This is a genomic window from Solwaraspora sp. WMMD791 (assembly GCF_029581195.1).
In the GTDB taxonomy this organism is placed as follows: Bacteria; Actinomycetota; Actinomycetes; order Mycobacteriales; family Micromonosporaceae; genus Micromonospora_E.
Map to the genome: position 1 here is coordinate 4,317,551 of NZ_CP120737.1, position 461,373 is coordinate 4,778,923.

General features: G+C 71.3%; 428 protein-coding genes, 7 tRNA genes, 6 pseudogenes and 1 riboswitch (2 of these 442 only partly in view). Of the genes and pseudogenes, 245 read left to right on the forward strand and 196 right to left on the reverse strand.

Annotated elements, in window-relative coordinates; genetic code table 11:
* The 8 genes from O7623_RS19070 to O7623_RS19105 form a co-directional block, all read right to left on the reverse strand.
* A protein-coding gene (locus O7623_RS19070) for a hypothetical protein (RefSeq protein ID WP_282224383.1) crosses the window boundary here: on the reverse strand, nt 1-12,038 show its beginning. It extends 14,266 nt beyond the left edge of the window; 12,038 of the gene's 26,304 nt are visible here — the first part of the coding sequence; its start codon is at nt 12,036-12,038; its stop codon lies off the left edge, out of view.
* A gap of 192 nt (nt 12,039-12,230) precedes the next feature.
* The gene (locus tag O7623_RS19075) at nt 12,231-14,621 is read right to left on the reverse strand and encodes a hypothetical protein (protein ID WP_282224384.1); all 2,391 of its coding nucleotides are present in this window, start codon (nt 14,619-14,621) and stop codon (nt 12,231-12,233) included.
* Nucleotides 14,622-15,065: 444 nt separating this feature from the next.
* Entirely contained in the window at nt 15,066-16,826 is a 1,761-nt protein-coding gene (locus O7623_RS19080; protein WP_282224385.1) for a cellulose-binding domain-containing protein, read from the reverse strand.
* Nucleotides 16,827-17,049: 223 nt separating this feature from the next.
* Nucleotides 17,050-17,526: a GNAT family N-acetyltransferase gene (locus O7623_RS19085; protein ID WP_282224386.1), complete on the reverse strand. Its 477-nt coding sequence runs from the start codon at nt 17,524-17,526 to the stop codon at nt 17,050-17,052.
* Nucleotides 17,527-17,549: 23 nt separating this feature from the next.
* Complete coding sequence (locus O7623_RS19090) at nt 17,550-19,073, reverse strand: HAMP domain-containing sensor histidine kinase (RefSeq protein WP_282224387.1); 1,524 nt, start codon at nt 19,071-19,073, stop codon at nt 17,550-17,552.
* A gap of 6 nt (nt 19,074-19,079) precedes the next feature.
* Entirely contained in the window at nt 19,080-19,787 is a 708-nt protein-coding gene (locus O7623_RS19095; protein WP_282224388.1) for a response regulator transcription factor, read from the reverse strand.
* 52 nt (nt 19,788-19,839) lie between these two features.
* A complete protein-coding gene (locus tag O7623_RS19100) occupies nt 19,840-20,793 on the reverse strand; it encodes a phosphotransferase (RefSeq protein ID WP_282224389.1) in 954 nt (317 codons plus the stop codon).
* Nucleotides 20,790-21,239: a hypothetical protein gene (locus O7623_RS19105; RefSeq protein WP_282224390.1), complete on the reverse strand. Its 450-nt coding sequence runs from the start codon at nt 21,237-21,239 to the stop codon at nt 20,790-20,792. The genes O7623_RS19100 and O7623_RS19105 overlap by 4 nt, the downstream gene beginning before the upstream one ends.
* A gap of 95 nt (nt 21,240-21,334) precedes the next feature.
* On the opposite strand from O7623_RS19105, the gene O7623_RS19110 reads away from it, so the two are divergent.
* From O7623_RS19110 to O7623_RS19120, 3 genes are all read left to right on the forward strand, one after another.
* On the forward strand, nt 21,335-22,588 hold the full coding sequence (locus O7623_RS19110; protein ID WP_282224391.1) for a hypothetical protein: 1,254 nt from the start codon (nt 21,335-21,337) through the stop codon (nt 22,586-22,588).
* Nucleotides 22,581-23,225 (forward strand): class I SAM-dependent methyltransferase, encoded by a 645-nt coding sequence (locus O7623_RS19115; protein ID WP_282224392.1) that lies wholly within the window; start codon nt 22,581-22,583, stop codon nt 23,223-23,225. Before O7623_RS19110 ends, O7623_RS19115 begins: the two co-directional genes overlap by 8 nt.
* Before the next feature lie 206 nt (nt 23,226-23,431).
* On the forward strand, nt 23,432-24,985 hold the full coding sequence (locus O7623_RS19120) for a ricin-type beta-trefoil lectin domain protein (RefSeq protein WP_282224393.1): 1,554 nt from the start codon (nt 23,432-23,434) through the stop codon (nt 24,983-24,985).
* On the opposite strand, the gene O7623_RS19125 is transcribed toward O7623_RS19120, so the two are convergent.
* Nucleotides 24,936-26,225: an MFS transporter gene (locus tag O7623_RS19125; protein WP_282224394.1), complete on the reverse strand. Its 1,290-nt coding sequence runs from the start codon at nt 26,223-26,225 to the stop codon at nt 24,936-24,938. The two genes, O7623_RS19120 and O7623_RS19125, sit on opposite strands and share 50 nt — an antisense overlap.
* 169 nt (nt 26,226-26,394) lie before the next feature.
* On the opposite strand from O7623_RS19125, the gene O7623_RS19130 reads away from it, so the two are divergent.
* Nucleotides 26,395-27,273: a helix-turn-helix domain-containing protein gene (locus O7623_RS19130; RefSeq protein ID WP_282224395.1), complete on the forward strand. Its 879-nt coding sequence runs from the start codon at nt 26,395-26,397 to the stop codon at nt 27,271-27,273.
* Nucleotides 27,249-27,746, forward strand: coding sequence for a glutathione peroxidase (locus O7623_RS19135; protein WP_282224396.1), 498 nt, complete (start codon nt 27,249-27,251; stop codon nt 27,744-27,746). Before O7623_RS19130 ends, O7623_RS19135 begins: the two co-directional genes overlap by 25 nt.
* 53 nt (nt 27,747-27,799) lie before the next feature.
* Here the strand turns inward: O7623_RS19135 and O7623_RS19140 are convergent, their stop codons facing one another.
* From O7623_RS19140 to mqnE, 4 genes are all read right to left on the reverse strand, one after another.
* Nucleotides 27,800-28,084, reverse strand: coding sequence for a DUF4229 domain-containing protein (locus O7623_RS19140; protein WP_282224397.1), 285 nt, complete (start codon nt 28,082-28,084; stop codon nt 27,800-27,802).
* A gap of 16 nt (nt 28,085-28,100) precedes the next feature.
* A complete protein-coding gene (locus tag O7623_RS19145) occupies nt 28,101-28,526 on the reverse strand; it encodes a hypothetical protein (RefSeq protein WP_282224398.1) in 426 nt (141 codons plus the stop codon).
* Complete coding sequence (locus O7623_RS19150; RefSeq protein ID WP_282224399.1) at nt 28,519-29,760, reverse strand: DUF2254 domain-containing protein; 1,242 nt, start codon at nt 29,758-29,760, stop codon at nt 28,519-28,521. The genes O7623_RS19145 and O7623_RS19150 overlap by 8 nt, the downstream gene beginning before the upstream one ends.
* A gap of 63 nt (nt 29,761-29,823) precedes the next feature.
* Complete coding sequence (gene mqnE / locus O7623_RS19155) at nt 29,824-30,993, reverse strand: aminofutalosine synthase MqnE (RefSeq protein ID WP_282229473.1); 1,170 nt, start codon at nt 30,991-30,993, stop codon at nt 29,824-29,826.
* A 300-nt stretch (nt 30,994-31,293) separates the two neighbouring features.
* Here mqnE and O7623_RS19160 point away from each other — a divergent pair, with 300 nt between their 5' ends.
* From O7623_RS19160 to O7623_RS19175, 4 genes are all read left to right on the forward strand, one after another.
* The gene (locus O7623_RS19160; protein ID WP_282224400.1) at nt 31,294-32,877 is read left to right on the forward strand and encodes an NlpC/P60 family protein; all 1,584 of its coding nucleotides are present in this window, start codon (nt 31,294-31,296) and stop codon (nt 32,875-32,877) included.
* A 153-nt stretch (nt 32,878-33,030) separates the two neighbouring features.
* The gene (locus O7623_RS19165) at nt 33,031-34,260 is read left to right on the forward strand and encodes a hypothetical protein (protein ID WP_282224401.1); all 1,230 of its coding nucleotides are present in this window, start codon (nt 33,031-33,033) and stop codon (nt 34,258-34,260) included.
* Between the two features lie 336 nt (nt 34,261-34,596).
* Entirely contained in the window at nt 34,597-36,108 is a 1,512-nt protein-coding gene (locus tag O7623_RS19170; RefSeq protein WP_282229474.1) for a DEAD/DEAH box helicase, read from the forward strand.
* Between the two features lie 110 nt (nt 36,109-36,218).
* Nucleotides 36,219-36,839: a putative glycolipid-binding domain-containing protein gene (locus tag O7623_RS19175; protein WP_282224402.1), complete on the forward strand. Its 621-nt coding sequence runs from the start codon at nt 36,219-36,221 to the stop codon at nt 36,837-36,839.
* 51 nt (nt 36,840-36,890) lie between these two features.
* On the opposite strand, the gene O7623_RS19180 is transcribed toward O7623_RS19175, so the two are convergent.
* Both O7623_RS19180 and O7623_RS19185 read right to left on the reverse strand, forming a co-directional pair.
* Complete coding sequence (locus tag O7623_RS19180; RefSeq protein ID WP_282224403.1) at nt 36,891-37,994, reverse strand: PLP-dependent cysteine synthase family protein; 1,104 nt, start codon at nt 37,992-37,994, stop codon at nt 36,891-36,893.
* A 30-nt stretch (nt 37,995-38,024) separates the two neighbouring features.
* Nucleotides 38,025-38,474 carry an Lrp/AsnC family transcriptional regulator gene (locus O7623_RS19185; RefSeq protein WP_282224404.1) on the reverse strand — a complete coding sequence of 150 codons (450 nt, stop codon included), beginning with the start codon at nt 38,472-38,474 and terminating at the stop codon, nt 38,025-38,027.
* A gap of 275 nt (nt 38,475-38,749) precedes the next feature.
* Between O7623_RS19185 and O7623_RS19190 the strand changes: the two genes are divergently transcribed.
* Nucleotides 38,750-39,007: a BldC family transcriptional regulator gene (locus tag O7623_RS19190; RefSeq protein ID WP_282224405.1), complete on the forward strand. Its 258-nt coding sequence runs from the start codon at nt 38,750-38,752 to the stop codon at nt 39,005-39,007.
* Nucleotides 39,008-39,010: 3 nt separating this feature from the next.
* On the opposite strand, the gene O7623_RS19195 is transcribed toward O7623_RS19190, so the two are convergent.
* A complete protein-coding gene (locus tag O7623_RS19195; protein WP_282224406.1) occupies nt 39,011-39,655 on the reverse strand; it encodes a UbiX family flavin prenyltransferase in 645 nt (214 codons plus the stop codon).
* 104 nt (nt 39,656-39,759) lie between these two features.
* On the opposite strand from O7623_RS19195, the gene O7623_RS19200 reads away from it, so the two are divergent.
* Nucleotides 39,760-40,845, forward strand: coding sequence for a terpene synthase family protein (locus tag O7623_RS19200; RefSeq protein WP_282224407.1), 1,086 nt, complete (start codon nt 39,760-39,762; stop codon nt 40,843-40,845).
* Nucleotides 40,846-40,853: 8 nt separating this feature from the next.
* Here O7623_RS19200 and mqnP read toward each other — a convergent pair whose 3' ends face one another.
* Nucleotides 40,854-41,777, reverse strand: a complete 924-nt coding sequence (gene mqnP / locus O7623_RS19205) for a menaquinone biosynthesis prenyltransferase MqnP (RefSeq protein ID WP_282224408.1) — start codon at nt 41,775-41,777, stop codon at nt 40,854-40,856.
* A complete protein-coding gene (locus O7623_RS19210; RefSeq protein WP_282224409.1) occupies nt 41,774-43,237 on the reverse strand; it encodes a menaquinone biosynthesis decarboxylase in 1,464 nt (487 codons plus the stop codon). Before O7623_RS19210 ends, mqnP begins: the two co-directional genes overlap by 4 nt.
* A 210-nt stretch (nt 43,238-43,447) precedes the next feature.
* Here O7623_RS19210 and O7623_RS19215 point away from each other — a divergent pair, with 210 nt between their 5' ends.
* Nucleotides 43,448-44,974 (forward strand): hypothetical protein, encoded by a 1,527-nt coding sequence (locus O7623_RS19215; RefSeq protein WP_282224410.1) that lies wholly within the window; start codon nt 43,448-43,450, stop codon nt 44,972-44,974.
* 110 nt (nt 44,975-45,084) lie between these two features.
* On the opposite strand, the gene ccsB is transcribed toward O7623_RS19215, so the two are convergent.
* From ccsB to hemL, 6 genes are read right to left on the reverse strand one after another with little or no spacing between them, the layout of a single operon-like run.
* Nucleotides 45,085-46,128, reverse strand: a complete 1,044-nt coding sequence (ccsB, locus tag O7623_RS19220; protein WP_282224411.1) for a c-type cytochrome biogenesis protein CcsB — start codon at nt 46,126-46,128, stop codon at nt 45,085-45,087.
* On the reverse strand, nt 46,128-47,687 hold the full coding sequence (locus tag O7623_RS19225) for a cytochrome c biogenesis protein ResB (protein WP_282224412.1): 1,560 nt from the start codon (nt 47,685-47,687) through the stop codon (nt 46,128-46,130). Before O7623_RS19225 ends, ccsB begins: the two co-directional genes overlap by 1 nt.
* The gene (locus O7623_RS19230; protein ID WP_282224413.1) at nt 47,687-48,451 is read right to left on the reverse strand and encodes a cytochrome c biogenesis protein CcdA; all 765 of its coding nucleotides are present in this window, start codon (nt 48,449-48,451) and stop codon (nt 47,687-47,689) included. The genes O7623_RS19225 and O7623_RS19230 overlap by 1 nt, the downstream gene beginning before the upstream one ends.
* Complete coding sequence (locus O7623_RS19235) at nt 48,444-49,019, reverse strand: TlpA disulfide reductase family protein (protein WP_282224414.1); 576 nt, start codon at nt 49,017-49,019, stop codon at nt 48,444-48,446. Before O7623_RS19235 ends, O7623_RS19230 begins: the two co-directional genes overlap by 8 nt.
* Before the next feature lies 1 nt (nt 49,020).
* Complete coding sequence (locus O7623_RS19240) at nt 49,021-49,668, reverse strand: histidine phosphatase family protein (RefSeq protein WP_282224415.1); 648 nt, start codon at nt 49,666-49,668, stop codon at nt 49,021-49,023.
* A 3-nt stretch (nt 49,669-49,671) separates the two neighbouring features.
* The gene (gene hemL, locus O7623_RS19245; protein WP_282224416.1) at nt 49,672-51,021 is read right to left on the reverse strand and encodes a glutamate-1-semialdehyde 2,1-aminomutase; all 1,350 of its coding nucleotides are present in this window, start codon (nt 51,019-51,021) and stop codon (nt 49,672-49,674) included.
* A gap of 119 nt (nt 51,022-51,140) precedes the next feature.
* Here hemL and O7623_RS19250 point away from each other — a divergent pair, with 119 nt between their 5' ends.
* Nucleotides 51,141-51,458 carry an STAS domain-containing protein gene (locus O7623_RS19250; protein ID WP_282224417.1) on the forward strand — a complete coding sequence of 106 codons (318 nt, stop codon included), beginning with the start codon at nt 51,141-51,143 and terminating at the stop codon, nt 51,456-51,458.
* A 38-nt stretch (nt 51,459-51,496) separates the two neighbouring features.
* Here O7623_RS19250 and O7623_RS19255 read toward each other — a convergent pair whose 3' ends face one another.
* Both O7623_RS19255 and O7623_RS19260 read right to left on the reverse strand, forming a co-directional pair.
* Complete coding sequence (locus O7623_RS19255; RefSeq protein ID WP_282224418.1) at nt 51,497-52,063, reverse strand: response regulator; 567 nt, start codon at nt 52,061-52,063, stop codon at nt 51,497-51,499.
* Nucleotides 52,063-56,424, reverse strand: a complete 4,362-nt coding sequence (locus O7623_RS19260; protein WP_282224419.1) for a HAMP domain-containing protein — start codon at nt 56,422-56,424, stop codon at nt 52,063-52,065. The genes O7623_RS19255 and O7623_RS19260 overlap by 1 nt, the downstream gene beginning before the upstream one ends.
* Nucleotides 56,425-56,536: 112 nt before the next feature.
* Between O7623_RS19260 and O7623_RS19265 the strand changes: the two are divergent.
* Nucleotides 56,537-58,642: pseudogene (locus O7623_RS19265) on the forward strand (SpoIIE family protein phosphatase); the annotation flags it as partial.
* Nucleotides 58,643-58,688: 46 nt separating this feature from the next.
* Here O7623_RS19265 and O7623_RS19270 read toward each other — a convergent pair.
* Complete coding sequence (locus tag O7623_RS19270) at nt 58,689-59,975, reverse strand: FAD-binding oxidoreductase (RefSeq protein ID WP_282224420.1); 1,287 nt, start codon at nt 59,973-59,975, stop codon at nt 58,689-58,691.
* Between the two features lie 99 nt (nt 59,976-60,074).
* Between O7623_RS19270 and O7623_RS19275 the strand changes: the two genes are divergently transcribed.
* Together O7623_RS19275 and O7623_RS19280 are read left to right on the forward strand one after the other, a co-directional pair.
* On the forward strand, nt 60,075-62,165 hold the full coding sequence (locus O7623_RS19275; protein WP_282224421.1) for a S9 family peptidase: 2,091 nt from the start codon (nt 60,075-60,077) through the stop codon (nt 62,163-62,165).
* A 153-nt stretch (nt 62,166-62,318) separates the two neighbouring features.
* The gene (locus tag O7623_RS19280) at nt 62,319-62,675 is read left to right on the forward strand and encodes an STAS domain-containing protein (RefSeq protein ID WP_282224422.1); all 357 of its coding nucleotides are present in this window, start codon (nt 62,319-62,321) and stop codon (nt 62,673-62,675) included.
* 62 nt (nt 62,676-62,737) lie between these two features.
* Here O7623_RS19280 and O7623_RS19285 read toward each other — a convergent pair whose 3' ends face one another.
* Nucleotides 62,738-64,120 carry an MFS transporter gene (locus tag O7623_RS19285; protein WP_282224423.1) on the reverse strand — a complete coding sequence of 461 codons (1,383 nt, stop codon included), beginning with the start codon at nt 64,118-64,120 and terminating at the stop codon, nt 62,738-62,740.
* Nucleotides 64,121-64,170: 50 nt separating this feature from the next.
* On the opposite strand from O7623_RS19285, the gene O7623_RS19290 reads away from it, so the two are divergent.
* Nucleotides 64,171-64,860: a FadR/GntR family transcriptional regulator gene (locus O7623_RS19290; protein WP_282224424.1), complete on the forward strand. Its 690-nt coding sequence runs from the start codon at nt 64,171-64,173 to the stop codon at nt 64,858-64,860.
* Nucleotides 64,861-64,955: 95 nt separating this feature from the next.
* Here the strand turns inward: O7623_RS19290 and O7623_RS19295 are convergent, their stop codons facing one another.
* Nucleotides 64,956-65,546, reverse strand: a complete 591-nt coding sequence (locus tag O7623_RS19295; protein WP_282229296.1) for a hypothetical protein — start codon at nt 65,544-65,546, stop codon at nt 64,956-64,958.
* Nucleotides 65,547-65,888: 342 nt separating this feature from the next.
* Complete coding sequence (locus O7623_RS19300; protein ID WP_282223817.1) at nt 65,889-67,151, reverse strand: ISL3 family transposase; 1,263 nt, start codon at nt 67,149-67,151, stop codon at nt 65,889-65,891.
* Between the two features lie 418 nt (nt 67,152-67,569).
* Between O7623_RS19300 and mscL the strand changes: the two genes are divergently transcribed.
* From mscL to O7623_RS19320, 4 genes are all read left to right on the forward strand, one after another.
* Entirely contained in the window at nt 67,570-68,022 is a 453-nt protein-coding gene (mscL, locus tag O7623_RS19305; RefSeq protein ID WP_282224425.1) for a large conductance mechanosensitive channel protein MscL, read from the forward strand.
* A 320-nt stretch (nt 68,023-68,342) separates the two neighbouring features.
* Nucleotides 68,343-68,633 (forward strand): hypothetical protein, encoded by a 291-nt coding sequence (locus tag O7623_RS19310; RefSeq protein ID WP_282224426.1) that lies wholly within the window; start codon nt 68,343-68,345, stop codon nt 68,631-68,633.
* Complete coding sequence (locus tag O7623_RS19315; protein ID WP_282224427.1) at nt 68,630-68,989, forward strand: hypothetical protein; 360 nt, start codon at nt 68,630-68,632, stop codon at nt 68,987-68,989. Before O7623_RS19310 ends, O7623_RS19315 begins: the two co-directional genes overlap by 4 nt.
* Nucleotides 68,990-69,033: 44 nt before the next feature.
* Nucleotides 69,034-69,729, forward strand: a complete 696-nt coding sequence (locus O7623_RS19320) for a hypothetical protein (RefSeq protein WP_282224428.1) — start codon at nt 69,034-69,036, stop codon at nt 69,727-69,729.
* 35 nt (nt 69,730-69,764) lie between these two features.
* Here the strand turns inward: O7623_RS19320 and O7623_RS19325 are convergent, their stop codons facing one another.
* The 3 genes from O7623_RS19325 to O7623_RS19335 all read right to left on the reverse strand — a co-directional run bounded on the left by O7623_RS19325 (nt 69,765) and on the right by O7623_RS19335 (nt 70,863).
* Complete coding sequence (locus O7623_RS19325; protein ID WP_282224429.1) at nt 69,765-70,022, reverse strand: hypothetical protein; 258 nt, start codon at nt 70,020-70,022, stop codon at nt 69,765-69,767.
* Nucleotides 70,019-70,300 carry a hypothetical protein gene (locus O7623_RS19330; protein WP_282224430.1) on the reverse strand — a complete coding sequence of 94 codons (282 nt, stop codon included), beginning with the start codon at nt 70,298-70,300 and terminating at the stop codon, nt 70,019-70,021. The genes O7623_RS19325 and O7623_RS19330 overlap by 4 nt, the downstream gene beginning before the upstream one ends.
* Nucleotides 70,301-70,536: 236 nt before the next feature.
* Nucleotides 70,537-70,863: a recombinase family protein gene (locus tag O7623_RS19335; RefSeq protein ID WP_282224431.1), complete on the reverse strand. Its 327-nt coding sequence runs from the start codon at nt 70,861-70,863 to the stop codon at nt 70,537-70,539.
* 283 nt (nt 70,864-71,146) lie between these two features.
* On the opposite strand from O7623_RS19335, the gene O7623_RS19340 reads away from it, so the two are divergent.
* Both O7623_RS19340 and O7623_RS19345 read left to right on the forward strand, forming a co-directional pair.
* Nucleotides 71,147-72,004 carry a helix-turn-helix transcriptional regulator gene (locus tag O7623_RS19340; protein WP_282224432.1) on the forward strand — a complete coding sequence of 286 codons (858 nt, stop codon included), beginning with the start codon at nt 71,147-71,149 and terminating at the stop codon, nt 72,002-72,004.
* On the forward strand, nt 72,001-72,198 hold the full coding sequence (locus O7623_RS19345; protein ID WP_282224433.1) for a DUF397 domain-containing protein: 198 nt from the start codon (nt 72,001-72,003) through the stop codon (nt 72,196-72,198). The genes O7623_RS19340 and O7623_RS19345 overlap by 4 nt, the downstream gene beginning before the upstream one ends.
* A gap of 191 nt (nt 72,199-72,389) precedes the next feature.
* Here the strand turns inward: O7623_RS19345 and O7623_RS19350 are convergent, their stop codons facing one another.
* The gene (locus O7623_RS19350; RefSeq protein ID WP_282224434.1) at nt 72,390-74,642 is read right to left on the reverse strand and encodes an ATP-dependent RecD-like DNA helicase; all 2,253 of its coding nucleotides are present in this window, start codon (nt 74,640-74,642) and stop codon (nt 72,390-72,392) included.
* Nucleotides 74,643-74,800: 158 nt separating this feature from the next.
* On the opposite strand from O7623_RS19350, the gene O7623_RS19355 reads away from it, so the two are divergent.
* The 3 genes from O7623_RS19355 (at nt 74,801) to O7623_RS19365 (ending at nt 77,871) form a co-directional block, all read left to right on the forward strand.
* Nucleotides 74,801-75,379: a hypothetical protein gene (locus tag O7623_RS19355; protein ID WP_282224435.1), complete on the forward strand. Its 579-nt coding sequence runs from the start codon at nt 74,801-74,803 to the stop codon at nt 75,377-75,379.
* 197 nt (nt 75,380-75,576) lie between these two features.
* A complete protein-coding gene (locus O7623_RS19360; RefSeq protein WP_282224436.1) occupies nt 75,577-75,705 on the forward strand; it encodes a hypothetical protein in 129 nt (42 codons plus the stop codon).
* 126 nt (nt 75,706-75,831) lie between these two features.
* Complete coding sequence (locus O7623_RS19365; protein WP_282224437.1) at nt 75,832-77,871, forward strand: AAA family ATPase; 2,040 nt, start codon at nt 75,832-75,834, stop codon at nt 77,869-77,871.
* Nucleotides 77,872-77,971: 100 nt separating this feature from the next.
* Here the strand turns inward: O7623_RS19365 and O7623_RS19370 are convergent, their stop codons facing one another.
* The 6 genes from O7623_RS19370 to O7623_RS19395 form a co-directional block, all read right to left on the reverse strand.
* Nucleotides 77,972-79,978: an ATP-binding protein gene (locus tag O7623_RS19370; RefSeq protein ID WP_282224438.1), complete on the reverse strand. Its 2,007-nt coding sequence runs from the start codon at nt 79,976-79,978 to the stop codon at nt 77,972-77,974.
* A gap of 41 nt (nt 79,979-80,019) precedes the next feature.
* Nucleotides 80,020-82,239, reverse strand: a complete 2,220-nt coding sequence (locus O7623_RS19375) for an MMPL family transporter (protein ID WP_282224439.1) — start codon at nt 82,237-82,239, stop codon at nt 80,020-80,022.
* Entirely contained in the window at nt 82,236-83,129 is an 894-nt protein-coding gene (locus O7623_RS19380; protein ID WP_282224440.1) for a DUF2993 domain-containing protein, read from the reverse strand. The genes O7623_RS19375 and O7623_RS19380 overlap by 4 nt, the downstream gene beginning before the upstream one ends.
* Before the next feature lie 55 nt (nt 83,130-83,184).
* Nucleotides 83,185-84,579, reverse strand: coding sequence for a nitronate monooxygenase (locus tag O7623_RS19385; RefSeq protein WP_282229475.1), 1,395 nt, complete (start codon nt 84,577-84,579; stop codon nt 83,185-83,187).
* 261 nt (nt 84,580-84,840) lie between these two features.
* On the reverse strand, nt 84,841-85,350 hold the full coding sequence (locus O7623_RS19390) for a class I SAM-dependent methyltransferase (RefSeq protein ID WP_282224441.1): 510 nt from the start codon (nt 85,348-85,350) through the stop codon (nt 84,841-84,843).
* Nucleotides 85,347-86,078, reverse strand: coding sequence for an A24 family peptidase (locus tag O7623_RS19395; protein WP_282224442.1), 732 nt, complete (start codon nt 86,076-86,078; stop codon nt 85,347-85,349). Before O7623_RS19395 ends, O7623_RS19390 begins: the two co-directional genes overlap by 4 nt.
* A gap of 568 nt (nt 86,079-86,646) precedes the next feature.
* On the opposite strand from O7623_RS19395, the gene O7623_RS19400 reads away from it, so the two are divergent.
* The 12 genes from O7623_RS19400 (at nt 86,647) to O7623_RS19455 (ending at nt 96,350) form a co-directional block, all read left to right on the forward strand.
* The gene (locus tag O7623_RS19400; RefSeq protein WP_282224443.1) at nt 86,647-87,207 is read left to right on the forward strand and encodes a hypothetical protein; all 561 of its coding nucleotides are present in this window, start codon (nt 86,647-86,649) and stop codon (nt 87,205-87,207) included.
* Nucleotides 87,201-88,169, forward strand: a complete 969-nt coding sequence (locus tag O7623_RS19405; protein WP_282224444.1) for a hypothetical protein — start codon at nt 87,201-87,203, stop codon at nt 88,167-88,169. Before O7623_RS19400 ends, O7623_RS19405 begins: the two co-directional genes overlap by 7 nt.
* Nucleotides 88,166-88,816: an SAF domain-containing protein gene (locus O7623_RS19410; protein WP_282224445.1), complete on the forward strand. Its 651-nt coding sequence runs from the start codon at nt 88,166-88,168 to the stop codon at nt 88,814-88,816. Before O7623_RS19405 ends, O7623_RS19410 begins: the two co-directional genes overlap by 4 nt.
* Nucleotides 88,817-88,819: 3 nt before the next feature.
* On the forward strand, nt 88,820-89,620 hold the full coding sequence (locus tag O7623_RS19415; RefSeq protein WP_282224446.1) for a ParA family protein: 801 nt from the start codon (nt 88,820-88,822) through the stop codon (nt 89,618-89,620).
* Nucleotides 89,621-89,999: 379 nt separating this feature from the next.
* Nucleotides 90,000-91,544 (forward strand): CpaF/VirB11 family protein, encoded by a 1,545-nt coding sequence (locus O7623_RS19420; protein ID WP_282229476.1) that lies wholly within the window; start codon nt 90,000-90,002, stop codon nt 91,542-91,544.
* Complete coding sequence (locus O7623_RS19425) at nt 91,541-92,449, forward strand: type II secretion system F family protein (protein WP_282224447.1); 909 nt, start codon at nt 91,541-91,543, stop codon at nt 92,447-92,449. The genes O7623_RS19420 and O7623_RS19425 overlap by 4 nt, the downstream gene beginning before the upstream one ends.
* Nucleotides 92,450-92,466: 17 nt before the next feature.
* Nucleotides 92,467-93,333 (forward strand): type II secretion system F family protein, encoded by an 867-nt coding sequence (locus O7623_RS19430; protein ID WP_282229477.1) that lies wholly within the window; start codon nt 92,467-92,469, stop codon nt 93,331-93,333.
* A gap of 41 nt (nt 93,334-93,374) precedes the next feature.
* The gene (locus tag O7623_RS19435) at nt 93,375-93,623 is read left to right on the forward strand and encodes a hypothetical protein (protein WP_282224448.1); all 249 of its coding nucleotides are present in this window, start codon (nt 93,375-93,377) and stop codon (nt 93,621-93,623) included.
* Between the two features lie 13 nt (nt 93,624-93,636).
* Nucleotides 93,637-94,101, forward strand: coding sequence for a TadE/TadG family type IV pilus assembly protein (locus O7623_RS19440; protein WP_282224449.1), 465 nt, complete (start codon nt 93,637-93,639; stop codon nt 94,099-94,101).
* Between the two features lie 9 nt (nt 94,102-94,110).
* Entirely contained in the window at nt 94,111-94,626 is a 516-nt protein-coding gene (locus O7623_RS19445; protein ID WP_282229478.1) for a TadE/TadG family type IV pilus assembly protein, read from the forward strand.
* The gene (locus O7623_RS19450; protein ID WP_282224450.1) at nt 94,623-95,093 is read left to right on the forward strand and encodes a pilus assembly protein TadG-related protein; all 471 of its coding nucleotides are present in this window, start codon (nt 94,623-94,625) and stop codon (nt 95,091-95,093) included. Before O7623_RS19445 ends, O7623_RS19450 begins: the two co-directional genes overlap by 4 nt.
* Before the next feature lie 30 nt (nt 95,094-95,123).
* Nucleotides 95,124-96,350: a LysM peptidoglycan-binding domain-containing protein gene (locus O7623_RS19455; protein ID WP_282224451.1), complete on the forward strand. Its 1,227-nt coding sequence runs from the start codon at nt 95,124-95,126 to the stop codon at nt 96,348-96,350.
* Here O7623_RS19455 and O7623_RS19460 read toward each other — a convergent pair.
* Nucleotides 96,338-97,927, reverse strand: coding sequence for an AMP-binding protein (locus O7623_RS19460; protein WP_282224452.1), 1,590 nt, complete (start codon nt 97,925-97,927; stop codon nt 96,338-96,340). The genes O7623_RS19455 and O7623_RS19460 overlap by 13 nt on opposite strands.
* A 299-nt stretch (nt 97,928-98,226) precedes the next feature.
* Here O7623_RS19460 and O7623_RS19465 point away from each other — a divergent pair, with 299 nt between their 5' ends.
* From O7623_RS19465 to O7623_RS19480, 4 genes are read left to right on the forward strand one after another with little or no spacing between them, the layout of a single operon-like run.
* Nucleotides 98,227-99,351, forward strand: a complete 1,125-nt coding sequence (locus tag O7623_RS19465; RefSeq protein ID WP_282224453.1) for an alpha-hydroxy acid oxidase — start codon at nt 98,227-98,229, stop codon at nt 99,349-99,351.
* Nucleotides 99,348-100,775 (forward strand): cytochrome P450, encoded by a 1,428-nt coding sequence (locus O7623_RS19470; protein ID WP_282224454.1) that lies wholly within the window; start codon nt 99,348-99,350, stop codon nt 100,773-100,775. Before O7623_RS19465 ends, O7623_RS19470 begins: the two co-directional genes overlap by 4 nt.
* Before the next feature lie 54 nt (nt 100,776-100,829).
* Entirely contained in the window at nt 100,830-101,513 is a 684-nt protein-coding gene (locus tag O7623_RS19475; RefSeq protein ID WP_282224455.1) for a response regulator transcription factor, read from the forward strand.
* Nucleotides 101,513-102,853 carry a HAMP domain-containing sensor histidine kinase gene (locus O7623_RS19480; RefSeq protein WP_282224456.1) on the forward strand — a complete coding sequence of 447 codons (1,341 nt, stop codon included), beginning with the start codon at nt 101,513-101,515 and terminating at the stop codon, nt 102,851-102,853. Before O7623_RS19475 ends, O7623_RS19480 begins: the two co-directional genes overlap by 1 nt.
* Nucleotides 102,854-102,886: 33 nt before the next feature.
* Here the strand turns inward: O7623_RS19480 and O7623_RS19485 are convergent, their stop codons facing one another.
* A complete protein-coding gene (locus O7623_RS19485) occupies nt 102,887-103,738 on the reverse strand; it encodes a Rieske (2Fe-2S) protein (protein ID WP_282224457.1) in 852 nt (283 codons plus the stop codon).
* 607 nt (nt 103,739-104,345) lie between these two features.
* Nucleotides 104,346-105,422 carry a hypothetical protein gene (locus O7623_RS19490; protein WP_282224458.1) on the reverse strand — a complete coding sequence of 359 codons (1,077 nt, stop codon included), beginning with the start codon at nt 105,420-105,422 and terminating at the stop codon, nt 104,346-104,348.
* 88 nt (nt 105,423-105,510) lie between these two features.
* Here O7623_RS19490 and O7623_RS19495 point away from each other — a divergent pair, with 88 nt between their 5' ends.
* Nucleotides 105,511-106,077, forward strand: coding sequence for a TetR/AcrR family transcriptional regulator (locus tag O7623_RS19495; RefSeq protein ID WP_282224459.1), 567 nt, complete (start codon nt 105,511-105,513; stop codon nt 106,075-106,077).
* 55 nt (nt 106,078-106,132) lie between these two features.
* On the opposite strand, the gene O7623_RS19500 is transcribed toward O7623_RS19495, so the two are convergent.
* From O7623_RS19500 to O7623_RS19510, 3 genes are read right to left on the reverse strand one after another with little or no spacing between them, the layout of a single operon-like run.
* Entirely contained in the window at nt 106,133-107,497 is a 1,365-nt protein-coding gene (locus O7623_RS19500) for an NAD(P)/FAD-dependent oxidoreductase (RefSeq protein ID WP_282229479.1), read from the reverse strand.
* Nucleotides 107,498-107,533: 36 nt separating this feature from the next.
* Nucleotides 107,534-108,850: a deoxyribodipyrimidine photo-lyase gene (locus tag O7623_RS19505; RefSeq protein WP_282224460.1), complete on the reverse strand. Its 1,317-nt coding sequence runs from the start codon at nt 108,848-108,850 to the stop codon at nt 107,534-107,536.
* A 2-nt stretch (nt 108,851-108,852) separates the two neighbouring features.
* Nucleotides 108,853-109,833, reverse strand: coding sequence for a phytoene/squalene synthase family protein (locus O7623_RS19510; RefSeq protein ID WP_282224461.1), 981 nt, complete (start codon nt 109,831-109,833; stop codon nt 108,853-108,855).
* Nucleotides 109,834-110,138: 305 nt separating this feature from the next.
* Between O7623_RS19510 and O7623_RS19515 the strand changes: the two genes are divergently transcribed.
* The 20 genes and pseudogenes from O7623_RS19515 to O7623_RS19610 all read left to right on the forward strand — a co-directional run bounded on the left by O7623_RS19515 (nt 110,139) and on the right by O7623_RS19610 (nt 127,970).
* Nucleotides 110,139-111,167, forward strand: a complete 1,029-nt coding sequence (locus O7623_RS19515) for a polyprenyl synthetase family protein (protein WP_282229480.1) — start codon at nt 110,139-110,141, stop codon at nt 111,165-111,167.
* A gap of 33 nt (nt 111,168-111,200) precedes the next feature.
* Nucleotides 111,201-112,718, forward strand: a complete 1,518-nt coding sequence (gene crtI / locus O7623_RS19520; RefSeq protein WP_282224462.1) for a phytoene desaturase family protein — start codon at nt 111,201-111,203, stop codon at nt 112,716-112,718.
* A complete protein-coding gene (gene idi / locus O7623_RS19525) occupies nt 112,718-113,302 on the forward strand; it encodes an isopentenyl-diphosphate Delta-isomerase (protein ID WP_282224463.1) in 585 nt (194 codons plus the stop codon). The genes crtI and idi overlap by 1 nt, the downstream gene beginning before the upstream one ends.
* Complete coding sequence (locus tag O7623_RS19530; RefSeq protein ID WP_282224464.1) at nt 113,292-114,290, forward strand: MerR family transcriptional regulator; 999 nt, start codon at nt 113,292-113,294, stop codon at nt 114,288-114,290. Before idi ends, O7623_RS19530 begins: the two co-directional genes overlap by 11 nt.
* Nucleotides 114,291-114,399: 109 nt before the next feature.
* On the forward strand, nt 114,400-115,293 hold the full coding sequence (locus O7623_RS19535; RefSeq protein ID WP_282224465.1) for a polysaccharide deacetylase family protein: 894 nt from the start codon (nt 114,400-114,402) through the stop codon (nt 115,291-115,293).
* Nucleotides 115,294-115,417: 124 nt separating this feature from the next.
* Nucleotides 115,418-115,493: transfer RNA gene (locus tag O7623_RS19540), tRNA-Glu, on the forward strand.
* Nucleotides 115,494-115,524: 31 nt separating this feature from the next.
* A tRNA-Asp gene (locus O7623_RS19545) sits at nt 115,525-115,598 on the forward strand.
* 107 nt (nt 115,599-115,705) lie between these two features.
* A tRNA-Phe gene (locus O7623_RS19550) sits at nt 115,706-115,779 on the forward strand.
* A gap of 181 nt (nt 115,780-115,960) precedes the next feature.
* Nucleotides 115,961-116,380, forward strand: coding sequence for a hypothetical protein (locus O7623_RS19555; RefSeq protein WP_282224466.1), 420 nt, complete (start codon nt 115,961-115,963; stop codon nt 116,378-116,380).
* Nucleotides 116,381-116,389: 9 nt separating this feature from the next.
* Nucleotides 116,390-118,033 carry a cation acetate symporter gene (locus O7623_RS19560; RefSeq protein WP_282224467.1) on the forward strand — a complete coding sequence of 548 codons (1,644 nt, stop codon included), beginning with the start codon at nt 116,390-116,392 and terminating at the stop codon, nt 118,031-118,033.
* 79 nt (nt 118,034-118,112) lie between these two features.
* On the forward strand, nt 118,113-118,898 hold the full coding sequence (locus O7623_RS19565; RefSeq protein WP_282224468.1) for an ABC transporter ATP-binding protein: 786 nt from the start codon (nt 118,113-118,115) through the stop codon (nt 118,896-118,898).
* A complete protein-coding gene (locus O7623_RS19570) occupies nt 118,889-120,583 on the forward strand; it encodes an ABC transporter permease (RefSeq protein ID WP_282224469.1) in 1,695 nt (564 codons plus the stop codon). The genes O7623_RS19565 and O7623_RS19570 overlap by 10 nt, the downstream gene beginning before the upstream one ends.
* Nucleotides 120,567-121,166: pseudogene (locus O7623_RS19575) on the forward strand (flavin reductase family protein); the annotation flags it as partial. The gene O7623_RS19570 and the pseudogene O7623_RS19575, both read left to right, overlap by 17 nt.
* A gap of 9 nt (nt 121,167-121,175) precedes the next feature.
* Nucleotides 121,176-122,153, forward strand: a complete 978-nt coding sequence (locus O7623_RS19580; protein WP_282224471.1) for an NAD-dependent epimerase/dehydratase family protein — start codon at nt 121,176-121,178, stop codon at nt 122,151-122,153.
* Nucleotides 122,154-122,220: 67 nt separating this feature from the next.
* Entirely contained in the window at nt 122,221-123,318 is a 1,098-nt protein-coding gene (locus O7623_RS19585; protein ID WP_282224472.1) for an LCP family protein, read from the forward strand.
* Nucleotides 123,319-123,451: 133 nt separating this feature from the next.
* Nucleotides 123,452-124,702 carry an LCP family protein gene (locus tag O7623_RS19590; protein ID WP_282224473.1) on the forward strand — a complete coding sequence of 417 codons (1,251 nt, stop codon included), beginning with the start codon at nt 123,452-123,454 and terminating at the stop codon, nt 124,700-124,702.
* A 9-nt stretch (nt 124,703-124,711) separates the two neighbouring features.
* Nucleotides 124,712-125,047, forward strand: a complete 336-nt coding sequence (locus O7623_RS19595; protein ID WP_282224474.1) for a rhodanese-like domain-containing protein — start codon at nt 124,712-124,714, stop codon at nt 125,045-125,047.
* Nucleotides 125,048-125,169: 122 nt separating this feature from the next.
* Nucleotides 125,170-126,630 (forward strand): PAS domain-containing sensor histidine kinase, encoded by a 1,461-nt coding sequence (locus O7623_RS19600; RefSeq protein WP_282224475.1) that lies wholly within the window; start codon nt 125,170-125,172, stop codon nt 126,628-126,630.
* 12 nt (nt 126,631-126,642) lie between these two features.
* Nucleotides 126,643-127,053: an ATP-binding protein gene (locus O7623_RS19605; RefSeq protein WP_282224476.1), complete on the forward strand. Its 411-nt coding sequence runs from the start codon at nt 126,643-126,645 to the stop codon at nt 127,051-127,053.
* A gap of 35 nt (nt 127,054-127,088) precedes the next feature.
* On the forward strand, nt 127,089-127,970 hold the full coding sequence (locus tag O7623_RS19610; RefSeq protein WP_282224477.1) for a DUF5926 family protein: 882 nt from the start codon (nt 127,089-127,091) through the stop codon (nt 127,968-127,970).
* Nucleotides 127,971-128,040: 70 nt separating this feature from the next.
* On the opposite strand, the gene O7623_RS19615 is transcribed toward O7623_RS19610, so the two are convergent.
* Entirely contained in the window at nt 128,041-129,249 is a 1,209-nt protein-coding gene (locus tag O7623_RS19615) for an arginine deiminase (protein WP_282224478.1), read from the reverse strand.
* A 167-nt stretch (nt 129,250-129,416) separates the two neighbouring features.
* Between O7623_RS19615 and O7623_RS19620 the strand changes: the two genes are divergently transcribed.
* The 4 genes from O7623_RS19620 (at nt 129,417) to pheA (ending at nt 132,531) form a co-directional block, all read left to right on the forward strand.
* On the forward strand, nt 129,417-130,169 hold the full coding sequence (locus O7623_RS19620) for a hypothetical protein (RefSeq protein ID WP_282224479.1): 753 nt from the start codon (nt 129,417-129,419) through the stop codon (nt 130,167-130,169).
* A gap of 177 nt (nt 130,170-130,346) precedes the next feature.
* Nucleotides 130,347-130,829, forward strand: coding sequence for a hypothetical protein (locus tag O7623_RS19625; RefSeq protein WP_282224480.1), 483 nt, complete (start codon nt 130,347-130,349; stop codon nt 130,827-130,829).
* A gap of 141 nt (nt 130,830-130,970) precedes the next feature.
* Nucleotides 130,971-131,564, forward strand: coding sequence for a hypothetical protein (locus O7623_RS19630; protein ID WP_282224481.1), 594 nt, complete (start codon nt 130,971-130,973; stop codon nt 131,562-131,564).
* 10 nt (nt 131,565-131,574) lie between these two features.
* On the forward strand, nt 131,575-132,531 hold the full coding sequence (pheA, locus tag O7623_RS19635) for a prephenate dehydratase (protein ID WP_282224482.1): 957 nt from the start codon (nt 131,575-131,577) through the stop codon (nt 132,529-132,531).
* A gap of 23 nt (nt 132,532-132,554) precedes the next feature.
* Here pheA and O7623_RS19640 read toward each other — a convergent pair whose 3' ends face one another.
* The 3 genes from O7623_RS19640 to O7623_RS19650 form a co-directional block, all read right to left on the reverse strand.
* A complete protein-coding gene (locus O7623_RS19640) occupies nt 132,555-133,247 on the reverse strand; it encodes an AIM24 family protein (RefSeq protein ID WP_282224483.1) in 693 nt (230 codons plus the stop codon).
* A gap of 107 nt (nt 133,248-133,354) precedes the next feature.
* Nucleotides 133,355-133,708 (reverse strand): metallopeptidase family protein, encoded by a 354-nt coding sequence (locus tag O7623_RS19645; protein ID WP_282224484.1) that lies wholly within the window; start codon nt 133,706-133,708, stop codon nt 133,355-133,357.
* Between the two features lie 75 nt (nt 133,709-133,783).
* On the reverse strand, nt 133,784-134,215 hold the full coding sequence (locus tag O7623_RS19650; RefSeq protein ID WP_282224485.1) for an OsmC family protein: 432 nt from the start codon (nt 134,213-134,215) through the stop codon (nt 133,784-133,786).
* A gap of 134 nt (nt 134,216-134,349) precedes the next feature.
* Here O7623_RS19650 and serS point away from each other — a divergent pair, with 134 nt between their 5' ends.
* Nucleotides 134,350-135,615, forward strand: coding sequence for a serine--tRNA ligase (gene serS, locus O7623_RS19655; RefSeq protein WP_282224486.1), 1,266 nt, complete (start codon nt 134,350-134,352; stop codon nt 135,613-135,615).
* A 723-nt stretch (nt 135,616-136,338) separates the two neighbouring features.
* Here the strand turns inward: serS and O7623_RS19660 are convergent.
* On the reverse strand, nt 136,339-136,557 hold the full coding sequence (locus tag O7623_RS19660; protein WP_282224487.1) for a winged helix-turn-helix domain-containing protein: 219 nt from the start codon (nt 136,555-136,557) through the stop codon (nt 136,339-136,341).
* A 116-nt stretch (nt 136,558-136,673) separates the two neighbouring features.
* Between O7623_RS19660 and O7623_RS19665 the strand changes: the two genes are divergently transcribed.
* The 3 genes and pseudogenes from O7623_RS19665 to O7623_RS19675 all read left to right on the forward strand — a co-directional run bounded on the left by O7623_RS19665 (nt 136,674) and on the right by O7623_RS19675 (nt 138,728).
* Nucleotides 136,674-136,922, forward strand: a complete 249-nt coding sequence (locus tag O7623_RS19665) for a hypothetical protein (protein WP_282224488.1) — start codon at nt 136,674-136,676, stop codon at nt 136,920-136,922.
* A gap of 161 nt (nt 136,923-137,083) precedes the next feature.
* Nucleotides 137,084-137,899: pseudogene (locus O7623_RS19670) on the forward strand (HAD family hydrolase); the annotation flags it as partial.
* Between the two features lie 4 nt (nt 137,900-137,903).
* Nucleotides 137,904-138,728, forward strand: a complete 825-nt coding sequence (locus O7623_RS19675) for an HAD family hydrolase (RefSeq protein ID WP_282224489.1) — start codon at nt 137,904-137,906, stop codon at nt 138,726-138,728.
* A 27-nt stretch (nt 138,729-138,755) separates the two neighbouring features.
* Here O7623_RS19675 and O7623_RS19680 read toward each other — a convergent pair whose 3' ends face one another.
* On the reverse strand, nt 138,756-139,385 hold the full coding sequence (locus O7623_RS19680) for a bacterial proteasome activator family protein (RefSeq protein WP_282224490.1): 630 nt from the start codon (nt 139,383-139,385) through the stop codon (nt 138,756-138,758).
* A gap of 260 nt (nt 139,386-139,645) precedes the next feature.
* On the opposite strand from O7623_RS19680, the gene O7623_RS19685 reads away from it, so the two are divergent.
* On the forward strand, nt 139,646-140,851 hold the full coding sequence (locus O7623_RS19685; protein ID WP_282224491.1) for an ABC transporter substrate-binding protein: 1,206 nt from the start codon (nt 139,646-139,648) through the stop codon (nt 140,849-140,851).
* A gap of 10 nt (nt 140,852-140,861) precedes the next feature.
* On the opposite strand, the gene ddaH is transcribed toward O7623_RS19685, so the two are convergent.
* Nucleotides 140,862-141,692 carry a dimethylargininase gene (ddaH, locus tag O7623_RS19690; RefSeq protein WP_348775095.1) on the reverse strand — a complete coding sequence of 277 codons (831 nt, stop codon included), beginning with the start codon at nt 141,690-141,692 and terminating at the stop codon, nt 140,862-140,864.
* A 68-nt stretch (nt 141,693-141,760) separates the two neighbouring features.
* On the opposite strand from ddaH, the gene O7623_RS19695 reads away from it, so the two are divergent.
* Nucleotides 141,761-142,228 carry an Lrp/AsnC family transcriptional regulator gene (locus O7623_RS19695; RefSeq protein WP_282229482.1) on the forward strand — a complete coding sequence of 156 codons (468 nt, stop codon included), beginning with the start codon at nt 141,761-141,763 and terminating at the stop codon, nt 142,226-142,228.
* Nucleotides 142,229-142,296: 68 nt separating this feature from the next.
* Here O7623_RS19695 and O7623_RS19700 read toward each other — a convergent pair whose 3' ends face one another.
* The gene (locus O7623_RS19700; RefSeq protein ID WP_282224492.1) at nt 142,297-143,379 is read right to left on the reverse strand and encodes a hypothetical protein; all 1,083 of its coding nucleotides are present in this window, start codon (nt 143,377-143,379) and stop codon (nt 142,297-142,299) included.
* A 205-nt stretch (nt 143,380-143,584) separates the two neighbouring features.
* Here O7623_RS19700 and O7623_RS19705 point away from each other — a divergent pair, with 205 nt between their 5' ends.
* Entirely contained in the window at nt 143,585-145,855 is a 2,271-nt protein-coding gene (locus tag O7623_RS19705; protein ID WP_282224493.1) for an FdhF/YdeP family oxidoreductase, read from the forward strand.
* Here O7623_RS19705 and O7623_RS19710 read toward each other — a convergent pair.
* The 6 genes from O7623_RS19710 to O7623_RS19735 all read right to left on the reverse strand — a co-directional run bounded on the left by O7623_RS19710 (nt 145,833) and on the right by O7623_RS19735 (nt 150,729).
* Nucleotides 145,833-146,117: a DUF6457 domain-containing protein gene (locus tag O7623_RS19710; RefSeq protein WP_282224494.1), complete on the reverse strand. Its 285-nt coding sequence runs from the start codon at nt 146,115-146,117 to the stop codon at nt 145,833-145,835. The two genes, O7623_RS19705 and O7623_RS19710, sit on opposite strands and share 23 nt — an antisense overlap.
* Nucleotides 146,114-146,728 carry an NTP transferase domain-containing protein gene (locus O7623_RS19715; RefSeq protein WP_282224495.1) on the reverse strand — a complete coding sequence of 205 codons (615 nt, stop codon included), beginning with the start codon at nt 146,726-146,728 and terminating at the stop codon, nt 146,114-146,116. Before O7623_RS19715 ends, O7623_RS19710 begins: the two co-directional genes overlap by 4 nt.
* Nucleotides 146,729-146,797: 69 nt before the next feature.
* Nucleotides 146,798-148,492 carry a DUF1996 domain-containing protein gene (locus O7623_RS19720; RefSeq protein ID WP_282224496.1) on the reverse strand — a complete coding sequence of 565 codons (1,695 nt, stop codon included), beginning with the start codon at nt 148,490-148,492 and terminating at the stop codon, nt 146,798-146,800.
* A 202-nt stretch (nt 148,493-148,694) separates the two neighbouring features.
* Nucleotides 148,695-149,297 (reverse strand): class I SAM-dependent methyltransferase, encoded by a 603-nt coding sequence (locus O7623_RS19725; protein WP_348775166.1) that lies wholly within the window; start codon nt 149,295-149,297, stop codon nt 148,695-148,697.
* Between the two features lie 59 nt (nt 149,298-149,356).
* A complete protein-coding gene (locus tag O7623_RS19730) occupies nt 149,357-150,058 on the reverse strand; it encodes a DUF2064 domain-containing protein (protein ID WP_282224498.1) in 702 nt (233 codons plus the stop codon).
* Nucleotides 150,055-150,729, reverse strand: a complete 675-nt coding sequence (locus O7623_RS19735) for a glycosyltransferase family 2 protein (RefSeq protein ID WP_282224499.1) — start codon at nt 150,727-150,729, stop codon at nt 150,055-150,057. Before O7623_RS19735 ends, O7623_RS19730 begins: the two co-directional genes overlap by 4 nt.
* A gap of 146 nt (nt 150,730-150,875) precedes the next feature.
* Here O7623_RS19735 and O7623_RS19740 point away from each other — a divergent pair, with 146 nt between their 5' ends.
* Nucleotides 150,876-152,255, forward strand: a complete 1,380-nt coding sequence (locus O7623_RS19740; protein ID WP_282224500.1) for a hypothetical protein — start codon at nt 150,876-150,878, stop codon at nt 152,253-152,255.
* A gap of 35 nt (nt 152,256-152,290) precedes the next feature.
* On the opposite strand, the gene O7623_RS19745 is transcribed toward O7623_RS19740, so the two are convergent.
* Nucleotides 152,291-153,355 carry an NAD-dependent epimerase/dehydratase family protein gene (locus O7623_RS19745; RefSeq protein ID WP_282224501.1) on the reverse strand — a complete coding sequence of 355 codons (1,065 nt, stop codon included), beginning with the start codon at nt 153,353-153,355 and terminating at the stop codon, nt 152,291-152,293.
* 150 nt (nt 153,356-153,505) lie between these two features.
* Here O7623_RS19745 and O7623_RS19750 point away from each other — a divergent pair, with 150 nt between their 5' ends.
* From O7623_RS19750 to O7623_RS19760, 3 genes are read left to right on the forward strand one after another with little or no spacing between them, the layout of a single operon-like run.
* Entirely contained in the window at nt 153,506-154,786 is a 1,281-nt protein-coding gene (locus O7623_RS19750; protein ID WP_282224502.1) for a molybdopterin-dependent oxidoreductase, read from the forward strand.
* Nucleotides 154,783-155,265 (forward strand): hypothetical protein, encoded by a 483-nt coding sequence (locus O7623_RS19755; RefSeq protein WP_282224503.1) that lies wholly within the window; start codon nt 154,783-154,785, stop codon nt 155,263-155,265. The genes O7623_RS19750 and O7623_RS19755 overlap by 4 nt, the downstream gene beginning before the upstream one ends.
* Nucleotides 155,262-155,615: a VOC family protein gene (locus O7623_RS19760; RefSeq protein ID WP_282224504.1), complete on the forward strand. Its 354-nt coding sequence runs from the start codon at nt 155,262-155,264 to the stop codon at nt 155,613-155,615. The genes O7623_RS19755 and O7623_RS19760 overlap by 4 nt, the downstream gene beginning before the upstream one ends.
* A gap of 121 nt (nt 155,616-155,736) precedes the next feature.
* Here O7623_RS19760 and O7623_RS19765 read toward each other — a convergent pair whose 3' ends face one another.
* The 3 genes from O7623_RS19765 to O7623_RS19775 are packed head-to-tail and all read right to left on the reverse strand — an operon-like array spanning nt 155,737 to nt 156,640.
* Nucleotides 155,737-156,156 (reverse strand): hypothetical protein, encoded by a 420-nt coding sequence (locus O7623_RS19765; RefSeq protein ID WP_282224505.1) that lies wholly within the window; start codon nt 156,154-156,156, stop codon nt 155,737-155,739.
* A complete protein-coding gene (locus O7623_RS19770; protein ID WP_282224506.1) occupies nt 156,153-156,404 on the reverse strand; it encodes a hypothetical protein in 252 nt (83 codons plus the stop codon). Before O7623_RS19770 ends, O7623_RS19765 begins: the two co-directional genes overlap by 4 nt.
* Before the next feature lie 35 nt (nt 156,405-156,439).
* The gene (locus O7623_RS19775; RefSeq protein ID WP_282224507.1) at nt 156,440-156,640 is read right to left on the reverse strand and encodes a hypothetical protein; all 201 of its coding nucleotides are present in this window, start codon (nt 156,638-156,640) and stop codon (nt 156,440-156,442) included.
* A 399-nt stretch (nt 156,641-157,039) separates the two neighbouring features.
* Between O7623_RS19775 and fdhD the strand changes: the two genes are divergently transcribed.
* Both fdhD and O7623_RS19785 read left to right on the forward strand, forming a co-directional pair.
* Complete coding sequence (fdhD, locus tag O7623_RS19780; RefSeq protein ID WP_282224508.1) at nt 157,040-157,921, forward strand: formate dehydrogenase accessory sulfurtransferase FdhD; 882 nt, start codon at nt 157,040-157,042, stop codon at nt 157,919-157,921.
* Between the two features lie 106 nt (nt 157,922-158,027).
* Nucleotides 158,028-158,546, forward strand: a complete 519-nt coding sequence (locus tag O7623_RS19785) for a hypothetical protein (RefSeq protein ID WP_282224509.1) — start codon at nt 158,028-158,030, stop codon at nt 158,544-158,546.
* Nucleotides 158,547-158,682: 136 nt separating this feature from the next.
* Here the strand turns inward: O7623_RS19785 and O7623_RS19790 are convergent, their stop codons facing one another.
* A complete protein-coding gene (locus tag O7623_RS19790) occupies nt 158,683-159,792 on the reverse strand; it encodes a DUF4192 domain-containing protein (protein WP_282224510.1) in 1,110 nt (369 codons plus the stop codon).
* Between the two features lie 185 nt (nt 159,793-159,977).
* On the opposite strand from O7623_RS19790, the gene O7623_RS19795 reads away from it, so the two are divergent.
* From O7623_RS19795 to O7623_RS19815, 5 genes are all read left to right on the forward strand, one after another.
* Complete coding sequence (locus tag O7623_RS19795) at nt 159,978-160,871, forward strand: fructosamine kinase family protein (protein ID WP_282224511.1); 894 nt, start codon at nt 159,978-159,980, stop codon at nt 160,869-160,871.
* Between the two features lie 136 nt (nt 160,872-161,007).
* The gene (moaA, locus tag O7623_RS19800; RefSeq protein ID WP_282224512.1) at nt 161,008-162,042 is read left to right on the forward strand and encodes a GTP 3',8-cyclase MoaA; all 1,035 of its coding nucleotides are present in this window, start codon (nt 161,008-161,010) and stop codon (nt 162,040-162,042) included.
* Nucleotides 162,043-162,044: 2 nt separating this feature from the next.
* On the forward strand, nt 162,045-162,293 hold the full coding sequence (locus O7623_RS19805) for a MoaD/ThiS family protein (RefSeq protein WP_282224513.1): 249 nt from the start codon (nt 162,045-162,047) through the stop codon (nt 162,291-162,293).
* 15 nt (nt 162,294-162,308) lie between these two features.
* Complete coding sequence (locus tag O7623_RS19810; protein WP_282224514.1) at nt 162,309-163,601, forward strand: metallophosphoesterase; 1,293 nt, start codon at nt 162,309-162,311, stop codon at nt 163,599-163,601.
* Between the two features lie 69 nt (nt 163,602-163,670).
* Nucleotides 163,671-166,922 (forward strand): UvrD-helicase domain-containing protein, encoded by a 3,252-nt coding sequence (locus O7623_RS19815; protein ID WP_282224515.1) that lies wholly within the window; start codon nt 163,671-163,673, stop codon nt 166,920-166,922.
* 17 nt (nt 166,923-166,939) lie between these two features.
* Here O7623_RS19815 and O7623_RS19820 read toward each other — a convergent pair whose 3' ends face one another.
* On the reverse strand, nt 166,940-167,842 hold the full coding sequence (locus O7623_RS19820; protein WP_282224516.1) for an EamA family transporter: 903 nt from the start codon (nt 167,840-167,842) through the stop codon (nt 166,940-166,942).
* A 213-nt stretch (nt 167,843-168,055) separates the two neighbouring features.
* Here O7623_RS19820 and O7623_RS19825 point away from each other — a divergent pair, with 213 nt between their 5' ends.
* The 5 genes from O7623_RS19825 (at nt 168,056) to O7623_RS19845 (ending at nt 173,787) form a co-directional block, all read left to right on the forward strand.
* Complete coding sequence (locus tag O7623_RS19825) at nt 168,056-169,018, forward strand: hypothetical protein (protein WP_282224517.1); 963 nt, start codon at nt 168,056-168,058, stop codon at nt 169,016-169,018.
* A 48-nt stretch (nt 169,019-169,066) separates the two neighbouring features.
* The gene (locus O7623_RS19830) at nt 169,067-169,969 is read left to right on the forward strand and encodes a hypothetical protein (protein ID WP_282224518.1); all 903 of its coding nucleotides are present in this window, start codon (nt 169,067-169,069) and stop codon (nt 169,967-169,969) included.
* A 132-nt stretch (nt 169,970-170,101) separates the two neighbouring features.
* Nucleotides 170,102-171,382 (forward strand): ATP-binding protein, encoded by a 1,281-nt coding sequence (locus tag O7623_RS19835; protein WP_282224519.1) that lies wholly within the window; start codon nt 170,102-170,104, stop codon nt 171,380-171,382.
* Between the two features lie 79 nt (nt 171,383-171,461).
* Nucleotides 171,462-172,013, forward strand: a complete 552-nt coding sequence (locus O7623_RS19840; RefSeq protein ID WP_282224520.1) for a DoxX family membrane protein — start codon at nt 171,462-171,464, stop codon at nt 172,011-172,013.
* Nucleotides 172,014-172,293: 280 nt separating this feature from the next.
* Nucleotides 172,294-173,787, forward strand: a complete 1,494-nt coding sequence (locus tag O7623_RS19845) for a glycosyltransferase 87 family protein (RefSeq protein ID WP_282224521.1) — start codon at nt 172,294-172,296, stop codon at nt 173,785-173,787.
* A 77-nt stretch (nt 173,788-173,864) separates the two neighbouring features.
* Here O7623_RS19845 and O7623_RS19850 read toward each other — a convergent pair whose 3' ends face one another.
* From O7623_RS19850 to moaC, 4 genes are read right to left on the reverse strand one after another with little or no spacing between them, the layout of a single operon-like run.
* Complete coding sequence (locus O7623_RS19850) at nt 173,865-174,284, reverse strand: molybdenum cofactor biosynthesis protein MoaE (protein WP_282229483.1); 420 nt, start codon at nt 174,282-174,284, stop codon at nt 173,865-173,867.
* Between the two features lie 8 nt (nt 174,285-174,292).
* Entirely contained in the window at nt 174,293-175,516 is a 1,224-nt protein-coding gene (locus tag O7623_RS19855; protein ID WP_282229484.1) for a molybdopterin molybdotransferase MoeA, read from the reverse strand.
* Between the two features lie 55 nt (nt 175,517-175,571).
* The gene (locus O7623_RS19860; protein WP_282224522.1) at nt 175,572-176,054 is read right to left on the reverse strand and encodes a MogA/MoaB family molybdenum cofactor biosynthesis protein; all 483 of its coding nucleotides are present in this window, start codon (nt 176,052-176,054) and stop codon (nt 175,572-175,574) included.
* The gene (gene moaC / locus O7623_RS19865) at nt 176,051-176,542 is read right to left on the reverse strand and encodes a cyclic pyranopterin monophosphate synthase MoaC (protein WP_282224523.1); all 492 of its coding nucleotides are present in this window, start codon (nt 176,540-176,542) and stop codon (nt 176,051-176,053) included. The genes O7623_RS19860 and moaC overlap by 4 nt, the downstream gene beginning before the upstream one ends.
* A 471-nt stretch (nt 176,543-177,013) precedes the next feature.
* On the opposite strand from moaC, the gene O7623_RS19870 reads away from it, so the two are divergent.
* The 6 genes from O7623_RS19870 (at nt 177,014) to O7623_RS19895 (ending at nt 182,848) form a co-directional block, all read left to right on the forward strand.
* Nucleotides 177,014-179,548, forward strand: a complete 2,535-nt coding sequence (locus O7623_RS19870; protein ID WP_282224524.1) for a bifunctional diguanylate cyclase/phosphodiesterase — start codon at nt 177,014-177,016, stop codon at nt 179,546-179,548.
* Nucleotides 179,549-179,569: 21 nt separating this feature from the next.
* On the forward strand, nt 179,570-180,946 hold the full coding sequence (locus O7623_RS19875; protein WP_282224525.1) for a glycosyltransferase 87 family protein: 1,377 nt from the start codon (nt 179,570-179,572) through the stop codon (nt 180,944-180,946).
* Complete coding sequence (locus O7623_RS19880; protein WP_282224526.1) at nt 180,943-181,368, forward strand: CrcB family protein; 426 nt, start codon at nt 180,943-180,945, stop codon at nt 181,366-181,368. Before O7623_RS19875 ends, O7623_RS19880 begins: the two co-directional genes overlap by 4 nt.
* Nucleotides 181,365-181,736 (forward strand): CrcB family protein, encoded by a 372-nt coding sequence (locus tag O7623_RS19885; protein WP_282224527.1) that lies wholly within the window; start codon nt 181,365-181,367, stop codon nt 181,734-181,736. The genes O7623_RS19880 and O7623_RS19885 overlap by 4 nt, the downstream gene beginning before the upstream one ends.
* Before the next feature lie 79 nt (nt 181,737-181,815).
* A complete protein-coding gene (locus tag O7623_RS19890) occupies nt 181,816-182,448 on the forward strand; it encodes a phosphoribosyltransferase family protein (RefSeq protein WP_282224528.1) in 633 nt (210 codons plus the stop codon).
* Nucleotides 182,449-182,470: 22 nt separating this feature from the next.
* Entirely contained in the window at nt 182,471-182,848 is a 378-nt protein-coding gene (locus O7623_RS19895; protein WP_282229485.1) for a zf-TFIIB domain-containing protein, read from the forward strand.
* A gap of 122 nt (nt 182,849-182,970) precedes the next feature.
* On the opposite strand, the gene dnaB is transcribed toward O7623_RS19895, so the two are convergent.
* Complete coding sequence (gene dnaB / locus O7623_RS19900) at nt 182,971-185,259, reverse strand: replicative DNA helicase (protein WP_282224529.1); 2,289 nt, start codon at nt 185,257-185,259, stop codon at nt 182,971-182,973.
* Nucleotides 185,260-185,687: 428 nt separating this feature from the next.
* On the opposite strand from dnaB, the gene O7623_RS19905 reads away from it, so the two are divergent.
* Together O7623_RS19905 and O7623_RS19910 are read left to right on the forward strand one after the other, a co-directional pair.
* Entirely contained in the window at nt 185,688-187,745 is a 2,058-nt protein-coding gene (locus tag O7623_RS19905; RefSeq protein WP_282224530.1) for a hypothetical protein, read from the forward strand.
* A gap of 93 nt (nt 187,746-187,838) precedes the next feature.
* On the forward strand, nt 187,839-189,077 hold the full coding sequence (locus tag O7623_RS19910) for a hypothetical protein (RefSeq protein WP_282224531.1): 1,239 nt from the start codon (nt 187,839-187,841) through the stop codon (nt 189,075-189,077).
* Nucleotides 189,078-189,193: 116 nt separating this feature from the next.
* On the opposite strand, the gene rplI is transcribed toward O7623_RS19910, so the two are convergent.
* The 5 genes from rplI to O7623_RS19935 form a co-directional block, all read right to left on the reverse strand.
* Nucleotides 189,194-189,643, reverse strand: coding sequence for a 50S ribosomal protein L9 (rplI, locus tag O7623_RS19915; RefSeq protein ID WP_282224532.1), 450 nt, complete (start codon nt 189,641-189,643; stop codon nt 189,194-189,196).
* A gap of 14 nt (nt 189,644-189,657) precedes the next feature.
* Complete coding sequence (gene rpsR, locus O7623_RS19920) at nt 189,658-189,897, reverse strand: 30S ribosomal protein S18 (RefSeq protein ID WP_091551811.1); 240 nt, start codon at nt 189,895-189,897, stop codon at nt 189,658-189,660.
* A 43-nt stretch (nt 189,898-189,940) separates the two neighbouring features.
* Nucleotides 189,941-190,456 (reverse strand): single-stranded DNA-binding protein, encoded by a 516-nt coding sequence (locus O7623_RS19925; RefSeq protein WP_282224533.1) that lies wholly within the window; start codon nt 190,454-190,456, stop codon nt 189,941-189,943.
* A 101-nt stretch (nt 190,457-190,557) separates the two neighbouring features.
* The gene (rpsF, locus tag O7623_RS19930; RefSeq protein WP_278111224.1) at nt 190,558-190,848 is read right to left on the reverse strand and encodes a 30S ribosomal protein S6; all 291 of its coding nucleotides are present in this window, start codon (nt 190,846-190,848) and stop codon (nt 190,558-190,560) included.
* Nucleotides 190,849-191,169: 321 nt separating this feature from the next.
* Nucleotides 191,170-191,352, reverse strand: coding sequence for a hypothetical protein (locus O7623_RS19935; RefSeq protein WP_282224534.1), 183 nt, complete (start codon nt 191,350-191,352; stop codon nt 191,170-191,172).
* Nucleotides 191,353-191,568: 216 nt separating this feature from the next.
* On the opposite strand from O7623_RS19935, the gene O7623_RS19940 reads away from it, so the two are divergent.
* A complete protein-coding gene (locus tag O7623_RS19940) occupies nt 191,569-192,360 on the forward strand; it encodes a deoxyribonuclease IV (RefSeq protein ID WP_282224535.1) in 792 nt (263 codons plus the stop codon).
* Nucleotides 192,357-194,342: a hypothetical protein gene (locus tag O7623_RS19945; protein WP_282224536.1), complete on the forward strand. Its 1,986-nt coding sequence runs from the start codon at nt 192,357-192,359 to the stop codon at nt 194,340-194,342. The genes O7623_RS19940 and O7623_RS19945 overlap by 4 nt, the downstream gene beginning before the upstream one ends.
* Here O7623_RS19945 and O7623_RS19950 read toward each other — a convergent pair.
* The 3 genes from O7623_RS19950 to O7623_RS19960 all read right to left on the reverse strand — a co-directional run bounded on the left by O7623_RS19950 (nt 194,277) and on the right by O7623_RS19960 (nt 199,678).
* A complete protein-coding gene (locus O7623_RS19950; protein WP_282224537.1) occupies nt 194,277-195,905 on the reverse strand; it encodes a glycosyltransferase 87 family protein in 1,629 nt (542 codons plus the stop codon). The two genes, O7623_RS19945 and O7623_RS19950, sit on opposite strands and share 66 nt — an antisense overlap.
* 147 nt (nt 195,906-196,052) lie before the next feature.
* On the reverse strand, nt 196,053-199,025 hold the full coding sequence (locus O7623_RS19955; protein WP_282224538.1) for a transglycosylase domain-containing protein: 2,973 nt from the start codon (nt 199,023-199,025) through the stop codon (nt 196,053-196,055).
* A gap of 194 nt (nt 199,026-199,219) precedes the next feature.
* Nucleotides 199,220-199,678, reverse strand: coding sequence for a DUF5318 domain-containing protein (locus tag O7623_RS19960; RefSeq protein ID WP_282224539.1), 459 nt, complete (start codon nt 199,676-199,678; stop codon nt 199,220-199,222).
* Between the two features lie 176 nt (nt 199,679-199,854).
* Here O7623_RS19960 and O7623_RS19965 point away from each other — a divergent pair, with 176 nt between their 5' ends.
* Both O7623_RS19965 and O7623_RS19970 read left to right on the forward strand, forming a co-directional pair.
* On the forward strand, nt 199,855-200,523 hold the full coding sequence (locus O7623_RS19965) for a PadR family transcriptional regulator (protein ID WP_282224540.1): 669 nt from the start codon (nt 199,855-199,857) through the stop codon (nt 200,521-200,523).
* A gap of 23 nt (nt 200,524-200,546) precedes the next feature.
* Nucleotides 200,547-201,626: an inositol-3-phosphate synthase gene (locus tag O7623_RS19970; protein ID WP_282229486.1), complete on the forward strand. Its 1,080-nt coding sequence runs from the start codon at nt 200,547-200,549 to the stop codon at nt 201,624-201,626.
* A 139-nt stretch (nt 201,627-201,765) separates the two neighbouring features.
* On the opposite strand, the gene O7623_RS19975 is transcribed toward O7623_RS19970, so the two are convergent.
* From O7623_RS19975 to O7623_RS19985, 3 genes are all read right to left on the reverse strand, one after another.
* Complete coding sequence (locus O7623_RS19975) at nt 201,766-202,248, reverse strand: methylated-DNA--[protein]-cysteine S-methyltransferase (protein ID WP_282224541.1); 483 nt, start codon at nt 202,246-202,248, stop codon at nt 201,766-201,768.
* 7 nt (nt 202,249-202,255) lie between these two features.
* Nucleotides 202,256-202,837, reverse strand: coding sequence for a GNAT family N-acetyltransferase (locus O7623_RS19980; RefSeq protein ID WP_282224542.1), 582 nt, complete (start codon nt 202,835-202,837; stop codon nt 202,256-202,258).
* A gap of 90 nt (nt 202,838-202,927) precedes the next feature.
* Complete coding sequence (locus O7623_RS19985) at nt 202,928-203,254, reverse strand: hypothetical protein (RefSeq protein WP_282224543.1); 327 nt, start codon at nt 203,252-203,254, stop codon at nt 202,928-202,930.
* 546 nt (nt 203,255-203,800) lie between these two features.
* On the opposite strand from O7623_RS19985, the gene O7623_RS19990 reads away from it, so the two are divergent.
* From O7623_RS19990 to O7623_RS20005, 4 genes are all read left to right on the forward strand, one after another.
* On the forward strand, nt 203,801-204,238 hold the full coding sequence (locus O7623_RS19990) for a hypothetical protein (RefSeq protein ID WP_282224544.1): 438 nt from the start codon (nt 203,801-203,803) through the stop codon (nt 204,236-204,238).
* A 78-nt stretch (nt 204,239-204,316) separates the two neighbouring features.
* Nucleotides 204,317-204,499, forward strand: a complete 183-nt coding sequence (locus O7623_RS19995; RefSeq protein ID WP_282224545.1) for a hypothetical protein — start codon at nt 204,317-204,319, stop codon at nt 204,497-204,499.
* A gap of 120 nt (nt 204,500-204,619) precedes the next feature.
* Entirely contained in the window at nt 204,620-205,144 is a 525-nt protein-coding gene (locus O7623_RS20000; RefSeq protein WP_282224546.1) for an NfeD family protein, read from the forward strand.
* A gap of 61 nt (nt 205,145-205,205) precedes the next feature.
* Nucleotides 205,206-206,744: a flotillin family protein gene (locus O7623_RS20005; protein WP_282224547.1), complete on the forward strand. Its 1,539-nt coding sequence runs from the start codon at nt 205,206-205,208 to the stop codon at nt 206,742-206,744.
* Between the two features lie 67 nt (nt 206,745-206,811).
* Here O7623_RS20005 and O7623_RS20010 read toward each other — a convergent pair whose 3' ends face one another.
* Both O7623_RS20010 and O7623_RS20015 read right to left on the reverse strand, forming a co-directional pair.
* Nucleotides 206,812-207,450 carry a hypothetical protein gene (locus tag O7623_RS20010; RefSeq protein ID WP_282224548.1) on the reverse strand — a complete coding sequence of 213 codons (639 nt, stop codon included), beginning with the start codon at nt 207,448-207,450 and terminating at the stop codon, nt 206,812-206,814.
* 41 nt (nt 207,451-207,491) lie between these two features.
* Nucleotides 207,492-208,973, reverse strand: coding sequence for a CCA tRNA nucleotidyltransferase (locus O7623_RS20015; RefSeq protein WP_282224549.1), 1,482 nt, complete (start codon nt 208,971-208,973; stop codon nt 207,492-207,494).
* A gap of 59 nt (nt 208,974-209,032) precedes the next feature.
* Here O7623_RS20015 and O7623_RS20020 point away from each other — a divergent pair, with 59 nt between their 5' ends.
* The 8 genes from O7623_RS20020 (at nt 209,033) to O7623_RS20055 (ending at nt 218,420) form a co-directional block, all read left to right on the forward strand.
* Entirely contained in the window at nt 209,033-210,025 is a 993-nt protein-coding gene (locus O7623_RS20020; RefSeq protein ID WP_282224550.1) for a hypothetical protein, read from the forward strand.
* 55 nt (nt 210,026-210,080) lie between these two features.
* A complete protein-coding gene (gene murJ / locus O7623_RS20025) occupies nt 210,081-211,910 on the forward strand; it encodes a murein biosynthesis integral membrane protein MurJ (RefSeq protein ID WP_282224551.1) in 1,830 nt (609 codons plus the stop codon).
* Between the two features lie 480 nt (nt 211,911-212,390).
* Nucleotides 212,391-213,929, forward strand: coding sequence for a protein kinase family protein (locus tag O7623_RS20030; protein ID WP_282224552.1), 1,539 nt, complete (start codon nt 212,391-212,393; stop codon nt 213,927-213,929).
* Nucleotides 213,926-214,618 carry an RNA polymerase sigma factor SigM gene (gene sigM / locus O7623_RS20035; protein ID WP_282224553.1) on the forward strand — a complete coding sequence of 231 codons (693 nt, stop codon included), beginning with the start codon at nt 213,926-213,928 and terminating at the stop codon, nt 214,616-214,618. Before O7623_RS20030 ends, sigM begins: the two co-directional genes overlap by 4 nt.
* Nucleotides 214,615-215,595, forward strand: coding sequence for a hypothetical protein (locus tag O7623_RS20040; RefSeq protein WP_282224554.1), 981 nt, complete (start codon nt 214,615-214,617; stop codon nt 215,593-215,595). Before sigM ends, O7623_RS20040 begins: the two co-directional genes overlap by 4 nt.
* A gap of 116 nt (nt 215,596-215,711) precedes the next feature.
* A complete protein-coding gene (gene trxB / locus O7623_RS20045) occupies nt 215,712-216,668 on the forward strand; it encodes a thioredoxin-disulfide reductase (protein WP_282224555.1) in 957 nt (318 codons plus the stop codon).
* Between the two features lie 37 nt (nt 216,669-216,705).
* Entirely contained in the window at nt 216,706-217,029 is a 324-nt protein-coding gene (trxA, locus tag O7623_RS20050) for a thioredoxin (RefSeq protein ID WP_282224556.1), read from the forward strand.
* A 233-nt stretch (nt 217,030-217,262) separates the two neighbouring features.
* Nucleotides 217,263-218,420, forward strand: coding sequence for an N-acetylmuramoyl-L-alanine amidase (locus O7623_RS20055; protein ID WP_282224557.1), 1,158 nt, complete (start codon nt 217,263-217,265; stop codon nt 218,418-218,420).
* Between the two features lie 23 nt (nt 218,421-218,443).
* On the opposite strand, the gene O7623_RS20060 is transcribed toward O7623_RS20055, so the two are convergent.
* Entirely contained in the window at nt 218,444-219,103 is a 660-nt protein-coding gene (locus O7623_RS20060; RefSeq protein WP_282224558.1) for a GNAT family N-acetyltransferase, read from the reverse strand.
* 293 nt (nt 219,104-219,396) lie between these two features.
* On the opposite strand from O7623_RS20060, the gene O7623_RS20065 reads away from it, so the two are divergent.
* Nucleotides 219,397-220,710 carry a PLP-dependent aminotransferase family protein gene (locus O7623_RS20065; protein WP_282224559.1) on the forward strand — a complete coding sequence of 438 codons (1,314 nt, stop codon included), beginning with the start codon at nt 219,397-219,399 and terminating at the stop codon, nt 220,708-220,710.
* A 7-nt stretch (nt 220,711-220,717) separates the two neighbouring features.
* Nucleotides 220,718-221,695, forward strand: coding sequence for a D-alanine--D-alanine ligase (locus tag O7623_RS20070; RefSeq protein WP_282224560.1), 978 nt, complete (start codon nt 220,718-220,720; stop codon nt 221,693-221,695).
* Here the strand turns inward: O7623_RS20070 and O7623_RS20075 are convergent.
* The 9 genes and pseudogenes from O7623_RS20075 to rpmH form a co-directional block, all read right to left on the reverse strand.
* Nucleotides 221,654-222,625 carry a hypothetical protein gene (locus O7623_RS20075; RefSeq protein ID WP_282229487.1) on the reverse strand — a complete coding sequence of 324 codons (972 nt, stop codon included), beginning with the start codon at nt 222,623-222,625 and terminating at the stop codon, nt 221,654-221,656. The genes O7623_RS20070 and O7623_RS20075 overlap by 42 nt on opposite strands.
* A 563-nt stretch (nt 222,626-223,188) precedes the next feature.
* Nucleotides 223,189-224,253, reverse strand: coding sequence for a ParB/RepB/Spo0J family partition protein (locus O7623_RS20080; protein WP_282224561.1), 1,065 nt, complete (start codon nt 224,251-224,253; stop codon nt 223,189-223,191).
* Nucleotides 224,254-224,280: 27 nt separating this feature from the next.
* Nucleotides 224,281-225,489 carry an AAA family ATPase gene (locus O7623_RS20085; RefSeq protein WP_282229488.1) on the reverse strand — a complete coding sequence of 403 codons (1,209 nt, stop codon included), beginning with the start codon at nt 225,487-225,489 and terminating at the stop codon, nt 224,281-224,283.
* A gap of 231 nt (nt 225,490-225,720) precedes the next feature.
* Nucleotides 225,721-226,551, reverse strand: coding sequence for a 16S rRNA (guanine(527)-N(7))-methyltransferase RsmG (gene rsmG / locus O7623_RS20090; protein ID WP_282229489.1), 831 nt, complete (start codon nt 226,549-226,551; stop codon nt 225,721-225,723).
* Nucleotides 226,552-226,612: 61 nt separating this feature from the next.
* Nucleotides 226,613-227,227, reverse strand: coding sequence for a R3H domain-containing nucleic acid-binding protein (locus O7623_RS20095; RefSeq protein WP_282224562.1), 615 nt, complete (start codon nt 227,225-227,227; stop codon nt 226,613-226,615).
* A gap of 182 nt (nt 227,228-227,409) precedes the next feature.
* Nucleotides 227,410-228,462 (reverse strand): membrane protein insertase YidC, encoded by a 1,053-nt coding sequence (gene yidC / locus O7623_RS20100; protein WP_282224563.1) that lies wholly within the window; start codon nt 228,460-228,462, stop codon nt 227,410-227,412.
* Nucleotides 228,459-228,749 carry a membrane protein insertion efficiency factor YidD gene (gene yidD / locus O7623_RS20105; RefSeq protein ID WP_282224564.1) on the reverse strand — a complete coding sequence of 97 codons (291 nt, stop codon included), beginning with the start codon at nt 228,747-228,749 and terminating at the stop codon, nt 228,459-228,461. The genes yidC and yidD overlap by 4 nt, the downstream gene beginning before the upstream one ends.
* An 86-nt stretch (nt 228,750-228,835) precedes the next feature.
* Nucleotides 228,836-229,222 (reverse strand): annotated as a pseudogene (gene rnpA / locus O7623_RS20110) (ribonuclease P protein component); the annotation flags it as partial.
* 34 nt (nt 229,223-229,256) lie between these two features.
* Nucleotides 229,257-229,394: a 50S ribosomal protein L34 gene (gene rpmH, locus O7623_RS20115; protein WP_282224565.1), complete on the reverse strand. Its 138-nt coding sequence runs from the start codon at nt 229,392-229,394 to the stop codon at nt 229,257-229,259.
* Between the two features lie 681 nt (nt 229,395-230,075).
* Between rpmH and dnaA the strand changes: the two genes are divergently transcribed.
* The 5 genes from dnaA to O7623_RS20140 all read left to right on the forward strand — a co-directional run bounded on the left by dnaA (nt 230,076) and on the right by O7623_RS20140 (nt 236,461).
* A complete protein-coding gene (gene dnaA / locus O7623_RS20120) occupies nt 230,076-231,884 on the forward strand; it encodes a chromosomal replication initiator protein DnaA (RefSeq protein WP_282224566.1) in 1,809 nt (602 codons plus the stop codon).
* A 691-nt stretch (nt 231,885-232,575) separates the two neighbouring features.
* On the forward strand, nt 232,576-233,709 hold the full coding sequence (gene dnaN, locus O7623_RS20125) for a DNA polymerase III subunit beta (protein WP_282224567.1): 1,134 nt from the start codon (nt 232,576-232,578) through the stop codon (nt 233,707-233,709).
* 74 nt (nt 233,710-233,783) lie between these two features.
* Nucleotides 233,784-234,659 (forward strand): phosphogluconate dehydrogenase (NAD(+)-dependent, decarboxylating), encoded by an 876-nt coding sequence (gene gnd, locus O7623_RS20130; RefSeq protein WP_282224568.1) that lies wholly within the window; start codon nt 233,784-233,786, stop codon nt 234,657-234,659.
* 7 nt (nt 234,660-234,666) lie between these two features.
* On the forward strand, nt 234,667-235,812 hold the full coding sequence (gene recF, locus O7623_RS20135) for a DNA replication/repair protein RecF (protein ID WP_282224569.1): 1,146 nt from the start codon (nt 234,667-234,669) through the stop codon (nt 235,810-235,812).
* On the forward strand, nt 235,802-236,461 hold the full coding sequence (locus O7623_RS20140) for a DciA family protein (protein WP_282224570.1): 660 nt from the start codon (nt 235,802-235,804) through the stop codon (nt 236,459-236,461). The genes recF and O7623_RS20140 overlap by 11 nt, the downstream gene beginning before the upstream one ends.
* 72 nt (nt 236,462-236,533) lie before the next feature.
* Here O7623_RS20140 and O7623_RS20145 read toward each other — a convergent pair whose 3' ends face one another.
* Nucleotides 236,534-237,094 carry a hypothetical protein gene (locus tag O7623_RS20145; protein ID WP_282224571.1) on the reverse strand — a complete coding sequence of 187 codons (561 nt, stop codon included), beginning with the start codon at nt 237,092-237,094 and terminating at the stop codon, nt 236,534-236,536.
* A gap of 548 nt (nt 237,095-237,642) precedes the next feature.
* Here O7623_RS20145 and gyrB point away from each other — a divergent pair.
* The 6 genes from gyrB (at nt 237,643) to O7623_RS20175 (ending at nt 243,813) form a co-directional block, all read left to right on the forward strand.
* Nucleotides 237,643-239,586: a DNA topoisomerase (ATP-hydrolyzing) subunit B gene (gene gyrB / locus O7623_RS20150; RefSeq protein WP_282224572.1), complete on the forward strand. Its 1,944-nt coding sequence runs from the start codon at nt 237,643-237,645 to the stop codon at nt 239,584-239,586.
* Between the two features lie 221 nt (nt 239,587-239,807).
* Nucleotides 239,808-242,255, forward strand: a complete 2,448-nt coding sequence (gyrA, locus tag O7623_RS20155) for a DNA gyrase subunit A (protein WP_282229490.1) — start codon at nt 239,808-239,810, stop codon at nt 242,253-242,255.
* 3 nt (nt 242,256-242,258) lie between these two features.
* Nucleotides 242,259-243,266 (forward strand): DUF3566 domain-containing protein, encoded by a 1,008-nt coding sequence (locus O7623_RS20160; RefSeq protein ID WP_282224573.1) that lies wholly within the window; start codon nt 242,259-242,261, stop codon nt 243,264-243,266.
* 170 nt (nt 243,267-243,436) lie between these two features.
* A tRNA-Ile gene (locus tag O7623_RS20165) sits at nt 243,437-243,510 on the forward strand.
* Between the two features lie 34 nt (nt 243,511-243,544).
* Nucleotides 243,545-243,673, forward strand: a complete 129-nt coding sequence (locus tag O7623_RS20170) for a DLW-39 family protein (protein WP_282224574.1) — start codon at nt 243,545-243,547, stop codon at nt 243,671-243,673.
* A gap of 64 nt (nt 243,674-243,737) precedes the next feature.
* Nucleotides 243,738-243,813, forward strand: a tRNA-Ala gene (locus tag O7623_RS20175).
* A 103-nt stretch (nt 243,814-243,916) separates the two neighbouring features.
* Here the strand turns inward: O7623_RS20175 and O7623_RS20180 are convergent.
* Nucleotides 243,917-244,498 carry a calcium-binding protein gene (locus O7623_RS20180; RefSeq protein WP_282224575.1) on the reverse strand — a complete coding sequence of 194 codons (582 nt, stop codon included), beginning with the start codon at nt 244,496-244,498 and terminating at the stop codon, nt 243,917-243,919.
* A gap of 241 nt (nt 244,499-244,739) precedes the next feature.
* Between O7623_RS20180 and O7623_RS20185 the strand changes: the two genes are divergently transcribed.
* The gene (locus tag O7623_RS20185; RefSeq protein ID WP_282224576.1) at nt 244,740-246,806 is read left to right on the forward strand and encodes a hypothetical protein; all 2,067 of its coding nucleotides are present in this window, start codon (nt 244,740-244,742) and stop codon (nt 246,804-246,806) included.
* Nucleotides 246,807-247,901: a BTAD domain-containing putative transcriptional regulator gene (locus O7623_RS20190; protein ID WP_282224577.1), complete on the forward strand. Its 1,095-nt coding sequence runs from the start codon at nt 246,807-246,809 to the stop codon at nt 247,899-247,901. It begins immediately after the preceding gene.
* Here the strand turns inward: O7623_RS20190 and O7623_RS20195 are convergent.
* Nucleotides 247,895-248,800, reverse strand: a complete 906-nt coding sequence (locus O7623_RS20195; RefSeq protein WP_282224578.1) for a hypothetical protein — start codon at nt 248,798-248,800, stop codon at nt 247,895-247,897. The two genes, O7623_RS20190 and O7623_RS20195, sit on opposite strands and share 7 nt — an antisense overlap.
* A 181-nt stretch (nt 248,801-248,981) precedes the next feature.
* Here O7623_RS20195 and O7623_RS20200 point away from each other — a divergent pair, with 181 nt between their 5' ends.
* Complete coding sequence (locus tag O7623_RS20200) at nt 248,982-249,554, forward strand: hypothetical protein (RefSeq protein ID WP_282224579.1); 573 nt, start codon at nt 248,982-248,984, stop codon at nt 249,552-249,554.
* A gap of 135 nt (nt 249,555-249,689) precedes the next feature.
* On the opposite strand, the gene O7623_RS31370 is transcribed toward O7623_RS20200, so the two are convergent.
* Together O7623_RS31370 and O7623_RS20210 are read right to left on the reverse strand one after the other, a co-directional pair.
* Entirely contained in the window at nt 249,690-251,012 is a 1,323-nt protein-coding gene (locus O7623_RS31370) for a hypothetical protein (RefSeq protein ID WP_348775096.1), read from the reverse strand.
* 273 nt (nt 251,013-251,285) lie between these two features.
* A complete protein-coding gene (locus O7623_RS20210) occupies nt 251,286-252,740 on the reverse strand; it encodes an acyl-CoA synthetase (protein ID WP_282229491.1) in 1,455 nt (484 codons plus the stop codon).
* Between the two features lie 271 nt (nt 252,741-253,011).
* On the opposite strand from O7623_RS20210, the gene O7623_RS20215 reads away from it, so the two are divergent.
* The 13 genes from O7623_RS20215 to O7623_RS20275 all read left to right on the forward strand — a co-directional run bounded on the left by O7623_RS20215 (nt 253,012) and on the right by O7623_RS20275 (nt 261,410).
* Complete coding sequence (locus O7623_RS20215) at nt 253,012-253,470, forward strand: hypothetical protein (protein ID WP_282224580.1); 459 nt, start codon at nt 253,012-253,014, stop codon at nt 253,468-253,470.
* Nucleotides 253,470-254,711, forward strand: a complete 1,242-nt coding sequence (locus tag O7623_RS20220; protein WP_282224581.1) for a hypothetical protein — start codon at nt 253,470-253,472, stop codon at nt 254,709-254,711. Before O7623_RS20215 ends, O7623_RS20220 begins: the two co-directional genes overlap by 1 nt.
* 16 nt (nt 254,712-254,727) lie before the next feature.
* Nucleotides 254,728-255,342 carry a hypothetical protein gene (locus tag O7623_RS20225; RefSeq protein WP_282224582.1) on the forward strand — a complete coding sequence of 205 codons (615 nt, stop codon included), beginning with the start codon at nt 254,728-254,730 and terminating at the stop codon, nt 255,340-255,342.
* A 36-nt stretch (nt 255,343-255,378) separates the two neighbouring features.
* On the forward strand, nt 255,379-255,912 hold the full coding sequence (locus tag O7623_RS20230) for a hypothetical protein (protein WP_282224583.1): 534 nt from the start codon (nt 255,379-255,381) through the stop codon (nt 255,910-255,912).
* Nucleotides 255,909-256,742 carry a hypothetical protein gene (locus tag O7623_RS20235; RefSeq protein WP_282224584.1) on the forward strand — a complete coding sequence of 278 codons (834 nt, stop codon included), beginning with the start codon at nt 255,909-255,911 and terminating at the stop codon, nt 256,740-256,742. The genes O7623_RS20230 and O7623_RS20235 overlap by 4 nt, the downstream gene beginning before the upstream one ends.
* A 229-nt stretch (nt 256,743-256,971) precedes the next feature.
* Nucleotides 256,972-257,391 (forward strand): HPF/RaiA family ribosome-associated protein, encoded by a 420-nt coding sequence (locus O7623_RS20240; RefSeq protein WP_282224585.1) that lies wholly within the window; start codon nt 256,972-256,974, stop codon nt 257,389-257,391.
* 93 nt (nt 257,392-257,484) lie between these two features.
* Entirely contained in the window at nt 257,485-257,889 is a 405-nt protein-coding gene (locus tag O7623_RS20245) for a hypothetical protein (RefSeq protein ID WP_282224586.1), read from the forward strand.
* Between the two features lie 29 nt (nt 257,890-257,918).
* Nucleotides 257,919-258,428 (forward strand): VOC family protein, encoded by a 510-nt coding sequence (locus tag O7623_RS20250; protein ID WP_282224587.1) that lies wholly within the window; start codon nt 257,919-257,921, stop codon nt 258,426-258,428.
* A gap of 343 nt (nt 258,429-258,771) precedes the next feature.
* The gene (locus O7623_RS20255; RefSeq protein WP_348775097.1) at nt 258,772-259,779 is read left to right on the forward strand and encodes a hypothetical protein; all 1,008 of its coding nucleotides are present in this window, start codon (nt 258,772-258,774) and stop codon (nt 259,777-259,779) included.
* Between the two features lie 152 nt (nt 259,780-259,931).
* Complete coding sequence (locus tag O7623_RS20260; RefSeq protein WP_282224589.1) at nt 259,932-260,174, forward strand: hypothetical protein; 243 nt, start codon at nt 259,932-259,934, stop codon at nt 260,172-260,174.
* Nucleotides 260,175-260,364: 190 nt separating this feature from the next.
* Nucleotides 260,365-260,508: a hypothetical protein gene (locus O7623_RS20265; RefSeq protein ID WP_282224590.1), complete on the forward strand. Its 144-nt coding sequence runs from the start codon at nt 260,365-260,367 to the stop codon at nt 260,506-260,508.
* Nucleotides 260,509-260,615: 107 nt separating this feature from the next.
* Nucleotides 260,616-260,894 carry a hypothetical protein gene (locus O7623_RS20270; RefSeq protein ID WP_282224591.1) on the forward strand — a complete coding sequence of 93 codons (279 nt, stop codon included), beginning with the start codon at nt 260,616-260,618 and terminating at the stop codon, nt 260,892-260,894.
* A gap of 126 nt (nt 260,895-261,020) precedes the next feature.
* Nucleotides 261,021-261,410, forward strand: coding sequence for a hypothetical protein (locus O7623_RS20275; protein WP_282224592.1), 390 nt, complete (start codon nt 261,021-261,023; stop codon nt 261,408-261,410).
* 71 nt (nt 261,411-261,481) lie between these two features.
* Here O7623_RS20275 and O7623_RS20280 read toward each other — a convergent pair whose 3' ends face one another.
* Nucleotides 261,482-261,874 (reverse strand): MerR family transcriptional regulator, encoded by a 393-nt coding sequence (locus tag O7623_RS20280; protein ID WP_282224593.1) that lies wholly within the window; start codon nt 261,872-261,874, stop codon nt 261,482-261,484.
* Between the two features lie 59 nt (nt 261,875-261,933).
* Between O7623_RS20280 and O7623_RS20285 the strand changes: the two genes are divergently transcribed.
* The gene (locus O7623_RS20285; protein WP_282224594.1) at nt 261,934-262,725 is read left to right on the forward strand and encodes an SDR family NAD(P)-dependent oxidoreductase; all 792 of its coding nucleotides are present in this window, start codon (nt 261,934-261,936) and stop codon (nt 262,723-262,725) included.
* A gap of 82 nt (nt 262,726-262,807) precedes the next feature.
* Here O7623_RS20285 and O7623_RS20290 read toward each other — a convergent pair whose 3' ends face one another.
* Nucleotides 262,808-263,116, reverse strand: coding sequence for a hypothetical protein (locus tag O7623_RS20290; RefSeq protein WP_282224595.1), 309 nt, complete (start codon nt 263,114-263,116; stop codon nt 262,808-262,810).
* Here O7623_RS20290 and O7623_RS20295 point away from each other — a divergent pair.
* The gene (locus O7623_RS20295) at nt 263,100-263,804 is read left to right on the forward strand and encodes a DUF234 domain-containing protein (protein ID WP_282224596.1); all 705 of its coding nucleotides are present in this window, start codon (nt 263,100-263,102) and stop codon (nt 263,802-263,804) included. The two genes, O7623_RS20290 and O7623_RS20295, sit on opposite strands and share 17 nt — an antisense overlap.
* On the opposite strand, the gene O7623_RS20300 is transcribed toward O7623_RS20295, so the two are convergent.
* The 3 genes from O7623_RS20300 to O7623_RS20310 all read right to left on the reverse strand — a co-directional run bounded on the left by O7623_RS20300 (nt 263,805) and on the right by O7623_RS20310 (nt 265,941).
* Nucleotides 263,805-264,464: a GNAT family N-acetyltransferase gene (locus O7623_RS20300; RefSeq protein ID WP_282224597.1), complete on the reverse strand. Its 660-nt coding sequence runs from the start codon at nt 264,462-264,464 to the stop codon at nt 263,805-263,807.
* Between the two features lie 136 nt (nt 264,465-264,600).
* Complete coding sequence (locus O7623_RS20305; RefSeq protein WP_282224598.1) at nt 264,601-265,401, reverse strand: endonuclease/exonuclease/phosphatase family protein; 801 nt, start codon at nt 265,399-265,401, stop codon at nt 264,601-264,603.
* Between the two features lie 9 nt (nt 265,402-265,410).
* The gene (locus O7623_RS20310) at nt 265,411-265,941 is read right to left on the reverse strand and encodes a class I SAM-dependent methyltransferase (RefSeq protein ID WP_282229492.1); all 531 of its coding nucleotides are present in this window, start codon (nt 265,939-265,941) and stop codon (nt 265,411-265,413) included.
* Between the two features lie 496 nt (nt 265,942-266,437).
* Between O7623_RS20310 and O7623_RS20315 the strand changes: the two genes are divergently transcribed.
* The 4 genes from O7623_RS20315 (at nt 266,438) to O7623_RS20330 (ending at nt 272,622) form a co-directional block, all read left to right on the forward strand.
* Nucleotides 266,438-267,748: an MFS transporter gene (locus O7623_RS20315; RefSeq protein WP_282224599.1), complete on the forward strand. Its 1,311-nt coding sequence runs from the start codon at nt 266,438-266,440 to the stop codon at nt 267,746-267,748.
* Nucleotides 267,745-269,604 carry an alpha/beta fold hydrolase gene (locus O7623_RS20320; protein WP_282224600.1) on the forward strand — a complete coding sequence of 620 codons (1,860 nt, stop codon included), beginning with the start codon at nt 267,745-267,747 and terminating at the stop codon, nt 269,602-269,604. The genes O7623_RS20315 and O7623_RS20320 overlap by 4 nt, the downstream gene beginning before the upstream one ends.
* 338 nt (nt 269,605-269,942) lie before the next feature.
* Entirely contained in the window at nt 269,943-271,919 is a 1,977-nt protein-coding gene (locus O7623_RS20325) for a RiPP maturation radical SAM C-methyltransferase (RefSeq protein WP_282224601.1), read from the forward strand.
* 13 nt (nt 271,920-271,932) lie between these two features.
* The gene (locus O7623_RS20330) at nt 271,933-272,622 is read left to right on the forward strand and encodes a DUF5825 family protein (protein ID WP_282224602.1); all 690 of its coding nucleotides are present in this window, start codon (nt 271,933-271,935) and stop codon (nt 272,620-272,622) included.
* Here the strand turns inward: O7623_RS20330 and O7623_RS20335 are convergent.
* Nucleotides 272,546-274,552, reverse strand: a complete 2,007-nt coding sequence (locus O7623_RS20335) for a hypothetical protein (protein ID WP_282224603.1) — start codon at nt 274,550-274,552, stop codon at nt 272,546-272,548. The two genes, O7623_RS20330 and O7623_RS20335, sit on opposite strands and share 77 nt — an antisense overlap.
* Nucleotides 274,549-275,658 carry a glycosyltransferase family 2 protein gene (locus O7623_RS20340; protein ID WP_282224604.1) on the reverse strand — a complete coding sequence of 370 codons (1,110 nt, stop codon included), beginning with the start codon at nt 275,656-275,658 and terminating at the stop codon, nt 274,549-274,551. Before O7623_RS20340 ends, O7623_RS20335 begins: the two co-directional genes overlap by 4 nt.
* 238 nt (nt 275,659-275,896) lie before the next feature.
* Here O7623_RS20340 and O7623_RS20345 point away from each other — a divergent pair, with 238 nt between their 5' ends.
* Together O7623_RS20345 and O7623_RS20350 are read left to right on the forward strand one after the other, a co-directional pair.
* The gene (locus O7623_RS20345) at nt 275,897-276,514 is read left to right on the forward strand and encodes a SigE family RNA polymerase sigma factor (RefSeq protein ID WP_282224605.1); all 618 of its coding nucleotides are present in this window, start codon (nt 275,897-275,899) and stop codon (nt 276,512-276,514) included.
* A complete protein-coding gene (locus O7623_RS20350; RefSeq protein ID WP_282224606.1) occupies nt 276,511-277,215 on the forward strand; it encodes a hypothetical protein in 705 nt (234 codons plus the stop codon). The genes O7623_RS20345 and O7623_RS20350 overlap by 4 nt, the downstream gene beginning before the upstream one ends.
* A 73-nt stretch (nt 277,216-277,288) precedes the next feature.
* Here O7623_RS20350 and O7623_RS20355 read toward each other — a convergent pair whose 3' ends face one another.
* Complete coding sequence (locus O7623_RS20355; RefSeq protein ID WP_282224607.1) at nt 277,289-278,869, reverse strand: glycosyltransferase family 2 protein; 1,581 nt, start codon at nt 278,867-278,869, stop codon at nt 277,289-277,291.
* Between the two features lie 149 nt (nt 278,870-279,018).
* Between O7623_RS20355 and O7623_RS20360 the strand changes: the two genes are divergently transcribed.
* The 7 genes from O7623_RS20360 (at nt 279,019) to O7623_RS20390 (ending at nt 288,711) form a co-directional block, all read left to right on the forward strand.
* Nucleotides 279,019-279,573, forward strand: coding sequence for a YbaK/EbsC family protein (locus O7623_RS20360; protein WP_282229493.1), 555 nt, complete (start codon nt 279,019-279,021; stop codon nt 279,571-279,573).
* Nucleotides 279,574-279,713: 140 nt separating this feature from the next.
* Nucleotides 279,714-280,325 (forward strand): TetR/AcrR family transcriptional regulator, encoded by a 612-nt coding sequence (locus O7623_RS20365; RefSeq protein WP_282224608.1) that lies wholly within the window; start codon nt 279,714-279,716, stop codon nt 280,323-280,325.
* A 114-nt stretch (nt 280,326-280,439) separates the two neighbouring features.
* A complete protein-coding gene (locus O7623_RS20370; protein WP_282224609.1) occupies nt 280,440-281,795 on the forward strand; it encodes a biotin carboxylase N-terminal domain-containing protein in 1,356 nt (451 codons plus the stop codon).
* 51 nt (nt 281,796-281,846) lie between these two features.
* Nucleotides 281,847-282,770 (forward strand): hydroxymethylglutaryl-CoA lyase, encoded by a 924-nt coding sequence (locus O7623_RS20375; protein ID WP_282224610.1) that lies wholly within the window; start codon nt 281,847-281,849, stop codon nt 282,768-282,770.
* Nucleotides 282,771-283,288: 518 nt separating this feature from the next.
* The gene (locus O7623_RS20380) at nt 283,289-284,821 is read left to right on the forward strand and encodes an acyl-CoA carboxylase subunit beta (RefSeq protein ID WP_282224611.1); all 1,533 of its coding nucleotides are present in this window, start codon (nt 283,289-283,291) and stop codon (nt 284,819-284,821) included.
* A 35-nt stretch (nt 284,822-284,856) separates the two neighbouring features.
* Nucleotides 284,857-286,017, forward strand: a complete 1,161-nt coding sequence (locus O7623_RS20385) for an acyl-CoA dehydrogenase family protein (protein ID WP_282224612.1) — start codon at nt 284,857-284,859, stop codon at nt 286,015-286,017.
* A gap of 93 nt (nt 286,018-286,110) precedes the next feature.
* On the forward strand, nt 286,111-288,711 hold the full coding sequence (locus O7623_RS20390) for a helix-turn-helix domain-containing protein (protein WP_282224613.1): 2,601 nt from the start codon (nt 286,111-286,113) through the stop codon (nt 288,709-288,711).
* Between the two features lie 339 nt (nt 288,712-289,050).
* Here O7623_RS20390 and O7623_RS20395 read toward each other — a convergent pair whose 3' ends face one another.
* Complete coding sequence (locus tag O7623_RS20395; protein WP_282224614.1) at nt 289,051-289,542, reverse strand: MarR family transcriptional regulator; 492 nt, start codon at nt 289,540-289,542, stop codon at nt 289,051-289,053.
* A gap of 98 nt (nt 289,543-289,640) precedes the next feature.
* On the opposite strand from O7623_RS20395, the gene O7623_RS20400 reads away from it, so the two are divergent.
* Together O7623_RS20400 and O7623_RS20405 are read left to right on the forward strand one after the other, a co-directional pair.
* Nucleotides 289,641-290,216, forward strand: a complete 576-nt coding sequence (locus O7623_RS20400) for a YceI family protein (protein ID WP_282224615.1) — start codon at nt 289,641-289,643, stop codon at nt 290,214-290,216.
* A gap of 279 nt (nt 290,217-290,495) precedes the next feature.
* A complete protein-coding gene (locus O7623_RS20405; RefSeq protein WP_282224616.1) occupies nt 290,496-291,977 on the forward strand; it encodes a glutamate--cysteine ligase in 1,482 nt (493 codons plus the stop codon).
* Nucleotides 291,978-292,019: 42 nt separating this feature from the next.
* Here the strand turns inward: O7623_RS20405 and O7623_RS20410 are convergent, their stop codons facing one another.
* The gene (locus tag O7623_RS20410) at nt 292,020-293,177 is read right to left on the reverse strand and encodes a hypothetical protein (RefSeq protein WP_282224617.1); all 1,158 of its coding nucleotides are present in this window, start codon (nt 293,175-293,177) and stop codon (nt 292,020-292,022) included.
* Nucleotides 293,178-293,301: 124 nt separating this feature from the next.
* Between O7623_RS20410 and O7623_RS20415 the strand changes: the two genes are divergently transcribed.
* Nucleotides 293,302-294,192: a Stk1 family PASTA domain-containing Ser/Thr kinase gene (locus O7623_RS20415; RefSeq protein ID WP_282224618.1), complete on the forward strand. Its 891-nt coding sequence runs from the start codon at nt 293,302-293,304 to the stop codon at nt 294,190-294,192.
* Nucleotides 294,193-294,276: 84 nt separating this feature from the next.
* Here the strand turns inward: O7623_RS20415 and O7623_RS20420 are convergent, their stop codons facing one another.
* Nucleotides 294,277-294,561 (reverse strand): hypothetical protein, encoded by a 285-nt coding sequence (locus O7623_RS20420; RefSeq protein WP_348775167.1) that lies wholly within the window; start codon nt 294,559-294,561, stop codon nt 294,277-294,279.
* Between the two features lie 442 nt (nt 294,562-295,003).
* Here O7623_RS20420 and O7623_RS20425 point away from each other — a divergent pair, with 442 nt between their 5' ends.
* Nucleotides 295,004-295,879: a helix-turn-helix transcriptional regulator gene (locus tag O7623_RS20425; protein WP_282224619.1), complete on the forward strand. Its 876-nt coding sequence runs from the start codon at nt 295,004-295,006 to the stop codon at nt 295,877-295,879.
* On the forward strand, nt 295,849-296,076 hold the full coding sequence (locus tag O7623_RS20430; protein ID WP_282224620.1) for a DUF397 domain-containing protein: 228 nt from the start codon (nt 295,849-295,851) through the stop codon (nt 296,074-296,076). Before O7623_RS20425 ends, O7623_RS20430 begins: the two co-directional genes overlap by 31 nt.
* Nucleotides 296,077-296,120: 44 nt before the next feature.
* Here O7623_RS20430 and O7623_RS20435 read toward each other — a convergent pair whose 3' ends face one another.
* From O7623_RS20435 to O7623_RS20475, 9 genes are all read right to left on the reverse strand, one after another.
* Nucleotides 296,121-296,657: a hypothetical protein gene (locus tag O7623_RS20435; RefSeq protein WP_282224621.1), complete on the reverse strand. Its 537-nt coding sequence runs from the start codon at nt 296,655-296,657 to the stop codon at nt 296,121-296,123.
* A gap of 141 nt (nt 296,658-296,798) precedes the next feature.
* Nucleotides 296,799-297,599, reverse strand: coding sequence for a 3-ketoacyl-ACP reductase (locus O7623_RS20440; protein ID WP_282224622.1), 801 nt, complete (start codon nt 297,597-297,599; stop codon nt 296,799-296,801).
* Nucleotides 297,596-299,014 carry a hypothetical protein gene (locus O7623_RS20445; protein ID WP_282224623.1) on the reverse strand — a complete coding sequence of 473 codons (1,419 nt, stop codon included), beginning with the start codon at nt 299,012-299,014 and terminating at the stop codon, nt 297,596-297,598. Before O7623_RS20445 ends, O7623_RS20440 begins: the two co-directional genes overlap by 4 nt.
* A gap of 62 nt (nt 299,015-299,076) precedes the next feature.
* Nucleotides 299,077-299,472 (reverse strand): type II toxin-antitoxin system VapC family toxin, encoded by a 396-nt coding sequence (locus tag O7623_RS20450; protein WP_282224624.1) that lies wholly within the window; start codon nt 299,470-299,472, stop codon nt 299,077-299,079.
* Complete coding sequence (locus tag O7623_RS20455; protein WP_282224625.1) at nt 299,469-299,765, reverse strand: hypothetical protein; 297 nt, start codon at nt 299,763-299,765, stop codon at nt 299,469-299,471. Before O7623_RS20455 ends, O7623_RS20450 begins: the two co-directional genes overlap by 4 nt.
* Before the next feature lie 79 nt (nt 299,766-299,844).
* A complete protein-coding gene (locus O7623_RS20460) occupies nt 299,845-300,192 on the reverse strand; it encodes a hypothetical protein (protein WP_282224626.1) in 348 nt (115 codons plus the stop codon).
* Nucleotides 300,192-301,955, reverse strand: coding sequence for a hypothetical protein (locus O7623_RS20465; RefSeq protein ID WP_282224627.1), 1,764 nt, complete (start codon nt 301,953-301,955; stop codon nt 300,192-300,194). Before O7623_RS20465 ends, O7623_RS20460 begins: the two co-directional genes overlap by 1 nt.
* The gene (locus O7623_RS20470; RefSeq protein WP_282224628.1) at nt 301,952-302,350 is read right to left on the reverse strand and encodes a DivIVA domain-containing protein; all 399 of its coding nucleotides are present in this window, start codon (nt 302,348-302,350) and stop codon (nt 301,952-301,954) included. The genes O7623_RS20465 and O7623_RS20470 overlap by 4 nt, the downstream gene beginning before the upstream one ends.
* Before the next feature lie 71 nt (nt 302,351-302,421).
* A complete protein-coding gene (locus O7623_RS20475) occupies nt 302,422-302,634 on the reverse strand; it encodes a hypothetical protein (RefSeq protein ID WP_282224629.1) in 213 nt (70 codons plus the stop codon).
* A 434-nt stretch (nt 302,635-303,068) separates the two neighbouring features.
* Here O7623_RS20475 and O7623_RS20480 point away from each other — a divergent pair, with 434 nt between their 5' ends.
* From O7623_RS20480 to O7623_RS20490, 3 genes and pseudogenes are all read left to right on the forward strand, one after another.
* Nucleotides 303,069-304,553, forward strand: a complete 1,485-nt coding sequence (locus O7623_RS20480) for a DNA-binding protein (protein WP_282224630.1) — start codon at nt 303,069-303,071, stop codon at nt 304,551-304,553.
* Nucleotides 304,543-305,073: an NUDIX hydrolase gene (locus O7623_RS20485; RefSeq protein ID WP_282224631.1), complete on the forward strand. Its 531-nt coding sequence runs from the start codon at nt 304,543-304,545 to the stop codon at nt 305,071-305,073. Before O7623_RS20480 ends, O7623_RS20485 begins: the two co-directional genes overlap by 11 nt.
* A gap of 137 nt (nt 305,074-305,210) precedes the next feature.
* A pseudogene (locus O7623_RS20490) lies at nt 305,211-305,579 on the forward strand (GntR family transcriptional regulator).
* An 883-nt stretch (nt 305,580-306,462) separates the two neighbouring features.
* Here the strand turns inward: O7623_RS20490 and O7623_RS20495 are convergent.
* A complete protein-coding gene (locus O7623_RS20495) occupies nt 306,463-307,245 on the reverse strand; it encodes a transposase family protein (protein ID WP_282224632.1) in 783 nt (260 codons plus the stop codon).
* A 1,008-nt stretch (nt 307,246-308,253) separates the two neighbouring features.
* Between O7623_RS20495 and O7623_RS20500 the strand changes: the two genes are divergently transcribed.
* From O7623_RS20500 to O7623_RS20510, 3 genes are read left to right on the forward strand one after another with little or no spacing between them, the layout of a single operon-like run.
* Complete coding sequence (locus tag O7623_RS20500; RefSeq protein WP_282224633.1) at nt 308,254-308,511, forward strand: hypothetical protein; 258 nt, start codon at nt 308,254-308,256, stop codon at nt 308,509-308,511.
* The gene (locus O7623_RS20505) at nt 308,511-309,182 is read left to right on the forward strand and encodes a hypothetical protein (protein ID WP_282224634.1); all 672 of its coding nucleotides are present in this window, start codon (nt 308,511-308,513) and stop codon (nt 309,180-309,182) included. Before O7623_RS20500 ends, O7623_RS20505 begins: the two co-directional genes overlap by 1 nt.
* Nucleotides 309,166-309,597 (forward strand): hypothetical protein, encoded by a 432-nt coding sequence (locus O7623_RS20510; RefSeq protein WP_282224635.1) that lies wholly within the window; start codon nt 309,166-309,168, stop codon nt 309,595-309,597. Before O7623_RS20505 ends, O7623_RS20510 begins: the two co-directional genes overlap by 17 nt.
* Nucleotides 309,598-309,714: 117 nt before the next feature.
* Here O7623_RS20510 and O7623_RS20515 read toward each other — a convergent pair whose 3' ends face one another.
* From O7623_RS20515 to O7623_RS20550, 8 genes are all read right to left on the reverse strand, one after another.
* Nucleotides 309,715-310,278, reverse strand: coding sequence for a DUF3592 domain-containing protein (locus O7623_RS20515; protein ID WP_282224636.1), 564 nt, complete (start codon nt 310,276-310,278; stop codon nt 309,715-309,717).
* 153 nt (nt 310,279-310,431) lie between these two features.
* Complete coding sequence (locus O7623_RS20520; protein WP_282224637.1) at nt 310,432-310,806, reverse strand: type II toxin-antitoxin system VapC family toxin; 375 nt, start codon at nt 310,804-310,806, stop codon at nt 310,432-310,434.
* Complete coding sequence (locus O7623_RS20525) at nt 310,803-311,057, reverse strand: type II toxin-antitoxin system prevent-host-death family antitoxin (protein ID WP_282224638.1); 255 nt, start codon at nt 311,055-311,057, stop codon at nt 310,803-310,805. Before O7623_RS20525 ends, O7623_RS20520 begins: the two co-directional genes overlap by 4 nt.
* 225 nt (nt 311,058-311,282) lie before the next feature.
* Entirely contained in the window at nt 311,283-311,666 is a 384-nt protein-coding gene (locus tag O7623_RS20530) for a PIN domain-containing protein (RefSeq protein ID WP_282224639.1), read from the reverse strand.
* Nucleotides 311,663-311,911: a type II toxin-antitoxin system prevent-host-death family antitoxin gene (locus O7623_RS20535; RefSeq protein WP_282224640.1), complete on the reverse strand. Its 249-nt coding sequence runs from the start codon at nt 311,909-311,911 to the stop codon at nt 311,663-311,665. Before O7623_RS20535 ends, O7623_RS20530 begins: the two co-directional genes overlap by 4 nt.
* Before the next feature lie 98 nt (nt 311,912-312,009).
* Nucleotides 312,010-312,816: a WecB/TagA/CpsF family glycosyltransferase gene (locus O7623_RS20540; RefSeq protein ID WP_282229494.1), complete on the reverse strand. Its 807-nt coding sequence runs from the start codon at nt 312,814-312,816 to the stop codon at nt 312,010-312,012.
* On the reverse strand, nt 312,813-313,886 hold the full coding sequence (locus O7623_RS20545; RefSeq protein ID WP_282224641.1) for an NAD-dependent epimerase/dehydratase family protein: 1,074 nt from the start codon (nt 313,884-313,886) through the stop codon (nt 312,813-312,815). The genes O7623_RS20540 and O7623_RS20545 overlap by 4 nt, the downstream gene beginning before the upstream one ends.
* Before the next feature lie 135 nt (nt 313,887-314,021).
* Nucleotides 314,022-314,107: transfer RNA gene (locus O7623_RS20550), tRNA-Leu, on the reverse strand.
* Nucleotides 314,108-314,353: 246 nt separating this feature from the next.
* Here O7623_RS20550 and O7623_RS20555 point away from each other — a divergent pair.
* From O7623_RS20555 to pknB, 7 genes are all read left to right on the forward strand, one after another.
* Nucleotides 314,354-315,172 carry a DUF3662 and FHA domain-containing protein gene (locus O7623_RS20555; protein WP_282224642.1) on the forward strand — a complete coding sequence of 273 codons (819 nt, stop codon included), beginning with the start codon at nt 314,354-314,356 and terminating at the stop codon, nt 315,170-315,172.
* Nucleotides 315,173-315,174: 2 nt separating this feature from the next.
* Nucleotides 315,175-315,657 (forward strand): FHA domain-containing protein, encoded by a 483-nt coding sequence (locus tag O7623_RS20560; RefSeq protein ID WP_282224643.1) that lies wholly within the window; start codon nt 315,175-315,177, stop codon nt 315,655-315,657.
* Nucleotides 315,654-317,126, forward strand: coding sequence for a BofC C-terminal domain-containing protein (locus tag O7623_RS20565; RefSeq protein ID WP_282224644.1), 1,473 nt, complete (start codon nt 315,654-315,656; stop codon nt 317,124-317,126). The genes O7623_RS20560 and O7623_RS20565 overlap by 4 nt, the downstream gene beginning before the upstream one ends.
* A 79-nt stretch (nt 317,127-317,205) precedes the next feature.
* Nucleotides 317,206-318,648, forward strand: a complete 1,443-nt coding sequence (locus O7623_RS20570) for an FtsW/RodA/SpoVE family cell cycle protein (RefSeq protein WP_282229495.1) — start codon at nt 317,206-317,208, stop codon at nt 318,646-318,648.
* On the forward strand, nt 318,645-320,153 hold the full coding sequence (locus O7623_RS20575; RefSeq protein ID WP_282224645.1) for a penicillin-binding protein 2: 1,509 nt from the start codon (nt 318,645-318,647) through the stop codon (nt 320,151-320,153). Before O7623_RS20570 ends, O7623_RS20575 begins: the two co-directional genes overlap by 4 nt.
* A gap of 1 nt (nt 320,154) precedes the next feature.
* Nucleotides 320,155-321,627 carry a serine/threonine-protein kinase gene (locus O7623_RS20580; RefSeq protein ID WP_282229496.1) on the forward strand — a complete coding sequence of 491 codons (1,473 nt, stop codon included), beginning with the start codon at nt 320,155-320,157 and terminating at the stop codon, nt 321,625-321,627.
* Complete coding sequence (pknB, locus tag O7623_RS20585; protein ID WP_282224646.1) at nt 321,624-323,450, forward strand: Stk1 family PASTA domain-containing Ser/Thr kinase; 1,827 nt, start codon at nt 321,624-321,626, stop codon at nt 323,448-323,450. The genes O7623_RS20580 and pknB overlap by 4 nt, the downstream gene beginning before the upstream one ends.
* Before the next feature lie 81 nt (nt 323,451-323,531).
* Here the strand turns inward: pknB and O7623_RS20590 are convergent, their stop codons facing one another.
* From O7623_RS20590 to O7623_RS20605, 4 genes and pseudogenes are all read right to left on the reverse strand, one after another.
* Complete coding sequence (locus O7623_RS20590) at nt 323,532-324,182, reverse strand: aminodeoxychorismate/anthranilate synthase component II (protein WP_282224647.1); 651 nt, start codon at nt 324,180-324,182, stop codon at nt 323,532-323,534.
* Nucleotides 324,183-324,196: 14 nt separating this feature from the next.
* Nucleotides 324,197-324,514, reverse strand: a complete 318-nt coding sequence (locus O7623_RS20595) for a hypothetical protein (protein ID WP_282224648.1) — start codon at nt 324,512-324,514, stop codon at nt 324,197-324,199.
* Nucleotides 324,515-324,516: 2 nt separating this feature from the next.
* Nucleotides 324,517-325,470 (reverse strand): annotated as a pseudogene (locus O7623_RS20600) (class E sortase); the annotation flags it as partial.
* A 305-nt stretch (nt 325,471-325,775) separates the two neighbouring features.
* A complete protein-coding gene (locus O7623_RS20605; protein WP_282224649.1) occupies nt 325,776-326,588 on the reverse strand; it encodes a DUF881 domain-containing protein in 813 nt (270 codons plus the stop codon).
* 230 nt (nt 326,589-326,818) lie between these two features.
* On the opposite strand from O7623_RS20605, the gene O7623_RS20610 reads away from it, so the two are divergent.
* The 3 genes from O7623_RS20610 to O7623_RS20620 all read left to right on the forward strand — a co-directional run bounded on the left by O7623_RS20610 (nt 326,819) and on the right by O7623_RS20620 (nt 330,216).
* On the forward strand, nt 326,819-327,082 hold the full coding sequence (locus O7623_RS20610) for a cell division protein CrgA (RefSeq protein WP_278119775.1): 264 nt from the start codon (nt 326,819-326,821) through the stop codon (nt 327,080-327,082).
* Between the two features lie 268 nt (nt 327,083-327,350).
* Entirely contained in the window at nt 327,351-329,552 is a 2,202-nt protein-coding gene (locus tag O7623_RS20615; RefSeq protein ID WP_282224650.1) for a (Fe-S)-binding protein, read from the forward strand.
* A gap of 10 nt (nt 329,553-329,562) precedes the next feature.
* Entirely contained in the window at nt 329,563-330,216 is a 654-nt protein-coding gene (locus O7623_RS20620) for a VanZ family protein (RefSeq protein WP_282224651.1), read from the forward strand.
* Here O7623_RS20620 and O7623_RS20625 read toward each other — a convergent pair.
* Nucleotides 330,182-330,886: a GPP34 family phosphoprotein gene (locus tag O7623_RS20625; RefSeq protein ID WP_282224652.1), complete on the reverse strand. Its 705-nt coding sequence runs from the start codon at nt 330,884-330,886 to the stop codon at nt 330,182-330,184. The two genes, O7623_RS20620 and O7623_RS20625, sit on opposite strands and share 35 nt — an antisense overlap.
* A 161-nt stretch (nt 330,887-331,047) precedes the next feature.
* On the opposite strand from O7623_RS20625, the gene O7623_RS20630 reads away from it, so the two are divergent.
* Nucleotides 331,048-332,106: a C40 family peptidase gene (locus O7623_RS20630; RefSeq protein ID WP_282224653.1), complete on the forward strand. Its 1,059-nt coding sequence runs from the start codon at nt 331,048-331,050 to the stop codon at nt 332,104-332,106.
* 255 nt (nt 332,107-332,361) lie between these two features.
* Nucleotides 332,362-332,504, forward strand: a riboswitch (cyclic di-AMP (ydaO/yuaA leader).
* A gap of 5 nt (nt 332,505-332,509) precedes the next feature.
* Nucleotides 332,510-333,541, forward strand: coding sequence for a C40 family peptidase (locus tag O7623_RS20635; protein ID WP_282224654.1), 1,032 nt, complete (start codon nt 332,510-332,512; stop codon nt 333,539-333,541).
* A gap of 134 nt (nt 333,542-333,675) precedes the next feature.
* On the opposite strand, the gene dcd is transcribed toward O7623_RS20635, so the two are convergent.
* Nucleotides 333,676-334,254 carry a dCTP deaminase gene (gene dcd / locus O7623_RS20640; protein WP_282224655.1) on the reverse strand — a complete coding sequence of 193 codons (579 nt, stop codon included), beginning with the start codon at nt 334,252-334,254 and terminating at the stop codon, nt 333,676-333,678.
* A 112-nt stretch (nt 334,255-334,366) separates the two neighbouring features.
* Here dcd and O7623_RS20645 point away from each other — a divergent pair, with 112 nt between their 5' ends.
* Both O7623_RS20645 and O7623_RS20650 read left to right on the forward strand, forming a co-directional pair.
* Entirely contained in the window at nt 334,367-334,885 is a 519-nt protein-coding gene (locus O7623_RS20645; protein ID WP_282224656.1) for a pyridoxamine 5'-phosphate oxidase family protein, read from the forward strand.
* A gap of 96 nt (nt 334,886-334,981) precedes the next feature.
* Nucleotides 334,982-335,055: transfer RNA gene (locus tag O7623_RS20650), tRNA-Gly, on the forward strand.
* A gap of 89 nt (nt 335,056-335,144) precedes the next feature.
* Here O7623_RS20650 and O7623_RS20655 read toward each other — a convergent pair.
* The 9 genes from O7623_RS20655 to O7623_RS20695 all read right to left on the reverse strand — a co-directional run bounded on the left by O7623_RS20655 (nt 335,145) and on the right by O7623_RS20695 (nt 341,924).
* A complete protein-coding gene (locus O7623_RS20655; protein ID WP_282224657.1) occupies nt 335,145-336,377 on the reverse strand; it encodes a tyrosine-type recombinase/integrase in 1,233 nt (410 codons plus the stop codon).
* A complete protein-coding gene (locus O7623_RS20660) occupies nt 336,377-336,601 on the reverse strand; it encodes a helix-turn-helix domain-containing protein (RefSeq protein ID WP_282224658.1) in 225 nt (74 codons plus the stop codon). Before O7623_RS20660 ends, O7623_RS20655 begins: the two co-directional genes overlap by 1 nt.
* Nucleotides 336,598-338,391: a replication initiator gene (locus O7623_RS20665; RefSeq protein ID WP_282224659.1), complete on the reverse strand. Its 1,794-nt coding sequence runs from the start codon at nt 338,389-338,391 to the stop codon at nt 336,598-336,600. Before O7623_RS20665 ends, O7623_RS20660 begins: the two co-directional genes overlap by 4 nt.
* Nucleotides 338,388-339,020, reverse strand: a complete 633-nt coding sequence (locus tag O7623_RS20670) for a DUF2637 domain-containing protein (RefSeq protein ID WP_282224660.1) — start codon at nt 339,018-339,020, stop codon at nt 338,388-338,390. Before O7623_RS20670 ends, O7623_RS20665 begins: the two co-directional genes overlap by 4 nt.
* Nucleotides 339,017-339,205 carry a hypothetical protein gene (locus O7623_RS20675; RefSeq protein WP_282224661.1) on the reverse strand — a complete coding sequence of 63 codons (189 nt, stop codon included), beginning with the start codon at nt 339,203-339,205 and terminating at the stop codon, nt 339,017-339,019. The genes O7623_RS20670 and O7623_RS20675 overlap by 4 nt, the downstream gene beginning before the upstream one ends.
* A gap of 6 nt (nt 339,206-339,211) precedes the next feature.
* Entirely contained in the window at nt 339,212-339,484 is a 273-nt protein-coding gene (locus O7623_RS20680; RefSeq protein WP_282224662.1) for a hypothetical protein, read from the reverse strand.
* Entirely contained in the window at nt 339,481-341,166 is a 1,686-nt protein-coding gene (locus tag O7623_RS20685; RefSeq protein WP_282224663.1) for an FtsK/SpoIIIE domain-containing protein, read from the reverse strand. Before O7623_RS20685 ends, O7623_RS20680 begins: the two co-directional genes overlap by 4 nt.
* On the reverse strand, nt 341,166-341,393 hold the full coding sequence (locus O7623_RS20690; RefSeq protein WP_282224664.1) for a hypothetical protein: 228 nt from the start codon (nt 341,391-341,393) through the stop codon (nt 341,166-341,168). Before O7623_RS20690 ends, O7623_RS20685 begins: the two co-directional genes overlap by 1 nt.
* A 105-nt stretch (nt 341,394-341,498) precedes the next feature.
* Nucleotides 341,499-341,924, reverse strand: a complete 426-nt coding sequence (locus tag O7623_RS20695) for a transcriptional regulator (RefSeq protein ID WP_282224665.1) — start codon at nt 341,922-341,924, stop codon at nt 341,499-341,501.
* A 137-nt stretch (nt 341,925-342,061) separates the two neighbouring features.
* Here O7623_RS20695 and O7623_RS20700 point away from each other — a divergent pair, with 137 nt between their 5' ends.
* Both O7623_RS20700 and O7623_RS20705 read left to right on the forward strand, forming a co-directional pair.
* Complete coding sequence (locus O7623_RS20700; RefSeq protein WP_282224666.1) at nt 342,062-342,904, forward strand: GntR family transcriptional regulator; 843 nt, start codon at nt 342,062-342,064, stop codon at nt 342,902-342,904.
* Nucleotides 342,901-343,587, forward strand: a complete 687-nt coding sequence (locus O7623_RS20705) for an HAD-IA family hydrolase (protein WP_282224667.1) — start codon at nt 342,901-342,903, stop codon at nt 343,585-343,587. Before O7623_RS20700 ends, O7623_RS20705 begins: the two co-directional genes overlap by 4 nt.
* An 81-nt stretch (nt 343,588-343,668) precedes the next feature.
* Here O7623_RS20705 and O7623_RS20710 read toward each other — a convergent pair whose 3' ends face one another.
* Complete coding sequence (locus O7623_RS20710; protein WP_282224668.1) at nt 343,669-344,421, reverse strand: XRE family transcriptional regulator; 753 nt, start codon at nt 344,419-344,421, stop codon at nt 343,669-343,671.
* A gap of 287 nt (nt 344,422-344,708) precedes the next feature.
* Here O7623_RS20710 and O7623_RS20715 point away from each other — a divergent pair, with 287 nt between their 5' ends.
* A complete protein-coding gene (locus O7623_RS20715) occupies nt 344,709-345,053 on the forward strand; it encodes a hypothetical protein (RefSeq protein ID WP_282224669.1) in 345 nt (114 codons plus the stop codon).
* A gap of 425 nt (nt 345,054-345,478) precedes the next feature.
* Here O7623_RS20715 and O7623_RS20720 read toward each other — a convergent pair whose 3' ends face one another.
* From O7623_RS20720 to O7623_RS20740, 5 genes are all read right to left on the reverse strand, one after another.
* Complete coding sequence (locus O7623_RS20720) at nt 345,479-346,573, reverse strand: hypothetical protein (RefSeq protein ID WP_282224670.1); 1,095 nt, start codon at nt 346,571-346,573, stop codon at nt 345,479-345,481.
* Nucleotides 346,574-347,294: 721 nt separating this feature from the next.
* Complete coding sequence (locus tag O7623_RS20725) at nt 347,295-347,579, reverse strand: hypothetical protein (RefSeq protein ID WP_282224671.1); 285 nt, start codon at nt 347,577-347,579, stop codon at nt 347,295-347,297.
* Between the two features lie 189 nt (nt 347,580-347,768).
* Nucleotides 347,769-348,563: an IS21-like element helper ATPase IstB gene (gene istB / locus O7623_RS20730; RefSeq protein ID WP_282224672.1), complete on the reverse strand. Its 795-nt coding sequence runs from the start codon at nt 348,561-348,563 to the stop codon at nt 347,769-347,771.
* Nucleotides 348,563-349,792, reverse strand: coding sequence for an IS21 family transposase (gene istA, locus O7623_RS20735; protein WP_282224673.1), 1,230 nt, complete (start codon nt 349,790-349,792; stop codon nt 348,563-348,565). The genes istB and istA overlap by 1 nt, the downstream gene beginning before the upstream one ends.
* Before the next feature lie 153 nt (nt 349,793-349,945).
* The gene (locus O7623_RS20740; protein ID WP_282224674.1) at nt 349,946-350,731 is read right to left on the reverse strand and encodes a glycosyltransferase family 2 protein; all 786 of its coding nucleotides are present in this window, start codon (nt 350,729-350,731) and stop codon (nt 349,946-349,948) included.
* Nucleotides 350,732-350,805: 74 nt separating this feature from the next.
* On the opposite strand from O7623_RS20740, the gene O7623_RS20745 reads away from it, so the two are divergent.
* Complete coding sequence (locus tag O7623_RS20745; protein WP_282224675.1) at nt 350,806-351,249, forward strand: hypothetical protein; 444 nt, start codon at nt 350,806-350,808, stop codon at nt 351,247-351,249.
* Between the two features lie 23 nt (nt 351,250-351,272).
* On the opposite strand, the gene O7623_RS20750 is transcribed toward O7623_RS20745, so the two are convergent.
* A complete protein-coding gene (locus O7623_RS20750) occupies nt 351,273-351,818 on the reverse strand; it encodes a phosphoribosyltransferase family protein (protein WP_282224676.1) in 546 nt (181 codons plus the stop codon).
* A 197-nt stretch (nt 351,819-352,015) separates the two neighbouring features.
* Here O7623_RS20750 and O7623_RS20755 point away from each other — a divergent pair, with 197 nt between their 5' ends.
* Both O7623_RS20755 and O7623_RS20760 read left to right on the forward strand, forming a co-directional pair.
* Complete coding sequence (locus O7623_RS20755; protein WP_282224677.1) at nt 352,016-352,672, forward strand: septal ring lytic transglycosylase RlpA family protein; 657 nt, start codon at nt 352,016-352,018, stop codon at nt 352,670-352,672.
* Nucleotides 352,673-352,873: 201 nt separating this feature from the next.
* The gene (locus tag O7623_RS20760) at nt 352,874-354,004 is read left to right on the forward strand and encodes a PP2C family protein-serine/threonine phosphatase (protein ID WP_282224678.1); all 1,131 of its coding nucleotides are present in this window, start codon (nt 352,874-352,876) and stop codon (nt 354,002-354,004) included.
* A 53-nt stretch (nt 354,005-354,057) separates the two neighbouring features.
* Here O7623_RS20760 and O7623_RS20765 read toward each other — a convergent pair whose 3' ends face one another.
* Nucleotides 354,058-354,180, reverse strand: coding sequence for a hypothetical protein (locus O7623_RS20765; RefSeq protein WP_282224679.1), 123 nt, complete (start codon nt 354,178-354,180; stop codon nt 354,058-354,060).
* A gap of 226 nt (nt 354,181-354,406) precedes the next feature.
* Here O7623_RS20765 and O7623_RS20770 point away from each other — a divergent pair, with 226 nt between their 5' ends.
* Both O7623_RS20770 and O7623_RS20775 read left to right on the forward strand, forming a co-directional pair.
* Nucleotides 354,407-356,263 (forward strand): acyl-CoA dehydrogenase, encoded by a 1,857-nt coding sequence (locus O7623_RS20770; RefSeq protein WP_282224680.1) that lies wholly within the window; start codon nt 354,407-354,409, stop codon nt 356,261-356,263.
* 168 nt (nt 356,264-356,431) lie between these two features.
* Nucleotides 356,432-356,692: a DUF6458 family protein gene (locus O7623_RS20775; protein WP_282224681.1), complete on the forward strand. Its 261-nt coding sequence runs from the start codon at nt 356,432-356,434 to the stop codon at nt 356,690-356,692.
* A gap of 55 nt (nt 356,693-356,747) precedes the next feature.
* Here the strand turns inward: O7623_RS20775 and O7623_RS20780 are convergent, their stop codons facing one another.
* On the reverse strand, nt 356,748-357,248 hold the full coding sequence (locus O7623_RS20780; RefSeq protein ID WP_282224682.1) for a histidine phosphatase family protein: 501 nt from the start codon (nt 357,246-357,248) through the stop codon (nt 356,748-356,750).
* Between the two features lie 116 nt (nt 357,249-357,364).
* Here O7623_RS20780 and O7623_RS20785 point away from each other — a divergent pair, with 116 nt between their 5' ends.
* A complete protein-coding gene (locus O7623_RS20785) occupies nt 357,365-357,646 on the forward strand; it encodes a DUF6458 family protein (protein WP_282224683.1) in 282 nt (93 codons plus the stop codon).
* Between the two features lie 104 nt (nt 357,647-357,750).
* On the opposite strand, the gene O7623_RS20790 is transcribed toward O7623_RS20785, so the two are convergent.
* Nucleotides 357,751-358,428 (reverse strand): hemolysin III family protein, encoded by a 678-nt coding sequence (locus tag O7623_RS20790; RefSeq protein WP_282224684.1) that lies wholly within the window; start codon nt 358,426-358,428, stop codon nt 357,751-357,753.
* Between the two features lie 85 nt (nt 358,429-358,513).
* On the opposite strand from O7623_RS20790, the gene O7623_RS20795 reads away from it, so the two are divergent.
* Genes O7623_RS20795 through O7623_RS20805 form a run of 3 tightly spaced genes read left to right on the forward strand, consistent with a single transcriptional unit; the run spans nt 358,514 to nt 360,796 of the window.
* Nucleotides 358,514-359,209: an allophanate hydrolase subunit 1 gene (locus O7623_RS20795; protein WP_282224685.1), complete on the forward strand. Its 696-nt coding sequence runs from the start codon at nt 358,514-358,516 to the stop codon at nt 359,207-359,209.
* On the forward strand, nt 359,206-360,072 hold the full coding sequence (locus O7623_RS20800; protein WP_282224686.1) for a biotin-dependent carboxyltransferase family protein: 867 nt from the start codon (nt 359,206-359,208) through the stop codon (nt 360,070-360,072). Before O7623_RS20795 ends, O7623_RS20800 begins: the two co-directional genes overlap by 4 nt.
* Nucleotides 360,047-360,796: a 5-oxoprolinase subunit PxpA gene (locus O7623_RS20805; protein ID WP_282224687.1), complete on the forward strand. Its 750-nt coding sequence runs from the start codon at nt 360,047-360,049 to the stop codon at nt 360,794-360,796. The genes O7623_RS20800 and O7623_RS20805 overlap by 26 nt, the downstream gene beginning before the upstream one ends.
* A 31-nt stretch (nt 360,797-360,827) precedes the next feature.
* Here O7623_RS20805 and O7623_RS20810 read toward each other — a convergent pair whose 3' ends face one another.
* From O7623_RS20810 to pdhA, 6 genes are all read right to left on the reverse strand, one after another.
* Nucleotides 360,828-362,693 (reverse strand): NHL domain-containing thioredoxin family protein, encoded by a 1,866-nt coding sequence (locus O7623_RS20810; protein ID WP_282224688.1) that lies wholly within the window; start codon nt 362,691-362,693, stop codon nt 360,828-360,830.
* 11 nt (nt 362,694-362,704) lie between these two features.
* Complete coding sequence (locus O7623_RS20815) at nt 362,705-364,810, reverse strand: hypothetical protein (RefSeq protein WP_282224689.1); 2,106 nt, start codon at nt 364,808-364,810, stop codon at nt 362,705-362,707.
* Between the two features lie 306 nt (nt 364,811-365,116).
* Entirely contained in the window at nt 365,117-365,254 is a 138-nt protein-coding gene (locus tag O7623_RS20820) for a hypothetical protein (protein ID WP_282224690.1), read from the reverse strand.
* 232 nt (nt 365,255-365,486) lie between these two features.
* Nucleotides 365,487-366,896: a dihydrolipoamide acetyltransferase family protein gene (locus O7623_RS20825; protein ID WP_282224691.1), complete on the reverse strand. Its 1,410-nt coding sequence runs from the start codon at nt 366,894-366,896 to the stop codon at nt 365,487-365,489.
* Nucleotides 366,897-366,902: 6 nt separating this feature from the next.
* On the reverse strand, nt 366,903-367,892 hold the full coding sequence (locus O7623_RS20830) for an alpha-ketoacid dehydrogenase subunit beta (protein ID WP_282229497.1): 990 nt from the start codon (nt 367,890-367,892) through the stop codon (nt 366,903-366,905).
* Nucleotides 367,889-369,067 (reverse strand): pyruvate dehydrogenase (acetyl-transferring) E1 component subunit alpha, encoded by a 1,179-nt coding sequence (gene pdhA, locus O7623_RS20835; protein ID WP_282224692.1) that lies wholly within the window; start codon nt 369,065-369,067, stop codon nt 367,889-367,891. The genes O7623_RS20830 and pdhA overlap by 4 nt, the downstream gene beginning before the upstream one ends.
* 458 nt (nt 369,068-369,525) lie before the next feature.
* Between pdhA and O7623_RS20840 the strand changes: the two genes are divergently transcribed.
* Nucleotides 369,526-370,404: a hypothetical protein gene (locus O7623_RS20840; protein ID WP_282224693.1), complete on the forward strand. Its 879-nt coding sequence runs from the start codon at nt 369,526-369,528 to the stop codon at nt 370,402-370,404.
* Here O7623_RS20840 and O7623_RS20845 read toward each other — a convergent pair.
* From O7623_RS20845 to O7623_RS20855, 3 genes are all read right to left on the reverse strand, one after another.
* Complete coding sequence (locus tag O7623_RS20845; RefSeq protein WP_282224694.1) at nt 370,334-371,557, reverse strand: hypothetical protein; 1,224 nt, start codon at nt 371,555-371,557, stop codon at nt 370,334-370,336. The two genes, O7623_RS20840 and O7623_RS20845, sit on opposite strands and share 71 nt — an antisense overlap.
* 85 nt (nt 371,558-371,642) lie before the next feature.
* Nucleotides 371,643-373,367, reverse strand: a complete 1,725-nt coding sequence (locus O7623_RS20850) for a GTPase (RefSeq protein ID WP_282224695.1) — start codon at nt 373,365-373,367, stop codon at nt 371,643-371,645.
* On the reverse strand, nt 373,364-375,187 hold the full coding sequence (locus O7623_RS20855) for an ABC transporter (protein ID WP_282224696.1): 1,824 nt from the start codon (nt 375,185-375,187) through the stop codon (nt 373,364-373,366). The genes O7623_RS20850 and O7623_RS20855 overlap by 4 nt, the downstream gene beginning before the upstream one ends.
* A 254-nt stretch (nt 375,188-375,441) precedes the next feature.
* On the opposite strand from O7623_RS20855, the gene dnaK reads away from it, so the two are divergent.
* From dnaK to O7623_RS20875, 4 genes are all read left to right on the forward strand, one after another.
* The gene (gene dnaK, locus O7623_RS20860; protein ID WP_282224697.1) at nt 375,442-377,343 is read left to right on the forward strand and encodes a molecular chaperone DnaK; all 1,902 of its coding nucleotides are present in this window, start codon (nt 375,442-375,444) and stop codon (nt 377,341-377,343) included.
* A 66-nt stretch (nt 377,344-377,409) separates the two neighbouring features.
* Nucleotides 377,410-378,315: a nucleotide exchange factor GrpE gene (grpE, locus tag O7623_RS20865; protein ID WP_282224698.1), complete on the forward strand. Its 906-nt coding sequence runs from the start codon at nt 377,410-377,412 to the stop codon at nt 378,313-378,315.
* A gap of 124 nt (nt 378,316-378,439) precedes the next feature.
* On the forward strand, nt 378,440-379,663 hold the full coding sequence (dnaJ, locus tag O7623_RS20870; RefSeq protein WP_282224699.1) for a molecular chaperone DnaJ: 1,224 nt from the start codon (nt 378,440-378,442) through the stop codon (nt 379,661-379,663).
* 6 nt (nt 379,664-379,669) lie between these two features.
* Nucleotides 379,670-380,128 carry a MerR family transcriptional regulator gene (locus O7623_RS20875; RefSeq protein ID WP_282224700.1) on the forward strand — a complete coding sequence of 153 codons (459 nt, stop codon included), beginning with the start codon at nt 379,670-379,672 and terminating at the stop codon, nt 380,126-380,128.
* On the opposite strand, the gene O7623_RS20880 is transcribed toward O7623_RS20875, so the two are convergent.
* Complete coding sequence (locus O7623_RS20880; RefSeq protein ID WP_282224701.1) at nt 380,118-382,250, reverse strand: MMPL family transporter; 2,133 nt, start codon at nt 382,248-382,250, stop codon at nt 380,118-380,120. The genes O7623_RS20875 and O7623_RS20880 overlap by 11 nt on opposite strands.
* A 75-nt stretch (nt 382,251-382,325) precedes the next feature.
* Between O7623_RS20880 and O7623_RS20885 the strand changes: the two genes are divergently transcribed.
* A complete protein-coding gene (locus tag O7623_RS20885; protein WP_282224702.1) occupies nt 382,326-382,979 on the forward strand; it encodes a TetR family transcriptional regulator in 654 nt (217 codons plus the stop codon).
* 49 nt (nt 382,980-383,028) lie between these two features.
* Here O7623_RS20885 and O7623_RS20890 read toward each other — a convergent pair whose 3' ends face one another.
* The 3 genes from O7623_RS20890 to O7623_RS20900 all read right to left on the reverse strand — a co-directional run bounded on the left by O7623_RS20890 (nt 383,029) and on the right by O7623_RS20900 (nt 385,316).
* A complete protein-coding gene (locus O7623_RS20890) occupies nt 383,029-383,460 on the reverse strand; it encodes a hypothetical protein (protein ID WP_282224703.1) in 432 nt (143 codons plus the stop codon).
* 130 nt (nt 383,461-383,590) lie between these two features.
* Nucleotides 383,591-384,808: a cation:proton antiporter gene (locus O7623_RS20895; protein WP_282224704.1), complete on the reverse strand. Its 1,218-nt coding sequence runs from the start codon at nt 384,806-384,808 to the stop codon at nt 383,591-383,593.
* Nucleotides 384,809-384,815: 7 nt separating this feature from the next.
* The gene (locus O7623_RS20900) at nt 384,816-385,316 is read right to left on the reverse strand and encodes a cation:proton antiporter regulatory subunit (protein WP_282224705.1); all 501 of its coding nucleotides are present in this window, start codon (nt 385,314-385,316) and stop codon (nt 384,816-384,818) included.
* A gap of 90 nt (nt 385,317-385,406) precedes the next feature.
* On the opposite strand from O7623_RS20900, the gene O7623_RS20905 reads away from it, so the two are divergent.
* From O7623_RS20905 to O7623_RS20935, 7 genes are all read left to right on the forward strand, one after another.
* Nucleotides 385,407-386,603, forward strand: a complete 1,197-nt coding sequence (locus O7623_RS20905; RefSeq protein ID WP_282224706.1) for a hypothetical protein — start codon at nt 385,407-385,409, stop codon at nt 386,601-386,603.
* 111 nt (nt 386,604-386,714) lie between these two features.
* Nucleotides 386,715-389,306 carry an ATP-dependent chaperone ClpB gene (gene clpB / locus O7623_RS20910; protein ID WP_282224707.1) on the forward strand — a complete coding sequence of 864 codons (2,592 nt, stop codon included), beginning with the start codon at nt 386,715-386,717 and terminating at the stop codon, nt 389,304-389,306.
* Nucleotides 389,307-389,442: 136 nt separating this feature from the next.
* Nucleotides 389,443-390,216: a hypothetical protein gene (locus O7623_RS20915; protein ID WP_282224708.1), complete on the forward strand. Its 774-nt coding sequence runs from the start codon at nt 389,443-389,445 to the stop codon at nt 390,214-390,216.
* A gap of 33 nt (nt 390,217-390,249) precedes the next feature.
* Nucleotides 390,250-391,044 (forward strand): SDR family oxidoreductase, encoded by a 795-nt coding sequence (locus O7623_RS20920; protein ID WP_282224709.1) that lies wholly within the window; start codon nt 390,250-390,252, stop codon nt 391,042-391,044.
* A 154-nt stretch (nt 391,045-391,198) separates the two neighbouring features.
* Complete coding sequence (gene pyrE / locus O7623_RS20925; protein ID WP_282224710.1) at nt 391,199-391,738, forward strand: orotate phosphoribosyltransferase; 540 nt, start codon at nt 391,199-391,201, stop codon at nt 391,736-391,738.
* A gap of 58 nt (nt 391,739-391,796) precedes the next feature.
* A complete protein-coding gene (locus tag O7623_RS20930) occupies nt 391,797-392,174 on the forward strand; it encodes a metalloregulator ArsR/SmtB family transcription factor (RefSeq protein WP_278110946.1) in 378 nt (125 codons plus the stop codon).
* Nucleotides 392,175-392,252: 78 nt separating this feature from the next.
* Entirely contained in the window at nt 392,253-392,975 is a 723-nt protein-coding gene (locus O7623_RS20935; protein ID WP_282224711.1) for a class II aldolase/adducin family protein, read from the forward strand.
* A 34-nt stretch (nt 392,976-393,009) separates the two neighbouring features.
* On the opposite strand, the gene O7623_RS20940 is transcribed toward O7623_RS20935, so the two are convergent.
* The 4 genes from O7623_RS20940 to O7623_RS20955 form a co-directional block, all read right to left on the reverse strand.
* On the reverse strand, nt 393,010-393,951 hold the full coding sequence (locus O7623_RS20940; protein WP_282224712.1) for a DUF368 domain-containing protein: 942 nt from the start codon (nt 393,949-393,951) through the stop codon (nt 393,010-393,012).
* Nucleotides 393,952-393,976: 25 nt separating this feature from the next.
* Nucleotides 393,977-396,541, reverse strand: a complete 2,565-nt coding sequence (locus O7623_RS20945; RefSeq protein WP_282224713.1) for a polynucleotide kinase-phosphatase — start codon at nt 396,539-396,541, stop codon at nt 393,977-393,979.
* Entirely contained in the window at nt 396,538-398,070 is a 1,533-nt protein-coding gene (locus O7623_RS20950) for a 3' terminal RNA ribose 2'-O-methyltransferase Hen1 (protein WP_282224714.1), read from the reverse strand. The genes O7623_RS20945 and O7623_RS20950 overlap by 4 nt, the downstream gene beginning before the upstream one ends.
* A 129-nt stretch (nt 398,071-398,199) precedes the next feature.
* The gene (locus tag O7623_RS20955; protein ID WP_282224715.1) at nt 398,200-398,412 is read right to left on the reverse strand and encodes a hypothetical protein; all 213 of its coding nucleotides are present in this window, start codon (nt 398,410-398,412) and stop codon (nt 398,200-398,202) included.
* A gap of 135 nt (nt 398,413-398,547) precedes the next feature.
* Between O7623_RS20955 and O7623_RS20960 the strand changes: the two genes are divergently transcribed.
* From O7623_RS20960 to O7623_RS31380, 5 genes are all read left to right on the forward strand, one after another.
* Nucleotides 398,548-398,931, forward strand: coding sequence for a phage holin family protein (locus tag O7623_RS20960; RefSeq protein WP_282224716.1), 384 nt, complete (start codon nt 398,548-398,550; stop codon nt 398,929-398,931).
* Nucleotides 398,932-399,075: 144 nt separating this feature from the next.
* The gene (fbaA, locus tag O7623_RS20965; RefSeq protein WP_282224717.1) at nt 399,076-400,101 is read left to right on the forward strand and encodes a class II fructose-bisphosphate aldolase; all 1,026 of its coding nucleotides are present in this window, start codon (nt 399,076-399,078) and stop codon (nt 400,099-400,101) included.
* Nucleotides 400,102-400,220: 119 nt separating this feature from the next.
* Complete coding sequence (locus tag O7623_RS20970; protein ID WP_282224718.1) at nt 400,221-400,739, forward strand: hypothetical protein; 519 nt, start codon at nt 400,221-400,223, stop codon at nt 400,737-400,739.
* A gap of 133 nt (nt 400,740-400,872) precedes the next feature.
* Nucleotides 400,873-401,115, forward strand: a complete 243-nt coding sequence (locus O7623_RS31375; RefSeq protein WP_348775098.1) for a MerR family transcriptional regulator — start codon at nt 400,873-400,875, stop codon at nt 401,113-401,115.
* Nucleotides 401,055-401,360 carry a hypothetical protein gene (locus tag O7623_RS31380; protein ID WP_348775099.1) on the forward strand — a complete coding sequence of 102 codons (306 nt, stop codon included), beginning with the start codon at nt 401,055-401,057 and terminating at the stop codon, nt 401,358-401,360. Before O7623_RS31375 ends, O7623_RS31380 begins: the two co-directional genes overlap by 61 nt.
* Before the next feature lie 3 nt (nt 401,361-401,363).
* On the opposite strand, the gene O7623_RS20980 is transcribed toward O7623_RS31380, so the two are convergent.
* Nucleotides 401,364-402,620: a hypothetical protein gene (locus tag O7623_RS20980; RefSeq protein WP_282224719.1), complete on the reverse strand. Its 1,257-nt coding sequence runs from the start codon at nt 402,618-402,620 to the stop codon at nt 401,364-401,366.
* Between the two features lie 235 nt (nt 402,621-402,855).
* Between O7623_RS20980 and O7623_RS20985 the strand changes: the two genes are divergently transcribed.
* Nucleotides 402,856-403,284, forward strand: coding sequence for a DUF3151 domain-containing protein (locus tag O7623_RS20985; RefSeq protein WP_282224720.1), 429 nt, complete (start codon nt 402,856-402,858; stop codon nt 403,282-403,284).
* Between the two features lie 42 nt (nt 403,285-403,326).
* Here O7623_RS20985 and O7623_RS20990 read toward each other — a convergent pair whose 3' ends face one another.
* Nucleotides 403,327-405,354: a chromosome partitioning protein gene (locus O7623_RS20990; RefSeq protein ID WP_282224721.1), complete on the reverse strand. Its 2,028-nt coding sequence runs from the start codon at nt 405,352-405,354 to the stop codon at nt 403,327-403,329.
* Between the two features lie 76 nt (nt 405,355-405,430).
* The gene (locus O7623_RS20995; protein ID WP_282224722.1) at nt 405,431-406,435 is read right to left on the reverse strand and encodes a hypothetical protein; all 1,005 of its coding nucleotides are present in this window, start codon (nt 406,433-406,435) and stop codon (nt 405,431-405,433) included.
* A gap of 128 nt (nt 406,436-406,563) precedes the next feature.
* Here O7623_RS20995 and O7623_RS21000 point away from each other — a divergent pair, with 128 nt between their 5' ends.
* From O7623_RS21000 to O7623_RS21010, 3 genes are all read left to right on the forward strand, one after another.
* Nucleotides 406,564-407,850: an adenylosuccinate synthase gene (locus O7623_RS21000; RefSeq protein ID WP_282224723.1), complete on the forward strand. Its 1,287-nt coding sequence runs from the start codon at nt 406,564-406,566 to the stop codon at nt 407,848-407,850.
* 274 nt (nt 407,851-408,124) lie between these two features.
* Nucleotides 408,125-409,420: a ferredoxin reductase family protein gene (locus tag O7623_RS21005; protein ID WP_282224724.1), complete on the forward strand. Its 1,296-nt coding sequence runs from the start codon at nt 408,125-408,127 to the stop codon at nt 409,418-409,420.
* 114 nt (nt 409,421-409,534) lie between these two features.
* Nucleotides 409,535-410,677 (forward strand): FAD-dependent monooxygenase, encoded by a 1,143-nt coding sequence (locus tag O7623_RS21010; RefSeq protein WP_282224725.1) that lies wholly within the window; start codon nt 409,535-409,537, stop codon nt 410,675-410,677.
* Here O7623_RS21010 and O7623_RS21015 read toward each other — a convergent pair.
* Nucleotides 410,671-411,537, reverse strand: a complete 867-nt coding sequence (locus tag O7623_RS21015; RefSeq protein WP_282224726.1) for a S1 family peptidase — start codon at nt 411,535-411,537, stop codon at nt 410,671-410,673. The two genes, O7623_RS21010 and O7623_RS21015, sit on opposite strands and share 7 nt — an antisense overlap.
* Nucleotides 411,538-411,701: 164 nt before the next feature.
* Nucleotides 411,702-411,929: a DinB family protein gene (locus O7623_RS21020; RefSeq protein ID WP_282224727.1), complete on the reverse strand. Its 228-nt coding sequence runs from the start codon at nt 411,927-411,929 to the stop codon at nt 411,702-411,704.
* Nucleotides 411,930-412,217: 288 nt separating this feature from the next.
* Between O7623_RS21020 and O7623_RS21025 the strand changes: the two genes are divergently transcribed.
* Nucleotides 412,218-413,438: a hypothetical protein gene (locus tag O7623_RS21025; RefSeq protein ID WP_282224728.1), complete on the forward strand. Its 1,221-nt coding sequence runs from the start codon at nt 412,218-412,220 to the stop codon at nt 413,436-413,438.
* A 94-nt stretch (nt 413,439-413,532) separates the two neighbouring features.
* Here the strand turns inward: O7623_RS21025 and O7623_RS21030 are convergent, their stop codons facing one another.
* Entirely contained in the window at nt 413,533-414,837 is a 1,305-nt protein-coding gene (locus O7623_RS21030) for an FtsX-like permease family protein (protein WP_282224729.1), read from the reverse strand.
* The gene (locus O7623_RS21035) at nt 414,834-415,532 is read right to left on the reverse strand and encodes an ABC transporter ATP-binding protein (RefSeq protein ID WP_282224730.1); all 699 of its coding nucleotides are present in this window, start codon (nt 415,530-415,532) and stop codon (nt 414,834-414,836) included. Before O7623_RS21035 ends, O7623_RS21030 begins: the two co-directional genes overlap by 4 nt.
* Nucleotides 415,533-415,705: 173 nt before the next feature.
* Between O7623_RS21035 and O7623_RS21040 the strand changes: the two genes are divergently transcribed.
* A complete protein-coding gene (locus tag O7623_RS21040; protein WP_282224731.1) occupies nt 415,706-416,911 on the forward strand; it encodes a histidine kinase in 1,206 nt (401 codons plus the stop codon).
* Nucleotides 416,908-417,591, forward strand: coding sequence for a response regulator transcription factor (locus O7623_RS21045; protein ID WP_282224732.1), 684 nt, complete (start codon nt 416,908-416,910; stop codon nt 417,589-417,591). Before O7623_RS21040 ends, O7623_RS21045 begins: the two co-directional genes overlap by 4 nt.
* A 362-nt stretch (nt 417,592-417,953) precedes the next feature.
* Here the strand turns inward: O7623_RS21045 and O7623_RS21050 are convergent, their stop codons facing one another.
* The 3 genes from O7623_RS21050 to O7623_RS21060 all read right to left on the reverse strand — a co-directional run bounded on the left by O7623_RS21050 (nt 417,954) and on the right by O7623_RS21060 (nt 419,422).
* Nucleotides 417,954-418,148, reverse strand: coding sequence for a type II toxin-antitoxin system VapB family antitoxin (locus O7623_RS21050; protein WP_282224733.1), 195 nt, complete (start codon nt 418,146-418,148; stop codon nt 417,954-417,956).
* 168 nt (nt 418,149-418,316) lie between these two features.
* Nucleotides 418,317-418,523, reverse strand: coding sequence for a DUF397 domain-containing protein (locus O7623_RS21055; RefSeq protein ID WP_282224734.1), 207 nt, complete (start codon nt 418,521-418,523; stop codon nt 418,317-418,319).
* Entirely contained in the window at nt 418,520-419,422 is a 903-nt protein-coding gene (locus O7623_RS21060) for a helix-turn-helix transcriptional regulator (protein ID WP_282224735.1), read from the reverse strand. The genes O7623_RS21055 and O7623_RS21060 overlap by 4 nt, the downstream gene beginning before the upstream one ends.
* Nucleotides 419,423-419,550: 128 nt before the next feature.
* Between O7623_RS21060 and O7623_RS21065 the strand changes: the two genes are divergently transcribed.
* From O7623_RS21065 to O7623_RS21075, 3 genes are all read left to right on the forward strand, one after another.
* A complete protein-coding gene (locus O7623_RS21065; RefSeq protein ID WP_282224736.1) occupies nt 419,551-419,880 on the forward strand; it encodes a hypothetical protein in 330 nt (109 codons plus the stop codon).
* 241 nt (nt 419,881-420,121) lie between these two features.
* Nucleotides 420,122-421,039: a DNA-processing protein DprA gene (locus O7623_RS21070; RefSeq protein ID WP_282224737.1), complete on the forward strand. Its 918-nt coding sequence runs from the start codon at nt 420,122-420,124 to the stop codon at nt 421,037-421,039.
* 181 nt (nt 421,040-421,220) lie between these two features.
* Complete coding sequence (locus tag O7623_RS21075) at nt 421,221-421,802, forward strand: phosphoribosyltransferase (RefSeq protein ID WP_282224738.1); 582 nt, start codon at nt 421,221-421,223, stop codon at nt 421,800-421,802.
* 1,036 nt (nt 421,803-422,838) lie between these two features.
* Here O7623_RS21075 and O7623_RS21080 read toward each other — a convergent pair.
* On the reverse strand, nt 422,839-423,078 hold the full coding sequence (locus tag O7623_RS21080) for a DUF433 domain-containing protein (RefSeq protein WP_282224739.1): 240 nt from the start codon (nt 423,076-423,078) through the stop codon (nt 422,839-422,841).
* On the reverse strand, nt 423,075-423,566 hold the full coding sequence (locus O7623_RS21085; protein ID WP_282224740.1) for a hypothetical protein: 492 nt from the start codon (nt 423,564-423,566) through the stop codon (nt 423,075-423,077). Before O7623_RS21085 ends, O7623_RS21080 begins: the two co-directional genes overlap by 4 nt.
* A 110-nt stretch (nt 423,567-423,676) precedes the next feature.
* On the opposite strand from O7623_RS21085, the gene O7623_RS21090 reads away from it, so the two are divergent.
* The 3 genes from O7623_RS21090 (at nt 423,677) to O7623_RS21100 (ending at nt 427,025) form a co-directional block, all read left to right on the forward strand.
* A complete protein-coding gene (locus O7623_RS21090; protein WP_282224741.1) occupies nt 423,677-424,678 on the forward strand; it encodes a MerR family transcriptional regulator in 1,002 nt (333 codons plus the stop codon).
* 128 nt (nt 424,679-424,806) lie between these two features.
* Nucleotides 424,807-426,063 carry an alpha/beta fold hydrolase gene (locus O7623_RS21095; protein ID WP_282224742.1) on the forward strand — a complete coding sequence of 419 codons (1,257 nt, stop codon included), beginning with the start codon at nt 424,807-424,809 and terminating at the stop codon, nt 426,061-426,063.
* 35 nt (nt 426,064-426,098) lie between these two features.
* Nucleotides 426,099-427,025 (forward strand): NAD(P)H-binding protein, encoded by a 927-nt coding sequence (locus tag O7623_RS21100; protein ID WP_282224743.1) that lies wholly within the window; start codon nt 426,099-426,101, stop codon nt 427,023-427,025.
* A gap of 29 nt (nt 427,026-427,054) precedes the next feature.
* On the opposite strand, the gene O7623_RS21105 is transcribed toward O7623_RS21100, so the two are convergent.
* The gene (locus tag O7623_RS21105) at nt 427,055-427,687 is read right to left on the reverse strand and encodes a hypothetical protein (protein ID WP_282224744.1); all 633 of its coding nucleotides are present in this window, start codon (nt 427,685-427,687) and stop codon (nt 427,055-427,057) included.
* Nucleotides 427,688-427,883: 196 nt separating this feature from the next.
* Here O7623_RS21105 and O7623_RS21110 point away from each other — a divergent pair, with 196 nt between their 5' ends.
* From O7623_RS21110 to O7623_RS21130, 5 genes are all read left to right on the forward strand, one after another.
* Complete coding sequence (locus O7623_RS21110) at nt 427,884-429,311, forward strand: efflux RND transporter periplasmic adaptor subunit (protein WP_282224745.1); 1,428 nt, start codon at nt 427,884-427,886, stop codon at nt 429,309-429,311.
* A 77-nt stretch (nt 429,312-429,388) separates the two neighbouring features.
* Nucleotides 429,389-430,627 carry a biotin/lipoyl-binding protein gene (locus tag O7623_RS21115; RefSeq protein ID WP_282224746.1) on the forward strand — a complete coding sequence of 413 codons (1,239 nt, stop codon included), beginning with the start codon at nt 429,389-429,391 and terminating at the stop codon, nt 430,625-430,627.
* Nucleotides 430,624-431,358: an ABC transporter ATP-binding protein gene (locus O7623_RS21120; RefSeq protein WP_282224747.1), complete on the forward strand. Its 735-nt coding sequence runs from the start codon at nt 430,624-430,626 to the stop codon at nt 431,356-431,358. Before O7623_RS21115 ends, O7623_RS21120 begins: the two co-directional genes overlap by 4 nt.
* The gene (locus O7623_RS21125; protein WP_282224748.1) at nt 431,346-432,557 is read left to right on the forward strand and encodes an ABC transporter permease; all 1,212 of its coding nucleotides are present in this window, start codon (nt 431,346-431,348) and stop codon (nt 432,555-432,557) included. The genes O7623_RS21120 and O7623_RS21125 overlap by 13 nt, the downstream gene beginning before the upstream one ends.
* 9 nt (nt 432,558-432,566) lie before the next feature.
* Nucleotides 432,567-433,073: a hypothetical protein gene (locus tag O7623_RS21130; RefSeq protein WP_282224749.1), complete on the forward strand. Its 507-nt coding sequence runs from the start codon at nt 432,567-432,569 to the stop codon at nt 433,071-433,073.
* On the opposite strand, the gene O7623_RS21135 is transcribed toward O7623_RS21130, so the two are convergent.
* The gene (locus O7623_RS21135) at nt 433,070-433,762 is read right to left on the reverse strand and encodes a TetR/AcrR family transcriptional regulator (protein WP_282224750.1); all 693 of its coding nucleotides are present in this window, start codon (nt 433,760-433,762) and stop codon (nt 433,070-433,072) included. The genes O7623_RS21130 and O7623_RS21135 overlap by 4 nt on opposite strands.
* Nucleotides 433,763-433,872: 110 nt before the next feature.
* Between O7623_RS21135 and O7623_RS21140 the strand changes: the two genes are divergently transcribed.
* From O7623_RS21140 to O7623_RS21150, 3 genes are all read left to right on the forward strand, one after another.
* A complete protein-coding gene (locus O7623_RS21140; protein ID WP_282224751.1) occupies nt 433,873-434,847 on the forward strand; it encodes an NAD-dependent epimerase/dehydratase family protein in 975 nt (324 codons plus the stop codon).
* A 40-nt stretch (nt 434,848-434,887) separates the two neighbouring features.
* Nucleotides 434,888-436,132: a phosphoribosylamine--glycine ligase gene (purD, locus tag O7623_RS21145; RefSeq protein WP_282224752.1), complete on the forward strand. Its 1,245-nt coding sequence runs from the start codon at nt 434,888-434,890 to the stop codon at nt 436,130-436,132.
* Nucleotides 436,133-436,195: 63 nt separating this feature from the next.
* The gene (locus tag O7623_RS21150; protein WP_282224753.1) at nt 436,196-436,471 is read left to right on the forward strand and encodes a DUF2795 domain-containing protein; all 276 of its coding nucleotides are present in this window, start codon (nt 436,196-436,198) and stop codon (nt 436,469-436,471) included.
* A gap of 55 nt (nt 436,472-436,526) precedes the next feature.
* On the opposite strand, the gene O7623_RS21155 is transcribed toward O7623_RS21150, so the two are convergent.
* The 4 genes from O7623_RS21155 to O7623_RS21170 all read right to left on the reverse strand — a co-directional run bounded on the left by O7623_RS21155 (nt 436,527) and on the right by O7623_RS21170 (nt 441,272).
* On the reverse strand, nt 436,527-438,107 hold the full coding sequence (locus O7623_RS21155) for an AMP-binding protein (RefSeq protein ID WP_282229498.1): 1,581 nt from the start codon (nt 438,105-438,107) through the stop codon (nt 436,527-436,529).
* Nucleotides 438,108-438,257: 150 nt separating this feature from the next.
* On the reverse strand, nt 438,258-438,710 hold the full coding sequence (locus O7623_RS21160) for an SCP2 sterol-binding domain-containing protein (RefSeq protein WP_282224754.1): 453 nt from the start codon (nt 438,708-438,710) through the stop codon (nt 438,258-438,260).
* Between the two features lie 61 nt (nt 438,711-438,771).
* Nucleotides 438,772-440,691, reverse strand: a complete 1,920-nt coding sequence (locus tag O7623_RS21165; RefSeq protein ID WP_282224755.1) for an IPT/TIG domain-containing protein — start codon at nt 440,689-440,691, stop codon at nt 438,772-438,774.
* 116 nt (nt 440,692-440,807) lie between these two features.
* Complete coding sequence (locus O7623_RS21170; protein ID WP_282224756.1) at nt 440,808-441,272, reverse strand: DUF3592 domain-containing protein; 465 nt, start codon at nt 441,270-441,272, stop codon at nt 440,808-440,810.
* 102 nt (nt 441,273-441,374) lie between these two features.
* Here O7623_RS21170 and purB point away from each other — a divergent pair, with 102 nt between their 5' ends.
* Nucleotides 441,375-442,808: an adenylosuccinate lyase gene (gene purB / locus O7623_RS21175; RefSeq protein WP_282224757.1), complete on the forward strand. Its 1,434-nt coding sequence runs from the start codon at nt 441,375-441,377 to the stop codon at nt 442,806-442,808.
* A 118-nt stretch (nt 442,809-442,926) separates the two neighbouring features.
* Here purB and O7623_RS21180 read toward each other — a convergent pair whose 3' ends face one another.
* On the reverse strand, nt 442,927-443,340 hold the full coding sequence (locus O7623_RS21180) for a YbjQ family protein (protein ID WP_282224758.1): 414 nt from the start codon (nt 443,338-443,340) through the stop codon (nt 442,927-442,929).
* Between the two features lie 142 nt (nt 443,341-443,482).
* Complete coding sequence (locus tag O7623_RS21185; protein ID WP_282224759.1) at nt 443,483-444,157, reverse strand: trypsin-like serine protease; 675 nt, start codon at nt 444,155-444,157, stop codon at nt 443,483-443,485.
* Between the two features lie 460 nt (nt 444,158-444,617).
* Between O7623_RS21185 and purS the strand changes: the two genes are divergently transcribed.
* Genes purS through purL form a run of 3 tightly spaced genes read left to right on the forward strand, consistent with a single transcriptional unit; the run spans nt 444,618 to nt 448,353 of the window.
* On the forward strand, nt 444,618-444,881 hold the full coding sequence (purS, locus tag O7623_RS21190) for a phosphoribosylformylglycinamidine synthase subunit PurS (protein WP_282224760.1): 264 nt from the start codon (nt 444,618-444,620) through the stop codon (nt 444,879-444,881).
* Entirely contained in the window at nt 444,878-445,561 is a 684-nt protein-coding gene (gene purQ / locus O7623_RS21195; RefSeq protein ID WP_282224761.1) for a phosphoribosylformylglycinamidine synthase subunit PurQ, read from the forward strand. Before purS ends, purQ begins: the two co-directional genes overlap by 4 nt.
* Nucleotides 445,558-448,353: a phosphoribosylformylglycinamidine synthase subunit PurL gene (purL, locus tag O7623_RS21200; RefSeq protein ID WP_282224762.1), complete on the forward strand. Its 2,796-nt coding sequence runs from the start codon at nt 445,558-445,560 to the stop codon at nt 448,351-448,353. The genes purQ and purL overlap by 4 nt, the downstream gene beginning before the upstream one ends.
* A gap of 177 nt (nt 448,354-448,530) precedes the next feature.
* On the opposite strand, the gene O7623_RS21205 is transcribed toward purL, so the two are convergent.
* Complete coding sequence (locus O7623_RS21205; RefSeq protein WP_282224763.1) at nt 448,531-450,744, reverse strand: carboxypeptidase regulatory-like domain-containing protein; 2,214 nt, start codon at nt 450,742-450,744, stop codon at nt 448,531-448,533.
* A gap of 299 nt (nt 450,745-451,043) precedes the next feature.
* On the opposite strand from O7623_RS21205, the gene O7623_RS21210 reads away from it, so the two are divergent.
* From O7623_RS21210 to amcA, 5 genes are all read left to right on the forward strand, one after another.
* On the forward strand, nt 451,044-451,367 hold the full coding sequence (locus O7623_RS21210) for a sterol carrier family protein (RefSeq protein WP_282229499.1): 324 nt from the start codon (nt 451,044-451,046) through the stop codon (nt 451,365-451,367).
* Nucleotides 451,368-451,546: 179 nt separating this feature from the next.
* Nucleotides 451,547-453,133 (forward strand): amidophosphoribosyltransferase, encoded by a 1,587-nt coding sequence (purF, locus tag O7623_RS21215; RefSeq protein ID WP_282224764.1) that lies wholly within the window; start codon nt 451,547-451,549, stop codon nt 453,131-453,133.
* A gap of 105 nt (nt 453,134-453,238) precedes the next feature.
* On the forward strand, nt 453,239-454,408 hold the full coding sequence (gene purM / locus O7623_RS21220; protein WP_282224765.1) for a phosphoribosylformylglycinamidine cyclo-ligase: 1,170 nt from the start codon (nt 453,239-453,241) through the stop codon (nt 454,406-454,408).
* A gap of 225 nt (nt 454,409-454,633) precedes the next feature.
* The gene (gene amcB / locus O7623_RS21225) at nt 454,634-455,737 is read left to right on the forward strand and encodes a cyclophane-forming radical SAM peptide maturase AmcB (RefSeq protein ID WP_282229500.1); all 1,104 of its coding nucleotides are present in this window, start codon (nt 454,634-454,636) and stop codon (nt 455,735-455,737) included.
* A gap of 13 nt (nt 455,738-455,750) precedes the next feature.
* Complete coding sequence (amcA, locus tag O7623_RS21230) at nt 455,751-455,948, forward strand: multiple cyclophane-containing RiPP AmcA (RefSeq protein ID WP_282224766.1); 198 nt, start codon at nt 455,751-455,753, stop codon at nt 455,946-455,948.
* 243 nt (nt 455,949-456,191) lie between these two features.
* Here the strand turns inward: amcA and O7623_RS21235 are convergent, their stop codons facing one another.
* Nucleotides 456,192-456,413 (reverse strand): DUF3073 domain-containing protein, encoded by a 222-nt coding sequence (locus tag O7623_RS21235; protein ID WP_282224767.1) that lies wholly within the window; start codon nt 456,411-456,413, stop codon nt 456,192-456,194.
* A 261-nt stretch (nt 456,414-456,674) separates the two neighbouring features.
* On the reverse strand, nt 456,675-457,787 hold the full coding sequence (locus tag O7623_RS21240) for a Glu/Leu/Phe/Val dehydrogenase dimerization domain-containing protein (protein WP_282224768.1): 1,113 nt from the start codon (nt 457,785-457,787) through the stop codon (nt 456,675-456,677).
* Between the two features lie 202 nt (nt 457,788-457,989).
* On the opposite strand from O7623_RS21240, the gene O7623_RS21245 reads away from it, so the two are divergent.
* Both O7623_RS21245 and O7623_RS21250 read left to right on the forward strand, forming a co-directional pair.
* Entirely contained in the window at nt 457,990-458,838 is an 849-nt protein-coding gene (locus O7623_RS21245; protein WP_282224769.1) for a hypothetical protein, read from the forward strand.
* A gap of 287 nt (nt 458,839-459,125) precedes the next feature.
* A complete protein-coding gene (locus O7623_RS21250) occupies nt 459,126-459,335 on the forward strand; it encodes a BldC family transcriptional regulator (protein WP_007073996.1) in 210 nt (69 codons plus the stop codon).
* Nucleotides 459,336-459,523: 188 nt separating this feature from the next.
* Here O7623_RS21250 and O7623_RS21255 read toward each other — a convergent pair whose 3' ends face one another.
* The 3 genes from O7623_RS21255 to O7623_RS21265 all read right to left on the reverse strand — a co-directional run.
* Nucleotides 459,524-459,772, reverse strand: a complete 249-nt coding sequence (locus O7623_RS21255; RefSeq protein WP_282224770.1) for a hypothetical protein — start codon at nt 459,770-459,772, stop codon at nt 459,524-459,526.
* Nucleotides 459,773-459,855: 83 nt separating this feature from the next.
* Nucleotides 459,856-460,446, reverse strand: coding sequence for a hypothetical protein (locus tag O7623_RS21260; RefSeq protein WP_282224771.1), 591 nt, complete (start codon nt 460,444-460,446; stop codon nt 459,856-459,858).
* A 109-nt stretch (nt 460,447-460,555) separates the two neighbouring features.
* A protein-coding gene (locus O7623_RS21265) for an ABC transporter substrate-binding protein (RefSeq protein ID WP_282224772.1) crosses the window boundary here: on the reverse strand, nt 460,556-461,373 show its 3' portion. Its footprint extends 529 nt past the window's final position; 818 of the gene's 1,347 nt are visible here — the last part of the coding sequence; the start codon falls outside the window, past its right edge; the stop codon is at nt 460,556-460,558.

Below are 461,373 nucleotides of genomic sequence, written 5' to 3' on the forward strand. Positions count from 1 at the left end.
TGACCGTCCCAGAACGTCACCCTGCCGTCGGGGCCGCGCAGGACGTTGAAGGCGTGCGAGACACCACCGTCGGCACCGTCGACCAAAACGATTCCCGAGGCGCGGTCGGACATCGCCCCGGCCATCAGCGTCTCGACCGCGTCGAGACCGGCCACTTCCCGCAGTTCGGCACCGGCGTAGAACTCCAGGGTCTGCACCTCGGTCGCCACCGAGGCCGGTGCCACGAAACGCTCCCGTCCCGCCGACCGCCAGGTCGAGTCGGTGACGATCGACGTGAAGATGCAGTTGGTGACGGACCGGTCCGGGTTGACCCGGTCGATGCTCAGCTCGGGGTTGTCCGCGAGGAACCGGCGCTCGTCCAGCGGGGGGCCCACGGGCACCCAGCCACGCCGGTCCACCGGCCCGGCGCCGGCCAGGTCCCGGGCCGACTGCCCGTCCTTACCATCGGTGCGTCGACCGCCGCCAACGCGGCGGGCACCGACGGGGCGCGGGTCGGATCGGGTGGTCGGGGCGGTCAGCTCGGTCAGCAGCTGTCTCTGGCGGGCCGGCTGCGTCCCGTCCCCGGGCCGGTCCGACGTACGGTCCGGTCCGCCGTCGACCGGTCCGCCGTCAGTGGGTCCGCCGTCAGTGATGAGCCGGTCGCCACCGGATGCCACCAGGCCCGGTACGTCGGCCGTCGACACCCGGGCTTCGACCATCGCCACCACCCAGCGCACGATGGACGGCGCGTCTTGCCACTGCGACGCCGTACGGGCCTTCCAACCGGGCGTACCGGTCACCCGGAACAGCACCGTGCGGTGTGCGAGTGCGTTGGGCGGAAGGTCGGTGCCGGCGTGCTGGCCCGGCACCCGCCGTACCCGCCGGTCGCCGGTGTTCACCGCGGAGCTGGCGGCGATCTCTTCACCACCGGTCGCCGACAGCACGAGGTAGTCGACCTGTGCGGTGCTGAAGTTGCCCGGGGCGATCCCGAACGCCGGGTCGACCTGGTCGCGGGCGACCCAGAGCGTCATGCCTGCCTCGCCCTGCAGGATTCCCTCACGCGCGGCGGCACTGGCCGACCCACCCTTCGTCGACCTGATCGGCGCGTGCTCGATGACACCCTTCCCGCCGCTGCCCACGACAACCGGAACCGGGTTGCCGTCGACCAGGTCGTTGGAGAGTTCCCAGGGCGTGGCGGCGACCGGTTCGATCGACAGTTTTCCTCGATAGTCGATGGGGTTGATCGCGTCCACCGTGGTGAAGGTGCGGGTGGTCCCGCCCGGCCGGAGCAGTCGGTGGACGGTGGCGGCGCTGGTCGGCCCCTTCAGGTAGTTCTCGACCTCCCGCCGACCGTCAAAAGTGTCGGTGACATCCGGCAGGATCTGTCGGGCCACCGCGAGGAGCTCGTCGCGACCGTTGAACCAGCTGATCCGGATCGCCGACGTCACCGGATCGTACGGGGTCAGCGCCGGCATGCCGGGGCGTGGATCGGTGGCGAGCGACCGTGCCGGCGCATACCAACGCGGCGGGGCGACCTGCAGCGGCGCGGGGGTGGTGTCGCTGATCGCTATCCGCGCAGTGGCCACCGCGTCGACCCAGTCGGACGTGTCCACCTGGTTCCTGGTGAACATCGCCAGAGCGTTCAACAGGGTGTTCAGTACCGGCCGGGTCCGGACCCGGATGGCCAGCTGGACGGGGAACGGGAAGTCGACCATCCCTTCGCCGTTGCGGATCGTGAACTGGTCCGTCTCGGTGCGGCGCTGCGAGACGGATTTCCCGGTCTCGTCGAGCACGGTGGCGGCGATCCGGCCGGTGTGCCACCGCACGGCGCCGGTGCCGGGCAGGGCGACCGGCACCGACGTGTTCACGCCGACGATCTGGGTCGTTCCGGAGCCGTCCGACTTCGATCCCGACACGATGCCGTGCGCTTCGATCCCGGACTCGGTCGAACTGCGGCCGAAGACCTTCCTGGCGTTGTCGTCGGTGTCGAACCCGCCTAACGGCTTCGCCACCAGCTCGATCCAGCCGGTGACCGCGTGGCCCCGGAAGGTGGTCGTGAACGGACGTGAGCCGATCACCACCGGGGCGGTCGTCTGCCCAGAGCTGAAGTAGGCGGGCATCCCGGCCGCCGCCACCGCAGGGTCGCTGATGTCCGCGATGCCCTGTCGGATGCCGGGCATGTACGTCGTCGACCCGGGCCGGGTGGCTCCGTCGATATGTCGTTCCACCAGGGCCAACCCGTTGCGCCACAGCGCCCGGTGCGCCGGATCCTCAGGTACCCCTGCGTCGGGCTCGGCTGTCGTCGCGGCACCGGGCTCGGCCGTCGTCGCGGCATCGGGATCGGCCGTCGTCGCGGCACCGGGTTCGGCTGTCGTCGCGATCGGGCCGATCCTGCCCAGCTCGATCGTCTGGCCGCCGGAGCCGGGCGGCACGACCCCGAGCTGCTGGGCCTCGACGGGTCCCACCTCGCGACTGGGCCGCCGCGCGGCGGCAGCGGCCGGTGCCGAGGGATCGAAGTCCGGCGGGTTCGCCTCGGTCACGACGAATGCGGCGTCGCCGGCATCCAGGCGGGCGAACAGCCGACGTGGTGGATACCGTACGCCCTCCTCGGTCACCACCTCGTGATTACGTCGCGCTGTCTCGTCGGCCTGCCGCTGGACGACCGCCTCGGTGATCCGCGACGCCAGGTCGCCGGGCAGACCATCGATCGGCGCCCCGGGCTCGCCGAGTTCGCTGCGGGCCATCCACAGGCCGACCAGTTCGTCGAAGCTGAGATACGCCTCGATCGCGTCCGGCACGTCGACCGCCAGCTGGGCCTGCTGCGGCCCGCCGCGGTTCACTGCGGAGGCTGCCGTGGTGGCGACGTTGCGTGGTGCACCGTACATGGTGCCGACGTAGGTCAACGGAATGCGGACCGGATACACCGGACCGCTGTGGGTCACCGTACGGCTGTCCGTGGCGTCCTGGGACTCGCTTCCCTGACGAGACCAGTCGATGCTGGCGCGGCCACCGAAGGTCGGAATCTCCACGCGCCGCCCACCGATGATCAGCATGAGAGCGAAGGATCCGTCCCCCCGGTGGCGGCGGGTGACTTTCCAGCTCTCGCCGCCACCGTCGCCGACCGACTGGGTGCCCTCGTAGTAGAGGCTGCTCGGGCTGCGTCCCTTGCGAGGTGGCACGTAACGCGGGCGCCCCGGGTACGCCTGCACGTCCAGGGCACCCTCGGACATGGATACCTGGCCCTCCTCCACGATCTGTTCGGTCGCGTAGGTGCCGGCCAGCATCTGGGCAAGCCGGTCGCGCAGTCGCGCCGGGTTGACGAACGCCCGCCGGCTCTGCGCCGACAACGACGCCTCACTGGCCGGGCTGTGGCCGGTGAACCAACCCCGTACGCCGCCCTTCGGCGCGCCGAAGACGTCCGTCGCCAGTTCCCTGAACAGTTGGTTCAGTGCCGGCGAGCCGGCCACCGCGGTGGCGCCCGGCAGCAACCCGTACTGCTGGTCCGGCCGCCGGTTCAGGGCTGCCTTGTCGTCCTCGGTGACCGGCCGAGGCCGTGGTCGCAGCGGCGGCGGTGCCGCTGCGCCCTGCAACACCAGCAGGTCGGGAACCCAGGCTCGGACGCTGGCGTCCTGGTACGGCGTGCTGCGGCCGTCGCCCCGGTCGATCGCGGACGTCCAGTACGGGTCGTTCGCCCCGGCGTGGTAGATCTCGGCGGAGAGCCGGCGAGGCAGGTCGAAGGCGTGAATCGGCTCGTCCGGCGACTCGATGATCGTCGAACGTTCGACGGTCGATCCGGTCGGCGTGACGTGTCGCAGCCCTCTGCGGTACTCGTACGGACCGACGCCGAACGGGACCGCCGCCGGGATGTCGGCCGCGTCGTCGCGGATGCCGACGGTGGCGGTGCCCTGCAGCCGGGCGGACGCCCGGTTGTCGGACTGCTGCTCGGCGGTCAGGGCGGTATCGCCGTCCGCGCCGAAGTAGAGCCGGCCGTCGCGGGTCGCGCCCCGGTGGATCGCGGCACCGCCACGGTCCAGCTTCCACCGCACCATCACCCGCTCGATCTCGACCTTGCTCTTCTTCTCGAACGGGATCCAGATCGCGTCGCCGTCCAACTCGTCGAAATGCGACTCGCGGAAGTCCGGGCTGGTCACTTCCAGCAGGCGGTGCAGGTTGCGGACCTGTTCCGGCCTGGCGTTCGGCCCGGTCGGCAGGAAGTGGTGCTCGCGCAGGTGCTGCTCGACCTGCTTGTCCACCCCGAGCCCGGCGGCCGGCTCGGTGGTGCGGAAATCGGTGAAGTCGGTGTGCCCTGCGGCCCCCGTACCGCCATGCTCCACGGCTGCCGGCGGGTGGATGTCGGCGTTGGGTGCGGACAGGGTCAGCGGCACCCAACGCAGCCGGCCGCCCTGACGCTGCGCGGCCAGGCCGTCGAACGACACCGGCTCGTTCGAACGGTAGCCGTCGATCAGTTCGGCGGTCCACCGCAGGTCCGTGTCGGCGACGTCGGCGGGCTTCATCTTGCCGTCCTCCGCGACGCCGTTCTCCCAGCCGCGTAGCAGTGACGCCGACCCGCCCGACTGCTGGGACCGGCTGTCCCCGGCCGACACCCGGGCCTGGCCGCCGACGATGCCCGAGCTGTACGTGCCGAAGGTCGCGGTGTCGGCCATCGACGTGTCCGCGTCGACCACGGTGAGCCCGACGCCGACGCCGACGCCGACGCCGCTGTCCAGCCCCGCCGACCCGCCCTCCGCCACCTGGTTGTGCCGGTAGACCTCGATCCGGGCATCGGGCGCCTTCGTGACCAGCCGGGACGGCGCCGGCTGCGCCCTGAGCCGGAGGATGCCGACGAACTTCCCGTCGCGGTCGAACAGCGGCGGCGACTGCACACCCGTACGCTGCAGTTTGCCGAACCCGCCGGCGAGATTGGACCCACGCAGCAACTGGCGCAGGTGACGTTGCGAGTCGGCGTTCAGCCGGTCGAGGTCGCCGAGGCGGGTACGCAGCTCCCGCTCGACCCATCCCGGATCGTGTACGCCGTCCAGGATCGCCACCGGCTGGCCGGTGAATCGAGCGGAACGGTTGTCGAGGTTCCCGGGGATCTCGGTGACCGGGCCCTTCGGGTGCGCGATGTGTTCGGGGAACATCACCGTCGTCGGCTCGGTCGACGTCAGGGTCCGGACCACGGCTGGCGGCGCGGGCGACGCTGTTGGCGGGACCGAGGAGGTGGCCGGCGCCGTCGTGGCCGGCGCCGTCGTGGCCGGGGCCGGCGCCGTCGTGTCCGGCGCAGCGATCAGTGGTACGGCCGCCGACTCGACCCGGATCCGCCAGACGAGGTCGTACACGTGCGGGTAGTGCGGCTCACGCAGCCGGTTGATGTGCGAGTGCTTGACGCCCAGCATAGTCTCGATCTGCCGGGCGAACTGGTTGTGCATCATGTTGATCGGAATGTTGATGTTCAGTGCCCGCAGCCCCGGAATCCGGTCGAGCAGGCCAGCGATGCCGCCGACCGGGATGATGAGATTCCGGTTGGTCTTCGCGGTCTGGCTGGTGTCGACCGTCGTCCCGTGGTGACTGCGGCTCTCCGCCTGGGTGTGCGGCAGGCGTACGACAGGTAGCTCCTCGGGCCGGCGGCTCCACTCCGCCACGAAGGTGACCCGGACGGCGTCGTCGCCGTCGCCGAGGACGTGCGCACTGCCGCTCGGCGTGGACGACTCCCGCAGATCCAGGCTCAGCGCCTCAGCGGTGGTCAGCTGGCGGACGCTGTCGCGGATCGCGTCGCGGGCCGACGGTGCCGCCGGTGCCGACGCCCAGTACGCGTCCAGCGCGTCGATCGCTTCCCGCTGGACCAGCACCGCTTCCGAGTCGGTGATGACCGTCTGGCCGCTGGTGTCGAAAATCGACGTGCTGCTGCCGAGGTCGGTCAGATCGGCCTGCGCGTGCCGCCGCTGCGTCCAGCCGTCCACCACGGCAGCCTGATCGCGGAACCGGACGTGCAGTTCGTCGTACACGTCGCGGCTGGTGGCCAGCTCTGCGGCGCGCCGATCCTGCTCGTCCTTTGCCGCCCGCCACTGCGTACCGATCTCCGCGGCCCGCGCGCGCAGCGGCGGCCGGCGGTCCCGCAGCGCGGTCTCCTCAGCCCAGCTGCGCACCAGCTCGTCGTCGGCGGCCCGGTGCAGGTCCGTCAGCCGGTCGATCTTGGTACGCAGCGACGCCACGTTCTTCTCGGCAGCGCTCACCTGCTGCGCCGCGCGCTCCGCCGCCCTGGCCGCAGTGGTGCGGGCGTCATCGAGCGCCGGGCGGGCCGCCGGATCGCGCTGCTTCGGCGGCAGCGCGGCCTGGGTCCGGTCGAACTCGGCGAGCGCGTCAGCCGCCGCCCTGGCCTGCCGCTGCGCCTGCGCCTGACGCTGCTGGCTGTCGGCGAGGTCCTTCTCGGCCTGGCTCAGCTCGCCGCGGGCCCGGTCGAGGTCGCCCTGTCGGGCCCGCCAGGTCTCGGCCTGCCTGCTGATCCGGACCCGCAGGTCAGCCAGGTCGCGTCGGATGTCACGCTGCTCGGCCCAGACGGCGGCGAGCCCGGCCTGATGCCGCTCGGCCTGCCGCACCGCGTCGGCGTGCCGCTGGGTCGCCAGGTCCAACCGGGCGGCCGCAGCGACGAGCTCGGAGTGAATGTTGTTGAGGCTGTCGTACTCCCGTGACCATCGGCCGAACGCCTGCGCCGAGGTCAGGCCGAGTCCGGCGTCGGGCATCGCCGGCCCACCGTCGCGATCGGGACCGGCCGGCTCGCGCAGCATCGCCGCCAGCGGCGGCGGCGGCACCACCCCAGGGACGGTCAGCATCCCGGACCGGGCGTCGTCGTAGCCGCTCAGTACGGCCACGAGGTCGAGGTTTCGGATCGGATCGGCCGGGCCGGCGGTCTCGCGGTCCCGTACCTCCCGAAGGTCCTCGACGAACGTGCCGAACAGGTCCATGGCGGCGACCGCGCCGGGATGACCACCTTCGGCGAGGGCGCGGGCGGCGGCGAGGTTGCGGGTGTTCCAGTGCCGTAGCCCGGCGCCGATCCGGTCGATGGCGGCGGCCGGATCGAGCCCGGCGGCGCGCAGCAGCGCAAGCGGGCCGGCCTGGTGCAGCGGGATGAACCGCACCTCGTACGGGTTCGCCGGCAACGCGGCCGGGGCGCGGTCACCGGCGTCCACGAACGCCACCACGCCCCGGTCGCCGTCGTCGTCTCCTACGTGGTGGACGAGGGTGAACTGCGGTGCCGCCTCCGGTGCGGCTCGGGTCACCAGGACACCGAGGGATCCGACGGGTGTCTGCCCCATCGACTGTTCGATCCGGTCGTAGCTGGTCTGCGCGGCCGGCAGGCGGACACCGGGCGCGACCGGGCCGACCCCGTTCGAGGTCGCCGCCGCGAACTGCCGTGCCGCGTCGGCATCGGATCCGCCGGCGATCCGGGCGATCAGCTGGCCGACAGCGGCCAGCCGGCGGCCACCCGGCGCGGCGCCAGCCGGAGTACCCGGTGCCGGTAGATCGCCGTACAGCCCTCGTACGACGTCCGCCGCAGCACCTCTATGGACGGTCGAGGCGGTGGGCGTCGGTCGCCACGACTGCGCGGCCCGGTCCTGCTCGGCTTCCCACCGCTGGGCCGCTGCCTGCAGAGCCGCCCGCCCGCTCGTCCGCTGCCTGGCATCCGCCTCGGCCTGTTCCGCCGCGCGCCGGTCGGCCGCAGCCGTGTCCGATTGCGCCCGCCGCTCGCTGCCGTCCTCGTCGCTGTCGCCGTCCTCGCTGTCGCCGTCCTCGCTCTCGCCGTCCTCGCTCTCGCTGTCACCGTCGCCGTCCTCGCTCTCGAGGTCGCTGTCGCCGTCGCCGTCCTCGCTGTCGCTGTCGCCGCCACGCTCGCCGTCGGCATCTGCCTGTTGCCAGAGCGGGACGAAGTGTTGGCTGGAGTGGTGCAGGTGGAAGATCGGTCCCGAGTCGCCGACGACCGGATGTGCGATGACACCGGCCGACGTCGTCTGGAAGACCTGCGCCCGAAAGCCGAACCCGGCGATGAGAGCGTTGTAGAGGTTGCGGTCAGTCACGTCCAGCATGTCGCCACTGCTGAGGTCGGCGTGCAACTGGCTTCCGGGCGGGACGTTGGCCAGCAGGTAGTCGCGAAGTCCGGCAACAGTCGTCCGGCCACGCCCCGCATGTGCCTCGATGAGCTGCCGGAACGTGTCGAGCAGGCACAGATTCCCCTGTCCGCTGGCCGTGCCAAGGGTCAGTTGCGGCGGCAGCGACGCAAGCGGCCTTCCGCCCGGGGCACTGTACGAACCGTCGGGCTGCCTGGTCCACGACCCCGATCCGGTCGCGCCAGCGAGATCCAGATCGTCGGCGGGCCCCGGGGGCACCGCAACCGACGGCTCCGGTGCCGCCGGCGGCACCACCACACCATCGGTCGCCACGAACCGCACCCGCGACAACTCCGCCGGCGCCCACGCCTGCCCACCGATCTGGTCGTCCCAGAACACCGCCCGACCATCAGCACCCCGGAACACCCGGAACGTGTGGCTGACCCCGCCATCAGCCGGTGACACCACCACGATCCCCGACGCGTCCGACGACGTACCCGGATCCGACATCGCCGTCTCGATCGCATCCAGCCCCGCCACGTCGCGCAACGGCCCGCCCGCGTACCACTGCAGCACCCCCACCTCGGTCGCCACCGACGCCGGCGCCTCGAACCGCACCCGACCACCCGTACGCCGCAGCAGGTCACCCACGACGGTGGCGAACACACAGTTCGTCGCCGACCGCGACGGATTCACCCGGTCGACCGCCAGGTACGGCTCAGCCCGCAACACCGCAGCCTCATCCACCCGGGGACCCACGGGTACCCAGCCACGCCGGTCCACCGGTCGGGCACCGGCCACATCACCCGCCGATGACCGCCCCGCGTCGTCGGCCCCGGTCGCCTGCGCCGGGTCCGGGCGCGCGGCGGCCGGGTCACCCGTCGCGTCCATGCCATCGGTCCGCCCGGGTACGGAGTCCGGCCGGACCGTGACTGGTGCCCCGCCTGGCAGCCACGTCCCGACCGGCGGCACCGGTACGACGACCAGTCCGGCCTCCGTGGCGGCGTCGGTGCCCGTACGCGGGTCGCGGCCCGCGCTGTCACGCGGATCAGCTGAACGCACCGGATTGGTACCCTCCGTCGCCGGTACCGACGACTGCCGAGCGGGAGCGGGCTCGCCCAGCTGGCGGGGTGTGTCCTTGCCGGCCCGGTCGGGTGAACTGGCCGTTGTTTCGGTGCCCGGTGACCGCGCCTGCTCGACGGCAGGCGTCCGTTGATCCACTGTGCCGGCACGGACGGTCGAGGAGTCCGCGCCCGGATCGATCGAGACGGTGACCGTCGTCGGCGCCACGGCACCGGCCGGGACGCCGTCGGCGGCGAGCGGGTCGGTGAGGCGTCCAGACTGGCGTCCGCCGGTGGCCGCGCTGTCAGCCGTACGGGATTCGGCAGGCGGGCCGGCTGCCGACGGGGCGGTGGTGGCCCGGGACGGACCGGCATCCGCCGATCCCGGTGCCCGCGCGTCGGGCGACGGAGCGACCGGTCCGGCGACTTCCTGGATCGCGGGAACGTCCATCGGCGTGCTCTCGGGCCCGCCCGGACCTCCGTCACTGCCGTGTGCGGCGACGTCGACAGCGTCCACGGCATCCACGGCGTCCACGGCGTCCACGGCACCGACGCTGTCCGGTCGTTCGGGCTGTGGGACGTCGCTGTCCACGACGACCGCCGGCCGATGCTCGAACAAATCGTCCGCTGCGGGTCGGGATCCGCCCTCGTCGGTCGTGACCGTGTCCGGCAGCGGACCGCCGTCGGATCCCCGCAGCTCGCTCCCGGCCCGGACGGCCTCCCCGGTACGGCTCGCGTCGGTGCCCCGCGCGCCGTCTCCTGCTCGGGTCGAAGCTTCCGGTTGGCGGTTGCCGCCACTGTCGGTCCGCTGCGACGGGTCGGTGGTACGCGCGGTGCCGTCGGCAGGGCGCGGCCCGCCGTCGACTGTCGTCGCGGCTGGTGGGGCACTGCCGCCGACGATCCCGGGCAACTGCTGCTCGGCACGGACGTCAGCGGCGGTCTCGCCCGTGCCGTCTGCCACCTGACCCGCCTGTCGACGATCCGCCACGGCGTCCGACCCGTCACCGGTGGTCAGTGCGTCGCCTGGGTTCGGTGCCTGCGCGCTGGTCCGCTGCCCGCTGTCCAGACCCGGTCCGGCGCTGTCGATGCCACGGACCGACGACGTCGTACCTGATGCTGCCGGAGCACCCGACAGCTCGTCGGCCCGGCCGCTGCCGCCGACCGCGTCGTCGGTTCCGGACGGCTGGTCCGTCCCCTCGCCGTCGGTCGCCGCGCCGCCATCGCCGGTTCCCGCACTCGCCGCGCCGTCACCGGTGCTGGTCCCACCTTCGTGGCCGGCCGGCGAGGAGTCGTCCCCAACCGAGCCGGTGACCATGCCATCGCCGCTGCGGACATCGACGTCCGCACTCGGGCCAGCCGTCACCTGCGGCGTCATCACGCCGCTGCCGGCCAGGCTGTCACCGCCGCGACCGGCCGTGTCGGTCGATCCGGCCGTGGCCGCGGGGCCGTCGACGGCCCCGACCCTGCCCTGACCGGCACCGCCCTGGCCCGTCCCCTGACCGGCGCCCGTCCCCTGACCGGCAGCGCCCTGGCCCGTCCCCTGACCGGTGCCGCCCGGCTGCTGGGCCTGGACGCCGGCGCCGGACCATGTACCGGCCAGACCGGGAACGCCGCTGGCGGGCAGCACGGTACCGGCGGCGTAGTCGAGGAGCCGGTTCTCCTCGTCGTCGGTCGCCCGATCCAAGTAATCGTCATCGGACCAGGTGCTGGACGCGTCGTCACCGAGCAGTCCCTGTTCCGAAAGATCACCGACCCAGCCGGTGTCCCCGTCGTCGCCGATAGCCGCACTGTCGGTGTCGTCGCCGAACAGAGTCGCGTCGTCGGCCAGAGTCGCGTCGTCGTCGCCGACCAGAGTCGCATCGTCGTCGACAAACGAGTCGGCGTCGTCCGCCGGGTCGCCCCCGCTGCTCTGCGGCACGTCCTCCCCGTCGACCGGTGCGGCGTCGTCCGGCAGCGGCCGGAAGGCGTCGTCCCAGCCGGTAAACGAAGGTAGGTTGATCGACTTGCCGAGCTCGGTCCGCGTCGGTACCGCATTGGCCTCGTGCAGGCCGCCGACGAAGGCGCTGGTGGCGGTCCCCCACCGCGCCTCGATCGGCGCGCCGACCGCCGCCTGACCGGCCATCTCCGCAGGAATCGCCACCGCGCCCTGGGCAGCACCCTTGGTGAGGATCGCCCCGGCACGGAAGACCCAGTCCTCCTTGATGAACACGGTGCCGTCCGGTAGCGCCCGGTCGATCTTGGCGATCTTGCCCGCCGCCCAACCGATCAGCTCCTGAGCACCGAAGTTCGCCAGACCCGCCACCCCGGCCTGGATGACCGTCTGAATCGTGGCGTCGCGGATCGCGTCCCAGTCGATGCCCTCGCGGTCACCCTTGCCGTCCTGACCCGCCTGGATCAGCAGCATCAGCAGCGGCTCCTGGGCCAACTCCTGCGCGACCTCGACGAAGATCTGCCGCAGGATCGCGGTGATGATGGCCCGGAACCCACTGATCACCGCCGGGACGGCCAGCGCACCGAAAAAGGAGTAGATCAGCCAGGCCAGTTGGATGGCGAGCAGCGCCAACTGGACGCCGACCATGATCTTGGCCTGCTCAAGGTCGGCGCCGCCGTTCTTCAGGTCCTTGCGCATCTCCTCGACAGTGCCGCGCAGCATGTCGATGTTCTCGATGACCTGCTTGAGTGACTCGTCGACGCCATCGGCGAACTCGCCGGAGAGCACGTCCGGCACCACGGCGCGCTGCTGCACGACCTTGTCGCGGGCGGCATCCAGGGCGTCACGGAGATTCCCCCACTCCTTGGAGTGGTCCCACATGCCGCTCTCAGACCCGACCGGCCACCGCTGACCGATGAAGAACTCGAGAATGTGGTTCAGCCAGTCCGGAATCTGAACGTCCACGGCGCATCACCGGCCGCTGCGGGCACCGGTGCGCGGGTGTTCTCCCAGCTCCACCGTCACACCCCCTGGCACCTTGACCGGTAGGGCCAGCATGCCGTTCACGAGGCCGGGGGCGGCCCGGCCGATGCGTCAGCAACCCCTGTTCAGGGAAATCCCTTGGCACCGCCACCGGCCGTCGTCGCGCGGACCGGGTCAGTGCTGCGCGCCGTCCGGTACGGCGGTCGCAGCGTCGGGTTCCAGGTAACCCAACGGCGGCCCGGCGAGGCGGTCGATCGCGTCCTCGTCGGTCAGCGCCTGAGGTGCGACGGACCACCGTCGCCGCAAGGCCCGCTCGAGCCGGCTCAACGCCGTCCGGTCCACCTCGCCCAGACCCGAGGTGTCCGGCTCTCCCGGCAGCATCTCCCGCAGCAGCACGGCAGTCGTCGGGACCGTGACGTCCTCGGCCGGCGGCGGGCTGCCTTCACGGACGGCGAGCACCTTGAACCGGGCCCCGGCCAGGAAGACGGCCTCGTCCAACTCCTGTCGCTCGGCCAGGGCACCGGCCTGACGGGCGGTACGGGACCAGACCAGATAGTCGACGTCGGCACCCTCGACAGCCAGCCCGGCTCCACTCACGCTGCGGAAGCCCGGCTCGACCAACGTCGCACCCTCCGAGTAGAGCTGCCGTGCCGGCACCACCAACCGGCTCTGGCAGAGCATCGCCCGCCGGCAGGGCGGCAGCCGGCGTAGCCCCGACACCAGGCACGACAGATAGCTGGCCAGCTCCGGCTGCCGCCCGGCCCGCAGTCCGGCGTTGAGTCGTGCCGCACCCAGCTCCGACCGGCCGAAGTAGACCCGTACGGCCACCAGGTCGGTCTTCGCCGTCGCCGAGATGTCCTGACGCAGGGACGGCCAGGCGGCCAGGGCGGCGTTCACCGTGGTGATCGAGTCTGTGTACGCCGGTCCGAGAGCAGCGGTGAACTCACGCTGCTCGGCAGGCGTACTGTCCCGGTCCGGTACCGCGATGCCGGCAGCGGGCACGTACCGGTCGGCCGGTCCGGCGCGGTCGCTCTGCGCCGAAGCGGACTCCCCGGCGGACGTCGCCGGTAGCGGCACCACGGCGGGCGGCAGTTCGTCCACCGTCGGCGGGATGCCGTCGGGACGGTCGTCGGCGGGCATGTCGGGGTCAGGCCCGGAACTGGTGATCACCGGAGGGTGGGCGAACGATGGCGGGGCCGCCGGCGGCGCTGCCGACGGTGACGGTACGGGCACTGGTGCCGGCGCAACAGATGGTGGCGGGGTTGGCCCGGCAGGCGGTGCCACTGCCACCGCCTGCGGTGCCGGCGCGGGTGTTGCGGTCGACGCGGGCACCACAGCCGGCGCGGGTGTTGCGGTCGACGCGGGCATCACAGTCGGCGCGGGTGTTGCCGGCGCCGGGGCGGCGACGGGTCGGTTGACGTACCGCTTCCCGACCGGATCCTCGACGGGCGCGGCCGCAGGTGGCTGGCGCAGCGACGCGGCCAGCTGCGCGGTTGCGGGATGCTCGGGATCCACGTCGATCTGCAGGCCGTCTGGAGCCATCGTGACAACCCGGCACAACGCCGCCACCAGCGACGGGGATGCCGCCACGTCGAGCCTCAGCATGCCTGAGGCCGGATCGATGAAAGCCAGGTTCGCGCGCCGGAACTCGTCCGCCGTACGCAGCAGGATCCCGGTCGCGGAGACCTCTGCCATCAGCAGGGGCTCAGCTGTGTGCCGATAGTGCCGGTCACCGACGCGCGCCCAGCCGGTATCCAACAGTGCCGGTGGCGGTTGCGTCGACCGGCGGCGACCGACCGACTCCGGCACGGCGGTGAGCTGACCGCCGTCGAGCACCGCGTCGAGCGCCACCGACAGCCGGTCGAGCCACTGCGGTCGAGGCTGGGCCCAGGCCGGGTCGAGCAGGCCGAGCTCGACCCGGACCGTCGTCCGGGCCGGCAGGCCGGCGAAGAGCGCGGCGAGCTGCGTCGGCTCCACCGGTGGCTCGCCGACGTGCCGGAGCACCAGTGCCGGACCTCGGGAGTCCACCGGTACGTCGAAGGCCGGGTCGGTGGGGCCGACCGTCGCCATGTCAGTGGCCCGCAGCAAAAGTCCGGCGGGGATCGGATCGGCGACGAGACCGGGCAGCCCGATGGGGTGGTCCGGCAACGCGGCCTCCCATGGCGGCGGCGGAAACCGGTTCGCTACGACGCCCGGGGCGGCACCGGCCCGGAACGACCACCAACCGCCGGCACCGGTGCCGCTGCCGACGTATCGACTGCCGTCCACGGTGAGGTACGACGGCCCGTCCGGGGCCAGCAGTTCGACCTGGACGTGGGTGGCCAGCCGCAGCAGCCAGCTGGCGTGGTCGTTCCCCGGGCGGCCGATGCCCTCGGCATCGATCCAGATCCGACGGGCGTCCAGGGTCCGCGTCGCGTGTCGGACCACCTGACGGAGCACGGCACCGCAGGTGGGGTGGGCCAGCGCCCCGTCGGTCACGAGGACCAGGGCGTCCTGGGTGGCTACGACGGTCGCGTCCCGCAGCATTCGCCAGAGCAGTGCCGGCGGGTCGTCGGTGTGCGACACGACAGCGACCCGCGCGTACCAGTACGAATGGACTGCACGTGGCAGTGAGGTGCTGCGGTCGGCGGGCAGCCGTGGCCGTCTGAGCCACCGCGACAGCAGCGCCATCCCCACCAGACCTCCAGCTCCACGAGGCCGATCCGCCTACCCTCGCCGCCGTCTAGAGTGCGCCCGTCGGTTGCCGGCGGCGGCCGGGTCGGCGATTGAGGCACATTTCTACGGGATAACCCTTGCTGATGGCAACCGTGCCGACGGGTCGACGGGTCGACCGCCGACCACGCCGCTCCGCGCGCCACTCCGATCACCACAGGGTGCGGGCGATTCCGAACCCGAGTGGCTGAGACGGCTTCGTCAGCTTGATCGAGGTGCTGCGCAAGCCCACCAGGTCGGGCTGAGGGCTCCCGTACGGAGCCCCCAGCCCGAGCCTGACCGCTTCGGCGGCAGGCCTCAGTTAGGGGCGTGCACCCCGGTCGCCGCGTAATCCTTGATGGAGCCCCGGACGTACATCCCGGTGCTCAGGTTGCCGGAGAAGTACTGCTCGATGGAGCCGGGGAACGGCGTACTCGACGGGTTCCGGCCGTACACGTCGGTGTAGACCGTGGCCGGGCCGGTGTTGCGCACCAGGAAGGTGCCCGGTCGGAACTCGCGCAGGGTGCCCTTGAACGGCGACCGCGGGTCGTCCCAGGCGAGCTGCTGACCGGTCTGTCGGGTGACCTGGCGGGCCTCGTCGCAGTAGTCGCCACCGGCGAGGTCGGTGTAGCACAGATCCACGATCCGGCCGGTGTTGTTCGGCTTGCCCGGGTCGTAGTAGCGCGACGGGTTGACCACGTAGAACAGCGGTGCGAGCTGGAAGGTGACCCCGTTGCCGGACACCCGTGTGTCGGAGAACCAGAAGTCGTCCATGTCGGAGACGGTGAACGGCACCGGGTACGGGTAGAGCGGGTCGTTGTGGGTGCGGCCCTCCCGGATGGCGTCGATGCAGCCGGTCTCGGCGATCAGCCGGCCCAGTGAACGGGTGTCCGACGGCGAGTCGGCGGGCACCGCCGAGCCCACGTTGATGAACGGCCCGCCGAAGCCCGGGCATTCGCTGGGGCTGAACCCGCCGGGTCGGCCGAGCGCGATCATCGCGTTGAACCGGGCCTCGGTGACCGGCCCGCCGTTGCTGCCGGCGCAGCGCTGGTTGAACAGCAGTTCGTGGACGTTGTTGGTGAACGCGTCCGGCGAGTGGGTGCCCTGGTGGAACTTGAGCAGCACGTCACAGACGGCGATGGTCGGTCCCTGCGGCGGGAAGAAGCTGGTGCCGTTGTCGCCCTCGACGACGTTGCTGTTGTTCACCACGAGCACCTTGTGCCCGACGTGGTCCTCGTGCCGATGGCTGTGGTCGGGCATGTTGTCCAGCATGACCTCACTGGTGTACCCGAAGGCCGGCCAGCCGTTGGTGCGGTAGAGGTCGGACGTCCGAGGGTCGTCACCGTGTTCGTGGCCGAAGTAGCAGCCGCTGGGGTCCCGGGTCGGGTGCCAGGTCGGGTAGACCTTCCCGTCGGGCCCGAACGTCCAGTACCGGGCGTGGATCTCGACCGAGCATTCGCCGGATCGTGGCAGATAGCCCTTCTCGTTGGCGGTGGCGATCAGTTCGTACGCCCGGCTCCTTGGTGCGCTGGCGGGCGGCAGGGCCGTACCCCAGGTCGGGTCACCTGGCGGAACGGTCGGCGGCGCGGTCGTCGGTGGAGCGGTCGTCGGTGGAGTGGTCGTCGGCGGGGCGGTGGTGGACGGGGGCGCGCTGGTGGGGGTGACCGCGCCCGTACAGGTGGTGCCGTTGAGAGCGAAGCTGGTGGGAGTGGTGTTGCTGCCGCTCCACGAGCCGTTGAAGCCAAAGGAGCCGGTCGCTCCGGTGGCGATGCTGCCGTTGTAGCTGGCGTTGCGGGCGGTGACCTGGCCGCCGCTCTGCGACACGGTGGCGTTCCAGGCCTGGGTGACCTGCTGTCCGTTGGCGTAGGTCCAGGTCAAGGTCCACGAGCTGACCGGGTCGCCGAGGTTGGTGATGGCGACGTTGGCGGTGAAGCCGTTCGTCCATTGAGAGGCGACCGAGTAGGTGACCCGGCATCCGGTGGCGGCGTAAGCGGCCGTGACGGCCACTCCGCCGGTGATGACCACGGCGGTCGCGGTCACGGCCGACCACAGCCGGGACCGGTAGCGATGTGAGCGCATGTGCTGATTCCTTCGTCGGAATGCGGAAGATCGACAAGGCATGCCGTCTCAGGCGGCCGACAACGCCGAGAGGTACGGGGGTACGGCGTGCTGCCGCAGGGGCGTGGCACGGACCGCACCGGGACACCATGTGGCGGGACGGAATGTCGAAAACCGCTGACGAATCACTCAGCTGATAGATTCTCATCTATGTTACGTCCTGCGCTGCGACTGTCAACGCCGGCTACAGCACCTTCGTCATGAAGGTGCTGTTGGGATCGTCCCGGTAGTTACCGAACGGCGCGCACCCCACAAAGCCGGCCTTCGCGTACAACGCCCGGGCAGCGGCGAAGAACTCCATGCTGCCGGTCTCCAACGAGACCCGCCGAACGCCGCGCGCCCGGGCGTCAGCGAGCAGATGGTCCAGCATCACGGTGGCGATGCCCCGACCCCGGTGCCGCGGGTCGGTCCGCATGCTCTTGATCTCCTCATGGCCTGGCTCGACCGTCGCCAACGCGCCGGTACCGACGATCGCCGGCCCGTCCAGCGCCCTCCCGTCCAGTGCCACCCACAGCCGGACGCCGGGCTTGCGCAACCCGGTCAGGTCCAGCGCGTGCCGACTCTCGGCCGGCGCGGTCGGCGCGATGTCGTCGAGATGGGCCTGCAGGAACACGGACAGACCCGGGTCGGCGAAGTCGGCCCGCTCGATGCGCAACAGCATGCCCGTATGCTGGCGGCGCCGCGTTACGGGCACGTTTCGCCAGGTCTGGTCCCCGCCGGCACCGGACCGGCCGGCACCGTGAACCAGACGGTGGTGCCGTCACCCACAGCGGAGTCGACGCCGACCTCACCACCGAGCGTGCGGACCGTGCCGGCGACGATCGCCAGACCGAGTCCGGCGCCCTGCCCGCTGCGGTCAGCCGGGCCGGCCGTCACGCCGGCCGTCGGACCCGCAGTTGGACCGGTCGTCGGACCGGCAGTCGGACCGGCCCGGTAGAAGCGGTCGAAGATCCGGTCTACGGCCTCCGGCGCCAGTCCCGGGCCGCTGTCGGCCACCGCGACCCGGACCGGACCACCGGCCAGGTCCGGTCGCACCGACACCTCGGCGTGCGCCGTGGCCGGGGTGTGCTCCCGTACGTTGGCCAACAGGTTCGCCAACACCTGCCGCAACCCGTCGGCGTCGCCACGGACCCACACGTGCGGCGGCGAGTCCAGGGCGATCACCCGGTGCGGCTCGACGGCGAGTGCGTCGGCGACCGCGTCACGGGCCAGTACGGCGACGTCGACCGGCTCGTCCCGCAGCTGCGGCTCGACGTCCAGCCGGGCCAGGAACAGCAGGTCACCGACAAGTTTCGACATCCGGGTGGCCTCGTCGTCGAGTCGGCGCAGGACGTCCGGTCGCCGCTGCTCGTCGACCATTCCGGCGCGCAGCAGCTGGGTGTAACCCCGGATCGCGGTCAGCGGGGTCCGCAGCTCGTGTGAGGCGTCGGCGACGAACGCACGCATTCGCTGCTCCGAGCGTTCCCGGGCGGCCAGGGCGGCGTGGATCCGCTCCAGCATGCCGTTGACCGCCAAGGTCAACCGGCCCGCCTCGGTACGCCGTACCCGTCGTGGGTCGTCGGTGACCGGCACCCGCCGGTCCACCTGGCCGGCGGCGATGGCGTCGGCGGTGCGGGCGATGTCGTCCAGCGGCCGCAGCCGGGCCGCGATCAACATCCGGGCCAGGAACGCCAGCCCGACGGCGACCGCGACGGAGACCAGCACCTCGATGCCGATCAGCCTGGTCACGGTCTGCTGGACCGGTGCCAGCGGCAGCCCGAGCAGCACCACGGCGGTTCCCACGTCGATGGTCAACACCCGGTAGTTGCCCTCCAGGGTGGCGAGAGTGGTCAGCGGCGACTGTCCGCCGGATGGCGGTGGCGGCGCGGAGTCCAGCAGCGGCGTCGCCGGCACCGGGGCGGTCGAGGCGAACCGGGACAGCTCCCCGGCACCGGTCCGGATCTCCACCAGGAACTCGGTCGGCCCGACCACCGCACGGACCGTCCGGTCCCGCTCGCTGATCAGCGCGATCTGCCGACTGCCCTGGGTCACCAGCCCGGCGGCGGCGGTCAACTGGTCGTCGATCTGGTTCACCAGATGCTGGCGGGTCGCGACCGCGCTGACCAGTCCGGTGATGAGCAGTGCGGCGCAGGTCAGCGCGACGGTGCCGGCGGTCAGCGACCGACGCAGCGACCAGCGCGGGGCACGACGAGGTCGGTCACTCGGCACGCCACCTCACCCCCTACCAGTACGCAGTGCGTATCCGAACCCACGGTGGGTGACGATAATCGGCTCGCCGAGCGGGTCGAGTTTGCGCCGCAGATAGCCGATGTAGGTGTCGACGACGTTCGACTCACCGCCGAAGTCGTAGCTCCACACCGCCTCCAGGATCTGCGTCCGCGACAGCACCCGGCCGGCGTTGAGCATCAGGTACCGCAGCAGTTTGAACTCGGTCGGCGACAGCCGCACCGGTTGACCGGCCCGGGTCACCAGCAGCGTGTCCTCGTCCAGCGACAGGTCCGCATAGCGCAGCACGGACCGGTCGGCGTCCTCGGTCCGCCCGCCGGCACCGACCCGGCGCAGCACCGCCCGGATCCGGGCCAGCAGTTCATCGACGGCGAAAGGCTTGGTCAGGTAGTCGTCACCACCGAGGGTGAGCCCGGAGACCAGGTCACGCCGGGCGTCACGGGCGGTAAGGAAGACGATGCCGAACCGGTGGCCGTCGGCCCGCAGTCGCCGGCAGAGGTCGAAGCCGTCACCGTCGGGCAGCATCACGTCGAGCACCACCAGGTCGGGCCGGTGCCGCGCGGCCAGCTGCTGCGCCTGGGTCACGGTGCCGGCGGTGTCGACCGTGTAGCCGTGGAAGGTGAGCACGGTGACGAGCATGTCGACGATGTTCGGCTGGTCGTCGACGACCAGGATGCGTTCGCCTGAGCTGCCCATGTCCGCCGATCAGATCACGCGAACATGGGAGTCGGATGAGAATCGCCGCCGGTCAGGCCGACCCCGGGTAGGGCGACGTGGACCGCCACTGGTCGAGCATCGGAGCGACGGCGTCCACCAGCATGGGAAGCTGCGGTGCCAGCGCCAGACAGGCGACGCCCCGCAGCATCCCGACGGCGTCGACGAAGCGCAGGACGGCGGGGTCGCACTGGCGTCCGCCGGCCGACCGGGCGGCGGCGTCGTACGCGGCCACCCCGGCGGCACCGACGCCGGCCAGATCCCACTCGACCGGCCCCCAGGTGACCATCTCGAAGTCGGCGAACAGGTCAACGTCGACGCCGGGGACGATGTTCGCCGCCGGGCAGTCGCCGTGCAGTGGCTGCAGCACGACTCCCGGGAACAGCTCCCCGAACACCTCGGCTGAGCGCACGACCGGGGCCAGGACCTGCCACTCGCGACGGGCGCGGGCCAGATCCGCCGGCCCGAGCAGATCGCCACGCTCGGCGAGCTGCGCGAGCCCGTCGTCGATGAACTGCGGCTCGGCGGCCGACAGGAACGACAGCCGACCCGGATAGTCCCGCAGCGCGGCGTGCAGGCCGGCGACCAGGCCGGCGTTCGCCACATAGTCCGGCTCACGATCGGTCGCCGGGTGGACGTACTCCCAGAAGGTCATCGAGAAGCCGTCGCGGTGCACCGGCTCCGGCGCCACCAGTGGGCTCGGCGCGATCACCGGCACACCCCGGTCGGCCAGCCACCGCGCCACCGCCAACTCGGCCCGCTGACGGCGCGCCAGCCCGGCGAGGTCAGCGTGCCGGGGCAGCACCGTCGGCACCCGGGCGACCACCGGTGCCGGCGTGAGCCGGACGACCACGGAGAAGACGTCGTACAGCACCTCGGCGTCGGTCACCGTCAACCCGAGATCGCGGCCCGCGTGGACGGCCGCGTCGACGGCGCGGGCGGTGCGGGTCGCGATCTGCTGCGGGGTCAGGAAGGCCGGGCCGGTCACAGGCTGCACCAGCAGTAGAGGTGGTCACCGCCGTCGCGGGCCCGCCGGGCGAGACCGGCGATGGCCTCGATCACCGGTACGAGGTGATCGTCGGGCAGCGGGCCGGTGGGGGCCAGCTCCTCGGTCCGCCCCCATCGTGCCGACAGCTGCGGCTGCTGACCGCGGTCGATGCCGGCCAGGGTGTCCCGGGTGTCGTCGTCGATCCGCAGCAGCCAGGGAGTGTCGTCGTCGGGGTCCCCGACAAGGTCGCTGTGCACGAGGTCGGACCGCCAGGCGACGCCACGGGCGAAGCCGACGAGGCTGCCGAGGGCGACGTCGGGGTCGATGCCCTTGAGGTCGACGGCGTCGATCCCGCTGGCGGTGGTCGGGCCGCCCACGAGGCCGTCGATCAGGGCGACCGCCGCGTCGTCGCTGGCCGCCCGGAAATAGTCGTAGAGCACTCCCATGCCGACCATCCAAGCAGCCGGGTGCGACATCGCGACTGGGTGGACAATCGCGACCGGCCGACAACCGAAGGCGGTACGTGGCGCGTCGATGCCGTATGCACTCGACGACGGCGAGGATCGTCCACCGGTGGCGGTGGGCCGCCGCCACCGCCGCCGCTCTGCTGCTGATCGGCGGATCCGTGCTGCTGGCCGGCGCCCGGCCGGCGGGCGGGACCGCCGACGCCCTGCCGGACCGGGTCGGCACGCCGCCGTGGGGCACCCTGCGGATCACCGATCCGTTCCCGATCGGCGCGGCGGCGGTCGCGGTCAGCGGGTTCGGCGGTGACGACGCCGGGACCGTGGCGGTGGTCGGGGCCGGAGCGGACCGGTACCGGCTGCACCGGGTCGGGGTGGACGCACCGGCCGGTGAGGTGGTGCTGCTCTCGCCGGACGGGACCCGTCTGGCGCATCAGTGGGGCTCCGCCGAGGGGGCCACCGGGGTGCGGATCGTGCACCTCGGTACCCGTACGGCGGTAACCCTCCGGCCGGGCGACGCCGCGAGTGTCCTGACCCGGCCGCTGGCCTGGTCGCCGTCGGGCGACCAACTGGTGGTGGCCGACTCGGTGCCCCACACGGCGGAGCGGTCGACGTACTCGGCGGTCGTCAGTCTGGTCTACGTGGCCGACGGCTCCGTGCGCGAGCTGGCCACCGTCGACGACAGGCTGACCCCCGGGTACGCGGTGGCGTTCGCCGCCGACGGCCGACGTCTGGCGCTGCACTCCGGCAGCCGGCTGACCATCGTGGACCTGGAGTCGCACCGGCGGCACACGCTCGATCTGCTGCCCGGTCGCACCCTCGCCGGCAAGGGCGCCTGGCGGCCGGACGGGCAGGCGGTGACCCTGGCCGAGCGGGACGGTGACGACTGGCGGCTCGTCGCGGTCGATCCGGCCACCGGGGCCGACGCGCCGGGTCCGCGGCTGCCGACCGTGCCGGACGTGGCGGCGGTACGGCTGCTCGGCTGGCGGCCGGACGGCAGCGCCCTGGTGGTCGCCTACCAGCCAGCTTCCGCCGGGATGAATGGGGTCTGGGCACTGGGCCAGCGGATCCACGCTGGCCACGTCGGCGGCGTACAACTGGTGTCGTTGGCCCCCGGTGCCGACGCGCCGACGGTACGGGTGACGTTGGCCGACGGGGTGCGGGCGGTCGACGTCGCGGACCGGGCGGTCGCCACCGGGACGGTCCGGCCGGCGCAGGTGCCCTCCCGGTGGCCCGGCCCCCGGCTCTGGCTGTGGTTGGCCGTCGGCCTGGCCGCCGTCGTGGTGCCGGTGACGTTCCGGCTGCGCCGCCGCTACCGTGCTGCGGGTGACTGACTCCGACTTTCTGCGCACCACCCGGGACTCCTACGACGCCATCGTCGACGAGTACGTCCGAGGGGTGCGGACGGCGCTGGACGAGGCACCGCTGGACCGGGCCATGCTGGGCCTGTTCGCCGAGCTGGTGCTCTCGACGGGCAACCGTGCCGTCGCCGACGTGGGCTGCGGTCCCGGTCGGGTCACCGTACTGCTGGCCGGGTACGGGCTGGACGCCGTCGGTGTCGACCTGTCGCCGGGGATGATCGCCCATGCCCGGCAGGCGTACCCGCAGTTGCGGTTCGACGTCGGCTCGATGCTGGAGCTGGACCTGCCCGACGGCGGTCTCGGCGGGCTGCTCGCCTACTTCTCGATCATCCACCTGCCGTACGACCGGCGACCGGCGGCGTTCGCCGAGTTTCACCGGGTGCTGGCGCCCGGCGGCTACGTGATGCTGGTGTTCCAGGTCGGCGACGAGATCCGGCACCGGGACGAGTTCGAGGGCAAACGGATCGATCTGAGCTTCCACCGCCAGCGGCCGGCCGAGGTGACCCGGTTGCTGACCGAGGCCGGCTTTCTGGTCCTGGTGACCGTCGAACAGACTCCGCCGACCCCGGACCGGCCGCCGATCGGCATCCTGGTCGCCCGCAGGGCCTGAGTCCTCGACAGGTGCGGTCCGGCGGCTGCCGCCCACCTGGTGACGCTGCCGGCCGCACCGCCCACGCCCGCTCACGGTCCGATATGCGCCGGGAGCAGGGATTATCGACTCCAGTTGATGTTGACAGACCAGTGTCTATCTGGAAGCTTTGTTTAAAGAGAGCGCTCTCAGCCCTTGCAATCCCTCCCACCCCCGGAGGTTCCCCGATGAACCGCACGCTGAGAGCACTGCTGGGCCTGACCCTGGGCACGGCACTGATCGCCCCGCCGTCGGCCGCCGTCGCGGCCCCGACCGTCACCAGCACTCCGTCCGCTGCGACAGCCCCGACCACGGCCGCGACGACACCGACCGGGGTGCTCCCGGACGGCCAGCTCGCCGCCCTACGCCGCGACCTCGATCTCACCGTCGACCAGCTCGCCACCCGACTCGCCGTCGAAGCCACCGCCCCGTCGATCGAGCACCGGCTGCGCGCCGAGCTCGCCGACGCGTACAGCGGCACCTGGATCGACGCCGACGGGCGTACCGTGGTCGTCGGAGTGACCGACCCCGCGCAGGCCGACCGGGTCCGCGCCGCCGGTGCCCAGGCCCGGATCGTCCCCCGTGGCCTGCGCGAGCTCGACCGGCTCGCCGCCGGGCTGGACCGGCGGGCCGCAACCGCCGACCCCGCCGTGCACGCCTGGTACGTCGACCCGACCAGCAACACGGTGACGATCCAGGCCGCCACCGCCACGGCGGCCACCGCCTTCGCCCGTACCGCCGGGCTGCCCGCCGACGCCGTCTCCGTCGTCGTCGACGACGCCTACCGGCCGGTGTACGACATCCGGGGCGGCGACCAGTACGTCATCAACAACAGCGTGCTCTGCTCGGTCGGATTCGCCGTCGCCGGTGGCTTCGTCACCGCCGGCCACTGTGGCGGCGTCGGCGCCGCCACCACCGGCAGTGGGGTCGCCCAGGGCACCTTCCGTGGCTCGTCGTTCCCCGGCGACGACTACGCCTGGGTGCAGACCAACGCCAACTGGGTGCCCCGGCCCTGGGTCAACAACTACGGCGGCGGCATCGTCAACGTCACCGGATCCCAGGAGGCGGCCGTCGGTGCCGCCATCTGCCGGTCCGGCCGGACCACCGGCTGGCGGTGCGGCACCATCACCGCGAAGAACGTCACCGTCAACTACTCCGGGCAACTCGTCTACGGACTGGTCGCCAGCACCGCGTGCGCCCAGCCCGGCGACTCCGGCGGGGCGGTGCTGGCCGGTACCCAGGCCCAGGGTGTCACCTCCGGCGCGGGCGGCACCTGCGCCTCCGGCGGCACCACCGTCTACCAGCCGGTCAACGAGATCCTGTCCCGCTACGGACTGTCGTTGACCACCACCAGCGGCGGCTCGACCAGTCGGCTGATCGGGCTGGCCGACAAGTGCATCGACGTACCGAACGCCAACGGCGTCGACGGCCAGCACCTGCAGCTGTACCACTGCAACGGCACCAACGCCCAGAACTGGACCTTCCCCGGTGACGGCACCATCCGGGCGTTGGGGCTCTGCATGGACGTCGCCTGGGGCTCCACCGCCAACGGCGCGGTGGTCCAGCTCGCCAACTGCAGCGGCAACCCGGCCCAGCAGTGGGTGCTCAGCGGAGCCGGCGACCTGGTCAACCCGCAGGCCGACAAGTGCGTCGACGTCGTCGACGCCAACACCGCCGACGGCGCCCGGCTGGTCATCTACGAATGCCACGGCGGCGCCAACCAGAAGTGGCGACGCGGCTGAGCGGCCCGCCCTCGATCCGCGACCCGGCCGCGTCCTGACCAGGCACCCGCCCGGCTCCGGCAGCCGTGCGCTCCGGAACCGGGTGGGTGTGCCGCAGGCCACGGGTCAACACGATCGTGGCGACGAGCGACAGCCCGGCCAGCACGGCGACCGTCTGGTGCACCGGCAGATGGTCGGCGGCCGTGCCGGCGACGATCGCGCAGACCGCCTGCCCGGCCAACATGCCGTTCTGCTGTAGACCGAGGACCTGGCCGCGCGCGTACGCCGGAGCGTGGGCGATCAACCGTTCCTGCAGCGGCAGCGAGGCTGCGAAGCCGGCCGAGGCGACCGTGGCGAGCAGCATCGCCAGCGGCAGGTCCGGACGGATCAGAAACACGAGGTACGGCAACGGAAGCAGCAGCCGCAGCGGCAGCACGCACCGCTGCCGGGCTGTCGGCGACGCAAACCGCCCGACCAGTACGTCACCGACGAGCATCCCGAGCGCGCCGGCGGCGAACAGGAACCCGGCCCGGTCCCCGGCATACGGCACGAACAGGGCTTCGCAGCCGACCACCAGTCCGTTGGGTAGCCACAGGTTGAGCAGCAGCGACCGACGCCCCGGGTCGGCCCACAGCTTCCGGTTGATTCGCCAGGTCCGGGCGGTCGAGGTCCGCTCGGTGGTCCGGGTCGGCCGTTCCGTCAGGCCGAACCGGACCACCGCCGTCGCGACCGCGCGTAGCCCGGCTGCGACCAGGAACACCTGGTACGGGCTGAGCCAGACCAGCAGTACGCCACCCACACCGAAGCCGGCGATCTGCATGATGCCCACGCTGGCGTTCATCGTGGACCGGCCCAGCACGTACGCCCCGGCTGGCAGAATGTCGGTGATCAGCGCCCACCGGGCACCGGCGGTGATCGACGCGACGTAGGTGACCAGCACGATGATGACGAACCGGGCCCACAGCGGCAGCCCCGGCACGGCCTGGGCACCGGCACCGACCAGGGCGACCAGCGCCGCGATGGTCATCGCCCGACGCGGCGGCAGGCTGTCCGCCGCCGACAGCAGAGTCACGCTGCCGAGCACGGCGGCGAGCGGGGCTCCGAACATGCTCAGCGCGGTGAGCAGGGCTGACCCGGTCGTCGCGTAGGTCAGTGCGCCGAGCGCCAGCGACGAACTGGTGTGCGCGGCGATGCCGGCGCAGTTGGCCACGAACAGATTGCGGAACTCACCGACCGCGAACAACTCCGAGTAGGTCCTCACCCGCACGATGCTGCGGCCCGGCCACGCCGGTCCAGTAGCGTTACGTCTGGAGGCGAAAGTTGACGGTCTGGCAGGTGCCGGCGGACCTGCTGGCCCGCAGTCGGTTCGTCGTCTCGCCGCTGACCGACACCGTCGCCGCGCTGCGCGCCCTGTACTACCCGCGTCGACCGTGGCAGCACGACTGGCGGCGGCCGCACCTGGCCGCGTTCAACACCTGCTGGACGCCCGGCCGGTGCTCCGCGCCCTGTTGGCGGCGTCTTTCCGGCCCCGGTGGACCGCGGACTACCTCACCCTGGCTCCGCTGTCGACGGCACCGACCTTCGCCGAGGAGCTCGCCGCCGTCGCGGGTCGCGGGGACGGGCGGCTCCGCGCCGACCTGCGGGAGACCCGGCCGGGGCCGCTCGCTGACGTACTGCTGGCCGACGGGCTCGCTGGGCAGGCGGCGGAGCTGCTCGACTGGGTGTGGCGGCAGACGGTGCAGCCACAGTGGCCGGATCGGGAACGCCGGCTGCGGGCCGACATCGTCGGGCGCACCGCCCGACTCAGCAGCCAGGGTTGGGCCGGCGTCTTCGCCGACCTCAACCAGAAGATGCGCTGGTTGGGCGACGGCCGGCTGCAGGTGAACGACTACCCGTCGCCGCCGATGCGGCTCGACGCGGCGGAACAGTTGGTCTTCGTCCCCGCGCACTGCGCCCGGGGCTGGGTGCTGTGGGAGAAGCCCACCCGGTTCGGCATGGTCTATCCGGCCAGCGGCATCCTCGTCGACCCGCCATCGGTGACGGCAGCCGGGCTGGGCCGGTTGATCGGCGCGAACCGGACGACGATCCTGACCCTGCTGGGGACCCCGATGAGCACCTCGCAGCTGGCCACGGTCACCAGGCTCGGCGTGGGCACGGTCGGCGACCATCTGAAGGTGCTGCTCGACGCGGGCCTGGTCACCAAGCGCAGGTCCGGGCGGGAAGTACTCTACTGGCGTACCGCGATCGGCACCGCCCTTGCGGGTGGGACAGAGAGGACCGGGACGTGGGGATCTACGACATTCCGCTGACCACCCTTGCCGGGGATCCCGGATCACTCGGGGACTTCGCCGGTAAGGCCGTGCTGGTGGTCAACGTGGCGTCGAAGTGCGGGCTCACCCCGCAGTACGCCGATCTGGAACGGCTGCACGAGCGGTACGCCGACCGGGGCTTCACGGTGGCCGGTTTCCCGTGCAACCAGTTCGGCGGTCAGGAGCCGGGCAGCGCCGAGGAGATCCAGGAGTTCTGCGCGACGACGTACGGGGTGACGTTCCCGATGTTCGCCAAGATCGAGGTCAACGGGCCGTGCCGGCACCCCTTGTACGCCGAACTGGTCACCGCGCCCGACGCCGACGGCGAGGCGGGTGACGTGCAGTGGAACTTCGAGAAGTTCCTGATCGCCCCCGACGGCACGGTGGTCGGCCGGTTCCGGCCCCGGGTCGCACCGACCGATGCCGCGCTGGTGGCCGCTGTCGAGAAGCATCTGCCTCATCGGGCCGGGTGATCCACTCCGTCCGCCGGCACGCACGCCGCCGGTTCCATCCGTTGTGGCCGAAGCTACTGAACCTCCGGGGACTTGCCGTCCGTACCGCCGGGCTGGTCGTCGCCGGCCAGCGCGGACCGCAACCGTTCCTTCTCGGCCCGGCGGCGCTCGGTGGCCTCGGTGATCTGCTGGGCCATCTCGTCACGCCAGCCGCGCATCAGGAAGAACGACAACGCCGCAGAGAAGATCACCGCGATCATCAGCTTCAGGAAGATGTTGATGCCGATCGGCCACAGGGCCAGTACGACGACCGCGAACAGCCCGATCCGGCCGAGGGTGTACTTCACCGCGGGGCTCATGTCTCTCCTCACCGTCTCATCCGGTCCGACTGTCCAGCCACCGGACGCCGTGGAACCAGACCGTCGCGTACACCAGTGTGGAGACCGCCGCTCCGATTCCGCCACCGGCCAACGGCGGCAGGTCGGCGGCGATGCCGGCGGCCAGCAGCCCGGAGGTGATCCCGACCCCGACCGCGACCGCAGCGGCGACGAACCGGGCGGACCCGCCGTGCCAGGCCCGGAACTCCTCGGCGAACAGCCACGCCGGCAGGATCACCGCGAGCCATCCGTTGGACTGGCCGAGCCGTCCGGGTCCGATGAGGGTGAACACGCCGTCGAACAGCAGCAACAGAAGCAGACCGATCACCAGGCCGGCACCGACGGCGCCGTACAGGTCCGGCAGCGCGACGATCCGGCCCGCCGCGTCGCGGCGTGGCGAACCCTCGCTCTTCGATTCAGTCATGACCAGATGAGGGTACGCCTGCCTGGTCGCGCCGCTGCTGCGCCGTACCCGTGCGGGCGCGCCGCAGGGCCGGTCGGTGCTCGGCCCGCGCCACCGTCTGCAGATCGTCGACGATGTCGCTGACCAGGTTGGTGACCCGGGGCTGCTCGCCGGCGGCCCGCCGCACGTCGGTGACCGACGTGTCGAGATGCTCGGCGAACGTCTGCCGGCGCAGATGGACGCGGACGGTGCCGTCGTCGTCGCGGACGATCCGGGGCCGGTCCGGTCGGTCGGCGAGCCGGCGCAGCAGGTCGTGGGACTCCTGCAGGGCCCGTACGGCGGTGGTGGTGTCGTTGATGCCCGGCGAGAGCGCCCGTTCGGCGATGTCGGCGAGTTGCCGCAGGCCGAAGCCGACGTCCTGGCCGGGAATCCGTTCGACGCCGATCTCGACTGCCTGGGCCGCCTGGGACACGTCCAGCGGCCGGGGCGGGGCGTCACCGACCGCGTGTACGGCGAGCAGCGGCATGCCGGCCACGACGAACTCGCCCGGAATCCGCGCGACGGTGACGGCGCAGTCGTGCCGGCGGGCGATCCGGGCCAGCTGGTCGACGTCGACGGCGGTGACCGAACCGGTCCCGGGGGCCACCAGCACGTCGACGATCGGGCCGTCCGGTGCGTCGTCCGGGTCGGCGGGCCGGGGCGCCCACCGGTCGATGCTGCGGCGGGTCTGCGCGCCGATTGCCGCGATCATGTGGGAGACCCGCATCAGCGCGGTCATGTGGTGCAGGTAGTAGAGGAACATCCCGGTGCTGCCGAGCACCAGGCCCATCGACACCGCCAGGGACAGGACCGGCAGGCGGGCGTCGGACCCGTCCGGCAGCGCGGCGAGCACCACCATGGCGAACAGGAACGTCGCGACGAACGTACCGAGGGTGGCCTGGGTCACCCGGTCCTGCAGGAAGGTCCGCAGGACCCGGGGGGTGTACTGGCTGGACGCCAACTGCAGGGCCACCACGGTGATCGAGAAGACCAGCGCGGTGAACGAGATCATCGCGGTGATGATCGACGAGAGCAGTGACCTCGCCCCGGCGGGCCCGCTGGGCAGGTACGAGTCCAGTGGCAGCCGCAGGCGCAGCTCCAGCGCGGTGAGAACGACGGCGAGGAGGACCGCCCCGACCCCGAACGCCGCCGGGACGGCCCAGAAACTTCCCCACACGCCACGCAGGCGTGAGATCACGCTACGTGGCTGGCTCACCGGTACGTCATTCCCTCATCGGGGCGGGTCGACACCTCTCCGCCCCGACTGCCGGCACCCGGGTCAGGCCCAGATCTGCTGCGGCTCGGCCCGCCGCTGCGCCAACGACGGCGGCCGGTCGTATTCGCGGACCACCTGGTAGCGGGTGTCCCGTTCGACCGGCTGGAAGCCGGCGTCCCAGATCAGGTGCAGCAGGTCGTCGCGGTGCATGGTGTTCGGTGTGCCGTAGGAGTCCGCGTCGTGAGTGATCTTGTACTCGACCACCGAGCCGTCCAGGTCGTCGACGCCGAAGTTGAGCGACAGCTGCGCCACGGACAGTCCGTGCATCACCCAGAAGCACTTGACGTGCGGCACGTTGTCGAACAGCAGCCGGGACACCGCGAACGTCTTCAGCGACTCGGCCGGCGCGGCCATCGTGGTCCGCTCCTGGATCCGGTTACGGATCTTGCCGTCCGCCGAGTCGACGAAGTCGTGCTGGTAGCGCAGCGGGATGAAGACCGTGAAACCGCCGGTCTCGTCCTGCAGCTCGCGCAGCCGCAGCACGTGGTCGACCCGGTGGCGGGGCTCCTCGATGTGGCCGTAGAGCATCGTCGACGGGGTCCGCAGCCCCTTGCTGTGGGCGAGCCGGTGGATCCGCGACCAGTCCTCCCAGTGGCAGGCGTGGTCGACGATGTGCTGGCGGACCTCCCAGTCGAAGATCTCCGCGCCGCCGCCGGTCAGCGACTCCAGGCCGGCGTCCATCAGTTCGTCGAGGATCTCGTCGGCCGGCAGGCCACTGATCTTCTCGAACCACTGCACCTCGGTCGCGGTGAACGCCTTCAGTTTCACGTTCGGCAGCGCGGCCTTCAGCTCGCGCAGCACCTTCGGGTAGTAGCGCCACGGCAGCGTCGGGTGCAGGCCGTTGACGATGTGCAGCTCGGTGAGCTGCTCGTCCTCCATCTCCTTGGCCTTGCGCACGGCCTCTTCGATCCGCATCGTGTACGCATCCTTCTCGCCCGGCTTGCGCTGGAACGAGCAGTACGCGCAGGAGGCGCTGCAGACGTTGGTCAGGTTCAGATGCCGGTTGACGTTGAACATCACCCGGTCGCCGTTGAGTTCGGTCCGCCGGTGGTGTGCCAGCCGCCCCAGCCAGGCCAGGTCGTCGCTGGCGTACAGGTCCACCCCGTCGGTGTAGTCGAGCCGCTCCCCGGCGTACACCTTTTCTTCGAGCTCGCGCTTGCGACCAGCGTCCACGTCCGCCACGTCCCTTCCACCGGCCGGGCGCGTCGACGACCCGCCCGTCGACGGCCAATCCCGCCGAGATCCGCGTTCGAGCGTACGTCCCGACGGGCCCGTCCGGCGCGTCGGCCGACGCCGCAGCGATCTGCGTCATGTCCCGGCCGCCAACCTCACAGGGTCTCGTTACCTCCTGGAACATCGACATCACGCGCCCCGTGCGGTAAGACCGATGAGGGACAGCTGACACCAGGCGACGCGACTCGGTTCCGGGGCAACGGCATCGGGACAAATGCGCCGTACGGGGAGCGAGCAGGCATGGTAGGCAACAGCAGGGCCAGGGCAGGCCGACGAAACGACCGACGCTGGTCGCGTCCGGCACCCGACACGCCCGAAGCCGTTCCGGTGCGGCTGAGCCCGGCCCTGTGGGCCGCGTTGCTCGGTGCCGTCACCGCGCTCGCCCTGGCCTCCCCGGTGGCCGCCCAGCCGGTGGCCGTACCCGACACCGGTGCCCGGCCGGTCCCCGCCGGCGGCCTGCAACTGCCCGGTGCGGCACCGACGACCGGCACCACCGTGCCGCCGAACTTCGTGCCCAGCACCGTGCAGGGCCCGCTCGCGTCGCAGATCTACGCCAGCGAGACCGAGGTAGCGCTGCTCGGGGCCAAACTGCTCGACCTGGAGGAGCAGCAGACCGAGGCCGAGTCGGCGCTGCACGCCGCCGAGCTGGCGCTGCGGCAGCGGCGTACCGCGTTGCTCGACGCCCAACGGGCCGCCGAGAACACCGCCGCCTCGGCGATCAAGGACGCCGCCGCGCTACCGCCCGGCGAGTACCGGGGCGACCTGCACGGCTGGGACGCGCTGTCCCGGCTGCAGCGCGGTGAGCCGGGCACCAGCGCCGACGCCGCCAACCGGGAGGTGGCCCTGGCCGCCGCCGCCGAGCAGGAGGCGCACCGGACCTACACCGCCGCGCTGGCCCGGGTCGACGCGCTGCGCGCCGAGTTCGGCTCCACCGAGGGCACCTTCAAGCAGCGAGAGACCGCGCTGCTGGAGCTGAAGGCCCGCAACACCCAGGAACTGGTCACCATCGAGCGGCAGCGGGAAGCCGCCGAGCAGGAGATCGGGCGCGGCATCGACGGCGTCGACGGGATCAGCGGCACCACCGCCCACCCGCGCGCGGTCGCCGCCCTGGACTTCGCGCTCAGGCAGCTCGGCAAGCCGTACCTGTGGGGTGCCGAGGGCCCGAGCCGCTACGACTGCTCCGGTCTGATGTGGGCCGCCTACCGGTCACCCGGCGCCGACTACTTCAGCCTGCCCCGGGTCGCCGCCGACCAGTACTGGGCGACCAAGGGCAAGACCGTCGACCGCTCGGATCTGCTCCCCGGCGACCTGATCTTCTTCGCGTCCGGCTCCAGCTGGACCACCGTCCACCACGTCGGCATGTACGTCGGCAACGGCAAGATGGTGCACGCGCCGACCACCGGCGACGTGGTCAAGGTCTCCACCGTCTGGTGGTCGCGTTTCTACCGGGCGACCCGGGTGTTCGACGCCGTCGCCGCCCCGACGCCCACCCCCACCCCCACACCGACGCCGTCGACCCCGGCCACCCCGAAACCGACCCCGACGCCGTCGGCCACGCCGAAACCGACCCCGACGCCGTCGGGCTCGGCAACGCCCACGCCGACGCCGACCGGGGAGCCGACGCCGACCCCGTCGGCCAGCGTGTCACCGACCACGACGCCAAGCACCGCCCCGAGCCCCGACACGGGCACCCCGGACCCGGACGAGACCGGTACGGGCACCCCGACCGCGACGCCGAGCGGCGTGACCGGCACGGCGTCGGCCAGCCCGAGCGCGTCCGCCACGGCCACCGGCAGCCCCAGCGCGGGTCCGCAGGAAAGCTGACCGGGTCGGCTGGTCGTGCCGAACGTGCCGACCCGCGGTCGGTAGGCCGATACTCCGGGTGTGCCGACGGGCACCGGTATGGCACCGTGATCACAGGAACGCCTCACCGGCCGGAGGCGTATCCGGGCGGACCCCTGTCACGGGAGGCAACCAATGGACGAAGATCGGCGCTGGTCAACGGTGGACCAGGTCGACGCCGGGCAGCCACTCGTGCCCGGTCAGCCCGACCGTTCCGGCTCGTCCGGCAGTACGCCCCACGCGCATGAGCCGTACGGTCCGCTGCCGGAGCCGTACAGTCCGCCGCCACCGCCGCCACCGGGTGGTGCCCTCTGGCCGACCAACCTGGGCGACGCCGAGGTACCGGTGGTGCCGGGCGCGACGGACGCACCCGGGTCCGGTGCCTCGGTCTCCGGCGCACCCGGGTCGGCCGATTCGGGTGCCGGCCAACCGGCGGCGTCGGCCTGGTCCGCGTTCGCCGACGCCTGGCAGCCGCCGGAGAGTTCCGCCGCCACGCCGGCTCCTCCTGCCGTACCCGCCGCTGATCACTCGCCGACGGCCTCCGCCGAGGAGAACGAGCCCGCGGTGTCGCCCGGATCCGCCGCGCGGGCCAGAGCTGCGGTGACCGGGGCGGCGCAGGTCTCCGCCAGCGACGTCGGTGCGCTGCGGTTCCCGACCGGCGGTACCCGGGTCTACGGTGCCCGGCGCGAAGCGGACGCGCCGGAGCCGGCCGTACCGCCGGCACCGGTCTCGCCGCCCGCACCCGCGCAGCCGCCGCCCCCGGCACCGTTCCCGCCGCCGCTGCCCGGCTCGCCACCACCGTCGCGGCCCACCTCCCCGCCAGCGCCCCCTGCCCCGGCTCCGGCTCCGGGGATACCGTCACCGTTCCCGCCACCGGCCGGGCAGTTCGCCGCCGGCGGATACACCATCCCGGCGGCCACGTCGCCGACCTGGCGCCCCGCGCCACCGCCGCCACCGCCCGTCTCCGCACCGCCCGCGGTATCCGCACCGCCGGCCGCCGCGCCGCCACCGCCGGCCGCCGCGCCGCCACCGGTGGCCCCGTGGTCGCCGCCGACTCCGTCGACCGGGACGGTGTACGGCGCCCGGCGCGCCGAGTCCGGCGCGGACTCGACGATGGCGATGCCGATGGGTGCGCCGCGCGGCGGCATGACGTTCGACCCGGCCGTGGAGAACTCCGGCTCGCTGACCGGCCACATCCTGGCCCAGGGCTGGGCGGACACGCCGGACCGGGAGGACCGTGGCACCGCCAAGGTGGTCCTCGTCATGGCGATCGGACTGGGGGTGGTCGTGGTACTCGGCGTACTGATCGCCCTGGTCGTCGGCAACGCCTTCAACAGCATCTTCGACGGTCTGCTCGGCGGCTGACGCCGCCGGGGTCCCACGCGCGCCCGGCCCACTGGTCGGGCGCGCCCGCGACCGACCGGCCGGCGTGAGCCGGCCCACCGGCCGGACAGGTCGGGTGGCAACAGCGCGGCAAACCCGTACACTTGCACCCGATCATCAATCCGGCATGCTCACGCGTGCTCATGGGCGATCTTGCGGGCGATTCAACGGTGCAACACCGGAACGGGCCATTCGCGAAGATCCGCCCCGCTCTGAGAGGTTTTCTTGACCACCTTCGCTGACCCCAGCACGTTCCCCTCCGTACTCGACACCCCGGTCGACCCCGTCGAGCAGCCGACCGAACCGGTCGCCGAACCGATTGCCGAACCGGTCCACGAGCCGGACTTCGCCGAGCTCGGCCTGCCGCGACCGCTGGTCAAGGCCCTCGCCCGGGAAGGCATCACCGCCCCGTTCGAGATCCAGCGGGCCACCGTGCCCGACGCGCTCGCCGGGCGTGACGTGCTGGGCCGTGGCCAGACCGGCTCCGGCAAGACCCTCGCCTTCGGCCTGCCGCTGCTGGCCCGGATGGCCGACGGACCCCGGGCCCGCCCGCTGCACCCCCGTGCGCTGATCCTGGTCCCCACCCGTGAGCTCGCGATGCAGGTCAACGACGCGCTGTTCCCGCTGGGCCGGGCCGTCGGCGTGTTCCTGAAGACCGCCGTCGGTGGCGTGCCGTACGACCGGCAGATCGACTCGCTGCGCCGAGGCGTGGAGATCATCGTCGCGACCCCGGGCCGGCTCGGCGACCTCATCGCGCGCGGCGTGTGCAACCTCGACGACATCGAGGTCACCGTGCTGGACGAGGCCGACCAGATGGCCGACATGGGCTTCCTGCCGGAAGTCACCGAGCTGCTGGACAAGACGCCCGCCAACGCCCAGCGGCTGCTCTTCTCGGCCACGTTGGACAACGACGTCGACGCGCTGGTGCGGCGGTTCATGACCGATCCGGTCACCCACTCCACCGCGCCGCCGACCGCAGCGGTCACCACCATGGACCACCACCTGCTGCTGATCCCGCCGAACGACAAGTTCGCCGTCGCCGCGTCGATCGCCGCCCGGTCCGGCCGCACCATGATGTTCGCCCGTACCCAGATGGGGGTGGACCGGCTGGTCGACCAGCTGGCCGCCGTCGGGGTCCGGGCCGGTGCCCTGCACGGCGGCAAGACCCAGCGGGTCCGCACCCGCACCCTCGCCGAGTTCAAGGAGGGCCGGGTCAACGTGCTGGTCGCGACGGACGTCGCGGCCCGTGGCATCCACGTCGACGGGGTCTCGCTGGTGGTGCACGTGGATCCGCCGAAGGACCCGAAGGACTACCTGCACCGGGCCGGCCGGACCGCTCGGGCCGGGGAGTCCGGTGCGGTCGCCACACTGGTGCTGCCGAAGCAGCGGCGCAGCACGCTGGCCATGATGGAGAAGGCCGGCGTCGAGCCGGCGCAGACCCGGGTACGCCGCGGTGACGCCGTCCTGACGGAGCTGACCGGTGCGGCCGAGCCGAGCGGCGTACCGATCGTCGAGGAGCCGGAGCCGCCGCGCCAGCACCGTCAGCGTTCCGACCGCTTTCGGTCCGACCGCCCGGACCGGTTCCGTGGCCGGGGCGACCGGGGCCGGGGTGAGCCGGACCGTGGCCCGCGCGGCGACACCGACCGGAGCCGGCGCGGCGAGGTCGACCGCGGTCCGCGCGGGGACGCCGACCGTGGCCCGCGCAGCGACGCCGACCGGTCCGGGGAACGTCGTGGCGGGTTCCGCCACGACGGCAACCGGCCGCCCCGCGACGACCGTCGCGGTGGCGAGCGACGCTTCGCCGACCGACGGCCCACCCGCAGCCACTGACGAGCCACCCGCAGCCACTGACGGCCTGTCGCCACCGTCGACGGGCATCGGCTGACACCGGCAGATCGGTCCGGCTCCCCGCCGGCCGGATCTGCCGGTACGGTCGGCTCATGCCGACGTTGCCGAAATCGATCATCTGGGCGCGGACCGACACCGGCGGCGCCGACCATGCACTCTTCGACGACCGGCGTGGACTGACTGCCCGGGGCGTGTCCATGGCGGCGGCGCCGCTGCCGTACAGCTGCCACTACGAGCTCGCCACCGACGAGCAGTGGGAGTCGGCGCGGCTGACCGTCACCGCCGAGGGTGCCGGGTGGTTGCGCACGGTACGGATGGAGCGGGCGCTCGGCCGGTGGCGGGTCAGCACCGCCGAGCAGGGTGACCTGGACGGGGCACTGCGCGCGGCCGGGCATCCGCCGGTGGGGTTGCCCGGCACCGAGGAGCCGGGCCGGCTCGACCCGGCTCTCGACGTCGACCTCGGTGGGGCACCGTTGTTCAACACCCTGGTGGTACGTCGCCTACGGTTGGCGCAGCGGCCAGCGGGCGAGGAGCACCGGTTGACGGTCGCCTGGGTCCGGGTGCCGAGCCTGGAGGTGCTGCCGGTCGAGCAGGTCTACACCGTGCTCGACGCCGACCGGGTCCGGTTCCGTAGTGGCAGTTTCACCGCCGAGCTGACTGTCGATCCGGACGGGTTCGTCCGGCACTACCCGGGGCTGGCGCAGCGCGCCTGACCAGGCACCGGCTGCGGGTCACCGAGCGGCGCCGGCCGACGGCGGCATGGCTCAGCTGGCGGTCCCGGTCGACCAGTCACCGGTGCGCAGGAAACGCTCGACCACCGTCAGGTACGGGGTCAGGTCGAGGCCCTGGCCGGCGAGCCAGTCGGCCGAGTAGTAGCTGTCGGCGTACCGCTCGCCGCTGTCGCAGAGCAGGGTGACCACCGATCCCTGCTGGCCTGCCGCGCGGAGCTGGGCGATCAACGCGAACGCCCCCCACAGGTTCGTGCCGGTCGATCCGCCTACCCGCCGGCCCAGCAGGTCGCTGGCGAAGCGCATGGCGGCCAACGACGCCGCGTCCGGGACCTGGATCATCCGGTCCACGACGGACGGCTGGAACGAAGCTTCGACGGTCGGCCGGCCGATGCCCTCGATCATCGAGCCGCGCCCGGTGGCGGTGGTCCAGTCGCCGCTGGTCCACGCCGGGTAGTAGGCCGAGTGTTCCGGGTCGACCACGCAGACCTTGGTGCGGTGGCGCTGGAAGCGCACGTACCGGCCGATGGTGGCGCTGGTGCCGCCGGTGCCGGCACCGACCACGATCCAGCTGGGGATCGGGTGCCGTTCCAGGGCGAGCTGCGCGAAGATCGACTCGGCGATGTTGTTGTTGCCCCGCCAGTCGGTGGCCCGCTCCGCATAGGTGAACTGGTCCATGAAGTGCCCGCCGAGGTCCTCGGCCAGCCATCGGGCCTCGACGACGACCGCCGCCGGATCACGGACCAGGTGCGGCCGGCCGCCGTGGAACTCGATCTGGGCGATCTTCTCGGCCGAGGTGGCCGCCGGCATCACCGCGACGAACGGCAGGCCCAGCATCCGGGCGAAGTACGCCTCGGAGATCGCGGTGGACCCGCTGGACGCCTCCACGATCGTGGTCTGCGGCCCGATCCAGCCGTTGCACAGCCCGTACAGAAACAGCGACCGGGCCAGCCGGTGCTTGAGCGAACCGGTGGGGTGCACCGACTCGTCCTTGAGGTAGAGGTCGATCCCCCAGGACAGCGGCAGCGGAAACGGCAGCAGGTGGGTGTCGGCGGACCGGTTGGCGTCCGCTTCCACCTTGGCGATCGCCTCGGTCACCCAGGCCCGGTCGGCGTCGTCGCACCGGTCCAGTTGATCCACCCGCTGACGGTAACAACACCGTCGGTCGGATCAGCCGGTGAGGGGTCGGGGGCGGTTCTCCCACTTGGTGGAGAGGGTGACGCTGGTTCGGGTGTTGGCGATCCCGGCGGTCCGGTTCAGCCGCATGATCAGCTGTTCGAGTTCGGCGATGGTGCCGACCCGGGCCAGGCAGAGGAACGACTCGACGCCGGCCATGAAGTAGCAGGACTCGATCTCCGGCATCGCGCGGAGCGCGTCGAGCACGGCGTCGGTCTCGGCTCCGGAATCCTCGACCAGGCCGATCAGGGCGGTCACCCCGAGGCCGACGGATTCGGGACGTACGTCCGCCCGGTAGCCGCGCAGCACGCCGGCCGCCTCCAGCTTGCCGATCCGCTCGTGCACGGCGGGGGCGGAGAGGCCGACCTGGCGGGCGAGCTCGGCGTAGGAGAGCCGGGCGTTGCCGCGGAGCAGGTCGACGAGCCGCAGGTCGATGACGTCCACGGGAAGTACACCCTAGTACCTGCCGGCGAGTCGGTGGCTCCCTCGGATGATTCAAGGACAGGTGACACGAGTTCACGTTAAGCTAGGGTAAATCACAATATAGGGTGCAAATCATACTGGACAACTTCCCAGGCAGGTAGCTTTCCCCATTTCCCGGACACGGCAGGCAGCCGGTGCTCTAATGGCCGTACGTCTGGCACGACGGCAGCTGGCACACGGTCCATCGGGGGGCTCACTGGCTAGGTCAGGGCTGTCGTGGACGCGAGGAGGGGACCGTGGACACTGGAGATCGTCTGCTGACGCCGGGCGAGGTGGCCGCGCTGTTCCGTGTCGACCCGAAGACCGTCACACGTTGGGCGGCGGCCGGCCGGATCGGCAGCATCCGTACTCCCGGAGGCCATCGCCGGTTCCGCGAGTCCGAGGTACGCGCGCTACTCGAAGGCGAAGGCGTACTGGAGGAGATGCAGGCGGAGAGCGCGGCGGAGAACCGCCCCCGGCACACCGAGAACGGAGCCGGCGGCTACGTCGGCTGACCGTCAGGACTCAGCCGACGCGTCGCGGGCCGCGCCGAGCTCGCCGGACCACCGGCGGAACAACGAGTGCGGTACGCCGAGCGCGTCCAGCACCTTGCCGGCGACGAAGTCGACCAGCTGGGCGGCGGAAGCGGCCGCCCCGGCACCGTAGAACCCGGGGCTCGCCGGCAGCACCACCGCCCCGGCGTCGTGCAGGGTGATCAGGTGCTCCAGATGGCTGCGGGTCACCGGGGTCTCCCGGGGGACCAGCACCACCGGCCGGCGCTCCTTCAGGTTGACCTCGGCCGCCCGCTGCAACAGGTCCTTGGACAGCCCGATCGCGATCCCGGCGCAGGCGGCCGTGCTGGCCGGCACCACCGCCATCCCCCGCGTCGGGTAGGAGCCGCTGCTCGGACCGGCGGCCAGGTCACCCGCCGGCCAGAACCGGACGTCCGCGTCGTGCACCGGACGGCCGAGCCACCGGCCGAGATCGTCACGCCAGTGGCTGTCGCGCAACGGTGCGCCGGTCTCGTCGAGGATGGTGAGCCGGGCCGCCCGGGACACGACCAGGTCCACCGGGTGCCCGGCGTCGAGCAGGGCCCGCAGCACCGCCGCCGGGTACGGCGTACCGGAGGCACCGGAGACGCCGATCACCCAGGGTCTTCTCATCTGCCGCACCCGTCCCCACTCACCGGCTGTCGCCCGTCACGGTCACCCCATAGGGTAGGTCGCACCCCGTACGGACACTGTGGCAGCAACCGCGCAGGTAGGTGATGGACTCCCGAAACCGCACCGACCTCACCGGCCTGCTGGCCGAGCTGCGGGCCGGGTGCCGGCTGCCGGTCGCGGTCAACCCGCATCGGCGCGCCGCCGACGACTGGCTGCCCGGCTGGCTGCGGCACTGCGGACTGCCGCCCGACACCACTGCCCACCGGCGGCTCGCCGGCGCACGGATCGGCGGGTACGCGGCCCGCCTCTACCCTGCCGCCAACCTGGGCCGGCTGCGTCTGCTGACCGCGCTGTTCGCCTGGTTCTTCCTGATCGACGACGACTTCGACCAGGTAGCCCAACCGCAGCAGGACCGGCTGCACCGACTCGCCAGCGAGATCCTCGCGCTGCTGCGTACCGCGCAGACCACCGACGCGGGCGCCGGGCCCGGGGCCGGCCCGGACCCCGACACCGGCCCGGACCCCGACACCGGGCCGGTGTTCGTCGGGCCGGCCCGACGGATGCTGACCGGGCCGTGGCGGGTGCTGGCCAGGACGATGCCGCCATGGTGGCGGGAACGGTTCGTCGACGCGGTGGCCGAGCACCTCGACGGCGCGGTCCGCGAGGCGCGGAACAAGGCCGCCGGCCACCGGCCGGATCCGGCCGAATACGTCGAACTGCGCCGGGCCACGTCGGCGGCGAACGTCGCGTACACGTTGATCGAGTTCGCCACCGGCGAACCGGTGCCGGACGCGGTGTTCCACCATCCCCGGATCCGGGAGCTCGCCGACACCGGCAACGACCTGCTCTCCTGGTACAACGACCTCTGCTCGCTCCCTGGGGACCTGCGGGTCGGCGGCGGGCACAACCTGGTGGTGGCGGTGGCCGAGGCGGAGCGGATCCCGCTGACGGTCGCCGTCGACCTGGTCGCCGGGCGGTGGCGTGCCCAGCTGGACCTCTTCGCGGCCCGCCGCGCGGCGGTGCCGTCGTTCGGGCCGACGTACGACCGGGCCGCCGCCGCGCTGCTGGACGGGATCGGCCACGCGGTACGCGGCACCATCGACTGGTCCGCCGAGTCGAGCCGGTACCGCCGGCCAGGTCAGCCGGACGGGGCGTGCGCCGCCCGGCCAGGTCAGCAGGAGCCGGCGTGAGCCGTGGGTCAGGGCCGTAGGCCGAGTCGGAACACCAGGTCGAGCAGGGCGAAGACGAACAGCGCGATGCCGACGAAGCCGTTGGCGGTGAAGAACGCCCGGTTCACCTTGGACAGGTCGGTCGGGGTGACCACCAGATGCTGGTAGCCGAAGGCCACGGCGGTCAGGGCCAGGCCGAGCCACCACGGCCAGCCGAAGCCGACCAGGACGCCGAACCAGCCGAACAGCCCGAACGTCACCACGTGCGCCGCCGTCGAGGCGTGCAACGCGAACGCCCGCCCGTACCGCGCCGGCACGCTGCGTACCCCGATCTCACGGTCGATCTCCGCGTCCTGACAGGCGTAGATCAGGTCGAATCCGCCGATCCACAGGCCGACCGCCGCGCCGAGCACGATCGCCGGTCCGGCCCCGTCGACGGTGCCGGTGACCGCCAGCCAGGCGCCGACCGGGCCGACCATCTGGGCCAGCCCGAGCACCGCGTGCGGCCAGTTGGTGAACCGCTTGGCGTACGGGTAGACCACCAGCGGCACCGCCGCCAGCGGGGCCAGCACGAGGCAGAGCGGATTCAACGCGGCGGCGGCGCCGAGGAAGACCACCAGGGCGACCACCGCGCCGGTCCAGGCCGTCCGGACGCTGACCGCCCCGGTCACCAGCTCCCGACCGGCGGTACGCGGATTGCGCGCGTCGACGTGCCGGTCGATGATCCGGTTCGCGGCCATGGCGAACGTCCGTGCCCCGACCATCGCGACGGTGATCAGCAGCAGGTCGAGCCAGCGGACACCACCGTCGAGGCGGGCCATCACGGTCAGCGCGGACAGGTAGGCGAACGGCAGCGCGAAGACCGAGTGTTCGATCGCGACCAGCCGCAGGAAGGCCCGGACCCGGCCGACCGGTACGCCGGCCGGCCCGGCGGTGGTGGCTGCGGCGCTCACGAGATCCCGTACTCCCGCCACCGCTTGTCCACCAGCGACACGATCTCCGGCGACATGCTCATCTCCTCGGGCCAGCCCCGGGTGTAGCCCTCGGTGGGCAGTTTACGGGTCGCGTCGACGCCGGCCTTGCCGCCCCAGAACTGCTGGTACGACGAGTGGTCGAGGTGGTCCACCGGACCCTCGGTGAGCAGCAGGTCGCGGGCGTAGTCGACGTTTCCGAAGGCCCGGAACGCCACCTCGGCGTAGTCGTGTACGTCGCAGTCGTCGTCGACCACGACGATCAGCTTCGACAGCGACAGCAGGTGGGCGCCCCAGATCGCCGACATGATCTTCTGGGCGTGCTTCGGGTACCGCTTGCGGATCGACACGATCACGCAGTTGTGGAACACCCCGGCGGCCGGCAGGTCGTAGTCGACGATGTCCGGGATCAGCATCCGCAGCAGCGGCAGGAAGATCCGTTCGGTGGCCTTGCCGAGCCCGTGGTCCTCCTGCGGCGGCTTCGAGGTGATGATCGAGTGGTAGATCGGGTCGCGCTGCATGGTCATGCACTCGATGTGCAGCACCGGGAACGGTTCGACCGGGGTGTAGAAGCCGGTGTGGTCGCCGAACGGGCCTTCGGGCAGCCGCTCGCCCGGCTCCAGGTAGCCCTCCAGGACGATCTGGGCGTGCGCCGGCACCTGCAGCGGCACGGTCCGGCAGTCGACCATCTCGACCCGCTGGCCGCGCAGGAAACCGGCGAACAGGTATTCGTCGATGTCGCCGGGCAGCGGCGCCGAGGCCGAGTAGCTGACCACCGGGTCGCAGCCGATCGCCACCGCCACCGGCAGCCGTTCGCCGCGCCGCTCGGCGACCGCGTGGTGGGCGGTCGAGTCCTTGTGGATCTGCCAGTGCATGCCGAGGGTGTTGTGCGAGTGCTGCTGCAGCCGGTAGAGACCCAGGTTGCGCTTGCCGGTCTCCGGGTGCTTGGTGTGGGTGAGCCCGTAGTTGTGGAAGATCCCGCCGTCCCCGGGCCAGACCTGCAGCCCGGGGAGCCGGTTCAGGTCGACGTCGGCACCGGTGTAGACGACCTCCTGGCAGGGCGCGGTCTTCACCTTGCGGGGCGGCAGCGAGGTGAGCTGCATGACCTTGCCCAGCCCGTCGCGGATGCCGGACCAGCCGACCGGCAGTTCCGGTTTGATCATGGCACCGATCCGGTCGCCGATCTCGTTGAGGTTGTCGACGCCCAGCGCCATGGCGGTGCGCCGCTCGGTGCCGAACAGATTGATCGCCACCGGCATCTCACCCCGGGTGGGGCGCTCGAACAGCAGCGCCGGGCCGCCGGCGCGGACGGTCCGGGTCACCACCTCGCTGATCTCCAGCGTGGGATCCACCGGGACGTCGACCCGGCGCAGCTCGCCGGCCTTCTCCAGCGCCGCGACGAAGTCTTTCAGATCCTGGTACGGGAACCCTGCAGCCGCCATGTCGCCAAGTCTGGCCTACCAGGCGGCCGGTGCCACCATCCGGGGCGGTGATTCGCGCCGCGTCCGGTTCGTCCGGACTTCGGGCCGACGGGCCCCACGCCGTCGGACCGTCCGTTTATCATCGTGCGTCCCCCGTCATCCCTCATAAGGACATCCATGTTCGTAAGCACATCCCGGCGGCGCCACTCGGCCCGCCTGGGAGTTTCCTTGGTGGCCGCCGGCGCGCTGCTCGCCGCCGTGCCGACCGCCGCGTCGGCGCAGAGCGAGGACGGCTACCTCGAGTTCTGGCTGAACGATGTCACCATCGGCGGTCCCGGTTCCCCCGGCAAGTACGTCCCCGCGCAGATCTACCTGAGCGAGGGGATCGTCGATCCGCTGGTCACCGTCGACGTCTCCGGCCTGGCCGGCGTCGTCGACGTGGAGTTCCCGTCCGAATGCGCCGCCGACGCCGGGACCGTGACCTGCGAGTTGGATCTGTTCGACGCCGACCCGTACGGCTCCTTCGTGATGCCGATCGGCCTGGCCGCCGCCAGCGGCGCCGACGTCGGCGACAGCGCGACGATCAGTTGGACGGCTACCGCGGCCAACGCCGGCGACAACTCCGGTTCGGCGACGATCACCCTCGGCGACGGCCCTGACCTGGTGGTCACCACCGGCGGCGAGGACCTCGGGTTGCTACCGCCAGGTCAGCCCGTCGCGGTGCCGATCGAGGGCTACAACGCCGGCAACCAGGCGATCGACGGCCTGCAGTTGACCATCGACGTCGCCTCCAGCGAGTTCGGCCAGTACGACAACTGCGTGTACACCAGCTACCCGCTCTCCAACTACGCGGTCTGCGACATCGCCCTCGAGCTGGAGCCGGGCGACGGCTTCGAGATCGTCGACGGGTTCGAGGTCACGCCGACCGAGGCCGCGCTGCGCGAGCACCTCATCTACACGGTGCTGCCCGCTGGCGAGGTCAGCCTGTCCAGCCGGGCTGAGCTGACCCGGGGCAGCGGCGCGACCCTGCGGGCGGTCGCCACCGGCAGCCGGGTGGCCAGCCGGTCGGCCGCCGACCTCGACGAGTCGGACAACTACGGCACGGTGCTCCTCAATGTCGACAACCAGGCCGATTTCGCAGTGACCGGTGCCGAGGCCAGCGGCGCGGTCGGCGACGAGGTCGAGGTGACCCTCGGGCTGACCAACCTCGGGCCGGGCACGGTGTTGGACCGGTCCGGCGAGCCCGCCGCCTACTTCGCCTTCCACACCCCGGAAGGCACCGAGGTCACCGAGGTGCCGGAGGGCTGCCGCACCGCGCACACGCCGGAGGAGTCCGGTGACCAGGTGCCCGGCGCGGACTGGTACATCTGCCGCAGTCCCTTGATCATCATCAAGGCCGGTGAGGAGTTCGAGCACACCTTCACGCTGCTGATCAACGAGGTGATCCCGGACGCCGAGGGCCTGGTCGAGGCGGTCAACTACGGCGGCCTGCCGGAGTTGCGCCACGACCGGAACCCGGACAACAACGAGGCGCTGGTGCTGATCAACCCGACCGGCGAGCACCCGGGCACCGGCGGCGGGTCCGGTGGTGGTGGCGGTGCCGGCGACGGCGGGCTGCCGGTCACCGGCGCGCAGGCCGGGCTGGTCGCGGCCGGTGGTGCCGCGATCCTGGTCGTCGGTGTGGCAGTCTTCCTGCTCGGCCGACGCAAGCGGGTCGTGCTGGTCACCGGCGACGACGAGACCGACTCGTCGAAGTAGCGCGTCGCCGGCCGGTGGTCGGGTCCGGGGCGGGTGTGCATCGGTCGGAGGTACTCCGACCGATGACCCCCGCCCCGGTCGTCAGCGGGCGAGATGTGCCCCGACCGGCGTCAGGCGTACGAGTGCAGGCTCTCGAAGAAGTAGTTGACGCCGATCAGGTTCATCAGCATCGTGAGGAACCCGAGGATCGCGATCCAGGTGACGGTGGTCCGCCGTACGCTCGGGGTGGCCCGGGCGTGCAGGTAGCCGGCGTAGACCACCCAGGAGATGAACGCCCAGGTCTCCTTCGGGTCCCAGGCCCACGGCCGGGACCAGGCGTGTTCGGCCCAGATCGCCCCGGCGATCACCGCGAAGGTGAAGACCGGGAAGCCGATCGCGTGCAGCCCGAAGGTGAGCCGTTCCAGCGACACCGCCGCCGGCACCCGCTTGGCCAGCAGGTACGGGAACCCGCGCCGGCCCTGCTCGTACCCGTGGCGCAGCAGGAACATCGCGGCCGGAATCGACCCGAGCAGCAGCACCCCGGACGACGCCATGATCGTCGAGACGTGGATGGCGTACCAGTAGGACTCCAGCGCCGGCACCAGCGGGGTGATCGGGGTGTAGAAGACCAGCCCGGCCAGGCCGAGCAGGGCGACCATCACCAGGGCGACGAACAGCCCGAGTGGGCGCAGCGACGGATGCCGGTAGACCATCACCAGCCAGGCGGCGACACCGACGAAGGTGATGGCCAGCACGTACTCGTACATGTTGCCCCACGGCAGCCGCTCGGCGGCGACACCCCGGGCGACCAGGGCGGCGAGGTGCACCAGCGCGCCGAGGACCGTCGCGCCGATGGCGAACCAGCCGGCGAGTCCGACGCGGGCCCAGCCGGTCCGCTCCGGCGATTCCGGCTTCAGCCCGGCCGGGCCGCCCGAGGTCGGCGCTTTGGAGACCGGACCGTCCGAGACCAGGTCGTCGGCGGCGCCCGGCACCACGGCGGCCACCGTCGGCGACGACCCGCCGACGGTGGCGGTGGCGAGTTCCCGGTCGCGGGCGGCGACCGGCGCGCTCCGCCGGCTGCCGCTGCCGAAACCGGCCTCGACCGCGTGACAGATCATCGCGAACAGGTACGCGAAGATCGTGACGACCAGGAGTTGGTCGGACAGCTCTGCCATCACTGCGTTCCTTCCCGTGGCGGGCCGGCACCACCGACCGCCCGGACGAGCTCCCGGAACTCGTCGCCGAACCCGGGATGGTCGGTACGCGGCAGCCCACCGGCCTCGATGACGCTACTACCGGTTGTCGTGGAGCCGTCGCCGGGGGCGGCCGGTGTGACCCGGAACCACACCCGACGCCGCCGGACGAACAGCGACGGCATCAACCCGGCCAGCAGCAGCACCGAGCTGGCCAGCAGCAGTCCGCTGCCCGGATCGTGGCGTACGGAGAGGGTGACGTACTGCGTGATGTCCAGGAACTCGATGCTGGTGCCGTCGTCCAGGGTCATCGTCTCGCCGACGCGCAGCAGTTGCGGATCACCGACCGGCAGCAGCCGGCCGGCCTCCACCTGGCTCTGGTCGATGCGGTAGACCGAGCCGGGGATGCCGGCGTCCAGACCGAGGTTGCCCCGGTACGCCCACAGCATCAGCGCCGGGTCACGCAGCTCGGGATGGGTGGAGCGGACGTACGGCGCCTGCTGCGGGGCGGTCGGCAGGAACAGTCCTTCGAACGCGACCTGCAGGTCAGGGTCCCGCTCGCCGGTGGCCGGGTCGACGTTGGCGTCCGGGAAGCTCGCCACGCCCTCGCTGGTGATCATGTCGTCGACGGCCAGGAACGGTGCGGTGACCGTCTGCGCCTGCCCGTACCGGTCGGTGTAGCGCAGCACCGGGACGTAGCCGTGGCCGAGCAGGTAGACGTTGGCGTCGTCGAGCCGCAGCGGCGAGTTCACCGAGAACGTCGCCTCGCGGGGGGCACCGCCACCTTCGTCGACCCGTACCTCGGCGGTGTAGCTGTCCGGTTGGCCGGTCTCCAGGAAGGTGGCGGTGAAATCGGTCAGCTCGAGGCAGAACCGGGGCAGGTCGGTGTCGGCGACCCGCGGGCCGAGGCCGTACTCGTCGTACTGCTGGACCGTGTTGCAGAACGCGGTCTCCGGGCCGGCGACCAGCAGTCGGTTGCCGTGCCAGCCGTACCACGAACCGAGCGCGACGCCGCACAGGACGGCGACCAGCGACAGGTGGAAGACCAGGTTGCCGGTCTCCTTCAGGTGGCCCTTCTCGGCGTTGACGGTGTCGCCGGTGACGGTGACCCGCCAGCGGCGCCGTCGCAGCTGCGCGGCGATCGCAGTCACGTCACCGGGGCCGGTCCAGCTGGCGTGCTGCGGCAGCCGGTCCAGCCGGCGGGGCGCGGCCGGCGGCGCGGCCCGCAGCGCGCGGACGTGGTCGCGCAGCCGGGGCACGATGCAGCCGACCAGCGAGGTGAACAGCAGCAGGTAGATCGCGGCGAACCAGGGTGCGGCGAAGACGTCGAACATGCCGAGCCGGTCCAGCACCGGGGCCAGCCGGGGGTTGTCCTGGAAGTAGGCGTTGACGTTTTCGATGTTGACGTCCCGCTGCGGCAGCAGGGAGCCGGGGATGGCGGCGACCGCCAGGCAGAAGAGCAGGATCAGGGCGGTACGCATGCTGGTCAACTGCCGCCAGGAGTTGCGCAGCAGTGCCCGTACCGCATGGGACCGGGACATCAGATCCCGACCTCGCCGGATCCGACGGTGGCCTGCAGCCAGATGACGAAGCTGCTCCAGGCGCCGGTGACCAGCGCCGTCCCGACTCCGATCAGCATGACACCGCCGATGCGGGTGACCCACTGGCTGTTGCGGCGGATCACCGTGAAGACGCCGAGCAGCCGACGGAACGCCAACCCGAAGATGACGAACGGCAGCCCGAGGCCGAGGCAGTACGCGACCGCCAGGGCGACGGCCCGGTCGGTCTTGCCGCTGACGGTCGCCATGCCGATCACCGCGCCGAGGGTCGGGCTGACGCAGGGGGTCCAGGACAGGGCGAAGACCGCGCCGAACACCGGGGCCCCGACCAGCCCGGCTTCCGGCAGCCGGTGCATCCGGATCTCCCGCTGCATCCCGGGCACCAGGCCGAGGAAGGCCAGGCCGAACAGCACGATCAGCAGACCGACGCCGATCTCGACGGGCCGCTGGTAGACGAACAGGTAGCGGCCGACGCCGGCCATCAGGATCGCCGTCAGGGTGAAGACCAGGGTGAACCCGCCGACGAACAGCAGGGTGCCGGCCAGCACCCGGCCGTACCGACGGGCGGAGTCGCCGCCGGCGGAGTCCAGGTCGGAGCCGGCCAGCCCGGTGACGTAGGAGAGGTAGCCGGGGGTCAGCGGCAGGATGCAGGGCGACAGGAAGCTGACCAGCCCGGCGAGCGCGGCCAGACCGAGCGCGACCAGCACCGGTCCGCCCCGGGTGATCTCGGCGAAGGTCTCACCCATCGACCGGTTCCGCACTGATCGCTTCTGCGGCGATCTGTTCGACGATCGGCTGCAGGTCGTCCTGGCGGACCGCCTCGCGGACCACGACGGCGATCCGGCCGTTCCGGTCGACGACCATCGTCGCGGGGATGCTGTTCGGCGGGATGTTGAAGTCCAGCGCGAGCCGGCTGGACGGGTCGAACAGGCTCGGGTAGGTCACCCGTCCGCGTTCGAAGGCGCGGGCCCGGTCGCGTTCGTCACGGACGTTGATGCCGACGAATTCGACGCCCTGGTCGCGGGTGGCCTGGTAGGTGGCTTCGAGGTCGGCGGCCTCGGCCCGGCAGGGTGGGCACCACGACCCCCAGAAGTTGATCACCACGACCTGGCCGCGCAGCGCCGCCGCGTCGAGGGTGCCACCGTCGAGCAGTTCGAGGTCCAGTTGCGGTGCCGGTGGCCGGTCGTCGCCGACGCAGCGGATCACGCCCTGCCCGTCGGTGTCGCAGTCGGTGGCCCAGTCGCTGGCGGTGCAGCCGGTCAGGGCGAGTACGGCGGCCACCGCCGCCGCCACCGACGCCCGTCGCAACCGCATGTCAGGCGCCCTTGGCGGTCCGCGCCGACGGGGACATCGCGATCAGGTGGGCGGCCGGCTCGGAGTAGCCGATGCCGACCACCTTGGCGTCCTCGAAGTGGATCGAGGTCAGGCTGGCCAGGGCGCACTGGCGACGCCGCGGGTCGTGCCAGAGCCGCTTGCGCTCCAGGTAGCGGCGCAGGGTCCAGATCGGCAGCTGGTGGGAGACGCAGACCGCCTCGTGGCCTTCGGCCGCCACCCGGGCCGCGTGCACGGCGGCGAACATCCGTTCGGCGATCACCGTGTAGGCCTCCCCCCAGGACGGGGTGACCGGGTCCCGCAGCACCCACCAGTTGCGCGGGTCGCGGAACGACCCGTCGCCCGGAGAGACCCGGCGCCCTTCGAACCAGTTCGCGGACTCGATCAGCCGCTCGTCAACCGACACCGGCAGCCGGAACTGGGCCGCGATCGGCTCGGCGGTCTCCTGGGCGCGCTCCAGCGGGCTGGCGACCACGTGCACCACGTCCCGGTCGGCGAGCGCCTGGCTGGCCGCTTTCGCCATCTGCACGCCCAGCTCGGACAGCCGGAAGCCGGGCAGCCGACCATAGAGGATCTTGGTCGGGTTGTGCACCTCGCCGTGCCGCAGGACGTGGACCACCGTACGCTTCATCCGCTAATCCCTCACCGTCCGCAGGTCACCGGCGGCGGCTGCGGCCGCAGCCGCGGCCGGCAACGCGGCGGCCAGTTGCTCCAGGGCGGCGTCGTCGATCGCCGCCGAGACGAACCATGCTTCGAACGCGCTGGGGGGCAGATAGACGCCGTGCGCGAGCATCGCGTGGAAGAAGGCCCGGTAGGCGTCGGTGTCCTGGGTCCGGGCGCTCGCGTAGTCGGTGACTTCGGCGTCGGTGAAGAAGATGGAGAACATGGTGCCGGCGGTGGAGAGCCGATGCGGTACGCCGGCGGCGCGCAGCGCCTCGGTGGCCATCGTCGCGACCTGGGTGGCGGTGTCGGCCAGTCGCCGGTAGAGGTCGGCGTCGGCCAACCGCAGGGTGGCCAGACCCGCAGCGCAGGCCAGTGGGTTCCCGGAGAGGGTGCCGGCCTGGTAGACCGGACCGGCCGGGGCCAGCTGCGCCATGATCTCGGCCCGGCCGCCGAACGCCGCCGCCGGCAGGCCGCCGCCCATCACCTTGCCGTACGTGTAGATGTCGGCGTCGGCCGGATCCAGCTCGGCCCAGCCGCCCCGGGCGACCCGGAAACCGGTCATCACCTCGTCGACGATGAGCAACGCGCCGTGCGCGTGAGCGATCCGGGCCAACGCGGCGTTGAAGCCGGGCGCGGGGGCGACCACGCCCATGTTGCCGGCCGCCGCCTCGGTGACGATCGCGGCGATCTGGTCGCCGTACGCGGCGAACGCCTCCTGCACCGCCGCCACGTCGTTGTACGGCAGCACGATCGTCTCGCTGGCCGCGGCACCGGTGACGCCGGGCGAGTCGGGCAGCCCCAGGGTGGCCACTCCGCTGCCGGCGGCGGCGAGCAACGCGTCGACGTGACCGTGGTAGCAGCCGGCGAACTTGACGATGCGCGACCGGCCGGTGTGGCCACGGGCCAGGCGGATCGCCGACATCGTCGCCTCGGTGCCGGAGTTGACCAGCCGGACCTGCTCGACCGGGGTCCGCTCGACGATCTCCGTGGCCAGCTCCACCTCACCGGGGGTGGGCGTGCCGAAGCTGGTGCCCAGCGCGGCGGCCCGGCCGATCGCGGCGACCACCTCGGGGTGGGCGTGGCCGAGGATCAGCGGGCCCCAGGAGCAGACCAGGTCGAGGTAGCGGCGGTCGTCCGCATCGAACAGCCATGGTCCGCTGCCGCGCACCATGAAGCGGGGCGTCCCGCCGACCGCCCGGAAGGCGCGCACGGGTGAATTGACCCCGCCGGGGACGATCGAGCTGGCGCGGTCGAACAGGGCCTGGGAAGCGGGCGCGTCAGCCGGGTACGGGCGGGCGCCGGCGGTGTCGGTGGCAGTCACGGCACTGCCATTGTGGCAGTCGCCCCCGTGGGGGTGCACATCCGCCCCGTGCCCAGCTCGCGGCCACCTGCGCCGGGCGTAGCCGGGCCCGGCTCGCCTGATCGCGATACGCTGGCCGGGTGGAGCGGGCGGAGCTGTCTATCGCGCTGCAGCGCACTTCCGACGAGGCGGTGCTCCGCCTCGCCGGTGAGATCGACATGCTCACCGCCACCCAGCTGACCAACACCGTCAACGAGCTGCTCAGCGACGCCCCGGCGCGGATCGTGCTGGACATGGGCGGGATCACCTTCTGTGACTCCCAGGGGCTGGGCACCCTGGTGGTGCTCACCCGTAAGGCGAGTCACGCCCAGAGCCTGCTGCTGCTCACCAATGTCGGCGAGTTCCTGCTCCGGGTGTTGAACATCACCGGGCTCCGCTCGGCGCTGACCATCCGGTGACGGTCACGGCTACGCCGTGCCAAGCCATCCGGTGACGGTCACGGCTGCGCCGTACGGTCCCCGCCCCACCGGGCCGCCTCCAGCTCGTCGGCGACGGTCGCCGGGTCGGCGGCACCGGCCCGCAGCTGCCCGACCGCCCGGTCCACGGCGGCAACCAGCCCGCGCAGCTGCTCGTCGCGCTGGCGGACCAGGTCGGCCTGATTGGCCAGCTGCCGGTTCTTCACCCACAGGTCGACGAAGACGCCGACCTTCGCCCGCAGCACCCAGGGGTCGAACGGCTTGATCAGGTAGTCGACCGCGCCGGCGGCGTAACCGCGCAGCGCGAGCTGGTTGTCCCGGTCCGCGGCGGTCAGGAACAGGATCGGTACGTGCCGGGTCCGCTCCCGCCGCTTGATGTGGTTGGCGGTCTCGAAGCCGTCCATCTCCGGCATCTGCGCGTCGAGCAGGATCACCGCGAAGTCGTCGACGAGCAGCTGCTTCAACGCGGCCTCGCCGCTCTCCACGGCCACGGTCTGCACCGGCAGCCCCTGCAGGATCGCCTCCAACGCCATGAGGTTCTCCCGCCGGTCGTCCACCAGCAGTGCCTTCGCCGTCGCGGCGGTCATCAGTTCTGCTCCTCTGCGGCGTTGATCCAGGTCACCATCAGCGTGATCAGTTCGTCCAGGTCCACCGGCTTGGTGATGTAGTCGGTGGCACCGGCCTGCAGCGCCGACTCCCGGTCGCCCGGCATCGCCTTGGCGGTCAGGAAGACCACCGGCAGGTCGGCGAAGCGCTCGTTGCGGCGGATGATCCGGGTCGTCTCGTAGCCGTCCTGGTCCGGCATCATCGCATCCATCAACACGATGTCGACCTCTGGGCGTTCGGCGAGTTTACGCACCCCGTCGACCCCGTTGTCGGAGTACAGCACGGTCATGCCGTGCAGTTCCAGGGCGCTGGTCAGGGCGAAGACGTTGCGCACGTCGTCGTCGATGATCAGTACGGTGGCGCCGTCCAGTCGCCGGGTGGCCGGCGGCTCCGGCCGGTCGACCTCGATCGGCCGGGTCAGCGGCGGCAGCGCGGTCCGGATCGGCGCTGCGGTCGGCAGCGGCGCCTGCGGCAGTACGGCGTCGGTGTCCAGCACGTCGGGGACGTACAGCGTGAAGGTGGAGCCGGCGCCCGGAGCGGACGTCACGGTGATCGTGCCACCGATCAGCCGGGCCAGGTCGCGGCTGATCGACAGCCCCAGCCCGGTGCCGCCGTAGCGTCGGCTGGTGGTCCCGTCGGCCTGCTGGAACGCCTCGAAGATCAACGAAAGTTTGTCGTCGGAGACGCCGATCCCGGTGTCGATGACGGTGAACGCCACCACCTGCGCGGCGGCCGACAGCGCCGGCACGCTGAACTCCTGGCCGGGTGCCGCCGGGCCGATCCGCAGGATCACCGATCCGCTGTCGGTGAACTTCACCGCGTTGGAGAGCAGGTTGCGCAGGATCTGCTGCAGCCGTTGCGCGTCGGTGACGATCGCCGGGGGCAGGTCCGGGGCGACCTCGACATGCAGCTGCAGACCCTTCTCGTCGGCCTGCGGCGTGAACGCCTGCTCGACGTACGCCTGGATCTCGACGAACGGCACCTCGGCCGGTTGCACGTCCATCCGGCCGGCTTCGATCTTCGACAGGTCCAGGATGTCGTCGATCAGCGACAGCAGATCGGAGCCGGCGCTGTGGATCGTCTTGGCGAACTCGATCTGCTTCTCGGTCAGGTTGTCGTCCGGGTTGTCGGCCAGCAGCCGGGCCAGCAGCAGCAGCGAGTTCAGCGGCGTCCGCAGCTCGTGGCTCATGTTGGCGAGGAACTCCGACTTGTACGCCGAGGCCCGCGACAGCTGCTGTGCCTTCTCCTCCAGGCCGAGCCGGGCCAGTTCGATCTCCCGGTTCTTGGTCTCGATGTTGCCCTTCTGCTCGGACAGCAGCCGGGCCTTGTCTTCCAGCTCGGCGTTGGTGCGCTGCAGCTCGGCGGACTGCGCCTGCATCTCGTTGGCCAGCCGCTGCGACTGGGCGAGCAGCTCCTCGGTGCGCTTGTTCGCCTGGATGGTGTTGACGGCGATGCCGATGGTGGCCACCAGCCGCTCCAGGAACGCCAGGTGCAGTTCGGAGAAGGCGGCGACCGAGGCGAACTCGATCACCCCGAGCATCTCGCCCTCGAACAGCACCGGCAGGACGACGTGGTCGCGGGGCGCGGCGCTGAGCAGTCCGGACCGCAGGGTGAGGGCACCGGTGCTGCCGGCACCGACCCGGATCGTGCGCCGGGAGACCGCGGCCTGACCGACCAGGCCTTCGCCGGGCCCGAAGATGACGATGTGGTCGCGGGCCACGTAGCCGTACGAGGCGGTCAGGCCCAGCCGCATCACCCCCTCGTCGACGTCGGCGAGGAAGAAGGTGCCGAGCTGCGCGTCGACCAGCGGGGTGACCTCGTTCATGATCATGCGGCAGACCTCGCCGAGGTCCCGCTGACCCTGCAGCAGACCACCGATGCGGGCCAGGTTCGAGTCGAGCCAGCCCTGTTCGGCGTTCTTCTTCGTCGTGTCCCGCAGGGTCACGATCATCTGGTTGATGTTGTCCTTGAGCTCGGCGACCTCACCCTGGGCCTGGACGGTGATGTGCTGGGTCATGTCGCCGCGGGTCACCGAGGTCGACACCTGCGCGATCGCACGCAGCTGGGTGGTCAGGGTCGAGGCCAGCTGGTTGACGTTCTCGGTCAGGTCACGCCAGGTGCCGGAGACCCCCTTGACCTGGGCCTGACCACCCAACTTGCCCTCGGTGCCCACCTCGCGGGCCACCCGGGTCACCTCGTCGGCGAACGACGACAACTGGTCCACCATCGTGTTGACCGTCGACTTCAACTCCAGGATCTCGCCCTGCGCGTCGACGGTGATCTTCTGCGACAGGTCACCCTTGGCGACGGCGGTGGTGACCGACGCGATGTTCCGCACCTGACTGGTCAGGTTCGACGCCATCGAGTTCACGTTGTCCGTCAGGTCCCGCCACGTACCGGAGACCCCCTTGACCTGCGCCTGACCACCCAACTTGCCCTCGGTGCCCACCTCGCGGGCCACCCGGGTCACCTCGTCGGCGAACGACGACAACTGGTCCACCATCGTGTTGACGGTGTCCTTGAGCTCCAGGATCTCGCCCTGCGCGTCGACGGTGATCTTCTGCGACAGATCGCCCTTGGCCACCGCCGTGGAGACCTGGGCGATGTTGCGCACCTGAGCGGTCAGGTTCGACGCCATCGAGTTCACGTTGTCGGTCAGATCCCGCCAGGTGCCGGCCACCCCACGCACCTGGGCCTGACCACCCAACTTGCCCTCGGTGCCCACCTCCCGGGCCACCCGGGTCACCTCGTCGGCGAACGACGACAACTGGTCCACCATCGTGTTGACCGTCGACTTCAACTCCAGAATCTCGCCCCGCGCGTCGACCGTGATCTTCTGCGACAGGTCACCCTTGGCGACGGCGGTGGTGACCGACGCGATGTTCCGCACCTGACTGGTCAGGTTCGACGCCATCGAGTTCACGTTGTCCGTCAGGTCCCGCCACGTACCGGAAACGCCCTTGACCTGCGCCTGACCACCCAACTTGCCCTCGGTGCCCACTTCCCGGGCCACCCGGGTCACCTCGTCGGCGAACAGCGACAGCTGGTCCACCATCGTGTTGACCGTCGACTTCAACTCCAGAATCTCGCCCCGCGCGTCGACCGTGATCTTCTGCGACAGGTCACCCTTGGCCACCGCCGTGGACACCTGCGAGATGTTGCGGACCTGGCTGGTCAGGTTGCCGGCCAGCTGGTTGACGTTCTCGGTGAGGTCACGCCACGTACCGGAAAGGCCCCTGACCTGGGCCTGACCACCGAGCTTGCCCTCGATGCCGACCTCCCGGGCCACCCGGGTCACCTCGTCGGCGAACCACGACAACTGGTCCACCATCGTGTTCACCGTCGACTTCAACTCCAGGATCTCACCCTGGGCGGCCACGGTGATCTTCTGCGACAGGTCACCCTTGGCCACCGCCGTGGAGACCTGGGCGATGTTGCGCACCTGCGCGGTCAGGTTCGACGCCATCGAGTTGACACTGTCGGTCAGGTCCTTCCAGGTGCCCGCGACGTTCGGCACCTGCGCCTGGCCGCCGAGCTTGCCCTCGGTGCCCACCTCCCGGGCCACCCGGGTCACCTGTTCGGCGAAGAGCCTCAGCGTGTCGGTGAGCATGTTGATGGTGTCCGCCAGCTCGGCGACCTCGCCCTTGGCGGACACGGTGATCTTCTGGGACAGGTCGCCGCGGGACATCGCGGTCGCCACCTGCGAGATGGACCGCACCTGGTGGGTGAGGTTCGACGCCATCGAGTTGACGTTGTCGGTCAGGTCCTTCCAGGTCCCGGAGACGCCCTTGACCCGCGCCTGACCACCGAGCTTGCCCTCGGTGCCCACCTCGCGGGCCACCCGGGTCACCTCGTCGGCGAACGACGACAACTGGTCCACCATCGTGTTCACCGTCCGACCGATCCGCAGGAACTCGCCCCGCAGCGGCTGCCCGTCGATCTCCAGCTCCATGTGCTGGGACAGGTCGCCCTCGGCGACCGCCCGGATGACCCGGGCGATCTCGGTGGTCGGTCGACCCAGGTCGTCGATCAACGCGTTGATCGCCTGGTGGTTGTCGGCCCAGGCACCGCCGAAGCCCTCCTCGTCGAGGCGTTCGGTCAGTCGACCGTCCCGGCCGACGATCCGGCTGATCCGGCGCAGGTCCAGGTGCTGGCGCTCCTGCAACGAGACCACCTCGTTGAAGGCGTCCGCCACCTCACCGGCCACGCCGACCCGGCGGGGCAGCCGCACCTTGAGGTCGCCCTGCCCGATCCGGCGCAGTGCCTCGGCGAGCTCGACGAGCAACGCGGTCTCGTCGCCGGTCGTCAGGTGGTCGGTGGTCAGCTCTTTCGCGCGGGTCATCGGATCCTCGCTCAGCTCTGGGAGTGGGCTGACCTCATCATTGCTCGACTACCGTGACAGATGCGAGGTGCACGACCGTTTCGATGAACCGGGCGATCGGAGGAACTGGCAGGTGACAGCAAGGGCCGAGGGTCCCACCACCGGTACTGTGAGTGAACATTTCCGACGAGTACGCCTGCCCGCCGACCGACGAACCCCGGCAACAGCACGCGCGGTAGTCAGATCCGTACTGTCCGACGCGGCCCTGGACGACCTGCTCAACGAGGCCCTGCTGCTGACCACCGAGCTCTCCACCAACGCCGTCGTGCACGCCGGCACCGAACTGATCATCGAAGTGGCGGCCGACCCGGTCGGACTCACCGTCACGGTCACCGACTTCGCCGCCGGACCCATCGAGACCGTCGCCGCCCGCCCCCGCAACGACCGTCAGAACATCGGCGAGGTGCCCGAACGCGGACGCGGCCTGCTGCTGGTCGACCACTTCGCCAGCCGCTGGGGCACCACCCACCTGCCCAGTGGCAAGGGCGTCTGGTTCCGGCTCGACCGGCACCCCGCCACGCCGACGCCCGACCGGGTCCGCCCGGCCGGTCCCGCTGACCCGGTCGACCAGGTCGACCCGTGGCAGGGCGTGTCCGCCGTACCCGCGCCGCCGGTCGACGACGAGCACCGACCGGCCGCCCCCAGCGCCGCCACCCTCGCCGCGCTTCTACAGGCCGCACCGGAGCCGTACGCCGACGATCCGCTCGCCGACCTGGCCGGGACCCTGCTGGCCCGGGTCGCCGACCTGGTCGGGGCGGCCGGCGGCACCATCCGGGTCGACCGCGGCGACGGGTACGGCACCCAGGTGCTCGCCCGCTACGGCCGGTCACCGCGCTCCGGTGAGCTGCTGCGCGTGCCGCTCACCCTGCACCGGCCGTACAGCGGTGAACTGGAACTGGACGCCGCGCCCTCCGACTACGCCCGACCGCTGGCCACCCTGGTCGCCGAGCGGCTCTCCCTGCATCTGGAGAACGACCGGCTGCGCCGCGCCGACCTGCGCCGGCAGACCTGGCTGACCTTCCTGGCCGAAGCCAGCGAGCTGCTCGCCCAGTCGCTCGACGTCGATCTGACCATGGCGCTCATCCCGCAACTGGTGGTGCCCCGGCTCGGCCGGTGGTGCGCGGTGCACACCGCCGACGAGTGGGGGCAGCTGCAGTTGGCCGCCGCGATCCACGCCGACGAGACGGTCCTGCCGGCGCTGCACGCCACGTTGACCGAATCCGGCCCCGACTCGGTCTCCGCCCGGCTACGGGAGGCCTCACGCAGCGGATCCCAGGTGCCGCTCGGCGCCCCGATGGACGGATTCGCCGTACCGCTGGTGGCCCGGGGGCAGCGACTGGGCACCCTCGCCGTCGGCCGGCACGAACGGCACCGGCACGACCCCGACGAGGTCGCTGTGCTGGAGGACGTCGCCCGGCGGGCCGCGCTGGCCATCGACAACGCCCGGATCCATCAGGAACGTCGCCGGGTCGCGCACACCCTGCAGCAGTCGCTGCTGCCCCCGGTGCTGCCGGTGATCGACGGCATCGGGCTGGCCGCCGAGTACGTACCCAGCGGTGACGCGGTGGAGGTCGGCGGCGACTTCTACGACGTGGTGCCGCTGCCCGGCGGCCGGTGGCTGGTGGTCGTCGGCGACGTCTCCGGCAAGGGAGTCCAGGCGGCGACCGTCACCGGGCTGGTCCGCGACGTCATCCGGGTGCTGGTCCGCGACGGCAAGGCGCTGCCGGAGGTGCTGGGCCGGCTCAACGACACGCTCGTCGAACGCGGCGGTGGGCGGTACTGCACGCTGGCCATGGCGGCCATCGGGGTCACCGACGACCAGCGGCTCGACGTCCGGCTGCATCTCGCCGGACACGACCGGCCGGTGCTGGTCAGCGGCGACGGGCAGGCCCAGTTCGTCGGTGCCGGGGGGACCGCACTCGGGCTGCTGGACCAGATCGCCGCGCCGTCGGTGGCGCTGAGCCTGGCGGCGGGCGACTCCCTGGTGTTCTACACCGACGGGATCACCGAGCGGCGTGACGGCCGGGAACTGTTCGGCACCGAACGGCTGCGCCGGGCGGCGGCCCCGCTGGCCGGGTTCTCAGCCGAGGTGGTCGCGGCCCGGCTGCGGACCGCCACGCTCGACTTCTCCGCCGAGGCACCTCGCGACGACATCGCGATCCTGGTCGTCCGCAACGAACTGGCGACCGGCGCGGGTCAGACGGGCGCGGGGCCGGCCGATCACCTCACAGGCCGCCGGGAAGCCGGCCGGGGGCCAGCCGGCGGTGCGGGTCGAAGGCCTGCTTGAGCTGGCGCAACCGGGGCAGATCCGGTACGTCGCCCCAGATGTCGACGGACCGGCGTACCGCTGCCGGTGCCGCCAGCACCTGGCAGGTCCCGCCCCGGGCGAGGAGCACCGTACGTACCGTCGTGAGCAGCCCGGCGATCCGCTCCGGTGGGGTCGCCCCGGGCAGTACGGCGTGCACCAGGCCGGTGCCGGCCGAACCGCGCACCCCGACCGGCGCACCGACGGCGTCCCGCAGGGCGTAGATCGCCGCGTGCAGGTGGGCCACCGGCACCGCCAAGCGGATCGCGACGTCACCGGGACCGAACGGGTAGCGCTGCCACCAGGTTGGCGGGCGGTCGGTGACGGTGGCGGTGCCGCCGAGCAGGGCAGCGGCGCGGTCGGCGCGGCTGCCGGTCGGGCCCGGCTCACCTTCGAACAGCACCGCGAGCGTTCCCGACCGTACGGCTGGTCCCGACCGTACGGTCGATCCCGGCCCGGCGGCCCGGACCAGCCCGGTCGATGCGTCGGACGCCGGCAGGTCCAGCTCGATCGCCGCCGGTTGCAGCCCGGTGCCGGTCAACTCCTCGACGAGGTCGTGCACCTCCAGCGGGGTGGCGACGGACCGGCAGACCCAGCGGCGGTCGGCCGGTGCGGGCTGCAGACGCACGGTCGCCGAGACCAGCACCGCCAACGCGCCCTGCGACCCGCAGAGCAGCTCCGGCAGCTGGTCGGGGCCGCCGCCGCTGGACGCGGCCCGGACCAGGGCGCCCGCGGCGTCGACGTAGTCGACGCCGGTCAGGTGCCGGCAGGGTGAGCCGTGCCGGTGGCTCAACGGGCCGGCCTCGGCGGTGGCGACGACCCCGCCGACCGTGGCGGCGGCCGAGGGCGGATCGAACGGCAGTCGCCAGCCGGTCCGGCCGACCGCCCGCTGGGCCGCCTGCAGGGTGGTGCCGGCGCCGACCCGTACGGTGGCCGAACCCGGCGGATGGTGCCAGATCCCGGAGAGCCGGACGGTGTCCAACAGAATGTCCACATGCGGCGGCGTGGAACCCCAGTCCAGTTTGCTGCCCGAGCCACGGGGCACCAGCGTCAGACCCCGGTCGGCGCAGAGCCGCAGGACATCGGCGACCACCCCGGGACTGCCGGGTGACACCACCCACCGCGGCGTGGTCGCCGCCACCGCGTCGCCCACGCTGCCCCGGCGCGCGTACCGGGCACCGCAGATCTCCGCCAGGTGATCCAGCACACCACCACCTCCCGCTGGACATCGTACACATGTTCTAATCGACGTCGAGTGGTCGACGACGGGCACCGGCCCGTCGCCGGCGGGCGGTACCGTGGCCGGGTGACGACCGACGCACCCGTGCCTCCCGCCGCCAAGCGTGTCCCGACCGAGCGCACCCACCACGGCGACACCGTCGTCGACGAGTACGCCTGGCTGGCGGCCAAGGAAGACCCGGACACGATCGCCTACCTGGAGGCCGAGAACGCCTACACCGAGGGTGCCACGGCACACCTCGCCGCGCTGCGCGAGACGTTGTTCGCCGAAACGAAACGGCGCACCCAGGAGACCGACCTGTCGGTGCCGACCCGCAAGGGCGACCACTGGTACTACACCCGGACCGTCGAGGGCCAGCAGTACGGGATCCAGTGCCGACGACCGGTCCATCCAGACGAGACGCACCCGCCGGCCACCGCCGACGGTGCGCCACCGCCCGACGAGGAGATCCTGCTCGACGGCAACGCCCTCGCCAAAGGACACGACTTCTTCGCGTTGGGCACCTTCGACGTCAGCCCGGACGGACGGTGGCTGGCCTACTCCACCGACTTCACCGGCGACGAACGCTTCACCCTGCGGGTCAAGGACCTGGCCAGCGGGCAGGTGCTGCCCGACGAGATCCCGTCGACCTTCTACGGCACCGCCTGGTCGGCCGACGGCAGCGTGCTGTTCTACCTGACCGTCGACGACGCGTGGCGACCGTACCGGGTCTGGCGGCACCGGGTCGGGACCACCGCCGACACCGACGAGGTGGTCTACCAGGAGGATGACGAACGGTTCTGGGTCGGCGTGGAGCTCACCCGCTCCGAGCGGTTCATCCTGATCGACGCACACAGCAAGACCACCAGCGAGGTACGGGCGCTGCCAGCCGCCGACCCCACCGCCGAGCCGGTCGTCATCGCGCCCCGCCGACAGGGTGTCGACTACTCGGTCGAACACCACGGGCACCGGTTCCTGATCCTGCACAACGACGGTGCCGAGGACTTCGCCCTCGCGTACACCTCGGCGGACACCCCCGGCGACTGGATGCCGCTGATCGACCACACGCCCGGCACCCGGCTCGAATCGGTGGACGCGTTCGCCAACCACCTGGTGGTCTCGCTGCGCACCGACGGACTCACCGGGCTGCGGGTGCTGCCCACCGGCGGCACCGACACCTTCGACCTGGAGTTCCCCGAGCCGATCTACAGTGTCGGACTGGACACCAACCCGGAGTACACCACCACCAGCCTGCGGATCCGCTACACCTCGCTGGTCACCCCCGACTCCGTCTACGACTACGACCTGGTCACCCGGTCGATGACGCTGCTCAAGCGCAAGCCGGTGCTCGGCGGCTACGACCCGGACGACTACGAACAGCACCGGGAGTGGGCGATGGCCGACGACGGCACCCGGGTGCCGATCTCGGTGGTCTGCCGCGCCGGCACCCCGCGCGACGGGTCCGCCGCCTGCGTCATCTACGGCTACGGCTCGTACGAGATCAGCATGGACCCCTGGTTCTCGGTTCCCCGGCTGTCGCTGCTCGACCGGGGCGTGGTCTTCGCCGTGGCGCACGTACGCGGTGGTGGTGAGCTGGGCCGCCGCTGGTACGACCACGGCAAGATGCTGGCGAAGAAGAACTCGTTCACCGATTTCGTGGCCTGCGCCCGGCACCTGGTGAAGGCGGGCTGGACGACGACCGACCGGCTGGTCGCCCGGGGCGGCTCCGCCGGCGGGCTGCTGATGGGCGCGGTGGCCAACCTCGCACCCGAGGCGTTCGGCGGCGTCGTCGCGCAGGTGCCGTTCGTCGACGCGCTGAACACGATCCTGGACCCGTCGCTGCCGCTGACCGTCACCGAGTGGGAGGAGTGGGGCAACCCGCTGGCCGACCCCGAGGTGTACGCGTACATGCGCTCGTACACGCCGTACGAGAACGTGACCGCCGCCAACTACCCACCGATCCTGGCGGTGACCAGCCTGAACGACACCCGGGTGTTCTACCACGAGCCGGCGAAGTGGGTCGCGAAGCTGCGGGCGGTGGCACCGGGCGGGTCGTACCTGCTCAAGACGGAGATGGGTGCCGGGCACGGGGGTCCGAGCGGCCGCTACGACGCCTGGCACGAGGAGGCGTTCGTCACCGCCTGGATCCTCGACCGGGTGGGCCTGGCCGGGCACTGAGGCGGCCGGCCGCCCCGGAGCGGACGGGTAGGGTGCCGGTGGTGCGGTTGGTCGCCGGGCCACCGATTATGGTGGCAGCGACGACGAACTCCCGGTCCGGCACGGACGACGTCGAGTGAAGTACCGTTCGAGCGGAATGGCTGGAGGTCGTGAATGTCTTTGACAGTGGAGACGCAGCAACGCGGCGATGTCGTCGTCGTGTCGGTCGGTGGCGAGTTGGACATGGCCACCGCCCCGCAACTGCAGGACCAGATTACGGATCTACTGGACAAAGGCCGTAACAGGTTGGTCTTCGACCTTGCCGACGTCTCGTTCTGCGATTCCACCGGCCTGTCGGTCTTCGTCCGCGCCAAGAACGGCTGCGACGAGGCGGGCGGAGTCGTCCGACTCGCCGCCCCGCAGCGGGGCGTGCTGCGCATCCTCGAAGTCAGTGGGCTGGTCGAGGTCCTGCAGACCTTCCCCACCGTCGACGAGGCCGTCGCCGCACCGGAGCCGGCGGCGACCGACTGAGGTCGCCCCGGCCCGGCCGGTCGGCTTGCATGCCCGGCCGGTCGGCTTGCATGGCCGGCCCGTCAGCGCAGCTCGTCTTCGATCCACCGTGGACGGGCGATCGACCAGCCGGTACCGGTCTGCACCAGCAGCGCCACGACGAGCAGGCCGACCGGCGCCACCCAGTCACCGGTCCGCCCGTACAGCAGGCCCACCGAGAGCGGGCCGACCGCCGCGATCAGGTAGCCGACGCTCTGGGTGAACGCCGACAGCGACACGATGCCCGCGCCGGTCCGGGCCCGTAGCCCGATCATGGCCAGCGCCATCGGGAAGGTGCCCTGGCCGAGGGCGAGCAGCACCATCCAGACCAACGCCAGGTCGTACGGCGACCACAGCAGCCCGGCGTAGCTCAGCCCGGACGCCAGGGCGGTACCGAGCACGAGCGGCCGCAGACTGGTCATCCGGCCGGCCAACGTCGGCATCACCATCGCGATCGGCACGCTGACCGCCGTGACGCCGGCCAGCAGCAGCCCGGCGGTCTCCGCTCGGAAGCCGGCGTCCCGAAACAGTTGCGCCAGCCAGCCCATCTGGGCGTACGCGGCAAACGACTGGGCCCCGAAGAAGACCGCCATCAGCCAGCCGAGCCGGGTCCGGCCCGCCCGGATCCGCGCCCCGCCGGCAGCCGCCGGGCGCGGGGCACCGACACCGACGCCGGTACGGGCAGCGGCAGCGGCCCGTCGGCGGCTCCGCCAGGCGATCGGCACCCACAGCGCGGCGGCGGCCAGCGCGACCAGCGCCCAGAAGCCGAGCCCGACCCGCCAACCACCCGCCGCGTGCGCGATGGGCACCGCCGAACCGGCGGCCACCGAGGCACCCACGGTCAGCGACATGCTGTACGCGCCGGTCACCAGGCCGATCCGGTGCGGGAAGTACTGTCGGACCAGCATCGGCAGCAGGACGTTCGCGACCGCGATCCCGGCCAGGGCCAGCGCGCTGGTCGCCACGAACAGCCAGGCGTCGCCGGTCGCCACCCGCAGCAGCTGCCCGACGGCGAGCGCGCCCATCGCCGCGACCAGTAGTCGCGGCGGGGAGAAGCGACGGACCAGCCACGGGGTGGCCGACCCGACCACGGCGAAGGCCAACGCCGGCAGGGTGGTCACCACCCCGGCCTGCAGGGCGGACATCGGCAGGCCGGTACGGACCTCGTCGAGCAGCGGGCCGAGGCTGGTGATCGCCATCCGCAGGTTGAGCGCCACCAGCACCATCGCGGCGAGCACCAGGAGCGCGCCCTGGCCGGACCGGACCTGCTGACGGTGGGTGGCTCGGTGCTGCCCGCGCCCGCCGGTGCCACCCGGTTGCCCGGCGGGGTCCGGCAGCCGGTCGGCCGACGCACCGGTCGGGGCCGGTGCCGGCGCCGTACCGGTGCGGACGGCGGTCCCGGTGGCGAGGGCGGTTGGCGGAGTCATGCCTGCCATCCTAAAATCATGGGATGATTTATGGTCGGGTGATGTAACGGATGACACCACCGGTACCTTCCCCTGCGGCCGCAGCCCGGCCCGCCCGCTCCCGGCAGACCCTGGTCCGCCAGGCGATCGAGTCGCTGCGCGAGCCGATCGCCGCAGGTGACTGGCCGCTCGGCTCCCGCATCCCCACCGAGCCGAAGCTCGCCGAGGCGCTCGGCGTCGGGCGCAACACCGTCCGGGAGGCGGTACGGGCGCTCGTCCACGCCGGCATCCTGGAATGCCGGCAGGGCTCCGGCACGTACGTCGTATCCACCGACGAGCTGGCCGGTGCCGTCGCCCGCCGCTGCGCCACCGCCGAGTGGCGGGAGACCGTCGAGGTACGGCGCGCCTTCGAGGTCGAAGCGGCCCGGCTTGCCGCCCAGCGCCGTACCCCGGCCGACGTCGCCGCGCTGGACCAGGCCCTTGCCGACCGGGAGGCGGCGTGGCGCACCGGCGACCTCGCCCAGTTCGTCGAGGCCGACATGGCCCTGCACCGGGCGATCCTGGCGGCGGCGCACAACGTGATGCTCGCCGAGCTGTACGACTCGATCGGCGCGGCGATGCGGACGACCGTCGCCGAAGCCGTCGGCCCACAGTTGCACCCCGACCGGCACGTCGACCATGCCCGGCTCGTCGAGGCGATCCGCGACGGCGACCCGGACCGCGCCGCCCAGGAAGCGGCGGCCTACCTCACCACCGACTGACCTCGGCGGGTACGCGTGGAAGGGCCGGACCCCGTACCCGGGGTCCGGCCCTGCCACGTCCTGCTGGGTGGTGCCTGCTGTGGTGCCTGCTGCGGTCAGCTGTTCCAGTGCTGGGCGACGAGTTCGGCGGCCTGGGTCTCCCACTGGGCGTAGTGGTCGGGGTAGGCCGACACCTGCACGGTCTGGGCGGCCTGGGTCAGCGGCATGTCCTGCCAGCCGTCGACGGCCTTGAGCCCGTTGAGGAACGCGGTGGTGGAGTACTCGACGTCGGTGATCTGCTCGACGGTGCCCCAGCCGGAGGAGGGCCGCTGCTGGAACAGGCCCTGCGAGTCGTGGTCGTTGCGGTCACCGAGGTGGCCGAGGTTCTCCAGTTTCGACTCCTGCAGCGCGGTGGCGATGGCGACGACGGCGGCACGCTCGTCCATGCCGGCCTTCTTGGTGGCGGCGATGATGCCCTTGACGTTGTCGGTCTGCTCGGCCGAGAGGGTGATGCGGGACTGTTCGCCCTGCACGCCGTGTGGGATGAGCTTGGCGGTGTCGACGCTGTCGCTGGCGGCCGCTGCGGCGGCGGGTGCGGCGAGGGCGGTGGGGGCGTGGTCGGCGGCCAGGGCGGGGGCGGCGATCGCCCCGCCGGCGAGGGTGAGACCGGCGATGCCCAGGGCGGTGTTGCGCAGGCTGGTGGCCAGGGTACGGCTGATGATCGTGGCCATAAGGGGGGTCCACCTTCCGTTTTCCGAGGGGGCACACCCCTGACCCGGCCCCTGGAACGGGCGGGTGGTGTGTGGGGTGTGCGGTAAACGGTCATCCGGGTGGTACGGGGACGCGGCGGTGGCTTCTCGCCCGCTCGGGGGCTGGCCTTCCGTGCGTCGCGACCATGTACAACGACGCGGGCCGGCCGGTCATTCCCCGGCCCGACAGCCCGCCGTCACCGCCGGTGACGACATGCGGACGGGACACCGCGTCAGATGGTATTCCTCTGAGGAATGATTATGGGTCTTGTGTTGTTTGTGTGGGTCGGTTCTGGATCGTCATCTGGGTAGTTGTGGTCGGTGGCCGCCGAGGCTGAGCATGGCGAGGGCGATCAGTGCGTGGGGTGAGTGGAAGCCGAACGCGATCCGGGTGATCAGCCGGATCTTGGCGTTGACTGACTCGATGAGTCCGTTGGACAGTTGGTGTTCGATCGCGGCGCGGATCGTGTCGCGGTGGCGTGTGATCCGGCGTTGGAGTTCGACGAAGGCGTCGATACGGCTGCGGCGGGCCCACTCGATCCACCTGTCGAGGGCTTCGAGTGCCGCTGCCGGGCTGTCCTTGGCCATGGCGAACACGGCGCGGAGGCCTTCCTTGAGGGCCCAGGCCCGGTACAGCTGGGGCTGGGTCCTGGCGATCCAGTCGAGTTTTGCCTTCTGTGCCTCGGTGAGGTTGTCCGGGTTCTTCCACAGGGCCCACCGTGCGTTCTTGAGTGTGCGGGCGTCGCCCCGGGCGGTGTTGCGTCGGCCGGTGCCGCGTCCGGCGGCCTGGTTCCACGCCTGTCGGCGTACCAGGTCCAGCGCTTCGGTGGCCCAGGCCACGACGTGGAACGGGTCGGCGCACCGCACCGCCTGCGGGCAGCGGCGGGTGACGACCTTCGCGATCGTGTCGGCGCCGTCGGCGGACACGTGGGTGATGGCCGCGGCGCGCTGCTCACCGAGCTGGTCGAAGAAGGCGTGCAACGTCGCGGCGTCCTTGCCCGGCGCGGCCCACACCAGTCGGCCGGTGTCGTGGTCGACCACGACGGTCAGGTACCGGTGACCCTTCTTGTAGGCGATCTCGTCGATGCCGATCCGACGCAGCCCGGCGAACCGGTCGGTGACCTCGCCGGTGTCGGCCCATACCCTGGCCACGATCGCCCCGACGGTGCGCCAACCGACGCGCATCAGCTGACACACCGTCGATTTCGCGGTGCGCACCGCCAGCCACGCCACGGTGGCGTCGAACGCCCGGGTGTGTCCGGCGTTGTGACGCGCCCACGGCACCGCCGCGACCACCACGCCGTGCTCGGCGCAGGACACCCGTGGCGCGTCGGCCTCGACGACCGCCCTGACCGTGCCCAGATCCAGAGCCCGCCACCGCCGCCGCCCGTGACCGGCGTCGAAACCCGGACACCGCCGGCCGCAGTACGGACACCGCCGCCGCGCCCCTCTACGCACCCGTACATGGACCACCAACAACGCGTCTTCGTCGTCGAACTCGACGTCCTCCACCACCGCCCGCTCGACGCCGAGCAGAGCAGCCCATACGCTGACAGAACGCACGCCGTTCCCCGCCTTTCCCAGTTCTGACCTTCGACAAGCCAGAACCTAGGCAGGGCAACGGCGTGCGCCACCAACGCCGCGCCGAACCACCCACAGACACAACACAAGATCCATGATTATTCCTCTGAGGAATACTGCTCGACCGCTGTACCGGTCCGCCAGCCGGAGGCAGCCGGTCCGCCGGGACGCCAAGCGGGCCTGCCGTGAGCACGCGGCCAGGTGAGCGAACTGCGGCGGCGGGCGCTGTCTACTGCGCGGCGCGGACCATGCACAACGACCCGGCCCGGCGGATCATTCCGGGGCCGGGCTGCGGGCGGGGCCGTGCAGGCCAGGGACCACGCAGGCCAGGGACCACTGCGGTGGCGGTCACGGGTAGGTTGTCCGCGACATCTCGCTCTGGCCCCCGGGAGTACCCCTCATGCTTAAGGGTTTCAAGGATTTCATCCTGCGCGGCAACGTCATCGACCTCGCGGTCGGCATCGTGATCGGTGCGGCGTTCACCGCTGTCGTCACCCAGTTGACCAAGTCGTTCCTCGAACCGTTCATCCGGCTGCTGACGGTACTGCTGACCGGCGGTAACGGCATCAGCGGCTCGGTAGTCACCATCCGTGGAGTTGACTTCGACTGGCCGGCGTTCGTCAACGCGGTGATCACGTTCGCACTGACCGCCGCCGCGCTCTATTTCCTGGTCGTCCTGCCGATGAACCGGCTGGCCGAGCGGCGCCGTCGGGGCGAGGAGCCGCCGCCCGCCGCGCCGAGCGAGGAGATCAAGCTGCTGACCGAGATCCGCGACGCGCTGGTCGCCCGCGCGAGCCAGCCGGGTCAGCCAGGGCATCCGGGTCAGCCAGGCCAGCCGGGCCAATTCCGCTGAATCACCCCACACCCCCAGTCACAACTCTTCGTAGTTGCCATATCGCTCCCAGTTGTCGAAAAGCCGACGACAGGCCGGCCCAGCCTGAGTGACACTGAACACATGCAGCAGCTAGCCGGGACGACTTCCCAGGACTGTGCGACGCCCACCCGCCCCCTGCCCGACCTGAACCGCCCGCCGGCCAGGCCGGCCAGCGGGCGGGCCGCCACGCTCGTCCGAAGCCGGTGCGACGACCCGACCTGCGGCACCTGCTACCAGCGCCCGGAGACCGACTGACCGAACACCTGTCCCGTCGAACACATGTTCGATAGAGTCGCCCGGTGGAGCAACGTAAGCACTGGTGGAACGGGGTGTGGGGGCGGCTCGCCCGGCGGGACGTCTTCCTCCGTACCGACGCCGACCGCTGGTACGTGGAGGCTCGGGTGGGCGGGGCCGACGGGCGTTCCCGGTTCACTGAGCACGGCACCGAGGACGCGGCGTACGACATGGTCCGTCACCTGCTCACCGGGCCGGGCGACTGGCGGGAGGTCTCCGACGGACCGCCCGCTGCCCGCCACCGGGCGGCGAGCGAGGTTTGTCCGCCTCCGGCGCGGGGAACCGGGCAGCCATGAGCAGCGTCGACGAATCCGGGACATCGGACCCGATCCAGCGGATGGCCCCCGGGATGACCGTGGTCGACGTACACGGTGATGTCGTCGGCCGTGTCGCCCTGGTCCGCGCCGGCGACCCGGCGGCGGTGGCGGTCGAGGGCGCTGTCGACCCGCAGGACGCGATCGGTGAACAGGTGCCGCATCCACAGGCCGGCGACGAGCCGACCACCGCACCGGACGTCGCCGCGCGGCTGCTGCGTACCGGATTTGTCAAGATCGACGGCGTCGGCTACGCCGGGGCGGACCAGATCGCGGCGGTCGAGGCCGGCACGGTCCGACTGACCGTTTCCCGATCCGAGGTGACACCACCCGCCTGACCGGCGGTATGGTCACCGGGCGGACCGGCACGGTGGGGGGCGACGTGGCGCGCGGTGGTGTCTTCTGCATCGAAGGTCAGTGGCACCGGGACCTCAACGAACGCGGATCCGTGCTGCCCACGCTGGAGTTGCTGGAACGGCTCGGCCGGATCCGGTTCATCCACCGGGACGCCGCCACCCCCGACGAACTGGCCTACTTCCTGGACCGCTGGCTGCTACGCCAGTACGCCGACTACCGGGTCGGGTTCTTCGCGATGCACGGCGAGCCGACCCGGCTGTGCCTGACCGAACGTCACCACGTCGACCTGGACGACGTGGCCGACCAGATGGCCGGCCGGTGCGCCGGCAAGCGGCTCTACTTCGGCAGTTGCTCTGTGCTGCGCGCCTCCGACGCCCGGATGCGCGAGTTCCTCGCCACCACCGGTGCTGCGCTGATCTGCGGCTACACCCGGGAGGTCGACTGGGTGGAGTCGGCCGCGTTCGAGACGGTGCTGCTCGACGTACTCGCCAACGGGGTCTACAACAACGCCGCCGAGCTGCGGATGGGCTCGTCGCACTGGGCACCGCTGGCGGCGTACCTGGGGTTCCGGATCGTCTACGCCAACGGCCGCACCTGGCGGCCGACGGGCCGGCAACGCACCTCGGCCACCCGGCAGCCGGCACCCGCAAGCCAGCCGAAGGTGCCGGCGCAGGGTGGCGGTCGCGGCGGCCGGGTCAGCGGTACGCCTGCCGACAGGTGACCGCCGCCGACTCTCTGTTCACCCCGCACGGCGGGTCACCGGCTGGTCGGGCTGGTGAAAGGCGGTAGCCGGTAGCCGAGTTGCTGGCCGTAGGTCATTAGTGGGCGCAGGGTCGGCAGCAGGCTGGTTGCCTCCGACCGCCAGTGACGTCCCCGGTTGTTGTCGAGCCGGCGTTGGCGGGCCGTTGTCGTCTGCCGCAGCCGGAGGGCGTGGAGTCGCCGGGAGGCCGTGGATCGGCCGGAGCACCAGTCGAGCCAACGCAGCCACCAGTCCCTCAGCATTTCGATGATCATGTTCTCTCCTTGGTTGGTTGTGCTGTCGGTTGTCGTTTGGGCAGTCGGTGGAGTCCGCGTCGTTGGACGAAGATCTCCCGCCGATCGGCGGCCAGTCCGCGTTCGTCGATGACATAGCCGGTGAGCCAGACCCAGCCGTGGTAGGTGGGTTTCCGGTCCATCGAGATGACCCGGAACCTCAGTCGTCGGTCGCCGGCGAACTGCACGCTCGCTTCCGCACCGATCAGCAGTACGTCGCCGGGTTTGGGTTCGGGTGTGCGGAGCAGTCGGTCATCCACCGGGTCTTCCGTCGCGGCACGGTCGTTCGACGCCGTCGGCGCCTCGTTCCGTCGGCCAGGTGGTGAGGCCGCAGCAGGGGCACCATCTGGACTTGACCCGGAACGAGAACAGTCCGGCGCAGAAGCCGAGCAGGGCCGCTCCGACGATCGCTCCGATGCTCAGCATCGGCGTTCCCGGCTGGGTCGGGTTGGGATGGGGGTCACGGCCGTCCGGTCTTCTCGCTGGTGTCGATGGTTCATGAGGTCAGTTCCTCCTGCAGGGTGTGGACTTGGACGCCGGTGTCTTCCAGCGCGTGGCGGAGGTGGCGCTGGGCGGCCGGATGGGTGGAGAGGCGCGCGAGGCTGGGCATGATCACGTGCCGGGCACCGGAGCGGCTGATCTGTTCGATCAGTGCGGTGAGGGCGGGCCGGTTGGGCGTGGTGGTGTCCTGGTCGCGGAAGAGTCCCGCGAAGCAGTAGCCCTCCTGTTCGGCCCAGAACTGGAGTGCGAGTTCCATCTGCCGGGTGTCGCCATCGAGGGCGTCGCGGTCCACCCGCAGGTAGCCGTACATCAACGGCTTCACCGTGGACTGCCTCCCTTCGAGCGGGACTGACGGCACGTGTCTGCACTGGTGACCCCGCACGGACTGCTGAGCGAGGTGGCGCGCTCGGTATCGAAAACGAGTAGAGCACTGCGTGTATCGATCTGCAAGACTTCATTTGAAGGACCCGAAAAGCTGTCATCACGGGCGAAGCAAGCATTGCAAAACACGCGTACGGGTGCTTTCATCGTGAGTGACAGGATCGCCTCACCGTGAAGCGAGGAGCGGAGGACGGAACGTGGCGGAAGGAGCGACAGGATCGACCGTGCCGAGACGGCAACTGGGTCGCTACCTGCGTGATCTCCGGATGCAGGCCCGGTTCACGGTCAGAGCCGCCGCCTCCGCTCTGGAGTGGAGCGAAGCGAAGATCTGGCGGATCGAGACCGGGCAGACGTCCATGCGGTCACTCGACGTCGAGCAGATGTGCCGCGTCTACGGCGCGTTGGCCGAGACGACGACATCGCTGATGGCTCTCGCCAAGGAGACCAAGAGCAAGGGCTGGTGGCTGTCGTACGCCGACGTCATCAACGAAGGGTTCGACCTGTACATCGGCCTGGAGGAGTCCTGCCGTCGCCTGCGGTGGTACGAGGCCGAGCTCGTACCAGGACTACTCCAAACCGCAGAGTACGCCCGTACGCTGATCGAGGCCGACAACCCCGGCACGGAGCCGGGCGAGATCGCCCGACGGGTTCAACTTCGTATCGCTCGGCAGGCGCTGCTCACCAGACCGGTCGCGGCACCGGAGCTGAGGGTGGTGCTCAACGAGTCGATCCTCCGGCGGCCGGTGGGCGGGCGGGAGGTCATGAGCGCCCAGCTGGAACGGCTGATCGCCGTGAGCGAGATGCCGAACGTGACGCTGCGGGTGCTGCCCTTCGCGGTCGGGACACACGCCGGCATCATGTCGGGTCCGTTCGTCGTGCTGGAGTTCCCCACCAACGGCAACGGCCAGGCCACCGAACCGCCCACAGTCTACGTCGATGGTTTCACCGGGGCGCTGTTCCTGGACAAACCGCATGAGATCGACCGGTACGAGGCAGCATTCAACAACATCTGGGACGCCTCGCTCGATGAACAGTCATCGAGGCAGGCAATCAGGGACGCGATGAAGGAGATGGGCAAATGATCACTGGCGATGTTTCAGCGGCTCGTTGGTTCACGTCAAGCCGGAGCAACGGACAGAACAACTGCGTCGAGGTGGCCGACAACCTGCCCGGCCGGGTCCTGGTCCGGGACACCAAGAACCGCGACAGCGGCACCCTGGCCTTCGCCCCGTCCGCGTGGCGCTCGTTCGTCGACCTGGCCAAGCAGCACCACTGATCGCCTGACGCCTACCCCGGCGAGATATCCAACGAGCGCCGACCCCGCCTCAGCAGGGTCGGCGCTCTGCCCTTTGCCGGAGAGCCCGCACGCTGCGTCGAGGTGAGGATTATGCACGTTAAAACGCCTGAATAACGTGCGTAATCCTCACCTCGACGTAGGCGGAGTTACACGATATTGATCATCAAGGGTCAGTCGTCGGGTGCCAGGCGGTGAGTGAGTGCGGTGTGCCGGCGGCCGGCCCCGGCGGTCCGGACCGCGATCGCGATCGCCTTGCGGGAGCCGACCAGGACCACGAGTTTCTTCGCCCGGGTCACCGCCGTGTAGAGCAGGTTGCGCTGCAGCAGCGTGTACGAGCTCATGGTGACCGGGATGACCACCGCCGGATACTCGCTGCCCTGGGAGCGGTGCACGGTGATGGCGTACGCGTGTTGCAACTCGTCGAGCTCGTCGAACTCGTACTCGATGTCCTCGTCCTCGTCGGTGCGGACAGTGAGTTTGCGGTCCTCGGTGCTGATCGCGGTGACCACGCCGATGGTGCCGTTGAAGACCCCGGCGGTGCCCTTGTCGTAGTTGTTGCGGATCTGGATGACCTTGTCGTTGATCCGGAACACCCGGGCCCCGTGCCGCCGCTCCGGGCGGTCGTCGCGCGGCGGTGCGAGGGCCTCCTGCAGGGCGACGTTGAGGTTGCCGGCGCCGGCCGGGCCCCGGTGCATCGGGGCGAGCACCTGGATGTCGCGGGCCGGCACCCGGAACTTGCGCGGAATCCGCCGGGCGACGACGTCGACGACCAGGCCGGCGACCGCCTCCGGGTCGTCGGCGGCGAACAGGAAGAAGTCGGCCATGCCGTCGGTACGGGGCTGCTCACCAGCGTTGATCCGATGCGCGTTGACCACCACACCGGACTCCTGGGCCTGGCGGAAGATCCGGGTCAACCGCACCTGCGGTACGGCGGGCGCGGCGAGCACGTCGCGCAGCACCTCGCCGGCGCCGACCGACGGCAGCTGGTCGACGTCGCCGACCAGCAGCAGATGCGAGCCGGGCGCCACCGCTTTGACCAGCTTGTTGGCCAGGATCAGGTCGAGCATCGAGGCCTCGTCGACGACGATCAGGTCCGCGTCGATCGGGTTGTCCCGGTCGTACGTCGGATCCCCGCCGGGGCGTAGTTGCAGCAGCCGGTGCACGGTGGCGGCCGGGTGCCCGGTGAGCTCGGTCATCCGTTTCGCGGCCCGGCCGGTCGGCGCGGCGAGGACGATCTTGGCGCCCTTGGCGGCGGCCAGCGTGATGATCGACTTGACGGTGAACGACTTGCCGCAGCCCGGTCCGCCGGTGAGCACCGCGACCTTCGAGGTCAGCGCCAGGCGTACCGCCTGCTCCTGTTCGGGGGCGAGATCGGCACCGGTCCCGGCACGCAGCCAGGCCAGCGCCTTTCCCCAGTCGACGTCGGCGAAGGCCGACAACCGGTCGGCGCGGTGGTGCAGCAGCCGCAGCAGGCTGCCGGCCAGTGAGCACTCGGCCCGGTGGAACGGCACCAGGTAGACCGCCGGGATGGTGCCACCGTCGCTGGTCGGGTTCGGCACCGCCTCGCGTACCACGCCTTCCTCGGTGACCAGCGCGGCGAGTGCGTCGCGGACCAGCTCGACGGCGACCCCGAGGATGCCGGCGGCGTCGGTGCACAGGTTCGGTTCCGGCAGGTAGCAGTGGCCGTTGTCGGCGGCCTCGGAGAGGGTGTACTGGATGCCGGCCTTGATCCGTTCCGGGCTGTCGTGCGGGATGCCGACCGCCTGGGCGATGGTGTCGGCGGTCTTGAAGCCGATGCCCCAGACGTCGGCGGCCAGCCGGTACGGCTCGTTGCGCACGATCGAAATCGACGCGTCGCCGTACTTCTTGTAGATCCGTACGGCGAGCGAGGTGGTGACGCCGACGCCCTGCAGGAAGATCATCACTTCCTTGATCGCCTGCTGTTCGATCCACGCCTTGGCGATCAGCGAGGTCCGCTTCGGCCCCAGACCAGGAACCTCGACGAGGCGGGCCGCCTCTTCCTCGATGATCCGCAGCGTGTCGGCACCGAAGTGGGCGACGATCCGGCCGGCCATCTTCGGTCCGATCCCCTTGATCAGCCCGGAGCCGAGGTAGCGTTCGATGCCCTGCACCGTCGCCGGCAACACCGTCGTGTACGAGTGGACCTCGAACTGCCGGCCGTACTTCGGGTGCGACCCCCAGCGGCCGACCAGCCGCAGGCTCTCCCCGGGCTGTACGCCGAGCAGCGAACCGACCACGGTCAGCAGGTCGGCACCGGACCGGTCGGTGGCCACCCGGGCGATGGTGTAGCCGGTCTCCTCGTTGGCGTAGGTGATCCGTTCCAGAACCGCGTCCAGGACGGCGGCGGGACGAGCCGCGCCAGCCGGCGGCGCGGCGGCGGGTCGTCCGGTGGCGGCGGTCACCGGTCGATTATGCCGAGACCTGGTCCGCCGACCTCGGCGCCACCGGCCGGCACGGGGCAGCCTGCCTGGCCGGTACGTGGCACACTGCCTGGTCGGCGCGGGAGCACCGGCACCGTACCGCCAGATCCCACCCCCTGCGTAGAGAAGGTCGGCGACCGATGGACCAGCAGTTCCTGCAATCCCAACGACAGCTGCTCGTACGGCAGCGCATCCGGCTGATGGTCAACCAGTACGAGGTGTGCGCGGCGCAGCCGGACGGCTCGCCGGGTCCGCTGCTGGCCTTCGCCCAGCAGAAGCGGATGGCCTTCCGCGAGCAGGTCACCCTCTACGCCGACGACCAGCGCCAGCAGCCGCTGCTGGGCTTCAAGGCCCGGCAGATCATCGACCTCGGTGCCACCTACGACGTGACGGACGCCGCCGGCACTCCGATCGGACTGTTCCGCAAGGATTTCGCCAAGTCCCTGCTGCGGTCCACCTGGCACCTGGAGCAGCCCGGTCTCGGGGTGGCCACCGGCGCGGAACGCAACATGGCGGTGGCGCTGCTGCGGCGGCTCAGCGACCTGCTGTCGTGGCTGCCGTACCACTTCGACTTCACGATCGACGGTCAGCCGGCGTTCTCGGTCGTCCGCAAGTGGGGTCTGCGGGACAGCTACCTGGTCGACATCCACCACCCGCAGTTGGACCGGCGGTTGGTCATCGCCATGGCGGTCGCGCTGGACGCGCTGCAGTCGCGCTGACCACCGACCTGGACAGGGAACGGCCTTGGCGGTGATCAGTCGGTGGTGGCAACGTGCTGCCGTCCAGCCTGATCTGACGGGTGCGGGGTGCGGTCGGTGATCCCGGCCGCACCCCGCACCGTCCAGTCGAGGAGAACGTCTTGCCCCGGTCACCGTGGACTACGTCTCGCTCGGCGACTCGTACGCCGCCGGTCTCGGTGCCGGCACCAGCGCAGCTCGGGCAGACCCAGGGCTACCTGGCGGCGATGCTGTCCGCTGTCGGCTCGGTCGAGCAACTGCAGGAGTGGATCGTGCAGCGCGCGACGCCGTACCGTCGCCGGGAGTGACCGCGCCGCCGGATCCGGGTGGTCGCCGGACAACCCGACGTGGTGGCCGTCCGGTTCAGGCGCCGCCCATCGGGGCGGGCGGACCGGGCGGCCACAGGTGAGCCGTCCTCACTAAGATATCGATTTGTGACAGCCGGATGTGGCGAAGTTTCCAGCAGTCTGGGCCAGCGGCTGAAGCAGACCCGGGAGCGCTACTTCGTCGGCCGGGTAGCGGAACTCGACCTGCTCCGGCAGGCCCTGGACCGGGCACCCGAGCCGTTCAGCGTGCTCTACCTGCACGGATCCGGTGGCGTCGGCAAGTCGACCCTGCTGCGTTACTTCGGTGACGAGGCGACGGCGGCGGGGCGGCGCGTGGTGCACGTCGACGGTCGTGCGGTCAGCCCGTCCCCGGCCCGGTTCGAGGCCGCCGCTGCGGCGGCGCTGACCGACGAGTCAGCCGTCCTGCTCGTCGACTCCTTCGAGTACTGCCAGGGGCTGGAGGACTGGCTCCGGAACCGGTTCCTGCCCCGGCTGCCCGAGTCCGTACCGGTGGTGCTGGCCGGGCGGTCCGTGCCCGGGCCACAGTGGCGGGCCGACCCGGCGTGGCGGGACCTGCTCAAGGTGGTACCGCTGCGGGACCTGGCCCGGGAGCACGCGGTGGCGCTGCTGACCCGCCGGGGCGTACCGACGGAACTACACGAATCGGTGCTGGCCTTCGCCGGCGGGCATCCGCTGGCGCTGCGGCTGGCCGCCGAGGTGGCGGTCACCCACACCCCGGCGGTCACCGCCACCTGGCGGCCCAGCCTGAACGTGGTGGAGACGCTGCTCACCCAGCTGATCGGGGAGACCCCGTCGCCGCAGCACCGGCTGGCGCTGGAGATCTGCGCGCACGCCCAGACCACGACCGAAGGGCTGCTGCGGGCCGTGCTGGACGTCGAGCCGGGGCCGATCTTCGCCTGGTTGCGGGAGCTGCCGTTCATCGAGTCCGACGCCCGGGGCCTCTACCCGCACGACGTCGTCCGCGACGCGCTCGACGACGACCTGCGCTGGCGGGATCCGCAGGGCTACGAGACGATGCACCGGCGGCTGCACGACTACCTGCTGGATCAGGCGTTGGCGGCGACCGGGGCGGCGGTGCTGCCCGCCGTCGGCGCGATGATGTACCTGCAACGGCACGCCCAGGTGATCCGCCGGTACTTCACCTTCGGCGGCGAGGGCAAGGTCTACGAGGACGCCTACCGACCGACGGACCGTGAGGCGGTGCTGCGGCTGGCCACCGAGGCCGAGGGCGCACAGTCCGCCGCCATCGTCGACTTCTGGTTGGCCCGCCAGCCGGACACCTGCTACGTCTACCGCAGTTCGGCGACCGACGAGGTGGTCGCCTTTCTGGTCTGGTTACGGCTGACCGACCCCGACCAGGCCGAACTGGACGCCGATCCGGTCGTAGCCCGGGCCTGGCGGCACTGCCGGTCGACGGCTCCGCTACGGGCCGCCGAGCACATCGGGATCGCCCGGTTCATGGTGCATCCGCCCGCCTACCAGCGTCCGTCGCCGGTCAACGACCTGATGCAGATGCGGATGCTCGCCCACTTCCTCCACGACAAGGGCCTCGCCCTGCACTACCTGGTGCTGCACGACGCGGAGTTCTGGGCGGCCCACGTGACGTACTTCGACAACCACCCGGTCGGCGAGGCTGCGCCCCGGGTCGGCGGGCGCGCGTACCACCTGTTCTTCCACGACTGGCGGGTGACACCGCTGATGCAGTGGCTGGCCCACAACCAGCAGCAACTGCTGTACGGCCTGCAGCCCCGGCCGGCGAACACCGGTGCGGACCTGCTGGTGCTGTCCCGGCCGGAGTTCGACGCGGCGGTCCGCTCCGCCGTACGGGCCTGGCGTCGCCCGGACGAGTTGGCGGCCAACCCGCTGACCCGCAGCCGGCTGGTGGCCGACCACGGCAGGGCCGACCCGGTGGCGGCGCTGCGCGACGTGCTGGGTGCGGCGATCGACGACCTGCGCGACGATTCCCGGCTGCACCGGGTGCTGGTCACCACCTTCGTGCACGGTACGCCGACCCAGGAGGCGGCCGCCGACCGGCTGGGGCTGCCGTTCAGCACCTACCGTCGGCACCTGACGAGGGGGTTGGACCGGCTCAGCGACCTGCTCTGGGACCACGAGGTGCACGGCTGAGCTGACCTGCGGCGGACAGCAGAGCTGACCTGCGGCGGACGGCGGAGCTGACCTGCCGGGGACGGCGGAGCCGGCACCCTGCGGGAGTGGAGCCGGTCGGCTACGAGTCGGCGCGCCAGAGCAGGTCGCACAGCCGGTCCAGGGCGCCGCGCAGGTGCCGCTTGTAGGTGGAGGCCGGCAGGCCCAGCCGGTCGGCGGCCGCCTCCTGAGTGGTCGGACCGTCGAAGTAGGTGGCAGCCAGCACCCGGTACAGCTTCGCGTCCCGGGGGTCGTCCCGTAGCGACTGCGCCGTGGCGGTCAGCACCGTACGCAGGGCCTCGGCCGGGTCGGTGGTGCCGGACCCGGAGGTGAGGGTCACCACCGCGCTGCGGGTCAGCGGGTTGCCCCGCAGCCGGGCCGGGTCGTGCAGGTGCCGCAGGGCAGCGCGGACCGCCTTGTCGAAGTCCGGCCGGGCCAGGACGGTACGCGTCGGCGGGTCGGCCGCCGGCCCCGGTGCGCCGGCCAGTGGCCAGGCAGTGAGCCGGTCGGCCCACACGTCGACCGGTACGGCCCGCCAGTCGTGGGCGTACAGGTCGTAGGGCCGGCCACCGACGACCGGTTGCGGCTCGACCAGCCGGTGGTCGATGAACTCGGCCACCCCGACCGCCTCGGGGTCGAGGCTGACGAACGACCAGGCCACCCGCTCCGACCGGATCCACCATTGCAGGGTGCGCACGTGCATCAGGTCCCGTACGGCGGAGCTCCGCTGTCGGGGCAGCGGGTAGCTGAACCGGGTCAGCAGGATGTGCTCGCCCGGCCGGGGCGGCGCGGTCGCGATGTACCGCCAGGCTGCCGCGACCACCGGGTCGACGGCGGCCTCCTCGGGGTCGGGCCCGGTCAGCCGCAGCGTCACCTGGAATCCGGCGACGACGGCGTCGACCGAGCGGCGGTACACGTCGAACGCCTCCGGCTGGCGGTCCAGCCAGAAGGCGACCAGGTCGGCTCCCCCGTCGTCGGCCTCACGAGCGATCCGCAGCAGCGTCGTACGGTCGGCGACCCGCAGCTGGTCCGGGTAGACCGCGCCGCCGGCGCGACGCATCGCGTACGGCGCCATGATCGGGCTGTCCTGCAGAATGTGGTACAGCGAGCGGACCGCCGGCAGCACCGCGTCGCCGCTGGCGGCGCGGGCCCGGTCGAGCAGGTGCGCGGCGACCCGGGCGTGCATCACCTGGTAGCCCTGCGGGTCGCGCCACCGCAGGTCGGCGTCGAGCACGCTGCGCACCACGTCGTGTGGCACCACTCCGTCCTGGTCGGACTCGACGAACGGCAGCCGACGCAACCAGGCGAACAGTTCGGCGGCCGGCTCGCCGACCACCGCCCGCAGCAGGTCCTCGGTGGTGGTCAGGGCGTGTGAGCAGGTTTCCAGGGCGAGCCGGTGCTGCGCCGACGGCACCTCGCCGACGAGTTGCCGCAGCAGCGTCGCGACCACGTCCGGTGACGGGGCCCAGCTGGCGGCTCCCTGGCCGTCGCGGACGGCGACCGTCGCGGAGAGGTTCAACGCGAACGGATGCCCGCCGGCGAACCGCAGCAGCCCGTCCCACAGCTCCGGCGGGACGCCCCGTCGGTCGAGCAGCTCGGCGGCGGACTCCGGCGGCAGTTCCTCGAGGCCCACCACCTGCAGCAGCCCGGACCAGCCGAGGTCGGAGGTCCACTCCCGGTCCGGCGGATGCTGGCTGGCGATCACCACCAGCACGCCGTCGGGGATGCGCGGGAGGAACCGGTCCCGTAGCCAGCTTTCCAGCCCCTGGCATCGTTCGAAGGTGTCCACCAGCAGCACCGAGGGTGCGCCGCTGAGCGCGGCGTACGCCGCCGCGGTGAACCCGGCCGGGGACGGGTCGATCCCGGCGCTGTCGATCTGGACGACGATCCGACCGACGTCGCGGGCCAGCGCCGCGAAGCGACGCAGCAGCATGGACTTGCCGATGCCGCCGGGTCCGTGCAGGTACCACACCGGAAGGCTGTCGGCGGCCCCGGCGAGCGCGGCCCGGAAGGCGACAAGTTCGGCGGTACGGCCGACGAACGCCTCGTCGCGGGCCACTCCCAGTCTGTCCGCCAGCCGCCCCGCCACCGCACCCCCTGTGTACCAGCCTGAGGGCATACTACGTTGCGTTACCGCCGCCGGTGCACGGCAGCCTCCATTCCCGCGCTCAACGGCTGATTCGGCTCGCCAGCCGGTAATCCGTCGTCGCTCTGCGTGCCGGTCCGAGGTGACTGGTGTGTACCGCGGCCTCTGGTCGGCCGCCACCAGTTGGCCCGGCCGAGCAGCGCCATCGTGGCCGGCACCAGCAGTCCACGGATGATCGTCGCGTCCACAGTGATGGCCACCGCCATGCCGAGACCGAACATCTTGACCACCGGGCTCGGGTTCACGACGAAGCTGGCGAAGACACACACCATGATCAGCGCGGCCGAGGTGATCACCCGGCCGGTCGCGGCCAGGCCGGTCCGGACCGACAGCAGGTTGTCGCCGGTGCGCTGCCAGCTCTCCCCGACGGCGGTCAGCAGGAAGACCTCGTAGTCCATGGAGAGCCCGAACAGCAGCGCGAACAGCATCATCGGCACGTACGCCTCGACCGGCACCGGACCGTCCAGGCCGGTCGCGGCGATGCCCCAGCCCCAGACGAAGACGGCGACCAGCGCGCCGTACGCGGCACCGACCGACAGCAGGTTCATCACCGCCGCCTTGACCGCCAGCACCGGTGCCCGGAACGCGATCAGCAGCAGCAACGCGGAGACGACGACGACCGTACCGATCACCCACGGCATCCGGTCGCCGACCCGCTCGCCGAGGTCGGCCCGGATCGCCGGGGCCCCGGTGACGTGCAGCCGTCCGCCGTCCACGGCGACGGCCCGCAGCGCGCCGATGGTGTCCACCGTGGCGGGATCACTCGGCGCGGTGGTCGGCTGGACGCGTACCGTGGCGACCCGGCCGTCGTCGGAGACCGCCGGTGGCCCGGCGACGGCGACCCCGTCGGTGGCCGCCACCTGCTGACGGACCGCCAGCAGCCGGGGGTCGTTGGCACCGTCGACCGGGGTGTCCCAGTCGACGACGACGCTGAGCATCCCGTTGACGCCCGGCCCGAAACCCTCGGCCATCAGGTCGTGACCGACGCGGCTGGCGCTGCCCGGCGGGTCGTCCCCGGCGTCGAGCTGCCCCAGCTGCAGGGCGGTGGTCGGCGCGGCGAGCAGGGCCAGCAGCAGGGCGGTGCCCAGGGCGTACCAGCCGGGACGACGGGTGACCCGGTCGGCCAGCCGGCCCCAGAACGCACCGCCGCCGGCTCGCCGACGCAGCCCGGGCACCCGCAGGGCGCCGATCCGGTGCCCGAGGACGGTCAGCAGCGCCGGCAGCAGAGTGGTGGCGGCGGCGACCGCGACCAGTACCACCAATCCGGCGGTCCAGCCCAGCGCGGTCAGGATCGGCACCTGGGCGACGGCCAGCCCGCAGAGCGCGACGATCACCGTACCGCCGGCGAAGACGACCGCGCTGCCGGACGAGGCGACCGAGGCGGCGACCGCCGCCCGGACCGGCACACCCTCGTCGAGCAGCGTCCGGTAGCGGGTGACCAGGAACAACGCGTAGTCGATCCCGACTCCGAGGCCGATCATCGTGGCCAGGGTGCTGGCCACCCCCGGCAGATCGGTCAAGTGGCCGGCGAGGCCGACCGCGCCGACTCCGACGATCAACGTCAGTACCCCGCTGACCAGCGGCAACGCCGCCGCGACCAGGCCGCCGAAGACCAGCACGAGGACGATCACCGCGACGCCGAGGCCGAGTAGTTCGCTGGCGTGGGTGCTGGGGCCCTGCCGGGCGAGTGGGCCGCCGGGGACCGTCGCGACGCCGGCGTCGCGGGCCGGCGCGGCGGCGGCGACGATGTCGTCGGACAGCTGCCGGGTGACCGAACGCGGGCCGACGTCCAGCCGTACGCTGGCGTAGCCGATCCGCCCGTCGGCGCTGATCGTGCCCGCCTCGACGCTCGGCGGGGTGACCGACACGACGTGGGCCACCTCGGACACCTCGGTGAGTGCGGCGGTGATCGCGGCGGCGGTGGCCGGGTCGTCGAGCCGTCCGTCGCCGGCCTCGAAGATCAGCTGGCCGGTGGCGTCGCCGCTGCCGGTGAAGTGGGTGTCGAGCAGGTCACGCCCGATCTGGCCGTCGCTGCCGGGCAACGACACGTCCTCCTCGGTGGGTCGGCCGACGCCGACGACCAGGCCGGCCACGGTGACGGTCAGCAGCAGCCAGCCGCCGATCACCCACCAGGGTCGGCGCACGACCAGACCGCCCAGCGCCGCCATCATCCGGTGAACCGCACCGGTCTCCACTGTGTTCACGCCTGCTCCCGGCATTGTTCGGTGTCGTTGCTCCCGGCCGGCCCGGCGGAGCCCGGTCGGCCGATGTCGTCGAGATCGATCGATTCCCCGGCGACCGCCAGGCGCAGGCCGTCGGCGGTCACGGTCAGTTCCTGGTACGTGAGCCCGGCCGGCAACGCGGGCAGTTCCCGCTCGATCTGGCGCTGGCCGAGGGCACCGGGCAGCCGGTCGGCGCTGCGGCGCAGGCCGAGCAGTTCGACCTCGACCGGGGTGATACGCAGCATCCGCCCGTCGAGCTCCGGTACGGCGTACACGGTGATCGGTAGGGCCTGGCCGAACATCTGCGCGGTCAGCTCCACCACCAGCTGACCGTTGTCGGTGCCCCGGATGCGCAGATCGGACGCGTCGAACAGCCCACCACCGAGCGGGCCGTCGTCCGAGCCGGTGCCCTCTTGCGGCGCGGTGTCGTCCGACAGGGTCCCGGCCAGCTCGGTGAGCCGGCCGAAGTCGACGGTGGCCGCTGCGGACAGCTGGCCGACCCGCACTCCGGACGGGCTGGTCAGGTCGCCGACGATCTCGACGTCGCTCAGTCGGACGGTCACCCCGGCGACCGGCAGCCCACCGCCGATGTCCAGTTCGCCGCCGATGTCCAGTTCGCCGCCGCCGAGCTCGTCGGCGGTGATCGTGAGCCCGGCGAACCGCCCGGTCAGCAGCTGGCTGACGAACGGGAAGCCGTGCACGGTGACACGGGGCGGCTCGGCCATCCCGGTGGCGCAGGCCACGGCGTCGGCGAGCCGCCCGGCGACCAGCCGCGCCGCGACCCGGTCGGCGACGAGCAGGGTGGTGAGAACGAGCCCGACCGCCGTGACCGCCAGCCACGCGGGCCGACTGCGTGGTCTCCAGATCCGCATGCCCTGATCCCACCCGCCGGGGATGGGAGCCGGACGGGAGGAAGATGAAAGTCCGTTAAGACCGTGACGCGGCGAGCAGGTGGTCGACGACGTCGGCCGCCGAGTAGTCGATGCCGTGGCGGGTCAGCTGGCGCAGGAAGGCAAGGTCCTGCCCGAGCGTCACCAGCGGCGGCTCGACGTAGCCGTCCGACCGGTGCTGACCGAGGCCGACCGCCGCGACCAGACCGTTGCACAGGCAGCGGCTGCCGACGGTCTCCTCGACCGACCCGCCCTTGCGCACGTACTCGTCGACCGGTTCCGCCGGGCAGCGGTACCCGACGCCACCACTGTCACGGCGGTACGGGGTCCGCAGGTAGCCGAGGTCGCACAGTCGTGGCCGGTCGGCGTAGATCTGCTCGTCGGCGACGGTGTCCGGCAGTGCGGCGATCTTGAACGGGAACCCGGTCGGCGAGGCCCGTACGTCGTTGCGCACCACCAGCGTGCCCTGACCTGCCTGGTGCAGCATGCGCCGACGGATCGCCTCGTCCAGCCCGGACTCGCGACACAGGGCGAACGCCGTACCGACCTGGACGCCGGCGGCCCCGGCGGCGCGGGCCTCGGCCAGTTGCTGCGGGCCGGTCTGCCCGCCGGCCAGCCAGAACGGCAGCCCCAGGCCGGCCACCTTCGGCACGTCGAGCTGATCGCGCGGGCCGTACACCGGTTCGCCGTCGTCGTCGACGGTGAGCCGGCCGCGCGGGCGGGCACTGTGGCCACCGGCGACCGGGGACTCCAGGACGAAGCCGTCGGGGCGGGTGACCTCGTCCCGGGCGAGATACCCGGCCAGGGTCGCGGAGGAGACGATCGCCAGCAGCCGGGGTCGGCGCAGGTCACCGACGGCCTCACCGAGCAGCTCCACCGGATCGAAGCGGACGTGGTGCTCCTCGCCGGGCACGGCACCGTGCACCGGTACGGTCAGCCGTACCGGACGGTGAGCGGCGAGCCCGTCCAGCAGGCGCGGGATCTCGGTCGGCAGCCCGGCGCCCATCAGGACGTAGTCCACCCCGGCGAGCATGGCGCCGTACACCGCCGCCGGGGTCGCCAGCTGGATCTTCTCCAGATAGTTCACCCCGACCGGGCCGTCGTGGCCCTCGCGGGCCAGATCCACCTCGACGAAGTTCGCCACGACGGCCAGCAGTTGACCGTGGCGGGCGGTCCGCAGCCCGAGCCGGGGCACCGGCCGGTACGCGGCCGTCGGCGATGCCCCGTCCGGCACGAAGTACCGGTCCCGCACCTGCTGTGCGATCCGGGGCACCGGGAACCGGGCCAGTGCCCGTCGGACGTGCCCGCCCGGGTCGCCGCGCTGCAGGCGACGGGCGAGCAGTACGTCGAGGGCCACGCCGGAGACCACGCCGAGCTGGCCGGTACGGGCGACGGCGCGGGCCAGCCGCCAGCTCGACACGCCGACGCCCATCCCACCCTGTATGACCGCCGGCAGGCTCGTCGCGCCCGGCGTCGGAGTGTGTGCCACCCGTCCAGCGTGGTCGTTGCGCCGCCGGCTGGCCAGGGGATCGCCGCCCGGTGTCGTCGGGCACAACGCCTCTACCGCTGGCCGGGAAGTCCTGATGGCCGGTAGGGCCGGGCTGGGCAGGGTCACGAGCGGCCGGCGGGCGGGCGGCCAGGTCACGGCCGGCGGGCGGGCGGCCAGGTCACGGCCGGCGGGCGGGCGGCCAGGTCACGGCCGGCGGGCGGCCAGCCGCTCGATCAGGCCGAACCACAGCCGCCGGCGTCCCTCGGCCACGAAGCCGCCGCGCAGCGCCAGGTCGGCCGGGTGTGCCTGCCGCCACCGGTGTTCGCGGTGGTCGAGCAGCAGCAGTCGGCCGCCGGGTCGCAGCACCCGGCGCATCTCGGCGAGTACGGCGGCCCGGTCGTACACCGAGCAGAGCGCCAAGGTGCAGACGACCGTGTCGAACGACTCGTCGGCGTACGGCAGCGCGGCGGCGTCGGCCTGCCCGAGGGCGACCCGCCGGCCGGCGGCGGCGGCCCGACGCCGGGTGACGTCGAGCATGCCGGGGTCGACGTCGATTGCCATCAACTCGACGTCGGGTGGGTAGAACGAGACGTTGCGGCCGGTGCCGACGGCGATCTCCAGGGTCCGGCCGGTCGCCCGACGACACAGCCAGGGGCGGCTGTTGCCGACGATCAGCCGTTCCGCCCACAGCCCGACGGTGTCCATGGTGATCATTGCTGTCCCACCAGGGTCAGCGCGGCGACGGTGCCCAGCACCAGGAACGGCCCGAACGGCAACTGCTGCGACCAGCGGATCCGGCCGAGCAGGAGCAGCCCCACCGCGACCGCGCCGGAGGCGACGAAGGCGACGAGCAGTCCGGCCAGGACGGTCGGCCAGCCGAACCAGCCGAGCACCGCGCCGATGCTCAACGCCAGTTTGGCGTCGCCGAGGCCGAAGCCCCGGGCACCGAAGATCACCGTGGTGGCGGCGAACAGCAGGGCGACGGCCGTACCGGCGACGACGGCGCGCAGCCCGGCGTCGGGCCGGCCGGTGACCAGTGCGGCGAGGCCGAGCAGCGCCCAGGTGCCGGCCGCCGCCGGGTAGGTGAGCCGGTCGGGCAGCCGGTGCACGGCGAGGTCGACGAAGACCAGCGGGACCATCCAGACGGCCCACCAGAGCAGCGCGATGGTGACCGGCCACGGCGCACCGGCGGCGAGGACCGCGAGCCCGACGACGACCCCGACGGCTTCGACTGCGAACGGGGGCGCGCCGATCCGCGTACCGCAGCCGTCGCAGCGGGCCAGGGCGGACAACGTCCGCGGCGACCGGCGCGGTCCGATCGGGGCCCGGCACCGTGGGCAGCCGGTACGCCAGGGTTCGCCGGCCGGGACCGCGTGGGCGGCGACGGCCCATCGCAGCACCGGGGTGATCACCGGTACGCCGACCAGACCGGGTCGAAGCATCCGACCAACACCTCACTCTCAGTAGTTTCATGATCGCTGACTCTGCGTGGCGCCGGACCCGACACGCCGGGTCGGGTCGGTGGTTCCGGCCGGCACCACCGACCACTGAACCGAGACTCCGCCCCGTCGACGGCGACTTCCAAATCGGACAGAACACGAACGTTGCCGGCAATTCGCTGACGATGATGGCCGTTTTCGATCAGTTGTCAGCACTTGACAGCGTGACCGCCCCCAGCCCTCGGAGATGAACAGGAATTGACGGACGGCACTCCTCCCTCCACCGCCGCCGAAACCGAAGATCGTGACTCTGAGTGTTGTTCTGAATTGCCCCTGTTGCTGTCGCGAGCGTCAGCCTATGCTCCCCCCTTGAGCGATGCACTACTGCCGGGAAACATCGGACTCCACCGGCGGAATTGTGTCGTTGGCGGAGGTGAGCGCGCGGCCGGAGGCAACCGGAGGCACATTCCAGCGGGGAGTGCGACAGCACTCCACGACATCGACGTTGGTAATAGTGTCGGTCACCGTACGCCGCGACGTCCGGCCCGGCAGGCACCGAGGAGGACGGACCGTGGGGCCCACTGCGCCACGCTGGGCGGCAGCGACGCTCGTCGCGTCGGTGCTCGCCGCTGTCGGTCTCAGCGCGTGCGCCACCGAACCGACCGCCGCGCTGCCGCCGCTGACCGCACCCGCCGCCACCGACGATCCGGCCGCCGCGCAGGCGGCCGATGCCGCCCTCGCCGCGTACGCCGGGTACCTCGCCGTCGCCGAGGACGCCGAACACGAGGCAGACCCGCATCACCCCGATTTGCAGAAGTATCTGGCGGATCCTCTCCTGACGCAGGTCCGGCTGGGCATTCGAGAAGCAAAGGAGCGTGGAGCCATGCGTACCGGCTCACTCATCTCCGACCCGACGGTCACCGAAGTCAATCTTGATTCGGTGCCGGTGACGGTGGTGATCCAGGACTGCCTCGACGCCAAGAATTACCGGATGGTCTACGCCGACGACACCGACAAGGTCGTCCCCGGCACCGAGGTCGGCCGTTACCTGGCCACCGCCACCGCCACCCGCTACGACGACGGTCGCTGGCTGATCAGCAGCGGCGTCGCCCACCCGGACCAGCCATGCTGACCGCCGTCAATCGTTCCCGTCGGCGCTGGCTCGCCGGCCCGGCCGTCGGCACCCTGCTCACGGCCGCCGCCGGAGTCGCCGCCACCGTGCTTGCCGGTGCCGCCGTCCTGGTCGCCGCCGCGCCAGCCGCCGCACAGTCCGGCGGCGAGTGCACGATCACCCAGGCGCACTGCGACGGCTGGAGCGAGGGGCCCGGCACCCCTGGTGGGCCCGGCGACGACGGCGGTGGCGACTCCGGTGGCGGCGACGGCGGCGGCGGGGCCGGCCCCTGCTACCGCGACGGCGTCGAGCTGCCCTGCTACGACGACATCGTCGGCTGGTTCAACCGCGAGGACGAGTGCTACTACAAGGTCGCCGAGCCGCAGCCGTCCGGCGGCAACGACGGGCAGACCGCGTACCTGCGCAGTTGCACGGCCGGGCAGGTGTCCGCGGAACCCGTCTGGCTGGCCGACCCGCCGCCCGGGTACGAGGCCCCGCCGGACCCGGCCGAGCTGCGCCGCCGTGCGTACGCCCGGATCGACTTCGAACGGCCGGTGCTGCACACCGCGCCCGATCCGGGCCAGGCACCGGGCCTGGTCGGCCTGCCGGTCTGGGTCTGGTCCGAGGGCGGCCAGGCCACCTGGGGTCCGCATCAGGAGTCCGAACGCGACCGGGACGTCAGCGTCGTGGTCCGCGCCGAGGTCAGCGGGGTCACCATCGACATGGGCAACGGCGACAGCATCGAATGCGCCCCCGGTGACCTCTTCGACGCCTACCAGCCGGGCGTCGACGACCCGCTCGACCCCAGCTGCGGATACCTGCCGGGCTACCGGACCCCCGGGCAGTACGCGATTACCGCGACCGTGGCCTGGACCGTGACCTGGACGATCAACGGTGAGCCGCAGGGCACCTTCGCCACCCTCGACTTCGAGTCCGACGAGGTCACCATCGAGATCGACGAGCTTCAGGTGGTGCGGGAATGACCGTGGCGACGACCCGTACCGGCACCGGCACCGACGCCCCGGTCACCCCGCCGAAGATCGTCCGGCAGCGGCGGATGCGGCCCGGCCTGCTCGGTCTGGCGGTCCTGCTGATCGCCCTCGGCGGGCTCGGTTCGGCGTTCGCCGTCACCTCGGTCCGGGCCACCGGCTCCTACCTGGCGATCGCCCGGGACGTGCCGGTCGGCACCGTGCTGAGCGCCGACGACCTGGTGACCGTACAGGTGGCCGGCGGGCAGGCGATCCAGCCGGTGCCGGCCAGCCAGCTCGACCAGGTGATCGGGCTGCGGGCGGCGGTGGCCCTGGTGCCGGGCAGCCTGCTCACCCCGGCGCAACTGACCAACGAGCCGATGATCGGGCCCGACCAGCAGCAGATCGCCCTCGGGCTGCGCGCCGAGCAGGTGCCGGCCCGGCGGCTGAACCCGGGCGACAAACTGCTGCTCGTCGGCACCCCCGGGCGCAACGCCGGCGATGCCGCCGTCACCCGGTTCGACGCGACCGTGATCGACGTGGCCGCCGACGACCGGGGTGGTGTCATCGCCTACCTGGCGCTGGCCGCCCGGGACGTACCGGCCGTGGTGGTGCTCGCCGCCGAGAACCGGATCGCGGTCGTGCTGACCCCGGCGGCCTGACGGATGGCAATCGTCGCCCTCGTCTCGGCCAAGGGGTCCCCCGGGGTCACCACCAGCGCGCTGGCCTGCACCCTCTCCTGGCACCACCGGGTGGTGCTCGCCGAGTGCGATCCGGCCGGTGGGACCCTGCTGGCGGGCTACCTGGGCGGCGCGTTGGCCGGCCCGCGCGGCATCGGCGAACTCGCCGTCAGCGAGCTGCGCGACGGCAACCTGGAGGAGGCGTTCTGGAGCCAGCTGGTCGACCTGGACGCGCCCCGGCGGGAGCGGCTGCTGCTGCCCGGTGTCGTCGACCCCGCGCAGATCGGCAGCGTCACCCCGCTGTGGCAACGCTTCGCGGACTTCTTCGTCGGTCTGGAGCAGGGTCGACCACCGTACGACGTGATCGTCGACTGTGGTCGACTGTACGTCGCCAATCCACCGTGGCCGATCCTGCGGGCGGCGACGATCGTCCTGGTGGTCGCCGCCGCCCACCTGCCTGACCTGTCCAGCGCCCGCTCGGCGGTCGCCGCGATCGAGCGGGACTTCGCCGAACACCGGGTGCCGCCCGGATCGCTGCGGCTGCTGCTGGTCGGCGACGGGCACAGCCGTGCCGAGATCAGCAAGGCCCTGCAGCTGCCGGTGATCGCCCGGCTGCCGGCCGACCCCCGCACCGCCGAGGTGCTCAGCCACGGCGGCACCGTCAAGCTCAACCGGCCGCTGCTGCGCGCCGCCGGAGCGCTGGAGGTCCCGGTCCGGTCGCTGATCGAACGCCGGCAGGCCCGGCTGCGCTGGCCCGCGCTGGAAGGGGTCCCGCATGCGGTTTGAACCAGTGTCGAGCGACCCCCGGGACCCCACCGACCACCCGGCCCGGCCCGACCAGCCCGCGCGCCACGATCAGTCAGCCCAGCCCGAGCAGGCGATCCGGACCGACCAACCGGTGCGGCCGTGGTCCGGCCGGCCAGATCCGGTCACCTCGATCACGCCGCCGCTGGGACCCAACGGCATCCCCGGCGAGACCGGACCGGACCAGGTGCCGACGACGTTCGCCGGCCGGCGCAACTGGCCGCTGGTCGCGCCGCCCGGCCCACCGGCTCCGCCCGGCTCGCCGACCCCGATCGCGGCGGCACTCACCGCCCCGACGGTGCCGGGCGTGCCGGCGGTACCGGGTGCCCCCACAGTGCCGGGTGCCCCGGCTGCACCGGGCGTGCCGGCGGTACCCGTACCGCGTACCGCCGGGCCGACCCGGCCAGGTAGCCAACCCGGCAGCGCACCACCCGGCCGGCCCACCGCGCCGCCGACCAACGGCCACCACCCGCCGGCCGGCGGCGGTGTCCGCACCCCGGCGGCCGCCGCCCCGCCCCGGCCCCGCACCGACTTCGCGCTCGTGCGCGAGCTGCGCCGGGAGCTCAGCACCCGGCTGACCCGCTGGCAGCGCGGCCGCGAGTTCACCATCGACGAGGAGGACGTCGAGCGGGCCCGGATCGCGATCGCCGTCGTCGCCGAGTACGCCGACCAGGTCCGTCGGGCCGGCACCCCGCTGACCGCCCACGAGGAACGGGTCCTGCTCGACCAGGTCACCGCCGAACTCGTCGGCCTCGGCCGGCTGCAGACCCTGCTGGTCGACGACACCATCGAGGAGGTCCACATCCTCGGCTGCGACCAGGTGCGGATCACCCGCCGCGACGGGCAGGTCGACTGGCACGATCCGATCGCCGACAGCGACGACGAACTCGTGGAGATCCTGCAGGCCGCCGCCCGCCGGGCCGGCGCCACCGAACGGTCGCTGTCCACCTCGAAGCCCACCCTGGACCTGCAACTGCCCGACGGCAGCCGGCTCGCCGCCGTCTACCTGGTCAGCCACCGGCCGTACGCGGTGATCCGCAAGCACAACACCCTCGACATCAGCCTCGACGACGTGGCCGGCGGCCGGGCCGACCTCGACGAGATGATCGACGTGCTGGTCCGCGACTTCCTCCGGGCCGCGATGCGGGCCGGGCTGAACATCATGGTCGCCGGGCTCGCCGGGGCCGGCAAGACCACCATCATCCGGGCGTTGATGAACGAGATCCCGGCCAACGAGCCGTACGTGCTGCTGGAGGAGAGCCGGGAACTGCTGCCGGCGAAACGCACCGAACGGCACCGCGCGGTGATGAGCTTCGAGGCCCGCGAAGGCCACGGGGAACGGGGACTCGACGGCCGACCCGCCGGCGAGGTCAGCATCGCCGACCTGATCCCGGTCTCGCTGCGGATGGGCGTACTGCGGATCATCGTCGGCGAGGTCCGCTCCCGGGAGATCGTCCCGATGCTGCAGGCGATGACCACCAGCCGGGGCTCGATGTGCACCATCCACGCCCGCACCCCGTCCGGGGTCGGCGAACGGATCGTCGAACTGGCCCTGTCACACGGCCGGGAGATGACCGTCGACCAGGCCCGACGGATGGCCGGCAACGCCCTCGACCTGATCGTCTACGTCACCGTCGAGGACGAGACCGGCATCGGCGGGCGCAAACACCGGTTCGTCTCGCACGTCGAGGAGGTCATCGGCGTCGGCGAAGGGGGCCGGATCGCCACCACCACCGTCTTCGGCCCCGGCCCGGACGGCCGGGCCATCCCCCGGCACCTGCCGGAACGGATCCGCGAACAGCTGATGCGGGTCGGCTACGACGTACGCGGGCTGACCCGCTACATCGAAGCCGGGGTGGGTGGCTGGCGGCGGCCCCGGCACAGCGTGCTGCGGGGTGGCCGATGAACCTGCCCGCCAACATCGAGGTGATCGCGGTCATCGCCGGCGCGGCCTGCGTCGGCGGGCTGGTCCTCACCATCGTCGCGGTGATCGGCACCAGCCGGCCACCTGGCCCGCCGTCGCGCACCAGCCGGCTGGTCGCGCGGATCTGGCAGGGCTCCGGGGCCGGCCGCCGCGAACAACGCCAGCACCAGGCGCTGCTGATCGCCGCCGGCCTGGCCGGCGTCCTCGCCTTCCTGATCACCGGGCTGCCGATCGCCGGCCTGCTGGTCGCGGTCGCGGTGCCGGGCGCGCCGTGGCTGTTCAGCGTCGGCAAGGCCGAACGCCGGGCGATCGCCCGGATCGAAGCCGTCGGCGAGTGGACCCGCCGGCTCAAGGACGTCTCCGGCACCGGTCAGGGGCTGCAGCAGGCGATCATCGGGACCGTCGCCACCGCGCCGGCCGAGATCAATTCCGAGGTACGGGACCTCGCCGCCCGCCTGCAGGCCGGCTGGCTGGGCCGCAGCGCGCTGCTGGCCTTCGCCGACGAGATCGGTGACCCGGTCTGCGACCAGGTCGTCGCGGCGCTGATCCTGCACCTCACCGACCGGGGTGAACGCCTCGGTGACGTCCTCGGGTCGATCGCCAACGCCGCCGCCGCCGAGGTCGCCACCCGCCGCGAGGTGGAGGCCAAACGGACCCAGCCCCGGTTCGCCGTACGGTTCCTGACCGTGATGACCCTGGTCGTCCTCGGGTACGGCCTGGTCAACCCGGCCTACATGGCCCCGTACGGCACCCCCACCGGGCAGCTGGTGATGACCGCGCTCGGTGGCCTGTTCGTCGCCCTGCTGGTCTGGGTGCGGCAGATGAGCATCCCGCCCCGACCGGCCCGGTTCCTCGCCGCACCCGAGCCGGAGGAGGTGCTGCGGTGATCCTCGACTGGCAGCTGATCCTCAACTGGCAGACGACCATCGCGGTGGCCGGCGGCGCGCTGGTCGGGTTCGGGGTGTTCCTGCTGGTCCGGGAGACCAGCCCGGCGACCCCTGCGCTCGCCCCCGCGCTGCGCCGGCTGCACCAGGCGCAGGAACGCCCCCGTACGGTAGCCGCCGACGGCGACCTGGCCTGGCTGACCGGGGTGGTCCGCTGGCTGCGCCCGCCACACAAGGAACTCGCCCTGCTCGGGCGCACCCCGGAGCAGTACGCCCTGTCCCTGCTGCTGTCGGCGCTGATCGGGCTGGCCGCCCCGCCGGTGCTCGCCATGGCCCTCGGGGTCGTCGGCATCGACCTACCGGTCGCCGTACCGGTGATCGCCGGGCTGGCGCTGGCCGTCGGTGCCGCCGTGCTGGCCCACCAGGACGTGCTGAGCCGGGCCGCGCAGGCACGACGGGAGTTCAGCCGGGCGGTCTGCACCTACCTGGACCTCGTCGCGTTGCAGATGGCCGCCGCGCACGGGCCGGTCCAGGCCCTGGAACGGGCGGCGAAGGTGTGCGACGGCTGGGTCTTCGAGCGGATCCGGGAGGCGTTGCGGCTGGCCCAGCTGCAGATGCACTCGCCCTGGGACGAGCTGCGGGACCTATCCGACCAGATCGGCGTACCGGAACTCGGCGACGTCGGATCGATCATGCAGTCGTCCGGCACCGAAGGTGCCCAGGTGCACGAGACGTTGCGCAGCCGCGCCGACTCGTTGCGCGATCAGATCAGGACCGACAACCTGGCCCGGGCCGAAGCGGTCACCGGTCGGCTCGACATCCCGGGCGCCTTCCTGGTCTTCGTCCTCATCGGATTTGTTCTCTACCCCTTCCTGGCCCGCATCTGACCGCGCGGTAACCCCCGCCAGCCCTCCCGAAAGGACCCGACATGCAGGTACTGACCCGCCTTCAGGTGGCCGTGGCGCAACGCCTCGCCGAGTTGCGCGACGCCGCCGAACGCGACCGGGGTGACAGCCCGGTGCCGACCGCCGTGATCATCGTCGGCCTGGCGCTGGTCGCGATCGCCGTCCTCGCCTGGGCCTCCAACCTGGCCTTCGACTTCATGAACGCCAACCCGGACCCGAGCAACGACCTGCCCGACCCCAACAACATCCCCGGCGGCGACGCCGGCGACTGATCCGTACCGTCGCATGCCGCGCCCGCCCGCCCGACGCACGGGCCGGGCCCCCACTGACCAGGTGGTGGCCCGGCCCGGCGGACGCTCCTGCCCGGACCGGGGGGCCGCCCCGGTCGAGTTGGCGATCCTGCTGCCCGGGATCCTCGTGCTGCTGTTCGCCTCGATCCAGGTCGCGGCCCTGTTCCTGGCCCGGACGGTGGCGCTGACCGCCGCCCAGCAGGCGGTCAGCGCCGAACGCGGCTACGACGTGCTGGGCAGCGGCAACGCCGACACCGGGGTCGGCGCGCAGCGGGCGGCGGCGTTCCTGGCCGGTGCCGGCGACTGGCTCGACCCCGACCCGCTGCCCGAGCCGGTTGTCGACCCCTCCGGACGCTACGTCTCCTACACCGTCAGCGGTACGGCGTTGTCCCTGGTGCCCGGGGTGACCTTCACCGTGAGTGAGACCGCCACCGGCGAGATCGAACGGTTCGAGCAGTAGGGGGTGACCATGCGACGACAGTCGGCGCAGCGCAGCACCGACGCGGCGGGTGCGGCGCAGCGCGGACCCGGTCTGCGGCAGGCGGCGCAGCGCGGGTCGATCTCGGTGGAGGTGGCCATCCTGACCCCGGTGTTCCTGCTGCTCATCGTCGTCGCCTGGGTGAGTGGGCGGACCGTGGTGGCCCGCAACGCCCTCGACGCGGCGGCCCACGACGCCGCCCGGGCCGCCTCCATCTCCCGGACGAAGGCCGAGGCGCAGACGCACGCCGCGCACGCCGTACAGCAGCGGCTGGACTGGGCCGGGATCGCCTGCGCCGACGAGCCGGACCCGGACTTCCACCACGGCGGGGTGGACACCCTCACGGCGGCGTTCGACAGCCCGCCCGGTGCCGCCACCGCGCTGATCCACGTCCGGATCACCTGCGCGGTGCGCTTCGACGACCTCGGGCTGCCCTGGGTGCCGGACGACCGGCTGCTCAGCGCCGAGTTCCGGTCCCCGTTGGACCGGTTCCGGGGGCGGCAGTGAAGCCGGCGGGCCGCGGCGACCGGGATCGGGCCGCGCATCGTCGGACCGGCGTCCGTACCGCCGTCGACGCCGGACGGGTCAGTGTCTTCCTGGCCGTGGCGTTCATGGCGGTGGCCACCGTCATCGGGATCACCGTGGACGCCGCCGGCAAGTACCGCACCCAGCATCGGGCCGACAACCTGGCGGCCGAGGCCGCCCGTACCGGTGGGCAGCAGATCGACATCGGGCTCGCCGTCGGCGGCGACGGCGCGGTCCTCGACGTTCAAGCGGCGACGGCGGCGGTCGACGCCTACCTCGATGATCTGCCGCTGGTCACCGGGCACACCGTCACCGTCGCCCCCGATCAGCAGCAGCTGACGGTGACCGTCGACATGTCCTACGAAACCACCATGCTCAGCCTCTTCGGCTTCCCGTCGGCCATCCCGGTCACCGGGCAGGCCACCGCCCTGCTACGGACGGAGCCCTAGCAGGCCGCGAACCCCTCGATAGGAGCGGACATGAGCACGACGCGCGTCACCCCCGCCCGGCGGCTCGGGCAGGTCGTCACCGGCCTGGGCGCCCTGATCGTCCTGTTGATCCTGCTCGCCGGGGCACCGGTCGCGTTGCTCGCGTTCGCCGGCAACCCGCTGCCCGACGAGGTGCCGTCGGCCGCCGCCATCGGTGCCGCCCTGACCAGTCGCGACGACGGCCAGTTGTTCCTGCGGGCGTTGGCCGTCGTCGGCTGGCTGGGCTGGGCGACGTTCCTGGTCTCCGTACTGGTGGAGGTGCCGGCGCGGCTGCTGCGCCGGCCGGCACCCCGGCTGCCCGGACTGAACCGGCAGCAGCGGGTCGCGGCCGCGCTGATCGGGTCGATCTCGCTGATCCTGGTGGCCAGCCCGGCGGCGGCGTTCGCCGCACCGGGGACGGTCGAGGCGACCACGGTGGTGGCGGTGAGCACCGGGTTCGGTGCGGCGCCCGCCGACGCGAAAGCCACCGCCGGGCAGGCCACCGCCGGGCAGGCAACCGACTCGCGGCCGACCCCGCACCAGTTGGCCGGGGCCGGCCAGTCCGGGCCGCTGGTGTCGCCGGCCGCGCTGCACGCACTCGCCACCGCGCCGTCGACACCGGACCGGCCCGACGCCGGCACCGACGCGGCGGCCGCCGAACCGGTGTACCGGGTCGCCAACGGCGACTACCTGGGCCACATCGCCGACCGCTATCTGGGTGAGTTCGGCGACTACCGGCAACTGGCCGCGCTCAACGAGATCGACGACCCGGACCGGATCCGGGCCGGCCAGCTGCTGCGGTTGCCGGCCGACGCGACGGACACCGGGGTACGGCCACACGCCAACGGCACCGTGCTGACCCCGGCGGCCCCACGAACCCCGGCACCGCCGGCCACGGAGCAGCCGGCACCGCAACCCCCGGCAGCGGGGCAGCCGCCCACAGGGCAGCCGACGACCCCGCCGCCGACCACCGACGTACCGTCCGACGCCGGCACCGCACCGGCGCAGCGGCCGGCCTGGCAGATCGACGACGACGCCGCTGGCGGCGGCAACCTCGGCGGCGGGGTCTCCGCCGGCTCGCCCGGGCCGCAGCAGAACCTCAACCGACCACTCGCCGTCGCCGCGGTGATCACGGCGGCGAGCATCGTCGGCGCGCAGATCGGCACGGTGCTGGGGCTCAAACGGCGGACCGCCGGGGCACCGACCGACTCCGGCCGGCACCGCCGCTACCGCGACTGAACCTGGCTGGCACCGGGCGGGCGCAGCTGCCGCTTGTCCGGTTTGCCGCTCGGCCCGACCGGCACAGCGTCGATGAAGGTCACGGTGCGCGGCCGGCTGGCCTCGCCGAGCCGGCCGGCGACCAGGTCGGCCAGCGCCGTCGGGTCCGGCCGCTCGGAGGTGGCGGGTACGACGAACGCGTGCACCGCCTCCCCGGTCTGCTCGTCGGGCCGTCCGACGACGTACGCCTCGGCCACGGCGGGATCACTGGCCAGGACCCGTTCGATCGGGCCGGCGTACCGGATGTCGGCGTTGACGATGATCACGTCCCGGGTGCGGCCGAGCAGGTACAGGTAGCCGTCGTCGTCGAAGCGGGCGAGGTCGCGGGTACGTACCCAGCCGTCGACGAACACGGCCGCCGTCTCGGCCGGGTCGGCCCAGTAGCCGGCCGCCTGACCGGGAGTACGGACGAACAGTTCGCCCTCGCCGCCCACCGGCACCGGGTTGCCGAAGCTGTCCCGCAGCTGCGTGCGTACCATCTCGGCCGGGCGGCCGACGCTGGCCCGCCGGGCCGGCACCGCAGCCGTCTCGGCCGGCGTGATCAGGGAGATCAGACCGGTCTCGGTCTGGCCGTACCCGTGGTAGACCACCGGCCCCAGCACCGCCTCGGCCTGCGCCAGCCGGCCGGGCTCCAGCGGGGAACCGGAGACCAGCAGGGCGCGCAACGTACTCAGGTCGAACGGGTCGGTCAGCTGACCGACGACCAGCTGGTGCAGTCGGGGCACGGCGGCCACGCTGGCGGTCGCCCGGAGCCGGGCGATCGCGTGCGGTAGGAACGGTTCCGGGCCGCCGGTCGGTTCGGCCACCACCGCGGTGCCGCCGGCGGCCAGGGTCAGCACGGTGTACTCCATCATCACCAGGCTGCTCAGCGAGCCGAAGACCAGGAAACGGTCCAGTTGGGCGGCCAGGTCCCGGACGGCCGAGGGCCACCGGTCCGGGTACGCCGCCCATCCCGCACCCAGTGCGGCGTAGGTCTCCGCGCAGCCCTTCGGGTCGCCGGTGCTGCCGCTGGTGTAGGTGACCCGCCCGATGTCGTCCGGCCGACCGGCGCAGTCCAGGGCGTCCGACGACACCGGCCCGGCGAGCAGGTCGGTGACCCCGTCCAACGGGCCGACGGCAAGCAGGTCGAGGCCGTCGGCGGCGGCCCGCAGCCCGTCGGTCGCCGTCGACCGGTCGACCACCACCGCCCGGTTGGCCGGGCCGGCGGAGTCGGGGAACGCGGCGTCGCGTCCGGTGGCTCCACCGGTGAGGACGTGCCGCAACTGCCCCGGGGTCAGCCCGGTCCGGACACCGGCGACCCGGGCACCGACCACCTGGGCGGCGACCATGGCGGCGAAGGCCTCCGGGTCGACGCCGAGCGACATCGCCACCCCGTCGCCCGGACCGATCCCCACCGCGCGCAGCCCGGTGGCGATCCGCCCGACGGCGTCCAGCAGCTCCGCCCCGGTGACGACACGCGGCCCGTGTTCGAACACCGGTCGGTCGGCGGCGGCGGCCAGCAGGTCCAGGATCGCCTGCGGGTGACGGTCGGAGGCCATGGCGGCGACCCTAGCGGTGCGGATTCAGAGATTCCTCAGACCGTTTTGCCGGGGCGGGCAGCCGTACTGAGAGCGTTCTGAGAATCCGTCGATACGGTCAGCGAGGTGACCCGTCATACGGCCACCAGGCTCGGTGTCATCGACCCGACCGGCCCCTTGCACCCGGCCAACCTACGGCGCGTGGCTGCCGCAGTGCACATCGAGGTGACTGCGGCGATACGCGGCCGGGTGCGGGGTGGCCGTTCGTCGCGGCGTACCGGATGCGGCACCGGGGGCGGCCGAGATCGGACCGGTCGCGGATGAACGGGCACCTGCTGACCGCCCCCACCGCGCCGGTGAACCTGGCCGACCTGCGGGCGGCGGCGCGACGCCGGCTCGACCCGGCCCACGACGACTTCTTCGCGGGCGGGGCCGGCGACGAACGGACGGTACGGGACAACGAGGCCGCCTTCGACTCCTACCGGGTGCTGCCCCGGGTGCTGCGCGGTGTCGGGGTACGGGACCTGCGGACGACCCTGTTCGGCGCGACGACGTCGATGCCGGTCCTGGTTTCCCCGACGGCATTCCACCGGCTGGCCCACCCCGACGGCGAGGCGGGCTGCGCCCGCGCGACCGCCGCCGCCGGCACGATCATGGTGGTGAGCATGGCCGCGACCACCCCGGTGGAGGCGATCGCGGCCGCCGCCGCGACGACGACGCCCCCGCCGCCGGCGACCAGCGGCCCGGACCGACCGCCGCCGCTGTGGTTCCAGCTCTACCCGCAGCCGGACCTGGCGTTCACCGAGTCGGTGATCCGCCGTGCGGAGGCGGCCGGCTGCGCCGCCCTGGTGGTCACCGTCGACTCGCCGGTGTTCGGCCGCCGCGAACGGGACCTGCGGCACGGCTTCCTTGACCTGCCGGACGGGCTGCGCTGCGAGAACATGCGCGACCCGGACACCGGCGAGATCCGACCGATCACGATGGACGCCGGTCTGGACTGGCGGCGGATCGAGTGGCTGCGCGGCGTCACCCGACTGCCCGTCGTACTCAAGGGCATCCTGCATCCCGCCGACGCGGTGCTGGCCGTCGAACACGGCGTCGACGCGATCCTGGTGTCCAACCACGGCGGACGGCAGCTCGACGGCGTACCGGCCAGCCTCGACGCGCTGCCCGCCGTCGTCGACGCGGTCGCCGGTCGCCTTCCGGTGCTGCTCGACGGTGGGATTCGCCGAGGCACCGACGTACTCACCGCACTGGCGCTGGGCGCGGTCGCCGTCGGCGTCGGCCGCCCGGTGCTCTGGGGTCTGGCCGCCGGCGGCGAGACCGGCGTACGGCAGGTGCTGGAGCTGCTGCGGTCCGACCTGGACCGGGCGATGGCGCTGGCCGGGGTCGCCCGGCCGGCCGAGCTCACCCCGGACCTGGTCAGACCGGCGGTACGGCGGTGACCGGGCTCGCCGTACCGCTGCTACTGGCTCTCGCGGCGACGGCCGCGCTGTGGACGCTGCCCCGGTGGCTGCCGCCAGCGGTGATCGGACTGCGGCAGTGGGTGTTCGCCCGGGTCAACGGCGCCGAGGGGATCCCGGTGCCCGGCCCGCTGGTCGGCGCGGAGCACTTCGAGAAGGTGTACGCGAACCCGGCGGCGGACGGCCGCAGCCGGGGTGCCGGGTTGTCCGACCTGTTCTGGTACTGGCTGGCACCGGGGCCGCACATGCATCAGGAGCATCTCGAGCCCGGTGAGCGGTATCGTACGGTGGCCCGAGCCACCCGGCGGGTGCTGGCGGTGTCGCACGACCGGTCGACGGAGCTGGCCGCCGAAGCCGCCCGCCGACAGTTGGACCGGTTGCCGGCCGATCGGGTCAACCGGGTCAGGCTGCGGGACCTGACGATGCCGATCTGGGCCGAGGTCTACTACGAGCTGGTCTTCGGCGAGGCGTGCCCGCCGGACGCCCGGGCGCTGATCGTCGCGAACGCCGACGACGTGGTGACCGCGTTGAAGTGCTGCGGATTGCGGCACATGGACCGACGCGACCGGTTGACCCGCTACCTGCGGGCCCGGGTCGACGCGGGCACCGCCCCGGTCGTCCTGCCGGAGCCGTTCACCGCGCAGGAGACCGCCTGGTGGCTGCAGGGTGCGTTCTTCAACACGGCGGTGGTGCAGATGTCCGAGGCGATGGCGCACCTGCTGCTGGCCATCGCCCAGCATCCGCCGACGCAGCGCGCGCTCCGCCGGGCGCTGGACGGGCCGGTGGCCGACGCGGACCGGCTGCTGGACCGGGTCATCGACGAGACGATGCGGGTGCATCCGCTGTTCGGGGTGGCGCACCGGATCACCTCGGCGCCGATCGAGGTGACCGCCGACGTCACGCTGCCGGCCGGCTCGGTGCTGCTGTTCAACTATCTCGCCTACCAGCGGACCGGGCCGGCGGCCGACGACGACTTCGACCCGGACCGGTGGCTGCGGCTGTCCCGGCGGGAGGCGCACTTTCTGCCGTTCGGCGTCACCGCGAACCGGGCCTGTCCGGCACGCGGCGTCGCACCGGTGATGATGCGCGCGGTGACCCGCGAGGTGCTGCGCCGGTACGCGCTGGTCTCCTCGGTGCGCCACGACCGGTCGTTGCCGAGCCGGGGCCCGTGCTACCTGGTTCCGGCCGGGCCACCGGCCGACGTCGCTGTCGTCACCGGGGGTGCGGGGCCGGGCCGGCTGCGGCTGTGGGTGATGCGCACCGGGGACCGGTGGGCCGACGTGTGGCGCAGCCTCGTCCAGCTGGTGCTCGGCACCGTGATGGTGCTGCACGCGCGCCGGCTGCGGCTGTGCGCCAACCACTTCGACCAGGCGGAACCGTCCACCCTGTCGCACCGAAGTCCCTAGAAATCGATTAGACCCTATGGGCAACGGTGCCCTGTGTGCGATTCTCGGCGGGTGATGACGGCAAGCGTGACGTCGCCACCGGCACACCGCCTGCTCCTGATCGAGGACGACGCCGAGCTCGCCGGTCTGCTGACCGAGATGCTCGCCGACGAAGGCTACCGGGTCGACACCGCCCGCGACGGGCAACAGGGACTGCATCTGGGGTTGACCCGGCCGTACGACGTCATGGTCATCGACCGGATGCTGCCGGCGATCGACGGGTTGAACCTGCTCGCCCGGCTGCGCTCCCGTGCGGTCGGAGCCCGGGCGCTGATCCTGACCGCGCTCGGTGCGGTCGACGACCGGGTCGCCGGCCTGGACGCGGGGGCCGACGACTACCTGGTGAAACCGTTCGAGCTGGACGAGTTGGCGGCCCGGCTGCGGGCCCTGTGCCGACGCAGCGTGCACACCGCCGAGACCGTACGGATCGGTGCCGGCTGGCTCGACCTCGGGCTCCGCGACGCCGTTCTGCCGGACGGGTCGCGGGTCGCGCTGTCGCTGCGGGAGTTCGAACTGCTCCGGGTGATCGCCACGGCACCGACCCGGGTGCACTCCCGGTCCGGGCTGCGCCAGCAGGTCTTCGACGACGCGCACGCCACCTCCATCGTCGACACGTACGTCTACTACCTGCGCCGTAAGCTCGGCCGGTCGGTGATCCGGACCGTGCACGGACTCGGCTACCGGATCGGAGAACTTTGATGTCACGATCGTCGGCCGAACCGTTCGGCACCTCCTGGGCGGCCGCCGAGCGGACCGTCCTCGCGCGGGCCCGGCTGCGCGTCGGCGTCCTGGTCGGCCTCGCGGTCACCGCGCTGGTCACCCTGGTCGGCGGCATCGCGTACGGCATGCTCGTCCACGGCCAGGAGAAGCAGATCGACCGTGAGCTGCGGTACGCCGCCGGCCGGGTCGACCCGGCCGGGCCACCGGGCTGCACCTGGATGTTCCTGCGCAGCGGCGACCATCTGCGCACCGACGTACCGTCGCCGCCCGTCCCCGCCGGGTTCCCGCTGCACACCGCCCTGGAGACCGTCGCCGCCACCGGTGTCGCGCAGTCGACCACGATCGAACGCAACGGCACCGTCTACCACGTCCTGACCCAGCCCAAGGGCGACGACACCGTACAGGCGGTCTTCGACGCCCGCTACCACCTCGCCGACCGTCGGCAGCTGCTGCTGGCCCTGGCAGTCACCGAGGGGATCGGGCTGATCGCCGCGCTGATCAGCGGGCTCGTCGTCGGCTGGTTGACCGTCGCGCCGCTGGCCGACGCGCTGATGCGCCAACGGCGCTTCATCGCCGACGCCAGCCACGAACTCCGCACCCCGATCGCCCAGGTGCACACCCGGGCGCAGCTGCTCGCCCGCCGGGCCCGCAACGGTACGCTGCCCACCGGCTACGCCGCCGACCTGGAACGGCTGGTCGGCACCACCCGGCAGCTCGGCGAGGTCGTCGACGACCTGCTGCTGTCCGCCCGGCTCGCCGCCGCCCCAGACCGGGTCGCCGACGCCCCGGTGGACCTGGCCGCCGTCGTCGAGGGCGCGGTCGACGCCGAAGCGGACCGGGCGCAGGAGTACGGCGTCGTCATCGCCCTGACCGCCGCCGACGGCCCGCTCCCGGTGACCGGGGTCCCGTCGGCGCTGCGCCGGGTGGTCTCCGAACTGCTGACCAACGCGTTGCGCCACTCCCGCCCCGGCGGCCGGATCGACGTCGACGTACGCCGCTCCGCCGCTGGCGACACCGTCGAGCTGACCGTCGCCGACACCGGCGAGGGCTTCGACCCCGACGAGCGCATCTTCGACCGGTTCCACCGAGGTCCCGGGTCGGACCGACGGCACATCGGCCTCGGCCTGGCGCTGCTGCGCGAGGTGGTGACGGCACATCGCGGCACCATCGAGGCGACCGGCCATCCGGGGGCCGGCGCGCGGTTCACCGTACGGCTTCCGGTAGCCGGCGGACACGTGACCCGCCCGGCGGCGCCGGCCGGCCGGTTCCTGACCGGCGGCGGCGTGACCCTCGGCCGCGCCTGGAGGTCCCGACCCTGACCGGGGCGTTCGTACTCTTCAGGGACTCGTGTTTCAGGGCAGTTGGGCCTGGACGACGCCGGCGACCACCCGGCTGCGCAGCACCTGCTGGTCGGTGGCGGCCGGCCCGTGCGCGACCGTACCGTCGGTGAGCCGGAACGCGCTGCCGTGCCACGGGCAGACCACGCAGGCGTGCCCGTTCGAGCTGATCACCGTACCTTCGTCGAGCGGCCCGTTCTGGTGCGCGCAGTGCGCCAGCAGCACCGTCACGTCCTCGCCGTGCCGGTAGACCAGGACCGGCACGTCGTCGACCCGACGGGAGACCATCGTCGACTCGGGCAGCCCGGCGAAGTCGACGACCGGGTGCCAGCCGGCGGAGATCCGGTGCAGGTCGGGTGCCGCCTGGTTCACCCCGGCCGCCTGCTTGTAGGCCAGATGTCCGCCGAGGAAGCCGCCGGCTCCGGCCGCGGCCAGGCCGAGAAATCCGAGCGTACGGCCGGTGCGGTGCTGCCCGCGCAGCCGGGCGAGAAGCGAACCGGCATAGCAGGCGACGCCGACCGTGTTGGCGACCGCGTGCACCAGGCCGACCCGGCGCTGGTCGCGCGACAGGCTCGCCCAGTCGTTCGCCCCGGCGACCGCCGCCGGGAGCGCGGCGACGGTGCCGACCCCGACCAGGGTGGTCGCGGCCCGTCGCTGGCCGGGCAGCACATCGAGTACGGCGGCACTGAGCCAGGCACCCATCGGCACCTGGATGAGTACCGGGTGCAGCGGATGTCCGAGCCACACCCCGTGCAGCAGGTCCCGTACGCGTTCGCCGCTGATCCGCCGCTGGACGGAGCGCTGCAGCCGGTCACCGATCCGGTCCAGCACAGCCGCCTGCTCGATCTTCATCAACAGTGCCCGCATCGCTGCGACGTTCCCGCCTGGCGTCCGGTCAAACCCCCCGCGGCAGAGTTGGCGACGCCCGGATGCCGCCGCACTCCATCACCGTAGGTAACGGGCACCTACCAAATATCCGTCCAGACAATATTCCTCAGAGGTATGAATATTCCTCACAGGAATACCGCTCTGCCGTGGTTGAGTTGTCCCGGCTGATGATGATGAGTGGGTGAACCTGCGTCGTCCGGTCAGCTCCCGCCTAGCTCTCCTTGCCTCCCCACCTGGCGTGGAGGGCGTACGGACGCAGCGCTGGCTGAACCGGCGACGCTTTCCGCTCTTCGTCGGCTGGTACCTGTTCGCCGTCGTCCCCGCGCTGCTACTCACCGGCTTCGCGGCCCGGCTGCACGAGTTGCTCGGTGCCGAGGTGGCGATCGCCGGCACGGCGTGGCTGCTCGGGTTCCCGTACGCCGTGGTGCTGCTCAGCGATCCGCGGACCAGGCGACTTCCCGACCATGCCGACCTACGCGCCCTGTCTGCGGTGCTGCACGAGTCGCCGAATGAGGCCGACCGGGCAGCCGCCCGGGACATCGACAGCCTCAGGCTCCAACCGCAACTCGCCGGCTTCCGCGCGTGCTCACGCGACTCGACCTGCGGTGACGTCGCCGGTCGGCGCTGCCGCGTCACGGGCCTTGCGGGCGCGCCCGTACGCGGCCAGCGCGTGGAAGGCAGCCTTGGGCTCCCAGGGCATGCCGGGGTAGGTCGTACCGGTCCGGCCGGCGGGCAGGACCTTCACGATCCCGAAGCTGCCGACGTCGAGGTCCTGTTCGGGATCGTCGGACGTGGGCAGGTGCCGCGCGGCGAACGTCTGGACGAACGCGGTGTCGACGCCGCCGACGTCGTACACGTCGAGCAGCTCGCGTACGTAGGCAGCCTGCTCTGCCTCGTTCCGCTCAACGGGTTCGGTGAGCCCGACCGCCCGCGCGGTCCGTTCGTCGTACCGGATGATGTCGCTGCGGCTGCCCCGGTCGGCCGCGCCGGTGAAGGTCGCGCAGCCGAACTCGGTGACCGCGACCGGCCTGCCCTGCGACGTCATCGCGGCAAGGCTCCCGGGTAGCGCTGCGGCGTTGCTGGCGTCGCGGTAGCCGGCGTCCGTGGCGATGAAGTCGAAGGGCGTCCAGTCCACCATCTCCATAGGGAGCGACGCGTACCCTATGGGTCCATCGAACCGTTCGCGGACACCGGCGGCCGCACGGGCCAGCAGGGCGTTGGTCCGCTGTTGCACGGCCGGCATGATCTCCCGCAGTCGCGCGGGGTCGGCGTAGGTGGCGGCGCGCTCGGTCAGTGTGCGGCCGGGCATGAGGCCGATGGTCATGAGGCTGATCTCCGAGCCGGTGAGGAACCGGATGTCAGCGCCTTGCCGTCGGATCCGCTCGGCCCGGTCGGCGGCGTCCAGAAGGAATTCCAGCAGCTGCTCCACTGTCAGGTCGTTGGTGAACGGGCAGTACCAGACCTCCAGTCCGGCGGCGGCCGCGGCTCGGGCGGCGATCTCCAGGCGATCGGCGACGCCGCCGGTGATCCGGACGGCGTCGGCGTGCAGTTCGTCGCGGATGATCCGCATCTCGGCGGCGACGACGTCGGGCGTGAAGGGTTCGTGAGTGGTGGTGCCGAGATTGGTGAACCCGGTGTCGTAGGTGACGCCCCAGGCGCGCATGACAGCCTCCCTTAAGGTACTGACCGTACCTTACTGCAATTACGGTACGGTGGGTACCGTGGCTGGTGGGCGTCGACGGGGTACGGAGGTGGCGGAGGCCATCCTCCGCGCGGCCGCCGAGGAGTTGGCCACCTCCGGCTATGCCGGGATGACCATGGACAAGGTCGCCCGACGTGCGGGCACGAACAAGAACGCGATCTACCGGCGCTGGCCACATCGCGCCGCGCTCGGCGTCGCGGCCTACAAGCACCTCGCCGACACCCACACCCCGGCACCGGACACCGGCAGCCTCCGTGACGACGCGCTGGCGCTGCTGCGGCAGGCCAACGCCACCTGGTCCTCACCGCGCGGCGCGATCCTGCGCGAACTGCTGGCCGCCGCCGCCGACGAACCGGTCCTCCTGGAACTCCTGCGCGACCAGGCCGCTGGCGGCAGCGCGCTGAACGCCGCCTGGTTCGCGCTGCTCAGTCGAGGTGTCGCCCGTGGTGAGGCGCCCCCGGAAGCGATCCACCCACGAGTGGCGTCGCTGCCGATGACGCTGCTGCGCGGCGAGTACGCGCTACGTGGCACTCCGGCCGTCCCGGACGAGGTCCTCGTCGAGATCATCGACGAGATCTTCCTGCCACTGCTCAACGGCCGAGCGGTACCGCGCTGACGTTACGGCTGAGGCGGAGGCCCGTCCGGACGGCGACCTGCGCCCAGCGCCCAGGTCAGGTGAGTTGCGCTACGGCGGTCTGGATGGCGCGGTGCACCGTCGGGTACGCGTAGATCATGTGCCGCAGGCTGGTCAGCGGCACTTCGCCGTGGACGGCGACGGCGAGCGCGCCGAGCACCTCGCCGCCGGTCGGCCCCGCCGAGGTCGCCCCGACGAGCACCCCCCGGTCGGCGTCGGCGACCAGTTTGATGAAGCCGTCGTTGCCCGGCCCGTGGATAAAGCCGCGTGACGACTCCGCGACGTCGGTGACCGCCACCGCGACGTTCACACCCTGCTCGCGGGCCTGCTGCTCGGTCAGGCCGACGGCACCGATCTCCGGGTCGGTGAAGGTGACCCGGGGCACCGCCCGGTACTCGGCGGTCGGCCCGCCCTGGCCGAGGATGTCGCGGACCGCCACGTCCGCCTGGTACATGGCCAGGTGGGTGAAGGCGCCGTGGCCGGCGACGTCGCCGACCGCCCACAGCCCGTCGGCGACGCGCATCCGGTCGTCGACCGGCAGGTGCCGGGCGGCCGGGTCCAGGCCGACGGTGTCGAGGCCGAGGCCGCCGAGGTCGCTGCGTCGTCCGGTGGCGACGAGCAGCCGCTGCCCGCTCTCCGGGCCGCCCTGGGACAGATGTACGGCGAACGTGTCGTCGCGGTGCTCGATCCACTCGGCGCGGCTGCCGAGCCGGATCCGTACCCCGTCGTCGCCGAGGACCCGGGCGGCCAGCGCCGACGACTCCGGCTCCTCGCGGGCCAGCACCCGCTGGCCGGGCTCGACGATGGTGACCCGTACGCCGAACCGGGCGAAGACCTGGGCCAGCTCCAGCCCGATCGCGCCACCGCCGAGGACGACCAGCGACTCGGGCAGTTCGGTGACCTCGATGGCTTCCTTGTTGGTCCAGTACGGCGTACCGGCCAGCCCGTCGATCGGTGGCACCACGGCGACGGTGCCGGTGGCGAGGACGACGCCAAGGCGGGCGGTGAACTCCTGCCCGTCGACGTCGACCCGGCCGGGTCCGGTGAGCCGGGCGGTGCCGTGCAGCACCCGTACCCCTTTGTCGGTGAGCCGGTCCACGGCGGCGGTGTCGGTCCAGTCGGCGGTGGCCTCGTCGCGGATCCGCCGCGCGACCGGTGTCCAGTCGGGACGGACGTCGGCGGCGCCGGCCAGGCCGTCGATGCGGCGGCCCTCGGCGAGGGCGTTCGCGGCCCGGATCATCATTTTGCTCGGTACGCAGCCCCAGTACGGGCATTCGCCGCCGACCAGTCGGCGTTCGACGCCGACGACGGTCAGGCCGGCCTGGCCGAGACGGCCGGCGACCTCTTCACCCCCGACACCCAGCCCGATGACGACGACGTCCACCTGCTGCGGCTCACCCATGGGGGTCAGCATGTCATCCCACTGTGCGACGCAGGCTCAGCGGTCCGACAGTGGCGGTGGGTAGTCGAGTCCGGCTCGGACGGCGAGCGGCAACCGCCAGGGTTCGTGGACGGCGGCTCCTGCGACGTCGGCCAGCTCCGGCACCCAGCGGCGGACGTATTCGCCGGCCGGGTCGAAGCGGTGTGCCTGGCGCAGCGGGTTGAACCGCCGGTTCGGCCGGGTGTCGTTGCCGGTGCCGGCGACCCACTGCCAGTTGCCGGAGTTGTTCGGCAGGTCGCCGTCGAGCAGCCACCGGTCGAACCAGGCCCGGCCGGCCCGCCAGTCCAGGCCGAGCTCCTTGGTCAGGTACCCGGCGGTGATCAGCCGGGCCCGGTTGTGCATCCAGCCTTCGGCCTGCAGCTGCCGCATGCCGGAGTCGACGATCGGCAGTCCGGTGCGGCCGGTCTGCCAGGCGTCCAGCGCGGCGGCGTCGTGCCGCCACTGCTCGGTGGCGCCCCGCCGGTAGGCGGTGGTGGCCAGGTCGGGGAAGGCGTACGCGACCTGGTAGTGGAAGTCCCGCCAGCACAGTTGCCGGACGAACGGCCCGTCGCGGTCACCGGCGGCGGTGGCCACCTCCAGCGGGGACAGGCAGCCGAACCGCAGGTACGGGCTGAGCCGGGAGGTGGCGTCGCCGGGCAGGTCGTCGTGGCGGTCACCGTACTGGTCGAGACTGCCCAGCCAGTCCCGCAGCCGGCGCCGCCCAGCGGTCTCGCCCCCGACGGCGACCTGCGGCGACCCGCCAGTGCCGGGCTGCGGCGACTCGCCGGCGGGCAGCGCCGGCAGCCGGCCGACGGTCAGACCCTCGGGGGTCGGCACCCGGTTCGGCGCGGCGTGTCCGGTCCGCCAGTCGGCGGCGCTCCAGGCCCGGAAGTACGGGGTGAAGACCTTGTAGTGGTCGCCGCCGGTCGGGGTCAGCGCCGCCGGGTCGACCACGGTCAGGCCAGGAAACGCCCGGTACGCGATGCGGTGCCGTTCGCATTCGTCGCGTAGCCGCCGCTCCCGGTGCCGGGCGTAGTGGCTGACGTCGGCGGAGAGCGCGACGCCGTCGGCGTCGAGCTCGCGGGCCAGCCGGATCGTCTCGGCGACCGGGTCGCCGTGGCGCAGCACCAGGTCGCCGCCGCGACCGCGCAGCGCGGTCCGCAGGTCGGCGAGGCTCTGGTGGAGGAACCGGTCCCGGTTGGGGCTGCGCCCGGCGAGCCGGGGGTCGAGGACGAACAGCGGCACGACCTGCTGCGCGGTGGCGCAGGCGGTGGCCAGTGCCGGGTGGTCGTGCACCCGCAGGTCGCGGGTGAACAGCACGACAGCGGTACGCACGGCTACGGCGCGGCCGGTGGCACGGGGACAGCGGCCAGTTCGGGTTGCCGCTGCGTCGGCGGGTCGACCCGGACCGTGAGGGTGGGGCCGGGCACCGTCACCGGGGTGCCGGTCGGGGTGAGCAGTGCGCGGGCGGCGACAGCGGCGCGGTGCCGGTGCGGCACGGTCGCGCGGCGCCGGAACACGTCGTAGCCCTGCGCGGCGACCTCGTCGAGGATGCCGCCGTAGAGGGCGTACGCGGTGCGCATGCAGGCCTGCGAGGCGGGTTCGAGCATCGTGATGCCCGGTGCCGCGGCCGTGTAGTGGGCCTGGGCGCGGGCGACCTCGTACTGGATCAGCTCGATGATCTCCGGGGTGGCGCGGCGCTGGCGGGCGGCCTCGACGAGGTCGGCGCGGGTCAGGCCGAACCGGTCCAGGTCCTCGTCGGGCAGGTAGGTGCGGCCGCGTTCGAGGTCCTCGCCGACGTCGCGGATGAAGTTGGTGAGCTGGAAGGCGAAGCCGAGTTGGCGGGCCGGTTCGCGGGCGGCGGCCCGGTCGGTGCTGCCGAGGATCGGCAACATCATGGTGCCGATCACCGCCGCCGAGCCTTCCATGTAGTCGAGCAGGTCGGTGTATCGCGGGTACGAGGTGACGGTCAGGTCCATCGCCATGCTCCGCAGGAACGCGGTGAAGTCGGCGGTGTCCAGGTCGAACACGGCGATGGTGTGCAGCACGGCCGGCAGCAGCGGGTCGTCGACGGCGGCACCGTGCAGGCCGGCGAGGAACCGCTCGGACCACTGTTCGAGGGCGGCGGCCCGGTCGGCGGCGGGGAGTGCGTCGGTGCGGTCCACGATTTCATCCGCGTAGCGGGTAAATCCGTACAAAGCATGAACATGACGTCGTTTCCACTGCGGCAGCAGCCGGGTCGCGAGATAGTAGGTACGGCCGTGCCGTTTGTGCAGCTCGCGGCAGCTGGCGTAGGCAGCTGACAGGTCCGTGACCACCGGCCCCCCTCGTATTTCGACGCAGAACTCTTCGACGCAAGAATCGACGCAATTTCAAAGCCTAGGGTACGCTCGATCCCGTGGCCAATCACACCGTTGCCGGCAATACCCTGAAATCCGGCGATACCGCGGGTGCCGGTGTCGGCAGCACGGTGCACTCCCCGGCCGCGGCCGACCCGGCACACTCCCCGGCCGGGCCCGCGGCGGATCCGGCCACCGCCGGGCCGGCACCCACCGGTGCGCGCCGCGAGCTGACCGCCGCGGTCACCGACACCCTGATCGACTTTCTCAGCGCCGAGCTGTCCATGCTCGACCGGATCGACCCGGCACTACGGCCGTTCGCCCAGGTCGCCCGGGACACCGTGCTCGGCGGCGGCAAACAGCTACGCCCGATGTTCGCCCACTGGGGCTGGCGTGGCGTGGTCGGCACCACACCGTCGGTGACCCCGGTTCTGCCGGCGCTGGCCGCACTGGAGCTGCTGCACGCCTTCGCCCTGGTCCACGACGACGTCATGGACGCGTCCGCCACCCGACGCGGCCTGCCCACCGCGCACCGCCGGCTCGCCGGCCAGCACCGGGACGCCGGCAGGGCCGGCGACCCCGACCGGTTCGGCGACGCCGCCGCCGTCCTGGTCGGCGACCTCTGCCTGGTCTGGGCCGACCGGCTGCTGGCCACCGCCGACCTGCCGGCGTCGACCCTGCTGGCGGTACGCCGTTGCTACGACCAGATGCGAGTGGAGACGATCGCCGGGCAGTACCTGGACATCCTCGGTGAGGCCGAGTCGGCCGACTGGCCGATCGACCGCGCGATGCGGGTGGCCCGGTACAAGACCGCCTGCTACACCGTGCTGCGGCCGCTGCACCTCGGTGCGGCGCTGGCCGGCCCGGCCACCGACCCGGCGGTCTGGGCGGCGTACCGCCGCTACGGCACCGACGTCGGCGAGGCGTTCCAGCTCCGCGACGACCTGCTCGGTGTCTTCGGGGATCCGGCCCGCACCGGCAAACCCGCCGGCGACGATCTGCGGACGGGTAAACCGACCGCGCTGCTGCTCGTCGCCCGCGAACTGGCCACCGAGACGCAACGCGCCGAACTGGCCGCGGCCGTGCCGCCGGCCGGCACCACCGGACCGGACACGGCGGCAGGACCGGACGCGGCGGCGGTCGCGCGGATGACCGAGATCGTCGTCGAGACCGGTGCCGCCGTCCGGGTGGAGCGGATGATCGAGCAGCGGGTGGCGACGGCGGTCGCCGCACTGGACACCGCGCCGATCGACGACGCCGCCCGGACCGCGCTCACCGGCCTCGCGGTGACCGCCACGACCCGCCAGACATAAGGTGAGCACTGCTCAGAAGGAGGTGGTCGCGGCATGCGTACCGTGACCGGGGCGAGTGAGCGGGTCGTCATCGTCGGTGCCGGACTGGGTGGCCTGGCCTGCGCCCTGCATCTGGCCGGCGCCGGCCGGCAGGTCACCCTGCTGGAACGCGAGGCGGTGCCGGGCGGACGGGCCGGCCGTCGGGCGGTCGCCGGCTACGAGTTCGACACCGGGCCGACGGTGCTGACCATGCCGGAGCTGATCGCCGAGGCGCTCGCCGCCGTCGGCGAGGAGCTGACCGACTGGTTGGAGCTGACCCCGCTGGAGCCGGCGTACCGGGCCTACTACCCGGACGGGTCCACCCTGGACGTCATCACCGACACCGCCCGGATGGCCGCCGAGGTGTCCCGGGTCTGCGGGCCCCGGGAAGCCGACGGGTACCTGCGGTTCGTCGAGTACGCCCGCCGGCTCTGGCAGCTGGAGCGCGCCGACTTCATCGACCGTAACCTCGACAGCCCCCCGGACCTGCTCACCGGCAACCTGCTGCGGCTGCTCGCCGCCGGGGCGTTCCGCCGGATGCAGACCAAGATCGACCAGTTCTTCGCGGATCCCCGTACCCGGCGGATCTTCTCCTTCCAGGCAATGTACGCCGGCCTGGCGCCGCACGACGCGCTGGCCATCTACACCGTCATCGCCTACCTGGACTCGGTCGCCGGGGTGTCGTTCCCGCGCGGCGGGATGCACGCGGTGCCCCGGGCCCTGGCCGGGGCGGCCGAGAAGCACGGCGTGCAGATCCGCTACGGCACCACGGTGACCGAGGTCGAGACCTCCGCCGGCCGGGCCCGCGCGGTGCGGACCGCCGACGGCGAGCGGATCCCCGCCGACGTGGTGGTGCTCAACCCGGACCTGCCGGTCGCCTACGCCGAACTGCTGCCGCCCAGCCGGCAGCGGCGGCTGCGCTACTCGCCCTCCTGCGTGGTGCTGCACATCGGCTCCCGGCAGGGCTACGACAAGATCGCCCACCACAACATCCACTTCGGTCGGCTCTGGAAGGGCACCTTCGACGAGGTGATCCACCGAGGTGAGCTGATGAGCGACCCGTCGCTGCTGGTCACCAACCCGAGTCGGACCGATCCCTCGGTGGCCCCGGTGGGTGGGCACACCTACTACGTCCTGGCGCCGGTGCCGAACCTGCAACGGGGTCGGCTCAACTGGCGCGGCGACCTGCCGCAGCGCTACGCCGACGAACTCGTCGCCACTTTGGAGGACCGCGGCTACCGGGGCTTCGCCGACGGCATCGAGGTCCGCGAGGTGGTGACCCCGGCGGACTGGGCCGACGCCGGCATGGCCGCCGGTACGCCGTTCGCCGCCGCGCACAGCCTGTTCCAGACCGGCCCGTTCCGCCCCGGTAACCTGCATCCCACACTGGAGAACGTGGTCTTCGTCGGCTCCGGGACCCAGCCGGGGGTCGGCGTACCGATGGTGCTGATCTCCGGCAAGCTGGCCGCCGGACGGGTGACCGGGGCCGCCGGTGGCCGGTCCCGCAGCCGCAGCAGCCTGGAGGGTGCCTGATGTCCGTCGCGTCCCGCGAGAGCCATCTGGTCGAGTTGGTGGATCCCGCCGGGCAGCCGGTCGGCGCGGCCACCGTCGCCGACGCCCACCAGCCACCGGGGCAGCTGCACCGGGCGTTCTCGGTGATCCTCGTCGACGACGGGGGCCGGCTGCTGCTGCAGCAGCGGGCCGCCGTGAAGACCCGGTTCCCGCTGCGCTGGGCCAACACCTGCTGCGGCCATCCGCTGCCCGGCGAGGACCTGTCGGTGGCGGCCAACCGCCGCCTCGGCGAGGAGGTCGGCGTGGGCCCGGTGGCGCTGACCGAGATCGGCGTGCACACCTACCAGGCCACCGACCCGGTCACCGGACGGACCGAGTACGAGTACGACCACGTACTGCTGGGCAGTCTCGACTCACGGACGCCGCTGCGGCCCGACCCGGCCGAGGTCGCCCAGCTGAGCTGGGTCGAGCCGGCGCGGCTGCGGGCCGGCCTGGTCGACGAGCCGGACCGGTACGCCCCGTGGCTCGCCGGGGTGGCCGATCAGTTGTTCGCTCTGGGGCAGCCGGACCACGGCGCGGCCGTGGAGCGGCCGGGTGAGCGATGACGCGCTGAGCGCGGGCAGCGTGGCACGCCGGCTCGGCGTGGCGGTGACCACGCTGCGGACCTGGCATCAGCGGTACGGCCTCGGCCCGACCCGGCACGTCAAGGGTCACCACCGCCGGTACAGCGCGGACGACCTGGCCCGCCTCGAGGTGATGCGGCGGCTGACCGCGCAGGGCGTGGCACCGGCCGAAGCGGCCCGGTGGGCGCGCCGCGTCGGGTCGACCCTGGACCCGGACGGTGTCGCCGGCACTGAGCCGGTCCCGTTCGACGTGATCGATCCGGGCCGGGCCGGCGGCGGCTTCACCATCGGCGTTCCAGGGGCCGGCCCAGCCGCCCGTGGCCTGGCCAGGGCGGCGGTACGGCTGGACAACCAGGCGATGCGCGACATCCTCGAACGGGCGCTGCACACCGACGGGGTCATCGCCACCTGGGACCGGGTGGTCCGCCCGGTGCTGGCCGGGGTCGGCGACCGGTACGCGGCGACCGCCGGCTTCGTCGAGGTGGAGCACCTGCTGTCCCGGTGTGTCTCCGAGGCGTTCGCCATGGTGAACCGGCCCCGCCCTCGGGTCGCCGGCCGGCACTCCCACCACCCGGCCGGGCCGGGCGCGCTGCTGGCCTGCGCCGACGAGGAGCAGCACACGCTGCCGCTGGAGGCGCTGTCCGCCGCACTGGCCGAGGCCGGGGTGACCAGCCGGCTGCTCGGTGCCCGGGTTCCGCCGGCCGCGCTGGCCGCCGCGATCGACCGGACCGGACCGTCCGCTGTGGTGCTCTGGTCGCACACCTCGGCGACCGCCGATCCCGACCAGTTGCTGACGGCGCGGTCCGGACGGCACCGGCCGCTGCTGGTGCTGGCGGTCGGACCCGGCTGGTCGGTGCCGGACCTGCCGGCCGGCGTCGACCACTGCGCCGGACTGGCCGACGCGGTGACCCGGTGCCGTACGGCGGACGAGGCTGCCAGCCACCGGTACGGCGAACCCACCGTCGATTGACGCACGGCCGGACCGGAACAACCGGGACGGGAAGGGTCGATACGTACCTGTTGATCGACTAGCGTGTGGGTGCATTCGATCTCCGCCCACCCCCTCATTCGGAGTCGACATGGCGAAACGTGCCGTTTTCGCGGCAGGTCTGGCGGTGTTCGCGCTGCTGGTCGGCGGCGAGAGCCTCGTCGCGGTGCGCGCTGCCAGGCAGGCACCGCCGCAGTTGTCCGCCGTCGTCGGGCTCGGCCCGGCGCCCGAGGTCCGGCCCGACGATGTCGTCGGCCGGTCGACCCCGGAGCCGACCGCTCCGGCGGCCGCGCCCGTCCCTTCGCCCGCTGCCGGCGACGATCCGGCGGGGCCGCCGCCGACCGGTGGCGATCCGGCCGCCTCCCCACGCACCACCGTGGACCCGGGGCTGCTGCAACGCCGTACCGGCATCCGTCAGGTGGCGTTGACCTTCGACGACGGGCCACATCCGCAGTGGACACCGCTGATCCTGGACGAGTTGCGGGCCGCCGGGGTCAGGGCGATGTTCTGCGTGGTCGGCAGCCAGGTGCGGCGGTACCCGGCGCTGGTCACCCGGATCGTGCGGGAAGGTCACACCCTGTGCAACCACAGCTGGGACCACGATCTCGAGCTCGGCACGCGGCCGGCGGCCGAGATCCGGGCCGACCTGGTGCGGACCACCAAGGAGATCCACAAGGTGGTCCCGGGAGTGCCGGTCGCGCACTTCCGGCACCCGGGCGGGTTGTGGACCCCGGAGGCGGTGGCGGTCGCCGAGGAGCTCGGCCTCGCGGCGCTGGACTGGGACGTCGACCCGCAGGACTGGCGCAAGCCGACCCGGGACGAGATCGTCGCGCACGTCCGCGGCGAGGTCCGGCTCGGCTCGGTGCTGCTGCTGCACGACGGCGGTGGTGACCGGTCGGCCACCGTCGCGGCGCTGCCGGCCGTGATCAGCGACCTGAGGCAGCGGTACGGGATCACCCTGCTCGGTGCTAGCCTTTCCCCCTGATCCGTCCGGTTCGCCGATCTGGTTTGGTCCGGGGCATACTCGTCACGTATGCTTTCGCAAGCTTCCGGCGGGGCCGGATGGGAGCACTACCGTCAGAGTCGTGATGTGCGATGATGACGGGGCCGCCCTCATCGTCTAGCGGCCCAGGACGCCGCCCTTTCAAGGCGGTAGCACGGGTTCGAATCCCGTTGGGGGCACCACCGGCCGACCGACCGGCCGGAGCAACACCGAGGTCCTGTGGAGCAGTCGGAGTGCTCGCCGCCCTGTCAAGGCGGAGGTCGCGGGTTCAAGTCCCGTCAGGACCGCGCAACGATGATCGCCGTGCGGCACGCTTCGCGCGGCGATTCGTCTTCGGTGCCGTCCACCCGCCCGGTGATCACTTGTCCGGGCAGGTATGATGGCCCGGACACCTGGCCAGGTAGCTCAGTTGGTACGAGCGTCCGACTGAAAATCGGAAGGTCGGCGGTTCGACCCCGCCCCTGGCCACAGAGCCTCTCGCCGGGCTTACGAAGCGCCCAATCGCCTCCTGCGGTTGGGCGCTTCGCTTTCCGCCGCACCGGCGGGGGCATTCCGCCGAGCCGGCGTGAACTTTCCACCGAACCGGCGTGAACCGGACGGACCGCGTACCCGCGCTTGACAATCCGCGACGGGCCGTGAGACTGCCGGCATGGCCGAACACGATGGCGCCGACAGGCCGGCGGCGTCCGACCACCCGGCGACGCCGCCACGCCGGGTGCGGGTCGTGCTGGGCGAGGTGAGCCGACGCGGTGACGCCGACCGGCTCCGTACCGACCTGACCGAGCAGAACCAGGTCGGCGAGGCTCTGGTCCGTGGCCTGGTCCGGGCCCAGTTGGCGCTGGCGGTGCGGTTGTCGGCCGTGGTGGCGATCGCCCTGGGCGCGTTGCCGCTGCTGTTCTCGCTGGCCCCCGCGTTCGGCGGGTTGAAGGTCGCCGGGGTCAACCTGGCCTGGCTGCTGCTCGGGGTGGCGGCGTTCCCGTTCCTGGTCGCCGTCGGACTCGCCTACGTCCACCTCGCCGAACGCAACGAGCAGGACTTCGTCGCCCTGGTGCGGCGGCCGGAGCGCTGAGCCGACCCGATGACCAATCCGTACGTGGTACCGGCGCTCGTGGTGGTCACCCTGGTGACCGTCGCGATCGGCTTCTACGGGCTGAAGCTGGCCCGGACGACGTCGGACTTCCTGGTCGCCTCCCGGACCGTCAGTCCGGCCTGGAACGCCGCGGCGATCAGCGGCGAGTACCTGTCGGCGGCGTCGTTCCTCGGCATCGCCGGACTGATTCTCAAGTACGGCGTGGACGTGCTCTGGTACCCGGTCGGCTTCGCCGCCGGTTACCTGGCCCTGCTGCTGTTCGTGGCGGCCCCGCTGCGCCGCTCCGGCGCCTTCACTCTGCCGGACTTCTGTGAGATCCGTCTCGGCTCGCGGCAGCTGCGCCGGCTGGCCACCGCTTTCGTGATCTTCATCGGCTGGTTCTACCTGCTGCCCCAGCTGCAGGGCGCCGGGCTCACCCTGGCCACGGTCACCGGGGCGCCGTACCCGCTCGGTGCCCTGCTGGTCGGCGGCGTGGTGACCGCCAACGTGGCGCTCGGCGGGATGCGGGCGGTCACTTTCGTCCAGGCGTTCCAGTACTGGTTGAAGCTGACCGCGCTCGCCGTACCGGCGATCTTCCTCGCGCTGCAGTGGCAGGCCGACGGCCGGCCGCCGGTCAGCCCGCCGCAGGGGGCGACCTTCATCGAGGCGACCACCGTCGTCGTCGAACGGGCAGCCACCCTGACCTTCCGGGACGGGCGCACCGAACAGGTCGACGCCGGCACCGCCCTGGCCTTCGACGCCGGTGACCCGGTGCCCGAGGTCTCCGGCGTCGACGTCGACCGGGGACTGGCCTGGCTGCTGCCGGGCGACCCGGAACGCAGCGACCAGGGATTGTTCGCCACCTACTCGCTGATCCTGGCGACCTTCCTGGGCACCATGGGGCTGCCGCACGTACTGGTGCGGTTCTACACCAACCCCGACGGTGCCGCCGCCCGCCGCACCACCTTGGTGGTGCTCGCCCTGGTCGGCCTCTTCTATCTGTTCCCCACCCTGTACGGCGTGCTCGGTCGGGTGTACACCCCGCAACTGCTGATGACCGGCCGGTCGGACGCCGTGGTCGTGCTGCTGCCGGAGGCCGCGCTCGGCGGTGGCCTGCTCGGCCAGTTGCTCGCCGCGCTGGTCGCCGCCGGTGCCTTCGCGGCCTTCCTGTCGACCTCGTCCGGGTTGCTGACCAGCGTGGCCGGTGCCGTCTCCACCGACGTGCTGCGCCGCCCCTCGGTACGGGGCTTCCGGCTGGCCACCCTGGTCTCCGGTGCGGTCCCGGTGGTGCTGGCGTTGAACGTCTCCGGCCTCGACGTGTCACAGGTGGTCGGGTTGGCGTTCGCGGTGGCGGCGTCGAGTTTCTGCCCACTGCTGGTGCTGGGCATCTGGTGGCGCGGGCTGACCGACGCCGGGGCCGCCGCCGGCATCATCGCCGGTGGCGGGGCCGCCATCGGGGCGGTGCTGTGGACGATGCTGGGGCCGGCGTTGACCGGCTGGCCGGCGGTCCTCGTCGCCCAGCCGGCCGCCTGGACCGTGCCGCTGGCGTTCGCGGTGATGGTGCTGGTGTCACTGGTCAGCCGCCGGCGGCTGCCCGGCAACGTGAATTCCGTCATGCTGCGCCTGCATGCTCCGGAGAGCCTGCGCAGTTGACCATCTCGTGCCTGGGTACGAGCTCCGGTTCGTCCCTGAGCGGGTGTGCCGACCGGTGCCCAGTGGTTACCGTCGCGTCATGACCGACGCGCAGCAGTCAGCCTTCCCGGCACCCGGCCCGCAGGCGTTGGCCCTGCGTGGGCTCGCCAAACGGTTCGACCACAAGGTCGCGGTGGCCGGTGTCCACCTGGACGTGCCGGTCGGCTCGTTCTACGGCCTGCTCGGCCCGAACGGGGCCGGCAAGACGACCACCCTGTCGATGGCCGTCGGTCTGCTGCGCCCGGACGCCGGCAGCGCACACATCCTCGGCCACGACGTCTGGGCCGACCCGGTGCAGGCCAAGCAGATGCTCGGCGTACTGCCGGACGGGATGCGGCTGTTCGACCGGCTCACCGGTGCCGAACTGCTCGCCTACCAGGGCCTGTTGCGCGGCATGGACCCTGCCGTGGTCGACCAGCGGGCCCGCGAACTCCTCGACGTGCTCGCCCTCGACGGCGCCGGACGGACCCTGGTGGTGGACTACTCGGCCGGGATGAAGAAGAAGATCGGTTTGGCCTGCGCGCTGCTGCACGGGCCACGCCTGCTCGTCCTCGACGAGCCGTTCGAGGCGGTCGACCCGGTGTCGGCGGCGCTGATCCGCGACATCCTGCAGCGCTACGTCACCGGCGGCGGCACGGTGATCTTCTCCAGCCATGTGATGGACGTCGTCGAGCGGCTCTGCAGCGACGTCGCGATCCTCGCCGACGGGGTGATCAAACGGGTCGGCACCCTCGAACAGGTGCGGGCCGGCCGGTCCTTGGAGGACGTGTTCGTCGAGGTCGTCGGCGGCCGTACGGCCACCGGCGAGGAGCTGTCATGGCTGTGATCGCCCCGACCGGAGGCACCGGCACCGCCGCACCCCGGCCGGTCCGCCCCCGGCACTTCATCCGGCTCAAGCTGCGGGTGATGGGCAACAACCTGCGCGGCCAGGGCTGGCGGGTCGGCCTGTTCATCGGCGGCCTGCTCGCCGGGCTGTGGTTCGCCGGCACCGCCTTCCTCATGCTTGCCGCGCCGGGCTTCGCCGACAACCCGCAGGGGATGCTGCTCACCACCGGATTCGGCGGGGCCCTGCTGGTGCTCGGCTGGCTGCTGCTGCCCCTGGTCTTCTTCGGCGTCGACGAGACCCTCGACCCCGCCCGGTTCGCGCTGCTGCCGCTGCGCCGTCGCACCCTGGTCACCGGCCTGCTGGCGGCGGCCCTGATCGGCACCCCGACGATCGCCACCGGGCTGGCGACCCTCGGCATGGTGGTCAGCGCGCTGCTGCTCGGCGGGGCGCTGGCCGGACTGGTCCAGCTGATCGGCGTCGCCGCCGGCCTGCTGATCTGCGTGACCGGCAGCCGGGCGATCACCAGCGCCTTCGCCGGGATGCTGCGCTCCCGGAAGGTCCGCGACCTGGCGGCCGTCCTGCTGGCGGTGCTGGCCGCGCTGCTCGGCCCGCTACAGCTGCTGGTGATCGGCGGTCTGGGCAATGCCGACTGGGACCGGCTGGCCGAGGTCGCCAGGATCGTCGGCTGGACCCCGTTGGCCGCCCCGTACACGGTCGGATTCGACGTGGTGGAGGGCCGGGCATGGGCCGTACCGGTGAAGTTGCTCATCACGGCGGCGACCATGGCCGCGCTGCTGGCCTGGTGGTCGCGGTCGCTCGAATCGGCCATGGTCGGCACCGCCAACGCCGGCCCGACGAAGACCGCCGCCGGCGAGCCGGGCGCACCGGTGGCGCAACTGTTCCCCCGCCTGCTCGGCCGGCTCCCCCGCGACCGGTACGGCGCCCTGGTCGCCCGCGAGGTGCGCTACTGGTGGCGGGACATGCGTCGACGGGCCAACCTGATCACGGTGGCCGTGGTCGGTGTCTTCGTGCCGGTGCTGGTCAACGTCGGCGGTTTCAGCTTCGGTGGTGGCCCGACCGACGAGATACGCATGTCGGCGTCGGCCGTCTCGGTCAGTCTCTCGATGCTGTTCGTCGGCGCGCTGGCCTCGGTCACCCTGGCCAACCAGTTCGGCTTCGACGGCAGCGCGTACGCCGCGAACGTGATCGCCGGCGTACCGGGTCGGCTGGAGCTGCGGGCCCGGGTGGTCGCCTTCTCGATCTACATCGTGCCGATGCTCGTCGTCATCTCCGCCGGACTCGGGTTGTTCCTTCAGGAACCGGGCTGGATCCCGGTCGCCGCCGGGACACTGTTCGCCGCCTACGGCGCCGGCCTGGCGGTGAACCTGGTCATCTCGGTGATCGGTGCCTACTCGCTGCCGGAGACGTCGAACCCGTTCGCGTTGAACAGCGGGGCCGGGATGGCCAAGAGTCTGCTGGCGTTCGTGGCGATGATCGCGTCGGCGGCGGCCGCCGTGCCGATGGTGGTGGCCACCGCGCTGCTCGGCGACGTCTGGCAGTGGATCGCGCTGCCGGTCGGCGTCGGGTACGGGTTCGGCGCGGTGCTGCTGGGCCTGTACATCACCGGCGACCTGCTCGACCGACGGATGCCGGAGCTGTTGGCGACGGTGGCGCCCCGGCGATGATCCAATGTTTCACGTGAATCATCCCGAGCCCGGTGCCGAGATCCACTACCGCGACCCGTTCGCCACCGCTCCCGACCAGCGGTCGCCGGCCCGCCGGCTGCGGGGCCGGCTGGCGGCCCCGGTCACCCTCTGGACCGCCGTCGACCCGGCCGACGGTACGCCGGCCGGGCTGACCGTCTCCTCCACCGTGCTCGCCGACGGGGACCCCGCCCGGTTGATCGGCCTGCTCGACGAGGAGTCCGACCTGTGGGAGGTGGTCCGCGAGTCGCGGCGGTTCGCGGTCGCCCCACTGGGTCCGGCCCACCGCCAACTGGCGGACCGGTTCGCCGGGCTGATGCCCGCACCGGGCGGGCCGTTCACCGGCGTCGACTGGCAGGACACACCGTACGGCCCGGTGCATCCGCAGGCCACCAGCTGGGCCGGCTGCCGGCTGGACGACGCCCGGCCGTACGGGTGGTCGATGCTGATCGAGGCGACGGTCGAGTCGGTGACGGTGACCGAGCAGCCCGATCCCGGCCCGCTGCTGCACTACCGGGGCCGCTACCGGGAACTGACCGACAGCGCCGGCACCGGCTACCACTAGGCTCAGGGCATGCTGCCTGTTCCCCGCTTCGGCGACGGTCACCGGGTGCTGGTCACCGGTGGTGCCGGCTTCGTCGGTAGCCACCTGGTCGACCGGCTCGTCGCGCGCGGCTGCACGGTGGTCGCGGTGGACAACTTCGTCACCGGCTCGAAGGACAACGTCGCCCACCTCGCCGACGAGTCACGGTTCACGCTGGTCGAGGCGGACATCTCCGACGGGGTGCCGGAGCACCATCCGGCGGTGCGGCAGCGCTTCGACGCGATCATGCACTTCGCGTCGCCGGCCAGCCCCACCGACTTCGGCACTTTGCCGGTCGAGATCCTGCGGGTCGGCTCCGTCGCCACGCTGCACCTGCTGGACCGGGCGGCCGCCGACCGGGCCCGGTTCATCATGGCCTCGACGTCGGAGGCGTACGGCGACCCGCTGGTGCACCCGCAGCCGGAGACCTACTGGGGCAACGTCAACCCGATCGGCATCCGCAGCGTCTACGACGAGGCCAAGCGGTTCGCCGAGTCGGCGACGATGGCGTACCACCGGTACCGGGGCGTGGACGCCGGGATCGTACGGATCTTCAACACGTACGGGCCCCGGATGCGGCCCGACGACGGACGGGCCATCCCGACCTTCATCAGCCAGGCGCTGCGGGGCGAGCCGATCACCGTGCACGGCACGGGCGGCCAGACCAGGTCGATCTGCTACGTCGACGACCTGGTGACCGGCATCGTCGCGCTGCTGGACTCGACCGAGGTCGGGCCGATCAACTGCGGTACCGAACACGAGATGTCGATGCGCCAGCTCGCCGAGACGATCATCGAGCTGGTCGGCAGTTCCTCGACGGTCAACCTGGTCACCCGGTCGTCGGACGACCCGGAGATGCGCCGCCCGGACCTGACCCTGGCCCGCACCCGGCTCGGCTTCACCCCGACGGTCGGTCCGCAGGACGGGCTACGGCGCACGATCGCGTACTTCCGCCAGCGGTTGGGCTGACCTGCCCGTACCGGCCCCGGTGTGCCGAGTCGGCGGTCAGCGAGCGCGCAGTCCGTACGCTGGATGCATGTCAGCCAGCAGTCACCACGGCCACCAGCCCGGACACGTCCCCGGTGCCGGTGGGTCCGGCCGGTTCTACGGCGGCCCGCCGCGCCGGGCACGCCCCCGCTGGGGTCGGATCGCCCTCGTCAGTGTGGTGGCGCTGCTGCTGCTGGCGCTGGTCGCCGGCGGCGGCCTGTGGGCGTACGCCCGGGGGTTGGACAACGACCTGGGCCGGACCGACCCGTTCTCCGCGATCACCGAGGGGCGGCCGGCGGCGGCCGTCGACGGCGCGTTGAACATCCTGCTCATCGGCACCGACTCCCGGGATCCGGACGCCCCGCTCGACACGGCCGGCCGGTGGCGGGCGGACACCATCATCGTGATGCACATCCCGTCGACGCACGACCGGGCCTACCTGGTCTCCATCCCGCGTGACCTGTACGTGCCGATTCCCGCCGAGGCGAGTGCCCCCTGCGAGACCGGGGAGCGGGCGAAGATCAACGCGGCGTTCGCGTTCGGCGGCATGCCGCTGGCGGTACGCACGGTGGAGTGCTTCACCGACGTGCGGATCGACCACGTGATGGCGATCGATTTCGGCGGTTTCGTCGAGGTGACCGACGCGCTCGGCGGGGTGGAGCTGACCGTCGAGCAGGACGTCACGTCGATCCACAAGCCGTATCGACAGTTCAGCCAGGGCGTCAATCACATGAATGGCACGGAGGCGCTCGACTGGATCCGTCAGCGCAAGCAGTTCCCGGACGGTGACTTCGCGCGCATGCGGCACCAGCAGGAGTTCCTCCGGGCATTGATGGACAAAGCTGTGAGCTCCGGCACATTGTCGAACCCGGCGAAGCTGAACGCGTTTCTTCAGGCGACGACCAAGGCGGTGACGGTCGACGAGGGGTTCTCCCTGGTCGACATGGCCCTGCAGTTCCGCAAGCTGCGGGGGGAGAACCTACAGTTCCTCACCAGCCCGCACAACGGCAGCGAGACGATCAACGGCGAGTCGGTGGTCGTCTCGGACCGGGAGAAGGCGTTGACCATGTATCAGGCGATGGCAGCCGACCAGATGACCAGCTGGGTGCAGGCCAATGTCACGCCCAGTCCAGGAGCCAGTGACTGAGCGGACATGATCATCGATTTCACTGCGTGACCGATCGAATCCGACACGAATCTGAAACCTTCGTAGGGTCGATTTATCCATCAAACATCCGTACAGTGGGCTCGCCCTATTGTCACGCCCCCCAGGAGCAGGCATGCCGGTTCAGTCCCGCCGACGCTCGGCGTCGAACGAGTCGACCGGAGCTGTCTCCGGCCGAGCCTCGTCGGTGCGGCAGTCCGGTGCGCGGACCGGTCCGGCCGGCCGCGGCGGCCCGGCCGCACGCTCCGGCCGCGGCACCACCACCGGCGGCAAGCGGCCGCGCCGCAAGGACCCGATCTGGGCCCGCACGATGGTCGTCATGGGTGCGCTGCTGATGATGCTCAGCGGTACCACGATCGTCGGCAGTAAATGGTTGATCGACCGGGCGACCGGTGGCATCGAGCAGTCGAACCTGCTCGGTGTGGCCGGCAAGACCGAGGCCGAGGGCGGAAACAACCTCGAAGGCCCGATCGACATGCTGCTGCTCGGCATCGACCACCGGGCCAGCTGGGAGGAGTCGGACACCCGCGCCGACACGATCATCATCCTGCACATCCCGGCCACCCACGACCAGGCCTACCTGATCTCCATCCCCCGGGACACCGAGGTCGAGGTGCCGGCCTTCCCGGCCAGCGGGTACCCCGGTGGGGTCGCCAAGGCCACCGAGGCCTTCTTCCACGGCGCCCAGAACGGGGCCGGGCACGCCGGCGGGGCGCAACTGATGGCCGAGACGATCAAGAACATGACCGGGATCAGCTTCGACGGTGCCGCGATCATCAACTTCAGCGGGTTCAAGTCGGTGATCGACAGCCTCGGCACCATCCCGATCTGCGTCGACGAGGACACCCCGTCGGCCCACATGACCCTGGTCGACGGCAAGCCGATGTGGAACTCCGACGCCGAGAAGGCCAGCGGCGACAAGCAGCAGGTCGTGCACAAGAAGGGCTGCCGCGAGATGGCCGGCTGGGAGGCGCTGGACTTCTCCCGGCAGCGCTACGGCCTGGCCAACGGCGACTACGACCGGCAGAAGAACCAGCAGAAGCTGCTGAAGGGCATGGCCAAGAAGGCGATGGCCGACGGCGTGATGACCAACCCGCTGAAGCTCACCCAGCTGATCGAATCGGCCGGTAAGGCCTTCGTGCTGGACACCGGCCCCGTACCGGTCGCCGACTTCGTCTTCACCATGCGCGGGGTGGCCGCCAACGACCTGGTGATGTTGCGCACCAACGGCGGCAGCTTCAACGGCAACGACTCCGGCCGGGAGGAGCTGACCCCGCTGTCCATGGAGATGTTCCGCGCCGTGAAGAACGACAACCTGGACGACTTCATCCTGGCCAATCCCACCGTCCTCGCCGGTCAGCAATAGGCTGACGGCATGTTCGGACCTGCTGTGCCCGTCGTCGCCGCCCCGGACGTCGCCGACGACGCCTACCTGCTCGACGTCCGCGAGCCCGAGGAGTGGGCCGCCGGGCACGCCCCCGGTGCCCACCACCTGCCGATGATGGAGATTCCGCACCGGCTCGCCGACGTGCCCTCCGACGGCGACGTGGTGGTCGTCTGCCGATCCGGTGGCCGCTCCGGCCAGGTGGTCGCGTACCTGCGCCAGCACGGGTGGGACAACGTCCGCAACCTCGACGGCGGCATGCAGAGCTGGGCGGCGAACGGCCGGGCGATGGTCAGCGAGACCGGGCAGCCGGCCCGGGTGCTCTGACCGGCCGAGGCACCGTACGCCGACGGGCGGACACCACCGGACGCCGACGGGCGGACACCACCGGACGCACGGTGGGCGCCGGCCACTGCCGAAATCGGCCCGAACGCGGCAGACTCACAGGCATGCCGGAACGCCCCGACTACCCGAGCCTGATCGCTGGACACACCGTCGTCCTGGACATGATCAACAATGGGGAGTCCGGCCTGCCGGTGCTGCACCACCTGCTGCGACTGGCGCAGCGGGCGCTCGGCGCCGCCGGGACGTCCTTCGCCGAGTACGGCCCCACCAGCGGCCGGATCATCGCCGCCGCCGGGGCCGCCGAGTGGTCCATCGGCCGCCCCGTCGACCTGGCGAACCCGGCCACCGCTCGGCTGCTCACCGGCCCCCGTACGGTCGAGTTTCCGGTTTCGGCCCTCGCCGCCGAGCAGACCGACCAGATCACCGGGCGGGGCCTGCACCGGATGCTGACCGCCCGCGCCGAGATCGGCGGCGTCCTCATCGGCAGCCTGCACGCCTACTATCCGGACGCCGACGGCGAGGCCAGCCCCGACCACCACACCCTGATCGCGTACCTGTCGTCCTGCATCGCGCACATGTACGGCGACCAGACCGGCCTGCCGGTGCACGGCGACGGCCCGGTGGTCGCCGCGCTCGCCGACGGGCTGGCGATCATCGACGACGAGTCCTGCGTACGGCTGTGGAACCCGGCCGCCGAACGCCTCACCGGCAGCCCGGCCGCGCAGCGGCTGCACCGGCCGATCCCGTTCCCGGTGCCGCCACCGGGCCAGGTCGTCGACCACCAGCTGTCGGACGGCCGCTGGCTGCGGCTCACCTCCGGTGACCTGCCCGGCGTCGTCGCCTCACGGGTCGTCACCTTCCGCGACATCACCGACCAGCACCGCCGCGACCACGACGTCGACCTGTTCATCTCCGTCACCAGCCACGAGTTACGGACACCCGTGACGGTGATCAAGGGTTACGCGGAGACCCTCAGCGAGCACTGGGATCAGCTGACCGACGCGGACCGCCGCGACGCGGCCCGGGTGCTCGGCCAACGCGCCACCGAACTCGCCCGGCTCGTCGACCGGCTGCTGTCCGCCGCGAACGACGCCGGGTCGGCGGTCGGCAGTCCACCGGCCCCGTTCGACCTCGTCGAGACCCTGCGCACGGCCGCCGAGCATCTGCCGGCCGAGCTGCGTCGCCGGCTCACCATCGACCTGCCGGAAGACCTGCCGAAGGCGTGCGGCGACCGGGGCAGTCTGGCCACCGTCGTGACCGAACTCGCCACCAACGCCGACAAGTACTCACCACCCGGTACGGCGGTCGAGCTGACCGCCGACGCCGACGAACGCACCGTGGTGTTCCGGATTAGCGATCGTGGCATCGGGGTACGTCCAGAACACGTGGAACGAGCGTTCGACCGGTTCTGGCAGGGCGAACAAGGCGATCAGCGCCGCTACCCGGGTGCCGGCCTGGGGCTCTACCTCGTGCGGCAGATCGTCGAGCGACAACACGGGTGGGTGTCCCTGCGACCCCGCGACGGTGGGGGAACGGTCGCGGAGGTGCGGCTGCCCCGGGGGTGAGAGGAGACAGGCGTGACAGCGGCACTGGTGGGACGGACCTGGAGCGTCCTGGTGCCGCACCATCCCAGTGGCGCGCGACTCGCCCGGCACCGGCTCACCGCCTGCCTGACCGACCGGATCCGCCCGGGTCTGCTGGCTGACGTGATGACGGTCGTCGCGGAGCTGGTCGGCAACGCGGTACGGCACGCCCGACCGCTGCCCGACGGGATGATCCGGATCACCTGTCAGCTGATGCTGCGCGAGCCCGACCGGACGGTACGCGTTCAGGTCACCGACGGCGGTTCGGCCGACGCGCCCCGGGTGCGCTCGGCGACGCCGGAGGCGCTCAACGGCCGAGGGCTGGGGATCGTCGCGGCGCTCGCGCAGCGGTGGGGGGTGGCGGAGTCCGCAGCCGGCCGCTGCGTCTGGGCCGAACTCCACTGACCGCGAAGCGCTGCGATCCTCTAGGCTGACTGGCCGTGAGCAAGCGCCGAAAGCAGGACCGGGCCGCGATCGGCGGCAAGCGGGAGAAGATCCGCGACGTATTCGTGCCGCGGCCGTTCGCCGGGCTGGCCGACGAGCCGGACTGGGTCGCGCTGCGCGAGCTGGTCCCGGCCGGCACCGCGCCGCTGGTCCTGGCCGCGGAGCTGACCGAGAAGTACGCCGACCGTACGGTCACGCTGGCCACCGTCCTGCCGATGGCGGTGCCGGCACTGGTGCGCGCCGACGGTCACGTCATGCTCGGGCTGCAGCGCCACGCCCAGTCCGGTGACGTGTCCCGGGACCTGGCCGCCGCGCTGCTGTCGGCGTTGGAGACCGCGCCGGGCGAGACCGTGGTGGTGCCGCCGTTGCCCGGGCCGGGCCCCCGACTGCAGGACGTACTGGCCGACGGGGCGCTGTCGGTGACCGTGCACGACGGTTTCAGCTTCTGGGTGACCCCCGAGGCGGCCGACGATCCGGCGGTGCAGGCGTCGCTGGAGCGCGCCGACGCGTCGGTCTACCCGACCGTCCGGATGGCGGCGGCGACGGCCGCGTACTGGTGCCGGGTGGGTGACCGGGCGCACGTGCGCTGGGTGCTGGGCGACGAGGAGGATCGGGCGCTGGACACCCTGGCCCGGCTGAGCGCCGCCGGTGACCTGCCGTTGGGGCCGCAGACCAAGTTCGCCGGCATGTTCCGGGCGCACGGGCTGCTGGTGCCGGTCTGGGATCTGCCGTCGGCGCCGTCGGCCGACGAGTGGGAGGGTCCGCTGGCGGAGTTCGCCAAGCGGTACGCCGAGGCGGCGACCGATTCCGGCGCGCTCGACGCGGCCGCCCGGCGGGCCCGGCAGGGCCTGCTCGGCCGGCAACTCACGCTGCGCTGACCCGCTCCGACCTGCCGACCCGCCGCCGGCTCAGCACGTCAGCGGCTCAGCACGTCAGCAGGTGAGCGGGTCAGCGGGTGAGCGGGTCGCGGACCAACGGTGCCGACATGCACCGGGGGCCGCCCCGCCCGGAGCCGAGTTCGGCGCCGGGGATAGTGACCACCTCGATGCCGGCCCGGTGCAGCTGGGCGTTGGTGGCGGTGTTGCGTTCGTAGGCGACGCACACCCCGGGCGACAGGGCCAGGGTGTTGTTGCCGTCGTCCCACTGTTCCCGCTCGGCGGTGACCGGGTCCAGGCCGGTGCCGACCAGGCGCAGCCGGTCCAGGTCCATGGCGTCGGCGGCGGCCCGCAGCCACGGTGCCGGGCCGTCGACCTGCAGCTCACCGGCACCGTCGAGGATCACCGTGTAGGCGCGGAGACTGTCGGCCATCGGCGGATACATCAGTACGGCGTCCACGTCGACGAGGGTGCAGATGGTGTCCAGGTGCATGGTGGCGCGCCGCTGGGCGATCGGCACCACCAGGACGGTGTGCGCCAACCCGGCACGCAGCACCCGATGGGCCAGTTGCTCCACTCCGGCGGGGGTGGTGCGTTCGCCGACGCCGATCGCGAGGACCCCGGGTGCCAGCAGCAGGACGTCGCCGCCCTCGACGTGGGCGCCGGTGGGACGGTGCAGCAGTTCGGTGCCGGCGAACCGGGGGTGGTGCCGGTAGATCAGGTCGGTGAGGTGGCCCTCCCGTCGCCGGGCCCGCATCGCGAGGCTGGTGACCGCGACCCGGTCGCGGATCCAGACGGATGAATCCCGGGTGAACAACAGATTCGGCAGCGGCGCGATGACGAAGTCGTGGGGATCCATCAGGGTGTAGCCCAGACCGGGCGGCTGGTCGGCACGGATCCGCAGTTCGCCACGGGCGATGCCGGCGACGAGGACCCGGGCGAGTCCGGCGGGGTCGAGGTAGCCGAGCTGGTCGGCGACCCGCTGACGCAGGCTGGCGCCGAGCCGGGCACCGTCGAGGACGGTCGTCACGGCCTCGGCGCGGGCGTCCGGGTGGGTGACGGTCTCGGCGAGCAGCTGCTCCAGGTAGAGGACCTCCACGTCGCGTTCGCGCAGCACCGCCGCGAAGGCGTCGTGTTCCTCCTGCGCCCGGCTGACCCAGGGGATCGCGTCGAAGAGCAGGGTGCCGCTGTTGCGCGGGGTCAGCCGGGCGAGTTCAGCGCCGGGGCGGTGCAGCAGGACGGTCCGAAGGTGGCCGACCTCACTGTCGGCGTAGTGCGTCACACTCGCAGCTTAGGGCAGTCGTTTGGCACCATCTGTCGAAAGAGTCGTTGGGTGAATAGGGCATTCATCCCTACTCACTCCGGCTCGGCGTCTTGCTTCAGTACCGGTGTCGCCACGTACGGTAGTGGGTAGTCCATCGTCCAGGGGACCTTTTGCCGGAGGTCGTGATGACTGTGTTCCATGAGCGCCGCGTACTGCCCGCCCAGCGGGCCCTGCCCCGCCAAGCAGAAGCACGGCCCATGGAGGAGTCTCCGCCCGGAATGCTGGAGGCCATCCGACCCTCGCCGATGGAGTGGGCCCGCCGCCGCCGCGCCGAGCGGGGCGCCCGCCGCATCGAGGCCGCCGGGGCCCGCGCCCTGCACCGCCTCGACCACCTCGGGCCCGCCTGGCACGTGGTCAACTGGCCGCGCACCGACAGCCCGGACCACGTACTCGGCCTGGACACCGTCGGCCGCGGTGAGCGCGCCGGTTTCCTCGCCATCGGCCCGAGCGGGCTGTTCGCGGTCACCGTCGTCGACCATGGACGCAGCCGGGTGCTCGTCGCCGGCGACGTCGTGCAGATCAACGGCAAGCGCCCGCCGTACGTCGCCGAAGCCCGCCGCGACGCCAAGCGGGCCAGCAAGGCGATGTCCGCCGCCATCGGGCACACCATCCCGGTCGCCCCGGTGCTCACCTTCGTCGGCTCGGGCGTGATCAGCGTCTACGGGTTGCCCAAGGAGTGCATGGTCACCACCCATCGGGAGCTGGACCGGCTGCTCATCGCCGGCGGCACCCGGATCAGTGCCGCCACCGCCGAGAAGCTGTCCCAGGTGGCCCGCCATCCGGGCACCTGGCTCAACGCTCCGTACCGCCCGGCCGCCGACTACCGGTGGTACGGGGCCGACCGAACGGCGGCTGACAAGCCTGCCGGCCGGCGGTAGCCTCGGCGCAGGCGCTGACCGCCTCCCTGCGACGTACATCCGCTGAAATCGGACATGTGACGACCGCGCGTGTTTGCAGCTTCCCGTCCCCTTGGTGGCTCTGACCGGCACCAGTCGACGGACGCCGCAGAGACCGGTTAGCGTTGCGGGTGTCCGGCGGAGTCAGGGGAGGCGCGGGTGGCGCACGTCGAGCTCTCAATCTCGGAACCGTTGGTGCCGCAGGCCCGCGAGCCGATGGAGCCGATGCGCACCGACAACTTTCAGCTCTGGGTCGCCACCGCCGCGGTCGCGTTGGAGCCGTGCCTGGTCATCGACCAGGACTATCGGATCGTCGCGGCGTCGCGCTCCTGCTGCGAACTGCTCGGCCTCGGCGATCCCGGCACAGTCGAGGGCAGCCCGCTGCTGGCCGGCCTGCGACTGGTCGACTTCACCGCCGCCCGCAGCGAACTCGACGAGACCGAAATCGACAAGATCCCGCCGCTGCTCGCGCTCACCTCGGGTCGACTCGCCCGAGGGCTGCTGCGCGTCGCCACCGCCATCGTCGACGGCCAGGGCGACGGCACCGTCGACGCGGTCGCCACTCCGGTGTGGAGCGGCAACAAGGTGGCCGGGTCGCTTACCTTCTTCGCCCCCATCTCCACCGCCTTCTCGGCCAGCTGACCGACCGCCCCGACCCGGCCGGGCGGATCCCGGCCGGACAGATCTCGGCCGGGCAGATCCCGGCCGGGACAGATCCCGCCGCAGCGGATCCGGCCGGGTCGCCGGGCCGACAGGCACCGTCGCAGCACCTACGATGAGCCGGTGACATCCGCGCTCCGGCCACGTCGGGGCAGCGGGCCGCAGCGGTCGCGGCGCAGCCTCCCGGCCTGGTGCGGTCTGCTGCTGATCAGCACCGTCGCCGTCGCCGGCTGCGGCCGACCACCCGAGCTCGCCGAGCCCGCGCCCGAGATCTCCCTGCCGGCCGGCGTCGGCGACACCGGCACGCCGTCGGCCGGGCCGACCCCGACCGGTGCCCCGACGCGGACGCCGACCACCACCCCGACGGGTGTGCCGACCCCGACCGCCACCGGTTTCCCGGTGGCGGTCGCCGTCGACTGCGCCGGTCGCCCCAGCGCCGACCGCGTGATCGGCGTACTGCGCGCCGACGGGCTGCTGCCCGCCGGCACACGGGCGAGCGTGCGGGTCGCACCACGCTGCGCCGGCAGTTGGCAGTACACCGTCGTGCAGATCCCCGAGCGCGAGCCGCTGCAGGTGGTCACCGAAGGAGCCCCGGAGTCGATCTCGCTGGTCACCGCCGGCACCGACGTCTGCGTCATCCCGGTACGGGTCGGCGCGCCGGCCGGGATCCGTACCCTCGCCTGCGAGTCGGTGCCGATCCCGCCGGCCACTCCGTAAGCTGGCCGGCATGTCCGTCGCTACACCGACCCGGTTCGCCTACCTCGGCCCGGAAGGCACCTTCGCCGAACAGGCGCTGCGGAGCATCCCTGCGGCGCAGCGCGCGGAACGGATCCCGGCCCGCAGCGTGCCCGAGGCGCTGGACGCGGTCCGCGCCGGGACCGCCGACGCCGCCCTGGTGCCGCTGGAGAACTCGATCGGCGGGGCGGTCGGAGTCACCTTCGACGAGCTGACCGGCGGCGACCCGCTGATGATCACCCAGGAGGTGGTGCTGCCGGTCGAGTTCGTGCTGGCCGCCCGCGACGGGATGGCGCTGGAGCGGGTCCGCAGCATCGCCGCGCACCCCCAGGCGTCGACCCAGTGCCGTGGCTGGCTGCGCCGACAGGTGCCGGATGCGACCGTGGTCGACGTACTGTCCAACGGGGCGGCCGCCGCCGGCGTCGCCAACGGCGAGTTCGACGCGGCGATCTGCGCGCCGATCGGCGCGACCGGACACGCGCTGACCGTACTGGCCGACAAGATCGCCGACCACGGCGACGCCGTGACCCGCTTCGTGCTGGTCCGCCGGCCCGGTCCGCTACCGGCGGCCACCGGCGACGACATCACCACGTTGGCCGTCTACATCGCCCACGACCGGGTCGGCGCGCTGCTCGCCGTGCTGATGGAGCTGGCGGTACGCGAGGTCAACCTGACCCGCATCGAGTCCCGCCCCACCGGTGAGGCCCTCGGCCGGTACGCGTTCTTCCTCGACTGTTCCGGGCACGTCGCCGACGACCGGATGGGCGAGGCCCTGCGCGGCCTGCACCGGGTCTGCGCCGACGTACGGTTCCTCGGGTCCTACCCACGGCACGACTGGCCGCCGGCCGGCAGCGGCCGGGCCGTGGACGGCCCGGCCCTGCGCGGTGACGACGGGTACGCCCGCGCTGCCGAATGGCTGGCCCGGATCCGCTCCGGCCAGCCCGGCTGACGGACGCTGGCTACTGCTGCCGGCTACTGCTGCTGGTGGCCGGCGCCGCGCACCGGCGGCTCCTCCGACGGCTGGACGATCACGAAGCCCTGCCCGGCGAAGCTCATCGTGAACGCCTCACCGGTGCGGCGGCCGAGCAGCGTACCGATGCCCAACTGCTCGGCCCGGTGGTAGCCGGTCTGCAGGCTGGCTGACCAGCAGACCGCCGCCTGCGGGTCGACGTACGTCGGCTGGTCCACGGTCAGCACCACCGGGGTGCCCTTGGTGGTGATGGCGAGCCGGCCCTGGCCGGTGAAGACGCAGTTGAACAGCCCGGCGGACGAGGCGAACCCCATCCCCTGCACCATCCGGATGTCGTACTGCAGGGTCGAGTCGAAGGCCAGCACGCTGGACCCGTTGATCGACAGCGCGTCGCCCGGCTCCAGGTCGATGATGTGCACGTCACTGGCCTCGTTGGCGAGGAACACGTCACCCTGACCGGTCAACTTCATCAGCGGTACGCCTTCGCCGGTGAGCCGCTGCTTGATGAAGTTGCCGAGCCCGCCCGAACCGAGCGCCTGGAACTGCACGTGGCCCTGGTAGGCGACCATCGACCCGGTCCGGGCCATCGCCTCCCCGTTGAGTTCGATCTTCAGCATCTTGGAGTTCTGCAGCCGCATGCCGGGCTGGGCCGACTCCTTCTCCAGGTGCTCGGCGGAGAACAGGGCACTGCGCATGGGGTTCCCTCCTGGTCAGGTTGATCGCCCCGAAGGGTAGGTGACCAGCGCAAGGAGGGTCATCGCCGAACCGGCCGGAGGCCGTTTCGAAAGGTCGGAGGCGGGGCTCAACCCCAGCCGAGGGCGTGCAGCCGTTCGTCGTCGATGCCGAAGTGGTGGGCGATCTCGTGGACCACCGTGATGGCCACCTCCTCGACCACGTCGGCCTCGGTGTCGCAGATCCGCAGAATCGGATTGCGGTAGATCAGAATCCGGTCCGGCAGTACCCCGGCGTAGTCCCAGCCCCGGCTGGTCAACGCATGCCCCTCGTAGAGGCCGAGCAGCTCCGGTTCACCGGCCGGGGTGTCGTCCTCGACGAGGATCACCACGTTGCTCATCAACCGGAGCAGCTCCGGCGGCACCTCGTCCAAGGCCTCCCCGACGAGCTCCTCGAAGCGTTCGCGGCTCATCTCGACCGGCATCGGTCCATTCTGCCGCACCGCTCGTCGCCGGGGACGACCTTGGACGTGGATCGGATCGTGCGCTTCGATGTGGTGTCAGACGGACAGGCTGGCGTTCAAGGTGATCTCGGCGCCCGGCGACAGCAGCCGGGAGATCGGGCAGTTGGCCTTCGCGGCCTCGGCCAGCTTCTGGAAGGTGTCCGGGTCGATGCCCGGGACCTCACCGACCGTCTCCAGGTCGATACGGGTGACGGTCATCCCGGCGTCGGTCTTGTCCAGGTGCACCGACGCGGTGGTCTGCACCGACGTCGGCGTGAAGCCGGCGTCCGCCAGGCCCTTGGAGAACGCCATCGAGAAGCAGCCGGCGTGGGCCGCCCCGATCAGCTCCTCCGGGTTGGTGCCCTCGCCCTCCTCGAAACGGGACTTGAACGAATAGTTCCCCTCGTATCCGCCCTTGCCGGTGCGGATGGTGCCGGAACCCTCGGTCAGATTGCCCTGCCAGCGGGCTGATGCGGTACGGATAGGCATGGCCATGACGCTAGCCCACGCCGATGGCCGGTGCGACGAAGCCCGGCGCAAAGGCCGACGCGCACCTGCACGCACACCGGCCTGCCGTAAACCTGCGCGCGAGGTGGCCGGCGCTGCCGGTATCGTTGGCTGCTGTGATCGATCTCCGCCTGCTCCGTGACGACCCGGACCTCTTCCGTGCCAGCCAGCGTGCCCGCGGTGAGTCCGAGTCCCGGGTGGACGATCTGATCGCCACCGACGAGGCCCGGCGTACGGCCGTGCAGGCGTTCGAGGCGTTGCGTGCCGAGCAGAAGCAACTCGGCAAGCGCCTGTCCCGGGCCGAACCGGCCGAGAAGCTTGAGCTGCTCGCCCGTACCAAGAGGTTGTCGGCGCAGGTGAAGGCGGCCGAGACCGCCGTGACCGAGGCCGAGCAGGCGCTACGCCGGGCGCAGTTGGCCTTCCCCAACCTGGTCGAGGCGGGCGCGCCGGCCGGCGGCGAGGACGACTACGTCGTGCTGCGCGAGGTCGGTGACCGGCCCGACATCGACAACCCCCGCGACCACCTGGCGATCGGCGAGGCGCTCGGCGCGATCGACGTCGAACGTGGTGCGAAGGTCTCCGGCAGCCGGTTCTACTACCTGACCGGCGTCGGCGCGCTGCTGCAACTCGGCCTGCTGCAGCTGGCCATCGCCCAGTCCGTCGAGTACGGCTTCACCCCGACGATCACCCCGGTGCTGGTCAAGCCGGAGTCGATGGAGGGCACCGGCTTCCTCGGCGAACACGCCAGCGAGATCTACCGGCTGGAAGCCGACGACCTGTACCTGGTCGGCACCAGCGAGGTGCCGCTGGCGGCGTACCACTCGAACGAGATCCTGACTCTCGACGGCCCGCAGCGCTACGCCGGCTGGTCGTCGTGCTTCCGGCGCGAAGCCGGGTCGTACGGCCGGGACGTGCGCGGCATCCTGCGGGTGCACCAGTTCGACAAGGTGGAGATGTTCTCCTTCTGTCCGCCGGAGCAGGCCCACGAGGAGCATCTGCGGCTGCTCGCCTGGGAGGAGGAGATGCTGGCCAAGGTCGAGATCCCGTACCGGGTGATCGACGTCGCCGCCGGCGACCTCGGCACCAGCGCGGCCCGCAAGTACGACTGCGAGGCGTGGGTGCCGTCGCAGGGCCGCTACCGCGAGGTCACCTCCACGTCGAACTGCACCACCTTCCAGGCCCGCCGGCTGAACATCCGCTACCGCGACGGCGAGGGCCGTGTCCAGCCGGTGGCGACCCTCAACGGCACCCTGGCGACGACCCGGTGGCTGATCCCGATCCTGGAGAACCACCAGCAGCCAGACGGTTCGGTACGGGTGCCGAAGGCGCTGCAGCCGTACGTCGGCGGCCGCGACGTCCTGGAACCCCTGGCCACCGCCTGACCGCTCCCTCTTGGCTGGGCGCAGCGGCGCAACTGGGGGTACGGCGGATACGGGTGGACGTGCCGTTCCGGCAGTTGCCGGTCGACCAGTCCGACGTCCGCTACCTGCACGGCCCTGATTCGCTCCGGCAGCCCGGCGTACCCGCCGGCCGGACCATCGAGTTCGGCTGGGCGGACAGCGCCGTCTACCCGGGTACGGCGCGGAAGTTCTGGGTGCACCTGCCGGCGCGTTACGACCCGTCGCGCCCTGCTGCTCTGCTGGTGTTCCAGGACGGCTGGTGGAACCTGGACCCGGCCGGCGAGGTCCGTGGTGCCGTCGTCCTGGACAACCTGATCCACAGGGGCGACCTCCCCCCGATGATCGGTGTGTTCGTCGACCCTGGATCCATGCCTGACGGCGCTGGCGCTGGTGACGGCGCTGGTGGCGGCGGTAGCGGCCCTGGTGGCGGCGGTAGCGGCAGACCGGGCACCGGGACATCAACTGGAACGAGCCGGAGCACAACTGGCTCGCCAGCAACCTGCACGTCGCGGCCGCCCTGGCCCAAGCGGGGTACGACTTCCGGCTGGTGCTCGGCGACAGTGGGCACCACCCGAACCACCCCGGCGTGCTGCTGCCGGACGCGCTGCGCTGGCTGTGGCGACCCGAGCCATGACCAGGTGACGCTGACGCACGTTAAAACGCGAGAATAACGTGCGTCAGCGTCACCTCGACGCGTGATCGGGCCTACTTCGGTTCAGCCACGAACACGCCGACGCCGTCGAGGGTCTCGGTCAGTCCGGTGGCACGGAGGATCATCATCGCCTTGCCGACGACGGTGTCCGAGACGCCGTAGTCGCTACACAGCTGGGAGCGGCTGGGCAGCTCGGTGCCCGGCGGCCACTCGCCAGAATCGATCTTTGCTCGGAGTTCGTCGGCAAGGACTTGGTACTGCTGCTTGGGCATGCTCACTCCCCGGATGGCATACCCATTTGATCACCGACCTCCAAACCTCACCGGTTGCACCTGGCGCATTGACCCACAACCGGTAGCGATTGTCGGTTGTCAACGAACGCTCCCGGATGGCTCTTGGGGCGCTCACCTCCGGTCGGGGCGGTCGGCGAGTCACGCCGTCGGGCGTACCGGCTGATCGCAGCCGCAACCAGCGACCGACCGCGTACCGGCCGATCCGACCCTGGCAGGTGCGCAGCCACCGCTTCCCGACGGTCCTGCGGCGCGGCGGCGGCCTGGACCCCGGCGAGCAGAACGACCGGATCAAGGACGCCCTGCGCCGCTGGCAGTCCAGCAACGCCGCCGCAGCCGGCCCCTGAACCGGTATCCAGCGGCGGACACCGATGCCTGGTCAGTGTGCACGCGGTCTTCGCGCGGAAGTCATGGTCAGGTCACGGAACGCGAGGTACGGTTGCTGCCCCGTCGACCAAGGAGATCATCGACCAAGAGATCGTCGACCTTGGGGATCAAGGAGGACAGCATGCCGCGCCCCGGCCTACCCAAGCTGATCGCCACGGACCTTGACGGCACACTGGTCCGCAGCGACGAGACCGTCTCCGCGTACACCCATGAGGTGCTCGACCGTGCCCGGTCGCTCGGTATCCCGGTCGTCGGGGCGACCGGGCGCGGGCCCCGGCTGATGGAGTTGACCCGCAACGACATCCGGGCCGCCGACTACCTGGTGATGGCCGGCGGCGGCCGGGTGGTGGACCAGAGCGACCCGACCGGGGTACGGGTGCTGCGCGACGAACGGCTGCCCGGCGACACCCTGGCCGAGATCATCACCCATTTGGAGGCGGCGGTCGGCCCGTTGACGGTGATGGTCGAGGCGTCCGACGAGCACGACGCCCCGCTGTGGGGCGACTTCGACCCGCACTGGCGCTACCCGGACCGGTTCGAGGCCCGTACCCGGGAGCAGTGCCTGTCCGGCGAGGTGATCAAGGCGTTCGCGCGGACCCCGTCGCACGACGTCGACGCGCTGCTCGCCGCCGCGATCCGGCTGATCCCGCCGACGCTGGCGACGGTCACCCAGGCCGGTCTCGGCTTCATCGAGATCTGCCCACCCGGCGTGGACAAGGCCAGCGGGCTGTCGGTGGTCGCCGAGACCCTCGGCGTCGACCCGGCGGACGTCCTGGTCTTCGGCGACATGCCGAACGACCTGCCGATGTTCGCCTGGGCCGGGTGGGGGCGGGTGGCGGTGTCGAACGCCCATCCGACCGTACGCCGAGCCGCCGATGAGATTACACTGCGTAATGACGATGACGGCGTAGCGATTTACCTGGATCGGTTAATGTCCGGTGATGGAAGTGCATCCACGCGTGGTCGCCACCGACCTCGACGGGACACTGCTGCGGCCCGATAAGTCGCTCAGCGCCCGCACCGCGGCTGCGCTCGACGCCTTCCGGGCCAGCGGCGGGCAGGTCCTGCTCGTCACCGGCCGACCGGTGCGCTGGCTACCCGCCGTGTACGAGCAGCTTCGCGAACCCGTACCGGCGGTCTGCGCCAACGGTGCCGTGGTCTACGACCCGCAGACCGACACCGTGCTGTGCGCCGACCCGCTCGCCCCGGAGATCATGGCCGAGGTCGCCCGCCGGCTGCGGGCCGAGGTGCCCGACGTCGTCTTCGCCGTCGAGGTCGAGGACGGCCGGCTGATGCGCCACGGCGTCGACTGGCCGGAGCACTGGAACAGCGACCATCCGACCGCCCGGGTCGTCACCGACCCGGCGGAACTGCTCGCCGCACCGGCGGTGAAACTGCTGGTGCGCAGCAGTCACGACGATCCGGACCTGTTCGTCCGGATCGTCGCCGGCGCGCTGGCCGGCATCGCCGAGGCCACCCACTCGTCGAAATCCGGGCTGGTGGAGATCTCGGCGGCCGGCGTGACCAAGGCCGCCGGGCTCGCCTGGCTCTGTGCCCGGCTGGGCGTGCAGGCCGCCGAGGTCGTCGCCTTCGGCGACATGCCCAACGACGTACCGATGCTGACCTGGGCCGGGCGGGCGGTCGCCGTGGCGAACGCCCACCCGACGGTGCGGGACCTCGCCGACGCGGTCACCGCGTCGAACGCCGACGACGGCGTCGCCGTCTACCTGGAGGAGCTCATGGCCCAGCGGCAGCAGCGCCGCTGAGCCTGAGACGCAGCGGCAGCGGCCGGCTCAGAGGTACTGGCCGGTGCGGGTGCCGCCTTCGCCGGGCTGACCGGGCTGGCCCGGCTGCCCGGGCATGCCGGGGATCATCCCGCCCGGACCGACCGGCAGGGCCTGCCGACCGCCGGTGCGCATCTGCTCCAGCTGCAGCCGGGCCGCCATCTGCTGGGCCATCAGCGCCGCCTGGATGCCGTGGAACAGCCCTTCCAGCCAGCCGACCAGCTGTGCCTGGGCGACCCGTAGCTCGCCCTCGCTCGGCGTCGCGCCGTCCTCGAACGGCAGGGAGATCCGCTCCAGCTCCTCGCGCAGCTCCGGGGCGAGCCCGTCCTCCAGCTCGGTGATCGACCGCTGGTGGATCTCCCGCAGCCGCTGCCGGCTGGCCTCGTCCAACGGGGCGGCCCGAACCTCCTCCAACAGCTGCTTGATCATGCTGCCGATCCGCATCACCTTCGCCGGCTGCTCGATCAGCCGCGACGGATCCTCCGGGTCGGCGGCATCGTCTTCCGCACCGCCGGCCGCACCCGCCCCGACGGTGCCGATCGGCCGGCCGTCCGGCCCGACCACCACCACCGCACCGGGCCGGCCACCGGTCGCTGCGGACTCTTCGGTCACTTCCGGGGCCTCTGGCGTATCGGTCATGCCATCCATCTTGACGCAGCATCCGCACCGCCCGCTCGGCGGTCCCCCGATCCCGCCGCCTCGGCTAGCCTTGGCCGGGTCCGCCCGGGCTAGCCTTGGCCGGGTCCGCCCGGGCTAGCCTTGGCCGGGTCCGCCCGGGCCCCGGCTGTCAGCCGCGCCGCCTGGTCAGTCACATAGCATTGACGCCGCCCGGCCGAGCGGGTAGAACGCCGGATGGGCCGTCGACCAGCCCCGTCGCACCCCTTGCGAGAGGACCCCCCGTGCCCCACATCGACCGCCGGCAAGCTCTGAAGCTGCTGGCCGCGCTCGGCGCCACCGGGCTGGCCAGCGCGTGCAGCATCGGCACGGGCGACGACTCGGCCGACGATGACGGCCTGGTCAGCGACGTTCCGGTACGGATCGGCCTCATCGTCCCGCAGACCGGCGGCTACAAGCCGATCGGCGACGAGATGCTCAACGGATTCCAGCTGTTCCTGGACAACAACCAGCGGCGCTTCGGCGGCCGGCCGGTCGACCTGGTGATCGCCGACGAGGGGGAGACCCCGCAGTCCGGCCTGGCGGCGGTCGAGTCGCTGCTGAGCCAGCAGGTGCTCGCGTTGACCGGGGTGGCCAACTCCGCGGTGATGCTCGCCATCCGGGACCGGGTGGAGGAGGCCCGGGTTCCACTGATCGGGTCCAACGCCTCCCCGCGCAACCTGCAGAGCGTCGTCTACATCTGGCGTACGTCGTACGTCGCCGACGAGGCCGGCCTGGCCCTCGGCGCGTACCTGGCCCGGGAGATCAGCGACGACGGCGAGGTCGCGATCGTCGCGGCCGACCAGCCGGCCGGCCGGGACCTGGTGCAGGGCTTCCGGGAGGGTTTCGGCACCGGTGACGAGCGGATCTCGGCTCCGGTGATCTGGGCGGACTCGACGCCGAACCCGGGCAGGGACACGTTCACCGAGCCGATCGAGGAGGTCGTCGACCGGGATCCGGAGGCGGTGTACTGCTTCTTCACCGGGACCGCCGCCGTCGAGTTCGTCCGGCAGTTGCGCGACGCCGGCTACGACGGGCCGATCTACGGGCCGGGCTTCCTGACCGAGGGCAACGTCGTGGATCAGCTCGGCGACGAGGCCAGTGGGATCATCACCGCGCTCAACTACTCCGCCGACCTGGACAACTCGGCCAACCTGCGGTTCGCCAGCGGCTACCGCAAGCGGTACGGGGCGTCGCCGACCACGTACGCGATGGCGTCCTACGACGCGGCGCACGTGCTGGACAAGGCGATCCGGACCGCCGGTCCCGGAGTGACGGCACAGGAGCTGAACCTGGCGCTCGGCCGGATCGGTCAGATCGACAGCCCGCGGGGACCGTGGCAGTTCAACCAGCCGCGTACGCCGCAGCAGAAGTGGTACCTGCGCGAGGTGCTCCGTGACGGCCCGGTGCTGTCGAACGTCCTGATCACCGAGCTGGCCACCCTGGGCTGAGCCGCACAGTTCAGCCGCGGAGCTCGGCGACGCAGCACTTCACGCTGCCACCGCCCTTGTGCAGTTCGGTGAACTCCACCGGGACCGGCTGGTAGCCGGCGGCGGCCAGCTTCGCGGCCATGGCGCTCGCCGCGTCGTTGAGCACCACGTGTCGGCCGTCGCTGACCAGGTTCAGGCCGAAGGCGAGCGCGTCGGCGCGACTGGCCAGCAGGGCGTCCGGGAAGAGTTGCCGCAGCACCCGCTGGGAGGCAGGGGAGAAGGCCGCCGGGTAGTAGGCGACGTTCTCGTCGTCGAGGACGGCCAGCGCGGTGTCCAGGTGGTAGAAGAGCGGGTCGACCAGCCGCAGCGACACCACCGGGCGGCCGAGCGTCTCCTGCACCCGTCGATGCGCGTCCGGGTCGGTACGGAAGCCGTAGCCGGCGAGGATCGTCCCGCCGTACGCCGTCGGCAGGTAGGCGAAGTCGCCTTCGCCCTCGTTGGTCTCGGTCGGGCGGACGTAGCGCCAGCCGAGCTCCTGGTAGAACTCGCGGTGTGCGCCCGCTTCGGCGGCCCGCTGGGGGTGGGCGAAGCGGGCGCCGTAGGCGGTGCCGTCGACGGTGAACGCACCGTTGGCGGCGTACACCATGTCGGGCAGGCCGGGTCGCGGCGGCAGTACCTGGACCTCGTGACCGAGCCCGGTCAGCGTCTCCCGCAGACACTGCCACTGCTTGAGGGCAAGCTCGGCGTCGACCGGCTGCTGCGGATCCATCCAGGGATTGATCGTGTACTCGACGCCGAAGTGCTCGGGCGGGCACATCAGGTAGACCCGCGACGGGTCGGTGGCGGCACGCGCGACGGTCACGGGAACCAAGAGTAGGTACGCTGTTACACAATAAGAAGCCACGATCGTTGCGCGTGAAGGGTCGAACGTTGCAGATCGACACCGTGGACCAGCGGATCATTGCGTCACTGATGGCCGATGCCCGCTCCTCGTACGCCGACATCGGAGCCCGGGTGTCGCTGTCCGCGCCGGCGGTCAAACGCCGCGTCGACCGGCTCCGGGCGGCCGGCGTGATCCGGGGTTTCACCGCCGTGGTCGACCCGGCGGCGGTGGGCTGGACCACCGAGGCGTTCGTGGAGCTGTACTGCACCGGGCGGACCACCCCGGCGCAGCTCGCCGCCGCCACCCGCCGCCACCCGGAAGTCGTCGGTGCCTACACGGTCAGCGGTCAGGCCGACGCCCTGGTGCACCTGCGCGCCGCCGACATCGCTCACTTGGAGCAGGCCCTCGAACGGCTGCGCGCCGAGTCGTTCGTCACCTCCACCCGCAGCATGATCGTGCTGTCCCGGCTGGTCGACGCCCCACCTCCGGTGGCCGTCCCGGACCAGCCGGCCTGACCAGCGAGCTCGGCGACACCCGCCGGCGCCGGAGATACATGCCGGCCGCCGGCAACACCCCGCCGGCGTCAGAGATACATGCCGGTACGGTGACCGCCGGTGTCGCCCCGCGACGGCTTGTCCCCGTCGCCGAAGAACCGCTTGCCGCCGAACTCGCCGTGCAGCCGGTCGTCCAACTCGTCGGCCAACCCGGTCATCACCTGGACGGCGAGCATCAGGTGGGTCGCCTGGAAGTTGCGGCCGAACACCGGGATCGACGCCCAGACGGTGTCGTTGGTGCAGTACAGCCGCCCGATCGGCATCCGGTTGGTCAACTCGGAGAGCTTCACGTACAGCTGTTCGGTCGGCTCCACCTCGGTCAGCACCGGTGAGAAGACGTCCACCAACGGTGGATTGTCGCGAATCCGGACGAAGACCATCGCCGAGCCGGCCCGGATGCCGATGTCCCCGTCGGCGTCGACGTGCAGGTGCTCCGGCGTACTGCGCATCATCGTCGCGACCACCGTGCGGACCTGGTCGTCGAGCGGCAGCGCGTCGGCCGGGTCGACCTCGTCGCCGTCGCCGACGAGGTCGTCGCCGGTGGGCAGGCCGAAGGTGTCACCGATCGACGACTGCGGCCGGGCGGTGCCCAACGGCTCCACCTCGATCGGCTCGTCGTTGGCGTCGTGCACCGCGTAGACGACGAACGCCGGATGCGGTGCGCCGTACACCTGACGCAGCGTGTGGGTGATCACCGAGGCCAGCCGGCTCACGTCGCCGGTGGTCGTGGTCAGCCCGAAGTTGTCCCCCGACCCGGCCACCACGCCCGGCGGGGACCAGCCCAGCGCGACCAGCTCGGCCACCGCGTCCCGGTTCATCCGGTACTCCGCCGGCAGGGTCGCGTTGCTCACCGCCGAGGCGTTCAGCCGGTCCTGCAGGCCGATCCGGACGCCCACCGAGTAGATCGCGTCTCCGGTGCCGGACGCGGTCGGGTCGAGGGTGAGCTCCACCTGGGCGCCGGCCGGCAGGGTCGGCAGCGTCGCGGCGAGCGCGGCGGCGAAGTCCCGCCACGCCTGGGTCACCTTCTCCCGCAGGTCGGCCGTGCTCGGCTCGTCGAGCAGGAGCGGCTCGGGCGCCGCCGGTTGGTCCCCAGTCGCCTGGTCCCCGCTCACCTGATCTCCTGTCGCCGGCACCTGCTCCCCCACCATGATCAACTCAGTCCCACTGTGCGCACACCCTACCCAGGTGAGCCACCGTGTCGGCTAGCCCCGGCGGCCGTCGGATTGCCGCCACCACCGCCCCGGGTGCCGCCGTACCGCCGCTGGCCTGCGCTTTCGGAGGTAGCCCGCCGGTCGCCGGCCGTGAGAGGCTGGCGACATGGCCCGTTCCGCCCCTCGAGACGACGCCGGTGACCGCGACCTGACCGTCGGCGAGCCGGCGACCAGCGCGGCCGGGCTGCCGGGCGTCACCCACGCGCTGCGCGCCGGCGTCGCGCAGATGGGGGTACGCCGTACCGCGCTCACCCTGGCCCGGGTGAACCAGCCCGGCGGCTTCGACTGCCCCGGCTGCGCCTGGCCGGAGCCGGCCGCGCGGCACCGCGCACACGCCGAGTTCTGCGAGAACGGCGCCAAGGCGGTCGCCGAGGAGGCGACGCTGCGCCGGGTCACCCCGGAGTTCTTCGCCGCCCACCCGATCAGCGAACTCGCCACCCGCTCCGACCACTGGCTCGGCCAGCAGGGCCGGCTCACCCACCCGGTGGTCCGCCGCCCCGGTACCGACCATTACACGCCGATCGACTGGGACGAGGCGTTCAGGCTGATCGCCGACCAGCTGCGGGCACTCGATTCCCCGGACCGGGCCGCCTTCTACACCTCGGGCCGCACCTCCAACGAGGCCGCGTTCCTCTACCAGCTGTTCGCCCGGTCGCTCGGCACCAACAATCTCCCGGACTGCTCCAACATGTGCCACGAGTCGTCCGGGGTGGCGCTGCTCGGCACCATCGGCATCGGCAAGGGGTCGGTCACCCTCGACGACCTGCACCGGGCCAAACTGATCGTGGTGGTCGGGCAGAACCCGGGCACCAACCACCCCCGGATGCTGTCCGCCCTGGAGAAGGCAAAACGCGACGGGGCCACCATCGTCGCGGTCAACCCGCTACCCGAGGCCGGGCTGATGCGGTTCCGCAACCCGCAGCGCCCCGGCGGGCTGGTCGGGGCCGGCACCCCGCTGGCCGACCACTTCCTGCAGATCCGCATCGGCGGCGACCTGGCTCTGTTCCGGGCGATCGGTGCCCTGCTGGTCGCCGCCGACGCGGTCGACGCCGACTTCGTCGACACCCACACCACCGGGTACGCCGAGTACCGCGCCAGCCTCGACGAGCTCGACTGGTCAGCGGTGACCGCCGCCACCGGGCTGGACCGGGCCCAGATCGTCGAGGTCGCGAAGCTGTTCGCCGACTCCGAGGCGACCATCGTCTGCTGGGCGATGGGGCTGACCCAGCGGCAGGACTCCGTCGACGCGATCCGCGAGATCGTCAACGTGCAACTGCTGCGCGGCATGATCGGCAAGCCGGGTGCCGGCCTCTGCCCGGTCCGTGGGCACTCCAACGTGCAGGGCGACCGCACCATGGGCATCTGGCACGAGCCGCCGGCCTGGTTGCCGGCGCTGGGCCGGCAACTCGGCGTACCGATGCCGACCGCGACCGGGTTGGACACCGTCGGCGCGATCCGGGCGATGCGCGACGGCGACGTCCGCGTGTTCATGGCCCTCGGCGGCAATTTCGCCGCCGCCAGCCCGGACACCGCCGTGACCGAGGCCGCCCTGGCCTCGTGCGCGCTGACCGTGCACGTGTCGACCAAGCTGAACCGTTCGCACGTGGTGCCCGGCGAGACCTCGCTGATCCTGCCCTGTCTGGGCCGCACCGAACGGGACCGGCAGGCCGGCGGCGAGCAGTTCGTCACGGTCGAGGACTCGATGTCGGCGGTGCACGCCTCCCGGGGCCGGCTCGCCCCGGCCAGCGACCAGCTGCTCTCCGAGGTGGCGATCGTCGCCCGGCTGGCCCGCGCCACGCTGCCCGACTCTCCGGTGCCGTGGGAGGCGTACCAGGCCGACTATCCGACGATCCGGGCCACCATCGCAGGGTCGGTGCCGGGCTTCGCCGACTTCGAGCGCCGGGTGGCCGCACCGGACGGTTTCGTCCTGCCGCACCCGCCCCGCGACCGGCGCACCTTCGCCACCGCGTCGGGCAGGGCCGCGTTCACGGTCAGCTCGTTGACGGTGATCGAGGTGCCGCCGGGTCGGCTGCTGCTGCAGACGATGCGCAGCCACGACCAGTACAACACCACGATCTACGGGCTCGACGACCGTTACCGGGGGATCCGGGGCGGGCGGCGGGTGGTCTTCGTGCACCCGGACGACCTGGCCGCGCTCGGGGTCGCCGACGGTGACGTCGTCGACCTGGTGTCGGAGTGGTCCGACCAGGTCGAACGCCGGGCGAAGGCGTTCCGGGCGGTGAGCTATCCGACGGCGCGTGGCTGCGCGGCGGCGTACTTCCCGGAGGCGAACGTGCTGGTGCCGTTGGACTCGACGGCCGCCGGTTCGAACACCCCGACGTCGAAGCAGATCGTCATCCGTCTGGAGCGGGCCTGACCTCGCCCGGCGCCGGCCCGACCTCGCCGCCGCCGCCGTAGGCGCGCGCCAGGGCGGCCAGCCGGGTGCCGGCTTCGACCGGGTCGGCGCCACGACCAACCGCCAACCCCAACAGGTACGCGGTGACCGGCGCACCGGGGCGCAGCACGTTGTGCGCCACGTCGCGGGCCAGGTCCAGCACCACCGGCACCGGCACGTCACCCGGGTCGAGCCCCAGTTCGGCGCTGGCCACCGCCAGCCAGTTCGTCATCGTGTCGCTCAACGGATCCACTCCTGCGCCTGCCGGACGTCGCGGTCGGTGTCGCAATCGAACCACGGTGGCGGGCCGGCGTCGCGCCAGGTGACCTCAGTGACGGTCAGGTCGTCGAGCAACGCGCGCATCGATGCCCCGACCACGGTGCCGTCGCGTCGTCCGGCGAGTCGGTCGATGGCGGCCTGCAACCGGGCCGTCCGCCACACTCCGCAGAGCAGTTGCCGCCGGCCGGTGTCGTCGACGTACAGCGCCCCGTCGACGTCGTGCCCCCGGACGGCGTCGACGAGCAGGTCCACCGCGTGCGGGGTGAGCAGCGGCAGGTCGCCGGCGAGCAGCGCGACCAGGTCACCGCCGGTGGTGGCGGTGCCCGGGGCGAGCGCGGCCAGGCCGGCGGCGGTGGCGGCGACCGGACCGGCGCCGGGCGGATCCTCGCGTACCGTCGCGACACCCGGCGGCGGGTCGGCGGGCGGGCCGACGACGACGCGCGGGTCGGCGTGCGCGACGGCCGCGAGCACCCGGTCGCGCATGGCCACCCCACCCACCGGTACGCCCGGTTTGTCCACACCGCCCATCCGGCGCGCGGCCCCGCCGGTCAGCACCACCGCCGCGAATCCGGTCATACCGTCCACCGTAGTCGACCGCCCGCCCCGTCGAGGTCTGCTGGGCGGGCGGTCGACCGGCGGTCCGGGTCACCGACAGCTACGGCCGGTGTTGATGCACTTGGCGATCTTCCGCATCTGCTTCTCGGAGTTGACGTTGATGAAGTCGTTGTGGTCCGAGAACGGGTTGTGGTCCTCCTCCGGGAAGGAGTCGAGCAGATACTGGCCCTTGAGCTGGACGTCGCGCGGGATGTCGTACGCGATGGTGATGCGCAACTGGGGGATCGCCACGAAGCCGCTCGGGCAGGCCCCGGTGGTGGCGTCGGCGAACGACAGATGCGACCGGTGGTTCTCACTGTCGATGTTCTCGCCGTCCCAGCAGCCGGGGAAGTCGTGCACCCGCAGAACCTGGCTGCCGTCCGGGCAGATCGGGTACTTGCCGGCGAGCCGGTCCTCGAAGCCGGAACAGGTCCAGCTGTTGCGGGCGTTCGCCGGGCCCCGGCTGATCGGCTTCGAGTCACCGGTCAGCGCGCGTAGGAACCGGGGCATCGGGGTGACCTTGCTGGCGGGGTTGCCCCGGTACTCGATGCGCACCTCGGCGGGTCGGACGATCTCGCCGGTGTTGCCGGGCAGTTCCAGGTTCGGGCCGGACGGCACCGGCAGCTCCGCCGCCTCCCCGCCCTGGCCGGGGTTGTCGCCAGCGTTGCCGTTGCCGTTGTCGTCGTTGCCGCCGGCGTCGTTGCCGGGGTTGCCGGCCAGGGTGCAGCCGGCCAGTGGCGTCAGGTTGGTCGGCCGCGCGGCGTTGCGGCCAATCGCGATCTCGATCCGGTCGAGCGTGGCGAACCGCTTGTCCCGCAGCGGCCCCAGGATCGCGTTGTCGATGAAGTTCGGGCCGCCCTGCCCGGCCGTGGTGACCAGACGTGCGTTGGCCTCGGCGATCTGCTGGTCCAGCAGCTGCAGGTTCCGGTCCACCTCGGCGGCTGCCTGCGGCGGCACCGCAGGCAGCCGGTCCCGGACACCGGGGCAGTCCACGGTCGGTGTGGCGAGCGGACTCACCGTCGCCGCGCTGCCGGAGTGCCCGCCGTGCGTCCCGCCGTAGTAGACGGCACAGTCGACCATCGACACCATCCCGGTCGGCCGGGCGCCGTGCCGGCCGAGTTCGGTGGCGATCCGCTTCAGGGTCTCGGCGCGGCGGACCCGCAACCAGTCCAGCACCGCGTTGTTGCGGCGCACGTCGATGCCCTCGCTGCCGGCCAGCCGCCGGTTCGCCTCGGCGATCTGTTCGTCGAGCGCGATGAGGCCACGCCGGACCTCGACGACTGCCGGGGACGGCACCGACGGCAGCCGGTCGATGGCCCGTGGGCAGGCGACCGTCGCCGGGCCGGGGTCCGCAGCCTGGTGCCGGACGGACCGGTCGATCCGGACCACCGGCCAGAAGTACGACGACCGGTCGCCGTTGCGGCACGTCGTGTCGGAAGCGGCCAACGCTTCGTCGCTGGTGTCGGCGGTGATCGCCAGGTTGCCGACGAAGTCGTGCAGGTGCTCGGCGCCGTGGCTGATGCCGGGCTGCGCCACCGGGTTGTCGGAGCTGAACTTGCCGTTGGCGTTCACTCCGCAGTCGACGGTGAACACGCCGGTGGACGCGTTGCGGCCGGGCGCAATCGCGACCACGTTCGGTGCGACGTTCTGGATGCGGACGAAGTCGTCCAGGCCGACCTCGGCGGCGGCGGTGTTGCGTCCGCCACCGGAGACGAAGGTGACTGTCGCGACAGCACCGATGCTCACCACGGCTATCGACAACGTGACGGCTCGGGCCTTGCCGGTTCCGATCGATCGGAACCGGCCCGGTGATGTTCTCATTCGCGCTTCTCCCTACCTTGCGCCGCATGTCTCCTGCAGCCGTGCCGGCCGCTGGTTGCGCTGGTGGGTACGCGGTGGGCAGGTGTGCGGGTCGGTGATCCGGCGGCACGTAAGCACCCGGTAATACCTAGGGCCGCAGCTCGCCGAACCAGCGTCCATCGACGCGGAACAGGTCGCCCACGGTCAGGCCGCTGCCGGCGGCGGTGTCCCGTACCGCCGCGACGTCCAGGCGCGCCCACTGGAAGACCGGCCCCGGTCGGGGTCGGCCACGTCGGGCCACAGTGGCCACGTACGCGTGCCCACGCCACAGCCCCACGCCGGGCGGCTCCAGCTCGACCAGCACGGTCCCCCGCGAGTGGATCAGCGTGCGGCAACGGCGCAACAACGCGACCGGGTCGCCGCCGATGCCGATGTTGCCGTCGAGCAGGACGGCATGCGCCCACCGGCCCTCACCGGGCAGCCGGGCGAACAGGTCCTGGTGGATCGCGACCACGCCACGGGACCGGGTCGAGGCGACCGCCTGCGCCGAGACGTCGACCCCGAGTGCGGTCACTCCGGCCCGGGCCAGAGCGGCGGTGACCCGACCCGGCCCGCAGCCGAGATCGAGCGTCGGGCCACCGCAGCGGGCCACCACCGCCTCGACCGCCGGCTCGGCCGCACCGTGCCACCGCCGTACCGGCAGTCGCCGCCGCGTCCCGTCACCCTGCACCAGCCAGTGCCCGCCGGGCACGACGGCCCCGAGCGGAGCGACGAAGCCGCTGTCGGCAGCCCGCTGCCGGACGCCGATGGTCACCGATCGGCCTCGGCAGCCATCGCCGGCCGGGCCCGCCACACCGCCGCGACCTGGCGGGCGAACCGGCTGTCCGGCACGCGCCGCGCCACGGCCACCGCGTCGGGCCACTCGTCCACGTCCCGCAGCGCCGGCAGGCGGGCCGGGGCCAGCCCGCGACCCCGCAGAGCAAGCCAGGTGCGGTGCCCGGTGTCCGGGGTGGACATGGGTACGGTCCGGAGCACGTCCGCGTCGCGCGGATCCCGCAGGCCCAGCGCCCACCAGCCTCCGTCGGCGGCCGGGCCGAGCACCGCACCGGCGTCGGTCAACAGATCGACGGCCGACGCCAACCGCGCGGGCGTCAGCTGTGGCGTGTCCATCCCGATCTGCAGCACCTGCCGCTCCGGGTAGGCGGCCGCCACGTCGGCGTGTGCGTTCGCCAACCGGTCGGCGAGCCCGGCACCCCGCTGCGCCAGCACCCGCCAGCCGCCGGTCGCCGCCGCCAGCTCGGCGGCCGTAGCGGCGGAGACGTCGGCGTCGGCGAGCCGACCGGCCAGGGCCAGCACCGGCTCGACCCCGGCGGTGTCCCGTACCGCCGCCATCGTGTCCAGCAGCGCCGCCGCCGCGATCCGGGCCGCATCGGCCGGCGTCGCCGGTGGGCAGAGCCGGGTCTTCACCAGCCCGGCGACCGGCGACTTCGCCATCACCAGCAGGACGGTCACCGGGCGTTGCCCACCGTACGCAGCACGCCGACGAAGTCCCGGGTCGCGCGGTACGTGCCCCGCACGGATCCGGAGACCTTCGACCGGGTGCCCGCCGCCCGTGGCGCGTACCGGACGTCCAGCTCGACGATCCGCCAGCCGGCACCCGCCGCCCGGACCAGCAGCTCCAGCGGGTAGCCGAACGCCCGGTCGGTCACCCCGAGGTCCAGTAGCGCCTGCCGGCGGGCCACCCGGATCGGGCTCAGATCCCGCAGCGGTACACCCCGGTGCCGCAGCAGCGCCGCGACCAGCGCGGTGCCGACGCGGGCATGCCAGGGCCAGGCCGACACCGAGACCGGCCGGCGGCGGCCGACGGCCAACTCCGCCCGGCCGGCCGCCACCGGCTCGACCAGCGCCGGAAGTTGCCGAGGGTCGAACGAGCCGTCCGCGTCCAGGACGCACACCAGCTCGGTGGTGGCGGCCAACAGGCCGGTGTGGACGGCCGCTCCGTATCCACGGCGGGGCTCGTGCACGACCCGGGCCCCGTGCGCTGCCGCCACCTGCGGCGAGCCGTCCCGGGACCCGTTGTCGACGACGATCGCCCGGTAGCCGGGCGGCAGGGCGGTGAGTACGCCGGGCAGGGCGGCGGCCTCGTCGAGGCAGGGCAGCACCACGTCGATCGGTGTCGGCATACCGCCGACGCTAGGGCGTGCCACCACCGTCCGGTGGCCCGTAGGTGCTTACGGAATCCTTACGCGACGGTCGGTTCTTACGGCTCCCTTACGGCCGCGTCGCCACCCATCGACGGGCCCACCGCAGGCCGTACGGTGCGCGAATCATGATGTCCACTCCCTCGCCGACCGCCGTGCGGCGGCCCGCCCGCGCCGACCTGATCGTGCTCGGTGTCGAACTGGCCCTGATCGCCACCGCCGTCGTGGTCGGGGTGGTCCTCAACCGGCGCGGCGTCGGCCTCTACGCCGAGACCGCCCCGATCTACGCCTTCTGGCGGCCACACGTCGGCTGGGGTACGCCGGTCGCGGTGGCCATCGCGGTGGTCGTGGTGGTCTGGGGCGTACGGTGGGCGCGGACCGCCCGCTGGGGTCCGTTGCTCGGCGTCGGCTACCTCGCCGCCGTCGCCTGGACCCTGGCCCTGGCGCTGGTCGACGGCTGGTCCGTCGGGGTCGCCAAGCGGCTCACCAACCAGGCGGAGTACCTGCACGAGGTGCACCGGATCACCGACATCCCCGCGATGCTGGCCGGCTTCAGCGGACGGATCGTCGACTTCCAGCCGGAATCGTGGTCGACGCACACCGCCGGTCATCCCCCCGGCGCGCTGCTGGTCTTCGTCTGGCTGGACCGCATCGGCCTCGGCGGCGGTGCCGCGGCCGGCCTGGCCTGCATCCTGATCGGCGCGACCATGGTGGTCTCGATCCCGGCGGCGCTGCGTTGGCTCGGTGCGGCCGACGCCGCCCGTACCGTCCTGCCGTTCCTGGTGCTGCTGCCCGGAGCGGTCTGGATCGGCGCCTCCGGCGACGGCGTCTTCACCGGTGTCGTCGCCGCCGGGCTGGCGCTGCTCGCCGCCCGGCATCCGGTCGCACCGCTCGCCGGTGGCGTCCTGCTCGGCTTCGCGCTCTACCTGTCGTACGGGTTCGTCCTGATCGGACTGCTCGCCGTCGCGGTACTGGTGCTGCGGTCCGGCCGGTTCCTGCCGGCGCTGCTCACCGCCGCAGCCGGGGTCGCCGCCGTGGTCGCCACCTTCACCGTCGCCGGTTTCTGGTGGTGGGACGGCTACCAGCTGGTCGTGGTGCGCTACTACCAGGGGTGGGCCGCCGAACGTCCGTACGCCTACTGGGTCTGGGCGAACCTGGCCGCGATGCTGCTCTCCGCCGGGCTGGTCGCCGGCCCGGCGCTGCGCCGCACGATCGTCGCGGCCCGCCACGCCTGGCGCGGCCCGGCCGGCGACGGCACGGTGGCGCGCGGATGGCGGTACGCCGTGACCCGGCCCACGATCCTGCTGCCGCTCACCGCCGCGCTGGCGATCGTCGCGGCCGACCTGTCCGGGTTGAGCAAGGCCGAGGTCGAACGGATCTGGCTGCCGTTCGTCGTCTGGCTGCTGATCGCCACCGCCCACCTGCCGGCGCGCACCCACCGGTGGTGGCTGGCCGGGCAGGCGGTGACCGCGCTGGCGGTCAACCACCTGCTGCTCACCTTCTCCTGATCTGTACCGCGCCCCACGCCTCGGTCGTCGGCGGGTCAGCCGACGCCGACCGCCGGTGCCCGCAGCGGATCGGTGGCGAACGCGGCCACCCCGTCGGCGAACCGGACGCTCGCGGTGAAGCCGAGCAGTTCGGTGGCGCGGCGGGGATCGGCCACCACGTGCCGTACGTCGGCCGCCCGGGCACCGCCGACGATCACCGGCGCAGGTCCGCCCATCGCCGTGGCCAACGTCCCGGCGAGCTCGCCGACGGTCCGGGGCTCGCCGGAGCAGACGTTCAACGGCACCAGGTCGCCCACCGGCGGCTCGGCGACCAACGCCCGGACGTTGATCCGAGCGACGTCGGCGACGTGGACGAAGTCGCGTTGCTGCCGACCGTCCTCCAACACCTGCGGCGGCCGGCCGTCGGCCAGCGCCGACCGGAAGATCGAGGCCACCCCGGCGTACGGGGTGTCGCGCGGCATCCGAGGGCCGTACACGTTGTGGTAGCGCAGTGCCCAGCAGCCGCCGCCGGTCTGGCGGGCCCACGCCGCAGCCAGATGTTCCTGGGCGAGCTTCGTCGCCGCGTACGTGCTGCGCGGCTCCAGCGGCGCGTCCTCCGGGACCGTCGTCCACGACAACGCGTCGCCGCAGCGGGGGCAGCCCGGGTCGTACCGGCCGACAGCCAGGTCCGCCGGGCGGCGCGACTGCGGCCGTACGACGCCGTGCCGGCCGCAGGTGTACCGGCCCTCGCCGTACACCACCATCGAGCTGGCCAGCACCAGCCGCGTCACCCGGGCCCGGTGCATCGCGGCGAGCAGGACCGCGGTGCCGTAGTCGTTGTGGCCCGCGTATCCGGGGGCGTCCGACGGGTCGAGGCCGTGGCCCACCATCGCCGCCTGGTGGCAGACCGCGTCCACGCCGGGCAACAGCCGGTCGAGCAGCCCGCCGTCGCGGACGTCGCCACGGACCAGGTCGTGCCGACTGGTCCACTCGGGAGGTTCGCCACCGTGGGCCTGCGGCAGCAGCGCGTCCAACGCCAGCACCTCGTGCCCGTCGTCGACCAACAGGTCGGCGATGTGCGAACCGATGAACCCGGCCGCGCCGGTGAGCAGTATCCGCATCCGGTCACCGTACGGCCGGTCGCGGCCGGCGAGCACCGCCAGTGTTTCCGCGTAAGGAATCCGTAAGCGCCGGAGCGGCCGTTCCGGCCGGTCGCGACGATTAGCCTGCTGGCACCCGGTCGGTACCGAGACCGTCCCGAGGAGACAATCGTGCCTGTCGACGAACCCGCACCAGCGCCGCCACCGCCGCCGCCGGCCGCCGGTGCCGCCGGCTCCACGGAGGCCACCGGCGCCACCGTGCTCGTCCGGTGGCGCAGCCCGCTGCGCGGGGCCTGGCTGACCTCGGTCCTCGGCGCCGTCCTGCTGGTCGGTCTGCCGCTGGTCATCGTCACCGGGCTGCTCGACCACGTCGCCTACGGGCCGCAGGCGATGCCGGCCGACGTGGGCTGGCTGCGGCTGCCGCCCTTCGACTGGCCGACCCGGCCGTCCTGGCTGTTCCGGGTCAGTCAGGGCCTGCACGTGGCTCTCGGCATCGCACTGGTCCCGGTGATCCTGGTCAAACTCTGGTCGGTGATTCCGAAGCTGTTCGCCTGGCCGCCGGTCCGCTCGGCGGCACACGCGCTGGAACGCATTTCCCTGCTCCTGCTCGTCGGCGGCATCCTGTTCCAGACCGTCACCGGCGTGCTCAACGTGCAGTACGCGTACCTGTTCGGTTTCGACTTCTACACCGCCCACTACTTCGGGGCCTGGGTGTTCACCGCCGCGTTCGTCGTCCACGTCGCGCTCAAGCTGCCCCGGATGATCGCCGTACTGCGGTCCCGACCCGACCGCGCCGAGCCCGACGAGTTGGTCGCACCGCGCTCCGGTCCGGCGACCATCAGCCGGCGCGGGCTGCTCGCCCTGACCGGCGGCGGGTCGCTGCTGCTGGCCGTGACGACGGTCGGGCAGAGCCTCGACGGCCCGTGGCGGCGACTCGCGTTCCTGCTGCCCCGGGGCCAACAGCCCGACGATGGTCCGAACGGCTTCCCGGTCAACCGGACGGCGGCCGCCGCCGGCATCCGGCACGCCGACACCGGCCCGGACTGGCGGCTGGAGCTGCGCGACGCCGCCGGCCGGACGGTACGGCTGGACCGTGACCAGTTGCTCGCCATGCCGCTGCACACCGCCCGGCTGCCGATCGCCTGCGTGGAGGGCTGGTCGACGCTGCAGACCTGGACCGGCGTACGGCTGCGTGACCTCGCCGCCCTCGCCGGGGTGCCGGAGCCGACGTCGGCCCTGGTCCGCTCGATCCAGCGCGGCGGACTGTTCAACAAGGCCATCCTGCAGCGCAACCAGGTCCTCGACGGTGACTCGCTGCTGGCCCTGCGGGTCAACGGGGTCGATCTGTCACCGGACCACGGCTTCCCGGCCCGGATCATCGTGCCCGCACTGCCCGGGGTGCGGTGCACGAAATGGGTACGCGCCATCGAGTTCCAGGGACCGCGCCGATGACCCGATTCAGGTACGGCGCACCGCTCTGGCAGCTACCGCTGCTGGTCGGCTGTTTCACCGTCGCCGGGTGGGTCGTCGCGCGCCTGTCCGGTGAGGCCACGGCCGTACGGATGGCGGTCTGGTTCGTGGCCGCGGTCGTCGCCCACGACCTGATCCTCTATCCGCTCGCGGCGGCGGCCGACCGGGTCCTGGTCGCCGTCGCCGGCATCGGCGGCCGGCTCCGACCTGCCGTACGGCGGGCGATCGTGAACCACGTCCGGGTCCCGACGCTCGGCGCGGCGCTGCTGTTCCTCGTGTACCTGCCGGGCATCCTGCGGCTCGGCGACGGTGCCTTCACCCGCGCCACGGGCCTGACCCAGGAGCCGTACCTGCGCCGCTGGCTGCTGGTCAGCGCGGCGATGTTCGCCGCCAGCGGCCTGCTGGCCGCCGCGCGGCTGACGCTGCACCGCCGCGACCGCGGCGGTAGTTTGACCGGATGATCGGACGACTCTCGGCGGTCGTGCTCGACTGCCCGGACCCGCAGCGGCTGGCCCGGTTCTACTGCGAGCTGCTCGGGTACGAGATCACCCGGGTCGACGGAAGTTGGATCGACATCTCCGACGGCGACGGCCCACGGATCAGCTTCCAGCACGCCCCCGACCACCAGCCGCCCCGCTGGCCGGACCCGGCCCGGCCGCAGCAGATCCACCTGGACGTGCGGGTCGACGACATCGACCGTGCGGAGCAGGCCGTGCTCGCGCTCGGCGCCACCAAGCTCTCCGACGTCGAGCCGGGCTTCCGGGTGTACGCCGACCCCGCCGGCCACCCGTTCTGCCTCGAATTCGACTAGTCTGTCCTTGAATTCGACTGGACCGTCCTTGAACGCGACTGGGCCAGCACAGTTCGACTGGCTCCGGCACCCCGGCCACCACCAACACCCTGTTGGCGCAGCAACCTCGGTCGCGGCGGGCCTACGGTTGGCCGAGGTCGAGAATGCTCCAGCCTCCGGGCAGGATGGCGGCGGCCGGTTTGGGGTCGGTGGTGGCCAGGTGCGCCTGGTGAGCGATGGCGCTTCGAGCTGCGTGGCCAAGGGCGATGTCGCCGCCTGCGGCACGTGCCAGAACGCCGGCTTGGCGGATGTCGTCGTTGCCGGGCTCAGCCCCGAGTGGTAGCACGGTGACCGTCGGCGTGGTGGTCAGGAGTGTGAGCAGGGCGGTGCTGACCTCGCTGCTGGCTGCGGCGTAGGCAGCGGCAAGACAAGCTGCCGGTACGCCGACCGTGCGGCCTTCGTCGGCGACCTCGGCGATCAGTTCGCCCACGGCGACTTGCCCGTCGACGTACGCGGCGAGCGCGGTGGCGTCCAGGACCACCGCGACCTGTTTGACGCTCACGCGGCCTCGTCGAGCATGCGCTGTCCCTCCGCGAGGGCTTCATCAGAGATCGGTGCCGCAAGGCGGTCGCGCCACCGGGTCTTGCCTGCGTCGGTGACCTCGATGCCGGCGCGGCGAAGCACCTCGTCGAGTTGGATGCCGGCCATCTGAGCGCGCACGGCTGCGGTGATGGCGGCGCTGACGTTGGGCTGTCCGTCGAGCCACCGGGCGACGTCGTCAGGAACGCTGATCGAGCGTTTCGCGGTCATGCGCCAAGCTTACCCTTCCGGTAGTACCGCCGGTGCTACCGGCGGCGTTCTGCCAGCCAACTCGCCGCGACGTACTCGAAGATGTCGGCGTCGGTCTCCTGCTGCCAGCGAGGCAGCGCGTCCCAGTCGGCGACGTACGACGGCTTCGGGTCGTCGAAGCGGCCCGTCTGCTCCCGACTCAGCTTCGCGGTCGCCCCCGAGCTGACCCGTACGAAGTCACGGATCTGACCGCACACGGCCGCCGCCTGCCGCTCCCACTCCGGGATGGTGTCCCACGGGGCGACAAACCCTGGCTTCGATTCCCCGGGTAGTGCCTGCGGACTCCGGCGATCCACGCTTCCCGGAACAGACGACCCGCTTCGTCACTCATGATCGGCTTGACTCTCCTCAGGCTGCGACGTCGGCCACCAGACTCGGCGTCAACCTGGCGGCCACGGGTACCTCCGCGCATCCATGGATTGCGATCCAGCGTACGGGAGAAGGCACCGAGCGAGGCCCCCTGCCGCACAGATGCACCACGGATGCCTCATCGCACCGCCGGCCGTACCGCCGGCCACATCCTGACCGGTGTCCCGCCGGCCGGGATGGGTCGGACCGGTGGGCTGTCGACCTAGGTCGGCGGCAGGATGGGTGGCATGGGCAGGGCGAGTGAACGCCGCACGGTGCTGCGGATCGAGGTCGGCAACGACAGTGGCGCCGCCGGCACGGACGGATCGACGCGGCAGGTACGCCGGATGGACACCGTCGCCGGGGAGGAGCCGCTGGAGATCCGGGTCGGGCCGGCCGGACCGGCCCGGCGGCGTCCGCTGGCGGTCACCATGCGTACGCCGGGCAACGACATCGACCTGGCGATCGGTTTCCTGCTCACCGAAGGGCTGATCGGGGCGGCCGACGACGTGGTGACCGCCCAACTGTGCGCCGGCACCGACACGCCGAACACGTACAACGTCGTCGATGTGACCCTCGCCGGGCACGTGCCGCCGCCGGAGACGGACCCGGCCCGCAACTTCTACACGACCAGTTCGTGCGGGGTGTGCGGCAAGGCGAGCATCGACGCGGTGCGCACCCGGTCCCGGTTCGACGTCGCCGCCGACCGGTTCGACCTGGATCCGTGGCTGCTGGCAGCGCTGCCGGACCGGCTGCGCGCCGCCCAGCAGGGCTTCGACCGCACCGGCGGGCTGCACGCCGCCGGTCTGTTCACCACCGACGGGCAGGTACGCGTGGTCCGCGAGGACGTCGGCCGGCACAACGCCGTCGACAAGGTGGTCGGCTGGGCCGCCCGGGAGGGGCTGCTGCCGCTGCGGGGTCATCTGCTGCTGGTCTCCGGCCGGGCCAGTTTCGAGCTCACCCAGAAGGCGTGGATGGCCGGCATTCCGGTGCTGGCCGCGATCTCCGCGCCGAGCAGTCTGGCGGTCGCCCTCGCCGAGGAGGCGGGGATGACCCTGGTCGGGTTCCTCCGCGACGCGACGATGAACGTCTACGCAGGCGCGGACCGGTTGGCGCAGCCCCTGGGTTGACCAGACTGCCGGCCACGACGGGCGCGGCAGCCCCCACAAGATCCCGGCCGCGTCTAGACTTGCCGGCGCTGAACAGCGCAGACAGCCAAGATCGGAGACGCGGGCCATGCAGGTCGCCGAAGTCCTGGGCGTGCTCGAAGCACTGTTCCAGAGCAGCAAGCACCCGGACATCACCGACGTCCGGCGGTACGGGCAGGACGCCGAGCCCGGTGGCAACTCGCCAGCCGGGGTACGGGTCTACTACTCGACCGGATCGACCGGGATGCTGTGGGTGGCCGCCGGCAAGCCCGCGCCCGCATCGGCGGCGTTACCGGCCGGGATGCCGGCACCGCGTGAGCGGGCGCGTCGCACTTTGGCGTTCGCCGTGCAGTTGCTGGACTTCGCACGCCCTGAGGAGTTCACGTCGTGGGAGCCGTGCGCCTTTCCTGGCGTGCACATGTCTCCGTCCGGCGTGAAGATCACCTGCCGGGACGGCAGCGCCGTCTTCCTCCGGGCGACCTCGACCACCGGACCCGGCGGCATCGCAGGAGAGCCGAACGAGGACCCGTACCCGGACTACCAGATCCCGGAAGGAGTCCGTTCGTGGCGCCAAGAGGTAGATGCTCGGTCTGTGGCCAGCAGGTGACCAGCGCCCCCGGGCAGCCCGCGCCGGCGCATCAGAGTCCGGGAAGCCGGGCCAGATGCGCCGGGTCAGGCCAGCCCACGTCCTGACCTGCGGCCGGGCGGGTGACCGACCGGCGCAGGCTCGGTGGTTGGCTCCGTCACGGGCGGCGGCGACCGGCGGGGCGGGCGCGGTCGCGCTGCTCGCCGTCGGGTCGGCGGCGCGGGCGGGTGCCGGAGCGGCCCGGACGGCCCTTGCGGTCCGGCTTGGGCCACGGGCCGAGCGCCGCCGGCGGGATGCCCCGGACCAGGACGTCGTCCATCAGCCGGGCCATCGAGTACTGCGGCTCGACGTCGAGGGCCCGGTCGAGGGCGACCCGGGCGAGGGCACCGTTGCCGATCCGCCAGGCGGCGAACGCGAGCAGACTGGCCGGCCCGGCGGCCAGGTCCGGCTCGGCGCGGCAGGCGACGTCCTGCCAGAAGGTGACCTGCCAGGGCTCCTCGGTCACCCGCTCCCAGGCGTAGTCGCGGATCTCCAGGTCGGTCAAAGCCAGGCTGAGCCAGGCGACGTCGTCGTCGGTCGGGGCGCTGCCGCGTCGCTGCCGGTCCAGCAGCAGCCGTACGGTCTTCTCGCCGGCCCGGCGCAGGGTGCGGGCGCCGAGCAGGTCACCGGGCGGGGATTCGTCGAGCAGTGCGCGGCGTCGGGCGCGGGCCCGTTCGGTGGCGGCCCGCATCGCCGAGCGGGCGGCCCCGGTGACCGGCTCGACCTGGCGGCGCAGGGCGGCCCGGTCGGGCAGGGCGACCTGACCGGCGACGGTGGCGGCCACGGCGAGCGGGCTGAACCGGGTGTCGATGGGGTGGCCCTCCGGTGGGCAGCAGGTCGGGTCGTCGCAGAAGGCGGACCAGTAGCGGTCGTCGGTGACCCGCAGCGCGTCGAGCAGCATGATCTCCTGGTTGCGCAGGGCCGCCGTGGTGGCGGCCAGGGCGGGTGCGACGGCCTCGGGCGGGCCGTAGCCGAGCAGCACGGCGGCGTCCACCTGCTGTCGGTCGACGATCGTCGTCAGCTGGGCGGTGGCCGCGGCGCGCAGCTCGGCGCTGGCGGTGTCGTCGGGCAGGTCGGCACGGGCGGCGAAGACGACGGTGGCGTCGCGCATCCCGACCACCACCATGCTGTCGGTGGGATGGAAGCCGATCAGGTATGGCACGGCCGCGATCAGGTCGGCGGGCTCGCGGACGGTCAGTGCGGCGCTGGCGGGATCGATGGGTGTCATGTGGACAACTGTTCCGGCCGGGCCGGCAGCGCACCGACCCCCTGTGGACAACCGGCCCGCCGACCGACGACACGCCGACTTATCCACAGCTACGCTCCGTATTGGTGCAGGTAGGGCGATTTCCGCAGCATGTGGCGGCGGCCCCGGTGCGGCGTGTGGCGGCGGCCCGGCGTTACGGTGCCGGCATGGATCTGGCGTACCTGCGGGCCCACCCGGAGCACCTGCCGACCTTCCTGACGCATCAGCGCATCCGGGAGACCCCGGTGGCCGGTGGCAGCATCTGCGCGGCGAGCCGGCTCACCCTTGACGACGGCAACTCGGTGTTCGCGAAGACCTGGCCGGAGACCGCCGCCGCGCCGGTGCCCGAGGGTTTCTTCGCCGCCGAGGCCGCCGGGCTGCGCTGGCTGGGTGCGGCCGGCGGTGCCCCGGTGCCCGAGGTGATCGTGGCGCTGCCGGAGCTGCTGGCCCTGGAGTGGGTCGAGCCGGGCGAGCCGGACGCCGCCGCCGCCGAACGGTTCGGCCGGGAACTCGCCGTCACCCACCGGGCCGGTGCGGCGTTCTTCGGTGCCGACTGGCCGGGTGTGATCGGCGCGTTACCGCAGGACAACACCCCGACGACCGACCAGCCGTGGCCGGAGTGGTTCGCGCAGCGCCGGCTGGCACCGTACCTGCGGATGTCGGCCGACGGCGGCGCGCTCACCGCCGCCGAGGTCGCCCTGGTCGAGCAGTTGATCGACCGGATCGACGAGTACGGCGGCGACGAGCCGCCAGCCCGGGTGCACGGTGACCTGTGGCCGGGCAACCTGCTGTGGGGGGCGGACGGGCGGGTCCGGCTGGTCGACCCGGCGGCGCACGGCGGTCATCGCGAGACCGACCTGGCGCAGTTGGCCCTCTTCGGTGGCGCCCCGCACCTGGACCGGATCCTGGACGGCTACCAGCAGCAGTGGCCGCTGGCCGACGGCTGGGCCGCCCGGGTGCCGTTGCACCAACTGCAGCTGCTGCTGGTGCACACCGCGCTGTTCGGGGCGGCGTACCGCTCGGCGGTGGCCGACGCGGCCCGCGCCGCGCTGCGTGGCTGACCGCACCGCGAGCCTGCGCCGCACCGCGAGCCTGCGCCGCGCGGCGAACCTGCGCCGCACCGCGAACGTGACCGCGCTGCGTGGCAGAGCATCCCGCCGAAACACGGACGTCGGACCGGCGCGCTACCGTCGGCGCATGGAACCGAGCGCACGGCCCGTCGACGGCCGGCTCACCGACCGGTACGGACGGGTCGCCACGGACCTGCGGGTGTCCCTGACCGACCGGTGCAACCTGCGCTGCTCCTACTGCATGCCGCCGGAGGGATTGCCCTGGCTGCCCAGCGCGGAGATTCTCACCGACGACGAGGTGATCCGGCTGGTCGCAGTGGCGGTGACCCGGCTCGGGGTGACCGAGGTGCGGTTCACCGGCGGGGAGCCGCTGCTGCGTCCCGGCCTGTCCCGGATCGTCGCGGCAGTGGCGGCGCTGCGGCCCCGGCCGGTGCTCTCGCTGACCACCAACGGGATCGGGCTGGACCGGTTGGCGCCGGGGCTGCGCGCCGCCGGGCTGGACCGGGTGAATGTGTCGTTGGACACGCTCGACCCGGAGCGGTTCGCCCGGTTGGCACACCGGCGGCGGCTCCCCGACGTGCTCGCCGGACTGGCCGGGGCGGCGGCGGCCGGGCTGACCCCGGTCAAGATCAACGCCGTGCTGCTGCGCGGCGTCAACGACGACGAGGCACCGGCCCTGCTGCGGTACGCCCTGCGGCACGGCTACGAGCTGCGCTTCATCGAGCAGATGCCGTTGGACGCCCAGCAGTCCTGGGACCGGGCGCAGATGGTCACCGCCGCCGAGACCCTCGCGGCGCTGCAGGCCGAGTTCACCCTGCTGCCGGATCCCGCCGAACGCGGTGGCGCGCCGGCCGAGACGTGGCTGGTCGACGGTTTCGACACCCCGGCCGGTACGCCGGCCCGGGTCGGCGTCATCGGGACGGTGACCCGGCCGTTCTGCGGCGACTGCGACCGGACCCGGCTGACCGCCGACGGCCAGGTGCGGGACTGCCTCTTCGCCCGGCACGAGTCCGACCTTCGGGGCGCGTTGCGGGCCGGGGCCGACGACGCCGAGTTGGCCCGGCGCTGGCGGGTGGCGATGGCCGGCAAGCGGGCCGGGCACGGCATCGACGACCCGACGTTCCTGCAGCCGGCCCGGCCGATGTCGGCGATCGGCGGCTGAGCATGGAATCGGTGACGGTGCGTTACTTCGCCGGGGCACGGGCGGCGGCCGGCCGGACCAGCGACGCCGTACCGGCCGGGCTGGACCGCGACGGCTTCGTCACCGAGTTGACCAGGCGGCACGGCGACGGGCTGGGCCGGGTGCTGGCGGTGGCGAGTTTCCTGGTCGACGGCACCGTCTGGCATGATCGTCACGCACCGTTGCCGGCCGGTGCCACGGTCGACGTACTGCCACCATTTGCCGGCGGCTGAGGAGAGGCCGACGCTGTGCTCGCCGTACTCGGGTTCGTCGGCACCCTGACGCTGATCACCGGCCTGATCCACCTCTACCTGTGGCGACGTCTGGTGCGTGACACCACCCGGCCGGGGCGGTGGCGGCGGGCCGGCAGCCTGCTGGCCCTCGGGTTGGCGGTCCTGGTGCCGACGACGATGGTCAGCACCCGGTCCGCCGGAATGTCCTGGCTGGCCTGGCCCGGTTACGTGTGGCTGGCGGTGATGTTCTACCTGCTGGTCGTCCTGCTGGCGCTGGAGCTGCCGCTGCTGGTGGTCCGGCTCGTCGGGCGGGCGCGCGGCCGGCAGGTCGGCACGCTGGACTCGGTGCCGGTGACCGCCCCTGCGGCCGCGGCGGGCCCACCGCCGCCGACCGCGCTGCCCGGCGGTCGACCCGCTACCGACATCGTGCCGGACCCGGGACGGCGGCTGCTGATCGCCCGGGGCGCGGCGATCTTCGCCGGGTTGACCGCCGCCGGCGTCACCGGCTACGGCGTACGGACCGCCCTCGGACCGCCCCAGCTGGACCGCGTGCAGATCCCGATCGCCCGGCTGCCCCGGGCCATGGACGGGCTGCGGATCGCCACCGTGTCGGACATCCACATCGGACCGCTGACCGGGGTCGGGCACACCGCCCGGATCGTGGAGCTGATCAACAGTCTGGACGCCGACCTGGTCGCGGTCGTCGGCGACCTGGTCGACGGTACGGTCGCCGAACTCGGCCCGACCGCCGCCCCGCTGGCCGGTCTGCGGGCCCGGTACGGCAGCTTCTTCGTCACCGGCAACCACGAGTACTACTCCGGCGCGCAGGAGTGGGTCACCGAGGTGCAGCGGCTCGGCCTGCAGGTGCTGGTCAACGAACGCCGGGAGATCGTCACCCCGGGCGGGGTGCTCGACCTGGCCGGGGTCAACGACCCGACCGGTGCGACGGCGAGTCCGGCCGATGGTGCGCAGGTCGGTCCGCCGGACGGTCCGCTGGCCGGCCCGGACTACGACCGGGCGCTCGGTGACCGGGACCGCGACCGGCCGGTGGTGCTGCTCGCCCACCAGCCGGTGCAGGCCCACGAGGCCGCCCGGTACGGCGTCGACCTGCAGCTGTCCGGGCACACCCACGGCGGTCAGATCGTCCCGTTCAACCTGGCCGTACGGCTGGTCCAGCCGGTCGTCTCCGGCCTGGCGACGGTCGACGGCACCCAGGTCTACGTGACCAACGGTGCCGGATTCTGGGGCCCGCCGGTGCGCGTCGGTGCCCCGCCGCAGGTCTCCCTGGTGCAGCTGCGCAGCGAGTGAGAGTCACGTCTCGTGCGTTCGCGCGCGTGGCGACCCTGCGCCCGGCCGGCGTTCGTGACAGGATGCGGCGTGCCCCCGTACCGCGCCGTGCCCTCCCCCGGCTCCGCCACGGGTCCCGGGTCCTTCGTCGCCGACCTGCACATCCACTCCCGGTACTCCCGCGCCTGCAGCCGCGACCTGAACATGTCGAACCTGGCCTGGTGGGCCCGACGCAAGGGCGTCAGCCTGCTCGGCACCGGCGACTTCACCCACCCGGCGTGGTTCGAGCATCTGCGTGAGTCGCTGCGCCCGGCCGAGCCGGGGCTGTACCGGCTCAGCCCGGACGCGGAGCGCGATGTCGCCCGCCGGCTGCCGCCCCGGCTGGCCAGCGAGGCCGAGGCGAACCCGGTGCGCTACATGCTCAGCGTCGAGATCTCGACGATCTACAAGCGGGACGACCGCACCCGCAAGGTGCACCATCTGATCTACCTGCCGGATCTGGAGGCGGTGGCCCGGTTCAACACCGCGTTGGGCCGCATCGGCAACCTCGGCTCCGACGGCCGGCCGATCCTCGGGCTGGACTCCCGCGACCTGCTGGAGATCACCCTGGAGGCGAGCGAGGACGGCTACCTGGTGCCGGCGCACATCTGGACACCGTGGTTCTCCGCGCTGGGCTCCAAGTCCGGCTTCGACGCGATCGCCGACTGCTACGCCGACCTGGCCGGGCACATCTTCGCGGTGGAGACCGGCCTGTCGTCGGACCCGGCGATGAACTGGCGGGTGTCCCATCTGGACAAATATCAGCTGGTGTCGAACTCCGATGCCCATTCGCCGCCCGCGCTGGCCCGGGAGGCGACCGTGCTGGACAGCGCGCTCGACTACTACGCCGTACGGGAGGCGCTGCGCACCGGAGACGGGCTGGTCGGCACGATCGAGTTCTTCCCGGAGGAGGGCAAGTACCACGCCGACGGGCACCGCAACTGTGGGGTCAACTGGTCGCCGGAGCAGACCCGGCAGGCCGCCGGCCGCTGCCCGCAGTGCGGCAAGCCGCTGACCGTCGGCGTACTGAGCCGGGTCGAGGATCTCGCCGACCGGCCGGACGGGCACCGGCCGGCGCACGCGAAGCAGGTCACCCACCTGGTGGCGCTGCCGGAGATCGTCGGCGAGATCCACCGGGTCGGTGCCCGGTCCAAGACCGTCGAGGGCCAGGTGGTCAACCTGGTCGCCGCGCTCGGCCCGGAGCTGGACATCCTGACCACGGTGCCGGTGGACGACATCCGGCGGGTCGGCGGGGAACTGCTCGCCGAGGCGATCGGTCGGCTGCGCCGCGGCGAGGTCCACCGGGTGCCGGGCTACGACGGCGAGTACGGCGTGATCACCCTGTTCGCACCGGGCGAGTTGGCGACCGGTGGCGGTGCCGGTCAGCCGGAGGCGCTGTTCGACGTACCGGTGCCGGCGCAGCGACCGCCCAGCGAGTCGGCTGCCGCCGGCGCAGCGCCCCCGACCGGTACCCGGCGCGCCAGCCGTGCCGGTGCCGCCCGGGCGGCCCGCAGCGGCCGGGCGGGCGCGGAGCCGGCACCGCCGCCGATCCCGCCGCCGCCGACGCCGTCGCCGCACGAGCCGTTCGAGCCGATGCTGGCCGGGATGGAGGAGGTCGGCACCGGGCTGCTGGACCGGCTCGACGCGATGCAACGGGTCGCCGCGTCCGCGCCGGGCGGGCCGCTGCTGATCGTGGCCGGGCCGGGCACCGGCAAGACCCGGACGTTGACCCACCGGATCGCGTACCTCTGCGCCGAACTGAACGTCTTCCCCGAGCACTGCCTGGCGATCACCTTCACCCGGCGGGCAGCCGAGGAGCTGCGGCACCGGCTCGACGGGCTGCTCGGCCCGGTCGCCGAGGACGTGACCGTGGCCACCTTCCACTCCCTCGGGCTGACCATCCTGCGGGAGAACCCGAAAGCCGCCGGGCTGCCGGCGACGTTCCGCATCGCCGACGACGCCGAGCGCGACCAGGCCCGCGCCGAAGCCGGCGAGGACGACGCCACGTACGCCAAGCTGCTGCGCGCGGCCGGTTTGGTCGACCTGGACGAGCTGGTCACCCTGCCGTTGCGGCTGCTGCGCGACGATCCGGCGCTGGTGCAGCGCTACCGGGACCGCTGGCGGTGGATCTTCGTCGACGAGTACCAGGACGTCGACGCCGACCAGTACGACCTGCTGCGGCTGCTCAGCCCGGCCGACGGCAACCTCTGCGCGATCGGCGACCCGGACCAGGCGATCTACTCGTTCCGGGGCGCTGACGTGCGCTACTTCCTGCGGTTCTCGGAGGACTTCGTCGACGCCCGGCTGGTCCGGCTGGCCCGCAACTACCGGTCGGCGGCGCCGATCCTGGCCGCCGCCGTGCAGGCCATCGCGCCCAGTTCGCTGGTGCGCGGCCGCCGGCTGGAGCCGGCCCGACTGGATCCGCAGGCGCCGCTGATCGGGCTCTACCCGGCCGCCACGGCCGCCGACGAGGCGGCGTTCGTCGTACGGACGGTCGACGAGCTGGTCGGCGGGGTGTCGCACCGGTCGCTGGACTCGGGGCGCATCGACGGGCAGTCGTCGACGGTGTCGTTCTCCGACATCGCCGTGCTGTACCGCACCGACGCCCAGTCCGGACCGATCGTGGAGGCGCTGACCCGGGCCGGCGTACCGGTGCAGAAGCGGTCGCACAACCGGCTGCGGGACCGGCCGGGGGTGCTGGCGATCGCCCGGGAGCTGCGCCACGTCGGTGTCAGCGGGCCGGACGCCGATCTCACCACCCGGGTCCGCGCCGCCGGTCAGGTGCTGGCCGACCGGTTGACCGCGCCGACCCTGGACGCGCCGAGCGGGCCGCAACTGGTGCCGGCGGACGTCTGGGCGGCGGTGGATCTGCTGACCCCGTTGGCGCACCGCTGCGGCGAGGACCTGTCGCTGCTGCTGGCGCAGGTGGAGACCGGTGCCGAGGTGGACGCGCTGGACCCTCGGGCCGAGGCGGTGACCCTGCTGACCCTGCACGCGGCGAAGGGCCTGGAGTTCCCGGTGGTCTTCCTGGTCGGCTGCGAAGACGGCCTGCTGCCGTTGCGGTTCGCCGGTAAGCCACCCAGCGAGGACGAGGTCGCGGAGGAGCGGCGGCTGTTCTTCGTCGGGCTGACCCGGGCACAGGACCGGCTGTACGTCTCCCACGCTGGTCGGCGGGTCCGGCACGGCCAGGAGCGGGAGATGCGGCCGACACCGTTCCTGGACGCGATCGACGCCGGCCTGTTCGACCGGCTCGGGGCGGAAGGTCCGCGCCGCCCGAAGGATCGCCAGCTACGCCTGCTGTGACCGCCACCGGTACGCCGTCACCTGCGACGGGTACGGGGTCTCGGCGACGCGCGCGGGCGTTCGGTGGTCACCACCAGCGCCACTCCGACGACGATCACCAGGCCACCGAGCAGGATGCGCGGGGTCACCGGTTCGGCGGCCAGCAGCGCGCCGAGCGCGACCGCGACCACCGGGTTGACGTACGCGTAGGTGGCGACCAGCGAGATCGGCGCGTGCTGCAACAGCCACACGTACGCGGTGAACGCGATCAGCGAGCCGGCCACCAGCAGGTACGTCAGTGCCCACCAGGATCTCGCCGAGACCTGGGTCAGGTCGACGCCGCGCAGTTCGCCCCGCAGCACACCGAACGCCACCAGCGCGGCCGCGCCGGCGGCCATCTGGTAGACGGTGGTGACGAAGGCGTCGGTCGGCATGCTGATCCGGCCGGCGATGAACGAACCGGCCGACCAGGCGGTGGCGGCAGCCACCACGACCAGCGATCCGGTCAGCGGCGCGGCCGCCGCGCCGCCGGTCGGGGCGATCAGCACGACCAGTCCACCCAGCCCGACGAGTACGCCGGCGACGGTGGTCGGCCGGGGACGGTCCCGCACCGCCAGCCGGTACACCACGACCAGCAACGGCACCGTCGCGATGAGCAGCGCGGCGACCCCGGACGGTACGGCGACCCCGGGCGGTCCGGACTCGGCCAGCATCACCAGCCCGTTCCCGCCGGTGAGCAGCAGTACGCCCACCGGTGCCGCGCCGGCGAGTTGGCGGGCGGTGACCCGCAGCGCGCCGCGACCTCGGCTGACCCGCAGGATCGCCGCGAGCAGCAGCGCCGCAAGGCCGAACCGGGCCCCCGCCGCCGCCATCGGTGGCATCGTCTCCACCACCACCCGGATAGCCAGGTAGGTCGAGCCCCAGACGACGTAGACGATCATCAGGGCCGACCAGATCAGCGCTGGTCGGGTTGCCGACACGGCAGTGGTCGCGCGCACCACCGGCCCGGCAAGTCCCCGCGAATCGGGCGGCTCGCCGGGAGTTGGCGTACTTCGGGGAGGTGAGCTCATCGGAGGCTCACGCTACGGTGACGTCATCGCCGCCGGAGTCAGTGGGTGGCCAGCGTCGAACGCCGCCGCGCAGGAGGACAGGACATGTCGCACTACGGACCGCCGGGCGGGCCGTACCCGGACCAGCAGCCGGACCGGTGGGCCGACCGGCAGCCGTCGGAGCCGTACCGGGAGCCGTCCGACCCGTGGGGTGGCAACGAACCCTGGGGGGAGACGCCGGCCGGTCGGGCGGAGCAGCCATGGCAGGACCGCGGGACCGAGCAGGCCTGGCCGGGCGGCGCGGGCCAGCAACAACCGTGGCAGGGCGGCACGGAGCAGGCCTGGCAGGGCGGCGCGGGTCAGCCGCCGCCGACGGGTTCCGACTGGCAGGGGTACGGCCAGCAGCCGTCCTCTGCTGACCAGAACTGGCACACTCCGACGGGCACCGGCTGGGCGGGTGCGGCGGAGCAGACCTGGCAGCAGTCCCCGTCGGGCCCGGCCGCCGGGCAGCAGCCGCCGGCAGGTGCGCCGCCGGCCTGGGAGCCCACTGCCGCACCGGGGCGGTCGGGGCGCAGCGGTGGCGGGTTGAGCGGCGGTCTGCTGGCCGTACTGCTCGGTGTCACGCTGCTGCTCTGCGGTGGCGGCGCGGCCGGAATCTATCTGATGACCCGGCCGGACTCGACCGAGGGCAATCAGGACGAGTTGGCGGTGCCGACCGCCGGGCCGCAGGTCGACGCGTCGGTCGAGCCGCCGGCGGAGCCGACCGCGACGCCTGATCCGGACCAGGCGACCGCGACGCCGACGCCCACGTCGTCGAATGACGCCCGATTCGTCACCGTCGGCCAGTGCGTCCGCAACGAGGCGGTGGCGGAGGAGGAGACTCCGGTACTGACCATCACCGACTGCGACGAAGGCGCATACGAAGTGCTCGCCCGCTTCGACGGCGTCACCGACGGCGAGGAGGACGCCAAGACCAAGTGCGCCGACGTGACCGGCTACACCAACTGGTATTTCTTCAACAGCCAGTTGGACGCCCTGGACTTCGTGCTCTGCCTGAAGCAACGGTGAGACGCACCGCACTGACCGGGAACTGGCAACCGTTGGTTACCGTCTCCGTTGGCACGGTTGGTCCGCGCCACGCTGCCCGACCACTCCACCCACCGCAGCGACAACGCTAGGGAGATCATGTCCAGCTATGGTCCGCCGGGCTACCCCGGTGCGGGACAGCCCGACGACCCGGCCGGCACACCGGGTCACTCCGGATATCCGCCGCAGGGTCCGGCCTACCCGCCGGGTGCCGGCTACCCACCGCCCGGTGCCCAGCCGGTGTCCGGAGGCGGCTACCCCGATCCGACGACCCCCTACCCGTCCTACCCGCCCGGCGGTGGCTACCCGGATCCGGGACAGCCGGCCGGCTACCCGCCGCCGACCTCAGGTGGTGGGGCGTACCCGCAGCCGGGATCGGGTGGTGGGGCGTACCCGCCGCCGCCGGGATCGGGCGGTTTCCCGCCGCCACCACCCCCGCCTGGCTGGGGTCCGCCTCCGCCGGGGATGCCGGGCGGTCAGCCGCCGAAGAAGTCCCGGACCGGCCTGATCATCGGGTTGGTGGTCGGTGCGGTGGTGCTGCTGATGCTCTGCGGCTGCGGAGCAATCGTGGCGATCGGGGCGCTGGCCGAGGATGGCGGCTCGACCGCCAGTGACCCGACTCCCGTGCCGTCGGTCGACGTGGAGCCGACGCTGGACGACGACCCCGCGTCGTCGGCTCCGCCGTCGACCGGTGACAGCGGCCTGATCGTGGTCGGCGACTGCGTGGTCAACGACGGTACCGACGACGACGCCGAGCTGCGCAAGGTCGCCTGCGAGCCGGGCTCGTACGAGGTGCTCGCCCGGATCCCGCTGACGACCGACACCGCACGCTGCGACGACCCGGTCTTCGGCCACGAGGAGACCGACACCACCTACGTGTTCGACAGCGACCAGACGATCCTCGATTACGTGCTCTGCATGAAGGAGCTCTGAGCGAGCGTCCGTAGCAGTTCCTAGGGCTCTCTAGCGCGAATGCTAGAGAGCCCTAGGCTTTCCGGGCCGGCACCTCTCGACACTTCTACCTGGTTCTAGCGATCACGCTAGACGACCCGATACGGTGCGAGAGTGGACCCGATCCGCAACCCGTACGCCCCCGGTGCCGGCCAGCGCCCACCCGAACTCGCCGGCCGTGGCCGCGAGGTCGACGTCTTCGACATCGTGCTGGAGCGCGTCGCCCGGGGCCGGCCCGAACGCAGCCTGATGCTCACCGGGCTGCGGGGCGTCGGCAAGACCGTCCTGCTCAACACCCTGCGGTCCCAGGCCATCAACCGGCTCTGGGGCACCGGCAAGATCGAGGCCCGGCCGGACCAGTCGCTGCGTCGCCCGGTCGCCGCCGCCCTGCACATGGCGGTCCGCGAACTCGCCCCCCGGCACCGGGCACCCGAGCGGATCGACGACTTCCTCGGCGTACTCAAGGCGTTCGCCCTACGGGCGAACCCGCCGGCCGCCAGCGGACGCGGCGGGGCGAACCGGCTGCGCGACCGCTGGCAGCCGGGCATCGACGTGCCGGCGGCCGTCGGCCGGGCCGACTCCGGCGACATCGAGATCGACCTGGTGGAGCTGTTCACCGACGCCGCCGCCGTCGCCACCGACGTCGGCACCGGGATCGCACTGTTCATCGACGAGATGCAGGACGTCGGCACCGACGACGTGTCGGCGCTCTGCGCCGCCTGCCACGAGTTGTCCCAGCTCGGCGGCCCGCTGATCGTGGTCGGCGCTGGGCTGCCGCACCTGCCGGCGGTGCTGTCCGCCGCCAAGTCCTACTCCGAACGGCTGTTCCGTTACCAGCGGATCGACCGGCTGGACCGGGTCGCCGCCGACCAGGCGCTGACCGCACCCGCGCAGCGCGAGCAGGTCGAATACGAACCCAAGGCCCTGGACCTGCTGTACGACAAGTCCGGCGGCTACCCGTACTTCGTGCAGGCGTACGGCAAGGCGACCTGGGACCACGCGCCGCGCTCGCCGATCACCGCCGCCGACGTACGGATGGCCGCGCCGGACGCCGAGGCGGAGCTGGCCGTCGGCTTCTTCGGTTCCCGCTTCGAGCGCGCCACCCCCGCCGAGCGCGAGTACATGCGGGCCATGGCGTCGCTGGCCGGCACCGCCGACCCGACCAGCGCGACGCCGTCGTCAGCGGGCGGGCCGTCGTCGGATGACGACGCCGCCGATCCGGACGCGGCGGTGTCGACCGCCGAGATCGCCCGTGCGCTGGGCCGCAAACCGGCGAGCCTGTCACCGGCCCGGGACGCCTTGATCAAAAAAGGGCTGATCTATTCGGGGGAACGCGGAACGGTGGCTTTCACCGTGCCGCACTTCGGTCGCTATCTGCGTACCCAGCCCGGCTGAACCGGGTAGGGCCCGCTCCGGATCACAGCGGCCGGGCGTTTGCCGGGTGACAGACCGGCCAACCGGGTATGACTGAGGCATGAGACCCGTACGCACCTTTGCCCGCGCCCTGCTCAGCAGCATCTTCATCGTCAGCGGCGCCCGCGCGGTCGCCGACCCCGGCCCGTACGTCGAGCGGGCCCGACCGGTCACCGACCGGCTCGCTCCGACGATCCGCCGGGCCGCGCCGCGGCTGCCCGCCGACACCGGCAGTCTGGTACGGCTGCACGGCGCCACCCAGCTCGTCGGTGGACTGTTGCTGGCCACCGGCCACGTCACCCGTCCGGCGGCGGCCGTGCTGGCCGCCTCCCTGGTGCCGACCACGGTCGCCGGGCATCCGTTCTGGTCGGCCACCGATCCGGCCCAGCGGCAACTCCATCAGGTGCACTTCCTGAAGAATCTCGGCCTTCTCGGCGGATTGTTGCTGGCTGCGGCGGATACTGGAGGTCGCCCGGGACTGTGGTGGCGTACCGGCCACGCGGTCCGCAACGGCCGGCGGTCGGTGCGGCGGGCGGTACGGTCGGCGCGCCGGGACGCCCGGATCGCGGTCCGTTCGGCGGCCACCGCCCGCCGGCTACCGGGCCGGGGATGAGGCTCGCCGGCCGGGAGACCGCCGGGCTCCGGCGAAACGCCCGGGCCTGCGCTGATGACACAGCGTCGTCGGTAAATATCGGACTTCAATGTTTAGTTGACCATTGAAGACCACGAACCATACAGAAGGCGCCACACAGCGTTAACGCGGTGGAAATGTCGCGAACTAGTGTGGGATCGGACACGGTAGGGTAACGCGCGCGGTCGGGGACGACGCTGCGTTCTAGGCTCGGACGGGCACACGGAATTCTCTGCGATCGACAACCGGGGGTGGGTGGATCATGGTGACGGACGTCCGTGAACGGGTCCGTCGTCTCACTCCGTTGCGCCGCCGTCATCTTGCGCGGGTCCGCCGCGCGTGGCGCGGGCTCGACCGCGCCACCCTGGTGCGGCTCGGCCTGATCGCGCTGACCTGCTACGCCGCCTGGTACGCGATCGGCCTGTTCGGCCGGCCGTACAACTTCTTCGACATGCGGATCTACCACGGGGCGATGCTGTGGTGGACCAACGGCGGCGAGTTGTACGGGTTCATCGCCCCCGAGACCACCCTCGGCTTCACCTATCCACCGTTCGCCGGGCTCACCATGCTGCCGATGGCACTGGTCCCGATGCTCGCCGCCGGCTGGATCAACGTCCTGCTCGGCATCGCCGCCCTGGCCGTGGTCCTCGCCGTGCTGCTCGCGCCGATCGCCGACCGCTGCGGATGGCCGCGCTGGTTCGTCGTCGGCCTGGCGGTCCCGCTGGCGGTGGCCATCGAGCCGGCCCGCGAGACGCTCGGCTACGGCCAGGTGAACCTGCTGCTCTTCGGCCTGATCATCGCCGATCTGGTGGCGCTGCGCTGGCGGGCCGCGCCGGCGCCGCACCGGCTGGCCACCGGCGGGCCGCTGCGCCGGATCTTCTTCAGCGGCATCTGGGCCGGCGCCGGCATCGGGCTGGCCACCTCGATCAAGCTGACCCCGGCGCTGTTCATCGTCTACCTGCTGGTCACCCGGCAGTGGCGGGCCGCCACCACGGCCATCGGCACCGCCGCGCTGGTCACCGTCGGCGCGATGGTCGTCGCGACGAAGGAGTCGGCCGCCTACTTCACCTCGGTACTCTGGGACACCAGCCGGGTGGGCGTGGCCGACATGACCCCGAACCAGTCGCTCGCCGGCGTCCTCGCCCGGCTCTACGACTCGATGCAGACCCCGGGGCTGCTCTGGTTCTCGTTCGCCGCCCTGCTGCTCGCCCTCGGGCTCAGCCGGGCCGCCCACGCCCACGCCGACGGCGACGAACTCACCGCGTTCACCCTGATCGGCCTCACCGCCAACGTGATCAGCCCGATCAGCTGGTCACACCACCTGGTGTTCGTCATCCCGGCGATCATCGTGCTGGCCGACGCGGCGCTGCGCCGACGCAGCGCCAGTCAGGGGCTGATCTCGCGGCGCACCTACCCGCCGACGGGGCCGGGGATCAGCGGGGTCGCCGGGCTGCGTACCCCGATCTGGTTCCCGGCGCTGACCGGGCTACGGCACGCGGCCGCCGCCGTCGCGCTCTACCTGCTCTTCCTGATCTCCCCGATCTGGCCCTACGAGCACAAGCTGCCGCAGGTGTCGCACTACCACGACGGCCTGTGGGGGGTGCTGATGGAGAACTCGCTCGGCCTGGCGCTGATCGCCCTCGTCGCCGCCCTGCCGTGGCGGCCCGGCGCCGAACCGGCCTTCTACCTGGACCCCCGCCCACAGATCCGGCACCGGCTGACCGTGCAGGCCGGTCGGTCCCGCACCCATGACTGACCGCACCGATCGTCCGACCGCACCGACCGGTCGGTCCCGCACCCGCGACCGACCGCACCGACGGGTGCGCGGCGAGCCTACGGGCAGTTGACCCATTCCTCGGTGCCGTCGGCGAAGAACTGCCGCTTCCAGATCGGCAGCCGGGCCTTCGCCTCGTCGACGAGCCGGGCGCAGGCGGTGAAGGCCGCCGCCCGGTGCGCGGTGCTCACCGCCGCCACCAACGCCACGTCACCGATGGCCAACGGACCGAGCCGGTGCGACACCGCGACCGCGTACACCGCCGGGTCGGCGGCCACCTCCCGGGCCACCTCGCGCAGGATCTCCTCCGCACTGGGATGACCCTCGTACTCCAGCCGGGTCACCGACCGGCCATGGTCGTGGTCGCGGACCACCCCCTGGAAGGAGACCACCGCACCGGCGCGGTGGTCCGCGACCGCCGCCTCGTGCGCCGCCAGGTCGAGCGGCGTCGCGGTCACCGCCACCAGGACAGGTCGGATCGGTACGGTCACGGCAGTCGCTCCCCGGGCAGCATCGGCAGTGGTACGACGGACACCTCGTCACCGGCCGCGCCGACACCCCCGGGCGGGATCACCGCGAACCCGGCGGCGGTGGCCAGCCCCCGCAGCATCGCCGACCCCACGTGCGGCACCGGGTACGCCGTACCGGTCACCGGGTCCAGCCGCACCAGCGCCAGATGGGTGAAGTCGCCCCGGCCGGATACGGCGGCACCGAGCCGGTGCCGGGGCAGGGTGGGCAGCGTCCGGCCGTGCACTCCGGCGAGCAGCGGCGCGACCAGGGACACCAGGGCGATGACGGCAGACTGGGGGTTGCCCGGCAGACCGGCGACGAACCGGTCCCGGCCGTCGTCGCCGGACACTCGGGCGAGCAGCATCGGGAACCCGGGACGGACCGCGACCGTGTTGACCACGTACTCGGCGCCGAGCTGCGCCAACGCTGGGTGCAGGTGGTCGACCGGGCCGTGCATGGTGCCCCCGGTGGTGCAGACCAGGTCGGCGTCGGCCAACGCCGTACGCAGCCCGTCGACGTGCGCGGCGAGCGTGTCGGCGACCGGGCCGGTGACCGCGTCGGCGGGCAGCTCACAGCCGTAGCGGCGCAGCCAGGCCGGCACCGACGGACCGAGGGCGTCGCGTACCCGGCCGGCCCCGGGCCGCCCGCCGGTCAGCAACTCGTCGCCGAAGACCAGTAGCGCGGCCCGGACCGGGCGGTGCACCGGCAGGCTGTCGTAGCCGCAGGAGGCGGCGAGGCCGATCACTGCGGGATCCACCGCCGTACCGGCCGGCAACAGTTCCTCACCGGCGGAGGCCTCCTCGCCCGGCGAACGCCACTCCGGTTGCGACCGGAGGTCGCCGTGCACCAGCCCCGCGTCGTCGACGGTCGACTCCTCGACCCGCAGCACACTGGTGGCGTCGACGGGCACCATCGCACCGGTCGCGATCTGCACCGCCACCCCGTCGTCGCCGAGCGCCGGCGGTACCCCACCGGCCAGCACCCGGCCCGTCACCCGCCACGGCCCGGCGCCACGGACCGCCCAGCCGTCGACGCTGGAGGTCCGGAACGCCGGCAGGTCGGTCAGGGTCACCAGCGGGGCGGCGAGGGTATGGCCGTCGGCCTGCGGCAACGGCACCTGCACCGGCGGGCGACGGGCGGCCCGGCCCACCGCGTGGACGAGCGCACGTGCCTGCGCCCAGTCGACGGGGCGGTGGTCCATGGCCGGCTGAGCCACGCCTGCGGACGGTTCGGCGGTCACCGGGCGAGCCTATCGGTCAGCCACGGGGGTGGTCGCCGCCGCTCAACTGGTCCAGCGCATGCCGCAGGATCGGGCCGAGCACGGCGAGCCCGTCGCGGGCACCACCGGTGGAGCCGGGCAGGTTGACGATCAGCGTCCGGCCGGCCACCCCGGCGACGCCGCGGGAGAGTGCGGCGGTGGGAACCGCCGTACGGCTGACCGCCCGGATCGCCTCGGCGATCCCCGGGATCTCGTAGTCGAGCACCGAGCGGGTCGCCTCGGGGGTGCGGTCGGTCGGGGTGATCCCCGTCCCGCCGCTGGTGAGGACCAACTGGACGCCGTCGGCGACGGCTCGGCGCAGCGCCTGCGCGACGGGGTCCCCGTCCGGCACGACCTCCGGCTCGTCGACCCGGCAGCCCAGGTCGCGCAGGCCGGCGACCAGCAGCGGGCCGCTGGTGTCCGCGTACACCCCGGAGGCGGCCCGGTTCGAGGCCACCACGACCCGCGCGTACGGGGTCACGGCCGGTCCGCCGGTCGCTGCCAGTCGCCGGTCTTGCCGCCGGACTTGGTCAGCACCCGGACCGCGTCGAGGGTGGCCGCCGGGTCGACGGCCTTGACCATGTCGATCAACGCCAGGCCGGCGGTCGCGACCGAGGTCAGGGCCTCCATCTCGACGCCGGTCCGGTCGGCGGTCCGGGCCGTCGCGGTGATCTCGACGGAGTCGTCGGTGATCTCCAGGTCGACCGTCACCCCGTGCAGCGCGATGGGGTGGCACAGCGGAATCAGGTCGGGAGTCCGTTTGGCTCCCATGATGCCGGCGATCCGGGCGACCGCCAGGGCGTCGCCCTTCGGTAGTCCGTCGCGGCGGAGCAGATCGGTCACTTCACGGGTGGTCCGCAGCCTTCCGGCGGCCACCGCACGACGTACGGACGGTGTCTTGGCGGTCACGTCCACCATCCGCGCGGCGCCCGCGTCATCGACATGGGTCAGGTTCGGCACCTCGGTCACCTGAACGAGCCTAGCGAGCCGATCGGTCGACTCTGGCCCGACGGCCCTGTCCACCGGCAGAGTCGACCTGACACCCTGATCACGGGTACGGGCGACCACACCGTCCATGATGCTCTCGACACACTTAACGGATCAGCTTCGCGGATACCTAGTTACGTGACCAAATGGTGCACCCATAAGGAACGCTTAAGGTTATGAACGAAGGCGTTCGAACGCATTCCGTCGGCAGCCAATAACGATCAGTGACAAACCCCCACCATCTTCACTAATCATGCGCATATGGACATTTATTCGTATGCAAGTGGCATATCGCAACTCTATGGTTCTCCCATCACGGAAACGGCAGCACCAACCGCCCGATCGAATGGAGGAGAACACCATGCGCAGTCACGAATGGCTCTGATACTGTCATCTCCCGATGACAAGCAGTAGTCTCGCGGGGTACGCACGGCAACAAGATCAGGAACGGGCGTGACCCGCACAGTTCGACGCGACATTGAGACCGATCGGCAGCTCCTGCTGCTCGTCGGTCTCGTCGCCGTTTGTGCGGCAACTGTCGGAATCGCCTCCCTTGTTCTCGTCGCCGGATCGCTGGTCACCACACCCGACCAATTCGCCCTGGTCGCCGCGCTCGTCTTCCTCGCCGCGGTCGGCGTGACCGTCCAGTGGCACGTGCGGATCCGCTCCACCGCGCACGCCATCGCCTGGAGCGAAGTCGCCATCCTGGTCGGGCTCGCGGTGGCCCCGGCCACCCTGGTTCTGCTCTGCACCGGCCTCGGCGTCGGCCTCGTGATGATCGTCCAACGGGTCGCCCGGATAAAGGCGACCTTCGCCGTCGCCAAGAACATGCTGCTCGCCGCCGCCGCCGGTGCCGTCCTGCACGCGCTGAACTGGGACCTGGCCCAACCGATCTCCAGTATCACGTTCTTCGGACCACTCGCCGGCGCCTATGTGGTGGCGGTCGTACTCGACGAGGTCCTGACCCTTCCGGTCATCGCCCGCGCCACCCGGACCCGGCTCCGGGTCATGTTCCGACAAGACCTCGGCCTGCGCATTTCCAGCGCGGTCATCCGATTTCCGCTGATCCTGGCCACCCTGCTGATCCTCAAGGCGGACCAGTGGCTGCTGGTGACCATCCCGCCGGTGGTGCTCTGCATCCATCTGGCCTATGCCGGTCAGGCCCGCTCCCGGGCCGACCAGCAGGCCTGGCAACGACTTGCCCGGGCCACCGACGCACTCAACGTCATCGACCTCGACGTGGTGCTGTCCACCGCGGTGGTGCAGGCCGCCGACCTGTTCTCCACCGACCGGGTCGAGGTCGAGCTCAACAGCCCGCACCGGCTCGTCCAGGGCAACAGCGACGGTGTGCAGTACGACGGCCCGGCCGAGACCGCTCCCACGCCGCACATGCGTACGGTGATCGCCGTTCCGCTCGCCAGTCCGGACAGCACCGTCAGCGTCGGAACCCTACGGCTGTGCCTGGCCGGGCCGGTCAAGTTCTCCGACCGCGAGCACTACACCCTGCGTACGTTTGCCTCGGCGCTGTGCACGGCGGTCCGCAACGCCACGCTCTACCAGCAGCTCAACCAGGAGGCGGAACAGCATGCCCGGCAGGCGGCGCAGGACTCGCTCACCGGACTGGCCAACCGACGCCGGCTGATGGAGCACGGCGCGCAACTCCTCGGCGGTCGCCGCACCGGCGGGATCACCGCCCTGCTCCTGATCGACCTCAACCACTTCAAGGAGATCAACGACACGCTCGGGCACGCCGCCGGCGACGAGGTGCTGATCCAGGTGGCGCGCAGGCTCTGCGCAACCGCACACACCGGCGACATGGTCGCCCGGCTCGGCGGCGACGAGTTCGCCGTACTGCTGACCGGCCTGCCCGCACCCGCGATCGCCACCCACCGGGCCGATGCGCTGCTCGCCGCGATCTGCGCCCCAATGGACCTCGACGGCATGCGGATCAACGTCGAAGCCAGCGGTGGCATCGCCGTCGCCCCCGGCAACGGCGGCATGCCCGAGCTGCTGCGTCGCGCCGACGTCGCCATGTACCAGGCGAAACGGTCCGGCGGACGGATTGCCTCGTACGCCCGCAGCCGGGACACCGCCGACGTCGGCCGGTTGGCCCTCGGCGGAGACCTGCCCCGCGCCGTCGCCGAACACGAATTCAGCGTCGCCTTCCAGCCGATCGTCGACCTCGGCACCGGCGAAGTGATCGCCGCCGAAGCACTCGCCCGCTGGCAGCACCCGGACCAGGGCCGGCTCGACCCGCGACGTTTCCTGGACACCGTCGAACGGTCCGGGCTGCTCCCGGCGTTCGCCGACGCGGTCCTCGACCAGTCCCTGATCGCGGCCGCCACCTTGGCCGAAGCGGGCTTCGCCCTGCCGGTCGCGGTCAACCTGTCCCCGCGCAGCCTGCTCGACCCGCGCTACCCCAGCGCCGTCCTGGCCCGGCTCCGCGCCCACGACATCCCGCCCAGCCGGCTCGTCCTCGAGCTGACCGAGACGCTCACCATCAGTCAACTCGAAGTCGTCGACCAGGTGCTCGGCCAGCTCCGCGACGCCGGAGTCCGACTCGCCCTCGACGAGTTCGGCACCGGCTACTCGTCGCTGTCGATGCTGTCGCGGGTGCCGGTGCACGAGCTGAAGATCGCCCGCTCGTTCGTACGGAGCATGGAGACCTCCGCCGAGGCGGTCGCCGTCATCCGGTCGACCGTCGACCTCGGCCGCAGCCTCGGCCTGTCCGTCGTCGCCGAAGGCGTGGAGAGCGAGCCACAGCGTCAGGCGTTGTGGGCGCTCGGCTGCACTGCAGGTCAGGGCCACCTCTTCGCCCGCCCGATGCCGGCCCACCGGCTGCTGACCGCACTGCAGTGCGGCTCCGGCGGCCGTCCCGGCAGCCTGGCCGGGCCGCTGCACGACGAGGGTGCCGTCATCCGGCTCGATCAGACCCGCCGGACACATCAACGGCACCGGACCGAGAAGGTACCGCACCTGCCAGCGTGACCGTTCTGCCAGACTTGCGACGTGACCGTCGCGTCGGCCGGACCCGCAACCCGCCCGCGCCGCCCGGCCGACTCCGCCCGGCGGTGGCGGGCCGGCATCACCCGACGGTGGAACCGGTTGCACCGGGCCGGTGCCGGACTCGTCGGCGACCTCACCATCTACGGGCTCTCCGCTGCCTTCGCCGGGATCACCGCGACCACGTCGACCCTCGCCCCGCACCGGGCCTGGGCCACCGTCGCCACCGTCGGGTACGCCGCCGCCGCCCTCGTCGTGCTCAGCCAGCTCGCCGTCCGCAGGGCCGCCGCCATCGGCCCGGACGTCCCCGTCGCCGGGCGTGGCTGGCTGACCGGACTCACCTGGACGGCGGTGGTCGCCGTACCGCTGCTGGTGCAGTCCGCGCAACGTGCGGGCGGACGGACCGACCGGGCGCAGGAGGAGGTACTGGTCGTCGAGGACGGGGCCAGCAGGCTCCTCGCCCACGGCACCCCGTATCTGTCCCAGCAGCAGATCACCGCCCTGCCCAGCGACGAGCAGTTGCTCGGCTACCTGCCGTACCAGCCCGGGATGGTGCTGTTCGGCATGGTCCGGGCGCTGGCCGGAGCGGCCTGGTGGACCGATGCCCGGGTATGGTTCGCCCTCACCACCGTCGTCCTCGTCGGCACGGCGCTGGCGCTGCTGCGCGCACAGGCCGGCGTCGACGGCACCACCCTGGTACGGACGGTGCAGCTCAGCGCGGTCCTGCCGATCTCGGCGCTGACCCTGAGCACCGGTGGCAACGACCTGCCGGTCCTGGCGCTGGCCCTGCTCGGGCTGACGCTCTGCGCCACCGGCAGGTACGGAGCCGCCGGATTCGCGGTCGGCGCCGCCGCCGCGCTCAAACTGTTCGCCTGGCCGATCCTGGTCGTGGTGGCACTGCACGCCGCCACGAAGGGGCAGCGCGAGCTGGTGAAGGTCGCCGCCGCCGGGGTCGGGCTGCCGTTGCTCGCCCTGGTTCCGGTGGCCGCCGTGGACCCTGCCGCGCTGGCGCACAACGTCGTCGGTTTCCCGCTCGGGGCGGGCGTGGTCGACACGCCGGCGGCGTCGCCGCTGCCCGGTCACCTGGTCGCCAACTGGCTGCCGGGCGGGCGGTTCGTCGCTGGCGCACTGCTGATCCTGGTCGGCCTCGCGATCGCGGTACGCCTGCGGCAGCAGCCGCCGCGTACCGCCGCCGGGGCGGCGGCGATCTGCGCGGCCGGCCTGCTCGTCGCCACGATGCTGCTGCCGGCGACCAGGTTCGGCTATCTGCTGTACCCGATCGCGCTGTTCAGCTGGGTACCGGTGCTGCACGGCGTCGAGGCCAGCGACGTCGAGTCGGGGGCGGGTGGCGGGGACCGGGCCGTCGCCGGTGGCGGCCCGTGAAGCTGCCCGCCGGGTCGGTCTCGCCGGCCGTACTGGCCGCAGTCGCGGTCGGCGGTGCCGCCGGTGCCGCCGCCCGCTACGGCATCGCCGTGGCCTGGCCGGTCGCCGCCGACGGCCCACCCTGGCCGACCCTGGTCACCAACCTCGTCGGATGCACCCTGATCGGCGTACTCATGCGGGTCGTCACCGCCCGGCACCGGTCGCACCGTTTGCTTCGGCCGCTGCTCGGGGCGGGTCTGCTCGGCGGCTTCACCACCTTCTCGATCCAGACCCTGGAGGTCGCCGAGCTGGTCGCCGCCGGCCGCCCCTGGCTGGCCGGCGGCTACGCGCTCGGCACCCTCGCCGGAGCGCTGGTCGCGGTGCTGATCGGCGGCGCGGCGGCCCGGCCGGTCGCCGACCGCTGGGCGGGAACCGGATCGTGACCCTGCTGCTGGTGATGACCGGCGGTGCCGTCGGGGCGGTGCTGCGCTACCTGGTCGACCGGGTGGTGGTCGGGGCCGGCCGGCCCAGCTTCTGGGGAACGTTCACGGTTAACGTCGTCGGAGCGGCGCTGCTCGGTGGGATCGCTGGCACCGGTACGGCACTCGACAGCCCGCTGGCCCGGCTGCTCGCCACCGGTCTGTGTGGTGCGCTGACCACCTATTCGACCTTCGCCTACGAGGTGGTGCAGCTGGCCGGCGGCAGCGGCCGGGACCGGTGGCGAGCCGTCGGCTACGCGGCGGCGACCCTGACGGTCGGATTCACCGCCCTGGTGGCGGTGCACGCGATCGCCGCAGCGCTCGCCAGATAGGCGCTACCCGGGGTGCCCGATCGACGGATTTCGCCCGACCAACCGGCGGCGGCGGCGGATCCGGCGTACACCTGAGGCCATGGACAGCGTGTACCGGGACCGCGAAGACGCCGGCGCGCGGCTCGCCCGCGAACTGGCCAACCTGACCGGACGGCCGGACGTCGTCGTACTGGGCCTGCTCCGTGGCGGGGCTCCGGTCGCTGCGGTCGTCGCCAACCGGCTCCAGGTGGCCTACGACGTGCTCGTCATCCGCAAACTCGGGCTCCCGGCCGCCCCCGAGGTCGCGTTCGGCGCGATCGGCTCCGGCGGCGTACGGGTGATCAACCGGGAGGTGGCCGACCGCCTCGACGCCGCGCAGATCGCCCAGGTGGCCGAAGCGGAGACGGCCGAGTTGCGCCGCCGGGAGCGACGCTTCCGGGGCGACCGGCCAGCGGTGGACCTGGCCGGACGTACGGCCGTGCTGGTCGACGACGGCCTGGCCACCGGCGCGACGGCACGGGCCGCCGTCGCGGTCTGCCGGGGTCTCGGTGCCGCCCGTGTGATGGTGGCCGTGCCGGTGGGCTCCGCCACAGCCGTCGCCGCCCTGCGGGACGTCGTCGACGACCTGGTCTGCCCGCTGCAGCCGGACGACTTCCAGGCCGTCGGCCAGTACTACGACGACTTCCATCAGGTCGGTGACGACGAGGTCGTCGGGTTGCCTGTCGGCGGGTGAGGACAGCAGCCGGTACCGTCGAATCATGCAGATGAACTGTCCCAAGTGCCACGGCTCCATGCGGCAGTACGAGCGCAGCGGAATCACCATCGACCAGTGCACCGAGTGTCGGGGCATCTTCCTCGACCGGGGCGAACTCGAACGGCTCTTCGACGCCGAGGCTGCCTGGAACGGCGGTGGCTCAGCGGGTCAACCCGGCCAGCCCGGTCAGCCGGCCCGTCCGCCGGCACCCCCGGCCAGTGGCTACCCGCCGCCGCCCCCGCCGCCGCCGGTCCACCACCAGCCCGGCTACCCGCCGGCACCGGCCTACCCGCCGGCGCCCGCCTACGGCCACCACGGCTACCACGGGCACTACCGGCACAAGCGGCAGAAGAGCTTCCTGAACCAGCTCTTCGACTGACCCGCGCCGACCGGCAGGCCGCACCGACCGGCAGGCCGCGCCGACCGGCAGGTGACCGGACCAGCAGCGGGCCGGGTCGCAGCGGGCCGGACGGCGTGTCCGGGACGGTGGGGTGAGCCGGCTCAGATGGCCATGTCGACGAAGCGGGAGAGGTGGAGCTGTGCGGCGACGGTCACCGTGTCGGTGGGACCGTTACGGTGCTTCGCCACGATGAAGTCCGCCTCTCCCGCCCGGGGCGACTCCTTGTCGTAGTAGTCGTCCCGGTGCAGCAGGATCACCACGTCCGCATCCTGCTCGATCGAGCCTGATTCCCGCAGGTCGGACAGCTGAGGACGCTTGTCGGTCCGCTGTTCCGGGCCACGGTTGAGCTGGCTGACCGCGATGACCGGGCACTCGACCTCCTTGGCCAGCAGTTTCAGCCCACGGGACAGGTCGGCGACCTCCTGCTGGCGGCTCTCGGTGCGCTTGGGCGAGGTCATCAGCTGGAGATAGTCGACGACGATCATCTTGAGATCGTGGCGCTGACGCAGCCGCCGTGCCTTCGCCCGGATCTCCATCAGGTTCATGTTGGGCGTGTCGTCGACGAACAGCGGCGCCTCGCTGATCTCCCCCATCCGCCGGGCGAGCTTGGTCCAGTCGTCGTCGGAGAGCTGACCGGAGCGTAGAACGTGCAGCGGCACCTTCGCCTCGGCAGAGAGCAGCCGCATGACGATCTCCACCTTGCTCATTTCCAACGAGAAGATGGCGGCGGCACAGCCGGCCCGGATCGCGGCGTTACGGGCGAAGTCCATCGACGCGGTGGAGTTGTGGGTCGGGACCATCGTGCGACCCGCCAGGTAAAGATGGTCCGGGTTGTCCACGGTGACGCACCGTACCGGCACGCTGGCCACCGGCCGGACCGCCGTGACGAGCCGTTGCCGGTCGGTGTCCGCGCTGACGGTGACCGTGTACAGGGTCGACGGCGCGGTCATCCGGCCCGGCACGGTGGCGGCCGTCACCGTACAGTGCCCACCGAGGGTCGCCACCAGCTCCCGCACCGAGTCGGCCAGCCGACGGCCGGTGGTGCGGTACTCGACGAGGCCGCCGACCCCGCAGGTGCCGGCGGTATCGAGCAGGCCGGCGAGCACCGCCCTGCGCTGCGCCTCGCTGGCGCGCAGGTACAGGTCGGGGACGCAGCGCTCGTCGGGGTCGCCGTCGGACGGCGGTTCGCTCCCGGCCAGGTCGACCCCCAGCTGGTACGGGGGCACCGGCAGGTCGGCCCGCTCGGGCAGCGCCAGTGGACGACTGTTGCGTACCGCGACGTCCGACGTGGCCTGCGAGTCGCGGCCCAGCAGGTCGACGAGCTGTTCGGTGGTCAGCACCTCGGTCGCCGCCATGGCCGCCGGGCCGCGCCAGTCCGGTACGGTGCCACCAGCCGGACCGGCACCGGCCAGTGCCAGCCCGGCGGGCTGATGTGTCACCTGCCAGAGGTGGTCCGCGTCGGCGACGATCGTCGAGCCGTCGCTGAACTCCACCTCGTACGACCGGCCACCGAGGAGAATCTCGGAGGTGCCGACGACCGTGGTGGGCCGGCCGTCCGCGTCGAGCAGTCGGTCACCGACCGCGACCTCACCCATGGTGGTCCACCCGGTGGGGGTCGGCAGCGGGGTGTCCAGCGCCAGTGCCTTGCCGAGACCCGGCCGGCCGGCAACGATGATCAGCTGGCCGGGGTGCAGTCCGTTGAGCAGTCTGTCCAGGTCGGTGAAGCCGGTCGGTACGCCGGTCATCACGCCGCCCTGGGCACCGACCGCCTCGATCTCGTCGAGGGTCGGCTGCAGCATGTCGGCGAGCACCGCGAAGTCCTCGCTGACCCGGCGCTCGGTGACGTCGTACACCGCCTGCTGGGCCAGGTCGACCACGTCGTCGATGTCGCGGCCGCCGCCGGCGGCGGAGCCGTACCCCAGCTGGACGATCTTGGTGCCGGCTTCGACGAGCCGGCGGAGGACCGCACGCTCGGCGACGATCCGGGCGTAGTAGGAGGCGTTGGCGGCGGTCGGCACGCTGGCGATCAACGTGTGCAGGTACGGCGCGCCACCGATCCGGCCGATGTCGCCGGAGTCGGCCAGCGCGGCGGCGACCGTGATCGGGTCGGCGGGCTCGCCGCGGCCGTACAGGTCGAGCACGGCGTCGAAGATGGTCGCATGAATCGGCCGGTAGAAGTCGTGCGACTTGAGGATCTCGACGACGTCGGCGATGGCGTCCTTGGACAGCAGCATTCCGCCGAGAACGCACTGCTCGGCGGCGATGTCCTGCGGCGGGGTGCGGTCGAACCCACCGCCGGTGGGTGGGCCCGGTGGCGGCGTCGGCGGCCCGGGTGGGCCGGCGGGGCGCGCCGGCCGGGCGTCGGTCTGCCGGTCATCCGTGATGGACATCCGCCACCCCCCTTCGTCGTCGCCTGTGGTGCCAGTGAACGTCGCGGGTACGACATCCGCTTCGGCACGTCGCGGTCCACCGGGCCGACCTGCCACAGGTCGGGCGACCGGGGGACGTCGCGCTGGTAGCGGGAGGGCTGGCGTGAACGATACGGACTCCCCGGCGGCAGGCCCAAACGGCGCGGTGGATGAACCTCTGGACAAGTTGTGGACAGCCGGCCGCAGCCTGTGCACAACCTTGTGCACAGGCTGTGGAAAACTCGTTCGCCGCGCGGTCGACCCGGCGCTGAGCTGGGGCTACGCTGTCCACAGCCGGTGGACAGAATTCGTCACCAGGCTGCTGGCCCGGGTACCGGCTAGTATCGGCGGTGACTGTGTCGCCGGCTCAGCCGATCATGGCTGGATAGCGAAGGGGCGAGGCTCCGGCGGTGGACTACCGGGATTGGGAGTACGGCGACCGCGCTCCGCGTGAGCGGCGGCCTGCTCCTCGTTGGTCCGATGACGCCGAGGTCGACCCGACGCCACGGTCGCGTCGCGCCCGGTACGCCGAGTCGGGTGACGCCGACGAACCGCCGCGAGGGCGTCGCCGACGCTACGACCCCGACGACGAGCCACCGGACCGGGGCGCTGGACCGGGCGGCGCCCGGTGGGCGCTGCCCGCCGGGCCGTCCGCCGCCGACCACTGGCAACCGACCGACCACGGCAGCCGGTCCCCGGCGCAGGACCGGCCATGGGACGGGGGCCGGTCCGGGGACCGTGACCGACCGGCCGACTGGGACGACCGGGCAGCCACCGCGGGCCGGGGCGACCGGGGCGACCAGGCTGGGCGGGGCGACCGGGGCGGGCGGCATCGCGACGGCTCGTGGCAGATCCCGGAGCAACCCACGCGTAGTCGCCGCCGGACGGTCGGCCGGCGTCGCGCACCCGAGGATCCGATCTCGGGCGGGCCGATCTCCGGCAGTCCCGCCTCGGGTGGACCGGTCTCCCCGGCCCCGACCTCCGGCGGCCGTCGTGGCTGGCAGCGCGACCCGCCGCTGAGCGACGCCGGGCCGGTCAGCCGCTGGTCCGACGAACCGCGCACCTCCTGGTCCGACGAACCGCGCACACCATGGTCCGACGAACCGAGTACGTCGTGGTCCGCGCCCCCGGCCAGATGGTCACCGGCACCCGGTGACCGCCCCGCCGACGACGACAGTTGGCTCTCCCGTGGCCCGGACCGCGAACCGGACGACCTGGCCGACGCGCCACCCCGGCGGCGACGGCGACGTAGCGGCGAGGCGGGGCCGCGTCGCGGGTACGACGACACCGCGCAGTGGCTGCCCGACGACGCCCCACCGGGCCGGCGTACCGACAGCGCCCGACGACCGGTGCCCCGGCAGCGTGCGATCGGCGGTCGTGGCGACGGCGGACCAGGCGAGCACACCGTCGGCTGGTCCCGCGACGACCGGTGGTCGGCCGCCGCCGACCACACCAGCGAATGGTCCCGCGACGACGCATGGTCGGCAGCAGCCGACTACACCAGCGAGTGGACCCGGCCGCCGGCTGACGACCGGCAACGCGAGTCCGGCCGGGCCGTTCGCCGTACCCGCGCCGCCCGCCGCGAGATCGAGGCACCGAGGCGGGAGCAGCCACGCGAGATCGACGGTTGGTCGCGTACCGCGTCGGCGCCGCGCGCGATCGGCCCGGGCCCGTCGGCGGCGCCGACCAGCGCGGGCCGGGGCCACCGCGACGGCGGGGACGACCCGGCGCTGTTCGACGGCTGGCGGGCCGCCAGCGACTACACCCAGCAGTGGGACCGGGACGACGATCCGCAGAGCTGGCCGACCGGCAGTCGGACCGGGGCCCGCAAGCGACGTGCGCTGGAGGCCGGCGGGTACGCCGACGAAATCCCGCCGGTCGACCCGTGGCCCGAGGTCGAACCTGGCCGCGAAGGCACCTTCTGGTCCGGGACCCGACTGGCCGCCGACGACCCCCGGTGGGTCGAGACGCCGTCGTCCGCCCCTCGGTCGCCGGTGGTGGCACTGCCCAGCGCCCCGCGCTCGCGGGTACTGCCGGAGCAGCGGCCACGCCCCCGGTACGAACCACCGTCGCAGCGGCGGCTCACCTACCGCATCGACGACGAACTCATCGACGCCGACCAGGGCGGTTACCTCTCTTCGTTGCTCTACACGGCGGCCTGGTACGCCCTGCCGGTGGTGGCGTTCCTGATCTGGAGCCTCACCCTGGACGGCACCCCCGCCACGAACGACTGCGTCCTGGGCGTGGACGGCGACTGCCTGTCCGCCCGTGCCCAGGCGATCAGCTCGCTGCTCGCGGCGGCACCCGCTTTCGCGTACGCGCTGATGATCTCCCTGGTCCTCGCCGTCCTGATCCGGTGGGTGAGCGGGACCTGGCGGGCGTCGAGTGTCGGCCTGGCGGCGGCCGTCATCGGAGGTGGCATGTCGCAGGTCGTGGCGAGCGCCATCACCGGTCAGCCGATCGGTTGACGGCCGTTCGGTCGTGGCAGGGTGCCCCGGCGGCGACGGTTCGACGACCGATCGAGCTGGTCCGGGCGGCGTAACCACTCGTACCATCGGTCGATGCCCAGCAGACCTCGGGCGGTCAGGCGCACCCTGACCGGCCTCGTCACGATGGTGCTGCTCGCCGGTTGCGGCGACGCGGCCGGCGCCGGGTCGGGGCCGGCCGGTACGGCGACCGACGCACCGACGTCGTCGCCGCCGGATCCCATCGCGACCGTGGCGTCACCCGGCGGCGACGCCGGGCTCGGCCCGGCCCCGCCGCCGGCCACCCCTGCCGGCGCGCCGAGCGCTGACGGCGGTTCCCCCGGCGAGCCTGCCGGCAACCCCGACGGGGCCGCCGACGTGCCGGCGCACGCGCGGGCGGTCGACACCAGCCGGCCCACCCGGACCGTCGGCGACGGCACGCCGGCCAGCTGCACCTCGGACGCGGTCGTGTCGGCGGTCGCCGCCGGCGGGATCCTCACCTTCGCCTGCGGCCCGCAGCCGGTGGTCATCGTGTTGAAGCAGACGGCGAAGGTACGCAACGCGGCCAGCCGGCGGGTGGTGCTCGACGGTGGCGGTCTGGTCACCCTCAGCGGCGGCGGCGAACGGCGCATCCTCTACATGAACACCTGCGACGAGGCGCAGGGCTGGACGACCTCGCACTGCAACGACCAGGACCATCCCGAGCTGGTCGTGCAGAACCTGACGTTCGCCGACGGCGACGCCACCGGCGAGCGGGTCGACGGCGGTGGCGGGGGCGCGATCTTCGTACGCGGCGGTCGGTTCCGGGTCGTCGACAGCCGGTTCGTCCGCAACCGCTGCGACCCGACCGGTCCGGACCTGGGCGGCGCGGCGATCCGGGTGCTGGACCAGTGGCAGGACCAACCGGTGTACGTGGTGGGCAGCACCTTCGGCGGCGCGCCGGACGACGGCGGAGTGTGCGCCAACGGTGGCGCACTGAGCAGCATCGGCGTCTCGTGGATCGTGTTGAACAGCGTGCTGACCCACAACGCGGCGGTCGGACATGGCGCGAACCCGGCGAAGCCGGGCACCCCTGGTGGTGGCAGCGGTGGCGCGATCTACGCCGACGGCAACCGGTTCACGGTGACCGTCGCCGGCAGCGTGGTCGCCGACAACACGGCGAAGGAGGGGGGCGGGGCGATCTTCTTCGTCAGCAACGACCGGTCCGGCACCTTGGAGGTGACCGGCTCGGTGCTGCGGCGCAACTTCAACGACGGCTTCGCCACGGCTGGCTACCCGGGGATCTTCTTTCTCGGTGCGGGAGAACCGGTGGTGGTCTCCAGCACTCTGCGCTGATCCGGCACGGCTCCCGGCCGGCCTCCGGCACGACCCCGATCACGACTCACGCTCACGGCGAAGGGACCACACCGGTCGGTGTGGTCCCTTCGCTGAGCTGCGCTCGGGTGGCCGGGCTACTTGGCCTGGAGCACGTTGAGGTTGAACGTCGCGGTGACGTCCGGGTGGAGCTTGACCTTCACCGGGTAGGTGCCGACCGACTTGATGTGGCCGGACAGCTCCAGCCGTCGACGGTCCAGCGCCGGCCCACCGGCGGTACGGACGGCGTCGACGACCTCGGCCGGGGTGACCGAGCCGAACAGTCGACCGCCCTCGCCGGCCCGCGCGGTCAGGGTGACCGTGAGGTTCTCCAACTGCCCCTTGACCTCGTTGGCGTGGCCGAGGTCGCGGATCTCCCGTGCGGACCGGGCTCGCTTGATCGAGGTGACCTGCTTCTCCGCGCCCTTGGTCCAGGTGATCGCGTAGCCCTGGGGCAGCAGGTAGTTACGGCCGTAGCCGTTCTTGACCTCGACGATGTCCCCGGGGGAACCGAGCCCAGACACCTCCTGAGTCAGGATGATCTTCATATCGGTGCCTCCGCTCAGCGAGCCGTCGTGGTGTACGGCAGGAGCGCCATCTCACGGGCGTTCTTGACCGCACGGGCGATCTGCCGCTGCTGCTGGGAGGTCACTCCGGTCACCCGCCGGGCGCGGATCTTGCCGCGGTCGGAGATGAACTTGCGCAGCAGAGCGGTGTCCTTGTAGTCGATATAGGTGATCCCGTCCTTGTCGAGCGGGTTCACCTTCTTCTTCGGCTTGCGAAGTGCCGCAGCCTTGGCCATTGATCTTGCTCCTGGTTTGCGATCGCGGGCGTTGTTAGCCATATCAGAATGGGGGTTCCTCGTCGAAGTTCCCGCCGCCCGATCGAGCAGACGAGGCAGCTGGCGCGGCCGTGGCCCAAGGGTCGTCGAAGTTTCCGCCGCCCTGGTTACCGCCGCCTCCGGAACCACCGAAGCCGCCGCCACCAGCTCCGGACCGGGACATCTTCTGCACCTTCGCCGTGGCGTACCGCAGCGACGGGCCGATCTCGTCCACTTCCAGTTCGATGACGGTCCGCTTCTCGCCCTCGCGGGTCTCGTACGACCGCTGCCGCAGTCGACCCGAGACGATCACCCGGGCACCCCGCTGGAGCGACTCGGCGACGTGCTCGGCCGCCTGACGCCACACCGTGCAGGACAGGAAGAGCGGCTCGCCGTCCTTCCATTCGCCGGAGGCCTTGTCCATGAACCGGGGCGTCGAGGCGACCCGGAACTTGGCCACCGCCGCTCCGGAAGGGGTAAAACGCAATTCAGGATCATCGGTCAGGTTGCCGATGACCGTGATGGTGGTATCTCCTGCCATGACCATCTCCTCGCGCGCTCAGTCGATCCCTGGCTCAAGGCTGCCAGAGCCCTGTGACAGGTTCGATGCGGCGGCTGTCGGGCGTACCTGCTGGGACGCGGTCAGCGCGTTTCCGGCCGAATGACCTTGGTGCGCAGGACCGACTCGTTGAGCCGCAGCTGTCGGTCCAGCTCGGCGACGGCGTCCGGATTTGCCTGCAGGTCGATGACGGCGTAGATGCCTTCCGCCTTCTTGTTGATCTCGAAGGAGAGGCGGCGACGGCCCCAGACGTCGAGTTTCTCGACTGAGCCACCGGCGGTCCGGATCACGTTCAGGTACGTGTCGAGCGAGGGCGCGACCGTGCGCTCCTCGAGGCTGGGATCGAGAATCACCATGATCTCGTAATGACGCAAGACGTACTCACCTCCTGTGGGCTTGGCGGCCACGGTCCTTCCGTGGCAGGAGGTCCAGCGTCGTGGCGCGGGCGGCAGATCAGGTGACCTGGCGACTGCGCAACCGGACAAGGATAGCTGGTCGTCGGCGACGAACATCGGTCCACCCCGGCTACCGGCAGTCGGGGTGCCACCGGCTGCGGCCGGTGGCACGGGATGCACGAGCCGCGGGGCGCCCTGTCCGCATTCTTTGGGTGGGACCTGGGGAGGAACGACCACACCGACGAGGTTGGACGAGAAGCGCCCCGCGGAGCCTGTGCAGTTGTCCGGCGGAGCCGGCCATCAGGGCAGGTGTCGTGCCTTCTGCCCGTGTTGCACGATAATAACCCTGATCGCAGCTACAGACGTGCCAATCACCGTAATTAACGCTACAAGCGCTAAAAGTCCGATTGGCTGCTCATGACCTGACAGGTCGGCAAGCCACGAGTCGGCGTGTCCGAGGCTGAAGGACAGCTGCGTCGACATGGTCTCTCCTGCCCGGACGGCGGGCCGGCACGCCAACCGAAGGCTCGGTCGGGCCGGACGTCCACCAGGACCAACGACCGCACACCGCCGGCGGTGACGCCAGCCGGCGCGCGACCCCGGGACCGGGCGGCGGTACCGACGGTCGCGGCGTGGTGTCGGCCGCCTCGGGCCAACACCGTGCCCACACCCTCGGCCCGGCCACGTAGGCTCGCCCCCATGCGTATCGGAGCCCACGTCGACCCCACCGACCCGCTCGCTGAGGCCACCGACCGTCACGCCGACGCCGTCCAGTTCTTCCTGGCCGATCCGCAGGGCTGGAAGGCCCCGACGCCACGGACCGACGCGGCCCGGCTGCGCGAGTCCGGCGTCGACGTCTACGTCCACGCGCCGTACGTCATCAACGTCGCCACCTCCAACAACCGGATCCGGATTCCGAGTCGCAAGCTGCTGGTGAGCCACGCCGCCCACGCTCACGAGGTCGGCGCCAAGGGGCTCATCGTGCACGGTGGACACGTCAACCGTGGCGACGACCCGGCGGTGGGCTTCGCCAACTGGCGCAAGACCTTCGCCTACGCCAAGGAGCAGGGCGGATTCCCACTCCCGGTGTTGATCGAGAACACCGCTGGTGGCGACAACGCCTGTGCCCGCCGGTTCGAATCGCTCGCCCGGTTGTGGGATGCCATCGGCGAGTTCGAGCCGGGCTTCTGCCTCGACACCTGCCACGCCCATGCCGCCGGCGAGGACCTGCTCGGCATCGTCGACCGGATCAAGGCGATCACCGGCCGGATCGACCTGATCCACGCCAACGGCTCGAAGGACGGCTTCGACAGCGGCCGGGACCGGCACGAGAATCTCCAGGCCGGGTCGATCGACCCGGAGCTCATCGTCGCAGCGGTCCGCGCCGCCGACGCACCGGTGATCGTCGAGACCCCCGGCGGGGCAGACGGCCAGGCGGCCGACATCGACTACCTCCGGCAACGCCTGGGTCAGCAGGACCCGCCGCGATGACCGACGAGAAACCGACGGCCGGGCCTGACCAGCCGGCCGACCCTGATACGCCGACCAAGGCCGACAGGCCGGCTCAGACCGACAATCCGACCAAGGCCGAGGAACCGGCTCAGACCGACAATCCGACCAAGGCCGAGGAACCGGCCCAGACCGACGGGCCGACCAAGGCCGAGAAACCGGCCGAGCCCGACAAGCCGGCCGAGCCGATTGACCCGTTCGTGTCCTTCGCGCCGGAACCGGAACGTCAGCCCGGTCGGCTTCGTCGCGCGGGCCGGGCCGTCGCCCGGCTGCTGGTCCACGAGTGGACCCTGGCCACCGTCGCGACACTCGCGGTCGCCGTGGTGATGACCTGGCCGACTCTGCGCTACCCGCTGTACACGATCCCGCAGGACACCTTCGATCCGACTCTGCAGGCCTGGCAGATGGCCTGGTCCGGGCACATCCTGCTGACCGACCCCACACAACTGTGGCGGTCGAACACGTTCTATCCCGAGCCGTGGAGTTTCGCCTTCTCCGACACGCTGCTCGGCTACGCCCCGGCCGGAATGATCGGGGACGGCCCCGTCGCGGCCGTCCTCCGCTACAACATCGTCTTCGTACTCGCTCACGCGCTGGCGATGCTCGGCGCGTACGCGCTGATCCGGCAACTGGGCGCCGGACGTACCGCAGCGGCGGTCGGCGGTGCCGCGTACGCGTACGCACCGTGGCTGCTGGCCCAGGCAGGCCACCTGCACATCGTCTCCAACGGCGGGATCCCGCTGGCGTTGGCGATGCTGGCCCGCGGGCACGGCTGGTCACTGCGGTACGGATACCGGCCACAACGGCGCAGCATCGGCTGGGCGCTGGCCGGCTGGCTGACCGCGGCCTGGCAGATCAGTCTCGGCTTCGGCATCGGTCTGCCGTTCATCTACATCCTGGCGGTCGTCTGCCTGGTCTCCCTGATCATGTACGTCGTCCGGCGCGCCTGGTTCTGGCGGCCCCGCCGGCCGTTCGGCGCCGTCCTGCTGTTGACCGATCTTGCCGGCGGTGCACTCTTCGCCGCAGTCGGCGTACTGCTGGCGATCCCGTACTTCCGGGTCGCCGAACTGCACCCCAACGCCGCCCGCACCCTCGACGACCTGGCCGCCTACTCGCCGCCGCTGGTGGGCTTCTTCACCGCGCCACAGGAGTCTCTGCTGTGGGGCGACCGGCACGCCGACGCCCGCGCCACACTGCCCTGGCACCCGGAGATGACGCTGCTGCCCGGGTTCGTGCTGTACGCGCTGGCCCTGGCTGGGCTGGTCTTCTCCATCTGGACGCTGCGTCAGCGACTGCTGCTGCTCGCCGGAGTGCTGCTCAGCGGCATCCTCGCGATGGGCACCGAGTTCTTCGGCGGCACCTACACGTACGGTCTGCTGTTCGAGTACCTGCCGGGTTGGGACGGGATCCGTACGCCGGGTCGGATGATGCTGTGGACGACGCTGCTGTTGGCGATCCTCGCCGCCGGCGCCGTCGGGGCGTTCGTGCGCCGGGTCGACGACATCGCCCGGCAGCGGGTCACCGGACGCCCCGGCGGATGGTTGCGGCTGGCCACGCTGCTGCCACTGCTGCTGGTCCTGGTGGAGGGGCTCAACACCACCCCGCATCCGGCGGTGCCCGAGCAGCCGCAGATCATGCGGGTCGACGAGGGTCCGATCCTGGTGCTGCCCAGCGGTCAGAACCTCGACCAGCACGTGATGCTCTGGTCGACGACCCGGTTCCAGCCGGTGGTCAACGGCGGCAGCGGCTTCACGCCCGACCGGCTCGCCGAGGTACGCGAGGTGACCCGGACCTTCCCCGACCAGGCCAGCATCTCCTACCTGCGGGAGCTGGGCGTACGGACGGTGGTGCTCCGCCGCGACCGGGTCGCCGGCACGCCCTGGCAGACCACGATCGACCTACCGGTTGACGGGCTTGGCATCGAGCGTGCCGACATCGGCGACACGGTCGTCTTCCGGCTGTGAGGGTGAACGTGCGCCGGCGGCTGGGCCGCCGGAGCCGAGCCAGCGGCGCAGCGAACTGATCCAGGCCGCGTCGGTCGCACCGTCGAACACCCCGCCGTCGGGGTCGTCGAGGTAGTTGCCGCGCACGACGTCACGCTCCGGGGCGAGAATGTCCCGGATGATGAACACGCACAGTGCCACCACCGTGGCCAGCCGCAGGGTGGCGGCGAGCACGAAGACCCCTTCGGGGATCACCGGGCTGCCGTTGGTGGCGCCGAGGAGTTGGCCGTAGAAGGCGAAGAAGTAGCCGATCTCGGCGGCCTGCCAGGCCAGGAAGGCGCCCCAGCGGGGTCGGGCCAGCACGATCAGCGGCAGCAGCCAGAGGGTGAACTGCTGGGACCACACCTTGCTGAAGATCAGGAAGGCGGCGACGACCAGGAAGGCCAGCGCGGCGAGCCGGGGCCGGCGCGGGGCGAGCAGCGCCAGTGCTCCGATGCCGAGGCAGGCCAGGCCGAACAGGACGTACGACAGGGTGTTGAGGGTCGGGATGTTCGCGCTGAGCCACTGGAACGGGCCCTGGTCGCCGGGTGCGCCGGCGGCCCACTTGCCGTCGAGGTAGCGCCCGATGTACCAGAGCGTCCCCCAGTCGATCGGCCGCTCCGAGTTCAGTTCGAAGAACCGCCGCCAGCCGTCGTTGGCCCAGAGGTAGACAGGCAGGTTGACGGCGACCACGGTGGCCACCGCCACGGCGATCGCCGTGACCGTCGCCCGGATCCTGGCCGACCGCAGGCCCAGCACCAGGATCGGTCCGAGCAGGAACAGCGGCCACATCTTCGCGGCGCCGCCGATGCCGAGCAGGATGCCGGCGAGCACCGGGCGTTTCCTGGCCCAGGCGTAGAGGCCGAACGCGGCGAAGGCGATCGGCAGCATGTCCCAGTTGACGGTGGCGGTCAGCACCAGGGCCGGGGAGAGCGCGAACATGGCGGCGTCCCATGGTCGGCGGCGGCGCAGCGCCAGGATCGTCGCCACCGCTGCCACCGCGAGCGCGCAGAGCACGAGCGCGTTGGCGTTGTAGAACCACATCGCCTGGTTGAGGTCGGGCCGGTCGGCGCCGAGCGCGTGCACCGGCAGACCGAGTACGCCCATGAAGTAGCCGGTCACCACCGGGTACTCGACGGGGTGGTCCAGGTAGGGGACCTTGCCTTCGTTGAGGCCTTCGGCGTAGTAGAGGGCGAGGACGTCGGTGTAGCAGAACCGGGTGTACTGGATGTTGCTGTGCCAGCCACCGTCCATGCAGGGCGATTTCTGCACCCAGTGCGCCGCCAGGCTGAGACAGATCAACGCCAGCACCACCCGGGCCGCGGTCCAGAACCGCCCGGTACGGGCGGCGACCACGTCCTGCCCGGCCGCGTGCCGACCGAGTGGGCCGCCGATGGCCTCGGACAGCCCACGGACGAAGCCGTCGGCCCGGGACGGGTGGTCGACCGGTGCCGCGTCCGGATTGACACCGGTGCCGGTGTCGGGCTGCCCGACCGGCTCGTCGCGCTGAGCTTCATCGATGCTGTTCGGCGGCTGCACGCTCATGAACAGGAATCCTGCCGTACCCGACTGGCTTTCGTCTGCCCGCACCCGGCATGTCGTCGCGACCGGTTCACACACCGGTGGCCGGCGGCCAGGTCACGCTGACCTGGCCGCCGGCCACCGGTGCTGGTGCGGGGCCTGCTGACGTCGTCAGCCGGTCGGGGTCGGCAGCGTCGTCACGCCGCCGCCACCGCCACCGAAGTTGAATCCGGTTCCGGCGTCTCCGTCGTCCTGCCCACCGCTGTTGGGATCGGTGCCGTCACCGTTGTCACCGTTGCCCTGGCCACCGTTGTCGCCCTGTCCGCCGTTGTTGCCCTGTCCGCCGTTGTTGCCCTGGCCGTTGGCCGGCGGGGTGCCGTCGGGGCAGAAGATGACGCCCAACGGCCCGTCGCAGACACCGCCCCGGCCCGGCTCCGGCGTCGGCGGGGCCGGCGACTTGCCGTTGCCGGCGTCGACGCTGCCGATCTGCCGGGCCGCCGGGAAGCGCTCCAGGTCCATGCCCTTGTGCGCCTCGTTCATGAACCGCTGCCAGATGGTGGCGGGCAGCCCGCTACCGCCGATCTTGTTGTTGTTCTTGTCGCGGATCGCCTTGCGGTCCCCGACGTTGCCGACCCAGACGGCGGCGGCGATCTGCGGGGTGTAGCCGACCATCCAGGCGTCACCGTTCTCGCCGCTGGACTCGTCGAGCTCCCAGGTACCGGTCTTGCCGGCGACGGCCCGCCCGCCACTGAGATCCTTGCCGATGTTGTCGGGGATCTTGGTCAGTACGTCGGTGAGATCCGCGACGACCTCCTGGCGGATCCGCTGCTCCGGTTTGAGCTGCTCGCCACCGACGTTGAGCCACTCGCCGGTGTTGAGGTTCTTCTGTTCGACCGAGACCACGAAGTGGGCCTTGTTGTAGACGCCCCGGTTGGCGAGGGTGGCCACGCCATTGGCGTGGTCGAGCACCGTCACCGGGTACTGCCCGTACCCGACGACGTTGAAGAACGGCGAGGGCGCGACCTCCTTGGGGTCGACGCTGGTCAGGTCGTACGGCTTGTTGTCGGCGGTGTTCCACATCATGTTGATACCGGCGGCCTTGGCCATGCCGACGACCTTGTCCGCGCCGATCTGCTCCGTGACGTGGTAGAACGGCACGTTGTACGACTGGACGGTGGATTCCTCGAGCGTGCAGTACTCGCCGCAGCTGGCGTTGCGGCCGGCGTTCTGCACCTCGATCTCGGTGCCCTCGACCTTGAACGGCTTGGCGGTCCACCGGGAGTCGACCGAGATGTCGTTGTCCAGCGCGGCGGCCAAGGTGTAGATCTTGAACGTCGAGCCGGGCGAGTGTCCGCCGGTCCACTGGCCGTTCTCGTAGTTGCGCCCGGCGTAGTCGTGCCCGGTGCCGTTGTCGCCGCCGAAGTAGGCGAGCACCCGGCCGGTACTGGGCTCGATCGCGACCATCGCCGCCATCAGGTTCTCCGGCTGGCCGTCCATCGCCGAGCCCTTGGCCTGCCGCCAGATCGCCTTCTCCAGCGCGTCCTGCATCTTCGGGTCGATGGTCGTCGTGATCTTGTAACCGCCCTGCCGGAGCTCGGCGGAGCAGGTGTCCGGGGTGCAGATGCCCAGCTGCACCATCTCGTCCCGGACATAGTTGATCACGTTGCCTTCCGGCGTGTTGATCCCACAGTCGATGATGCAGCTGTTCGGATCGACCACCTTGACCGCCGGATACTCGGCCGGTCGTTCGGCCGCCGGCAGCCAGCCCTTCTCCACCATGCCGTCGAGCACGTAGTCCCAACGCCCCTTGGCCTCGGCCTCGTTGACCGCCGGGTCGAAGCCCTGGTGACCGGTGACCGAGTCCGGCTCGGGCTGCTTGATCACCGCGGCGATCACCGCGCCTTCGGCGACCGACAGATCGGCGACCGACTTGCCGAAGTACTGCTGGGCGGCGGCCTCGATGCCGTACGCGCCCCGCCCGAAGTAGATGGTGTTCAGGTAGAACCCCATGATCTCGTGCTTTTCGTACTTGTCGTTCAGCTTCGAGGCGAGCACCGCCTCGCGGACCTTCCGCGCGTACGAAACCTCCTGCAGGTCCATCGCGTTCCGCGCGTACTGCTGGGTGATCGTGGAGGCACCCTGCCGGCTGCCGCCGGTGAAGTTGTTCCACGCGGCGCGGGCGATGCCGACGTAGTCGATGCCGGAGTGGTCGTAGAACTTGCGGTCCTCGGCCGAGGCGACCGCCTGCTGCACGTGCTCCGGGATCTGCTCCACGGGCACGAAGACCCGGTTGAACTCGCCGAGCTTGGCGATGCGGGTGTTGCCGTCGTTGGCGTAGATCGAACTGGCCAACGGCAACGGCAGTTCCTCCGGCAGGGCCACCGTGGTCGTGTAGTACGTCCCACCGACCACCGCGCCACCGGTGAGCATGATCAGGATGGCGAAGGAGGCGATCAGCAGGTTGATCCGCCGCCGCTGCTTGGCCTTCTTGATGGCGGCGGGATCGTTGCGGCCGCCACGGCCGCGCCGGCCCGGTCCGCCGGGACCACCCGGTCCGCCGGGACCGCCGGGACCGCCGGGACCACCTGGCCCGTCCGGTCCGCCGGGACCGCCGCCGAATCCACCGGCGGGCGAGACCGGACGTACGCTGGCCCGCCCGACCGTCGCCCGGCCGACTCCTGCGCGGCCGGCGCTGCCGCCGACCGACGCGCTGCCGCTGACCGGGGCCACTCCACCGACGGAGGCGCGGCCACCGCTGACCGGGGCCACGCCGCCGACCGAGGCGCGACCCGCCGAACCACCGACCGAGGCGCGACCCGCCGAGGCCCGACCGGCCGGGGCGCTGCCGCCGACCGAGGCGCGGCCACCGCTGACCGGGGCGCTGCCACCGACCGAGGCGCGACCACCGCTGACCGGGGCGCTGCCACCGACGGAAGCCCGGCCGGGCGTACCCGGGCCGGCGGGGGCGTCGCCGCCGTGCCACCCGGCGTCCGCGTCGGCCCGCCGGGCGCGGGAACGCGCCTGCCCGGGATCGTCCGGGCCGTGGCTCCAGCGGTGGTCATCCGGCTCTGATCCGTATCCGCCGCCGGTGCCTGATCCATAGGCACGCCCAGAGGCGGAGTGGGGTTCGCCGTACGAGTTCATGTGTCACACCCTGCCGGTTGCGGTGATGCGCGGCTGCGACACCACCGGTCTGCCGTGAGTTGGCCCACTGCCGGCACCGCAGCGGCACCAGCAGCCGAAAGCCACTTCATCAGAAATATCGTGACTTGTCCGGTTAACCATTTACATTGCCCTGCCCACTCTCTGGTGCCTACGCAGCAGCCGGGCAAGGTGGTTCATCGGTCGGTCTCTCGCCTTCGATCGCCCGTCGCCATGCCGCCGGCCACCGCCAGCGCCGCGCCGGCCGGCGAACCGCCGTCGCCGGTGCCGAGCCCGTCCCGGCCGAGCAGGTACTGCTCGACCAGATGGTTCCAGTTGCACAGGCGGCACACCTCGACGACGTACACCTGGAACTCACGCAGCGTCATCGCGAGCAGGGAGAGCTCGGCCCGGTTGCGGGCCTGCCCGGCGGACTGCTTCAGCTCGTCGCCGTAGATGTAGTGCACGTGGATGAGGTTCTCACGGCGGCAGATCGGGCAGCGCTGGTCGGTCGGCTCGCCGTGGAACCGCGCGGCGTTCTTCAGGTAGGGAGAGGCGTCACAGACCTCGTAGGTGCCGACCCGGCCGGAGTGGACCTCGCGCAGCACTGCTCGCCGCTGGAGCGAGTAGTCGACGATCTGCCGCTGCGAACGCATGGCCCCGAGGGTACGCGGTCCAGGTTGACATTGGCGACTGCCGTCACGATCAGTAGTCGTACGGATGCTCAGGAACAGTTTGCCCGTTGTCGGAATCCCGTCTACCGTGACGATGTATCGGCGCGATACATCGAGCCGGTGAACCGGAGAAGACGACCTGGTGGGAGGGGTGCGGCGTGCTGGAACTCGCCATCCTCGGCCTGCTCCAGGAGTCTCCGATGCACGGCTACGAGCTCCGCAAGGAGCTCACCGCCAAACTCGGTGCGATCCGCGCCGCGATCAGCTACGGCTCGCTCTACCCCACCTTGCGCCGGCTGCAGACCAACGGCCTCATCGCCGAGGCCGACGAGCCGCCGGGCACCGAGGCGGGGATTCCCGCGCTGACCAGCCGCCGCGGCCGGGTCGTCTACACCATCACGGCCGAGGGCAAGGAGCGGTTCGCCGAACTGATCGCCCAGACCGGCCCGGAAACCTACGAGGACACCGGGTTCGGCGTGCACTTCGCCTTCTTCTCCCGGACCGACCGGGCCACCCGGCTGCGGATCCTGGAGGGCCGGCGACGCAAGATCGAGGAACGCAGGGAAGGGCTCCGCGACGTGCTCGGCCGCGCCGCCGAACGCCTCGACGCGTACACCCTCGAACTCCAACGGCACGGCCTCGACGCCTGCGAACGTGAGGTGCGGTGGCTGGAGGAGCTGATCGCCAACGAGCGGTCCGGTCGGGCCCCGCGCACCGGCCATCACGAACCCACGAAATCCGAACCCGCAGCAAGCGAACCGCCTCCGCCTGGATCGACCAGGGAAGCTCCGCCCGGACAACCCGGAGACGAGCAGGAGCGGCTGTGACGAACAAGAAGGAGGCAAACGCGATGGGCTCCGTCCGCGTCGCCATCGTCGGTGTCGGGAACTGCGCCTCGTCCCTGGTCCAGGGCGTGGAGTACTACCGCGGCGCCGACCCCACCGACCGCGTCCCGGGTCTCATGCACGTCACCTTCGGCGACTACCACGTCTCGGACGTGGAGTTCGTCGCGGCGTTCGACGTGGACGCCAAGAAGGTCGGCATGGACCTCGCCGAGGCGATCAACGCCAGCGAGAACAACACCATCACCTTCTGCGACGTACCCCCCACCGGGGTGCTGGTGCAGCGCGGCCCCACCTTCGACGGGGTCGGCGAGTACTACCAGGAGATGATCCAGGAATCCGACCAGCAGCCGGTGGACGTCGCCCAGGCCCTGCGGGACGCCCGCGCCGAGGTCGTCGTCTGCTACCTGCCGGTCGGCTCCGAGCAGGCCGCCCGGTACTACGCGCAGGCCGCCATCGACGCCGGTTGCGCGTTCGTCAACGCCCTGCCGGTCTTCATCGCCTCGGACCCGACCTGGGCGCAGAAGTTCACCGACGCCGGGCTGCCGATCGTCGGCGACGACATCAAGAGCCAGGTCGGCGCGACCATCGTGCACCGGGCCCTGGCCAAGCTCTTCGAGGACCGCGGCGTCGAGCTGCTGCGGACCTACCAGCTCAACTTCGGCGGCAACATGGACTTCATGAACATGCTGGAGCGCACCCGGCTGGTCTCCAAGAAGATCTCCAAGACCCAGTCGGTCACCTCTCAGGTTCCCCACGAGATGGCCAAGAGCGACGTACACATCGGGCCGTCCGACCACGTGCCGTGGCTCGACGACCGCAAGTGGGCGTACATCCGGCTGGAGGGCCGTTCCTTCGGCGACACGCCGCTCAACGCCGAGCTCAAGCTGGAGGTCTGGGACTCGCCCAACTCCGCCGGTGTGATCATCGACGCGCTGCGCGCCGCGAAGATCGCCCTGGACCGGGGGGTCGGTGGCCCGATCCTCTCGGCTTCCTCCTACTTCATGAAGTCGCCGCCGGAGCAGTACGCCGACCACGACGCACGGCAGGCCGTCGAGGACTTCATCGCCAACAAGATCGAGCGCTGAGCCAGCCCGATCGGGCGTCGAGCCAACAAGATCGGGCGTCGAGCCACCGCTCGCCGCCGCTACCGCGTGGGGCGGTCCGCCATGACCTGGTGGACCGCCCCACGCGCGTACGGCCCGGCCGCACCGGGCCGCGCGTGGATCAGCTCCACTCCTGACGGAACGCCACCCCGGCCTCCAACTCCAGCAGGTGCCGTTTCCGGGGCAGTCCGCCACCGAAGCCGACCAGTTTGCCGCCGGCGCCGACGATCCGGTGGCAGGGCACGATCACCGGGATCGGGTTGCGGTTGCAGGCCACCCCGACCGCCCGCGCCGCGAGCGGGTCGCCCAACGCGGCGGCGACCTCGCCGTACGTCTCGGTCTGCCCGTACGGGATCCCGGTCATCCGTCGCCACACCGCGCGTTCGAACGCGGAGCCCTGCCGCACCGACAGCGGCACGGTGAATCCGGTCAGCTCGCCGGCGAAGTATCCGCGCAGCTCGTCGAGGGCAGCCCGCAGCGCCGGGTCCGGTGCCGTGGTCTGCGCCACCCCCTCGACCCGACCGAACCGCACCCCGCAGACGCCGACGTCGTCGACCGCCACCGACAGATCACCGATCGGGGACTCCAGCACCGCCCATCGCATCCGCCGATTATCCGCCGGGCGTCTGCGGCACCGTGGCCGCACCGTCCGGTGCCGTGGCCGGTGGCACCGGTGCCGACATGAACAGGGCCACCTCGTCGTCGTACGGCGGCAGGTAGCGGGTGGTGTCGATGCCGGTCAGGGTGAACCCGAGCCGGCGATAGGCGCGTACCGCCGCGACGTTGACGTTCTGGGTCTCCAACCAGATCTCCCGGGCACCGTTGTCGCGGGCGGTGACCTGCACCATCCCGAGCAGCTCCCGGGCCAGGCCGCGCCGCCGGTACGCCGGTGCCACGTGCAGTTCGTTGAGCACCTGCCGGCCGTTCCACCGCTCGTAGGTCGTCGCCATGAAACCCACCGGCGCGGCGTCGACGACCGCCACCGCGTACAGATCCCACGGTCGGCTGCCGACGGTGACGCCTTCGGTCAGGTCGTACCGCTTGCGCAGCGGCGCGACGGTGCGCTCCCGGAGCGCGAAACCGTCCTCGGTCACCAGGACCTGATAGACGGAGGTGGCAGTGAAGGTGGTGTCAAGTTGGCGGATGGCAGCCAGGATGGTGCTGTCGACATTCTCCCGGACGATCACCTGCACCAGTCAAGTGTCACCGAGGTACCGCCGGCAGCGGCTGCCGAAACGCGCCTTGTCGATCGCCGATTCGGTCCGGTCTGAGGCCGGCCGACGTCAGCCGATGAAACGCAGGCGTTCCCGGGTGCCGTCCGGATAGGTCAGGTGGAGAGATCCCCCGTCGCGCTCGATGGCCTCGAGGATCGCGTCGTAGAGCAGGACCGAGCGGTTGAGGATGTCGGTCTTGGAGTCACCGGTCTCCCCGGCGATCTTCTCCAACGCGTGGATCGCCCGGGGTGTGAAGTTCGCCGTCACCCGGGTCAGTGCCCCGGTCGCCGGCGAGGCTTGCTCGCTCTGTTCACCGGGTGGTGTCGCCGAGTTGGACGAACGTCGGGAGCTCGGTGCCGACCGCACCTCGTCTGGCGTGTTCCTAAGTGGGCTCATGACCGTTTTCTCCTTCACGTCACAAGGTCCTCAGCCACCGAGAGCCAACTGGGGTCACCCAAGGGCACCTCCCGTTGGTAACCCAGAGTAACCGGACGGGCGTACGCTGTATATGATGCCATACGAACCCACAAGGTGTGCCCAACTTGTGCGCGATCGACGCATCTTGCAAGTACGATCACCACGTCCGCCGACCGGCTGGATCTTGCTGCGGCAAAGCTAGTCCCTCCTGACTGGCGAATCAATATCGAGATCGGAGGCTTCGGTCACGCCGGTCCACCTCGACCTACGCGCCCCCACGCTCGACGGTTCATGTGCCACCTCAGTCATCTGCCCCATGACGGAACGGTCCCGACAGACCCACCCCGGTTCTTGGTGACGACGTGACCACCGATCGCTACTTCCGCGCTCCTGCGGGCACTCAAGTTCGTTTCATGTGCGCGACATACTCATCTTGCCCGCCTCTTGGACTACTCTCCGTTGCATAGACTGCTGTACGGTGGGGGCGATCGCTGAAGGTTCGGACGAGGGATGTGAGAGCGACGGATGGCAGCAGCACCATCACTGGACAACCAGGCGGAGGACGACCGCCTGGCGAGTCAGGGCGACCACCACAGTCGCGAGATCGACCTGACGCACGAACGGCCGACAGCTAGAGCCGGCATCGTGTCCCTGGAACCGGACAAAATTGCTGTCTCGCTCGGAAACCGCCTGATCAACCTTGTAGGCGCGGTCGAGGTGAAGGGGGAGCTGCACCGAACGGTGAACGTAGCGATCCTGTGCCTGACCAGCCTGGCCACCGCCGGGCTGACCGCTGTGGTCTGCCGGTACGCGCAGGTGCCCTACTGGTGGCTCACCCTGTTGTCGGCCGTTCTCCTGGGTGCCGTCGTCTTTGCCGTCGGGCTGCGTCAGCTTCGCTCCGGCCAGGACCACGACTGCACACCCACAGCAAGTGCAGTCACCGAAGCCAGCAACGCCGAGTGACGTCTCCGGCAAACGCCAGAAGGGAACGACATGCCTCAGACCATCGACCTCAGGCTCGACCGCCGGTGGATCGTTCGCGTGACCTGGTCCCCGCAGCGGCTACTCCGTGACGGTCACGTCGAAAGGTGGGTCCTGGACAGCGACTCGCAGCTGCAGTCGCAACTGCTCACTCTCGCCACCGACCCGTGGGTGGAGAACATCCACTGTGAACGCTACTTCGGAACATTGCCGGCGCGGCGATACCGGGTGGTCGACAGCTGAGCCGGCGGTTCACCGGGGCCAGCGGCGATGTCGAGGCCGTCGGACGCTGGTCGCGGGGGTCGATGCGTCGGCTGATTCGTGCGTCGGCCTCCTTGCCCGACCCGGCTACCGTTCCAGGCTGTGGAGACGGGAACGTTGGTTTTCCTGGTCATCGGCGGTCTCGGTGTGGCGGTGCTCGCCATCGGGCTGCTCGGCGGGGAGCTGCTGCACCTCGGTGACGTCAGCGCCGACGGTCCGGTGTCCCTGGAGGTGGTCGCCGGCTTCGCCGGAGCGTTCGGGTTCGCCGCCGCGATCGCCAACGAGTTGATCGGCGCCGACAGCGCCGGCCTGACCCTGGCCGCCGCCGCGATCGGCGTCGCCGCCGCGGTGCCGGTCGGCTGGCTGACCGCCCGGCTGTCCCGCGCCGCCCGGAACATGCCGACCGACGCGACCCCGCACCGCGCCGACCTGGTCGGCACCATCGGCGTGGTGATCACGCCGATCCACCCCGGCGGGTACGGCGAGATCCGGGTCCGCCTCGGCGGGCAACCGGTCAAGTTGAGTGCCCGCGCCGAGCGGTCGATCCCACTCGGTGCCGAGGTCTTCGTCGTCGAGGCGGTCAGCGACACCAGCGTCGTGGTCGAGCAGACCCCGTCAGTCGGCTGACAGCCCACCCACCCAGCCCCGTCGGCAGAGGTCGTCCGGGCACCCCCACTGGAGGAACGCCGTGACCCCACTCCTCATCGCGATCATCGGCGCCGCTGCGCTGGTGCTCGTCCTCATCCTGTTCGTGCTCTCCCGGATCAAGGTCGCCGGCTCCAACGAGGCCTTCATCGTGACCGGGCGCAAGGGCCGCACCACCCAGGCGCTCGACGGTTCCCGCTCCACCGACCTGTCCGGGCAGAAGGTCGTCATGGGCGCCTCGGTGTTCGTTCTGCCCGTCGTGCAGAAGCTGCAGGTGCTCGACCTGTCCAGCCGTCGGATCCACGTCGAGATCACCGGCGCGGTCTCCAAGCAGGGCATCCGAGCGAACCTGCAGGGTGTGGCGATCGTCAAGATCGGCGGTACGGAGGACGCCATCCGGGCCGCCGCCCAGCGGTTCCTGCACCAGCAGGACGAGATCGAGGACTTCACCCGCGAGGTGCTGGCCGGTGCGCTGCGCTCGATCGTCGGCCGGCTCACCATCGAGGAGATCATCCGGGACCGGGCGGCGTTCGCCAGCGCGGTCGCCGAGGAAGCCGAACACTCGATGACCAACCAGGGACTGGTGCTGGACACCTTCCAGCTGCAGGACATCATCGCCGAGGGGTCCTACCTGCAGGACCTGGGCCGGCCGGAGGCCGCCCGGGTACTCAAGGACGCGGCGATCGCCGAGGCGCGGGCCCGGCAGGCGGCCGAGCAGGAGCGGCTGCTTGCCGAGGAGGCGATCGCCGAGGCCAACCGCAACCTGTCGCTGAAGCAGGCAGCCATCCAGGCCGAGATCGACGCGGCGAAGGCGAAGTCGGCGGCGGCCGGTCCGCTCGCGCAGGCCGAACGCGACCAGGCGATCCTCTCCGAGCAGCAGAAGGTTGCCGAGCGCAACGCGGAGCTGAAGGAACGCCAACTCGACACCGAGGTCCGCAAGCCCGCCGACGCCGCCCGGTACCGGGTGGAGCAGGAGGCCGAGGCGGCCCGCAGCGCGGCGGTGCTGGCCGCCGACGCCGAACGGCAGGCGACGATCGCCGCCGCCCAGGCCGCCGCCGAACAGTCCCGGCTGACCGGTGAGGGCGAGCGGGCCCGACGGGCCGCGCTGGCCGAGGCGAACGCGATCGAGGGTGCCAAGGAAGGTGAGGCGGAGCAGCGACGCCGTACCGCCATCGCCGACGCGGTCGAGCGGGAGGGCAGTGCCGAGGCAGCCGCGATCCGGGCCCGGGGTGAGGCGGAGGCCGAGGCGATGGCCCGCAAGGCCGAGGCGTTCGCCGCGTACGGCGAGGCCGCAGTCCTCGACCTGCTGGTCAAGGTGCTGCCGCAGGTGGTGGAGGCGGCGAGCGCCCCGATGGGCTCGATCGACAAGATGACCGTCATCTCCACCGACGGCGCGTCGTCGCTGACCAGGTCGGTGGCGAACAACGTGGCGCAGGGTCTGCAGCTCGGCAACGACCTGACCGGGATCGACCTGGCCGGTCTGCTCGCCCGGCTGGGCGGTGCCGGTGTCGAATCGGTCGTCACCGGGCGCACCGACCGCACTCCGGTGGCCGGTCCGTCCGGCGACGCCGGGCGCGGCTGAGCCGCCGGCCGCGCCACCACTACCGGAAATCCGCTGGCCGCCCGTCGGCCCACCTGCCGACGGGTGGTCAGCGGCGCGACATCCGGGCCGTGTAGAGCGACGTCTGCTGGACCAGGGTGTCACCGTCGCATTCGTAGCTGGCCGGTTCGAATTCGGCGGTGAGTGCGTCGCGCTGGGGTGCGAGGCCGGCCCCGCTGAGGGTGACCGTGCCGTCGGCGACGACGTCGGTGAAGGCGACGGTGCCGTCGACGGCCCGGTACCGGTAGGAGACCTCACCGGTGACGGTGAGGGTCAGCGCGATCCCGGAGACCACACCGGCGAACGTCGTACCGTCGCCGTAGTCGGTCCTGCCGTGCCCGTCCGCCCGCAGCTCGACCCGGGCGCCCGGCCCGGTCCCGGTGAACCGGGTACGGCCGAACGGCTCGGGCAGGGCGACGTCCTCCTGGTAGTCGTCCACCTGCCAGCTGCCGACCACGCAGGGGTCGCCGCCGGCGGTGTTCAGCCGGTCGTCGTCGGCGCGGTCACCGTAGCGGACCACCAGCACGACCATGATCGCCGCGACGAGCAGCACGAAGGTCGTGGCGAGCGCGACGATCGGCACCAGGTACGACCCGCCGCCACGCGGCACCCCGGATGACCCGCCGCCGGGCGGCGGGAACGGTGGCGGGAACGGTGGCGGGACGGACGGTGGCGGGTACGGCTGCATCCGACCTCCCGGGGGCACTGGAGCCGGCAGTGTGGTCGACGCTAGTCGGTGGCCGGCCCGATCCCTTCGGCCCGGGCCCAGCGCAGCAGTTCCGCCTCGGCCGCGTCACGGTCGAGCGGACCCTGCTCCAACCGCAGCTCCTTCAGGTGACGCCAGGCCCGGCCGACGATCGGACCCGGCGGTACGCCGAGCAACTCCATGATCGCGTTGCCGTCGAGGTCCGGTCGCACCCGGGCCAGGTCCTCCTCGGCCTGGATCCGGGCGATCCGTTCCTCCAGCGCGTCGTAGTCGGCGGCGAGCCCGGCCGCCTTGCGCCGGTTGCGGGTGGTGCAGTCGGAGCGGGTCAACTTGTGCAGCCGGGTCAGCAGGTCACCGGCGTCGGTGACGTAGCGGCGCACCGCCGAGTCGGTCCACTCGCCCCGCCCGTACCCGTAGAACCGCAGGTGCAGGCCGACCAGCTTGGCCACCTGGGCGGTGGTCTCCTTCGGGTAGCGCATGGCCTTCATCCGGTGCCGGGTCAGCCGGGCACCGACGACCTCGTGGTGGTGGAAGCTGACCCGGCCGTCCGGTCCGACGGCCTTGGTCGCCGGCTTGCCGATGTCGTGCATCAGCGCGGCCATCCGCAGCACGAAGTCGCAGCCGTCGTCCTCCAGCCGGACGGCGTTGTTCACCACGGTCAGGGTGTGTTCGTACACGTCCTTGTGCTGGGCGTGTTCGTCGATCTCCAGCCGCAGTCCGGACAGTTCCGGCAGGAACCGGTCGGCGAGGCCGGCGTCGACCAGCAGCCGGAGACCGGCGACCGGGTCGGCACCGCAGAGCAGCTTGGTGAACTCGTCACGGATCCGTTCGGCGGTGATCCGGTCCAGGTCGGCGGCCATCGTGCTCATCGCCGTACGGACGTCGGGGTGCACGGCGAACCGCAGCTGGGCGGCGAACCGGGCGGCCCGCAGCATCCGCAGCGGGTCGTCACCGAAGGACTCCTGCGGCGTACCGGGTGTCCGGATGATCTTCGCGGCGAGGTCGGCGATGCCACCGTACGGGTCGGTGAACTCGTGGTCGGGCAGGCTGACCGCCATGGCGTTGATGGTGAAGTCGCGCCGCCGCAGGTCGTCGCCGAGATCGGTGCCGTAGGCGACGACCGGGTTGCGGGTCACCCCGTCGTAGGCCTCCGCCCGGAACGTGGTGATCTCCAGGGTGAGGCCGCCGCGTCGGGCACCGATCGTGCCGAACTCGCGACCGGTCTCCCAGGTCGCCTCCGCCCAGCCCTTGAGCACCGCCAGGGTCTGGTCCGGGTGCGCGTCGGTGCAGAAGTCGAGGTCGTTGCCGAGGCGGCCGAGCAGTGCGTCGCGGACCGAGCCACCGACCAGGTGCAACTCGTGCCCGGCGGCGACGAACCGTCGGCCCAACTCGTCGGCGACGGGTGACACCCGCAGCAGTTCGGCGACGGCGTTGCGTTGCACGACGGTACGGGAGTCGGTGCTGGTACGGGCATCGGTGGCGCGGGGCGCGGAGGTCTCGGACATGGGACCGCCAGACTATCCGCTGTGGCCGCCCCGGCAGCCGGCGGGCAGGATGAACCACCGTGTCGATTCCCGAGAGCCTGCGCGGCCTGACCACCGATCCGGCGTTCTGGGCGGCGTACCTGCCGCCGGCCGGCGAGCCGGTGCCCGGACACCACGCCGAGCTGCGGGTGTCGGTGCCGGTGGCCGGCGGCTACGGGCTGGTGCTGGAGATCGATCTGGCGTACGGCGAGTGTCTGCTCGGGCTGCGTCAGCCGGGATCCACCGAGCCGCTGCCGCTGGCCCGGCTCGACCCGGCCCGGCCGTACCCGACCGTGTTGCGCTGGGCGGAGCTGGACCTGATCGGTCAGCTGCTCGCCCTGGACGACCCGCAGTGGCGGCACCCGGGGCTGCTGGTGGCGTTGCTGCACCGGTACGCGTCGGCGGACGACCAGGTGGCCGCGCCGGACCGACCGGCGACGATGCTGGCGACCGCGCTGCGCGGGTTGTCCCGGTCGGTCGACGCCGAGTCAGGAGAGCCGGCGCAGGTGTCGGCGGCTGGTCCGGACCAGCCGCCATTGGCGCTGTTCGACGACCCCCGCTGGTGGCCGACGCCGGCCGCCGTCGACCCGCGGATCTTCGACGACGACGCGGTGGCCCGGCAGGTCGGCGACCATCTGGCGCACACCGGTGGGGTGCGCTGGCGGTACGCGGCCGGCTGGGGCTGGGTGGCGGCCGGGCCTGCCGACGGCGGCGGTACGCCACCGCGCACCCTCGGCGCCGAGTCGTTCCCGTTCGACGACGTCGCCGAGCTGGTCCGCCGGGCGGCCGCCCGGCACCGGCGGCTGCTCGACGCGCCCTGGCGGCGGGCACCGCGGATCGCTCCGCTGCTGCAGCGGGTCCGCGAGTCCGGCGACCCGGCGGCGGTGCCGGCACTCGGCCGGGCGCTGGCCGACGCCGGCTGCGACCATCCGACCCTGCTGGACGCGCTGACCGCGCCGGTGGTGCCGGCCGAGGCGGCCTGGGTGGTCGACGCACTGTCGGGCATCGTCCCGGCCGACGACGACGGCCGATAGGCTCGTGCCGGCATCCGGCGTGGCGATTCCGGCGTACCGACGGGGTGGAGGTCCGATGGGCAACGGGTTGTACCGGAGCGCGAACGCCGGCCCCGGCGGGGGCGGCCCGGACCCGGACGGTGCCACGATGATCTCGGTCGGCCCGGGCGGGCAGCCGCTGGTGGAGTCGTCGGCGCCGCCGGCCGAGCCGCCGACGGTGCTCGTCGGTGCCGCCGGTCCGGGTGGCCCCCCCGGCGGGCCCGGCGGGCCGGGCGGCGTCGCCGAGGCAGACCCGCACGAGAGCGGCAGCGCGGCCACCAACAGCGCGGTCATGGCGTTGGGCAGCCTGGTCAGCCGGGGTACGGGGTTCCTGCGCACCCTGGTGCTGACCGCCGCCCTCGGTGGTGCGTTGGTCGGCAACGCCTACACCACGGCGCAGATCTTCCCCGGCATGGTCTACGAGTTCCTGCTCGGCGGCATCCTGACCAGCGTCCTGGTGCCGGTGCTGATGCGGCGACGCAAGTCCGACGTCGACCAGGGACAGGCGTACGCACAGCGGCTGCTCACCCTGGCGGTGCTCGCACTCGCGGTGGCGACCCTGGTCGCGATGGCGGCGGCGCCGCTGCTGACGATTCTCTACTCCAGCGACGAGACCACCGGCGAGTTCCGGCGGCTGGTCACGCTGCTGTCGTACCTGATGTTGCCGATGATCTTCTTCACCGGATTGTCGGCGCTGGTCAGCGCGCTGCTCAACACCCGGGGGCACTTCGCCGCCCCGATGTGGGCGCCGATCCTCAACAACCTGGTCGTGATCGCCACTCTCGGCACGTACATCGCGGTCTTCGGGGCCCGGATCGTCAGTCCCGAGGAGATGACGGCGGGTCGGATCGTGCTGCTCGGCGGGGGCACCCTGCTCGGCGTGGTCGTGCAGGCAGCCGGCCTGGTCCCGGCACTGCGCAAGGTCGGGTTCCGGTGGCGTTGGCGGTTCGACTTCCGACAGCTGGGGCTGGCCGAGCTGGGCCGGCTCGGTGCCTGGATGTTCTGCTACGTCGCGGTCAGTCAGCTCGGCCTGGTGGTGCTCTTCAACCTGCTCAACCGCGCCGGCGACGAGGACAAGGCCGGCCCGCTGATCTACAACAACGTGTTCCTGCTGCTCATGATGGCGCACGGCATCATCGCGGTCTCGGTGATCACCGCGCTGATGCCCCGGATGAGCAGTGCCGCCGCCGACGGCCGGCTCGACGACGTCGCGGCCGACCTGTCGCGCGGCACCCGCACGGTGACCGCGGTGCTCGCGCCGATCGCGGTCTGTTACGCGGTGCTGGCCACGCCGGTGTCGTTCGCCCTGTTCCGGTACGGCGCCTTCAGCACCGAATCGGCCAGCGCCACGTCGGTGGTGCTGCTGGCCGCCGCCCTGGCGCTGGTGCCGTTCGCGGTCAGCCAGCTGTTCACCTTCGCGTTCTACGCGCTGCCGGACACCCGGACCCCGGCGTTGATCAACATTCCGGTGGTGGGGTTGCGGGTGCTGGTGCAGATCGGGCTGTTCGCCGCGTTGTCGGTGCAGTTCGCGGCGGCCGGGCTGATGATCGGCAACGGTGTGTCGTACCTGGCGGCGGCGGTGCTGTCGGCCTGGCTGGTCCGTCGGCGGGTGGGTCGGATCGGGTTCGGCGCCATCATGGCCACCTTCGGCAAGGTGGCGCTGGCGTCCGTCGGTGCGGCACTGGCCGGGTGGCTGGTGCTGATGGTGCTGCCGGGTGGCGACTCGCCCAGTCAGATCATGGCCTTCGTCCAGTTGTTCGTGGGCGGCGCGGTGATCGGGCTGACCTATCTCGGGCTCGCCGTGGTGCTGCGGATCCGCGAGGTGAGCGACCTGTTGTCGATGGTGCGCCGGCGGCTGGGGCGCTGAGACCGCCGGCGACTCCGCAGCGGTACGGCGTACCCACGCCCTGTGGACCAACCTGTGGATAACTTCCGCTATCACGCTCGACAGCAGGTCATAGGCTGTGGATAACTCAGGAACAAGATCCTCGTTACGGGCGGTGTCCGGGCCTCGTCGGTCAGCCCGAGCCCGTCCGGGCGGTACAACGTATTATCAGCCGGAGAGGTTATGCGGCCGGTCGTGGCCTGGTGAGTCTGCCGGGCTCAGGTAGGCGCAGCGGCGCTGGTGGGCGGTGCGGGTGAGCATCGAGAGTGCTGCGGGAAGCTGGCATGTTGGTCGCTGCGGAACACAGGTAAGGTCGCTCTGGACGGGTGCGTGCGACATCTATCGTAGGAAGCAACGTCCCACCGGCACCCGCCCGGTCAGCGACAGACACTGTGCGAGCAGCGGCGCGGCCGTTCGACCGAAGCGATCAACAAGGACCGGACGATCAACAAGGGAGGACGGGTGACCCAGGTCGGCGAAGGCCAAGAGGCGGACGAGGTCAGTCCGCCGATGATGGCCTTCGGTGCGCCAACCGTCGGCGAGATCCTCGCCGAGCGGTACCAGCTGGCTGCGCACGTCAACGACGACAGCGCCGGCCGGCAGGTCTGGCGCGGCGTCGACGTGGTGCTCCGTCGCCCGGTCGCGGTCGTGCTGCGCTACCCCGGCGGCGACTCCGCGATGGAGATGCTGCAGGCGGCCGTACGGGCCAGCCGGGTCATCCACTCCAACCTCGTCGGCGTCTACGACGCGATCGACGAAGGCCAGCGGGCCTACGTGGTCCGCGAGTGGGTCGACGGTGACTCGCTGCGTGAGGTGATCGCGGCCGCCGGGCCACTCGACGCCGCCCGCGCGACGATGATCGCCCATTCGGTCGCCTCGGCGATCGCGGCGGTGCACGCCACCGGCATGGTGCACGGCAACATCCACCCGGGCACGGTGATGATCGGCCACGACGGCCGGGTGGTGCTCGCCGACGCCCGTGCCGACGGCTCCGACACCTACGAGACCGACATCCGGGCCATCGGCGGGGTGCTCTACTTCGCGATGACCGGGCACTGGCCGCATCACGAGGCGGGAGTCACCGCCCTGCCGGACGCGGTCCGCGACACCACCGGTGCGGTCGTCGCGCCCCGGCAGTTGCGTCCCGGCGTGCCGGCGTACGTCGACGACCTGACCATGGACCTGCTCGACCCGCGCCTCGCGCTGCCCTCGTCCGAGGTGCTCGCGGCCGAGTTGAGCCGGCTCGACGCGGCTACCGAGGAGCACTACCTCGACAGCGTCGGCCCGCTGCGTTTCACCGCGTCGACCGACGAGTCCGGTGAGCCGGCGCAGGCGTCCCGGCGCAAGATCGCGGCGGGCATCGCCGGTCTGGTCGTGATCGCGGTGACCGGGCTCTTCTTCGGCATCAGCGCCTTGGGCGGCGACGGTGACGACGGTGACGCCCAGTCGCCCGCACCGCAGACCCAGGCGAGCGCGACGCCCGGCACCGGGGAGACCGCTGCCCCGGCACCGCCCAAGCCGATCCCGCTCACCGCCGATCAGGTGCGCATCGTCGACGCGGACGGGGCCCGCGACGAGCTCGATGGTGCCGAGGCCACGGTCGACGGGGACACCAGCACCGGCTGGGTGACCGACGCCTACGAGCGCAATCCGAACTTCGGCAACCTCAAGCGGGGCATGGGCGTGCTCATCGATCTGCAGGAGCCGCGGTCGGTGACCAGCGTCCGGGTGGAACTCTCCGCTTCCGGCAGCTCCGCCGAGCTGCTGGTCGGCCCGGCTGACCCCGGGTCGAGCCGGGACGGTGACAACGAGGTGGTCGACACCTTCACCCAACGCATCGGTGAGCCGTTCGAGAACGCCGACGGCGCGACCCTGACCTTCAGCGGGTTCTCGCCCGACGAGACGTACCAGTACCTCATGGTGTGGATCACCAAGCTCCCGCCGATCGGCGGCGAGAAGTACCAGATCGGCGTCCAGGAGATAACGGTAGAGGGGCCATGACCGAACGCCGGGCTGACCTCGGCGACGACGAACTGCTCCGGGCGCACGTCGAGGGCGATCCGGAGGCGTTCGCCGAGCTGGTGAACCGGCACCGGGACCGGCTCTGGGCCGTGGCGCTGCGGACGGTGGGGGACCGGGAGGAAGCCGCCGACGCGCTGCAGGACGCGCTGCTGTCGGCACACCGTGGGGCGGCGCGCTTCCGTGGCGACTCCGCGGTCACCACCTGGCTGCACCGGATCGTGGTCAACGCCTGCCTGGACCGACTGCGGCGGCGGCGGACCCATCCGACGGTCCCGCTGCCCGACGGCAGCCACGACGACGACGGGGTGCGTGGCGTCGAACCGGCCGCGCCTGCGGTCGACCACGACACCGCGCTCGTCGTCCGGCAGGCCCTGGCCGAGCTGCCGGTGGAGCAGCGGGCCGCGCTGATCCTGGTCGACGTGCAGGGCTATCCGGTCGCTGAGGTCGCGGTGCTGCTCGGCGTCGCCGAGGGTACGGTCAAGAGCCGGTGTGCGCGCGGGCGGGCACGCCTCGCCGGACTACTCGGGCATCTTCGCCCGTACCGGGCGGACGTCGCTGTCGCCCCGCCCCGTGGGCCGGTGCCCTCGCTCACGCCACGGAACCCCAGCCGGCTCGACGACGTCCCATCAAGGTCCGCACGCGGCGACAGTGCCAAGGAGGAACGGTGACCGCCGACCGGTTCGCCGAGGTCGATCGGGACCTGCTCGCCGACTATGTCGGTGGGGCGCTCGACGGCACCCCGGACCAGGTCGTGGTGGACCGGCTGATCGCTCAGCGGCCGGCCTGGCGGGCCGCTCACGACGAGCTGGTCGACGCCTCCCGCCTGGTCCAGTCGATGCTGGCCGAGTGGGGCAGTCAGGCAGAGCCGATGCCGCAGGGCGTCGCCGACCGGATCACCGCGGCGCTCGCCGCCGAGCCACTTCCCGCCGCCGTACCGGCCATGCTTGCGGCGCCGCTGGCCGACCGCGCGGCACCCGAGCAGCTGGCACCGCCGGTGGAGATCACCAGCGCGACCGGCCGCACCGGCACCACCCGCCGGGACGGCCGGCGCCGCCGGTGGCAGCGGTACGCCACCCCGGTCGCGGTCGCCGCTGCTGCCGCCGCGCTCGCCGGCCTCGGCCTGCAGCAGCTGCTCGGCGGCGGCTTCACCGACGACGCCAGCACCACGGCCGGCAGCGCGCCGGACAGCGCCGGCGGGGTGGAGTCCGCTCAGCAGGAGGGGTCGCCGAACACGATGATGGAGCCCGGGGCCCCCGCCACCCCGCGCATCCTGGCCTCGGGGACCGACTACCAGCGTGCGACGCTCGCACCGGCCGTCGAGGCCGCCGTGGGCCGCGCCGGCGAGGACTACACCCAGCAGAGCCCGGACGACGTCGTCCTGCAGGAGGAGCCGACCCCGTCAGCCGCCCTCGGCCGCTTCACCGACCAGGCCGCGCTGGCCGACTGCCTGGCGAGCGTCACCGCCGAGCACGGCACCGGCGCACTCGGCGTCGGCGTGGTCGACCTGGCGCGCTTCGAAGGCGCCCCGGCGGTGGTCATCTCGTTCACCGACAGCTCCGGTGCCGACTGGATCTGGGTCAGCGGATCCCGCTGTGGGGTGCCCGCCGCCGGCGCGGATACCCGATACTCGACCCAGGTAGGGTGACCGGGACGCACGGCGTGACGTGAGCCACGCCCGGCCCGGACGGGAATGCCGCCGCGACGCCGTGACGTTTGAATCAACAGTCGCCGATCGGCAACATCACACCTTGGGAGTCGGCAGTGGACGAGGTCCGCAACCTGATCATCATCGGCTCGGGTCCGGCCGGATACACCGCCGCGGTGTACGCCGCACGCGCCAACCTGAAGCCGCTCGTCATCGAGGGAGTGCAGTCGGGCGGGGCCCTGATGACCACGACCGAGGTCGAGAACTTCCCCGGCTTCCCGGACGGGATCATGGGCCCGGAGCTGATGGACTCGATCCGCAAGCAGGCCGAACGGTTCGGTGCCGAGTTCGTCACCGACGACGTGACCCGGGTGGAACTGGCTGACACCGGCACCCCGGGTGCCGCCGAGGCGAGCACGGTCTACGTCGGCGAAACGGCGTACCGGGCCAAGGCCGTGATCCTCGCGACCGGCTCGGCGTGGCGTCCGCTGGGCGTCCCCGGCGAGCAGGAGTTCCTGGGTCACGGCGTCTCCTCCTGCGCCACCTGCGACGGCTTCTTCTTCCGGGGCCAGCACATCGTGGTGGTCGGCGGTGGCGACTCGGCCATGGAGGAGGCGACCTTCCTGACCAGGTTCGCCGAGTCGGTGACGATCGTGCACCGTCGCGACGAGTTCCGGGCGAGCCGGATCATGGCGGCCAGGGCCCTGGGCAACGAGAAGATCCGGGTCGAGTGGAACAGTGTCGTCGAGGAGATCCTCGGCACCGACGGTAAAGTCTCCGGGGTCCGGATCCGTAACACGCACAGCGGCGAGTCCACGACGCTCGACGTGACCGGGGTCTTCGTCGCCATCGGCCACGACCCGCGCAGTGAGATGTTCCGCGGCCAGGTGGAGCTCGACGGGAACGGCTACGTGCTGGTCGACTCGCCGAGCACCCGGACCAGCGTCCCAGGCGTCTTCGCCGCCGGTGACCTGGTCGACCATACATATCAGCAGGCGATCACCGCTGCCGGCAGCGGTTGCGCGGCGGCGCTCGACGCCGAGCGCTACCTCGCCACACTCGAAGAGGTCTGACCACCTGCGTCGCGGGCGGTCGAGAAGGAGGATTTCCGTGGGAGCTACCCGAGCGGTCACCGAAGCCAGCTTCACCAGCGACGTGCTCATGTCCGACAAGCCGGTGCTGGTGGACTTCTGGGCTGAATGGTGCCAGCCCTGCCGCAAGGTCGCACCACTGTTGGAGGAGATCGCCGCCGAGATGGGCGACAAGGTGGAGATCGTCAAGCTGAACATCGACGAGAACCCGGAGATCGCCCGCAAGTACCGGGTGATGTCGGTGCCCACGCTGACCGTGTTCAAGGGCGGCGAGCCGGTGCAGTCCGTCGCCGGTGCCCGGCCCAAGGGCGACCTGGTGAAGCTCATCGAGTCCGCCTTCTGATCCGTACCGACCTGCCGGCGCCGGCCCGGGGCGGTACCGCCCCGGGCCGGCGCCGTTTCCGTACCCAGATCGTTTCGTGCCCGCGTCGTTGCCCGCGTCGTTGCCGGCGTCGTTGCCGGCGTCCGTCCGCCGGGCACCCGTCCGGTCCGCATCGGGTCAACCCCGGTACGGTCGCCACGTAACCGGGTTACGCTCCGGACGTCCCGCTCGATCCAGGGGGAGGTCGGGGTCCCGTGCGTCCCATCCGCCGTGACGATCAGGGTCCCGCCGTGGCCGAGATCCGCTCGATCCTGGTCAACCTGGAGCTGCTGGCCCCCGACCCCGGAGCCGACCGGTTCGACGCGGCGACCGAGCACGCCGTACGCGCCTTTCAGCAGTGTCGTGGCCTGAGCATCGACGGACGGGTCGGTGCGGAGACCTGGCGGGCACTCAACGCCGCCCGGTGGCGGCTCGGCGACCGGGCGCTCTACCACTCCGTCGCCGACCCCCTGGTGGGTGAGGATGTACGGACCCTGCAGGAACGCCTGCTGGAAATGGGCTACGACGTGGGCCGGGCAGACGGGATATACGGCAGCCGGACCGCCCGCGCCCTCACCCAGTTCCAGCGGGAGGTGGGGCTGACCGCCGACGGCACCTGCGGCCCGTACACGATGCACGCGCTGCGCAGGTTGGGCCGCAAGGTCGTCGGCGGACGACCGCAGTGGCTGCGCGAGTCCGACGCCTTCCGCCAGTCCGGCCCGACCCTGGTCGGCAAGACCATCGTCGTCGATCCCGGTCACGGCGGACCGGACCGGGGTGTGGTGGTGACCGACGGCGACCTGAGCTGGTCCGAGGCGGACCTGGCGTTCGACCTGGCCGCCCGGCTGGAGGGCCGGCTGGCCGCCGCCGGCATGCGGGTGCACCTGACCCGTGGCCCGCACGCGACGACCGCCGTGACCGACCTGGAGCGCACCCGGACAGCCAACGATCTCGGCGCGGACCTGTTCATCTCGCTGCACGTCGACGGGCACACCAACCCGGCGGCGGAGGGGGTGGCGACATACCACTACGGCACCGGCAACGGTGCCACCTCGACGGTCGGCGAGCGCCTCGCCGGTCTGGTGCAGCGGGAGATCGTGGTGCGCACCGGGCTGCACGACTGCCGGGTGCACGCCAAGAGCTGGGAGTTGCTACGGCTGACCCGGATGCCAGCGGTCCGCGCCGACATCGGCTACCTCACCTGTGCCGGGGACCGGGCCAGACTGATTCGCCCCGACTTCCGTGACCAGGTCGCCGAGGCACTGGTGGCCGCGGTCCAGCGGATGTACTACCCGATGGAGCTGGACGTGCCGACCGGGTCGATCGACGTACGGACGTTGCGGGCCGCCATCGAGGCCACCGCGGACGCCTGAGGCGGACCCTGACTCAGCCCCGGTCAGTTGGTCATCGCCCGGGTCGCCGGGCGCAGCAGACTCTCCGGGCTCATCGAGCCGAGCAGCTTCTCCAGCGCGTACTCCACGTCCGACTTCCACGACAGCGCGGTCCGCAGTTCCAGCCGCAGCCGTGGGAACCGGGGATGCTGGCGGACGGTCTTGAAGCCGACCGACAGGTAGAAGTCGGCCGGGGCGAGGCAGCTCGGTGGCCCGTCGTCGGCCAGGTCCGGGTCGACCGGCCGGGCGTCACCGAACGCCTCGATCGCCCGGACGCCCCGCTTGGTCAGATCCCGGGCGACGCCCTGCACCAGCATCCGGCCCAGCCCGCCACCGGCGAACGGTGGCACCACGTGGGCCGTGGTCAGCAGCACCGCGTCGGCCGACACCGGGGAGGTGGGGAAGGCCATCGACCGGGGCAGGTACGCAGGCGGGGCGTACATGACGAAGCCGGCCGGCATCCCGTCGACGTAGGCGAGCTTTCCACAGGAGCCCCACTCGAGAAGGGTCTGGGAGACCCATGCTTCCTTCTCCAGGCCCGGATCACCGCAGGCGCGGGCGCGGTCGGCGGCGACCGGATCGAGCTCCCAGAAGACACACTGCCGGCAGGAACCGGGCAGCTCCTCCAGCGTGTCCAGCGTCAGACTGACCAGACGTCGCGACATGCGCGTTCCCCCACACCCCACCGGATCACGTCGTGAAACCCGCCGAGTTCCACCAGGCGCCGTCTCTTCGTCCCCAACCAGCGATCGTACGCCGCAACCGCCCGTCCGGGGAGGGGTCGGACAGTCCGAGAATGGCCGGTGGGGCCAATCCCGATCAGCTGGTCCGACATGTGGGCGCGCACGGTAATGCCGAGGCCGTACGGCGACACGCCGGACTACCATCAAACGATCAGTGCGTGTCGCGGTCGGCCATCCCCGGCACCACCGGAGCGACGCGTATCGAGGTGAAGCTCATGACCGGCACGACGCTCGACGACTACACCGACCGCTATGCCCGCCGGGTCCGCGGCATGACCGCATCCGAGATCCGGGCACTGTTCGCCGTCGCCAGTCGGCCCGAAGTGGTCTCGCTCGCCGGTGGGGCACCGTACGTCGCGGCGCTGCCGCTCGACGCCGTCGGCGAGATGCTCGGCCGGCTGGCGTCGGAGACCGGCACCTCCACCCTGCAGTACGGCATCGGTCAGGGCACCCTCGACCTACGGGAACGCATCTGCGAGGTGATGTCGCTGTCCGGCATCGACGTCTCCTCCGGCGCCTCCCCGGAGGACGTCGTGGTGACCGTCGGCGGCCAGCAGGCCCTCGACCTGGTCGCCCGACTCTTCCTGGACCCGGGCGACGTGGTGCTCGCCGAGGGGCCCACCTACGTCGGTGCCCTCGGCGTCTTCCAGGCGGCCCAGGCCCAGGTGGAGCACGTGCCGATGGACGCCGACGGGCTGATCCCCGAGGCCCTGGAGCAGGCGATCACCGAGGTCGCGAAGTCGGGGCGGCGGGCGAAGTTCCTGTACACGATCCCCACGTTCCAGAACCCTGCCGGGGTGACCCTCACCGAGGAGCGCCGGGAGCGGGTGCTGGACATCTGTGAGCGGGCCGGCCTGCTGGTGATCGAGGACGACCCGTACGGCCAGCTCAGTTTCGACGGCGAGGCGCCCGCGCCGCTGCGGGCCCGCCGCCGGCACGGCGTGTTCTACCTGAGTACCTTCTCCAAGACCTTCGCGCCGGGCCTGCGGGTCGGCTGGATCCTGGCGCCACACGCGGTACGCGAGAAGCTGGTCATCGCCAGCGAGGCACAGATCCTCTGCCCGAGCGCGTACGCGCAGGCCGCCGTCGCCACCTACCTGGCGACCATGCCGTGGCGGGAGCAGCTCAAGACCTATCGCGAGGTGTACCGGGAACGGCGGGACGCGCTGCTCGACGCCCTCGCCGATCTGATGCCCGCCGGCACCACCTGGACCCGGCCCAGTGGCGGCCTGTTTGTCTGGGCGTCGCTGCCGGAAGGTCTCGACGCCAAGGCCATGGTGCCCCGGGCGATCGCCGCGCGGGTCGCCTACGTGCCCGGGACAGGTTTCTACGCCGACGGCTCGGGGGCCGGCAACATGCGGCTGAACTTCTCCTTCCCGCCGCCGGAGCGGATCCGGGAAGGGGTCCGTCGACTCGCGGGTGTCATGGAACGGGAGGCCGCGATGCGGGAGGTGTTCGGCCCGGTCACCGGTGCCGGCACCCGGCGGCGACGCCCCGGCGCGGACACCCCCGGGCCCGACTTGGCATGATTCGGGCATGAGCCCACAGTCCGAGCCCACCACCGCCGCCCGTGACCTGCGGGTACTGGTTCTCGCCGGCGGCCTGTCCTACGAGCGGGACGTCTCCCTGAAGTCCGGCCGCCGGGTGCTTGACGCGCTGCGCTCCGCCGGCGTGGAGGCCGAGCTGCGCGACGCCGACATCACCCTGCTGCCGGCGTTGCGCGCCGACCCGCCGGACGCCGTCGTGATCGCGTTGCACGGTGCCACCGGGGAGGACGGTTCACTGCGCGGAGTGCTCGACCTGTGCGGCGTACCGTATGTCGGCTGTGACGCCCGGGCGGCCCGGCTGGCCTGGGACAAGCCGTCGGCGAAGGCGGTGCTGCAGGAAGCGGGCATCCCTACGCCGGACTGGGTGGCATTGCCGCACGACAGGTTCTCCGAGTTGGGCGCGGTGGCCGTACTGGACCGGATCGTGGAGCGCCTCGGCCTGCCGCTGATGGTCAAGCCGGCGCAGGGCGGCTCCGGGCTGGGGGCCGCCGTCGTGCGCGAGGCCGCCGAACTGTCCGCCGCGATGGTCGGTTGTTTCGCGTACGACTCGACGGCCCTGGTCGAGCGGTACGTGACCGGCATGGACGTCGCGGTGTCGGTGGTCGACCGGGGCGACGGGCCGGAGAGTCTGCCGGCGGTCGAGATCGTGCCCCGCAACGGCGTCTACGACTACGCGGCCCGGTACACCGCCGGCCTGACCACCTGGCACGCCCCGGCCCGGCTCGACGACGAGGTGGCCGATCGGGTGGCGGCCACCGCCGTCGCCGCGCACCGCGCGCTCGGCCTGCGGGACGTCTCCCGGGTCGACCTGATCGTGGACCCGCAGGGTCAGCCGCACGTGCTGGAGGTCAACGTCTCCCCCGGGATGACCGAGACCTCGTTGCTGCCGCTCGCGGTAGAGGCCGCCGGGCTGGATCTCGGCCGGCTACTTGCCACCCTGGTCGACCGGGCCGCTGCCCGTCCGTGACCCCGCCGGGGCAGCGGCACCCGCTGTCGTCGCTGGCGACTGCGTCGGTACCGGCGTCTCCGACGCTGTCGTAGCGTCGTCGGACCCCTGGGCGTCCGGCCCACCGGTCGGCGGCGCCGTTTCGTCGTCCTCCGCGTCCGGAGCGTCGGCGTCGACGTCGGCCGGGTCACCGGCGGCGTCGCCGTTCCGAGCGGTCAGCGCTTGCGCGGCGAGCTCGTCGAGGTCTGCGGCGGGCTCGATGTTCTCGATCGGCAGTACGGCGACCGCAACAGACCCGTCGCTGGCGGCCGGGCCGACGGCGGGAGCGTCCTCGTCGAAGTTGGTGTCCGGGTCGATCGGATGACTCGCCTGTTCGGTCAGGCTCGACGGGGCACGCCACTCGATCCGCGGTGGCTCGGCCAACGGCCGCCCGCCGAACTCGGCAAGCCAGGCCGCCACCAACGCCAGATTCTCCCGCCACCGCGACTCGGAGATCGGCGGCAGGATGCTGTCCCACAGCGAGAGGAACGTGCCCCGTAGCTGCAGCTGTCCGTACGGGCGGGCCAGGAACCACAGGTGCAGGTGCGCGGAGCCGTCACCCCATCGGTTGACGTGCACCCGCGCCACCCCGTCCAGGGACCGGATGGCGCGCTCCAGCCGTACCGTCAGCACACCCAGCTCGGCGGCGAGCAGGTTCGGCAGGTCCCCGAGGTCGAAGTGGGACCGGGACTCCAGGATCAGCACCATCGGCAGACCGGTCGGCCGATCCATGGCTCGTACTCGCCAGCGCTCACTCACCCAGATGTAGGCGTCGTCCGGCGCGGCGCAGGACGAGCACTCCGCCGTACCTTCCCCCTTGCGTGGCGGCTCGACGGCGACCGGGTCGTCGAGCTGTTTGACCCGCAGGTCACCTTCGAACGGGAAGGAAGGCCATCGCGCAAAATCGGGGATCGCGTCTGGGGTGTGGGGCACGACGCTGACCCTAACCGAGTCTGCCCGACCTGTCGTTCCCCGTTTCGGCCGGCCGCCGCCCGCCATGCGTGCCCGTCCCGCCAACCGGGCCGGACCGCCCCCCGCAGGACGGCATCAGAGACCGGCTACGGTGCTCACCGCTGCCGTCCACAGCGTTGTCCACAGAAGTTATCCACAGGCAGACAACCCGATCCACCCGCTGTTTCACGTGAAACGACGCGCCCTGTGGACAACGCCTGTGGACAACGCGCCGCCGACTCACGCCGGCTGCCAACGGCACCGCGTACCGGTTGACCCCGACCCGAACTCTGTCTGTGGAGCCGGCGTTCGACCCGATCGTTGACGGCCCCTGCTCCTCAACGATCGAGTGGCGCGATGGTGACCCCGTACCGCAGGCTGCTGCCCCGGGCGAGCCGTGCATGCGCAGCCGAAGGCGGCTCGGCCCGTTTCACGTGAAACGGGCCGAGCAGGGTTTCACGTGAAACGGCCCCGACCCGAACGCTGCGGGTGGGGCCGTTTCACGTGAAACGTAACGCCGACGGTCAGTCCTGGTCGTCAGGAGCCTCTTCGCCGTCCATGCCGATGATTCCGACGATCCGCTCGAGGTCGTCGACCGTGGCGAACTCGATCGTGATCTTGCCCTTGCTCCGACCGATGTCCACCTTCACCCGGGTGTCGAACCGGTCAGAGAGTCGATCCGCCAGATCAGCCAGCGCGGGCGCGTGGGGCTTCGGACGTCGCGGGGGCGTGCCCGGACGCTTCGCGGGCTCCTCGGTCGCCGCCAGAGCAACCAGTTCCTCGGTCGCCCGTACCGACAGACCCTCGGCGACGATCCGCAGCGCCAGCGCGTCCTGGGCCTCCGCGTCGTCGAGACCGAGCAGGGCACGGGCATGCCCTGCGGAGAGCACCCCGGCTGCCACTCGCCGCTGCACCTGAGCCGGCAGGTTCAGCAGGCGGATCGTGTTGGAGATCTGCGGCCGGCTCCGGCCGATCCGCCGCGCCAGCTCCTCATGCGTTGCCCCGAACTCCTCCAGCAACTGCTGGTAGGCGGCGGCCTCCTCGAGCGGGTTCAGATTGGCGCGATGGATGTTCTCCAGGAGCGCGTCCCGGAGCATCGCGTCGTCCTTGGTCTCCCGCACGATCGCGGGGATGCTCTCCCGGCCGATCGCCTGAGCGGCCCGCCACCGACGCTCTCCCATGACGAGCTCGTACTGCTCGCCACCGTCCAGCTGCCGCACGACGATCGGCTGAAGAAAACCGACCTGCTCGATCGAGACCTTCAGCTCCTCGAGCGCCTCGTCATCGAAGACCTGCCGCGGCTGCTTGGGGTTCGGGACGATCGCGTTCACCGACAGCTCGGCGAACCGGGCACCCGGCACCGGCGAGAGCCCGTCCTCGACCGGAGCCGGGGGTGTCTCCGACGGGTACGGCGGAGCCGGGTCGACACGCTCGGCGGTCGCCACCGGCGCCACCGGCGCCACCGGACCGGTGGGCCGGACGGCCGGCGGCGGCGCGACCTGCGTACCGGTCTGGGCAGGGGCGGGCGCCGCCGTAGGGATCAAGGCACCGAGCCCTCGACCGAGCCCGCCCTTTGGACGGTTCTTCATGCCCTGCCTCCCGATCTACCCACAGTGTCAGAGATTGCGGACACGTCGCGCCGCTCCGCGTTCGGCAATTTCCTGCGCCGCCTCGAAGTAGCTCGTCGCGCCCCGCGAACCGGGATCGTAGGTCATCACCGACTGCCCGTAGCTCGGTGCCTCGGAAACCCGGACGTTGCGCGGGATCACCGCCTGCAGAACCTTCTCGCCGAAGTGGTTGCGGACGTCCTGCTCCACCGCGTCCGCCAACCGGGTACGGCGGTCGTACATCGTCAACAGGATCGTCGAGACGTCCAGCGTCGGGTTGAGGTGTTGCCGGACCAGGTTGATGTTGTTGATCAGCTGGTTGAGCCCTTCCAAGGCGTAGTACTCGCACTGAATCGGGATCAGCACCTCCTGGGCGGCGACCAGCGCGTTGACCGTCAGCAGACCCAACGACGGAGGGCAGTCGATGAACACGTAGTCCAACTCGGCCGGGTAGGCGGTGATCGCCCGGGACAGCCGCGACTCACGGGCGACCACCGAGACCAGTTCGATCTCGGCACCGGCGAGGTCGATGGTCGCGGGCACGCACCACAGATTGGGGATGCCCTCGACCGGCTGCGCCACCTCGGAGAGCGGGACGTTGTCGATCAGGCAGTCGTAGACGTCCGGCACCCCTGCATGGTGCGGGACGTTGAGTCCAGTCGAGGCGTTGCCCTGCGGGTCGAGGTCTACGACCATGACCCGGTTTCCGTGCAACGCCAGCGCCACGGCGAGGTTGACCGTGGTGGTCGTTTTTCCGACGCCGCCCTTCTGATTCGCGACACACATCACCCGGGTCCGGTCCGGCCGGGGCATGGTCACCTCGCCGCTCGGGTTCAGAATCTGCACGGCGCGCAAAGCCTCCATTGCCAAGGGGGGATCATCTTCTTCCCGGTTCGGTGTTTCACGTGAAACGTAGGGGGCGTCGACGGCCGATGGGCCCGGGCCCATCGACGGCGTCTGCGGCCCGGAACTCACCGCAGACGCCAGCACCGGTTCCCCAGCCTGCGGCGGTACCGCTGTCGGCGGTCCCACGGGTGCCGACGGCACGGCGACCGGCGCTGAACGTGCGGTCTGCGGTGCACCGGTGTCAGCCATCGATCTGGTCCTCCCATTCGACCAGTCGGGGGCGTACGAGGTTTCACGTGAAACCACCGCAGGGTCACCGCCCTGGCGATCGCCCGTCAGCCGTGGATCGTCGTACCTACCGTTGTCATGCACCGTGTCATCCCTGCCCGCCGTGGATGGATCGGCACCGCCAGCGCTCACGTCCGCGCTTTCGGGCGTGGCGTGCGGACCAGCAAGAGGCGGCATGATCGAGCCGTTACACGATGCCGCCCGGTCCACACTATCGACGCGCGGCCAGCCTACGGGGATCAGGGCCGGCGTGGCCACGGCCGACTGTCCGACGTGTCGCAGCCTTCACGTCAGGGCGGGCGGCCCGGGCGCGGATCAGGAGCCGCCCCGACGCGGGCCGCCGCCCCGACCAGGACCACCGGCCGGATGGCCCTGACCGCCAGACCGACCCTGGCTCTGGGAACGGCCATGGCTCTCGGCGCGACCACTGCGGGCTGACCGGCCGCGACCCGTCGCTGCCCGGGATCGGGCCGAGGCCGTACCCGCCGTGCCACCCACCCGGCCGATCTCCACCACCGTCGTCGGCGGGTCGAGCCACCGCTCGCCGCACGTCCGCAGCACCGGCTCCGCACCACCCGCGCGGACCACCGCCCCCCGGTGCTCGGCCACCTCAGCGGCGGCCGAGCCGCCCTTCATCGCCAGCAGCCGACCGCCCGGCTCGACCAACGGCAGACACCAACCGACGAGCCGGTCCAGCGGCGCGACGGCTCGCGCGGTGACGATCGGGGCAGCGCAATCCGGACGGCTGCGGACCAGTTCCTCGGCCCGGCCCCGGACCACTTCCACCGCACCGGTCAGACCCAACAGGTCGACCGCCTCGGCCAGGAACGCGGTACGTCGGGCCAGCGGTTCGACGAGCACGACCGACAGGTCCGGCCGGGCGATGGCCAGCGCCAGCCCGGGTAGCCCGGCCCCGGATCCGACGTCCACCACGGTCGACCCGGTCGGCACCAACTCACCGAGGACCGCACAGTTGAGCAGGTGGCGGTCCCATAGCCGGGGCACCTCACGCGGGCCGATGAGACCACGGAGCGTGCCCTCGGTCGCCAACAGGTCGGCGTACCGGACCGCGAGCGGCAGCCGTTGCGGACCAAAGATCTCTGCGGCCGCCGTCGGCACCGCTGTGGACGGAACCGGCCCGGACAGGTGGTCCCCGTCCGGGCCGGTGGCCGCCCGGTCATCTGACTCGGGCTGAGGCGTCATGGTGTCAGTCGGCCGGCCGGACGACGATCCGCCGAGTCGGTTCGACACCCTCGGATTCACTCAGTACGCCGTCGAGCGCGTTCACCACGTCGTGGACGCACTTGCGCTCGAACGCCGACATCGGCTCGAGCCGTACCGGCTCGCCGTACTCCTTGACCTTCTCCACCGCGTTCTTCGCGACGGCCGCCAACTCCTTACGGCGGTTGGCCCGGTAGCCGCCGACGTCGAGCAGCAGCCGACTCGGCGTACCGGTCTGCCGGAAGATCGCGAGCCGGGTCAGCTCCTGCAGCGCCTCCAGGGTGGCACCACGCTGTCCCACCAGCGCGCTGAGCTGCCCACCGACCACCTCGACCACCGGCCGTCCGCCGGAGACCAACTCGTCGATGTCGCCGTCGTAGTCGAGGATGTCCAGCAGACCCTCGACATAGTCCGCCGCGATCTCGCTCTGCCGGAACAGATCGTTGTCGCTCGGCGCCGCAGCCGGCGGTGCCGCTGCCTCACCCGCCGCGTCGGCGTCATCTGCGTCGTCGATGTCGTCGTCCGCGTCCACCGCGGCCCCGGTCGGGGCCACCTCCTCATCCACGGATGAGTCGGTACTGGGCAGGCTGGTATCGGTCACGGTGTCATCTCCGTACTCGCTCGGCGGAACCGGTCGGTCCGCTGGTTTCCCGGGGCCGGCGGACGGGCGCCGAGCCTCCGGGGACGTCTGTGTCTCCCGCGGTGGGGCGGGTGGTGGTCCGGACGAACATCGACAGGTGACCGGGACCGTACCGGTCACCGCGAGGCGTCCGAGCCGGACGGTCACCCCGGACGCTTGGCCGGGCGCCGCTTCTTCGGGTTGACCGGTTTGGCACCCGGCTTGGGCTTGAGCGCCTCGTTGACCGGAGCCGGCTGCGGCTCGGGCTCCGCCTTCGCCCCGTTGGCCTTACGGGCGAAGATCCCGCCCGGCTTGGGCCTGGTGTCCGTGGTGGCGGCAGCGGTACGGGCCGAGCCGGCGGCGGGGCGGGTCGACGAGCGGGTGCCCGACCGGTCGGCCGGCTTGCCCTTGCCGGCAGGCATCGGCGGTGGCGGGAACTTGCGCAGCACCCACTGCTGCTGGCCCAGCGTCACCAGGTTGTTGACCACCCAGTAGATGATCACGCCGATCGGGAAGATGGCGCCGGAGACGAGCAGCGACGCGGGGATGCCGTAGAGCATCAGGCGCTGGATCATCTTCTGCTGCGGGTCCTCGGCCCAACCGGTCTTGAGGATCATCTGCCGGCTGGTCAGGTAGGTCGTCACGATCATGACCAGTACGAGGATCCCGGCGATCACCTTGACCGTGGTGCCGTTGGCACCCATCGCCGCCAGCTCCTCGGCGGTGGAGCCGAACTTGCCGGCGATCGGCGCGGTGAACAGGTTGGCCCGGGAGGCGTCGTAGTACTGCTCGGCGGTCCACCCGTAGAGGTCGACGTTGACGGTCTGCTCCGGGTTGAGCCGGCGCAGGATGTGGAACAGACCGAGGAAGACCGGGATCTGCAGGAACATCGGAAGGCAGCCCATCAGCGGGTTGGCCTTCTCGACCCGGTACAGCTCCATCATTTCCTTCTGGAGCGTCTCCCGGTCACCCTTGTGCTTCTCCTGCAGCTCCTTCACCTTCGGCTGCAGCGCCTGCATGGCCCGCTGGGACTTGATCTGTTTGACGAAGACCGGGAACAGGACCACCCGGACGGTGACCACCAGGAAGACGATGGCCAGGATCCAGGACCAGTTGGTGCCGAGGACCTCCCGGGACGGCACACCGATCCGGTCCCAGGCCGAGTGCCAGAACAGGAGGATCCACGAGATCGCCCAGTAGATCCAGTCGAGACTCAATTCGGGGCTCCAGTCGCATCGGCACGGCGGCCGCCCGGCATCGGTACCGGGTCATATCCACCGGGGTGGAAGGGATGGCATCGCAGCAACCGCCTGCCTGCCAGCAGCACTCCCCGTAGTGCACCGTGCCGGGCGATCGCCTCCTGGGCGTACGCGCTGCACGACGGGTAGAACCGACAGCGGGCCGGCAGAGCCGGGCTTATCCAACGACGGTACGCGACGATCGCCGCTGTCAGCAGGCGGCCACCCGGTGTCGCCGGCCGGGGCAGTCCGTCGGCGGAGTTCATCGCGCCTCCCCGGACCGGTTCCGGCCGCTGTCGGTCGCTGGCGGGGTGCCGGCGGTCGGCCGCCGGGCGGCACCGGTGGTACGGCGCTGCGCCCGTCCGCCGGACGACCGGCGGGCCGCCGTCAGCGCCGCGTCGAGATCAGTGGCGAGTTGGGCCGAGGAGCACCCGGCTGCCGGCGGCAGTGCCCGAACCACCATCGTCGCGCCGGCGGGCAGACCTGCCAGCCTCGGCCGGACCAGGTGTCGCAGCCGGCGGCGCACCGTGTTGCGGGTCACCGCGTTGCCTACCGCCTTGGACACGATGAACCCGGCGCGGGCTCCCTGGACAGGAGCCGCCGCGCCGGGTTCGGTGACCGCTGGGCCCGGTGGAAGCAGCAGATGCACGACGAGTGACCCCCGACCGGCTCGCCGGCCACCGCGTACGATCTCGGAGAAGTCGGAACGGTGTCGGACGCGCTGTGCGGCGGCCAGCATGGCTGTTACATCCCCGCGACGCCGGCGAAGGCCGTCAGGCCGACAGGCGGGCGCGGCCCTTGGCGCGACGGGTGGCGAGGATGGCCCGGCCGGCGCGCGTACGCATGCGCAGCCGGAAGCCGTGGGTCTTGGCACGCCGGCGGTTGTTCGGCTGGTAGGTACGCTTGCTCACGTCAGTCACTCCGTCAGGTGTGGCCCCGGCCGGGGACCGGAGTCGGTGTCGTCATAACCGGGTGCTACTGGTAACCGGTACTACTGGTTGACCGGTACTGCTGGTTGACCGGTGCTGCTGGCTACCGGTGGGTGGTCACCAAGTTGTGGTCACCGGTCTGTGGTTACCAGTGTGCCTGCCTGTGCAGGCACAACACACCGGTCGAGTTTACCAGAGCACTCCAGTCCCCCCGACCTGCCCGGCCCACCCCCGTACCACCTGGCCGCCGGGACCGGAGCACCCGACCAGCGGCACCGTCACCGATTTGCCGCACACCGACAACGACGGCCCGGCACCGCCGGTTGAACGGTCGTGGATGACGCTGTTAGCGTGCGCGATTGCCGGTCACGCATCAGGCGACACCTGGCACCGGTTCATCGGCGAGGATCGACCAGCCAGGTCGGTCGCGGACACCGGTGACCACCGGGGCGTCGGACCGGTGGGGGGCGACTCGGGGCGGCCGACGGGGGAGCCGGGTCAGCAGTACACACAGGTTGTGGATAACTTGTGGATGACGGTCAGTTCAGCGGCCCGCGGCATGGCTCGTCGTACCTGTTCGAGAGCGGGACCGGTCCCGACCGGCAGCCAGCCACCGACAGTGGCGGCGCCGGGGTACTCGGATGCGATGGGGGTGGCGCAACGGTGGCCGAGACGATCGACCTCGGCGCGGTCTGGTTGGCGACCACGGACGAGTTGGCGGACGAGATCGTCTCCGCTCAGCAACGTGCCTATCTGCGGCTCACCCGGCTGCGCGCCATCGTCGACGACACCGCGCTGCTGTCCGTCCCCGACGCCTTCACCCGGGACGTGATCGAGTCCCGGTTGCGGCCGGCGATCACCGATGCCCTGTCGCGCCGGCTCGGCCGGCCGATCCAGGTGGCGGTGACGGTCCGCCCGCCCGAGGACGGTCACGGCCGTCCGGTCGGCACCGTGTACGGGACGGCCACCGTCGAGCCGAGGCTGACCGAGCTGGGAACGACCGACCTCGGTGCCGCCGTACCGGCGCTTGCGGACCGGCCGGGCGCGGACCCGGCGGACGGACCCCGACCCGGACCTGAGCCCGGCCCTGGACCGCATTCCGGTGCCGGCCGGCCGGTGGTGCCCGGCGCCCGCAGCGGTGACCAGGGAGCGCTCTTCGGCGACGAGTACGCCCGGGTGGTCGACGTCGATCCGCAAGGTGCCGACGGCGCAGCCCGTGGCGGCGCCGGTACGCACGACGAGCATCCGCCCCCGTCCGAGCCTGAGCCACCGCCGCTGTCCGGGCCGCCGTCCGTCGACTACCGGCCACCGGACCAGCGCTACGGTGCGCGCTCCGACCCGGCGGGCAGTCCGCCGGACAGCGGCCCGGGCCGGGGTGGCTACGATCATCGCGGCACCGGTCGCGACGACCGCCGGTTGAGTGGTCCGGGGGTGGACACCGGCGGGAACCGGCTGAACCCGAAGTACATGTTCGAGACGTTCGTCATCGGCTCGTCCAACCGGTTCGCGCACGCCGCCTCGGTCGCGGTGGCCGAGTCACCGGCCAAGGCCTACAACCCGCTGTTCATCTACGGCAGCTCCGGGCTGGGCAAGACCCACCTGCTGCACGCGATCGGTCACTACGCCACCACGCTCGGGCACGCCCGGTCGGTGCGGTACGTGTCGACCGAGGAGTTCACCAACGACTTCATCAACTCGCTACGCGACGACAAGACCAGCGCGTTCCAGCGTCGCTACCGGGACGTCGACATCCTGCTGATCGACGACATCCAGTTCCTGGAGAACCGGGAACGGACCCAGGAGGAGTTCTTCCACACCTTCAACACGCTGCACAACGCGAACAAGCAGATCGTGATCACCTCGGACCGTTCGCCGAAGCAGCTCGCCACGCTGGAGGACCGGCTGCGGACCCGGTTCGAATGGGGCCTGCTGGCCGACATCCAGCCGCCCGACCTGGAGACCCGGATCGCCATCCTGCAGAAGAAGGCGGCCCAGGAGCGGCTGTACGCGCCCCCGGACGTGCTGGAGTTCATCGCGTCCCGGATCGCCAACTCGATCCGGGAGCTGGAGGGCGCGCTGATCAGGGTGACCGCGTTCGCCAGTCTGACCCGGTCGCCGGTGGAGCTGGCGCTGGCCGAGGAGGTGCTGCGCGACTTCATCCCCGACGGCGCCGGACCGGAGATCACCGCCGACCAGATCATGGTGTCGACCGCCGACTACTTCGGGGTCAGCCTGGAGGACCTGCGCGGGCACTCGCGGTCGCGGGTCCTGGTGAACGCCCGGCAGGTCGCGATGTACCTCTGCCGGGAGCTGACCGACCTGTCGCTGCCCCGGATCGGGCAGGCGTTCGGTGGCCGGGACCACACCACGGTGATGCATGCCGACCGCAAGATCCGTCAGCAGATGGCCGAACGGCGGTCGCTCTACAACCAGATCGCCGAACTGACCAACCGGATCAAGCAGACCGCCTGACCGCGTACCCACAGGTTTTCCACAGGGGGTTGTCCACCGTCGGTGGACAACCCCCTTGTCGTTGGCACCACCCTGGCGCCGCGTTGTCCACAGGCTGTGGAAGACGGCTGGGGAAACCGCTGTGGACAGTTACTCAGAGTATTCGTTTGTCCACAGCTCGCTGGCAGGCTGTGGACGGCCTGTTGAAGGTTCTGGGGACGAACGGACCCGCGATCGCCGGCACGTTACCCACAGCTGGGGACGAACCCTTGGGATAACCGGTGGATAACCGGTGGATAACCTGGGGAGCCTGTGTGCGACCGGACGGCCTGTGGACGACGGGGCGGGTTGTACCCACCCTCATCCACAGCTCATCCACCCCCGTCCACGCCAGCTGAGCTGCGTAAACGTGAGATGTCCACAGAGTGCACAGGACCGATGAAGACGATGAGATTTATCTTCTAGACAACAAAACCCAATCATCGGCGTTGGGGGGTTGTGTGGATGGAGCGGACAGAGGGTCCACCGCAGGAGGATGAGACCGGCCAAGCCTGGGGGCGGACGCACCACCGCCACGCTCTGGCCTATCGTTCGGTGAGGTCCGTTGACCGACAGCAGCCGCACCGGGCGAGGCGGCCACCTCGCCGCCCGGTGCCACAGAAGATCGTTCGAGTCGACGCGGAGGCACGCCCATGAAGTGCGGAGGCAAGGGATGAAGTTCCGGGTGGAGCGCGATGCGCTCGCCGACGCGGTCGCCTGGACGGCCAAGAGCCTGCCGAACCGGCCGTCGGTGCCGGTGCTGGCCGGAGCCATGCTGCGGGTCACCGACGGCTCGTTGCACGTCTCCGGGTTCGACTACGAGGTCTCCAGCCAGGTGACCGTCGACGTACAGGGCGACGCCGACGGCGCCGCCCTGGTCTCCGGCCGGCTGCTGGCGGAGATCACCAAGTCGTTGCCGGCGAAGCCCGTCGACATCGCCGCCGTCGGGGCGCACCTGGAGCTGGTCTGCGGCAGTGCCCGCTTCACTCTGCCGACGATGCCGGTGGAGGACTACCCGACGCTGCCGGAGATGCCCTCCAGCGCCGGTACGGTGGACGCCCCCACCTTCGCCGCCGCCGTCGCCCAGGTGGCGGTCGCCGCCGGGCGGGACGAGACGCTGCCGATGATGACCGGCGTTCGGCTGGAACTGAACGGACCGAAGCTCGCCATGCTCGCCACCGACCGGTACCGACTGGCGATCCGGGAGATCGACTGGCAACCGGACGACGCCGAGATCAGCCTCAACGCCCTGGTGCCCGCCCGTACCCTGGCCGACACGGCGAAGACCCTCGGGCCGATCGGTGGCGAGGTCACCATCGCTCTGGCTCAGGGCGGCGCTGGCGAAGGCATGATCGGGTTCGCCGGCGGCACCCGCCGGACGACGAGCCGGCTGCTCGACGGGGCCAACTACCCGCCGGTCCGGTCGCTCTTCCCGAGCAGCCACAACGCCGAGGCGCGGGTGAGCGTCGCCGGTCTCGTCGAGGTGGTCCGCCGGGTGGCGCTGGTCGCCGAACGCACCACGCCGGTGCTGTTGAGCTTCAGCGCCGACGGACTGGTGGTGGAGGCCGGCAACACCGAGGAGGCGCGGGCCAGCGAGGCGATGGAGGCGACCTTCACCGGTGAGCCGCTGACCATCGGCTTCAACCCGCAGTACCTGATCGACGGCCTGCAGAACCTCGGGGCGGCCACCGCCGTGTTCGCCTTCGTCGACGCGTTCAAACCGGCGGTGATCTCGCCGGCCGGCGAGGACGACCAGATCATCCCCGGTTACCGCTATCTGATCATGCCCATCCGGGTAACCCGGTAGTCGCGGGGTATCGGCAACACCACGATCATCCGCCGGCAACCGTGACGATCGCGGCGACGGAAAGGGGACAGACCGTGCAGTTGGGCATCATCGGCCTGGGCCGGATGGGCGGCAACATGCGGGACCGGCTACGCGACGCCGGCCACCAGGCGTACGGCTATGACCGGGACCCGGCGGTGAGCGACGTCGGCAGCCTCGCCGAGCTGGTCGACCGGCTCGACGCCCCGCGCGCGGTCTGGACCATGGTGCCGGCACCGGTGACCTCGTCGGTCGTCGACGAGTTGTGCGGTCTGCTGGCCGCCGACGATCTGGTGATCGACGGCGGCAACTCGCGGTTCAGCGACGACGCCCCCCGCGCCGCCCGGCTGGCCGAGCACGGCATCGGCTACCTCGACGTCGGCGTCTCCGGCGGGGTCTGGGGACGGCAGGCGGGCTACGGCCTGATGGTCGGCGGCGACGCCGATCACGTACGGCGGATGATGCCGATCTTCGACGCGCTCAAGCCATCCGGTGAACACGGCTTCGTCCACGCCGGCCCGGTCGGTGCCGGCCACTACGCGAAGATGGTGCACAACGGCGTGGAGTACGCGTTGATGCACGCCTACGCCGAGGGCTACGAGCTGATGCTTCAGGCCGACCTGATCACCGACGTGCCCGGGGTGATCAAGTCGTGGCGGGAAGGCACCGTGGTGCGGTCCTGGCTGCTGGACCTGCTCGACGCGGCCCTCGACGAGGATCCGCAGCTGGCCGCGTTGCGCGGCTACGCCGAGGACACCGGTGAGGGGCGCTGGACGGTCGAGGAGGCGATCCGGCTCGGGGTGCCGATGAACGTGATCGCCGCGTCGCTGTTCGCCCGCTTCACCTCCCGGCAGGACGACTCCCCGGCGATGAAGGCGGTGGCCGCGCTGCGCAACCAGTTCGGCGGGCACGCCGTCCAGTCCAGCCCCTGACGCCCCTGTGTACGTCCGCCGGCTCGAACTGATCAACTTCCGCTCGTACGAGCGGGTCGACGTCACCTTCGATCCGGGTGGCAGCGTCCTGGTCGGGCCGAACGGGGTCGGCAAGACCAACCTCGTCGAGGCGCTCGGCTACCTGGCGACCCTGGGCAGCCACCGGGTGGCCACCGACGCGCCGCTGGTACGGGTCGGTGCCGACAGCGCGATCATCCGCTGCCTGATCATGCACGACCAGCGGGAGCTGCTGGTGGAGCTGGAGATCGTGCCGGGTCGGGCCAACCGGGCCCGGTTGGGGCGGTCCCCGGCCCGGCGGGCCCGCGACGTGCTCGGCGCGCTGCGGCTGGTGCTGTTCGCCCCCGAGGACCTGGAGATCGTCCGGGGGGATCCGGCCGAACGCCGCCGCTACCTCGACGACCTGCTGGTGGCCCGGTTGCCCCGGTTCGCCGGGGTCCGGGCCGACTACGACCGGGTGGTCAAGCAACGCAACGCGCTGCTGCGCAGCGCCTACCTGGCCCGCAAGACCGGCGGTACGCGCGGCGGCGACCTGAGCACCCTGGACGTGTGGGACACCCATCTGGCCCGGCACGGTGCCGAGCTGCTGGCCGGCCGGCTGGAACTGGTCGACGCCCTGGCCCCGCACGTGGCCAAGGCGTACGCGGCGGTCGCCGCCGGCCCTGCGGCGGCCGGCGTCGCCTACCGGTGCGCAGTCGACCTGCCGGTGCCCGACGGTGCCCGCCTGCCGGACCGGGCCGCGTTGGAGTCGGCGCTGCGCACGGCGTTGCAGGAGGCGCGGCGCAGCGAGGTGGAGCGCGGTGTCACCCTGGTCGGACCGCACCGCGACGACCTGCACCTGACGATCGGTGACCTGCCGGTCAAGGGGTACGCCAGCCACGGGGAGACCTGGTCGTGCGCGCTGGCGCTGCGGCTCGCCGCGTACGACCTGTTGCGTGGCGAGGGGATCGAGCCGGTCCTGGTCCTCGACGACGTCTTCGCCGAGCTGGACACCGGCCGCCGGGAGCGGCTGGCCGATCTGGTGGCGGGTGCCAGCCAGCTGCTGGTGACCTGTGCCGTCGCCGACGACGTACCGGTAGCGTTGCGCGGAGCACGCTTCGAAGTCTTCCCGGGAGGTGTCCGGCATGCCGGCTGAACCGACACCGACCGACCCGACGCCTCGGCAGCCGCCTCCGCAGTCCGCTCCGCAGTCCGCTCGGCAGTCACCTCCGCAGCCACGTCCGCAGCCGGCTCCGGCGGAGCAGCCGGTGGTCCTGCCGCCGCCGTCGACCGGCCCGCAGCTGGCCCGCGCGGTGCTCGACGCCGCCCGGGCCCGCCGGGAGGCAGGGCGGTCGCGGCGTGGCGCGGGCGACGGCCGGGGGGGATCCGCCGGTGCGGGAGCCGGCGGTGGGCGACGGTTGCGCGGCTACTCCGGGCCGGGGCCGGATCCTCGGGATCCGCAGCTGTTCGGCGACGTACTGGCCCGGTTGGTGGCCGCCCGCGGCTGGCAGCGGCCGACCGCCGAGGCGACCGTCTTCGGGGCCTGGGAGCGGGTGGTCGGCGCGGAGATCGCCACGCACTGCCGGCCGGTCAAGCTCGAGGACGGTGAGCTGACCGTCGAGGCGGAGTCGACCGCCTGGGCGACCCAGCTGCGACTGCTCGCCCGGTCGTTGCTGCAGCGGATCGCCAAGGAGGTCGGCCACAACGTGGTCCGCAAGCTGCACATCCACGGTCCGGCCGCGCCGTCGTGGTCGAAGGGTCCCCGGCGGGTCCGGGGCCGGGGGCCGCGCGACACGTACGGCTGAGCGCGACACGTACGGCCGATCGGGTCGGGCCCCGCCGGTCGGGCCCCGGCGGTCGGGCCCCGGCGGTTCGGGTCAGGCCTCGGCGTCGGCGTAGACGGCGAAGCCCCGGTCGGCGCAGCGGCGGTAGAAGCGCGACAGCACGGCGAGCTCGGAGCGGGGGAAGCTCCACTGCGGCGCGTCGCCGGCCTCGTCGCGCAGCGCGTCGAGGCGGCTGTCCAGCCAGCGCAGCTGCTGTTCGGCGAGGCGGGCGTCGGCGAGGGCGTCGCGCAGGACCGCGCCGACGGTGTCGAAGGTGACGGTGTCGCCGTACCGGTCGTGGCCGGCCACGAAGCGCTCCAGCCCGCCGGCGATCCAGGCACAGCCGTCCGGGTCGATCACCGGGTCCTCGTCCTCGGCGGCGGCCTCGGTGGCGTACAGCACCCCGGTCAGGCCCAGCAGCAGGTCCACCAGCTCGGTGTACGCGGTGGCCCGGACACTGCCGGTCTTGGCCACGTACCCGGCGAGCGCGGCGGTCGGCGCGGCGACGTCGGCCTGCTCCGCGAGGTCACCGAAGTCGACGAACTCGGCCGGCGCCACCGGTTCGTAGAACTCGCCGACCCGTGGCCACTGCACCGCGACGTTGTCCAGCCCCATCGCACACGTCACCCTTCTGCAGCTGATGGCGCGGACGGTTCAGCGGACGGGTCGACTGCACCGCGGTGCCGCTGTCGGCGCGCCTGAGCGGTAGCGGCACTGTAGCGGCAGCGGGTCCGGGGCCTCACCACAGGTGGGTGCGGTGAACCCGGTGCCGGCAGTCGTGACCGCAGGTGTCGGAGGGCCCCGCATCATCCTCGCCGGGTGGTCAGGTCCGTGTGGGGGTGGTCGCGGTGGGTGGGGTGCGGCCGGCTACGAACCTCTCAGCCGCTTTACGGGGGTGCCGCATCCCTGTTATGTCGGCTCGGCACAGTAGGATCGTAGGCAGAGACGAGGGAGACCCGCGCGTCGAGACGAGCGGGGCCCAGCCGTTCGTGATCCGCGGGTGCTCTGCGGCGTACGGCGCGTTTCGCCACCCGTCGGCGATCCACCCGAAGTTGCGGGTTGTCGGCCATGGTGCCGGTCCGCGCCCGCCCCGCTGCCGGGTGTCCGCCGAACCCCGCGTCCCTGTGCCCGTCGTGGCCAGGTGCGCGAGAAAGTGGCTGAGGGTGTCAGCGCAGAAGAAGCAGGAGTACGGCGCCGAGTCGATCACCGTGCTGGAGGGCCTGGAGGCCGTCCGCAAGCGGCCGGGTATGTACATCGGCTCCACCGGTGAACGTGGCCTGCACCACCTGGTCTGGGAGGTCGTGGACAACGCGGTCGACGAGGCGCTGGCGGGCCACTGCGACACCATCGACGTGGTGCTGCTGGCCGACGGCGGGGTGCGGGTCACCGACAATGGCCGTGGCTTCCCGGTGGACCTGCACCCGAAGCTGGGCAAGCCGGGGGTCGAGGTCGCGCTGACCGTGCTGCACGCGGGCGGCAAGTTCGACGGCAAGGCGTACGCGGTCTCCGGCGGTCTGCACGGCGTGGGCGTGTCGGTGGTCAACGCGCTGTCGGTGAAGATGGCCGTCGAGATCCACAAGGACGGCTACGTCTGGCGGCAGCAGTACGCGAACTCGAAGCCGTCGCCGCTGGTCAAGGGCGAGGAGACGAACCGGACCGGGTCAGCGGTCGCCTTCTGGCCGGATCCCACGATCTTCGAGACCACCGAGTACGCCTTCGAGACGATCTACCGCCGGTTGCAGGAGATGGCGTTCCTCAACCGTGGGTTGACCATCCAACTGCGTGACGAGCGGGTGACCGACGAGGACGGCAAGCACCGCGAGGTCACTTTCTGCTACAAGGGTGGTATCTCGGACTTCGTCCGTCACCTCAACAACTCCAAGAACCCGATCCACAAGAGCGTGGTCGAGTTCGGGGCCGAGGAGGAGGGCATGTCGGTCGAGATCGCCATGCAGTGGAACGAGTCGTACGGTGAGTCGGTCTACACCTTCGCGAACACCATCAACACCCACGAGGGTGGCACGCACGAGGAGGGCTTCCGGTCTGCCCTGACCAGCGTGGTCAACAAGTACGCGACTGACAAGAAGCTGCTCAAGGGGGACGAGAAGCTCTCCGGCGAGGACATCCGGGAAGGGCTCGCCGCGATCATCTCGGTCAAGCTGGCCAACCCGCAGTTCGAGGGGCAGACCAAGACCAAGCTGGGCAACACCCCGGTGAAGAGTTTCGTGCAGCGGGTGTGCAACGAGTGGCTGGTGGACTGGCTGGACCGCAACCCGGCCGAGGGAAAGATGATCATCACGAAGGCGACCCAGGCGGCCCGCGCACGGATCGCCGCTCAGCAGGCGCGCAAGTTGGCCCGGCGCAAGTCGCTGCTGGAGTCCGGGTCGATGCCGGGCAAGCTGGCCGACTGCCAGTCGACCGATCCGCGCGAGTCCGAGGTCTTCATCGTCGAGGGTGACTCGGCGGGCGGTTCGGCCAAGCAGGGGCGGGATCCGCGTACCCAGGCGATCCTGCCGATCCGCGGCAAGATCCTGAACGTGGAGAAGGCCCGGATCGACCGGGTGTTGAAGAACAACGAGGTCCAGGCGCTGATCACCGCGCTGGGCACCGGCATCCACGACGACTTCGACATCGAGAAGCTGCGGTACCACAAGATCGTGCTGATGGCCGACGCCGACGTCGACGGCCAGCACATTCAGACGCTGCTGCTGACGTTGCTGTTCCGCTTCATGCGGCCGTTGGTCGAGCTCGGCCACGTCTACCTGGCGGCGCCGCCGCTGTACAAGATCAAGTGGAACCGCAAGGGCGACGACGCGCAGTACGCCTACTCCGACCGTGAGCGTGACGGTCTGATCGCGCTGCGGCAGCAGAAGAAGCCCAACGCCAAGCCGGACGACATCCAGCGGTTCAAGGGTCTGGGTGAGATGAACTACCCGGAGTTGTGGGACACCACGATGAACCCGGCGACGCGTACGCTGCGTCAGGTGACTCTGGACGACGCCGCAACCGCCGACGAGTTGTTCAGCGTCCTGATGGGTGAGGACGTCGAGGCGCGACGGTCGTTCATCCAGCGCAACGCCAAGGACGTCCGGTTCCTGGACATCTAGCGACCTCGGTCGGCCGGTCCTGGCCCGTAACCCGGACCGGCCGGACCGAGTTATCCACAGCTTCGCGAGATTCCACAGCCGTTATCCACAGCGGTATGACGGTATAAGTCTGATAAGGGTTAACTGTGACGGATACTCCCGAGTCCTTCGACAGCGAGTCGGACAGCGCAGCAGCCGCAGCGGCCACCCCCGCCGCCGCAGCGGTCGCCGGCCACGACCGCATCGAGCCGGTCGGGCTGGAAGTCGAGATGCAGCGCTCCTACCTCGACTACGCGATGAGCGTGATCGTCGGGCGGGCGCTACCGGACGTACGGGACGGACTCAAGCCCGTCCACCGCAAGATCCTCTACGCGATGTTCGACTCCGGCTACCGGCCGGACCGGGGCTACGTGAAGTGCTCCCGGGTCGTCGGTGACGTGATGGGCCAGTTCCACCCGCACGGCGACTCGGCCATCTACGACGCGCTGGTGCGGATGGCCCAGCACTGGTCGCTGCGCTACCCGCTGGTCGACGGCAACGGCAACTTCGGCTCACCCGGTAACGACCCGGCTGCGGCCATGCGCTACACCGAGTGCAAGCTCGACCCGCTGGCGATGGAGATGCTGCGGGACATCGACGAGGACACCGTCGACTTCCAGGACAACTACGACGGGCGGGCAAAGGAGCCGGTGATCCTGCCGGCCCGGGTCCCCAACCTGCTGATCAACGGCTCCGAGGGCATCGCGGTCGGCATGGCCACGAAGATCCCACCGCACAACCTGCGGGAGATCGCGGCGGCGGTGCAGTGGTGCCTGGAGAACCCGGAGGTCGACGAGGCCGACACGCTCGAAGCGCTGCTCGGGATCGTCAAGGGCCCGGACTTCCCGACCGCCGGTCTGATCGTCGGCACCGCAGCGATCCAGGACGCCTACCGGACCGGTCGCGGGTCGATCCGGATGCGGGCCGTGGTCGAGGTCGAGGAGGACAAGAAGGGGCGCACCGCGCTCGTCGTCACCGAGTTGCCGTACCAGGTCAACCCGGACAACCTCGCCGAGCGGGTCGCCGAGCTGATCAAGGAAGGCAAGATCGGCGGGATCGCCGACATCCGCGACGAGACGTCCGGGCGTACCGGCATGCGGCTGGTGCTGGTGCTCAAGCGGGACGCGGTCGCCAAGGTGGTGCTCAACAACCTCTACAAGCACACCCAGCTGCAGGAGACGTTCGGCGCCAACATGCTGGCGTTGGTCGACGGGGTGCCGCGCACGCTGAACCTGGCGCAGTTCATCCGCTACTACGTCGAGCATCAGATCGACGTGATCCGGCGGCGGACCGCGTACCGGCTGCGCAAGGCCGAGGAACGCGCCCACATCCTGCGCGGTCTGGTCAAGGCCCTGGACATGCTCGACGAGGTGATCGCGCTGATCCGGCGCTCGCCGACGGTCGAGGATTCCCGGCAGGGCCTGATGCGGCTGCTCGACGTCGACGAGATCCAGGCCACCGCGATCCTGGACATGCAGCTGCGCCGGCTCGCCGCACTGGAGCGCCAGAAGATCATCGACGAGCTCGCCAAGATCGAGCTGGAGATCACCGATCTCAAGGACATCCTGGCCAAGCCGGAGCGGCAGCGCAGGATCGTCTCCGAGGAGCTGGGCGAGATCGTCGCCAAGTGGGGCGACGAGCGGCGGACGCAGATCGTGCCGTTCGACGGCGAGGTCTCGATGGAGGACCTGATCGCCCGCGAGGACGTGGTGGTCACCATCACCCGGACCGGGTACGCCAAGCGGACCAAGGTCGACCTCTACCGCTCGCAGCGTCGGGGCGGCAAGGGCGTCAGCGGGGCGACGCTGCGCCAGGACGACATCGTCAGCCACTTCTTCGTCGCGTCCACCCATGACTGGATGCTGTTCTTCACCAACAAGGGCCGGGTGTACCGGGCCAAGGCGTACGAGCTGCCGGAGGCGTCGCGTACCGCCCGGGGCCAGCACGTCGCGAATCTGCTGGCCTTCCAGCCGGACGAGCACATCGCCCAGGTCATCCAGATCCCGAACTACCAGGTGGCGCCCTACCTGGTGCTGGCCACCCGCAACGGTCTGGTCAAGAAGACCAAGCTGGAGGAGTTCGACTCCAACCGGTCCGGCGGGATCATCGGCATCAACCTGCGTGATGCCGACGAGCTGGTCGGCGCCGCCCTGGCCTCGGCGACCGACGATCTGCTGCTGGTCTCCAAGAACGCCCAGGCGATCCGGTTCAACGCCACCGACGAGGCGCTGCGGCCGATGGGCCGGGCCACCTCCGGGGTGATCGGGATGCGGTTCACCGACACGGACGAGTTGCTGGCGATGGCGGTCGTCCGTGAAGGTATGGACCTGGATGTTTTGGTGGCCACCAACGGGGGGTACGCGAAACGGACCCCGATCGAGGAGTATCCGGTCCAGGGCCGGGGAGGCAAGGGCGTGCTGACTGCCAAGATCACCGAACGCCGCGGTGGTCTGGTCGGTGCGGTCGTGATCAGTCCGGATGACGAGCTCTTCGCGATCACCAGCAACGGTGGCGTGATCCGGACTCCGGTGAAGCCTGTACGACGTACGCGGGATCGGAACACAATGGGGGTAAAGCTCATGGACCTCCCGGACGGCGTGACCATCGTGGCGATTGCTCGCAATGCCGACGAGCCTGACGAACAGGACTAGTTGATGACGGAGACCCAGGCGAAGTCGGGGGCCACGGGGGCCTCGGCGGCCCCGGTCGACGAGGAGTCCGCCGCTGGAGGCCCGGCAACGGCCACCGGGCGGGCCGCCGTCGGCCGGGCCAGCGTCCCAGCCGACTCGCCGGCGCCGAAGTTCACCCGGGCACCGGGCATGCCGCCCCCACCCGACAAGCCCGCCGACGACGCCGGCAGCGACGCCGGTGCCGAGGACGGATCAGCCCGAGCCGGCGGCACCGGCGACCGCGCCACCGGTGGCGCGCTCACGCTTGGCGGCGGTGCCGCCTCGTCCGGAAGGTCGGCCACGCCAGTGACGTCGGCACCTCCAGTTTCCTCCGCCCCACCGGCCAGCTCCGGGAGCGGATTCACCGGCGGGGCACTCGGTGCCACCGCCGCCAGCGGCACCGCCACCCGGCCCGGTCTCGGCGTGGGCTCCACTCAGCCGCTCGGCACGGTAGGTGCCACGAAGACAGGCACCGCGCCGGGTTCCCGCAGCGGACTCGGATCACCAACCGTACGTACCGTCGGGGCGGCCGGCACGGCGGCCGGCTCCGCAGCCGTCGGTGCGGCACGGGTCGGGGGCGACGGCGCCCGGACGGCCCGCCCCGGGGTCAGCTCGGCGGCGTCGCGCGGACCGCGTCGCGCCCGGCTGAACCTCAAGCGCATCGACCCGTGGTCGGTGATGAAGTTCTCGTTCGCGGTCTCCCTGGTGCTGTTCATCGTGGTGATCGTGGCGACGTCCGTGCTCTACCTGGCGCTGGACGCGATGGGTGTCTTCGAGAGCGTGAACACCAGCCTCGGTGACCTGATCGGCACCGGTACCGGCGAGGGCCCGACGTTCCGCGTCACCGCCCAGGGCGTGATCGGCAGCGCGGCGCTCTTCGGTCTGGTGAACGTCGTGCTCTACACCGCGCTGGCCACCCTCGGCGCGTTCATCTACAACGTCTGCGCCGACCTGGTCGGCGGGATCGAATTGACCCTGGCCGAGCGGGACTGACCCGTCCGGAGATCTGAACGCGTGGCCGGAACGGGCAAAACCAGCTCGTCCCGGCCACGCGTGACCCGGTAGTCTTCCGGGGTCCGGCGCACCACTCGTCGGGCATCCGGCGGATCCGGCCCCGAGTTGGGTGCCGTACGGCCGGTGCGGTAACCTTGCTCGTCGCGTACGGGGCTATAGCTCAGTCGGTTAGAGCGCAGAGCTGATAACTCTGAGGTCGCTGGTTCGATTCCAGCTAGCCCCACTCCACGACAGTCGAGCGTAAGGGGATCAGCCCCATGGCCAAGAAGCTCCTGATCATCGCGGCGGTCATCGGTGTGGCCGCGCTGATCGCCAAGAAGGTCAAGGAAACCAGCGACGAACGCGCGCTGTGGCACGAGGCGACCACCGCTCCCGACCTGCGCTGACCCAACCCCTGGTCCCTTCCGCACCACGGCCGTAAGCCGCCGGAGTGTCGCTCGGGGACCGTACGGGGCCATAGCTCAACTGGCAGAGCACTGCCTTTGCAAGGCAGGGGTTAGGGGTTCGAGTCCCCTTGGCTCCACCAACAGCGCCTTGACGGTTCATCCTCGGCGATTCAGCCGCTGAGTGAGACACGACGCACTGGTGGGGGTGGCTGGGCGGTACCGCCCAGCCACCCCCACCAGTGGTCAGTCGACGACGACCTCGCATTCCGCCGGGTGACCGGTCAGCCAGGACCGGATGGTGTCGTTACCGCTGTTGCCGTAGCAGGCGTCGAGTTGCGCGCCGCTGGTCTCGGCCATGTTGATCCCACCGAAGATCGTGTCGGGGCCGTCCCCACCGTAGATGTCGTCGTTGTCCTCGTTGCCGCGCAGGGTGTCGCCCCCGACCTGGCCGTAGATGGTGTCGTCGCCGGTGCCACCCCAGATCTCGTCGGCGCCACCGGTCACCACGACGCCGAGGCCTTCACCCCACAGGAAGTCGTCTCCGCCCTCCCCGAAGATGCGGTCGGCGCCCTGGCCACCGTAGACGGCGTCCACTCCACCGCCGGCACAGATGACGTCGTTGCCGCCCTGACCGTCGATGATGTCGCTGCCGGACGAGCCACGGATCACGTCCCGCCCGCCCGTTCCGTCGATCGTGCCGGAGCCACTGATGGTCACCGCCTCGCCGTCGCAGGTGTGGGTCGCGACGGCCGGCCCGGCCGGCCCGACCACCGCAAGCGCCGTGGCGACCGTCACCAGGATTCCGATACCTACGTACCTGCTCACCGTTGCTCCTTCCGCTCTGCCCGTCGCGCCGTCCGCGACCGGCGCCATCAGGATCGCGACGGTGATCACGGACGGCTCAGCGCCGCGTCACGGCCGGATTGCCGACACAGGCCTTGCCACCGACGCCGGTCCCGATCAGCCTGTTCCTGCCCGAAGAGGGACGAGCCTGTCCCACCGGAGAGGCAGGTGAGCAGCGGTGCGTTCGTCGGGGCCGGGGCATCGACGTCCGGATTGCCGGCTCGTGGTCGCCGCCGCCGGCTACGGCAAGACGACCGCACTGCTCCGTTGGTTCCCGCCGTCGAGCGCCCGCTGGTGGCGAGGGCCGGACACGACACCGCAACGGCTGCTCGACGAGATCCGGTCGCCCACCGACGACCGACCACTGATCATCGACGATCTGCCCCGGCTGTCCGCCGAAACGGCACAGGCCATGGCGGCGGTCGTCGACGACCTGCCGCACACCGCGACGGTGGTGCTGTCCGGCCGCTGGCCGCTGGCGGCCCCGGCGGCCAGCGGAGTCGGCCGGCACCGGTGGCAGGAGGTCGGTCCGACCGACCTGACGCTAACTCCGGAGGAGGTCGGTGAACTCCTCGCCGCCGAACATGGACTCTCCGATCCGGGCCTCGCGGAACACGTGCACGGGGCGACCGGTGGCTGGCCGGCGCTCGTCGCGCTGACCGCCGAGACGATACGGCTGGACGGCGTGCCATCGGGCGACCTGGTGCGGGCTGTCAGCCAGCCTGGCAGCCCACTGGCGACGTATCTGACTGGTGAGGTGCTGGCCGGACTGCCGTCGGCGGCGGTCCGGCTGCTGCGGTGCGCCGCCGACCTGACACCGTTCAGCGCCGACCTGGGTCGGGCACTGGGTCACCGGCAGGCAACGGCGACCGTACGGTTGCTGCGCCGCATCGGACTGTTGACGCGTGCCGGTGCGGCACCGGTCGTACCGGGTGGGTCCGCTCCGATGGCACGCGTCGTGCCGGTTGTCGCCGAGGTGGTCCGGCAGCGGCAACCGGTCCGGCAGCGGCAACCGGTCCGGGGGCACGCGCAGCTTGCCGCGAACGCCGCCGCCTGGTACGACCAGCATGGACCGCCGGTGGCTGCGGCCCGTGCCTACCGGCGGGCCGGTGTCGACGAGCAAGCCGCCCGTGTCCTCACCGAGCATGGCGACCGGATGCTCGCCGCCGGGCAGGCGGCCGAGGTCGCGGAGCTGGTCACCGGGCTGCCCGAGCCGCTCGTCAGCCGTCGGCTACGACTGCTGCTCGGCGACGCGTTGCGTACGATCGGCGACCTGACCGGTGCCGAGCATGCGTACGACGCGGCGCGTGGGTCCGACTGGGACGCTGGTCTGGCCTGGCGGGTGGGGCGCATCCACTATCAGCGTGGAGACGCCCAGGCGGCGCTGGAAACATTCGCCCGTGCCCGCGTCGGTGAAAGTGACGGTGGCGGGGACAGCGACGGCGGGGGCCGGCCGTCCTCGTCGCCCGACGTGGCTCTTCTGCTGGCCTGGACCGCGCATGCCCAACTGCTGGCCGGCGAGGTCGAGGTCGCTACCGGGTACGCCCGGCAGGCGCTCGCCACCGCAGCCGCCACCGTCACCTCACCGACTGGGGACCGCACCGGCAGCGACGGCGCACTGGCCACCGCACACCTCGGCATGGCCCTGTGCCGGGCGGTGGCAGGCGACGCCGCCGGCAGCGAGGAGCACTTCGCGATCGCGCAGCCGATCGCCGAACGGATCGGCGACGTGCTGCTGCTCACCCGCATCCACACCAACCGCACCTATCAGCTGCTGCGCACCGCCCGGTACGCGGAGGCGCTGGTGGCCGCGCAGCTGTCCGCCCGGTACGCGGCCGTCGCCGCCGCGCCCAGCCTGCACGCGATCGCGATCAGCAACGAAGCGGAGGCGTTGGCGATGCTCGGTCGCTACGACGAGGCGGCCGCACGGTACGCGACGGCGCTCACCCGCTACCAGCGCGCGGGCTCGCGCCGGTTTGCCAACGCCCTGCTGGGCATGGCCGAGCTGTACCGCCGTCGGGGCTGGCGGGAACAGGCCCGCGCCGGCTACGAGGAGGTGGTCCGCGTCGGCGAGGCCATGGGTAACACGTACGTGCTGGTGCCGGCGTTGGCCGGACTGGCGCTGGTGGTGCTGGACGACGACGCCGTCGCGGCGGCCAGCTACGCGCACCGGGCCACCGACCTGGCCGTCGAGGAGTTCGCCGTACCGGCACTGTTGGCAAGGGGGTGGGTGGCCCGACGCGGCGGCGACATCGTCGGGGCCGCCACGCTGGCAGACCGGGCGGCCTAGGTGGCGAGGGGCCGGCGGGACCGGGCGGGGCTCGCCGACGCGCTGGAGTTGCGGGCGGCGGCGGCGACCGATCCGGTCCGGGTCCGCGAGGCGTTGCGTGAGGCACAGGCGATCTGGAGCGGGACCGGGGCGCAGCTGGAGGCGGCCCGCCTGCTCGTCGCGCTCGGGCGCCTGCCGACCGCCGGCACCGACGACCGGCTGGAGGGCCTGCTCGCGGCCGAGCGGCTCGCCGCTGCCGGTGCCCTGGTGGACCGACCGGGGATGCGGACCGTGCCCGCTGGCACCACAGCGATGGATGGCACCGTGGCGACGGCCGCCACCGGGACGTCGGACGATGGCGGGGTCGTCATCCGGGCGCTGGGCAGGTTCGAGGTCCGGATCGCCGGCCGGCCGGTGCCGGCGTCCCAGTGGCAGTCCCGTAAGGCCCGTGACCTGCTGCGGATTCTGGTCGCCCGGCGGGGGCGACCGGTTCCCCGGGGCGAGCTGAGTGAGCTGCTGTGGCCGGGCGAGGAGCAGGAGCGGACCGGGCACCGGTTGTCGGTGCTGCTCTCCATCGTTCGAGGAGTGCTCGATCCGGCGAAGGATCTCCCGGCCGACCATTTTCTCGTCGCCGACCAGGGCAGCATTGCCCTGGACCTGACAAAGGTCCGGGTGGACGTGGAGGACTTCCTGGTCCAGGTCGCGCACGGCCGTCGGTTGCTGGAGCGGGCAATGGTGGAGCCGGCGCGGACGATGCTCCGCGCCGCCGACCGGGAGTACCGCGCGGACGTGTTCGAGGACGAGCCGTACGACGACTGGTCCCGGCCGCTGCGGGAGCAGGCGCGGGCGGCGTACCTGGACCTGTTGCGGATGCTGGCCCGAGCGGACCGGGCCGGGGCGGTCGGTTGCCTGCTCCGGCTGTTGGAGCGGGATCCGTACGACGAGCCGGCCCATCGTGGGCTGGTGCGTGCGCTGGTCGCGGCCGGCCAGCACGGCGAGGCCCGCCGGGCCTTCGACCGGTACGCCGAGGCGATGCGTGAGATCGGCGTACGGCCACCGGACCGACTTCTGCTGATGCCCACCCGACCCCGCCCCGGCTCCGCTGCGGTTCAGTGAAACGTGGGGCTGAGCAGGATGGCGTACCCGGTCAGTTCGCCGTCGTCGCTTCCGTCGTCGCTGGCGTCGTACCGCCGCGCCCCGGGGTCGTCCCAGGTCGGCTGATCCGGCCGGGGCACCTGGTCGGCTCGGGCACCGGCCAGGTTCAGCACCGGGTGGGGTACGAGCGCGGTGAGCATCGCGCCCCGACCCCGGACGCTCGCGCCGACGCCGTAGACCCGCTGGTCGGACCCGGCGGCCCCGACGGTGACGGTCTTCGGCCAGGTGGCGTCGGTCCCGGTCGTGGCGCTGCGTCGGACGCCGGGCGTACCGTCGACGCTGGTCGGCCGTTTGCAGATGGCGTACGCGGTGACCCGGGCCGGGGTGGTGCCGCCGACGTGTACGCGCACCCGCCGCAGGTCCTGATCGGGTGTCACCTCGTCGAGGTGGGCGGCGACGGCACCGTCGAACCGGAAGCCGGTGCCGGTGACCCGCGTCGGGTCCGGGCAGCTCGCGGCGGCCGTGGCACCGTCGACGGTGGTCGACGCCTGCCGGTGCGGTGGGTCCGACGAGACGTCGCAGACGGCGATGGCCTCCACGGACCAGTCGGCGGTGTGGCCGTTCCGGGCGGCGGCTTCGACGGTCACCGACGACAGCGTCTGGTCGGGGGCGATCGCGGTCAGCGCCACGGCACCGGCGCCGTCGATGATCCGGCCGCCCGCCCCGAAGACCGACTGTCCAGCTTGTGGGCAGTGCACGGTCACCGATTTCACCGGTACGGGGTCGTGTCCGCTGACGAGCACCGCCAGGTCGGGTAGCTCACCCGGCCGGGCCGCCGTGACCGGAGTCACCACCGTGGCGACCAGGACGACCACGAGCGTCGCCGCTGCGGCGACCTGCCAGTTCCGTTTCCTGCTCATGCTGCTCTCTCCCTCGTCGGGGCACCAATCGGGGCGTACTCAGGGTGCGCCGCCACGTCACGGTGGCGTCATGGTGCGCGGCCGGGCCCGGGGACCGTGACCGGAGCATGACTTCACCCTGACCACGTGGTGGCACGGTGACGTGCGCCGATGTCCGGTGCTCATCCAGAGGGGAACAGTCATGAAGAAGCTACGTACCGCAATCGTTCCGGGCCTGGTGCTGCTCGCACTCGGTGCGGTGCTGGTGGGGCAGGCCCCCGCGACCGCGCGGCAGCTGATTGACGACGACCTGGCCTATGCGGCCGACGGCAACGGGGTCGTGGCCTGCAACGGCGGTGCCCAGATCGCCAGCATGGTGCGCCTCAACGACAGCCCGGTCTCCATCGGGGAGACCGCCAACCCGGTGCAGGTGCCGGGTGCGGTGGTCCCGTTCGTGGTGCCGGCCGGCACCAGCGCCCAGGTCCTGGTGACGTTCGATGCCGAGGCGCGGCTGACCGGCCAACCCAACACCTTCGCCACTGCGGCGGACTTCCTCCAGGTGCAGATTCTGCTCGACGGGGCGCCGATGCCGCCGGACAACGACCTGATGTTCACCACGGACATCGGCCAGTCCACCGCCACTCAGGCATGTAAGCGGGTCGGCCAGGGCAATCACGTGGTGACCGTGGTCTGGCAGGTGATCGACCAGGCGGCCGCCAGCGTCCTCACCGGGATCCTGGACGACTACCAGGTCACCGTCCAGCTCAGCGTCTGACCCGGTACGCCGCAGCAGCGGGTTCCCGACCCGTGGGGTTGCTCGACGCACCGCGCCGACCGGTTCGGAACCGATCGGCGCGGTGCGGTGTGGTGCGATGTGGTGTGGTGCGATGTGGTGGCGGGGCGGGTGCCGTCAGCGGCGGTACTGGTCGCGGCGGCGTTGGGTGAGGTAGACGAGCCCTACGCCAGCGGCGACGAGCACCAGACCGCCCACCATGATGTTGATCGTGTTCGCGCCGGTGAGGGCCAGTCGGTCCGCGAGCTCCTCGGCGCTGTCGACCTCGTCCGCGTCGTCCGTCACGTCGGCGAGATTGTCGGTGGCCGGGGCGTTCAGGCCCCCGGTTGCGGGCGCCGACGGGCTGGGCTCGACCTCCTGCTCGTCCTCTTCCTTGACGTCTGATTCGGGGTCGGGTGTCGCCGGGTCGTTGGGCTTCGGGGTGCGGTCGGCGTCGCCTCGTGCGGGTTCCGGAGACTCGGTGGCCTCGGCCTGCGGACTGGCCGGGGACGACGGCGTCGCCGCCGGGCTCTCGGGTGCCGGCTCCTGCTCGGCGGGCTCCTGCTCGGCGGGCTCCTCCTCGACCGGCTCCTCCTCGACCGGCTCCTCCTCGACCGGCTCCTCCTCGGCCGGTTCCTCGACCGGGGGCTCGTTGGCCGGCGGTTCCTCCACGGGAGGCTCCTCGACCGGGGGCTCCTCGACCGGGGGCTCCTCGACCGGGGGCTCCTCGACCGGGGGTTCCTCGGCCCCGTCGGCCTGGACTCGGATCCGGACCGCGTCGATGGCCGGCGTCTGGTTGGCCCGCTGCATCATCGGGATGCGGTGTGAACCGTCACCCGCCCACGAGGCGCACTGGGCGATGCCCTCCTGCGGCAGGCCCGGCACCTGGATGGTGACCACGTCCGGCTCCGACCCGCCGCCACCGTCCTCCGTGGCGACGAAGAACGCCGGCACCGGCGCGGGATCGACCGCCTCGGTGGTGCTGGACAGCATCCGGCACGCGGTGTGGAAGTGGCCGCGGGTCAGGCCCTCGCCGGTGAGCAGAGCCGATTCGATGTAGTAGCCGCCCTGACCGGCGGGGAGGAAACGGTCGCGGACCAGGTTGCGGGTGCTCACCTGAAGTTGGAACGGTTCGCCGACGCCGACCGTCTGCGGGGCGTCGGTGATCAGCAGCGTGGGGTTGCGGTCGGCGTCGCCAACCTCGCCGAAGGCGGTGGAGACGCAGCGACTGCCTTCCTGGAACCCGGTGTGCGGCGCCAGCGCGCTGTTCTCACAACCGTTGCCGATGACCTCGAGACCGTTGACCTGGGTGGTGGCCGTACGGTCGGTCTGGGCGTTGGATATCTGGCTGACGCCGATCAGGATCCCGAACGCGCCGAGGGTAGCGGTCGCGATGACGGCGCGGCGCACCCGACTGCCCGCGCGCGGTGTGGCGGCGCGTCTGTGAGCCGATCGTCCCATGTGTACACCTTCCGAACGCTCACCGTACTGTGATTGTCGCTATCCTGGCCGGCGGCCGTCCGGCGAGACGCCGATGGCGGTGAGAGTGGCCGGCCGGGCCGTACGCATACGTTAGGGATCGGTTCAATCAAGAATCAACTTCCCAGCGAGAAATGATTGATTCTTGAGGCGAAGGTAATGAAAACTTATGCCCTCGACATTGAACCGCCGACATCATCCGAACGGCTGATGTCGGGCCACGGCCGCCCTGGTCACGCCACTGGTGACTGTCTGTCACCGACTGTCGTCGAGTAGCGCCTTCTTCTGCACCTTACCCATCGCGTTGCGCGGAAGTCGATCCACCATGTGCACCTTGCGCGGTCGTTTGTGAACAGAGAGTTCGGTGGCGACGAAGTCGATGAGCTGCTGCGGCCGTACGCCGTCGGCCACCACGTACGCGACCACCTGCTGGCCGAGGTCGGCATCGGGGACGCCGACGACTGCTGCCTCGCGTACCGCAGGGTGGGCCAGCAGAACGTTCTCCACCTCGCCGGCGCCGATCCGGTAGCCGCCGCTCTTGATCAGGTCGATGGAGGCGCGGCCGACGATCTGGTGCCAGCCGTCGGGGCCGATCCGCGCCACGTCGCCGGTGCGGAACCAGCCGTCCGGGGTGAAGTCGTCCCGACCGGCACGCCCCAGGTAGCCACCGAACACCATGGGTCCGCGTACCTGCAGTTCACCGACGGACTCGCCGTCGTGCGGCAGGAGTTCGCCGGCCTCGCCGGTCAGTCGGGTCCGTACGCCGGTCAGCGGCGTACCGACCCAACCGGGTCGGCGGTCACCGACCACGCGACTGCTGACTGTGATCAATGTCTCGGTCATGCCGTACCGCTCGACTGGCTGGTGCCCGGTGAGCCGGGTCAGTTCCTGGAACACCGGTACCGGCAGCGCCGCGCTGCCGGAGACGAGCAGCCGGGCGTCGCGCAGCGCTCGGGCGGCGGTCGGATCGGCGCAGACCCGGGACCAGATGGTCGGCACCGCGAAGTAGAGGCTGCCGCCGGCCGCCGCGTACCCCTGCGGGGTGGGTCGCCCGGTGTGGACCAGCCGGCTTCCGGTGCGCAACGCGCCGACGACGCCGAGTACCAGGCCGTGCACGTGGAACAGCGGCAGCCCGTGGACCAGGACGTCGTCCGGGCTCCACGCCCAGGCCTCGGCGAGGGCGTCGAGGCCGGCGGCGATGGCGGCATGTGTGACCGGGACGCCCTTGGGCGCTCCGGTGGTGCCGCTGGTGTAGAGGATCAGCGCGGTCCGGTCGGGGGTGACCGCCCCGGACGGCGGGTCGGCGCGGCGGCTGAGCACGACCGGCACGACCGGTGGTCCGACCCCGGCATCGGAGCGCGGTCCGGGGTCGCGGGGTCCTGGGCCGAGGGGTCCTGGGCCGCGGGCGGGGCGCGGTCCGCCATCGGGGTCGAGAAGCAGGTCGGCGCTGCAGTCGCGCAGGATGTGGTCGCGTTCGACCGGCCCGGCGTCGGGCGGTACGGGGACCAGCGGGACGCCCGCGAGCAGGCACCCGGTGACCGCGACGACCGTCTCCAGGCTGGCGGTCGCCCGGATGGCGACCACGGTCGCACCGGCGACGTCGCGGGCGACCGCGCCAGCGGCGTCGATCAGTTCTCCGCTGGTGAGGGCTCGTCCGTCGACGGTGACGGCGGCCGGTACGTCGACCGACCCCAGATTGCTCAGTAGCACTGACCGGCCCTCCACATGGTCGCTCCGGTGCGGGGTCAAGGGTCAATGGTGCCGGACCGGCGGTGTCGATCGGCCGTTCGGTCCGCCCGCCGACCCGACGGGGGACAGGTGGGTCTGGTCCGCTGTCGGTACGTCGACCGATCAGCCCACCGGACTTAGCGTCCTATCGGCATTTGCCGACCTGTTTTCCAGAACCAATTGGTCCGTTCGTGGACACCACGTGTGACGTGGATCACTTGTCGGTCGAGTGGTCTTGCGGGGGCGGGATACGGTGACGTTCCAGCAACCGAGGAAACGTACCGCGACGCACGCCAACCGCTCGGTGGGGAAACTCGATAAAATGAAGAAAAGAAAAATATCGTACGCGCTGGCGTCATTTGCCATTGCTGTTCCGATCGCCGGCTGCGGCATCATCGGAGCAGGTGGCGCCAACAGTGAGGCCGAGCGGGACGAGTTCCTGCAGGCGCTGACCGATGGCGGGTACGCCGGGCTCGGTGAGCCGGTCGACGTGGACGGCCAATGGAAGGTCCAGGCCGACTTGGCGTTCGCCAGGTGCTACCTGTGGCTCGAATGGGACGGCGACGACTTCTACGTTTCGCACGCCACCGGAAATGGTGCACCGGTCACTCCGGAAGGGCGCGAGGACGTACCGAATCCCGAACCGACGACCGCCCTGGATCTGGTCAACGAAAGCCCGTCCGGGCAGGACAGTGGCGGCCGGGTCTGCTGATGGGAGACCCGACGCGATCCTTCGGCCTGACGCGATCCTTCGGCCTGACGCGATCCACCGGCCCGACGCCATCCACCCGGGCGGCGGCCCTCCTCGCCGCCGGCACGCTGCTCCTGGTCACCGGCTGCGGCGGCGACCGGGCCGACGAGGCGGCCCCGGCCACCGCCGCGGCCGAAGCGTCGGACGCGGCGAACCCGTCGGCATCGGCCGCCGCGAGCCCGTCCGCCGACCCGGAGCCGGTGTCGTTCACCGAGGGCGGCGGGGCTGCGGCCCGCGACACCGTCGCACCCGGCGCGATCGTGGTGCAGACCCTCACCGATGAGGAACTCGTCCTCTACAGCGTCGGCGACGACGGCACGGTGACCGAGAACTGGCGCTTCACCCCCAAGGTGTACGCCGACAACCCGGTCCAGGACGTGGCGAGCAGCCAGCTCCGACGGGAGGACTTCACCCCGGACTACCGGCAGCTGGTCGTGATCCGCAAGGAAGCGGCCGAGCCGATCGGCTTCACCACCCGGGTGGGGCTGCTCGCCATCGACGGCACCTTCACCGATCTGTCCGGATACGGCGCGACCGACCCGGACAAGGCGGTCCAGTCCCACCCCGCCGTGCACCACGCCACCGCTCGGCTCTGGTACTGGCAGTATCAGGACCGGCAACGGCGGCTCATGTCGGTGGGCCTCGACGGGCAGGACCGCCGGCACGAGGCAGCGACCCAGGAGAAGCTGCCCAGGACCGTCGTCGGCCAACCGTTCTACTTCCCGCACTCCGCCGTCGCGGTGCCGACGTACGACGACGGCAAGGTGATGGTCGTCGACGACACCGGTACGGTCGCCGCCAAGTACGTCCTGGCCGGTGCCGGCGCCCACATCGGTGACCCGTACCAGATCGCCGACGCGCCCCGCTTCGCCTCGCCCGGTTACAGGCTGGTCAGCTGGGTCGACGAGCAGACGCTGCTGGCGTACGCCCAGGACCAGGTCTACGCCCTGACGATCGCCGGGTCGGCGTTGACCGAGCAGGCGTTGATCACCGACTCCGACGGGCCTCGGCGGCCGGCGATCCGGCAGGCCGCGTTGAGCCCCGACGCGACCCAGGTGCTGCTGGCCAGCGGCGTGGTCGACGACCTCGACGTGACCCAGTTCAGCCTGCTGCCGATCGACGGCGGCGAGGCGGCACCCCTCGCCCAGGTGGCCCCCGGGGCCGGCCGGGTCGGCGACCAGATCGTCGGGTGGGAGTCGTGACCGACGGGGTACCGCGGTGAACCCGCGCGGCTACTTCATCCGGCTCGGTCCGTCCCGCTGGTGGTACGTGGTCGGGCTGGGACTGTGGGTGGCGGGCTTCGTCGGCCTGTTCGGGTACGGCTACACCCTGCAGTCGCAGCGCGACGCCGCCGCTGAGACGTTGTACCGTGCCGCCCTCGCCGAACCGGTCGTCGTGCAGGTCACCGAGGCCGGCGGGTACGGCGTCTGGCTGGAGACCACCGTCGGCGGTGAGCGTCCGGAGTCCGTGCGGCGGCTGCTCGACTCGGCGCAGGTCCGGCTGGTCGACGTCCGGGTGACCGGACCCGACGGCGATCCGGTGCCGGTCGGGCCGACCTTCGGCAACGACCATCGGGTGACCACCGCGTCGGCGCAACTGCAGGGCTGGGGCATCGGGGAGATGACCCTCACCCCCGGCGAGTACCAGATCACGCTCGCCGACGCTGAGGCGTACACCGGTCCCGGTGTCGCCGGGCTGGCGGTCGGTCCGCTGCCGACGGCCGCCGACGGCCGGGTCTTCGCCGGCGGCCTGCTCACCTCGGTGGCCGGCCTGCTGGTGTGCCTGATGACGGTGGTGCTGCGCCAACGCGCCACCCGCCGCGCAAGCATGTGACGACACGACGCCCTGACCGAACGGAGGTGGGACCCGGTGGATCCGGACAAGCCGCTGCAGTCACTGAGTGAATCCGAGCTGAGCAGCGCCCGGTGGGGCGGGGTGAGCGGCGCCGAGCAGGAGACCCACCGGCGCGAGCTGGAACGCCAGCTGCGGGAACGGGAGGCCAACCCTGACCCCGTCCCCGTGCGGCGACCGGGCCGGGGACCGGCCGCCGGTGTCGGCACCGGCTGGCTGTGGAACCTGCTGCTGCTGGTGCTGCCGGTGGTCGTTCTGGGTGCCGTGCTGTCCGGGCTGACCCGGGGTACGGCCTGGCTGGCCACGGAGTCGGTGCTGGCACCGCTGTTTCCCGCGCCGGGCGACAGCCCGGCCCGGTACCTGCTGTCGCTGGTGACGTTGCTGGTCCTGGTGCCGGGCAGCCTGGCGGTGCTCGCCGCCCGGCTGCAGCCGACCGCGCTGCGGTTGCCCGCCCGGCTGATCCTGATGCCGGCGGCCCTGCTGCTGGTGCCGGTGGTCTGCTACGTCACCGAGCTCACCGCCACCGCCGACCTGATGAGGTTGCCGTCGTGACCGTACTGCTGCAGTTGGTCTCCCGGTTCGGGCCGTCGCTGCGCGGCCTGCTCACCGCCGGGCTGGCCGCCGCCGGTGGGCTGTTGCTGCTGCTCGGCTCGGTGCTGCCGTGGGTCGGCGGTCCCGACGCCGACGCGGTGACGTACGGTGCCGCCGCGACCGGGACCGGGTCGGCGCTCGGCTCGCGCGCGGGTCTGGCCGGCGGGGACGCGTTCGTGACCCTGCTGGCCGGTGTCGTCGCCGTGGCAGTCGCCGCCTGGTACGCACTGGGTCGGGCCCGGCGCTGGCAACAGGTGACCCTGGCCGGTGCCGGGCTCCTGGCGCTCAGCTGGGCGATGCTGAACCAGGCGGAGATCGGTGACGTGGCCGGCCCAGACGGGGCCACATTGGACATCAGCCCGGGCGTCGGGGTGTACGTCGCGATCCTCGCCGCGGTGCTGGTGATCGGTGCCGCCGTCGCCGCACCCCGCGACGTCGAGCACGATCTGCGGGTGCTGGGCCAGCGGGCGGAGCAGCTGGTCCGCCGAGGGCTGGGGTTCGAGGCGGTCGAGAAGCAGCAGCAGCTGCTGCGCCGCGCCCGGCGTCGGCCGGGCTGGGACGATCCCCGGTTGACGTTCGAGGCGTTGTACCTGGCCCGGCTCTATCTGATCGTTGGGCACGTCGACCGGGGCGTCCAGCTGGTGCACGAGGTGATGGCCCAGGCGCCGCAGCGGTTCGGCGACGACCACGAAGGGTTGGAAATGGCCAGGGCCGAGGCCGGCGGCATCGTCGCGGACGCCAACGCCCAGCTCGCGGCCGTCCGACAACAGCTAGGCATGCCGTACGGCTGACCGCGCCGCGCCGCGACCGACCGACCGGCGTGGCAGGTGGCCGTACGGCTGACGACGCGAAACGCCGGCCCAGGGTTTCCGACCGTCACCGGGCCGGGTATGGGGCTGACCCATGCCGAACCACGACGGGCGCAGGCACACCGCCGGTCCCGTCCGGACGAAAGGTCACCGTCATGCCGAACCACCCTCCATCCCGCGTCAGCGCCGACACCCGGCCGGCGGTGCGCCGATGAGCGCCCCGACCGAGCCGGCGACCGTCGACGCGTGCCTGCGCCTGGGCGCGGGCTTCGGCCAGCGTGACCGCGCATGGATCGTGACCGAGTTCTCCGCCATCGACAGCCGGCTGACGACGTTCCCGGCTGACAGCACCGAGCTGGAGCTGTCGGTGAAGGACCGCGAGTCGCGCGGGCAGAAGGTCACCCTGGAGTGCTGGATCGCTGGCTGGCCGAAGATCGTCACCACGTCGACGGAGGAGGATCTCCGGGCGGCACTGCACGACGTACGCGACGATCTGCGCCGGCGGCTCAACGACACGAAGACCCGGCAGGAACCGCGCAACAACCGGCACCTGCGGGACACCGGCCCGGATCCGCAGGACGCCGGCCCGGAGCTGAGCGACCCGGCCGCCGCGGTGGATCGGACCGACTGATCCGACCGGACCGACTGATCCGACCGGGCTGACCCGTCCGACCGGGCTGACCGGGGCGGCGGGCGGCTGGACACCGGTGGCAGACTGCGCATCGTGATCTCGATTGCAGAGCTGGTGCGGCGGTCCGGGGACGACGACGCCCTGCCGCTGGTGACCATCGGGGAATTCTTCGACGGCAACGACGAGGAGGGGGCGATCGCCCCCAACCAGTGGGAGTACGGCCGTCCGCCGCTGGCGGAGTTGGCCGAACGGTTCCGGGAGATCGAGCAGCGCGACGACGTGGCATGGGTGCGGGTGCAACTGCATCCGGAGACGCTCGAGACCGACGAGGTGCTGGGCGAGGCGGTCGCCATCTGCACCTCCGCTGACGAGGCGACCTGCGAGTCGTGGCTGGACGGACTGGAAGCCAGTGGCATCATCGACGGGTTGGTCGACGAGTACGTCGACGTCCCGCCGGTGCCGGACGGCATGACGATCTGGTCGGTGACCTGGGACTGAGCAACCGCTGACAGAAGGAGGGCCGCGGCGTGCGGCAGCAGGTGCACTTCATCACGGTGGCCACTGCCGATCTCGCTGCGGCCCGTCGCTTCTACCGCGACGGTCTGGGTTGGCGGCCGACGCTCGACGTACCAGGGGAGATCATCTTCTTTCAGATCGGTCCCGGCATGATCCTCGGTTTCTTCGAGGCGACGGCGTTCGGCCGCGACATGGACCCGATGGTGCCGGCCGGCGCGGGGGACGTCCCGGCCGCGTCGTCTCCGACGATCGATGCCCCGTCTGCGACCACCGATGTTCCGGTGACGCCAGCCGGCTTCACTTTGGCGTACAACGTCGCCTCGCCGGCCGAGGTCGACCAGGTGTTGACCGAGGCGGTGGCGGCCGGAGCGACGATCCGCAAGCCCGGTCAACGGGCCGCGTTCGGCGGCTACCACGGGCACTTCGCCGACCCGAACGGCACGGTCTGGGAGGTCGCGTACAACCCGGGCTGGCAGGTCGCGGCGGACGGCACGGTCACCCTCGGCCCAGTCGACGCGTAGTCGGCTGGTCCGGCCTCGGGTGCCGCGACTCGGGCGTCGGGCATCGACGGACTAAACCGGTACGACGTAGGCGCAGGGCGCGCAACTCGCCGCCATCCATCATGTTTCACGTGATTCGCATTACCGATTCGGCTTTTATCATGTCGAGGTTCTGACTTCTTCAAGTCAGCGCGATTCGAATGTGGGCAACGAGTGGTGATCGACAATTGTGTAGTCGCTGGTGAAAGCGGTTCTCCCTGAATGTGTCCATGATCCGTCAAGGTTTTCGGCATTGCGATCAATGGAGGCAGATAAATATGCTGCGGAAGGCCCAGACGGGGCACCAAGGACAAGGGAGGTCCTGTTGAAATCGACCCTGCGTTGGTCCGCATTGGCCGGACTGTCGCTCACACTCGTTCTGACCGGCGCACCCGCCGCTCAGGCGAAGCCCACGCCGATCGACGTGAACGGCAACACATCCACCGTCGCCCGTACCCTCGACGGCCGGGCGATCACCAACGCGAAGATCGCAAAGGAGGTCAGTGAATTCTGGACCGAGGAGCGGATGGCGTCCGCAGTCGACCTGACCTTCGCCGGATCGGCCAAGGGTGCCGGATCGACGATCGCCGACGCCAAGCCCAACGGGCCGGAGGGCGCGGTGGCACCGCTCGCTCCGAGCCTCGGCAGCCGCGGTGACGTCGGACTGATGCTCAACGAGTCGCTGGCCGTCGGCAAGGTCTACTTCACCACCCCCACCGGCGGCACCGCCTCCTGCTCGGCCAGCACGGTCGCCAGCGGAAAGCGCCGGCTGGTCATGACCGCCGGGCACTGCGTGCACCAGGGCCCCGGCGGCCAGTGGTACAGCAACTGGCAGTTCGTGCCGCGCTACCGCAACGGGTCACGGCCGTACGGCACGTTCGTGGCCTCCAGCCTCAACACCCGTACCGCCTGGATCAACAGCGGTAGCTACGCCGAGGACATGGGCATCGCCATCATGAACAACGGCGGCATCTACGGCGCCAAGGTCGTCGACACCGTCGGTGGCCACGGGCTGCGCTGGAACTACGGCTACAGCGTCTCGGTCACCGCTCTCGGATACCCGTCCAACCTGGGCGGCGGCGAGAGCCAGTACTACTGCCAGGGCACCACATGGAGCGCCGGCGGGCAGCAGATCCGGATGTACTGCAACATGACGTACGGTTCCAGCGGCGGACCCTGGCTGCAGGAATACAACGACACGACCGGCTACGGGTACATCAACAGCGTGGTCAGCCACGGTGACAACCCGGGCAACGGTCAATTCGACGGCCCGTACTTCGACAACGACATCAAGAGCCTGTACGACTTCGCCGAAGGCATCTCTCCGGCGTAACCCCGACACCACCGTCCTGAAACCGCCCATGGGAGCCCTGGCCGACTGGTCAGGGCTCCTCCTGCGGCGTATTCGGCTAATTGGGATCTCTCGCTACGGTCATCGGCGGAAACAGCGACGCCGGACTGCCGGTCGCCGTTCCCGGTGCTGTGTTGACCCTGCTCAGCGACCTCTACTTCGGGCCGCTTCCGAACGACGTCGTCACAGACACGGCCGTCGCGGTACCGACCGTCCTCGGCGGCCAGGGGCGCATCCCGATCGGCCCCGGCGACGCGGTCCGGATGGAAGGCGACCGCATCGTGGTGGGGCGCCGGGACACCCGGAAGGTGCCTGCCTGGCCGGTGATGGCCCATCGGGGCGACTGGGAGAGCATGACCAGGACGCTGCGATCCTGATCGCCACGCCGGGCAGGCGGCAGAACGAGGGCAGAGCGAACCCTCCGCGCGGATTCCGAATCGTCGAGGTGACGCTGAGATACCTCATGCGTCCGTTTTAGGGTGCGTAGGCGTCACCTCGACGGGGGCACGGGCGGATGAGGACGTCGTAGGTGGGGGAGTTGTCCCAGTTGGGGGGAGCTGGGCGACGGTGCGCCAACCCCAGGAGGCGTACGCGGCTGATGGCGAGCACCGGGCTGACCCGGCACAGCGTCGACGTCGCCTGCGCTACTACGCCGACCACCGGTCCGAGATCGACGAATGGATCGCCGCCACCGAGGACGATGCCGCATGACTACGCCGCTCCACCCGTCCGCTACAGGCGGCTGAGCAGTACCAATGGGTAGTACTCCGAGGTCGACTCGATTTGACGAGCAGGTCTTGGCCCAGCTCGATCGATACGTGCGTGAACACCGTGGCTCGTCGATCTCATCGGTTGCCAACATGTTCATCGACGAGTCGCTGCGCGCTCACGAGCATCCGGGCATCGTCTTCCGGCCAGGCCCGACCGGGCGGCGGGCCGGGCTGGCGGCGGGACCGGATGTCTGGGAGGTCATCGCCGTACTGCATGCCATCAAGGCCGAATCCCCCGACCTGGCTGGCGACGAACTCACCCAGATGCTGTCGGCCAAAGACCTTCCCCCGCCGGACGGCATGGTCTGGCTCGGCGCGGTCGGGTGAGCGGCCAAGCGGTGGTGACGTTGGCTGCGCCGAGGTCGGGGGAACTCCCAAGGGCTTCTTGACCGTACAACTACTTAGTCATTAAGTTAGATGTACGTCGATAGTTGCTCTCAAGGTAGGTGAACCGTGAAGTGGAAGTCCATCGCTCTCGCCGCAGCCCTGGCAGGCCTGCTGGCCATCGCCCCCACCGGCCCGGCGGCAGCCTCTCAGGCCAGCAACGGGTACTGGTCGCCCGGGAACTGCCCGCAAGGCCTGCTCTGCGTCTGGGCCGGTACGACGCACCCGCCGGAGGGTCCTACCGAGACTCCGTCGCTGACGACCAACACCGAGTGGTCCGGTAAGGTCCCGGCGTTCCTGTTCTACAACCGCACCTCCCGTAACGCCGAGATCACCTGGTCGTACGACTACCTCGGCACGACGTACACCGGCAAGAGGTGCGCGTACGCCAATGACAGCGGGGACCTGTACGTGACCATCCACATCACGAAGGTGACTTGGCAACCCACCACCTGCTGACGCGACACCGTCGCTGATCTGCGGCCCGGCGTCCCGCGAGTCCACGTTCAGGTGAGGTGTGACGGACTGGATCACGATGCGATCGGGACCTCCGAATCCCGCCGAGTCATGGCGGCCGGAGCGGCGGCGCCGGAGAGGTAGCTTTCCAACATCTGGCGCCGCTGCGCGATCAGTTGTTCCTGGTGGGCCAGCCGGTCACGGACCTGCCGGACCCGGTCGATCAGCCCGGCGCAGTCGCCCGTCGGCTGCTCGCTGCCCACGCAGGGGATGATCTCCCGGATCACCTCCGACGGTAGCCCGGCGCGGTAGAGGTCCTGGATGAAGGCGACCCGGGGCACCGCCTGCTCGTCGTACTCCCGATATCCGTTGCCGAGCCGCGCGGCGGGCAGCAGACCCTGCTCCTCGTAGTAGCGCAGTGCCCGGGTGCTCACGCCGGTGACCTTGGCGAGTTCGCCGATGCGCATGCGACATCTCCCATCCGAGCTTGACATTCACGTCAGCGTCAAAGTTTACCGTCGTCCGCATGAGCGGAAACAAGACCACCGCGCTGGTCACAGGCGCCGGCGCCGGGATCGGGGCGGCGATCGCCGCCCGGCTGGCCGGGGAAGGCATGAACCTGGTCCTGGTCGCGCGTGACCAGGAGCGGTTGGACGACACGGCACGGCAGATACGGGCCTCGCACGGCGTCGACGTGCGCACCGTATCGATGGACCTGTCGCTGCCGGGCGCGCCGGGCGACCTCGCCGGACGGCTCGGAGAAGCCGGAGTCACGATCGACGTGCTGGTCAACAACGCCGGTATCGCCCTGCCGGGACCGGTCGCGGGCACCGATCCCGGCAGGATCCGTACGCTGGTCGACCTGAACGCGGGAGCGGTCGCGGAGATCACCGCGTTGTTCCTGCCCGGCATGCTCGCCCGCAAAAGTGGCGCGATCGTGAACATCGCCAGCACCGCCGCGTACTCCCCCGCGCCCAACAACGCGGCGTACGCGGCCTCGAAGGCCTTCGTGCTCTCCTTCACCCAGGCGCTGTGGGCCGAGACGCGGGGAAGTGGGGTACGGGTGGTGGCAGTGAGTCCGGGGGCGACAGAGACGCCGATGAACCCCGGCCACTTCCGTGGAAAGCGACGGCCCGAACAGGTGGCCGACACCGTCATGGCCGCGTTGGCCGGCCGGTCGGCGGCCGTGGTCGACGGCTGGCTCTACACCACCCAGACCTTCCTCTTCCAGCGCGTCCTGCCCACCCGGACGACCTCCCGCATCACCGGTGCGTACTTCGCCAAGGCGGCCGAGCGCAGCCGGTTACGAGGGACGTGACCGGCTGTCCAGTTGGTCACCGGCGCACGCTCCGCTTGAGCTAACACCGATGTTACTGACATCGATGTTACTGACATGGGAGTTAGCGGACGACCGGCCCGGCCGCTGCCTGCTCATCCGAGGGCGGCGGCGGGTCGGCAAGTCCCGACTGGTCGAGCGGTTCGTCGACGACGCGCAGGTGCCGTACCTCTACTTCACCGCCGCCGCCAACCCGTCGGACTGGGACGCCGCGTTCCGGCTGCTGGCAGCGGCCCTGCCCGACGACACCCCCAGCGTCGTCGTCCTCGACGAAGTGCCCTGTCTGATGGATCCCGAGCAGCAGTTCGAAGGCATCCTGCAGCGGGCCTGGGACCGGCTGCCGTCGGCGCAAGCCGGTGCTGGGCGTCCTCATCGGCTCCGACCTGGCGATGATGGAGGCGCTCAACGACTACCGTCGGCCGTTCCACCAGCGTGGCCGCGAGATGGTGCTCGGCCCGCTCCACCCGGCCGACCTCGCCACCATGCTCGACCTGCCACCCGCCGACGCGATCGACGCCGCCCTGATCACCGGTGAACTACCACTGTCCACCCGCCCGTCGAAGGACCGCCGCTACCGGATCGTCGACCCGTACCTGCGCTTCTGGCTGCGGTTCCTCGCCCCCGCGATGCCGGAGATCGAACGCGACCGGGGTGACCTGACCCTGACTCGCATCCGGACGAGCTTTCCGAGCTGGCGGGGCCGGGCCGTCGAGCCACTGATCCGCGACGCGCTCGCCCGGCTGCTGCCCGACGACTCGCTACCGGCGGCACCCGCCATCGGGGCGTACTGGACCAGATCGAACGACGTCGAGATCGACATCGTCGGTGCCGACCGGACACCGGTCGCCCGCGAGCTGTACTTCGTCGGCTCGATCAAATTGCACGACCAGGCACAGTTCGGCGGGCACGACCTGTCCGCGCTGTTCCGGCACCGGGCAGCGATGACCAACGAACCGGTGCCGGCCGTCGCCGTCTCCCGCAGCGGCGCGTCCTGCCGCGGCCTCGACGCGCTCTACCAGCCCGCTGACCTGCTAACCGCCTGGCAACCGGCCGGCGGCTGATCAGTCGTCGGCATCGAGGCGCTGACGGTACGCCTGAAGCTGGTCACCGTCACGGGTGCGCCAGCACGGTCCGAGCTCCCAGCCGAGCCGTTCGTAGAAGCCCGTCGCTCCGGCCGACCCGACCGGGGTGACCAGCTCGGCCTCCGCCGCGCCGGCGCACCGGGCATCCTCGACGAACCGGCGGACGAGTTCCGCACCGATTCCGCTGCCCCGCCACTGTGGCTGCACCGCCACCGCGACCATCACCGCGACCTGCGGATTGTCGGCCGGCCCGGTTGCTGGGGCCGGCTGGCCGGACCGGCGTTGCGCGATCTGGCGGGCCCAGGGAACAGCCCGGGAGGACAGCTGGCGGGCCAGCCCGGGGCGGCGGACCAACGCACCAGCGCCGGCTGCCGACAGTGCGGCCAGCGCCCGCCGATCGGCGAACAGCGCCGCCATGTGGGCGGCCTGGTCGGTGGTGCCCAGCAGGAATCCGACAACGTCATCGTGGGGTGTCGTCGGGTCGGTGACCACGTAGCCGACGCCGTGCCGGGAGTCGAGGTAGGTGCGGTGCCAGCGGCGGACGAACCCCGTTCCGAGTGACGGGAAGAGACCGACCGGCAGGAACTCCACATGCGTACGGGCCGTGGCCGGCAGGTCGGCGTACCCGGCCGGCCGCACGACGGCTCCGCTGCGGCCCGACCTCGTCACCTCGGCGCGGGATCGCGACAGGGTATTGGAGGTGCCTACCATGACCGATGGTTACCCGCCGTCAGGGCGGTCATACCGGGACGGGAACGGCCCGCTTCCGACGAGGTCAGACCCGCAGGTCGAGGAGCAGGGCGCGGTGGTCGGAAACTTCCGGCTGACGCACGATTTCGAAGCGTTCGACGACGGCGACGTCGGAGACGAGCAGATAGCTCGCGTGCCGGACCGGCTTCGGATAATGCGACGTACGGGTGTCGGCCGTGCCGACCAGGTCAGTCAGCCCGATATCGCGCAGTACGTCGAACGTCGCGCTGTCGGGCAGCAGGTTGAAGTCCCCGCACACGACCACCAGATCGTCCGGGTCGCGTACCCGCTGGACCAGCTCGGCCAGCCTTACCGCCTGGGCCCGGCGCGCCGGGGTGTCCACCTTGCCGGCCGGGTCACGCAGGCCGTGCACCTGCACCACCCAGACCCGCCGGCCGTCGGCGCGGCCGACTGTGCCGACGGCGAGCGCCACTCGTGGACGGTCGGCGACCGTCCACTCGGCGTGCTCGACGAACGCCCCGTGCACGAAGGCGGAGTCGACACCGACGACGGGCAGCCGCTCGGCGACCACCGTCGCGACGCCGAAGTCCTGCCGATGGCGGGCACCCGTCCCGTCGGTCACCGGTCCGGTGTCACTGGTGAGGAAGAACGCCTGGTGCCGGGGCAGTACGGCGCGAACGTCGTCGAACAGGTTTGCGCGCTGCGGCAGGTCTCGTTCACCGTCGCTGAAGCGGGTCCAGCCGGTCAGGCCCGGCGTCCGGGTCACCTCCTGCAGGCAGACGACGTCGGCCGCGCAGTCGGACAGCCAGGGCAGCAACTCCTCGGCCTGCGCCCCACCCCACGCGTTCACACTCACGATCCGCATCGTGGCCCGTCAAACGACGGCGCGGGTCGCGACGACACTGACGAAAGCACTGGACCTGCCGGACTCGAACCTGCCGTCGTAGTGGTCCAACTTCTCGATGTGCCAGCCGGTGAGCAACCGACGGATGTACTGCTCATCGAAGAAATGCCGGACATGGCCGTTGAGGCTGAAGATCCGAGGGCCGAACTGCTCGCCCTTCCCGTAGGCCGGGTCGGCGGTCGACTTGACACAGAAGACCAGGATGCCGCCGGGCCGCAGCACCCTGCCGATCTCATCGAACACGTGCTGGGTGGTCGGCTCGATGAAATAGTGCAGCGCGAGGTGCGAGTAGACCCCGTCGAAGCGGTCGGTGGCGAACGGGAGGCCCGTGGCGACATCGTGTACGCGGAGTTCGGTCACTGCCGCGTCCGGCTGACCCGATCGTTCCGGTACGCGGGCCCGTGCCAGCCGGATCGCTTCCGACGAGAGGTCCACCCCGGTGACGTGGTAGCCGGCCTGTGCGATCGCCTGCAGGTCGTGGCCCTGCCCGAGGCATGCCAGCTATCCCAGGGTGCTGGTCAGGGAGGGGTTCGACGCTCAGCAGGTGACCTCCGTCGGCAGGTGACTGGTGATGCCGTGCCTGAGGAGATTATCAGCGAGCCCAGAGTGCCCGGATGGCGTCGCGCGCGTGGCAGGGCCCAGGACGGTGCAGGGGCTGACGTACCCGGTGCTGCCGGGTGGAATCCGGCTTTCGGCCGAACCTGGGCCGTGTCTGCACAACGCCGTTGATTCCGGGTTTGGTGCTGAATACTTCCTCCTGCGGTACACCGGCAATTCTTGTGACGAATATTGCCAAGTTCGGTTTGAATGACCGGGGGACTCACCGAGGTTACGTCGCTCAACGTATTTACATCCTTGCTTCGTGCTGCGGACGCTGTTAGCCTCTGTCCACGGCCCGATCGGGGGTGGCCAGTGGTTTTCAGTGACCTGATTTACGCAAGCTGGGAAGTCTCGATCACAAAGCTGGGACGTTCATGTCAATCACGTGGTGTTGCTGATGTCAGCCGCATCCATGGCGGGCGAATCGTCGGCCGAGACCATTAGGAAGCGGGATTTCCGGCTCTATTGGATTGCTGGAGCCGTCGATCAGCTCGGGTCGCAGACCTCCGGCATCGTCTTTCCACTGGTGACCTTGGCGATCACTGGTTCGCCGGCGGCCGCCGGCCTGGTCGGTGCGGCGGCCCTGGTCGGTCGGCTGGTCGCCGCACCAGCGGCCGGCGTACTGGCCGACCGTCTACCCCGCAAGGTCATGATGGTGACATCCCTGCTGGTGGCGGGCGCAGTCATGGGCGGGCTGTTCGTCGGGGTCGCCACCGGCGCCGCCACGCTCGCGGTGCTCGTCGGCGCGGCCTTCGTCGAAGGATTGGCGCAGAGCGGGTACGAGGCCGCCGGTGCCGGTGCCATCCGGCGGGTGCTGCCCGCCGACGACAAACGGGCGCTCTCAAGATTGGAGGCCCGCAATCATGCCGTACAGATCGTGGGTCCGGTCTTTGGCGGCGCGCTTTATCAAATCGGCCGCTGGGTTCCATTCCTGGTGGACGCGGTCTCGTACGTGGTGTCCGCACTGCTGGTGTCGGCGATCCGTACCGATCTGACGCCGACCCGCAGCGAGCGCACGTCGTTTCTCGCCGACCTGCGCGACGGCCTGCGGTTCGTATGGAACCAGCCGTTCCTAAGATTCGTGACAATCTGGGCCGCCGGGATCAATTTCACCTTCGGGGCCCTGATCTATTTCGCGATCCTCACCGCTGGTCGGGAAGGTGCGCCGGCCGCGTCGATCGGATTGATTCTCACCGTCGCCAGCGTCGGCGGTCTGACCGGTGCGCTGGCCGCGCCGGCGGTGTTCAGCCGGGTCCGGCCCATGACCGTCGTCGTGGTCGCATCCTGGGCGATGGTGGCGCTGGTGGTGGCGTTGTCCCAGGCCCGGCAGACCTGGACGTACGGTCTGCTGTTCGGCCTGGTGTTCCTGCTCAGCCCGCTGCTCGGGGTGATCTTCCAGGCGCGGGTCATCGCGCTCACACCGGACGAGCTGCAGGGCCGGGTGGGCACCGTGATGGGTACCGCCGGTGAGGTGCTGCAGACCCCGGCACCACTACTGGCCGGGCTGCTGGTCGCCTGGTACAGCCCGACGGCGGTCGCGTTGATCTTCGCGGCCGCGCTGGCCGCTCTGGCCACGTACACCACGGTCAACCTGCGGCAGCTGCGGGCCGGCGCGGACGAAGAAGAGGTCGAGCCCGAGCCCGAGTCGGAGCCGGAGTCCGGGTCCGGGACACAGCCGGAGTCACAGGTCGAGGAGGCACGTCGATGAGTCGCGAGTACCGGCTGTTCTACCCGGCGCTGCCGGTCGTCGCCGAACACGCACCGCACCGGCTGGTCTACGTCGGTGACGCCGACGGGCGGTGCCAGATCTTCGCCTGGGACCGCCGGGCCGGTGCCCTGACCCAGCTGACCGACCGGCCGACCGGCACGATCCGGGCCGCGCTCGACCCGGCCGGTGAGACCGTGTGGTGGTTCGACGACGACCTGGCCGGGGTCGGTGTCTGGCGTACCACCGATTTTCCCGACAGCCCTGCCGCGACGACGCCGGCATCCGCCGCAGCCGGCCCGGCGGAGGGCACGGCGGCGGCGTCGGTGCCGGCGCTGCCCGGAGTGGCACCCGCCCGGCACGCGGGCATCGCGATGGCCGACGACGGCACCGCCCTGGTCGGGCTCGCCGACGACGACGGCCTGACGCTGCACCGCCGGGAGCCGGACGGCCGGATCACCGAGGTGACCCGGATCGACGGGTACGCGTACCTGGTCGACCTGGATCCGTCGGGTGAGCTCGCTGTGGTCGGCGCGGACGCGGCGGCACCCGACGCGGTCACCGTCCTGGACCGCGACGGTACGCCGGTCGGCCGGATCGCCGGCCGTACCGGTCGGCGGGTCTGGGCGCTGGGCTTCGCCCCCGGCGGTGGTGTGGCCAGGTTGCTGCTGGTGATCGAGTCCGACGGGCGGTACTGCCCGGCGACCTGGACCGCCGACGGCGGACTGACCACCTACGACTGGTGCTGGTACGACACCGAGATCACCGCGAGCTGGTTCCCGGACGGGCGGCGCATCCTCATCCGGCAGGACCGGTACGCGCGGACGGTTCTGCACGAGGCGGACCTCACCGCCCGTACCAGTGTGGTGTCGCCGACCCCGGCCGGCAGCGTGCTCGACGCGGCGGTCTGGCCCGACGGCGAGATCGTCTACATCTGGACGGATTCGCTGACGCCGCCGCAGCTGCGGTCGGCGGGCGGAGTGCGGCTGCCCGACGGTGGGGCCGAACCGGATCCTGCCGCGGCGGCACCGGTGGACGACTACCAGCGTCGCGAGCTGTGGGTGCCGGGTCCGGGCGGGCGGATCCACGTCCTGCTGACCGTGCCGAACGACGGTCGCACCACCCATCCGGCCGTCTTCCTGGTCCACGGCGGGCCGTCCCAGCATGCCCGGGACGCCTACGACCCGCTGGTGGAGGTGCTGGCCAGCACCGGATGCGCGGTGGTGCGGGTCAACTACCGGGGGTCCAGCGGCTACGGCTCGGCCTGGCGCAACGACTTCAGCGACGGGGTCGGGCTGACCCAGATCGCCGACCTGGCGGCGGTCCGCGAACACCTGGTGACGGCCGGCACCATCGAGTCCGGTCGGGTCGCCCTGTGGGGTACGTCGTGGGGTGGCTACCTGACGCTGCTGGCCCTCGGGGTGCAGCCGCAGCTGTGGCGGCTGGGGGTGGCGATCAGCCCGGTCGCCGACTACGTCGCCGCCTTCCACGCTGCCTCGCCGGCGGTCCAGGCCCTGGACGTGACGCTGTTCGGTGGCAGCCCGCAGCAGGTGCCTCAGGCGTACGCCCGGTCGTCGCCGGTGACCTACGTCGACCAGGTCCGGGCGCCGGTGCTGCTCGCCGTCTCCAGCGACGACGTGCGCTGCCCGCCGGAGCCGGTGGAGCGGTACGCGGGTCTGCTCGCGGCGCGGCGGGTGCCGCACCAGGTGGTCCGGCGGCGGGCCGGGCACGACGACTTCGACGCGCGCAGCCATCTCGCGTTGATGCAGACCGTGCTGCTGTTCATGCAGCGGCACTTCGACGGCGTGCAGGAGGAGGGAACCCCGGTCGCGCTTGCGATGGCCAGGCCGGTCGGTTGACCCGACTCCCGCACGTTGACAGGTCCATGTCGATCGGAGGGGAGGTGAACAGCATGCGGAAGAACGTTGTCGAGAACGACCCGATCAACGGCAACCGCGACCAGCTTCGCAGCGCGGGCATCCAGGTCACGGTCACGGTCAAGATCAAGTTCTGATCCGGCCGTACGGGGTGGAGGCGGGCGGACCACCGCTTTCTGCCGGAGCGGCCGACCGCCTCCATCCACTGCCTGCCGGAGAGCCTCGCGCCGGAGTCTCACCGGGCGGAAGGCGCACCGCACGCGAAGCCCATCGCCGAGCGAGTCCCATCGGAACGAGTCCTACGAGGAAAAGAAGGGCACATGCGGATCCTGCTGGTCAACATGCCGTGGTCATCGATCGATGTCCCGTCGCTGGCGTTGGGCATCCTCACCAACAGCGTCCGTCAGAAGGTGCCGGACGCACAGGTCGACGTGATGCACGCCAACCTCGACTTCGTCGACTGGGTGGTCGAGCGCACCGAGTTCGGCCTGAGCGACTACTACTACTATTCGCTGTTCACCTACTTCTCCGGCTGCGGTGACTGGGTCTTCTCCTCCGCTCTCTACGACGATCCGCAGTGGCGGGTCGACGAGTTCGTCAGTCGGGTGCAGGGCCAGATGTCCGAGCGGGACCTGAGCCGAAACCTGGAGCTGCACCGTACGGTGCCCGAGTTCGTCGCCGAGGTGGCCGCCCGCATCGTCGAGCGGGAGCCGGACATCGTCGGGTTCACCTCGACCTTCCAGCAGAACGCCGCCGCCCTGGCCACCGCACGCGCGGTCAAGCGGCTCAACCCGCGGATCCGTACCGTGCTCGGTGGCGCCAACTGCGACGGCGAGCAGGGCGCGGCGATGCACCGCAACTTCTCCTTCGTCGACTACGTGGTACGCGGCGAAGGCGAGGCGGCGTTCCCGAAGCTGCTGACCGCCCTGCGCGACGCGGACACCGACACCGACACGGACACCGACAGCCGGCCTGATCTGGCCGGGATCGAAGGTCTCTGCTGGGCCGACGCCGCCGGACGGCACGTGGCCAACCCGATGAGCACCGCCCCGCTGCCGCCGGCCGAGATCGTCAGCCCCGACTACACCGGTTACTTCGAGCGGTTGGCCAGCTCGCGGGCCAACCACTGGGTCGAACCCCGGCTGGTCGTCGAAGGTGCCCGGGGCTGCTGGTGGGGCGAGAAACACCACTGCACGTTCTGCGGCCTCAACGGGTCGTTCATGCAGTTCCGCAGCAAGCATCCGGGGCGGTTCTACGACGAGATCATCGAGCTGGTGCAGCGGCACCAGGTGCTGGACATGTTCGTCGTCGACAACATCCTCGACATGAGTTACGTGACCTCGCTACTGCCCCGGCTGGCCGAGTCCGGCTACGACCTGCGGCTGCAGTACGAGATCAAGTCGAACATGCGCGGCCCTCAGGTGCAGGCGCTGGCCGACGCCGGCCTGGTCAGCGTGCAGCCCGGCATCGAGAACCTGAACAGCCGGGTGCTCAAGATCATGGACAAGGGGGTGACCGGCTGCCTCAACGTGCGGATGCTGCGCGACGCCGAGACCAGCGGCATCACCATCGCCTGGAACTACCTGTACGGCTTCCCCGGCGAGACCGACGCCGACTACCGGTCGATCATCGAACAGATGCCGGCCCTGCACCACCTCTGCCCGGCCGACGGCAGCACCCGGATCGCCATCGAGCGGTTCAGCCCGTACTTCGTCAACCCGGCACTCGGCTTCACCGACCTGCGCCCGGCCGCCCAGTACCGGCTCATCTACGACCTGCCCGAATCCGAACTGATGGACCTGGCGTACATCTTCGACACCCCGACCCAGGGCATCGGTGAGGATGTCGGCGACGAACTGGACCGGGCCGTCACCCACTGGCAGCACGAGTACGCCCGTAGCCGGCTCACCCACCACGACCTCGGGGACGAGATCGTGCTGGTCAGCCAGCGCCGGCACTTCGACTGGCACGTGCTGCGGCTGACCGACCCGGCCGAGATCGCCGCCTTCCGCCAACTGGACCAGCCGCACAGCGTCGCCTCGCTGGCCCGGCGCATCGACGTACCGGAACCGGCCGTCGCCGCGCTGCTGGCCCGCTGGCGGGAACTCGGCATCGTCTTCGTCGACGCGGACCAGTTCATCCAGATCGCGCCGAAGGCGATGAACCAGGAGCTGATCCGCATCGACCACCTGCGTCAGGAGCGGGCCGCCGCGCAGGCCGAGGCGGCGTCCGCCGACGCCGTCGGGGCGGCCGGGGCCGCCGTACCGGAGCCCGTGCCCGCGCTCACCGCCGTCTGACAGGAGCAGGCCGTTGACCATCACCCCCGTCGCCGCCGGGCCGCACCGGCCGATCACCGTACGGCGGCATCGCGACCATGATCCGGCGGTGGCCGACATTCCCGGCATCGACCTGGGCCCGGCCGAGGTGACCGGCCCGGTCGGCGACGCCGTCGCCGACTGGCACGCCGACGGCGTCCGCAAGCTCGCCCTGCCCGGCGTCGTCGATCTCACCGTGGACGATCCGGCGGCGGCGGCCGACGCGGTACGCCGACTCGTGCTGGTCCGGGAGGCGACCAGTTACGCCATCGAGGTCGACTGGTCGGTGCGGCTGCCCGGTGGCGACGACGACCTGTGGCGGGTGTACGGGCATCTGCGCCCGCCGGTCGCCGTCGAGCTGGCGGGGGCCGACACCGCGGCGTCGACGGCGGCCACCACCGCCTGGCGGGACGCCTTCTACTTCGACAAGTGCACCTACCGCCAGGGCCCGGGTTTCGTGCAGGTACGCGACCGGCGCACCGGTCAGCTGAACCTGCTGACCATCGACGACCCGGCGTACCTCGCCGTGTTGGCGCAACTGGTCGACGGCGCTCCGGTCACCGACGTGGACATCGACATCGCCCGCGAGTTCGGTGAGGAGGGCCTGGTCACGAAGGTGGGGGACCAGCTGGTGTGGCTGCCGCACCGGCTGCGTCGCTGGCCGCTGCCGTCGATGGTGATCTGACCGGGTCGGCCATCGCGTCCGGCGGCACCCCCGGCCAACGGGCGTACGCACTGTCCACGAAGTACGCCTCGCCGGGATCCCAGGTGTGCCCGGTGGGCCGGCGGTGGTACAGGTAGCCGAGCGGATGGGTGCGGTAGACGCTCGCCCCCGCCGCTCGCAGCCGTTCGATCAGTCCGAGGTCGACCGAGCGGGGCACCGGCCGCCACCCGCCGACGGCCTCCAGATCGCCCTTGGCGAGCAGCATCGTGCCGCCGGCCACCACGTCGCCGTACGCTTCGGGCACCCCGGAGCTGCGGCGAAGGGTGACACCCTCACGTTCCAGGTGGACGAGCTCGGCGCCCTTGCCGACCAGCACCGCTCCGGAGTAGTGCCGGGCCAGGACCAGGTCCCAGACGTGTTCGACACCGTAGCTGTCGTCGTCGTCGAACTTCGTCACCAGGGTGCCCCGGGCGCGCCGGGTCACCGCGCCGAGTGCCGCACCGAAGTCGGCGCTGGCCGGCAGCCGGACCACCTCGAACGGCCGGCCGCAGTCGGACAGCGCCCGGCGGGCCGACTCGGGCAGCTCGATTCCGTGCAGCCCGAGGACGATCTCCAACTCCGGATAGGTCTGCGCGGCGATTGCGGCCAGCGCCGCCGGCACCAGTTCCGCCCGGCGGGTGACCAGGATCGCGCTGACCGAGGGCGGCTGGCCGAGCACTGGCAGCCCACCGGTGGCCAGGGCGGGCAGCCGCAGCCCGGCGGCGTGCCCGCGCAGCGCGGCCCGGCGCTGCCGTACGCTGCGCGCCTCGACGGCCAGCGCGGCCCCGGCCGGGTCGTCGGGGTCGGGGGTGGGCGGCGGTGCGCACACCAGTGCCCGCAGGTCCGGGTCGAGCAGGTCGGCGACGGCCGGTGGCAGGACCGGGGCGTGCAGCAGCACTCCGGTGGCGGCGAGTTGCACCAGCAGCCCGGCGGTCTGCGCCGGGTGTTCGCCCGGCACCAGCCGACAGTGCACCACGCGGACCTGGCGCAGCGCGGCGAGGGCGGTCGCGCCCAGGCCGGGCCCGGTCAGCGCCCCGTGCAACGTGGGCCCGCCGGCTGGTCCGGCGGCTGGCCCGCTGGCTGTTCCGGCACGGAACCGGGCCGCCGACCGGCCGCCCCGGGCGAATTCCAGGGTGGCCTCGGGTGCCTGCGACCGGTACGCCGTCACCGGTCGACCCCGTGGGTTGATCCGGGTGGCGTCGACGAGCACCATCGGCGCACCCTCGGTGACGGTGACGCGGTGCCCGCTGCCGGCCAGTACGGTGCCGGCGCTGCCGGCCGGCACGGTGCCGATGTCGTCGGGTCGATGGGCCGGCGGTGTCGGGGTGACGACCAGGTCATAGGCGCGGATCTCGTCACGGGCGGTGAGTTCACCGGTGGTGACGGTCGCGGTCGCCGGGAGGAACGTCGGCCCGCCACCGACCCCGCCGCCGCTTCGGCCGGGTACGACGCCGGCGACGTCCGGGCTGCCGGGGGCCGGCATCGGCCGGGCGCCGTCCAGGGCGTTCAGCGCAGACCGTACCGCGTCGCGCAGCGGCACCGGGGCGGCGACGGCGAGCCGGACGGTGGCCGCGCCCCGACGCAGCCGGGGCAGCCCCACCCGGTGCCGGCGCAGTCGCGGCAGCATGCCGACCGTGCCGCCCCAGCCGACCCGGGGGGACCGCCACCAGGCGACGACCACGGTCACCGAGCGTACCGGCGAGCCGGCGGCCGGATGGTGGGTCAGGTCGCGGAGCCGGTCCACCGTGCCGGCGACGACGAGCGCCTGCCCGGTCCCGGGTACGCGCAGCACCCGCAGGCCCACGGCGCGGCCCAGCCGTTCGGCGGGACGCGGCGGGGCGAGCCCGCGTAGTCGCCAGGTGACCTCGACGCCGGCCGGCCCGCTGGTGTCGGATCCGGCACCACGTGTCACCTGAGGGTCTCCTCCCGGTTCTGCCCGCCGCCGGCACCAGCCCCCGCACCGGTCATCGCCGCAGGTCGTGGCCGCGTGGCGGCGGCCATTCCCCGGGTTGGGGAGCCGAACAGCCGTTTCCGCACCAGCCAGCAGGCCATCAGCAGTTCGTACAGAGGATAGGCGTTCGCCGCGACGAGCCGGTGCTTGACCGCCTCGTTGGCCCCGCCCGGCACCGGGTAGCCGCCGGCCGGGCGGTGCCGGCGGTACAGCTCGGCGGTGCCACGGAAGTAGCGCCGACGGCTGGACCTGGGCACCCGGTGCGGGTGGCCGAGCACCTGCAGGCAGTGCCAGATCATCCGGCCGAAGATCAACGACCGGACCGGTGCGGCCCGGCCGGGGTCGGAGTCGAGGTAGGTGAAGACCCGCTGCCACTGGTCGAACACCTCGAAGTGACGGTCACTGACCGTACGGGTGATCGCGCCGTCGTGGTGCTGCCGGTACGCGTAGCAGTCCCGGTCCAGTACGGCGATCCGGTCGACGGCGACCATCAGCGGGATCACGAACGACACGTCCTCGTACCAGCCGGACTGGAAGGTGACGCCGGACCCGATCAGCCGCTCCCGATCGATGATCTTGTTGCAGGCGATCCACAGGATGTCGAGCAGCCCCGGTTCGTCGGCGAAGGAGAAGACCGTCGGCAACTGCCGCCCCGGCGCGATGTCGGTGACCGGGTGCTCCTCGACCCGACCGTCGGGGTACACCCGCGCGTACCCGGTGATCAGGATCTCCGGGTCGGTCTGGCGGAGCCGTTCGACCACCGCCGCGAGCGACCCGGCCGGCAGCCAGTCGTCACTGTCGACACACCAGACGTAGCGCCCGCTGGCGTGGGCGATTCCGGCGTTGCGGGCGGCACCCAGCCCCGAGTTGCGGTCCATCGTGACCACTGTGATCTGCCGGTGGCGCTGAGCGTACTCGGCCAGGATCGCGCCCGACCGGTCGTCGGAGGCGTCGTCGACGGCGACGATCTCCACCTCGTCACAGTGCTGGTCGAGGATCGAGTCGAGGCAGGCGGCGAGGTACTTCTCGACCCGGTAGACCGGGATGATCAGGCTCAACAGGGCCATCGGAGAAGCTCGCCTTCCGTACCGTCGGTCCGGCGCAGGAGTCGGCCGGTGGGCGGACAGCATCCGCCGGGCAGGGGAAGGGGGCCCTATCGCAAAGCTAACAGGCGGCGAGCGGAGAGTGAACGTCAGGCAGAACCCTAGGCCTGTCACCTTCTTCCGACGGTGCGACGTCTATGTCTGCGGGGGCGGACACCGAGGAAGCACACCGGGGAGGGGTGCCCAGGCATGAGGGTGCAGTGTGTACGGCGCGGTTGAGGTGACGCTGCCGGCGCCGCTGGTGGGCAAGCCACGGCCGGCCGTGGACCGGTCGTCGGCCCGGGCCCGGTCGTCGGCCGGTACGTCGACCGGCGCGTCGGACGAGGAGTTCGTGGCGTTCGCCGAGGCGGCCGCGCCCCGGTTGCGTCGGACCGCCTACCTGATGTGCCGGGACTGGCATCTGGCGCAGGACTTCACCCAGACCGCCCTGGCGAAGATGTACGCGGCGTGGTCCCGGGTGGCCCGGGCCGACAACATCGACGCGTACAGCCGCAAGGTGCTGCTGCGGGTGGTGCTGGACCACCGTCGCCGGCTCAGCGGCCAGGAGCTGGTGGTGCCCGGGCCGGCGGTCGACACCGACCCGGCCCGGCCGGAGCAGCCCGCACTGCGGCTGACCATGATCGACGCGCTCGGCTGCCTGCCGCCCCGCGACCGGGCCATCGTGGTGCTGCGCTACTGGGAGGACCAGAGCGTGGAGACGGTGGCGGAGACGTTGGGCGTGTCGATGTCGGTGGTCAAGACCCAGAGCCGGCGGTCCCTCGCCCGGCTGCGGGAGCTGCTCGGCGACAGCCGCGCCGACCTGCTGGTCGAGGAGTCGTGAAGCCGCGGGCCGGGCTCGCCGGAGCGGTGCTGGTGGCCACCCTGCTGGTGACCGGATGCGCGACGCCGGACAGCGGGGCCGCGCCGGGTGCCGGCTCCGCGTCGGTTCCCGGGGCCGCGCCGGGTGCCGGCTCCGCGTCGGCGGCAGGTGCCGCCGGCGGCACCACCGCAGCGGTACGCGACAGCTGGTTCGTCGCCCCCACCGCCCTCGGACCCGACTGGTCTTACCAGCCACGACAGCTCGGGGTACCCCGCTGGCCCTGGGCCCAGGACGACTGCCCGACCTACCGCGACGCGGACTACCCGGCGCAACGGCACCGGGTCGCCGCCGCACAACGGCGCTACCACCACCCGACCGCCACCGGGCTGGCACTCGCCGTCGTCGAGGTGTTCGAGCCGGACTGGGCGGCGCGGGCGCTCGCCGACGCCGAGCAGGTGGTGCGGACCTGTCCGACGTACCGGTTCGGGCCCGGCACCATCACGTTCGAGCTGGTCGACCCCGAGCGGCCGGACGCGTTGCTGGTCCGGGGCCGCATCGACCATCCGCAGTCCGCGCCGACCGTCTCCTACTTCCTGGCGGTCCGCCGCGACGACACGGTCGCCACACTGAGCCTGCCGGATCCCGGCTCCGTGCCGGCCACCATCCGGACCCTGGATCAGATGGCCACCGCCCTGACCACCGGCCGGCGGTCGGGGCCCTGACCACCGGCCGGCCGTCACCGCCCTGACGGCCGGCCGGTCGACACGTCACCGCCCTGACCCGCCGGTGACCTCGTCACCGTCCGGTGAGCCGACGCAGGCGTTGCCGGCCGCGCCGCGCGGCCCGCACGCCCTGCCGGGCCGCGCGTTCGGCCCGATGCCGGGCCAGCCGGGTCCAGCGGGCCGGGGTCGCCGCCACGGTGACCAGCGGATCGGAGACCACCAGCCGCAGGCCACGGCGGCCGGGTGCGACCCACACCGCCCGACCCCGGGTGGTGAGCGCGGCCCGGGTGCCCGGTGCCCCACCCGCCGGCGGCAGGACCAGCTCGGCGCCGCCGTCGCGGGCCACGACCCGCAGCGCGTAGCGCCCCCGGGGCAGCCCGTCGAGCGGTAGGTCGACCTGCCAGTGCAGCCGGTCGGGGTCACCGTCGGCGACCACCAGTGGCAGCCGTAGCCGGGTGTCGCCCACCTCCAGCAGCAGGTCGTCGCGCACCCTGCCGGGTGCGCCGCCCGGACCGGGTAGGGCGCAGTGACCGGTCAGTCGGACGGACTCGCCGGCCGCCGGGTCGCCCCGGCGCACGCGGTGCACCCCGACCGTGGGTCGGGGCACCCGCAGCAGCTCCCGGTAGCGGTCGAACTGGGGATGATCGAGGTGCAGCTGGCCGCCGTGCAGCCGGACCGGGCCGTCGTGGCGCGGTCGGCGTACCGCGTCGGGTTGTCGTTCGTAGAGCGCGACCGCCCGTAGCCCGGCGGCCGGATCCCCGACGAACTCGGCGGCTACCGGAACGGCGATGTCGGCGAGCAGCGTCGACATCCGCCGGGTGAAGTCGGCCAACTGCGCGTCGTCGAGGTTCACGGCGGCCCGGCGGGCGTAGCTGAGCTGCATGTACGCGACCCACCGGCGCACCGCCGGCAGGCTCGCCGGGTCGACGCCGTCGAGGTCGGCGACGAGCCGTTCGATGATCGTCAGGTGTTGCAGGATCTTGGCCGGCTGGAACCGGCTGTCCATGATCGAGGAGCCGTTGCCGCGCTGGCGGTACAGGTAGACCAGCCGGGGGCTGAGCACGGTACGCGGAGCGCGCAGCAGCAGCGGCAGCGTGAACAGGACGTCCTCGAAGGCGCTGCCCTCGGTGAAGGTGGCACCGACGTCGGCGACGAAGTCCCGGGCGAACACCTTGTTGCAGGCCGACGGGTTGCCGACCAGCAGGGGTGCCTGCGCGACGGATTCGATCACCCGGGACGCCCCGACGATCTCGGCGCGCCACGGCGGGCTGGGTCGTGGCGGGAACCCGTGCATGTCACCGACGGCGATCGGCGCCTGCGCCGCAGTGGCGACGGCGATCAGGTGGTCCAGGCCGTCGTCCGGATAGAGATCGTCGGAGTCGAGAAACCCCAGGTAGTCGCCGGTGGCCAGGCGTACCCCATGGTTGCGGGCCGCGCCGAGCCCGGCGTTGGACTGCCGGACGTAGCGCACCCCGGGCGACCGCCGGGCGTAGTCCTGGGCGATCTCGCCCGACGCGTCGGTGGACCCGTCGTCGACGATGATCACCTCGATCGTCGCCCGGTGCGGTTGCCGGTCGATCGACGCCAACGCGGCCGGCAACCAGGCCTGCGTGTTGTAGACCGGCACCACGACGCTCGCCCTCGGAGCAGCCACGGTCACCTCTCGGTGTGCTCGACGGAGTCAGTGTCACCGACGGAAGTCGGTTGCCGACGAAGTCAGTGTGACGGCGCATCCACCGTACCGGCCGGGCCGGCCAACCCCGGTCGGCGGGCCGCTTCCGGCCGGTGCATGATGGCGATGTGCTGGGCAGACTGCGGACCGAACCGGTCCGGAACCGACTCGACCTGGTCGCCGACCCGGTGTCCGCCGCGATCGAGCAGTGGTCGTCCGAGGTCCCGGTGGACGTCGACGACATCACCGTGGCCGCCATCGACCCCGACCTCGCCGACACCGCCGCCTTCTGCGCCGCGTACGAGGTGGGGCTCGGTGAGTCGGCCAACTGCGTGGTGATCGCCGGTAAACGGGGCGGCGTCGTCCGCTACGCGGCGTGCATGGTGCTGGCCACCACCCGCGCCGACGTCAACGGGGCGGTCCGGCGGCTGATGGATGTCCGTAAGGCGAGTTTCGCCCCGATGGCCGACGCGGTGACGGCGACCGGCATGGAGTACGGCGGCATCACGCCGATCGGGCTGCCGCCGCAGTGGCCGATCCTGGTCGACGCCCGGGTGGTGGCGGTGCCGCACGTGGTGATCGGTTCCGGGATCCGGGCCAGCAAGATCGTGCTGCCCGGTCCGGCCCTGGGGGTGCTGCCGCAGGCGCAGGTCGTCGACGGCCTGGCGGTCGCCGCCGGGGGGTGAATCCGTGCTCCGGCTGACGGTACGGTGATCGTCACACATCAGCGCCGGGTCAGCGTGGACCACCGGCGGATCAGCCGGCAGCGCTTGAAAAGGCTGAACGAGCGTTCAACTCGGGATCGATTCAGGGTTAGGCTGGCCAGGTGACGGTAGATCAGCAGGCGACGACGGCGGACGGGGCCGAGACGGTCGCACCTCGTCGACGGTCACGCCGCGACGAGATTCTCCAGATCGCGGTCGGACTCTTCGCGGCCCGTGGATACCACGGCGTCTCGATGGACGACATCGGCGCCGCCGCCGGTGTCACCGGCCCGGCCCTCTATCACCATTTCGCCGGCAAGGAGGCGATGCTCGCCGCCGCGCTGATCCCGGTCAGCGAGGAACTGCTCGACGGCGGGCGGGCCCGGGTGGCGGCGAACTCCACGGACGCCGATGCCGCACTGGCCTCGCTGATCGAGTTCCATGTGGAGTTCGCCCTGGCCAACCCGGCGGTCATCGCTCTGCACCTGCACGAGCTCGACCGGCTTCCGGAGGAGCCGCGCCGCCGGATCCGCCGGCTGCAGCGGCTCTACGTCGAGGAGTGGGTCGGGGTGCTGACCGGCCTGCGTCGCGAGCTCGACGCCGCCGAGGCGCGGGTGCTGGCCCACGCCGCGTTCGGCCTGATGAACTCCACCCCGTTCCTCGGCGGCGAGGTCGACCGGGACCGGCGGGCAGCCCTGCTGCGGGCCGCCACCCTGGCCGCGCTGCACGGCTGACCGCCGTACCTCGTCGCGCGGCCGACCGCCGCGCCTCGTCGCAGGGCCGACCGACCGTCACGTGGTATGGCCGACCGCGGCACCGCACCGGGTGCCACGACCGCGAGGAGAGGCATGATCGAGTCTTTGCTGGTGGCGAACCGGGGCGAGATCGCCCGACGGATCATCCGTACCGCTCGGCGGCTGGGGGTGCGCACCGTCGCCGTGTACTCCGAGGCCGACGCCGGGCTGCCCTTCGTCACCGAAGCGGACCAGGCGATCTGCGTCGGACCGGCCCAGCCGGCGCAGAGCTACCGCGACCAGGCCGCCATCCTGGCCGCCGCCAAGAGCAGCGGTGCTGAGGCGATCCACCCCGGCTACGGGTTCCTGTCGGAGAACGCCGAGTTCGCCCGCGCGGTGCAAGCGGCCGGGCTGACCTGGGTCGGTCCGGGTGGCGACGCCATCGAGGCGATGGGCGACAAGATCAACGCGCGGAACCTGATGTCGGCTGCCGGCGTACCGGTCGCCGCAGGCACCACCGAGCCCGCCGGGACCGTCGACGCCGCACTCGACGCCGCCGCCACCATCGGCTACCCGGTGATGGTCAAGGCCGCTGCCGGCGGCGGCGGAATGGGCATGGGCGTCGCGGCCGACGCCGACGCGCTGCGGACCGAGTTCGACAAGGTCCGGGCGTTCGCCGCCCGCATGTTCGGTGACGGGTCCGTGCTGATCGAGCGCTACTTCCCCCGGGTACGCCACGTCGAGGTGCAGATCCTCGGCTGGCGTACGGCCGACGGCACCGACCGGGTCGTCGCCCTCGGCGAGCGGGAGTGCTCGGTCCAGCGGCGCAACCAGAAGCTGGTGGAGGAGTCGCCGTCGCCAGCGGTGACCGACGAGATCCGGGCCGGGCTGCTCGCTGCCGCCGTACGGGCCGGGGAGGCGGTCGGCTACCGCAACGCCGGCACGGTGGAGTGTCTACTGGACCCGACCACCGGGGAGTTCTTCTTCCTGGAGATGAACACCCGGTTGCAGGTCGAGCATCCGGTGACCGAGCTGGTCTACGGCGTCGACCTGGTCGAGGAGCAGCTGCGGGTGGCCGCCGGTCTGGCACCGACGTTCGACCCGGAGACCCTCGCCCCGCGCGGGCACGCGATCGAGCTGCGGATCAACGCCGAGGACCCGAAACGCTTCCTGCCCGGACCGGGCGCGATCACCGCCTGGTCGGAGCCGACCGGTGACGGGGTCCGGGTCGATTCCGGGTACGCCGTCGGCACCACCGTGACGCCGTTCTACGACTCGCTGATGGCCAAACTGATCGTCTCCGGCGCCGACCGGGCCGAGGCGATCGCCCGGGCCCGGGCTGCGGTCGCCGCCTTCGAGGTGGCCGGGCCGAAGTGCAACCTGCCGTTCTTCGCCGAGCTGCTGGAGTACCCGGAGTTTCTCTCCGGCGACTACGACACCGGCATCGTCGGCCGGATGCGGGCGCGGTGACCTTCGTCGGATCCCATTGAGTGGACGGCACGGGCGCGCGATGCTGGGCAGATGGCAACGACGCCCCTTCCCGAGTCCGTGTCGATCCGCGAGGTCGGCCCCCGCGACGGCCTGCAGAACGAGCAACCGGTGCCGACCGAAGGCAAGGTCCGCCTGCTGGACGCGCTGTCCGCAACCGGCGTACGCCGGATCGAAGCTGTCTCGTTCGTGCACCCGAGGGCGATCCCGCAGATGGCCGACGCCGACGAGGTGTGGCAGCGGGCCCGGCGCGCCCCCGAGGTGCGCTACTCGGCGCTCGTGCCGAACCTGCGCGGTGCCCGGCGGGCGATCGACGCCGGCTTCAACGAGGTCGAGGTGGTGGTGTCGGCCAGTGACACGCACAACCGGCGCAACGTCAACCGGGGCACCGCAGAGTCCCTCGACGACATCGCCGAGCTGATCCCGCTGCTGCACACCGCCGGGGCGCACGTCGAGGTGATCGTGGCGACCAGCTTCGGCTGCCCGTACGAGGGGGACATCGACCCGGGCCGGGTCGCCGGGATCGTCGACCGGGTGGTGGCCGACGGCGCGGACCGGGTGGCGTTCGGTGACACCACCGGGATGGCCACCCCGCGCCGGGTCCGCGAGCTGGTCACGGCGGTGCGCGACCGGCAGGCCGCCGTGCCGGTGCTGCTGCACTTCCACAACACCCGGGGTACGGCGTTGGCGAACCTGCTGGCCGCCCTGGAACTGGGGGTCACCGAGTTCGACGCCAGCGTCGGTGGCCTGGGTGGCTGCCCGTACGCGCCCGGGGCCAGCGGGAACGTGGCCACCGAGGAGGTGGTGCACATGCTGCACGACATGGGCGTCGCCACCGGTATCGACCTGGCGGCGCTGCTGGCCGCCGCCGAACTGGCCGAGGAACTGGTCGGCCGGCAACTTCCGTCCGGGGTGCTGCGCGCCGGCCCCCGTACCCGGCTGACCCCGACCAGCTGACCCGCCGGCGTCTCGCCCTCGTTGATCCACCGCACCTCATCGACGCGACACGCCGGACACCGGTCAGCTGGAGCGCATCCGATCGACGCCGGTCCCGCCTGCTGTGTCAGGACGGCATTCGAGCGGAGGCACCGGGACGGCCGGCCGAGGCGCGGGCGTCGTTCGAGCAGGCCTGGGCGATGCGTACGGACGACTCCGACGCTTGCGTCGCGGCGCACCACCTGGCCCGGTGTCACGACGACCCTCAGGAGGTGCTGCGGTGGAACCAGGAGTCGCTGCGGCGCTGGCCAACGAGCGGCCCGGTGACACCGTCGCCGCGCGCGCTGCCGTCACCGACGGTCTGCGCAGGTCGACCTGACCTCTACCGGCTGGCCGGCCCGCAGTGGCCGGTTTCCCGCTGCGGTCGGGGTGGTCGCGGAGACGGTGGTGGCGACGCTGAGTTGGTGCCGGGGTCGCGAGCGTGACCGTCGTGCGGTACCCTAACGATCGTTTAGTGCAGGCGGGTGCGAGGGGGCGGCGTGACACTGGACGGTGAGGCGCTGGACCGGCTCGACAAACGGATCCGGGCCGGTGGCGCGGAGAAGTACCACGCGGCGAACGCCGACCGGGGCAAGCTGTTCGCCCGCGAACGGGTCGACCGACTGGTCGACGCGGGCTCCTTCGTGGAGGACGGGCGGTACGCCAACGCCCTCGCCGACGGGCTGCCCGCCGACGGCGTGATCACCGGGACGGCAACGATAGACGGTCGACAGGTCTGCCTGATGGCCAACGACTCCACGGTCAAGGCCGGCTCGTGGGGCGCCCGTACCGTGGAGAAGATCATCCGGATCATCGAGCGGGCGTACGACGCCGGCCTGCCGATGGTCTACCTGGTCGATTCCGCCGGGGCGCGGATCACCGACCAGGTCGACCTGTTCCCTGGCCGGCGCGGCGCCGGCCGGATCTTCTGGAACCAGGTCCGGGCCTCCGGCGCGATCCCCCAGGTGTGCGCCCTGTTCGGGCCGTCCGCCGCCGGCGGCGCCTACATTCCGGCGTTCTGCGACGTGGTGGCGATGGTCGAGGGCAACGCCAGCATGTACCTCGGGTCGGACCGGATGGTCGAGATGGTCACCGGCGAGAAGACCACGCTGGAGGCGATGGGCGGTGCCCGGGTGCACTGCGCCGAGTCCGGCGTCGGGCACTTTCTCTGCAAGACCGAGGACGACGCGCTCGACGTGGTCCGTCGCTACCTGTCCTACCTGCCGGCCAACTGGCGGCAGCCGCCACCGGCGACGGCGGCCGTCGAGCCGCCGGCCGGTGTCGACCTGGCCGCGCTGGTGCCGGCGAGCGAACGGCAGGCGTTCGACATGCGCCGGTTCGTCAAAGGGCTGCTCGACGAGGGCAGCTTCCTGGAGATCCAGGCGTTGTGGGCGCGTGAGCTGACCGTCGGCTTCGGCCGGCTGGCCGGCCAGGTCGTCGGCGTGGTCGCCAACAACTCGATGTTCAAGGGCGGGGTGCTCTTCGTCGACTCCGCGGACAAGGCGGCCCGGTTCGTGCAGCTCTGCGACGCGTTCAACGTACCGTTGCTGTTCCTGGCCGACGTGCCCGGCTTCATGGTCGGCAGCGCGGTGGAGAAGCAGGGCATCATCCGGCACGGCGCGAAGATGATCAGCGCGATCTCCGAGGCCACCGTACCGAAGATCTGCGTCGTGGTCCGCAAGGCCTACGGCGCCGGGCTGTACGCGATGGCCGGCCCCGGGTTCGCGCCGGACGCCACGCTGGCCCTGCCCACCGCGAAGATCGCGGTGATGGGCGCGGAGGCCGCGGTCAACGCGGTCTACGCCAACAAGATCGCGGCGATCGAGGACCCGGAGCAGCGGGCGGCGTTCGTGGCGCAGCGCCGCGCCGAGTACGAACAGGACATCGACCTGACCCGGCTCGCCAGCGAACTCGTCGTCGACGACATCGTCCGACCCGAACAGTTGCGCGCCGAACTGGTCCGGCGGTACGCGGCGGCGGCCGGCCGGGACCGGCACTTCTCCCGCCGCCGACACGGCGTCACCCCGGTGTAGCGGCACCTCCCGGCACCTCCAGAAAGGACCTGGACATGGACTTCCGGCTCACCGACGAGCAGGTGGCGCTGCGCGACAGTGTCCGCGAGTTCGCCCAAGAGGTGGTCGCGCCGGTGATCGGCGACTACTACGAGCGGCACGCCTTCCCGTACGAGATCGTCCGCCAGATGGGCAAGATGGGGCTGTTCGGGCTGCCGTTCCCGGAGGAGTACGGCGGGATGGGCGGTGACTACTTCACGCTCTGCCTGGCGCTGGAGGAGCTGGCCCGGGTCGACTCCAGCACGGCTATCACCCTGGAGGCGGCGGTCTCGTTGGGGGCGATGCCGATCTACCGGTTCGGCACCGAGGAGCAGCGTCGGCGGTGGCTGCCGCAGTTGATCAGCGGTGAGGCGCTGGCCGGGTTCGGGCTGACCGAGCCGGGCTTCGGCTCGGACGCCGGCGGCACCACGACCCGGGCGGTGCTCGACGGCGACCACTGGGTGATCAACGGTGCGAAGGCGTTCATCACCAACTCGGGCACCGACATCACCTCCCTGGTGACGGTCACCGCGGTGACTGGGACGCGGCCGGACGGGTCGAAGGAGCTGTCGACGATCATCGTTCCGTCCGGTACGCCCGGCTTCACCGTCGCCCCCGGGTACGCGAAGGTCGGCTGGTGTGCGTCGGACACTCACGAGTTGACGTTCGACGATTGTCGGGTGCCGGCGGAGAATCTGCTGGGTCAGCGGGGTAGAGGGTTCGCACAGTTTCTGCGGATCCTCGACGAGGGCCGGATAGCGATCGCGGCGCTGGCGGTCGGGCTGGCCCAGGGCTGTGTCGACGAGTCGGTCCGGTACGCCGGGCAACGGCGCGCTTTCGGCCGGCCGATCAGCGGCTTCCAGGCGATTCAGTTCAAGATCGCGGACATGGAGGTACGGGCGCACACCGCCCGGTTGGCGTACTACGACGCGGCGGCCCGGATGCTCGCCGGTGAGCAGTTCAAACGGCAGGCGGCGGTGGCGAAGCTGCACGCCAGTGAGTGCGCCGTGCAGAACGCCCGGGAGGCCGCCCAGGTCCACGGTGGCTACGGTTTCATGAACGAGTTTCCGGTTGGCCGCTTTTGGCGGGATGCGAAAATCCTGGAGATCGGCGAAGGCACCTCCGAGATTCAGCGGATGGTCATCGCTCGTGATCTTGGACTTGCCGACGTGGAGTGAACTCCCCGGTTGTGTCGGAAATCCGTTCCATTCGGGTCGTCAGCCTGACGGATAGCTGACTGGACGACACCTGGCTGCGTACTCTCTCCTGCCATGAGTCCGGATCATGCTCCTGACCAGAGCACGGTCGGGTTCGACGAACTGCTCCGTGGGTGCCGGCTGGCCGCCGGGCTGACCCAGGCGGAGCTTGCCGCCCGGGCCGGCGTCGGCGTCCGCACGGTCCGTGATCTGGAGCGGGCCCGATCCTCCCGGCCGCAGCGGACCACCGTGGACCTGTTGGCCGCCGCGCTCGGCCTGACCGGTGCCGACCTGGCCGAGTTCGCCGCCGCCGCCCGTGGCCACGCGGCGGTGCTGCGCCCTGCGGTCCCCCGCCAGTACGCTCCGACGCTCGCCGCCGTCGCAGCCGGGACCGACGGCGACGACCCGGTGGCGGGCACCACCGTCGGCGGCAGTCGCGGCCTGCCGCCGGCAGCAGAGCTGATCGGCCGCGACTGCGACGTGGCGGAGCTCGCGAACATCCTCACCTCGGCTGACGGCTCCGGCGCGGGACTGACCAGCCTGGTCGGACTCGCCGGGGTCGGCAAGACCAGCCTGGCGCTGGCGGTGGCGGCCAACGCGACGCGGCACCTGCCGGGCGGGGCCGGTGGGATCGTCGTCACCGAAGGCTCCTCTGTCAGCGACGTACTCACCGCGACCGCGACCGTGTTCGACGTCGGCCGCATCCACGACCTGGCGGCCCGGCTCGCCGACGCCCCCGCCCTGCTGCTGGTGGACGCCGTCGAGCGGTCCCCGGTCGCCACCGCCGACGCGCTGTACTGGCTGCTGCGGGTGGCGCCCACGCTGCGGGTGGTCGCCACCGGCCGGCACCCGGTCGGCCTGCCGGGTGAGCGGGTGTGGCCGGTCGCCCCGCTGGAAGTGCCACCGGCCGACACCGAGGCGGACCTCGCCGCGGTCGCCGACTACCCGGCGGTGAAACTCTTCCTGGCCCGGCTGCGCAAGGTGCGGCGGGAACAGGTCCACCCCACCGAGGTCGGCGCCCTGGTCGGGCTGGTCCGTCGACTCGGCGGGCTGCCGCTGGCACTGGAGTTGGCGGCGGCCCGTGGCCGGGCGCTCGACCTCAACGAGATCTTCAACCGGTACGGCGACCGCCCACTCGACCTGACCGGACCGCCGTCACGGGAAGCGGTGGCGGTGACCCTGCGCGACGCGGTCGCGGCCAGTTACGCGCTGTTGACCCCGGCGGAGCGGCGCGGGGTACGCCGGTTGTCGGTGCTGCGTAACCGGTGGTCGGTGGAGCTCGCCGAGGGCATGTTGGCAGCCGACGACACCGCCGGCACCACCGACGCTGACACTGCGGTCGACCCGGTGCCGTTCCTCGACCGGCTCATGTCGTTGGGGCTGCTCGGCGCCCGAGGGGCCGGCCCCTACCGGTTCCGCTTGATCGACGTGATCCGGGACCTGGCCACCGAACGGGCCGCGGCGCACGGCGAACTGTCCGCCATCCGGCGTCGGCACGCGGTCCTGTTCGCCGGGCTCGCGGAGCGCGCCACGGCGGACCTCGCCGGGCCGAAGCTGGTGACCACGGTCAACCGGCTCGACGAGGTGGCCAGCGACCTGTGGGCGGCATTGGCGCATTCGGCCAACGACGACCCGCACACCGCGCTGCGCCTGGCGGCGGCGCTGCCGAGATGGTGGCGATTCCGGGGTCGCGACGTCGCCGGTCGACGGTGGCTGCGCAGACTGCTCGACGACCCACGGATGGTCGACGTGGATCCGACCGTTCGGGCCTGGGCGCAGGTCGGGGTGGCGCAACTGGCGGTCGAACACGGTGCCGGAGCGCAGGAACTTCCGGCCGCCCGGGCAGCGCTGGCGACGTTCACCGAGCTCGGCGACACCGCCGGCGAGCTCGCCACCCGTACGGTGCTCAGCGCAGCGTGCCTGGCTGCGGGCCAGTTCACCGAGGCCCGCGACCACGCCCAGGCGGTCCTGGCCGTCGCCGGGCGGACCGGTCGGGTGCGGGACATGACCCTGGCCCAGCACGACCTCGCCTGGCACGAGGTCCGGGCCGGGGACCTGCGGGCCGCCCGGCGTCGGCTGGCGGCCGTCGACCGACTGGCGGCGCGCACCGGTGAGGACCGGCTGCGGCTGCTGGCCCGGGCGAACCTCGCCGAGGTCGCGCGGCTGGAGGGGCGGTACGCGCGGGCGGTCGACCTGGCCCGTCGGGTGCTGGCCGCGCTGACCGCCGTCGGCGACCCGAGCCACCGGCGACGGGTCCTCGGCACGTTGGCGCTCGCGTTGGCCCAGGACGGCCGACTGGCCGAGGCGGCCGCGGCGTTGACGCAGCTGCGGAGTTACTCGATGCCGGTGGACGAGCTGGACCGGGGCCCGGTGCGGCCGGTGGACCCGGCTGGTGCCGGCGACGACCCCCGGTGCGCGTTGATCGAGGCGACGATCGCCGCCGCCCGGGGTGACCGGGAGCTGGCGGTGGAGTGGTACGCCGTGGCGGCCCGGTCGCGATGCGCCGGCAGCCAACCCCGGGATGCGATCGAGGCCATGGTCGCGCTGGCGGCGGGTACGGAGACGGCGGCCGCCCGGCAGGCGGCCCTGGACCGGTTGACGGCTGCCGCGAAGGAGAGCGGGATCACGTTGTTGCCCCGGGAACGGCAGGAGATCGGCTGGCCGGACCAGCCGTGAGGCTGCCAGCGCGGCGGTGCGGGTGCCGCCTGTGGACGACTGCCGGTGCCGGCGCGGCGGTGCGGGTGCCGCCTGTGGACGACTGCCGGTGCCGGCGGGTGACGCGGACGTCCGGCGGGGATCGGGTGATCACCCGCCGGACGTCGACACGCCCCCCGGGTTGGCGCGGAGCCGCCCCCGATCCACAGCGGTGCCCTGGATCTTCGCGCCGCACCCCCCGTTACGTTCCCGGCCGTCAGTACGGTATCCAGAAGTTCCGAGCTTAATGCGCCTTTTGTGGGCTTATGAAGGTGTCCGCTGTTGGTTTCTGCCGGTCCTTCTGCCGGTCCGGCAGGCCGGTCAGGCCGTCTCCGCGAGCATCTCGTCACTGCCAGCGGTGGCGCCCGGATGCACGGCGTCGCGAAGTCGCCGTAGGGTGCCGAGGAACGCCGCGAGTTCGGCCGGTTGCAGCTGGCCGGTGAACCACTGCTCGATCAGTTCCAGGTGTCGGGGCAGCGTCTCGTCCAGGCGTTGCTGGCCGGCGCGGGTCAGCACGGCGTACGAACTGCGTCGGTCGGTCGGGCAGGCCCGGCGGCAGACCAGCCCGTCGCGGACCATCCGGTCGACGACCCGGGTGGCGCCGCTGGTGGACAGGGCGGCCTGCGCGGCGAGGTCGGTCATCCGCAGCTGGTGGCTCGGGGAGCGACGCAACCGCATCAGCACCTCGAACTCGACGGAGGAGAGCCCCTGCTCCTCGAACTGCGCCGCGAAGCGGGCAGCCAGGCCAGCATGGACTTCGAAGAGGAGCCCGATCGCGGTGATCCGCGGATCGTCGGCGAGGTGCTCGGTCACCAGGACATCCTAGCAGTGCTTGACACGAGGAATATTGCTTAGTCTAATATTGCTGCTGCACACGTCATCCCTCAACCGCTTGTCCCCGAGAGGCAGCCATGAGCACCGACCAGAACACCCGCGAGTGGAACGGCATCACCATCCCCACCGCCGGCACCTACGAGCTCGACCAGGCGCACAAGCGGGTCGGCTTCGTCGCCCGGCACATGATGGTCAGCAAGGTCCGGGGTGAGTTCGCCGAGGCCACGGCCACCATCACGGTCGCCGAGGACCCGCTGCAGTCCTCGGTCACCGCAGTGCTGCAGGCCGCCAGTATCACCACCGGACAGGCCGACCGCGACGCCCACCTGCGCAGCGGTGACTTCCTGGACGCGGAGAAGTTCACCACGCTGGAGTTCCGCAGCACCGGGATCGCCTCGGTCGACGGCAACGAGTTCGTCCTCGCCGGTGAGCTGACGATCAAGGACGTCACCCGCCCGGTCGAGCTGGCTGTCGAGTTCGAGGGTGCCGGTCGCAGCCCGTTCGGTCAGGACATCTTCGGATTCACCGCGACCACCGAGATCGACCGCGAGGAGTTCGGCCTGACCTGGAACGTCGCGCTGGAGACGGGCGGCGTCCTGGTGGCCAAGAAGATCAAGATCGAGATCGAGGGTGAGGCCATCCGCCAGGGGTGAGCCCGGCACCTTACAGCGGCACCCCGGTCACCGTCGACGGTGACCGGGGTGCCGCTGTGTGTGATAACCCCAGTAGAAGACGCTCGCCGGATGTGAAAAGGTGAAACCGAGCGCTTCGACCCGCTCACTTTGGGGCGATCACCGCCTGTCCCGGCTCGGGGGCCGACGACAGTCGCGGTCGAGCAGGGGTTGCACCACCAACAGTCGTTGACGGCTTCGCCGCGTCGCTCGGGCCATCGGGCAGGCGGGGTGGGGTGTCGACGCGCCGGGGAGGGCATTATGGGCAGGGATGTCGCATCACGCGCGCCGTTCACCCGGGAGGACCGCGTCCGGTACCGGCAGAAGGTCCGCCGGTGTCTCGACGTGTTCGCGTTGATGCTCGACGACTTCAAGTTCGACGCCGACCGACCCACCACCGGCCTCGAGGTGGAACTGAACCTGATCGACCCGTACGCGGAGCCCGCCATGCGGAACGCGGAAATTCTTGCCAACCTCGCTGATCCGACATTTCAGACGGAGCTGGGTCAGTTCAACCTGGAGCTGAATGCCCGACCCCGGCTGATCGAGGGCGACGGCTTCGCCGACTACGAGGCCGACCTGCAGGCCAGCCTGGCCCGCGCCGGCGACCGGGCGGCCAAGGCCGATGCCGCGATCATCCTGATCGGCATCCTGCCCACCCTGACCCCGCAACACCTGGTGCTCAACAACCTCTCCACCAACGGCCGGTACCGGGTGCTCAACGAGCAGATCGTCGCCGCCCGCGGCGAGGACATTCGGCTGGACATCCGGGGCGTCGAGCGGCTGCAGGCGTACACCGACTCGATCGCCCCCGAGGCCGGCTGCACCAGCGTCCAGTTCCACCTGCAGGTCTCGCCCGACACGTTCGCCGCGTACTGGAACGCGTCCCAGGCCATCGCCGGGGTGCAGGTCGCCCTCGGCGCCAACGCGCCGTTCTTCTACAGCAAACAGCTCTGGTCGGAGACCCGGATCGTGCTGTTCGAGCAGGCCACCGACACCCGGCCCGACGAGCTGAAGGCCCAGGGGGTACGGCCCCGGGTGTGGTTCGGCGAACGGTGGATCACCTCGATCTTCGACCTGTTCGAGGAGAACGTCCGGTACTTCCCGCCGCTGCTGCCGATCTGCGCCGACGAGGACCCGGTCGAGGTCCTGCAGAACGGCGGCGTGCCGGAGCTGAGCGAACTACGGCTGCACAACGGCACCGTCTACCGGTGGAACCGACCGGTGTACGACATCATGCACGGCCGCCCCCACCTGCGGGTCGAGAACCGGGTGCTGCCCGCCGGGCCGACCGTCGTCGACATGCTGGCCAACGCCGCCTTCTACTTCGGCCTGGCCCGCGAGCTGGCGGAGGCCGACCGCCCGGTCTGGACCCAGCTCACCTTCGCGGCCGCCGAGGAGAACTTCCACCAGGCGGCCCGTCGTGGCCTCGCCGCCCAGCTGCACTGGCCGCAGCTCGGTGAGATCGCGGTCACCGAGCTGGTGCTGGAGGTCCTGCTGCCGAAGGCGTACGCCGGGCTGGACCGGTTCGGTGTCGCCCCGGCGCAGCGCGACCGGCTGCTCGGCATCATCGAGCAACGGTGCCGTACCGGTCGTAACGGCGCGGTCTGGCAGACCGAGTCGGTCTGGCGCGCCGAGCGTGAGCACGGGCTGGCCCGCCCCGAGGCGCTGCACCACATGCTGCAGCGCTACGCCGAACTGCAGCGCAGCAACGAGCCGGTGCACACCTGGCCGGTCGACTGATCCGCCGGCAGCCCCGCAGGCTGCCCCTACGACGGGCCGCCCCTACGACGGGCTGCCGCCACCGGGTGCGGACGGGTGCCCACGGCCGGGGGCAGCGACCGACGCCGTACCGCGGGCCGGCGCCTGACCGGTCGCACCGGCCGCGCCGCTGGTCGGGCCACCCGCCGGCTGAGCCGGCACCGGCGCGTCCCGGCGGTCGTCGGCGTCGCCCGAGCCGTCGCCGGCGGCCGTACCCGGCGGGTCGGCCTCGGTGCGGTCGGCGTCGGTGCGTGCGGCCCGCTGCCGGGAGACCTCCAGCCGCTGAGCGATCGCGGTGACCAGCACCGAGCCCGCCAGCCCGGCGATCACCGCGTACGGCGCCAGCAGGTGTGCCGACAGCTGCTCCGCGCGTGGCCCGACCAGCCGGGGCGCGGCCAGGAAGTACGCGGCGGCGATCAGCACCGGGCCGACGCATCCGGAGATCGCCGCACCGATCCGGCGACGGGCGTCGCGGGCGGCCGGCCAGGCCGACACCGCGCCGATGATGAACGCCGAGCCCAGCGACAGCGCCGCGCCCGGCCAGTAGATGTTACGGAACCAGTACCGCTCGTCATCGGCGGTGATCTGCCAGACCCCGAGCTGGGCGCTGGTCAGTCCGGCACCGGCCAGCACCGAATCGACCACGGCCACCACGGCCAGCAGCCACAACCAGCCGACGGTCGCGATCGCGTTCACCGCCGCCGCCCGGGAGGCGACCGCCCAGATCGCCATCAGCAGTCCGACGACGGCGCCGACCATCGCGTAACCGGCGGCGATCGTCTGCGGCGAGAAGGTGTCGGCCCGGGTCGCGCTGCGCGCCGGTACGGCGATCAGCGCGACGATCAACATGCCGCCGACCGCTGCGGCGGCGGCCAGCGCCAGTCGCCACAGGCTCGCGGTGAGCAGGCTCTCCGGCTGCCAGCGTGCGTCCGGTGCGGCTCCGTCAGTTGTCGCCGACGGGGCCAGCCGGTCGGCGACAACGGCACCGATCACCACCGACGTCGCCACGATCCAGGTGGCCCAGGCGAGGCTGGCGACCCAGGCCGATTCCCCGCCGATGTCGACGGACGGTAACCAGGCGACTATGCCGAGGCCGTAGCCCAGACCGAGCTGCGCGGCACCCGCGCCCGCAGCGACGCCGGTCGCCGTGGCGACCGATCTTCCCCAGCCTCGTACGGCCATGCCGGGCACTGTAGCGGTCAGCGCGGGCCGAGGCGACTCGTGGGCGTCGGCACGCTGTGCGGGCGGTGGCTGGCTATCTTGAGCCTTACCGAATGTCACGCCGGGTGGTACGGAGAGGACGAGCATGGCCGACAGACCGAGAGATCCTGCCGAGGACGGCTCGGCAGGTCGCGACGTCGGGGACTACACGAGTCAGCTGCCCCGCCCGGTCGACCCGTGGGCCACCCGGGCCGGCGATCTCGACGGTGACGCGGGCGGGCCGACCAAGGTGGACCAGCCGGGCGCGGGTCCGGGGACCGGTGCGGTGCCGCCAGCGGGGCCGGGCACTGGTGCGGTGCCGCCGGCTGGCGCGGGGACCGCGGCGATGACACCGACCGGCGGCGACCGGGAACCGGCCTGGTCGGGTCGGGCCGGGGTGCCGGTGCGGCCGGCGGGCGGTGACGGCGCCGAGGGTTGGCCCGGTGCGGCCGGTGGCGGCACCGGTGGCGGCTGGGGCGAGCCGGAGCGCCCCGGTCAGGCTGGCCGGCCGTGGTGGTTGCCGATCCTGCTGGGCGTGCTGGCACTGGTCGTGATCGCCCTGGTCGGCACCCTGATCTGGTGGGTGAGTAACCTGGACGACACGCGGGACCCGGTCGATCCCGGCCCGACGACGGCACCGACCGCGTCCGCTCCGTCGGAGCCGACGGGGCAGCCCGAGCCGACCGAAGCGGAGCCGACCGAGCCGGAGCCGGAGCAGAGCAGCGCGCCGGCCACGGTCGCCGTACCGAACCTGGTGGGGTTGACCGAGGTGCAGGCCCGGAGTCTGCTCGACGAACGCGACCTCGGATACCGGCTGACCTTCCGCGACTCGGACCAGCCGTCCGGCACGGTCATCGAGACGAATCCGCCGGCCGGCAGCGAGGTGCCGCCGGGCACCGAGATCGAGCTCGTGCTCGCCGCGTCCGACAGTGAGCCGTCACCGGAGCCGAGTCCGTCGGCGACCCCCACCGGGGAGTCCGACGACGAGAACGACTGAGCGCAGTGCCGCGCGGGCCGGCTGAGGTCAGCTGGCCCGCGCGTACCGCCGATGTCAGCTGGCCCGCGCTCATCCGGCCCGGACTCAGCTGGCCCGCGCGGACATCACCTGGGCCGCCGGGCGGCGTTGCGCCGCCCGGCCCGGCAGGTCGGCCACCACCCGCAGCCGCCGCAGCCCGTCGATCTGCACGAAGATCGACCGCCGGTCCACCGCGTCGCCGGCGGCGTTGAGCTCGTAGCCGTCGAGCCAGACCCAGCCCTGGTACGTCGGCCAGTCGTGCACCCTGATCACCCGGAACAGCAGTGGTTCGGTGAACTGCACGCTGGCCGCACGGGTCACGTGGAGCACCTCTCCTGAGCGGGGCAGCAGCATCGCGACTCCTGTGGTCGATTGCCGTTGTCGATGTCGCCACCCAGCGGCACGTACGTCGACATCGTCACCGACGGCGGACCCGGCGGGGTCGGTCGTCGACGACCGGATGCGGACGTGGCGGCAGGTCGTGCCGACCCGGTACGGCGCAACCGGGAAGGAACGATCATGCTTCAACGCTGAGTGACCTTAGGCCTACGGAAAGGGTGCACCACTGTCGCGATCAATGCAAGTTGCAAGTTGGGTCTGGCGTGGTGCGAGAATCACTCGCGAGATTGCTGCTTGAAGTCCTACATGTACCCACGGCAGACTGAACGGGATTCTTCCCGCGTCGGCGACCTCCCCCGCCCCGTACCACCGCTCGCGACGGTTCCATCGTCGCCCCTCTGCTGCGCGAGCGGGGTCCGCCGACTGCCCCTACACCCCTGACCGGAGGTGACCGGTGACCGAGCGCCGAAGCCCGACTGTCCGGCGCCGCCGTCTCGGCGCCGAGCTGCGCCGGCGGCGGGACGCTGCGGGCGTCACGATCGATGCCGTCGCGGAGCGTCTGGAGTGCTCCGCGTCGAAAGTTTCCCGGATCGAGACCGGGCACACCACCGCGACGCCCCGCGACGTCCGCGACATGCTGGAGATCTACGGCGTGACCGGCGCTGAGGCCGAGGAGCTGGTGCAGATCGCCCGGGAGGCCCGGCAGAAGGGCTGGTGGCATCCGTACTCGACGGTGCTGACCGGGGCCTACGTGGGCTTCGAGGCGGCGGCCAGGTCGGTGCGGGCGTACGAACAGCAGGTCGTCCCGGGGCTGCTGCAGACCGCGGACTACGCCCGCGCGATGATCTGCGCGGCGCGCCCCGACATCACCGCCGAAGAAGTCGACCACCGGGTCCATGTCCGACTGAAGCGTCAGTCGTTGTTGACTCAGGAAGATCAGATCGACGTATGGGCGGTGCTCGATGAGGCTGTGCTGAGTCGGCCGGTCGGTGGGGACGCGGTGATGCGGGCACAACTGCACCGCCTCGTCGAAGCGGCAGACCTGCCGAACGTCACGTTGCAGATCCTGCCCTTCGAGGTGGGCGCACACGCCGGCATGGACGGCACGTTCACGATCCTCGACTTTCCGGAGCCGAGCGACGCGGACGTGGTCTACGCGGAGAACGCCACCGGTGGACTCTTCCTGGAAAAGACCGAGGAACTACGCAAATACATCTTCATCTTTGATCACATACGCGCGGCGGCCCTCACCCCCGAGGAGTCCGTCGCCATGATCGCGAAACGTGCTAAGGAGCCATTGTGGACATCGAGGTTAAGGGGCTCCGGGTAGACCTCACCCGGGCGGTCTGGCAGAAGAGCTCACGCAGCGGACCGAACTGCGACAACTGCGTGGAGGTCGCCTTCGTCGACCAGGCGATCGCGGTCCGCGACTCGAAGAACCCGACCGGACCAGCGTTGATCTTCACCGCCGACGAGTGGGACGCGTTCCTCGGCGGAGCCCGCGACGGCGAGTTCGACCTGGACTGAGCCAACGGTTGAGCGAGGGTTGAGCCCCGGGTACGTCCCGGGGCTCAACCGTGTCCAGCCAACGCGTTCTCGGCCAGCGCGCTGTGCCGCAGCGCATGCCGCACCCCGATGGCGACCAGCAGGAGCACCGCCACGGTCAGCACCAGCCCGTCGGCGACCACCCCCAGCCCTGGTGCGCCGCTGAAGTACCGCGCCGCCACCGGCACCAGCGCCACCGCCGTCACCTGCACCGGCAACGCCACCAGCGGGTGCGCCGCGCGGGCCAGCAGCCCCGGGGGACTCGGCGCGGCGGGCGCGGTGACGAACGCCGCCGATCCGCCGTACAGCCGCCGCAGGCGCGGCAGCGTCACCACCGCGACCGCCGCCGCCGGTACGGCGACCAGCAGCACCTGCGCACTGGCCGCCCCGCCCCCGATCAACCCGGCGACCCCGCCCAGGCCGGCCAGCACGAACGCGGTCAGCCAGCCGACGCGGCGCCGCAGCGCCGCAGGGCTGCCCGCCGACGGCAGCGACTCGGCGATCACGGCGGCGGCGAGCCAGCCGCCGGTCAACGCCAACCAGCCGACCAGAGCGATGTCCATGCCCCGAATCCTGCCGGCCGGTCGACGTCGGCACCTCCGGACGCAGCCCTGGTCGACCCCCCATCGGTGACCCGTAGGGGTGCCGGCTGGCTTACAGCGTCCGCCGGCTTACAAGTCCGCTGGCTTACAGCGTCCGCCGGCTTACAGCGTCCGCAGGTGGAACCCACCGTCCACGTCGAGCACCTGGCCGGTGCTGAACGGCAGCAGGTCGGTGGCGACGGCGACCACGGCCCGGCCCACGTCGTCCGGTCGGCCCCAGCGGCGGATCGGCGTCAGACCCTGGTTGAAGATCAGATCGTCGTACTTCGCCTGGACCGGGCCGGTCATGTCGGTGGCGACGATGCCGGGCCGGATCTCGTACACGTTGATCCCGTGCTCAGCCAGCCGGGCCGCGTACAGCTGGGCCGTCATCGCCAGGCCGGCCTTCGCCACGCAGTAGTCGCCCCGGTTGACGCTGGCGGTGTAGGCGCTGATCGACGAGACAATGACGATCTTCGGCGCGGTGATCGTGCCGGCCGCCACCATGTCGATCATCGCCCGGCTGACCTGCTGGGTCAGGAAGTAGGGACCCTTCAGATTGATGTCGATCAGCCGGTCGAAGGACTCCTCGCTGGCGTCGAGCAGGTCCGCCCGTACGTCCGGGGCCACGCCCGCGTTGTTGACCAGCAGATCGATCCGGCCGAAGGTCGCCACGGTCTGATCGACCAACCGCTGCCGGTCCGCGCCGACCGACACGTCCGCGCCGACCAGCAGCGCCCGGCGGCCCAGCGCCTCGACCTGCTCGCCGACCTGGCGCGCGGCGTCGGCGTTACGGGCGTAGTTGACCACGACGTCGTACCCGGCGGCAGCCAGCGCCAGCACGATCCCGCGCCCGATGCCCCGCGAGCCGCCGGTGACGATGGCGACCCGGTCCCCGCTGCCGACCTGGTCCGCGGCGGTCATCGTCCGCCCCCGACGGTGCCCGCGCTGTCGGTGTCGGCCGGGCCGAAGAACGTGTAGTACGGCTCGTCACGCGCCACCCGCTGCAGGTAGAGCGCCAGCTCACGGGCGTGGTAGTCGCCCCACATGCTCGACTCGCCGTGCGGCACCTGGCTGCCGGCGGGCACGTGGTCCCAGCCGTTGGGTCGGTGGTAGATCGAGTGCAGGATCAGGCCCTGGTGCGTCGGGTCGGTGCTCAGGTACGGCTCGTCGAACAGCCGGTTGGCCACGGTCAGCCCGGCCTGCCAGTAGCGGCGGCCGGCGTCGGGCTGCCCGGCACCGGTCAGGTAGCGGCCGAGTCGCAGTAGACCCTGCGCCCCGATGCAGGCCGCCGACGAGTCGACCGGCTCATGATCGTTGTACGGATCCGCCGGCCGGTCCAGGTAGGCGCCGAGTTCGGCAAGCCCGGGCGCCCCGGTGTCCCAGTACGGGATACCGTCGGTCGGGGTGTGCTCCAGGTAGAAGTCACAGGTGGCGGTGGCCGCCCGCAGCATCGTCGCGGTCACCTCGGCCCGCCCGCCGTATGGCTCCAACTCGTTGTCCGGCAGCACGGCGAGGTATTCGAGCTGCTCCGGGAAGCCGAGCATCGCCCAGGCCAGGCCGCGCGTCCAGGTGCTGAACGGCGAGTAGCCCTGCTGGGTGCTCGGGCAGCGGAACCGGCCGTCGTTCACGTTGAAGATCGACTCGTGGGCGGTGCGGCCCCAGATGTCGTAGCTGTCCCGCCCCTCGCTGTAGAAGACGTTGTACCGGGCGGTGTTCGTGGCATGCTCGATCAGCCGGCCGAGCAGCGAGATCCGCTCGTCCTGTTCCCCCATGAGGACGTGTCCGAGCAGGTGGGAGACGGCCAGTGCCCGGCAGGAGCGGATGGTGTCGACGAACAGCGACTGCGGGCCGTTGAACGAGTAGATGTAGCCGGTGCCGTCGGCGGTGTCCCGCCAGCGGGCCGCCTGCACCGCGCCGGTCAGTTTCAGCGCCAGCTCGTAGAAGTCACGTTCGGCGCGGTCGTGCGGGATCCGGCCCTCGGCCATCAGCCGCCACAGGTTGCCGTACGTGCTGACGTTGTTGAAGCCGTGGTCGTGTACGCCGATGTGGCTGACGTGGCTGGCCATCAGGGCGACGGTCCGTTTCCGGGCGAGGTCCAGGAACCGCTGCTCGCCGGTGGCGTCGAACTGCAGCAGCGCCGAGCCGTACTGGAAGCCCTGGGTCCATTCGGTCCAGCCACGGGCAGCGTACTGGCCTTCGACGGTGAAGACCGGCGACGCCGACCCTGGTGGGCAGGTCTTCTCGATCGAGTCGATCTTGTGGGCGGAGGCTTCCCAGAGGCGGTCGATCCTGGGTTGCAGGCTGGCCGGGGTCAGCGCGTCGTCGATCCGAATCATCGGATCAGCATAGGAAAGCGCTTGCCTAGGCGGAAGACCCCGACCGCCGAACCCCCGCTCCGCTACGCGACGAGTTCGACCCGGCAGTACGCGCTCGCCGCTCGGGCGAGTTTGCCGTCGGCGGTCACCAGCGTCAGTGCGCGGCGCTCCGCGAGGGCGACGTAGGGAGCGTCGTACGCGCTGATGTTCGCCTTGACCTGCCACATCCGGCTGAGCAGATCGTCGATCGGCACGGTGTCCACGCCGAGGCGGCTGATCCGGTCGACCGCCCGCGACGCCGTCTCGTGGGTGATCTTCCCGCCGAGGGCGAGCCCTCGCATGACGGAGAAGACCTCGATCTTCCAGTGCTCCGGTGCCGCCCACTCGGGGTCGCGGCCCAGGGCGGCGCGGGCCTTGCGTCCACGGTCGTCGCTGTAGACGAGCACACTCGCGATGACCGATGCGTCGACGACGATCATGCGACGTCCCGCCCGGGCTGCCCGGACCGCCCGGCGTCGGGGAGATCCCGTTCGGCGCGGGCACGGGCCAGCAGGTCGGCGGCATCGGGCGCGGTGGGTCCGGCACCGCCGCTGCGGTCGTCGAGTTCGTCGCTGAGCTCGGCGAGGAGTTGCCGGTTGCGGCAGAAGTCGGCCTGCCGGTTGAGGACAGCCAGCAGGTACGCCTGCAGCGACTGGCCGCGCTCGCGGGCCTGCTGGGCCAGGAGGTCCCGCACTTCTTCGGGTACGTCGCGGATAGTGAGCACAACCGACATGACTGCATTTTGACTGCATAACGATTGCAAAGTCAAGTCTGCTCAGGCCGTGGCCGCTGGATCTGCTCGCCCCGGCCAGTCACGCCGCCTCCGACATCGGCTTGTCGATCACCGGGCCGTCGCCGTCGACCGGTCCTTGCAGGTCACGGGCGAGGCTCGGGTCGGCCCACGCCTCGGCTGTGGACCGCCACGAGGCGAGGTTGCGGGCGAACGGCGTCAACAGCCCGGTGTCGGCACCAGCGACCAGATCGGCGAGCAGTTCCCGTACGCAGACCACGCGCTCCTCCGGCGGGAGCCAGGTCAGCCACGGCAGCTCCTCGGCCAGCAACTCCTCGGCGAGACCGCGCTGCCGGCGGGCCAGCAGCGCCAACGACCGGGCCGCGATCCGCAGCCCGGCCGCTACAGCGTCGAACCGCTCGGCCCTCATCAGGACGAGGTTCTCCTCGTCGCGATACTGGCGTGGTCGGGAAGGATGCGGATGGTGGCGGGCTGGCCGGGGTGGGTGGCGGCGAGGCGGCGTACCTCGGTGATGAAGCCGGCGGTGTCCGGAGCAGGACCGGCCGACGCGGGCTTTTGTGGAACGGACATCGGCCGTTCGGGATCGGCGGGGACGGTCGCCCGCAGCGCGCCGTAGAGGTGTCGGTAGCAGAGCGCCACGGCTTCGGGTAGCGCGGCGCAGGTCGGGAACGGGTCGACCGGTGGTGGGCCGGCCAGCCCGGCGACCTGGACCGACCAGGTGTGCCCCTGCAGCAGCTCGGGTCGGCCGACATTGTGGCGGTGGTCGATGACGGTGACGTCCAGGGCGAGCCCGAGGCCGGTGACGAGGTGGGCGAGTTCGTCGAGGGTGGGGCCGGGCCAGTCGGTGGCGCGGGCCAGGACGCGGGCGCCGTCGTGGGTGGCGGCGACTTCCCCGAGGTACGCGGCGACCGGGTCACCGCCGCCGGGCGCGAGCTGGCTGACACCGAGGCGCAGGTGCTGGTCGACGACATGCTCGCCGTCGAGGTCGGTCAGGTCGATCGGCGGTACGCCGAACTCCGCCGCGTACGCGCCGATCTGATAATCCTCGGGCAGTTGCCACACGCTGGAGCCGGACTGCCGGTCGGTGTGGACGAGAGTCGGCGTGGCGTCGTCGGGTCGCCAGTTGCGGTGCACGGTCCGGCCGCGCAGGTCGGTGACGGTCAGCACCGCGCCGCGCCGGACCCGCCGGGTGCCGTAACAGTCGGTGCAGTACGGCGGATTGTCGACGTCGGCGCACCGGGCGCAGGGGTGGGTGGGGATCGGCTCGGCCCAGTACTTCGGGGTCGGCGGCTCCCAGCCCCGAACGAACCGGCCGGCGGTGTCGGCCGGTCGCAGGCTGGTGTGCCACCAGTGCCGGTTACGCCAGATCGCCTGTGCGCCGCCGTGCTGGTCGGCGTCGGCGACCATTCGGCGTTCGAGCTGGTCGAGGTCGTGGCCGCCGGGGTGGCCGGCCAGTCCGACCGGCACCGGGCGCGGCGTGAGCGCATCCTCGGTCAGGTAGTGGGCGGGGGTGTCGCGGTCGGCGACGGCCAGCCCGGACGCGGCCCGTTCCGGGCTGATCCTGGCGAGCGCAGTCGGCAGATCGGCCGCCCAGCGGTGTGCGTAGTCGGGCACTTTCCCGCCGGCGAGCTCGAACCGGATGTCCCAGCTCAGCCCGCCCTTCGTGGAGCTGGGCCGGGCTTCGATCACCAGGTCGACGTGCAGCTGATCGGCGAGCGCACAGAGCCGGCCGAGCAGCCGGGCGTCGTCGGGGGCCGGCGGTTCCGCGCTGCGGCCGATCAGGACCAGCCACGGCGCGGTGAGCCGGTCGGCGAGCGCGACTGCTTCCCACCGGTGGCGGTCCGGCTGCGGGATGCCGGGCTGCCACTGGATCGGCAGCATCAGCCCGGAGGATGGGAGCCGGCCGGGTTCGTCGGGGAAGTCGGGGTCGCGCAGCGTCGCTGCGGCGATGCCCGCGCGGGCGGCCAGGTCGGTGACGATCGGGGCGTACGGCAGCCACCACGTGCCGCCCGGGGTCGGGATCGGGGTGAACGAGCCGGGCACGAGGCTGGTCGACACGACCGCCCCGGTGTCGAGGTTGGCGACCGTGAAGACGAGTTGCGCCCGCCGCCGCTGCGACCCGAACCCGACGACATGGGCCGGGCCGGCCGGCACTGGGTTGACCCCGGTCACGCCGTTACCCCTGCCTGGAACTGTTGGAACTGCTGTGACTGCCAGTCCCGCAGGGCCTGCTTGATGCGTACGTTCTCGTCCTGGGTGGAGCGCAGTTCGGCGCGCAGGGCGGTCAACTCGTCGGCGACCAGGTGCAGGAACGTCCGTACCTCGGTGGGGTCGCAGCCGCGCCGGACGCGGTCGCCGAACGCGCGGTCGCGGACCATGCCGGGGCTGATCGACGGCCGCACCGGCCGCCCGTAGTAGTGCCCGACGGCGTTCGGTGCACGCCGCTGTCCTGCGGCGGCCTGGGTCGCGTTGCGGCGGGTGTACTCGGCCAACTCGGCTAGCAGCCGCCGGTGCCGACGGCTGCGGAGCAGCGGCGGCCGGCGGAACAGGTCAAACAGTCTGCGCACGGCAGGACCACCTTTCAACAGGGGGTACGGGTGGAGAAGGCGCGATTCGTGTCGTGGTGTCGCTGCTCTGGTCAGCGGTGCCGGCGTGGACGGGGTGCGAAGCGCAGGCCGGCACGCTGGACGAAGATGTCGCGGCGCTCACGGGCTCCGCCGTCGGGCCCGAGCACGTATCCGGCGAGCCAGACCCAGCCCTGGTAAGTCCAGCCCTTGTCCACTGCCGTCACCCGGAACCGGAAACCTCGGCCGGCCGCGAACTGCACACTCGCCCGACCATCGATGATCAACTCGTCACCGGGGCGGGGATCGGCAGGTGAACGGCCGGCCGGCCCGCTACCGATGGGCCGGCGGCAGCTTCGTGGGGAGGAAGTCGAGGAGTCCGCGCATGGCAGGACCGCCTTTCACGCTCGCTGATCGGTCATGGTCTTCGGGTGGAGCGGGTGGAAGGGCGGCCCGACCCCGAACGGGGGTGCGGAGGTCGGGCCGCCCGCCCTGCACGCGCAGCCTCAATCGGCAGTACGCCCGCAGGGCCGTCGAGCCTGGACCTTGTCGTCCTGCCTGAGTGGACGGGTCCTGCAACTCGATAGTGGGGCCGCTCGGTGATACTGGGAATGACCGCAGGCGTATACACGCCATACATGCCGCGTATGGGGTGCAGCGCGTAGGCTGACCCCGCTCTAGAATTGCTGATCAGGATGCCGCTGCGAGAATCAGGACGATCATGGAAGCGAACCGCAAGGCGCGTTACTGCCGTTGCGGAACGCGCCTTGCCCGAGACAACAAGAGCGAGCGGTGCGCGCCGTGTCAGGCGAAGGCGCGCGAGTTCGCCATCCAGCCGCCGGAGTCGCCGGATGACTTCTGGGATACCGATCAGTTCCGAGACGCGTTCCGGGCGCAGCACATCGGCCACGTCTCGCGCGCGTACCGCAAGCACCCGAAGCACATCGCCTTCTACGGGAAGGATGGCGTTCCGCAGAGCGTCGTCGGAGGATGGCTCGGCCTGACGCAAGCCCAGATCAGCCGCATCGAGAACGGCCCGCCGGTTCGACATCTCGACAGCCTGACGCACTGGGTCCGCACACTCCGGATTCCTGAGCATCTCCTGTGGTTTAGGCTGCCCAGCGCATCGTCTGCGAGCGACGACTCTCGTATGGTCGTTACGAAGGTGGCGGCTGTACCGAGACAAGCAGTGCCGGCACCGGCCCTGCTTCAGCCTCCGTCGTTCGGGCTGCCGGAGGGCGGCGGCAATGGCTACTCGTCCGCGATGCAGTCGTTCCGAGCGGCGGACCGCCAAGTCGGCGGCGGCCACCTCTACGCCACGGTCGTGCAGTACCTGCAAGCCGAAGTCGCACCACGCATGTTCGGAGTCGACCAGAGTAGCGATGGGCGGTTGGCGTTCACGGCCGCAGCCGCCTTGACCGAGATGGCCGGGTGGATGGCTCACGACGCCGGCCGCGACCAGACCGCCGAACGGCACTTCGAGCGCTCACTTGAACTGGTCAAACTCGGTGACGACCGTCAACTCGGCGTGCACATCCTCGCCAGCCTGAGCCACCTCGCGCACCATCGAGGCAAGCCAACCGACGCTCTCCAGTACGCACGGCGAGGTCTTGAGACGCTGTCGCGTGGTCCCCGGTCGCCCGAACTCGAAGCTCGCCTTCTTGCTATGCAAGCCCGTGCCTTCGCCGCGCTGAGACAACCGGACGACTGCGCGCAGCACCTCATCAAGGCAGAGCGGGTGCTTGAAGCAGAGCCGGCCGAGGAACGGTCGCCGTGGGTCAGCCACTTCGATGAAGGCTCGCTGGCCAACGAGGCCGCCCGTTGCTTGCTCCAGATTGGCGACCTAGGCCAGGCGAAACGGCAGGCCGAGAGGGTCGTCCAACTGCGACCGGGAGACCGCACGCGAAGCCGGGCATTCGGACAGCTCATCCTCGTTACTGTGCTCGTAGCCCGAGGCAGGCCCGAGGAAGCCTGCGCCGTTGCTCAAGAGGTGCTGGACGCGACCCAGCAGCTCGGTTCGTACCTCGTCATCCAGCAACTCCTTGATCTCCGGCGCTTGCTGGAGCCGCACCGGGGTACTCGGGTGGTGGCCGAGTTCTTGAGTTGCCTTGATGAGGCGCTACGTGAGCGGGCGTTGCTATACCAGTGGCTTGCGCAGGACGGACGTAGCGGTACAACAGCGTTGGGGAGAAACCGTGAACTCTGACGCTCCGCTGTATGAACGTGACCCGGAGGCGTGGCAGGCGCACTTGGCAGAAGGCAACGCCAAACAGCCACGCAAGCGCGTCAGTGCAGACGTTCTGATCCGAGACCGCGAGGGACGGCTTCTCCTCGTTGACCCGCAGTACAAGCCGGACTGGGACATGCCCGGCGGCATGGCGGAAGCCAACGAGCCGCCTCATGAGGCCGTTCGCCGCGAGCTCCGAGAAGAACTCGGCTTGGATGTGCCTGTAGCAAGGCTGTTGGTGGTCGATTGGGTCTCACCACACGGCCCTTGGGACGACCTGCTCTCGTTCATCTTCGACGGTGGCGAGCTGACCGACGAGCAGATCGCCGGACTCAAGATTTCAGATACCGAGCTGTCTGCGTTCGAGTTTTGTACGGCGGAAAAGGCGCAGCAGCGGCTCCGTCCCTATGTTTGGCGGCGCGTTGCCGTGGCGCTTGACGTACTAAAGAATGGCAATACTCAGTACTTGCATGATGGACGTATGTCGCCGTTTCGGTGACAGACCTAGGCCTTTTGGGTGAGCCACGAGTCCTCGGTACTCCAGTGGACTCTCGGTAGTTCAGGCAACGTTGGTCCGAGTTTAGCTGATAGAGGTTGTGCGTGATCAATAGTGGCACCGAACCAAGGGGATGAGCCATGCCCTCAGCACCAGCCGACTACCGACGGATCGCGGACGAACTGACCGAGAAGATCAAGAGCGGCGAGCTACCGCCGGGCACCAAGCTGCCCAGCACCTCCCAGCTTGCCGACCAGTACGACGTCAGCCCGGCGACCGTGTACCGCGCCGTCTCGCTCCTGCACGATCGAGATCTCGTCGTCGGACATTCCGGTCGCGGCGTGTACGTAGCGGAGAAGTAGCTGTCGTCGTCCGCTCAACTCTCCGACACGTACAAGGTCAGCGTCTCCACGGCCCAAACCGCCCTGTGGCTGCTGCGCGACCGTGGCCTGGTTGAAGGCCACCAGGGCAAGGGTACGTACGTCGCCGAGCGGGCCACGGAGCTGTAATCCCAGCTGCCGAGTTCGTGGCAAGGCTCCACACTCCCGGCGATGCTCACAGCCCAGAGCCCGTGGTTGACTACAGATCGGTCTCGGGCAGCGGAGGGCCGCTGAGGAGATCGTCCGGCGGCACCGTCACGATCTCTACTCGGGCGGTTTGGCCATCCCCGTGGCACCGTTCAACTGGACGCTGCACCTGTTCTACGGCGATGACAACAATGAAGTGGATCTGCCCCGGCTTCGTGAACAGGCCCCCCATTGGCTGCGATGCGGTCGGTCGACGACGGCAGAGATCGTCCTGTCAGCCTGTTCCTGGTCACGGATGAGCGATGGAGCTTTCCTGTGGCATAGGTCCGTGGACGAAGGGCCGGCGACGCCCCTGGCGTGGCCGGTGAGTAGGACACCGTCGGTAGAACTCCGTTAGAGGACCCACTGACGAGGCGACCACCGAACGCTGACGGCGTAGCTGATGCAGCCGTCACCACTCGCTCCGTCAGCCCGGTCTGCGGCAGAAGCGCGGGCTGAGCTTGGAACGAATGAGTGCACGGGCACATCGTCGGAATGCCGACCGAACCGCCACTAATCCCGCTTCCGGAGATAGCATGCCATCGCGTCACGCCAGGTTTGCCGAACCAGTGGAGGTTGAGGTGGCCAGGACTCCCTACTGGGGGCCAAAGTTCATATTGACAATCGAGGAAGTAATGCAGGTGCGACGTCGTCTCGCGTCTTCCGTGCTCGGATCAATGGATTTTGGGAAGGTGGAGCCAATAAGTGATGGGCTACTTGACTCGGCAGTCTCAAGACAGCAGACAGGATTCGGTGGCCGCCTGAAGTATGAGCGCCCTCACGAGTTGGCTGCAACCCTATTTTATGGGATCGCAATGAGCCATTTTCATCCTGTGTAGCGGTTGGCTTCGACGTGGTGCAGGACGAGGATGGCCTGCACGATCGCGGTGGCGCGGTGTGGGCTGCAGCGCAGCTTGGTCAGGATCTTCCAGGTCTTGAGCGTGGCGATGGCCCGTTCGCCGTGTGCTCGGATCTTCGCGTGTGCCCGGTTGATCGTCTTCTGTCGGCGTGACAGCTTCGGCCGGGAGCGGTGGCGCTTGAACGGGGTGCGGACGGTGCCTCGGGCGCCCTGGTAGCCCTTGTCGGCGAAGGTCATCACCTGGGCGCTGGTCAGCGCGTGGGTGATGCCGTGGACACGGGCGGCGGTGAGGTCGTGCGCCGAGCCCGGCAGTGTCCGGGAGGCCCAGACGAGCCGGCCGGCGGGGTCGGCGATGACCTGCACGTTCACGCCGTGGCGCCGGTGTTTGCCGGAGTAGTACGGCTTCTGGTCCGCCACGCGGTCGATCGGGATCAGCGTGCCGTCGAGGATCGTGTACGCCAGGTGTCGGATGCGGCGCATCGCCGTGGCCAGGTCCTCGGCGACCGCGGCGAGCAGGGCGATCGCTTCCTGCACGTACCGCCAGGCGGTGGCGACGCCGACGGCGAACCCGGCGGCGAGCCGGGTGTAGGTGTCGCCGTTGCGTAGGTGGGCCAGGGCGAGTAGTGCCTGGCGGCCGGGGTCGAGGCGCCGCCAGCGGGATCGATGCTGGTTGCGGTGGGCTCGGATGAGGTCGGTGAGGTGGTTGAGGGTGCGGCTGGACAGCGGGATCGTGGAGGGGTAAGACAGCACGGGCGAGGCTCCCGGTCGGGGCATCGGATCTTGGTCGACTGCTGTCTTACCTGGAGCCTCGCCCTCATCGCTCTCCTGGCTTGCTGCGCCCGCCCTGACCTGCAAGATCAGCTTGGAAAAGGCTCAATGAACCACGCGTTCGAGAATGGCAACAAGCGGACAGCTCTCGTCTCGACTCTGGTTAGCCTCGACAAGAACATGCTGGATCTGGTGGGAACTACCCAGGACGACTTGTATGAAATGGCCACGTCTGTCGTGGCCCGAAAGTTTGGACGCAAAAAAAGCGGAACTTCAGATTCCGATGAGATCGTTCGTGAGCTATCGTCATGGCTTCGAACGCGAACGAGGAAGCAAGTCATCACAGGAGATCGCCCTACTGAATGGTCCGACCTGCGGGTGATGTTGACCACTCAAGGATGCACCATTTCTCCGCCTCAAAACAACTTCATTCGCATCACCAGGGGTGGCCGATCAGTAAAGACGGGCTACCCAAGGGCTCGATTCACGGTGGACGTGGGCGAAATTAAGCGGATACGCAGGAGACTAGGGCTCGACTCCGTTTGGAGTAGTGATTTCTATGATATCGAACAGTCGGTTGATCGATTTGTCTTAGAACACCAATCCGTCTTATGGCGTCTAGCGGATGCATAGCGTCCTGGACTACGTCGAACGCCCGCGCCCTGCGCTCTCTCATTGGCAGGATCAGGATGCCAGGGGGAACGGCCGGCGCAGCGACATTCATCACCCGACCCGACTGACCTGGACCTTCAGCAGGTGCGCGACCAGCCGCCGGACGCAGCCCGAGCTGGGTGCGCTTGCCAGTCTCTACCTCGTAGGACTGGTGCGTCGACAAGGCCCGCTGAGCGGGCTGCAGCGACAGCGGCCAGGGTGACGGATATCCGTCGCTCAGGGTAGGTGGTCGGTAGCTCGTCGACTATGGTCGGACGTACCTGACGAACGTGAGTCGCCCTCCGGTACGGCGGCTCCGCGACCGGGGAGGCCGGCTCGGTGAGCGTCAACGAGGTCAAGGCTCAGCTGGGCAAGGGCCTGGAGAGCGCCCGTAGCGGCAGGAACACCTTGCGACAGGCTGCCGCAGCGGCGGGCGAGGCCCTGGGGTTGGCGACCTCCACCTGCCAGGGCAGCAACCACGAACGGGCGACCGACGCCTTGGACACGGCCGCCTGCGCGCTCCGCGAGATCGAGCTGACGATCGCCCGACTGGACGCGGGGATCGAGCTGGTCGACACGTACCGCGCGGGTTTGTGATGGCCGGAACGGTCGACGAGGTCATCGCCCGGCTTGCTCGGGCGTCCACCGGCCTAAGCTCGGCTGCCGCGACTGCGCTGCGCGCCCAGCAGGAAGTCACCAACGCGCACCAGACCCTCTCCACCGCGAGCGTCGGTGCGTCGGCGCACGCTGTCACCAACGCGACCGCCGAGTGGGAGACCACCGCAGACAAGGCCGGGAAGGTCGCCCGCCTGCTCATGGAGGCTGTCAGGCACCTCAACGCCTACGCCAACCGCATCGCCCCCGGCTCGGCTCCCGACGAACCTACGCTGACCGGCCCGACCGGCGAGGAACTCCTCGCCGACACCACCCGCCGCTCCGACGCCCGCCGAGGCGTCGGCAGCTTCTTGGACCGTCTGGCGCGTCGAACGGAAGATGTTCAGGACGCAGCCAAGACAACCGCTGAGCTTGGCGACTCGGGTCTCAACATCCTGCGGGACCTGGCGACTCCCCCGCCAGGGTCGCAGTCAACCACAGGCACATCGGCCCCTACAGTGGCCTTCACGGACACGAGACCGAAGCTCGAAGCCGGCGACGCGGCGGGCCACCTCGTCGTGGCAGCTCTTATCGCTGGGTTGGCGGCCCGCCGGGCTGACCGATACATCCGACAAGGTTTAGCGAGGTTGCGTCAACGTGAGCGTTCCGACTGAACTCGGCGATCTGATCCGGGCAATGGCTCGACGGGACTGGGGAACGATCGACCGGTTGACTGAGGTTCTTGGCACGACGAACTGGCACGGCGCGGTCCCGGTGATCGGCGCGGCGTTCGCGATCGCCGTCGACCGCCACTTCGGGCCGGAGCCTGACCTCAACAAGGTGTCTGCGTTCGTCGCACAGGTCCGCGACCAGTACCAACGGGGCAAGGATCTGCCCGCACTTCAGCTGGAAGGTCTCATCCGTGCGGCGCTAGGAGAGGCGGAACTTCTCGACGGAATCGATGCCGAGGTCTCCTTCCCTGCGCAGATCGTGATCCTCGGGACGCTGCTGCAGGATGAACAGTGGACCGAGGCCGAGTTGGAGGAGTTCATCCGCGAAGTCGAGGAGACCGCCGCTCAGTACATGTAGCCACAGGAGTGCGCAGGCCTCATTCAGGGATCGCAGTCCCGCCCACGGCTACGCGGTGGGCACACCCGAAGGGTGGCGAGCCCGGATGTCGAGCGAAGGAGTACCTCGCTGCCTGGTTCAGTTCTTCTTCCGCCAGCGTGCGCTCGGTTTGCCCCGCCTCCCGGTCCTGGGCCGCCAGGCCTGTTGCTGGCGCTGGACTCGTTGCTGTCGCTGCCAGTCGCGTCGTCGGTGCTCGTGTCGCCGTTGGGCGAGTCGGGAGTACCCGGCGAGCGCCATTGATCCGGACAGGACGAGACCCACCACCCCGATCACGCCTTGGACCCTGCCCCGATGTCCGCTTAGCATCCCGAAGTCGGTCACGAAATCGACTGGATCGTCGGGGTTGACCCATATCCGCACGGAAGTGCCGGCAGGGTGGCAGACCTCCATGCAGGCGACCTCGACCCGTCGCTCCAATCCAGCGAATTCGTACCGGAGGTGCATCGTGGCTTTGCCGCGTCTATCGCGTACGAGCTGGTCGATGACGCCTTGGGCCGGCACGCCGTCGGTCCGCAACTGTTCTTGCCAGGCTTCGTTGTCGTCGTAGGTCTTGTACGGCAGCCACATCATGACCAGTCCGACTACAACGCCGAGCAGGTAGCCGGGGTAGCGCATCCGCCACCAGCGCCGCAAGATCTCCACCACGGCCATGGTCGCAGCCGCTGTCCACTGCCGATGTACGCGCAGTTCGCCGACATGTACCTAGTCAGTGGTTCCACCGTTCGAGCCGAGCTCGTGGCAAGGCTATGAAGCTCGGTCACCCAACTCGGCGGCGGAGGGGGTTGGACCGGCTTGTCACACCTTCAAGATGTCCACGTCGTACAGTGCGATCGACGCGTCGCGGGAGGCGAGCGTCATGCCCTCGACGGTTGCCTGTGCCACCAGCATCCGATCGAAGGGATCTCGGTGATGAGCAGGTAGGCGACGAGCGGTGATCGCGTGAGCGTGGGTCAACGGCAGCTCGACGAAGCCGATGTCCCGTACCTGTTCGGCGAGGTCGGTCGGACCGGCGAGCTTTCCGGTGGCCTGCTTGATGGTGATCTCCCACAGGCTGACCGGGGACAGAAAGATGTCCGGGTCGTGGCGAAGCCGGTCGAGAAACTCGTCGCCGAGGGTGGCGTCGCCGGTGATGGCCCACAGCGCGACGTGGGTGTCCAGCAGCAAGCTCATGCGCCGACGCCGAAGTCGGCGGCGATTTCGGCGTTGGTCTGCGGGGAGTCCCAGTCGCCGGACAGGTCCAACTGTCCCGCGAGAGAGCCGATCGCGGTCCGGTTGGCCCGACGCACCAACGGGACCACCTTCGCCACCGGGGTGCCTGCCCGGTCGATGATGATCTCCTCGCCGCGTTCCACCCGCTCGATGATGCGCGAGAGGTGGGTCTTGGCGTCATGCATGTTGTAGTGCGCGGCCTCGGCTGACATGACTAGACCTCCCGGTTAGCTAGCAGCTTAGTCCACCCCGGCGCGGTGACACTACGATTCTCGATGATCACACCGGATCACCCGTCACCCAGCGCGACCAACCCGGATTCTCCTGCAGGTGCACGGCCAGCCGCCATCGGTAGGTCCGCAACCTGTGTCAGTGAATGCCCTGCCGCTGCCATGAGCTGATCCGGGTCTACTGTGACGACGTCACGTCGTGTTGTTTCAGATCGTGCGGATCGTGATGAGGTCTTCGAGTCCTGCGAGGTCGTCGGCGTTGCGGGTGTACACGGCGGCGTCGTGGGCGTGTGCGGTTGCCGCGATGAGCAGGTCCATCACTCTGGCTCGCGGCTGGCGGCCCGTCTCGACGACCCGCGCGGCCAACCGTGCGTAGCTGTCGGCGATCGCCTCGTCGATGGGGAGCGGATCGAATCGACGTTGGATGGCGCTCAGCCGCGCCAGCCGCAGAGCCCTCGCCTCGGAGGTTTTCGCGACCAGGACGCCGAACTGGAGTTCGGCGAGGCTGGCGACGCTGATGGCCAACTCGCCAGGAATCGGGGTTACGTCGGTGGCGATGAGGATGCTGGTGTCGAGGATGCCGCGGCTCACCGCTCGACCCATGGGTCGGTGACGGCGTCGTCGAGCAGGTCCCGGTCGTCTGCCCACCCCGGGTCTGTGGGCTGGTCGAAGACGCCGGCGAGGTCGTCCCACTCGCGCCAGGTGCGCGGGCTGACCGGGCCGAGCACAGCTGCCGGTCGCCCGGCGACGGTGATCGTCACGCGTTCGCCGCCTTGCGCCCGGCGTACCAGGTCGCTGGCGTTCTGCCGCATCTCCCGCAGCCCAACCTCATGCATACATCTGACCGTAGCACATGTGCTACCCGCTGTTGGATGCTGCTGGGTCAGGAATCGGCGTGGCAGGTGGATCGTGCCCCCAGGGCCGGGTGAGGTGGTCAGACGGCGAAGGTGGCGGGTCGGTCGGTGGCTGCCGGCGGCGGGGTGGCCTGCCACATGCCCAGCTTCTGCGCGCCCAGCCGGCCCAGGTACGCCGGGTTGAGGATCACGTACCGGCGCCACAGCCGCTTCGGCTCCAGCCCGAGTCGCCACAGCCACTCCAGGCCGTACCGCTGCATCCAGGATGGCGGCTTGCGCAGCAGCCCGGCGTGGTAGTCGAAGGCGGCCCCGACCGCCATCAGCGGCATGTCCAACAGCGGGCGCATGGCGTACGCGAAGATCTCCTGGCGCGGGCAGCCCAGCCCGACCAGCACCAGCCGGGCCCCGGAAGCCCGGATCCGGTCCGCAATCTCGGCATCCTCACCCGGCTGGACGGCACGAAACTTCGACGGCTCGACCCCGGCCAGTTTCAACGCCGGGAACTGCTGCTCCAGTTTCGGCACCAGCCGGGCCAGCGTCTCCTCGGTGGATCCGTACAGGTAGACCGGCAGCCCTTCGTCGGCGCAGCGCTGCAGCACCCGCAGGGTGAGGGTAGGGCCGTAGACGCGGTCGGCAAGACCGGCACCGTGCAGCAGGTTCAGCCCCCAGCGGACCGGTTGGCCGTCCGGGGTGACCAGGTCGAACGAGTTGAGCCGGGCGTTGTGCGCCGGGTCGAGCACCCCGGTCATCACCCCGTGCACCGCCAGGGCGGTCATCGCCAGCGGCCGACGCTCCCGGGCGGCGGCGAGGATCCGCTCACTCGCGGCCTCGTAGTCGACGGCGTCGACCAGTACGCCGAGGACGTTGCGCTTGCCCTGGTCGATCATTTTCCGGGCACCCACTTGTCGACGTTGGCCTGGTAGATCTCCTGCAGGATCATCGGCACGTCGTAGACCTGCTTCCAGCCAGGGTAGTCCCGCTGGAAAGCGGCGTTCGAGCCGATCCACCACTGGTGGTCGCCGACCCGGTTCGCCTCCTGGTACTCGGTGATCATCTCCTGGCCGGTGATCTGCTCGGCGATGGCGAACGCCTCCAGGTGCGAGCAGTTGGAGTGCCGGCCGCCGCCGAGGTTGTAGACGGCCGCCGGGCGCGGGTCGCGGAAGAACGCCTCGAACGCGGAGACGACGTCGTGACTGTGGATGGCGTCGCGGACCATTTTGCCGCCGTACCCGAAGATCTTGTAGGTCCGCCGCTCCATGTTGCAGCGCATCAGGTAGCCGAGGAAGCCGTGCAGCTCGGTCGCCGAGTGCGCCGGGCCGGTCAGGGTGCCGCCCCGGAAGCAGGCGGTACGGATGCCGAAGTAGCGGCCGTACTCCTGCACCATGATGTCGGCGGCGACCTTCGACGCGCCGAACACCGAGTGCAGGCAGGCGTCGATCGACATGTCCTCGGTGATCCCGCCGGCGTACGGGTGGTCCGGGGCGATCTCCCAGCGGGTCTCCTGCTCGATCAGCGGCAGGCTGTTCGGCCGGTCGCCGTACACCTTGTTGGTGGAACAGTGGATCACCGGCGCCTCGGGGCAGTGTTCCCGGACGTTCTGCAGCACGTTGAGGGTGCCGCCGGCGTTGACGTCGAAGTCGGTGAACGGATCGCGGACCGCCCAGTCGTGCGACGGCTGGGCGGCGGTGTGGATGACCACGGCGATGTCCCGGCCGTACCGCCGGAACAGGCCCGCCAGGGCGTCGCGGTCGCGGATGTCGACCGCTTCATGGGTGTACGCCGTGCCGAGGTCGCGCCGCAGCAGCTCGACGTTCCAGGCGGTGGAGGCCTCGGGGCCGAAGAACTCGCGGCGCATGTCGTTGTCGATGCCGACGACGTCCAGGCCGAGGCTGGCGAAGTGCCGGACCGCCTCCGATCCGATCAGACCGCCGGAACCGGTGACCAACGCGACGCTCACACGACACTCCTGAGCTGGGGGGCGGAGGAACGATCAAGAGCATAACCGGACAAGATATGCAAGAAGGCTCCGCCTGGTGGCGGAGCCTTCTTGTCAATACCTTCGAGTACGGGCGGTCGAGCCGCCCCTACTCTCTGGTGGGGAAGGGGGGAGTTGAACCCCCACGCCCTTTCGGGCACACGGACCTGAACCGTGCGCGTCTGCCATTCCGCCACTTCCCCGGATGCTGTCCGGGACAGTCGGTGAAGACTAACCCGGTCGCTCCCGGCCGATCCCACGGGGGTGTCGGTCGGGGTCACCCGTTGGCAGGTGTCGGGACATACTACGCTGTCCCTGGTCGTCCCGAGCAAACTTTCCGCCCGTGACGCCTGGCGAAGATTAGCACGGGGCAAGCCGGCCGTTCGGGGCAGGCCGGCAGGAGTGGTCGATCGGCGTGCGGGTGGCACGGGCGACGGCCGGATACCATCATGTCCTCGGAACCCGAGGAGGAGCCGGTGAGCGTGCTGCAACGCTTCGAGAAGCGTCTGGAAGGCCTAGTCGAAGGGGCCTTCGCCAAGGTGTTCAAGGGTGTCGTGCACCCGGTGGAGATCCTCAACGCGATGCAGCGGGAGGCAGAGGCCCACAAGGCGATCCTGGCCGGTGGGCGCACGCTGGTGCCCAACCGCTACGTGATCGATCTCTCGCCGTACGACCACAGCCGGCTGGCTCCGTACGCGGCGGCCCTGGCCCAGGAGCTCGCCCAGTCGCAGGCCGAGTTCATCGGTGAGCAGGCCTGGACGGTCTACGGCGACGTGATCGTCGAGATCGAGCGGGGCGACGGGCTCGACACCGGGATGTTCCGGGTCACCGCCGAGGTCTTCACCGGTGGCGACGTCGCGCCGGTGCAGCAGCCGGGGTACGACATGCACGGCGGTGGCGGTGGTGCCGGCCACGGCGGCTACTCCCCGTACGAGCAGCAGCAGCCCGGCGGGTACGGCCCGCCGCCGCAGGGTCATGGCGGTGGGCGCAACATCCGGCTGGTCTCCGGTGACGGCCGGACCTATCCGCTGCAGATGGGCTCGACCGTGATCGGCCGTGGCGACCAGGCCAACCTGCGCCTGCCGGACGTCGGGATCTCCCGCCGACACGCCCGGCTGGACTTCGACGGATCACAGGTCGTGCTGACCGATCTCGGGTCGACCAACGGGACCATGGTCAACGGGCAGCGGGTCTCCGCAGTGGCGCTGAACCCTGGTGACATGATCCAGCTCGGAACGACCACGCTCACGTTCCGAGTGGATGGCTAACCTTGCCCGAATTCGTCGTCGTCGTTGCCCGGATCGGCTTCATCGTCCTGCTGTGGATCTTCGTGTTCACGGTGGTCGGTGTGATCCGGCGGGATCTGTTCGCCGGCACCCGCGCCAGCCGCCTGGTCGCGGCACCGCGAGGTGTCGGTACCACGGCGGCACCAGCACGGCCGGCCAAGGTCAAACGGGGGCGGGCGGCCCACCAGCTGGTGGTGACCGCCGGACAGTTGGCCGGCACTCGGATCACCTTGGGTGAATCTCCGATCACGATAGGCCGTGCGGAGGATTCCACCCTGGTGATCACCGATGATTACGCGTCGGCCCGGCACGCCCGGCTCGTGCCCCGGGACGGCCAGTGGGTCCTCGAGGACATGGGTTCCACTAACGGGACCTACCTGGACCGCGCTAAGGTCACCGGACCTACCCCCGTACCCCTCGCCGTGCCGATCCGGATCGGCCGCACATCTCTTGAGTTACGGCCATGACTCTGACCCTGCGCTATGCCGCCCACAGTGACCGCGGACTGATCCGTGACGGGAACCAGGACTCCGTCTACGCCGGGCCGCGGCTGCTCGCCGTGGCCGACGGCATGGGCGGGATGGCCGCCGGTGACGTCGCCAGCAACATCGTCATCGGGGCGCTGGCCCCTCTCGACGAGGACGTCCCCGGTGACGCCATGGTCGACGCCCTCCGCTCCGCCGTCGGCCTGGCCAACCAGCATCTACGGGACACCGTCGACGCCAATCCCCACCTGGAGGGGATGGGCACCACGCTGACCGCGACGCTCTTCTCCGGCAGCAAGATCGGCATGGTGCACATCGGGGACTCCCGGGCGTACCTGCTGCGCAACGGCGAGTTCGCCCAGATCACCAAGGACGACACGTACGTTCAGATGCTGGTCGACGAGGGCCGGATCAGCGCCGAGGAGGCCAGCAGCCACCCACAGCGGTCGTTGCTGACCCGGGCACTCGACGGCCGCGACATCGACCCCGAGTACTCGGTGCGCCAGGTCGTCGCCGGTGACCGCTACCTGATCTGCAGCGACGGGCTCTCCGGCGTGGTCAGCGCGGAGACCATCGCCGAGACGCTGCGCGAGTACACCGACCCGCAGCAGTGCGTCGAGCGGCTGGTCCAGTTGGCGCTGCGCGGCGGCGGGCCGGACAACATCACCGTCATCGTCGCCGACGCCACCGACCAGGGCATCCACGAGCAGGCCCCGATCGTCGGCGGGGCGGCCTCCCGCGACCGCGGCATGGCCACCGCCGCAGACGACTCCACTCCCGCCGCCCGCGCCTCCGCGCTGTCCGCCCCCCGGCCCGCCGCACCGGAGTCCTCGGAACCCGCCACCGGCCTGGACGACGACCCCGAGCTACCCCGACGCCGCCCGGTACGCGCGGCGCTCGTCCTGGTCGCGCTCGTCGGAATCCTCGGCGCCGGTGTCTGGGCCGGGTGGGACTACACCCAGCGGCAGTACTACGTCGGCGCCACCAGCGACGGCCAGTTGGCGATCTTCCAGGGCATGCCCGGTGAGGTCGCCGGCGTCAGCCTCTCCACCGTGCACCAGACCAGCGAGATCGCGCTCACCGATCTGACCTCGGTGGCCCAGGACCGGGTCAAGCGGGGCATCCACGCCGGCAGCGAGGTCGACGCGCAGCGCCACCTGCTGGAGTTGACCCGCGACGAACCGGACAACCCCAACCTGAAGCCGACCTGCCCGCCGTCGCCGTCGCCGACCCCCACCCCGTCGCCGACTCCGCCGCCGCCGGTGGTCGACCCGACCGGTACGCCACTGCCCGACCCGGACGCCGTGGCCTCCGGTACACCGCTGCCGGGGAACAGCCCGTCGCCGCAGGCACCGCAGAGCACCCCGGACGCGCCGCCGGTGGAGCCGACCGAGTCGGTCGAGCCGGTCCCGCCGGTGACCAACCCGGCCGGTTGCCGGACGGTCGACTGAGATCCGGGGCGAACGACGTGAAGGAACTCCCGTGACGGCGCCTGTCGGACCCGCCCCACCACCGGCGATCACCGGTGAGATGCCGCGGGTCCGCACCCTGCGGACCCGCCGCAACGCCGAGCTCGGCCTGCTGGCACTCGCCCTGGTGGTGGTCGGGCTCTACGCGGCGGCCACCGAGGCGGCCGTGCTCGGCACCGTACGGGCCGGTTTCTGGGTGCCGACCGCCGTCGTCGGCCTGGTCTTCCTCGGCCTGCACCTGGTCATCCGGTTCTTCGCCCCGTACGCCGACCCGGCGCTGCTGCCGGCGGTCGCCCTGCTCAACGGCATCGGCGTCGGTTTCCTGCGCCGCTTCGACCTGGCCAGCGAGCCCGCCGCCGAGCGGCTCGACTTCCCGATCTTCGCCGGGACCGGCGGCCGGCAGCTGGCCTGGACCCTGGCCGCCGTCGTGCTCGCCGCCGGACTGCTGATCCTGGTCCGTGACCACCAGATCGTCGCCCGGTACGCCTACACCCTGGGCCTGGCCGGCATCGTGCTGGTGATGATCCCGGCGGTGCTGCCAGCCCGCTACTCCGAGATCAACGGTGCCAAGCTGTGGATCCTGATCGGCGGCTTCTCGATCCAGCCCGGCGAGTTCGCCAAACTGGCGCTGCTGTCGTTCTTCGCGTACTACCTGGTCCGTAAACGTGAGGTCCTCTCGCTGGCCAGCCGGCGGGTGCTCGGCATCGACTTCCCACGCGGCCGCGACCTCGGCCCGGTGCTGGTGGTCTGGCTGCTCAGCGTGATGGTCCTGGTGTTCCAGAAGGACCTCGGCACCTCGCTGCTGTACTTCGGCATGTTCGTGGTGACGCTCTACATCGCCACCGAACGGGTCAGCTGGCTGATCATCGGTCTGCTGCTGTTCTTCGGCGGCGCGTTCCTCGCCTACTACCTCGGCGGCATCGTCGGCGGCCCGTTCGCCAACTTCTACCAGCGGGCCAACATCTGGCTCGATCCGTTCTCCGACCCGTACGCCGACGGCTACCAGCTGGTCCAGGGGCTGCTCGGGCTCGGCACCGGAGGGCTGTTCGGCGCCGGACCCGGCGGCGGCCAGCCACTGAAGGTGCCCGAGGTACACAACGACTTCATCTTCGCCGGCATCGGCGAGGAGATCGGGCTGTTCGGCCTCTCCGCGCTGCTGGTGGTCTATCTGCTGATCGCCGAGCGCGGGCTGCGGGCCGGGCTCGCGGTCCGGGACTCGTTCGGCAAACTGCTCGCCGGCGGACTGGCGTTCACCCTGTCCCTGCAGGTCTTCGTGATCGTCGGCGGGATCAGCGGGCTGATCCCGTTGACCGGCCAGACCACGCCGTTCCTGTCCGCCGGTGGCTCCTCGCTGATGGCGAACTGGCTGCTCGTGGCGATGCTGCTCCGGATCTCCGACGCGGGTCGCCGACCGGTCGCGGGCGCCGAACCCCGCCCACCCGGTACGCCCGCCGGACCGCCCGCCCAGCTGCACGGCGCCCCCACGGAGGTGATCCGCCGATGAACGCCCCGTTGCGCCGCGTCGGCGTGGTCATCATGGTCCTGTTCGGCCTGCTCTTCGTCAACCTGAACTGGGTGCAGGGCTACAAGGCCGAGGAGTACCGCACCAGCGACTACAACGGTCGGGTCCAGGTCGCTGAGTACGACCGTCAACGCGGCAACATCGAGGCCGGCGGACGGGCCCTGGCCACCAGCACCGAGACCGACGGCGAGCTGAAGTTCCTGCGTACCTACCCGGACAACGAGCTCTACGCGCACGTCGTCGGCTACAAGCCGGTCAACCTGGCCGCGATCGGCGTCGAACGGGCCGAGAACGAGTTCCTGGCCGGCACCAGCGACCAGCTCTTCGCCGACCGGGTACGGGACCTGTTCACCGGCGAGGAGACCGGCGGCGGCAACGTGCTGCTGACCATCAACCGCCGGGCCCAGGAGACCGCGTACCAGCAGTTGCTGGAGAACCGGGTCGGGGTCAGCCGGGGAGCGGCGGTCGCGATCGATCCGCGTACCGGGGCGATCCAGGCGCTGGTCTCCCTGCCCAGCTACGACCCGAACCCGCTGTCCAGCCACGACACCGGTGCCGCCCAGGCGGCGTACGACGCGCTGGAGGGCGACCCGGACAAACCACTGCGCAACCGGGCACTCGGTGAGGTGCTGCCGCCCGGATCCACCTTCAAGGTGATCGTCGCCGCCGCAGCACTGGAGAACGGCACCACGATCGACACGCCGATCTCCGCCGGGCCGGTCTACCGCCACCCCGACTCCGGCACCGACATCCGCAACGCCGTCCCGTCGATCTGCCCGCAGGACGAGGTGACTCTGATCACCGCGTTGACCGACTCCTGCAACACCGGGTTCGCCAAACTCGGCGTCGCGCTCGGCGCCGAGACGGTCAAGGCCAAGGCCCGCGACTTCGGATTCGAGGACGAGGAACAGGTGGTCGGCCGCACCAACGGCGACAGCGGGCTGCCGGTGGCCGCCAGCCGTACCGGGGACATCGCCAACCCGGACGGCTCCGAGGACGGTGCCGCGTTGGCCCAGTCGTCGATCGGGCAGAACAACGTCCGGATGACCCCGCTGGAAGGCGCGATGATCGCGGCGGCGGTCGCCAACGGCGGCAGTCAGATGCGTCCGTACCTGGTGCAGCAGCTGCTGCACGCGGACCGGACCAGCAGCTACTACACGGCCGACCCCCGCGAGCTGCGGGAGCCGGTGAGTGGCTCGGTCGCCGCCGACCTGCAGGAGATGATGGTCAGCGTCGTCCGCAACGGCACCGGCCGCAACGCCCGCATCGACGGTTACACCGTCGGCGGCAAGACCGGCACCGCCCAGGCTGGCGAGGACGACCGCGACCACGGCTGGTTCATCGGCTTCGCAATCTCCCCCGACGGGGAGCCGATCTCGGCCGTCTGCGTCGTACTGGAGAACGCCGGCGACGGCGGCAGCGCCGAGGCGACCCGGATCTCCGGCCAGATCATGCGGGCGATCATCGCCGAGCGTGAGGGGCGATGAGATGCTGAGCTCCGGGGTCCTGCTGGGTGGCCGGTACCGGCTCGACGAGCGCATCGCCAGCGGCGGGATGGGCGACGTGTGGCGCGGCACCGACGAGGTGCTGGGCCGTACCGTCGCGGTGAAGAGCCTGCTCCCCGCGCTGCTGGAGGAGCCCGGCTTCGCCGAGCGGTTCCGGGGTGAGGCCCGGACCATGGCCACCATCAACCACCCCGGCGTGGTCGACGTCTACGACTACGGCAGCGACAAGCACATCGCCTTCCTGGTGATGGAGTACGTCGAGGGCGACGCGCTGTCGCGCACCCTGTCCCGGGTCGGCCGGCTCACCCCGGCCCGCACGATGGCGCTGGTCGCCCAGGCCGCCGATGCGCTGCACGCCGCCCACGAGAAGGGCATCGTGCACCGCGACGTCAAGCCGGGCAACCTGCTGGTCCGGCCGAACGGCACCCTGGTGCTCACCGACTTCGGCATCGCCCGTTCCGAGATGGTCGGGCAGTTGACCGCCGCCGGCTCGGTGCTGGGCACCGCCTCGTACATCTCGCCGGAACAGGCCTCCGGCGCGGTGGCGACGCCCGCGTCGGACGTGTACGCCCTCGGGGTCGTCGCCTACCAGTGCCTCTCCGGTCGGCGGCCCTTCGAAGGCGACAATCCGCTCGAGATCGCCATGAAACACGTACGGGAGATGCCCCGCGCGTTGCCGTCGGACATCCCGCCCGTGGTCCGCAGCATCGTCGAGCGGGCGTTGGCGAAGGACCCGTCGGCCCGCTGGCCGACCGCCGCAGCCCTGGCCGCGGTTACCCGGCAGGCCGCCACCACCCTCGCCGGGCAGCCCCGCCCGCCGGCCACCGGACACCATCCGGGGGCCGGACATCCCGGGGCGGCCCCCCGGCCGCCGGTCGCTGGCCGGCCGACCTCCGGCGCGCCGATCTCCCCGGTCGGCCCGATGTCACCCGGCCCGGTCCCGCCGGCACCCCGGCCGCCGCAGGGACCGCCGATCTCCGGGGCTCCCGGCTACCGCCCGCCGGGCCCGCCGATCTCCGGGGCACCCGGCTACCGGCCACCCGCGCCGGCGCAGCCCGGCGGTTATCCGCCTCCCGGGTATCCGCAGCGCCCCGCAGCGCCGGCCCGGCCGCCGCTGGGCCCGCACCAGCAGCCCAACCCGTACGGTTACCAGCGCCCGGCACCCGCACCGCCCCGCTCCGGCGGCTCGGTGTCCCGGCAGCTCTTCACCGTCCTGGCCATCATTCTCGGCGTGATCGTCGCCCTGGTCTGCAGCGGCCTGGCCATCTACCTGGTCAGGGACAGCATCGCCAGCACGGGTGCACTCGGTCAGCCCGTGGTGCGATTGGTTACGGCTGAGAACCAGATGGCATCCGGACACGTCGAAATTCATGTCGGGGCCGTACCGTCTGTGGAAGGACATGGCACCGCCAGGCATGATCACGACCATCTGAGCGAAGGACGACAAGGACGATGACCGCGCAGGCTCGCCTGCTAGGTGGCAGGTACCAGGTCGGCGAGTTGCTCGGCTATGGCGGCATGGCCGAGGTCCATCGCGGCCGCGACCTCCGACTCGGACGCGACGTCGCGATCAAGATGCTGCGTACCGACCTTGCCCGGGACCGGACGTTCCAGGAGCGCTTCCGGCGCGAGGCACAGAATTCCGCCTCGCTCAACCACCCGGCGATCGTCGCGGTCTACGACACCGGTGAGGAGTACGCCCCGACCGGCGAGACCCTGCCGTTCATCGTCATGGAGTTCGTCAACGGGCGCACCCTCAAGGAGGTGCTCGCCGCCGAGGGCCGGCTGAACCCGCGTCGCGCCCTGGAGTTCTGTGCCGACATCTGCGCCGCTCTGGAGTTCAGCCACCGGCACGGCATCATCCACCGGGACATCAAGCCGGGCAACGTGATGCTCACCCAGACCGGCCAGGTCAAGGTGATGGACTTCGGCATCGCCCGGGCGTTGGCCAGCGGCGCCACCACGATGACCCAGACCTCGGCGGTGATCGGCACCGCGCAGTACCTCTCCCCGGAACAGGCCCGCGGCGAGTCGGTGGACGCCCGGTCGGACGTCTACGCCGCCGGCTGTGTGCTGTTCGAACTGCTCTGCGGCCACCCGCCGTTCGTCGGTGACAGCCCGGTCAGCGTCGCCTACCAGCACGTCCGGGAGGACCCGCGCGCGCCCAGCGACATCAACCGGGACGTGACGCCGGCGATCGACGCGATCGTGCTGAAGGCCCTGGCGAAGAACCCGGTCAACCGCTACCAGAGCGCCGGCGAGATGCGCGCCGACCTGCTGCGGGCTGCCACCGGCCGGCCGGTGCTGGCCACCCCGGTGCTGCGCCAGGACGAGACGGTCGCGATGGGTGCGACCAGCCGGACCGGTTCCACCCAGCGGATCCCGGCCGGTGCCGGCGGTGGCACGTCGTCGCGGCGTACCTCGCCGGCGGTCATCGCCGGGCTCAGCGTGCTCGGCGTGATGGCGGTGGTCGCCCTCGCCGCCGGGCTGATCTACGCCACCACGAACGAGGAGGAGCCTCCGACGGTGGCGCTGCCGAGCCTGGTCGGTCTGCCGATCGAGCAGGCCCGCCTGGAGATCAACAACCTCCGGCTCGTCTCCGAGGAGACGACCCGCGAGGAGCCGGACTGCACCTTGAACACGGTCCTCGATCAGTCCCCGGAGCCGGGCCAGGTCGAGCCCGGCAGCGAGGTCGCGCTCACCGTCTGCGCCGGCCCGGGGACCGTGCAGGTCCCGTCGTTGGACGGCTTCACCCGGGACGCCGCCGAGCGGGCGCTCGCCGACCGTGATCTGGTTGCCGAGTTCGAGGAGGTCGACAGCTCCGCACCCAAGGACCAGGTCGTCGCCGTGCCGGCGGCCGGTACGGCGGTCGAGCCCGGCACCGTGGTCGAGGTGCATGTCTCCCTCAACAACCTGCGCGAGGTGCCCAACGTCGTCGGTCGCACCGAGGCCGACGCGGTCGCCGCGCTGGAGAACGCCGGGTTCGACGTCCGGGTCATCGACGGTGACCCGGTCAACCCCGCCGACGCCGGCCGGGTCACCAGCCAGAGCCCGAGCCGGGGCGAACAGCGGGTCAACTCCCGGGTCGAGATCGTGGTCAGCCAGGCGCTCGAGCCCGAGCCCCCACCGAGCCCGACGTCGTCGCCGACGCCGAGCAGTACGCCGACCAGCCCGCCGCCCGACCCGGGCGACGGTGACGGCGGTGGCGGCGGTACGGGCGGCGGTGGGACCGGTAGCCCGCTCCTGCCCGTGCCGAGCCTCACCGGGCTGGTCGACTGACGCGGGTCCGGCGACTGACGCGGGTCCGGCGGCGACTGACGCAGCCGGGCCGGGGTCCGCAGCCGGGCCGGGGTCCGGCCGTCAGGCGGCGGCGAACGCGGCGCGACGTCGGGCGTCGACCTCGGCGGCCAGTCGCGGTGCCCGCTCCCGGGCCTGCGGCAGGCCGCAGTCGGCCAGCCAGTTCGCCAGCATCAGGTGACCGCCCTCGGTGAGCACCGACTCCGGGTGGAACTGCACGCCTTCCACCGGCAGGTGCCGGTGCCGCATCGCCATCACCACCCCGGACGGGGTCCGGCCGGTCACCTCGATCTCGTCCGGCAGCGTCTCGGCGCGCACGGCGAGCGAGTGGTACCGGGTCGCGGTGAACGGCTCAGGCAGGCCGGCCAGGACCCCGGCCCCGGTGTGGTGCACCTGGGAGGTCTTGCCGTGCAGCAGCTCCGGCGCGCGTTCGACGACGGCACCGTACGCGGCCCCGATCGCCTGATGCCCCAGGCAGACGCCGAAGATCGGCAGCTGTCCGGCGTACCGCCGGATCACGTCCAGGCAGATGCCGGCCCGGTCCGGGTCGCCGGGCCCGGGGGAGAGCAGGATGCCGGCGACGTCGAACCGGCCCACCTCGTCGACGGTGACCTGGTCGTTGCGCTGGACCTCGCACTCGGCCCCGAGCTGACCCAGGTACTGCACCAGGTTGAAGACGAACGAGTCGTAGTTGTCGATCACCAGTACGCGCACGTGGCCGCCTCGCCCTAGTCGACGTTCACATCAGGTGGTACGGGGTTGTTCGTCCCGGTGTCGTACGGCAGGTCGTGCTCGTCGAGCCCGCCACCGTCCGGGTCACCACCACCGCTGTCCGGGTCGCCACCGCCGGCCGGACCGTCACCGGGGTCGCCGCCGGTCCCGTCCCCGCCGTCGGTCACCTGTACGTCGTCGAACGGCAGCAGCGGCTCGGCCCACGGGAAGACGACGTACCAGAGCAGCGCCACCGACAACCCGGCGAGCAGCACCGAACCGATCAGCTTGCCGGGCAGGCCGAACGGGAGCTTGCGCCAGATCCAGGCGTACACGGTCAGCCGCCGAGTTCCGCCGGCCGGCCGTCGGCCTTGGGCTGGCTGCGCACGAGCTCGGCGTGGACGATGAGCCGCTGGTAGTTGTCGAACTTCGGATGGCAGGTGGTCAAGGTGAGCATCGCCTCGGTGGGCTGCGCCCGGCGGTCGCCGGGGACCGGGGCGACGACCTCGGTCTGGTTGGGCAGCACGATGTGGTTGCGGGTGACGGCGTAGATGTGCCAGGTGTCGCGGTCCTCGACGACGATGGTGTCACCGTCGCGCAGCTCGTCCAGCCGCCAGAAGGTGGCCCGGTTCCGGTGCCCGGCGACCGAGAAGTTGCCCACCTGGCCGGGCTGGGCGCTGTCCGGGTAGTGACCGGGTGCGTACCGGATGTCGTCCTGCTCGACGCCCTCGACCACGACCCAGTTCTTGTCCAGTTTCGGGATGTAGAGCCCGGCGACCGGGGTGCCCTGGACCTGGGGGGCGGCGGGCTCCGGCGACGGTGACGGCCCGTCGCTGACCACCGGCGCGGGAACCTCGGCCCACTGTTGGGCGAGTTGTTCGCTCAGGTCGTTCTGGTGGGCGTTGACGATGACGGACTTGCCCCAGATCTCGTAGCCGGCGAAGAGCAGCACGATCATGCCGAACGTGATCAACAGCTCGCCGCTGACCCGGGCGGCGGTCCGCAGCCGGGTCCAGACCGTGGGCCGGGTCAGCTCCGAATAGACGCTCTTGTAGCCGCTGTCGGTGCGCTCGGGCCGGAGCTTGACCACCCGCTCACCCCGACGGGCCGGTGGCTTTCCGTCGTCGGCCCCGGCGCGGTCGGCACCCGTGCTGCCCGCACCGGCGCGGTCCGCTCCCGCGCCCTCGCGCCTGGTCGACGGCGGGATGCTGCCGTCCGTCGGCGGCTGGTAGCTGCTGACCACGACCGGTAGCACGGTGGTGGAGGCGGCCGACTCCGTCGGGTATGCCGGGATCACCGCGGTGAGGGCCGCGCTGGGCGGGACCGACGGCGGGGCGAAGCGCCGCTGGCCCGGCTGCTGTTGCTGCTGGCCCGGCTGCTGTTGCTGCTGGCTCGGCTGTTGTTGGCCGACCTGCTGATGACGACCTGGCGTGTCCGGGCTGGTGGAGTGGCGGCCGGTACCTGGCCCGCTCGCCGAGGGTGGGGTGAGGCCGGTGAACCGGGGCAGGACGGCGGTGGCGTCGTCAGGTGGCCGGTAGGCCTGGTGCGGGTCCACCTCATCCGGCCTGCCGGCCTGCTGTTGCGGCCCTGCCCAGGTCATCGGGCTGTCTCCGGCACTGTCGTGTGGTGCAGGGCGGTCGAGCCGTCGAACGCCGGGACGCTCAGCTCCGACTCGACCGTCTGCTGGTAGCCGAGCTGGAAGTGGGTCACCGCGTCCCGGAACAACTGCACCCCTTCGGAGTCGTCCAGCGCCTGCTGCAGGGCGGTCGGGTCGCCGATGGCGGCTATCCGGAAGGGCGGCGAGTAGACCCCGCCGTGCAACAGCAGCGTGTTTCCGACACAGCGTACCGCGCTGGTGGACAACACCCGTACATCCATGATTGACATGGCCTCCGCGCCGCCGGCCCAGAGCGCGTTCACCACGGCCTGGACGTCCCCCTGGTGCACTACCAGGTCGTCGTTGCTGGCGCCGTCGGGTAGGTCGGCCAGCCGGGGTGCGTCGTCGAGCTCGACGACGATGCCCGGTCCGGCCAGCGCGGTGAAGCCGGCCGCGGCGCGGTTGGCCTCGACCCGGGCCCGCTGGTCGGCGATCGGCTGGTCGGACCCGGCGACGATGCTCGCCTGCTGGTCGACCTGCTCGCGCAGCGCGGCGGCGCGTTCCTCGGCGACCGCCAGCTGGCTGCGGCTGTCCTCGATCAGCTGGGTGAGCTGGGGGCGGCGATCCTCCCGCAGGCTGGTGCCGCCGGCGGTGGTGGCGGTGGTGGTGAAGAGCAGCCCGGCGAGCAGGGCGATCAGCGGCACTCCGCTGGACCAGCCGAACTGCCGGCGGCCGGGCCGTCGGCGATGGAGCCCGCCCAGCGCTCGGCGTACGACGTCCCGCCAGGACGCGCTGCCGGAGGTGTATTCCACTGCAGCCCCTTCCGGCCCGGTAGCCATCGACAACTGTCCGCATAGTGGACTTCCGTTGGTGCGTATCGCACCTGGTGTCCCTGGTTGTGTCCAAATGTCGCCGCTGCTCCGCCGCCGTCCATGGCCGGAACGCGCCAACTTGACTACGCTAGCTCCTGAACATTATTGGCCATGGACCGTCGCCGCTGCGTCCGGTTACCGGGCCGGATGATTGCCACCAGGAGAGCGTCGTGCCCAAGTCGCAGGTTCGCAAGAAGAAGGTCTACACCCCGCCGACCGATGTCCGGCCCACCCAGACGGCTGCCACCCGCAAGCCGAGCCCGATCTGGCTGCCGATCGCTGCGGTCTCGTTGATCGTCTTCGGGATCGGTTGGCTCGTCGTCTACTACCTGTCGGAGACGGCGTACCCCGTGGCGACCTGGGGTTACTGGAACCTCGCGGTCGGGTTCGGAGCGATGGTCAGCTCGCTGATCCTGTTGTCCCGCTGGCGCTGAGATCGTCGGATGCGCGGTCAGCCCGGCCGGTTTCCCGTCGGGCTGACCGGTCGGTGTCGACCGGCCGGTGCTGACCGGTCGGTCTGACCTGCTGTTTTGGCCGCCCCGGCCGATCTGCTCGGCGTGTTGCTGACCTAGTGTTGCGGTGACCGACGGATCGGTGGCGCTGCTCCTTACGTTACTGCCGGGTAACCTGACGGTAGGCTGACGACGGGACCGGCAACCCGGTCACCCGCCGCGCGTCCGCAGCACACCGGGAGGCCAGCGTATGGGCACGGTTCAGATCGTCACCACGGTCGTCGCCGCCATCGTCACCGTGATCGCGGTGGCGCTCGCCGGCCGAGCGGTCTGGCAGTTCGTCTCGATCATCCGGCTCGGCCAGCCCGACCCCACCCGCACCGGTGACCCGGCGACCCGCGCCACGGTGATGCTCCGCGAGACCCTCGGCCACACCCGGATGCTGCGCTGGAGCGTCGTCGGCGCCGCCCACTGGTTCGTCATGGTCGCCTTCGTCCTGCTCTCCATCCTGGTGCTGGAGGCGTACTTCGAGGTCGTCGACGCCGGGGGCGGCATCCCGGTGATCGGCGGCTGGCTGCTCTACGGCCTGGTGACCGAGTACGTGTCGGTCCTCGGCCTGGTCGGCATCCTGGTGCTGATCGGCATCCGGCTGGCCAACCGGCCGACTCGGGCCGGCGGCCGTTCCCGGTTCACCGGCTCCACCATGTGGCAGGGCTACTTCGTCGAAGCGGTCGTGCTCGCCGTACTGGTCTGCGGGTTCTTGATCCGTGGCTTCCGGGTCGCCACCGACCACTTCGACTTCCCGGTGTGGGCCACCCCGGTGAGCCACGCCCTCGGCGCCGTCCTGCCCGCCTCCGACGCGGCGATCAGCATCACCGCCCTGGTCAAGATCCTCATCTCGATGACCTGGCTGATCGTCATCGCGCTGACGCTGACCATGGGCGTGGCCTGGCACCGGTTCGCCGCCTTCTTCAACATCTACTTCAAGCGGGACCCGGGCAAACCGAACTCCGGCCTCGGTGCGCTGCGGCCGATGACCAGCAACGGCAAGCCGCTCGACTTCGAAGAGGCCGACCCCGAGAAAGACCAGTTCGGGGTCGCCCAGGTCGAACAGTTCAGCTGGAAGGGTCTGCTCGACTTCACCACCTGTACGGAGTGCGGCCGCTGCCAGTCGCAGTGCCCGGCCTGGAACACCGGCAAGCCACTGTCACCGAAGCTGCTCGTGCTGTCGCTGCGCGACCACGCGTACGCCAAGGCGCCGTACCTGCTCGCCGGCGGCGGCAAGGACCTCACCGGCGAGGAGAAGGCCACCGCCGAGCAGCTGGCCACGGTCGACGCCCTGGCCCTGGCCGAAGCCGACCGCCCGCTGATCGGCGGGGCGGACGACGGCGGGGTCATCGACCCGGACGTGTTGTGGTCCTGCACCACCTGCGGCGCCTGCGTCGAGCAGTGCCCGGTCGACATCGAGCACGTCGACCACATCGTCGACATGCGTCGCTACCAGGTGCTGATCGAGTCGAGCTTCCCCAGCGAGGCCGGCGTGATGCTGCGCAACCTGGAGAACAAGGGCAACCCGTGGGGCGCGCCGCCGAACACCCGCGAGGACTGGACCAAGGGCCTCGACTTCGAGGTGCCCCGGGTCGGCGAGGTGGACGACTTCGAGTACCTGTTCTGGGTCGGCTGCGCCGGTGCGTTCGAGGACCGGGCCAAGAAGACCACCCGCGCGGTGGCGACCCTGCTGCACTCCGCCGGCGTCGACTTCGCCATCCTCGGCGAGGGCGAGACCTGCTCCGGCGACCCGGCCCGGCGCATCGGCAACGAGTTCGTCTTCCAGATGCTGGCCCAGCAGAACGTGGAGACCCTCAACGAGGCGTTCGGCGACCGGGAGCCGACGAAGCGCAAGATCGTCGCGACCTGCCCGCACTGCTTCAACACCCTCGGCAACGAGTACGGGCAGCTCGGCGGCCATTTCGAGGTCGTACACCACACGCAGCTGCTGGCCCACCTGGTCGCCGCCGGCAAGCTCACCCCGGTCACCCCCGTCGACGGCGGCCTGACCTACCACGACCCCTGCTACCTGGGCCGGCACAACCGGGTCTTCAGCCCACCCCGCGAGGTGCTCGGTGCCGCGCTCGGCGCCGACGACGCGGTACGCGAGATGCCCCGCAACTCGGAGCGGTCGTTCTGCTGCGGGGCCGGTGGCGCGCGGATGTGGATGGAGGAGCGGATCGGCAAACGGGTCAACGTCGACCGGGTCGAGGAAGCCCTCTCCACCGGGGCCCAGACGATCGCGGTCGGCTGTCCGTTCTGCTTCACGATGCTCGGTGACGGGGTCACCGGAAAGCAGTCCAGCGGCGCGGCGGGCGAGGGCGTCGAGGTCGTCGATGTGGCGACCGTGCTGCTCAGATCGGTCACGCCGGCGGTAGCATCGTCGACGACCACCGAGGAGTAGGGAGAAGCGGGTGCTGGGTTGGGCCCGTGAGTTCCTCTCCCAACCCTGGCCGTTCCTGACGCTGGCGACCCTTGCCGTCGTCGGCGTACTGGTCCACCGGCCACTGGCCCGACGGCTCGGCTGGGCCCGCTGGCCCACCCTGGCCATGCTGCTGGGCGCGGCGGCGGTCGCCGCGCTCACACTGCCTCCGGCGCCGGTCGGCACCGGCGTACCGCTGGCTCCCGGGGTCTCGGTCTCCGGGCCGGACGCCGCGGTGACCACCGCCTGCATCCGGTCGCTTACCGACCCCGCCGTGCTCTGGTCCGGCCTGGTCACGGTGGATTCGCTCGGCGAGCGGGTCGGCAACGTCGCGATGTTCGTACCGCTGGCCTTCTGCACGGTGCTGGCGGTACGTCGACCGGTGCTCGCCACCGGATTGCTGCTGCTGGCACCGGCCGGGGTGGAGCTGGCCCAGGCGGTGACCGGGCTGGGGCGGGAATGCGTCGGCTACGACTGGGTCAACAACGCCACGGGCGTCCTGCTCGGTGCGGCCGCCGGCGGGGTCGTCACGGTCGCCTGGCGGATGGTCGGTTCCGGGCGGGGCAGCTCCCGTACGGACCGCTCGGGAGGGCCGGGTCGCTCCGGGCCGGTCAGCTCCCGCCGATCGCGACGTTCGTCGCGATGAACACGCCGCGCGCGATCCTGCCCCGGTGCTCGTCGAGCACGGTACGGGTGGCGGCCACCGCCCACTCCACCGACGGGTACCGCGCCAGGCACCGCTGGGGCCAGTCCACGGCGCCACCGTCCGTACCGGCGTGCCCGTCGGCGTGCCCGAGGATCCGCAGCGCGTCGAGGGCGTCGAGGAGCCCGGCCAGCGCGGCGGTACGGGCACCGACCGGTCCGGTGCCCTGGCAGGCGGTCGAGAGCCGCTGTCGTGCCTCGGTCTCGGGCTCCGGGGTCGTGCCGTCCGGAGTCGGGTAGCGGGTACGCCGTAGGATCGGCACCCGACCCTGCTCACGCCGGAGCAGGCCGGCCTCGGTGAGAGTGTCGAGCACCCGGCCGACCAGCCCGGGGGCAAGGGCGGTAATCCAGTGTTCCGGCGGTTGCCGGGTCGCTGCGTGAATTCTGCGCCAGGTGGCATCGAGCAGCGGGTCGGTGCCGAGCGGGTCGGGTGCGCGTTCGCCGCCTGCGGTGACCCGGCCATCGACGTCGAGGTCGAGGTGGCCGGTCGCGGCGAGGTCGCACAGTACGGCGCCGGCAACGCCGTAGTCGAGGTGATCGGTGGCGATCAGTACGGTGCCAGAGTCGTCGTAACCCAGGAGCACCAACTCTTCGGGCAGGCTGAGTGTCGTCATCGTGTCACGCTAGCGTGATCGGACGGACGCTGCCGGTCATGTGGTGCGGCGTGCGGATCACCAGCCTTGAGAGAATGCGCATCCTTCCAATAGGGTGGTGCACCGACCGCTGCGAATGTCGGCCTCCGTTTCCCCCGCCCGGGAGGCCCCGGCGATCGTTCATGAAGGAGTCGCTGCCAATGGCACGTGTGCTCACCCGTACGCACACAGGTGATTACTTTAAGTTTCTTCTTGGTCACTCAAGGCGGAATTTGCCCGTTGTCAGTCGTGGTGTCGCCGCCCTGCTGCTCGTCCTGGCCGTGGTCGTGGGGCCGGCTGCCCCGGCGGCCGCCCAACCCTCTCTGGCGGAGATCGAAGCCGAGCTGGACGCCCAGTGGCTGAAGTTGGAACCGGTGATCGAGCAGTACAACAAAGTTCGCAGCGAACTCAAGGCCAACCAGAAAAAGGCCGCCGAACTCGACAAGCGGATCGCGCCACTGTCGTTGCAGGCCAGTCTCGCCGCTGACGAGATCGGTGAGGTGGCCAACAGCTACTACCGCACCGGTCCGTCGAGCGAACTCAACGCGCTGCTGAAGACCGGTTCGCCGACCAGTCTCGCCGATCAACTGCTGGTACTGGACCGGATCTCGAAGCGGCGTCAGCAGCAGATCGCAGCGGTGGTCGAGACCCGGGACCGCTACCTTGCCGAGCGGCAGGCCCTCGACGAGTTGATCGCGCAGCAGAAGGCGCAGGACGAGGAGTTGGCCGAGAAGCGCAAGACGATCGACGCCGAGATCGACAGGCTGGAGCAGGCGCGGCTGGCCGCGTACCGGACCACCGGCTACTCGGGCGGTTCCGGAGCGTCCGGGCCATGCCCGGCCGAGTCGGTCGGCGGGGCGGCCGGGGTCGCGGTCGGTACGGCGTGCGCACAGATCGGCAAGCCGTACGTCTGGGGTGCCACCGGCCCGAACGCGTTCGACTGCTCAGGTCTGACGCAGTACGCGTGGGCGAGTGCGGGTGTCGGGCTCACCCACTTCACCGGCGCGCAGTGGAACCAGGGTCAGTCGGTCAGCCGGTCGGAGGCACGTCCAGGTGATCTTGTCTTCTTCTTTAGTGATCTGCGTCACGTCGGTCTATACATCGGTGGCGGCATGATGGTGCATGCGCCGCGCCCGGGACAACCCGTGCAAATGGAGAATATCGACAACATGCCGGTGGTCGGATTCAAGCGGGTCGGCTGAACGTGCAGGTCAACGTCGGTCGGTACGGTCCGAAAGTGCGGGGCGGTCGGCGATCATCGATCGTCCGGACCGGCACTTTCGGGCCGGCCCGGACCTCGTTCTTCGAACGCGTGAACGACGGCGGGTGATATACGAATAGCAATCGATCGAGTACGTTGAGAAATGAGTAGTCATCTCGCTTGCGTGACGAGAACGGCTCTCTCTACCCTTGGGGATCGTCGAGTCGGGAGGACGTCAACCAGCCCGGTTGACCTCGGCCTGACACCGCCAAATCGTCAGCGACACGGCGAGCCGGGGACCCACGGAACCGGGGTGAATCCACAGCGTCGTCTGTGGTAGGGCGTCTCCTTTCCGCCCGAACCCGTCAGCTAACCCGGTAGGCGGTCTGGGGAGAAGGAGTCCGGTGGCTACGACAGCCCCTCGGCGACCCGGATGGTCCGACCAGGACCACCTCCGGACGGTCCCGAACACCCATCGACGCGTCCTCCGCGCGGCAATCGCGGTCACCACCGGCGTCGGCATGCTGCTGACCGGCGCACCCGCACCCGCCCAGGCGCAGCAGACCGTGGCCGAGATCGAAGCGCAGATCGACGAGGTCTGGGCCGAACTGGAGCCCACCATCGAACGGCACAACGCCGTACGGCAGGACCTTGCTGCGAAAAAGAAGCAGGCCGATGCTCTGCAGAAGAAGATCCAGCCGCTGCAGGTCCAGATCGACCTCGCGATGGACCGGGTCAGCGAGTTCGCCGCCCGGTCGTACAAGGGCGGCAGCCCGTCGGCGTTCAGCGCGATCCTGACCAGCGGCAAGCCGACCCACCTCGCCGACCAGCTGGAACTGCTCGACCAGTTCGCCCGCCGGCAGGCCCGTGACGTCCAGGCCGTGGTCGACCTCAAGGAGCAGTACGCCGCGGAGAAGGCACCGCTGGACCAGCTGATCGTCGAGTTGACCAGCACCGAGGCGCAGCTGTCCGCGAAGGCCAAGGAGATCGACGCCGAGGTCGACCGGCTGCAGGAGCTGCGACTGCAGGCGTACGGATCGTCCACCAGCCTGGGCTCGCTGCGCCCGGCGCCCTGCCCGGCGACCTACCCGGGGGGAGCCGCCGGAAAGGCGGTCACCTTCGCCTGCGCGCAGATCGGCAAGCCGTACATCTGGGGGTCCGCCGGCCCGAGCGGTTACGACTGTTCCGGGTTGACCCTGGCCGCCTGGCGGCAGGGCGGCGTCTCACTGCCGCACAACGCGGCACGCCAGCGGCAGGTGACCAGGAACATCAGTCGTGACGAGCTGCGCCCCGGCGACCTCGTCTTCTACTACAGCCTGTCCCATGTCGGGATGTACGTCGGCGACGGCTGGATCGTGCACGCCTCACAGGCCGGCGAGCCGATCGCGATGCGCAAGCTCGGCTCCGGGATCCACAGCTACGGAAGGCCCGGCTAGACCTCACTCCTCCCCATGGCCTGGCGCATGTCGCGGATCCCCCCGTTGCGCGGCAGCACCGGCCACCAGAAAGACGCTCTCCCAGGTCTCCCCCCGGCCTGGGAGGGCGTCTTTCGCCACCTGCCCGAGTTGGCTCAGCCGGTCGGCCAGGTCCGCCACTGCTGCCAGGACCGGCTCGGGGTCGGCCCCCGCTGTCCCTGGTAACGGGAGCCGTAGACCGACGAACCGTACGGATGCTCGGCGGTCGACGACAGCCGGAAGATGCAGAGCTGGCCGATCTTCATGCCGGGCCACAGCTTGATCGGCAGGTTCGCGACGTTGGACAGTTCGAGCGTGACATGGCCGGAGAAACCCGGGTCGATGAAGCCGGCGGTCGAGTGGGTGAGCAGCCCGAGCCGGCCCAGGCTGGACTTGCCCTCCAACCGGGCGGCGAGTGCGTCGCCTAGTGAGACGACCTCGAGCGTCGAGGCGAGCACGAACTCGCCGGGGTGCAGCACGAACGGGTCGCCGTCGGGCACCTCGACCTGCGACGTCAGATCGTCCTGCCGGGTCGCCGGGTCGATGTGGGTGTACAGGTGGTTGTTGAACACCCGGAAGTACCGGTCGAGCCGGACGTCGATGCTCGACGGCTGGATGAGCGCAGGCTCGAACGGTTCGAGGGAGAGGCCGCCGGTCTTGGTCTCCGCGACGATGTCCCGGTCGGAGAGGAGCATCGTCACACCATAGCGATCCCCGGCCGGGCACCTCGCCGGCCGGGGTGATCGTCGGGCGGACACGCCGCGCTTCGACTATCTCTTAGAACACGTGTTCGATAGAATGGTCGGCATGGCAACCTGGTCCCAGTTCGCAGCCGACGAGCCCCGGCTGGCCACGGCGATCCGACTTCTCATGCAGCAGTACGGCCCCGGTCTCGGCTACCTGGCGACGGTGCGTGCCGACGGTGGCCCCCGGGTCCATCCGGTCTCGCCCGTGATCACCGAGGACGGGTTGTTCTGCTTCATCGTCGACTCGCCCAAGCGTCGCGACCTGGAGCGCGACGGTCGGTACGCGCTGCACTCGTTCCCGCCGGAGGAGAGCGACGACGAGGCGTATCTTGCCGGCCGCGCGCGCCCGGTCACCGACGTCGCCACCGTCGCCCGACTCGCCCGCGCCGCGCGCGCCGTGCCGCACGTGGACTGGCGACTGTTCGAGTTCACCGTCGACGTGGCGATGGTCGCCCGGCACGGCACCGGCGCCGGCCCCGCCACCACGATCGCAATGGAGCCTGCGGTGCAGGTCTGGCTCGACCCGACCAGCGGCACGGCTGCCCCCCACGAGACGGCGGCGGCCGCGGTCGCCTGCTGATCGACTCTCGTCGCCCCACCGCACCGGTCGTCCCGACGAGCCGGGCGTGAGGGCGTTGCACACCAGGGCGGCCGACAGGGTAGAGTAGGGCCGCTCGCGGGTGTAGTTCAATGGCAGAACATCAGCTTCCCAAGCTGACAGTGCGGGTTCGATTCCCGTCACCCGCTCCACACCGAAAGCCCTGGCCAGGATGCGAATCCCAGCCAGGGCTTTCGATTGTCCAAGATCCACGATCATGCGGCGTGCCATCTGCGTGCCATTAGCCCCGGCCGACCAGGGCACCGGCCGCACCACCGTCCGGGTCGTCGCCCCGCTTCTTCGACTTCTTCTTGCCCAGCTTCCCGCCGGCCACCTTCCCCGACTTCTTCTCCTTCTTGCGCTCCGTACGCATCGCCGCGTGCAGCGCCCTGGCGATCGCCTGGTCAGCCTCGGACGTCGCGTGCTGGTAGATCAGCGCCGCCTGCGGCGAGTCGTGCCCCATCCGCGCCATCAGATCCCGCGTGCTCGCCCCGGTCCGAGCCGCCAACGTGTTCCCGGTGTGCCGCAGGTCGTGAAAGTGCAGCCCTGGTTGCCCGACCTTCGCCACCGCAGCCCGCCAGCCGGACAGCTTGTTGAAGTTGCCCCGCCAGATCGGCCGCCCGGACTCGGTGGTGAACACGAACGCATCCGGGTTGTCGTCGACCTCGGCCGCCAGGTGCTCACGCATCGCCGACACCACCACCGGAGGCAGGCTGACCGTACGCCGGCCGGCCCGCGACTTCGGCGGACCGAGGACCAGGCCGACGCCCCGCTGTTCGGTGTACGCCTGCCGGATCCGGACCGTGCCCGCGTCGGTGTCGATGTCCTGCCGTTGCAGCGCGGACACCTCGCCCCAGCGCAGACACCCGAACGCGGTGATCAGCACCATGGCCCGAAACCGTGCCGGGACAGCGTCGGCCAGGGCCAGGAGTTGCGCCATCGACAACACCGGCCGTTCCGGTGCCTTCTCCTGGTCGGCACCGGGGATGCGGCACGGATTCTTGGTCAGGATCTCGTCTTCCTTGACGGCCGTCATCAGCACCGCGCGCAGCAGCCGGTACGCCTTGGCCGCCATGCTCTGCGACACCCCGTTGCCGAGCAGTTTCGCCCGCCACTCCCGGACCATCGGCGTATCGAGCCGGCCCAGCTCCACCCCGCCGAGGTACGGCATGATGTGCCGGCCCAGCAGCCAGCCGTACAGGTGCACCGTCCGAGGCCGCAGGTTCGGCCGCTGCTCGATCCACCGTTGTGCGTAGTCGCCCAGCGTCACCCGCGCCCGGTCCGGGTCGATCCACTCCCGCCGGGCCAACTGCGATTCCACCAGCGACAGATACCGCTCAGCGTCCGACTTCCGGGCGAAGGTCTCCGGCGCGCTTCGTAGCTGCCCGTCCGGGCCGGGGTAGCGCGCCTGATACCGCCCGGAGGGCAGCTTGCGAACGCTTCCGAAGCGTCGACGTCCGGGCCGGTTCGCCATCAGGCCACGCTCCGCATCCCGGACCAGACACCGGAGGCGGTCAGCGGCTCGACCCGACCGGACTCGACGTGCGCCGCCAGGTCGACCGCCTTGATCCGTACGCTCCGGCCGAGCTTGTGAAACGGGATCCGCCGCTCCGCGACGAGCCGCCGCACGTACCGTTCACTCATCTGAATCCGGGCCGCCGCCTGTTCGATGGTCAGCACCTCATCCAGCACGGTCATTCCTCCCCGTCCGTTGCCGTCCCGCTGCCAGTTGCCGAAAGGTCGTGGCTCGTCTCCTGGGCCGCTCGGTCCTTGGCGGCGAGGAGTTGGGAGCGCCAGCGGGCGCGTTCGGAGATGGAGCGCAGGAGTCGGTGCCCGAGGGGTGTGACGTCCGGGTCGTCGGGCCGGGCGAGCTCCCACGCGTGCCGGACCCGCTCGCTGTCGGTGCCGGTGGGCTGGTCGACGCCGGCCAGGTCGGTGGTTGCGCCGAGTAGTGCCCGGACCCAGGCGCGTGCGTCGTGTTTGTGGTCGGTCAGGGTTTTGCCGGACCAGTCGCGGGAGATGAGGATGCGTCGGCCGCCGATGCCGAGGGTGGCGCGTTGGTGGACCTTGCCCCGGCAGCGTCCGGGCCGCAGCTTCGCCGAGGCGTTCTTCGGTTGGACGCCGTAGAGCAGCCAGTTCGCGCACCGGTCGGTGCAGGGGGTGACCTGCAACTGTTGCCGGAACCGTTCGAGATGCTGGCGTTGCCGGCCGCTGGTGGTGGTGTGGCAGTCGGCGGCGTGTTTGGTGATGTACTTCGTGATGTAGCGGATGGTCTGTTCCGCATCCTGGGTGCCGGGCATGACGCCGCGTGCGTCGACCTGGGAGCCGAAGCGGATCACGTGGACCGGTTGCGCGTCCGGGTCGGTGTCGATGGCGTCGAGTGCTTCCGCCCAGCCGGTCAACGGTTCACGGGTGTCCGGGTCGACCCAGGCCGCCTGGTCGATGTCCCAGACGGGCAGGTGTTCCCCGCCGTAGTGCTGGACGTCGACGGACGGCCACCACACCTGGTGATAGGTGGCTGCCGCCACGGTCCGCAGGGTCTGTCGGGGGATGGTGCCGCGGATCGCGAAGTGCGCGTGAGGGGCGAGGCGTCGTTGGGGTTCGACGCATCCGGCGTACTGGACGTTCCAGCCTTCGCAGCGTCGGAGGTTCTGCCAGAACCGGTCGAGGAGTCGGGGGAAGTGGACCGCGTCCCACGCGGCACGTCGGTAGTCGTACCGGTCGGGGTTGACCGGGGTGCCGTCCGGGCGTACGGGTCCGTAGCTGTCGAGGGTGAGGGTGAGCCACATCGACGGGCGGTAGGTGCTGCCGTCGGGTGCGGTGTAGGTCTTGCCGACGGTGCGCGCTTCGACAGGTCGGCGGGGTAGGTCGGGTGCGTCCTGGCGCCGTCTGGTCGACCGTTTCCGCCGTTTGCCGTTGTCCTGCGCGTCGCCCTGGTCGACACCATCGGCGTCGGTGGTGGTCGGGGTGTGGGGTGGTGCGACGCGGCCGCGTAGTCCCTCGGCGGTGATGGCGTCTTCGACTTCGCGGATGGCGTCGTCGAGGTCGGTGACCTGTTCCCAGTCGGCTTCCCGTACGGCCGCGTCGCGTTCGAACTCGAAGTGCGCCCGCAGCACGATCAGCGCTTTCTGCGCGTCCGTGGCCGGTTCGGGTGGCGGCAGGGGTTCGTCGTCGCGGTGCCAGCCGTCGCGGATCTGCGCTTGGCGCAGCCGGCGGTTCCGCTTGGCGCAGGGTGGGCATTTGTCCTCGCGGGTGGCCCCGCAGGGCAGGTCGATGACCTCGGTACGGCCGGTGTCGAGGTCGGTGCGCCGCATGGCGAGCGGGCGGATGCAGACGCCGTATTCGGTGGCGACGTCGCGCAGGACGTCGACCGATCGGGGTAGGCCCATCCGCGCGGCACGGGAGCCGGGCCGGGGCTGTTGTTCGACGGTCACCGGCCGATCCGTCGCGGGTGTGTCGAGTCCGGGCAGGGTGGTGGGGGCGGTCACCGGCCGACCACCATGCCGTTTGCCCGTCGGGGTTGGACGACCCCGAGGGGTGGCAGCACCGACGCGTGTCCGGCGACGCGGACAGGTTCGACGGCGGCGGGCACGTCGACCAGGCCGGGTGTCGGGTCGGTGTCGGTGTGCTGGTCGGTGTCGTCGGTCGGGACCTGGTCGACGCCGTCCGTCTGGTCGACGCGCACCAGGTCAGCCGGACCAGTCGGATTGGCCGCTCCAGTTGACGCCGCCGGACCGGCCGGGACAGCGGGTGCGCTGGAGAGTACGACTTTGACCAGGGCCAGGAACGCCAGCGACGGTACGGCCGCGACGATCCACCCCCACACGGACGGTTGCGCTTCGGCGACCTGCGCGGCGAGGGACAGCAGTGCGAAGCCGATCAGCAGGACCGCGACGAACCCGACCGGTCGACCCGTGCGGCGTCGGGCGCGGATCTCCAGTCCGAGGTAGATCGCCATGAGCTCGACCGCGACGGCGTTCGCCCAGCCGATCCAGTGGGGTTGGCCGTGGGCGACGGACAGATCGTGAACGTGGGTGAACGCCGCCGCGCCGGCCATCGACCCGATCGCAAGGAGGATCGCCAGCCGCAGCAGGTTTTCGGCACGCTGCCAGCTCACGGGTTGCCCCCTTGTTCCCGGTCGGTGACGGTCAGGTCGATCCGCACCCGGATGCCGGGCCGGCCACGGAGGTTGAGGTAGGTGCTCAGGCCGGACAGGAACGCGGCGAGCTGGTCGACCGGGCCGGTGGCCTGGATACGGATGGGACGGGCGGGTCGCCGGAAGGGCCGGTTGAGGGGTGCCATGGTCGGTTACCTCCGGGTGGGGTGGATGGTGGTGCGGATGTGGTCGGGTGGGTCGCCGAGGGAGGCGACCGCTTCGGACAGGCAGCGCCACAGCGCCCACGCCTCGCCGGGGGTGAGGTAGACCCGGCGTCGGCCGGAGCCGATGGCGACGTACAGCGGGTAGGGGTCGGGCTGGTCGGTGTCGACCCGGACCGATACCGCTGTCCCGCGCCCACCGCCGTCAGGGGTGGGGGTCCGTAGCCGGTAGAAGCGCCGCCCCGACATCACGGTTTCGGTCATCGGGAACCACCCCCGCCGTTCGGGGTGTCGGTGCCGCCCTGGTCGTGCTGTCCGTTGTCGCGGATCAGATTGAGCAGCGAGTCAGGCAACAGCGGCCCGGACGGCTTACGCGGCAACGGAACCCGCCGACGCGTGACCGGGGACGGTTGCGGTTCGGGTTCGGGGGTGGTTTCCCGGCCGACCTGGGCAAGGATGTCCGCCGCCGCCACCGGAGCCGAGAACTGATCGGCCATCGTTTGGATGTCGGTGTCGGTGAGGTAGGAGAACCGGACCCGGATCGGGTCGGGGGTGCCGTCGAGCAGGACGTAGCCGACGCCTTTCGCCCACGACGGCATCTGATCCGCGAGCGCTCCCCGTGCCCGTGCGCCGTCGCCCAACACCATGTCGACCTGCGACGCCTCGGTCAGCCCGAGCGCGATCCGGGTGGGAAACAGGTCCCGGAACGGCAGCACCTCTTTACGCGGGTCCTGCAACGCCGCCACGACCAGGACACCGACGCCGGCACCTTGGGACAGCAGCAGCCCCAACGCCGAGGCGATGCGCTTCCGCAGCTCGACGTCTTGCAGGTAGGCGGTCAGCGCCGCCATTTCGTCGATCACCACGACAACCAGGGGGTCATCGACGGTGGGGGTGTGGACCCGGACCGTGCCGGCAAGACGTGCCTGCCGTTCCCGCAGCACCGCGACGGCTTCGTCTAGCAGGTCGGCCATGGTGTCGAAGGAGGTGGAGGCGAACCGGGCGAACATCGGACGGCCGAACGCGAATTCCATTCCGCCCTTGGGGTCGATGACCCACAGCCGGACCAGTCCGGACGCCACCCCACCGGCAAGGGACCGGACGAGGGACCAGAGGACGGAGCCTTTCCCGCGTCGGGTCGCCCCACCGATCAGCACATGCGTCGCCAACAGATGCAGGTGCCACGTGCGAAGGTCTTCCCGCACCGCGAGGGGCAGCGCGGTGAAGTCCGGGACGGTCGGGACCGGGAACGGTGGGACCGTCCGGCGTAGGGCGTCGGTGCGGACCAGGACGATGTAGACGACGTCGGGCCGGTCACGGAACCGGTAGGCGTCGACCTGGCGCAGCAGCCACCCCACCCAGCCGCCGCCACGCACCGGCAGTTCATCCGGGCGTTCGGTGTACACCCGTGCGTGCCTGCGGCCGAACGCATAGGCAAGCTGCTCCGTTGCGCGTTGGAAGTCGGCGGGGGTCTGCCCGCGCAGCATCCGCACCGACAACACGTCCAACGCCTGGTCACAGTGCACGGCCAGGAGCTGCGGTAACACGGTCTGGTGTTGGTAGACCCGCGACAGGTCGCACAGGGTCATCGCTTCCCGCCAGACCCGCCGGTAGACGACCGTGTGCCGCCACCGGCCGAGCAGCGGACCGCCGCACCACGCCCACCAGGAGGCTTCGTGCCGCCACCGCCACACCGCCGACCCCAACCCGGCAAGCACAACGGGCGTGACCAGGCCGGCAATGCCGTAGTCGAGGTACACGGCCACGGTGATCACCGAGACGGTCAGGATGCGCGGATGGCGCAGGCACCACCACACGCCCCGACCAGTCCAGCGGGCCAGCAGCCCGAGGAGCACGGCCCACCAGGGCAGCCGCAGCCGACGAGGCCGGACCACGACCAGATCACCGGAGAAGGTGCTGACGACCTCACCACGGGGACGGCCCATCACCGACCACCCCCAACGGTGGGGAGGAACCGGCCGCGAGCGTCGCGCAGCCGGGGGAACGGCAACACCAACTGGCCGACGCACAGCCCACACCGGACGCTGTCGACCGTCGCGGCATCGGCGTTGTCGGTGTCGTCCTGGGCGTCGGTCGGGGTGGGGGTGAACATGTTCTTGCAGTCGCTACAGCGGATCCGCGCCCGATCCGGGACGCGCTTAACCTGGGACACGTCGGAACCTCACTGAATCTGAAAGAGGGAAGAGGAGGAGGGGAAGACGCCGAGGGGTGGGGCTGCCGTCCGCCAAGACCAGACAGCCCCACCCCGAACCGAGCGCTACGACGCCGAGCCCGCCGCCGCCCGCGCCTTACCGGTGCCGTTGGACGCGACGCCGGCCGGGGCGCGCATCCCCGACGCCCGCAGCGAGTACGCCATCCGCCCGTTGGACGCCACGTACGGCGTGACCGTCACGTCATCGAACTCGACGAGCTCGAACGGAACCCCGGTCGGCGGAACCGGCTGGTAGTCCGCCGAGATCTTGACCGTGGTCTCCCGCGACCGCTTGCCCAACTCCGGGTCCAGGTCCATCACCCGGACCTGCCACACCCGCTGACCCGTCAGCTTGTCCTTCGCCGGCGACCGCCGGCCCGTCTTCTCGTCGTAGTCCTCGACCTCACCCAACGACTCGGGCACCAACGCGCACCCCGCCGGGAACACGTCCGAACACCGGACCGAGAACCTCGTCCCGCCTCGCAGAGCCACTGCTCTACCTCCACTCGTAGACCTGACCGGCTTGACTAGCCAGGTGTGTGGATCAAAGGTAGGCCAACTTGGCTAGCCATGTCAACACTTGGACACGGGACATCTAGCCTGGCTAGTCAACAGGTATGGTCCGGGGCATGGCTCTTGACCCCGACGACCCACGCACCCCGTCCCAGCAGATCGCCGCCGCCCTGCGCGCGGAGATCAAAACCGGCAAGTTCGCCCCCGGCGAGAAGCTGCCCAGCCAAAACGAGCTGGTCGAACGCTTCTCCGTCGCCCGCGAGACGATCAAAGCCGCCCTACGCAAGCTCCAGGACGAGCGGCTGATCGTCACCCGCCAGGGCAGCGGCACGTTCGTACGCGCCAACACCGAACGCCCCGTCGGTCTACGCCCGCACATCGAGCGCGCCTTCGAAGCGACCCACGTAGCGATCGACTTCGCCGGCTTCTCCGGCGAGACCCTCCACAACGCCATCCAGGAGACGTTGGACAAGGTCCGCATCGGCCGCCTCACCCCGGAATCGATCCGCATCCGGATCCTGATCTCCGACATGAACGCCCCGATGGCGATCCCGTGCCGGGCCGAGGACCGCGCCGACGACCCCCGCATCCGCGCCCGGTCGGCCCGCATCACCAACCGGTCCATCCACGCCATCGTCGACGCCGTCCAGGAGTTGGCGGATCTCGACCTGGTCAAGGTCGCCACCACCGAGGTACGGGTCCACGGCGCGGCCCCGCTGTTCAAGCTGTTCGTCATCAACGACGAGGAAGCGTTCTTCGGCTTCTACCCCGTCGTGGAGCACACCGTCAGCGTCGACGGCCAACCCATGGCCATCTACGACGCCATGGGCAAGGACGCCATCCTGTTCCCGTTCACCCCCAGCGACGACGACGCCTCACACGACGGCCTGTACGTGCAGCAGGCCGGAGCCTGGTTCAACAGCATGTGGACCACCATCGCCCGCGAGTACACGTCATGAACGCCGAACTCGCCGCCGTCATCGACCGCGCCCGGTTCCTGCTGCTCGACTTCGACGGACCCGTCTGCAAGGTCTTCGCCAACCACCCCGCGCCTCAGGTCGCCGCAACTCTGCGCCGGCTGCTCGTCGACCAGGGCGTCACCATTCCGCCGGACCTGCTCGACGAAGCCGATCCGCTCGCCGTGCTGCGCTGGACAGCCGCCCTGAACCGGCCCGCCATCGTCCGCCGGGTCGACGACGCGCTACGGGCCGCCGAGGTGGACGCCGTCGCCGTCGCCGAACCCACCCCGTACGCGCGGGAAGTCATCGTGGCCGCCCACCACGCCCGACGCGGGATCGCGATCGTGTCCAACAACAGCGCCGACGCCGTCACCCAATACCTGATCGCCCGCAGGCTCGCCGCCTACATCCACCCCGTCATCGGCCGCCCGTACGCCGACCCCGCCGGCATGAAACCCCATCCCGGCCCGGTCCTCGCCGCCGTCCGTGAACTCCACACCCACCCCGAGGAATGCGTACTCATTGGCGACTCACCCACTGACATCGAAGCCGCCCAAGCCATCAACATGCCCACCATCGGATACGCCAACAAACCCCGCAAGTACCACAGCCTCACCAAAGCAGACGCCATCATCGGCAGCATGGCCGAAATCGCCACCACCCTCAACCCCGACGAACTCTAACCCCGTCACCCGCACCACACCGACGCCCCGGACCGCATAAACGCGGAAACCGGGGCGTCACTCATCACAGGTCACACCAGATCAGCCGACATCACCAGCCCACGGCACACCTGCATCCCACACCCGATCAAACCCCGCCACATAATGATCGAACATGTTCCCGCCCTGCACCCGGCGGAAATAAAACGTCGGACTCGCGTTACCCGACTCCCCGAACACGTGCGGAGTCACCAACACCTCATCATCGAACCGCACCACACTCACGTGATGCGTCACCGGATGCAACCGCACCTCGCACCCCTCCACCCCGACCAGACCACGGTAGTGCGTCAACGAGCTACGGATCATCGCGCCCAACGTCCCCACCAGGCAATCCTCACGATCCCGCACCGCCACCGCCTCACCCGACGGATCAGCGAAACACAACCGCACCCGCACACCCACCCCCGCCCGATCCGCCAACACCCGACCGATACGCGGCTGCACCTGCGACAGAAACGCACCCGCCAACACCAACACGTCAACCCGTTCCCGCGCCTCACCCAACAGCCGTAACCACAACTCCCGAGGCACCGACGCCCGATCAGCGAACACCTCGATCAACTCCGCCCGCGACGCCTCCGGACGACGATCATTCACCTCCGCGACCTGCGGCCACAGATACGCCTCCTCCGCACCCAACCGACGTGCCGCCACCCAACGATGCCGCCGATGCGGAACACGCCCCGAACTGATCCACCGCTCCACCGTCTTCGGATCCACCTCACACTCAGCCGCGAGATCCTCCACCGGCACACCACGACGAACCATCACCGTCCGGAGACGTTCATTCATACCCACTATTAGACGAACAACCACCAGGACGTTTCAACCCCGTCCCCCGACGTTTCGCAGAATACGAAGACGTCCCCCACCAGTCCCGCACCGTGGATGCGACGACACACCAATCCCTATTCACTACCCCAGTCGCGCGAAAACCCCTGCCGGCGTGCAGCCCTCCATAGCCGCGCCGGCAGGTGAGCACGACACCAACACCGGTCGGGGACCGGGGACAGGACCCCCGACCTAACCCGGCCCCGACCGGCCCTCTCCACATCCGCACCCACCGGAGGTTCCCGACCATGACCAACGGCCAGCACACCACCGACCTACCAACGGCCGATTACTTCACCCCCGTACCCCCACCCCGGCCAACCACCCTCGCCGACGCGAACGAGCAACCCCGGTACGTCATCCACATCCCCATCCACGCCCGCGACCTCCCGGAAGCCGTCGAGATGGCCCACACCATCGCCGTCACCCTCGCCGACTTCCGCACCTACCTACGCGGGCTCGACTACCCCGAAACCACCGTCACCATCGAAGGCGACCAAACCCAACACCACCGCGTCATCTGCAACCTCCAACAACCCGACGGCACCCGCTGCGAACAACTCCACGCCCACGAAGCACCCTGCGCCAGGTAGCAGCTAGCCGGACCGAAGAAGACCACCCACTACCGCGCCGCTTCCGCTCCTCGCCGCTGGCGCGGCTGCGGTGCGGGTCGGCTTGGTCCCGACTTACTTCCGCAGCGCTGGCCGGCGACCAGCAAGAAGTCGGATCTCCTGTCGTTTATGCAGGTCGGGTGCCGGCAACAGCCGCCGCCCATCGCACTACCTTCCGCACTACCTTCCGGAGTTGCCGAATAGTTCTGTATTGGATCAAGACGCCGCGCCCGGCGCGGCGCGCGGGCGGAACACCGCCCGGCGGCAAGCCGCCCCGGACCGCTACGCGGCCGGGGCGGAAAACCACCGTCACCGCCGGGCAGCCGCCCGCCGCACCGCGCCATGTAGTTGAGCCTCCGGTGGGAGCGCTCCCTTCCTGGGATATATCCCGCCCATTGCTACCCGGATCAGCCATCGGGAGGAATTTGGAAAGTTGCCCGAGGTCTGGTTTTGGATATCCGCATTCGATGCCGAGACTTCCGGTGTGGTCCGTCCACTTCGTGTAATATTGGGCGCATATTCGACCAGGTTCGCTCTCCTTCCTCGGATATAGCGCGTCCTGCGGCTATAACATCTGCCCCTGCGACTATCCGTTCTCCCAACATAAGGAAAGCTTGCGAAAGGCGTGTTAAATAGTCGTCTAGGTAGCTTTCGTGAACGACGTCGAAGTAGCGGACGATGCTATGTGGGCTTCGTGATTTGGCGTCCTGGGGAGGTTCGAGCCTGACGGCGCGGACCCATGGAATTGCGGCCATGTGGTCCTCCCCATCGACTCGCATTACGCTGAACATGGGTGCGCGAAGAACGGCCAAGCAGACCAAAAATCTACAGGCGAGCCCTTCGGTGTCCTCTGTTGGCCTGCATCGATCGATCAAGTGGTCGGCGGCCTTCATTAAGGGAAGAGTTAGCGCTCGATACGCATCCTCTCCTGTAAGCTCGATCTTGCCGCCAGACTTGTGCGCCACCTTCGATAGCGAAAGCGCGAAGGGGGCCGGTGAATCAAAAAATTCATCTTCCCAAGCGTAGAATACATCGTGGAGGCTCATGAAATACGAGCCGCCAGTGAATGCGCCGTCTTCTTGGAAGAAGAACTCAATGTCTGGCGACCTCAGGCCGGCTATCTCGGGGAAGCTGTAAACCTGTTCGGGAGGGGTGGGGCGGACGAAAAATATATACGGCAACTTGCTTTGTTTGCACTCGACTAATAGGTTAAGTGATGGGTGGACGGGAATTCGATCTTCGAACCCGTTTTTTCGACGATACAATGAAGTCTCAAAGAAGACGTCAATCGATCTTGTTTGTCCAGATTCGGAATCTATGAAAGCCCATTCCTCTTGGAGTGCTCCGTAATTGCCTATCCCGTCAAGGAGGCGCTGCAATGCGTCCGCAACCGCAGTCTGCAGTGGGTAGCCCGAGTGCATCACGGCCTGCAGAAGGTCGGCCTCCGTCATGCCGCCTGGGAGTTCCGCGTATGGACGCTGTGGCTCGCTGTTTAGGCTCACGTAGATTGATACTGCCAATCTCTGTGGACCAGCGCAATGGGTGACGCTACTTGTGAAGGTGGAAGTGGTCGTACGGCCGTCATCGGTGGAAGCCGGGGGCGATGCCTAGTGGGGTCTCCCGCGCTGTCCGGTCGTGCCATTGGCGTGCCAGTAGGCCGGGATGATCAAGGCCAGCACAGGCCAGGCGAGGCCGCCGTGACCTGGCGGACGAGCCCGGCACGGGGCGGTGTCCGGCGATTCCCAAGCTGACAGTGCGGGTTCGATTCCCGTCACCCGCTCCACACCGAAAGCCCTGGTCAGGACCACAATCCCAACCAGGGCCTTCTGCTTCATGTGCGTGGGTCGCCGGATCGCTACTTTCGTGGGTACGCGGCCTGCAGCACTTCACGGATCAACTCGCTGGGACTGCGGTTGGTCAGCTCTGCCACTTTTTTGATCATTTCGTAGGTTTGATCGTCAACTCGGATGCTGATCTTGTGTGAGGTGCCACCACTGCCGGAGAGAGACGGTCTGCCGACCCGGCGAGGGGCGAGACTGGCGGGGTCGTACCCAGCCTCTGCTTCCGCCACCAGCTCGCTCTCCAGCTGCGACGTGAGCGCCGTACCGTCCTTGGCCTGTCGGCTGGCTGCCCGAGTCGCCCGGACTCCGGTGGTGGTTGCGCGGCGTGGTGCCTTTGCCTTGTCAGAGGTCGTGGAGGTCGTTCGGTCCTTCGTTGCTCGCGTTACACCCGCCATGGCTTCGCCTCCTTGTAGAGCCGGTTGTACTTGGATCGCATCTCCATCGAGTGGATCACGCGCAGCGTCCCGTCCAGCAACTCGATGGCGACGACTTCGAGGGCAACGCCGTCTCTGTCGTCGCCGAGGAACAGCAGCCGTTCGGGTCGGTCCGGGGGTTCTGGAGAGAGGACGTACGGCTGACCGCAGTGTTCGATGACGTACCGTGATCGATGTTGCGCTATGTTGTGCTTGCTGGCGGACTGCGCCCACGAGTACCTGTACCTGGCCACGCGTCGTATTTTGTCCGACGAAACCTGTCCTGGCTAGGATGACACGTCTACTCGACCGCCGGCAAGGGCTGGGCCGTTCCAGGCCAGGTGGGGCCGCAGTGAACTGGGGCTGAGGCCGGCTGTCAACGCCGCCCCAATCGTGACCACCGTGGTCCGGCTGAAACTGGACCACCCCGGTTTGGTTGATCTTCAGTCGTTGGTCTTGGTCGCTGCCGGGACGCGGCCGAGGTCGCGGTCCTTGAGCCGGTAGCTGTCGCCCTTCATCGAGATGACCTCGGCGTGGTGAACAAGCCGGTCGATCATGGCCGCGGCGACGACGTCATCACCGAAGACCTCTCCCCACCGGCCGAAGGGCTTGTTACTGGTGACAATCAGCGAGGCACGTTCGTAGCGGTTCGAAACCAACTGGAAGAACAGGTTCGCCGCTTCGGCTTCGAAGGGGATGTAGCCGACCTCGTCGACGATCACCAGCGGGATCCGGCCGAGTTTGACGAGCTCGTCCTGCAGCCGGCCGGCGTGGTGGGCGTCAGCGAGACGGGACACCCACTGAGCGGCGGTGGCGAACGCGACCCGGTGTCCGGCCTGGCAGGCCCGGATACCGAGACCGATGGACAGGTGGGTCTTGCCGGTGCCGGGCGGCCCCAGGAACACGACGTTCTCCTTCGACGCCACGAAGTCCAGAGTGCCCAGGTGGGCGATCGTCTCCCGCTTCAACGACCGCTGGTGTTCGAAGTCGAACTCCTCCAGGCTCTTGCGTGCCGGGAACCTCGCCGCCCGGATACGTCCCTCACCGCCGTGGGCCTCCCGGGCCGCCACTTCGCGTTGCAGACAGGCGGCGAGGAACTCCTCGTGCGTCCACGACTCCGCCCGGGCCCGCTCCGCGAGCCGGTCCACCGACGCCGCCAACGAGGGCGCCTTCAACGCACGGGTGAGGAAAGCGATCTCGGAGGAGACGTTGCGGTTGCCGGTCGTTCTGGAGGCCATCACGCGGCCGCCTCGGCATCGACACCGAACATGCGGTCGTAGTCGGCCAACCTGCGGTGCTCCACCTCGGCCGTGACCGCCGGTGCCGGCGCCTGCCGCGCGGCGGTCCGCAGATCGGCGGCGGCCTGACGGTGAGCCGGGTCGGTGATGCTCTGATGCCGCGCCCAGCACCGGTCGTGCCGGGCGACGAGACGGCCCTCGCAGAGCACCTGCACCCGGTCGGCGTCAGCGACCACGTCGACCCGGCGGCCCACCACCATCGGGTGCACCGAGTAGTCGTTGCCGTCCAGCCGGACGTAGTGGTCGCGGGGCAGACGGGTGCTCCGCCGCCAGCCGACCACCGGCGCGACCGGCGGCAGCGTCAGCATCGCCGCTCGGTCGGCCTCCCACCGGTCCACCGGCCGGCAGCCCAGCACCCGGTGCCGACGCTGGTTCGCCCGTACCAGCCATTCGGCAAGCTGGGCGTTGAAGTCCCGGGGCGAGCTGAACCGGCGCCCGGGCAGGAACGACGTCTCCAGATAGCCGTTCGCCCGCTCCACCAGGCCTTTGGCTTCCGGGTCCGCCGGCCGGCACTGGAGCACGCGGATCCCGAGAGTGCCACGGAAGCCGTTCATCGCCTCGGTCAACTGCGGCCTGCCGGCACGCCACTGGCCGACCGCGGACTCGTTGTCCCATACCAACGTCCTGGGCACCCGACCCCACCCGGAGATCAACGTCCAGTGTCCGACCAGCAGATCCGCCGACTGCCGGGACGGGATCATCACCGCCGTCAGCCACCGCGAGTACCCGGACACCATCACCATCACCGGCGGCCGTCCGACCTGACCGAACCCCAGGGGCACGTCCGCCGGCGGGAACCACAGATCACACTGCGCCAGCTCACCCGGCAGGTACTCGGTGCGCTGCGCCGGGTCAGGCCGGCGGAACAACGGCCGCAGCCGCTGCACCCGGTCACAGAACACCGTCTTCCCACGGGTCCACCCGACCCGTTCCATGATCACCGTCGAGGGCATGTCCGGGAACTCCGCCAACAACGCCCTGATCTGCGGCTCGACCGCGTCCACGATCGAGCCCTTCGCAGCCCGTCGGTACCGCGGCGGCTCATCACTGGCCAACGCCTTCTTCACGGTGTTGCGAGACATCCTCAACCGCCGTGCGATGGCCTGAATCGCCATACCCTCCGACCGCCGCAGCCGCCGGATCTCCGCCCAGTCCTCCACGCTCAGCACCTCCCGATGCTTCAGGAGGTGGTCCCGATTCAGCCGGAACCACGTGGTCAGTTTTCACGCGGAGCTGACACCGGCACGGGCCGGCGCCCGGCGATTCCCAAGCTGACAGTGCGGGTTCGATTCCCGTCACCCGCTCCACTCGAACGGTCCTGCTCAGCCGATTCGGACGCGCCCGGACGCTGGATCGGGCACCGATGTCACGGTACGCAGCGCTGCCACCCGGGCGTCGATGACGCGGATCCGGGCGGCCCGTTCGGCCGGTGCCCAGTGAGCCTGTTGGCTGGTCACCTGACCCGACCACTTGCGGTAGAGCAGCCCTGCCTCGCCGATGAAGTAGCCGTCGCTCACCGTACTCGCGGCCAGCAGCAGCCCGGTGTCCTCCGAGGCGGGCAGGGCCATCCAGCCGCCGAGGGCGAAGATCAGGTCGGTACGGATGCACAGGGTCGCCGGGTGCACCGGGAGTTGGTGGGCGTTCGCCTGCCAGGACCGGTGCACCGTCCCGGCGGGCAGCCGGCCGGGTGCCGGGTCGGTGGCTACCGCCGAGGTACTGCCGTCCAGGGCCAGGTCCAGCGCCTGCGAGGTGGTCCAGCCGACCGTCAGGTCGGCGGCGAGGACCGCGATGTCGCGGGCGAGCGCGCCGGGGGTCAGCCGGTCGTCGGCGTCGAGCACCTTCACCAGCGGCCCGTCCACCCGGGACAGCGCCATGGTGCGGGTGACGCCCGGCCCACCGGGCCGGTTGGTGCCCGTACTGATTCTCGGATCGTCCGGTAGCGCGTCGGCGACCGCGCCGGTCTGCCCGTCCTCCTGGACCAGCCAGCGCCACTGCCAGCCGGCGGGTAGTCGCTGGTCGCGTAGTGCGGCGTACGCATCGGTCAGGAACGGGATGCTCGGCGGATGGACGGGGGTGACCACCGAGATGATCCGGGCCGACCGCTGCACCGGTACGATTTTACCGGTAGTGGCTGATCCGGGACCGACGGTCGTTCCGGCGCGTGTCCTGATACTAATGGTCCATGCCGGAATCGACGGATCCGCGCTCGGTGGACGCCGCCCACTCCCGCCCTGCCGGGGTGGACGACGCCACGGTGGCCGCACTGGGCGAGCTGAGCAAGGCACTGGAGACGGTGCATCGCGCCCGGGGCCACCTGTACTCGATGCACCAGCTGATCGGTGGTGCGGACGCGACCTTGGACCGGGTGGTGCAGCTGCTGCGGGGCGCCGGTCACCTGGGGATCGCCGAGCGGGTGCAGAACGAGCTGATCGGCCGCAACGTGCTGCCGGGCCGGTGGACGTTCCAGCTGGTCGAGGAGTTCGATGACGGCTACTACGCGGCGTTCCAGGAGATCGAGCGGGCGGCCCGCGACGAGTTGGCGGGCGGGCGCCGGCACATCCACGAGGCTGAGATGAAGCAGTCCCGGCGCACCGCCGGTCGACCAGGGCACGAGGCGACGCCGTAGCTCGTGGCCGGGTCGGTCGTGGGTCAGAGTTCCGTACTGTGCAGCAGGCTCCGGATGCGTAGCTCGTCGACGACGGCCGGCGGGCAGTCGGCGACGATCACCGCGCTGCTGGTGACGGTGGCCTGCCGTACGGCGACGAGCTGCGCCATCGCGCGGAGCTGAGCGCCGGTGCTCACCCAGTCGTCGACGAGCAGGACCCGGTCGGCGGGGCGCAGGTGGCGGTCGCGGATGCCGAGCCGCAGGGTCCGTCCCCGGTAGTCGGGTGCCGTCGTGGTCCAGGTGGTGGCGTCGGCGATGGCTCGTTGCTGGTCTTCCTTGTACGCCGGCACCACGCCGACGCCGAGCGCGTTCGCCACGAGTGGGGCGATGAGCAGCCCGGTCACCTGGGGTGCCATCACCACCGTGGGGCCCTCGTCGGTGGCGAGCGCGGCCAGCGCGGGCCCGAGCGCAGCGAGGATCTGCGGGTCGCGCCACCAGCCGGAGATGTCGCTGACGAGGTGGCTGCTGGTCGGGCCGGGGTCGTGCCAGCGGAACGTGTCGATCAGCAGGCGTCGGATCCCGTCGGTCACCGGCCGAGTATGCCGCGACGTACACCCCGACGGTGCCGCGACTCATACCCCGACGGTGTCGCGACGTACGTCCCGGCGGATGCCGTGACCGCTGTGGCCCGGTTGTCGGGCGTTGCCCATGCGCACCTTGACAGGCCAAGCGCTGCTGCGACTACCCTGCGCGACGGTTATGTTGTCCCCTCGCCCAGGAGCGCCCCATGACGTCACGGCATCGCACTGCCCGTTCATCGCGGTTGCGGTTCGCGCCCTGGTTGGTGGTGGCGCTGGTGGTGGGCGGGGTGTCCGGGGGTACGGCGGCTGCGGTCCAGTGGACCGCTGGTTCGTCACGTACGGCTGAATGGATCGACGTCGCGCCGTCGGGCGTCGCGTCACCGTCGGCGGCGGTGTCGTCGCCATCGGATACCGCGACGTCGGCGCCGGCTGCCACCGGTACGCCGACCCCGGCGCAGTCCCCGCGCGGTGACCGGGCGGCCCGTGGCGCCGACCGGGCGGCGACGACCCCGTCGCCGGAGCCGTCGCCGACGACGGCCGCACCGCCGTCGGCGTCGACGACGGGGGACTCGGTGGTCTCCAGCGGCACCTGCGGCGCGTCGTACTACGCGAGTGGCCAGGTGACCGCCAACGGCGAGTCGTTCGACCCGTCGGGGATGACCGCCGCGCACCGCACCTGGGCCTTCGGTACGCGGGTCCGGGTGACCAATCCGCAGTCCGGTGCCGCCGTGGTGGTGCGGATCAACGACCGGGGTCCGTTCGTCGACGGACGCTGCCTCGACCTGGCTCGTGGGGCTTTTGAGCGGATCGCCCCCCTTTCTGCCGGTCACCTCGACGTCCGGTACGAGGTCCTCGACGACTGACCGCGAAGACTGAGTCACCAATCAGTGCTCAAGTGCAGGTCAGCGGCGGGTTGTGCCAATCCGAGTTATACCCGCAGGTTGAGCAACCAGACACGTCCCGCCCGCTCGGACCAGAAAACCAGATTGCGTCGTATACCCCAGGTGGCCAGAACCGGGTCAGACAAGGGGTCAACAGCATTGGGCCGTCGCAGCCGATGAGTCATGCTGTTTCGCGTACCCATGCGCATCACACCGATGGGCGGCCGCCGCCCACTGAGCTCCGGATCCCGCGTCGGCCTCGGCGCGGCCCTCGTGCTGCTCGCGCTCGTGTCGGTCGTGGAGATCGCCGACGGCTCCGGAGCGAACTACGTGGGGCTGGTCGCGGCGGCACCGTTCCTGGCCGCCGCCTTCGCCACCTGGCGGGTCGTGCTCTCCATCGGAGTGCTGGCCACCCTGATGGGTGGCATCTTCGCGTTGACCGGGCAGATGGTCTCTCTCGCCACGGCGGTGAACGTGGTCGGCATCGCGCTTGCCACCGGACTCGCCGCCGCGGTGGCGGTGATCAGGGAACGCCAGGCGCGGCAGATCGCCGAGCTGTCCCGGCTTGCGTCGGTGGCTCAACAGGCCGTGCTGCGACCGCTCGGGCCGCAGGTCGGCACGCTCGCCGTCGCCGGACGCTACATCTCCGCCACGGCCGCCGCGGACATCGGCGGTGACCTGTACGAGGCGCTGGACACCCCGTACGGCGTACGGATGATCATCGGCGACGTGCGCGGCAAGGGCCTGGACGCGGTCCGGCTGGCGAGCATCGTGCTCGGGTCCTACCGGCACGTCGCCTACGAGCGGGCGGATCTGCGCGCCATGGTCGCGGACCTGGACCGGGCGGTCGCCCGCAGCGTCGGGGACGAGGACTTCGTCACCGCGGCCCTGGTCGAGGAGCGCGGCGGCACGCTCACCATCGTCAACTGCGGCCATCCGGCGCCCTTGCTGCTGCGCCGGGGCGAGGTGATCCCGCTCGAACCGCCGGCACCGGCACCGCCGTTGGGGTTCATGCCGGTGGTACGGCCCCGGGTGGAGCGGCTCGAACCGGGTGACCGGCTGCTGCTGTTCACCGACGGCCTGGGCGAGGCGCGTCGCGACGGCGCGTTCTTTCCCACTGCCGACCGGGCCTGGCAACTGCTGGGTCACGGTACGGTCGGCGACGGTCTGGCCTCGTTGGAGACCGCGCTGATCGAGTGGGTGTACGGGCGGCTCGACGACGATATCGCCCTGGTGCTGATGGAGTATTCCGGCTCGGGCGCGGTGCCGGCGTCGTCGGTGCCCAGCTGGGAAGTCGGCGTCGCCGACGGTTGACCGGCAGTCGGAGCGCTGGTCAGGCCGGGCACAGGTCGCTGGCGGCGCCCCGGTCAGGCCAGGTGCAGCTGGCCGGTCAGGAAGCTGGTGCCGGCCACGACGGCGCGGTGCCGGCCGACGTAGCGCCGGGCGGTGACCGGCTCGATCAACACATCGAACAGTCGGATGAGGGACATGTCGACCTCCTGGTGCTATCCAGCTTTACTTCTTTTTTGTCCAATAAGCCTATTACCGGGCAGAACGAGTGCCTTCAGGGTTGGTGACGGGGTCGTCAAGGGTTTGCCGAGAGTGATTGTGTGTCTTCGGTCACCGTAAAGGGTTGCTTGTCGGTGGCTACCTGCAAGTAATACAGTGGTGGTTACTGACCAGTAACAGCGTCCGGGAAGCGGGGGCCACCACGCGATGACCCACTACAAGAGCAACCTTCGGGACCTTGAGTTCAACCTCTTCGAGGTGTTCGGCGCCGACCGCACCTTCGGTCAGGCACCGTACGCGGACCTGGACGTCGACACAGCCCGGAGCATCCTCGCCGAGGTCGAGCGGCTAGCCCGCGAGGAGCTCGCACCGAGCTTCGTCCCGGGCGACCGCAACCCGCCGGTCTTCGACCCGGTGACACACACGGTCACCATGCCCGAGGAGTTCCGCCGGTCCTTCGCGGCGTTCATGTCCGCCGAGTTCTGGCGGCTGGACCTGCCAGAGGAGCTCGGCGGCACCAACGCCCCCCGGGCGCTGTGGTGGTCCCTCGCCGACCTGGTGCTGGGCTCCAACGCGCCGGTCTGGATGTACGCCTCCGGCCCCTCCTTCGCGCACACCCTCTACGTCGAGGGCACCCCGGAGCAGAAGGAATGGGCCAAGCTCTTCGTCGAGCGGCAGTGGGCGTCGACGATGGTGCTGACCGAGCCGGACGCCGGCTCCGACGTGGGTGCCGGGCGGACCCGGGCGATCCCGCAGCCGGACGGCTCGTACCACATCGAGGGCGTCAAGCGCTTCATCACCAGCGGCGAGCACGACCTCAGCGAGAACATCATCCACTACGTGCTGGCCCGTCCGGTCGGCGTCGAGGGCGCCGGCGGCCCGGGCACCAAGGGCCTGTCGCTGTTCGTCGTGCCCAAGTACCACTTCGACGGGGCCACCGGTGAGCTGGGCGAGCGCAACGGCGTCTTCGCCACCAACGTCGAGCACAAGATGGGCCTGAAGGTCTCCACGACCTGCGAGCTCACCTTCGGCGAGCACGGTGTGCCGGCGAAGGGCTGGCTGCTCGGCGACGTACACGACGGCATCCGGCAGATGTTCCTCATCATCGAGTACGCCCGGATGCTGGTCGGCGCGAAGGCCATCGCCACCCTCTCCACCGGCTACCTCAACGCCCTGGAGTACGCGAAGAACCGGGTGCAGGGCGCCGACCTGCTGCAGATGACCGACAAGGCGGCTCCCCGGGTGACGATCACCCACCACCCCGACGTGCGCCGCTCGCTCATGCTGCAGAAGGCGTACGCCGAGGGCCTGCGCGCCCTGGTCTGCTACACCGCCAGCTGGCAGGACAAGATCAATATCGCGCGGGCGGCCGGCGACGAGGAGGCCGTGAAGATCGCCAAACGGGTCAACGACCTGCTGCTGCCCCTGGTCAAGGGGTGCGGTTCGGAGCGGGCCTACGAGCTGCTCGGCCACGAGTCGCTGCAGACCTTCGGTGGTTCCGGCTTCCTGCAGGACTACCCGCTGGAGCAGTACGTCCGCGACTCGAAGATCGACACCCTGTACGAGGGCACCACGGCGATCCAGAGCCTCGACCTGTTCTTCCGCAAGATCGTGCGGGACAACGGGCAGTCCCTGATGACCGTCGCCGGCGAGATCCAGGCCTTCATCGCGGCCGAAGGCGGCAACGGCCAGCTCAAGGAGGAGCGCGCCGCACTCGGCCGGGCCCTCGGTGAGGTGCAGAACATCCTCGGCGTGATGACCGGTTGGCTCGGCGAGGTGCAGAGCGGTGAGCAGCGTTCGCTGTACAAGGTCGGGCTGAGCAGCCGTCGACTGCTGCTGGCGCTCGGCGACGTCGTCGTCGCCTGGCTGCTGCAGCGGCAGGCCGAGGTCGCCCTGACCGCGCTCGCCGGTGAGGTCTCGGCCGCCGACCGCAGCTTCTACCAGGGCAAGGTGGCGGCCGCCCGGTTCTTCGCCAGCGAGGTGCTGCCCCGGATCGGTGCCGATCGTCGGATCATCGCCGGGACCGCCCTGGATCTGATGGATCTGCCCGAAGAGGCGTTCTGACCGGCTGAGGTAGCCAACGCGCACCCACACCCACCTTCAGCCGCCACGGGCGGTCGGCGGGAGCCCCCTGCTCGCCGACCGTCCGGCGCCGCCGTTTCAGCCCCTGCCCGCCGGGTAGATCAGCAGGCGACCGCACAACTTGTAGCGACCGCACAAGGAGTGCAGCACATGGGCATCGGCAGTGGAATCTTCCTCATCGCGGTAGGCGCCATCCTCGCGTACGCCGTCCGGGCGGACGTGTGGTGGCTCGACGTACAGGCCGTGGGCTGGGTGCTGATCCTCGCGGGTCTGGCGATCCTGCTCACCGTGCTCTGGTTCTGGAACGACCGGCGCCGCCGGGCACGGACGGTGATCGTCGAGGAGAACAAGCTCTCCCATCCGGCGCAGATGGTGCCGCCGCCAGCGGAACCCCCACAGCCACCCAACTGACCCGTACCGTGCGTATCCCGGGCGGCCTCGGCCGCCCGGGATACGCATGTCGGCGTCAGCCGACCGCAGCCGCCCGAGCGGTGTACGTCGTGAGCAGCGCCGCCGCCTCCGGCCGGCACTGCGACCAGTCGCCGGTGAACTCGTGTACCGCCAGACCGCAGGTGCGCAGCCCGGTGTCGTCGATGCCCTGCGGGTCGAGCAGCGCGGAGAAGTCCGAGATCGTGGGATTGTGACCGACGATCAGCACCCGTTCGTGCCGGGCGTCGAGTTGGCGTACCACGGCGAGCAGGTCACCCGGGCTTCCGGCGTACAGCGACGGTTCGTGACGCACCGACGGCGCCGGACCCGCCGACGACGCCTCCTGCCAGGTCTGCCGGGTCCGCCGTGCGGGCGAGCAGATCACCACCTGCGGCCAGTGGTCGTGCTCGGCCAGCCAGCGGCCGGCGTGCGCGGCGTCCGAATGCCCGCGTGGGGTGAGCCCACGCTCTGAGTCGTTCATCTGCTCGGGCTGCTCGGCCTTGGCATGGCGCAGCAACACGATCGTGCGTCGTGTCATGGCCCCAGCATGCCTGATTGAGCCGAGAACCGCCTGGGTACATCCGAGCCCGCCGCTACCTCACGAGCGGTATCGGGCCGGTACGACGGTGCCGGCAGTAGCCAAGGAGGTACGAAGTGGGCATCGGCGGAAGCATCTTCCTTGTCGCCCTGGGCGCCATCCTGGCCTTCGCGGTCGAGGCTGAACTGGGCTTTCTCAACCTGAACACGGTCGGCTGGGTGCTGATGGCAGCGGGTGTGTTCGGGCTGATCCTGACCATGTGGTTCTGGCAGAGCCGCCGCCGTGCCGTGGTGACCCGCTCCGCCGCCGAGGAACCGGCGGCTGTCGCCCCGACCACGTCCGACCACGTCGTCGAGGAGCAGTACCGCGAGGTCCGTCGCCCGGGGCGCCCGGTCTGACCCGTGCGGTCCGACCCGTGCGGCGCACCCCGCCGCCGCACGCGCACCCCGCGCCGCCGCACACGGACCACTGCAGCGCTGTTCGCCTGACCGCCGGCCGGCGGTCAGGCGAACAGCGCGAAGTAGATCGCGATGTGGTGGCAGAGCGCGGCGACCAGGGTGCAGGCATGGAAGAACTCGTGGTGGCCGAAGACCGTCGGCCAGGGGTTCGGCCGGCGCAGGGCGTAGAAGATCGCTCCGATGCTGTAGACCGCGCCCCCGACGACCAGCAGCACCAGGGCGGTGACGCCGCCGTAGCGCAGAATGTCGGGCAGCACGGCGACGGCCACCCAGCCGAGCGCGATGTAGAGCGGAGCGCCGGCCCAGCGCGGCAGGTGGGGCCAGATCAGCTTCATCGCGACCCCGCCCAGGGCACCGGCCCAGACGACGGTCAGCAGCGTCGCCGCGCTGCGCCCCGGCAGGAGCAGCAGGCAGAACGGGGTGTACGTACCGGCGATGAAGATGAAGATCATCGAGTGGTCCAGCCGGCGCATCACCTGGTAGGCGCGCTCCGACCAGACCCGCCGATGGTAGAGCGCGCTGGTGCCGAACAGACCGCAGACCGTGAGGCTGTAGACGACGCAGCTGATCAGCGGAGTCCAGCCCGGCCGGGTCGCGGCCAGCGCACAGAGCACGATGCCGCTGACCAGGGCCACGAAGAAGGCGTACGTGTGCAGCCAGCCGCGCATCCGGGGTTTGCCGATGTCGACCGGCTTGAGGCGAAGGGGTGCTTCGGTGGTCACCCACTAAGGTTACGGCAGCGTAGGTTACTGACTGGTAGTGAGTCGCCTCACGTCCAGCTGACAGCAGCGGGGCCAAGATGGTCCCATGCGGATCCATCGCGTCGGCCGGCGCGCACTGCTGCTCGAATGGGAAGCGCCGGACCCGGCCACCATCGATGCCTGGCGGGCCGGCCTCGATCACCGCCGTGACCAGGGCGAACTCGCCGTCGACGACATCGTCCCCGCCGCCCGTACCATCCTGCTCGACGGCCTGGCCGACCCGGCCGCCACCGCCGCCGCATTGGCCGGCTGGCGGCCGCCACCCCAGCGCAGCAGCGCCGACGCCCGGCCGGTCACCGTCACCGTCCGGTACGACGGACCCGACCTGCCCGACGTCGCCCGCCACTGGCGGGTACCCGTCGACGAGGTCGTCGACCGGCTCGCCGGCACCGAGTTCACCGTCGCGTTCTGCGGCTTCGCGCCCGGCTTCGGCTACCTCACCGGACTGCCCGACGAATGGTCCGTACCGCGTCGGCCGACGCCGCGCGCCACCGTCGCGGCCGGCTCGGTCGCGCTCGCCGGGCCGTACGCCGGCATCTACCCGTCCGCCTCCCCCGGCGGCTGGCAACTCGTCGGCCACACCGACCTGGTGCTGTTCGACCTCGATCGCGACCCGCCTGCCACGCTCACCCCCGGCACCCGGGTCCGGCTGACCCCCGCCGATGCGTCACCGGAGGTGCCACCAGACGCGACGGCAGACGTACCGCCAGACGTGCCACCAGTCGATCGGCGCGACCGGTGATCGAGGTCGTCCGGGCCGGCGCGCTCTGCACCGTCCAGGACCGGGGCCGGCCCGGTTGGGCACACCTCGGCGTACCCCGCTCCGGTGCCCTCGACCAGCCGGCGCTGGCGCTGGCCAACCGGCTGGTCGGCAACCCGCCCGACGCCGCCGGCCTGGAGATCACCCTCACCGGCTGCCGGCTGCGGCTGCCCGCCGGAGGCACCGTCGCGATCACCGGCGCGCCCGCGGCGATCCGCCTCGCCGGTCGGCCGGCCGGCTTCCTCAGCCCCGTACCGGTGCCGCCCGGGGCCCATCTCGACGTCGGACCCGCCCGGTACGGCGTGCGCAGCTACCTCGCGGTGGCCGGCGGGATCGCCGTACCGCCGGTGCTGGGCAGCCGCTCGACCGACCTCCTCGCCGGCATCGGGCCGCGAGTGGTACGCGACGGCACCGTCCTGCCGGTCGGCGACGCCCCGACCACCGTCGACGGGCCGCCGCCGGCCGACCCCGTCCCCTGGTCGGCACCGGCCGACCCGCTCCGGCTCACCGTACGACTCGGCCCGCGCGCCGACTGGTTCACCGATGCCGCGCTGCGGCGACTGCTCGGCACCCCGTACCTGGTCAGTCCAGTGAGCAACCGGATCGGGGTCCGACTGACCGGCGCACCGCTGACCCGCCGCGTCCCGGACGAACTACCCAGCGAAGGGCTGGTCCTCGGCGCCGTCCAGGTCCCCGCCGACGGTCAACCGCTGATCTTCCTCGCCGACCATCCGACCACCGGCGGATACCCGGTCATCGGAGTGGTCGACGACGTCACCGGGCTCGCCCAGGCCCGGCCGGGCACTACCGTGGAGTTCCATGGACCTCAACGCGGACCTCGGTGAAGGCTTCGGCGTCTGGCACCTCGGCGACGACGACGCGCTGCTCGACATCGTCACCTCCGCCAACGTCGCCTGCGGCTTCCACGCCGGCGACCCGGTGACCATGCGGCGGATCTGCGCGGCCGCCGCCGACCGGGGCGTCGCCGTCGGCGCCCAGGTCGGCTACCGCGACCTGGCCGGATTCGGCCGGCGGCGGATCGACTACCGCTTCGACGAACTCCGCGACGACGTGCTCTACCAGATCGCCGCGCTGGACGGCTTCTGCCGGGTCGCCGGCACCCGGGTCCGGTACGTCAAACCGCACGGCGCGCTGTACAACACCGCCTGCGTCGACGAGGCCCAGGCCGCGGCGGTGGTCGCCGCCGTGGCCGACGTCGACCCGACGCTGCCGATCCTGTGCCTGCCCGGCTCGGTGCTGAGCCAGCTGGCCACCGGCGCCGGGCTGCGTGCCGTCGCCGAAGGCTTCGCCGACCGGGGCTACCAGCCGGACGGCCGACTGGTGCCGCGCGACACACCCGGGGCGCTACTCGACGACCACCGCAAGGTCGTCGCCCAGGCACTGTCGATGGCCAGGTCGGGCACCGTGACCGCCACGGACGGCACGGCGGTCGCCAGCCCCGTCGAGTCGATCTGCGTACACGGCGACACGCCCGGAGCCGCCGCGTTGGCCCGCCGGATCCGCCAGTCGTTGGAGGCGGCCGGTCACCCGCTCACGGCCTTCGTCTGACCGTCCCGGTCAGACCGGGGTGAGTGCCCGGTCAGGCATCGGCATCGTCGACCGGGTCGACCCCACGCAGGATCAGCGGTACGCGGGCCGCACCCGCCGGGTCGACCCGTACCGGCACTCCCCAGTCCTGCCGGGTCAGGTGGCAGGCGGCATGCGCGTTGTCGGCGTCGCAGGTGGCAGCCTGGGCGACCACCTGCAGTACGCCGCCCGGCACCGACGGGTCGATCACCAGCCGACGGCTCAGCCCGGTGTCCGTGCCCGCACCGTGACGCAGCAGCCCGGGCGGATCGGCTGAGATCTCCAGCCGGGTGGCCGGACCGAAGCTGGTGTCCAGCTTCTGCCCCGGTGCGGGGGTGAACACCACCTCCAGGGTCACCTCACCGGGGGCCACCAGCAGCGGAGGGCGTACGGTCCGGTGCCGTGCCCCGTCGACGGTGGCCCCGGCCGCAGACAGGGCCCCGGGCGCGATCCGGGTCATCCGGTGGGCGGCGGACTCCACCACCCAGACGATGCCGTCAGCGGTCACCAGCACGTCGCTCGGCTCGGCCAGCCCGTCCAGGACCGTCGTCACCCGGTCGGTGGCCGGATCGTAGCGGCGGATCGCGCCGTTGTAGGTGTCGGCGACCAGCACCGAACCGTCGGCCAGCGCGCAGACCCCGAGCGGGTGCTGCAGCAGCGCCTGCGCCGCCGCCCCGTCGACCTGACCGAAGTCGAACAACCCCTGCCCGACGACCGTCCGCAGATGCCCGTCGACGACCTGCCGCAGCGCACTGGTCTCGCTGTCGGCGATCCACAGCTGCCGGCCGTCGGCGCTGGTCGCCAGGCCGGACGGCTGCGCCAGCCACACGTCGGGGAGGGGACCGTCGCGCAGCGACTCGACCGTGGTGCCGGCGTACATGCCGGCGGTCCGCGTGATCGGGTCGAACCACCACAGCTGGTGGATCCCGGCCATCGCCACGATCACCCGACCGTCGTACCAGGCGAGGTCCCACGGCGAGGAGAGATCCACGGCGAGCGCGTCGTGCGGGTCGTAGTCGACACCGGAGCGCCACTGCCGGCCGGAGCCGGCGACGGTGACCACCTCACCGGTGCTCGTCCGTACCCCGCGCAGCAGGTGGTTGACCGTGTCGGCGACCACCAGGTCGTACCCGGCGACGGCGGCGACCTCGGCCGGTAGCCGCAGCAGCCCCTGAGGCTCGCTGAACCTGGCGTTCGCGGCGTCGCCGTCGGTGCGGCCACGGGCCCCGGAGCCGATGCGCCAGCGTACCGTCTCACCGTCGGGTGCCAACTCCACCAGCGAGTGCCGGGCGGAGTCGGAGACCAGCAGCGCGCCGTCGTCCAGCGCTACCGCCTTGCCCGGAAAACGCAGCGTCGTGTCGGCCGGTTCCGGCGGTACGTACGGGCCGTCGCCCCGGTGCAGCGTGCCCTTCGCCTCGTGCGCCCCGATCAGCTGGTCGATCTCCCGGACCAGGCCTTCGGCGTGCCCCTCGCCCGCCATGGTGGCGACGACGTAACCTTCCGGGTCGACCAGCACCAGGGTCGGCCAGGCCCGGGCGGCGTACTGCTGCCACATGTCCAGTTCTGGATCGTCGAGCACCGGATGGGTCACGCCGTAGCGCTCCACGGCGGCGGCGACCGCCACCGGGTCCCGTTCGTGGGCGAACTTCGGCGAATGGACGCCGATCACCACCAGTACGTCGGCGTACTTCTCCTCCAGCGGGCGCAACTCGTCCAGCACATGCAGGCAGTTGACGCAGCAGAACGTCCAGAAGTCCAGCAGGACGATCTTTCCCCGCAGGTCGGCGAGGGAGATCGTCCGGCCGGCCGTGTTCAGCCACTGCCGGCCCTTGAGCTGCGGTGCCCGCACCCGGGGTTGCGGCGACGATGGTCTCGGCATCTGCGGCGGGCTCAGTTGTCCGGCGCTGAACTGGCGTCCGGCGCCGAGCTGGGGTCGGGAGCGGTGCCCGCGTCCGGGTCGTCGCCGGCGGCTGCCGGCTGGAGGCAGAGCACCTGCTCGCGTCCGGAGTCGCCGGCCACCTGGATGTGCGGCGCGTTCGGGTCGGCGCACTGGTCGACCCGGTCGACCTTGGCGACCACCTCGAAGGCGTTCGGCTCGGCGCAGTCCGCCGGCGCGGCGGTGTTGCCGGACTGCTTGACACACGCGCCCACGGCCGGGTCGAACGCCTGGTCACCGGGCCGGGTGATCAACCAGACCAGCGACATCGGGATCGCCACCAGCAGTACGGCGGCCACCAGCACCGCCAGCAGGACCCGACCGTTGCGGACCTGGGGGGCCGGCTCCGGGGTCGCTTCCTGCTCTGCGGGGGCGGTCGGCTCCGGGCGGAACGCGTCGAACCGGTTCTGCTCCGGATCGGGGGCGTTCCACTGGTTACCAGCGGGCGTCGGACCGCTGGCCGGCGGATAGCCGTCCGGGGCGCTCTGCTGGGCGCCGAAGGCCGGCTGCCCCTGCGGGGTGCCACCGAAGGCCGGCTGCCCCTGCGGCGTGCCACCGAAAGTCGGCGGGCTCTGCGGCCGGGTACCGAAGGCCGACGGGCTCTGCGGCCCGGCGTTGAGGTGCGCCTGACCCTGGGGACCGGCGCCGAAGTGCGGCGGGCTCTGCGGCCCGGCGCCGTCACCGGGCCGGTCGACCAGATCTCCGTACGGTTCGGCACCGGACGGTCGGAATCCCCGACCGCCGTCGGCCGCCGCTGGCGACGCGGGCTGGATGTGCGCCCCCGCACTCAGGTGCGGTAGCGCGAGATCGGCGGCGTCCTGGCCGTTGCCGGCGCCCGGCGCGACTGCGGCCGACCCGGGACGGGCACCGAACGGCGGCGCGACCTGCCCAGCGGGCCGGGGCGGCAACGGTCGAGGCGCGCCCGGGTGCTCCGGTGCCGGTCGGTCGGCGGGCGACGGCTCCGGCTCCGGGCTGGCCGGACGCCCGTACACCCGGGGTTGGGCCGGCGGCCGGTTGGCGACGATCGCCGACTGGTCGGCGGGCGGCGAGACACGACTCGCGGCCGGCACCGACGCGCTGGCGCTCACCGCTCGGCCGGCGGTTCCGCCGGCACCCGCTGCGGCGGCCGACGGGCCACCGAAGGCTGGCCGGTCGGCATCGGCGGACGGCTCGTCGAACGGGCCGCGCTGCTGCGGGACGTGGGAGGCCGGTTGCGCGGCCGGTGCTGCCGCCGGAGCCGGGGCGGGCGGGGCCGGTGGTGGGGCTGCCGGGCTCAGCGGCGTCGGGGTGCCACCGCCGAGGGCTGCGGCCAGCGAGGCACCGGGGACCCGGACCTCCTGCGGCGGCAGCGGCGTCGGACCTGCCGGGGCGAACGGCAGCGCCGCGCCGTGCCGGGAGGGTTCCGGCTCTGTCGGTGGCGGTGCGGTGACGGGCGGCGCGGCCGGCGACTCGAACCGGTTCTGTACCGGCCCGGGAACGAACGGCTGCGGCTCGCCCGGCCAGGACTGCTCGGTCGGCCGTGGCGGCTCGCCCGGCCGGTGGCCGTCGGCGTCGCGGTGCGGGTCCGGCAGTGGCTGTGGCTCGGGCTGGCGCTGGGGCAGCGCGCCGAACCCGCCGCCGGGTGCCGGCGGCCCGGCTGGCTGGTCTGCCTGCGGGGTCGGTAGGTCGGAGTGGTCGGTGCCGGTCCGCCAGGCCTGCTGCGGAGACCACGGTGCCGCTGGCGGGATGCTGGGCGGCGGGATGCTGGGCGGCGGCGTCCAGCTCAGCTCGCCGGGAGATCGCGGTGCCGGTTCGCCGGACTGGCCGCCCGGCGGCGGGTACGCGCCGGGCGGTGCCGGGTACGGTGCCGGAGCCGGGTAGCCGGTGGGGCGACCCGGCTGGTCACCGAAGCCGGTGCCCCAGCCGCCGCCCGGTGGGGTCCACTGCTGCGACTCAGGGCCGCTGCCGGCCTCGCCGGTCGCCTGACCGACACCGTGTCGCTGGCTGGCGTATGGCGCGGGTCCGCCGGTGCCTGCCTCCTCCGGCTCCTGGCCGGGATGCTGCGTGCCCTCGGACGTCATGTGCGCCTCCTCCATGACCTGTCAGCCGTGCCGTGCCACCGACGTGGCTGGTCGGTCGACCAGTGACACCGGTAGTCCGGCCGGGCGGGCCCGCCCGCTCCCGGCGATCGAGATCACCGGAGGCTGGCCAGCCGGATTGCGTCGGCTGGCGGCCCGGCGGCGGCTGACCGAATCTGGTCCGCAGCGCGCCGGATCGACCCGACGACGACCGAGCCCACCGTACCGGTCCGTTCCGAGCGGAGGAATCCCGGTGCCGCCGAAGTGGCACGTGTGTCGTGGCGTGGCGCAGGGCTCGCGGCGGCGAGTTCAGTTGTAGTAGCGCTGTGCGATCGCGCGGATTTCGTCCCGGACCGCTGCGGAGTCGGTCGCGCGCAGCGCGCGCTCCAGCGCACGGGCCCTGCGGTTGGTCTCCCGGTGTCGACGAATTCGATCGATCATGGACATGACGTGCTCTCCTGTGGATCTGCGTGGCCGGCCATCTGTCGGCCGATTCAAGTAAACCTCGGATCCGCTGCCCGCTGCCAACGATTTGAAGGTGACGCCGCCCACCTGCCTTAGAAGCTTCGGTGCCCAGAGTGGAGATCCGAAGTATCGTCGGTCACCTACGAGGAACGGCGTTGCAGTCGGTAGTGACTGCAACGCCGTTCGTAGTGATGGTCGGGGTGCGGGAGCGCGTTCAGGTCCAGGCGAGCAACATCGCCTCGGGATCGGTGAGGAACGCGCCGATGTCGCGGAGGAACGCCGACCCGAGTTCGCCGTCGATGATCCGGTGATCGAACGACAACGCCAGGGTCGCGACCTGCCGTACCCGAATCTTTTCCTTGTGTACCCAGGGTGCCTTGCGGATCGTGCCGACCGCGAGAATCGCCGATTCTCCCGGCGGCAGGATCGGCGTCCCGCTGTCCACTCCGAACACGCCGACATTGGTGATGGTCATCGTTCCGCCGGTCATGTCGGCCGGCGCGGTCCGACCGGCCTTGGCCGTACGGACCAGGGCCGACATGGCCTCGGCCAGCTCCAGCAGGGTGAGCCGGCCGGCGTCCTTGATGTTCGGCACGATCAACCCACGTTCGGTGGCCGCCGCGATCCCCAGGTTCACGTACTCCTTGACCACGATCTCGTCGCCGGCCCAGGTGGCGTTGACCATCGGGTGCCGGGCCGCGGCCAGCAGCATCGCCTTGGCGACCATCAGCAGCGGTGAGACCCGGACCTCGCGCCACTGCGGCTGCGCCCGGAGTCGCTCCAGCGCCTTCATCGAGCGGGTGATGTCGACAGTCAGGAACTCGGTCACGTGCGGCGCGGTGAAGGCGGACGCCACCATGTTCTCGGCGGTCAACTTGCGGACGCCCTTGACCGGGATCCGCCGTTCCCGGTCGGTGCCGACCCGGGCGGCGGACGCGGCGACCACGACGTCGGTGTTCGCGTCGGTGGCCGTGGCGTCGACCGTCGGCGCGCTGGCCCGCATCACGTCGTCGCGGGTGACCGAACCGAGCGGACCGCTGCCGACGATCCCAGCCAGGTCGACCCCGAGGTCCCGAGCGAGCTTGCGGACCGGCGGTTTGGCCAACGCCCGGGCCGCGCCGGTCCCTGCGCCGGCCGACGGCTCGACCGCAGGGGCGGCCGGTGGTGTCGATGCCACCGGACCGGCCGGCGGTGTCGCAGTGGTCGCCGACGGTGCCTGCCCGTCGGTGCGGCGGGGCCGGCGGACCGCCGCGGTGGTCCGTGGGCCGTAGCCGACCAGGACGGCCGTGCGGCCGCCCGGTGCCGGGCCACCGATCATGCCGGGCTCGATCGCCCCCTCGGCCGGCGGGATCTCCGGCGGATCCGTCGGGCCGGCCGACGGATCCGTGTCGATCGCGATGATCGCGGTGCCGACCTCGACGGTGGTGCCTTCCGGATGGAAGATCGCCTGGACCTGCCCACCCCACTTCGCCGGGATCTCGACCGCTGCCTTCGCGGTCTCCACCTCGACGATCGGCTGGTTCAACTCGATCGTGTCGCCGACCGCGACGAGCCACTTGAGGATCTCACCCTCGGTGAGACCTTCGCCGAGGTCGGGCAGGTCGAACTGCTTGATACGCGACATCGGCCCTCACCAACCGAACGCGCGGTCGACGGCGTCGAGCACCCGGTCCAGGTCAGGCAGGTACTCCTCCTCCAACCGGGAGGCCGGGTACGGCGTGTTGAACCCGCCCACCCGCAGCACCGGCGACTCCAACGAGTAGAAGCACTCCTCGGTGATCCGAGCGGCGATCTCGGCACCGAGGCCGAGGTTGGTCGGCGCCTCGTGCACCACCACGCACCGGCCGGTACGCCGGACCGACTCGTACGCCCCGGCCAGATCCAGCGGGGACAGCGACCGCAGGTCGATCACCTCGAGCTCGCGGCCCTCCTCGGCGGCAGCGGTCGCCGCGTCCAGGGCGGTACGCACCATCGGACCGTACGCCAGCACGGTCGCGTCGCTGCCGGGTCGCACCGTGCGGGCGGCGTGCAGCGGGTACGCCGTACCCGGCGGTGTCTCCAGCTCGACCGGTGCCTTCTCCCAGTAGCGCCGCTTCGGCTCAAGGAAGATGATCGGGTCGTCGGAGAGCACCGCCTGCTGGATCATGGTGTAGGCGTCCTGCGGGTTGGAGCAGGCGACGACCTTCAACCCGGCGGTGTGCGAGAAGTACGCCTCAGGTGACTCGGAGTGGTGCTCCACCGCGCCGATGCCGCCGCCGAACGGGATCCGGATCACGATCGGCAGCTTCACCTTGCCCTGCGACCGGTAGTGCATCTTCGCCACCTGCGACACGATCTGGTCGTACGCCGGGTAGACGAAGCCGTCGAACTGGATCTCGCAGATCGGCCGGTAGCCACGGATGGCCAGGCCGACCGCGGTGCCGATGATCCCGGACTCGGCCAACGGGGTGTCGATCACCCGGGTCTCGCCGAAGTCCTTCTGCAGGCCGTCGGTGATCCGGAAGACGCCGCCGAGCTTGCCGACGTCCTCGCCCATCAGGATGACCTTGCTGTCGCCCTCCAACGCCTTGCGCAGCCCGGCGTTGAGCGCCTTGCCCAGAGTGAGTGTCTCGGCCATCAGTGCGACCCTCCCTCGAACGACGCCTGGTACCGCTCGAACTGGGCACGCTCGGCCTCGACCAGTGGTGAGCCGTGTGCGTACACGTGGTCGAACAGCGCGCCCGGCTGCGGATCGGGCATGGCGAGCACCCGTTCCCGCAGCTGGACCGCGTCCCGTTGCGCCTGCGCGTCGACCTCGGCGAAGAAGTCGGAGTCGGCGATCTGCTGCCTGGTCAGGAAGGCGCGGACCCGGGCGATCGGGTCCTTGGCCTGCCACGCCTCGACCTCGCTGGCGATCCGGTAGCGGGTCGGATCGTCCGAGGTGGTGTGCGCCCCCATTCGGTACGTGTACGCCTCGATCAGCGTCGGACCCTGCCCGTGCCGGGCGTTGTCCAGCGCGGCGCGGGTCACCGCGTAACTGGCCAGTACGTCGTTGCCGTCCACCCGTACGCCAGGGAAGCCGAAGCCGGAGGAGCGCTTGTAGAGCGGGATCCTCGTCTGCCGTTCCAGCGGTTCGGAGATGGCGTACTGGTTGTTCTGACAGAAGAAGACGATGGGTGCGTTGAAGACGCTGGACCAGACGAAGGCCTCGTTGACGTCACCTTGCGCTGACGCGCCGTCACCAAAGTACGCGATGACGGCCTCGCCGTCGTCGCCGCCGGTCCGACCGTCCATGGTGATGCCCATGGCGTAGCCGGTCGCGTGCAGCGTCTGGGCGCCGATCACGATCGTGTACATGTTGAACTTGAACTCGTTGGGGTCCCAGCCGCCCTGGTCGACGCCGCGGAACAGCCCCAGCGGCATGATCGGGTCGATGCCCCGGCAGTAGAGGACGCCGTGCTCGCGGTAGGTGGGGAAGGCCATGTCCTGCTCGCGTAGTGCCCGGCCGGAACCGACCTGGGCGGCTTCCTGGCCGAGCAGGCTGGCCCAGATGCCCAGCTCGCCCTGGCGTTGCAGGGCGGTCGCCTCGGCATCGAGTTTGCGCACCACGACGAGGTCGCGGTAGAGACCCCGGTACTGCTCGTCGGTGAAGTCGACGGAGTACTCCGTACCGTCCGGGCCGGTGACCCGGTCGATGCGCTCGCCCTCCGGGGTGAGCAGCTGCACCAGCTCCGGGTCGGCGGCGGTCCGGGTGGTCCGCCGTCGGGCCGTGGCCGGTCTGCCGCGGGTCGCCGTCCCGCGGTCGACTTTCGCCATCCGTCTCTCCCATCGTGTGTGCGTGGCAGCGGGGGTGTCCCGACCGCGCAGCTCGTCCTGCTGTCGGCTGCTGCCGAGGCAGGTCCTCTCGCCGCGCCTGACCCGGTCAGGGTTGCCGCGCGGCACGGGCCGGATTCTGGCTGGACCCGGTCCGGAAGGGGACAACATCGAGTCGTGTCCGCCACGGGTAGCGGCGGAGGCAGCGGCGTCGGTGCCGTCCGGTCCATACTCGCATTGAAGGTGAGGGGCGTCATAGGTCGGTCCGGGTCCGAAGACGTGATGTCCGCGTTGCGCGGAACTTGCCGGGTGGCGCGGCGTTCGGGGGACTGTTACTCATCCGTCCGGTTCTGATAACACGATGTATTGAACTGGAAAACTTTCTGTCACTGCCTCAGTATGTATCCAGGGCCGACGATCGGTGGCCCACCGGTCAGGCCACACCGACGAGGAGACCAGCCGTGTCGCTGCCGCAGGAAAGCGCAGCTCCGACCGCCGGACTGAGCGGTCCGGCGCGGCGGTTCGCCCTGATCGTGGCGTTGCTGGTGACGACCGCGTCGCTGCCCATGCTGGCGACGCTGCAGGCCGGCTCGGTGACGGCGACCGGCGACGGCCGAGCGGCCGTCGTACCGCTGCTCGGCCAACCCGGTGGCGGCCCGGTCGTGCGATACCCGCAGCCGAGTCCGATCGCCAACCCGTCGCAGACCGACACCGCCGACCACGACGGCACGGACACCGGTGGCGGCGGTCCGACCCAGGCGGCCCGGCCGTGGACCGGCACCCGCACGGTGCCGCCGCCGTCGCGGGGCGAAGGGTCCGGCGGGGTACTTGTCGGACCGGTGTCACCGCCGCCGGTCGCCCCGACGTCGCCGGCTCCGGTCGTCCCCACACCAGGCCCGACGCCGGCACCGACCCCGTCCACCAGCCCCACGCCTGACACCGGTCCGGACTCCGGCCCGGGTACGGGTGCCGAGGGTGATCCGGGGACCGGTGCGGAGGGTGATCCGGGTACGGGTGCCGAAGGTGACCCGGGGACCGGTGCGGAGGGTGATCCGGGTACGGGTGCCGAAGGTGACCCGGGGACCGGCGCCGAGGGCGATCCGGGTACGGGTGCCGAAGGTGACCCGGATGCGACCCCGGAGCCGTCCCCGGCACCCGACCTGTCACCGACGCCGGAACCCAGCCCGAGCCCGACCCCCGAGCCGACGCCCACCGCCGATCCCGGCACGTCGAGCACCGGCCCGCGCGGCGGATCGTCCGGCCGGGCGGTCAGCTCTGCTCGTCGGCGAGCCGCTGCCGGTTGGCGTCGATCCAGGCGTCCAGCGCCTGCGGATCGTTGAGGTCGACGCCGTCGGCGAGGAGCTGAGCCACGGCTGCGGTGGCCGGGCTGCGCCGCTCCCCGGTGGTGTAGAGGCGGACGAACTCCGGCACGATCTCGGCGATCGCGGTGTCGGTCTGGGTGATGGCTGCCGCCGGCAGGTTGCGCTGCTGACCGGCGTAGGCGGCCCAGCCACGGACCACGGCCGGTAGCATCGCCGCGTCGTCGATGTCGAGCACCGCCCGCCGGTGCACCCAGTCCAGCAGGAACATCCCGGCCACCGCCGGACTCCAGCGCATCGGGTCGGGATCGAGCAGGCTCGCCGAGTGGTCGAGCACCAGGCTCAGGCAGAAGTGCAACGAGGCGAGGTCGCTGGTCCCGGTCGAATCGAGGCCGAACCGCCGCGCCTGCGGCGAGGCCAGGAACTCGCGTACCAGAATGGTCCGCCGATCGGCGGGGATGGGGTCGTCGCCGGGCGGTGCCACCACGGACGTCGGCGCCGGCAGCACCGCGAGCCGGGCACCCACCAACGCCCGGTCGGTGGCGAGCGAGCCTTCGCTGGGCAGTTCCCGCAGGCCGTCGGTGATGGCCAGATGCCGGCTGACCTCGCCCCGCAGGACCCCCGGGTCCTCCTCGCGGAACCAGGTCAACTCGTCGTTGGCGCACATCTGCCGCACCTGGCCGAGAATCCGCTCCGCCGGCCCGCCGACGAAGACGTCCTTGGTGATGCCGATGTTGTGGTCGACCAACGCGACCACCGCGTGCTCCGGTCCGCCGAGGTCGTCGTCGTAGGCGAAGGTCGCCAGGTAGGACGTCTGGTCGCCGTACACGTCGCCGTAGGCGTAGCTGCCGGTCAGCCGTACCTGACCCAGCCGACTGGACCAGTCGGGTGCGGTGCTGCCGATCTTCACGCCGGCTGCCCCGGCCGCGTCCGGGACGAGCCTGGCGAAGACCGTCCGGATCGTGGTGGCGGAAGCGGCCCGGCGGCGGGTGGTGGCGGACAGGAAGTTGCCGACGAACTCCCGGACCGCGGCTGCCCGGTCGGTCTCGGCGACGGCGTAGACACTGCCCAGCAGGGCGGCGCCGAGCATCTCCGCGTCGAGCGCACACTCCAACTTGGTCACGTCACGGGCGGCCGCGAGCACCGCGTCGTAGGGGGTTTCTGGCGTGGCCATGATTCGACCCTACGCCCGCCCCACGGCAACTGGCATCACCAGTGCGTTACATGTCGGACACGCCTGGCGCCGTAACCGGGCCGGTTCAGCGACCTGACCGGGACCGGGCCTGGTCCAGGGCATCGCTGGCGTCGCTGTGAGCGGCCAGGACCGCGCGGACCGGGGTGACCACGTAGCGTCGGGCCACGTCGGCCACCGCGTCGTAGAGCCGGTCCTCGGCGCGTCGGCGGGCCCGCCGGGCCGCCCATCCGGTCACCGGCCGGATCAGCAGGCTGACCAGGATGCCGCCGAGCAGACCGCCGAGCAGCAGCACCGTCGGCACCGGCACCACCCCGACCGTCGGGTACTCCAGCGCCGGCAGACCCAGCACGCGGACGACGAAGCCGACGAGCAGCCAGCCGAGCCCGGCGGCCGCGGCGGCGGTCACCAGCCACTGCAGGGTGCCGACCGCCCGCCACCACAGCGGCCGGTCGACCGGGGCCAGATCGGCGGCACCGACGGCCCGGTCCAGCGCGTCGGGCAGGTCGGTGGTCTGCGAATGGGCGGCGGCGGTCACCGCCGCCGGCCAGGGTGCCGGTAGCCGGCTGCCGGCCTGCTCGGCGAGGGCGCGTACCGCCAGGTCGACCGCCGCGCGTTGGGCGGCGCTCGGCGGCGGCAACGACGTCACCGCCAGCGGTGCCGGCGGGTCGGTCGGGCCGTCGGGCGGCGCACCGGGCGGGCCGTCGGCCCGGCGGGAACCGAGCAGGTGCAGCCGCAGCAGCGGGTCGGGGCGCAGCCGGTGCCAGGCCCGGCTGATCGGCCAACCGGTCGCGGCGGCGGCCCGTTGCCGGTACGCCGATTCGACCGCCTGGGCGACCGTCGGAACGCCGGCGGCGTCGGCCAGCGCGGAGCTGAGCCGTCGGACGGTGCCTCGGCTGATCTCCTCCTCGGCGCGGCCCACCGGGCCGACCAGGTCGCCCAGGTCGTCGGTGACCGCGTCGAGGTCGCCGGCGAGCCGACGCAGCGCCGCCTGCCGTTCGGTCACCGTACGCTCCAGCCGCCCCCGCAGCTCGGCCATCGCGGCCGGGATCACCGCCGAGGTGGCCAGCAGCGGTACGCCGGCGAGTTCGTCGGTGTCCAGCAGTCGGCGCAGGTCGGCCATCAGCCGGGTGAGTTCGGACTGGTCGAGCCGGTCGGCCTGGTTGAGCACGACGACCGTGACGTCCCGGTTGCGGTGAAACTCCCGCAGGTAGCCACGGTGGATCACCCGGTCGGCGTACTTCTGCGGGTCGACCACCCAGATCACCAGGTCGACCAGGCCGAGCAGCCGGTCCACCTCCAGCCGGTGGCCGTACTCGACGGAGTCGAAGTCGGGCAGATCGAGCAGGACCAGGCCGTGCAGCCCGGCCTCGTCGGTACCGTCCAGGGCGCTCTCCCGGACGAAGCGGTGCCGGGGCAGTACGCCGACCCAGTCCAGCAACTCGCCGGCACCGTCGACCGGGCCCCAGACGCAGGCGTGGGCGTTGCCGGTGGTGGGCCGGCGCACACCGACGGGGGAGAGGTCCATCCCGGCGAGGGCGTTGAAGATGCTCGACTTGCCGCTGCCGGTCGCACCGGCCAGCGCCACCACGGTGTGCTCGCGGGACAGCGTCAGCCGGGCTCCGGCCCGCTCGACCAGGGTGCGGGCCGCGCCGAGCTGCGGGTCCGGGATCCGCCCGTCGGCGGCGCGCAGGAACCGGCCCAGCGCGGTGAGGCGGGCGACCAGTTGGTCGGCGTCGACGTGGGGTTCGCGGCGGACCGCGCCACGGACGCGGTCGACGAAGCCGGTCACGCGACCGCTCCCGGCAACGAGCCGGTGGCACCCGGCAGGGTGTCCGGGAGCCGGTACGGCGTACCGCGGTGCAGGCCGGCGCCGGTGCGCGCCCGCTCGACCTCGGCGGCGGCGGCGCGTAGCCGGTCACCGGGCCCGGTGTCGGGTCCGAGGATGCTCGTCGGCAGCCCGACCGCGTCGATCAGGTCGAGGTAGCGCCCGGCCTCGTCGTCGAGCAGGCTGCGGATCCGCTGGAGCAGACCGTCCCGGGACCGGTTGGCGAGGTTGCGGATGGCCTGGTCACCGAAGATCGCCTCGAGCACCTTCTGGGCGGCCACCGTGGTGCCACCGGCGGCGGCGACCTCCAGCCCGGTGGGGATGAACGCGGTCGACGCGAAGACGGCGACCATGACGGCCAGGCCGGTGGCGTTGACGGCGTACGCGGCGGTCCGGGCGACGAACCGCTTGTCGCCGGCCTCGGCGCGGACCAGCTCGAGCACGTCGCGTTGCCAGTCACGGACCAGGCGCTCGGCGCGTTCGGGCAGGTCGGCCGAGGGGCGGGCCAGCTCGGGGGTGAGCAGCGCGGCCCCGGCCGGGTGCGCCCGCCAGGCCAGCTGCGCGGCGTCGGCGCCGTCGGTGGCGGCCCCCCGGATCAACGTGACCAGCTGGGATTCGATGGCGCTGCGCAGCTGGCTGGCCGGGGCCGGTCGGCCGGTGACGACACTGACGACGCGGTCCCGCAGTCGACCGACCCGGGCCTCCAGCGAGCGGAACAGCTCGCCGGTGCCGACGAAGTCCTGCCAGCGGCCGAGCACCTCGCCGCGCAGCAGCCGGCCGTCCTGCACGGCCTGCTCCGCGCCGCGCGCGGCGGTGCGGTACGCCGACCGGACCCGGTCGGTCAGGGACTGGGCGGCGTCGAGCTGGTCGTCGGCGGCGGCGGCCAGCCCGTCGACGGCCGGTGCGAGGGCGCTCAGCGCGCCGTCGAGGGTCTGCCGGATCACCGCCGCCCGGGCGTTCGCGTCGCTGGCGAGCATGCCGAACCACTCCCGCAGTGGCGCGGTGACGATCTCCGGTAGCAGGCCCTGGCCGTCGACGACCGTTTCCGGCACCACGAAGATCGGTACGTCGTCGAGGTCGTTGTCGGCGAGCATCTCCCGCAGGTGGGCGGTGATCTCGTCGACCGCCTCGGGTGGTACGCGGTCCAGGGCGAGGGCGAGCATGGTGCCGCGCAGCTGGGCGGTCTGCAGCAGTTGCCAGGGGACCGCATCGGCGTACCGGGCGGCGGTGGTGACGAACAGCCACAGGTCCGCGGCGGCGAGCAGTTGTACGGCGAGCGCCCGGTTGGCGTCGACGACCGAGTCGATGTCCGGGGCGTCCAGGAAGGCCAGCCCGGGCAGCAGTGCCGGCGCGGCCACGAGTTGCAGCGCGTCGGGTGCGTCGGTGGGGCCGGCGGTACGGGTCAGGCCGGGCAGCAGGTCGCCCTGGCGGAACCAGGCGGTGTCGGCGGGGTGGCTGACCAGCACCGGCGAACGGGTCGTCGGGCGGAGCACCCCGGTGGCACTGACCCGGGCCTGGACCAGGCTGTTGACCAGGGTCGACTTGCCTGCTCCGGTGGAGCCACCGACCACCACCAGCAGCGGGGCGTCGAGCCGGGCGAGCCGGGGCAGCAGGTAGTCGTCGAGTTGGGCGATCAGCCCGGCACCGACGGCGCGGGCCTCCTCGGCGGAGGGCAGCGCCAGCGGGTACGCCGTCCCGCCGATAGCAGTGCGTAGTCGATTGAGTGCTCCGGGAAGTTCCGGTGCACTCGGGCTGGGCGCGGCCGGTCCACCCTGCGTGGTCACGGGTAGAGCGTGCCTGATCTATGCATGCCAGACAACCTGAACCGGCTCGGCGCGCCTGGTGATCTGATCGTGATTCATGGGCTCACCTGTGCTGTCGGTGCAGGTGGGAGCCATTATTGCGCGCCCCCGGCTCAACCTGACTTGACGGTGGCTGCGATCGTGGCAGTATTGAGTCAAGTCCACTCAACTTGTGGTGGGTGTACGGCGGGGCGGTGCCCCGGCACCTGCTCTACGAACGAAGCGAGGAAGCGACCATGGCACGTGCGGTCGGTATCGACCTGGGCACGACGAACTCCTGCGTCAGTGTGCTGGAGGGCGGTGAGCCCACCGTCATCGCCAACGCGGAAGGCTCCCGGACCACTCCCTCCATCGTCGCGTTCGCCCGCAACGGCGAGGTGCTCGTCGGCGAGGTCGCCAAGCGTCAGGCGGTGACCAACCCGGACCGGACCATCCGGTCGGTCAAGCGGGAGATCGGCACCAACTGGACCGTCGACATCGACGGCAAGAAGTACACGCCGCAGGAGATCTCCGCCCGTACCCTGATGAAGCTCAAGCGCGACGCCGAGGCGTACCTCGGCGAGCGGATCACCGACGCGGTGATCACCGTTCCGGCGTACTTCAACGACGCCCAGCGCCAGGCCACCAAGGAGGCCGGCGAGATCGCCGGGTTCAACGTGCTGCGGATCGTCAACGAGCCGACCGCCGCAGCCCTGGCGTACGGCCTGGACAAGGGCTCCAAGGAGCAGACCGTCCTGGTCTTCGACCTCGGCGGCGGCACCTTCGACGTCTCCCTGCTGGAGCTCGGCGAGGGTGTCATCGAGGTCAAGTCCACCAGCGGTGACAACCTGCTCGGTGGCGACGACTGGGACCAGCGGATCATCGACCACCTGGTGAAGACCTTCCGGGGCCAGCACGGCGTGGACCTGGCCCAGGACAAGATGGCCATGCAGCGCCTGCGGGAGGCCGCCGAGAAGGCCAAGATCGAGCTGTCCGCGGCCACCACGACCAGCATCAACCTGCCGTACATCACGGCCGGTCCGGCCGGTTCCGACGGTGCGCCGTCGGCGCCGCTGCACCTGGACGTGACCCTCACCCGGGCCGAGTTCCAGCGGATGACCCAGGATCTGCTGGACCGCTGCAAGGGCCCGTTCGAGCAGGCCATCAAGGACGCCGGGGTCAAGCTGGCCGACGTCGACCACGTGATCCTGGTCGGCGGCTCCACCCGGATGCCGGCCGTCTCCGAGCTGGTCAAGCAGCTCACCGGTCGGGAGCCGAACAAGGGCGTCAACCCCGACGAGGTGGTCGCGGTCGGTGCCGCGCTGCAGGCCGGCGTGCTCAAGGGCGAGGTCAAGGACGTCCTGCTGCTCGACGTGACCCCGCTGAGCCTGGGCATCGAGACCAAGGGCGGCATCTTCACCAAGCTGATCGAGCGCAACACCACGATCCCGACCAAGCGCTCCGAGGTCTTCACCACGGCCGACGACAACCAGCCGTCCGTACTGATCCAGGTCTTCCAGGGTGAGCGGGACATCGCGGCGTACAACAAGAAGCTCGGCACCTTCGAGCTGACCGGGCTGCCGCCGGCGCCGCGCGGGGTGCCGCAGGTCGAGGTCACCTTCGACATCGACGCCAACGGCATCGTCCACGTCAACGCCAAGGACCTGGGCACCGGCAAGGAGCAGTCGATGACGATCACCGGTGGCTCGGCGCTGCCGAAGGACGACATCGAGCGGATGATGCGCGACGCCCAGGACCACGCCGACGAGGACAAGCGGCGTCGGGAGGAGGCGGAGACCCGCAACCTGGCCGAGCAGCTGCAGTGGCAGACCGAGAAGTTCCTGGCCGAGAGCGGCGACAAGCTGTCGTCGGACTCGCGTGACCAGATGAACGAGGCGCTCGGCGAGCTGCGTGGCGCGTTGGCCGGCAGCGACATCGAGAAGATCAAGTCAGCGCACGAGAAGCTGGCCCAGGTCTCCCAGCAGGCCGGTTCGGCGCTCTACGCCCAGCAGGCCGAGCAGCAGGGGCAGCCGGGCGGTCCGGGCGCGGCCGGTCCGGGTGCGGCCGGGCCGGGTGCCGGTGCCGCCGGTGCACCGGGCGGCGCCGCCGGCCCGGACGACGTGGTCGACGCGGAGATCATCGAGGACGACAAGAAGTGACGTCGCGTCGCAACCGGGAACCAGCGATGATCTTCGTCGAAGCGTCGTACGGATCGAGGTAGTCGAATGACGGACACACCACGGGCCGCCGATCCGGCGGGCACCGGGCGACCAGCCGGTCGTTCGAGGTCGACCGGGCGCGGTGAGGGTGAGGCTCCGGAGCGTCTGGTGATCCGGGACCGGCGGCGGATCGATCCCACCGGCACGCGGACCCGAAGCGCTCGGCACGCGGCGGCCGAACCGGCCGACGCGGCGACTGCCACCGACCAACGCCCGGCCGGGCGGCACGCCCGGCCGGGCCCGGAGGAGGAGACCGTGAGCGGGAACGCCAACGGCAGCCCGGCCGACAGCCCGGCCGAGCCGGCCGCCGAGCCGACCGACCAGCCGCAGGAGTCCGGTTCCGGCCCGGCGACCCGACCGGACCCGACCGACGCCGCGACCGTCGACGAGCCGGTGACCGGGGAGATCGTCGAGACCGACGAGGCACCCGACACCGACCAGCCCGCCACGTCGGCCAGTGAGGCCGCCCCGCCGCTCGGCGCCGAACTGCAGGCGCTGCGGGCCGATCTCGACGAGCGCACCCGCGACCTGCAACGGGTGACCGCCGAGTACGCCAACTACCGCAAGCGGGTCGAGCGGGACAAGGGGCTGGCCTCGGAGCAGGCCACCGGGGCGGTGCTCGTCGCGCTGCTGCCGATCCTCGACGACCTGGACCGGGCCCGCGAGCACGGTGACCTGGTCGGTCCGTTCGGCACCGTCGCCGAGCAGCTCACCACGGCGCTCGGCAAGTTCGGGTTGACCCCGTTCGGGGAGAAGGGCGATCCGTTCGATCCGACCCGGCACGAGGCGGTCGCGCACCTGACCTCCGGCGAGGTCACCGAACCCACCTGCGTCGACGTGATGCGGCGGGGATACCTGCTCGGGGACCGGCTGCTGCGGGCGGCACTGGTCGCGGTCGCCGACCCCGAATGACCGCCGCCGGTCGGACACCGGCGCGCGCCATCGGCGGTGGGACGCGACTCGCGTCCCACCGCCGGGGCACCGTCAGCGGTTCGGGCACGCAGAAAAGTTCGGGGACGGACGGGAGGAGGACAGGGTGAGTTCCAAGGACTGGCTGGAAAAGGACTTCTACGCCGTGCTGGGGGTACCCAAGTCAGCCTCCACGGACGACATCAAGAAGGCGTACCGCAAGCTGGCCCGGGAACTGCACCCGGACCACAACCCCGGCAACACCGCCTCCGAGGAGCGGTTCAAAGCAGTCTCCGAGGCGTACACCGTGCTCGCCGACGACCGTAAGCGCAAGGAGTACGACGAGATGCGCTCGTTGTTCGGCTCCGGTGCGTTCCGTCGCGGTGCCCGTGGGGCCGGCGGCTTCGACCCGTCCGACCTGTTCGGCGGCGGTGGCTTCTCCGGGGCCGGCGCGGGCGGCGGGGACCGGCGCTTCGGTGGCGCGGGCTTCTCGGACATCTTCAGCTCGATCTTCTCCGGCGGCGGGGCCGGCGGGATGCGTGCCCGGGGGCCGGCCCGGGGGCGCGACGTCGAGGCCGAGGTGGTGCTGGACTTCGCGGCCGCCGTACGGGGGACCACGCTGCCGTTGAGCCTGCGCGCGCCCGGGGTCTGCGACACCTGTCAGGGCAACGGTGCCAAGCCTGGCACGGTGCCCCGCACCTGCCCGACCTGCGCCGGGACCGGGCTGACGACCCGCAACCAGGGGTCGTTCAGCTTTTCCGAGCCGTGCCGGGACTGCCAGGGCGTCGGCACGATCGTCGACGAGAAGTGCCCGGAGTGCCACGGCAGCGGCGGGGTGACGAAGACCCGGACGCTCAACGTCCGGTTCCCGCCCGGCGTCGCCGACGGGCAGCGGATCCGGCTGGCCGGCCGCGGTGAGCCCGGCGACCGGGGCGGACCCGCCGGTGACCTGTACGTACTGGTGAAGGTGCGCGGCGATGAACTCTTCGGGCGCTCCGGCGACGACCTGACCTTGACCGTGCCGATCACGTTCGCCGAGGCGGTCCTCGGCACCGACCTGCGGGTGCCGACCATGGACGGTGCGGTGACCCTGCGGGTGCAGCCCGGTACGCCGAGTGGCCGGACGCTGCGGGCGCGGGGCAAGGGTGTGCCGCGTCGGGACGGGACCGCCGGTGATCTTCTCGTCACCGTCGAGGTCGTCGTCCCGGCTACCGTTGACGAGTCGGCCACGGCGGCGTTGCGGACCTTCGCCGAGCACACGCCGGGGGCCGATCGGGAACGACTCGTCGCCCGGCTGCGTCGCAACGACAACGAGACCCCCGGGCAGCGACCAGCCACGGACAGGAGATGAGCGAGGGTGGAGGACGAACTGACGATCTCCTTCGAGGCCGCCTCCGACGCCAAGGTTCTGATCATTTCGGTGGCGGCCCGGATGGCCGGCATGCATCCGCAGACGCTGCGCCAGTACGACCGGCTCGGCCTGGTCCAGGCCGGTCGGGCCGCCGGTGGCGGTCGCCGGTACAGCGTCCGGGACGTGGTGCTGCTGCGGGAGGTGCAGCGGCTGAGCCAGGACGACGGGGTCAACCTCGCCGGTATCAAGCGGATCATCGGCCTGGAGCAGCTCGTCGGTGACCTGCAGCAGCAGGTGGCCGAGCTGCAGGCCGAGCTGGCCGCGGCGTACCAACGGATCGCCGAGCTGGAGTCGGTCGGGCCGTACCGGCGGGCGGACCTGGTGCCGACCAGCCGCACCTCGACCGCGCTGGTCGTCTGGCGACCACAGCGTGGTGACCGGGGCGGCCGTCCCGCTACCGGTTAGGCCGGCCCGGCCACCAGGCGTGGTGACCGAGCAGGCTGAGTACCGCCGGGGCGAGCACCACCCGGATCACCGTCGCGTCGATGATCACGGCGGTGGCCAGCCCGATGCCGATCATCTTGACCAGGGTGTCGTCGATCCAGACGAAGCTGAGGAAGACCACCGCCATGATGGTCGCGGCGGCGGTGATCACCCGACCGGTGCCGGCGAGCCCGGCTACCACGGCCGCGCCCGGATCGCCGCTGCGGCGGTACTCCTCCCGGATCGCCGACAGCAGGAACACCTCGTAGTCCATCGACAGCCCGAACAGCACCGCGAAGAGCAGCATCGGCACCACCGACATGATCGGCACCGGGCGGTCGACGCCGATCAGTGTCAGGCCCCACCCCCACTGGAAGACCATCACCAGCACCCCGTACGCGGTGCCGACGGAGAGCAGCGCCATCACCGCGGCCTTGACCGCGATCAGCGGGGCCCGGAACATCGCCACCAGCAGCAGCCCGGCCGCGACGATCACCGCGAACACCACCCAGGGAAGCCGGTCGGCGACCGCGTCCGCGATGTCGATCATGAACGCGGTGGTGCCGGCGATCAGCGCACCGGTGCCGTACCGGTCCAGGGCCGCCGGGGCGGTGTCGGACCTGATCCGGTGCACGAGATCGGCCACCCGGTCGTCCTGTGGCGCGTACCGGGGCACCACGCTGAGCAGCGCGATGTGGCCGTCCGTGCTGAGCTGGGCCGGGGTGACCAGTTCGACCGCCGGGTCGGCGACCAGCCGGCGGGTCAGGTCGTCGAGCGCGTCGGTGGTCCGCGCCGGGGACAGCCCGGCCGGCACCGGTACGGCGAGCACCAGCGGGCCGTTCCAGCCCGGCCCGAAGGCGGCGGCCACCCGGTCGTACGCCTGCCGCTGCGGCCAGTGCGCCGGCTGGTTGCCGTCGTCCGGAGTGCCCAGTCGCAACGTGAGCACCGGGGCGGTGACGATCAGCAGCGCCAGGGTGGCACCGATGGCGTACGCCCACCGGTGGCGGGTGACGTGCCGACCCCAGCGTGGCCAGCGGGAGCCGGCCGTCGGGTCGCCGGGGCGGCGGCGGATCCGGCCCGCGTCGACCCGCCGGCCGAGTAGACCGAGCACCGCCGGTAGCAGAGTCAGCGCCGCCAGCATGGTCGCGGTGACGGTCAGCGCGCCGGCCAGGCCCATCGCGCCGACGAACGGGATGCCGGTGAACAGCAGCCCGAGGATCGCGACCACGACCGTACCGCCGGCGAACAGCACCGCGTGCCCGGCGGTGCCGGTGGCCCGGCCGGCGGCGGTGACCGGGTCGGTGATCCCGTCGGCCAGCGCCGCGCGGAACCGGGTGACCACGAACAGCGCGTAGTCGATTCCGGCGCCGAGGCCGAGCATCACGGCGACGATCGGCGCCGAGCTGGGAACGTCCACCACGAGCGAGGCGATCAGCACCAGGGTGGTCCCGCAGGCGAGGCCGACCAGGGCGACCAGGATCGGCAGTCCGGCGGCGACCATCGAGCCGAAGGAGAGCAGCAGCACCACGGCGGCCGCGGCGAGGCCGACCAGTTCGGCGGTTCCGGTGGTCGGCTCGAACGCCACGTCGATGACGAGCCCTCGGAAGTCGACGTCGACACCGGCGGCGCGGGCCGGTGCCACCGCCGCGTCGAGCCGCTGGTACGCCGTTGGCCCCAGGTCGCCGGCGTGCCGGTCGTAGCGGACGGTGCTGGTGGCGGTGCGACCGTCCGGGCTGAGTAGGCCGCCGGAGCCGGGGTTTTCGGCGTCGGGCAACGGGTTGCCGGCGTCGACGACCGACGGTTGCCGGCGGATCGCGGCGACGGCGGCGGCGATCGCGGCGGCCCGGTCGGCCCGGTGCAGGTCGCCTTCGGCGGCGTGCCAGACGATCTCGGCGCTCTCCGCGCCGTACGCCGGGAAGTGCTGCTGGATGAGGTCGGCGGCCCGCTGTGACTCGGTGCCGGGGACCCGGAAGTCGTTGGCGAAGCCGCCGCCGGTGAGTTGGCCGATGCCGGCGAGGGCGACGGCGACGAGCAGCCAGGCGGCGATGGTGTGCCAGGGGCGGCCGGCGCAGGCCCGGCCGAGTCGTTCCAGCATGCGTTCCATGACACCAGCATGACTGCATTGAGTGCAAAATTGCAACGAGTGAAGTTGTCTGAGGTCTGGGCGTAAGGTGTCTGCATGCCGACCGAACCGGGCCTGCGGGAGCGCAAGAAGGAACGCACCCGGGCGGCACTTGTCGACGCGGCGGCGGACCTGTTCGACCGGAAGGGCTACGACGAGACGACCGTCGCCGAGATCGCCGCCGCCGCCGAGGTCTCCACCCGGACCTTCTTCAGCTACTTCCGGACCAAGGAGGAGGTCCTCTTCGCCGACAACGCCGAACGCCTGCGCATCGCGCAGGCCGAGATCCGGCTCCGGCACCCCGGCGAAGGCCCGGCCGACGTGCTGCTGCGTACCGCCCAGCGGATCTTCGCCACCAGCACCTTCTCCAACGAGCTGTTCGCCCGGCTCGCGCCGGTCCGGGTCCGGTTGATCCTGGCCAGCCCGGCGCTGCAGGGCTACGCGCTGCGCCTGCTGCTCAGCGGGCAGACCGACCTGGCCCGCGGGCTGCGGGAAGCCTTCCCAGACGATCTCGACGAGGTCACCGCCGCCGCGATGGTGGGTTCGTTCATCGGGGCCCTGGTCGCGGTGATGATGCAGCTCCTCGCCGAACTACCCGACCCGGAGCGGGCCATCCTCGTCGACCAGGAGCAGCTGCTGGCCGGACTGCAACGTGGGATGCAGGTCGCCGTCGCTGGCCTCGCCGCCGCCGGTCCGCCACCCGCGCCGTGACCGAGCCGCTGCCGGAACGCCACCCGCGCCGTGACCCTTCAGGGGGTGCTCAGCTGAGCCGGCGGGACTTGCGGACCAGGCCGCCCTCACACCAGTCGTGATAGTCGAACAGCTGCGGCTTGGCCAGCAGCACCCGGGTGTTGTGCGCCCAGGTCGCCATCAGCTCGTCGCCCTGCTGCTCGGCCTGCTCGACGAGCCGGCGCAGCCGCCGCTTCGGATGCGCCCGGAAATTGGTGCGGATCCCGTCGGCGGCGTAGATGTAGAGGCAGTGCAGCGCGAACCGACGGGCCGGGCAGGTCGGATCCATCGCGAGGTCGAACAGGGTGGTCACCAACCGGTCGCCGGAGACCAGCAGATCCCAGTCCTGCGGCATGGACTGCAGCGGCACCGAGTCTGGCTGGTACGCCCAGGCACGCAGCTCGGCGGGCGCCGGGTCCACCGGATTGGCGAAGCCGCGGAACGCCGACTCCTGCACGCTCAACGGGGTGCCCTCCCGTCCGCGGCCAGCGGGGCGCTGCCGGCCCCGGGCCTGTCACTAGCTACTGCCGCGCCACCGTAGCGTGTCGGAGGGTGATCACGGAAGTCCTGCAGCGTGCCATTCATGAGGTTGACTAGTGTCCTCCCGCCTCCGCAGCGTGATGGTCGCTGGCCGTACCGGGTCTCGGACGTCGCCGTACCCGCCGCTTGAACCAGCGGGTGTCCGGCACCCGCGCCAGCACCGGCCCGCTGACGACGGTGATCAGCACGTACGCCGTGGCCAGTGGAGCGAGCGCCGGCTCCACGCTCGAACTGGCCACCGCCAGACCGGCGATCACGATCGAGAACTCGCCCCGTGGGGTCAGGGCCAGCCCGGCCCGCCACCGCCCGGGTGCGGCGATACCGGCCCGGCGGGCGGCCAGGTAGCCGGTGACCACCTTGGTGCCCATCGTCGCCACCGCCAGCCCGAGGGCCGGCAGCAGCACCGGCGGGATGTCCCGGGGATCGGTCACCAGACCGAAGAAGACGAAGAACACGGCGGCGAACACGTCACGCAGCGGTGTCAGCAGCTCGGTGGCGCTGTGTGCCACCGGCCCGGACAGCGCGATGCCGACCAGGAACGCGCCGACCGCCGCCGAGACCTGCAACTCGGCGGCCAGACCGGCGATCAGCAGGGTCAATCCGAGTACGCCGAGCAGCAGTGCCTCCGGGTCGCGTACCGACAGCAGCGCGGAGATCTGGTGGCCGAACCGGACCGCGACCAGCAGCACGACGGTGACCGTGCCGACCGCCACCGCGACCGCCACGCTGCCGGCGGCCAATCCGGCGCCGATCAGCACCGCGCTGAGTACCGGCAGGTAGAACGCCATCGCCAGGTCCTCGACGACCAGGATCGACAGGATCACCGGCGTCTCCCGGTTGCCCAGCCGGCCCAGGTCGCCGAGGAGTTTGGCGACCACCCCAGACGAGGAGATCCAGGTGATCCCGGCGAGCACCAGCGCGGCGGTCGGCCCCCAGCCGAGCAGCAGCGCGAACGCCGCGCCCGGCAGCGCGTTCAGTAGCGCGTCGATCAGACCGGCCGGCGCGGCCCGGCGCAGGTTGCCGATCAGTTCGGCGGCGGAGTACTCCAGCCCGAGCATCACCAGCAGCAGTACGACGCCGATCTCGGCACCGACGGCGAAGAAATCCTGGATGTCGTGCAGCGGGAGCAACCCACCGTGCCCGAACAGCAGGCCGGCAAGCAGGTAGAGCGGGATCGGTGACAGTCCGTAGCGGCGGGAGAGTCGGCTCAACAGGCCGAGAAGGAGCAACAGCGCGCCAAGTTCGATCAGCAGCAGGGCGCTGTCGTGCATCGCCGGGTCAGCCGGCCGGGTCGTCGTTGGCCAGGATGCCGCCGACGCCGTCCAGCCCGGTCCTGGTGCCGACGACCACCACCACGTCGCCGGCGGCGAACCGGAACTCCGGCCCGGGTGAGGCCAGCACCTCCCGGTTGCGCAGTACCGCCACGATCGACGCCCCGGTGCGGGTCCGTGTCTTGGTGTCGCCGAGGGTACGGCCGACGAACGGCGAGCCGGCGGTGATCGCCACCTGCTCGGTGAGTAGCCCGGCGGCCTGGTCGCGCAGCCCGGCGAGCTGGCTGAGCATCAGCGAGGCGCCGAGGATGTCGGCGAGCGCCTCGGCCTCGTCGTCGGTCAGCGGGATGTCGGCGTCGCAGGCGTCCGGGTCGTCCTCGTCGTAGAGGACCAGGTCCCGACGTCCCGACCGGTGGCTCACCACCCCGATCCGCCGACCCGATTCGGTCAGCAGGTCGTGACGCACCCCGATGCCGGGGAGGTCGACCTGTTCCACACGTGCGCGCACACCGTCCACGCTACGCCGTCGCGGGGCGACCGGCCGCGCCGCGTCCGGTCAGACTGAGGGAACAGGTGTGTGGGCGACGGGAGGCGGCAGATGCGAGATCGGGTACGCAGACCCGCGACAACGGTCGACCGGCGGGCTCTCCTGCTGTCGGCCGTACGGCTGTCGGCACTGCTGTTGCCGGCCGTACTGGTGTCGGCAGGGTGCTCGATCGGCGACATCCGGCGTACCCCGCCGCAGCGGGCGGTCCCCTCGGCCGAGGCGGCGGTGTCGCCCCGCGTGGCGGCAGTCGAGGAACGCCCGATGCGGGTGCCGGTGCCGCCGTACTACGACCCGCCGCACCTGGAGTTCGACAACGCCCAGCTCGGGTACGCGCTTTTCCCCGGCTGCACCCGGTCGCCGGACGCGGGCGACCCGGTCCCGTGCCCGCCGCTGCTCTTCGTCACCTTCGACGGCGGCGAGTCCTGGGAGCAGCGGGAGCATCCGGACCCGGCGGCGACGGAGCACTCGATGCTGGTCGGCTACGGCAGCCTGGTGCTGTCCACCGCCGCCGCCTGGTACCGGTCGCTCGATGCGGGTATGACCTTTACCCGGTCGACCAGATCGGACGGGTCGATGCCGCCGGAGTTCGCCAGTTGGGACGGGCCGTACCAGGTGTGCTGCCAGACCGATCCGGTGGCGCGGGTCGTCGAGGTGACCGAGCGAGGGATTGTCCCGTTGCCGCAGCAGCCGCCGATCCCGGTGGTGCAGACCGTCGGTCACCTCGGCGGCAAGCTGACCGTCGCCGGGCTGCACGACGGCCGGTTGCATGTGGCGTCCGGCGCGCAGGTGGCCCGGCTGGACGATCGTGGGGTGGCCGAGCCGACCTGGCAGTGGCGGACCGACGCGGTCACCGTCGCCGAGCCGGACCGGATCCGTCTGCTGGTCGTGCGGGTCGAGCCCTCGGGCGAGCGCTGGCTGATCGCCGAGCGGGTGCCGCCCGAGTTTCCGATCATCTGGCGGATCGACGGGACGCGGTTGGCGCAGCTGCCGATCGCCGATCTACCGACAGGGGTGGTGTCGGCGCTGCCCGACGGTGGCCGGCTGCTGGTCACCACGCGTACCGGTGCCTGGTCGGTCGGATCGGACGGCCAGTTCGAGGTGCTCTACTGGCCGGTGCAGGGCGCGTACCTGACCCGGCTGCGGGACACGACGGTGCTGGCGCGTCGGGACGGCGCGGTGCTGCTTCCTCTGCGGCAGCCGTCGGGTGCCGGCTGGGTGGAGATCTCCTGGGAGCCGACCGAACGGTGACCCGGTGCGGGTCGGGCTCACGCGGAGGACTCGTCGATCGGAGTTGAGTGGAATAGACTCAAGTCTGGTGGTGTCCTTACCAGTGGACCAACCTGCCGCACAGGGGAGCTCATGAACGCCGAACGTCTGACCACCAAGAGTCGCGAAGTCATCACCGCCGCGGTCGCCATCGCCAACCAGCGGGGCCACGCCACGGTCGAACCGTGGCATCTGCTGCTCTCCCTGCTGGACACCGGTGGCTCGACCGCCGCCGGCCTGCTGCGGGCCGTCGGCGCCAACCCGGCCGAGATCCGCCGCACCGCCGTACGGACCGTGGAGAACCTGCCCGCCGCCCGTGGCTCCAGCGTCGCCGAGCCGAGCCTGTCCCGCGAGTTCGCCAACGCGATCGGCGCCGCCGAGCAGATCGCCCGCCCACTCGGCGACGAGTACACCTCCACCGAGCACCTGCTGGCCGGCCTGGCCCGGGTCGGTGGCGCGGTCGCTCAGCTCCTCAAGAGCGCCGGAGCCACCGAGGAGAACCTGGTCGCCGCGTTCCCGTCGGTGCGCGGCGGCGACCGCCGGGTCACCACCGCCGACCCGGAGCAGACCTACCAGGCCCTGGAGAAGTACGGCGTCGACCTGACCGCCAGCGCCCGGGACGGCAAGATCGACCCGGTGATCGGCCGGGACGCCGAGATCCGCCGGGTGATCCAGGTGCTGTCCCGGCGTACCAAGAACAACCCGGTGCTGATCGGCGAACCTGGCGTCGGCAAGACCGCGATCGTCGAAGGACTCGCCCAGCGGATCGTCGCCGGCGACGTACCGGAGTCGCTGCGCGACAAGCGGCTGGTCTCCCTCGACCTCGGCGCGATGGTCGCCGGCGCGCAGTACCGGGGCCAGTTCGAGGAGCGGCTCAAGTCGGTGCTGGAGGAGATCAAGGGCTCCGACGGCCAGGTGATCACCTTCCTCGACGAGCTGCACACCGTGGTCGGTGCCGGCAAGGGCGAAGGCTCGATGGACGCCGGCAACATGCTCAAGCCGATGCTGGCCCGCGGTGAGCTGCGGATGGTCGGCGCGACCACCCTCGACGAGTACCGCGAACACATCGAGAAGGATCCGGCGTTGGAGCGCCGATTCCAGCCGGTGCTGGTCGGCGAGCCAACCGTCGAGGACACCATCGGCATCCTGCGCGGGCTCAAGGAACGCTACGAAGTGCACCACGGCGTACGGATCACCGACGCCGCGCTGGTCGCCGCCGCCGGCCTGTCCGACCGCTACATCACCGACCGGTTCCTGCCGGACAAGGCGATCGACCTGGTCGACGAGTCGGCTTCCCGGCTGCGGATGGAGATCGACTCCCGGCCGGTCGAGGTCGACGAGATCGAACGCGCCGTCCGCCGGCTGGAGATCGAGGAGATGGCGCTGGCCAAGGAGCCGGACCCCGGCTCGGCGCAGCGCCTGGAGCGGCTGCGCCGCGAACTGGCCGACAAGCGCGAGCAGTTGACCGCGCTCAGCGACCGCTGGCAGCTGGAGAAGGGGCACATCACCCGGATCTCCACCGCCCGCGAGGAGCTGGAACGCCTCGGCGGCGAGGCGGAGCGGGCCGAACGCGACGGCGAGTTGGAGCGCGCCGCCGAGCTGCGGTACGGGCGGATCCCGGCGTTGCAGGGCGAGCTGGCCCGCGCCGAGACCGAGCTGGCCGCGCTGCAGGCCGACGGGGCGATGCTCAAGGAGGAGATCGGCGCGGACGACATCGCGGCCGTCGTCGCCGCCTGGACCGGCATCCCGGCCGGCCGGCTGATGGAGGGCGAGACCGCCAAGCTGCTGCGGATGGAGGAGTCCCTCGGTGCCCGGGTGGTCGGCCAGTCCGCCGCCGTCGCCGCCGTCTCCGACGCGGTCCGCCGCGCCCGGGCCGGGGTCGCCGACCCGGACCGGCCGACCGGCAGCTTCCTCTTCCTCGGCCCGACCGGCGTCGGCAAGACCGAGCTGGGCAAGGCACTGGCCGAGTTCCTCTTCGACGACGAGCGGGCCATGGTCCGCATCGACATGAGCGAGTACGCCGAGAAGCACTCGGTGGCCCGGCTGGTCGGTGCCCCGCCCGGTTACGTCGGGTACGAGGAGGGCGGTCAGCTGACCGAGGCGGTGCGCCGTCGGCCGTACTCGGTGATCCTGCTCGACGAGGTGGAGAAGGCCCACCCGGACGTCTTCGACGTGCTGCTGCAGGTGCTCGACGACGGCCGGCTCACCGACGGGCAGGGCCGTACGGTGGACTTCCGCAACGCGATCCTGATCCTCACCTCCAACCTCGGCTCGACGCTGATCAACGACCCGACGTTGACCGAGGAACAGCGGCGCGACGCCGTGCTGGCCGTGGTCCGGGCGCACTTCAAGCCGGAGTTCCTCAACCGGTTGGACGACATCGTGGTCTTCGCGATGCTCAGCGGCGCCGAGCTGCGCTCGATCGTGGACATCCAGCTGGACCGGCTGCGGCGGCGGCTGGCCGACCGCCGGCTGAGCCTGGACGTCGACGACGCTGCCCGGACCTGGCTGGCCGAGCACGGCTACGACCCGATCTACGGAGCCCGGCCGCTGCGCCGGCTGGTCCAGTCGGCGATCGGCGACCAGTTGGCCAGGGCCTTGCTGGCCGGCGAGATCCGCGACGGCGACACCGTCCGGGTGCAGCTCGCCGACGACAAGGAAGGGCTGGCGGTGCAGGCAGGCTGACCAGCGTCGATACGTCACGCCGGTGGACGTGGCCGGTGCCAGCGGCGAAACGCGAGGCAGACGCGGTGCCGTTTGCCCCGTGCCACTGGCGGGGTACCGATACGGTGATCTTCCGAAGCTTCGGGGAAGGAGAGCTGTGTCGGATCCGAATCCGGCCGCGCCACCGGTCAAGGCGCGGCCGAGCACCGTCACCATTTCGAGTTACCTGCTGTTCCTGACCGCCGCCCTGCAGGTGGTCGGCCTGATCGTCGCGCTGTCCGTGACGGGCACGATGCAACAGGTCTACGAGGACGCCTACGCCGACTTCGAGGGGATGGAGGCGATCGGCACGATCACGACGGTCACGACGATCGCCGGAGCGATCTTCGGGCTGCTGGTCGCCGCCGGGCTGGTGGTGCTGGCCCTGCTCAACAACCGGGGCAAGAACCCGTCCCGGATCGTCACCTGGGTGCTCGGCGGCATCTTCCTCTGCTGCTCCGGCGGTGGGCTGGCGCTCGGTGCCGCCGGCAGCGCGCTGCCCACCGGCACGACCGGCACGGATCCGAACATGCCGGATCCGGCGCAGGTGCAACGGGACCTTGAGGCCGCGCTGCCCGGCTGGTACGACCCGGTCAACCTGCTGCTCGGCGTCGTGACCGTGCTGGCGTTGCTGGCCGCGCTGATCCTGCTGGCGCTGCCGCCGTCGAACGAGTTCTTCCGCAAGCCGGCCGTCGCCTGGGAGCCGCCGGTGCCCGGTGGCGGGTACGGCGTACCGCCGATGCCCGGTGGCGCCTACCCGAGCTACCCGCCGGCCCCGGGCACCCCGCCCGGCCCGCCGCCGGCGACGGGGGGCACCCCACCGGCGGCCGGTGACACACCGGACAATCCCTCCGGTAACCCGCCGGGCAGCCAGCCTCCTTCGGGCAGCTGACCGGGCGGTTCGTCGCAGCGCTGGAGGTACGTGATGGTGGCATCGTCGTCCAAGGTCCAGACCGCCCTGGTTACCGGTGCCACCGCCGGCCTCGGCGCGGCGTTCGCCCGTCAGTTGGCCGCCGGCGGTACGCGGCTGGTGCTGGTCGCCCGGGACCGTCAGCGGCTGACCGTGATGGCGGACGAGCTGGCCGACCGGCACGGCACGACGGTCGAGGTGCTCGACGCCGACCTCGCCACCGATGGTGGGGTCGGCGTCGTCGCGTCCCGGCTGCGTGACACGGGGACACCGGTGGATCTGCTGGTCAACAACGCCGGTATCGGATTGAACCGGCCGTTTCGCCGCACCGACGAGGCCGACGAGCTGCGGCTGCTGCGGTTGAACGTGGAAGCCGTGCTGCGGCTGACCCATGCGGCGCTGCCGGTGATGGTGCAACGCCGAACGGGAAGAGTGATTAATGTCTCGTCCGTAGCCGGATTCGGCCCGGTTGCAGCTGGTTCGACCTATCCAGCCAGCAAGGCGTGGGTCACGAACTTCAGCGAGTCGATCGACCAGTCGGTCCGCCATCTGGGGGTCCGGGTGATGGCCCTGTGCCCCGGTTTCGTCCGTACGGAGTTCCACGAGCGGGCCGGCATCCGTACCGCTGGATCGCCTGGCTGGCTCTGGCTACGGGCCGACGACGTGGTCGCCGACGGGTTGCGGGACCTGGCCAGGGGGCGTGCGGTGAGTGTCCCCGACTGGCGGTACAAGGCGCTCGCCACTGTGGTGCGTCACGCTCCGCATGGACTGCTGCGGCTGGCGACCGGTCGCCCGACGGATCGCGAGTGAGCCGGAGAGCGTACCAGCGTGTCCGTCGAACCGCTTCCCGCCGCCCCGACCAGGGGTTTTGTGGTGTATGAGCAGCTAGCGACGTGGATGGCGTTATCGGCGAGTTGCCGGGCCGGCGGCGGGAGACTCAGTGACGCGCAGTACGCTTTGCACCATGGGGGACCATGACGACCTGCGCAAATTCATCACTGACCTGGCCGTGGTGCACGGCAAGGTGGTGTTGTCGTCAGGTCGCGAGGCTGATTGGTACGTCGACCTGCGGCGGGTGACGTTGCACCACGCCGCCGCACCGTTGGTGGGACGGGTGCTGCTCGACCTCACCGCGGACTGGGAGTACGACGCGGTCGGAGGCCTGACGTTGGGAGCGGACCCGGTGGCACTGTCCATGCTGCACGCTGCGGCGACGCGGCAGCGCAGGTTGGACGCCTTCGTGGTGCGCAAGGCCGAGAAGACGCATGGACTCCAGCGACGGATCGAAGGGCCGGACGTGGTCGGTCGCCGCGTACTCGCGGTGGAGGACACCTCGACGACCGGGGGCAGTGTACTGACCGCAGTCGAGGCGCTACAAGAGGCGGGAGCAGAGGTGGTCGGCGTGGCGGTGATCGTCGATCGTGGGGCGGGCGACGCGGTTCGGGCAGCCGGACTGCCCTACCGGGCCGCCTATACGTTGGCTGACCTCGGCCTTCTGGCCTAAAAGTTTGCCGATTCGGATCTGCTGATATGCAGGCGGATCGATGCTGTTTGGTGGAAGGATGGGTTTCGTGGGAACTGCGTTGGCTGAAATGACCATGCCTCAAATCTCGCCGCTTGCCGGCGAGCCGATCGAACGCGCGGACGCGGAGCGACTCGCTGGAGTCCTCAAGGCGCTCGCCGACCCGGCCCGACTCAGGCTGCTCAGCCTGATCCAGTCGGCGCCGGAAGGCGAGGCCTGCGTCTGCGACCTCACCGCTCCGCTCGGGCTCTCCCAGCCGACCGTGAGCCACCACCTGCGTATCCTCACCGAGGCCGGCTTGCTGGAACGGGAGAAGCGCGGCGTGTGGGCTTACTACCGGCTGGTGCCGTCCGCGATCGCCACGATCGCGGATCTGCTGACCCCGCCGCGTAAGCGCGCCACCAAGAAGGCTCGCTGACCTGACGGCACCTTGCCTGGCCGACTCGCTGGAGGCGGAGCTGCCAGGCAAGGTGCCCAAGGCCTCGAAGGGACACCGGTGACGTACGTTGCTGGCGACCTGCGGGACCAGCTGGCCTACCTCGGGCGCGACGTGGTGCGCGCCGGTCTCGTCGTGGGCTCCGGCGGCAACCTGTCCGCCCGGCTGCCCGGTGGCGACGACTGCTGGGTGACCGCGTCCGGTACCTGGCTGGACCGGCTCGACCGAGCGTCGTTCGTCCGGGTCCGGATCGCGGACGGCACTACGCTGCCCGACGGTCCGTCATCCGAGGCGATGGCGCCTGCGGCGATGGCACCCGGCGCGATGACGCCTGCCGGTACGCCGTCGCGGCCGACCAGCGAGCTGGCCCTGCATCTGGCGGTCTACCGTGCCCGCCCGGACGTGCACGCCGTGGTGCACCTGCATCCACAGTCCATGCTGCTGCTGGACACCCTCGGCGTACCGATCCGGCTGGTCACCACCGACCATGCCTTCTACCTGCGTCGGGTCGTCACCGTGCCGTTCGCGCCGCCGGGCGGCTGGCCGTTGGCCCGCGCCGCCGCCGACGCTGCCGCCGACGGCACCAACTGCCTGATCCTGTCCCGGCACGGCTGCTCGGTGCTGGCCAGCTCGGTCGAGCTGGCCCACAAACGTGCGGTCAACCTGGAGGAAGCGGCCCGGCTCACCTACCGGGCGCTGGCCGTCGGCCGGCTCGACGAGCTGACCCCGCTGCCGGCCGACTACCTCGACCAGCTGCCGCACCCGGAGCAGGGCAGCGTCTGACCGGTTCGGCGAGCATCGGCACCCGCACCCCGGCTCAGCGGTGGTGGCTGGGCAACTCCGGTGACTCCTCCTGAGTGACGTCCACGGCGGCGCGGCGCAGCCGCCGCTGCTCGACGATCACCATCGCGGTGACCACCGCGATCCCCAGCAGCAGGAGCAACACCACCGACGGCGCGTTGCCGGCCGGGGCGAGCAGCCCCCGCTCCTCGGTCTGCCACGGCCACAACGCCCGCAAACTGCCGACGATGACACCGGTCATCACCGCCAAGGTGACCCGGCGGTGATGCTCCAACAGGTACTGCAGCAGCTTCACGAACAACGTCAGGCCGATCACCATGCCGGCGGCGAAGATCGCCAGGTAGCCGAAGTCCCGGTCGTTGACCGCCTCGATGGTCGGCTCGTAGAGCCCGACCGTCAGCAGCAGGAACGACCCGGACACCCCCGGCAGTACCAGCGCGCAGACCGCGACGGCGGCTGCCAGCAGCACCACCACCGGGTTCGGGTCGATCGTCGCCGACGGCAGCCCGGTCAAAACGAACGCCGCCACCGCCGCGATGCCCACCGCGGCTGCGTCCCGTACCCGCCACGGTCGGCCGATCATCGAGATCGGCACCAGCACCGACGCCAGCACCAGGCCGAAGAACAGCCCCCGGGTCTGCTCCGGGTACTCCTCCAGCATCGGCTCCAGCAGCCGGGCGGCGAGCAGCAGACCCGGCAGCATGCCGAGCGCCAGCGGGATGATCACCTCCCAGTGCACCTGGCGGAACTGGTCGCGGCTGCGCGCCCAGCCCTGCTTACGGGGTACGTCGGAGACCGCGTACCGGACCGTGTTGATCAGGTGCCCGGCCGAGGCGATGAGCCGCTCGTACACGCCGGTGACCAGTGCGATCGTTCCACCACTGACGCCCGGGATGGCCTCTGCCACCCCGATCGCCGCACCCCGGAACACATGGCCGACACGTTCACGCACTGACATTCGCGCAACCATACCGGGCCAGAGTTCACAGTCGGGGGTCGACCGGCTCAGACTCGCAGGCGAGCACCGCGAACACCAGCTCGTGCCGGCGCCACAGCGCGGCGTCGGCGGCCAGCAGGTCCAACGCGGCCAGGCCGAGGCCGTGCTCACGCAGGGCCATCGCCCGTTTGCGCCCCAACGACCGGCGGCGCAGGGCGGTCAGCTGCTCCGGCTCGGTGTACTCCGGACCGTAGATGATCCGCAGGTACTCCCGGCCCCGGCACTTGATCCCCGGCTGCAGCAGCCGGCCGGTGCCGCCTCGGGCGGCCGGACCGGCGTACGGCTTGACCACCATGCCTTCTCCGCCGGCGGCGGTCAGCTCCTGCCACCAGTCGGTCGCCCCGGTCACCGCCGCCTCGTCGGTCAGGTCCACCACCCGCCGCCGGGTGGTGGTGAACACCGCCGGATCGGCGGCCACCAGTGCGTCGGCGCAGTCCAGATGCCAGCCGTGGTCGCGGTCGGCGTACGAACGGCCGTCGCTGGCCAGCACCGCGAACGGCGCCAACGTCACCGTGTCCGGGTCGCCGACGTACGCCCGGTAGGCGTCGGCGTACCGGTCGACGTCGACGGCCCGGCGGGCCAGCCGCTCGCGCAGCTGACCGACCGGCAGTCCCCGGCCGGCGGCCGCGTCCAGTTCGCCGAGCGCGGCGGGCAGCGCGGCCCGCCCTGCGGCGGCGACGCCCGCGTACTGCTCGCGGATCAGCCCGAGTGCCTTCGCCGACCAGGGCAGCAGCTCGCAGTCGAGCAGCAGCCAGCTGGCCGGGCCGGCCTCGGTGGCCAGCCGCTGCCACAGCTCGGCGGCGTCGGCCGCCGCCCGGACCCGGGCCAGCAGCGCCTCCGTACGGGCGGTCGAGTCGAAGAACGGCCGCCCGGTCCGGGTGTGCACCACCCCGCCGCCCGGCCCGAACCGGGGATGCCCGGCCGGGTCGCGGCAGACCAGCACCACCGCCCGCGACCCCATGTGCTTCTCCTGGCAGATCACCCGGTCCACGCCGGCGGCCCGGTAGTCGGCGAACGCCTCCGCCGGATGCTCCAGGTGACCCTCCTGGGTCGACGTCGAGCAGGGGGCCATCGTCGGCGGCAGCCAGACCAGCCAGCGGGGATCCACCGCGTACCGGCTCATCACCTCCAGCGCGGCGGCGGCGTTGCCGGCCGCGACCGTGGTGGTGCCGTAGCCGTAGTCGATGTGCCGCCGGCCGGTGACGTCGCTGAGCAGCAGTACGTCGTCGGGGCGTTCCGGCGAGGTGTCACCGTCGCCGTCGACCGGGTCGGCGGTCAACGGTTTCACCGGGGCGTAGTACTCGCGGGCCGCCGGCACCGAGACGAGCTCCCGCGACGGGTAGCGCAGCGCGGTGAGCCGGCCGCCGAAGACACAGCCGGTGTCGACGCAGATGGTGTTGTTGACCCACTCGGGGCGGGGCGTGGGGGTGTGCCCGTAGACCACGGTGGCGGCACCCCGGTAGTCGCGGGCCCACGGGTAACGCACCGGCAGGCCGTACTCGTCGGTTTCGCCGGTGGTCTCCCCGTACAGCGCGAAGCTGCGCACCCGGCCGGAAGCCCGACCCTGGTATTCGGCCTTGAGCCCGGCGTGCGCCACCACCAGCGCGCCCCCGTCGAGCCGGTAGTGGCTGACCAGGCCGTCGATGAACCTGGCGACGTCGTCGCTGAACCCGGCCGGCTCGGCGGCCAGCTGCTCCAGGGTCTCGGCCAGCCCGTGCGACACGGTCACCTTGCGGCCCCGCAGTTTGCGCAGCAGTTTCTGCTCGTGGTTGCCGGGCACGCAGAGCGCGGTGCCGGCCCGGACCATCCCCATCACCAGGCGCAGCACCCCGGGCGAGTCCGGGCCGCGGTCGACCAGGTCACCGACGAAGACAGCGGTACGCCCCTGCGGGTGCCGGGCACCGACCGGTCGGCCGGTGTCGTCGCGTTCCAACGTCCAGCCGAGCGCGGTCAGCAGCGCCTCCAACTCGGCGCGGCAGCCGTGCACGTCGCCGACGATGTCGAACGGTCCGGTGAGCTCCCGCCGGTCGTTGTACAGCCGGGTGAGCCGGATCTCGGCGGCGTCGATCTCGTCGGTGCCGCGCAGCACGAACACGTGCCGGAACCCTTCCCGGGCCAGCTTGCCGACCGACCGACGCAGGTCGCGGTGCATCCTGGCGACCACGTGCCGACCGAAGCTGCGGTCGGTGCGGCCCTGGGTGCGTTCCCAGCAGATCTGCTCGGGCACGTCGAGCACCACCGCGACCGGCAGCACGTCGTGCTCGCGGGCGATGGCGACCAGCCCGGCCCGCGCGTGTTCCTGCAGGTTGGTGGCGTCGACCACGGTGAACCGACCGGCCCGCAGCCGCTTGCCGGCGACGTAGTGCAGTGCGTCGAAGGCGTCCGCCGACGCCGACTGGTCGTTCTCGTCGTCGGCCACCAACGCCCGGAAGGTGTCCGAGGAGAGCACCTGGGTGGCGGTGAAGTGCCGGCGGGCGAACGTCGACTTGCCGGAGCCGGAGACGCCGACGAGCGCGACCAGGGCGAGTTCGGGAATCTCCAGGACGGTCACCGGGTACCCCCGACGCCTGCGAGGCCCCCGACGGCCGCGCCGCCCGCGCCGTCGCGGGTGAAGACCGCCAGCTGGGTCGGCGGCCCGACCTGCGGGTCCACCTCGCCGACCGGCCGGTACGCCACCTGATAGCCGTACGTCGTGGCGACCTGCCCGGCCCAGGCGGCGAACTCGGCACGGGTCCACTCGAACCGGTGGTCCGGGTGACGCAGCGTACCGGGGTTCATGCCGTCGAAGCGCACGTTGTACTCCACGTTCGGGGTGGTCACCACGACGGTGCCGGGCCGGGCGTGCCCGAAGACCGACTCGGCCAGCGCGGGCAGCCGGGGCGGGTCCAGATGCTCGACGACTTCCATCAGCACCGCCGCGTCGAAGCCGCGCAGCCGGTCGTCACGGTAGGTCAGCGCCGACTGCCACAGCCGTACCCGCTGCTGCTGGCGGGGCGGCAGCCGGTCCAGCCGCAGCCGGCGGGCGGCCAGCTCCAGCGCCCGCGCCGACACGTCGGTGCCGACGATCTCGCTGAACCGGGGCTGGGCGAGCAGCTCGGTGAGCAGCGCACCGCCGCCGCAGCCGAGGTCGAGCACCCGGCTGGCGCCGACCTCGGCCAGCACGGCCAGTACGGCGGCCCGCCGGGTCGCCGCCAGTGGACGCGGCCGCGACGGCGCGCCGTCCGGGTCGCCGCTGTCCGGGCCGACACCGTCTGATTCGACGCTGTCCGACTCGATGCTGTCGGGTTCGACCGCCGCGTCGGACAGCCGCAGCTGCGCGGCCCGTGCCTCGGCGAGCTGGTCCTCGGCCCGCTGGGCGAGGACCCGCCGGTGCGCCAGGTACCGCCGGGTGATCAGCCGGCGCTCCGGGTGGCCGGCCAACCAGCCGTCACCGGCCCGCAGCAGTTTGTCCAACTCGTCCGGGGCGATCCAGTAGTGCTTGGCGTCGTCGAGCACCGGCAGCAGCACGTACAGGTGGTTGAGCGCGTCGGCGACCCGCAGCGTACCGGCCAGGGTGAGGTCGGCGTACCGGCTGTCGCCCCACTCGGGGAAGCGTTCGTCGAGGGGGATCGGCCGGGCGGTCACCGCCCAGCCGAGCGGGGTGAAGAGGCGGTCGGCGAGTGCCGCGCCGCCCCGGCAGCGCAGCACCGGCACCCGGACGGTCAGCGGCAGCGCCACGTCGACCAGTTCGGGGCGGTCCCGGCTCTGCCCGCGCAGCGCCGACCGGAACACCTTGGCGAGCGCGGCGGCGAGCAGGCTGGACGCGGCGTACGGCCGGTCGTTGACGTACTGGCTGAGGGTGAAGCTGTCCGGCATCGCGGCGGTGGGCCGGCCGCGGTGGCGGCCCCGCGCGGCGGTGAGCCGGCCGGGGTCGACGTCGAGCAGCAGCGCGGCGGTGCAGCGCTGTTCGCTGGCTTCCGGATAGAACACGTGCGCGGTGCCGGTGGGTACGTCGAACGACTGCATCCGGTCCGGATGCTTGACCAGCAGGTAGCCGAGGTCGGTGGCGGGTCGGTGGGTCGTCGTCACGGTCAGCAGCACGCGGGTGATCGTGTCAGCCGGGTGCCACCCGGGGACAGCGGTTTCGCCGACGTGGCCGACGCTCGTTGGCGTCGTGGGGCGTCGTGGCGTCGTGGCCGACGCCGGCCCGGTGTGGCCGGTGTGGTCGGCTCAGCGGTAGCCGTCGTCGTCGAGGTCGACGATGCGGGACTGCTCGACGGCGTCCCAGTCGTCGACCTCCAGCCCCCGGTGGATCTCCGGGGACTGCTCGACCGGGTTGGCCACCACCGACTGTTCGACCGCGTCGTCGGTGGGGGCTTCGATGTCGCGTTCGGCGGGGTCGAGGTGGTCGGCCGGGGCGAGGTCCTCGTCCGGGTACGTCATGTCGGCCTCCTCGGTCGGCGGTTGCGCGCTTTCCACGGTACGGGCTGACCCGGCCGCCCGCAGACCGCTGCCCAGAATCGGAAAGTTGTCCGGTTATCGGGGCCGGTGGTGGATCCCGGATGGCAGGATGACGGAATGGGATTCCTGATCAGACTCGCCATCACCGCGGTCGCCCTGTGGATCACCACGCTCGTCGTCCCCGGGATCGAGGTCTCCGGTGACTCGGCGACCCGTACCGTGCTGACCCTGGTCATCGTCGCGTTGATCTTCGGCATCGTGAACGCCGTGCTCAAGCCGATCATCAAGGTCGTCGGCTGCGTCTTCTACCTGCTGACCCTGGGCCTGTTCGCCCTGGTCGTCAACGCCCTGCTGTTCCTGCTGACCGACTGGCTCGCCCAGCAACTGGACCTGCCGTTCACCATCGACGGCTTCTGGCCGGCGTTCTGGGGCGCGATCGTGATGGCCATCGTCGGATGGGCGATCAGCCTGGTCATCCCGGACAAGTACGACCGCCGCTGACCGTGCCCACAGACAGGGGCGATGTCGCCGCTGCCGCGCCGCTGCGGGATACTGCCAGCGGAGGACAGCGCGGTCCAGCGCAGTGAGCTTGAGCACGACGATCGGCCCGTCGACGGGCCGAACCGGTACTAAGGAGCGTTCGAGATGCCCATCGCCTCTCCCGAGGTCTACGCCGAGATGCTTGACCGCGCCAAGGCCGGCGCGTTCGCGTACCCCGCCATCAACGTCACGTCCTCGCAGACCCTCAACGCCGCGCTGCAGGGCTTCGCCGAGGCCGAGAGCGACGGCATCATCCAGGTCTCCACCGGTGGCGCCGAGTACCTGTCCGGCCCGACCGTCAAGGACATGGTCACCGGTTCGCTGGCGTTCGCCGCCTTCGCCGAGGAAGTGGCGAAGAAGTACCCGGTCAACATCGCGCTGCACACCGACCACTGCCCGAAGGGCAAGCTCGACGGCTTCGTCCGGCCGCTGCTGGCCGCCTCCAAGGAGCGGGTCGCCGCCGGCGGCGCGCCGCTGTTCCAGTCGCACATGTGGGACGGCTCCGCCGTACCGCTGAAGGAGAACCTGGAGATCGCCACCGAGCTGCTCGCCGAGGCCGCCGCAGCCAAGGTCGTGCTGGAGATCGAGGTCGGCGTCGTCGGCGGCGAGGAGGACGGCATCGTCGGCGCCATCGACGAGAAGCTGTACACCACCGTCGAGGACGGCCTGGCCATGGTCGAGGCACTCGGCCTGGGCGAGAAGGGCCGCTACATGGCGGCGCTGACCTTCGGCAACGTGCACGGCGTCTACAAGCCCGGCAACGTCAAGCTGCGGCCGGAGATCCTCAAGGAGATCCAGGACGCGGTCGGCGCCAAGTACGGCAAGGAGAAGCCGCTCAGCCTGGTCTTCCACGGCGGCTCCGGGTCGCTGCTGGAGGAGATCCGGGCCGCGCTGGACTACGGCGTGGTCAAGATGAACATCGACACCGACACCCAGTACGCGTTCACCCGGCCGGTCGTCACCCACATGTTCACCAAGTACGACGGGGTGCTGAAGATCGACGGCGAGGTCGGCGACAAGAAGGCGTACGACCCCCGCGCCTGGGGCAAGTCGGCCGAGGCTGGCATGGCCAAGCGGGTCGTCGACGCCTGCGAGCACCTGCGCTCCACCGGCACCACACTGGCGAAGTAACCCTCCGCCCACGCTCCGTCCGCACGGCCGGTCCCGCTCGGGGCCGGCCGTGCGTCGTCACTGGTCGGGGTGCACCATAGGACATCAACCGATCCAACAGGTCCGGTGTGGAGGTCGCGGTGCTCGGCATCGACGGGTACGAGCCACAGTGGTGTCACGACGCCGCGACGCTGGCCGCCGCCCACCGCGCCCGGTTCGCCCGGTTGATCGGCCGGCCATTGATCGACGTCTGGCTGATGTGGGACCTCGACCAGGACACCTGGTACGCCAACGGCCCGGTCGTCCTCGGCTTCGGCGACACCAACGTCGAGGTCACCCACCGCAAGTTCGACGAATGCGCGATCACCTGGAACCAGGTGGACATGACCATGCCGGTGGACCAGCCCGGCCTGCGGCTCGACTGGCGGGCTGACCGCCACCCGGCACCGCTGCCGGCCCGGGGCCGACCGCTGCGGGCGGTCAACGTGATCGAGCGGATCATGCCGTCGCACTGGCGGCCACACGTGCTGCACGCGGTCGAGTTCCGCTTCGACGGTGCCCGGCTGGCCGTGCAGAATGCCCTCGACGAGAACGGCCTGTCCGCCGCACCCGACGTCGAACTGCCGATCGTCGCCTGGCGTCGCCGCCCCGTCGCCTGACCGGGTGTCTGACCGGTCGACCCTGACCCGTCGCCCTGCGCGACGCCGCCACTGCTGGGCTTGACCCGGACCGTGGGGCAGACCCCAGCCTGAAGCGTGCCGGTCGACCACGGCCGGCACGAGGAGGTCGATGATGCGGCTGCTCACCATCGGCGCTTTCGGCCGGGCGAGCGGACTGACCGTCAAGGCGCTGCGCATCTACGCCGACCTGGGGCTGCTGCGACCAGCGGCCGTCGACCCGGACTCCGGCTACCGCTACTACGCCCCGGACCAGCTGGAACTGGCCCGGCTGGTAGCCAGGCTGCGGCGGACCTGGTGGACGCGGGTCGGCTCGACCCGGCCCTGGCGCTGGCGCACCGGCAACGGGCGCTGCTGACCCAGGCCCTGGACGGCACCGGCACGGTCCGACCGGCGTACGCGACGCATCCGCTGGCGGCGTACGACCGGTATCTGCTCTGCTCCGACGGGGTCTGGGCGGTCGTCGCCGACGACGACCTCGCTGCGGCCGTCGGTGCCGGTGCCGACCCGGCCGAGACCGTGCGCGCGGTGCTCGACCTGGCGGACCGGGCCGGCGCCCCGGACAACGTGGCCTGCGTCGTCGCCGACGTGATCCCATGCTGAAGGTCAGCTCCGTGACCGGGCCGGCACCGCCGGCACCGCTGGCGGCAGCGCGGTGGCGGTGAGTAGCGCGACCGCTTCGTGGACGTCGTCGGTGAGCCGGATCAGCGGGGACAGGTCACCGGCCGGGGACAGTGCCAGCAGCGGCGCGAGGACCGACTCGACAGGTAGGACCTCCGTCCAGAAGGTGCGGTCCAGGAAGATGTACGGGCCGCTGGCGCCGTCGGTGCCGTAGAAGGTCTTCGTCGCAGCCTGGAACACCTCCTGGACGGTGCCGGCCCGCCCCGGCGCGAAGACGATGCCGCCCCGGGCCAGCCGCAGGATGGTGTCCTCCCGGACGGCGTTGCAGAAGTACTTGGCGATCCGGCCGGCGAACAGGTTGGCCGGTTCGTGCCCGTACAGCCAGGTGGGGATGGCCAGCCCACCGGCGCGCGCCCAGCCGAGGTCGGCGGCGCCGGCAGCGGCGCCGCCGACCGAGGTCACCGGCCACCGGTCGCGGACCGCCAGCGCGGCGGCGGTGTACGGCTGCTGGTCTGCGTAGTCCGGCGCGCCGGCCAGCAGATCGATGGCGGCGGTCAGCTCCTCGGCGTCGTGACCGCTGAGGTACGCGCCGAGGTTGGCCGCCTCCATCACGCCCGGCCCGCCGCCGGTGACGATCAGCCGGCCGGCCCGGGTCAGCTCCCAGCCGAGCGTGGCGGCGAGCCGGTACGGCGCGCTGCCCCGGACCACCGCGTGCCCGCCCATCACGCCGACGACCGAGGCCGGACCGTGCGCGCCGATCCACGACCGGGTGGCGTCGGTGAGCGCGTTGTCGATCGCGTGGTCGTGCAGCCGTTGGGCGAGCGCCTCGCGGATCTCCGGCAGTGCGCCACCGTGCTGGCGGAAGTGCCGGTAGACCAGGTTGTCGTACATCCCGTCGGCGCCGTGTTCGGCGAAGCCGGCGGCCAGGTCGGCGGGGGTGTAGAGCCGGGACGGGTGGCTCGGGTACGGCAGCCCGGCCACCGGCGGCACCACGTGCGCGCCGCGCCGGACCAGGTCGGCCTCGGCCCGGGCGGAGGGGAACGTGCAGCCGAGGAAGAGGGTGTCGGTCAGGTCGACGTCGGTCAGGTCGGGCACCGGCGGTACGTCGAACTGCAGTCCCTGCACGGTCAGTCCGGCGAGGCTGCCGGCCCGCAGATGCCGGTCGAGTTCGGCGCGGGACTCCACTTCGAGCGGTGTGGTGTCGTGGGGTTCGAGGAGTTCGGTGGGGGGTGGCGTGGGCACCCGGACATTTTCCCTGCCGACCGCAAATTGCTGAGCACCCGCTTGGTACACAGCGGGCGTGGGCATAGCGAAGCCCGGTGGCACGAGGCCACCGGGCTCCTCAAACCGGGTCCTGGGGAGGCTCCGGACCTCTATTTCTAGTCGAGTGCCGCGCCCGGCACACCCGCCGCACGCGTGACGAAGGACTCATCCGTTCAGTCACCATGCCGCATCGGATCCGGGTTGAATGGGCAAAATGCAGAACCTGTTGCCCGAGCCGCCGGCCACCCTGCTTCCCGGCGACGAGCAGGCCGAGGCGGCGCTGGCCGAGGCCGCCCAGGTGGACACCGATGAGGCGTACGCCGCCGCCACCGGCCAACATCCCACGCACAGCCGGGCCTGGGCGGTGCTGGCGCAGCGGGCGTTCGCCAAGGGCGAGGTCGTCACCGCGTACGCGTACGCCCGCACCGGCTACCACCGTGGGCTCGACCAGCTCCGTCGCAACGGGTGGAAGGGCCACGGGCCGGTGCCCTGGTCGCACCGACCCAACCAGGGTTTCCTCGCCTGCCTGCATCTGCTGTCGCGGGCCGCTGGGGAGATCGGCGAGTCCGACGAGGCGGCGCGCTGCGCGCAGTTCCTGCGTGACTGCGACCCAGCGGCCGGGGACGCGTTGGCCAGCAGCTGACAGGCCGGCGAGCTCTGAGCGCGGCGCAGCCGACGGCCGCGCTCAGAGCCCGTCGGAGACCGCTGCGGCGATCTTGAGCCAGGCCTGCCGGAAGGTCGACGAGAGCTGCCCGTACCGGATCGGTTCGCCGCTGTCGATGATCCGCTCGTAGGGTGCGAGCAGGACGGTCCGGGTACGGGCGGCGAAGTGCTGCTCGATCGGGCGCAGGTCGATCTCCCGCCGTGACGGTGGCATGGAGATCACCGTCACCGCCTGGCGGACCAGGCGCTGCCGGCCGGTCTGCTCCAGATGGTCGAGCATCCGGGCGGCGGGTTCGGCGGAGTCGTTGCGGGCGGACATGGTGACCACGAGCTGGTCGGTGGCGTCGATCGCCGCCTGCCAGTTCTGCGCCCGTACGTTGTTGCCGGTGTCCACGAAGATCAGCTTGTAGAACCGGCTGACGACCTCGCGGATCTCGGCGAACGCGGCGGCGGTGAGCATCTCGCCGGCGGTGGCCGACTCGTCGGAGGCGAGGACGTCGAACATGCCCTCGCCCTGCGCCCGGACGTACTGGGACAGGTCGCCGACCCGGCCGTGCGCGCCCTGGAACTGGCGCAGGTCGCGCAGCATGTCGCGGACCGTACGGGAATGGAAGTCCTGCTGGGCGCGCATCCCGAGGGTGCCCTGCGTCTCGTTGTTGTCCCAGGCCAGGACGTACCCGCCGCGTTTCTGCCCGAAGGTCATGGCCAGCATCAGGATGGCGACCGTCTTGCCGGCACCGCCCTTGGGGTTGACCACGGTGACCTGGCGCAGCCCACCGAAGTTGCGGCGCACCATCTCGATGTCGCGCCGGATCTCCTGCTCCTGCTGACCGGGTGGCAGCTTCACCAGCCCGAGCGTGGTCCGGTTGAGCGCGGCACGCATGCCCATCGTGGCGACCGGGTTGGCCGGCTTGACGGCGCGCCGCTGGGCGAACTCCTCGGCGGTCGGCGCGAACCCGTCACCGACCCAGCCGGCGTGCGGATCGGGCTGAACGTGCGGCGGTGCCGGTGGGTACGGCCCGGCCACCGCGGGCGGCACCGGGTAGCTGACCGCTGGCGGGTGCGGGTAGCCGGGCCCCGCTGCCGGCGGGTAGCCGGCGGCCGGCGGTACGGGCTGCTGCGGCGTCGGGCCGGGCCGGGGAGCGGTCGGCTGCTGCGGGTGCGGCTGCGGCGCGAGATGCGGCTGCTGCGGGCCGGGCTGCGGCGGGGCCGGTGGGGACGGAATCCGGTGTACGCCGGGAGCCTCCTCGTACGGCTGGCGAGGAAGCTCCGTCACGCCGGGGACCACCTGCTGGTACGCCATCGGCTGCGGCGGTGACCAGCCTCCGCCGTCGGCCGGCGTCCAGTCGTCCCAGCCGGTCGCTGCCGGTGGACCGGCGTCGGCGGGTGCCCACGGGTCGGCCGGCTGCCCCATGCCGGCGGCCGGCGCGGGGGCCGGGGCCGTCGGTGGCTCACCTGCCTGTCCTGCCTGCGGGCCTGATGCCTGCGGGCCTGATGCCGGCGGGCCGGGTGGCGGCGGGGACGGCGGCGGGCCGGGTGGTGGCGGCGTGGGCGTCTGGCCCGGCGGCGGTGCCGGCCGGCTCGGGCCAGGATGCGGCGGACTGGGATGGGTCGGACCGGGCCGGGGCGACGACGGGTGCGACCGACCTGCGGACTCCGGCGCGAACTGCTCCGCTGGTGCCGGCTGCTCGGGTGATCGTCGCGGTGCCGGCGGCAGGCCGCCGCTCCGCTGATCGCTGTCGTCGGTGTCCGCTGGCGTCGTCAGTCGGCGCGGTGGCTGTGCCCACGGTGAGGTCGGTGAGTGCGGCAGTCCGGGGTCCCGCTCGACCGCCCGACCGTTGCCGTCGCTCGGCGGCGGGACCGGGGCGGCGTCGGGCGGCGACGGCTGGCTGGGTGTCGCCGAGGGCGGCGGCGGGACCGGCACGACCGGGACCGCCATCGTGACGTCACTGCGCCCGGTGGCGACGATCTCGTCCGGCGGCCAGAACGGCTCCTCCGCCGGTGCGCCGCCGGTGCCGGTCGACATCGCCGGTTCGGTCTGGTCGTGCACGGCGTACTCCCCCTCGCCCCCCGTGGCCCCACCCGAGGATGTGCAGGTCAGTCGCTACTTAGCGTCGCATACCAGGTCAATGTGTGTACACGCCCCAGGCGGCTGGTTCCACCCACCAGGATCGTTTGCGGGTCAAGGTTCCCGCCACCGTATCGTCCAGGAACGGCAGCTCGCCGTCGCGCGGGGTGACCGCCGCCGCCCGACCACGGGCCCGGCGTACTTCGATCTTCACCCGCTGCCCGCGCCACCACGATCTCGTCACCACCGGCACCGCCACCGCGACCTCCAGCAGCCCGTCGGCGGGATCGGGGCGGGCCACGAGTTGCACCTCGGCCAGCCGGGCGTACCCGTCGGCGTTGGCCACCACGCAGGCCAGCAGCGGATCGTCGCCGGCACTGAGTACGGTGTCGTCGACCTCGACGCGGCCCCGCCACGGCAGCGGGCGGTCGGCGTCGTCGGCGCCGCCGAGCAGCGCCCCGTCGAGGGTCACCGAACCGGCATCGGTACGCAGCAGGTCCAGCCGCCGGACCGGGCCGTTCAGTACCGCCGCCGCGACGGCGGCCGGGTCCCGCGGCAGCCCGAGCCGCCCGGCCAGGTCTCCCGGCAGGGCACCACCGTCGCCCGGCGTGTCCCGCACCAGTCCCGGGTCCAGCGGCAGGACCCCGATCGCCGGCAGGTCGGGCAGGGTGCGGTTGTCGGCCAGGTCAGCGGGTCGGCGGCTCGGCGGTGGGGCGTACCGGCGCACCAGCCGGCGCAGCACGGCCCGCAACTGTCCGTCGCTGGCCGTCGCCACGACCAGCCGGGTCTTGCCGTCCTCGTCCGGCCAGGTCAACCCGTCCGGGCGGGCCGGTCCGTCCAGCTGGGCGAGTACGTCGTCGATCTCGCGGTCGGAGCGGGCGGTGACGGTCTGCACCCGGGCACCGGCCGCGACCAGCGCGTCGCGGCAGGCCAGCACCGGCACCCGGACCGGTTCGGCGCAGTCGGCCTTCGGGCGGGCCGCCGTGCCGCAGCCGACCCCGCAACCGCTGTCGCAGCCCGCGTCCGGCTGGCTGCCGAGCGTCAGCAGCACCACGTCGTACACCGTCGCCGCCTCCTGCCGATCCTCGCGGCCACGTCCACCAGGATCGCGGCCCTTGTTAGCCTGACTCCCCGGGCTCGCCACGCGGTCGCCACCTGGCACCCGAGCCCCATGGAGGCGGGTTACACAAGATGCCAGCGATCGTGCTGCTCGGCGCGCAATGGGGTGACGAGGGCAAGGGCAAGGTTACCGACCTGCTCGGTGAGCGGGTCCACTACGTGGTGCGGTTCTCCGGCGGCAACAATGCCGGACACACCGTCATCACCCCGGACGGCCAGAAGTACGCCCTGCACCTGATGCCCTCGGGCGCGCTCTCCCCGAACGCGATGATCATCATCGGCAACGGGGTCGTGGTCGACCCGAAGGTCCTGCTGACCGAGATCGACGGCCTGGCCGACCGCGGCGTCGACGTCTCCCGGCTGCGGATCTCCGGCGACGCGCACCTGATCATGCCGCACCACCGGGCCCTGGACCGGGTGGTCGAGCGCTACCTCGGGTCGTCCCGGATCGGCACCACCGGCCGGGGCATCGGGCCGGCGTACGGCGACAAGGTGGCCCGGATGGGGATCCGGGTGCAGGACCTGCTCGACCCCGGCATTCTGCGCAAGAAGCTGGAGCTGGCGCTGCGGGAGAAGAACCAGATCCTGTTCAAGGTCTACAACCGTAAGGGCATCGACGTCGACGCGGTCGTCGAGGAGTACCTCGGTTACGCGTCTCGGCTGCGTCCGCACATCGCCGAGACCCGGGCGATGCTGTGGGACGCCCTGGACCGGGGCGAGACGGTGCTGCTCGAAGGCGCGCAGGCCACCATGCTGGACATGGACCACGGCACCTACCCGTTCGTCACCTCGTCCAACCCGACCTCCGGCGGGGCGTGTGTCGGCACCGGCATCCCGCCGACCGCGATCACCAAGGTGATCGGGGTGACCAAGGCGTACACCACCCGGGTCGGCTCCGGGCCGTTCCCGACCGAGTTGTTCGACGCCAACGGCGAGCACCTGCGCAAGGTCGGCGTCGAGTACGGCACCACGACCGGGCGGGAGCGCCGCTGCGGCTGGTTCGACGCGGTCGTCGGCCGGTACGCCGTACGGCTCAACGGCATCACCGACCTGGTGGTCACCAAGCTCGACGTGCTCACCGGCCTGGCGAAGGTACCGATCTGCGTCGGCTACGAGATCGACGGCGAACGCTTCGACGACATGCCGATGACGCAGACCGGTTTCCACCACGCCACGCCGATCTACGAGGAGCACGACGGCTGGTGGGAGGACATCACCAAGGCCCGGACCGAGGCGGAGCTGCCGACCAACGCCCGGCGCTACGTCGAGCGCATCGAGCAGCTGTGCCGGGCGAAGGTCAGTGTGGTCGGTGTCGGCCCGGGCCGTGAGGAGAACGTCGTCCGGCACGAGCTGCTCTGAGCCGGGCCGTTTGTCGGATCCACCCCGGCATGGCCGGGTCCCTCAGAAATCCCTCAGAGTTCCACCAAGCGTTGCGTAGCCTGCCCGCTGCATGATCGATCCGGTCCCGTCCGTCGGCCACTGTCGGCCGGCGGCGGGACACTTCCTCCGAAATCGATCGATGTAGCGGATAGCAGGGAGCAAGGCAGTGAGCCGGCTGTACGGCGATCCCACTCGGGCGCAACGCTCGATGGCAGCCACCCCGACCCCGACACCACCGACAGGTGTCCCACCGATGACCCTGGCCCGCGTGACGCTGGGCGTCGTCGTCGTGGTCAACCTGATGATTCTCGAAGTCGTCTTCTTCGCGTACGGCCAGGGTCAGCACCCGGTGCTGACCGTCGCGAAGTTCTTCGGCCTGCACGCGGCCATGATCATGATGGTCCAGTTGACGCTGGTCGCCCGGATCCCCTGGCTGGACCGGCGGCTCGGGATGGACCGGCTCACCGCCTGGCACCGCTGGCTCGGCTTCGGGCTGTTCTGGACCGTGATGCTGCACGCGGCGTTCGTGATCACCGGCTACGCGACCCTCTACGACATGGGGTTCGGCGAGACCTTCCTCAGCCTGGCCAGGGTGCCCGCCGCACTGCTCGGGATGATCGCCGCCGGCATCATGATCGTCGTGGTCGGGGTCTCCATCCGGTACGTCCGGCGACGGCTGCCGTACGAGACCTGGCACGCGCTGCACGTGCTGATCTACCTGGCGCTGCTGGCCGGGCTGGTGCACCAGTTCATCGAGGCGACGACCTTCTCCTCCGCCCTGGCCACCGGCTACTGGTGGACGCTGTGGACCCTGGTGCTCGGCTCGCTCGTGGTCAACCGGTTCGTCGTGCCGGTGTGGCGTAACGCGTACCACCGGTTCCGGGTAGCCGCCGTCGTGCCGGAGGCCGACAACGTCGTGTCGGTGCACGTCACCGGCCGGCACCTCGACCGGCTGCCGGCCCGTGCCGGCCAGTTCTGCATCTGGCGCTTCCCCGGCCACAACCGCTGGTGGCAGGCGAACCCGTTCTCGCTGTCGGCGGCTCCCGACGGCCGCTCGCTGCGGCTGACAGCCAAAGCGGCCGGTGCGACCAGCGCCGGGCTGCGGCAGCTGAAGGTCGGCAACCGGGTCTTCATCGAAGGACCGTACGGCGCCTTCACCAACCTGCACCGCAAACGGGACAAGACGCTGCTGGTCGCCGGCGGTGTCGGGATCACCCCGATCCGCGCCCTGCTGGAGGAGTCGGGTGGGCAGACCGTGGTGCTCTACCGGGCGGCCACCGAGGCCGACGCGGTCCTGCTCGGCGAACTGCAGGGGCTGGCCGCCACCCGCGGCGCCCAGGTGCATCTGCTGACCGGCCGCACCGGTGCCGGTACGCCGCCGAACCGGCCGTTCGACCCGGCGAACCTGCACGCGCTGGTGCCGGACATCACCGAACGTGAGGTGTTCGTCTGCGGGCCGCCGGCCCTGACCGCCGCCGTGGTCGACAGTGTACGGACCATCGGCGTACCGAACGCCCAGATCCACGCCGAGCGGTTTGGTCTCGGCTGAGCGGTGCGGCCTCGGCCGGACGCTTCAGTCTCGGCCCGGCGGTGCCGTCCTGGCTGAGCAGCGGCTCAGTCCGTCGGCGGGTTCCGGTCGGTCCTGATCGAGAGGACGAACGTGATGGGCGGCAGTGCGATCGTGGTCGGGGCCGGTATCGCCGGCCTGGTCACCGCCCGGGTGCTCAGTGACCACGTCGACCAGGTGACGATCCTGGAACGGGACCGGCTGCCCGACGTGGCTCTTCCACGCCGGGGGGCGCCGCAGGGTCGACACAGCCATCTCGTACCGGCGGCCGGTCAGCGCCTGCTCGAGGCACAGTTTCCCGGGCTGGCCCGGCGACTGACCGACGCCGGTGCCGTCGCGGTGCCCGCCACCGACCTGGTGTGGCACCGCGACGGCGTCGACCGCCCGCTCGGGCCGGACCCGGTGCCGGTCGTGTTGTCGGCGAGCCAGCCGTTGCTGGAGATGGTCGTCCGCCACTGCCTGCTCGGGCTGCGGTGCAACGTCCGCGTCGTCGACGCCACGGCGGTGGACGGCCTCGTCGTCACCGACGGCCGGGTCACGGGGGTCTGGGTGGACGGTGCCGCCCGCCACGCCGACCTGGTCGTCGCCTGCACCGGGCGCAACACCCACTTCTTCGACCAGCTGGCCAAACACGGTTTCCCCACCCCGGAGATCGCGGCCGTGCCGGTCGACCTGACGTACGCCTCGCGGCTGGTCCGACGTGGTCCGGGTGACCTCGACGGCGCGCTCGCCGTGGTGACCGGGGAGCCGCCGCCGGGTGGCCGGATCGGCCTCATGCTGCCGGTGGAGGGCGACCGGTGGATGGTCACCCTCGGCTCCTGGCAGGGCGAGGCGCCGCCGAGCGACCCGGCCGCGTACGAAGCGTTCGCCCGCCAGCTGTCGACGCCCGCGATCGCCGACGTCCTCGCGCGCGCCGAACCGCTCGGTCCGGTGCTGACCCACCGGACCCCGACCGACCAGCGCCGGTACGCCGAACGGTTGGACCGCAGCCCACCCGGTTTCCTGGCCCTCGGCGACGCCATCTGCAGCGTCAACCCGATCCACACGTACGGGGTCACGGCCGCGGCGGCGCAGGCGCGTGCCCTGGATCAGGCACTGCGCCGGCACCGCCCGGCCGCACCGGAACTGCCCCGGGACTTCTACCGCCGGGCGGGCCGGGCGGTCGACGTACGGTGGCGGATCGCCACCGGCGGGTCGTTCCCCGCGTCGACCGCCCGGCCCGCCCGGGTCGGTCAGTAGATCGTCACGTCGTACGCGTCGACCGCTTCACGGACCGGCTGGTAGAAGGTCGTGCCGCCGGTCCGGCAGTTGCCGCTGCCGCCCGAGGTGAGGCCCAGCGCGGTCGACCCGGAGTAGAGCGGGCCGCCCGAGTCGCCGGGCTCGGCGCACACGTTGGTCTGGATCAGGCCGCGGACGACGCCGCTGCCCAGGTAACGGACCCGGGCGTTGAGCGCGGTGACCGTACCGCTGTGGGTGCCGGTCGTCGAACCGGTGCGGGTCACCGACTGCCCGACGAAGGCGTCGCCGACGGAGAAGCCACCCGGGTGGCTCTGCGCCGGGTTGTCGTACCGGACCAGGCCGTAGTCGTCGCCGGGGAAGCTGTAGTCGACGGTCGGGCCGATCAGGCTGGTCAGCGCGGAGTTGCTGTACCAGGTGTCGATCACCTCACCGCAGTGCCCGGCCGTGAGGAAGTAGTAGGTGCTGCCGCTGACCACGTTGAACCCGAGTGAGCAGCGTCCCCCGCTGCCGTAGATGGGGTCGCCTGCGGAGACCAGCCGGGTGAACACCCCGGAGGTACGTTCCAGCTTGATGGCTCCGGCCTTGCCGCGTGCGGCCAGCCGGATCCGGGCGATCTCGGCGCGGGAGACGCTGCTGTCGGCGGTGACCACGACCCGACCGGCGGCGCTGTCGACGTGCCAGGCGATGCCTTCGACGCCGGAGGCTTCCACCAGATCGCTGACCTGGACGAGTTCGCTGGCGGTGTAGACCGTCGGGGCGGCGACCCCGGCGGACGGCAGGGTGAGCGTACCGGCGGTGATGATGCCGACGGCGACGGCGAGTAGCCGCGTCGACCGGCTCGGGATGCTGCGGATCCGCACTGTTCCCTCCTGAATGGGACTGGGGATCTCGGACCTACTGGATATTGACAGTTTTGTTGTCTGTCGATGTTGATGCAAGCGCTAACATGTCAAAATTACTTAGACAATGACCAATCTGAAAAACCATTCTGGCAATTCTCTGGCGAGGTGGAGTCGCGTGCCGGTCAGGATGTCGGGCGGTCCGACCCGGCGTCGGCCGGCCACGGGTAGGCGACGACCCGGTCGAGGTCGGTGTCGGTCGACCGGCCAAGCGCCGCCGTCCAGTCCGCCCGCAGCTCGCGCAGCCAGCGCACGGTCGGCTCGCCGCTGCCCGGCCAGTGGATCTCCGTACGGTCGTGTGGCGGACGCCCCTCGACGTGCCAGCTGAGCAGCGCGGCGCGGGCGGACGGCATCGGGTGATCCTGCCAGCTCCGACCCGGTCGGGCATACCCGATTATGCGAATCGCGCGACGTCACGTTACGAGCTGTCGACCGTGGAGCCCGTGAAGATCGGACGCAACAGGGCAACCCGTCCGTGTCGTCCGACCCGTGGCCGACGAGTTCCTGACATTGACCGCCTCCGGCTCGTACAAGGGACGATCTCATCCATTGTGGATCTTGTTACCTTTTTGAGGTCGGCATTGATCGAAGTGTCTGAATCATGATGGTGTCGATCCCGTTCTCCGTCGAGAGGATCACGGATGTCCCGTCCTGCCCGCCTGACCCGGCGCGCCCTCGTCGCCGCCGTCACCGGCGCCCTCGTCGCCACCCTCACGCCCGGCGCCCCCGTCTCGGCCGCCGACCGACCCTTCACCTACCAGGTGACTCCCGGCTCCACGCAGTGGCGCGCCCTCGGCAGCCACCAGGAGATGGTCGACGCCGTACAGATGCCGGACAAGACCGCCGCCGCCCTGCGGACCCCGCTGCTCGTCGACGCCGTTCTGGCGTACCCGCTGCTGCCCGACGCCCTGGCCTTCAACAGCGTCCAACACGGCTTCGAGACCGTCACCGCCCGCTTCACCGGACTGCAGGAACTGCTCCGCCGCCCCGACGCCGGCCAGGAACTGCTCAAGCGCTACCGGACCCTGAACGTCGCGGCCCGCAGCGGTGAGTCCCTCGCCGACGCCGGCGACCGGGCGCTGGCCGTGTGGAAACTCGAGACCGTCCTCGCCCAGCCGCAGGTGCTGGCCACCCTCACCGCTGCGCAGACCGAGGAGTTGCTACGGCTCGGCCTCGCCGTACACCGCGCCAAGCAGGCCGACGCCGGGACGTACGGCGAGGCCGGCCTGGAACCGACCGCAGTGCTGCTCGGTCGCACGCTTGCCACCCGGGAGAACTGGGACTGGTCCCGCTCGGAGCTACTGCGGGAAGGCCTGCAACTGCGGCCGGGTGCGGTGGAGACCACCGTCGCGGCCGTACGAGCACACCTGGCCGACCCCAGCGTCGCCCACCCGGTCAGCGACGACGTCGGGACGCTGGACTACTACAGCACCGTCTACACCCCGAACGGCTCGGCGGTCACGGTGATCACCATGACGTCCGAACTGACCAGCGCCCAGATCTCCAGTTACAACAGCTACGTCGCCAGCGCCTATCCGTCGGCGTCGCGGGAACGCAACGCCTCGCGCAAGTACAACTGCCACTCGTACGCCTGGTACAGCACCTCGACCGCGAACGACCGGTGGATGAACACCCCTGGGGACGACCGCTACTGGCAGGACGGCAGCTACACCCGTTGGCAGGTGCCGTACCAGTGGTTCGCCAACATGAAACTGTCGTACGCCAGTGACGACCACTCCGGCATCTGGGTGGGCACCGGCAACTACGTACGGTCCAAGTGGGGCCAGTACGGCCTGATGTACCACCTCTGGAGCTACTCCCCGTACAGCAGCGCCACCACGAACTCGTACTTCCGGCTCTGATCCACGGCCGGCCCGACCGGCGTCCCTGCAACGGCGTCGTGCCTGGCGGGATGGAACTCCCGCCAGGCACGTCACGTTTCTGGTCCGCCGCCGCCTACTCGTAGCGCAGCGAGTCGACCGGGTCGGCCCGGGCCGCCCGCGACGCCGGCAGCGTGCCGGCCAGGAACGCGATCGCCATCACCAGGCCGATGATCATCGCGATGGATACCGGCTCGAAGGCGATCAGCGTGAGACCCGGCAGGTCCGACAGGAAACTGCCGGCCAGCGCGCTGCTGATCGCGGTGCCCGCCGCGACCGCCAGCACCGCGCCGATCGCGCTGCCGAGGAAACCGATGACAGTGGCCTCCAGGCTGAACAGGCCGAACACCTTGCCCGAGCCCATGCCCATCGCCTTCATCAGACCGATCTCACGGGTGCGCTCCTGCACCGACATGAACAGGGTGTTGACGATCCCGAAGCTCGCCGCCAGCAGCGCGATCACCGCGAAGGCGTTGAGCACCCAGACGATGCCGTCGATGACCGTACGGAACGCGCCGAGCCGGTCGGCGACCGTACTCCCGGTGTAGCCGGCGTCGGCCAGTCGATCCTTCAGCGCGCTGATCTGCTCATCGGTCGCCGCCGGGTCGAACCAGACGGCCGCCTGAGCGTACCGCTGCGCCTCGGCGACCGGGACACCGGTGTTCTGCGCGTCGAACAGCGCGTCGGTCAACGCGTCGTTGGGCACGACGCCACCCCCGGTCGCCAGGGTCTCCTCGGCCACCCCGACGATCGTCGCCTCGATCACCTGCTGCGTGCGCTGCGCGTCGGTGACCGCGATCGAGACGGTCTGCCCGACCGCCGCGGCGTCGTCAGCGAAGCCGAGCGGTTCGACGTACGACGTCGGGAGCGCGAGCTGCAGCTGCGACGAGGCGTCGTCCGGCTCCGACCCGGCGGCCAGCGGGGTCCGCTGCCCGGCGACCAGCCCGCCCACGTCGACGACGTACCGCGTACCGTCGCCGACCTGGATGTAGTCGGCGCTGATCGACCGGGTCGCCTGCACGTCCAGCACGCCGTCGATGTCGGCCAACGCGTCGAGGTCGGCCGGGGTGAGCGCGACCACCGTCTGCCCGGGTGGCCCGTCCTGCCCGCTCGACACCGTGTCCGGGTCGTACTCGGCCGGCCCGGCATCGGCGGCACCGAACCCGTTGTCGGTGTCCGGGGTCTTGACGACCGACATGACGTCGGACGCGCCGATCGCCATCACCGTGTCGTCGATGTACGCGTTGATGCCGGTGCCCAGCCCGCTGGTCAACGTCAAGGTGAACGCGCCGATGAAGATCGCCAGTATCGTCAGCAGCGTACGGGTCTTGGACCGGAAAGTGTTCGTGGTGGCCGAGCCGACCAGATCGGAGATCTTCACGCCGGCACCGCCACCGAGTCGCTGACCAGTTGGCCGTCCCGGACCAGGATTCGGCGGTCGCAGCGCGACGCGAGCTCCTCGTCGTGGGTGACGACGATCAGGGTGATGCCGTTCTGCCGGTTGAGGCCGAAGAGAATGTCCTCCACCACGGCACCGGTGGCGGAGTCGAGGTTGCCGGTGGGCTCGTCGGCGAAAATGATCCGTGGGTTGTTCACCAGCGCCCGCGCGATCACCACCCGTTGTTTCTGCCCGCCGGAGAGATTCGCCGCCTTGTTCTTCGCCTTGTCGGCCAGCTCCAACTGCTCCAACGCGGCCATGCCGCGCCGCCTACGCTCGGCCCGCCCCACTCCGGCGATCTTCATCGGCAGGATGACGTTGTCGAGGACCGAGATGTTCGGGGTGAGGAAGAACTGCTGGAAGACGAACCCGAACGTCTTGTTCCGGGTCTGGTTGAGCCGGCTGCCCCGCAGCGTACGCGTGTCGACACCGTTCAGTGTGAGCGTGCCCGACGTCGGCGCGTCCAGCAACGCGAGAATGTGCATCAGGGTCGACTTGCCGGATCCGCTCTTACCGAGGATCGCGACACTCTCTCCGTCATGAATGTCGAAGTTGACTCCCTTCAGCGCGTCGAAACTGTTCGCGCCCCGGCCGTACGTCTTCCGTACGTCGACAGCCGAGATGATCGGGCTCTCCATCGGACTCCTCGTATTCGCCGACCAGGCCGAATTCCGGCTGGTGTCTCCATCGTCGTCGGCGATCCGGTCCAGCGCGTCACTCTGGCGCAGGCACCCGCGTACCGCGTTCGCGGTAGCGGTGAATACCCCGCCAGGTGGACCTGTCTCGTCACGGCGGCCGGCAGACTGGGGCCATGACCACCACTGCGGCCGTGCCGGCGGACCCGAGGTACCGCCGTCCGCGCGTACCGCCGTGGGTCGGTGACCTGGCCGCTGCGGTGATCATCGTCGCGACGGCGCTCGCCCCGTTCAAGGTCCCCGAGCACGAGGCGGCAGGACCCGTCACCGTCGCCCTGGCGATCCTGCCGGCTGTGCTGCTGCCGCTGCGGCGGCGCTGGCCGCTGCCGGTGCTCGCCGGCTGTATCGCGATCTACGGTCTCGTCGCGGCCACCGGTGCGCTGGAGCCGGGCGTGGTGCTCGCCGTGTCGATCGCCATGTTCGGGGCGGCGAGCCGCACGGACCGGCGGACCACGCTCACTGCGGCCTGCGCCGCCGTCTTCGCGACGACCCTGCTCAACCTGCTGACGGCGATCGGGAGTGTGTTCGATCCCCGGGCGTTCCAGGTCACCGTCCTGGTCGCGTTCGCGGCGGCCGCCGGCGACGGACACCGCTCCCGGCGGGAGTACCTGCGCGCCATCATCGAACGCGCCGAACGCGCCGAACAGACCCGCGAATCGGAGGCCCGCCGCCGGGTCACCGAGGAACGGCTGCGGATCGCCCGTGACCTGCACGACGTCGTCGCCCACCAGATCTCGGTGATCAGCCTCAACGCCGGGGTGGCGTCGTCGGCGCTGCAGTCCCGCCCGGAACGGGCCCAACAGGCACTCGGTGCCATCCGCGGTGCCTCCCGGACCGTGCTCACCGAGATCGGCGACCTGCTGCGGGTGCTGCGTACCGAGGACGACGACCCCGCCAACGGGGCAGCCACCGCCCCGCAGCCCGGTCTGCACCGGCTCGACCAACTGGTCGCGGGCTTCACCGGGGCCGGCCTTCACGTGTCGCTGCGTACCGAAGGGGACCTGTCGGTGGTCAGCGGCGCGGTCGACGTGGTCGTCTACCGGGTCGTCCAGGAAGGTCTCACCAACGCCCACAAGCACGGTGCCGAGCACCGCGCCCACGTCCTGATCGACGTCGACGCCGACCGGGTCCTCGTGGTGGTCACGAACCCGGTGTCCGGTCGACCGGCCGACGACCAGCCCGAGATACCCAACGGCGGGCACGGCCTGGTCGGCCTGCGGGAACGGGTCGCCTCGGTCCGGGGCGTCGTCGAAACCGGCCTGACCCCGGGCGGCTACCGGCTCGCCGCCACTCTGCCACTGCCCAAGGAGGATCCCCGGTGACCACCGTGCTCGTCGTCGACGACCAGTCGCTGATCCGCCAAGCCGTGGCGGCGATCCTGACCGACGACGGCCGGATAAGCGTCGTCGGCGAGGCGGTCAACGGTACGCAGGCTGTCGCGCTCGCCGGCTCGCTGCGCCCCGACGTCGTACTGATGGACATCCGGATGCCGGAGCTCGACGGCATCGGCGCGACGGCGGCGATCTGCGCCGATCCGGCGCTGGCCGAGACCCGGGTGCTGATCCTCACCACCTTCGAGGAGGACGAGTACCTGGTGGCGGCGCTGCGCGCCGGCGCGAGCGGCTTCATCGGCAAGGGGTCCGAGCCGGAGGATCTCGTCCGGGCAGTACGCGCGGTGCACGCCGGCGACGCGCTGCTGTCACCCACCGCGACCCGCAGCCTCATCGAGCGGTACGTGCTGCCAGCCCCGCCGGCGGCCACGGTGGGCGGCTCGCCTGTGGTCCCCGAGACCGTCGGGCAGTTGACCGACCGGGAACGCGAGGTGCTGCTGCTGGTGGCACGCGGCCGGTCGAACCAGGAGATCGCCCAGGACCTGGTCATCTCGCCACACACGGCAAAGACCCACGTCAACCGCATCATGACCAAGCTGTACGCGCACGACCGCGCCCAACTGGTCATCCTGGCGTACGAAAGCGGCCTGCTGACCCCCGGCCTGACCTGACCCCGGGCGGTCCCGCTGTCGGATCAGAGGTTGTTGAGGCGCGTCACCGTTGTCGCGGTGTCGCCGCGCGCAGCGCGTCGTCCGGCGGCGGCTGCCTCCTCCGGGGTAGCGCCACGAGCCATCGCCCTGGTCACCGCTGCGGTGCGCTGCTCCTCGATCTTCCTGCTTCGCCTCTTCGTGAACCAGCTCCAGATAGACATCGGTTGGATCTTCCCAATGGCCGGTCAGCCCAAACCGGTCATACCGTCCGTGATCATCGCGTCAACGGTGGCCACACTGGATCTTTGTGTCGGGACAGCGAAGCGACCTGGGTAAGAACGGGTACAGCCGTAGCGACCACTTGGCGGTAGCCCAACGGATCGCTAGCCGATCGAGGACTGCACTGGCATCTCGCGAGGTGCCGCCGCTGGGTGGGGTTCGAGCGCCGCGATACGCCGATGGCGGGCGGCGTACTCGCGTAGCGCGAGGTTGACGGCTTCCTGTTCGCTCCTGGATCCAGACAGACGCATTGCCCCAGCCAGCGCCTCGTCGTCGAGGTCAATCTGCGTGACGGTCATCGGCAACCTTCGAGAGCAATCGAGCGGGTATCGACGCTGTGAGCGGAGAGCCAATCTCGGCCGATGATCGGATGCGCCCCATCTGCGCGATACGCCGAGCGCGGAGCAGATGGAGCGCATCCGATCATGGAATCCGGTGCAGCCGTCGAACCAGGCAGGGTCCTGCGGTCAGGGCTGGGTGGGGGTGTGCTTGAGGCCGGTGACGAAGCTGGCCCAGGTGGTGGCGTCGAATGCGAGGGTCGGGCCGGTGCGGTCCTTGGTGTCGCGTACGTCCACCTGGCCGCCAGCGAAGCGGACCTCGACGCAACTCGCGTTGCTTGAGCTGCGCGACGACTTGAACCAGTCCCGGTCCGGGGTGCCGGCCTGAGGGGTCATCTCATCTCCCTGGCGATCTCGCTGATCAGAGCAAGTGAGTCCTGCGAGCTTAACGCGCGCTCACGGGTCTCCGCGAAGGTCACCACGTAGTCGTTCACCTGCACCGACTGGTCGACGATGTCGATGAAGGTCAGGATTTCCTGCCAGACCAGGTCGGTAAGCCGGGGCGAGGCGAAGGACAGGATCTCGTACGGACCGCCGAACGCCGGATGTGCTCCGGCGCTGAACGGCATCACCCGGATCTCGATCTGCTCCGGCCGCTCGGTCATCAGAGTGACGAGGTGTTCGAGCTGGGCCCGCATCACCGCCGGGCCGCCGACCTGCTGACGCAGCGCGCCTTCGCTGATCACGGTGTTGATCCGGATCGGGTCGCTGCCGTCGAGCCGCACCTGGCGAGCCATCCGGACGGCGACCCGCCGCTCCACCTCGGTGAGTCGCACGACGGTGTTGCCGCCACGGATGACCGCGCGGGCGTACTCCTCGGTCTGCAACAGGCCGTGGATGGCCTCGGAGTGGAAGCTACGTAGCTGCGACGCGCCGGCCTCGTAGCCGAGGAAGCGCAGGAACTCGTTCGGAAAGAGCTTGGCGTAGTCCTGCCACCAGCCGCGACGTGCGGCGCCCACTCGCAGCTCCTCCAGCTCGGCGGCCTCGTCCGGCTCCAGCTCATAGATGTCGACGAGCTGGGCAAGCCGCTTCGCTGGCAACTTGACGCGGCCGGCTTCCACGCCGGACACGTACGCCTGGATGATGCCGGCGGCCTTGCCGGCCGCAGCGGCGGTCATGCCGATCTCCTCGCGACGCTGCCGTAACCGCAGGCCCAGCTCCCAGGCGTGCACGACCGGTGAGCCCTCGGTCAACGGATCGGCCTTGCGTTCCCGGGTGGTTCCCTTGGGTGGCACCGGTGTCAGCTCCTCTGCCATCAGCCAATGTGGTCTCGCTCCGAAGTAAACACCCTCGGATACTTGATATCAAGCTCTTTGCCCTCATCCTTGAGAAATCCGAGTAGGACCGATGCCAGGAGGTTCCCGTGTACCGATTCGGAAAGTTGATCTACCAACAGGAGGAAGGGGAGCGGTACGGATTCTCGCTGTGCCGCATCGACAACGCCGGCACGCGCGACCAGACGTACGACCTGCTCGGCGTCATCCGGGTCGCCGTCGACCCGCGTCAGCCGGAGAAGCTGGGGGAGAACCTGCGCGGCTGGGCGGTCGCGACCCTCGCCGCAGGCGGCCACGGGTTCGGCTGCTACCACGCCACCTTCAGCACCCTCGACGAGAACGACGAACCCGAGAGCGACCTCGGCAACCTCGACATCAACTGGTCCGGCTCGCAAGTCCTCGTGCCCGCCGCCGAATAGTCGTGCTCACCGAATCGGCGGCGGCCCGGCTGCTCCGCGTACCGCCATCGACCTTGCGCCGCTGGCTGGCCGTCACCGACGGCCGCCAGCGGCGGTCCGACCCGCCCGGCGTCAGGGGGCGGGTGTTGACCCAGGAGATCCTTGACGACCCGAGAAGTCGAACATATGTTCTATTCGCCCGGTCACAACAACACACCCGCCACCGAGCGGGGCTGACCAGCCAGGACCTACGATCACACACATGGAGACGGCGATGATCGAGCGAGCGGCACTCGTTGCTCTGCTGCGTCGTCCCGAGGTGCCCTGGTCTGAGGTCGCCCTGGACATCCAGGAGGCGGGTAGCGCACAGCAGGTGCTCGACCGAGCGCTGCGTCAGCCCGAGACATTGTTCCCGGCCACCGCCAGCTCAGCCGACGAGTTGATTGCAGCCGCTGCCGAAGAGATCGCCGGATGGCAGGCGGACGGGATCGGCGTACACGCATTCTTCGACGAGAGCTACCCGGCTCAGCTGCGCAGCATCAAGGAGATGCCTCCGCTGCTGTTCACCCGTGGCGAATTGCGGGTTCACGACCGGGCCGTCGCTGTCGTCGGCAGCCGTAAGGCGACAGATCGTGGACTGGGCATCGCCCGATCGGTAGCCGAGTCACTCGCCAACCGGGGAGTCACGGTCGCCAGCGGGCTGGCTGAGGGCATCGACACCGCCGCCCACACCGCGGCCCTCGACGCTGGTGGCCGGACCGTTGCCGTCATCGGCACCGGCATCCGCAACTACTATCCGACTGCCAATCGACGGCTGCAGGACCACCTTGCCGATGTCGGCCTGGTCGTCAGCCAGTTCTGGCCCGACGCTGGTCCCACCAGGAGGAGCTTCCCGATGCGCAACGCGGTGATGAGCGGGTACGCGGCTGCGACAGTCGTTGTCGAGGCCGGCGAGACCAGCGGCGCGCGGATCCAGGCTCGCTGTGCGCTCGCGCACGGCCGGCCGGTCGTGCTGACCGGTCAGGTCATGCAGCGCGAGTGGGCGAACACCTTCGCCACCAAGCCTGGCGTCTACGTCGTACACAGCACGATGGAACTCATGGAGGCCGTCGACGAGATCCTTAGCCGGCTGCCCTCCGAGACCGGTCTGGAGAACTTCCCTGACCTCGCCCTCCGCTGAACAGCGCCTGCGCACCGTACGGCAGTACGTCGAAGTCCAGCGCAACTACCTGCGCAACCCGTTGCCCGTAGAACCCTGGATCTGCCCGACCTGCCGAGGTGCGCGTACCGACGGATACGAGTTGTGCCGACCGTGTCAGTCGCACCTCAACCAGTCGGGTGGCATCCTCGCCGACACCGTGGTGCCGATTTCCTACTCTCCGCGCAGCAGTCAGCACCACCACAACCTGCGGACCTACAAGGACGCGATGACGTCGTCCCGACAGGCCCGTTGGAACCTTCTCGCTCTGTTGCTGCTGTTTCTGAACGACCATCTCGACTGCATCGCCGCCCGCGTCGGCGCTGCTCCGACCCACCTGGCTGCTGTGCCCAGCACCCGAGGCAGGACCGGCCTGCATCCACTGGCCGCACTCGTCGGCGATCGGCTCGACCGGCCGTGGATCAGTTCGACGGTCAACCCCCGATACAGTCAAGGGGACCGTGAGTTCCATTCGGACTGGTTTACTCCAAATCTCCTGAATCTCCGGCACCCCATGCATGTGCTGATCCTCGAGGACACCTGGACCACGGGCGCGCGGGCACAGTCCCTGGCGCATGCGCTGAAGACCTCAGGCGCCGATACGGTCGCTACCGTCGTCCTCGGCCGGCACGTCGGTCTCGGCTCGAACTACGCGCCGGCCAAGCGTCTACTCACTGCCATTGCCAGTCCGGTCTTCGACACCACCCGCTGCATCCTCGACGAGCCGTCGAAACGGAGAACATGATCTGGGCCGTCCTGCGGCCGTCCGAAAGGTTTCAACTCTAGGTCCACCTGGCGCCAGCGCGAGGTACCTCGGCATCTTTCATCTCCCGGGTATCGACGATATCCTAGCTCTTCGAGGTCCTGGCGATTCCCGTGTTGCTGTGGTTGCTTTCATAGCTCCAACATGGGCAGAGAAGATCGGAGTACTGATGAGATCAATCAATGACTGGTATGCCGATGCTGAAGGCAGAGGATCTGAGGCGTCGGACTACGATTGGGAGAACGACGACCGGCCCGATCGTTCCCCAGAATCCTGGCTGGATCGGTCGGACTCTCCTTTCGAAGATGCGGAGATTACACAGGCTGGAGACGGTTCACTCAGGCTGGCGGAAAAGCGTTATCCGACAGGCCAAGCAGGGGCGGTGCGAGCGATCCGATCGAGGATGCCTGGTGCAACGGCCGAGGAGATCGCTGAGCGCCTGCGCCGATCCGGATGGCCAGACACAACTGCTGAGAGCATCGAGAGAATTCTGGGCGAGAGGCGGCAGGCAAAGAAGGGTCGAACGCAGACGCCTGAGCGGTTGGCTGAACGACGCGCCACGGCGCCTCGCGCGGGCGCTGCCCCAGCGACCATCGATGGCCCTCCTGTCAGATCAAAATCCACTGTAAGTGGGAAGATTCGCTTAGCTACGAAAAAGCGGGGGATCGAGAGGGCTGCCTACTCGATAGAGGAGCTGTGTAGACTCGCCAAGGCGGTTCGTAATCTCCGCAAGATGCAGTCCTTCCGGAATGCAAAGGAGAAGTCGGTGATCAAGCGTCTGAAAACCACCGGCTGGCCTACGGTCACTTCGGCAGATATTCAGGCGGCACTGTCTCTTCCGCTGCCTGAGTCGCAGCCGGTTGTCCACCCTGTTGTGCCCAGGCTGCCTGCGCCTCCAGGGCCGCTACCGGAGCAAAAGATAATGCCCGACTGCTGTCCGGCATGCGGGATGATTCCAAATGCAATGGGGCAATGTCGCTGTTCGTGATATCCGCGAACCTTTCTTGACAGGCACCTCTCAATCAGGAATATCAGTTGGTAGCCGTAACGGAAGCTCTCGCTGATCGAGCGCCTGTGCGGCGAAGCGTAGGCCGGCCAGGATGTCGTCCTCGGTCAGGGCCGGGTACTTCGCAGCCACCTCGCTGACGCTGTAGCCGTGACCCAGTAGTCCGATTACGGTTGCGACCGGGATACGTGTTCCCGCGATGCAGGGCTCCCCACCCATGATCCGGTGGTCGATCGAGATCCTGTCGTTCACGGCGTGACGCTGACAATGGTGTGCAGCATGGCGAACTCGCCGCCGCCGGTCAGGCATTCGGGGGTCACCTCGGGCAGGTCGAGGTCGCTGGTCGACGGGTTGGCGTAGCCGCCATCGCCGACGACCCGGCTGCCGATCGCGATCGGCTCCCGACCCGGTACGTCGACCCCGGTGACCTGCCCACCGTCCCGCCACACCTTCGTGCCGGGCGGCCAGACGGCGACGTTGCGCATCCCGTCCGGCCCGGTCGTCACGTCCGGTTCGAGGACGAAGCAGTCCGCGTCGGCGAGGTGACGCAGGTATCCGTCGATCTGCGCGTCGTCGCCGCCACCTTGGACGTCGTGGACGAGCAACGTCGGGTCGGTTTCGGCGACGGAGACCGGCGGACTCGGCGTACAGCCGAAGCAACCTGCGACCGACAGCGCGGCGAGCAACACCACCGGAGGCGGCGCGCCCCGGCGGCGGAAGTAGCTGTGTCGCCGTACCACGTCGGTGCCTCCAAGTAGCGAAGTAGCTGAACCCGGCTGCTCGCCCAGCGCATGACCTGCTGAACAACCATGTTGACTCTCAGGTCGCTTGAGACGCCATAGTCATCGCCATGGACGAGCTCTACTCGATCGGCGAGGTCGCCAGGCGTACCGGCCTGAGCGTCAGCGCGATCCGGTTCTACTCCGACGCCGGGATCGTCACCCCTGCGGAGCACACCGACGCCGGATACCGGCGCTACGACGTCGACGGAATCGCGCGTCTCGAACTGATCCGTACCCTGCGCGAGCTGGACGCGGGCATCGACGACATCCGCAAACTGCTGGCCGACGAGATCACGTTGGGCGATCTCGCGACCGCGCACCTGGCGGTCGTCGACCGCCAGTTGAGCCGGTTCCGGGCCCGCCGGGCCGTTCTCCGCACGATCGTGAAACAACACGGTACGACCGAACAGGTGAGCCTCATGCACAAGCTGGTGACCATGTCCGACGACGACCGCGAGCAGCTCGTCGACGACTTCTGGGCCGAGGCTACCGCCGACCTCGGGATCGACGACTTCGTCGACTATCTGCGCCCGTGGCGGCCCCGGTTGCCGGCGGATCCGACCAGCGAGCAGCTCGAGGCGTGGATCGAGCTGGCCGACCTGGTCCAGGATGCCGACTTCCGGCAGGCGGTCCGCCGGTTCTTCAGTGACACCTTCGCCGGTCCGGCGGCCGACCAGGGGCCGCAGCCGCAGCCACCTGGCACCGGAGCGGACCCGCAGACGGGGATGCAGACGGATGCGGAGGTGGATGCGGAGGTGGAGCAACTGGTGGAGCTGCTCACCGAGGCCAGGGCTGCGGCTGCGGCCGGGCTGCCGGTCGACTCGCCGCAGGCCCGGGAGCTGGCCGGCCGGTACGTGGCAGCTGTCGCGGCGCGCGCCGACGATCCGGATGTGGACGCCGTACGGCGTCAGTTGGCCGCCGCCGACCCTGGTCGGCAGGTGAGCCGGCACGCCGAGCTGCTCGGCAGGTACCACTCGTTGACGGCGACGATCAACGGCGTACCGCAGCCGAAGGCGGCCGACGCGCCGGCCACCACCTGGCTGCACGCGGCGGTCATGGCCCTGCCCTGAGGCGGTCGTCGGCGAAGTCGCGGCGGGTCTCAAAAGCGGGTCGGCGCGGCGGCGCGGAGATTCCATGCCCTGACCCGCAAGATCATTTGGGTGGGGGCGTGGGGAGCCTCGGACGGTACGCTCACCCGATGGCCGGCGACACCTACCGCTTCGGTGAGTACGAACTGGACATGGCCCGCTACGAGCTGCGCCGATCCGGCCAGCCGGTCCACATCGAGCCCCGGGCCCTCGACCTGCTGCAGTACCTGATCGAGCACCGCGACCGGGTGGTGCCCAAGACCGAACTGCTCGACCAGGTGTGGGGCGACCGGTTCGTCAGCGAGGCGGCGCTCACCACCGGGCTGCGTACCGCCCGCCTGGCCATCGGTGACACCGGCCGCCACCAGCAGCTCATCCGCACGGTGCACCGACGCGGATACCAGTTCGTGGCAGCGGTAACGGTGCTCCCCGCCGACGGCAGGGCCGGCACCGGCCACCGCGCCGAGCCCGGCACCCGTACCGGAGCCGGTGCGGTCACTGCACCGACGGGCGCGCCGGGCGGCCCGGAGAGCCAGATCGTCCGGTTCTGCCGGGCCGACGACGGCACCCGCATCGCGTACGCCACCGTCGGATCCGGGCCGCCGCTGCTCAAGGCCGCCAACTGGATGTCGCACCTCGATCTGGAGTGGACCACCCCGGTCTGGTCGCACTGGCTCAGCGGTCTGGCCCGCAACCGCCAGCTGGTCCGCTACGACGAGCGGGGCTGCGGCCTGTCCGACTGGGACGTGCCGAGTTTCTCCTTCGACGACTGGGTCGACGACCTGGAGACCGTGGTCGACGCGGTGGGCCTCGACCGGTTTCCGCTGCTCGGCGTCTCGCAGGGCGGTGCGGTGGCGGTCGCGTACGCGGTCCGTCGTCCGGAGCGGGTCAGCCGGCTGATTCTCGCCGGGGCGTACGCCCGGGGTCGCCTGGTCCGGGCCCGCGACCAGGCCGAACGAGACGAGGCCGCGCTGGACCTGAACCTGGCCCGGGTCGGCTGGACCCACCAGGATCCGAGTTTCCTCGGGGTGTTCGCCGCCCAGTTCCTGCCGGACGGTACGCCGGAGGAGCTCGAGGAGTTCATCGGCTTCCAGCGGCGGACGACGTCGCCTGCCAACGGGGTCCGTTTCCTCGAGGAGTTCGCCCGCATCGACGTGTCGGCGATCGCCCACCGGGTGCAGTGCCCGACCCTGATCCTGCACTGCCGCGACGACCTGCGGGTGCCGATCTCGCAGGCCAGCGAGCTGGCCACGCTCATCCCGGACAGTCAACTGGTCCTGCTGGACAGCCGTAACCACCTGCTCAGCGCGACCGAGCCGGCGTGGCCGGAGTTCCTCGCCCAGATCGACGCGTTTCTGACCGACTGACCAGCTGGCGGCGCAGTGACCAGAGAGGAGCCGGCATGAGGATGCTCGTCGTGGGTGGGTCCGGTCTGATCGGTACCCACGTGGTCGACCTGTTGCGCGAGCGCGGCCATGTCGTCACCACGGTGGCGCGGACCGCGCGGGCCGGGGTCGACCACGTGCTCGATGTCGAGTCCGCCTCGGTCGACGACCTGCGGCCACTGCTCGTCGGTCAGGACGGGGTCGTCTACGGCACCCGGGTCGACGAGCAGCGGGTGCTTCCCGCGCCGATCCATCCCGTGCTCCGTGCCGAACTCGTCGATCCCGTGGAACGGATGTTCACCGCCGCGCGGCACGCCGGCCTGACCCGTGGTGTCCTGCTCGGTTCCTACTACACGTACCACGACCGGCTCCGTCCCCAGTGGCGTCTCGGCGATCGGCACGCGTACATCCGGTGCCGGCTGGAGCAGGCCCGGCAGGCGCGGGTGGCGGCCGGGCCCGAACTACCGGTCACAGTGCTGGAGCTGCCCTTCGTCTTCGGCCGGGCTGGTGACCGGCTGCCGAACTGGGCCGGCCCGCTGGACCGGTGGGCGCGGTCGGCGGCACCGCTGCTGGCCCCGGTCGGTGGGACCGCCGCGGCCTCGGCGGGCAGCGTCGCCGTCGCGGCGGTGGACGCCCTCGAGGGCGCGCACGGTGCGGACGTTCCGGTCGCCGACGCCAATCTCACCTGGGTCGAGATGATCGGGCGGATCGCCGGGGCGGTCGGCCGGCCCAGGCCGGTACGTCGGCTGCCCGCCGTCGCGGTCCGTTCCGGCCTGCGACTCGGCGGCGCGCTGCAGGCGCTCGCTCGTAGGGAGTCCGGCCTGCACCTGACCCACCTTCCCGACCTGCTTCTCGCCGAGCTGTTCATCGAGCCGCTGACCGGCCGACCGCTCGAACCGGCGCTGCGCGAGACCTTCGCCGCGTCACCTGCCCGCAGCGGGTGAGAAGGTTCGTCCCGATGGCCGAGAAGCGGTCACTCGGCCGGCTGCAACGGCTCGCAGGCGGCCAAGGCGTCGGCGACTGCCGGATCCGAGGAGTCCAGGTCGTCGGCCCACTCGACGTCGCGTTCGGCCAGGCAGTTGCGGTACGCGGCGGCACCGCTCTGGTCGACTCCGGTGTCGGCGTCGGTGTCGCCGCGAGGGCCACCGGGGCCGCCGGCCGGTAGCTCGGCCTGGCACGCTTCCTGCGCCGCCGCCCAGGTCTCGTCGTCCACCCCGTCGGGTCGCAGCATGTCGGCGAAGCCGCCGCCCGGTCCCTGCCCGCCTGGTCCCTGCCCGCCCGGTCCGCCGGTCGGTCGGTCCGACGGGAAGCCTTCCGGTCCGTCCGACGGGAAGCCTTCCGGTCGGTCCGAGGGGAAGCCTGACGGTCGGTCCGACGGGAAGCCTTCCGGTCGGCCGGACCGTTGCGCGTCCGGTGCTCCGGCCGGCAGGTCGCCGACGTCGATGCCGTTGTCCCGCAGGCATTCGACGTACCCGCTCATCCCACCGCCGGCCGTCGCCTCCTGGCCGGTCGTCTCCGGGTCGGCGTCGCCACACGCGGTGAGCAGGAGCAGCAGGCAGACGCCGCCAGCGACGCCCCACCTGGACTGCCTGAGTGCAACGAGCACAGCCGTACCCTCCCCATCCGTTCAGCCCGCGACGGTCGTCGACAGTGCACCGGCAAGCAGAACCGGTGTACCTCCGGAGCGCGTCAGGGATTGCTGTGACCGGGCTGAGCGTCGCCACCGGACCGGGCAGATTTCACAGCGAACGTCGAGGCACTGCCGAGCCGCCACCGAGCTGGCGCCGCAACACTGCGCGCTCATGACATTCAGCCGTTGGCAGGGGCCGGCGTGGCGGTGGCGTGGCGGACGGCGACTGGCGGTAGCAGCGGTCGGCGCGACGCTGACCATGGCCGGAGCGTTCGCGTACGGGCTGACCGGTGCGAGCCGCGCCGACGAGACCGACCCGGTCACCACTGCTCGGGTCGATCGGGGTCCTGTCACGGTCGAGATCGCCGCTGCGGCGAGCGTGCAGCCGGCGCAGGACCGCCAACTGAGTTTCGCGGTGGCGGGGACGGTCAACCGGCTGGACGTACGGCTCGGTCAGGACGTGGCGGCCGGCGACGTCCTGGCGTCGATCGACGACGGCGACGCCGTCACCGAGGTCGAGCAGGCGCAGGCGGAGCTGGCCGACGCGCAGGACGTGTTGGCGGCGGCCCGGCAGGCGGCTACGGACGACGTGGCCGGTGGCGACGGTGCCGCCAGCGACGGTTGCGCCACCACCCTCACCGGTACGGCGGTGCGCCTCGGGTCGACCAGTGCCGTCGTCACCACCAGTGCCGGGCTGGCGGCTGGGACGACTCCGGAGCCGACCGCCGATGCCAGCCCATCAGCCAGTCCGACGCCGACACCGGGTGCTCCGTCGTCGCCGGGACCGGCTTCCACGGCCACCGTCGGCCCCGTTCCGACGGCCTCGACCACACCCACGCCGCCGACGTCGCCATCGGCGTCGAGCGTGCCGACCGGTCGGTCGACGCCGCAATCTGACGGTACCGGGACCACCTGTCGCCCGTCCGACGCGCAGAGCGGTACCGGATCAGGCGGTACCGGATCAGGCGGCGGTGACCAGGTGTTGCGGGCCCAGCAGCAGGTCACCGCAGCCGAGCTGCGGTTGGCCGCGGCCGAGGACGAACTCGCCGGTACGGTGATCCGCGCCCCGATGGACGGCAAGGTGCTCGCCATAGCTGGTGCCGTCGGCAGCACGGTCCGGGCCGGCGGCACTTTCATCGAGCTCGCGGCGGTCGCCGAGATGCAGGTGACGGCGAGTTTCCCGGAGGCCGACGCCGCCCGGCTGGCGGTCGGCCAGCCCGCCGTGGTCACCCTGCCGACCCGGCCCGACGCCGAGTTTCCCGCCCGGGTCGGCCAGCTCGATCCGGTCGGCACCGTCGACGGGCAGCTGGTCCGTTACGGCGTGCTCATCGACTTCGACGAGGTGCCAGCCGACCTGCTGGTCGGTCAGAGCGCCAGTGTGCGGATCGTCGTGGACGAGGTGGCGGACGTCGTACGGATACCGGTGACCGCCCTGCGCGGCGACGGCGGCGAGGACGTGGTGATCGTCCGGGTAGCCGATGGTGGCCAGCAACGCCGGGTGGTGGTCGTCGGCGTTCGTGGTGACCGGTACGTCGAGGTGGTCGACGGTCTGACGGTTGATGAGGAGATCGTGAGCTCGGGTGCTGGAGGTGGCTCGTGACAACCGGCGGTGGGTTCCCAGCTTCTCCTCAGCCGGGGCCGACGTCGCATCGAGGTGACGCCCGGACCCTGTCGGCCATGCGTCTGCGTCGTCTGGTCGGTCTGCCCCGGCCGCTGATCGTCAATTCCGTACTGGTGGCGATGATGCTCGGTGCGGCAGGCTGGGTCTATTTGCGACTCGGCGTGGCCGACGAGGCCGCCGCCACCAGCGCGGACACCGTGACCGTCCCGGTCGGACAGGGCACGGTCACCGCGACGGTCACCGCCTCGGGCTCGGTACGTAGCGCGAAGACCGCGGTCGCCGACTTCGCCACCGCCGGCACGGTGACCGAGATCCTGGTCGACGTCGGCCAGCAGGTCGCCGAGGGCGACGTTCTGGCCAGGGTCGACGACACGGTGGCCCGAAGGGAACTCGCCGCCGCCGAGGCCGATCTCGTCGCCGCGCGGGAGGCGCTCGACCGGGCCGAGTCGGCCGGTGGTGACACCGGCGATGCCGAGTCGGAGGTGACCCGGGCCGAGCTGGCGGTCGAGGAGGCGAGCGCGGCGGTCGACGGGACGACGCTGGTCGCCCCGATGGCCGGCACGGTCGTGGCGGTCAACGGCAGCGTCGGCGAGTCGACCGGTGGCGCCGGTGGATCGACGTCCGGTGGTGGCACCGGATCGGCGACCGGAGCCGACGGTACCGGCGCGGGTGGCACCGGGTCGACGACCTCCGCCAGCGGCTTCATCGATGTGGCGGACCTGACCCAGCTGGAGGTCACCGCCTCGGTGTCGGAGACCGACGCGACCCGGCTCGCGGTCGGGCAGCCGGCGACCGTACGGTGGAACGCCCTCGCCGACGCCGAGGTCGACGCCACGGTGGGTGTCATCGACCCGAACGCGACCACCAGCAACGGGGTGGTCAGCTACCCGGTCACCCTCGACCTGGCCAGCCTGCCCGACGGCGTACGACCCGGTCAGACCGTGGAGGTCACGGTGGTGGTGGGTGAGGCCGTGGACGTGTTGACGCTCAGTTCGGCCGCGCTGACCGGCACCGGTTCCCGCCAGGTGGTGACGGTCTCGGCCGACGGCGGGCAGGTCGTGCGGACGGTCGAGATCGGACTGCAGGGCGACGACACGGTGGAGGTCGTCTCCGGACTGGCCGCCGGTGAGCAGGTGGTCGTCACGATCCCGACGGAGTCGGAGAGCGGGACCGGTAACTTCCCTGGGGGTGGTTTCCCGGGCGGTGGTCTCACCGGGGGCGGTGGTTTCCCCGGGGGTGGCGGTCCGGGCGGTGGCTTCACCGGCGGTGGCGGTCCGGGCGGTGGCGGACGGTGACCCCGAACGGGCAGCCGGCCGTCCTGGACGTGCGGGACGTGACGAAGACGTACGGTACCGGTGCGGCCGCGGTGTCGGCGCTGCGCGGCGTGTCGCTACGGATCGACCGGGGCGAGTTCGTCGCGGTGATGGGGTCGTCCGGCTCCGGCAAGTCGACCTTGATGAACATCCTCGGCTGCCTGGACGTGCCGAGCACCGGCCGGTACCTGCTGGACGGCGTCGACGTCAGCCGGCTCAGCGAACGGCAGCTGGCCCTGGTCCGCAACCGGCAGATCGGGTTCGTCTTTCAGTCGTTCAACCTGATCCCGCGTACCACCGCCGTGGCCAACGTGGAGCTGCCGCTGGCGTACGCGGGGGTGCGGCCCGCGCAGCGGCGGCGTCGGGCGATGGCCGCGCTCGACCTGGTCGGCCTCGCTGATCGGGCCGGGCACCTGCCGAATCAACTGTCCGGTGGCCAGCAGCAGCGGGTCGCGGTGGCCCGGGCGCTGGTCACCGAGCCGGCTCTGGTGCTGGCCGACGAACCGACCGGGAACCTGGACAGCACGTCGACCGAGGAGGTGCTGGCCATTTTCGACCAGCTCAACGCGGACGGTCGGACGATTCTGCTGATCACGCACGAACCGGAGGTCGCGGCCCGGACCCGGCGGCTGCTGCGGGTTCTCGACGGCCGGATCGTCTCCGACGACCGGCAGGCGTCGGAGCAGGAGGAGGTCGGCGGGTGGGTCCGGTAGAGATCGTCCGTTCCGCGCTCGGCGGGATCGGTGCGAACAAGTTGCGCTCGGCGTTGACCACGCTCGGCATCCTGATCGGGGTGGCGGCGGTGATCCTGCTGGTCGCGGTCGGCAACGGATCCGCACAGTCGATCAACGAGCGGATCGAGGCGCTCGGTACCAACACCATCACCGTGTCGGCGTCCGGTGGTGGTGGCGGGCTGACCGTCGAGGTGGCCGAGGCACTGCTCGACCCGGTGCTCGCCCCGGACGTCCGTTCGGTGTCACCGGTGGTGAGCACGTCGGCGACCCTCACCTACGCGGCCGCCGACCACTCGGTCGGCCAGTTCGTCGGCACCTACCCGAGCTATCTCGCCGCGTCGAACATGACGGTCGCTGCGGGCACCGCCTTCACCGACGCCGACGTGGCGCAGGGTCGCCGGGTGGCGCTGGTCGGGCAGACCGTGGTCGACGAACTGTTCACCGGGGCGGAGCCGGTGGGCAGCCAGGTCACCGTCGACGGGGTCCTGTTCACCGTGGTCGGGGTGCTCGCGGAGCGGACCTCCGCCGGTGGGCTGCAGGACGCCAACGACCTGGTGGTGGCCCCGTTGACCGCGGTACGCCAGGCGTTGACCGGCTACGGCACGGTCAACTCGGTGCTGGTGGAGGCGGCTGCTCCGGATCGGGTCGACGCCGCGCAGGCACAGGTGGGCGCGATCCTGGACCGCCGGCTCGGTGCGACCGACGGCGCGGCTGGCGGCGCCGCTGGCGGCACCGGGCAGGCGTACCGGATTCAGAACGCCTCGCAGCTGCTGGAGACCCAGGCGTCGACGGCGGAGACGTTCACCGTACTGCTCGGCGCGGTCGCGGCGATCAGCCTGCTGGTGGGCGGGATCGGCATCACCAACATCATGCTGGTGACGGTCACCGAGCGGACCCGCGAGATCGGCATCCGGAAGGCTCTCGGTGCCCCACCGGGGACGATCATGACCCAGTTTCTGGTCGAGGCGATCCTGCTGAGTGTGATCGGCGGTGCGATGGGCGTCGCGGTGGCGGTGCTGGGCAGCCGGTTCACGATCGTCGGGGTCGAGCCGGTGATCGTGCCGGCGTCGGTGCTGCTCGCGCTGGGGGTGTCGGTGGCGATCGGGTTGTTCTTCGGCAGTGTCCCCGCCCGGCGGGCAGCGAACCTGCGTCCCATCGACGCCCTGCGGTACGAGTAGCCCCCGATCATGACGAAGGTAGGAGACGACGTGCGTGACGACGAGTGGCTGGCCGCTGCCGCGCCCCGGCGCTGGACGAACCGGGTCACTCCGTGGCTGGCGGCGGTGGCGCTGCTCGCCGCCGGGTTCGCCGCAGGGGTGGCGGTGCCGCAGGACGCCGGCGGTACGGCGGCCGGCCCCGGCCAGCGTCAGTTGGGAGCCGGCGGAATGCCCGACTGGGCCGTAGCCGGCGGGCAGTCCGGCCGGGAAGGTGCCGCCGGGTCACCGGTGACGCCGACGGCGGCTGCGGATCAGTCCGCTGCGGCGGCCACCGGCACCGTCAAGCTGGTGGACGGTGCGACGGTGTACGTCGAGACCGGGACCGGTGCGGTGGTGATCGTCCGGACCGACGACGGTACGGCGATCCGGGTGCCGGGCGACCTGACCGGGTTGACCGTCGGTGTGGCGGTGACGGTCGAAGGGGAGACGGCGTCGGACGGCACCGTGACCGCGGCGTCCATCGTCGCCGGCGACTAGGGCAGGCCGATCACGCTCGCCTGTTGCCGCATCTGGTGGTCGAAGAACTCCTCGCGGGCGTGGATGGTGCCGTCGAGCTGGCCGAAGAGTTCGAAGCTGACGGTGCCGAAGCACTGGGTCCACCCGAGGGCGCCGCCCGCGATCAGCGCCTCGGGCAGGTCGGGGAAGATCGCGTCGCGGACGGCGGCGAGGTCGGCGCGGACCGGGTCGGGCAGGCTCTCGCCGCCGGGGTCGCCGAGCCGACCGGAGGTCACGCCGTCGACGAGGATCCGGATCAGCACGGTCGGAATCCGTACGGCGGCGGTGGCGGTCTCCTGCGGTGCGGCGTAACCGGGCACCGGGCTGCCGAACAGCAGGGCGTACTCGGCGGGGTGGGCCAGCGCCCAGCGGCGGATCGCGTGGCAGACGGCCAGCCACCGGCCGCGCAGGTCGGCCCGGTCGGTGATCTCGGCGTCGCCGGCCTCGGCGGCGTCGGCGAGGGCGTGGTAGCCGTCCACGATGAGCGCGGTGAGCAGGTCGTCGCGGCTCGGGAAGTAGCGGTAGATCGCCGACGAGACCATTCCCATGTCGCGGGCGACCGCCCGCAGTGACAGGTTCGCGCCGTCGGTGGCGAGCTGGCGGCGGGCGATCGCCTTGATCTCGTTGATCATCTCGGCTCGGGCCCGGGCCCGGATGGAGGCTGCCGGCATAAAAGCGAGTCTCGCACACAATCGAGAGCAGTGCTCTTGACGACGGCTGATCTCGTGAGCGAGCATTACTCTCAAGTGAGAGCGTTGCTCTCGTTTGAGGGGAGACGTCAATGCCCGTACACCTGATCCTCGGCGCCGGCATGGTCGGCACGACCACCGCCCGCCACCTCGCGGACCAGGGCGAACAGGTCCGCATCCTCAGCCGGTCCGGCCGCGGCCCGGACCATCCACTGGTGGAGCGGATCGCCGCCGACGCCACCGACGCCGACCGCCTCGCCACCCTCGCCACCGGTGCCACCGCCATCTACAACTGCCTCAACCCCGCGTACCACCGCTGGCTCACCGACTGGCCCCCGATGGCCGCCGCGCTGCTGACCGCCGCCGAACGCAGCGGCGCCCCGCTGGTCATCGCCGGCTGCCTGTACGGCTACGGCGAGGTCACCGGCCCGATGACCGAACAGACCCCGCTCGCCGCCCGCCACCCCAAACTGAAGATGCGGGCCGACATGTGGCGTGACGCCCTCGCCGCCCAGCAGGCCGGGCGCATCCGCGCGGTCACCGAGGTACGCGGCAGCGACTATCTGCAGGCCCAGTCGATCTTCACCAACGTGCTCGGCGTACCGCTGCTCGCCGGCCGCCGGGCGTACGTTCCCGCCCCGCTCGACGTGCCGCACACCTGGACCTCGACCAACGACATGGCGGCCATGCTGGTCACCGCCGCCACCGACCAGCGGGCCTGGAACCGTGCCTGGCACACCCCCAGTGCGCCGCCGCTGACCATCCGGCAACTCGCCACCCGGTTCACCACCGTCGCCGGGGCACCCGCACCGAAACTCACCGCCCTGCCCATGCCGCTGGTGCGGGCCGCCGGGTACATCTCCCCGATGCTGGGTGAACTGCGGACCACCGCCTACCAGTTCACCCGACCGTTCGTGATGGACTCCACCGCCGCCACCACCGCCTTCGGCCTGCACCACCAGCCGCTCGATGCGGCGCTGCGGGAGACCGTCGCGCTGTTCGGGCAGGACCGGGGTGAGGTTCGGACCGGACCGTCGCGTCGTTCGGGCCGGACCGGTGTGAGGTGAGCCGGTGACTCCGGCGCGGACTGCTCTAGGATCGGGCATCGTGCGCGTACTTCTCATCGGCGGCGGCGGACGTGAGCACGCCCTCGCGGCGAGCCTCGCCGCCGACCCCGCCGTCGACCAGCTGATCGCCGCCCCCGGCAACCCCGGCATCGCGGCCGTCGCCGAGCTGCGCCCGGTCGCCGCGACCGACCCGCAGGCGGTCGCCGCTCTGGCCGTCGAGGTCGGTGCCGACCTGGTGGTCGTCGGCCCGGAGGCGCCGCTGGTCGCCGGGGTCGCCGACGCGGTACGCGCCAAGGGCATCGCCTGCTTCGGACCGTCCGGCGCCGCCGCCGCACTCGAAGGTTCGAAGACCTTCGCCAAGGACGTGATGGCCGCCGCGGGCGTGCCGACCGCGCGGGCCGCCACCTGCCGTACGGCGGACGAGGTGGCCGCCGCCCTCGACGACTTCGGCACCCCGTACGTGGTGAAGAACGACGGGTTGGCCGCCGGCAAGGGTGTCGTGGTGACCGACGACCGGTCCGCCGCCCTCGCGCACGCCGCCGCCTGCGGGCAGGTCGTCGTCGAGGAGTACCTGGCCGGCCCCGAGGTGTCGCTGTTCGTGGTGACCGACGGCACGGCCGCGGTGCCGCTGCTGCCGGCCCAGGACTTCAAACGGGTCGGCGACGGCGACACCGGGCCGAACACCGGCGGCATGGGGGCGTACGCGCCCCTGCCGTGGGCGCCACCCGGCCTGGTCGACCAGGTGATGGCCGAGGTGGTGCAGCCGACGCTGGCCGAGATGCGCCGGCGCGGCACCCCGTTCGCCGGTCTGCTGTACGTCGGGCTGGCGATCACCGCCGCCGGACCCCGGGTGATCGAGTTCAACGCCCGGTTCGGCGACCCGGAGACCCAGGTGGTGCTGGCCCTGCTGGAGTCCCCGCTCGCGGGGCTGCTGTCCGCCGCCGCGACCGGCACGCTCGCCGATCATCCGCCGCTGCGCTGGCGGGACGGGGCAGCGGTGACGGTGGTCCTCGCCTCGGCCGGCTACCCGGCCAGCGCCCGCACCGGTGACGTGATCATCGGTGCGGAGCAGCCGGGCGTGAGCCACGCCGGTACCGCCCGTACCGACGCGGGGGAGCTGGTCTCTGCCGGCGGCCGGGTGCTCGCCGCCACCGGCGTCGGCGCCGACCTGGCCGACGCGCGGGCGGCCGCGTACCGCCTGCTGGACGGCATCAGCCTGGCCGGGGGGCACTTCCGTCGGGACATCGGACTCGCCGCCGCCGACGGTCGGATCACCCTGCCCTGAGCCGTACCGTCGGATCACCCCGCGCCGAGGCGTACCGGCCGGCCTGGTGGGTACGCCCGCGCCATGTCGACGAGTTACCAGGACGTGCTGGACAGCCTCAACGAGCTGGACTTTCCCGCCGGCAAGGACCGGATCCTGGCTGAGGCACGCCGGGTCGGCGCCAGCGCCGGGGTGGTACGCGCACTGCGGGGCCTGCCGCCGGTCGAGTACGCCAACCGGGCCGAGGTCGCCCGGTCGGCGCACATCGACGCCGCCCCCGAACAGGATCCGGCGCAGCGGGCGGCCCGGGCCCGGTTCCGCGACCACCAGCGGGTGGCGCAGCACCTGCGCCAGCCCTGAAGCCGGGCCCAGCCTGAAGCCGGCCACGCCTGAACCGGCCAGCGGGGTCACCCGTTCAGCCGGGGGTACGGGGGCGGGGCAGGTCGCGGGTGACCACCTTGCCGCTGGCGTTGCGTGGCAGGGCCGGCAGGAACATCACGTACCGAGGGACGGCGTACCGGGCCCGGTAGCGCCGAACGTACTCCTGGACGGCCTCGGGGTCGAGGGTCTCCCCTGGGTGCAGCACCAGGTAGGCGGCGAGCAGGTGGCCGTACTCCGGATCGGGCAGCCCGGTCACCGCCGCCTCCCGGACCTGCGGCAGCTGCGCCAGCAGGTCCGCGACGTCGGACGGGAAGACGTTCTCCCCACCGCAGACGACCATGTCGTCGGCCCGACCGCCGACGAAGAGCAGCCCGTCGGTGTCGACGTGGCCGAGGTCACCGGTGCCGAGCAGGCCGTGCCGGTGGTCGGCGGCGGACGTGCCCTCGCCGGTGTATCCCTCGAACATCAGCTCGTTGCCGACGTAGATCTGCCCGACCTGGCCGGCGGGTACGGGTTCGCCGGACGCACCGAGCACGGCGAGCCGGGTGCCGCGTGGCGGCCGGCCGGCCGTGTTGGGTGCCCGCCGCAGATCGGCCGGGGTGGCGATGGCCGCCCACGAGACCTCGGTGGATCCGTACAGGTTGTAGAGGACGTCGCCGTAGCGGTCCATGAACCGGGTGGCGATCCCGCCGCTGAGCGCGGATCCGCTCACCGCGACCACCTGCAGCCCGGTCGGCCGGTCCGGAGCCGGTACGTCGTGCAGCAGCCGCTGCAACATCACCGGTACGGCGAACAGCGCCGTGCAGCCGTGCCGGTCGACGGCGGCGAGCGCGGCAGCTGGGTCGAAGCGCCGGTGCAGCACCACGGTCGCCCGCAACGCGACGGCGATCTGCAGGGCGGCGTACCCCCAGGTGTGGAAGACCGGGGCGGCGATCATGATCCGGTCGCGGGCCCGCAGCGGGATCCGGTCGATGATGGCGGCGAGCGGCCCGAAGTTGGCGGGCGTGCGTCGCCGGGCACCCTTCGGGGTGCCGGTGGTGCCGGAGGTGAGCACGATGGTGCGCCCGTCGCGCTCGGGCGGCGCGATGCGGGAGTCGTCGGGTGCGGTGCTCAGAAGTGTGGCGACGCGGGACTCGTCGACCCTGGCCACGTCGGGGCCGACCGCGAGGGCCTGCTCACCGAACTCACGGTCGTGCAGCAGCACCCGCAGCCGCTGTTCGTCGGCGACCGCGGCGAGCTGCGGCCCGGCCAGCCCGGTGTGCAGCAGTACGGTGTCCGCGCCGAGCAGCCCGGCGGCGACCATCGCGACCACCAGGTCGGGGTGATTGCGGCAGAGCAGTCCGATCCGGTCGCCTGCGGTCACGCCGAGGGTGGCACGGAACGCGGTGGCCAGCCGCTCGGCCCGGGCCAGCAGTTCCCGGTAGGTCAACTGCCGGTCGGCGTCGTCGATCAGCGCGATCCGGTCGGGGTCGCGGGCGGCTGCCTGGCGCGCTTCGCCGGCGAGGGTGAACCCCCACCGGCGAAGCGCGGCGAGTTGCGCGATGGTCCGGCCCGGCGACCCGGGTGTGAGCAGACCCCGCCGGGTCAGCGTGGTGAGGACGAACGGCAGGTCCACTGGCACCCCCAGCTGCGGCGAGACCGGTCCGGCGGGTGGGCGGCCGCGCCGGTGGGCGAAGCCCCGCCTGACAGGGAACACGTACCGGAGCCGGTTGCGGATCGGTCCGCCGGTGAGCTGGGTGCCGCAGCAGCGAGGGATCCGGCCTGGTCAGCCCTTGGGGATGTCGAAGAGGTTGGGTATCTGGGCGGCCAGCCCGAGGTCACCCTTTGCCTTCAACTTGCCCGTCATGAACATCATCATCGGGTTGGCGCTGCCGGAGACGATTTTCAGAAGGTCGACCGCGCCGAGGGTCAGGCTCAGCCGGGGCTCGTGCGCCGGGCTCGGCGACAGCACACAGGTGCCGTCGGCGACGACGATCTCGTACGTGTCGGTGCCACCGTCCGGCCGGCCGGTGATGTTCCAGTGGATGACGGCGTTGGTGGAGCCGGCCTTCTCCGGGCGGAACAGCGTGGGCATCCGGTTGAACACCTCGTCGAGGACCTTGCCGCGCAGGTCGCTCTGCATCACCTCGGCGATCTTGGAGTCCGGGGTGGACTTCACCAGTTTGGCGAACTCCTTGGCGTCGATGGATGCGAAGGTGGCCGGGTCGAAATCAGACATCGTGTGCCCTCCAGTACGGGACGTCGGACCTAGCCTAGTCTAGGGTTACGCGCCAGTAGCTTCATTGGCGCTGGCCGCGCCACCCCGCTGCCAGCCGCAGCGCGGCACCGACCAGGACGGCCAGCAGCCCGGCGGCGACCACCGGGCCGAGCGGCCGACCGGTCACCGGCAGCCCGTTGCCGGCACCGTCGCCCGGCGGCGAATCAGCACCCGGCGGCGGGGTGTCCGCGCCCGGTGGTTCAGTCACCGGCGGACCTTCGCCGACGTACCGGAACTCCATCGCGTTGGAGCTGCCCGCCGGAGTGCTGACGGTGATCGTCGTCGTTCCGGCGTCGCAGGCCGGGGTCGGGAACGTCAGCACGTTGGACGCACCGCCGACCGTCACCGAATCCGGACCGATCGACCGCCCACAGATCGTCACCCGGGTCTGACCGGGGACGAAGTTCGCGCCGCTGACCGTCGCCGTCGTACCGCCGACGGCAGAGCCCTCGCCCGGGTTCACCGAGTCGATCCGGGGCGTACCGGTCGGCTCCGGTGCCGCGTACCGGAACCCGTCGGGGACGACCAGGTCCGGTCCGGGCATGACCAGGGTCAGGTCGACCACTCCGGGTGCCCCAGGTGGCACGGTGACGTGGATCCCGCTGGCCTGCCAGCGCAGCGCCAACCTGGTGCCCGGCACGTCGCCGAAGCGGATCTCCGTGGTGGCGGACAGGCCCTCCCCGTCGATCAGGATTCGGGTGCCACCGCCGGGCGGTGCCACCGCCGGTTCGACGCTGGTCACCTGCGCGACGGCGTACTCGTAGTCGCTGACGTACCGGGTGCCGGCCGGAAACTCGAGCACCACGGCGGCCGGGCCCGGCGCGTGCGGTGGCGTCCGTACCTCGACGACGTCAGGTCCGACGACGAGGTCCGTCCCGGCCACGCCGTCGAACGTGACGCGCCGTACCGCCTCCAGCCCGACCCCGGTGATGCGGACGCTGGCACCGCCGGTCGGCGGCCCGTCGGGCGGAGAGACCGGGGAGAAGTACGAGTCACTGCCGTCGACCAGGTACGTGTAGGCAGCCTGGGACGAGCCGCCGAGCGAGTAGATCCCGAGCACCGCCGGACCTGGCCGGCCTTCCGGTACGGTGCCCTGCAGGGTGGTGCCGTCCCGGCTGACGGTCAGGTCGGTGACCAGTTGCCCGTTGAACCGGACCCAGGTGTAGCCGAAGGTGAAGTTGTCGCCGGTCACCGTGAACCGGTGGCCGCCCGACTGCGGCCCCGCGGCCGGCTCGACGGTGGTGATCTCCGGCGGGACGGGGGTGGTCGGCATGGGAGGACGCTCGCAGGTCGCCGTGGCGAGGGTCACCGTACCGGCCGCGACGGTGACCGGGCCGCCGGCCGCGTCGCCGGTGATCTCGAAGGCGGCGGTGACCGCGGTCGCCGCCGCGTACGGATCGTCGAACCGCCCGAGGCGCTCGGTCCGGGTGACGGTGGCGGTCAGCCGTGCCCCGGTCAGCCCGGTCACCGGGACCGGTCGGCCCGCCACCACCGGTGTTCCGTCGCGGGGCAGGGTGGCCGGCGTGCTGAACAGGGTCAACCCGTCGAGCGTCGTGTCGGCGTACCGGGCGCCGGGTCCGCAGATCACCGATGCCTCGACGGCGGCCGCCGCCAGCGCCGGTACGCCGAGAATCCTGACGGCGACGTCGTCGACGGCGCTGGACGCGGTCACGTAGTAGGGCCGTCGGGCGACCGTGACCTCGTCGACGGTGCCGGCGGCGATGACGCCGACGGCGCCGGGCAGGGCGATGTCGACGGCGGTCTCGCTGTCGGTCCCGAGGGTCGGCGGGGCGGTGGTGCTGCCGACGACCGCATCCGCCGCGAGGACGGTGGTGCCGAGTACGTCGGCGGCGAGGTCGACCGCGAGGCCGACGGCGTGTCCGTCGCCGGGCGCGGCGTCGACCGGCCCGGCAATCACCACAGTGGATAGCAGGCCGCCCACAGCGGCCATGGTCAGCAGGGATTTCTTGCGATATCTCGGGGTACCCACGGTTCCTCGTCTCGAAGCGGGGCGGAAGGGTCCGACCCGACAAGCTGAACGAGGATAAATACGGACAGTTACGGAATTGGTGGCGAATAACTCAAAGTGCCGGCAAGGTGCTGCCCCGCGACACTGTGGAACAGGAAGAACACCGCCGCCGCAAAACCGATGAACGCCCCGCCGAGGACCGCGTACCACGGACCGAGCCGGACCCCGGCGACGTCGGCACGGTCCGGATCCGCCGGGTCGTAGACCACGTCCAGCTCGGCCCCGGCAACGAACGACCGTCGGCTCGGCCGACTGCCGGTCGTCACGGCGTCCTCGCCGGTCAACGTCCGGAACCGCACCACCGGTCGGAACACCGTCCGCCCGGTTGCCCGCCGCTCCACCCGGCTCTGTGTCACCCGGCCGGTCACCCGCAGACCGAGCGCGGCCACCGCCCGTTCCCGTCGCCAGCGCAGCAGCCCGTACCCCACTGCGGTCACTCCCACCAGCGCCGGCACGACCGCGACCACATAGACCCCAGCCCCCATCTGGATCATGAAAGTCAAGGTAGCGGACCTGGCCGTGATCGGCACGGACCCGCCGACCGTGGCCCACCCACCCGTCCGGCCCGGCCCGGCGGCCGTGACAGACTGCGGTACGTGACCTCGCGCCCGCAGATCCCCAACGTGCTCGCCACCCGGTACGCCTCCGCGGACCTGGCCGCCCTCTGGTCGCCGGAGGAGAAGATCCGGCTGGAGCGGCGACTCTGGCTCGCCGTCCTGCGGGCTCAGCGTGATCTCGGCATCGCCGTGCCGGACGGCGTCGTCGAGGCGTACGAGCGGGTCCTCGACCGGGTCGACCTGGCCGCCATCGCCGCCCGCGAGCGGGTCACCCGCCACGACGTGAAGGCCCGGATCGAGGAGTTCAGCGCGCTCGCCGGCCACGAGCACATCCACAAGGGGATGACCTCCCGGGACCTCACCGAGAACGTCGAACAGCTGCAGATCCGGGCCTCGCTGGAACTGATCCGCGACCGGGTGGTCGCCACCCTGGCCCGGCTGGCCCGACTCGCCGTCGAGCACACCGACCTGGTCGTCGCCGGGCGCTCGCACAACGTCGCCGCCCAGGCCACCACGCTGGGCAAGCGGTTCGCGTCGGCGGCCGAGGAGCTGCTGATCGCGTACGAACGGTTGACCGACCTGATCGACCGTTACCCGCTGCGCGGCATCAAGGGCCCGGTCGGCACCGCCGCCGACCAGCTCGACCTGTTCGACGGCGACGCCGCCAAGGTGGCCGAGTTGGAGCGCCGGGTCGCCGCGCATCTCGGTTTCCGGCGGGTGCTGACCAGCGTCGGGCAGGTCTACCCGCGCTCCCTGGACCTGGACGTGCTCTCTTCGCTGGCCCAGGTCGCCGCCGCGCCGTCGTCGCTGGCCACCACGATCCGGCTGATGGTCGGCCAGGAGCTGGTCACCGAGGGCTTCCGGCCCGGTCAGGTCGGTTCCAGCGCCATGCCGCACAAGATGAACACCCGGTCCAGTGAACGGGTCAACGGGCTCGCCGTCGTCATCCGGGGCTATCTGTCCATGGTCGGTGAGCTGGCTGGTGACCAGTGGAACGAGGGTGACGTCTCCTGTTCGGTGGTGCGCCGGGTGGCCCTGCCGGACGCCTTCTTCGCCGCCGACGGGCTGTTCCAGACGTTCCTCACCGTCCTCGACGAGTTCGGCGCCTACCCGGCGGTCGTTTCCCGCGAACTCGACCGCTACCTGCCGTTTCTGGCGACCACCCGGATCCTGGTCGCGGCGGTACGGTCCGGGGTCGGCCGGGAGGTCGCCCATGAGGTGATCAAGGAGCACGCGGTCGGGGTGGCGTTGGCCATGCGGGAGAAGGGCGTGGCCGACAACGACCTGTTCGACCGGCTGGCCGCCGACGAACGACTCGGCCTGAGCCGGGACGAGATCGCCGCCGTGGTCGCCGACCGGGCCGGCTTCGTCGGCGCGGCGGGGGCACAGGTGCAGGCGGTGGCCGACCGGGTGGCCGAGGTGGTCGCCGCGCATCCGCACGCCGCCGACTACCAGCCCGCGCCGATCCTCTGACCGCCCATTTCCCCGACGATCTTGCGGTTATCGCGAAGATTTGTCCGTTATGTGCCTCGATAACTGCAAGATCGTCGGGATCTTGAGGCCCGGGTGGGGGAGGCGGGGGCGGGGGCCGCTACTTGTTGCCGGCTGAGCCGCCGGTCTCGTTGCCGGCGCTGCTGTCGGCATGGCTGGCGACGATCTTGGACTGGCTCGAGTCGTCGCCGGCGTCGGGCCGGATCTGCAGCACCACCGCCGCGGTACCGTAGGCGCACAGTTCCATATGGGTGCTGCCGATCTGTCGGGTGTCGAATCGCATCCCGATGACCGCGTTGGCGCCCTTCTTCTTGGCCGCCTCACCCAGTTTGCCGATGATCTCGGTACGCCACTTGGTGAGGTTCGCCGGGCCCTCAGGGTCGGATTTGCCGCCGCGCAGCGCCTTGACGCCTTCCTTGAACGGGTTGATGGAGCGGACCACCGAGGTGACCACCTCGCCCAGGACGCATCTGATCTCGTAGCCGGGAAGGTCATTCGTCGTCACGACCAGCACGACGACGATGCTATGAGCCTCCGTGTCGGCCTCACCTGGGCTTTGCTCCGGCTTGCGGATGACGCGAAACGGCGCGGCGCGGACTCCGTGGCCAAACACGGAGTCCGCGCCGATTGCTGCCCGGACTGCGGGAAAGTACGCGTCAGACGCCTGCCACCGACTGGATCCAGGCCCGGTTGTACGCCACGCTGCCGTAGTTCTGGATGTTGACGCCGTTGGCGGTGGAGGCGACGCCGACCTGCTGGCCGTTGTAGAACTGCGGGCCGCCCGAGTCACCCCGCCACGCGTTGCCGTTGATCCGCGTGCTGCGGATCGCCCGACCGCCGTACGCGTCGGTGACGTTGGTGCTGGTCACCTGGACCGAGGCCATCTTGAGCTGGGTCGAGGCGGAGCAGCCGCTGTAGCAGGTCATGCCCCAGCCGTAGATGGTGTTCGTCGAGCCGACCGGCGGGTAGCTGCTGGACAACGTCACGTAGGTGGTGCTGACCGAGCTGGAGAGGCGGAGCAGGGCCAGGTCGTAGCGGCCGTAGGTGGCGCTGACCGTACGGGTCACTCCGCCGGAGGAGCGGTAGACGCTGCCGACCCGCACCGACATCGACCCGCCGACGCAGTGCTCGGCGGTGAGCACCCAGTCGGGCGCGATGATCGTGCCGGAACAGGTGAACGAGCCGTTGCTGAACACCGCTGCGGCCCAGGGGGCCGACGACACGGTGCTGCCGCCGATGATCTCTTCCGGTGCGGCGGAGGCGGCGGTGGGTGCGGCGACCAGACTGATCAGGGTGGTGGCGACTGCTGCCACGGCCAGGCGGATACGCATGGGGTGAGCTCCTTCCCAGGGGCGACCGGCCGCGGGGGTTGCGGGCCGGGTGAGCCGCCGCCGCCGGACGGGGTATCCGGTCGGCGGAGTGTTACAGCGAACGTCCGATGGGGGTCGTCGGGCGTTTGACGATTGACGGTAGGTCCTGCCGAGGTCATCTACAAGAATCAAATCGAGGTCATACGATGCCGTGATGTCCGCGCCGGTCCGGCGCGGATCAGCGGTACGCGGCCCGCCGCCCGCCCGCGTCGACGGCCCGCCCCTGGCGTCGCCCCGGATCAGCTCGGGACCGGCCCGGCGAAAACTGTCCTCGTTATCGGTTCGTGGCTGATTTGTGGCCCGATCACCGATTCGGCGTGCCGACCGCCGGTGCGTCGCACCTGGCATCACCAGGTAGGCTGACCGGTGCGCGGCCCGTTCGTGGCCGGCACCCCAACGCGTACACGGTCAGGAGTGCCACGTGGCTCGCGTCGTCGTCGACGTCATGCTCAAGCCGGAAATTCTCGATCCCCAGGGCCAGGCGGTCGCCAACGCGCTGCCGAGGCTCGGTGTCAGCGACGTCTCGTCGGTGCGGATCGGCCGGCGGATCGAGATCGAGTTCGCGGGCGAACCCGACGTGGATCGGGCTCGCGAGATCGCGGACAAGCTGCTCGCCAATCCGGTCATCGAGGACTATGTGGTCCGCTTGGCCGAGCCGGCCGACAACCCGGGTGAGCAGTCATGACTGCCCGCATCGGGGTGGTCACCTTTCCCGGCTCGCTCGACGACGGTGACGCCGCCCGCGCGGTGCGTATCGCCGGTGGCGAACCGGTCCGGCTCTGGCACGGCGACGCAGACCTGCATGGTGTCTCGGCGGTCGTGCTGCCCGGTGGCTTCTCGTACGGCGACTACCTGCGCTGCGGTGCCATCGCCCGGTTTGCACCGGTGATGGAATCCATCGTCGCGGCCGCCGCCGACGGGCTGCCGGTGCTCGGCATCTGCAACGGCTTCCAGATCCTGTGTGAGGCGCACCTGCTGCCCGGAGCGCTCACCCGCAACCAGCACCTGCATTTCCGCAACCGGGACCAGTTGCTGCGGATCGAAACCGCCGGCACCGCATTCACCAACGCCTTCTCGCCCAAGCAGGAGGTGCTGATCCCGCTCAAGAGCGGGGAAGGCTGCTACGTCGCCGACGAGCGGACCCTGGACGAGCTGGAGAGCAGTGGCCGGATCGTGGCCCGCTACGTCGGTGGGAACCCCAACGGCTCGCTGCGCGACATCGCCGGCGTCACCAACGCCGCAGGTAACGTCGTCGGCCTGATGCCGCACCCCGAACACGCCGTCGAGGACCTGACCGGCCCGTCCCGGGACGGACTCGGCTTCTTCACCTCCATCCTCAAGCACCTCGTGGGAGTGCCGGCATGACCACGCAGTCGGAGGCGGCGGCCGCCGCCGGGCCGGCGCAGTCCGACGTCGCCGTCGCGGTGGACCCGTACGCGGGTGGGCCGGACACCGTGGCCCGCGCCACCGACACCCCCGGTGAGCTGCAGCCGTACACCGAGCTCGGGCTCCGCGACGACGAGTACGAGCGGATCCGCCAGATCCTCGGCCGCCGGCCCACCCAGTCCGAGCTCGCCATGTACTCGATCATGTGGAGCGAGCACTGCTCCTACAAGTCGAGCAAGGTGCACCTGCGGCAGTTCAGCGAGAAGGCGCCGCCCAGCGAGCTGATGCTCGCCGGTATCGGTGAGAACGCTGGCGTGATCCGGGTCTCCGACAGCCTCGCGGTCACCTTCAAGGTCGAGTCGCACAACCACCCCAGCTTCGTCGAGCCGTACCAGGGCGCGGCCACCGGCGTCGGCGGCATCGTCCGGGACATCCTGGCCATGGGTGCCCGACCCGTCGCGGTGATGGACCCGCTGCGGTTCGGCGCCGCCGACCACCCCGACACCGCCCGGGTGCTGCCCGGCGTCGTCGCCGGGGTCGGTGGCTACGGCAACTGCCTCGGCCTGCCCAACATCGGCGGCGAGGTCGTCTTCGACCCCTGCTACCAGGGCAACCCGCTGGTCAACGCGCTCTGCCTCGGCGTACTGCCGGTGGACCGGCTGCAGAACAAGGCCGCCGCCGGCGCGGGCAACGTCGTGGTGCTGATGGGCGCCAAGACCGGCCGGGACGGCATCGGCGGCGTGTCGGTGCTGGCCAGCGCCACCTTCGACGACGCCAGCCAGCAGCGTCGCCCGTCGGTGCAGGTCGGCGACCCGTTCATGGAGAAGCTGCTGATCGAGTCGTGTCTGGAGCTCTACGACGCCGGTCTGGTCGTCGGCATCCAGGACCTCGGCGGTGCCGGCCTGACCTGCGCGCTCACCGAGACCGCGGCGGCCGCCGGCACCGGCATGCGGGTCTGGCTGGAGCGGGTGCCGCTGCGCGAGCCGTCGATGGAGCCGCACGAGATCCTGGCCAGCGAGTCGCAGGAGCGGATGCTGCTGATCGTCGAGCCGACCAAGCTCGACGAGGTCCTCGCCATCGCCGACAAGTGGGGCGTCATCGCCACCGCGATCGGCGAGGTCACCCCACCCGAGCCGGATGGCGGTCCGGGCCGGCTGACGATCACCTGGCGCGACCACGTCGTGGTCGACGTACCGCCGGGCTCGCTCGCCGACGACGGGCCGGTCTACGCCCGGCCGATGCGCGAGCCGGCGGATCTGATCCTGCTGCAGGCCGACCGGGCGGAGACCCTGCCCCGCCCCGGTACGCCGGACGAGCTGCGGGAGACCCTGCTGCGGATGATCTCGTCGCCGAACCTGTGCGACCGCACCTGGGTGACCGAGCAGTACGACCGGTACGTCCTGGGCAACACCGTGCTCGCCCAGCCCGAGGACGCCGGGGTCATCCGGATCGACGACGCCACCGGCCTCGGCGTGGCCCTGTCGGTCGACGGCAACGGCCGGTACGCCCGGCTCGACCCGTACCACGGGGCCAAACTGGCGCTGGCCGAGTCGTACCGCAACGTGGCCGTGACCGGTGCCCGGCCGGTGGCGGTCACCAACTGCCTCAACTTCGGTTCGCCGGAGGACCCGACCGTCATGTGGCAGTTCGCCGAGGCGGTGCGCGGGCTCGCCGACGGCTGCGCCGAGCTGGGCATCCCGGTCACCGGCGGCAACGTCAGCTTCTACAACCAGACCGGTGCGGCCGCGATCCACCCGACCCCGGTGGTCGGTGTGCTCGGTGTGCTCGACGACGTGGCACAGCGGGTGCCGATGGGCTTCGTGCCGCCGTCGCACGCCGACGGCGACCTGATCATGCTGCTCGGTGAGACCAACCTGGAACTGTCCGGCTCGGAATGGGCCTGGGTGACCCACCAGCACCTCGGCGGTACGCCGCCGAAGGTCGACCTGGCCCGTGAGCAGGCGCTCGCCACGGTGCTCGCCGAGGCCGCCCGGGTCGGCCACATCACCTCGGCGCACGACCTCTCCGACGGTGGGCTGGCCCAGTCGCTGGTCGAGGCCTGCCTGCGCCGGGGCATCGGTGCCCGGATCGCGTTGCCGCCCGAGTTCGCCGACGGGTCGATGCCGTTCGTCTTCCTGTTCAGCGAATCGGCGGGGCGGGCCATGGTGGCGGTGCCGCGCGGCCACGAAAAGGCCTTCGCCGCACTCTGCGTCGAGCACGGCCTGCCGTGGACGATGATCGGGGTCACCGATCCGGGTGCCCGGCTGTTGGAGGTACGCGACCAGTTCACCGTCGGCCTGGACGAGCTGCGTGCCGCCTACACCGGCACGCTGCCGGCCCTGTTCAGCGGGGTCGGTCCCGGCAACAACGTGCCCGCCGACCCGCAGGATCCGGACGCGTCGAACCCGCTGGACGGTACGGCGGTCGCGGTGGACAGCCCGGTCGACACGACTGGTGCCGCTGCGGCGACCACCGAGGTCGACCCCGAGCCGGCCGAGGTCGCACCGGTCGACGCGGCAGTGGCGGACGATCCGGTTCCGGCGGACGCTACGGTGCCGGCGGACGACGCGGTCACCGAACCGGCGGCGACGACGGATTCCGCCGCTGACGCCGTCAGCGAGCCTGTTGCGGAGTCGGCCGATCCTGAGCCGACCAGCGTCGCCGTGGACGAGCCGGCGGAGCCGGCCGCAGACGAGCCGGCCGCAGACGAGCCCGCTGGCGACGAGCCGGTGGCCGGGCCGGCCGACGGCAAGTCGACTGACAAGAGCTGAGCGGTCAAACTCCTCATCCGCTAGCCCGCTGCGGCCGCCCTGCCCCCTGGCTGGGTGCGGCCGCAGTTCTGCGGCCGACATGCGAGCGGGCCGGGACCATCAGGTCCCGGCCCGCTCGCATGTCGGCACTCGCGTAGCGCGATCTGTGCCTGCCCGGCCGACCGGGCAGGCACAGGTTCAGTCGTCCAACCAGTCCAACGAGCGTCGCTCCCCGCCCCGCCCAGGAGGCGAGTCGCGCCGGGCAGCCGGGTCGACCGGCGGTTGACCACCGTACGGCTGCTGGTCGAACGGCTGCTGCCCGTACTGCTGGTCGTAGCCGCCGCGCTGCTCCGGAAGTCGCTGCTCGTCATGGCCGGCACCGCCTGGTGACCGGTAGCCGGCGCCCTGGTCGTAACCGCCCTGGTCGTAACCAGTGCCGGCCGGCGGACTGTAGCCACCCGCGCCGCCATAAGCCGCGCCGTAGCCCTGATCAGCGGCGGAACCGTACTCTCCGCCCCGGTCGCTGCCGTATCCGCTACCGGGGTAACCACCGCTGGGCTGCTGACCGCTGTCCGGATATCCGCCGCCGTAGCCGGCACTGCCGCCGTAACCGCCGGGTGTCGTGCCGTACGGCGGATCGGCATCCCGGTAGCCGGGCTGCGGCGGTTGCGGGCCACGCGGCGGCGGGGCGTCGCTGCGGGTCGATTCCGGGCTGCCGTAGCCAGCCGAGTCGTACGGCGAACCGGACCGACCGTAGTTGTCAGGCTCGTACCGCCCGGTCGGTTCGTCGTAGCGGTCACTGCCGTACCCGCTGCCCGCCGGTTCGGCCGATCCGTACCCGCCGGCCGGGTAGCCGGACGTGCCGGCGTCGGGCCCGTAGCCGTGGCCACCGCGGTAGCTGCCCGGGTCGTCGGCCGGCGGCCGACCGCTCGGAGCACCGTACTGGCCGGGCACCGTGGTATTGCCGTAGCTGTAGCTGCTGGGTGGCCCGGACGAGGGTGCTGCGCCGTAGCTGCCGGGTGGCCCGGACGAGGGTGCGGTGCCGTAGCTGCCGGGTGGCCCGGACGAGGGTGCGGTGCCGTAGCTGCCGGGTGCGGCGCTGCCGCCGTAGGCACCCGGGCGCGCCGATCCGGCGGCGCTGCCGCCGTAACCGCCGGCACCTGGTCCGTCCGACCCGGGAACCGCCCCGTACACGCTGGTGGCACCAGCGGCACCGGCCGCCCCGTACGTGGGTTGGGTCGGTGGTCCGCCCCAGCCCGGCCGCTGATCGCCGCCGTAGCGCGGATCCGGCCCAACGGGCGCGTTCGGCCCCGGGGGCGGCGGTGCGCCGTACGGGTCGGGGAACTCGTCCTTGATCGGAGCCATGTTGTGCAGCATCGTCGGCGCGTCCGACAGCGACGGCGGGCGGGTCACCATGGTGGCGTCGGTGAGCGGCCCGTCCGGCATGGGCGGCATGGCCACCCGGGTGGCGTCGTCGGAGTCGTGGTAGACACCCCTGCTGCCGGGCACCGAGGCACCGCCGCTGGCCGGGCCGTCGTCGGCCGGGTCGGGGTCGTCGGCGTCGTTGTCCTTGCGGCGGACCAGCAGCAGCACGATCGCGCCGACGCCGAGGGCCACCAGCAGGCCACCCATGAGGATGAGCAGCCAGGAGCCCATTCCGCCGCCGGAGCTCTCGTTGGCCAGGTTCTGCGTGTCGACAGGGGGCGCACTCGCCGCGTCGCCGGGGGTCGCGCTCGCTGTCGGCTCGGTCGTGGCCTCGGGGGTGGGTGTCGGTGACTCCGACGGGGTGGGCTCGACGTTGGACTTCAACGTGATCCGGTCGACGGTGATCGACTGACCTGCGGCGGCCGAGACGCGCTTGGCGTCGCTGATGTCGTAGCCGTCGGCGACGGCGCCGATCCGAAGGTCGCCGGGGGCGATCGGCCGGTCGTTGGTCGACGTGAACCGGTAGTTGCCGCTGGAGTTGGTGGTCGTTTCGAAGTTGTTGCCCTGTGAGTCGCTCATCGCGACCACGGCACCCTCGATGGGGTCACCGGTGGAGACGTCGGTGACCTTGCCGGCCACCTCCTTGACCCTTGGCGCCTCCTGCGGCCCACGCACGGAGACGTCCCGCTGGGCGGTGCCGTTCTCGCCACCCACCTCGGCGCGGATCTCCACCCGACCGTTGCGGTTCTGGTTGGTGCCCAGAGTGCCGGCGATCAACCGGACGCTGTAGCTCTTGGAACTGCCCGCCTCGATGGTGTCGGTGAAGTCGCACGAGCCTTCGCACCGCAGTTCACCGATGTTGGTGGTGACCCGGATGTTGAAGGATGTCTGGGCGTCGTCACCGGAGTTGGCGTTGTTCACCCTGAACTCGAGGGTTGCCTGGTCGCCGGAGTTGAGGGTGCCGCTGGACAGGCTGGTGATGGTCACCTGTGGGGCCGCCGCGAGGGCGGCCGGGACGGGGAGGCCGAATAGTGTGACGGCAGCCAGCGCTGCGACAACACCGGCCCGCGATAGCCAGGCTCGTCGGTGTGTTGTCACGTCCACCGCCTTCCGGTTCGATCCATCCCCCGCGCCGGGCTTCGGGCAGGGGTCACCCCGTGACGAGTACACCGTCGGCAACTATGCCTTGCCGGGACGGATCGGCGCGACCCAGGGGCGGGGAGAAGTAGAACCGGACCTAGTCGTATCGTCCCGATGTGTCCTCTCCGTACAGTAAGTCCGAGGCAGTGGTCACCGTGCGTGAGGCGCTGGCGGCCGGTGCCACGCCTGCGCGAACCCTGTTGCGCGACGCGGTCCGCCTGCTGCTCGGGGGTCTGGCCGAGCGGGCACCGGGCCGATCGGTGGAGGTGCGTGTCCCACCTTACGGTGCAATTCAGTGTGTAGCCGGTCCGCGACACACCCGTGGCACGCCGGCGAACGTCGTGGAGATCGATCCGGTGACCTGGATCCTGCTGGCGACGGGCGATCTCGACTGGGAAGCGGCAGTGACAAACGGGCGAGTAAGCGCAAGCGGCCCCAGATCCGATATTTCGGCCTACCTTCCCCTGTGAAGCGGTCCGTGCCAGAAGTCCGACTTCGCGATGAGCGACGAGCCGCCGGGTCGGGCCAATCGGAGCACTCTGGGTCAACTGGAACCTCGCGTACACTGATCCGCGACGGAGTCGGTGACACCCGCGCGCGAACGTGCAGATCAGGCGTTCAGTGCTACACCAGGACGAGGGAGCGGCAGGTGCCTCGAGGCGACGGCCGGTTGAGTCACGATCTTGATCCCCAACGACCCGGTCCACAGGACGCCTGCGGTGTGTTCGGTGTCTGGGCCCCGGGCGAGGAGGTCGCCAAACTCAGCTACTTCGGACTTTACGCACTGCAGCACCGTGGCCAGGAGGCCGCCGGGATCGCGGTCAGCGACGGCTCGGGAGTGGTGGTCTACAAGGACCTGGGCCTGGTGGCGCAGGTCTTCGACGAGCCGACCCTGGCCAGTCTGCGCGGGCACCTGGCGATCGGGCACGCGCGCTACTCCACCACCGGTGGCTCCACCTGGGAGAACGCCCAGCCGACGATCAAGGCGACCAGCGCCGGCACGACCATCGCACTGGCCCACAACGGCAACCTGGTCAACACCGCCGAGTTGGCCCGCGAGGTGGTCGAGCGGGGGATGCCGACCGACGGCGCGACCTCCGACACCGCGCTGGTGACGACCCTGCTGGCCAGCCGACCGGACCTGTCGGTCGAGGCCGCGGCGCTCGAGGTGCTGCCGACTCTGCGGGGCGCGTTCAGCTTCGTCTTCATGGACGAGACCACCCTGTACGCGGCCCGCGACCCGCACGGCGTACGGCCTCTGGTGCTGGGCCGGCTGGAGCGGGGCTGGGTGGTGGCCAGCGAGACGGCCGCCCTGGACATCGTGGGCGCGACCGTGGTGCGTGAGGTCGAGCCGGGCGAGCTGATCGCCATCGACGAGCACGGGCTGCGGTCGGCCCGGTTCGCTCCGCCGGAGCCGAAGGGCTGCCTGTTCGAGTACGTCTACATCGCCCGCCCGGACACCACGATCGCCGGCCGCAACGTGCACGCGGCCCGGGTGCAGATCGGCCGTCGGCTGGCCCGCGAACACCCGGTCGAGGCCGACCTGGTCATCCCGGTACCGGAGTCGGGTACGCCGGCCGCCATCGGGTACGCCGAGGAGTCCGGGATCACCTACGGCGCCGGCCTGATGAAGAACTCGTACGTGGGTCGGACCTTCATCCAGCCGTCGCAGACCCTGCGCCAGCTCGGTATCCGACTCAAGCTGAACCCGCTGCGTGAGAACGTGCGCGGCAAGCGGCTGGTAGTGGTCGACGACTCGATCGTGCGGGGCAACACCCAGCGGGCGATCGTCCGGATGCTGCGCGAGGCCGGGGCGCTGGAGGTGCACGTACGCATCTCGTCACCGCCGGTGAGCTGGCCGTGCTTCTACGGCATCGACTTCGCCACCCGGGCCGAACTGCTGGCGAACGGACTGGATACGGAGGGTATCCGGCGGTCCATCGGTGCGGATACCCTGGGTTACGTCTCGCTGGCCGGTCTGATAGCGGCAACCGAGCAGCCGAAGACACGATTGTGTCGGGCGTGTTTCGATGGGGAGTATCCGATCGAGTTGCCGGCCGGCAACCTGATCGGCAAGCACGTGCTCGAAGGTGTGGACCGCCGGGTTGCTGGCGGGGTCGGCCAGCTGGGGGACACCACCGAGCAGGACTTTCAGGCCGGCGGCGACCGGACCGGCCCGGGTGTTCAACAGTTCGCTGTAAGCCCCGGCGGCGTTGACGCCCTGCACCGCCCGTAGCACCGGGTGGAGCGACCAGGTCGTTCCGCCCGGCAGCCCGAGTCGAGCGATCCTCGACCGCTACCCGACGCGGCTTTCGCCGCGAAAAGCCCAAAGGGGAGAACCGTGACGCACGTGACTGAGCGCGGCAGCGCGGATGCCGGCCCGACGGCTGACGACTCCGGCGCCCGGACGGCCAACCGGCAGCCGTGGTCGGCCAGCTCCGGCCGGGGCAGCCGCAAACGCACCGTGACGTACGCCGACGCCGGTGTGTCGATCCACGCCGGTGAGCGTGCGGTCGAGCTGCTCAAGTCGAAGGTGCGCAAGACCACCCGTCCCGAGGTCATGGGTGACATCGGTGGCTTCGCCGGGTTGTTCCGGCTCGACGTCCAGAAGTACCGCAACCCGATCCTGGCCTCGTCGACCGACGGGGTGGGCACCAAACTCGTCATCGCCCAGCAGATGGACATCCACGACACCGTCGGGATCGACCTGGTGGCGATGGTCGTCGACGACCTGGTCGCCTGTGGGGCGGAGCCGCTGTTCCTGCTCGACTACATCGCCTGCGGCGAGGTGGTGCCGGACAAGGTCGCCGAGATCGGTGCCGGCATTTCCGACGGCTGCCGCTACGCCGGCTGCGCGCTGCTCGGTGGCGAGACCGCCGAGCACCCCGGGGTGCTGCGCCCGGACGAGTACGACGTCTCGGCGACCGGCGTCGGCGTGGTCGAGGAGAGCGAGATTCTCGGCCGGGACCGGGTCGAGGTGGGCGACGTGGTGATCGCGATGCGTTCCTCGGGTCTGCACTCCAACGGCTACTCGCTGGTCCGGCACGTGCTGCTCGGCGCCGGTCGGATGCGGCTGGACACCGTCGTGGACGACTTCGGCGGGCAGCGCACCCTCGGCGAGGAGCTGCTGACCCCGACCAAGATCTACGCCCAGGACTGCCTCAAGCTCATCGAGGAGTGCGAGGTTCGGGCCCTGGCCCACGTCACCGGCGGCGGTATCCCCGGCAACCTGGTGCGGATCCTGCCCGACAACGTCGATGCCCTGGTCAACCGGGCGACCTGGAAGCCGCAGCCGATCTTCGACCTGGTGCAGGCCAAGGGGCGGATCGAGGACGGCGAGATGGAGTCGACCTTCAACATGGGTGTCGGCATGTTCGCGATCGTGTCGGCGCAGGACGCCGACCGGGCCCTGGCCTGCCTGACCGGTCGCGGTATCGAGGCGTGGCAGGTCGGCGACATCATCGAAGGCACCGGCGAGGTCCAGATGCTCGGCCATCACACCCGGGGCTGACCCGGACACGTGCTGCGCGCCACGGCGGTCGACCGGAACCAGTCGACCGCCGTCGATGCCGCTGGTCGATGCCGCTGGTCGACGCCGCCGTGCCCGCCGAGGCTTCACCTGCTCCTTCCGGACACCTAGCCTGAAACGACATCCGTGACAGGCAGGAGGAGGGGGATGACTCGGCAACAGAACGGACAGGACGGGGCCCGGCCAGGCCGGTCGGTTCCCGCCGGCATGCGCGGAGTCGCCACCGTCCCCGACTACGTCGTCATGCAGCCCACCACGCTGTGCAACCTCGACTGCAGCTACTGCTACCTGCCGCTGCGATCGGCCAACCGGCAGATGCCCCGTACGGTGGCCGCCGCCGTCGCCGAGACGGTCAACGGGTGGGCGGCGCAGCGCCGGTTCTCGGTGGTCTGGCACGGCGGCGAGCCGTTGGCGCTGGGCCGCGACGGGTTCGCGGCCCTGCTCGGCCCGTTCGACGCTGCGGTGGAGCAGCACGTGCAGACCAACGCGACGATGATCGACGACGCCTGGTGCGAGTTCTTCGCCGCCCACCAGATACGGGTGAGCGTCAGCGTCGACGGCCCTCGGGCGCGTAACGACGACCGGCGTGCCCGTGGCGGACGTCCGGCGTACGACCAGATCGTGCGGGGTGTCGACGCCCTCCGCCGGCACGGCATCGCCTTCTCGGCGCTCTGCGTGGTCAGCGACCCGCAGCCGGGCCTGGCCACCGAGCTGTACGAGTTCTTCCTGACGCTCGGCTGCGACGTGCTCGGTATCAACATCGAGGAGACCGAGGGCGTCAACGTGCGCCCCAACGGGTGGTCCGCCGACGCGGTCGCCGGCTTCTGGGCGGAGCTGGTCGGTGCCTGGCGGCGGGCACCCCGGATCCACCTGCGGGAGGTGGAATGGACCCTGCGCTACGTCGCCGCCGAGCTCGACGGCACCGCCGACGAGGTCCTGCCCCGGCGGCTGGACCCGATCCCGACGATCGCCTACGACGGGTCGGTGGTCCTGCTCTCACCGGAGCTGGCCGGCTTCACCGATTCCCGGTACGGCGACTTCACCAGCGGAAACGTGCTGACCACCGGGTTGGCCGAGATTCTGGCCGCAGCGGAGCAGACCGGCTGGATCACCGAGTTCGTCGCCGGTGTCGAGGCATGTCGTCAGGTGTGCCCGTACTTCCGGTTCTGCGGAGGTGGGCACGCTGCCAACCGTTACTTCGAACACGGGCGTTTTGATGGTACGGAGACCAACCACTGCCGTAACAGCAAGATCCATCTACTGGAGGGAGTGTTGGCCCATGCCCGAGAGCAGCAGTCGTCCACGTCCTGAGACGGCCGGCACGATGAGCCGGACCGGTGGGGCCGGTCAGGTGACCGACCGGGTGCACGCGGTCCGTGACGGACTGGCCGTCCTGCTCGAGGAGGCCCGTCGGGCCCGCGCCGGCCGGGCGGAGGCAGCCGGCGCCGACGGCGCGGTCTGCGCCTGGAACCACTTCGAGAACATCCCGACCTTCTACAACTGGAACAACCGCCCACGCTGACCGGCACACCAGGCCGTCCCGGACCACTGCATGCCGGACCGGGGCATGCTGAACCGAAGCCGGGTCCGACCGCCAGCACGCCGGTGGACAGGACCGTGACGACGTCCGGTGGTGCGGCTCCCCTGGTAGGGGATCACGCACCACCGGGTCGCGGTGTTCCGACACGTCGGACGGCCGGACAGAAGCTGTCGCCGACATGAATCAGCACGCGGGCTGACCGCGTGCTCTGCTCCAGCCGGACCCTCAACGGGACGAGGAGGGTGTCCAGCTTCCCCGGCCGCCGTCGGCTGAGTCGTCCTCGTCATCGTCGTCGAGGTACGGGTCGTACTCGTCGTCGAATTCACGGTCCGACTTGCCGCTGCCGGCGAGCTCTCGCTGCAAGGCGGCGAGGTCGGTGTTCGGGGAGTGGTATTTCAACTCCCGGGCCACCTTTGTCTGCTTGGCCTTAGCACGGCCGCGCCCCATGGCTCGACCCCCTCGCACAGAATTCGGGGCAGCCCGAAGGCGGGCCCCGATGACGTCAGGCATCTCTCGTGGCTCTTACGGTACATGGGCAGACCCAGGTTCGGCACCTCGGGTTGCATCGGGTCGCCCCCGCGCGTCATCAAGGCGGGGTCAGGCACGGGCGACAGCGGGGTAAGGAGCCCGATCGGCCGTCGCCCGTGACCCGTTCGGGTGATCTCCGGCACGGTGCGTGTCCGCTGCCGGTGGGCCGGCAGCGGTAGGTCAGCGGAGGTGGATGCCGCGCAGCCGACCGACCTCCGCCATCCGCCGCTCGGCGAGCCGGTCCGCCGCGACCGCGGGTGGTACGCCGTCGGCGTCCGCCGTACGCAGGATCCGCAGCGTCGTCTGGTAGATCCGGGTGGCCCGGGCCTTGGCCCGGTCGAAGTCGAAGCCGTACCGGCCGCTGGCGGAGAGCGCCGACGCCCCGGTGACCTCGTCGGCGACCTGGATGACGCCGCCGGCGTTGACCACGTAGTCGGGCGCGTAGAGAATGCCCCGCTCGGCGAGCTGCTTTTCGACACCGGGGTGGGCCAGCTGGTTGTTGGCCGCGCCGACCACCACCGTCGCGCGCAGCGCGGCCACGGTGTCGTCGTCGAGTGCGCCACCCAGCGCACAGGGTGCGTACACGTCGATGTCGCCGCGGATCAGCGTGTCGGTGTCGGCGACCAGGTCCACCTGCGGGTACGTCGCGCGGGCCCAGTCCGTCGCCCGTTCGTCCACGTCGGTGGCGACCACGGAGGCACCCTCGTCGATCAGGTGGCCGGTCAGGTACCGGCCGACCTTGCCCAGGCCGGCGATGCCGATACGGCGGCCGGCGAGGCTGGGTGAACCCCAACGGTGCTCGGCTGCGGCCCGCATGGCCTGGAAGACCCCCCAGGCGGTGAGGATCGACGAGTCGCCGGCCCCGCCGGACTCCCGGCTGCGCCCGGTGGCGAACCGCGTCTCCCTGGCCACCACGTCCATGTCCGGTACGTAGGTGCCGACGTCGCAGGCGGTGTAGTACCGGCCGCCGAGCGACTCGACGAACCGGCCGTACGCCCGCAGCAACGCCTCGGTCTTGAGCTGGTCCGGATCCCCCCAGATGACCGCCTTGCCGCCGCCGAGGTCGAGCCCGGCCATGGCGTTCTTGTAGGCCATCCCCCGGGACAGCTCCAGCACGTCGTGCAGGGCGTCGGCTTCCGAGGCGTACGGGTAGAACCGGGTGCCGCCGAGGGCCGGCCCGAGCGCGGTCGAGTAGATGGCGATGATGGCTCGCAGCCCGGTCGGCTGGTCCTGACAGAAGACGACCTGTTCGTGCCCGGTGCCGGGCTCGGCGGTGGTGGCGAAGACGCCCATCGTGACTCCTGAGGCGGGTGGAGCACCGTCGTGGGGTGCTGTCCGGGGAGGCGGGCCGGTGGACCCGCTGGAAACGAGACTAGTATCGATTGGCGGCACCGCGGCGCATCCTGGTCACGCCGCTACTGGTCCCGAGCCGAGTGTCGAGTGCGTTTGCTCCCGGCAGGGGCGGTGCCGTGCGGTTTCGTGGGAGGATCGCGCCGTGCCGTCCCTCTTCGCTTCCTACGCTTCCTACCTCCGGGTGTACGAGCCGCTGGCCGCCTTCGACCGCGACCGGCAGGCCTACTGGCGTCGGTACGTCCGGGACGGGCGGGCGGTGGGCCCGCACGAAGGCCCCGGCCGGCAACGGACGGCGGTGATCGAGGCTCTCGGCGCGGGCTGGACCCGGCTGCCGGACCTGCCGGACGAGGCGTACGTCCTGGAGTCGGACGAGACGCTGCTGGTCTGTCCGTGGAATCTGCGGGTACGGGTGGCGGAGGCGGCGCTCAGCGCCCGGGACGGCGTACCGTCGGTGCTGGCCGACGCCTTCGTGCCGCCGGTGCTGGCCGGGCAGGCGCGCGCGGTGGTCGACGACTGGCGCAGCGGGGCGCGGGTGCTGGAGCACGGGGTGCCCCGGGTTCACGAGCAGGTGGCGACGTGGGGGGTGCCGCTGCGGTGGTTCGTCTTCGTGGATCTCGCCGAACGCGATCTGGTGGCCGCGCCACCCCGGCGGGCACTGCGGTACCGGACGGAGATCTCCAAGGCCCGGCGTCGCGCGTCGCGCGGGCTGTCGGTGTTGCGCAAGTCGGTCGGGGACGCGCCGATTACCGAGGCGGTCGAGGAGAGCGCCCGGTGGTTGGAGGAGTTTCATCCCCGGTCGGTGGTCGAGTTGGACTACGGCGGTCTCGTCCGGCTGCTGCCGGACGAGACGCTGGAGGCGGACGATTCGCCGGGACTGGTCGCAGCGGGACTGACCGCGTTGTCAAGAGGTGACGCCGAATCGGCGGGCGAAGCCTACGAGAAACTCGTCGCCAGGTGGCGCGCCGTTCAGTTACTGGAGCGGTGCAATTAGTGATTAATCCCGCGCCAAATGTGGGCATCCTTCGCGTACCACCCTGGCCAACGCTGGCCGCTTCCGAGGGGTATTCGTAATCAGGCCTTCACGACCGGTGATCAAGAGTCCGATTAAGATATGTTCTGGCGTAAAAAATGTATAAAAATCGGTCATTGCTCATCCGTCCATCCAAGGACGTTCGGCCGTTCGGCCCATGTCGGACATCGGGGACTAGCCGGACCATGGGAGACGCGTCGGCCGGCGGGACCCCGGCCGATGTCTATAGCACTGTGGAGGAGTGACTGATGGCATCGCGTACGCACGAACCAGAGCCGCTGCTCACGCCGGCCGAGGTGGCGTCGATGTTCCGAGTCGACCCGAAAACCGTCACCAGGTGGGCGAAGGCCGGCAAGCTCAGCGCCATCCGGACGCTGGGCGGCCACCGCCGCTACCGGGAGTCGGAGGTACGTGCCCTGTTGCAGGGCCAGATTCCCCAGCAACGTCAGGGCGACTGACCGGCCTCTCTCCAGATTGGCTGACATCGGCTAGTCGGGGGCGGTGTTTCCCGGATCCTCGGGAGCCCGCCCCTTCGTCGTTTCCGCAGGCCGGTCACCGGTCGGCCCGGCGGAGCAGACCACGGCAGCAGACCACGGCCCGGCGGAGCAGACCGCCGGGCCGTGGTCGTTGTCCGGTGCCGGACAGCTCAGCTCGTCGGCGGGTGCCCGCCGTCACCGTCGACGACATCGTCCGGCGTACCGTCCTCGTCCAGGTCGACCATGGTGATGTCCACCTTGCCGTCGCCGTCGGTGTCGAACTGGTACATGTCGGCCTTGCCGTCGCCGTCGGTGTCGACCACCCACACGTCGGTCTGCCCGTCATTGTTGGTGTCGGCCTTGAGCAGGTCGACCCGATCGTCGCCGCGGGTCTCCACGGTCTCCGGTGCCTCGGTCATCCCAGGTCCTCCATCGCTGCGTCACAAGTGCTGGCGGATGTGACAGTAGGGTGCCATCCGGCTGACCGCGACCCGGGCCGGGCTCATCTCGCCGCGTACGGGTTGACCGCCGGGTTCAGGTAACTCACGGTGTCCGGCACCCCGTCGTGATCGGTGTCGCGCAGCACCTGATCGGCCACCCCGTCGCCGGTCAGGTCGACCTGCACCTCGTCGGTCCGGCCGTCGAAGTCGGTGTCCCTGCTCCAGGTGTCGACCCGACCGTCGTGGTCGGTGTCGGCGGCCACCCGGTCGATCAGCCCGTCACCGTCGCTGTCGGTGGAGACCACGTCGATCCGGCCGTCGCCGTTGGTGTCCATGCTGATCTCGTCGGCGATGCCGTCGTCGTCGAAGTCCCGCAGCATCGTGTCCAGTCGACCGTCGCCGGAGTTGTCCAGCATCGTGACCTCGGCGATGCCGTCGCGGTCGGCGTCGTGCATCACGACGTCGGCCATGCCGTCACCGTCGCGGTCGATCAGCACGTCCGTGGAGCCGTCCATGTGGTGCTGGACGATGGTGTACGCGCCGTCACCGTACGTCTCGTAGCCGGCCTCGTCGTGCCCCGGATCGCCGCTGCTACCCAGTCCCTGTTCGGCCTCGGCCGACGCACTGAGGTCCGGGTCGACGTACTCGCTCATCCTGCCGCCTCTTTCGCAGATCATCCTGGCTGGTGACAGGACTCACCGTACGCAGCGGCGATGCTCGTGTGATCCCGAGAAAGTGCCACCCAGGCGGGACCGACGGACCTCAGGCGGCGACCGGCAGTCCGGCCGCGGCCAGCGCCTTGATCACTTCAGCGGACTCGCTGAACCCGATGATCAGGATCGCGTCGGCACCGAACGCCTTGATCTCCTGTGCCCCGTCCGCGAAGTCGACCGGCGGCGCGTCTGCCCCGTCCGGCGGCTCGTAGGTGAGCAGCTTGATCCGGTCCGCGCCGATGCCCGCCCGGTCCAGTTCGGCCCGGACGTTCTCCTGCAGGCCCTCGCCGTACGAGTCCTTGCGGGCGACCACCGCGACCCGCTGCGGGCCGTCGCGCATGATGACGTCCGCCAGCGCCCGACCCTGCAGCAGGTCCGACGGCGCGGTACGGAAGTACAGTCCACTGTCGTCGATCGTGCTCAGCCCGGCGTCGGTGTTGCAGGGCGAGAAGAGGATGATCCCGGCCCCGGTGACGTCCGGCAGTACTTCCCGGGAGATGCCGGAGGCGCCGGCACCGATGATCACGTGTACGCCTTCCTCGATGTGCCGCGCCACGGTCTGTCGCGCCACGTCGGGGTTGGTACCGTCGTCGCCTTCGAACCACTCGACCGGCTCGCCGAGCACCCCACCTGCGGCGTTGATCTCCCGGAGGGCGAGCTGGGTGCCGGCGTCCATCGGCGGGAACGCCAGGGCCAGGTCGCCGGTCAACGGCAGCAGTCCGCCCAGCTTGAGCGGAGCACCGGTGCGGCTGCCGTTGCTCGACGGCTGCACAGCCGGCGGTGCCACGGTGGTGGTGGTCGACTCGTCCCCGGCGCCGACGAACTCGGTCTTGCCGTCGTTGATCTGGCCGTTCTCGTCGAAGTGCA

Excerpts from the sequence above, each read along its gene's own strand:
- O7623_RS20320 (WP_282224600.1), top strand. The coding sequence starts at position 267,745 with ATGAGTCGCGAGTACCGGCTGTTCTACCCGGCGCTGCCGGTCGTCGCC.
- O7623_RS31370 (WP_348775096.1), bottom strand. The coding sequence starts at position 251,012 with ATGGGACGATCGGCTCACAGACGCGCCGCCACACCGCGCGCGGGCAGT.
- O7623_RS20325 (WP_282224601.1), top strand. The coding sequence starts at position 269,943 with ATGCGGATCCTGCTGGTCAACATGCCGTGGTCATCGATCGATGTCCCG.
- O7623_RS19095 (WP_282224388.1), bottom strand. The coding sequence starts at position 19,787 with ATGGGCAGCTCAGGCGAACGCATCCTGGTCGTCGACGACCAGCCGAAC.
- O7623_RS19975 (WP_282224541.1), bottom strand. The coding sequence starts at position 202,248 with ATGCGATGGGCGGTGCTGGAGTCCCCGATCGGTGATCTGTCGGTGGCG.
- O7623_RS20920 (WP_282224709.1), top strand. The coding sequence starts at position 390,250 with ATGGTGGCATCGTCGTCCAAGGTCCAGACCGCCCTGGTTACCGGTGCC.
- O7623_RS19490 (WP_282224458.1), bottom strand. The coding sequence starts at position 105,422 with ATGCGCGCCTGGGGCGTCACCTACGACACCGGGTTCACCAATCTCGGC.
- O7623_RS20445 (WP_282224623.1), bottom strand. The coding sequence starts at position 299,014 with ATGATTCGGATCGACGACGCGCTGACCCCGGCCAGCCTGCAACCCAGG.
- O7623_RS19120 (WP_282224393.1), top strand. The coding sequence starts at position 23,432 with ATGAACCGCACGCTGAGAGCACTGCTGGGCCTGACCCTGGGCACGGCA.
- O7623_RS19160 (WP_282224400.1), top strand. The coding sequence starts at position 31,294 with ATGGTAGGCAACAGCAGGGCCAGGGCAGGCCGACGAAACGACCGACGC.
- O7623_RS20825 (WP_282224691.1), bottom strand. The coding sequence starts at position 366,896 with ATGTCGCGTATCAAGCAGTTCGACCTGCCCGACCTCGGCGAAGGTCTC.
- O7623_RS19855 (WP_282229484.1), bottom strand. The coding sequence starts at position 175,516 with ATGGACCACCGCCCCGTCGACTGGGCGCAGGCACGTGCGCTCGTCCAC.
- O7623_RS20845 (WP_282224694.1), bottom strand. The coding sequence starts at position 371,557 with ATGGCCACGCCAGAAACCCCCTACGACGCGGTGCTCGCGGCCGCCCGT.
- O7623_RS20195 (WP_282224578.1), bottom strand. The coding sequence starts at position 248,800 with ATGAGCAGGAAACGGAACTGGCAGGTCGCCGCAGCGGCGACGCTCGTG.
- O7623_RS19500 (WP_282229479.1), bottom strand. The coding sequence starts at position 107,497 with ATGGGTGAGCCGCAGCAGGTGGACGTCGTCGTCATCGGGCTGGGTGTC.
- O7623_RS19235 (WP_282224414.1), bottom strand. The coding sequence starts at position 49,019 with ATGCGGTTGCGACGGGCGTCGGTGGCGGCGGCGGTGGCCGCCGTACTC.
- O7623_RS19645 (WP_282224484.1), bottom strand. The coding sequence starts at position 133,708 with ATGCCGGTCGAGATGAGCCGCGAACGCTTCGAGGAGCTCGTCGGGGAG.
- dnaN (WP_282224567.1), top strand. The coding sequence starts at position 232,576 with ATGAAGTTCCGGGTGGAGCGCGATGCGCTCGCCGACGCGGTCGCCTGG.
- moaA (WP_282224512.1), top strand. The coding sequence starts at position 161,008 with ATGGAACCGAGCGCACGGCCCGTCGACGGCCGGCTCACCGACCGGTAC.
- O7623_RS20705 (WP_282224667.1), top strand. The coding sequence starts at position 342,901 with ATGAACGCCGAACTCGCCGCCGTCATCGACCGCGCCCGGTTCCTGCTG.
- dnaK (WP_282224697.1), top strand. The coding sequence starts at position 375,442 with ATGGCACGTGCGGTCGGTATCGACCTGGGCACGACGAACTCCTGCGTC.
- O7623_RS20885 (WP_282224702.1), top strand. The coding sequence starts at position 382,326 with ATGCCGACCGAACCGGGCCTGCGGGAGCGCAAGAAGGAACGCACCCGG.
- O7623_RS19385 (WP_282229475.1), bottom strand. The coding sequence starts at position 84,579 with ATGGGCGTCGGCGTGTCGAGCTGGCGGCTGGCCCGCGCCGTCGCCCGT.
- O7623_RS19890 (WP_282224528.1), top strand. The coding sequence starts at position 181,816 with ATGGACAGCGTGTACCGGGACCGCGAAGACGCCGGCGCGCGGCTCGCC.
- O7623_RS19580 (WP_282224471.1), top strand. The coding sequence starts at position 121,176 with ATGCTGCCTGTTCCCCGCTTCGGCGACGGTCACCGGGTGCTGGTCACC.
- O7623_RS19735 (WP_282224499.1), bottom strand. The coding sequence starts at position 150,729 with ATGCCGACACCGATCGACGTGGTGCTGCCCTGCCTCGACGAGGCCGCC.
- O7623_RS20065 (WP_282224559.1), top strand. The coding sequence starts at position 219,397 with ATGACCGGCACGACGCTCGACGACTACACCGACCGCTATGCCCGCCGG.
- O7623_RS21255 (WP_282224770.1), bottom strand. The coding sequence starts at position 459,772 with ATGACCGAGGCACCGGAGACCGTGGAGACCCGCGGCGACGATCGGGTC.
- O7623_RS20340 (WP_282224604.1), bottom strand. The coding sequence starts at position 275,658 with ATGGCCCTGTTGAGCCTGATCATCCCGGTCTACCGGGTCGAGAAGTAC.
- O7623_RS20675 (WP_282224661.1), bottom strand. The coding sequence starts at position 339,205 with ATGGCACCCCTCAACCGGCCCTTCCGGCGACCCGCCCGTCCCATCCGT.
- crtI (WP_282224462.1), top strand. The coding sequence starts at position 111,201 with ATGCGTACCGTGACCGGGGCGAGTGAGCGGGTCGTCATCGTCGGTGCC.
- O7623_RS19285 (WP_282224423.1), bottom strand. The coding sequence starts at position 64,120 with ATGACTCCGCCAACCGCCCTCGCCACCGGGACCGCCGTCCGCACCGGT.
- O7623_RS19475 (WP_282224455.1), top strand. The coding sequence starts at position 100,830 with ATGACGGCAAGCGTGACGTCGCCACCGGCACACCGCCTGCTCCTGATC.
- O7623_RS20625 (WP_282224652.1), bottom strand. The coding sequence starts at position 330,886 with ATGACGACACTCAGCCTGCCCGAAGAGTTGGTGCTCCTGGGTTACGAC.
- O7623_RS19555 (WP_282224466.1), top strand. The coding sequence starts at position 115,961 with ATGGCCGAACACGATGGCGCCGACAGGCCGGCGGCGTCCGACCACCCG.
- istB (WP_282224672.1), bottom strand. The coding sequence starts at position 348,563 with ATGGCCTCCAGAACGACCGGCAACCGCAACGTCTCCTCCGAGATCGCT.
- O7623_RS19600 (WP_282224475.1), top strand. The coding sequence starts at position 125,170 with ATGCCGGAACGCCCCGACTACCCGAGCCTGATCGCTGGACACACCGTC.
- O7623_RS21000 (WP_282224723.1), top strand. The coding sequence starts at position 406,564 with ATGCCAGCGATCGTGCTGCTCGGCGCGCAATGGGGTGACGAGGGCAAG.
- O7623_RS20775 (WP_282224681.1), top strand. The coding sequence starts at position 356,432 with ATGGGCATCGGCAGTGGAATCTTCCTCATCGCGGTAGGCGCCATCCTC.
- O7623_RS19240 (WP_282224415.1), bottom strand. The coding sequence starts at position 49,668 with ATGAAGCGTACGGTGGTCCACGTCCTGCGGCACGGCGAGGTGCACAAC.
- O7623_RS21040 (WP_282224731.1), top strand. The coding sequence starts at position 415,706 with ATGACCACCACTGCGGCCGTGCCGGCGGACCCGAGGTACCGCCGTCCG.
- O7623_RS19435 (WP_282224448.1), top strand. The coding sequence starts at position 93,375 with ATGCAGGTACTGACCCGCCTTCAGGTGGCCGTGGCGCAACGCCTCGCC.
- O7623_RS20415 (WP_282224618.1), top strand. The coding sequence starts at position 293,302 with ATGGCCGACAGACCGAGAGATCCTGCCGAGGACGGCTCGGCAGGTCGC.
- O7623_RS19680 (WP_282224490.1), bottom strand. The coding sequence starts at position 139,385 with ATGACCGATACGCCAGAGGCCCCGGAAGTGACCGAAGAGTCCGCAGCG.
- O7623_RS19660 (WP_282224487.1), bottom strand. The coding sequence starts at position 136,557 with ATGCCCAAGCAGCAGTACCAAGTCCTTGCCGACGAACTCCGAGCAAAG.
- O7623_RS19675 (WP_282224489.1), top strand. The coding sequence starts at position 137,904 with ATGGAAGTGCATCCACGCGTGGTCGCCACCGACCTCGACGGGACACTG.
- O7623_RS19465 (WP_282224453.1), top strand. The coding sequence starts at position 98,227 with ATGAACGGGCACCTGCTGACCGCCCCCACCGCGCCGGTGAACCTGGCC.
- O7623_RS19380 (WP_282224440.1), bottom strand. The coding sequence starts at position 83,129 with ATGCGGATCTGGAGACCACGCAGTCGGCCCGCGTGGCTGGCGGTCACG.
- O7623_RS20520 (WP_282224637.1), bottom strand. The coding sequence starts at position 310,806 with ATGAGCTTGCTGCTGGACACCCACGTCGCGCTGTGGGCCATCACCGGC.
- O7623_RS19820 (WP_282224516.1), bottom strand. The coding sequence starts at position 167,842 with ATGATCGTCTACGTCGTCTGGGGCTCGACCTACCTGGCTATCCGGGTG.
- O7623_RS20540 (WP_282229494.1), bottom strand. The coding sequence starts at position 312,816 with ATGATCGACCAGGGCAAGCGCAACGTCCTCGGCGTACTGGTCGACGCC.
- clpB (WP_282224707.1), top strand. The coding sequence starts at position 386,715 with ATGAACGCCGAACGTCTGACCACCAAGAGTCGCGAAGTCATCACCGCC.
- O7623_RS20405 (WP_282224616.1), top strand. The coding sequence starts at position 290,496 with ATGGGCAGGGATGTCGCATCACGCGCGCCGTTCACCCGGGAGGACCGC.
- O7623_RS19740 (WP_282224500.1), top strand. The coding sequence starts at position 150,876 with ATGATGTCCACTCCCTCGCCGACCGCCGTGCGGCGGCCCGCCCGCGCC.
- O7623_RS19650 (WP_282224485.1), bottom strand. The coding sequence starts at position 134,215 with ATGCCTATCCGTACCGCATCAGCCCGCTGGCAGGGCAATCTGACCGAG.
- O7623_RS19590 (WP_282224473.1), top strand. The coding sequence starts at position 123,452 with ATGCCGGTTCAGTCCCGCCGACGCTCGGCGTCGAACGAGTCGACCGGA.
- O7623_RS21090 (WP_282224741.1), top strand. The coding sequence starts at position 423,677 with ATGGACGAGCTCTACTCGATCGGCGAGGTCGCCAGGCGTACCGGCCTG.
- pknB (WP_282224646.1), top strand. The coding sequence starts at position 321,624 with ATGACCGCGCAGGCTCGCCTGCTAGGTGGCAGGTACCAGGTCGGCGAG.
- O7623_RS19950 (WP_282224537.1), bottom strand. The coding sequence starts at position 195,905 with ATGAGCGTGCAGCCGCCGAACAGCATCGATGAAGCTCAGCGCGACGAG.
- amcB (WP_282229500.1), top strand. The coding sequence starts at position 454,634 with ATGCGCGGAGTCGCCACCGTCCCCGACTACGTCGTCATGCAGCCCACC.
- O7623_RS20895 (WP_282224704.1), bottom strand. The coding sequence starts at position 384,808 with ATGCACGACAGCGCCCTGCTGCTGATCGAACTTGGCGCGCTGTTGCTC.
- O7623_RS20770 (WP_282224680.1), top strand. The coding sequence starts at position 354,407 with ATGACCCACTACAAGAGCAACCTTCGGGACCTTGAGTTCAACCTCTTC.
- O7623_RS19795 (WP_282224511.1), top strand. The coding sequence starts at position 159,978 with ATGGATCTGGCGTACCTGCGGGCCCACCCGGAGCACCTGCCGACCTTC.
- ccsB (WP_282224411.1), bottom strand. The coding sequence starts at position 46,128 with ATGGCAGAGCTGTCCGACCAACTCCTGGTCGTCACGATCTTCGCGTAC.
- O7623_RS21025 (WP_282224728.1), top strand. The coding sequence starts at position 412,218 with ATGTCCCGTCCTGCCCGCCTGACCCGGCGCGCCCTCGTCGCCGCCGTC.
- O7623_RS20285 (WP_282224594.1), top strand. The coding sequence starts at position 261,934 with ATGAGCGGAAACAAGACCACCGCGCTGGTCACAGGCGCCGGCGCCGGG.
- O7623_RS19985 (WP_282224543.1), bottom strand. The coding sequence starts at position 203,254 with ATGAGCCCACTTAGGAACACGCCAGACGAGGTGCGGTCGGCACCGAGC.
- O7623_RS19990 (WP_282224544.1), top strand. The coding sequence starts at position 203,801 with ATGGCAGCAGCACCATCACTGGACAACCAGGCGGAGGACGACCGCCTG.
- O7623_RS20280 (WP_282224593.1), bottom strand. The coding sequence starts at position 261,874 with ATGCGCATCGGCGAACTCGCCAAGGTCACCGGCGTGAGCACCCGGGCA.
- O7623_RS20815 (WP_282224689.1), bottom strand. The coding sequence starts at position 364,810 with ATGACGTCCGAGGGCACGCAGCATCCCGGCCAGGAGCCGGAGGAGGCA.
- O7623_RS21115 (WP_282224746.1), top strand. The coding sequence starts at position 429,389 with ATGCGTCTGCGTCGTCTGGTCGGTCTGCCCCGGCCGCTGATCGTCAAT.
- O7623_RS20805 (WP_282224687.1), top strand. The coding sequence starts at position 360,047 with ATGGACCTCAACGCGGACCTCGGTGAAGGCTTCGGCGTCTGGCACCTC.
- O7623_RS20170 (WP_282224574.1), top strand. The coding sequence starts at position 243,545 with ATGGCCAAGAAGCTCCTGATCATCGCGGCGGTCATCGGTGTGGCCGCG.
- O7623_RS20570 (WP_282229495.1), top strand. The coding sequence starts at position 317,206 with ATGCCGCGGGTCCGCACCCTGCGGACCCGCCGCAACGCCGAGCTCGGC.
- O7623_RS20645 (WP_282224656.1), top strand. The coding sequence starts at position 334,367 with ATGGCAACCTGGTCCCAGTTCGCAGCCGACGAGCCCCGGCTGGCCACG.
- sigM (WP_282224553.1), top strand. The coding sequence starts at position 213,926 with ATGACCGAACGCCGGGCTGACCTCGGCGACGACGAACTGCTCCGGGCG.
- O7623_RS19535 (WP_282224465.1), top strand. The coding sequence starts at position 114,400 with ATGGCGAAACGTGCCGTTTTCGCGGCAGGTCTGGCGGTGTTCGCGCTG.
- O7623_RS19970 (WP_282229486.1), top strand. The coding sequence starts at position 200,547 with ATGGGCTCCGTCCGCGTCGCCATCGTCGGTGTCGGGAACTGCGCCTCG.
- O7623_RS19640 (WP_282224483.1), bottom strand. The coding sequence starts at position 133,247 with ATGCGCAGTGCCCTGTTCTCCGCCGAGCACCTGGAGAAGGAGTCGGCC.
- O7623_RS19755 (WP_282224503.1), top strand. The coding sequence starts at position 154,783 with ATGACCCGATTCAGGTACGGCGCACCGCTCTGGCAGCTACCGCTGCTG.
- O7623_RS19840 (WP_282224520.1), top strand. The coding sequence starts at position 171,462 with ATGAGACCCGTACGCACCTTTGCCCGCGCCCTGCTCAGCAGCATCTTC.
- O7623_RS20440 (WP_282224622.1), bottom strand. The coding sequence starts at position 297,599 with ATGACCGCCGCGGACCAGGTCGGCAGCGGGGACCGGGTCGCCATCGTC.
- murJ (WP_282224551.1), top strand. The coding sequence starts at position 210,081 with ATGGGCAACGGGTTGTACCGGAGCGCGAACGCCGGCCCCGGCGGGGGC.
- O7623_RS20820 (WP_282224690.1), bottom strand. The coding sequence starts at position 365,254 with ATGTCCATGATCGATCGAATTCGTCGACACCGGGAGACCAACCGCAGG.
- O7623_RS19415 (WP_282224446.1), top strand. The coding sequence starts at position 88,820 with ATGGCAATCGTCGCCCTCGTCTCGGCCAAGGGGTCCCCCGGGGTCACC.
- O7623_RS21160 (WP_282224754.1), bottom strand. The coding sequence starts at position 438,710 with ATGTCTGATTTCGACCCGGCCACCTTCGCATCCATCGACGCCAAGGAG.
- O7623_RS19845 (WP_282224521.1), top strand. The coding sequence starts at position 172,294 with ATGGTGACGGACGTCCGTGAACGGGTCCGTCGTCTCACTCCGTTGCGC.
- grpE (WP_282224698.1), top strand. The coding sequence starts at position 377,410 with ATGACGGACACACCACGGGCCGCCGATCCGGCGGGCACCGGGCGACCA.
- idi (WP_282224463.1), top strand. The coding sequence starts at position 112,718 with ATGTCCGTCGCGTCCCGCGAGAGCCATCTGGTCGAGTTGGTGGATCCC.
- O7623_RS19210 (WP_282224409.1), bottom strand. The coding sequence starts at position 43,237 with ATGGCGGCTGCAGGGTTCCCGTACCAGGATCTGAAAGACTTCGTCGCG.
- O7623_RS20810 (WP_282224688.1), bottom strand. The coding sequence starts at position 362,693 with ATGCCGAGACCATCGTCGCCGCAACCCCGGGTGCGGGCACCGCAGCTC.
- O7623_RS19395 (WP_282224442.1), bottom strand. The coding sequence starts at position 86,078 with ATGCTTCGACCCGGTCTGGTCGGCGTACCGGTGATCACCCCGGTGCTG.
- O7623_RS20795 (WP_282224685.1), top strand. The coding sequence starts at position 358,514 with ATGCGGATCCATCGCGTCGGCCGGCGCGCACTGCTGCTCGAATGGGAA.
- O7623_RS20905 (WP_282224706.1), top strand. The coding sequence starts at position 385,407 with ATGCGAGATCGGGTACGCAGACCCGCGACAACGGTCGACCGGCGGGCT.
- O7623_RS21095 (WP_282224742.1), top strand. The coding sequence starts at position 424,807 with ATGGCCGGCGACACCTACCGCTTCGGTGAGTACGAACTGGACATGGCC.
- O7623_RS19705 (WP_282224493.1), top strand. The coding sequence starts at position 143,585 with ATGGCCCGTTCCGCCCCTCGAGACGACGCCGGTGACCGCGACCTGACC.
- O7623_RS20760 (WP_282224678.1), top strand. The coding sequence starts at position 352,874 with ATGCTGTTTCGCGTACCCATGCGCATCACACCGATGGGCGGCCGCCGC.
- O7623_RS20140 (WP_282224570.1), top strand. The coding sequence starts at position 235,802 with ATGCCGGCTGAACCGACACCGACCGACCCGACGCCTCGGCAGCCGCCT.
- O7623_RS20535 (WP_282224640.1), bottom strand. The coding sequence starts at position 311,911 with ATGCATGAGGTTGGGCTGCGGGAGATGCGGCAGAACGCCAGCGACCTG.
- O7623_RS19280 (WP_282224422.1), top strand. The coding sequence starts at position 62,319 with ATGTCTTTGACAGTGGAGACGCAGCAACGCGGCGATGTCGTCGTCGTG.
- O7623_RS20930 (WP_278110946.1), top strand. The coding sequence starts at position 391,797 with ATGGGTTTCGTGGGAACTGCGTTGGCTGAAATGACCATGCCTCAAATC.
- O7623_RS19390 (WP_282224441.1), bottom strand. The coding sequence starts at position 85,350 with ATGATCACCATGGACACCGTCGGGCTGTGGGCGGAACGGCTGATCGTC.
- O7623_RS19745 (WP_282224501.1), bottom strand. The coding sequence starts at position 153,355 with ATGCGGATACTGCTCACCGGCGCGGCCGGGTTCATCGGTTCGCACATC.
- O7623_RS20700 (WP_282224666.1), top strand. The coding sequence starts at position 342,062 with ATGGCTCTTGACCCCGACGACCCACGCACCCCGTCCCAGCAGATCGCC.
- O7623_RS20565 (WP_282224644.1), top strand. The coding sequence starts at position 315,654 with ATGACTCTGACCCTGCGCTATGCCGCCCACAGTGACCGCGGACTGATC.
- O7623_RS20655 (WP_282224657.1), bottom strand. The coding sequence starts at position 336,377 with ATGGCGAACCGGCCCGGACGTCGACGCTTCGGAAGCGTTCGCAAGCTG.
- O7623_RS21020 (WP_282224727.1), bottom strand. The coding sequence starts at position 411,929 with ATGCCGTCCGCCCGCGCCGCGCTGCTCAGCTGGCACGTCGAGGGGCGT.
- O7623_RS19230 (WP_282224413.1), bottom strand. The coding sequence starts at position 48,451 with ATGGGTGAGACCTTCGCCGAGATCACCCGGGGCGGACCGGTGCTGGTC.
- O7623_RS20765 (WP_282224679.1), bottom strand. The coding sequence starts at position 354,180 with ATGTCCCTCATCCGACTGTTCGATGTGTTGATCGAGCCGGTCACCGCC.
- rplI (WP_282224532.1), bottom strand. The coding sequence starts at position 189,643 with ATGAAGATCATCCTGACTCAGGAGGTGTCTGGGCTCGGTTCCCCCGGG.
- O7623_RS21055 (WP_282224734.1), bottom strand. The coding sequence starts at position 418,523 with ATGACCCCTCAGGCCGGCACCCCGGACCGGGACTGGTTCAAGTCGTCG.
- O7623_RS20525 (WP_282224638.1), bottom strand. The coding sequence starts at position 311,057 with ATGTCAGCCGAGGCCGCGCACTACAACATGCATGACGCCAAGACCCAC.
- O7623_RS19405 (WP_282224444.1), top strand. The coding sequence starts at position 87,201 with ATGCTGACCGCCGTCAATCGTTCCCGTCGGCGCTGGCTCGCCGGCCCG.
- O7623_RS21035 (WP_282224730.1), bottom strand. The coding sequence starts at position 415,532 with ATGGAGAGCCCGATCATCTCGGCTGTCGACGTACGGAAGACGTACGGC.
- O7623_RS19925 (WP_282224533.1), bottom strand. The coding sequence starts at position 190,456 with ATGGCAGGAGATACCACCATCACGGTCATCGGCAACCTGACCGATGAT.
- O7623_RS19140 (WP_282224397.1), bottom strand. The coding sequence starts at position 28,084 with ATGAGCCCCGCGGTGAAGTACACCCTCGGCCGGATCGGGCTGTTCGCG.
- O7623_RS21140 (WP_282224751.1), top strand. The coding sequence starts at position 433,873 with ATGCCCGTACACCTGATCCTCGGCGCCGGCATGGTCGGCACGACCACC.
- O7623_RS19770 (WP_282224506.1), bottom strand. The coding sequence starts at position 156,404 with ATGACCGCGAAACGCTCGATCAGCGTTCCTGACGACGTCGCCCGGTGG.
- O7623_RS20290 (WP_282224595.1), bottom strand. The coding sequence starts at position 263,116 with ATGAGGACGCCCAGCACCGGCTTGCGCCGACGGCAGCCGGTCCCAGGC.
- O7623_RS20710 (WP_282224668.1), bottom strand. The coding sequence starts at position 344,421 with ATGAATGAACGTCTCCGGACGGTGATGGTTCGTCGTGGTGTGCCGGTG.
- O7623_RS20880 (WP_282224701.1), bottom strand. The coding sequence starts at position 382,250 with ATGGAACGCATGCTGGAACGACTCGGCCGGGCCTGCGCCGGCCGCCCC.
- O7623_RS20505 (WP_282224634.1), top strand. The coding sequence starts at position 308,511 with ATGGCCGGAACGGTCGACGAGGTCATCGCCCGGCTTGCTCGGGCGTCC.
- O7623_RS19455 (WP_282224451.1), top strand. The coding sequence starts at position 95,124 with ATGAGCACGACGCGCGTCACCCCCGCCCGGCGGCTCGGGCAGGTCGTC.
- O7623_RS31375 (WP_348775098.1), top strand. The coding sequence starts at position 400,873 with ATGCGGCTGCTCACCATCGGCGCTTTCGGCCGGGCGAGCGGACTGACC.
- O7623_RS20680 (WP_282224662.1), bottom strand. The coding sequence starts at position 339,484 with ATGACCGAAACCGTGATGTCGGGGCGGCGCTTCTACCGGCTACGGACC.
- O7623_RS19290 (WP_282224424.1), top strand. The coding sequence starts at position 64,171 with ATGACACCACCGGTACCTTCCCCTGCGGCCGCAGCCCGGCCCGCCCGC.
- fdhD (WP_282224508.1), top strand. The coding sequence starts at position 157,040 with ATGGGCAGGGCGAGTGAACGCCGCACGGTGCTGCGGATCGAGGTCGGC.
- O7623_RS19110 (WP_282224391.1), top strand. The coding sequence starts at position 21,335 with ATGCACTCGACGACGGCGAGGATCGTCCACCGGTGGCGGTGGGCCGCC.
- O7623_RS20780 (WP_282224682.1), bottom strand. The coding sequence starts at position 357,248 with ATGACACGACGCACGATCGTGTTGCTGCGCCATGCCAAGGCCGAGCAG.
- O7623_RS19165 (WP_282224401.1), top strand. The coding sequence starts at position 33,031 with ATGGACGAAGATCGGCGCTGGTCAACGGTGGACCAGGTCGACGCCGGG.
- O7623_RS21010 (WP_282224725.1), top strand. The coding sequence starts at position 409,535 with ATGGGCGGCAGTGCGATCGTGGTCGGGGCCGGTATCGCCGGCCTGGTC.
- O7623_RS20575 (WP_282224645.1), top strand. The coding sequence starts at position 318,645 with ATGAACGCCCCGTTGCGCCGCGTCGGCGTGGTCATCATGGTCCTGTTC.
- O7623_RS20305 (WP_282224598.1), bottom strand. The coding sequence starts at position 265,401 with ATGCGGATCGTGAGTGTGAACGCGTGGGGTGGGGCGCAGGCCGAGGAG.
- O7623_RS20435 (WP_282224621.1), bottom strand. The coding sequence starts at position 296,657 with ATGGACATCGCTCTGGTCGGCTGGTTGGCGTTGACCGGCGGCTGGCTC.
- O7623_RS20315 (WP_282224599.1), top strand. The coding sequence starts at position 266,438 with ATGTCAGCCGCATCCATGGCGGGCGAATCGTCGGCCGAGACCATTAGG.
- O7623_RS19560 (WP_282224467.1), top strand. The coding sequence starts at position 116,390 with ATGACCAATCCGTACGTGGTACCGGCGCTCGTGGTGGTCACCCTGGTG.
- O7623_RS19105 (WP_282224390.1), bottom strand. The coding sequence starts at position 21,239 with ATGGGAGTGCTCTACGACTATTTCCGGGCGGCCAGCGACGACGCGGCG.
- O7623_RS21235 (WP_282224767.1), bottom strand. The coding sequence starts at position 456,413 with ATGGGGCGCGGCCGTGCTAAGGCCAAGCAGACAAAGGTGGCCCGGGAG.
- O7623_RS21240 (WP_282224768.1), bottom strand. The coding sequence starts at position 457,787 with ATGGGCGTCTTCGCCACCACCGCCGAGCCCGGCACCGGGCACGAACAG.
- O7623_RS20015 (WP_282224549.1), bottom strand. The coding sequence starts at position 208,973 with ATGTCCGAGACCTCCGCGCCCCGCGCCACCGATGCCCGTACCAGCACC.
- O7623_RS20955 (WP_282224715.1), bottom strand. The coding sequence starts at position 398,412 with ATGACGTACCCGGACGAGGACCTCGCCCCGGCCGACCACCTCGACCCC.
- O7623_RS19200 (WP_282224407.1), top strand. The coding sequence starts at position 39,760 with ATGGACTCCCGAAACCGCACCGACCTCACCGGCCTGCTGGCCGAGCTG.
- O7623_RS19935 (WP_282224534.1), bottom strand. The coding sequence starts at position 191,352 with ATGTCGACGCAGCTGTCCTTCAGCCTCGGACACGCCGACTCGTGGCTT.
- O7623_RS20385 (WP_282224612.1), top strand. The coding sequence starts at position 284,857 with ATGGACTTCCGGCTCACCGACGAGCAGGTGGCGCTGCGCGACAGTGTC.
- O7623_RS19955 (WP_282224538.1), bottom strand. The coding sequence starts at position 199,025 with ATGAACTCGTACGGCGAACCCCACTCCGCCTCTGGGCGTGCCTATGGA.
- O7623_RS20630 (WP_282224653.1), top strand. The coding sequence starts at position 331,048 with ATGAAGGAGTCGCTGCCAATGGCACGTGTGCTCACCCGTACGCACACA.
- O7623_RS20715 (WP_282224669.1), top strand. The coding sequence starts at position 344,709 with ATGACCAACGGCCAGCACACCACCGACCTACCAACGGCCGATTACTTC.
- pyrE (WP_282224710.1), top strand. The coding sequence starts at position 391,199 with ATGGGGGACCATGACGACCTGCGCAAATTCATCACTGACCTGGCCGTG.
- O7623_RS20240 (WP_282224585.1), top strand. The coding sequence starts at position 256,972 with ATGAGCGCCCCGACCGAGCCGGCGACCGTCGACGCGTGCCTGCGCCTG.
- O7623_RS19425 (WP_282224447.1), top strand. The coding sequence starts at position 91,541 with ATGAACCTGCCCGCCAACATCGAGGTGATCGCGGTCATCGCCGGCGCG.
- amcA (WP_282224766.1), top strand. The coding sequence starts at position 455,751 with ATGAGCCGGACCGGTGGGGCCGGTCAGGTGACCGACCGGGTGCACGCG.
- O7623_RS20940 (WP_282224712.1), bottom strand. The coding sequence starts at position 393,951 with ATGTCAGTGCGTGAACGTGTCGGCCATGTGTTCCGGGGTGCGGCGATC.
- O7623_RS21050 (WP_282224733.1), bottom strand. The coding sequence starts at position 418,148 with ATGACCGTCACGCAGATTGACCTCGACGACGAGGCGCTGGCTGGGGCA.
- O7623_RS20220 (WP_282224581.1), top strand. The coding sequence starts at position 253,470 with ATGGGAGACCCGACGCGATCCTTCGGCCTGACGCGATCCTTCGGCCTG.
- O7623_RS20400 (WP_282224615.1), top strand. The coding sequence starts at position 289,641 with ATGAGCACCGACCAGAACACCCGCGAGTGGAACGGCATCACCATCCCC.
- O7623_RS21170 (WP_282224756.1), bottom strand. The coding sequence starts at position 441,272 with ATGATCCAGATGGGGGCTGGGGTCTATGTGGTCGCGGTCGTGCCGGCG.
- yidD (WP_282224564.1), bottom strand. The coding sequence starts at position 228,749 with ATGAACTCCGCCGACGGACTGCCCCGGCCGGCGACACCGGGTGGCCGC.
- dcd (WP_282224655.1), bottom strand. The coding sequence starts at position 334,254 with ATGCTCCTCTCCGACCGGGACATCGTCGCGGAGACCAAGACCGGCGGC.
- O7623_RS19570 (WP_282224469.1), top strand. The coding sequence starts at position 118,889 with ATGGCTGTGATCGCCCCGACCGGAGGCACCGGCACCGCCGCACCCCGG.
- O7623_RS19715 (WP_282224495.1), bottom strand. The coding sequence starts at position 146,728 with ATGACCGGATTCGCGGCGGTGGTGCTGACCGGCGGGGCCGCGCGCCGG.
- O7623_RS20370 (WP_282224609.1), top strand. The coding sequence starts at position 280,440 with ATGATCGAGTCTTTGCTGGTGGCGAACCGGGGCGAGATCGCCCGACGG.
- purQ (WP_282224761.1), top strand. The coding sequence starts at position 444,878 with ATGACTGCCCGCATCGGGGTGGTCACCTTTCCCGGCTCGCTCGACGAC.
- O7623_RS21110 (WP_282224745.1), top strand. The coding sequence starts at position 427,884 with ATGACATTCAGCCGTTGGCAGGGGCCGGCGTGGCGGTGGCGTGGCGGA.
- O7623_RS20070 (WP_282224560.1), top strand. The coding sequence starts at position 220,718 with ATGAGCCCACAGTCCGAGCCCACCACCGCCGCCCGTGACCTGCGGGTA.
- O7623_RS19665 (WP_282224488.1), top strand. The coding sequence starts at position 136,674 with ATGGCTCTTGGGGCGCTCACCTCCGGTCGGGGCGGTCGGCGAGTCACG.
- O7623_RS19080 (WP_282224385.1), bottom strand. The coding sequence starts at position 16,826 with ATGCGCTCACATCGCTACCGGTCCCGGCTGTGGTCGGCCGTGACCGCG.
- O7623_RS20615 (WP_282224650.1), top strand. The coding sequence starts at position 327,351 with ATGGGCACGGTTCAGATCGTCACCACGGTCGTCGCCGCCATCGTCACC.
- O7623_RS21185 (WP_282224759.1), bottom strand. The coding sequence starts at position 444,157 with ATGCGTATCCGCCTGGCCGTGGCAGCAGTCGCCACCACCCTGATCAGT.
- O7623_RS20580 (WP_282229496.1), top strand. The coding sequence starts at position 320,155 with ATGCTGAGCTCCGGGGTCCTGCTGGGTGGCCGGTACCGGCTCGACGAG.
- O7623_RS20390 (WP_282224613.1), top strand. The coding sequence starts at position 286,111 with ATGAGTCCGGATCATGCTCCTGACCAGAGCACGGTCGGGTTCGACGAA.
- O7623_RS19620 (WP_282224479.1), top strand. The coding sequence starts at position 129,417 with ATGACTGTGTTCCATGAGCGCCGCGTACTGCCCGCCCAGCGGGCCCTG.
- pdhA (WP_282224692.1), bottom strand. The coding sequence starts at position 369,067 with ATGGCGAAAGTCGACCGCGGGACGGCGACCCGCGGCAGACCGGCCACG.
- purL (WP_282224762.1), top strand. The coding sequence starts at position 445,558 with ATGACCACGCAGTCGGAGGCGGCGGCCGCCGCCGGGCCGGCGCAGTCC.
- O7623_RS19410 (WP_282224445.1), top strand. The coding sequence starts at position 88,166 with ATGACCGTGGCGACGACCCGTACCGGCACCGGCACCGACGCCCCGGTC.
- O7623_RS20450 (WP_282224624.1), bottom strand. The coding sequence starts at position 299,472 with ATGATCGTCGTCGACGCATCGGTCATCGCGAGTGTGCTCGTCTACAGC.
- O7623_RS19515 (WP_282229480.1), top strand. The coding sequence starts at position 110,139 with ATGCTCGACCGGATCGACCCGGCACTACGGCCGTTCGCCCAGGTCGCC.
- mscL (WP_282224425.1), top strand. The coding sequence starts at position 67,570 with ATGCTTAAGGGTTTCAAGGATTTCATCCTGCGCGGCAACGTCATCGAC.
- O7623_RS19175 (WP_282224402.1), top strand. The coding sequence starts at position 36,219 with ATGCCGACGTTGCCGAAATCGATCATCTGGGCGCGGACCGACACCGGC.
- O7623_RS19480 (WP_282224456.1), top strand. The coding sequence starts at position 101,513 with ATGTCACGATCGTCGGCCGAACCGTTCGGCACCTCCTGGGCGGCCGCC.
- O7623_RS20455 (WP_282224625.1), bottom strand. The coding sequence starts at position 299,765 with ATGTCGGTTGTGCTCACTATCCGCGACGTACCCGAAGAAGTGCGGGAC.
- O7623_RS19315 (WP_282224427.1), top strand. The coding sequence starts at position 68,630 with ATGAGCAGCGTCGACGAATCCGGGACATCGGACCCGATCCAGCGGATG.
- O7623_RS21260 (WP_282224771.1), bottom strand. The coding sequence starts at position 460,446 with ATGAGCGAGTACGTCGACCCGGACCTCAGTGCGTCGGCCGAGGCCGAA.
- O7623_RS20960 (WP_282224716.1), top strand. The coding sequence starts at position 398,548 with ATGGGATTCCTGATCAGACTCGCCATCACCGCGGTCGCCCTGTGGATC.
- O7623_RS20410 (WP_282224617.1), bottom strand. The coding sequence starts at position 293,177 with ATGGCCGTACGAGGCTGGGGAAGATCGGTCGCCACGGCGACCGGCGTC.
- O7623_RS20145 (WP_282224571.1), bottom strand. The coding sequence starts at position 237,094 with ATGGGGCTGGACAACGTCGCGGTGCAGTGGCCACGGGTCGGCGAGTTC.
- O7623_RS20480 (WP_282224630.1), top strand. The coding sequence starts at position 303,069 with ATGGAAGCGAACCGCAAGGCGCGTTACTGCCGTTGCGGAACGCGCCTT.
- O7623_RS19825 (WP_282224517.1), top strand. The coding sequence starts at position 168,056 with ATGTCGCACTACGGACCGCCGGGCGGGCCGTACCCGGACCAGCAGCCG.
- fbaA (WP_282224717.1), top strand. The coding sequence starts at position 399,076 with ATGCCCATCGCCTCTCCCGAGGTCTACGCCGAGATGCTTGACCGCGCC.
- O7623_RS19460 (WP_282224452.1), bottom strand. The coding sequence starts at position 97,927 with ATGGCCTCCGACCGTCACCCGCAGGCGATCCTGGACCTGCTGGCCGCC.
- O7623_RS19485 (WP_282224457.1), bottom strand. The coding sequence starts at position 103,738 with ATGCGGGCACTGTTGATGAAGATCGAGCAGGCGGCTGTGCTGGACCGG.
- O7623_RS20080 (WP_282224561.1), bottom strand. The coding sequence starts at position 224,253 with ATGAAGAACCGTCCAAAGGGCGGGCTCGGTCGAGGGCTCGGTGCCTTG.
- O7623_RS19945 (WP_282224536.1), top strand. The coding sequence starts at position 192,357 with ATGACCGACGAGAAACCGACGGCCGGGCCTGACCAGCCGGCCGACCCT.
- O7623_RS20060 (WP_282224558.1), bottom strand. The coding sequence starts at position 219,103 with ATGTCGCGACGTCTGGTCAGTCTGACGCTGGACACGCTGGAGGAGCTG.
- O7623_RS19355 (WP_282224435.1), top strand. The coding sequence starts at position 74,801 with ATGGACCAGCAGTTCCTGCAATCCCAACGACAGCTGCTCGTACGGCAG.
- O7623_RS21150 (WP_282224753.1), top strand. The coding sequence starts at position 436,196 with ATGTCGACGAGTTACCAGGACGTGCTGGACAGCCTCAACGAGCTGGAC.
- O7623_RS19260 (WP_282224419.1), bottom strand. The coding sequence starts at position 56,424 with ATGACCCGCGCGAAAGAGCTGACCACCGACCACCTGACGACCGGCGAC.
- O7623_RS19565 (WP_282224468.1), top strand. The coding sequence starts at position 118,113 with ATGACCGACGCGCAGCAGTCAGCCTTCCCGGCACCCGGCCCGCAGGCG.
- O7623_RS21130 (WP_282224749.1), top strand. The coding sequence starts at position 432,567 with ATGACGAAGGTAGGAGACGACGTGCGTGACGACGAGTGGCTGGCCGCT.
- O7623_RS19345 (WP_282224433.1), top strand. The coding sequence starts at position 72,001 with ATGATCACTGGCGATGTTTCAGCGGCTCGTTGGTTCACGTCAAGCCGG.
- O7623_RS19595 (WP_282224474.1), top strand. The coding sequence starts at position 124,712 with ATGTTCGGACCTGCTGTGCCCGTCGTCGCCGCCCCGGACGTCGCCGAC.
- O7623_RS21070 (WP_282224737.1), top strand. The coding sequence starts at position 420,122 with ATGGAGACGGCGATGATCGAGCGAGCGGCACTCGTTGCTCTGCTGCGT.
- O7623_RS19960 (WP_282224539.1), bottom strand. The coding sequence starts at position 199,678 with ATGCGTTCGCAGCGGCAGATCGTCGACTACTCGCTCCAGCGGCGAGCA.
- O7623_RS20160 (WP_282224573.1), top strand. The coding sequence starts at position 242,259 with ATGACGGAGACCCAGGCGAAGTCGGGGGCCACGGGGGCCTCGGCGGCC.
- O7623_RS19585 (WP_282224472.1), top strand. The coding sequence starts at position 122,221 with ATGTCAGCCAGCAGTCACCACGGCCACCAGCCCGGACACGTCCCCGGT.
- O7623_RS20010 (WP_282224548.1), bottom strand. The coding sequence starts at position 207,450 with ATGCAGCCGTACCCGCCACCGTCCGTCCCGCCACCGTTCCCGCCACCG.
- O7623_RS20460 (WP_282224626.1), bottom strand. The coding sequence starts at position 300,192 with ATGAGGGCCGAGCGGTTCGACGCTGTAGCGGCCGGGCTGCGGATCGCG.
- O7623_RS19145 (WP_282224398.1), bottom strand. The coding sequence starts at position 28,526 with ATGACTGAATCGAAGAGCGAGGGTTCGCCACGCCGCGACGCGGCGGGC.
- O7623_RS19760 (WP_282224504.1), top strand. The coding sequence starts at position 155,262 with ATGATCGGACGACTCTCGGCGGTCGTGCTCGACTGCCCGGACCCGCAG.
- pheA (WP_282224482.1), top strand. The coding sequence starts at position 131,575 with ATGTCCGTCGCTACACCGACCCGGTTCGCCTACCTCGGCCCGGAAGGC.
- O7623_RS19085 (WP_282224386.1), bottom strand. The coding sequence starts at position 17,526 with ATGCTGTTGCGCATCGAGCGGGCCGACTTCGCCGACCCGGGTCTGTCC.
- O7623_RS19440 (WP_282224449.1), top strand. The coding sequence starts at position 93,637 with ATGCCGCGCCCGCCCGCCCGACGCACGGGCCGGGCCCCCACTGACCAG.
- O7623_RS21005 (WP_282224724.1), top strand. The coding sequence starts at position 408,125 with ATGACCCTGGCCCGCGTGACGCTGGGCGTCGTCGTCGTGGTCAACCTG.
- O7623_RS19805 (WP_282224513.1), top strand. The coding sequence starts at position 162,045 with ATGGAATCGGTGACGGTGCGTTACTTCGCCGGGGCACGGGCGGCGGCC.
- O7623_RS19195 (WP_282224406.1), bottom strand. The coding sequence starts at position 39,655 with ATGAGAAGACCCTGGGTGATCGGCGTCTCCGGTGCCTCCGGTACGCCG.
- O7623_RS20985 (WP_282224720.1), top strand. The coding sequence starts at position 402,856 with ATGCAGAACCTGTTGCCCGAGCCGCCGGCCACCCTGCTTCCCGGCGAC.
- O7623_RS20660 (WP_282224658.1), bottom strand. The coding sequence starts at position 336,601 with ATGACCGTGCTGGATGAGGTGCTGACCATCGAACAGGCGGCGGCCCGG.
- dnaB (WP_282224529.1), bottom strand. The coding sequence starts at position 185,259 with ATGTCCATCACGGATGACCGGCAGACCGACGCCCGGCCGGCGCGCCCC.
- O7623_RS19445 (WP_282229478.1), top strand. The coding sequence starts at position 94,111 with ATGCGACGACAGTCGGCGCAGCGCAGCACCGACGCGGCGGGTGCGGCG.
- rpsR (WP_091551811.1), bottom strand. The coding sequence starts at position 189,897 with ATGGCCAAGGCTGCGGCACTTCGCAAGCCGAAGAAGAAGGTGAACCCG.
- O7623_RS21135 (WP_282224750.1), bottom strand. The coding sequence starts at position 433,762 with ATGCCGGCAGCCTCCATCCGGGCCCGGGCCCGAGCCGAGATGATCAAC.
- O7623_RS19790 (WP_282224510.1), bottom strand. The coding sequence starts at position 159,792 with ATGACACCCATCGATCCCGCCAGCGCCGCACTGACCGTCCGCGAGCCC.
- O7623_RS19785 (WP_282224509.1), top strand. The coding sequence starts at position 158,028 with ATGCAGGTCGCCGAAGTCCTGGGCGTGCTCGAAGCACTGTTCCAGAGC.
- O7623_RS20755 (WP_282224677.1), top strand. The coding sequence starts at position 352,016 with ATGACGTCACGGCATCGCACTGCCCGTTCATCGCGGTTGCGGTTCGCG.
- O7623_RS19325 (WP_282224429.1), bottom strand. The coding sequence starts at position 70,022 with ATGATCATCGAAATGCTGAGGGACTGGTGGCTGCGTTGGCTCGACTGG.
- O7623_RS20555 (WP_282224642.1), top strand. The coding sequence starts at position 314,354 with ATGTCCTCGGAACCCGAGGAGGAGCCGGTGAGCGTGCTGCAACGCTTC.
- O7623_RS19255 (WP_282224418.1), bottom strand. The coding sequence starts at position 52,063 with ATGACCGCCGCGACGGCGAAGGCACTGCTGGTGGACGACCGGCGGGAG.
- O7623_RS19910 (WP_282224531.1), top strand. The coding sequence starts at position 187,839 with ATGCCCAGCAGACCTCGGGCGGTCAGGCGCACCCTGACCGGCCTCGTC.
- O7623_RS20745 (WP_282224675.1), top strand. The coding sequence starts at position 350,806 with ATGCCGGAATCGACGGATCCGCGCTCGGTGGACGCCGCCCACTCCCGC.
- O7623_RS19225 (WP_282224412.1), bottom strand. The coding sequence starts at position 47,687 with ATGTCCCGGTCCCATGCGGTACGGGCACTGCTGCGCAACTCCTGGCGG.
- O7623_RS20200 (WP_282224579.1), top strand. The coding sequence starts at position 248,982 with ATGAAGAAGCTACGTACCGCAATCGTTCCGGGCCTGGTGCTGCTCGCA.
- O7623_RS20375 (WP_282224610.1), top strand. The coding sequence starts at position 281,847 with ATGGCAACGACGCCCCTTCCCGAGTCCGTGTCGATCCGCGAGGTCGGC.
- O7623_RS21250 (WP_007073996.1), top strand. The coding sequence starts at position 459,126 with ATGGCATCGCGTACGCACGAACCAGAGCCGCTGCTCACGCCGGCCGAG.
- O7623_RS21100 (WP_282224743.1), top strand. The coding sequence starts at position 426,099 with ATGAGGATGCTCGTCGTGGGTGGGTCCGGTCTGATCGGTACCCACGTG.
- O7623_RS19940 (WP_282224535.1), top strand. The coding sequence starts at position 191,569 with ATGCGTATCGGAGCCCACGTCGACCCCACCGACCCGCTCGCTGAGGCC.
- O7623_RS20685 (WP_282224663.1), bottom strand. The coding sequence starts at position 341,166 with ATGGGCCGTCCCCGTGGTGAGGTCGTCAGCACCTTCTCCGGTGATCTG.